The 461,373-nt window shown below is 61.7% G+C and carries 380 protein-coding genes, 1 tRNA gene, 1 other RNA gene, 40 pseudogenes, 1 riboswitch and 1 other annotated feature (1 of these 424 running past the window's edge); of the genes and pseudogenes, 182 read left to right on the forward strand and 240 right to left on the reverse strand.

What is annotated here, in order from left to right; genetic code table 11:
- Positions 1-157: 157 nt before the first annotated feature.
- Positions 158-955, reverse strand: a complete 798-nt coding sequence (locus IVB07_RS32550; protein ID WP_247767207.1) for an ATP-binding cassette domain-containing protein — start codon at positions 953-955, stop codon at positions 158-160.
- Between IVB07_RS32550 and IVB07_RS32555 the strand changes: the two genes are divergently transcribed.
- Entirely contained in the window at positions 893-1,204 is a 312-nt protein-coding gene (locus IVB07_RS32555; protein ID WP_247767844.1) for a hypothetical protein, read from the forward strand. The two genes, IVB07_RS32550 and IVB07_RS32555, sit on opposite strands and share 63 nt — an antisense overlap.
- 240 nt (positions 1,205-1,444) lie before the next feature.
- Here the strand turns inward: IVB07_RS32555 and IVB07_RS32560 are convergent, their stop codons facing one another.
- The gene (locus IVB07_RS32560) at positions 1,445-1,618 is read right to left on the reverse strand and encodes a hypothetical protein (protein WP_247455560.1); all 174 of its coding nucleotides are present in this window, start codon (positions 1,616-1,618) and stop codon (positions 1,445-1,447) included.
- Between the two features lie 230 nt (positions 1,619-1,848).
- Between IVB07_RS32560 and IVB07_RS32565 the strand changes: the two genes are divergently transcribed.
- The 7 genes and pseudogenes from IVB07_RS32565 to nodU all read left to right on the forward strand — a co-directional run bounded on the left by IVB07_RS32565 (position 1,849) and on the right by nodU (position 8,985).
- Positions 1,849-2,130 (forward strand): helix-turn-helix transcriptional regulator, encoded by a 282-nt coding sequence (locus IVB07_RS32565; protein ID WP_247767210.1) that lies wholly within the window; start codon positions 1,849-1,851, stop codon positions 2,128-2,130.
- A 623-nt stretch (positions 2,131-2,753) separates the two neighbouring features.
- Positions 2,754-3,224 carry a hypothetical protein gene (locus IVB07_RS32570; RefSeq protein WP_247452812.1) on the forward strand — a complete coding sequence of 157 codons (471 nt, stop codon included), beginning with the start codon at positions 2,754-2,756 and terminating at the stop codon, positions 3,222-3,224.
- Positions 3,225-3,440: 216 nt separating this feature from the next.
- Positions 3,441-3,800, forward strand: coding sequence for a hypothetical protein (locus IVB07_RS32575; RefSeq protein ID WP_247767211.1), 360 nt, complete (start codon positions 3,441-3,443; stop codon positions 3,798-3,800).
- Positions 3,801-4,397: 597 nt separating this feature from the next.
- Positions 4,398-4,631, forward strand: coding sequence for an RES domain-containing protein (locus IVB07_RS32580; protein ID WP_247371775.1), 234 nt, complete (start codon positions 4,398-4,400; stop codon positions 4,629-4,631).
- A gap of 19 nt (positions 4,632-4,650) precedes the next feature.
- Positions 4,651-5,451: pseudogene (locus IVB07_RS32585) on the forward strand (IS630 family transposase); the annotation flags it as partial.
- Positions 5,452-5,676: 225 nt separating this feature from the next.
- Positions 5,677-6,372, forward strand: a complete 696-nt coding sequence (locus IVB07_RS32590; RefSeq protein WP_247282118.1) for a hypothetical protein — start codon at positions 5,677-5,679, stop codon at positions 6,370-6,372.
- Between the two features lie 900 nt (positions 6,373-7,272).
- Entirely contained in the window at positions 7,273-8,985 is a 1,713-nt protein-coding gene (gene nodU, locus IVB07_RS32595) for a nodulation protein NodU (protein WP_247767213.1), read from the forward strand.
- Between the two features lie 651 nt (positions 8,986-9,636).
- Here nodU and IVB07_RS32600 read toward each other — a convergent pair.
- Positions 9,637-9,938 (reverse strand): annotated as a pseudogene (locus IVB07_RS32600) (ATP-binding cassette domain-containing protein); the annotation flags it as partial.
- 853 nt (positions 9,939-10,791) lie between these two features.
- Here IVB07_RS32600 and IVB07_RS32605 point away from each other — a divergent pair.
- From IVB07_RS32605 to IVB07_RS32615, 3 genes are read left to right on the forward strand one after another with little or no spacing between them, the layout of a single operon-like run.
- Positions 10,792-12,252: a hypothetical protein gene (locus tag IVB07_RS32605; protein WP_247767829.1), complete on the forward strand. Its 1,461-nt coding sequence runs from the start codon at positions 10,792-10,794 to the stop codon at positions 12,250-12,252.
- 9 nt (positions 12,253-12,261) lie between these two features.
- Complete coding sequence (locus IVB07_RS32610) at positions 12,262-12,948, forward strand: HAD hydrolase-like protein (protein ID WP_247547469.1); 687 nt, start codon at positions 12,262-12,264, stop codon at positions 12,946-12,948.
- Positions 12,945-13,847: an NAD(P)-dependent oxidoreductase gene (locus IVB07_RS32615; RefSeq protein ID WP_247384637.1), complete on the forward strand. Its 903-nt coding sequence runs from the start codon at positions 12,945-12,947 to the stop codon at positions 13,845-13,847. The genes IVB07_RS32610 and IVB07_RS32615 overlap by 4 nt, the downstream gene beginning before the upstream one ends.
- 207 nt (positions 13,848-14,054) lie before the next feature.
- On the opposite strand, the pseudogene IVB07_RS32620 reads toward IVB07_RS32615, so the two are convergent.
- Positions 14,055-15,373, reverse strand: a pseudogene (locus IVB07_RS32620) (transposase).
- Positions 15,374-15,543: 170 nt separating this feature from the next.
- Here IVB07_RS32620 and IVB07_RS32625 point away from each other — a divergent pair.
- The 3 genes and pseudogenes from IVB07_RS32625 to IVB07_RS32635 form a co-directional block, all read left to right on the forward strand.
- Positions 15,544-15,791: pseudogene (locus tag IVB07_RS32625) on the forward strand (integrase core domain-containing protein); the annotation flags it as partial.
- 49 nt (positions 15,792-15,840) lie between these two features.
- Positions 15,841-16,452 (forward strand): hypothetical protein, encoded by a 612-nt coding sequence (locus IVB07_RS32630; RefSeq protein ID WP_247767215.1) that lies wholly within the window; start codon positions 15,841-15,843, stop codon positions 16,450-16,452.
- A gap of 392 nt (positions 16,453-16,844) precedes the next feature.
- Positions 16,845-17,906, forward strand: coding sequence for a pyridoxal-phosphate dependent enzyme (locus IVB07_RS32635; RefSeq protein WP_247767222.1), 1,062 nt, complete (start codon positions 16,845-16,847; stop codon positions 17,904-17,906).
- Between the two features lie 73 nt (positions 17,907-17,979).
- On the opposite strand, the gene IVB07_RS32640 is transcribed toward IVB07_RS32635, so the two are convergent.
- Together IVB07_RS32640 and IVB07_RS32645 are read right to left on the reverse strand one after the other, a co-directional pair.
- Complete coding sequence (locus IVB07_RS32640) at positions 17,980-18,504, reverse strand: hypothetical protein (protein WP_247767230.1); 525 nt, start codon at positions 18,502-18,504, stop codon at positions 17,980-17,982.
- Positions 18,505-20,435: 1,931 nt separating this feature from the next.
- Positions 20,436-20,617: pseudogene (locus IVB07_RS32645) on the reverse strand (transposase); the annotation flags it as partial.
- Between the two features lie 1,217 nt (positions 20,618-21,834).
- Between IVB07_RS32645 and IVB07_RS32650 the strand changes: the two are divergent.
- Both IVB07_RS32650 and groL read left to right on the forward strand, forming a co-directional pair.
- Positions 21,835-22,149 (forward strand): co-chaperone GroES, encoded by a 315-nt coding sequence (locus IVB07_RS32650; protein WP_247767259.1) that lies wholly within the window; start codon positions 21,835-21,837, stop codon positions 22,147-22,149.
- Between the two features lie 84 nt (positions 22,150-22,233).
- Positions 22,234-23,883 (forward strand): chaperonin GroEL, encoded by a 1,650-nt coding sequence (groL, locus tag IVB07_RS32655; RefSeq protein ID WP_247767272.1) that lies wholly within the window; start codon positions 22,234-22,236, stop codon positions 23,881-23,883.
- Between the two features lie 250 nt (positions 23,884-24,133).
- On the opposite strand, the gene IVB07_RS32660 is transcribed toward groL, so the two are convergent.
- Together IVB07_RS32660 and IVB07_RS40835 are read right to left on the reverse strand one after the other, a co-directional pair.
- A complete protein-coding gene (locus tag IVB07_RS32660) occupies positions 24,134-24,478 on the reverse strand; it encodes a prolyl oligopeptidase family serine peptidase (RefSeq protein WP_247767830.1) in 345 nt (114 codons plus the stop codon).
- 5 nt (positions 24,479-24,483) lie between these two features.
- A pseudogene (locus IVB07_RS40835) lies at positions 24,484-24,900 on the reverse strand (prolyl oligopeptidase family serine peptidase); the annotation flags it as partial.
- 2,027 nt (positions 24,901-26,927) lie between these two features.
- Between IVB07_RS40835 and IVB07_RS32670 the strand changes: the two are divergent.
- The 3 genes from IVB07_RS32670 to trpD all read left to right on the forward strand — a co-directional run bounded on the left by IVB07_RS32670 (position 26,928) and on the right by trpD (position 30,008).
- Entirely contained in the window at positions 26,928-27,665 is a 738-nt protein-coding gene (locus IVB07_RS32670; protein ID WP_247767274.1) for a carbonic anhydrase, read from the forward strand.
- A 573-nt stretch (positions 27,666-28,238) separates the two neighbouring features.
- Positions 28,239-28,424 carry a hypothetical protein gene (locus IVB07_RS32675; RefSeq protein ID WP_247338323.1) on the forward strand — a complete coding sequence of 62 codons (186 nt, stop codon included), beginning with the start codon at positions 28,239-28,241 and terminating at the stop codon, positions 28,422-28,424.
- A 570-nt stretch (positions 28,425-28,994) separates the two neighbouring features.
- Positions 28,995-30,008, forward strand: a complete 1,014-nt coding sequence (gene trpD / locus IVB07_RS32680) for an anthranilate phosphoribosyltransferase (RefSeq protein WP_247296883.1) — start codon at positions 28,995-28,997, stop codon at positions 30,006-30,008.
- Between the two features lie 680 nt (positions 30,009-30,688).
- On the opposite strand, the gene IVB07_RS32685 is transcribed toward trpD, so the two are convergent.
- The 12 genes and pseudogenes from IVB07_RS32685 to IVB07_RS32740 form a co-directional block, all read right to left on the reverse strand.
- On the reverse strand, positions 30,689-31,165 hold the full coding sequence (locus IVB07_RS32685; RefSeq protein ID WP_247338325.1) for an Lrp/AsnC family transcriptional regulator: 477 nt from the start codon (positions 31,163-31,165) through the stop codon (positions 30,689-30,691).
- 424 nt (positions 31,166-31,589) lie between these two features.
- Positions 31,590-32,063: a hypothetical protein gene (locus IVB07_RS32690; protein WP_247767276.1), complete on the reverse strand. Its 474-nt coding sequence runs from the start codon at positions 32,061-32,063 to the stop codon at positions 31,590-31,592.
- 1,794 nt (positions 32,064-33,857) lie between these two features.
- Positions 33,858-34,064 carry a hypothetical protein gene (locus IVB07_RS32695; RefSeq protein ID WP_018459463.1) on the reverse strand — a complete coding sequence of 69 codons (207 nt, stop codon included), beginning with the start codon at positions 34,062-34,064 and terminating at the stop codon, positions 33,858-33,860.
- A 562-nt stretch (positions 34,065-34,626) separates the two neighbouring features.
- Positions 34,627-34,896: a hypothetical protein gene (locus IVB07_RS32700; RefSeq protein WP_247282153.1), complete on the reverse strand. Its 270-nt coding sequence runs from the start codon at positions 34,894-34,896 to the stop codon at positions 34,627-34,629.
- A gap of 31 nt (positions 34,897-34,927) precedes the next feature.
- Complete coding sequence (locus IVB07_RS32705; protein ID WP_247282154.1) at positions 34,928-35,269, reverse strand: DUF3024 domain-containing protein; 342 nt, start codon at positions 35,267-35,269, stop codon at positions 34,928-34,930.
- Between the two features lie 15 nt (positions 35,270-35,284).
- A complete protein-coding gene (locus IVB07_RS32710) occupies positions 35,285-35,524 on the reverse strand; it encodes a nitrogen fixation protein NifZ (protein ID WP_247282155.1) in 240 nt (79 codons plus the stop codon).
- The gene (locus tag IVB07_RS32715) at positions 35,521-35,835 is read right to left on the reverse strand and encodes a nitrogen fixation protein NifZ (protein ID WP_247282156.1); all 315 of its coding nucleotides are present in this window, start codon (positions 35,833-35,835) and stop codon (positions 35,521-35,523) included. The genes IVB07_RS32710 and IVB07_RS32715 overlap by 4 nt, the downstream gene beginning before the upstream one ends.
- 928 nt (positions 35,836-36,763) lie before the next feature.
- Positions 36,764-37,006, reverse strand: a complete 243-nt coding sequence (locus IVB07_RS32720; RefSeq protein WP_247282157.1) for a ferredoxin — start codon at positions 37,004-37,006, stop codon at positions 36,764-36,766.
- A 92-nt stretch (positions 37,007-37,098) separates the two neighbouring features.
- Positions 37,099-37,548, reverse strand: a pseudogene (locus IVB07_RS32725) (nitrogenase cofactor biosynthesis protein NifB); the annotation flags it as partial.
- A 658-nt stretch (positions 37,549-38,206) separates the two neighbouring features.
- Positions 38,207-39,225: pseudogene (locus tag IVB07_RS32730) on the reverse strand (IS3 family transposase); the annotation flags it as partial.
- Positions 39,038-39,154: a sequence feature (AL1L pseudoknot), on the reverse strand. (Overlaps the previous pseudogene by 117 nt.)
- Positions 39,226-39,777: 552 nt before the next feature.
- Positions 39,778-39,971, reverse strand: a pseudogene (gene nifT, locus IVB07_RS32735) (putative nitrogen fixation protein NifT); the annotation flags it as partial.
- Positions 39,968-40,209: pseudogene (locus IVB07_RS32740) on the reverse strand (cysteine desulfurase NifS); the annotation flags it as partial. The pseudogenes nifT (IVB07_RS32735) and IVB07_RS32740, both read right to left, overlap by 4 nt.
- Before the next feature lie 19 nt (positions 40,210-40,228).
- Between IVB07_RS32740 and groEL the strand changes: the two are divergent.
- Positions 40,229-40,409 (forward strand): annotated as a pseudogene (gene groEL, locus IVB07_RS32745) (chaperonin GroEL); the annotation flags it as partial.
- A gap of 184 nt (positions 40,410-40,593) precedes the next feature.
- Here the strand turns inward: groEL and IVB07_RS32750 are convergent.
- The 3 genes from IVB07_RS32750 to istA form a co-directional block, all read right to left on the reverse strand.
- Positions 40,594-41,166, reverse strand: a complete 573-nt coding sequence (locus tag IVB07_RS32750) for a hypothetical protein (RefSeq protein WP_247767284.1) — start codon at positions 41,164-41,166, stop codon at positions 40,594-40,596.
- A gap of 713 nt (positions 41,167-41,879) precedes the next feature.
- Positions 41,880-42,641 (reverse strand): IS21-like element helper ATPase IstB, encoded by a 762-nt coding sequence (gene istB, locus IVB07_RS32755; protein WP_027515747.1) that lies wholly within the window; start codon positions 42,639-42,641, stop codon positions 41,880-41,882.
- Positions 42,642-42,660: 19 nt separating this feature from the next.
- Complete coding sequence (istA, locus tag IVB07_RS32760; RefSeq protein ID WP_247294116.1) at positions 42,661-44,202, reverse strand: IS21 family transposase; 1,542 nt, start codon at positions 44,200-44,202, stop codon at positions 42,661-42,663.
- Between the two features lie 130 nt (positions 44,203-44,332).
- Between istA and IVB07_RS40840 the strand changes: the two are divergent.
- Together IVB07_RS40840 and IVB07_RS32775 are read left to right on the forward strand one after the other, a co-directional pair.
- Positions 44,333-45,277: pseudogene (locus IVB07_RS40840) on the forward strand (aldehyde dehydrogenase family protein); the annotation flags it as partial.
- 31 nt (positions 45,278-45,308) lie between these two features.
- Positions 45,309-46,066: pseudogene (locus tag IVB07_RS32775) on the forward strand (MFS transporter); the annotation flags it as partial.
- Positions 46,067-46,292: 226 nt separating this feature from the next.
- On the opposite strand, the gene ald reads toward IVB07_RS32775, so the two are convergent.
- Complete coding sequence (ald, locus tag IVB07_RS32780; RefSeq protein ID WP_247289311.1) at positions 46,293-47,405, reverse strand: alanine dehydrogenase; 1,113 nt, start codon at positions 47,403-47,405, stop codon at positions 46,293-46,295.
- Between the two features lie 549 nt (positions 47,406-47,954).
- On the opposite strand from ald, the gene IVB07_RS32785 reads away from it, so the two are divergent.
- Positions 47,955-48,236 carry an autoinducer binding domain-containing protein gene (locus IVB07_RS32785; protein ID WP_247767831.1) on the forward strand — a complete coding sequence of 94 codons (282 nt, stop codon included), beginning with the start codon at positions 47,955-47,957 and terminating at the stop codon, positions 48,234-48,236.
- Positions 48,161-48,444 (forward strand): annotated as a pseudogene (locus tag IVB07_RS32790) (LysR family transcriptional regulator); the annotation flags it as partial. The gene IVB07_RS32785 and the pseudogene IVB07_RS32790, both read left to right, overlap by 76 nt.
- Here the strand turns inward: IVB07_RS32790 and IVB07_RS32795 are convergent.
- The 15 genes from IVB07_RS32795 to IVB07_RS32865 all read right to left on the reverse strand — a co-directional run bounded on the left by IVB07_RS32795 (position 48,417) and on the right by IVB07_RS32865 (position 63,758).
- On the reverse strand, positions 48,417-48,659 hold the full coding sequence (locus IVB07_RS32795; RefSeq protein ID WP_247289307.1) for a DUF2274 domain-containing protein: 243 nt from the start codon (positions 48,657-48,659) through the stop codon (positions 48,417-48,419). The pseudogene IVB07_RS32790 and the gene IVB07_RS32795 overlap by 28 nt on opposite strands.
- Positions 48,660-48,664: 5 nt before the next feature.
- Positions 48,665-49,870, reverse strand: a complete 1,206-nt coding sequence (locus IVB07_RS32800; protein ID WP_247289306.1) for a TrbI/VirB10 family protein — start codon at positions 49,868-49,870, stop codon at positions 48,665-48,667.
- A complete protein-coding gene (trbG, locus tag IVB07_RS32805) occupies positions 49,867-50,841 on the reverse strand; it encodes a P-type conjugative transfer protein TrbG (protein WP_247767313.1) in 975 nt (324 codons plus the stop codon). Before trbG ends, IVB07_RS32800 begins: the two co-directional genes overlap by 4 nt.
- Position 50,842: 1 nt before the next feature.
- Entirely contained in the window at positions 50,843-51,523 is a 681-nt protein-coding gene (gene trbF / locus IVB07_RS32810) for a conjugal transfer protein TrbF (RefSeq protein ID WP_247767315.1), read from the reverse strand.
- 47 nt (positions 51,524-51,570) lie between these two features.
- Positions 51,571-52,806, reverse strand: a complete 1,236-nt coding sequence (gene trbL / locus IVB07_RS32815) for a P-type conjugative transfer protein TrbL (RefSeq protein WP_247289299.1) — start codon at positions 52,804-52,806, stop codon at positions 51,571-51,573.
- 3 nt (positions 52,807-52,809) lie between these two features.
- On the reverse strand, positions 52,810-53,181 hold the full coding sequence (gene trbK-alt, locus IVB07_RS32820) for a putative entry exclusion protein TrbK-alt (RefSeq protein WP_247289297.1): 372 nt from the start codon (positions 53,179-53,181) through the stop codon (positions 52,810-52,812).
- A gap of 2 nt (positions 53,182-53,183) precedes the next feature.
- Positions 53,184-53,918, reverse strand: coding sequence for a P-type conjugative transfer protein TrbJ (gene trbJ, locus IVB07_RS32825; protein WP_247289295.1), 735 nt, complete (start codon positions 53,916-53,918; stop codon positions 53,184-53,186).
- Positions 53,915-56,350: a conjugal transfer protein TrbE gene (gene trbE / locus IVB07_RS32830; protein ID WP_247289293.1), complete on the reverse strand. Its 2,436-nt coding sequence runs from the start codon at positions 56,348-56,350 to the stop codon at positions 53,915-53,917. Before trbE ends, trbJ begins: the two co-directional genes overlap by 4 nt.
- A 9-nt stretch (positions 56,351-56,359) precedes the next feature.
- Complete coding sequence (locus tag IVB07_RS32835) at positions 56,360-56,623, reverse strand: VirB3 family type IV secretion system protein (RefSeq protein ID WP_247289291.1); 264 nt, start codon at positions 56,621-56,623, stop codon at positions 56,360-56,362.
- Complete coding sequence (locus tag IVB07_RS32840; RefSeq protein ID WP_247289289.1) at positions 56,623-56,949, reverse strand: TrbC/VirB2 family protein; 327 nt, start codon at positions 56,947-56,949, stop codon at positions 56,623-56,625. The genes IVB07_RS32835 and IVB07_RS32840 overlap by 1 nt, the downstream gene beginning before the upstream one ends.
- Positions 56,946-57,866, reverse strand: a complete 921-nt coding sequence (gene trbB, locus IVB07_RS32845) for a P-type conjugative transfer ATPase TrbB (protein WP_247289287.1) — start codon at positions 57,864-57,866, stop codon at positions 56,946-56,948. Before trbB ends, IVB07_RS32840 begins: the two co-directional genes overlap by 4 nt.
- A 569-nt stretch (positions 57,867-58,435) precedes the next feature.
- Entirely contained in the window at positions 58,436-59,731 is a 1,296-nt protein-coding gene (gene dctA, locus IVB07_RS32850; RefSeq protein WP_018459007.1) for a C4-dicarboxylate transporter DctA, read from the reverse strand.
- Positions 59,732-60,267: 536 nt separating this feature from the next.
- Complete coding sequence (locus tag IVB07_RS32855) at positions 60,268-61,482, reverse strand: TlpA disulfide reductase family protein (RefSeq protein ID WP_247367608.1); 1,215 nt, start codon at positions 61,480-61,482, stop codon at positions 60,268-60,270.
- A gap of 214 nt (positions 61,483-61,696) precedes the next feature.
- Positions 61,697-62,992 carry an MFS transporter gene (locus tag IVB07_RS32860; protein WP_256470644.1) on the reverse strand — a complete coding sequence of 432 codons (1,296 nt, stop codon included), beginning with the start codon at positions 62,990-62,992 and terminating at the stop codon, positions 61,697-61,699.
- 103 nt (positions 62,993-63,095) lie between these two features.
- On the reverse strand, positions 63,096-63,758 hold the full coding sequence (locus IVB07_RS32865; protein ID WP_247405676.1) for a hypothetical protein: 663 nt from the start codon (positions 63,756-63,758) through the stop codon (positions 63,096-63,098).
- Positions 63,759-64,701: 943 nt separating this feature from the next.
- Between IVB07_RS32865 and IVB07_RS32870 the strand changes: the two genes are divergently transcribed.
- The gene (locus IVB07_RS32870) at positions 64,702-64,872 is read left to right on the forward strand and encodes a hypothetical protein (RefSeq protein ID WP_247289281.1); all 171 of its coding nucleotides are present in this window, start codon (positions 64,702-64,704) and stop codon (positions 64,870-64,872) included.
- Between the two features lie 1,120 nt (positions 64,873-65,992).
- Here IVB07_RS32870 and IVB07_RS32875 read toward each other — a convergent pair.
- From IVB07_RS32875 to IVB07_RS32910, 8 genes and pseudogenes are all read right to left on the reverse strand, one after another.
- Positions 65,993-66,988, reverse strand: a complete 996-nt coding sequence (locus IVB07_RS32875; RefSeq protein WP_247289279.1) for a nitrilase-related carbon-nitrogen hydrolase — start codon at positions 66,986-66,988, stop codon at positions 65,993-65,995.
- 67 nt (positions 66,989-67,055) lie between these two features.
- Positions 67,056-67,697 (reverse strand): SDR family oxidoreductase, encoded by a 642-nt coding sequence (locus IVB07_RS32880; protein WP_247767317.1) that lies wholly within the window; start codon positions 67,695-67,697, stop codon positions 67,056-67,058.
- Entirely contained in the window at positions 67,694-68,128 is a 435-nt protein-coding gene (locus IVB07_RS32885) for a hypothetical protein (RefSeq protein ID WP_247296862.1), read from the reverse strand. Before IVB07_RS32885 ends, IVB07_RS32880 begins: the two co-directional genes overlap by 4 nt.
- 426 nt (positions 68,129-68,554) lie before the next feature.
- Positions 68,555-69,608, reverse strand: a pseudogene (locus tag IVB07_RS32890) (type IV secretory system conjugative DNA transfer family protein); the annotation flags it as partial.
- A gap of 24 nt (positions 69,609-69,632) precedes the next feature.
- Positions 69,633-70,082, reverse strand: a pseudogene (locus IVB07_RS32895) (DUF3363 domain-containing protein); the annotation flags it as partial.
- A gap of 27 nt (positions 70,083-70,109) precedes the next feature.
- Positions 70,110-70,400 (reverse strand): DUF3363 domain-containing protein, encoded by a 291-nt coding sequence (locus IVB07_RS32900; RefSeq protein ID WP_247405667.1) that lies wholly within the window; start codon positions 70,398-70,400, stop codon positions 70,110-70,112.
- A 1,237-nt stretch (positions 70,401-71,637) separates the two neighbouring features.
- On the reverse strand, positions 71,638-72,726 hold the full coding sequence (locus IVB07_RS32905; RefSeq protein WP_247767329.1) for an IS110 family transposase: 1,089 nt from the start codon (positions 72,724-72,726) through the stop codon (positions 71,638-71,640).
- A 193-nt stretch (positions 72,727-72,919) separates the two neighbouring features.
- A pseudogene (locus IVB07_RS32910) lies at positions 72,920-73,631 on the reverse strand (lytic transglycosylase domain-containing protein).
- 212 nt (positions 73,632-73,843) lie between these two features.
- Here IVB07_RS32910 and IVB07_RS32915 point away from each other — a divergent pair.
- Positions 73,844-74,854 (forward strand): annotated as a pseudogene (locus tag IVB07_RS32915) (IS110 family transposase); the annotation flags it as partial.
- A gap of 355 nt (positions 74,855-75,209) precedes the next feature.
- Here the strand turns inward: IVB07_RS32915 and IVB07_RS32920 are convergent.
- Together IVB07_RS32920 and IVB07_RS32925 are read right to left on the reverse strand one after the other, a co-directional pair.
- Positions 75,210-75,722 carry a S26 family signal peptidase gene (locus IVB07_RS32920; protein ID WP_247406276.1) on the reverse strand — a complete coding sequence of 171 codons (513 nt, stop codon included), beginning with the start codon at positions 75,720-75,722 and terminating at the stop codon, positions 75,210-75,212.
- Positions 75,719-76,183, reverse strand: a complete 465-nt coding sequence (locus IVB07_RS32925) for a DUF2840 domain-containing protein (protein ID WP_247406279.1) — start codon at positions 76,181-76,183, stop codon at positions 75,719-75,721. Before IVB07_RS32925 ends, IVB07_RS32920 begins: the two co-directional genes overlap by 4 nt.
- Positions 76,184-76,461: 278 nt before the next feature.
- On the opposite strand from IVB07_RS32925, the gene IVB07_RS32930 reads away from it, so the two are divergent.
- A complete protein-coding gene (locus IVB07_RS32930) occupies positions 76,462-77,511 on the forward strand; it encodes an IS110 family transposase (protein ID WP_247406282.1) in 1,050 nt (349 codons plus the stop codon).
- 87 nt (positions 77,512-77,598) lie between these two features.
- Here IVB07_RS32930 and IVB07_RS32935 read toward each other — a convergent pair.
- The 5 genes and pseudogenes from IVB07_RS32935 to IVB07_RS32955 all read right to left on the reverse strand — a co-directional run.
- A pseudogene (locus tag IVB07_RS32935) lies at positions 77,599-78,471 on the reverse strand (replication initiator protein A); the annotation flags it as partial.
- 21 nt (positions 78,472-78,492) lie between these two features.
- Positions 78,493-78,774: a helix-turn-helix domain-containing protein gene (locus IVB07_RS32940; protein WP_018454787.1), complete on the reverse strand. Its 282-nt coding sequence runs from the start codon at positions 78,772-78,774 to the stop codon at positions 78,493-78,495.
- Positions 78,775-78,905: 131 nt separating this feature from the next.
- A complete protein-coding gene (locus tag IVB07_RS32945; RefSeq protein WP_346283397.1) occupies positions 78,906-79,346 on the reverse strand; it encodes a DUF2285 domain-containing protein in 441 nt (146 codons plus the stop codon).
- 139 nt (positions 79,347-79,485) lie between these two features.
- Positions 79,486-79,680 (reverse strand): DUF6499 domain-containing protein, encoded by a 195-nt coding sequence (locus IVB07_RS32950; protein WP_247299373.1) that lies wholly within the window; start codon positions 79,678-79,680, stop codon positions 79,486-79,488.
- Between the two features lie 165 nt (positions 79,681-79,845).
- Entirely contained in the window at positions 79,846-80,118 is a 273-nt protein-coding gene (locus IVB07_RS32955; protein WP_247407068.1) for a DUF2285 domain-containing protein, read from the reverse strand.
- 99 nt (positions 80,119-80,217) lie between these two features.
- Between IVB07_RS32955 and IVB07_RS32960 the strand changes: the two genes are divergently transcribed.
- Positions 80,218-80,499, forward strand: coding sequence for a helix-turn-helix transcriptional regulator (locus IVB07_RS32960; RefSeq protein ID WP_247407066.1), 282 nt, complete (start codon positions 80,218-80,220; stop codon positions 80,497-80,499).
- A 785-nt stretch (positions 80,500-81,284) separates the two neighbouring features.
- Here the strand turns inward: IVB07_RS32960 and IVB07_RS32965 are convergent.
- Positions 81,285-82,481: a DUF932 domain-containing protein gene (locus tag IVB07_RS32965; RefSeq protein ID WP_247407064.1), complete on the reverse strand. Its 1,197-nt coding sequence runs from the start codon at positions 82,479-82,481 to the stop codon at positions 81,285-81,287.
- Between the two features lie 475 nt (positions 82,482-82,956).
- Between IVB07_RS32965 and IVB07_RS32970 the strand changes: the two genes are divergently transcribed.
- Positions 82,957-83,607 (forward strand): hypothetical protein, encoded by a 651-nt coding sequence (locus tag IVB07_RS32970; protein ID WP_247407061.1) that lies wholly within the window; start codon positions 82,957-82,959, stop codon positions 83,605-83,607.
- A 1-nt stretch (position 83,608) separates the two neighbouring features.
- A complete protein-coding gene (locus IVB07_RS32975) occupies positions 83,609-84,868 on the forward strand; it encodes an alpha/beta fold hydrolase (protein ID WP_247767345.1) in 1,260 nt (419 codons plus the stop codon).
- 86 nt (positions 84,869-84,954) lie between these two features.
- On the opposite strand, the gene IVB07_RS32980 is transcribed toward IVB07_RS32975, so the two are convergent.
- Positions 84,955-85,266, reverse strand: coding sequence for a DUF736 domain-containing protein (locus IVB07_RS32980; RefSeq protein WP_247407056.1), 312 nt, complete (start codon positions 85,264-85,266; stop codon positions 84,955-84,957).
- A gap of 384 nt (positions 85,267-85,650) precedes the next feature.
- Between IVB07_RS32980 and IVB07_RS40525 the strand changes: the two genes are divergently transcribed.
- Positions 85,651-85,779, forward strand: a complete 129-nt coding sequence (locus IVB07_RS40525) for a hypothetical protein (RefSeq protein WP_256467744.1) — start codon at positions 85,651-85,653, stop codon at positions 85,777-85,779.
- A gap of 199 nt (positions 85,780-85,978) precedes the next feature.
- On the opposite strand, the gene IVB07_RS32985 is transcribed toward IVB07_RS40525, so the two are convergent.
- The 4 genes from IVB07_RS32985 to IVB07_RS33000 all read right to left on the reverse strand — a co-directional run bounded on the left by IVB07_RS32985 (position 85,979) and on the right by IVB07_RS33000 (position 91,899).
- Positions 85,979-87,991: a ParB/RepB/Spo0J family partition protein gene (locus IVB07_RS32985; protein WP_247767353.1), complete on the reverse strand. Its 2,013-nt coding sequence runs from the start codon at positions 87,989-87,991 to the stop codon at positions 85,979-85,981.
- 655 nt (positions 87,992-88,646) lie between these two features.
- Complete coding sequence (locus IVB07_RS32990) at positions 88,647-88,805, reverse strand: hypothetical protein (protein ID WP_247767361.1); 159 nt, start codon at positions 88,803-88,805, stop codon at positions 88,647-88,649.
- Positions 88,806-88,918: 113 nt separating this feature from the next.
- Positions 88,919-89,221 (reverse strand): hypothetical protein, encoded by a 303-nt coding sequence (locus IVB07_RS32995; protein WP_247767364.1) that lies wholly within the window; start codon positions 89,219-89,221, stop codon positions 88,919-88,921.
- Entirely contained in the window at positions 89,218-91,899 is a 2,682-nt protein-coding gene (locus IVB07_RS33000; RefSeq protein ID WP_247767365.1) for a DUF2235 domain-containing protein, read from the reverse strand. The genes IVB07_RS32995 and IVB07_RS33000 overlap by 4 nt, the downstream gene beginning before the upstream one ends.
- A 692-nt stretch (positions 91,900-92,591) precedes the next feature.
- Here IVB07_RS33000 and IVB07_RS33005 point away from each other — a divergent pair.
- Positions 92,592-92,855: a hypothetical protein gene (locus IVB07_RS33005; protein ID WP_247767366.1), complete on the forward strand. Its 264-nt coding sequence runs from the start codon at positions 92,592-92,594 to the stop codon at positions 92,853-92,855.
- Between the two features lie 27 nt (positions 92,856-92,882).
- On the opposite strand, the gene IVB07_RS33010 is transcribed toward IVB07_RS33005, so the two are convergent.
- Both IVB07_RS33010 and IVB07_RS33015 read right to left on the reverse strand, forming a co-directional pair.
- Positions 92,883-93,494, reverse strand: coding sequence for a cell envelope biogenesis protein TolA (locus IVB07_RS33010; RefSeq protein ID WP_247767367.1), 612 nt, complete (start codon positions 93,492-93,494; stop codon positions 92,883-92,885).
- A gap of 170 nt (positions 93,495-93,664) precedes the next feature.
- Positions 93,665-94,599, reverse strand: a pseudogene (locus IVB07_RS33015) (Ku protein).
- Positions 94,600-94,771: 172 nt separating this feature from the next.
- Here IVB07_RS33015 and IVB07_RS33020 point away from each other — a divergent pair.
- From IVB07_RS33020 to IVB07_RS33045, 6 genes are all read left to right on the forward strand, one after another.
- Positions 94,772-95,140, forward strand: a complete 369-nt coding sequence (locus IVB07_RS33020; protein ID WP_247767368.1) for a hypothetical protein — start codon at positions 94,772-94,774, stop codon at positions 95,138-95,140.
- Between the two features lie 47 nt (positions 95,141-95,187).
- Positions 95,188-95,637, forward strand: a complete 450-nt coding sequence (locus IVB07_RS33025; RefSeq protein ID WP_247767832.1) for a hypothetical protein — start codon at positions 95,188-95,190, stop codon at positions 95,635-95,637.
- Positions 95,638-95,720: 83 nt separating this feature from the next.
- Complete coding sequence (locus IVB07_RS33030) at positions 95,721-96,749, forward strand: IS110 family transposase (RefSeq protein ID WP_247766646.1); 1,029 nt, start codon at positions 95,721-95,723, stop codon at positions 96,747-96,749.
- Positions 96,750-97,012: 263 nt separating this feature from the next.
- Complete coding sequence (locus IVB07_RS33035; RefSeq protein ID WP_247767833.1) at positions 97,013-97,738, forward strand: SOS response-associated peptidase family protein; 726 nt, start codon at positions 97,013-97,015, stop codon at positions 97,736-97,738.
- A gap of 65 nt (positions 97,739-97,803) precedes the next feature.
- Positions 97,804-98,016 (forward strand): hypothetical protein, encoded by a 213-nt coding sequence (locus IVB07_RS40530; RefSeq protein ID WP_256470645.1) that lies wholly within the window; start codon positions 97,804-97,806, stop codon positions 98,014-98,016.
- Positions 98,017-98,049: 33 nt separating this feature from the next.
- Complete coding sequence (locus tag IVB07_RS33045; protein ID WP_247767369.1) at positions 98,050-99,960, forward strand: DUF4209 domain-containing protein; 1,911 nt, start codon at positions 98,050-98,052, stop codon at positions 99,958-99,960.
- Positions 99,961-100,086: 126 nt separating this feature from the next.
- Here the strand turns inward: IVB07_RS33045 and IVB07_RS33050 are convergent, their stop codons facing one another.
- The 3 genes from IVB07_RS33050 to IVB07_RS33060 form a co-directional block, all read right to left on the reverse strand.
- Positions 100,087-101,250, reverse strand: a complete 1,164-nt coding sequence (locus IVB07_RS33050; RefSeq protein ID WP_247767370.1) for a YiiX/YebB-like N1pC/P60 family cysteine hydrolase — start codon at positions 101,248-101,250, stop codon at positions 100,087-100,089.
- 74 nt (positions 101,251-101,324) lie between these two features.
- Complete coding sequence (locus tag IVB07_RS33055; RefSeq protein ID WP_247767371.1) at positions 101,325-103,079, reverse strand: ATP-dependent helicase; 1,755 nt, start codon at positions 103,077-103,079, stop codon at positions 101,325-101,327.
- Positions 103,080-103,115: 36 nt separating this feature from the next.
- On the reverse strand, positions 103,116-104,576 hold the full coding sequence (locus tag IVB07_RS33060; protein WP_247767372.1) for an AAA family ATPase: 1,461 nt from the start codon (positions 104,574-104,576) through the stop codon (positions 103,116-103,118).
- A 411-nt stretch (positions 104,577-104,987) separates the two neighbouring features.
- On the opposite strand from IVB07_RS33060, the gene IVB07_RS33065 reads away from it, so the two are divergent.
- The 5 genes from IVB07_RS33065 to IVB07_RS33085 all read left to right on the forward strand — a co-directional run bounded on the left by IVB07_RS33065 (position 104,988) and on the right by IVB07_RS33085 (position 113,830).
- The gene (locus IVB07_RS33065) at positions 104,988-106,373 is read left to right on the forward strand and encodes a HEPN domain-containing protein (protein WP_247767373.1); all 1,386 of its coding nucleotides are present in this window, start codon (positions 104,988-104,990) and stop codon (positions 106,371-106,373) included.
- Positions 106,342-107,409: a DUF2971 domain-containing protein gene (locus tag IVB07_RS33070; protein WP_247767374.1), complete on the forward strand. Its 1,068-nt coding sequence runs from the start codon at positions 106,342-106,344 to the stop codon at positions 107,407-107,409. The genes IVB07_RS33065 and IVB07_RS33070 overlap by 32 nt, the downstream gene beginning before the upstream one ends.
- A 153-nt stretch (positions 107,410-107,562) precedes the next feature.
- Entirely contained in the window at positions 107,563-110,910 is a 3,348-nt protein-coding gene (locus tag IVB07_RS33075; RefSeq protein WP_247767375.1) for an NERD domain-containing protein, read from the forward strand.
- An 18-nt stretch (positions 110,911-110,928) separates the two neighbouring features.
- Entirely contained in the window at positions 110,929-112,167 is a 1,239-nt protein-coding gene (locus IVB07_RS33080) for an SIR2 family protein (RefSeq protein WP_247767376.1), read from the forward strand.
- Between the two features lie 298 nt (positions 112,168-112,465).
- Positions 112,466-113,830 carry a hypothetical protein gene (locus tag IVB07_RS33085; RefSeq protein ID WP_247767377.1) on the forward strand — a complete coding sequence of 455 codons (1,365 nt, stop codon included), beginning with the start codon at positions 112,466-112,468 and terminating at the stop codon, positions 113,828-113,830.
- Positions 113,831-114,695: 865 nt separating this feature from the next.
- On the opposite strand, the gene IVB07_RS33090 is transcribed toward IVB07_RS33085, so the two are convergent.
- The 7 genes from IVB07_RS33090 to IVB07_RS33120 form a co-directional block, all read right to left on the reverse strand.
- Complete coding sequence (locus tag IVB07_RS33090) at positions 114,696-115,532, reverse strand: DUF4435 domain-containing protein (RefSeq protein ID WP_247767378.1); 837 nt, start codon at positions 115,530-115,532, stop codon at positions 114,696-114,698.
- 1 nt (position 115,533) lies between these two features.
- Complete coding sequence (locus IVB07_RS33095) at positions 115,534-116,862, reverse strand: AAA family ATPase (RefSeq protein WP_247767379.1); 1,329 nt, start codon at positions 116,860-116,862, stop codon at positions 115,534-115,536.
- Positions 116,863-117,072: 210 nt separating this feature from the next.
- Positions 117,073-118,218: a hypothetical protein gene (locus tag IVB07_RS33100; RefSeq protein WP_247767380.1), complete on the reverse strand. Its 1,146-nt coding sequence runs from the start codon at positions 118,216-118,218 to the stop codon at positions 117,073-117,075.
- Between the two features lie 325 nt (positions 118,219-118,543).
- Positions 118,544-120,397, reverse strand: coding sequence for an NAD(P)-binding protein (locus IVB07_RS33105; protein WP_247767381.1), 1,854 nt, complete (start codon positions 120,395-120,397; stop codon positions 118,544-118,546).
- 1,385 nt (positions 120,398-121,782) lie between these two features.
- Positions 121,783-122,163 (reverse strand): hypothetical protein, encoded by a 381-nt coding sequence (locus IVB07_RS33110; RefSeq protein ID WP_247767382.1) that lies wholly within the window; start codon positions 122,161-122,163, stop codon positions 121,783-121,785.
- Between the two features lie 84 nt (positions 122,164-122,247).
- Positions 122,248-122,315, reverse strand: a tRNA-OTHER gene (locus IVB07_RS33115).
- Positions 122,316-122,462: 147 nt separating this feature from the next.
- Positions 122,463-122,726: a hypothetical protein gene (locus IVB07_RS33120; RefSeq protein WP_247767383.1), complete on the reverse strand. Its 264-nt coding sequence runs from the start codon at positions 122,724-122,726 to the stop codon at positions 122,463-122,465.
- A 1,171-nt stretch (positions 122,727-123,897) separates the two neighbouring features.
- Between IVB07_RS33120 and IVB07_RS33125 the strand changes: the two genes are divergently transcribed.
- Together IVB07_RS33125 and sugE are read left to right on the forward strand one after the other, a co-directional pair.
- The gene (locus tag IVB07_RS33125) at positions 123,898-124,755 is read left to right on the forward strand and encodes an SPASM domain-containing protein (protein WP_247767384.1); all 858 of its coding nucleotides are present in this window, start codon (positions 123,898-123,900) and stop codon (positions 124,753-124,755) included.
- A gap of 117 nt (positions 124,756-124,872) precedes the next feature.
- Positions 124,873-125,187: a quaternary ammonium compound efflux SMR transporter SugE gene (gene sugE, locus IVB07_RS33130; protein WP_247374644.1), complete on the forward strand. Its 315-nt coding sequence runs from the start codon at positions 124,873-124,875 to the stop codon at positions 125,185-125,187.
- Here the strand turns inward: sugE and IVB07_RS33135 are convergent.
- The 3 genes from IVB07_RS33135 to IVB07_RS33145 all read right to left on the reverse strand — a co-directional run bounded on the left by IVB07_RS33135 (position 125,184) and on the right by IVB07_RS33145 (position 128,497).
- Positions 125,184-125,357 carry a hypothetical protein gene (locus IVB07_RS33135; RefSeq protein ID WP_247767385.1) on the reverse strand — a complete coding sequence of 58 codons (174 nt, stop codon included), beginning with the start codon at positions 125,355-125,357 and terminating at the stop codon, positions 125,184-125,186. The genes sugE and IVB07_RS33135 overlap by 4 nt on opposite strands.
- Positions 125,358-126,782: 1,425 nt before the next feature.
- On the reverse strand, positions 126,783-127,415 hold the full coding sequence (locus tag IVB07_RS33140) for a thermonuclease family protein (RefSeq protein WP_346658611.1): 633 nt from the start codon (positions 127,413-127,415) through the stop codon (positions 126,783-126,785).
- Between the two features lie 335 nt (positions 127,416-127,750).
- Positions 127,751-128,497 carry an energy-coupling factor ABC transporter permease gene (locus IVB07_RS33145; RefSeq protein WP_247767386.1) on the reverse strand — a complete coding sequence of 249 codons (747 nt, stop codon included), beginning with the start codon at positions 128,495-128,497 and terminating at the stop codon, positions 127,751-127,753.
- Between the two features lie 720 nt (positions 128,498-129,217).
- On the opposite strand from IVB07_RS33145, the gene IVB07_RS33150 reads away from it, so the two are divergent.
- A complete protein-coding gene (locus IVB07_RS33150; protein ID WP_247367919.1) occupies positions 129,218-130,051 on the forward strand; it encodes an RMD1 family protein in 834 nt (277 codons plus the stop codon).
- Between the two features lie 463 nt (positions 130,052-130,514).
- On the opposite strand, the gene IVB07_RS33155 is transcribed toward IVB07_RS33150, so the two are convergent.
- From IVB07_RS33155 to nifH, 9 genes and pseudogenes are all read right to left on the reverse strand, one after another.
- Positions 130,515-130,805, reverse strand: coding sequence for a hypothetical protein (locus IVB07_RS33155; RefSeq protein WP_247367890.1), 291 nt, complete (start codon positions 130,803-130,805; stop codon positions 130,515-130,517).
- A gap of 143 nt (positions 130,806-130,948) precedes the next feature.
- The gene (locus tag IVB07_RS33160; protein WP_247367902.1) at positions 130,949-131,314 is read right to left on the reverse strand and encodes a hypothetical protein; all 366 of its coding nucleotides are present in this window, start codon (positions 131,312-131,314) and stop codon (positions 130,949-130,951) included.
- 630 nt (positions 131,315-131,944) lie between these two features.
- Positions 131,945-132,241 carry a ferredoxin family protein gene (locus tag IVB07_RS33165; protein WP_247367920.1) on the reverse strand — a complete coding sequence of 99 codons (297 nt, stop codon included), beginning with the start codon at positions 132,239-132,241 and terminating at the stop codon, positions 131,945-131,947.
- 41 nt (positions 132,242-132,282) lie between these two features.
- Positions 132,283-133,590, reverse strand: a complete 1,308-nt coding sequence (locus IVB07_RS33170; RefSeq protein WP_018458224.1) for an FAD-binding protein — start codon at positions 133,588-133,590, stop codon at positions 132,283-132,285.
- Positions 133,591-133,601: 11 nt separating this feature from the next.
- A complete protein-coding gene (locus IVB07_RS33175) occupies positions 133,602-134,714 on the reverse strand; it encodes an electron transfer flavoprotein subunit alpha/FixB family protein (protein ID WP_247367921.1) in 1,113 nt (370 codons plus the stop codon).
- 1,079 nt (positions 134,715-135,793) lie between these two features.
- Positions 135,794-136,126 (reverse strand): nitrogenase stabilizing/protective protein NifW, encoded by a 333-nt coding sequence (gene nifW / locus IVB07_RS33180; RefSeq protein ID WP_018458226.1) that lies wholly within the window; start codon positions 136,124-136,126, stop codon positions 135,794-135,796.
- Between the two features lie 119 nt (positions 136,127-136,245).
- Positions 136,246-136,777, reverse strand: a pseudogene (locus IVB07_RS33185) (hypothetical protein); the annotation flags it as partial.
- A 587-nt stretch (positions 136,778-137,364) separates the two neighbouring features.
- The gene (locus IVB07_RS33190) at positions 137,365-138,093 is read right to left on the reverse strand and encodes a nitrogen fixation protein NifQ (protein ID WP_247367909.1); all 729 of its coding nucleotides are present in this window, start codon (positions 138,091-138,093) and stop codon (positions 137,365-137,367) included.
- 58 nt (positions 138,094-138,151) lie between these two features.
- Positions 138,152-139,042, reverse strand: coding sequence for a nitrogenase iron protein (gene nifH / locus IVB07_RS33195; protein ID WP_026233535.1), 891 nt, complete (start codon positions 139,040-139,042; stop codon positions 138,152-138,154).
- 522 nt (positions 139,043-139,564) lie between these two features.
- Between nifH and IVB07_RS33200 the strand changes: the two genes are divergently transcribed.
- Complete coding sequence (locus IVB07_RS33200) at positions 139,565-140,119, forward strand: peroxiredoxin (protein ID WP_247367911.1); 555 nt, start codon at positions 139,565-139,567, stop codon at positions 140,117-140,119.
- 325 nt (positions 140,120-140,444) lie between these two features.
- On the opposite strand, the gene IVB07_RS33205 is transcribed toward IVB07_RS33200, so the two are convergent.
- Together IVB07_RS33205 and IVB07_RS33210 are read right to left on the reverse strand one after the other, a co-directional pair.
- On the reverse strand, positions 140,445-140,594 hold the full coding sequence (locus IVB07_RS33205; RefSeq protein ID WP_247299031.1) for a hypothetical protein: 150 nt from the start codon (positions 140,592-140,594) through the stop codon (positions 140,445-140,447).
- A 420-nt stretch (positions 140,595-141,014) separates the two neighbouring features.
- Entirely contained in the window at positions 141,015-141,350 is a 336-nt protein-coding gene (locus IVB07_RS33210) for a hypothetical protein (protein WP_247767387.1), read from the reverse strand.
- 232 nt (positions 141,351-141,582) lie between these two features.
- On the opposite strand from IVB07_RS33210, the gene IVB07_RS33215 reads away from it, so the two are divergent.
- Positions 141,583-142,800, forward strand: a complete 1,218-nt coding sequence (locus IVB07_RS33215; protein ID WP_247766832.1) for an IS701 family transposase — start codon at positions 141,583-141,585, stop codon at positions 142,798-142,800.
- Positions 142,801-143,651: 851 nt separating this feature from the next.
- Here the strand turns inward: IVB07_RS33215 and IVB07_RS33220 are convergent.
- From IVB07_RS33220 to IVB07_RS33270, 11 genes are all read right to left on the reverse strand, one after another.
- Entirely contained in the window at positions 143,652-144,011 is a 360-nt protein-coding gene (locus IVB07_RS33220) for a hypothetical protein (protein ID WP_247299034.1), read from the reverse strand.
- An 11-nt stretch (positions 144,012-144,022) separates the two neighbouring features.
- Positions 144,023-144,262: a nitrogen fixation protein NifZ gene (locus IVB07_RS33225; RefSeq protein WP_018457702.1), complete on the reverse strand. Its 240-nt coding sequence runs from the start codon at positions 144,260-144,262 to the stop codon at positions 144,023-144,025.
- Positions 144,259-144,579, reverse strand: coding sequence for a nitrogen fixation protein NifZ (locus IVB07_RS33230; RefSeq protein WP_018457701.1), 321 nt, complete (start codon positions 144,577-144,579; stop codon positions 144,259-144,261). The genes IVB07_RS33225 and IVB07_RS33230 overlap by 4 nt, the downstream gene beginning before the upstream one ends.
- A gap of 1,109 nt (positions 144,580-145,688) precedes the next feature.
- Complete coding sequence (locus IVB07_RS33235; RefSeq protein WP_247377099.1) at positions 145,689-145,910, reverse strand: 4Fe-4S binding protein; 222 nt, start codon at positions 145,908-145,910, stop codon at positions 145,689-145,691.
- A gap of 15 nt (positions 145,911-145,925) precedes the next feature.
- On the reverse strand, positions 145,926-147,482 hold the full coding sequence (gene nifB / locus IVB07_RS33240; protein ID WP_247377101.1) for a nitrogenase cofactor biosynthesis protein NifB: 1,557 nt from the start codon (positions 147,480-147,482) through the stop codon (positions 145,926-145,928).
- A complete protein-coding gene (locus IVB07_RS33245) occupies positions 147,479-147,718 on the reverse strand; it encodes a hypothetical protein (RefSeq protein WP_247767388.1) in 240 nt (79 codons plus the stop codon). Before IVB07_RS33245 ends, nifB begins: the two co-directional genes overlap by 4 nt.
- Before the next feature lie 388 nt (positions 147,719-148,106).
- Positions 148,107-150,224 (reverse strand): prolyl oligopeptidase family serine peptidase, encoded by a 2,118-nt coding sequence (locus IVB07_RS33250; protein ID WP_247453723.1) that lies wholly within the window; start codon positions 150,222-150,224, stop codon positions 148,107-148,109.
- Positions 150,225-150,698: 474 nt separating this feature from the next.
- A complete protein-coding gene (nifT, locus tag IVB07_RS33255) occupies positions 150,699-150,920 on the reverse strand; it encodes a putative nitrogen fixation protein NifT (protein ID WP_247336471.1) in 222 nt (73 codons plus the stop codon).
- Positions 150,917-152,110, reverse strand: coding sequence for a cysteine desulfurase NifS (nifS, locus tag IVB07_RS33260; RefSeq protein ID WP_247285940.1), 1,194 nt, complete (start codon positions 152,108-152,110; stop codon positions 150,917-150,919). Before nifS ends, nifT (IVB07_RS33255) begins: the two co-directional genes overlap by 4 nt.
- An 18-nt stretch (positions 152,111-152,128) precedes the next feature.
- The gene (locus IVB07_RS33265; protein WP_247412043.1) at positions 152,129-152,422 is read right to left on the reverse strand and encodes a NifU family protein; all 294 of its coding nucleotides are present in this window, start codon (positions 152,420-152,422) and stop codon (positions 152,129-152,131) included.
- A gap of 39 nt (positions 152,423-152,461) precedes the next feature.
- Entirely contained in the window at positions 152,462-152,782 is a 321-nt protein-coding gene (locus IVB07_RS33270) for an iron-sulfur cluster assembly accessory protein (protein ID WP_247285938.1), read from the reverse strand.
- Positions 152,783-153,110: 328 nt separating this feature from the next.
- Between IVB07_RS33270 and IVB07_RS33275 the strand changes: the two genes are divergently transcribed.
- Entirely contained in the window at positions 153,111-153,701 is a 591-nt protein-coding gene (locus IVB07_RS33275) for a hypothetical protein (RefSeq protein WP_247285937.1), read from the forward strand.
- A 728-nt stretch (positions 153,702-154,429) separates the two neighbouring features.
- Here IVB07_RS33275 and IVB07_RS33280 read toward each other — a convergent pair.
- The 20 genes and pseudogenes from IVB07_RS33280 to IVB07_RS33375 form a co-directional block, all read right to left on the reverse strand.
- Positions 154,430-154,639 carry a hypothetical protein gene (locus IVB07_RS33280; protein ID WP_247285936.1) on the reverse strand — a complete coding sequence of 70 codons (210 nt, stop codon included), beginning with the start codon at positions 154,637-154,639 and terminating at the stop codon, positions 154,430-154,432.
- Between the two features lie 1,127 nt (positions 154,640-155,766).
- Positions 155,767-156,816 carry a type 2 isopentenyl-diphosphate Delta-isomerase gene (gene fni, locus IVB07_RS33285; protein ID WP_247285935.1) on the reverse strand — a complete coding sequence of 350 codons (1,050 nt, stop codon included), beginning with the start codon at positions 156,814-156,816 and terminating at the stop codon, positions 155,767-155,769.
- Positions 156,817-156,901: 85 nt separating this feature from the next.
- Positions 156,902-157,803: pseudogene (locus IVB07_RS33290) on the reverse strand (hypothetical protein).
- The gene (locus IVB07_RS33295) at positions 157,800-159,350 is read right to left on the reverse strand and encodes a hypothetical protein (RefSeq protein WP_247285934.1); all 1,551 of its coding nucleotides are present in this window, start codon (positions 159,348-159,350) and stop codon (positions 157,800-157,802) included. Before IVB07_RS33295 ends, IVB07_RS33290 begins: the two are co-directional and overlap by 4 nt.
- A 281-nt stretch (positions 159,351-159,631) precedes the next feature.
- Entirely contained in the window at positions 159,632-160,630 is a 999-nt protein-coding gene (locus IVB07_RS33300; protein WP_247285969.1) for a polyprenyl synthetase family protein, read from the reverse strand.
- 148 nt (positions 160,631-160,778) lie between these two features.
- Positions 160,779-162,116 carry a cytochrome P450 gene (locus IVB07_RS33305; protein ID WP_026233421.1) on the reverse strand — a complete coding sequence of 446 codons (1,338 nt, stop codon included), beginning with the start codon at positions 162,114-162,116 and terminating at the stop codon, positions 160,779-160,781.
- Positions 162,117-162,121: 5 nt separating this feature from the next.
- Positions 162,122-162,957, reverse strand: a pseudogene (locus tag IVB07_RS33310) (SDR family oxidoreductase).
- A complete protein-coding gene (locus IVB07_RS33315; protein ID WP_083926492.1) occupies positions 162,944-163,252 on the reverse strand; it encodes a ferredoxin in 309 nt (102 codons plus the stop codon). Before IVB07_RS33315 ends, IVB07_RS33310 begins: the two are co-directional and overlap by 14 nt.
- Position 163,253: 1 nt before the next feature.
- Positions 163,254-164,543: a cytochrome P450 gene (locus IVB07_RS33320; RefSeq protein ID WP_247767834.1), complete on the reverse strand. Its 1,290-nt coding sequence runs from the start codon at positions 164,541-164,543 to the stop codon at positions 163,254-163,256.
- A 1,178-nt stretch (positions 164,544-165,721) separates the two neighbouring features.
- Positions 165,722-166,006 (reverse strand): ferredoxin III, nif-specific, encoded by a 285-nt coding sequence (gene fdxB, locus IVB07_RS33325; protein WP_018457679.1) that lies wholly within the window; start codon positions 166,004-166,006, stop codon positions 165,722-165,724.
- Between the two features lie 13 nt (positions 166,007-166,019).
- Positions 166,020-166,220, reverse strand: a complete 201-nt coding sequence (locus IVB07_RS33330) for a CCE_0567 family metalloprotein (RefSeq protein ID WP_018457678.1) — start codon at positions 166,218-166,220, stop codon at positions 166,020-166,022.
- 7 nt (positions 166,221-166,227) lie between these two features.
- The gene (locus tag IVB07_RS33335; protein WP_018457677.1) at positions 166,228-166,698 is read right to left on the reverse strand and encodes a NifX-associated nitrogen fixation protein; all 471 of its coding nucleotides are present in this window, start codon (positions 166,696-166,698) and stop codon (positions 166,228-166,230) included.
- A 10-nt stretch (positions 166,699-166,708) separates the two neighbouring features.
- The gene (nifX, locus tag IVB07_RS33340) at positions 166,709-167,104 is read right to left on the reverse strand and encodes a nitrogen fixation protein NifX (RefSeq protein WP_247285929.1); all 396 of its coding nucleotides are present in this window, start codon (positions 167,102-167,104) and stop codon (positions 166,709-166,711) included.
- A 22-nt stretch (positions 167,105-167,126) separates the two neighbouring features.
- Entirely contained in the window at positions 167,127-168,509 is a 1,383-nt protein-coding gene (nifN, locus tag IVB07_RS33345; protein ID WP_247391730.1) for a nitrogenase iron-molybdenum cofactor biosynthesis protein NifN, read from the reverse strand.
- Positions 168,510-168,518: 9 nt separating this feature from the next.
- Positions 168,519-170,153 (reverse strand): nitrogenase iron-molybdenum cofactor biosynthesis protein NifE, encoded by a 1,635-nt coding sequence (gene nifE, locus IVB07_RS33350; RefSeq protein WP_247767389.1) that lies wholly within the window; start codon positions 170,151-170,153, stop codon positions 168,519-168,521.
- Positions 170,154-170,272: 119 nt separating this feature from the next.
- Positions 170,273-171,832 (reverse strand): nitrogenase molybdenum-iron protein subunit beta, encoded by a 1,560-nt coding sequence (gene nifK / locus IVB07_RS33355; RefSeq protein ID WP_247767835.1) that lies wholly within the window; start codon positions 171,830-171,832, stop codon positions 170,273-170,275.
- Positions 171,833-171,912: 80 nt separating this feature from the next.
- On the reverse strand, positions 171,913-173,415 hold the full coding sequence (gene nifD / locus IVB07_RS33360) for a nitrogenase molybdenum-iron protein alpha chain (RefSeq protein ID WP_247767390.1): 1,503 nt from the start codon (positions 173,413-173,415) through the stop codon (positions 171,913-171,915).
- A 2,011-nt stretch (positions 173,416-175,426) separates the two neighbouring features.
- Positions 175,427-175,720 (reverse strand): hypothetical protein, encoded by a 294-nt coding sequence (locus IVB07_RS33365; RefSeq protein ID WP_247299071.1) that lies wholly within the window; start codon positions 175,718-175,720, stop codon positions 175,427-175,429.
- Between the two features lie 527 nt (positions 175,721-176,247).
- On the reverse strand, positions 176,248-176,490 hold the full coding sequence (locus tag IVB07_RS33370) for a hypothetical protein (protein ID WP_247767391.1): 243 nt from the start codon (positions 176,488-176,490) through the stop codon (positions 176,248-176,250).
- 665 nt (positions 176,491-177,155) lie between these two features.
- Positions 177,156-177,488, reverse strand: a complete 333-nt coding sequence (locus IVB07_RS33375; protein ID WP_247359569.1) for a hypothetical protein — start codon at positions 177,486-177,488, stop codon at positions 177,156-177,158.
- A gap of 247 nt (positions 177,489-177,735) precedes the next feature.
- Here IVB07_RS33375 and IVB07_RS33380 point away from each other — a divergent pair, with 247 nt between their 5' ends.
- Both IVB07_RS33380 and IVB07_RS33385 read left to right on the forward strand, forming a co-directional pair.
- On the forward strand, positions 177,736-178,803 hold the full coding sequence (locus IVB07_RS33380) for a cytochrome-c peroxidase (protein ID WP_276578206.1): 1,068 nt from the start codon (positions 177,736-177,738) through the stop codon (positions 178,801-178,803).
- A gap of 838 nt (positions 178,804-179,641) precedes the next feature.
- A complete protein-coding gene (locus IVB07_RS33385; protein WP_247408877.1) occupies positions 179,642-179,806 on the forward strand; it encodes a hypothetical protein in 165 nt (54 codons plus the stop codon).
- A gap of 439 nt (positions 179,807-180,245) precedes the next feature.
- Here the strand turns inward: IVB07_RS33385 and IVB07_RS40535 are convergent, their stop codons facing one another.
- Both IVB07_RS40535 and metE read right to left on the reverse strand, forming a co-directional pair.
- Positions 180,246-180,374 (reverse strand): hypothetical protein, encoded by a 129-nt coding sequence (locus tag IVB07_RS40535; protein WP_256464700.1) that lies wholly within the window; start codon positions 180,372-180,374, stop codon positions 180,246-180,248.
- Positions 180,375-180,757: 383 nt separating this feature from the next.
- Positions 180,758-183,073, reverse strand: coding sequence for a 5-methyltetrahydropteroyltriglutamate--homocysteine S-methyltransferase (metE, locus tag IVB07_RS33390; protein ID WP_247412004.1), 2,316 nt, complete (start codon positions 183,071-183,073; stop codon positions 180,758-180,760).
- Between the two features lie 99 nt (positions 183,074-183,172).
- Positions 183,173-183,372, reverse strand: a riboswitch (cobalamin riboswitch).
- Positions 183,373-183,743: 371 nt separating this feature from the next.
- Between metE and IVB07_RS33395 the strand changes: the two genes are divergently transcribed.
- Complete coding sequence (locus IVB07_RS33395) at positions 183,744-183,914, forward strand: hypothetical protein (RefSeq protein ID WP_247412002.1); 171 nt, start codon at positions 183,744-183,746, stop codon at positions 183,912-183,914.
- 560 nt (positions 183,915-184,474) lie between these two features.
- Here the strand turns inward: IVB07_RS33395 and IVB07_RS33400 are convergent.
- Together IVB07_RS33400 and IVB07_RS33405 are read right to left on the reverse strand one after the other, a co-directional pair.
- Positions 184,475-184,678, reverse strand: coding sequence for a 4Fe-4S binding protein (locus IVB07_RS33400; protein WP_083926370.1), 204 nt, complete (start codon positions 184,676-184,678; stop codon positions 184,475-184,477).
- 619 nt (positions 184,679-185,297) lie between these two features.
- Positions 185,298-186,512: an EAL domain-containing response regulator gene (locus IVB07_RS33405; RefSeq protein ID WP_247391032.1), complete on the reverse strand. Its 1,215-nt coding sequence runs from the start codon at positions 186,510-186,512 to the stop codon at positions 185,298-185,300.
- Positions 186,513-187,112: 600 nt separating this feature from the next.
- Between IVB07_RS33405 and IVB07_RS33410 the strand changes: the two genes are divergently transcribed.
- Positions 187,113-187,628: a GNAT family N-acetyltransferase gene (locus tag IVB07_RS33410; protein WP_247767392.1), complete on the forward strand. Its 516-nt coding sequence runs from the start codon at positions 187,113-187,115 to the stop codon at positions 187,626-187,628.
- 578 nt (positions 187,629-188,206) lie between these two features.
- Here the strand turns inward: IVB07_RS33410 and IVB07_RS33415 are convergent.
- The 6 genes and pseudogenes from IVB07_RS33415 to IVB07_RS33440 all read right to left on the reverse strand — a co-directional run.
- A pseudogene (locus IVB07_RS33415) lies at positions 188,207-189,087 on the reverse strand (SMP-30/gluconolactonase/LRE family protein); the annotation flags it as partial.
- Positions 189,084-189,911: a citryl-CoA lyase gene (locus IVB07_RS33420; RefSeq protein ID WP_247411999.1), complete on the reverse strand. Its 828-nt coding sequence runs from the start codon at positions 189,909-189,911 to the stop codon at positions 189,084-189,086. The gene IVB07_RS33420 and the pseudogene IVB07_RS33415, both read right to left, overlap by 4 nt.
- 55 nt (positions 189,912-189,966) lie before the next feature.
- The gene (locus IVB07_RS33425; RefSeq protein WP_018454575.1) at positions 189,967-191,232 is read right to left on the reverse strand and encodes a CoA transferase; all 1,266 of its coding nucleotides are present in this window, start codon (positions 191,230-191,232) and stop codon (positions 189,967-189,969) included.
- A 54-nt stretch (positions 191,233-191,286) separates the two neighbouring features.
- On the reverse strand, positions 191,287-192,309 hold the full coding sequence (locus IVB07_RS33430; protein WP_247284001.1) for an ABC transporter substrate-binding protein: 1,023 nt from the start codon (positions 192,307-192,309) through the stop codon (positions 191,287-191,289).
- 33 nt (positions 192,310-192,342) lie between these two features.
- Positions 192,343-193,116: an ABC transporter permease gene (locus tag IVB07_RS33435; protein ID WP_247767393.1), complete on the reverse strand. Its 774-nt coding sequence runs from the start codon at positions 193,114-193,116 to the stop codon at positions 192,343-192,345.
- Positions 193,100-193,888: an ABC transporter ATP-binding protein gene (locus IVB07_RS33440; protein WP_247364085.1), complete on the reverse strand. Its 789-nt coding sequence runs from the start codon at positions 193,886-193,888 to the stop codon at positions 193,100-193,102. The genes IVB07_RS33435 and IVB07_RS33440 overlap by 17 nt, the downstream gene beginning before the upstream one ends.
- Before the next feature lie 106 nt (positions 193,889-193,994).
- Between IVB07_RS33440 and IVB07_RS33445 the strand changes: the two genes are divergently transcribed.
- On the forward strand, positions 193,995-194,741 hold the full coding sequence (locus IVB07_RS33445) for an IclR family transcriptional regulator (protein ID WP_245288393.1): 747 nt from the start codon (positions 193,995-193,997) through the stop codon (positions 194,739-194,741).
- Position 194,742: 1 nt separating this feature from the next.
- Here IVB07_RS33445 and IVB07_RS33450 read toward each other — a convergent pair whose 3' ends face one another.
- Complete coding sequence (locus tag IVB07_RS33450) at positions 194,743-195,207, reverse strand: hypothetical protein (RefSeq protein ID WP_247767394.1); 465 nt, start codon at positions 195,205-195,207, stop codon at positions 194,743-194,745.
- A 1,081-nt stretch (positions 195,208-196,288) separates the two neighbouring features.
- Here IVB07_RS33450 and IVB07_RS33455 point away from each other — a divergent pair.
- Complete coding sequence (locus tag IVB07_RS33455) at positions 196,289-197,995, forward strand: outer membrane beta-barrel protein (RefSeq protein WP_247411990.1); 1,707 nt, start codon at positions 196,289-196,291, stop codon at positions 197,993-197,995.
- A gap of 856 nt (positions 197,996-198,851) precedes the next feature.
- Here the strand turns inward: IVB07_RS33455 and IVB07_RS33460 are convergent.
- Positions 198,852-199,103 carry a hypothetical protein gene (locus IVB07_RS33460; protein WP_247412068.1) on the reverse strand — a complete coding sequence of 84 codons (252 nt, stop codon included), beginning with the start codon at positions 199,101-199,103 and terminating at the stop codon, positions 198,852-198,854.
- A 625-nt stretch (positions 199,104-199,728) separates the two neighbouring features.
- Positions 199,729-201,156 carry an MATE family efflux transporter gene (locus IVB07_RS33465; RefSeq protein WP_247411989.1) on the reverse strand — a complete coding sequence of 476 codons (1,428 nt, stop codon included), beginning with the start codon at positions 201,154-201,156 and terminating at the stop codon, positions 199,729-199,731.
- Between the two features lie 785 nt (positions 201,157-201,941).
- Between IVB07_RS33465 and queD the strand changes: the two genes are divergently transcribed.
- Positions 201,942-202,304, forward strand: a complete 363-nt coding sequence (queD, locus tag IVB07_RS33470; RefSeq protein WP_247412065.1) for a 6-carboxytetrahydropterin synthase QueD — start codon at positions 201,942-201,944, stop codon at positions 202,302-202,304.
- A 1,792-nt stretch (positions 202,305-204,096) separates the two neighbouring features.
- Positions 204,097-205,800 (forward strand): recombinase family protein, encoded by a 1,704-nt coding sequence (locus IVB07_RS33475; protein WP_247767395.1) that lies wholly within the window; start codon positions 204,097-204,099, stop codon positions 205,798-205,800.
- Here the strand turns inward: IVB07_RS33475 and IVB07_RS33480 are convergent.
- The 6 genes and pseudogenes from IVB07_RS33480 to IVB07_RS33505 form a co-directional block, all read right to left on the reverse strand.
- Positions 205,782-205,862 (reverse strand): annotated as a pseudogene (locus IVB07_RS33480) (acyl-CoA thioester hydrolase); the annotation flags it as partial. The gene IVB07_RS33475 and the pseudogene IVB07_RS33480 sit on opposite strands and share 19 nt — an antisense overlap.
- A 69-nt stretch (positions 205,863-205,931) precedes the next feature.
- Complete coding sequence (locus IVB07_RS33485) at positions 205,932-206,849, reverse strand: metallophosphoesterase (RefSeq protein WP_018454588.1); 918 nt, start codon at positions 206,847-206,849, stop codon at positions 205,932-205,934.
- A 128-nt stretch (positions 206,850-206,977) separates the two neighbouring features.
- Complete coding sequence (gene ruvB / locus IVB07_RS33490) at positions 206,978-208,036, reverse strand: Holliday junction branch migration DNA helicase RuvB (RefSeq protein ID WP_026232771.1); 1,059 nt, start codon at positions 208,034-208,036, stop codon at positions 206,978-206,980.
- The gene (gene ruvA / locus IVB07_RS33495; protein ID WP_018454590.1) at positions 208,033-208,650 is read right to left on the reverse strand and encodes a Holliday junction branch migration protein RuvA; all 618 of its coding nucleotides are present in this window, start codon (positions 208,648-208,650) and stop codon (positions 208,033-208,035) included. The genes ruvB and ruvA overlap by 4 nt, the downstream gene beginning before the upstream one ends.
- Positions 208,647-209,174 carry a crossover junction endodeoxyribonuclease RuvC gene (gene ruvC / locus IVB07_RS33500; RefSeq protein WP_018454591.1) on the reverse strand — a complete coding sequence of 176 codons (528 nt, stop codon included), beginning with the start codon at positions 209,172-209,174 and terminating at the stop codon, positions 208,647-208,649. The genes ruvA and ruvC overlap by 4 nt, the downstream gene beginning before the upstream one ends.
- 71 nt (positions 209,175-209,245) lie before the next feature.
- Entirely contained in the window at positions 209,246-209,992 is a 747-nt protein-coding gene (locus IVB07_RS33505; RefSeq protein ID WP_018454592.1) for a YebC/PmpR family DNA-binding transcriptional regulator, read from the reverse strand.
- Positions 209,993-210,197: 205 nt separating this feature from the next.
- Here IVB07_RS33505 and IVB07_RS33510 point away from each other — a divergent pair, with 205 nt between their 5' ends.
- Both IVB07_RS33510 and IVB07_RS33515 read left to right on the forward strand, forming a co-directional pair.
- Positions 210,198-211,946, forward strand: coding sequence for a methyl-accepting chemotaxis protein (locus IVB07_RS33510; protein WP_247336586.1), 1,749 nt, complete (start codon positions 210,198-210,200; stop codon positions 211,944-211,946).
- A gap of 109 nt (positions 211,947-212,055) precedes the next feature.
- A complete protein-coding gene (locus IVB07_RS33515; RefSeq protein ID WP_247294131.1) occupies positions 212,056-213,480 on the forward strand; it encodes a methyl-accepting chemotaxis protein in 1,425 nt (474 codons plus the stop codon).
- A 742-nt stretch (positions 213,481-214,222) separates the two neighbouring features.
- On the opposite strand, the gene IVB07_RS33520 is transcribed toward IVB07_RS33515, so the two are convergent.
- Positions 214,223-214,612 (reverse strand): hypothetical protein, encoded by a 390-nt coding sequence (locus tag IVB07_RS33520; protein WP_231191003.1) that lies wholly within the window; start codon positions 214,610-214,612, stop codon positions 214,223-214,225.
- Positions 214,578-214,841, reverse strand: a complete 264-nt coding sequence (locus tag IVB07_RS33525) for a hypothetical protein (RefSeq protein ID WP_083926371.1) — start codon at positions 214,839-214,841, stop codon at positions 214,578-214,580. The genes IVB07_RS33520 and IVB07_RS33525 overlap by 35 nt, the downstream gene beginning before the upstream one ends.
- A 175-nt stretch (positions 214,842-215,016) precedes the next feature.
- On the opposite strand from IVB07_RS33525, the gene IVB07_RS33530 reads away from it, so the two are divergent.
- The 5 genes from IVB07_RS33530 to IVB07_RS33550 all read left to right on the forward strand — a co-directional run bounded on the left by IVB07_RS33530 (position 215,017) and on the right by IVB07_RS33550 (position 222,049).
- Positions 215,017-215,352 carry a hypothetical protein gene (locus IVB07_RS33530; protein ID WP_083926372.1) on the forward strand — a complete coding sequence of 112 codons (336 nt, stop codon included), beginning with the start codon at positions 215,017-215,019 and terminating at the stop codon, positions 215,350-215,352.
- Positions 215,353-215,718: 366 nt separating this feature from the next.
- Positions 215,719-217,623 carry an ATP-binding protein gene (locus tag IVB07_RS33535; protein ID WP_247767396.1) on the forward strand — a complete coding sequence of 635 codons (1,905 nt, stop codon included), beginning with the start codon at positions 215,719-215,721 and terminating at the stop codon, positions 217,621-217,623.
- Between the two features lie 435 nt (positions 217,624-218,058).
- A complete protein-coding gene (locus tag IVB07_RS33540; protein WP_018454596.1) occupies positions 218,059-218,523 on the forward strand; it encodes a (2Fe-2S)-binding protein in 465 nt (154 codons plus the stop codon).
- Between the two features lie 8 nt (positions 218,524-218,531).
- Complete coding sequence (locus IVB07_RS33545; RefSeq protein WP_026232772.1) at positions 218,532-220,709, forward strand: molybdopterin cofactor-binding domain-containing protein; 2,178 nt, start codon at positions 218,532-218,534, stop codon at positions 220,707-220,709.
- Complete coding sequence (locus tag IVB07_RS33550; protein WP_018454598.1) at positions 220,706-222,049, forward strand: cytochrome c; 1,344 nt, start codon at positions 220,706-220,708, stop codon at positions 222,047-222,049. Before IVB07_RS33545 ends, IVB07_RS33550 begins: the two co-directional genes overlap by 4 nt.
- 190 nt (positions 222,050-222,239) lie before the next feature.
- Here IVB07_RS33550 and IVB07_RS33555 read toward each other — a convergent pair whose 3' ends face one another.
- The 5 genes from IVB07_RS33555 to IVB07_RS33575 all read right to left on the reverse strand — a co-directional run bounded on the left by IVB07_RS33555 (position 222,240) and on the right by IVB07_RS33575 (position 224,745).
- Complete coding sequence (locus tag IVB07_RS33555) at positions 222,240-223,064, reverse strand: TIGR00282 family metallophosphoesterase (RefSeq protein ID WP_018454599.1); 825 nt, start codon at positions 223,062-223,064, stop codon at positions 222,240-222,242.
- On the reverse strand, positions 223,042-223,638 hold the full coding sequence (locus tag IVB07_RS33560; protein ID WP_018454600.1) for a 5-formyltetrahydrofolate cyclo-ligase: 597 nt from the start codon (positions 223,636-223,638) through the stop codon (positions 223,042-223,044). Before IVB07_RS33560 ends, IVB07_RS33555 begins: the two co-directional genes overlap by 23 nt.
- A gap of 228 nt (positions 223,639-223,866) precedes the next feature.
- Positions 223,867-224,026, reverse strand: a non-coding RNA gene (gene ssrS, locus IVB07_RS33565) — 6S RNA.
- Between the two features lie 48 nt (positions 224,027-224,074).
- Positions 224,075-224,458, reverse strand: coding sequence for a cell division protein ZapA (locus IVB07_RS33570; protein WP_007599950.1), 384 nt, complete (start codon positions 224,456-224,458; stop codon positions 224,075-224,077).
- Positions 224,455-224,745, reverse strand: a complete 291-nt coding sequence (locus tag IVB07_RS33575) for a DUF4164 domain-containing protein (RefSeq protein WP_007599949.1) — start codon at positions 224,743-224,745, stop codon at positions 224,455-224,457. Before IVB07_RS33575 ends, IVB07_RS33570 begins: the two co-directional genes overlap by 4 nt.
- Between IVB07_RS33575 and IVB07_RS33580 the strand changes: the two genes are divergently transcribed.
- From IVB07_RS33580 to IVB07_RS33620, 9 genes are all read left to right on the forward strand, one after another.
- On the forward strand, positions 224,744-224,902 hold the full coding sequence (locus IVB07_RS33580; protein WP_018454601.1) for a hypothetical protein: 159 nt from the start codon (positions 224,744-224,746) through the stop codon (positions 224,900-224,902). The two genes, IVB07_RS33575 and IVB07_RS33580, sit on opposite strands and share 2 nt — an antisense overlap.
- 185 nt (positions 224,903-225,087) lie before the next feature.
- The gene (gene tkt / locus IVB07_RS33585) at positions 225,088-227,073 is read left to right on the forward strand and encodes a transketolase (RefSeq protein WP_247364097.1); all 1,986 of its coding nucleotides are present in this window, start codon (positions 225,088-225,090) and stop codon (positions 227,071-227,073) included.
- 147 nt (positions 227,074-227,220) lie between these two features.
- Positions 227,221-228,228, forward strand: a complete 1,008-nt coding sequence (gene gap / locus IVB07_RS33590; protein WP_018454603.1) for a type I glyceraldehyde-3-phosphate dehydrogenase — start codon at positions 227,221-227,223, stop codon at positions 228,226-228,228.
- A gap of 152 nt (positions 228,229-228,380) precedes the next feature.
- A complete protein-coding gene (locus IVB07_RS33595; protein ID WP_247364098.1) occupies positions 228,381-229,577 on the forward strand; it encodes a phosphoglycerate kinase in 1,197 nt (398 codons plus the stop codon).
- Between the two features lie 67 nt (positions 229,578-229,644).
- Positions 229,645-230,712 (forward strand): class II fructose-bisphosphate aldolase, encoded by a 1,068-nt coding sequence (fba, locus tag IVB07_RS33600; protein ID WP_018454605.1) that lies wholly within the window; start codon positions 229,645-229,647, stop codon positions 230,710-230,712.
- A 274-nt stretch (positions 230,713-230,986) separates the two neighbouring features.
- Positions 230,987-232,012 carry a class I fructose-bisphosphate aldolase gene (locus IVB07_RS33605; protein ID WP_018454606.1) on the forward strand — a complete coding sequence of 342 codons (1,026 nt, stop codon included), beginning with the start codon at positions 230,987-230,989 and terminating at the stop codon, positions 232,010-232,012.
- A gap of 3 nt (positions 232,013-232,015) precedes the next feature.
- On the forward strand, positions 232,016-232,690 hold the full coding sequence (locus IVB07_RS33610; RefSeq protein ID WP_018454607.1) for a thiamine phosphate synthase: 675 nt from the start codon (positions 232,016-232,018) through the stop codon (positions 232,688-232,690).
- Positions 232,691-232,698: 8 nt separating this feature from the next.
- A complete protein-coding gene (locus IVB07_RS33615) occupies positions 232,699-233,793 on the forward strand; it encodes a tetratricopeptide repeat protein (protein ID WP_018454608.1) in 1,095 nt (364 codons plus the stop codon).
- Between the two features lie 85 nt (positions 233,794-233,878).
- Positions 233,879-234,664 (forward strand): inositol monophosphatase family protein, encoded by a 786-nt coding sequence (locus IVB07_RS33620; RefSeq protein ID WP_018454609.1) that lies wholly within the window; start codon positions 233,879-233,881, stop codon positions 234,662-234,664.
- Positions 234,665-234,697: 33 nt separating this feature from the next.
- On the opposite strand, the gene IVB07_RS33625 is transcribed toward IVB07_RS33620, so the two are convergent.
- The 4 genes from IVB07_RS33625 to IVB07_RS33640 form a co-directional block, all read right to left on the reverse strand.
- The gene (locus IVB07_RS33625; RefSeq protein ID WP_018454610.1) at positions 234,698-235,837 is read right to left on the reverse strand and encodes an AAA family ATPase; all 1,140 of its coding nucleotides are present in this window, start codon (positions 235,835-235,837) and stop codon (positions 234,698-234,700) included.
- A 262-nt stretch (positions 235,838-236,099) separates the two neighbouring features.
- Positions 236,100-239,252 (reverse strand): efflux RND transporter permease subunit, encoded by a 3,153-nt coding sequence (locus IVB07_RS33630; protein ID WP_018454611.1) that lies wholly within the window; start codon positions 239,250-239,252, stop codon positions 236,100-236,102.
- 6 nt (positions 239,253-239,258) lie between these two features.
- On the reverse strand, positions 239,259-240,452 hold the full coding sequence (locus tag IVB07_RS33635) for an efflux RND transporter periplasmic adaptor subunit (RefSeq protein WP_085351844.1): 1,194 nt from the start codon (positions 240,450-240,452) through the stop codon (positions 239,259-239,261).
- Between the two features lie 231 nt (positions 240,453-240,683).
- Complete coding sequence (locus tag IVB07_RS33640) at positions 240,684-241,703, reverse strand: cyclopropane-fatty-acyl-phospholipid synthase family protein (RefSeq protein ID WP_247294142.1); 1,020 nt, start codon at positions 241,701-241,703, stop codon at positions 240,684-240,686.
- 216 nt (positions 241,704-241,919) lie between these two features.
- Between IVB07_RS33640 and IVB07_RS33645 the strand changes: the two genes are divergently transcribed.
- The 4 genes from IVB07_RS33645 to IVB07_RS33660 all read left to right on the forward strand — a co-directional run bounded on the left by IVB07_RS33645 (position 241,920) and on the right by IVB07_RS33660 (position 244,747).
- Positions 241,920-242,939 (forward strand): flagellar motor protein MotA, encoded by a 1,020-nt coding sequence (locus IVB07_RS33645; protein WP_247767397.1) that lies wholly within the window; start codon positions 241,920-241,922, stop codon positions 242,937-242,939.
- A 4-nt stretch (positions 242,940-242,943) separates the two neighbouring features.
- Positions 242,944-243,972, forward strand: coding sequence for a peptidoglycan -binding protein (locus IVB07_RS33650; RefSeq protein WP_018454615.1), 1,029 nt, complete (start codon positions 242,944-242,946; stop codon positions 243,970-243,972).
- Positions 243,972-244,418, forward strand: coding sequence for a GNAT family N-acetyltransferase (locus IVB07_RS33655; RefSeq protein WP_018454616.1), 447 nt, complete (start codon positions 243,972-243,974; stop codon positions 244,416-244,418). The genes IVB07_RS33650 and IVB07_RS33655 overlap by 1 nt, the downstream gene beginning before the upstream one ends.
- A 110-nt stretch (positions 244,419-244,528) precedes the next feature.
- Positions 244,529-244,747 carry a hypothetical protein gene (locus IVB07_RS33660; RefSeq protein ID WP_018454617.1) on the forward strand — a complete coding sequence of 73 codons (219 nt, stop codon included), beginning with the start codon at positions 244,529-244,531 and terminating at the stop codon, positions 244,745-244,747.
- A 15-nt stretch (positions 244,748-244,762) separates the two neighbouring features.
- Here the strand turns inward: IVB07_RS33660 and IVB07_RS33665 are convergent, their stop codons facing one another.
- The 4 genes from IVB07_RS33665 to IVB07_RS33680 form a co-directional block, all read right to left on the reverse strand.
- Positions 244,763-244,933: a hypothetical protein gene (locus IVB07_RS33665; protein ID WP_157642917.1), complete on the reverse strand. Its 171-nt coding sequence runs from the start codon at positions 244,931-244,933 to the stop codon at positions 244,763-244,765.
- 146 nt (positions 244,934-245,079) lie between these two features.
- Positions 245,080-245,253, reverse strand: coding sequence for a hypothetical protein (locus tag IVB07_RS33670; protein ID WP_018454619.1), 174 nt, complete (start codon positions 245,251-245,253; stop codon positions 245,080-245,082).
- Between the two features lie 25 nt (positions 245,254-245,278).
- On the reverse strand, positions 245,279-245,488 hold the full coding sequence (locus IVB07_RS33675) for a hypothetical protein (protein ID WP_018454620.1): 210 nt from the start codon (positions 245,486-245,488) through the stop codon (positions 245,279-245,281).
- Between the two features lie 422 nt (positions 245,489-245,910).
- Positions 245,911-247,737: an ABC transporter ATP-binding protein/permease gene (locus tag IVB07_RS33680; RefSeq protein WP_018454621.1), complete on the reverse strand. Its 1,827-nt coding sequence runs from the start codon at positions 247,735-247,737 to the stop codon at positions 245,911-245,913.
- 220 nt (positions 247,738-247,957) lie between these two features.
- Between IVB07_RS33680 and rpmE the strand changes: the two genes are divergently transcribed.
- On the forward strand, positions 247,958-248,185 hold the full coding sequence (gene rpmE, locus IVB07_RS33685) for a 50S ribosomal protein L31 (protein WP_018454622.1): 228 nt from the start codon (positions 247,958-247,960) through the stop codon (positions 248,183-248,185).
- Between the two features lie 88 nt (positions 248,186-248,273).
- Here rpmE and IVB07_RS33690 read toward each other — a convergent pair whose 3' ends face one another.
- Both IVB07_RS33690 and IVB07_RS33695 read right to left on the reverse strand, forming a co-directional pair.
- Complete coding sequence (locus tag IVB07_RS33690) at positions 248,274-248,783, reverse strand: DUF1465 family protein (protein WP_018454623.1); 510 nt, start codon at positions 248,781-248,783, stop codon at positions 248,274-248,276.
- A 524-nt stretch (positions 248,784-249,307) separates the two neighbouring features.
- Positions 249,308-249,499 (reverse strand): DUF1192 domain-containing protein, encoded by a 192-nt coding sequence (locus IVB07_RS33695; protein WP_018454624.1) that lies wholly within the window; start codon positions 249,497-249,499, stop codon positions 249,308-249,310.
- 111 nt (positions 249,500-249,610) lie between these two features.
- Between IVB07_RS33695 and IVB07_RS33700 the strand changes: the two genes are divergently transcribed.
- The gene (locus IVB07_RS33700; protein WP_018454625.1) at positions 249,611-250,609 is read left to right on the forward strand and encodes an NAD(P)H-quinone oxidoreductase; all 999 of its coding nucleotides are present in this window, start codon (positions 249,611-249,613) and stop codon (positions 250,607-250,609) included.
- Positions 250,610-250,763: 154 nt separating this feature from the next.
- Entirely contained in the window at positions 250,764-253,640 is a 2,877-nt protein-coding gene (locus IVB07_RS33705; protein WP_026232774.1) for an EAL domain-containing protein, read from the forward strand.
- A gap of 13 nt (positions 253,641-253,653) precedes the next feature.
- On the opposite strand, the gene IVB07_RS33710 is transcribed toward IVB07_RS33705, so the two are convergent.
- Positions 253,654-253,923 (reverse strand): hypothetical protein, encoded by a 270-nt coding sequence (locus IVB07_RS33710; RefSeq protein WP_018454627.1) that lies wholly within the window; start codon positions 253,921-253,923, stop codon positions 253,654-253,656.
- A 144-nt stretch (positions 253,924-254,067) separates the two neighbouring features.
- On the opposite strand from IVB07_RS33710, the gene IVB07_RS33715 reads away from it, so the two are divergent.
- Positions 254,068-255,564: a diguanylate cyclase gene (locus IVB07_RS33715; RefSeq protein ID WP_247294148.1), complete on the forward strand. Its 1,497-nt coding sequence runs from the start codon at positions 254,068-254,070 to the stop codon at positions 255,562-255,564.
- Positions 255,565-255,670: 106 nt separating this feature from the next.
- On the opposite strand, the gene IVB07_RS33720 is transcribed toward IVB07_RS33715, so the two are convergent.
- Positions 255,671-256,546 carry a UTP--glucose-1-phosphate uridylyltransferase gene (locus tag IVB07_RS33720; protein WP_026232775.1) on the reverse strand — a complete coding sequence of 292 codons (876 nt, stop codon included), beginning with the start codon at positions 256,544-256,546 and terminating at the stop codon, positions 255,671-255,673.
- Between the two features lie 203 nt (positions 256,547-256,749).
- Between IVB07_RS33720 and IVB07_RS33725 the strand changes: the two genes are divergently transcribed.
- Both IVB07_RS33725 and IVB07_RS33730 read left to right on the forward strand, forming a co-directional pair.
- Positions 256,750-258,147, forward strand: coding sequence for a lytic murein transglycosylase (locus tag IVB07_RS33725; protein WP_198293349.1), 1,398 nt, complete (start codon positions 256,750-256,752; stop codon positions 258,145-258,147).
- A gap of 215 nt (positions 258,148-258,362) precedes the next feature.
- The gene (locus tag IVB07_RS33730; RefSeq protein WP_018454631.1) at positions 258,363-260,051 is read left to right on the forward strand and encodes an SGNH family hydrolase; all 1,689 of its coding nucleotides are present in this window, start codon (positions 258,363-258,365) and stop codon (positions 260,049-260,051) included.
- 174 nt (positions 260,052-260,225) lie between these two features.
- On the opposite strand, the gene IVB07_RS33735 is transcribed toward IVB07_RS33730, so the two are convergent.
- The gene (locus tag IVB07_RS33735; RefSeq protein ID WP_018454632.1) at positions 260,226-260,594 is read right to left on the reverse strand and encodes a CsbD family protein; all 369 of its coding nucleotides are present in this window, start codon (positions 260,592-260,594) and stop codon (positions 260,226-260,228) included.
- A 73-nt stretch (positions 260,595-260,667) separates the two neighbouring features.
- Positions 260,668-261,405 (reverse strand): SDR family oxidoreductase, encoded by a 738-nt coding sequence (locus IVB07_RS33740; protein ID WP_018454633.1) that lies wholly within the window; start codon positions 261,403-261,405, stop codon positions 260,668-260,670.
- A gap of 99 nt (positions 261,406-261,504) precedes the next feature.
- Here IVB07_RS33740 and IVB07_RS33745 point away from each other — a divergent pair.
- Positions 261,505-262,285 (forward strand): annotated as a pseudogene (locus IVB07_RS33745) (SDR family NAD(P)-dependent oxidoreductase).
- Positions 262,286-262,486: 201 nt separating this feature from the next.
- Positions 262,487-263,374 carry a TauD/TfdA family dioxygenase gene (locus tag IVB07_RS33750; protein WP_018454635.1) on the forward strand — a complete coding sequence of 296 codons (888 nt, stop codon included), beginning with the start codon at positions 262,487-262,489 and terminating at the stop codon, positions 263,372-263,374.
- 157 nt (positions 263,375-263,531) lie between these two features.
- Here the strand turns inward: IVB07_RS33750 and IVB07_RS33755 are convergent, their stop codons facing one another.
- Positions 263,532-264,176: a YqgE/AlgH family protein gene (locus IVB07_RS33755; protein WP_018454636.1), complete on the reverse strand. Its 645-nt coding sequence runs from the start codon at positions 264,174-264,176 to the stop codon at positions 263,532-263,534.
- Positions 264,177-264,318: 142 nt separating this feature from the next.
- Between IVB07_RS33755 and IVB07_RS33760 the strand changes: the two genes are divergently transcribed.
- The 3 genes from IVB07_RS33760 to IVB07_RS33770 all read left to right on the forward strand — a co-directional run bounded on the left by IVB07_RS33760 (position 264,319) and on the right by IVB07_RS33770 (position 267,675).
- Positions 264,319-265,158, forward strand: coding sequence for a protein-disulfide reductase DsbD domain-containing protein (locus IVB07_RS33760; RefSeq protein ID WP_018454637.1), 840 nt, complete (start codon positions 264,319-264,321; stop codon positions 265,156-265,158).
- Between the two features lie 138 nt (positions 265,159-265,296).
- Complete coding sequence (locus IVB07_RS33765) at positions 265,297-266,655, forward strand: oligosaccharide flippase family protein (RefSeq protein WP_247767398.1); 1,359 nt, start codon at positions 265,297-265,299, stop codon at positions 266,653-266,655.
- Between the two features lie 195 nt (positions 266,656-266,850).
- Entirely contained in the window at positions 266,851-267,675 is an 825-nt protein-coding gene (locus IVB07_RS33770) for a sulfite exporter TauE/SafE family protein (RefSeq protein WP_018454639.1), read from the forward strand.
- A 47-nt stretch (positions 267,676-267,722) separates the two neighbouring features.
- On the opposite strand, the gene IVB07_RS33775 is transcribed toward IVB07_RS33770, so the two are convergent.
- The 12 genes from IVB07_RS33775 to cysG form a co-directional block, all read right to left on the reverse strand.
- Positions 267,723-268,511 carry a 3-hydroxybutyrate dehydrogenase gene (locus tag IVB07_RS33775; protein ID WP_018454640.1) on the reverse strand — a complete coding sequence of 263 codons (789 nt, stop codon included), beginning with the start codon at positions 268,509-268,511 and terminating at the stop codon, positions 267,723-267,725.
- A 1-nt stretch (position 268,512) separates the two neighbouring features.
- The gene (locus IVB07_RS33780; protein ID WP_018454641.1) at positions 268,513-269,688 is read right to left on the reverse strand and encodes a patatin-like phospholipase family protein; all 1,176 of its coding nucleotides are present in this window, start codon (positions 269,686-269,688) and stop codon (positions 268,513-268,515) included.
- A gap of 78 nt (positions 269,689-269,766) precedes the next feature.
- On the reverse strand, positions 269,767-270,270 hold the full coding sequence (locus IVB07_RS33785; RefSeq protein WP_026232777.1) for a CAP domain-containing protein: 504 nt from the start codon (positions 270,268-270,270) through the stop codon (positions 269,767-269,769).
- Positions 270,271-270,360: 90 nt separating this feature from the next.
- A complete protein-coding gene (locus tag IVB07_RS33790) occupies positions 270,361-271,398 on the reverse strand; it encodes a sulfate ABC transporter ATP-binding protein (protein WP_026232778.1) in 1,038 nt (345 codons plus the stop codon).
- Positions 271,388-272,299: a sulfate ABC transporter permease subunit CysW gene (gene cysW / locus IVB07_RS33795; RefSeq protein ID WP_018454644.1), complete on the reverse strand. Its 912-nt coding sequence runs from the start codon at positions 272,297-272,299 to the stop codon at positions 271,388-271,390. The genes IVB07_RS33790 and cysW overlap by 11 nt, the downstream gene beginning before the upstream one ends.
- A 10-nt stretch (positions 272,300-272,309) precedes the next feature.
- Positions 272,310-273,146, reverse strand: coding sequence for a sulfate ABC transporter permease subunit CysT (gene cysT / locus IVB07_RS33800; protein WP_083926373.1), 837 nt, complete (start codon positions 273,144-273,146; stop codon positions 272,310-272,312).
- Between the two features lie 36 nt (positions 273,147-273,182).
- Positions 273,183-274,196, reverse strand: a complete 1,014-nt coding sequence (locus IVB07_RS33805) for a sulfate ABC transporter substrate-binding protein (protein ID WP_018454646.1) — start codon at positions 274,194-274,196, stop codon at positions 273,183-273,185.
- Between the two features lie 108 nt (positions 274,197-274,304).
- Complete coding sequence (locus tag IVB07_RS33810) at positions 274,305-275,036, reverse strand: phosphoadenylyl-sulfate reductase (RefSeq protein ID WP_018454647.1); 732 nt, start codon at positions 275,034-275,036, stop codon at positions 274,305-274,307.
- Positions 275,033-275,548 (reverse strand): DUF934 domain-containing protein, encoded by a 516-nt coding sequence (locus IVB07_RS33815; RefSeq protein WP_018454648.1) that lies wholly within the window; start codon positions 275,546-275,548, stop codon positions 275,033-275,035. Before IVB07_RS33815 ends, IVB07_RS33810 begins: the two co-directional genes overlap by 4 nt.
- Positions 275,535-277,190, reverse strand: a complete 1,656-nt coding sequence (locus IVB07_RS33820) for a nitrite/sulfite reductase (RefSeq protein ID WP_018454649.1) — start codon at positions 277,188-277,190, stop codon at positions 275,535-275,537. The genes IVB07_RS33815 and IVB07_RS33820 overlap by 14 nt, the downstream gene beginning before the upstream one ends.
- A gap of 11 nt (positions 277,191-277,201) precedes the next feature.
- Entirely contained in the window at positions 277,202-277,519 is a 318-nt protein-coding gene (locus IVB07_RS33825; RefSeq protein ID WP_007599842.1) for a DUF2849 domain-containing protein, read from the reverse strand.
- Complete coding sequence (gene cysG / locus IVB07_RS33830; RefSeq protein WP_018454650.1) at positions 277,516-278,940, reverse strand: siroheme synthase CysG; 1,425 nt, start codon at positions 278,938-278,940, stop codon at positions 277,516-277,518. Before cysG ends, IVB07_RS33825 begins: the two co-directional genes overlap by 4 nt.
- A gap of 245 nt (positions 278,941-279,185) precedes the next feature.
- Between cysG and cysD the strand changes: the two genes are divergently transcribed.
- From cysD to IVB07_RS33845, 3 genes are all read left to right on the forward strand, one after another.
- Positions 279,186-279,980: a sulfate adenylyltransferase subunit CysD gene (gene cysD, locus IVB07_RS33835; protein ID WP_026232781.1), complete on the forward strand. Its 795-nt coding sequence runs from the start codon at positions 279,186-279,188 to the stop codon at positions 279,978-279,980.
- 19 nt (positions 279,981-279,999) lie between these two features.
- Positions 280,000-281,916 (forward strand): adenylyl-sulfate kinase, encoded by a 1,917-nt coding sequence (cysC, locus tag IVB07_RS33840; RefSeq protein ID WP_018454652.1) that lies wholly within the window; start codon positions 280,000-280,002, stop codon positions 281,914-281,916.
- A 294-nt stretch (positions 281,917-282,210) separates the two neighbouring features.
- The gene (locus IVB07_RS33845; RefSeq protein WP_018454653.1) at positions 282,211-284,376 is read left to right on the forward strand and encodes a malate synthase G; all 2,166 of its coding nucleotides are present in this window, start codon (positions 282,211-282,213) and stop codon (positions 284,374-284,376) included.
- Between the two features lie 98 nt (positions 284,377-284,474).
- Here the strand turns inward: IVB07_RS33845 and IVB07_RS33850 are convergent, their stop codons facing one another.
- Positions 284,475-284,630 (reverse strand): Thivi_2564 family membrane protein, encoded by a 156-nt coding sequence (locus tag IVB07_RS33850; protein ID WP_007599832.1) that lies wholly within the window; start codon positions 284,628-284,630, stop codon positions 284,475-284,477.
- A 273-nt stretch (positions 284,631-284,903) separates the two neighbouring features.
- Between IVB07_RS33850 and IVB07_RS33855 the strand changes: the two are divergent.
- Positions 284,904-286,996 (forward strand): annotated as a pseudogene (locus IVB07_RS33855) (methyl-accepting chemotaxis protein).
- A 48-nt stretch (positions 286,997-287,044) separates the two neighbouring features.
- Here IVB07_RS33855 and IVB07_RS33860 read toward each other — a convergent pair.
- Together IVB07_RS33860 and IVB07_RS33865 are read right to left on the reverse strand one after the other, a co-directional pair.
- Positions 287,045-287,698, reverse strand: a complete 654-nt coding sequence (locus IVB07_RS33860; protein ID WP_018454654.1) for a DUF2865 domain-containing protein — start codon at positions 287,696-287,698, stop codon at positions 287,045-287,047.
- Positions 287,699-287,715: 17 nt separating this feature from the next.
- Positions 287,716-288,534: a L,D-transpeptidase gene (locus IVB07_RS33865; protein WP_204513289.1), complete on the reverse strand. Its 819-nt coding sequence runs from the start codon at positions 288,532-288,534 to the stop codon at positions 287,716-287,718.
- A gap of 210 nt (positions 288,535-288,744) precedes the next feature.
- Between IVB07_RS33865 and IVB07_RS33870 the strand changes: the two genes are divergently transcribed.
- The 5 genes from IVB07_RS33870 (at position 288,745) to IVB07_RS33890 (ending at position 292,855) form a co-directional block, all read left to right on the forward strand.
- Complete coding sequence (locus IVB07_RS33870; RefSeq protein WP_026232782.1) at positions 288,745-289,857, forward strand: AI-2E family transporter; 1,113 nt, start codon at positions 288,745-288,747, stop codon at positions 289,855-289,857.
- 78 nt (positions 289,858-289,935) lie between these two features.
- Positions 289,936-290,307, forward strand: coding sequence for a DUF883 family protein (locus IVB07_RS33875; protein ID WP_026232783.1), 372 nt, complete (start codon positions 289,936-289,938; stop codon positions 290,305-290,307).
- A 76-nt stretch (positions 290,308-290,383) separates the two neighbouring features.
- Positions 290,384-290,839 (forward strand): hypothetical protein, encoded by a 456-nt coding sequence (locus tag IVB07_RS33880; RefSeq protein WP_018454658.1) that lies wholly within the window; start codon positions 290,384-290,386, stop codon positions 290,837-290,839.
- Between the two features lie 176 nt (positions 290,840-291,015).
- A complete protein-coding gene (locus tag IVB07_RS33885) occupies positions 291,016-292,158 on the forward strand; it encodes an OpgC domain-containing protein (RefSeq protein WP_018454659.1) in 1,143 nt (380 codons plus the stop codon).
- A gap of 67 nt (positions 292,159-292,225) precedes the next feature.
- Positions 292,226-292,855 carry a TetR/AcrR family transcriptional regulator gene (locus tag IVB07_RS33890; protein WP_026232784.1) on the forward strand — a complete coding sequence of 210 codons (630 nt, stop codon included), beginning with the start codon at positions 292,226-292,228 and terminating at the stop codon, positions 292,853-292,855.
- Positions 292,856-292,862: 7 nt separating this feature from the next.
- On the opposite strand, the gene IVB07_RS33895 is transcribed toward IVB07_RS33890, so the two are convergent.
- The 15 genes from IVB07_RS33895 to urtA all read right to left on the reverse strand — a co-directional run bounded on the left by IVB07_RS33895 (position 292,863) and on the right by urtA (position 306,882).
- Positions 292,863-294,521 carry an HWE histidine kinase domain-containing protein gene (locus IVB07_RS33895; protein WP_018454661.1) on the reverse strand — a complete coding sequence of 553 codons (1,659 nt, stop codon included), beginning with the start codon at positions 294,519-294,521 and terminating at the stop codon, positions 292,863-292,865.
- Positions 294,522-294,817: 296 nt separating this feature from the next.
- Positions 294,818-295,441, reverse strand: a complete 624-nt coding sequence (ureG, locus tag IVB07_RS33900; RefSeq protein ID WP_026232785.1) for an urease accessory protein UreG — start codon at positions 295,439-295,441, stop codon at positions 294,818-294,820.
- A gap of 158 nt (positions 295,442-295,599) precedes the next feature.
- Entirely contained in the window at positions 295,600-296,328 is a 729-nt protein-coding gene (locus IVB07_RS33905; RefSeq protein WP_018454663.1) for an urease accessory protein UreF, read from the reverse strand.
- Complete coding sequence (locus IVB07_RS33910; protein ID WP_018454664.1) at positions 296,309-296,926, reverse strand: urease accessory protein UreE; 618 nt, start codon at positions 296,924-296,926, stop codon at positions 296,309-296,311. The genes IVB07_RS33905 and IVB07_RS33910 overlap by 20 nt, the downstream gene beginning before the upstream one ends.
- 14 nt (positions 296,927-296,940) lie before the next feature.
- The gene (locus tag IVB07_RS33915; RefSeq protein ID WP_007599815.1) at positions 296,941-297,240 is read right to left on the reverse strand and encodes a putative quinol monooxygenase; all 300 of its coding nucleotides are present in this window, start codon (positions 297,238-297,240) and stop codon (positions 296,941-296,943) included.
- Positions 297,241-297,382: 142 nt separating this feature from the next.
- Positions 297,383-299,098: an urease subunit alpha gene (gene ureC / locus IVB07_RS33920; RefSeq protein WP_018454665.1), complete on the reverse strand. Its 1,716-nt coding sequence runs from the start codon at positions 299,096-299,098 to the stop codon at positions 297,383-297,385.
- A gap of 37 nt (positions 299,099-299,135) precedes the next feature.
- Complete coding sequence (locus tag IVB07_RS33925) at positions 299,136-299,675, reverse strand: HD domain-containing protein (RefSeq protein ID WP_026232787.1); 540 nt, start codon at positions 299,673-299,675, stop codon at positions 299,136-299,138.
- A 57-nt stretch (positions 299,676-299,732) separates the two neighbouring features.
- On the reverse strand, positions 299,733-300,038 hold the full coding sequence (locus tag IVB07_RS33930; RefSeq protein WP_007599812.1) for an urease subunit beta: 306 nt from the start codon (positions 300,036-300,038) through the stop codon (positions 299,733-299,735).
- 9 nt (positions 300,039-300,047) lie between these two features.
- The gene (locus tag IVB07_RS33935; RefSeq protein ID WP_018454667.1) at positions 300,048-300,350 is read right to left on the reverse strand and encodes an urease subunit gamma; all 303 of its coding nucleotides are present in this window, start codon (positions 300,348-300,350) and stop codon (positions 300,048-300,050) included.
- Between the two features lie 24 nt (positions 300,351-300,374).
- On the reverse strand, positions 300,375-301,205 hold the full coding sequence (locus IVB07_RS33940; RefSeq protein WP_247364118.1) for an urease accessory protein UreD: 831 nt from the start codon (positions 301,203-301,205) through the stop codon (positions 300,375-300,377).
- A gap of 30 nt (positions 301,206-301,235) precedes the next feature.
- A complete protein-coding gene (gene urtE / locus IVB07_RS33945) occupies positions 301,236-301,931 on the reverse strand; it encodes an urea ABC transporter ATP-binding subunit UrtE (protein ID WP_007599806.1) in 696 nt (231 codons plus the stop codon).
- A 3-nt stretch (positions 301,932-301,934) separates the two neighbouring features.
- On the reverse strand, positions 301,935-302,696 hold the full coding sequence (gene urtD / locus IVB07_RS33950) for an urea ABC transporter ATP-binding protein UrtD (RefSeq protein WP_018454669.1): 762 nt from the start codon (positions 302,694-302,696) through the stop codon (positions 301,935-301,937).
- Entirely contained in the window at positions 302,693-303,871 is a 1,179-nt protein-coding gene (gene urtC / locus IVB07_RS33955; protein WP_026232788.1) for an urea ABC transporter permease subunit UrtC, read from the reverse strand. Before urtC ends, urtD begins: the two co-directional genes overlap by 4 nt.
- Positions 303,868-305,475: an urea ABC transporter permease subunit UrtB gene (urtB, locus tag IVB07_RS33960; RefSeq protein ID WP_018454671.1), complete on the reverse strand. Its 1,608-nt coding sequence runs from the start codon at positions 305,473-305,475 to the stop codon at positions 303,868-303,870. Before urtB ends, urtC begins: the two co-directional genes overlap by 4 nt.
- An 84-nt stretch (positions 305,476-305,559) precedes the next feature.
- Positions 305,560-306,882 (reverse strand): urea ABC transporter substrate-binding protein, encoded by a 1,323-nt coding sequence (gene urtA / locus IVB07_RS33965; RefSeq protein WP_026232789.1) that lies wholly within the window; start codon positions 306,880-306,882, stop codon positions 305,560-305,562.
- A 479-nt stretch (positions 306,883-307,361) separates the two neighbouring features.
- Between urtA and IVB07_RS33970 the strand changes: the two genes are divergently transcribed.
- The 3 genes from IVB07_RS33970 to IVB07_RS33980 all read left to right on the forward strand — a co-directional run bounded on the left by IVB07_RS33970 (position 307,362) and on the right by IVB07_RS33980 (position 309,696).
- On the forward strand, positions 307,362-308,903 hold the full coding sequence (locus IVB07_RS33970) for a DEAD/DEAH box helicase (protein WP_051112971.1): 1,542 nt from the start codon (positions 307,362-307,364) through the stop codon (positions 308,901-308,903).
- Positions 308,904-308,926: 23 nt separating this feature from the next.
- Positions 308,927-309,214 (forward strand): translation initiation factor IF-1, encoded by a 288-nt coding sequence (infA, locus tag IVB07_RS33975; RefSeq protein WP_007599789.1) that lies wholly within the window; start codon positions 308,927-308,929, stop codon positions 309,212-309,214.
- Between the two features lie 269 nt (positions 309,215-309,483).
- Positions 309,484-309,696 carry a cold-shock protein gene (locus IVB07_RS33980; RefSeq protein ID WP_007599788.1) on the forward strand — a complete coding sequence of 71 codons (213 nt, stop codon included), beginning with the start codon at positions 309,484-309,486 and terminating at the stop codon, positions 309,694-309,696.
- Positions 309,697-309,797: 101 nt separating this feature from the next.
- Here the strand turns inward: IVB07_RS33980 and IVB07_RS33985 are convergent, their stop codons facing one another.
- From IVB07_RS33985 to IVB07_RS34000, 4 genes are all read right to left on the reverse strand, one after another.
- Entirely contained in the window at positions 309,798-310,418 is a 621-nt protein-coding gene (locus tag IVB07_RS33985; RefSeq protein WP_039799130.1) for a TadE/TadG family type IV pilus assembly protein, read from the reverse strand.
- A gap of 23 nt (positions 310,419-310,441) precedes the next feature.
- Positions 310,442-311,014, reverse strand: coding sequence for a TadE/TadG family type IV pilus assembly protein (locus IVB07_RS33990; protein ID WP_026232791.1), 573 nt, complete (start codon positions 311,012-311,014; stop codon positions 310,442-310,444).
- A 270-nt stretch (positions 311,015-311,284) separates the two neighbouring features.
- Complete coding sequence (locus tag IVB07_RS33995; protein ID WP_018454676.1) at positions 311,285-311,779, reverse strand: pilus assembly protein N-terminal domain-containing protein; 495 nt, start codon at positions 311,777-311,779, stop codon at positions 311,285-311,287.
- A gap of 152 nt (positions 311,780-311,931) precedes the next feature.
- A complete protein-coding gene (locus IVB07_RS34000) occupies positions 311,932-312,759 on the reverse strand; it encodes a sterol desaturase family protein (RefSeq protein ID WP_018454677.1) in 828 nt (275 codons plus the stop codon).
- Between the two features lie 261 nt (positions 312,760-313,020).
- On the opposite strand from IVB07_RS34000, the gene IVB07_RS34005 reads away from it, so the two are divergent.
- The 10 genes from IVB07_RS34005 (at position 313,021) to IVB07_RS34050 (ending at position 321,941) form a co-directional block, all read left to right on the forward strand.
- Positions 313,021-313,185: a Flp family type IVb pilin gene (locus tag IVB07_RS34005; RefSeq protein WP_007599783.1), complete on the forward strand. Its 165-nt coding sequence runs from the start codon at positions 313,021-313,023 to the stop codon at positions 313,183-313,185.
- Positions 313,186-313,258: 73 nt separating this feature from the next.
- Positions 313,259-313,399, forward strand: a complete 141-nt coding sequence (locus IVB07_RS34010; protein WP_162496356.1) for a hypothetical protein — start codon at positions 313,259-313,261, stop codon at positions 313,397-313,399.
- A gap of 122 nt (positions 313,400-313,521) precedes the next feature.
- On the forward strand, positions 313,522-314,046 hold the full coding sequence (locus IVB07_RS34015) for a prepilin peptidase (RefSeq protein WP_018454679.1): 525 nt from the start codon (positions 313,522-313,524) through the stop codon (positions 314,044-314,046).
- A 127-nt stretch (positions 314,047-314,173) separates the two neighbouring features.
- Positions 314,174-314,971 carry a Flp pilus assembly protein CpaB gene (cpaB, locus tag IVB07_RS34020; protein WP_018454680.1) on the forward strand — a complete coding sequence of 266 codons (798 nt, stop codon included), beginning with the start codon at positions 314,174-314,176 and terminating at the stop codon, positions 314,969-314,971.
- 11 nt (positions 314,972-314,982) lie between these two features.
- The gene (locus tag IVB07_RS34025) at positions 314,983-316,458 is read left to right on the forward strand and encodes a type II and III secretion system protein family protein (RefSeq protein WP_026232792.1); all 1,476 of its coding nucleotides are present in this window, start codon (positions 314,983-314,985) and stop codon (positions 316,456-316,458) included.
- Positions 316,459-316,475: 17 nt separating this feature from the next.
- Positions 316,476-317,213, forward strand: a complete 738-nt coding sequence (locus IVB07_RS34030; protein WP_018454682.1) for a CpaD family pilus assembly protein — start codon at positions 316,476-316,478, stop codon at positions 317,211-317,213.
- Positions 317,210-318,478: an AAA family ATPase gene (locus IVB07_RS34035; protein WP_018454683.1), complete on the forward strand. Its 1,269-nt coding sequence runs from the start codon at positions 317,210-317,212 to the stop codon at positions 318,476-318,478. Before IVB07_RS34030 ends, IVB07_RS34035 begins: the two co-directional genes overlap by 4 nt.
- A gap of 21 nt (positions 318,479-318,499) precedes the next feature.
- The gene (locus tag IVB07_RS34040; protein ID WP_026232793.1) at positions 318,500-319,963 is read left to right on the forward strand and encodes a CpaF family protein; all 1,464 of its coding nucleotides are present in this window, start codon (positions 318,500-318,502) and stop codon (positions 319,961-319,963) included.
- Between the two features lie 16 nt (positions 319,964-319,979).
- Positions 319,980-320,957 carry a type II secretion system F family protein gene (locus tag IVB07_RS34045; protein ID WP_026232794.1) on the forward strand — a complete coding sequence of 326 codons (978 nt, stop codon included), beginning with the start codon at positions 319,980-319,982 and terminating at the stop codon, positions 320,955-320,957.
- Positions 320,958-320,966: 9 nt separating this feature from the next.
- Complete coding sequence (locus tag IVB07_RS34050) at positions 320,967-321,941, forward strand: type II secretion system F family protein (RefSeq protein ID WP_018454686.1); 975 nt, start codon at positions 320,967-320,969, stop codon at positions 321,939-321,941.
- Between the two features lie 74 nt (positions 321,942-322,015).
- On the opposite strand, the gene IVB07_RS34055 is transcribed toward IVB07_RS34050, so the two are convergent.
- The 3 genes from IVB07_RS34055 to IVB07_RS34065 form a co-directional block, all read right to left on the reverse strand.
- Positions 322,016-322,843, reverse strand: coding sequence for a tetratricopeptide repeat protein (locus IVB07_RS34055; RefSeq protein WP_247767399.1), 828 nt, complete (start codon positions 322,841-322,843; stop codon positions 322,016-322,018).
- 94 nt (positions 322,844-322,937) lie between these two features.
- Complete coding sequence (locus IVB07_RS34060; RefSeq protein ID WP_085361622.1) at positions 322,938-324,446, reverse strand: metallophosphoesterase; 1,509 nt, start codon at positions 324,444-324,446, stop codon at positions 322,938-322,940.
- A 281-nt stretch (positions 324,447-324,727) separates the two neighbouring features.
- A complete protein-coding gene (locus tag IVB07_RS34065; protein WP_018454690.1) occupies positions 324,728-324,931 on the reverse strand; it encodes a hypothetical protein in 204 nt (67 codons plus the stop codon).
- A gap of 202 nt (positions 324,932-325,133) precedes the next feature.
- On the opposite strand from IVB07_RS34065, the gene IVB07_RS34070 reads away from it, so the two are divergent.
- Both IVB07_RS34070 and IVB07_RS34075 read left to right on the forward strand, forming a co-directional pair.
- Entirely contained in the window at positions 325,134-326,507 is a 1,374-nt protein-coding gene (locus tag IVB07_RS34070) for a leucyl aminopeptidase family protein (RefSeq protein ID WP_085361623.1), read from the forward strand.
- Positions 326,500-327,390: an NlpC/P60 family protein gene (locus tag IVB07_RS34075; RefSeq protein ID WP_018454692.1), complete on the forward strand. Its 891-nt coding sequence runs from the start codon at positions 326,500-326,502 to the stop codon at positions 327,388-327,390. The genes IVB07_RS34070 and IVB07_RS34075 overlap by 8 nt, the downstream gene beginning before the upstream one ends.
- A gap of 6 nt (positions 327,391-327,396) precedes the next feature.
- Here the strand turns inward: IVB07_RS34075 and IVB07_RS34080 are convergent, their stop codons facing one another.
- The 6 genes from IVB07_RS34080 to IVB07_RS34105 form a co-directional block, all read right to left on the reverse strand.
- Positions 327,397-329,034 carry an ABC transporter ATP-binding protein gene (locus IVB07_RS34080; RefSeq protein WP_247767400.1) on the reverse strand — a complete coding sequence of 546 codons (1,638 nt, stop codon included), beginning with the start codon at positions 329,032-329,034 and terminating at the stop codon, positions 327,397-327,399.
- Positions 329,035-329,038: 4 nt separating this feature from the next.
- Entirely contained in the window at positions 329,039-330,220 is a 1,182-nt protein-coding gene (locus IVB07_RS34085; RefSeq protein WP_018454694.1) for an ABC transporter permease, read from the reverse strand.
- Entirely contained in the window at positions 330,220-331,329 is a 1,110-nt protein-coding gene (locus tag IVB07_RS34090; protein ID WP_018454695.1) for a microcin C ABC transporter permease YejB, read from the reverse strand. The genes IVB07_RS34085 and IVB07_RS34090 overlap by 1 nt, the downstream gene beginning before the upstream one ends.
- The gene (locus IVB07_RS34095) at positions 331,326-333,206 is read right to left on the reverse strand and encodes an extracellular solute-binding protein (RefSeq protein WP_018454696.1); all 1,881 of its coding nucleotides are present in this window, start codon (positions 333,204-333,206) and stop codon (positions 331,326-331,328) included. The genes IVB07_RS34090 and IVB07_RS34095 overlap by 4 nt, the downstream gene beginning before the upstream one ends.
- A gap of 14 nt (positions 333,207-333,220) precedes the next feature.
- Positions 333,221-335,122 carry an extracellular solute-binding protein gene (locus tag IVB07_RS34100; RefSeq protein WP_247767401.1) on the reverse strand — a complete coding sequence of 634 codons (1,902 nt, stop codon included), beginning with the start codon at positions 335,120-335,122 and terminating at the stop codon, positions 333,221-333,223.
- A 209-nt stretch (positions 335,123-335,331) separates the two neighbouring features.
- A complete protein-coding gene (locus tag IVB07_RS34105) occupies positions 335,332-335,886 on the reverse strand; it encodes a cytochrome c family protein (protein WP_018454698.1) in 555 nt (184 codons plus the stop codon).
- Between the two features lie 219 nt (positions 335,887-336,105).
- Between IVB07_RS34105 and IVB07_RS34110 the strand changes: the two genes are divergently transcribed.
- Positions 336,106-336,846 (forward strand): 3-deoxy-manno-octulosonate cytidylyltransferase, encoded by a 741-nt coding sequence (locus IVB07_RS34110; RefSeq protein WP_018454699.1) that lies wholly within the window; start codon positions 336,106-336,108, stop codon positions 336,844-336,846.
- A 21-nt stretch (positions 336,847-336,867) separates the two neighbouring features.
- Positions 336,868-337,713 carry a prephenate dehydratase gene (locus tag IVB07_RS34115; RefSeq protein WP_018454700.1) on the forward strand — a complete coding sequence of 282 codons (846 nt, stop codon included), beginning with the start codon at positions 336,868-336,870 and terminating at the stop codon, positions 337,711-337,713.
- Positions 337,714-337,758: 45 nt separating this feature from the next.
- Here IVB07_RS34115 and IVB07_RS34120 read toward each other — a convergent pair whose 3' ends face one another.
- Positions 337,759-338,772: an LLM class flavin-dependent oxidoreductase gene (locus tag IVB07_RS34120; protein ID WP_018454701.1), complete on the reverse strand. Its 1,014-nt coding sequence runs from the start codon at positions 338,770-338,772 to the stop codon at positions 337,759-337,761.
- A 399-nt stretch (positions 338,773-339,171) separates the two neighbouring features.
- Here IVB07_RS34120 and metF point away from each other — a divergent pair, with 399 nt between their 5' ends.
- The 3 genes from metF (at position 339,172) to IVB07_RS34135 (ending at position 345,418) form a co-directional block, all read left to right on the forward strand.
- Positions 339,172-340,092, forward strand: a complete 921-nt coding sequence (gene metF / locus IVB07_RS34125) for a methylenetetrahydrofolate reductase [NAD(P)H] (RefSeq protein ID WP_204513271.1) — start codon at positions 339,172-339,174, stop codon at positions 340,090-340,092.
- A 6-nt stretch (positions 340,093-340,098) separates the two neighbouring features.
- On the forward strand, positions 340,099-343,962 hold the full coding sequence (gene metH / locus IVB07_RS34130; RefSeq protein ID WP_204513270.1) for a methionine synthase: 3,864 nt from the start codon (positions 340,099-340,101) through the stop codon (positions 343,960-343,962).
- Between the two features lie 448 nt (positions 343,963-344,410).
- Positions 344,411-345,418 (forward strand): DUF3592 domain-containing protein, encoded by a 1,008-nt coding sequence (locus IVB07_RS34135; protein WP_247767402.1) that lies wholly within the window; start codon positions 344,411-344,413, stop codon positions 345,416-345,418.
- 6 nt (positions 345,419-345,424) lie between these two features.
- On the opposite strand, the gene IVB07_RS34140 is transcribed toward IVB07_RS34135, so the two are convergent.
- Positions 345,425-346,054, reverse strand: coding sequence for a glutathione S-transferase family protein (locus IVB07_RS34140; RefSeq protein ID WP_018454705.1), 630 nt, complete (start codon positions 346,052-346,054; stop codon positions 345,425-345,427).
- Positions 346,055-346,211: 157 nt separating this feature from the next.
- Here IVB07_RS34140 and IVB07_RS34145 point away from each other — a divergent pair, with 157 nt between their 5' ends.
- Positions 346,212-347,159, forward strand: a complete 948-nt coding sequence (locus tag IVB07_RS34145) for a threonine/serine dehydratase (RefSeq protein ID WP_204513269.1) — start codon at positions 346,212-346,214, stop codon at positions 347,157-347,159.
- Between the two features lie 54 nt (positions 347,160-347,213).
- Positions 347,214-347,792 (forward strand): hypothetical protein, encoded by a 579-nt coding sequence (locus IVB07_RS34150; protein ID WP_018454706.1) that lies wholly within the window; start codon positions 347,214-347,216, stop codon positions 347,790-347,792.
- A gap of 151 nt (positions 347,793-347,943) precedes the next feature.
- On the opposite strand, the gene IVB07_RS34155 is transcribed toward IVB07_RS34150, so the two are convergent.
- The 9 genes from IVB07_RS34155 to IVB07_RS34195 all read right to left on the reverse strand — a co-directional run bounded on the left by IVB07_RS34155 (position 347,944) and on the right by IVB07_RS34195 (position 361,722).
- The gene (locus IVB07_RS34155; RefSeq protein ID WP_018454707.1) at positions 347,944-348,537 is read right to left on the reverse strand and encodes a GNAT family N-acetyltransferase; all 594 of its coding nucleotides are present in this window, start codon (positions 348,535-348,537) and stop codon (positions 347,944-347,946) included.
- Positions 348,538-348,631: 94 nt separating this feature from the next.
- A complete protein-coding gene (locus IVB07_RS34160) occupies positions 348,632-351,079 on the reverse strand; it encodes a penicillin acylase family protein (RefSeq protein WP_247364129.1) in 2,448 nt (815 codons plus the stop codon).
- 46 nt (positions 351,080-351,125) lie between these two features.
- Positions 351,126-352,628 (reverse strand): glycerol kinase GlpK, encoded by a 1,503-nt coding sequence (gene glpK / locus IVB07_RS34165; protein WP_018454709.1) that lies wholly within the window; start codon positions 352,626-352,628, stop codon positions 351,126-351,128.
- A 356-nt stretch (positions 352,629-352,984) separates the two neighbouring features.
- Entirely contained in the window at positions 352,985-353,758 is a 774-nt protein-coding gene (locus IVB07_RS34170; protein ID WP_085351716.1) for a glucose 1-dehydrogenase, read from the reverse strand.
- Between the two features lie 150 nt (positions 353,759-353,908).
- Positions 353,909-355,051, reverse strand: coding sequence for a pimeloyl-CoA dehydrogenase small subunit (gene pimD / locus IVB07_RS34175; RefSeq protein WP_018454711.1), 1,143 nt, complete (start codon positions 355,049-355,051; stop codon positions 353,909-353,911).
- 132 nt (positions 355,052-355,183) lie between these two features.
- On the reverse strand, positions 355,184-356,374 hold the full coding sequence (gene pimC, locus IVB07_RS34180) for a pimeloyl-CoA dehydrogenase large subunit (RefSeq protein WP_018454712.1): 1,191 nt from the start codon (positions 356,372-356,374) through the stop codon (positions 355,184-355,186).
- Positions 356,375-356,529: 155 nt separating this feature from the next.
- The gene (locus IVB07_RS34185) at positions 356,530-357,717 is read right to left on the reverse strand and encodes an acetyl-CoA C-acyltransferase (RefSeq protein WP_247294166.1); all 1,188 of its coding nucleotides are present in this window, start codon (positions 357,715-357,717) and stop codon (positions 356,530-356,532) included.
- Positions 357,714-359,408, reverse strand: a complete 1,695-nt coding sequence (pimA, locus tag IVB07_RS34190) for a dicarboxylate--CoA ligase PimA (protein ID WP_018454714.1) — start codon at positions 359,406-359,408, stop codon at positions 357,714-357,716. The genes IVB07_RS34185 and pimA overlap by 4 nt, the downstream gene beginning before the upstream one ends.
- Before the next feature lie 217 nt (positions 359,409-359,625).
- Positions 359,626-361,722 (reverse strand): 3-hydroxyacyl-CoA dehydrogenase NAD-binding domain-containing protein, encoded by a 2,097-nt coding sequence (locus IVB07_RS34195; protein WP_247294167.1) that lies wholly within the window; start codon positions 361,720-361,722, stop codon positions 359,626-359,628.
- 127 nt (positions 361,723-361,849) lie between these two features.
- On the opposite strand from IVB07_RS34195, the gene IVB07_RS34200 reads away from it, so the two are divergent.
- The 11 genes and pseudogenes from IVB07_RS34200 to IVB07_RS34250 all read left to right on the forward strand — a co-directional run.
- Positions 361,850-362,716 carry an IclR family transcriptional regulator gene (locus tag IVB07_RS34200; RefSeq protein ID WP_018458483.1) on the forward strand — a complete coding sequence of 289 codons (867 nt, stop codon included), beginning with the start codon at positions 361,850-361,852 and terminating at the stop codon, positions 362,714-362,716.
- Positions 362,717-362,782: 66 nt separating this feature from the next.
- Positions 362,783-363,580 (forward strand): ABC transporter ATP-binding protein, encoded by a 798-nt coding sequence (locus tag IVB07_RS34205; RefSeq protein WP_007599710.1) that lies wholly within the window; start codon positions 362,783-362,785, stop codon positions 363,578-363,580.
- The gene (locus IVB07_RS34210; RefSeq protein ID WP_007599709.1) at positions 363,577-364,290 is read left to right on the forward strand and encodes an ABC transporter ATP-binding protein; all 714 of its coding nucleotides are present in this window, start codon (positions 363,577-363,579) and stop codon (positions 364,288-364,290) included. Before IVB07_RS34205 ends, IVB07_RS34210 begins: the two co-directional genes overlap by 4 nt.
- A 12-nt stretch (positions 364,291-364,302) precedes the next feature.
- A complete protein-coding gene (locus IVB07_RS34215; RefSeq protein ID WP_007599708.1) occupies positions 364,303-365,181 on the forward strand; it encodes a branched-chain amino acid ABC transporter permease in 879 nt (292 codons plus the stop codon).
- A 2-nt stretch (positions 365,182-365,183) separates the two neighbouring features.
- The gene (locus IVB07_RS34220; RefSeq protein WP_026233593.1) at positions 365,184-366,200 is read left to right on the forward strand and encodes a branched-chain amino acid ABC transporter permease; all 1,017 of its coding nucleotides are present in this window, start codon (positions 365,184-365,186) and stop codon (positions 366,198-366,200) included.
- A gap of 31 nt (positions 366,201-366,231) precedes the next feature.
- Positions 366,232-367,467, forward strand: coding sequence for an ABC transporter substrate-binding protein (locus tag IVB07_RS34225; RefSeq protein ID WP_026233592.1), 1,236 nt, complete (start codon positions 366,232-366,234; stop codon positions 367,465-367,467).
- A 121-nt stretch (positions 367,468-367,588) separates the two neighbouring features.
- On the forward strand, positions 367,589-368,815 hold the full coding sequence (locus tag IVB07_RS34230) for an ABC transporter substrate-binding protein (protein WP_018458480.1): 1,227 nt from the start codon (positions 367,589-367,591) through the stop codon (positions 368,813-368,815).
- 239 nt (positions 368,816-369,054) lie between these two features.
- A complete protein-coding gene (locus tag IVB07_RS34235) occupies positions 369,055-370,284 on the forward strand; it encodes an ABC transporter substrate-binding protein (RefSeq protein WP_018458479.1) in 1,230 nt (409 codons plus the stop codon).
- A gap of 193 nt (positions 370,285-370,477) precedes the next feature.
- Positions 370,478-371,761 (forward strand): glycerate kinase, encoded by a 1,284-nt coding sequence (locus IVB07_RS34240; RefSeq protein WP_018458478.1) that lies wholly within the window; start codon positions 370,478-370,480, stop codon positions 371,759-371,761.
- A 187-nt stretch (positions 371,762-371,948) separates the two neighbouring features.
- A complete protein-coding gene (locus IVB07_RS34245) occupies positions 371,949-372,623 on the forward strand; it encodes a PAS-domain containing protein (protein ID WP_026233591.1) in 675 nt (224 codons plus the stop codon).
- Positions 372,602-373,759: pseudogene (locus tag IVB07_RS34250) on the forward strand (EAL domain-containing protein); the annotation flags it as partial. The gene IVB07_RS34245 and the pseudogene IVB07_RS34250, both read left to right, overlap by 22 nt.
- Before the next feature lie 198 nt (positions 373,760-373,957).
- Here IVB07_RS34250 and IVB07_RS34255 read toward each other — a convergent pair.
- Positions 373,958-374,479: a MarR family transcriptional regulator gene (locus IVB07_RS34255; protein WP_007605305.1), complete on the reverse strand. Its 522-nt coding sequence runs from the start codon at positions 374,477-374,479 to the stop codon at positions 373,958-373,960.
- 176 nt (positions 374,480-374,655) lie between these two features.
- On the opposite strand from IVB07_RS34255, the gene IVB07_RS34260 reads away from it, so the two are divergent.
- Genes IVB07_RS34260 through IVB07_RS34270 form a run of 3 tightly spaced genes read left to right on the forward strand, consistent with a single transcriptional unit; the run spans position 374,656 to position 378,201 of the window.
- Positions 374,656-375,696, forward strand: a complete 1,041-nt coding sequence (locus IVB07_RS34260; protein ID WP_026233590.1) for a branched-chain amino acid ABC transporter permease — start codon at positions 374,656-374,658, stop codon at positions 375,694-375,696.
- Between the two features lie 7 nt (positions 375,697-375,703).
- Positions 375,704-377,473 (forward strand): branched-chain amino acid ABC transporter ATP-binding protein/permease, encoded by a 1,770-nt coding sequence (locus IVB07_RS34265; RefSeq protein ID WP_018458476.1) that lies wholly within the window; start codon positions 375,704-375,706, stop codon positions 377,471-377,473.
- On the forward strand, positions 377,470-378,201 hold the full coding sequence (locus tag IVB07_RS34270) for an ABC transporter ATP-binding protein (protein WP_018458475.1): 732 nt from the start codon (positions 377,470-377,472) through the stop codon (positions 378,199-378,201). The genes IVB07_RS34265 and IVB07_RS34270 overlap by 4 nt, the downstream gene beginning before the upstream one ends.
- Positions 378,202-378,382: 181 nt before the next feature.
- Here the strand turns inward: IVB07_RS34270 and IVB07_RS34275 are convergent, their stop codons facing one another.
- The gene (locus IVB07_RS34275) at positions 378,383-379,006 is read right to left on the reverse strand and encodes a pyridoxamine 5'-phosphate oxidase family protein (RefSeq protein WP_018458474.1); all 624 of its coding nucleotides are present in this window, start codon (positions 379,004-379,006) and stop codon (positions 378,383-378,385) included.
- 120 nt (positions 379,007-379,126) lie between these two features.
- Here IVB07_RS34275 and IVB07_RS34280 point away from each other — a divergent pair, with 120 nt between their 5' ends.
- On the forward strand, positions 379,127-380,011 hold the full coding sequence (locus tag IVB07_RS34280) for a LysR family transcriptional regulator (protein WP_018458473.1): 885 nt from the start codon (positions 379,127-379,129) through the stop codon (positions 380,009-380,011).
- Positions 380,012-380,016: 5 nt separating this feature from the next.
- Here the strand turns inward: IVB07_RS34280 and IVB07_RS34285 are convergent, their stop codons facing one another.
- Both IVB07_RS34285 and pobA read right to left on the reverse strand, forming a co-directional pair.
- Complete coding sequence (locus IVB07_RS34285; RefSeq protein ID WP_018458472.1) at positions 380,017-380,436, reverse strand: PaaI family thioesterase; 420 nt, start codon at positions 380,434-380,436, stop codon at positions 380,017-380,019.
- 234 nt (positions 380,437-380,670) lie between these two features.
- Positions 380,671-381,839 (reverse strand): annotated as a pseudogene (pobA, locus tag IVB07_RS34290) (4-hydroxybenzoate 3-monooxygenase).
- Positions 381,840-382,053: 214 nt separating this feature from the next.
- On the opposite strand from pobA, the gene IVB07_RS34295 reads away from it, so the two are divergent.
- The 9 genes from IVB07_RS34295 (at position 382,054) to IVB07_RS34335 (ending at position 391,112) form a co-directional block, all read left to right on the forward strand.
- On the forward strand, positions 382,054-383,070 hold the full coding sequence (locus IVB07_RS34295) for a TRAP transporter substrate-binding protein (protein WP_018458470.1): 1,017 nt from the start codon (positions 382,054-382,056) through the stop codon (positions 383,068-383,070).
- Positions 383,071-383,203: 133 nt separating this feature from the next.
- Positions 383,204-383,713, forward strand: a complete 510-nt coding sequence (locus IVB07_RS34300) for a TRAP transporter small permease (protein WP_018458469.1) — start codon at positions 383,204-383,206, stop codon at positions 383,711-383,713.
- 2 nt (positions 383,714-383,715) lie between these two features.
- Positions 383,716-385,035, forward strand: coding sequence for a TRAP transporter permease (locus IVB07_RS34305; RefSeq protein ID WP_018458468.1), 1,320 nt, complete (start codon positions 383,716-383,718; stop codon positions 385,033-385,035).
- Positions 385,036-385,245: 210 nt separating this feature from the next.
- The gene (locus tag IVB07_RS34310; RefSeq protein WP_018458467.1) at positions 385,246-385,707 is read left to right on the forward strand and encodes a DUF3237 domain-containing protein; all 462 of its coding nucleotides are present in this window, start codon (positions 385,246-385,248) and stop codon (positions 385,705-385,707) included.
- Positions 385,708-385,961: 254 nt separating this feature from the next.
- Positions 385,962-386,771 carry a crotonase/enoyl-CoA hydratase family protein gene (locus IVB07_RS34315; RefSeq protein WP_018458466.1) on the forward strand — a complete coding sequence of 270 codons (810 nt, stop codon included), beginning with the start codon at positions 385,962-385,964 and terminating at the stop codon, positions 386,769-386,771.
- A complete protein-coding gene (locus IVB07_RS34320) occupies positions 386,768-388,651 on the forward strand; it encodes a feruloyl-CoA synthase (RefSeq protein ID WP_026233587.1) in 1,884 nt (627 codons plus the stop codon). Before IVB07_RS34315 ends, IVB07_RS34320 begins: the two co-directional genes overlap by 4 nt.
- Positions 388,652-388,678: 27 nt before the next feature.
- The gene (locus IVB07_RS34325) at positions 388,679-389,440 is read left to right on the forward strand and encodes an SDR family NAD(P)-dependent oxidoreductase (RefSeq protein ID WP_018458464.1); all 762 of its coding nucleotides are present in this window, start codon (positions 388,679-388,681) and stop codon (positions 389,438-389,440) included.
- Between the two features lie 10 nt (positions 389,441-389,450).
- Positions 389,451-389,882 (forward strand): thioesterase family protein, encoded by a 432-nt coding sequence (locus IVB07_RS34330; RefSeq protein WP_018458463.1) that lies wholly within the window; start codon positions 389,451-389,453, stop codon positions 389,880-389,882.
- A gap of 78 nt (positions 389,883-389,960) precedes the next feature.
- Positions 389,961-391,112 (forward strand): ABC transporter substrate-binding protein, encoded by a 1,152-nt coding sequence (locus tag IVB07_RS34335; RefSeq protein WP_018458462.1) that lies wholly within the window; start codon positions 389,961-389,963, stop codon positions 391,110-391,112.
- Positions 391,113-391,289: 177 nt separating this feature from the next.
- On the opposite strand, the gene IVB07_RS34340 is transcribed toward IVB07_RS34335, so the two are convergent.
- Both IVB07_RS34340 and IVB07_RS34345 read right to left on the reverse strand, forming a co-directional pair.
- A complete protein-coding gene (locus IVB07_RS34340; protein WP_018458461.1) occupies positions 391,290-392,018 on the reverse strand; it encodes a glutathione S-transferase family protein in 729 nt (242 codons plus the stop codon).
- Positions 392,019-392,056: 38 nt separating this feature from the next.
- Positions 392,057-392,362: a hypothetical protein gene (locus tag IVB07_RS34345; RefSeq protein WP_247294194.1), complete on the reverse strand. Its 306-nt coding sequence runs from the start codon at positions 392,360-392,362 to the stop codon at positions 392,057-392,059.
- 112 nt (positions 392,363-392,474) lie between these two features.
- Between IVB07_RS34345 and IVB07_RS34350 the strand changes: the two genes are divergently transcribed.
- Together IVB07_RS34350 and IVB07_RS34355 are read left to right on the forward strand one after the other, a co-directional pair.
- Entirely contained in the window at positions 392,475-393,173 is a 699-nt protein-coding gene (locus tag IVB07_RS34350; protein WP_007599649.1) for a YafY family protein, read from the forward strand.
- A gap of 2 nt (positions 393,174-393,175) precedes the next feature.
- The gene (locus IVB07_RS34355; protein ID WP_018458459.1) at positions 393,176-393,505 is read left to right on the forward strand and encodes a YkgJ family cysteine cluster protein; all 330 of its coding nucleotides are present in this window, start codon (positions 393,176-393,178) and stop codon (positions 393,503-393,505) included.
- Between the two features lie 73 nt (positions 393,506-393,578).
- On the opposite strand, the gene IVB07_RS34360 is transcribed toward IVB07_RS34355, so the two are convergent.
- Positions 393,579-393,977, reverse strand: coding sequence for a hypothetical protein (locus IVB07_RS34360; protein ID WP_018458458.1), 399 nt, complete (start codon positions 393,975-393,977; stop codon positions 393,579-393,581).
- A 307-nt stretch (positions 393,978-394,284) separates the two neighbouring features.
- Positions 394,285-394,632, reverse strand: coding sequence for a DUF3307 domain-containing protein (locus tag IVB07_RS34365; RefSeq protein WP_018458457.1), 348 nt, complete (start codon positions 394,630-394,632; stop codon positions 394,285-394,287).
- A gap of 401 nt (positions 394,633-395,033) precedes the next feature.
- Here IVB07_RS34365 and IVB07_RS34370 point away from each other — a divergent pair, with 401 nt between their 5' ends.
- The 4 genes from IVB07_RS34370 to IVB07_RS34385 all read left to right on the forward strand — a co-directional run bounded on the left by IVB07_RS34370 (position 395,034) and on the right by IVB07_RS34385 (position 398,855).
- The gene (locus IVB07_RS34370) at positions 395,034-396,479 is read left to right on the forward strand and encodes a TAXI family TRAP transporter solute-binding subunit (protein WP_247364145.1); all 1,446 of its coding nucleotides are present in this window, start codon (positions 395,034-395,036) and stop codon (positions 396,477-396,479) included.
- A 122-nt stretch (positions 396,480-396,601) separates the two neighbouring features.
- Entirely contained in the window at positions 396,602-396,820 is a 219-nt protein-coding gene (locus IVB07_RS34375) for a hypothetical protein (RefSeq protein ID WP_018459453.1), read from the forward strand.
- A 108-nt stretch (positions 396,821-396,928) separates the two neighbouring features.
- Positions 396,929-398,038, forward strand: coding sequence for a cyclic nucleotide-gated ion channel (locus IVB07_RS34380; protein WP_026233815.1), 1,110 nt, complete (start codon positions 396,929-396,931; stop codon positions 398,036-398,038).
- A 31-nt stretch (positions 398,039-398,069) separates the two neighbouring features.
- Entirely contained in the window at positions 398,070-398,855 is a 786-nt protein-coding gene (locus IVB07_RS34385; protein WP_018459451.1) for an enoyl-CoA hydratase/isomerase family protein, read from the forward strand.
- Here the strand turns inward: IVB07_RS34385 and IVB07_RS34390 are convergent, their stop codons facing one another.
- Both IVB07_RS34390 and IVB07_RS34395 read right to left on the reverse strand, forming a co-directional pair.
- The gene (locus tag IVB07_RS34390; RefSeq protein ID WP_018459450.1) at positions 398,856-399,290 is read right to left on the reverse strand and encodes a DUF6157 family protein; all 435 of its coding nucleotides are present in this window, start codon (positions 399,288-399,290) and stop codon (positions 398,856-398,858) included.
- Between the two features lie 17 nt (positions 399,291-399,307).
- Positions 399,308-399,952, reverse strand: a complete 645-nt coding sequence (locus tag IVB07_RS34395) for a glutathione S-transferase family protein (protein ID WP_026233814.1) — start codon at positions 399,950-399,952, stop codon at positions 399,308-399,310.
- Between the two features lie 81 nt (positions 399,953-400,033).
- Between IVB07_RS34395 and IVB07_RS34400 the strand changes: the two genes are divergently transcribed.
- Both IVB07_RS34400 and IVB07_RS34405 read left to right on the forward strand, forming a co-directional pair.
- The gene (locus tag IVB07_RS34400) at positions 400,034-401,053 is read left to right on the forward strand and encodes a YafY family protein (RefSeq protein WP_085361649.1); all 1,020 of its coding nucleotides are present in this window, start codon (positions 400,034-400,036) and stop codon (positions 401,051-401,053) included.
- A gap of 99 nt (positions 401,054-401,152) precedes the next feature.
- Complete coding sequence (locus IVB07_RS34405) at positions 401,153-401,386, forward strand: hypothetical protein (RefSeq protein ID WP_018459448.1); 234 nt, start codon at positions 401,153-401,155, stop codon at positions 401,384-401,386.
- Positions 401,387-401,454: 68 nt separating this feature from the next.
- Here the strand turns inward: IVB07_RS34405 and IVB07_RS34410 are convergent, their stop codons facing one another.
- The 3 genes from IVB07_RS34410 to IVB07_RS34420 all read right to left on the reverse strand — a co-directional run bounded on the left by IVB07_RS34410 (position 401,455) and on the right by IVB07_RS34420 (position 404,392).
- On the reverse strand, positions 401,455-402,402 hold the full coding sequence (locus IVB07_RS34410) for a fatty acid desaturase (RefSeq protein ID WP_018459447.1): 948 nt from the start codon (positions 402,400-402,402) through the stop codon (positions 401,455-401,457).
- 15 nt (positions 402,403-402,417) lie between these two features.
- Positions 402,418-403,434: an alpha/beta fold hydrolase gene (locus tag IVB07_RS34415; protein ID WP_247767403.1), complete on the reverse strand. Its 1,017-nt coding sequence runs from the start codon at positions 403,432-403,434 to the stop codon at positions 402,418-402,420.
- Positions 403,435-403,588: 154 nt separating this feature from the next.
- Entirely contained in the window at positions 403,589-404,392 is an 804-nt protein-coding gene (locus IVB07_RS34420) for a hypothetical protein (RefSeq protein ID WP_018459445.1), read from the reverse strand.
- 190 nt (positions 404,393-404,582) lie between these two features.
- Between IVB07_RS34420 and IVB07_RS34425 the strand changes: the two genes are divergently transcribed.
- Positions 404,583-405,785: an MFS transporter gene (locus IVB07_RS34425; RefSeq protein ID WP_026233813.1), complete on the forward strand. Its 1,203-nt coding sequence runs from the start codon at positions 404,583-404,585 to the stop codon at positions 405,783-405,785.
- A gap of 10 nt (positions 405,786-405,795) precedes the next feature.
- On the opposite strand, the gene IVB07_RS34430 is transcribed toward IVB07_RS34425, so the two are convergent.
- A complete protein-coding gene (locus tag IVB07_RS34430; RefSeq protein WP_018459443.1) occupies positions 405,796-407,409 on the reverse strand; it encodes an acyl-CoA synthetase in 1,614 nt (537 codons plus the stop codon).
- Between the two features lie 212 nt (positions 407,410-407,621).
- On the opposite strand from IVB07_RS34430, the gene IVB07_RS34435 reads away from it, so the two are divergent.
- Complete coding sequence (locus IVB07_RS34435) at positions 407,622-408,824, forward strand: ABC transporter substrate-binding protein (RefSeq protein ID WP_026233812.1); 1,203 nt, start codon at positions 407,622-407,624, stop codon at positions 408,822-408,824.
- Positions 408,825-408,873: 49 nt separating this feature from the next.
- On the opposite strand, the gene IVB07_RS34440 is transcribed toward IVB07_RS34435, so the two are convergent.
- The 3 genes from IVB07_RS34440 to IVB07_RS34450 all read right to left on the reverse strand — a co-directional run bounded on the left by IVB07_RS34440 (position 408,874) and on the right by IVB07_RS34450 (position 413,995).
- On the reverse strand, positions 408,874-409,362 hold the full coding sequence (locus tag IVB07_RS34440; RefSeq protein ID WP_026233811.1) for a DUF2059 domain-containing protein: 489 nt from the start codon (positions 409,360-409,362) through the stop codon (positions 408,874-408,876).
- Positions 409,363-409,408: 46 nt separating this feature from the next.
- On the reverse strand, positions 409,409-410,626 hold the full coding sequence (locus tag IVB07_RS34445) for an OpgC domain-containing protein (protein WP_026233810.1): 1,218 nt from the start codon (positions 410,624-410,626) through the stop codon (positions 409,409-409,411).
- Positions 410,627-410,938: 312 nt separating this feature from the next.
- A complete protein-coding gene (locus IVB07_RS34450; protein WP_026233809.1) occupies positions 410,939-413,995 on the reverse strand; it encodes an adenylate/guanylate cyclase domain-containing protein in 3,057 nt (1,018 codons plus the stop codon).
- A gap of 263 nt (positions 413,996-414,258) precedes the next feature.
- Here IVB07_RS34450 and IVB07_RS34455 point away from each other — a divergent pair, with 263 nt between their 5' ends.
- Positions 414,259-414,750 (forward strand): hypothetical protein, encoded by a 492-nt coding sequence (locus IVB07_RS34455; protein WP_018459438.1) that lies wholly within the window; start codon positions 414,259-414,261, stop codon positions 414,748-414,750.
- Between the two features lie 149 nt (positions 414,751-414,899).
- On the opposite strand, the gene IVB07_RS34460 is transcribed toward IVB07_RS34455, so the two are convergent.
- Positions 414,900-415,799, reverse strand: a complete 900-nt coding sequence (locus tag IVB07_RS34460) for an alpha/beta hydrolase (protein WP_018459437.1) — start codon at positions 415,797-415,799, stop codon at positions 414,900-414,902.
- A 281-nt stretch (positions 415,800-416,080) separates the two neighbouring features.
- Complete coding sequence (locus tag IVB07_RS34465) at positions 416,081-416,833, reverse strand: glucose 1-dehydrogenase (protein WP_026233808.1); 753 nt, start codon at positions 416,831-416,833, stop codon at positions 416,081-416,083.
- A gap of 93 nt (positions 416,834-416,926) precedes the next feature.
- Between IVB07_RS34465 and IVB07_RS34470 the strand changes: the two genes are divergently transcribed.
- The 5 genes from IVB07_RS34470 (at position 416,927) to IVB07_RS34490 (ending at position 420,322) form a co-directional block, all read left to right on the forward strand.
- Positions 416,927-417,238 (forward strand): helix-turn-helix domain-containing protein, encoded by a 312-nt coding sequence (locus IVB07_RS34470; protein WP_026233807.1) that lies wholly within the window; start codon positions 416,927-416,929, stop codon positions 417,236-417,238.
- 454 nt (positions 417,239-417,692) lie between these two features.
- The gene (locus IVB07_RS34475) at positions 417,693-417,851 is read left to right on the forward strand and encodes a hypothetical protein (protein WP_157643104.1); all 159 of its coding nucleotides are present in this window, start codon (positions 417,693-417,695) and stop codon (positions 417,849-417,851) included.
- Positions 417,852-417,944: 93 nt separating this feature from the next.
- A complete protein-coding gene (locus IVB07_RS34480; protein ID WP_247294210.1) occupies positions 417,945-418,313 on the forward strand; it encodes a transposase in 369 nt (122 codons plus the stop codon).
- A complete protein-coding gene (gene tnpB / locus IVB07_RS34485) occupies positions 418,310-418,663 on the forward strand; it encodes an IS66 family insertion sequence element accessory protein TnpB (protein WP_007601228.1) in 354 nt (117 codons plus the stop codon). The genes IVB07_RS34480 and tnpB overlap by 4 nt, the downstream gene beginning before the upstream one ends.
- A 69-nt stretch (positions 418,664-418,732) precedes the next feature.
- On the forward strand, positions 418,733-420,322 hold the full coding sequence (locus IVB07_RS34490; RefSeq protein ID WP_247369577.1) for an IS66 family transposase: 1,590 nt from the start codon (positions 418,733-418,735) through the stop codon (positions 420,320-420,322).
- A 377-nt stretch (positions 420,323-420,699) separates the two neighbouring features.
- Here the strand turns inward: IVB07_RS34490 and IVB07_RS34495 are convergent, their stop codons facing one another.
- From IVB07_RS34495 to IVB07_RS34510, 4 genes are all read right to left on the reverse strand, one after another.
- Positions 420,700-434,643 (reverse strand): non-ribosomal peptide synthetase, encoded by a 13,944-nt coding sequence (locus tag IVB07_RS34495; protein WP_247767404.1) that lies wholly within the window; start codon positions 434,641-434,643, stop codon positions 420,700-420,702.
- Positions 434,644-435,014: 371 nt separating this feature from the next.
- Entirely contained in the window at positions 435,015-436,109 is a 1,095-nt protein-coding gene (locus IVB07_RS34500; RefSeq protein ID WP_157643152.1) for a PLP-dependent aminotransferase family protein, read from the reverse strand.
- 282 nt (positions 436,110-436,391) lie between these two features.
- Positions 436,392-436,940, reverse strand: a complete 549-nt coding sequence (locus tag IVB07_RS34505) for a VOC family protein (protein WP_018460239.1) — start codon at positions 436,938-436,940, stop codon at positions 436,392-436,394.
- A gap of 946 nt (positions 436,941-437,886) precedes the next feature.
- Positions 437,887-438,096 carry a DDE-type integrase/transposase/recombinase gene (locus tag IVB07_RS34510; RefSeq protein ID WP_247401223.1) on the reverse strand — a complete coding sequence of 70 codons (210 nt, stop codon included), beginning with the start codon at positions 438,094-438,096 and terminating at the stop codon, positions 437,887-437,889.
- Between the two features lie 395 nt (positions 438,097-438,491).
- On the opposite strand from IVB07_RS34510, the pseudogene IVB07_RS34515 reads away from it, so the two are divergent.
- Positions 438,492-438,635 (forward strand): annotated as a pseudogene (locus tag IVB07_RS34515) (IS3 family transposase); the annotation flags it as partial.
- A 647-nt stretch (positions 438,636-439,282) separates the two neighbouring features.
- Positions 439,283-439,557 (forward strand): annotated as a pseudogene (locus IVB07_RS34520) (SOS response-associated peptidase family protein); the annotation flags it as partial.
- An 11-nt stretch (positions 439,558-439,568) separates the two neighbouring features.
- Here IVB07_RS34520 and IVB07_RS34525 read toward each other — a convergent pair.
- Positions 439,569-439,979: a hypothetical protein gene (locus IVB07_RS34525; RefSeq protein WP_039800528.1), complete on the reverse strand. Its 411-nt coding sequence runs from the start codon at positions 439,977-439,979 to the stop codon at positions 439,569-439,571.
- A 153-nt stretch (positions 439,980-440,132) separates the two neighbouring features.
- Between IVB07_RS34525 and IVB07_RS34530 the strand changes: the two genes are divergently transcribed.
- The 14 genes and pseudogenes from IVB07_RS34530 to IVB07_RS34595 all read left to right on the forward strand — a co-directional run bounded on the left by IVB07_RS34530 (position 440,133) and on the right by IVB07_RS34595 (position 453,098).
- Positions 440,133-440,528, forward strand: a complete 396-nt coding sequence (locus tag IVB07_RS34530; RefSeq protein ID WP_157643085.1) for a hypothetical protein — start codon at positions 440,133-440,135, stop codon at positions 440,526-440,528.
- A 159-nt stretch (positions 440,529-440,687) separates the two neighbouring features.
- A complete protein-coding gene (locus IVB07_RS34535; RefSeq protein WP_245288520.1) occupies positions 440,688-441,083 on the forward strand; it encodes a hypothetical protein in 396 nt (131 codons plus the stop codon).
- A gap of 648 nt (positions 441,084-441,731) precedes the next feature.
- Positions 441,732-442,343, forward strand: a complete 612-nt coding sequence (locus IVB07_RS34540; protein ID WP_247294233.1) for an aminodeoxychorismate/anthranilate synthase component II — start codon at positions 441,732-441,734, stop codon at positions 442,341-442,343.
- 2 nt (positions 442,344-442,345) lie between these two features.
- On the forward strand, positions 442,346-444,370 hold the full coding sequence (gene pabB, locus IVB07_RS34545; RefSeq protein WP_051113055.1) for an aminodeoxychorismate synthase component I: 2,025 nt from the start codon (positions 442,346-442,348) through the stop codon (positions 444,368-444,370).
- Between the two features lie 89 nt (positions 444,371-444,459).
- Positions 444,460-445,368, forward strand: a complete 909-nt coding sequence (locus IVB07_RS34550; protein WP_245288521.1) for a hypothetical protein — start codon at positions 444,460-444,462, stop codon at positions 445,366-445,368.
- Positions 445,365-445,676 carry a chorismate mutase gene (locus IVB07_RS34555; protein WP_018458979.1) on the forward strand — a complete coding sequence of 104 codons (312 nt, stop codon included), beginning with the start codon at positions 445,365-445,367 and terminating at the stop codon, positions 445,674-445,676. The genes IVB07_RS34550 and IVB07_RS34555 overlap by 4 nt, the downstream gene beginning before the upstream one ends.
- Complete coding sequence (locus IVB07_RS34560; RefSeq protein ID WP_018458978.1) at positions 445,676-446,254, forward strand: hypothetical protein; 579 nt, start codon at positions 445,676-445,678, stop codon at positions 446,252-446,254. The genes IVB07_RS34555 and IVB07_RS34560 overlap by 1 nt, the downstream gene beginning before the upstream one ends.
- A gap of 26 nt (positions 446,255-446,280) precedes the next feature.
- On the forward strand, positions 446,281-447,468 hold the full coding sequence (locus IVB07_RS34565) for an MFS transporter (protein ID WP_018458977.1): 1,188 nt from the start codon (positions 446,281-446,283) through the stop codon (positions 447,466-447,468).
- 307 nt (positions 447,469-447,775) lie between these two features.
- Positions 447,776-448,089: pseudogene (locus tag IVB07_RS34570) on the forward strand (transposase); the annotation flags it as partial.
- A gap of 114 nt (positions 448,090-448,203) precedes the next feature.
- Positions 448,204-448,383: a hypothetical protein gene (locus tag IVB07_RS34575; RefSeq protein ID WP_018458975.1), complete on the forward strand. Its 180-nt coding sequence runs from the start codon at positions 448,204-448,206 to the stop codon at positions 448,381-448,383.
- A gap of 320 nt (positions 448,384-448,703) precedes the next feature.
- The gene (locus IVB07_RS34580) at positions 448,704-449,945 is read left to right on the forward strand and encodes a site-specific integrase (RefSeq protein ID WP_247294121.1); all 1,242 of its coding nucleotides are present in this window, start codon (positions 448,704-448,706) and stop codon (positions 449,943-449,945) included.
- On the forward strand, positions 449,888-451,288 hold the full coding sequence (locus tag IVB07_RS34585; RefSeq protein ID WP_247294119.1) for a PDDEXK nuclease domain-containing protein: 1,401 nt from the start codon (positions 449,888-449,890) through the stop codon (positions 451,286-451,288). The genes IVB07_RS34580 and IVB07_RS34585 overlap by 58 nt, the downstream gene beginning before the upstream one ends.
- 397 nt (positions 451,289-451,685) lie before the next feature.
- Complete coding sequence (locus IVB07_RS34590; protein ID WP_018458971.1) at positions 451,686-452,462, forward strand: hypothetical protein; 777 nt, start codon at positions 451,686-451,688, stop codon at positions 452,460-452,462.
- Positions 452,463-453,098, forward strand: coding sequence for a hypothetical protein (locus IVB07_RS34595; RefSeq protein ID WP_157643083.1), 636 nt, complete (start codon positions 452,463-452,465; stop codon positions 453,096-453,098).
- On the opposite strand, the pseudogene IVB07_RS34600 reads toward IVB07_RS34595, so the two are convergent.
- Positions 453,027-453,598 (reverse strand): annotated as a pseudogene (locus IVB07_RS34600) (SAVED domain-containing protein). The gene IVB07_RS34595 and the pseudogene IVB07_RS34600 overlap by 72 nt on opposite strands.
- On the opposite strand from IVB07_RS34600, the gene IVB07_RS34610 reads away from it, so the two are divergent.
- The 6 genes and pseudogenes from IVB07_RS34610 to IVB07_RS34635 form a co-directional block, all read left to right on the forward strand.
- The gene (locus IVB07_RS34610) at positions 453,516-453,857 is read left to right on the forward strand and encodes a hypothetical protein (protein ID WP_018458968.1); all 342 of its coding nucleotides are present in this window, start codon (positions 453,516-453,518) and stop codon (positions 453,855-453,857) included. The pseudogene IVB07_RS34600 and the gene IVB07_RS34610 overlap by 83 nt on opposite strands.
- Positions 453,854-454,336 carry a hypothetical protein gene (locus IVB07_RS34615; protein WP_083926538.1) on the forward strand — a complete coding sequence of 161 codons (483 nt, stop codon included), beginning with the start codon at positions 453,854-453,856 and terminating at the stop codon, positions 454,334-454,336. Before IVB07_RS34610 ends, IVB07_RS34615 begins: the two co-directional genes overlap by 4 nt.
- A 597-nt stretch (positions 454,337-454,933) precedes the next feature.
- Positions 454,934-455,416: pseudogene (locus IVB07_RS34620) on the forward strand (IS21 family transposase); the annotation flags it as partial.
- Positions 455,413-456,218: pseudogene (gene istB / locus IVB07_RS34625) on the forward strand (IS21-like element helper ATPase IstB). The pseudogenes IVB07_RS34620 and istB (IVB07_RS34625), both read left to right, overlap by 4 nt.
- A 223-nt stretch (positions 456,219-456,441) precedes the next feature.
- A pseudogene (locus tag IVB07_RS34630) lies at positions 456,442-457,457 on the forward strand (IS3 family transposase); the annotation flags it as partial.
- Between the two features lie 102 nt (positions 457,458-457,559).
- Positions 457,560-457,742: pseudogene (locus tag IVB07_RS34635) on the forward strand (IS5/IS1182 family transposase); the annotation flags it as partial.
- Positions 457,743-457,929: 187 nt separating this feature from the next.
- On the opposite strand, the pseudogene IVB07_RS34640 reads toward IVB07_RS34635, so the two are convergent.
- A pseudogene (locus IVB07_RS34640) lies at positions 457,930-458,097 on the reverse strand (transposase); the annotation flags it as partial.
- A pseudogene (locus IVB07_RS34645) lies at positions 458,036-459,283 on the reverse strand (IS1182 family transposase); the annotation flags it as partial. The pseudogenes IVB07_RS34645 and IVB07_RS34640, both read right to left, overlap by 62 nt.
- 806 nt (positions 459,284-460,089) lie before the next feature.
- On the opposite strand from IVB07_RS34645, the gene IVB07_RS34650 reads away from it, so the two are divergent.
- Complete coding sequence (locus IVB07_RS34650; RefSeq protein ID WP_157643082.1) at positions 460,090-460,350, forward strand: hypothetical protein; 261 nt, start codon at positions 460,090-460,092, stop codon at positions 460,348-460,350.
- Positions 460,351-460,520: 170 nt separating this feature from the next.
- Here the strand turns inward: IVB07_RS34650 and IVB07_RS34655 are convergent.
- Positions 460,521-461,373 (reverse strand): annotated as a pseudogene (locus tag IVB07_RS34655) (aspartate ammonia-lyase) (its annotated part continues 330 nt past the right edge of the window); the annotation flags it as partial.

Here is a 461,373-nt window from a genome sequence, read left to right on the forward strand (position 1 = left end):
GGACTGCGGCGATCAAGCCTCTGGTGTAGTCGGTACTCGGATTGAGGAATATCTCGTCCCTGGTGCCGGTCTCGACGACGCGCCCTTGCGCATGACGATGACGCGATCGCTGAGATGGCGGACAAAGCCGAGATCATGCGAAATGAAGATGTTCATGTTAAGATGCGCCTTCAGATCGGCAAGCAGGTTCAGCACTTGTGCCTGGATTAGGGCGTCGAGCGCTGAGACCCGGTTCATCACAGACGATCACGGCGGGCCTTGGAGCAATCGCGCGGGCGATCGCAACGCGCTGGCGCTGACCGCCCGAGAGTTCAAGCGGTTGGCGATCCAGGAACGCTGAAGATAGTCCCACCAGGTCAAGGAGCGGGACGACGCGTGCATCACGCTCGCCCCTGGTCAACACGTCATTGGCGAGTCTATCGGATATGATGCGTCCCACAGTCCAGCGAGGATCAAAGGAGCTGAGGGGATCTTGGTAAATAACCGTGACAGCCCGGCGCCACGTCCTGCGCTCGCGATCAGTGACCGTGGTCCAGGCCTGACCTTGAAACAGAACGGCCCCGCCGTCGGGTAGCTCGAGCGCCAGCGCCATTCGTGCCATCGTCGACTTCCCAGACCCGGACTCGCCGACGACGCCCAGAGTCTCGCCAGATCGCAGCTCAAAGGAGACATCGTCGACGATTGTCCGCGGCACGCCATCTGGCCCTTTGAACCGCTTCACAAGGTTTGTCGCGCTGAGCACGACCGGAGGCAATGTCGATGGCAATTGCGCGGGTAATTGCTCCAGAGAGCGTGACTGCGGCCGCGGCGGCCGTGCAGCGGGCAATAACGATAGACGAGAGCCTCGCGGGCGAGCAGATGGCACTGCATCCAGAAGCTGGGGGGTATAGGCGTGCTGCAGCTCCTGGAAGACTTGGTCTGCCGATCCGTGCTCAAGGACCTCGCCTTCATGCATGACCAAGACCTCGTCAGCTATCCGGGAGACCACCGCCAGATCATGGCTGATGAAGATGAGCGCGTTGCCCCGAACCTTGCTCTCTTCCTCTCTTCCAGCAATCCCAGCACCTGTGCCTGCACAGTGACGTCGAGAGCCGTGGTCGGCCCGTCGGCGATCAGGATGCGTGGATTGACAGTGTGGAGCAGAACTTTGGCACCAGCTAGTTGCAAGCGTGGGCACTATGGATGCGACGGCAACATCAAATAATGCGATCGAATGCGCTTATTTTTGTGATGTATTTCGTGAGAACTGGCAGCACTATCCGACCCTCGTGGCTCGCAATGCCTTTAGGGCCTTTATCCGGTCCTGCACACCGCGGTGTCTGAGTTCGCCACGTTTTCGCCACCAAGAGGTGCCGACATACTCCGTGCAGGGCAGAGAGTGCGTGGTGCCCACAGCCTCATACGAGTGCGCTGACTACACATGAAAGCCGGCGTGGCCGCGCCGCTAGCCCAGGCCAAGCTCAAAATAGCGCGACACGACCTCACTGCTCTGGTCGACGCGGATCGTCGCCGGGACTCCTACCTCCTTGCAGGCGCTTTCCAGGATCGCCACGCCGTTGCTGCCGCCGAAGGTGAACCGGGGCTGCAGGGCCGGCGAGAAGCCATTCGATCCAAGCAACCCCTTCCCGGTTGGCGCCATCGTCGCCAGTAAGTCAACAGATGCTGTTCCTCATGGGAAGTCAGCACCCATTCATTCGGCGCCGCGTGCCCGACATCTAGGTCCAACGCCGGCTCATTCGCTCATTCATGTAAGCTCACGCTGCAAGTTCGCTATCTTTTGTCGAACTCGAGACAATAGACGGGTTATAGCCAGTGGTTTGATTGCCTGCCAAATGGCTGCTTTGGCGCATGAAAGCTCGTGCGATTGTGGCTTGGAATGTGCGGCGGATCCGCGTGGATCGCGGTATTTCGCAGGAGCAATTGGCTTACGATTCGAATACTGACCGCTCATATATGGGCGCTGTTGAGAGGCAAGACGCGAATCCATCAATCGATCTGCTCGATCGGGTCGCTGAAACACTCGGTGTCCATTTGTCGGAGTTCTTTGTCCAACCGCCCAAAGGAGCAACGTTCTATGAGACTTTGCCCAAAGGTCGCAAGCCGGCTCGTTCACATCACAGGAAGAAATAGCGCGCTGCTCGCATTGGTTCGCGGAAAACATTCGCAATTTGGTGTATCGGAATTTTGAAAGGCTGCGGAAGCGGAAGGCTTCACGCAGGAGAGATTCGCCGAAGCTACCGGGCAATACATCAGCGGGCGGAAGTTTCGACCCAATCCCGCTGTGGTGACCCTGCTCGAACCGCCCGGCCCACATAGACGCAAGTGGCTGCGAGCGCTTTCGTTTGAGCGGCTGGCCTCAGCGACGATGCGGTCGCCCGGCCCCCAGGCTCGCGTGATGATCTAGCCCTGGAAGTCGGAGCCCGTCTCCTGAAAGTACCAATGGTAGCCGTGTCACTTCGAGCCCCGCGACTACCGCGCCTCGATAGCGATCTGAAGGCCGAAGACGATCGGCGATGCACCCGCTTCTCCGCGGGCCGGAGCATTCGCAACTTGGCCAATTGATCATTGACGCTGCGCGCGCCATCTCCGCTGAAATGGGCTCTCTGCACGCAATTGAAGCACTCGTATCAAGTTAAGATAGTTCTGTGCGCAAGCCAGAGAATCCAGCTAGAGGACCGCGCGGGCTCGTGAAGCCTTCTCACTTGCGTGATGCACATCGTACGAGTGGCAATCTCGCGTAGAGTTGAGGCCGCTTGGCCGCGCTCTCACAAATGCCGTTCGGCAGCATCCAGGATTTGCTCGCGGCGCCCTACGCGTTCAGTCGGCCCCCGGGACTGATTTGCAGTTCTTCCGCAGGCTGCTTCGAAGAAGCCATCCCGTCTTATGCTTTTGGCGGCCGCCTCACACGGCCCCAGGGTAGCGTTCGTGTCGATCTCGATGGCACAGTCGCTGCCGACGACGCGGGCCAGTTCGCGCAAAGTTCCGAACGACGGCTGCCCGCCGAGCGGCTTCAACCGGTGTGCCTCATCACGGTCTCGCCCGAGGAAGTGCCGGGCCCGCATTGGCCGGAAGCCAAAAAGAGGCCGCTGCTGGACTTATCCAGGAGCGGCCTGATTCGTGGGAGGAAGCAGACCAGCCCGGTCTGCCAGCGGATCGGCACTCCAGAGAAGTCGGCAATAGAGCGTTGGCCGGAGTTGACCCATCGGGGGTCAGTTTCTAAGTGAAAACATTCGGCAGCCAGGACAGGTCGGCGCGTGCTCACATCTAGACGGGGTTGAAACCAGGTATCAGATCGGTGAATTCCATAGATGAGTAAAATCGGGTACAATGGGCGAAAGTGACAGGCTGTCGGAAAACTTACCACGCTTCTACCGGCCACCCGTAAAGGCGCATCATCGGAAATCTACGCACGATCTTTGCGCGATTTTCCGAAAGGCTCCATGCTCGTTGTGGCCTCCTTGCCTATCATCGACTGGAATGACTGTCTGCTGCGAGATTTTCAAAACGTCTCCAAAGGTGCGCGCCGCCACATGTACGCGGCGATCACTTTTCAACGGCCGATATTTCCGACTACGTGGAGTATCTGTCCCACTCGGGTGCTTCAGAACACCGGGCGCAACTGGCGAACCTGTTTCGCCAGGCAGGATTTCGTGGCGAATCCGGACAAACTCCATTATCTATGGAGCGCGGCATGGGATAGCGCTGGCACTCAGTTCGATCTGGCAGCCGGAGACAAAGTCTTCGTCGAAGCGGCCACCTGCCATGGCATGAAGTCGTACGCACATTTGGCTAAGCTCTAGCTGGTCGGCGGCCGATGGCGGGGGAAGGACTGCTTGCGGGCCGTTCGACAAGGCGGCCGCGGCCGGACGGCGCGCGCGTTTTCGCGCCTCCGACCATACTAGAGTCCGAGGGCGAGGATTACGAGCGCGGGCGCCGTCGCGAGATCGCACGGAAGCGGGACATCCTGGCCACCGAGGATGACGCCTATTGGTCCTGACGAAGCCAGCGAGCCGCTTGCGTCGATGGCGCTGAAGCGGGCCTTCTACACAACACGCTGTCGAAGTGCTTGGCCCCAAGCCTGCGCATCGGATTGCGTGTCGTACGCACTTCCATTCTGATTGCCGCGCCGCAGTCACGCATGAATCTTCCGTATCGTGCCGTCAGCAAACACCTTGGGCCGCCAAGCCCGCCGGCCATTGAGGTGCGCGCACTGAACACGCCGCGCCCCTTCCAGCAATTGGCGATCCGCTTCCTCCAATACCGCGAGCAGCGGTCTCGCAGGCGCACACGGCACCAGCACCACGGCCTTGCCGAATGGCGTCCGCAACAGCACCAATTCCGGTAGCGCTCGGAACGACGACAAGTCCAGCGCGCGTTCGCGCTGACGGCATGCCTAAATGGGCGCGCCGCCGAGGCGATTGGCGGCACACGGCCGAGCCAATCCGCCCGGCATTCCCTACTTCTATCTTGGCTCATTGCCCGAAACTGCACTAGCCGAGGGTTCGCCCTCATACCGGCGAGGTCGCATGCGCTGCCGATTCTGCCCTTCGCAAAATAAGGCGATCGAATTGCGAAACCCGCGCAAGCTGGTCTCGCCATTCTTGCTAGTACCCACTTTTCTTGGCTCGTGAGTCGCGATTCAAGATATGGATGATCGAAGCAAGAGAAGTCCACCTTTCGCGGAAAGATCGCAAGGTGCTTGAGGCGTGTTGTCGCTCGCCGGTGACGTTGCAGCGCGATTTGAAGCGGGCGCGGACAGTTCTATTGGCGGCGGATGGCGTAGCACCCGCTCGAAAGAAGTCGGAGTCCAGCCGCGGATTGTCAGCGTTTGGCGGCACCACCATGCCGATCATCGCCTTGAAGAGCTGCAAGACAATCCGCGTCCGGGCAAGCAGCCGATCTATACGAAGGCCACCCACTAGCGGATTCCGAAGCTGCTGGACAAGCTGCCTCCGCAAGGGTTTGCGCGCTGGAGCGGCCGTGTACTGGCCGAGGCGCTGGGCGATGTTGACGTCCAATATGTCTGGCGCTTCCTGCGCAGCCACAAGATGGACCTCGCGGCTCGCAAGGCCTGGTGCGAGAGCAACGACGCGAATTTTACCGCCAAAGCCGCCGATGTTGTTGGCCTCTACGTCGCCCCGCCCGCGAAGGCCATGTGCTATGCGTCGACGAGAAGCCCTCGATCCAGGCCTTGGAGCGAGCGCAGGGTATCTGAAGTTGCCCAATGGCCGCGCCTTGACCGGCCAGAGCCACGATTATAGGCGCGATGGCACCACAACATTGTTTGCGGCGCTTGAAGTCGCCACCGGAAGATCATCGCGGCTCATTCAACGCAGTCTCCGCGTCGAGTTTCTCGGCTTCATGAAAAGCGTCCCCGCGGCCTTTCCGGGCCGAAAGCTGAAGAACGAGCACTGGCTCAAGGCCCACCCCAATGTGCAATTTCATTTCACGCAAGTAGCGCAGCGCGCTGTTTAGCCTTCATCAAAACGGCGACGCGCAAAAGAAGCGAGATGGAGCATCGCGACGAATTGTCGGAGTCGCGACACCCCGTCCTACCCGCGACACGCGCCAAATGGGAATTAGCAATGGATATCAGTGCGCCCGTTTGGCACGCTCTTTGAACTTATGAAGGGACATCCCGTCGTGTGATGCCCCTGTCAGAAAGAGGTGGTGTTAATGAGCGTCCCAAATTTGACGAAACGAGCAAATGCCCTCGGAAGCGACAAGGGTGATGAGGTCGGCGACACCCATGGCTACACCGGCTTCTACTCTTTTCTGTTCGAGGAGTTCCGCCACGAACCCTTCACAATGGTCGAGATTGGATTACAGCACGGGAACGGCTCTCTCGATCCAGATTTACTCGTTGGTCGAAAGGTTGACGATATTCCGTCTATCAAAATGTGGTTAGAGTTCTTTCCCAAAGCTGAGATCGTCGGCTGCGACATTGCTGACTTCAGCGCCTTTAAGATGGATCGGTTCCGTTTCGAGCGCCTTGACATGGGCGATGCGGTAGCCTTGGAACGCCTTGCGAGTTCGCTCCCGCCTGTAAGGATCATTATCGAGGATGCTTCACACGCAGCTTACCACCAGCAGCTTGCTCTAGCGAAGCTGTTTCCCATCGTCGAGCCTGGCGGTTTTTACTTTATCGAGGATCTTCATACCACGCACGCGATTGCCGCACGATTGCCGCCCTGCAATTCAACTGAGACGGTAGTGGAGAAGTTCACCCAGACGCGTCAGCTTGACATTCCGTTTCTGACCGCGATTGAACGCAGAAACCTCGAGACCACAATTAGGAAGATGTTCATCCACCGCAACGACAAGGGGGGCGTCAACCGCTGGACCATGAAGATGGTGGGATTTGGAAAGTAATAAGGAGTCAACTGAACCTTCGGGCCATCAAGTTGCCTATCTGGGCGGCTGTTTTCGCTAGCGCAGGTGAGAACTCCAAAACTCCAAACCTGCATCTCAGGAATGTGAATGCGTTGAAAATGGCGATAGGTGTGATTGTTTCGCTAACCTGAGTACCTCGGGGGCTTCTCATTGATGTTGCTGTCGCGCGACGCTGCCGCTCGAACTCGTTTTGGACGACCAAGTCTTTGGAGTTGAATGCCGCGGGGGAGGGCTACGACTTAATCGACCATCGCCGCATCTGTTCGACAAGAATTTCCGAAGGTACAACCTGATTCTTTGCCGGCTTCAACGCCCGAGCAATACGATGAACTCGCCGGCGCAGCGACACGGACTCGACAGGTGCGCCGCTGATGACGGACAATTGGAGACTTAAAGCGCACCTCCAGCCCGTCCAGGGATCGCGTGCGGCACTCTCTCCACTTCGACCTGTGTATACCGAACGCCGACCAGGCATTCCGATTGATCGAGACCACCCATTCCGGCCGATCGCGACCGGCCTGTAGACGGGTGTACGGGCCCCGTCGCATGATCCGGGAATCCGCTGCAAACGCCACGAGCGAGATTACCTATGAGGAAAATCGGCGACATGCTTCGACTGTCTGCTGCTGGCTTGCTCCGATTGCGGTTGGCGCAAATCATGCACTGCGCTACGCGCGGCATCTAAGAATCAGATCTCCGCGCTATCTCATGCTGCCGATGCCGAACGAGTCGTCGACATACGGAATGACACGTTGATCAAGATCGAACACGAGCAGTCCCAGGACATGAGTCGGCCACGACGACCGCTTGCTCGCATGCTCTCGGACTCCGACTTGATCTTCAAATCACTCGAATTTCCGGGTTAAATATGGAGGCACTATGCGCATCTGCGGTATCAAGCTGACGCACGACGGAGCGATCGCTCTTGTCGAGGACAACCGGCTTGTTTTTTGCGGCGAGCAGGAGAAGCGGAGCAATAATCCGCGTTATCAGTCGATCGGCAACCTTGATGCAATCGTCCTCGCCTTGGCGGAACACGGTCTAGATCCGCAGCAAGTTGATCAGTTCGTCATCGACGGCTGGGCAGGGAAAGTGGAATCGCAATTCCAGGTCCTCAGCGGAACGACACCTATCACTCTCAAAGGGGCGCCGTATGTTGAACGCCATGCAGAGGGCCTTCTCACCTCGCGCGACGGTCTTGGCCTCAGGCTCGACGGCAGAGATTTTCCTTATAGGAGCTATCCGCACGTCACAGCCCATCTGGCTTCCGCATACTGCACCAGCCCCTTTGCCAAGGCGGGACAGCCCGCTTTTTGCCTCGTGTGGGACGGCGGCACCTTTCCGCGTCTCTATCATATAGAACGCGGGGGCGCACGATTCCTCGAATCGCTATTCCCGCTTATTGGACACGTCTACGCGGCCGCGGGCCTTCACTATGGACCCTACAAGCAAGCGAACCGCGCAAGCTGGGATCTAGCCGATCCCGGCAAGCTGGACCCAGGCGGTGCCGGCAAGCTCAACCTGGGCATTGCCGGCAAGCTGATGGCCTATATCGCCCTCGGGCGTGTTAGTGAAACCATCGTCGCGGTCTTTGAGGAACTCTACCAAGAGCGCTTTCCGGCGGACACGAAGCTTTCCGCTTTCCGTACGGACATCGAGAGCATGGGATCGGCGCTTGCGAATGTACGTGACTTCTTCGATGCCAGTACGCTTCGGTTGAAGGCCACGGCACCTCAAGATGTGCTCGCATCGTTTCATTGCTTCCTCGAGCGCCTGCTAATCGGCGAAATGACGAATGCTTTGCAGCGGCATGCGTGTTTTGCGTCGCGCAATTTGTGCATAGCCGGCGGCTGCGGTCTTAACATCAAATGGAACAGTGCACTACGTGCGTCAGGCCTGTTCGATGCTGTCTGGGTACCCCCTTTTCCGAATGACAGTGGCTCGGCGATCGGTGCGGCTTGCTGCGCAATGGTAGCGGACAAAGGCTTCGTGCCGCTGGAATGGTCGGTATATAGTGGTCCAGCCCTGCAGCCTAGCGATGTGCCGCCCGATTGGGAGGCTGCGCCGTGCAGTATGCATGAACTTGCAACCATTCTGGCCAGCAACCAGCCCGTGATCTTCCTTGCAGGCCCCGCCGAGCTTGGACCGCGGGCATTGGGCAGCAGAAGCATTCTTGCAGCCGCGACTTCAGCGCAAATGAAGGATCATCTCAACGACATCAAACTTCGTGAACACTTCCGACCAGTGGCGCCGATATGCCTAGAGGATCGTGCGCCAGATATTTTTAATCCCGGAACGCCGGACCCTTACATGCTTTTCGATCACCAGACACGAACAGAGTGGCGGGACAAAATCCCGGCCGTTGTACATCTCGACGGATCTGCGCGGTTGCAGACGATTTGCAGGACCTCTCAGCACAAAGTCGCCGAGCTTCTCGTCGAATACGAAAGGCTCACGGGCATCCCGCTGCTTTGCAATACGAGTGCCAATCAGCATGGACATGGGTTCTTCCCGGATGTCGCAGCGGCTTGCGAGTGGGGACGCGTTGAGCACGTATGGGGCGACGGCATACTGTGGACGAAAGCTCCATAAACGAGCGATTGGCGTCCGAAGGCGCGTCTCGCCCGAAGATGAACGCATCTCCAGAGTAGCGACATCATGTCGAGCAAGTCGATATGGTTGCGGAAGAGTGCTCCGGCCAAAGATCGGTGCGGGCGGACGCACAATTGCGTGGTCGTCGGCATGGCACCGCCTGAGGATGTTGCATTGAAGGGACCGATGCGGCCGAAGATGCACAAGCCGACAGGATCGAATGGCCTGTTACGGCTGCGATCGGGTTCAGATCGTGTCCGTGAAGCACGCCCGGTTCTGCTTGTCGGCAACTTCGACTGGATTGGATCGGCATCGAGATCGCTTCGGTTTACGGCGAGAACTGCGCCGCGTCTTCGACGTCATCAGGCGCAACCTGCACGGTCGGCACCGCCATCCCACCCATGATCGAATCGGACACATAAAGGCCCACGGTCACCTCAGTCGCCGCTAGGCCGTCCCGGCGGTGCCGCCAACGTCGTCCTCTCAGCCGTAGGCGGCAGCTTCGGCCGCGCTCTCGCCTGGCTCAGACAACTCTTCCTCCTTCCTTGCGATTGGTATGCCAGACGCTCGTCTGCTCCCTAAAATCCGGCTTCTTGAGCAACCACTCAAACAGGACTATCCAGAGCTGGTGCCAGAAACTTAAGATGCGAGCTAGCGCAGAAGTTTCGGATTACCGCGGACATCGCCTGCCGCACCCCGCAGCGCGATGTGGCCGAGATTGAGCTCATATACGTGGTTCGCCACGTGCATGCGGGACCAAGGGCGCTGCTCGATGATGATTACCGCAATCTCCTTGGCGAGCTCAATTAGGCGGTTGGTGATCTCCTCGATCACGCCGATCCCAACTCCCTCGGTCGGTTCGTCCAGCAGCAGCAGTTTTGGATTTCCCAATAGTGCGCACCGATCGCCAGGACCTTACGCTCGCCGCCCGAAAGCCTCCCACCCGGCTGATCGAAGCGGTGTTCGTCCGGTCGAAGAGGCTTGCAAATTGTTGGGACCGTCCGCCCGGTTACGCGTGACCGGCTTCCGATCCTACCGTTTACCTGCGGCGGGAGCGCTAGGAACCGCTTACATATCGAGACGGTGCCGGCTCTTGCTCCTGTCCGGATCGCTTCAGGGCCAGCTACCACATTATCGACGTGCCGCGACGGCCGTGTTCACCTCCTGCGCAGCACGCAAGGGCCGAATAATCGAGAACGAGCAGCGGCTGTCGTGCTCGCGATAAGCGTGACAGTGAGGCTATCGATGCCGCCAGGGTCACGCCCTCATTCGTACCTACAGCCCTCGCCAGCCGACTATAGCTGGCACAACCCTCGACCTGCAGGATGAGTCCTCGGCGGGCTTGGCGCGGCTCGAGTTCGCCATGCTCGTTCATGTGAGATGACTACCTCGAAGCAATCGCGAGCACGAGAGCCTCCGACTAGTCGTCGGGGCTTGGCGGCTTTGGGACGAAGTCGTCGCACTTCGGTCAGCATGTCGGGACACGGACACGCAAACTCATCCCGGGCAGCCCAATTGTTTAAGCTTCTCGAATTGCGTCGTTCCGTCAGCGCGAGCCGGGTCGCCTGAGGACTGGTATGGCGTTTGCTTAAAGGGAGCGGAGCCACGTCTTCCGGCTAAGTACATTCGCCTGTGATGCCAGCCGGAACATCGGCGTTTAACACGAGGGGTAAAGGTATGTCCGGCGTTGCTGCAGCCTTTCTATGCCCCTCAAGCCATTCGCCATCGACTGCTTATGATCGACTCAAGCACATGATTCCGAAACTTGCACTTCGTGGGCAGGCGGGGGTCGGGGTTGCCGCTTTCATGCACAAGCAAGGTTTTCGATATGGGAGAGCGCTTCAATCATCAAGCGGTTCAGTGCGCATTGAACCCAGCGAACAAGATCGAAGCTTTCGGCCTCATGTTGCGATCGCTCATGTCCGTAGCCGGTGCAGCGAACTCAGTGAGGGCGGTGACATTCGGCCGATTCACAATAATGGGAGCACCCAGCGCCATTTGGCAGTTTCTCTGGACGGCGCTTTGGTCAATGCTCGTGAACTCAGACGAGAATTCCTTTCCAAGCAACAACGATCAACCGTCAACACAGATGCTGAGCTCTTGCTCAAGTGTATTGAACGCTGTTGTGAACGAGATTATTGGCGCCACGGTCTAGCCGCTAATTACGAAAATGTCTTTCGAGAGATTGATGATCGTATCGATGGCGCTATCAGCGCGCTTTTTTTGGACGGAGACGGAAACCTCGTTGCATATCGCAATCGGACCGGTTTGCGACCATTGGAGGCTATGCAAACAGATGACGGGTTTTTGCTCTTTGCTTCTGAAAATTGTGCCTTTGCCGCTCTAGAGGGTGATACGCAGCAAATCTTGCCAGGCCACATAAAGTATGTGGACGGGAAAACGGGGTGCAGCGTTGATCACTCGGTGAGCAACGGGCGACATAAAGCCACGCTCTGCACCTACGAAGCTCTCTACTTGGGCAGTCCGAACACGTCGATCGAAGGCCAGTCACATCTCGAAACCCGCTACAACATCGGGGTCGTCTTGGGGGCACTCGTTGCGCGGCGACTGCAAGCGGAAGCGCGCCCTGCGCCCACAATTGTTTCCTCCATGCCGCATACTGGTGGCCCGTACGCCGATGGCCTGTTTGCATCTCTCGCTGAATACGGGCTGCTGGCCGAGCGTCGTGAAGTGGTCGCGACGACACTTCTTCAGCGGACTCTCATCGGCACACCTGGCGGACGAAAATCTCGCATAGCTCGAAAATACCGCGTGTCGGACACCGACCTTGCTAAGGCCAGCATAATAGTTGTCGACGAAGCCCTCATTCGCGGCGATACCAGTCAAGCAGTAACGAGTATGCTCCTTACCGCTGGAGCCAAAGCCGTGCATTGGGCGATCGGTTCGCCGCCTATAGTAGCTCCGAACTACTACGGCATGGGCATCGACACACTAGATGAGCTCGCATTCTGGCAGGTTTGGAAGCGATTGCCGTCCAAGCAGCGTGCTCAAAGCATGCTCTTCCATAAGATGGAACCCCACGTTCTCAGACTAATCGAAAGTAATATCGCGGCATCGATCGACGCAGCCACGACAACGTATCTGCCCTTCCCGCTGCTAGGATCGTTGCTGCCCGGCAGACTGGAGAACTTCGATTTGTCACCTTTTACATTCGAGATGCCAACCCCGGCGGGACAGCAGCGCGCGGACAGGAACTTACGCAAACTAACCGCCGATCTTCCTTGTATGCAATCCATCCGCGCTTGAGGTCAGTTCATGAATCCCGTCCTCCTCTTTGATTGGAATAGAACGCTGCTCGACGGTGCGCCCGCGCTCCTCCAAACGACCAATGCCATTCTCAACCGCCATGGTCGTGCGACGATCCACATGGACACGTTTCGGAAACATTGCGATGTTCTGCTATCACTTCTTTATCGCAGTCTCGGAATGTCGCGGGACGAGGTTGCGGAGGTGGATCGCGATGGGAGCGCCGCCTCTCACGAGCCCTATGAACCTCTTGCGGATAAGGCCGATCTGCGCGAGGGCCCACATAGACTCTTGGAGCTGGCGCGGCGCGAAGCAGCTTTGTCCATCATCGTGAGCAATCATATCGTCGCCCCGCTCCGGTCTCAATTGAGACGACTTGGAATCGACAACTACATTAACGAGGTTCTCGCCTTTGAAAGCCGCACCACTCAATACCAGTCGATGGGCAACGGAGAGCGGCTTCGTCTGTACATGCAGAAGAACAATCTAGAGCCGGCGTCAATCTTCATCATCGGCGATATGCCGTCGAAATGGACATTGCACGCCATTCTCGGACTCAATGCGTATGGATCACCCGCGGTTTTGTTTCGGATTCGCGCTTGCACGCGGCGAATCTTGACTACACGATTGACAACCATCATGAGTTATTGCCGACCTTACAAAGGCACGGCTTCTTTCAGAATGCATCAATCATGACCGCCGAGCTATTACCCAACGCACGTCCAAAAGCTGCGAACCAGAAAATAGGCCTTATCGGGGTCGGGCGCATGGGAACCGGAATGGGTCTCTGCCTGTTGCGGCACCAAGTTGAGCTGCATATCAAAGCGAACAAAAGTCGTTTCGGTGCGGATCGATTGGCTGCGGCAGGCGCCCGTGAGCATCCTTCCATCGCTGAGTTGACGCCGCATGTAAGTGCGGTGGTGTTGTCCCTGCCATCAAGCCGGGAGGTTGAGGCAGTGTGCCTTGGGCAGGACGGGCTTTTTGTCCATATGTCCCGTGGAGGTTTAATAATTGACTGCACCACGTCTTATCCTGGCTCGACAGTTGCACTGGCGGAGCAGGCTCAAAAACGCGGCCTCGCTTTTATAGATGCCCCAGTAACACGGAGCCCTGAACAAGCAGAGCTCGGCCTTCTCAACGCGATTGTTGGATCGAACGAAACGCTTTTTCCTGTGGCTGAAGGCATTCTTGCTACTTTTTGTGAGACCGTTCTTCATGTGGGAGATGTCGGACAAGGTCATGAGCTCAAGCTTGTTTACAACAGCATGACTATGGGCATAGCGGCGGTAGCCTCAGAGGTCTGCCAATTCGCGAACGCTCTTGACATCGATCTTGTAACACTCCGCTCTTTGGTTAGTCGCGGTTCCACTAATAGTGGAATATTCCAAGCCTTTGTGGCCTTTTTGTTGGGCGAGAAACCCGATGTTCTGGCAGTCTCAATTGCCAATTCTGCAAAGGATATTGGGTGCGCAGTGCGTCTGGCGGGCGAGAGCGCTGTTTCGGTACCGATCCTGGCTGCCACCGCCCACAAGTTAAACAACGCAGTTGCCGGGGGTAAAGGCGAACTGACACTACCTCATTTGTCTCACCCATAAGTTCTCGGCTATCGAACCGCAACGAGGATCGGTGGCGACCAGATCGATCCTTGCCTCGTCCGACGTTCTCCGATGTTGTTTAATCCCAAGCTTTGATGGTGCATTCTTGTCGCACGATTCGAAGCATGCGCTATGGGACTGTTTAACACGGCTGCGCCACCACGACCGAGGCAGTCCGTCGAGGGAGATGTCCCGATCGCTGTTGAACTACGTCGGGCCGACGTTGTCGGAATGGATGTTACGCGGCGCTCGGACGTGGGCAACGGACTTGATTGTCATGCGATCGTGGTGAAGCTTGAAGGGTCGCACCCAGACCGACAATTACTTATGCGCCTTCAATCGTCGGAAGCCCTTGTTGGCCTCGATCATGCCGGCCGCGGCCGATCGCAAGGCCACGCCGGCATCCTGCCAGCTTTTGACGTTGCGCGTGACGCGGCGAATGGTGCCCATCATGTTCTCGGCGATCTTGGTAGAGGCGAGCGATCGTCGCAGCTCCGTTGGCACCTTCAACCGGAGGACAGTCAGGATTTCCTCGGGGCCTTGGAGGATGGTGGCCGATACGCCGGGCCATTGCTGGTCGAGTCGACGCGCCAGATTGCGGATCAATTTTTCAGCCTTGTCGGCATCGAGCTCCCAGGCCTCGCGGAGCACGCGACATGTGGCCGCATGATGCTCTTTGGGCAGGCGTTCCGTGATGTTGCGCGCCTTGTGGATCTGGCAGCGCTGGATCGCGGCGGCCGAACCGAAGGTGCGGCGGATCCCTTCGACAACGCTTTCGCGCCGTCGACGATGAACAGTCTTGGCACTGTCGGGCGAGCCCGCGCGAGACCACGTTGTCCAGCATGGCCTGAACCGTTGCGGCGTTCTCGGTCGCTCCTTCCACCAGCGCGAGCGGATGCTTGTTGCCTTCCGTCAACCCCGATCGCGTCGACCAGCACGAGATCGTAGCCGAGATGCAGCGCGTCGATTTCGACAGAAGGTGGAGCGCGGACAGATCGGCAGCCATGGAGTCGGCCAGCCGCGCCGCCGGCGACGCCACAAACCTCCGCGAGGCCGCCGACTTCGAAAGCCCGCGATCCGGGCGGTGCCGGCACGTCTCGGGCAGCCGGACAGCGCGACCGAACCGGCGCGTCGACACATTGATCAGCGTCAGGCTCATCGCCCAGCGACCGAGCCGGTCTTCCTGCGCTGCCGGTTCCAGCTCGGGATCGTCACCTCGCGGCCGTCCACATCCCGGACCCGCGGGCGCTCGCCTCGTTCTTGCCGCCGTGGAAGCCGATCTGTCCCCGCGTTCGGCCCCAACGGTTCACCCGCCGCGCCGCGTCGCGACCGTGGCGCGGCGCGCAGGCCGCCGTGACATCCGCCTCCATCATCGTGCCGAGCGCCTCGTCCCTGCCGCAAGGCAGGACTGGTCGAAGCTCGCCCGCACTTCTGCGAACGCTTCGTCCACAAGCCTCGGTCGCCGGCGAACGAGCCGGTGTAATATCTCCCGTCTTGCTTGGCGTTGCTCTCGTTTGTGGACTCAGCACCCCCGAGCCTACCGGCTCAAGGTGGGCAACGCCAACCTCTTCAGAAAATCAACAGAACACGGGACAACCTCCCGTCGAGCAATACAGAATAGTCAAGAGAGCCCGAGAGCACTCTGTGCGATGCCAAGAAAATGGGGGCGAACATCGCTGGCGAAGATCAGCATCTCTGGACCAACGGCCTGGTCGAGCGCATGAACCGCACGATCAAGGACGCGACCGTCCAACGCTACCATCACGATCGAGACGATCAGCTCGGAACTCACCTTGCCAACTTTCTCACCGCCTAAAACTAAGCTCGGCGGCTGGAGACCCTGAAGGGCCTCACACCCTGCGAATACGTCTTCAATGCTGGATTTCCCAGCCAGCACGATTCAAACTCAATCCGCTGCAGCAAACGCCAGGACGAAACACCTAACTGCTCTAAAGCAGTGTATAAGATCGGCCATACGGCCGGAGGCGTAAGAATGGGTAAAGTCATCTGCAAGCTTGCTACACAGTTAACGGCTGCGCCTAGTGGCGCGCCCTTCGAAATCTACGCGCCGTCCCTGCGAAGCCTTCCAGCAGGCTCCATGCTGGTGATGGCGACCTTGCCTGTCATTGACTGGAATGACTGCCTTTTGCGCGATTTGCGCAGCCTCGGCAAGCAAACGTTCATTCATGCCTACGCAGCAATGGTAATGATCGATTCCTTCGCCTGTTGGGAGGATTTTGCCGATTTATTAAAAGAGGCGAGAATTTGCGGTGTCGTAAATTTTCCACCTGCATCTATCATCGAGCAGCCTTCGGCTACCATGCGGGTTAACACCGGACTGGAGCTTGAACTTCGGCGTATGGAATGGTTTGCTAGCTTGGGATTCAATAACTTGTTTGCTGCTGTCAGTGATTCTGAGGTCACAGTGGCAGAGAGAAGACTTGGTTCGCATCTCAAAGGTATTGTGCATTTGCCCGAAGGGGCTCTTGAGTTGAGGATTCGCGACGAGATGGAATTAGTCCGGCTTGACCAACAGGGGTCGTCCACACCAAAATTCTCGCTTTTGCATGCGACGGCTTCAAAACAACCTATTCGCAAGACATGATCGTAGGCTATTCCAGTATCCGCAGTTTCTTTATTTTGTTGTAAAGCGTCTTCCTTGAGTGTGATGGATCCAAGGCTGGATTGTGAAGTCCGAGGCAAGGTCCCGATAGGATAGTACAGCAAGATCGCGATACTTACGCAACGAGGGCACGTGCTGCTCGCAAACTTCTTACGGCTCCAAGAGACTTCCTGCCGATAAACCTCTCAGATCATTGCGCAAATGCGCAATTTAAGGCGTAGGCGGACTCGAGCGCGAAAGGGGCCTCCGCGAAAAGCGCGCGATCGAAGTCGTCGAGGGTGGTGCTCGCAAATACAGCTGATTATGATCGACGCAAACAGTTGCTGTGCAACGGTCCAGCAGCAGCCGTCACCTGTAGCGGGCAAGATCAACGCATGAACAGCACCTCCTCTTCACCAGTCAATGCGATCGCAGCCGAGCTTGGCCGCCTCGATCCCGCATACGCGCCGACGCCACTCCTGAACCTTCCGGCGCTTGCGGAGGGGCTCGGAGTGGCGCAGGTGCTAGCGAAAGACGAGGGCCGCCGCATGCTCGGCAGTTTCAAGTCGCTTGGTGGCACCTATGCCGGGCTGCGCGCGCTCGCCCGGGCCTCGCGCATGCAGTTGGCCGACCTTCTCGCGGCCCGACCTAAGGGGCAGCCGACCCTGGTCTGCGCCAGTGACGGCAATCATGGGCTCGCGGTAGCTGCCGCCGCGCGCTTTGCCGGGGCGCCTGCCCGCGTGTTCCTGCACGAGGGCGTGCCGAAAGCGCGCGCGCGCCGCATCGAGAATCAGGGTGCCGAGATCGTATGGGTGCCGGGCACCTACGACAATGCAGTTGATGCGGCCGCAGCCGCGGCCTGCCAAGGCGCCGGCATTCTTGTCGCCGACACGACCGACGATCCGAACGACCCCATCGTTTGCGACGTCATGGCGGGGTACGGCGTCACGGCGGCGGAAATCCGTGATCAGGTGGATTTCGCCGGCCTTGGGCGTCCGACACACGTCTTTATACAAGCTGGGGTCGGCGGACTCGCCGCTGCCATCGCCGAGGGCCTCTCGGGCTGGCTGGCATCTCCGGGCTGCATCGTGACGGTCGAGCCGGAAACCGCAGCGTGTCTCGGGCCCGCGCTCGCGGCCGGTCGCCCGATTCGGGTGATGGGCGATCTCCGAACATCCGCGGAGATGCTCTCCTGCGGCCAGGCGAGTGCGGCCGCCGTTGCGGTGCTCAGGCGTCACGGCGCTCGCGCCATCACCGTGCCCGAGGCGGAATTGGTGGATGCTGTCCGCGTACTCTCCGCCCATGATGGACTTGCCACCACGCCGTCCGGTGCAGCGGGCCTGGCGGGTGCCATGGCTGCCCTCGCAGACCCGAGCCATACAAGGGATCTCGGACTCGACCGGTTGAGCCGCATTCTCGTCCTCCTCACCGAACGCGCCTGGGAGGACCGAACGTGAGCACCGCAATCTTCGCTCCTAGTTCGACTTGCATCCTCTCAGTCACGCCATGTCTGGCAGGCTCGACGCTTCATCACTGGATCATCGGCGGTCCGTCTCCGGCTCGAGAACCCAGCGGCGCGCCCCCGACGGAAACGGGCCCTTCTGCTTTAGGCGGGCGAGTGGCTCTTGTAGCCGGCTTTGAAGCGGCCTGGGCTACTGGCGGACGAATATCTGCAGGAAGATGCGCAGCAATGTTCTGCAGAGACTCAATTCTTGAGGTCAGGGCTGCGATTTGATCTAACATGCGTTTCAAATCGGCTTGCTGCGCATCGATGTTGCGGTTGAGCGCTGAAATCTCTTCGCTCACCTGCTGTTGCCCCGACCGAATCTCCGAAAGGGTCGCCTTGTCTTCAGGTGACAACGCCGGCATTGGGACGACTTCATGTGCCACTAGCGCCTCGATCATTCGGTCGATATGGGGCCGGTAAAATGGACCCCCAACGCATAGCCCGGTGAAGATGGCGACAAATCCAACAACCCATGGAAGGCGTTTTGATGACGTCTGCAAGACGGGCGGCAACTCCGAACCGTTCGCTTGATCAATCACATCCATCATTCTTTCTCTCGCTCTATATTGGCTCTCGTTGCCGCGGTAGTAGATGACGGTCAAGAGCGTCCATGCGAAACTAATTGGTCATGCGCACAAAGATATCGGGAAAGATCATGCCGCTTCAGCGTCCAGCACGACTCTGCTCGTGCAACGAATCGATGTTTTCCAGCGCCAGCAGGCACTCGGCGCATTAACGCTGCACGGGCAACGAAAACACGCACGATACGATCGCGTCCATAGCTCTAAGTACACTCGCGATGGCGCGGGCTCCTCCGCACCGGCGGCAATCTGCCGGGAGCGCTGTCGAAAGATAAACAAGCACGCTCGCAGAAGGCGGGCTCAGCTAGCTTCTCAGATCAACTCTGCGCCCGAACCGATGGCTACAGGCAAAGTTAAAGCTAGCCGACTGAGAGATGACGAATCGCGATCTATAAGAACGGGCATTATCTACGCGAGTCTAACAGCGAGCCACTTAACCAGGATCATGAGCCAGGAGCCACGGCTCCCCTATGCCGGAATTTACCGGTGTATGGGCTGGCATCGCGAGATCGGCATCGTAGCGGGGCCACGTCTTACCGCCACAAAGACATCATACGCACGCGGTGCATTTTTCAAGCGTGACCACCCGGTTCGCAGACTTACTCGGAAATACAAGGAATATTGATTTTGCCGACTGAGTGGGCCCATCTTTTCGACTTGCAAGCCTAACAGCCTGCATTGAACGCGGCGGCATTTTCGCGGCGAGCTTAGAGCAAGCCCATCAGGTGTCAGCCGTTTCAAATTGCGATGGAATTGGTGGGGAATTCTTCGGAATGCGTGGGTTTCTGGTTTTTGTGGCGCAACAGTGTGGGCAGCACGCGGCGGGCACCAAGATGGCTTTGTGCCGCGGCTGACCGCGTCCATGCCGCCAGTCACGTACCCTAGTCTGACGATCGCGGTCGAGTAGCTCGGCCATTTGGCTTTGCCCTCACAGACCCGGGAGCCGGCTTTCCCGCACCCGGCTCTTCCCGGGAGTAACCCGCGTCATTCATTGGATAGATAAAAATGACCTGGGCAGGAAATACCGCGCTCGGCCAACGGGTTCTGTTTTGTGATCAGCCGCTTTTTCACCGTTGTGGATCCGTGGCGCGACGCGCGCCTCTTTCAAAGCACTCGACCCGGGCATCCGGCCAAAGTGGGTCATGCGCCGTCATAGTGATAGCGACGCTCGAATGCTACGAACCCTCGCTAGCTCGCGATAGTATTCAACCAGAATGCCAGCCTCACTCGCGTCTCACATGATAGCCCCAACATGAACCGCGGTTCGGACCGACGCCCGGCATACCTGCTAAATCGCTTCGAAGTACCGCTGGCGTTCACAGTCGGAGAGTTGATGTTGAACGGCTTCCCACTCCCATTGCCGGGAACGGGAGAACGCTTCAACTTCCGGTACCGCACCACGTAGCCGTTCGCACTTGCCACGAAGCATCAGCTTCCTTCTAGCATTGAGATGCAGGTTTGAGGGCCACCATCTCGCCTCGCTCACAGGCAAATCAGCCGCTCTACTTACGTGTGAGCGGCGTCTTACGATCCGACGGTGAGCCAAACGCATCTGCCGGACGCGCGTTGCTGTGACCCAGACACAGGCAGCTTCACGGCACTCGTCGATGACCGGGCTCGCCTTGCGTGAGCCTCGGATTTGGGACATTCGCACTGTATGTTACTCGTTGGGACGGGCTTCGGGTGCCGAAGTCTGTCACCGCCCATTTCGACACCTTACATCTTGACGTAGGGTGCGATTCAAGCCCCTCAGATAGCTTATCGTGTGAAACTTTTCGGACAATGCGGCTGTGTCGCATGTAATCCGAGGCGCCACCGTATGTGTACGATGTCCAAGATGAATCCTATCAAGCTCCAAAGCCTGTACAATCATCGTAGCGGGTGCGCGTGGCGGCGAAGTGGCCGCTAAGAATGTCGGCTTCCTCCACGCGCTCGTTAGCGAAGAAGCGGTAGGCTGCCTTCGTGTTCGCCCAGTCTTGGCACGCGAACGGTATGCTCCCGCCCATGCATCACCAATTTGCCTTAACAGCTCGCCAAATCGTTGACCAAGACGGGCATCCTTGAAGGCAGTCTTGTCGATCTCGCGCTCAGTCCAGTGTGCGACGGCGCTTTCATCACGATCATCCTGGTGACCATCCGGGCCCGCCGACCGACGAGATATCGCACCGCTCGAACACATGAAGGCACCTCGCCGTCGCGATTCAGGTGCTCAACAATGAATCACAACCGATTCATCTGATTCAAGATTCTTCGATCGAGCCTCTCGCAAATGAATCAAGCACTTGTGGGTAATTGAAAGCCGGCGGAGGCCGTCTTGTGTAGTTTGAAGTCTAGCTTTGAGGTCACGTAGCGATAGGGCGCCGAACGTCGGTGGCGACGGAGCTGCGACGAGCAGGTTCGCCATTTGCAGGCTGGCGAGACGGTCTGCGGCCTCGCGCGCCGGTACGGGGTGGCTTACAGCCTGCTGTTCACCAGGCGCCGACAAGCGCACCAGGGGCGACCGGGCGGAGATTTCGTGCCAGCTCTTGTTCCTGTCGAGATCCACACCCACTCTGGCTCCGGTATTGATCAGCACGCCGCCACCGGCGTCTTCACAGCTCGCCCATCGCTTCAGCATTTATTTGAACGGTTGGCCAGGTCATGGTCGCGGGACAGCTCGGCGAGCTGTTCGCGCATATAGACCTGTCGCGATGCGGGCAGAGGCCCTTTCGCGCAAACCGGGGACATCGGCGCGCTCGCTGTCTGGAGCACGGGCGAGCCGTCCAGCAGCGACTTCGGCGCGCAAAGGTGATCTGAAACTGGACGAGGTGCCGAACGATCTGAGCACATTCCTGCGCTAGCTCGCGCAGCCAGTGTTGCCTCGCCTCGAGGTGCTGAGTATCGGACATCGATCAAGCGGAGCGATACCCCAATTCGCGACCTCTGCGTCAGGTTCTAAACGCATCCCAATCTTAGAACGAAGTCAGCCGACGATTCGCATTTGAACCGGCACCAGATCGGCGGGCCTTTACCAGCTCGAATTTAGGGCAGAGGAATTGAACGGTTAGGCGGGATTGGGTTGAGACGCAGAGCCGTACGACTCACTCAGAAGAAGGTCGGGTGCTCGGCGGGAAGCCGAGAAAGTGATCTGGGCACAGCCCCAGCAGAGATCCGCCCGCCCAGCGGATTTTTCCTGCTACAAACACTTGTTCCCCAAAAAATCGGTCTTATTTCAGCGGCGCCTGCATTGGCACTCGCGGGCCACGATTGCTAGCAATCGGGAAATCTTCAACTGAAGTAAATGCTTAGGAGATCTGCATGGAATTCCGTCCGCTTCACGACCGCCTCGTGGTCAAGCGCATTGACGCAGAAGAAAAGACCGCTGGCGGCATCATCATTCCGGACACTGCCAAGGAAAAGCCTTCGCAAGGTGAAGTCATCGCCGTCGGCCCCGGCGGCCGCGACGAGAGCGGCAAGCTGATCCCGATCGACGTCCTGGTCGGCGACCGCGTCCTGTTCGGCAAGTGGTCCGGCACCGAGGTCAAGATCGACAACGTCGACCTGCTGATCATGAAAGAGAGCGACATCCTGGGCGTTCTCACGGACGCGTCCGCCAAGAAGAAGGCCGCCTAAACCATCGCTCGCACCGCTCATCCTGAGGAGCCCTGCTGGGCGTCGCAAAGGGTGAGACCAAGTAAAACATTCAGGAAGACCCACATGTCAGCCAAAGAAGTCAAGTTCGGCGTAGACGCCCGCGACCGCATGTTGCGCGGCGTCGAAATTCTCAACAACGCGGTAAAGGTCACCCTCGGCCCCAAGGGCCGCAACGTCGTCCTCGACAAGTCGTTCGGCGCTCCGCGCATCACCAAGGACGGCGTCACCGTCGCCAAGGAGATCGAGCTCGAGGACAAGTTCGAGAACATGGGCGCGCAGATGGTGCGCGAAGTCGCCTCCAAGTCCGCCGATGCGGCCGGCGACGGCACCACCACCGCAACCGTGCTCGCGGCTGCGATCGTGCGCGAAGGCGCCAAGTCGGTTGCCGCCGGCATGAACCCGATGGACCTCAAGCGCGGTATCGACCTCGCGGTCGAAGCCGTCGTTGCGGACCTCGTCAAGAACTCCAAGAAAGTCACCTCGAACGACGAGATCGCCCAGGTCGGCACCATCTCGGCCAACGGTGACGCGGAGATCGGCAAGTTCCTCGCCGACGCCATGAAGAAGGTCGGCAACGAGGGTGTCATCACCGTCGAGGAAGCCAAGTCGCTCGAGACCGAGCTCGACGTCGTCGAGGGCATGCAGTTCGACCGCGGCTACATCTCGCCCTACTTCGTCACCAACGCCGACAAGATGCGCGTTGAGATGGACGACGCCTACATCCTCATCAACGAGAAGAAGCTCTCCTCGCTGAACGAGTTGCTGCCGCTGCTCGAGGCCGTGGTGCAGACCGGCAAGCCGCTGGTCATCGTCGCCGAGGACGTCGAAGGCGAAGCGCTTGCCACCCTGGTCGTGAACCGTCTGCGTGGCGGCCTGAAGGTCGCGGCCGTCAAGGCTCCGGGCTTCGGCGATCGCCGCAAGGCCATGCTGCAGGACATCGCAATCCTGACCGGTGGCCAGGCGATCTCGGAAGATCTCGGCATCAAGCTCGAGAACGTCACGCTCAACATGCTCGGTCGCGCCAAGAAGGTGATGATCGACAAGGAGAACACCACGATCGTCAACGGCGCCGGCAAGAAGGCCGACATCGAAGCGCGCGTGGCTCAGATCAAGGCGCAGATCGAGGAAACCACCTCGGACTACGACCGTGAGAAGCTCCAGGAGCGTCTTGCCAAGCTCGCTGGCGGCGTCGCGGTGATCCGCGTCGGCGGCGCGACCGAGGTCGAGGTGAAGGAGCGCAAGGATCGCGTTGATGACGCGATGCATGCGACCCGCGCGGCCGTGGAAGAAGGCATTGTCCCGGGCGGCGGCGTCGCCCTGCTCCGTGCCTCCGAGCAGCTCAAGGGCCTGCGCACCAAGAACGACGACCAGAAGACCGGCGTCGAGATCGTGCGCAAGGCGCTCTCCGCGCCCGCCCGCCAGATCGCGATCAACGCCGGTGAAGACGGCTCGGTGATCGTCGGCAAGGTCCTGGAGAAGGAGCAATACGCCTACGGCTTCGACTCGCAGACGGGCGAGTATGGCAACCTGGTCAGCAAGGGCATCATCGACCCGACGAAGGTGGTCCGCACCGCGATTCAGAACGCAGCCTCGGTTGCGGCTCTGCTGATCACCACGGAAGCCATGGTCGCCGAGCTGCCCAAGAAGGGCGGCGCCGGTCCGGCGATGCCTCCGGGCGGCGGCATGGGCGGCATGGGCGGCATGGACTTCTGATCCAACTCTCTCAAAATGCGATCCCCGGCAGAAAAATGCCGGGGGTCATTTTTTTTGCTCGCGGCTTTTTCAGTTCGTTGTTCTGATCTCGCGCTATGCGCTCCCGCTATTTGCACTGGCGACCTTAACGAACTCACTCGTGAACCGCACTCAATCCACAAGCCGCCTGGATGCATAGGTCTATTCGGGTGCCAGCCGGCGCGCGTATCCCATGAGATTGGCGGCCGCGCTATGCCCGCCGTCGATATTTTCATAGCAGTAATGGGCCTGGCCGAGCGCCGCAAGCCTGGCGGCTGCCTTGCGGCCGTGGGCCAGATGCACGCGATCGTCCTTGTTGGAAGTGAGAATGAACGGGACCGGGTAGGTCTTGCCCAGGACACGCTTCTGACAGGGTGAGTTGGTCTCGATCCAGCCGCGCTGCTCGGGATGGCGGGATCGCCGTATTCGCCGATGTAGGAGGAGCCTGCGCCAACTTGGTGAACCGAAACATGTCGAACAGCGCCACCTGCACGATCGCTGCGTTGAAGCGGTCCCGGCGCTGAGTAATCGCGGTGCCCACCAGCAGACCTCCGTCGCTGCCGCCGACCACGCCCATCGGCGCGGAGAGGTGACTTTCCGGCGGATTAGGTCCTCCGCAAAGGCGATGAAATCATCCCAGGTCCGCTGCTTCGTTGCCGTTTGGGCCGCCTCGTGCCATCGCGGCCCAAACTGGCCGCCGCCCCGCAGTTTCGCGACGACATATGCACTGCCCTGCTCGGGCCAGAGCCGGCCCATCGCTCCGGCAAAGGATGGCAGGAGCGAGGCGAGGACTCCGCCATAACCATTGAGAAGAGTTCGGATCTCCGCTCCGAACCTCGCGTTCTTCGGACGCACCAGAAAGTAGGTGCGGGTCCTGGCGGCGCTAGCTGTCAAGCCTGGTACGCGCCCAGATGCCGCGCACGTGATTCTTGTCCTGAAATTGCTGCGATCCCCTCGTTCCAACGAAACATACGAAATCCGGTCTTTGGCCTGAAGCATGCTGAGCGCATCCTCAAAGAAGCGGCGATTGCAGGGATCTGATTGGAGCACGCCGAGCGTCTTGTCATTCTCGGCGCGGGCCCAAGCCAGTGCGCGCGGCTCTTCGATTTCCTGGAGCCAAAGGAAGGGCCGCAGGGGCCGACTTCTGGAGAACCGCCGTGGAGGACAGACACGTCAGCGAGAGCAACACGGCGGCAAGGAGCGAGTGTTTCATGGGAGTGATCCTGGACTGGGTGGGCCGCCCGGCTCACGCGAGTGAGCTGGGCCGGAAGCAGACAGAAGAGGTACATTCGGTCTCGACAGCGGCATGCGTGGACCGTGCCCGCCGGTCCAAACGAAGCAAGCAGGGTGCCGCCTGAAAAATGGAGCTCCTCCAGTCGCCGGTCGCGCCCGTTGGCTCAAACCTGACAATGTGGTGTTAGCTTCGAAAGTATTGTGATGCGCTTTACGCTTCTCACCGATGGAACAGAGGTGCCCTGCGCTGGCGTTTCACAGATCGGTCCGTAATCGCGCTAGAAGCATTTATGGCGCGCCTAGCTTGCAACGGCACGTGCTCACGGAAGGCTCTCGCGCGGAGAATTTGCCGCGGCTTGGTGCAGCGAGCGCGAGCACATGTCAGCACGGCGCGTCATCATGCGGAGGGCAAGTGACGAGCCCGCCGAAACGGCAGGTCGTTCTCGCAATTCGCAGGCATTGCACGAAGTGACTCGCACTCCGCGGGATCGACCATAATTATTTGCAAGCGCAACGCACCCTTAGGCGCACATACCCAATCACCTGCGCAGGTTCCTCGGGTGAGAACAAGAACTGGCTTCACGGAATCAAGCACAGGCTCTCGGCTTTCGTCAAAACCGTCAGGGCAACGTCTCTTGATTGTTCATTAAGAGCCGCCACCAATGGTAGTTCGCTACTCACCGACCTGCGAAATCGAGGCGGCGACCCAGGGAGAGGTTGGTCTTACCGGCTGGCAACGACGGCCGTGATTTCCCGAGTCTCTGGTGGTCCGATGCTGACAGGGTGCCAAGGTCAACAAGCGTGCATAATCAAAGGTCTCGAGCATGGCGCGATTCGCCTTTCGACACGCGCTTGATCTTGGCACCGCTGCGTTGGCGCACGAAACGACTTCGTTTGCGCCGGCTACCGCCGAAGGCAGGTGTTCGGCACCTGAATTAATCCGGCGGACCGCCAACCGTGCACAGTCTTACATACGAGTTTGTGACGTTAGATTCCCTTCGAAGCACTTGAGAACGGTTAGGGCACATGCTTGCATGCCATCGAGCAACTTGACTTCTTCGCGCCTGCTCCGTGGAGGAAGAAGAGAATATGCTGTGCAATGGCAGACGCCCGCCACTCCTAGTGTCCTTACTGTTGGCCGTTAGCGTCAGCACGATGGTCAAGGCCGAAGAGCCCTCACCGAAGTACGCTGAGGTGCTCAGTGCCTTGCAGACCCGCAATACTCCGAACGTCATACTGGACCTAAACCGCTGCACCACGCGCACCGCGGGACGGCGCGCAGTTCGTCTAGAAATTGGAATGAGGCTTGAGCCGTTCTTAGCTGCGTCGCAATGTGATAGGCATCCCATTGGGCACGCGCCGATGACAACTTCGGTCGGGCTACATTACCTGAGGAGCACTAGCGACCAGGATGCCCAGTTCGTTCGTGCTCACCGTGCGTGCGCACATGGGGATCCCGGCGCTAAGGCCGTTCGCGCGGCTCCGCGTTCACTACACTCCTCCCAATCTAGTGAGGCGCATGCCGCCTGAAGAACGGCTGTTTGGGAGGCGGTGACGTTGTCTCGAAATCCTGATCAGGCTGCCGTAATGACACTTTAGAACTCCTTCTCGGAGCCATTTTGGACAACGCCCATCGCGCGGTCATCAAGCGAAGCGAGAGGCGCTAGGGCGAACACATCTGTGCAACTGAGTTGGTGCACCTCCATAGGCAAGGCGCTGGGTAGCGCTGGTTCCGCAGCGAGGCCAAGCCCGAAGCCACGGGACGGCGTAGAGCAGCACTCGAAGAGGGGAACATGTGTGAAGACTGCCTACCGATCCTGCCTTATCCGATGACGCCGTCTCGCCGTTCGCTAATGCTGTTCACGGCTTCGGCGGCGGGCATCCTGCTGGGCAGTCGGATTGCCGGCGCCATGGAGGCAACAGCGCCGCCAAAACCGGACAACCTTCTCACGCCGGACGCTTCGCTGAAGCGACTAATGGAAAGCAATGCGCGCTACGTGCATGGCCTATCACGACTCGACGATTTCAGGCAGGAGCGCGAAGCTTTAATCAGCGGGCAAAATCCATATGCAGCGGTCCTAACCTGCGCCGATTCACGTATTGCACCCGAACATGTTTTCAATAGCGGACTTGGCGATCTGTTCGTCTGCCGTGTCGCTGGTAATTTCGCCAACGATGAAATGCTAGCCAGCATTGAATATGCGGTGGCCGTGCTAAAAACCCCGGTGGTCATGGTACTTGGCCACGATCGCTGCGGCGCCGTCGGTGCTACGATCGAGTCTTTAAGAGAGGGCAAGTCTTTGCCTGGGCACATTCCATCTCTCGCCGCCGCACTTGCGCCCGCGGTAAAAGCGTCTTCCCAGGAAAGCGGGGATGCACTCGCAAATGCGATCCGACAAAATGTAATCGACAATGTCAATAAGCTCAAATCGGCAGCTCCGATTCTAAATATAGCAATTGAGCAGAATAGGCTGAAAGTCGTCGGGGGTCTTTATCGGCTCGACACCGGCCGAGTCGAATTGGTGAGCTGACCGTCATCAGAGCCCTATTCTGAGCAGTGCCGTTTGAAGCGACAACGTTGAAAGGTTGTTGTCTCTGCCGCCTAGTCGACCAGATCCTGGTGATCGGAGGGACGGATCTTACGCAGCGGGCCGGCGCAGCGCCTTCACGTGCAGGCCCCACCGGTGGGACAGAATGGATAGTACGTTACGCACGGACCTGGCTACTTCCGGGGAGCCAAAAGCTTGGAGATCTTTCTGCGATCATTTCGTTGAAAGGACTTGAATCGCACGTAACGTCACATTGTACAATCTTGAAATGAAATCGCGAACTCTAACAAACAAATGTAACCTACTCCTAGCGTGTGGGGTGATGGCATAACGATCCTATCCTATTTCGAATTTGCGGCGAACGCTCGCCGCAAATGAGCCGGCGGCAACTCTCTCTTGCCGACGGTCGGTGCGATGTGTAGCAGCGTCGCTCCTCCCAGACTGACTTCGCCCGGCTTCCAAAATGAGGCCGGGCCTTTTTTTTGCATGCAAGCCATCATACGATCGCGGTCAACGATTCCACGATGGGCTGGTTGCAGAAGAAGTCGTCCCGCCATGCTCGGCTATGGAAACCACCCACCGTCTTCCCATCCAATCGCCGGCTCTGATCTCGAGCAAAGAACGCTTGCTCCTTTGCAGGTGAACGCCATGGATAGCTTGATTCTTACGCAGCGTCAGGTTGTAGGATCGCAGAGCGGACTGACGTTCAAGCTGACCGCGCATGCCTTCGACGACGCATAACGGTCCTAGCCGGACCGGCTGCCGAGCTGCATGCCCCACGAATGCCCCCCTCAAATGACGCCTCGCTGTTGAACGCAGAAAACGAAAACGGGTGAGAATGATGTCATGGGGCGCGCAAGTATCGATAACGAGTGACTTAGGATCAGTGCAAACATCCACTAAGCCCACAAACGCTGCCGGTAACGAGCCCCGATGATGCCGGCCGAGACGCGCAAGTTGCGCAACGCGCTCGAAGGTCAGTTACCTCAAAGAGGAGGAGCACCATTTTTGATCGAGACGGCGCGACATAATGCCATATCAAGAGCAACATGCAGTGTATTTGGTCAGGATCTCGAGCTATGCGCCAGCGCGAGCTGGGAGCATCAACGACGAGTAGTCGTGTGTGGCATGGACGTCATCCTGCAACCGTCGATTGCGGCTCGATCCCACAGAACCGCAACGTTTTGTCCGATCATATATCAGCAAAGAACAGCGTGGGTAGCGGCAACATGGAGATGGGATCATCGAGCGGATTAAGGTCGCGCTCGCACGCGCGACTGGCCAGTTGGCACGCTAAGCACGTGTAGAGCAATGAACGCCCTCAAATCAATCATTAGCAAAGTCGCTACAGGTGCCACGCTGACCCGCGAGGAGACCGCAGCAGCCTTTGAAATCATGATGTCGGGCCAGGCGACATCCTCCCAGATTGGGGGATTACTAATGGGCATGCGGGTCCGTGGCGAAACCGTAGAAGAAGTCACCGGCGCAGCCTCGGCCATGAGGAGCAAAATGCTCCGGGTCAGCGCGCCCCCCGATCCTGTCGACATCGTTGGTACGGGCGGTGACGCTTTGGGCTCAGTCAACGTGTCGACGTGCGCCTCATTCATCGTCGCCGGCGCCGGCGTTCCTGTGGCCAAGCATGGCAACCGCGCCGTGTCCTCACTATCGGGTGCTGCTGACGTCTTGGCCCGGCTCGGCGTGAAGGTCGACCTCCCGCCTGTAAGCGTTGCTCGTTGTGTGCACGAAGCTGGCATCGGCTTCATGCTTGCGCCCATCCGTCATCGGGCTATGCACCACGTTGCCCGGATCCGAGCGGCACTTGGGACCCGCACGATCTTCAATCTAGTCGGCCCGCTCGCAAATCCAGCCGGAGTCAAGCGGCAGATCGTCGGAGTGTTTTCGCGTCGATGGGTGCAGCCCTTGGCCCAGGTGTTAAAGAACCTTGGTGCTGAGTCGGTGTGGGTGGTGCATGGCTCAGATGGACTCGATGAGATCACCCTCACCGGACCATCATTTGTTGCCGCGCTAGAGAGAGATGCGATCCGTACTTTCGAAGTCACCCCGGAAGACGCGGGCCTCGCCCGCTGCCACAACGAGGCGCTGAGGGGCGGCAACGCCGATGCAAATGCAATCGCGCTGCAAAGCGTGCTCGACGGCACGCCAAGTCCGTACCGCGATGTTGCTCTTCTCAACGCCGCCGCAGCAATGATCGTGGCAGGCCACGCAACCAGCTTGAGGGACGGCGTCGCCCTTGGGCAAGAATCGCTTAACAGCGGAGCGGCAGCTGCGCGATTGAAACACCTGATCACGATCTCCAATGCTTGACACGGCCGACGCGGGACATTTTGAACACCAACATGGAAGCCTACGAGCGCGAAGAGCTTGCAGGCGCAAAGCGCGATGTGCCTCTGCCACACGTCGAGAGGCTTACCGCGGTCGCGGGGTCACAGACGCAGCAGCCCCGCTTTTCCAACCGACGGAGCGGGATCCGCGAAAGGCCTCAGATCGCCAAGACCAGTGCGAAGCAGCCTGCCGAGACAATCAGCAAAGGCCGCGGCCGAAGCTTAGGTTCTCAATTTTGTGTGCACGCAAGACGTCAATGGATAAGCAATGACGTCCCCGCGAACGGTAGAAGCGCTCGCATTTATGGCAAAGATAGAAGACATTATTCCGAACTTTCGGGCGGTCATCGATACAGGCAGCTCCATCCTCCAAATCTGCGGGGTACGCTGCACACAACACTCGATAAGCATCTTCTCGCTGCAAAAAAAGCAGGTTGTCGACGATTCCAGAATCCACTAGGTGCTCTCATGCCGCTAGTGTTAACCTCGGACATTGCTGTTGAGGAGTATGCGCCGAGCCAGATGGAATTGCGGGAACGCGGCCTCATCTTAATCGGACCGCATCGACGCAGGCCCAGAGTGCGAGATGGTCGTTACCGCTCTCACGCGCGGAAAGCCATTATGCTGCATCCAAGATCAGGGCGTTAAGGGTCATGGCGAGGGTCACCAGCATGCCAACGATCCCATTGGTAAAATGAAACCGGCTTTGACTCGGTCCAGAACAACTACAGTCTCGAGGCGCTTTATATCTGGATTCTCATTTATCAAGCGTCGGGTGAAATGCTCGTACTCTTCCATATTATTTGCAGTCACCAACAAGATGAAATCAGCTTGGCCCGTGATGTAAAATCCGCTCATCACCTCCGTCATAGTGCGGATCCCCCGCTTAAAACGATCAATGATGTCGGCGCGATCGCGCTCAAAGAAAATGAGGACCAGCATAGTCACGTTTCGGCCGATCGCCCTTGGCGAAATGATTGAGACGTCTGATTCTATCACGCCCTCTTTTCGTAGGCGCTTTAGTCGGCGCTGAACTCCAGAGGCAGATAGGGCAACTTTTGCGCCGAGTTCTTCACTGCTTAGGCGATTGTTGCGTTGAACGAGATCAAGAATACGAGCATCGATTTTGTCGATTTCCATGGCTGCATTGCGGACTCTCGAGCGCGATCGCCTCCTCCAAGCATGCGAAGTAGTCCCATTGAGCGTCCCGGTCATCTCTAAATCTCCTCCCTAGCACCTCTACGAATGTACGTCTTCAGACGACAATGCGCGCACTGACGAGTTGAAGGCTCAAACCTTATTGGGGACAGCCAACCACCGGTTCCGGTCTTGTGCGCGCCCGGTCGGCTTGCGTCGCCTCCCCTCATTCCAATAAGCCGCTAAAGCTCTTTACCTCTCGCGCTGTTTGTGGAGGTGAATTTGTCGGTACCGCACCTCTCTTGACGCCTGGCAGCTGATTGAACCTAGTTCTTTCGGGAGCGGACATGTGGGCGGGTTAGCGTCACCAATGGAGCCCATCGGATTGACCTCGCGGGCGAGCTACTGGCGAGTGAATTTCCTTCAGCTATGTCACGTCGCGCCCGTGGCGGCGCGCAGGCCACACTGGCAGTTCTCGAAATCGATTAACGACAGGCAGGGCGGCTTCCCGCCTGCGTCCCCTAGTGTGATGATCGATCACTGGACGCAATAGATCAGGAAGCAGCGCGCCCGGCATCGTCGCGCTCGCACCAGCATCGAGATCTGGCATCATTGTAATGGCTTCCTCTCCGTCGAAGGGGCCGAGGATTGCCTCTCCTCCGGCGTCAGTCAACGTCCGCGGCTTCGCCGCGGCAAACGGCACCTCGACATTGAAATAGCTAAAGCGCGGCATCTCCCGGGCAAGGCGCACCAGAAACGACATTGTTAACGTCACGCCACTGAGCAGCGCATTCAGGACCAGGATCGAAATCTTGGCCGCATCTGCGATACGGCCGAGACGATCGAGCATCGAGGGCGCGTCCGCGTTGAGGCTCACGCCGTGGTAGGGCGGCATCAGCATCCACGCGCGGCCGCATAGCGGGCGCGCTCGATTGCAAATTGCGTCCTGAACTGTTTGCATGTGATCATGACCGCCTTGCGACTACCCACATGAGCCAGGCACAAATCAACCAACAATCGCACTCCTGCTCGGTTAACAGGAACTGCTCGGAACGATGAGCCAGAATGTAGATCCATCGACGCGCTCGTCGATCATGCATCGCGGCGCTGCCCCTCAATGGCAAGAACTCCGGTTTCCGTGAAAGCCGATGCGACTGGGAAGAGGCGGCTACAGGCGTATTTCCTTGCATTTAGCATGAGCAGGCTTCCAACAAGCAGATGTTCTTGACGGGCAGATGTCTTTGGGCTCGCTCAGGTCATCAAGAACATTGGATGCCTCGAACTGACAATAGGAACCGAGAATGGTCCTCCCTGTGTTCGCCGTCTGCAGCCCAAAGGCCGAAGGGATCATCGGACGTCCAGCCATCTGCTGCGAAGACTTCGTAGTTATTCTTCCAGAGGGTCCACCAAAAACTAAAGGCTGCGTCGGTGTAGCTCATGCCATAACCCGCTTCACTTTTCTCTTCCGATGAAGGGCGTGAGCAATCCCACGAGATCATTCCGGCTCTGCGGCAGCCTTTGCCGATGAGATCGGAGCGATAGAACTTTGTCCTAGCGGTCATCCGTGGATACCCGGCGTTTTTCGCTCAGCATGGAGATGACTGGAACTGTCCTGCTTCGACCTTTATGAGGCGGGGCCCTGACCCGATGGTGATTATTCCACATGAGGTCGCATTGGTCGCTGGCCCCGAAATCAGGATCTGGGTAATATTGGGAAAATATCTCTGTAAGAGACAACCCCGTCTAATTCAGCTGCCAACTCAGACTTGTCGTTTCTCGCGTATCGCGACGTGAACGGAATGATTCACCTAACATATGCTGGGCGGTGTCTTCCGCTTATACAGCTTTCGAGAAGCAGACGGCGCTAAAGGCTCCGCAGGAAGGAAAACGCTAGCGAGCTTTTGTCTCAATCCCATAGGCTCCTCCCGCGGCCAAAGCCTGCTTGTGAGTGAAGCTTTTTCTTGTGCAACTGAGAGAAGGACACGACGCCCTGTTATAGAGATCTTCAAATTGCCGGTCGTCTCAAGAATTCGAGTGCGCTGGCGCCCCCCCGGTGTCAGTCCCGTATACATCCTTGTCCACTGGACTCCGGCTGGACACTTTCAGAATGAAGCTGAGGCATCGCCGATGGTCAGGCGCATCAGGGACAAGCGCTCAAAAGCCGCAGTGCGTGGCTGGACAAGCCGGTGCGCGAAACGCCCCTCTTGGTTTCAATCGGACGAGGCCTGTCGATCGGTTATCGGAGGAACGAGACCGCCGGCACGTGGGTGTTTCGCAAAGCCGACGCCATCGCGACTGTACGCCCCCGACACTCGGACCCAACTGTCGACTACAGCGTGGAGTGCAACCGATCTAAGCGCGTGTCCATTACGGGACCCCGATGCAAAACCCACTGTCGACCTCCAAGGTCGCACCGTTCCGTTGTATCTGAATCATGACCGATCCGGGGAGAACAACCCGCAGTAACCGATGCTAAGCCGAACACCGTCGTGCCAGCAACGATTGGTATTATCGAAATAGTCATTGCCGAAAGAATCACACGAATTGTAACCGGCAGGCCCTCGCCGATGTCTTCGATCTGCGACAGACTGCACGCCCTGGCGCCACCCGCTTGATCGCATCGGCTGGACAGCCTGCGAACACCCCAATATCGTGGCTAGCCACGATATCGATGATCTCTTCGCTCATGCCGGCGTCACAGTTTCTGCTTGAAGGTATCAACTGCGGCCCGGGTCACCCGAAAAACGCCACGACCACGGGACAGTGGGCGATAGGCAGAGCCGGCTCGGGTCTTGAGAACATCAAACCATTGGTCGGGCGTGAGCCTCGCCGGGCGCTCGCTGATCTGGATCACCCTGCCATTCGGGGCGAAGCGGACGTGAATGATGATCTGCGGATTCATATCGTTCCCGTTTTTTTTCCAGGTTTAGAGACCGGTGGGCTGCTCGATTGTGGCGTGTTCAGTTTCGGCCCGCTTTGGGGTGGACCTCGCGCAGCGACTTAAACTTCGCACCTGCATTGGTGCCGGGTGGCCCGTTCGGGTTGGCGGCGATAATCGCCCGTGTGTTAGGCCTCATGCGTTCTTCGGCATTGTCTTGAGGCACGTTTCGGACCAACATTCGGTGTCGGCAAACTTCCCCGTGTGTCCGCCAGATCGACGGCATGCACGGTCTGAGAAACGAATAGGAAGAGGCGATTACCTCTTCCTCTCGCTCGATACCGAGCGCCTTCAGGCCAGGCAGGAGCCCAATCGTGCGTTTGGAACCGCAACGCTATGCTTGCGGCCAACATAGATCGCGAAAGCTCGTTTGAGCATCTCAGTCGTCGACCGACTGGAAATTCGCTGCGAACACAATAGCGCTTCGACGGCCGCGGGTCGGCAACAATGATATCAGGATGCGAGAGCGGAATTGCATTCACCGCCTCCGCGTCATCGGGGCGATTCTCTGCGGGTCCAGTGCCGATCACCGCCCAACATGCCTTCTAGCCAGCACCAATCCAGTCGCTCGCGCCTGGTCGGCCGTAATCTGCATGCAGTGGTCTGATCCATCGATTAGATGCAGGTCAAACTGCGGAAGACGCCGGAATGGCTGCTGCGCCACATCCGACGCATCACATCGAACCAAGGTGAGCTGCGGAAAGCAGCGCCTTAGGTCAGCAACGGCGCTAGTGTCTGTGTTAGCTGTCTCAAGCAGGCGTTCGATTTCGATCAATTGTTCTGTGGCGAGCGCCATTGTGACTCCTTATGATTGTTGCCAATGAGCATCACTGCCAGAACAGCCGCTCGGGATCCGTGTTCAATTCGTCGATCGCCGACGCAAGCCGGTGGAAAATGCTGTAGAATTTCCAGCTTCCTCGCGCATGATTCTTGAAGAACAGTTTCCAGATCCCGCTCACGGCATCGTAATGAAACAGCGCGACATCGATCTGACCGCCATCGTTGTCAATATTGCGCGAGCAGCAGGGACTCTCAATGAGATAGCCAGCCTTTACCGGCGTCACACTCGGCGAGTGCTTGCGGGAGATCAAAGCACGTTCGATCCGCTTGCGATCTAGCTCGTTCGGATGCGGGATCAGCCCGACCGGTACCTCTCTCGACACTCTCATTGCGAGAACATCCCCTCAAAGGAGTGTGACCTCTTCTTCAAGACAACCAACGACCAGCCGCTCACCAAAATCTACAAGATAAATCGGCACGCTTGCTTCGGTATGCATCGCGACCCGGACGATCTCGCCGATGGCACCGGCGCCGACCAGGATCCCATCAGGCGGCGCGGTGGCAACTGACTCGTCATTGATGAGATTGGCTGCCGTTTTCACGCGCTGGCCCGATCGATATTTTGGAATGCGCGGCTCTGTCATGACACAGCCACTTCCGGCAATGGCAGATCATCTACCCCCTCGTCGACCGGTCCGACCTCTTTGCGCCTCACGCCGACGCGGTAGCCACTTTCAAGAAGTTCGACACCGCAGATATAGAATTTCTGCAGGAACGTACCGATGGAAACGACGTAACCCAGGTCGCCCTTCTTGGCCAGAATGTCGCCGATCTCCTTGCCGCAAAGGGTGCCGTCATTGCGGATGGTACTGCTGGCCCTCACCTTTTCGCCAAAGCTGAACGCGGGCCGCCCGCTTAGCTGGACCACATCACTGTCGGAAACGATCATGTTCATGCACCGCCCCCTGGCGAACCTGCAGGGCGCACGGAGACGCGAGCAGAGGTGCTCTTCCGCAGCATATTGTCCTTGTCTGCGATGGGACATGCCGACTCGTCATCCGCGATGCGACTCGCCACTTCGTAGCGGGCACGCCGTTCAGCTTCGCGGTTCAGAGCGGTTACCAAATGAGGTGAAGGTCGCTGCGCGTACTCGAGGTGCACGGAGGTATCGGGATCGTTCACCGTGGCAAGCAGCCCCATACGTCGGGCCACCATGCGGCGAAACTGAATGGCCTCATCATTCATCAGCCAGCCAAGCCGACGCGGCCCGATGCGCTGCGTCCCGACCCGACAGACGCGATAAAATGCAGAGCTTTGCCACCTCCGGCGTCTTAGCCCAGCGAGTCTGTAGACGTCTAAGCGGTAGAGCTCGATCGGAACAGAGGCCAACGTCTCTGCTTCGAGCAGATGTTTTCGGCCACTCCCTCCAGATGATAGAAGAGCCCGGTCTGCCGTTGCTGATCCTCGGCCTCGGGTAGCAGACCTTCGTCGAGCCGCGTCTGTGCGACCAATGCTCCCTTGCTGCCTGATAGTGGAATGACTGGGTCCAGGTTCATGGGCAGCTTTGCTCCTCTGACAGGTGGCCCCTTCGACATTGCAACGCGATGCACCTGGCTCGGCGAAGAATAGGCCCGTCTGCACAGCGGCGTGGCTCAAATCGATGACAGCGCTGCTTAGTGGGCACTCGACATCGATGCGCAACTTTGGACTGTTGCGCTTCGTTAGTTTCTTGCGGGGTCCGGGGCGCCGCGTACGCGCCGATGTCGGCGATCGATCCCGAGTAATCCGTGGGCATGACAGGAAATTGCAAGTCGACGCCTGCGGCGCCGTCAATGCACACGGCGATACTCGCGACTTTGGAGTGACGGAGCTCGGCATGAAGTTCACGAGCACCCCCCTTTGAGGCAGGCGCGTGGTAAACGCGACACTGATGTATCCATGACGTTGGTGTTTTCAACTGGACAGACAGCGACACACTGCGGCTCGTCAAAGTAGACGATGCGTTCGGTGCATTTCTGGGATTCAATTGCGAAGCTTCCAGCCTTCTCCGACGTTGCAACATTCGGGTATAAGGGTTCACAATCCGAGGAACGCGTCCACTGCGAGGCGACGATCTTGAAGGGCATAGATACGACCTCTTACGCGACCGAGATCAGCGGTTCTTGCGGGATCGCGGCGTCGCCGCGCTTGGCCTTTGAGCCCGAATGCTGTGCCGTACTCGGGCACGGAGATCTATGGCATGATAAGTCGTTTTCGGATTGGCCAAGGCATCGCCGGGGCCGACGATACCGAGCACAGTCAGCTGCGGAATTCTGGTGGCTACCGCGAGCAGCTTTCCCGCCGCCTGCTCAGGAGTGAGCTTGTCACGACCAACACCGGGACGCGATTCTTTGGCGCAGTCGTACTTACGATTGCAGTAGTTGCATTGAAAATTGCACGCCGGCGCGACCGCGACATGGATGCGAGCGTCATGATGATGAGCTTCTTCGCTATAGCAGGGATGCGTCCTCACTTTGTCCCAGATTTCGGCCGGCAGATCGCCTGGGACAGCCTGTGACCCATAGCTCCCTTTGCCATTCTTCGAAGAGCTCCGGGAACCCTTATAATCGGCGCATCCCGCCGCTATCCTCAGCATCTTTGACATGTTTTCCGCGTCCGGCAACAGCATCCATATTCAATTCTCTACCAAGTGTGCCCATGGCGATCAGCCTGAGCGGCCACAGAACGAGAGTTAGCAACTCGCGTGCCATCTCGGATGGCGATGGCATTCCCGCCGTATGAACGAGTTAGCTAGACTTGGTCCGCACAGTTGTGCACGCGTCAGCGACAGTTCACACGTCGGAAATGCGACAGGCGTCGCAATTGTGACGGAGATGGCCGTTGGGTTCTCATTGAGCTCGCGTGAGATCTCCCAACACGCACCGGTCGCTTGCGATGCGATCTCTTCCTACTAGCGGACCGCGGCGAGAAGACCACTTTGCGCCGCTACTTGGCGCTCAACATCTCTATCGCGTGCGGGCCATATCGCGACCAGTGTCAGGTGTTGCTCGACCAGAAAGCAGAGTTCGTTGCGTGAGAGTGCTTGCGGATCGACGATCGCGTGATGGACGTCAGCCGAGCGTTTGGTGATCTGCCGGGCATAAATAGCAAAAGCAGATCAGTGAAGAGACAGCCGAAGAAGAGGGAGGAACCTGCATCCGTTCCGCCTTTCCTTGATGAGGTCGGGAACTGGTGTCTGGATGCCGATTTCAGTCAGAACCTCAACATAATCCAGCGTCAGTAATTAGTGAACCGTCCCGGGTTTGCCGGAGGCCACTTGGTTTAAGTTATGCCGCCATGGCGGGGTGTTCCATCATGGCGTAGTAGCGTTGCTCGGCTTCGGCCGGCGGGATGTTGCCGATGGGCTCGAGGAGCCTTCGGTTGTTGAACCAGTCCACCCATTCCAGCGTCGCGAACTCGACGGCCTCGAAGCTGCGCCATGGTCCGCGCCGATGGATCACCTCCGCCTTGTAAAGTCCATTGATCGTTTCGGCGAGAGCATTGTCATAGGAGTCTCCGACGCTGCCGACGGAGGGCTCCACGCCGGCTTCGGCCAGGCGCTCGGTGTACTTAATGGATACGTATTGGCTGCCCCTATCGCTATGATGCACGAGCCCGCCACGATGGACCGGCCGTCGATCATGCAATGCCTGCTCCAGCGCATCGAGCACGAAGCCTGCATGCGCCGTGCGCGAGGCTCGCCAGCCCACGATCCTGCGGGCATAGGCGTCGATGACGAAGGCGACGTAGACGAAGCCGGTCCAGGTCGCGACATAGGTGAAGTCGGAGAGCCAGAGGACGTTCGGCCTCGGCGCCTTGAACTGGCGGTTGACGTGATCCAGCGGGCATGGCGCGGCCTTGTCGCTGATCGTGGTCTTGACGGGCTTGCCGCGGATGACCCCTTGTAGGCCCATGTCCCGCATCAGTCGCGTCACTGTACAACGGGCAACATCGAACCCTTCACGCTTGAGCTGCCGCCAGACCTTGCGCACGCCGTACACGCCGAAGTTCTGATAGAAGACGCGCCGGACCTCGATCTTCAGCGCAGCATCCTGCCGGGCGCGCGCCGACAGCCTGGCGGGATCTCGCCGCTTGGCCACATGGGAGTGATAGGTCGAGGGGGCGATCGGCAGCACCTTGCAGATCGGCTCGACCCCATGCGCCCCACGATGATCCTCGATAAAGGCGATCATGGCTTGGACCGGCGGTCGAGCTCCGCCATCGCAAAATAGGCGCTTGCCTTGCGCAGAATCTCATTGGCCTGCCGAAGCTCGCGGTTCTCTCGTTCGAGCGCCTTCAAGCTCTTGACCGGCAGCACGCTGCCGTGCGTGTTGCGCAGCACAGTAGGCCAATGGGGCCGCCGAGGCATGATCAACCTCTTGGCCTGCCGGATCGTAAATTGGATACCAGCAATCGACGTGGATGCCGGAGCGCGCGATACCTTCACCTCACGCCATCCGTCGCGTGTACCGGAGAGCCGTCCGCATCGCGCCGTCGTACCAAGAGTCGACTATCACAGGCCGTGGTAAGGATGCTAGATGATGATGCAGTGGTGTCGGCTCCACCCGCGCACGAACGCCTGGACCGTCAATGCCGTCACGGTGGAGCGATGTGTGTCGCTCTCGACATCCGAGACGTTGCCTTTGGCCTCGCGCGATAGTGCAACTTTGCTGGAGAAGGCAGAAGGCCTCCTGTGTCATTGGCATATCTGGTCCGATCAACTCGGCGAGGTCAGGTCCGAGATACGGAACAATGCTGAGCTCTCATCCTCACCCCAAGATCAGTAGGAATCGCCTTCGCGTCGACTGCGTTGACAAATTTCAATTCGCGGGAGCGCGTTCATCGGTCCCCCTGTCTTCCCGCGCGTTTTGGCATTCATTGTGATCGGGAGCGGCGTGTCGCTCGCCATCTCAGGCAGATCGAGCATCCAGCTAATGGCCATTCTGATTCCAATCGCCCCGGAGCGTTTCATACTCGGATTCCGCGATCGGCTCTTCGAGATCTTTCTTGCGAAAGGCCCGCATCAAGAGAGCGGCGACTCAAGAGTTTCATGAGGCCAATTTTCTCGACCGCGATGCATACTTGTGTGGTTTAGCATGCTCCCGCGAGTTGGCGCGCAGGTGAGCCACAATGTTTGCCAATACGGAGACGACCTGGTCGACCTCTGGAGGGTTGTCTCACGCGGCAGGGACAAGCGCAGCGCGCCGTGCAGGACATGCGATGGCGCGATTGAGCAGGATCCGCAGGCTGATCCGAGCGAAGCGGCAATGCCCGCACGATTTAGATGGTGGAAATTGCGTTTCTTTCGCCAAGCGATCTCGGAAGATCTCGGCGTTAAACTGAAGAACGTCACGCTCAACATGCTCGGTCGCACCAAGAAGGGTGATGATCGGCAAGGAGAACACCACCATCGTCAATGGCGCCGGCAAGAAGGCTGACATTGGGACGCGTGGCCCAGATCAGGCTCAGACCGAGGAGACCACCTCGGACGAACAGCACGCAAAAGCGCAGTGGTCGTTGCGTCCAACACTTGGCGACTCCGCAAGGAGCAAAGAAGTAGCACGAGGAAGCACGCTGACACTTTAAAATGAACTACTAGCTGATTCCAAGACTATGAACTTCACCACAGTTGCCGTTGTTCTTTGATGCCCGAGACGTCGCGGCCGTGTCCTCCTCACAACGATAGTTGTGATGCTCTCGCTCCGCCACGCTGGTGCCGAGGAACCACCTCCGTGATGGAATCCAGCCCCGGAGGCGCTCTTTTTACGATTTTCATCGCGATGAGTTTGTCCTCGCCGCGCAACATCAATTCATGGTCGTGGCAACGCATCTTCAGCATCAATATTGGGCGCTGAGGCTGATTGAGCTCGCTCACCCGATGCTCAACTGCGCGGACGGCTATTCGTAACTTGCCCAACTCCTCAATCTCGCTGAAGCCAAGGCTTCGTCGGGCCGAGACCACGTTCTGGAAGCCCGCTGCGTAGAGATTGATGACAGACCGCAGGGAGGGTTGCAATTTGCCCAGATTCCAAGAAGGTCTGTGACAACGGTATAACATGATCTTTGAATTCGTTGCTGGCATTCGACTCACGTTGCGCCACGCTCCCGTAGAGCATGGCGACAGCGCAGATTGCGCCTGTGACAATGGCGCTTGAAATCCCCGGCGGTGCCAGCTGTTCGCGTAGCCCAACGCGCAATCCGCGACGCGGTGATGATCTCCACGAATTCCGATCGCAACTTTGCGCATGTTGCCCCTCAAATGACTTGTCCGGAGGCGCCCGATGCTGGTTCGCACTGTCGCGACGCGCAGCTATCCTGCTGGATCGCCGCGCTCAACATTTCTCTGCCGCTCGTCACGAGCGCTGACTAATTTAGATTGATTTCCGTAAATCCTGAAACCATCAACGGGACCGGACGCGTACACGAGCGAGTGTTCGATGCTCTCAATGAACAGTACGCAAGTTCGAATGTTCTCGCGAGAAGCGCTTGCAAGATAGCAAGTGCTGCGAAGTTGGCGAAATCTGCGCACAAAAACTGCAAGATATCGCTACGAACGCCTCCAATCCTCTCAGGTAAATGAGTATCCGATATCCGCTTGCACGATCTAACGATCGCTTCGTGCAAGATTGGAGTTCGCGGTGAGTTCATTTACTTGCCGAGCTCCTATTCAGTGCCCTTCGGGGCGTTTCCTCCCTGACTCGGCCGCGCGGTATCTCGCGCGGCCTTTTTTCGCGGTCGACGAAGACCTGATTGCTCGGATTTGAAGACCTGCAGGAGCAAGGCGACCCCGACCACCGCCGCACAATCCACGCAAGGCTCGTCCTTCTTCGCTAGCGTCTTGCGGATTCCGGGGATTGCGGCCAGAGATTCCGATTGAACGCGACCATGCATTCCGATCGAAGGCGGCCACCTGTTCCGACGAAGGCGGCCGGGGTGTCGTTGCCGGCATGAGGAGTTGGGTCAGGTTTTCTTCGCGGCGTCAAGATTGGCGCGTTGGGCAGTTATTTTCCGCATGCTGTCTCCTTTGAGGATGAGGCGGTGAGCGTTGTGGACGAGGCGGTCGAGGACGGCGTCGGCGATGGTCGGGTCGGCGATGATCTCATGCCAATTTTCGATCGGTACCTGGCTGGTGATGATGGTCGATCCGCGCTGGTGACGATCGTCGACGACTTCGAGGAGATCGCGACGCTGCTCGCCGGTAATCGGAGCGAGGCCCCAGTCGTCGAGGATGAGCAAATCGACCCTCGATAACGTCTTGAGGAGCCGCGCATAGCGTCCGTCGCCGCGGGCGAGCGCAAGAGCTTCGAACAGCCTTGGCAGGCGATGGTACAAGACCGATCGATTATCGCGGCATGCCTTGTGACCGAGCGCGCAGGCGATCCAGCTCTTGCCGACGCCGGTCGGCCCGGTGATGAGCAAATTTTGCTTGCGGCCGATCCAATCGCCATCGACGAGCTTGGCAAAGAAGGCGCGGTCGATGCCGCGCGGAGCGCGCAGATCGACATCTTCGACGATTGCGGCCTGCCGTAGCGAGGCAAACTTCAGGCGTACGATGAGCCTTTTGTTCTCTCGCTCAGTTGCTTCGCGATCGATCATCAGGCCGAGGCGCTGCTCGAAGGTCAGCGCGGTGACGTCCGGTTGGCGTTGCTGATCATCGAAGGCCTTGGCCATTCCGGCGAGCCCGAGAGCGGCGAGACGTTCGTGGGTATGATTGCTGAGCATAATGCCTCCTTGTTGCTGGTCAGTGGTAGTAGCCGCGGCCACGGATGTTACCGTGCTGGATGGGATCGGCGTCGGGGGTGGTGTCGGGAAGGAAGGACTTGTCCAGGCCGGTCTTGAGGATCGAGGCAATCGACCGATAGCTCGCTGAGCCGATGCTGATCCCGCGGCGGCAAGCGGCTTCGAGACGTTGCGTCCCATAGGTCTTTTCCAACCGCAGGATGCCGAGACAGGATCGGAAGCCCTGCTCGGGATGCGGCTTTGTCCGCATGATCGCCTCGCACAGCGCGATTGTGGACGGACCGACTTTCTCAGCGGCGGCCAGCAGACGCGCCGGCGTCCAGAAGGCGTATCGGCGATGCGCGCTCGGCATGTGCTCGGGGATCGTGGTGTGGCGGCGCTTCACCCCCGAGCGTGCATGGCTGGCGATGCGGGTGCCGCGATGGAACACCTCGATGGTGGCTTCGGTGGCCCGAACCTCGACAACCTGGCGGATCATGCGGGATGGCACCGAGTAGAAGTGTCCCTGAACTTCGACATGGTAATCCGGCGCCACACGGGCACGACGCCATTCGGCGTACTGATAGGCCTCGGCCGGCAGCGGCATCAGGGCCGGACGATCGATGGTGTCGAAGAACTCGCGGCGGCTGGCACCGAGCTTGCGCATCAGGCGGGCGTTGAGTTGGTCGACCAGGATGCGGATCGCAACATTCAACTCGGCGAGCGAGAAGAAGCGCCGGTTGCGCAGCCGCGCCAAAATCCATCGCTGGACGATAAGAACCGCCGCCTCCACCTTGGCCTTGTCGCGCGGCTTGCGGGGCCGCGCCGGCATAATGGTGGTGCCGTAATGGGCGGCAAGATCTTGGTAGGTCCGGTTGACGCCTGGCTCGTAGCGGCTCACCACCGTCACCCCGGCCTTCAGATTGTCGCAGACGAGCGCCTTCGGCACCCCGCCCAGGAAGGTGAGCGCATCCACATGGGCGCCGATCCAGTCGGGCAGCGCCTCGCTGAACCGGGCTTGGGCAAAGGTGTAATTCGACGCTCCCATGACCGCGACGAAGATCTTGGCGGCGCGCACCTCCCCGGTGAGCCCGTCGAACACCGGCATGGTATCGCCGGCGAAGTCCACGAACAGCTTTTCGCCGGCCGCGTGGGTCTGCCGCATGGTCGCCGTGATGCCGTGGCGCCATTCGACGTAGAGGTCGCAGAACCGGCTGTAGCCGTAGCCGTCGGGATGATGGCCGCGGTATTCCTCCCACAGCAGTGCCAGCGTTACGCTGCGGCGGCGCAACTCGGCATGGACATGCCCCCAATCCGGAAGCGGCTTCGATCGTGGCGGGTTGTAGCCGGCTGGCGCAAACAGCTTGCGCTCCAGGGCTGTGTCGTCGAGCTCCTCCGGGATCGGCCAGGTGATGCCGATCACCGCGGCCCGGCGGACATACTCCGCGATCGCCGTGCGACCGATCCCGACCGATCGGGAGATCACCCGATCGCTCACCCCACAAGCATACTTCAGGCGTAGAACTTCTCGAATCTTCCGCATCGGCAATCTCTCGGCGGGCATCGGACCTCCCATTGCGTCAACCGCAAAAGGAGGGACCTTGCCCCGTTCAGATTGCCGACAACGCCCCCCGTCTCACCCTATCAACAGGGTGGCCGCATTCGTTCGGATCGGGTGGCCGCTTTCGATCGGAATCGGTGGCCGCCTTCCGTCGGAATCGGTGGCCGCTTTGCCCCGGATTCCGCAGCGTCTGAAGGACCTGTCACTTCGGCGGGAGACCTGCTACATTGATGGCGCCTGAGTTGGCTCACCTGGCCCTGCGGTAAAAACAATCTGGCGATCGGCATTTGGCTCGCCAAACTGCCGCAGCTCTCAGCCGACGGCTCGAGAGCCGTGGAGGCTGCTGAACGAGCGCTCCCTGCATGGCCTAAGCTCACAGCCAAGCAACGTTCCAACACCCTGCGCGTGGTACGAATTGATGGTCGCAAATCGCGAGAATCTCGCGCTAATCCTGACCTCCAAGCAGGGCAAACCGCTCTCTGAGGCGCTAGGCGAACTCGATACCGGGGCGCCTATGCCGAGTTGTACGCCGCAGAGGCGCGCCGCATCTATGGCGAAACGATTCTATCGCCGCGCCCGGATGCAAGGCTGCTTGCGATCACGCCACCGATTGGCGTCTGCGGCGCCACAGGCCCTGGAACTTCCCCAACTCGATGATCACCCGCGAGGTAGGGCGGCGCTCGCCGCAGGTGCACCGTGGTGCTGAAGCCAGGCAGTCAGACGCAGCTCTCGGCGGTTGCGCTCGCAGCCCTCGCTGAGAAGGCAGGCGTGCCCAAGAGTGTCTTCAACGTCATCGCCGGAGATTCGGGACGATCGGCGAGGTTTTGTGCGTGCACGCGGCCGCGCGCTTTGTCGGCCTCACCGGCTCGACGGAGGTCGGCAAGATCCTCTACGGTCGGGCCTGCATCGGCCTGAAGAAGCTCGGCCTCGAGCTGGCGCCTTTCGTGGAGTTCGAGGCCCCCATATCGATGCCGCCATCGAGGGCGCCATCGTCTCCAAATACCGCAACATGGACCAGACCTGCGTCTGCGCCAATCGCCTCTACGCACAGGCAAGCATCTATGAGGAATTCGTCAGAAGCTCTCGACCAAGGTCGCGGCATAGAGATCGGCGAAGATGCGGTTCGTGCCTGCACACTGTCCATGAGCGGCGCGATCGCGGCGATGGTGCTCAGTCATAATTCGGGCTTGACAGCCGCAGCTCTGTTTTTGCGGGCGTATGGACGTGACGCTGTTCAACATTGACGTGCAGCTTTCGGCCCCGCGCTGGGTTGCGGGCCGATCCGTTGCAGCTTGGCAGGCTGCGTTCTCTGGAGGCCTCGCACTTGGCAGTTGGGGCTGGGGTCGCCTCACCGATGCCATCGGTGTGGACATCACGCTGCTCGCCTCTGCCGGATTGATGCTGCTCTTGCCGCTGCTAGGACGCTGGCTGCGCATGCCGGCCATCACCGAGCGCGGGGAGGACGCCGAAATGCTTGCGATCCTAAGGTGCGGCTTCCGCTGACATACCGGAGCGGCCCGCTGGTGATTGAGCTCGAATATCGCGTGGCTTCGGAAAATGCGCGCGCCTTCCACAACGTTATGCAGAATGTGCAGCTCTATCGGCAACGCAACGGCGCCTATGGCTGGTCGATTGGGCGTGATATCGCCGACCCCGAGCTGTGGACCGAGCGCTATCACTGCCCGACATGGCTCGATTATTTGCGCCAACGCAACCGCTGGACACGCTCGGAGCGCGCATTAGATGCAAGGCCACGGCTTTCCATATCGGGCCTGAGCCCGTGCGTCTCCGTCCGTATGCTGGAGCGCCGTTTGGATCGGTACGCTGGAAGGATGATGTGCCCGACCGCGCCGCGAGTGAGCTCTAGCTGCGGGTTGGAAGTGCGCACAGGCACTAGCAGTCGTCCCTTCCGTGCCCCCCATTCAAAAAGCCCCGGGCGTGTTGACGCGCTTGCGCTTCGCGAGCCCCTCGCCGTCGCAAGTTGCCTAGAGGACTTCCACCTCCAAGCTGTGGCTGATACTCGGCACAAAAAAGGGGCCACTCTGATGAGTGGCCCAAGTCTGCGAGAGAATGTCCCAGCAGAGCCTCTGGGATCAGGCCGCAGCCTGTTCGATCGGCGAGAAGGGAAGCCCGAGACTCTCGGCGACAGCCTTATAGGTTAGCCGGCCCCGATAGACATTTAGGCCAGCGCGCAGATGCGGATCTTCGAGCACAGCTGCAAATCCTTTACTTGCGAGAGCCACACCAAAAGGTAGCGTAGCGTTGTTGAGTGCCTGGCTTGAGGTGAGCGGCACAGCTCCGGGCATGTTTGCAACGCAATAATGGATCACGCCATCCACCTCATAGGTTGGATCGGCATGTGTCGTCGCCCGCGATGTCTCGAAACATCCGCCCTGATCGATCGCCACGTCCACGATCACGGAGCCTTTGCGCATCGAGCTCAACATACCTCGGCTGACCAGTTTCGGCGCGCTCGCGCCAGGAACGAGAACGGCGCCAATGACAACATCTGCCGCAAATACCTCTTCTTCAACGGCCTCGATCGTCGAGAATCTGGTCCGTACTCGCCCTTGGAACTGCTCATCCAGTTCGCGAAGCCTGGGAATCGAACGGTCGAGGATTGTGACCTCAGCGCCTAAGCCTGCCGCCATCCTTGCAGCGTGAGTGCCGACAACGCCCCCGCCGATCACCACGATGCGAGCGGGTGGCACGCCCGGTACCCCGGCAATCAGCAGTCCCCGTCCGCCGGCGTACCTCTTCAGCGCGGCGCCCGCGGCCTCGATCGCAAGTCGTCCCGCAACCTCGCTCATAGGGGCAAGCAGTGGAAGGCCGCCGTTCGCGTCAGTCACAGTTTCATAGGCAATTGCGGTGCAGCCAGACTTGATAAGGCCCTTCGCCTGCTCCGGATCCGGAGCCAAATGCAGATAAGTGAAGAGGATCTGGTTTTCTCGCAGCTGCGTCCATTCGGAGGGCTGTGGCTCCTTGACTTTCACGATCATTTCGCTCGACGCGAACACCTCGCGAGCAGAGGCCGCAATCGTCGCTCCAGCTTTTCGGTAAATCTCATCTGTCGCGCCAATCCCGGCGCCGGCGTTCGTCTCGAGCAATACGCTGTGGCCAGCGGCCACGTATTCGCGGACGGCCCCAGGCGTCAGGCCGACGCGGTACTCGTGCGTCTTGATTTCCTTGGGAACACCGACCTTCATTTGCAATCTCCATGGTGAGCAGCTCGTTGTAATCGGAAGAGCGTTACAAACCTGCGGGGCGAGAGGCCAAATAGCGCAGTAATCCGGCGATCTTCTCCGCCTGCTTGCAGGATTTCGAACAGGCGACCGAAGACCGCCGAGATGGCAGGGATGCTACCACAGGGTGGCGAGACCTGATGCGGCCCCGGCAGCCAAACCAAACACTCCTGATCAGGATTGATCTACGCCGGATTGGATCGACTTCTTCGTTGTTTTGCCTCATTCGCAACGATGCTCGATTCGCTAACACGAGTAGCGCTTGCGATGGAGGCCCGTTGGTTCATCAAAGGATGGATCGGGTTTTTCAAAGGTCTGCTGAACGATTGATCGAAAGTACGCATCGAGACGCAGCTCAGCAGAGCATGGCTTGGGTCGCCGCTGCGCTCAAACTATCGTGCTTCGCATATCTCGCTCCTCCCGCGAGCCGGGCAGTGCTTGCAACCTGATCTCGACATATCCCCCTCCTGGACCGTCATCCATCTGCAGCGCGGCTACGACTCCGTCGATCCGGTGGTACGTCGGGCAATGCGCCAGCCTAAGCTCTTCCGATCGGGGCCCGGATTTGAAGTGCGAAATCGGCCGAAGCCTGAACGCGCTCTGTTCGAAGAAGCCGACAAATTTGGAATCCGCTGCGGGTTTACATTCGCTATCCTCGATGACAGGTGCGTAATCGCCGCGCTGAGCTTTGCAACTGAACGAGCTCGAAGATCTTCTGCGTTTCCAAGCTCCAAGCTGAGGTCCGCCCAAAAATCTGGCGCCACGACGTCAATCGCGGCATCATCAAAAGCCTGATCAGCATGAACACAGGAATCAGCCTCGTGTTCGAGGCCGACATAGGCGCAAATTTTGCCGGCCTTGTTTACCGGGAGCTGCGCGATGGCGCGGGTGCGAGCCGATTCGAGCTTTCTGCCTATTGGCGCGCCGACAATGAAACCCGGCGCTGCACGAATTCCTGAAGTTGGTCTCTGAGCGCTACCCATCGCCTTCGAGTGGTCGCTGACGCGCGTGGCGCGCTTTCCGGAAGCTCCTGTCGGCTGCCATGAACCGGGCCAGCATGGGCGCGATAAGCTTAGCTGGATCGCCGATCGGCTGAGCGGTCTCCTGCGCAAGGATCTCGGCATATGCCACGAGATCCCTGTGCACGCTCGCGGGCAGTTCATGCGTAATCTTGATCGGCTTGTCGTCGTGGATTGCGCCGAGCTTTAACTTGGGCATCGTTCTCACCCCCTATACGGTTCGAGCACCAGGTCACGGTTGACGATCACCCGCACCGGAAATCCCGGACGGATCGTCAAAGTTGGCTGAATGTTGAGATTGCGGCGGACTATCTGCTGGCCCGCTTGATTGATCGATTCCCCAGCTCCACGGCGGAGCGCGGCAATGAGATCGCTGTTGGTATTGCCGCTATCCGCCCCGGAATTCACCTCCGTGCCGACGGAAAGCAGCGTCGAAAGAGCGGCGGCCCCCAACAATTCCTTCCAATGATTGTCGACTTCGTCCTCAAGACCAGAGTAACCTGCCGCATCTGCGCCGGGCTGCCGTTCCAAAACAATCGACCTCCCATTCGGCATGATAAGGCGCGTCCACACCAGGAGCACGCGCGACTGTCCAAATGCGACCTGGCTATCGTAGCTCCCGATCAGCCTTGCTCCCTGGGGGATAAGGCGAGCTCGCCCGGTAGGAGAATCGTACACCGCTTCTGTGACTTGGGCTGTGATCTGGCCAGGCAGGTCGGAGCGGATTCCTGTGATCAGCGCGGCCGGAATGACCGTTCCGGCCTGAACGACAAAAGGCGAAGCGGGCCTCACAAGGCGATCGGAGCTTGTCGTCCGACGATCGACCGTTGCACTGACGAACGCAAGCTTTCGGTCTTGGCCATTTTGAGCAAATGCTTCGTCGGATGATGGCGCGGCGGATGAACGAGCTTCGCTCGATGAGGTGGCAGGGACCTGTGGCCGGACATTGGTGCTGGCAAATACCTTGCTGATCCGTGCCGCCTCGCTCTCCTGGCTGAGACGCTGCTGTTCGGCATCGATGCCGAGGGAGCTGGATGTCGAAGACCCCTGTGCTGCGACGATCGGCCGGCCGAGATCGCCCGGCAAGGGCGGCCCTAGACGCGGCACGTCCTTCGGGATCTCGGTGTAATCCTTTGGTAAGGTCGCGAGCTGATCGGCGATATTGTGGTGGTCGGTGGCGTAAAGCTCCTCAGGCGCTGAAGTATGAGACCGTTTCTCCTGCAGCGCCCAGAGCACCGCGCCGGTGACCAGCACGAGCACAGAAGCGCTGACGCCTATCAGGACCTTTCGCGAGAGGCGCGCAACTTGCGGAGGATCCGGCCGAAGCCGGAGCGCTTCGGCGATCTCTTCCGGTGGCCTGGCCCGAGGTGGTTCGTTTGGTTCATCGATCGCCTGGTCACTATCGTTCAAAGCGACCTCCCGTCGGTTCGCACGATCCTGACCTTCTGCTGGTGCTCCTCGCCGAGCCTCAGCTCGGCGGCCGCGAACAGCCGGTCAACAATCAGCACATTTCCGTAAGCGCGGTAGTTGACGATCTCGGCTTTACCGTCGGGCCCGATCACGAAAAGCGGCGGCATCTCGCCCTGACTGACGCCGGAGGAGAATTCGACATAGGTTTTGCGGCCGTCATCATAAGCGTTGACGGGACGCCACGGCGGGCTGTCGCCCTCGATCGCGTAACGGTACCGGCGCGCCGGCAGGTCCGGAATAAAGGGTGCCGGCGGTAGAGCTCGCGTTCGCCCGCCACGATCCGCCGGATAGAACCAGGCGACCGAGGGCATATAGGGCTTTTCTTTGGCGCGAAGCTCGATCAGGTAAGTACGGCGATCAGTATTGACGACGAGGTTGGTCTCGATCGAGGGACGGGTGGGCTTGACCATGATGTGAACGCGGCGGGTGTCGCCGCTGCCACTCTCGGTGTCGCCGACCACCCAGCGGACGGTATCGCCTGCGGCGACCGGTCCTGAGCCGATCAGCTGCTCACCGGGCTCGAGGGCAATGTCCGTAATTTGCCCCGGCGCGGCATAGATCTGGTAGAGCGCGCCCGGACTATAGGAAAACACTTGCACCGCATTGTAGTAGCCGGCTTTGCGAGGCTGCACGCGTGCAGCGTCATTTGCGGTTTCGATGCGCTTGACAGGCTCCTTGGGCTCCGCGCTGTTGCCGCCTCGTGCAGCCTTCCAGGCCGGCGGCACATGCAGCGGTCGCGGGCGATCATCGGCAAGCGCCGGCAAGTCCGTTGCCGGCGGGAGCTCGTTGTCGTAGCTGATTTGCGGCGGCCTGAAGGTCGTGCAGCCGCCGAGCATCGAGACACAGACCAGAAGAGCCAGAGGCAAGCACGGCCGCGCTTTTCGTGACACAATAACGAGACCTGATGGCATGTTAGCCGAGCTCCTTTGACCAGTTGATCGCGTTGACGTAGATGCCGAGGGGATTTTTGCGTAGGCGATCCAGATCGCGAGGCATTTCCACGACGATGGTGAGGATCGCGCTCCACCGCTCCGTTGCGGCAAGCTGACCGTTCTCATAGCGCCGCTCGATCCAGGCCAGGCGAAAGCTCTCAGGGGAGGCCCGGATGACGCTAGACACTTCGATCGCGACTTGCGTTTTGCCGAGCTTGGCGAATGGTTCGTTGTTGCGGGCATAATCGTTGAGCACCGCGGCACCGCGATCCGTCGTGAAATCGTAGGCGCGCAGCCAGTTTTCGCGGAGCACGATGGCGTCCATCGGCAGACCACGCACATGCTCGACGAATCGCGCCAGGTGAAAAGCGACTTGGGGGTCGGTCGGTTGGTAGCTGGCATTTGCCGGAGCGACAGTCTTGGCTTCCCCCAATTGGTCGACCTCAACCACCCACGGCGTGATCGTCCCGTGTGCGGATTGCCAGACCAGAGCGGCGGCAAAACAGCCGGACAAGAAGAGGGAGCCAAACGCCATCAGGCGCCAGTTTTTGGCCTGGACGCGCGCAGACCCAATGCGATCATCCCAGACCTGGGCGGCGCGTTGATACGGAGTGACAGGCTCCGGCATGCGGCCATAGTGAACGGCCGATCGTTTGAACATTGTTTGACCTCAAGATGCTCAGGAATGGAAATGGTCGATGTGAAGCGTCAGCGGTCTTGTTGCGAGAGGTCGACAGATCCGCCGCCCACGCCGTGATCGCCGGAACGGATCGCCTGGGTAGCCGCTGATGCGCCATGGCTGATCGTCTGCGCTCGCTTCATCCGACGAACCCAAGGGGGCGCGTCGGACCCAGCGGCGGAAGAGTCCCCCTCTTCACGACCGGCATGGTTCGGCGCTCCGCCAAGACCAGTGGCGACCGAACGTAAAGGACTAGCCGCACCTGACGCACTTGCCTCTGCGCCGGACATGCTCCCCGCCCGCGACACGCTCATCGTACCATTTGCAATCGCGCTGCCTCCACGTGCCGCGCCAGCAATCGCGCCGCCGGCGAGACCGGCCGCGCCGGCGGCGAGACCTGCGCCAGCCGCAACAACGCCACCGGCGGCGAGGCCTGTCCCGACAGCGCTTCCGGCGCCAAGCTGCGGACCTCCGGAGACGATGCCGTTGGCAATACCGGGCCCGAAAATCCCGAGCCCCAGAAGTGTGAGCGCACCGAGCACCAGCGCCATCGCATTCTCGATGGTCGGCTGGTTGCCGCCGAAGCCTGCCGTGAACTGCGAGAAGAAGGTCGATCCGATGCCGACAATGACGGCCAGGACCAGGACCTTGACGCCGGAAGAGATTACGTTGCCCAGCACTCGCTCGGCCGCAAAGGCCGTCTTGCCGAAGAGGCCAAAGGGGATCAGCACGAAGCCGGCAAGTGTCGTCAGTTTGAACTCGACAAGCGTGACGAAAAGCTGGATCGCGAGAATAAAGAAGGCCAACAGCACCACGATCCAGGCGAACAGCAGGACCACGATCTGCACGAAATTCTCGAAGAAGCTGACGTAACCCATGAGCCCCGAGATCGAGTCGAGGATGGGTCGGCCGGCATCAAGGCCAACTTGGGCGATCCGGCCCGGCCGCAGAAAATCTGTCGACGACAGGCTTGTGCCTGACGCTTTTAGCCCAAGGCCTGCAAAGCTCTCGAAGACGATGCGCGCAAGGCTGTTCCAATTGCTGATCAGATAGGCAAAGACGCCGACAAACAATGTCTTCTTGACGAGCCGGGCAAGAATCTCCTCATCAGTGCCAAAGGACCAGAACAGGCCCGCGAGCGTGAGGTCGATCGCCGCCAGCGTCGTGGCGAGATACCCCACTTCGCCTCCGACGAGGCCAAACCCGGAATCGATGTAGCGGGTGAAGGTTTCCAGGAATTGATCGATGACGGAGGTACCACCCATGGGTCACTCGCTTTGGCTTGGAATGGAGGGAAAACCGGACGGGAGGCGACTTTCGTCCTTGCGCAGGACAGGAGAGAGGAATGGCGCGGCGCCTGTCCGGCTGTCCGGATCACCTGTCGATCTACTTCCTGCCAAGAACTGCCTGCGCTGCTCGGCCCAGATCTTCTGGCATTCGAGAAGAGCCTCTTTCTGCTCGTAGGTGACGGTGCGGCATTGCTCGAGCTTTGCTGCGGTCGCATCGGATTTTGAGGCGAGATAGACGGAAGATTGGGTCGCGCTCCTGTCCTCAGGCAACCGAATGGCGCAGACGCCAACCACCAGGACAGCAAGACCAAGGGCTGCCGCGGCGGGCAGTCGTTCAAGTCGTTTCTTCATGATCAGTGAAACATCTGCACGGTTGTTGGTTGGTAGCCCTGCCCCTGGCTAAGAAAGCGCCGCAGTTGCTCCCTGCCCTGATCCTGCGCAGCTGCGCGCTGGGCAGACTCGAGCGTTTCCGCACGACCTTGCGACGCGACAGTAGCCGTAAGGTCCGCAAGCTGCTGAGCTTGCAACGCAAGGAGCTGGTTGCCGGCCTGACTTGCCTGAAGCGCACCCGATGCGCCCTGGCTCGCCGTCACCAGGGCGGACATTTGGGTGCGGTTGGTGTCGAGATTGCGGACAACACTCGCTTGGAGCCGCATGGCGTCCTGCAGCCCGGCAACGGAGTTCTGCCAACGCGTCTGCGCATTCCCGACAAGGAGCCCATTGGACATGCTGACCGATGCCGGCGCATAGGTGGTGGAAAACGCGCGATCGACCTGCTCGACATCATAGGCAATTCGCTGTGCCTGCGAGAGTAGCTGCTGGGTGCGCTGAATCGATTGCTCGAGCTGTTGTAACGACGAATAAGGCAGGCTGGCCAGGTTCTTCGCCTGATTGATCAGCATCTGCGCTTCGTTCTGCAGCGAGGTGATCTGGTTGTTGATCTGCTGCAGCTCACGCGCGGCGGTCAGCACATTCTGAACGTAGTTGTTGGGATCGAAAACGATCCACTGCGCCTTTGCTCTGCCGGGCGCTTGGACCATGATCATGGCGATGATGCTTGCCGCCAGAATCGGCCGGATCCAGTTCATGAGAGCGCTCCTTGTTGGGCGAGCTGCGGAATGAGATTGCAGGCCCAGCCGAGGTCGCGCGCCATGAGCCAACCGGTCACGAACTCGTCCCTTCCGTGCTCGGCAAGCACCCGGTCGACGAGAGCCTGGTCGGCTTTGGACGAGGCGGCCACGAAGGCGAGGGCGATTTCGCCAAGTCCGAGCTCGAACAGGCGGTTGCCGCGTCGAGATTGGCAGTAGTAGTGTCGCTTGGGGGTGGCGCGGGCGAGGATCTCGGTCTGGCGGTCGTTCAGCCCAAAGCGCCGGTAAATCGCCATGATCTGCGGCTCGACGGCGCGATCGTTTGGCAACAGGATCCGGGTCGGGCAGCTCTCAATGATGGCAGGCGCGATTTTGGAGCCGTCGACATCGGCGAGCGACTGGGTCGCAAAAACGACGGAGGCGTTCTTCTTGCGAAGCGTTTTGAGCCATTCGCGGAGCTTGCCGGCAAAATCGGCATCATCGAGCGCGAGCCAGCCTTCGTCGATGATGAGCAGTGTCGGACGGCCGTCTAAGCGGTCCTCGATCCGGTGAAACAGATACGCCAGAACTGCGGGCGCGACAGAGGTCCCAATCAATCCCTCGGTCTCGAACACCTGGACGGAGGCTTCACCGAGCGTTTCGTGCTCGCCGTCCAGCAACCGCGCGTATGGCCCCCCGAGGCAGTAGGGCTGCAGCGCGCGCTTGAGAGCGTTGGATTGTAGGAGAACGGAGAGCCCAGTCAGCGTCCGCTCGGCAACCGGCGCCGAGGCGAGCGAGGTCAACGCCGACCAGACATGATCCTTAGTCTCAGGCGTGACCTCGATCCGCTCGCGCGACAGGATCGATGCGATCCAGTCGGATGCCCAGCCTCGCTCGCCGAGATCGTCGATGCGCGCGAGCGGCTGGAGGGCGACGAGTTCTGACGGATCGAGCGCGCCGCCGAGATCATGCCAGTCGCCGCCCATGGCGATGGCCGATGCGCGGATCGAGCCGCCGAAGTCAAACGCAATGATCTGCGCCGCGCTGTAGCGGCGGAACTGCAGCGCCATGAGCGCCAGCAGGACCGACTTGCCGGCGCCCGTCGGTCCGATGACCAGCGTGTGGCCGACATCTCCGACATGCAGAGAAAACCGGAATGGCGTGGAACCTTCAGTCTTGCCGAAGAACAATGGGGGCGCCTTGAAGTGGTGATCCCTCACCTCTCCGGCCCATACCGCAGATAGCGGGATCATATGGGCGAGGTTCAGGGTCGAGACCGGCGGCTGGCGGACGTTCGCATAAGTTTGTCCCGGCAGGCTGCCGAGCCAGGCTTCGACGGCATTGACCGTCTCGGCCATGCAGGTGAAGTCTCGGCCCTGGATAACCTTTTCGGCGAGGCGGAGCTTTTCGTCGGCTGCGCGCGGATCCCTGTCCCAGACCGTGACCGTTGCCGTGACGAAGACCTGGCCGATCTGATCCGAACCCAATTCCTGGAGCGCACTGTCCGCATCCATCGCCTTGTTGTGGGCATCGGTATCCAAAAGCGCGGAGGCCTCGTTCGTCATCACCTCCTTCAGGATCGAGGCGATCGACTTGCGCTTGGCAAACCATTGACGCCTGATCCTGGTGAGCAGCTTTGTGGCATCTGTCTTGTCGAGCATGATCGCGCGCGTCGACCAGCGGTACGGGAATGCCAGCCGGTTCAGCTCGTCGAGAATCCCGGGCGTGGTCGCAGTCGGAAACCCCACGAGCGTCAGAACGCGCAGATGCGCGTCGCCCAGCATGGGTTCAAGGCCGCCTACCAGCGATTGATCGGCTAGCAACGCATCGAGATACATCGGGATTTCTGGCACGCGCACCCGGTGCCGTTTGGTCGAGACCGTCGAATGCAGGTAGGTCAGCGTTTGCTCGTTATCAAGCCAACGGCATTCCGGCATGAAACCCTCGACCAGCTGCAGCACGCGGCTGGTCCGGTCACTAAAGCCGGCGAGCAGCTCGCGTGCATCGGCTCCCGCAGCGCGCTGGCTGCCCTCGTACAGCAGGCGCTCTGCTGCGGCCGCACTCTCTGCCGGAGGCAAATAAAGGAAAGTCAGGTAGTAGCTCGACTCGTAATGACTGCCGGCTTCCTCGAATTGCGCCTTCCGCTCCGCATCCACCAGCGCCGAGGCGACGTCCGGGAATGTATCCGGCGGATAGCGTCCGGCCGAATGCCGCTGCGCCTCGACGAACACGGCCCACCCGGATCCGAGACGACGGAGTGCATTGTTGAGGCGGCCAGCGACCGCAACGAGCTCGGCCGGCACGGAGCTGTCGAGATCCGGCCCTCTGAACCGGGCCGTTCGCTGAAACGATCCATCCTTATTGAGAATGATCCCTTCATCGACCAGGGCAGCCCAGGGCAGGAAGTCGGCAAGACGTGTGCTTGAACGGCGGTATTCGGCAAGATTCATCATGGGACGACTTCAGGTTCTGAGGTGAGCGGGAACGCGAACATGCCGGCGCACGACTTCCACGAATTCCGGATCGCGCTTTGCGGCCCAGACCGCAGCCATGTGGCCCACGAAAGCGAGGAGAAGGCCGGCCAGCCACATGCGCAGGCCGAGACCGAGTGCGGCGGCCAGTGTGCCGTTGAGGATGGCAACCGCGCGCGGCGCGCCGCCCATCAGGATCGGTTCGGTGAGCGCGCGGTGGACGGGAGCCACAAATTCCGGGACTGGCTCGTCCATCAGATCACCACTCCGCCGCCGAATGAGAAGAACGAAAGGAAGAAGCTCGATGCGGCGAATGCGATCGACAGGCCGAACACGATCTGGACTAGCCGCCGGAAACCACCCGAGGTGTCGCCAAAGGCGAGCGACAGCCCGGTCACGATGATGATGATGACCGCAATGATCTTTGCGACCGGACCTTCGACCGATTGCAGGATCTGGTTCAGCGGCTGCTCCCAAGGCATGTTCGAGCCGGCGGCCCAGGCCGGCGCGCTGGCTAGGGCAAGGCTGGAGAACGCCACAATTGAGATGAAGCCGCGCCCGAGAGACGATCGTGTGGTCATGACTGATCTCCGATGTTCGAAAGGCTGTAGTCGCCCAATGATCCAAGGCCGTCGACGCTGGCGAGTTCGCTCAACCGCCGTTCGCCGCCACGGCCAGAGAGAACGGCGATGACGTTGATGGTTTCTCCGATCAGGGCGCGCGGGACGGTGATGACGGCTTCCTGGATCAGCTGCTCGAGCCGGCGCAGCGCGCCAAGCGAGGTCCCGGCGTGTATCGTTCCGATGCCGCCGGGATGGCCTGTGCCCCAGGCTTTCAAAAGATCGAGCGCTTCGGCCCCACGGACCTCGCCGATCGGAATGCGATCGGGGCGCAGGCGAAGAGAGGAGCGCACAAGATCAGAGAGCGAGATCACGCCGTCCTTGGTCCGCAGCGCCACCAGGTTCGGTGCCATGCACTGAAGCTCCCGGGTATCTTCGATGAGAACGACACGGTCCGATCCTTTGGCAACCTCGGCAAGCAGCGCATTTGTCAGCGTCGTCTTGCCGGTCGAGGTGCCGCCGGCGACCAGGATGTTCTTCCGTGCGGCGACCGCATTGCGAAGCGCGCTCGCTTGGCTCACGTTCATGATGCCTGCGGCGACATAGTCGTCCAGGCCGAACACGGCGACCGCCGGTTTGCGGATCGCAAACGTCGGCGCCGCAACAACGGGCGGCAGCAATCCTTCGAAACGTTCCCCCGTTTCCGGCAGCTCAGCCGAAATCCTGGGCGAGCCGGGATGAACTTCTGCTCCTACATAGTGCGCGACCAGTCGGACGATTCGTTCGCCATCCGCTGCCGAAAGGCTCTCTCCGGTGTCTGTAAGGCCGCTGGACAGTCCGTCGATCCACAGCCGGCCGTCGGGATTGAGCATCACCTCGACGATTGCCGGATCTTCCAAAAATCCTGCGATGGCGGGCCCCAACGCGGTACGCAGCATACGCGCTCCGCGCAAGTTCGCTTCTGAATCAAAAGAATGGATCGCCACGATTTGCCCCAAGCTGCTGAGGCCGCTTCCGCGCCCTCATCTGAAGGCAAATAAAAGACAGATCACGTGTTACCGCAACGAAGGGAGTATGCCGTTCGTAGTCTAGCGCAGAGAAAGGAGCATTTGAAAAGAGCGGCGGCTTGACGCGCCGCCCCTCGACCGCGAGGCGAGAAATCAGCAATGAGCAATGGTCCGGAGCTTACTATTTTTACGCCTCGTCGCGGTGTTTGCTCAGGCTCCATTGCTTCTCCTGAACCACTGTCGCTCCCTCGCGTGGGCACGATTGAGCTCCCAGTTTTTTAGGAAGCTCAAACCCGGAATGATGAACCACATCAGCCGGCGGGCTGCCGCAGGTACCAATGCCGACGCTGGGTCCCGTGCACCACCCTGAGCGTAACATGCCCCTGCACCATTCCCCCTGGACTCAGGGTGGCCCAGTACTGCACGAGGATTGCCGACGCAGAATGCAGGCGTTCAAAGAGTGATTTCTAGTCCGCAATGGCCGAGCTGAAATCGCAGATCTACTTGAGCTGCGCGTGTAGCGAGACATGGTCGAGTTCACCTTCCCACCACGACACAAACACCGCGGCAATACCGTTCCCGATGATGTTGGTAAGCGCGCGCACCTCGCTCATGAACTTGTCGATCGAGAATACGATCGCAATGCCCGGGACGAGGTCAGGACTGACCACGGTCAACGTTGCGGCCAGGGTGACGAACCCGGCACCGGTAACACCACTCGCGCCCTTCGAGGTGAGCATCGCCACTACGAGTATCGTGAGCTGCTGGCCGAAGTCGAGATCGACCCCGAGCGCCTGCGCGATGAACAAGGTCGCCAACGTCATGTAAATGTTGGTCCCATCCAAATTGAAAGAGTATCCTGTCGGCACCACCAGGCCCACGACCGGCTTGGAACAGCCCAGCCGTTCGAGTTTTTCCATCAACTGCGGCAGCGCGCTTTCGGACGACGACGTTCCGAGCACGATCAACAGCTCATCCTTGATGTAGAAGATGAACTTTAGAATAGAAAAACCGACCAAGCGCGCGACCAGGCCAAGCACAATGATCACGAAGAGCCCGGCTGTCACATAGAACAGAGCAACCAAGCTGATGAGTTTACCGAGCGCGGACGGTCCGAATTCGCCGATAGTGTAGGCCATGGCGCCGAACGCCCCGATTGGCGCTGCCTTCATTACGATCCTAATGACACCAAACACCGCGTGTGCAGCATCGTCGACCAGACTGCGCATCCGCTCACCCCGCTGGCCAAGCGCCATCAGCGAGAACCCGAATAGGATGGCAAACAGCAGCACCTGTAGCACGTCGCCTCGCGCCAGAGCGCCAACTACGCTATCCGGAATAATATTGAGGAGGAAATCGACCGCCTTCTGCCCTTCCGCTCTTTTAACGTAGTTGGCTACCGCCGCGGCATCAGCCCTGGGAGCGAGCCCATGACCGGCCTGAACGAGATTGCCCATCACGAGACCCAGGATCAGCGCAAAGGTTGACACGATCTCGAAGTAAAGCAGCGCCTTGACGCCGACTCGGCCGACCTTTCGTGCATCCTGAACATGCGCAATTCCGGACACAACAGTGCAGAAGATGATCGGGGCGATCACCATTTTGATCAGCTTGATGAATCCGTCACCAAGCGCTTTGACCCAGCTGTTCGTCCCCACAGAAGGCCACAACCAGCCAACGAGAACGCCAATCAGGATCGCGATGAGTACCTGGATATAAAGAACATTGTACCAGGGGCCAGATGGCTGGAACAGGGCGGCGGCTTTAACAGAGCGGCGCTGGCGGTGATTGTACATCACGCTCGACCCGGCGCCGTGGTACCAAAGCGGAGTGACAATGAAGGCACGGCTTCGCTCAGTGTTCCCTTAGCGGGGCACGCACAGCGCACTGACCGCTTTAAAAAACCCCGTCCGTTGCCACCGGTTGCCGGCTCTCCCGAATGGGCTTGCGGCCAACGCGAAACAAAGTCCTGAATCCCTTCTGAAACCAGCGGTAAAAACTTGAGAAAGCTTCCTTGAGAGTTCGAATGCATCAGCGTCACCACCCATTTCAATCTTTTTTGGTTGTTCGAAGATGCGACCAGCATGTTAAATGCCGCCACCCTTAGCAGCCGGCGACCACTCTTCACCTGAGGCATTCTCGCCGTATCGCGCCGGACCGCGACCGTACGTTGAAGAGACATTCACCGTAAAGAACTTGTGGTGGTGCGGCGCGCCTGCGTTCACCCCTCACTCGTCCTATCCTGGCTTCAGGTGAATGCCCGGACATTCCCAAAGGCATCAACTTCGATCGAAAACCACAAGGGCCGAGAAGACATAGCCAGTAGCATTGCTCACGCTGCCTCCATTGGCGATCCCGGTTCCGCCTTTTCGGGAGCTGTGTTTTGCGGTGCCGAACAACACTCCTCGTAACAGAGCTTCTCACTCCTGTAGCTCGCCAAGGCCTGGAGGGAGCACTGCACGAGATCCCGTTTCGCTACATCGGAGGCAGGCGCTGCATCCAGCCATTTCAGCGCCACCTCGACCAATTCGATCGCGCGATCCCTGTTACCGGTCTCGTAATAGTACCGAGCGACCGCCCCGTACGAGAGGAACTTCGCGCCCTCGCTGCCTTGGGGCGGATTCGCCGCGAGGATGTGTTCGGAGAGGTCCCTGCCCATGGCAAAGCGCTCGGCATGTGGGAAACCGGAGTAGTCTTTCGCGGGGTCGAAGAGTTGGCGGATGGCCACGCTCATCCAAACCACAGATTTCTTGTCGATCGCATCGCGAACCAATTGGCGCAATACCGCCAAGCCGGCCCGCATGTCGCGTATCTTGTGAAGCAACAATTCCGCATGAAGCCCACGGATGGTGACATCGTCCGGCATCGCAGCGAGTGCCTCCTCAACCCCTGAAAGGGCTGCCGCCCAATCCTTACTATTCATGGCGGCTTCAAGTCTGGCAAAGATCGGTTCCACCAGCGCTCGCTTCTGCGATAGTTCGCGCTTTCTGCGTCTGCCCGTGGTTATCCTCTCCGCATCCAGGGCTTTGGCTTCGTCGCTCACTGCCCAGGAGCCGTTCAGAACTTTTGGCAACAAGTTATCGAGTTGCGTCGGATGGCCGATAAAGGCGAAGCGGCCGTCACGATCGACCACGAATGACGAGGGAATCCCGACAGAAAAGCTGGGATCCATCCAAAGCTTGTTCATTTCGCCGGAGTAGTCGAATGCGATCGCGAAGTTCAGATCTGGCAAGCTCTTCGTCAACCAAGCGTCCAAGCTGGCTCGCGCTTCATCTGCCGTCGAAGCTTGTTCGTGAGCCGCGATGCCCACCACCTCAACTCCGTTGCTCCTGTATTTGCTCTGCAGGGTCACCAAATTCGGCATCGAGGCGATACATGGTCCGCACCACGTCGCCCAAAACTCGATGATGTATACTTTCCCAGGCTCGAACTTTGTAAGGGGTTGGCCACGGAGCCAGTCCTCAACTTTGATGGAGGGAGCCGGCGAACCGACTCTCAGCACATTCTCCGCACCGACTTGACTTGCGCTCTCAGTCACACTGGTCATTGCTCAAATTCGCTTTACCTGGCTCTGTGGAAAACAACAGCAAGTCGCATGCCAGCCAGCGCTCATTCATATTACGCATTTTTCGTATCATTCCTGTCGACCTTGCGACGCATGTCGCATATCCGACCAGCTGTTTGGAGCTTCTTAAGCAATCAGTCGGCCGGACCTCCTTAACGCAGACCGAAGAGGCGGGAAGTCAGGCAGAAGGCCGAGTTCACCACTCCACATCATGATCGGTTTCCAGGATAACCATTTCGGCGCTCGGGATCATGACGTGAACTGACCTGCTTTGGCCCGTCGACTTGCGCTTGACGGCGATCTCAGATTTCCAATTCAACCATTTGAACCAAGGGGCGATGAACCAGACTAGTGCGACCAGCTGCAGCACAACATTCATACTGAACGCCGTCTGATACGCGATTGAGGGGTAGTGTCCGTCCTTTACCGGCCATTGCTCGAGAATTAACCCCGTCCCGTACTGGACGAGGAAAGCCCACCCGAAATGCAGAACGTTGAGCACGCCGTTTGCGCGCGCGATCAGTTGGGCCGGAAAGTAATCTCCGATGATCGCGTAGCTGAGGACGATTGCTGATCCGACCACCGCCACAACGATCCACGACGGTAGCGACGGGAATGGCGGATGCAATATCAGCGCGAGTTCGGCTGCAATGAACACAGCAGCTACGATTGAGAGCAACGTTTCAATGTTCTTGCCATGCCGGCGCAGTGAATCGGCGACCACGCTGAGCAGCAATGCGCCAATGCTTAGGGCTATCGCCATTGCGAGCAATCGAGTGACAAGGCTTGTTCGATCCAACCCTTCCACATCGCTCAGCCAGGACGCTGCCCACAAGGACTGCAGGGCCCACGCGGACCCGATACATGTTGAAGAAATCGGCGCAATTCTCCAGAACCGCCCATCCGTATAGACGGTCTTCAGGCTGACTGTCCCTGGAGGGCTCTTCGCAGTTGCCTCATGCTCTGGAACCAAAAAATAGATCGAAGCGGCCGCGGAGGCGCTGGATGCGGCAAGCACCTCAAATAGACCGCGCCAGCCTATCCAGTTAAGCAATGCCTCGGCTGGTGCGGTTGCCGTTACCGCGCCCAGTGCACCCAGCATGATCATACAGCCGTTGATGAGCGCCACGCGCTCTCTCGGAAACCAGAGCACGACTGTTTTCAGGCCAGACATGAGGGAAGCTGCGGTACCTAATGCTATCATCGCGCGAGCAATCAGAAGCGACAGAAATCCATTCGATAGTCCGAAAAGCGCAGCGCCTGCGGCAGCCAGCAGCAAGAGCGCACCCTGGACTCGGCGCGGACCGAAGCGATCCAAGAGCATGCCCATCGGAATCTGGCTGCCGGTAAGGACTAGAAAGTAGATCGAGCCCAACAGCCCCAAATCGGCCGTACCAAGCCCCAATTCAGAGGCGAGGCGGTCACAAATGAGCGTGTTGATCATCCGAAACAGGTAGGAAAGATAACATCCCGCTGCAAAGGGAAGGAACACGCAAGAGATGATCCGCCAGCTCCAACCCCGGTTGACCGGCTTCTCGCCTGATCTCAGCCCAGCGGCATCGCTGCGCGTGTCGCTCAAAACGCGGCCACTGGCTTTAACACAAGGCGTTTGGCAGCTGTCGAAAGTGGATATTGCTGCCGCCCTCCTCGGCGACAGCACCCGCGTTTGAGTTTTCACCTACGACGGCCACGCAGTGGGTTTCTTCTTCAACTGGCGCTCGTGGAACGGCGCGTGACGCTCCGCCGCCCAATTCAGGCCCGGATCGGCTGGAACTTCCCGAGCTATCAATTGCCTCCTGCAGCAAGGGCCGGCCAAACCGTACGCGACGATCGACCTGCTCGGCAAAAGCCTTGAAGCGCTCGAGGCCCAGTACGCAGGCCTCGTCCTGCTTGGATGGCGGCATCGGCGGGGTCAGCGTGAGGTGGTATCGCACATGGAGAGCCACTGTTTCCGCGATCACCGCAATGTCCGTCCGCAGACTGAGCACCTGCTTATTCGTTCGCTCGATCGCCTCGTAAACCAGGCCCTCTATACGCGGCGCCGGATCCAGGAAGCGCTCAAGTGCCGCCTCGACGACGACGCTCTTGCCCATACCAGGGCGGTCAGTCGCGGCTTCGAGTCGCTGGAAAATGCACTCAGAAAGTTGAATTGTTATCTTTCTGGTCTGCTGAGCTTCGCTTGGACTCGGCTGCGCGTCCACCTCAGCTTCATTCCGACTTGAGCTCGGTTCTTCCCGGCGCCCGCCGCTAATCTGCATACTCCAGCTTCCTTCTTTCTGCGACCGCACACCGCCTGCGCTTGCTCGCGCGTGGTCTGGATGTTTGGTCGAAACAGATGAATCGCCCTGCGATGACGCACGACAAAAGGGCCGAGACCGCATGCCGCTTCAACCGCGGGGACATTCTGGTCGCAGCCTGGCGTACCGAAAGAAAGAAAGGGCGGATTCCTAAAGACCAGCGCCAGACGTCGTAGCCTCTTGTGCCTCTAGACAGCAGGTCGCCGATAGACGCGCGATTTCGGGGACGGTGCGTGCACCCTTACGTCAAATCGACAAAGTTGCCGATCCAAAACGAGGCGCAGGCGCAATCTAGATGCGCCCTCGCGCCCTCGAGGTCGCGAACGACCCGCGCGGACGCACCGGCCTTATTCCCTGTGCGGTGATGCGCCTCGTAAGAAGCGCACCAGCTCATGCGGCGACCAAATACACCCGCGCCTCGCCCGATTTCCGGCATGCATCACCAGCGTGCGATAGGACTTACACCCGTTCGCGTGCCGCACGTCGAGCCCGTCCTACGGCTGTTCAAACGTATCAGCAGGCCCGGTGCGACCACTCACCTGTCAGGAGGCCTCAGGGGAACTGTCGGTCCCGCTGGCAGGCGGGTGGATCGCGCAGCGGGTCCCCCTCGTTATGGCTACAGACGTAGCGCTCGTTGTGCCGGTCCTCGCCAGCCACGCGATTCATGGGTCCGCCGCACCCCGGGCGTCGCTTCCGGATCGATGGAGGACTGAAATGTGAATTGCCCCTGCCGACGGCGAGCTTACTTGCGCCAAATCGGCTGCTACAGCCTCGTTGCAGAACATTCTGCGAAAGGCCCCCCTGTTCGCCCGCCCGATGTACTTAAGTGCAAATCCTGGTGGCGTTGAGTGAGGGCACATCATGGATGTCGAGTTCTACAGGAGCTTTGCAGAGCGGGCCCACGATGGCTGATCAGGCCGATCCGTTCACGCGAAAGCGGCTTCTGGTGCTGGCCGAGAAATACGATGCTAAGCTGGGGAAACCTTCGCCGGCCAGCCGCAATCTTCAACGCACGCTGCCGCTGCACCGCACCGTGCCAGCCGTAAGCACCATTTCTGATGGTGCCGAAGCTTGAGGAAGAGCGCCGGCCGCGAGGGCGACTGCGACGCCTGCAGCGGCAGCAAGCATCACCCCTCTAAGGCGCTGGATTTTCCAGGGATGGTACGCGAACTACGCCGGAAAGGATGCGCACCCAAACCGGAGTGAGCATGCCGGATGGCACCCGTCGACTGCCCTCACCGCACTTCAGAAGCACTGTGGTCACAGCTTGCCGGTGGAGGCATTCACCAAATGGACCGAGGAGCATGCCGGCCAAACGACCGGTAGATGAGTATCGGGACCGATCTGCTCCAGTCCCGTCAGCAGTTGCTGCACGTTCATGCCCGTCTGCGCGGGCACCTGAAAAGTACTGATTGCTCCATCCCGCCAGCATAGGCCTGGATACTGCGCCCTGAAAGTGCGGTTGTTTACTGAGAGCGTGCCAGCGCCGCAGAGCACCGTGCGGCGGCAGTTATGAATTTTCATCGCATCTGGAGGCCGGGTCCAGGACACAGCTTTTCGTACTCTTTGGCCCATTTCTCGAGCCGCGGGCTGGATCCGGATCGTTGAGCGCAACCGTGGGCACCTTCTCGGCGAGTAATCTGGTTTTTGTCGTCCTCCATAAAATTCCTAACCCGAATGGGCGCTCGTGTTGCGCAGGATTGCCGTTGCATGGAGATCACATAGCTTGAGTGCGCGTTCACCTTCAGACGCCAGCTTCCCCGGCGGGGATCGCCTGGACCTGATCTGTCCGCCGTTTGGCCACTCGGAAAGACCTGCCGTGACGAGCCGTCTCGAGCTGACGATGTAGGCTCCCAACATGAGCGGGTCCTCATTGAGGCAACATCCAGATCTCAAGGCGGGGCGCGGCAAGGATGGGCGCGGCGGTCAGCGTAACTTTTCGAACACCTGAAGCGAACTTGCCGCTGCAGTGACCGGGTGCGCTGTAGGCTGAAGGTCATTGGCGAGGCTCCGCAGCTAGTCATTTCTCCAATAGAGAACCGGTCTGGATCATGCCAAGCGGCCCGCATGGCCCTGCTGCAAACAAGCTCTTTCTCTTTGCGCACGTGACTCTCGGGCGATTACCTGATCTCCGGCCGTTCGGGTCGAAGCGGGGATGCGCCATCTCCGGCTCGGGCGGGGAGGACCAAAAAATGTCAAGAGGCGTCCGCAGCACGGTCCTCGCGATGAAGGCCGGCAGTCGCCACGCTCCTCGGAGGAATAGTCCGTTCATGGACATGCGAAGAAGGTGTTCGGTCGATCAGGAGGCTGATCAGTTCAGGGCGACTGTAGTGACCGCTTGCATCCATCACTCTCTTGCGCCCGTCGATTTCGATGAAGTCGAGATCGGCAATCACCTCTCCTTCACCTTCCTTCAGGGGCTCGCCTATCAATTGACCATCGGGGGCAACGATAGCCGTGAAGCAACCGCCGGAAATCGGGGCGATAGCAGCGCCCGTGTCATTGGCAATTTGGGCTTGTTGGTCGGCGTTGAGCCATGCGGTTGCGCTGACGACGAAGCAGGCCGATTCAAGGGCATGCTGTCGGGTGCTCACTTCCGTTTGCTGGGAGAAAAGAGGGCCGAAGATTGAGCCGGGGTACATCGCGGAGTGGATCTGCTCGCCATCGGCAATCAAGGCGTATCTTGCCAGCGGGAGATAATGTTCCCAGCACGCAAGCTGGCCGATCCGGCCAACGGCGCTGTCTACGGCGCGAAGGCCGGCACCGTCGCCTTGGCCCCAGACCATCCGCTCATGATAGGTGGGGGTGATCTTGCGGCGACGCTGGATCAGCGTGCCGTCCGCATCGAACAGGAGCTGAGTGTTATAGATCGATCCTCCGTCCCGCTCATTGGCGCCGACCGAAACGACCATTTGGGCGTCCTTGGCCGCATCACCGATCGCATGCGTCTCCGCAGAGGGTACCGTAAGGGACTGCTCAAGCAGCCTCTGATGCTCCTTGGCAAGCGTGAAGGGCGGCTGTACGAACGAGAAATACGGGTAGTAGGGAATGATGGTCTCGGGAAACGTGGCGAAACGCACCCCCTTTTTGCCCAATTCGCGAATCTTTCTGGTGATCTTCTCGACTGTCCCCTCTCGGCTGTACAACACGGGGCTGATCTGTACGGCGGCTGCCTTAATGATTTTTCTCATTCTGTTCTCTGCACATTGTGAGTATCCGCGTTGCACTGCAACTGGTGTAGAGGATGACGGATAACTCTCACGGGGGCTCTTCGAGCCCATGGGGGCTTGTTGGGCTCAAGGCTGTGTGCGTCTGCCATCGACAGCCACGTCGATGCCGGTGATGTAGGATGCGTCGCCCAAAGCGAGGAAGCTCACGCGCCGCGATCTTCCGTGGCTTACCGAAGTGTTTCGCGGCTATCTGCTCCAGCGGGACCGTTCCGCGGTCTTGCACGCTGGTCTCGAAAATGCCGATGTTTCTAAACAGCGGACTTTCGGTGACGCCCGAGCTCTCGGCGTTTATCCGAGCGCTTCGGCGGATCAGTTGGGTGCCAAGGGCTCGCGTCAAGTGGCACAGTTCGGCCTTGGATGCCGACACAACCGATGTTCCCGCGATTCCGACCTGATTGGACGAAGAAGCCGTGAAGACGATCTCGCTCGGGTTGCGCGCGAGAGGCAGCGCCTTGTGAGTATTGAAATAGAATCCGGGGAAATTGACGAAGACGTCAACGCTCTGCTGAGCTGTTTGCGCGAGCGAGCCGAGTTTCGCGATTTCGGCATTGGCATCGAAATGGGCTATAACAGTTTCGCGCTTTCCTCCGAGGCGGGATAGCCGGCGCGAAAAATAGCCGAGCCTCGCTGTCGGGATAGCTTCGCGATTCCCTGCAGGACTTTGGCTCATGACGCGTTTTCCGCATCACTTGGCTTATGCATTGACGGATAGGGCTTTCTGCCCACTGTGTCGGTAGTCGCGTCGGCAACTGCCGTAGTCAAATGATGCGCCATCATGTAGTACGTGGTGAAGTGGCCGCTCTTGCTCGCGATCTTACCGTTCTTGCGAGTGACGCTGCCCTTCTCACGTTTGGTAATCAGCTTCATCTTGCACCGCTTCGCGATCAGGGGCATCGGGACAAGCTTCCATCCTGTGGCCTTGCGCAACTCTGCTTGCGTAACGCCGTCTTGTCGCGAGGCCAGCGAGCTGATCAGATTGATCTTGGTGTGAGGATGCTTGGCCATCATCGCCATCCGGCGGGATTGGGTCTCATTCAACGGCTCCAAGCCAATGTGCTTCTCCAGTTGTCCTTCCATCGAAAGTGGACGATGTAGTTCCATTCCTCTAGAATTGTGGAAACATATTGCAGGCGGTCTCAGGGGTTTGCCTCATTGCAATCTGACGTAAACGGATAACGTTACACCAGTTTGCTGAAGTTTGGGGCAGTGCAAGTTCTCGCATTTTCGACAGGATTTCGCAGACTAAGACCGTGCAAGGTGGATTGCTAACACAGAGGCCCTGCGATGCAATCCGCAAAAACTGGTAGGCCAACTTTTGAGAAGAGCTTCCGGAACTCTGGAGAGGCTTCCGCTTGCTCAAGCAAGCAGCGTTACCCCATCGAGCGGCAGCTCGAATGCAGGCCGTACCTCGTCTCAACTCGCTTCAGATTTCAGCATTCATTCATGCGGCCTCCCAGCCCTCAGATATCTGCCGTCGGTCCCGATCTAAGGCGCTCGGTCCGTTCGATTTGGCCCTGTCGTTATCGGGTCCTCGTGATAACGAACCTTGGTGGCACGCAGCGGGTGGAGGCCCGACACCATCACAATCGCCTCTTTCGATGAGAGCTGCATGACTTCGCCAGGCGTCAGGAGAGGACAGGACGTTTCTTGGCGGCTCACCATCAAGTGTCCAAGCCAGGGGGCTTATGCGATGCCCGGCATAGTTTTTCATGGCGCGCAGTTCGGTCGCGGTCCCCAGCGCATCCGAGACGCGCTTAGCGGTGCGCTCGTCATTGTGGAGACGGCTATCCGGATGTGACCATTGTCGAGGCCGCGTGGTTCGGTCCATAGGCGCGTTCTACCTGGTTCAAGCTCTGAGTGATCAGGAAACTGCGAATGCCATAGCCGGCCATGAAGGCAAGCTGGCTCTCGAACAAATCGAGGCGGCCCAGAGCTGCATGACTCGTGGAGCATCAGGAGGAGCTTTTGACGGCGCCGGTCGGGATCCAGGCTCTCGGTCAGGCGCCGTCCGATCTGATTGAGGATGAGCCACATCAGGAATTTTGTGTGGACGATGTCGGATGGCGGCACGACGAGATAGAGTGAAACGGGCTGCGGTTTGTCGACGAGATCGAGAATGCGCCAATCGCTCCGCGCGGTGACCTTAGCAACGACCGGATCGCGATAAAGGCCCAAGAAGCTCATTGTGGTCGACAGCACGCCCGACCGCTCGTTCTCGCTCTTGTTGAGCAGCTCTCGCGCTGCTGAAGCGACGACGGGATGAACGCGATCACCAAGTTGAGCCCCGGCAAGTGTCTTGTCAGCTTCAGCGTAGAGGACATGCAGGATAGCGCCGACGAGCAGAGAATGGCTGGTTTTTCCCAATGGTTGCGGCGCTCGAGCGCCCCTTCGGGATCAACCAGGATATGCAGACATTTTGCGCTTCTCGTACTTCCCAAGTTGTAGGCGGCGCTTGCCGTGTTTGTCGGTCGAATAAGATTACATCTCCAAGGCGCGCGCGCCATCCCGAGGTCAACTGGAAATTCTCGCGCTTGATTTCGTGGACGATCACCGAACGCGGCCACTCCCGCTCGAGCGAAGGCGACCAGGGCACAAGCTGAAAGCCGAGGCCGTTCTCGATCATCGCGAAGCGTGCGGACGCCACTGACAGACGTCCACGATAATCCCCTCAGATCTGCTCACCTACATCAGATGATAAGTGCGGAAGCCCCGCTTGCTCCATGAGCCGTCGTGTAACGACGTCGAGTTCGCGGTCGCGGAGGCTTTCGATCACGTTGCGGCTTAGCCGGACCTTGTTGCCATCGCGCCGGGCGGGTCCTTGGTCGGCCAAAACATCGATGCGCCGTTCAAGTGCGCACGGACCTCGGCGCCAAACGCAATGGCGCGAGAGCTCGGCAGGATCTCGCGCGACGAGCTGCCGGTCTAGCCACGTTGCTCGATCCGCCGCGACCTGCTGGTCCAGAAAGAGCTCCGAGCGAACCTGCGAGCGCAATCCGTGTTCGACCACGGGTGTCCGCAAACCGGCGCAGTTCCACGATCCCACCGATCGGCCCATCGCCGGCCGCCTCGACAGCAGGAAGCTTCACGTGATGCACACGCCCGTCAATCCCGTCGACAAACGGCAAAGGCTGTGCCCTTCATCAAGCCCGCGCCCGATGAGACGGCCAACGATTGGTTCGCCATGAGTTTCGCCCTCCGGTGCCCAGGATACGGGGGTGCGGCTGGCGCCGTCCCGCGTGAGGGCTTTGTGCAGCCGCTTGATGATGTCACCGCGCTCGCCCAGCGCGCGCAACCTCGTCTCCGCATCGGGGGCCAGAACCCGGACGGCGGGGCCCGCAGGTTCCGCCAAACCGCGCCGCGCGAGCGTCCGCATGCGCCCGATCCGCTTTCCCGCAATGGATCGCGCCCGGCATCCCGCTCGGACCTCAAATTGATAACGCCGTCCGCCGTCCCCGCTTCCCGGGCAAGCGTCCGATCGAGTGTGGTCCAGCGTTCGGCTGTCGTGTCCGCCTCAAGGCTCTGGCGAGTCTCGAGCTCCGAACGAGGGCCAAGTTCGCGCATGACAAGGTCGCTGGCGCCGGCGCGCAAGCCCATAGCGATATAACCGGGACTGATGACGAGGTCGCATCATCAGGCGAGACAATGAACCTAAAATGATGGCGGTCACCCTCGCAACGCGTGACGAAGGCGCAACCGTCCGCATCATCCGCCTCGGCGTCGAATAGTTTGCCCTGAGCGCCGTCTCGTGTGACTCCGTCGCGCTGCAGGTAACCGATATGGGCGCGCAACGCGCCCGGCGAACGCATCCGCCGCACCACCCGCGCCTTGACCATAGCACCGCGGCCGCTGGCGTTGAGAAGCCGTGCCGCAGCGATGCTCGCGGCGCGGACGCGTCCAAACTTTCCGCCATGGCCATCCTTGCCTCGCGAGAGGCCGCCGGCCTTCTGAGCGGCTGTGAGTACCTGCGCCACAAACGGCTTTGTCCGGGGCGCGCGCGTGGAGCGGATACGGCCGGGACGGATCCGAAGATCATCCTCGCGCGTCATTCCGGCCGCCGCAAGGCATCGAAAGCCGTGTAAGAACAGCGCCTTGGGGAAAGCTGAACTTTGCTCCGAGTCGCCGCAATGTTTAGTCGATCATTGAAATCCATACACTTTCTCTCACAACCGACCGGCCGCACCTTGCGGCTTTTATCCTGCCGTCTTAATCGGTCGTGTCGTCTGTCTGACCTCAGCCATTCTCGCTTCCTTTCTCGCTTGCGACAAGCCTCTCTGATCCACGCCATGACACAATCCACGCCATGACACGATGCGCCGCGAGGCTTGCGAGTCCTGATGCGCCGTGCAGTCTTCCGCGCTCAGCGACGGCACAGTGTCGCTGCAGCAAGGCAGCGCGGACGCCGTCGCGGCGCATCTTTCCATCGGTGTGACGGAGCCACATCACAGGCAATCCGGCGCGATCGGTCGGCATCCGAAGATGCATCGTCGCAGGCAAGATAACGTGCGTTCCGTCGTGTTGGTGCTGCACCAGTCCTCATCCGCCGGCGGCGGAGCTCCGTGTTCAGGTCGCGGCCATCACCGCGTCGTTGCCAGGTTGCAGGATCACGCGCCTCATGCGTAGGGCCCGAGCAATTTGCGCTGCTTAGCTGTTGTTTCGGCATGCATCTCCGCCGCCGAGGCGTCCGGATCGCCGCAGTAGAACGTGCCGCTGGTCCACATCGCATGCATGATCACAGCGAGCTTGCGCGCTACCGCCACCGTCGCCTTGCGGTGCGAGGAGCGCTTGGCCAGCGCCAGCCCCCACGCCTTGACCTTGTCTTTTTTCTTGTAGCGAGTCAGCAAAGCGCTGGCCGCCTCGTACAGCGCCCGCCGCACGTCACCGTCGCCCGCCTTGCTGATCCGGCCCTTGACGTCGATAGACGAGCCGGACTGCCAGCGCCGCGAGGTCAGGCCAAAATAGGCCGCCACGTCGCGCGAGCGCCTGAAGCGCGAGGGATCGTCGACCGCGGTCATAAAGCTCAGCGCCGCGATCGGGCCGACGCCAGGAATCTGCATGAAGCGCCGGCACAGCTCATGGCCGGCGACCAGGCGAACCACCAGGTCGTGCAGCCGGCAGTACTCCTTCCACAGCGCCGCGCGCGCATTCAGCATGGCGTCGATCAGCTCGCTGACAAGCGCATCGTGGGCCACCGCCTCGCGCACGACTTGCGCAAAGCCGCCGCGCCCGACCCGGTTCAGCCGGATGCCAAACACTTTCAGCGAGTGCCGGATCGCATTCTCGAGGTCCCCAAACTTGCGCTTCAGATTGCGCCGGTGCGTCAACAACAGCCGCAGCCGGTAGCAGGCCTCGCTCTTGATATGGGCGCGCCGGAACCAGCCGGTGCGCATGATGTGGGCAATCCCGAGCGCATCTGCCCGGTCGGTCTTGTTGCGCTGCGCCTTCAGCGCCGCGCGAACATGCAAAGTCTCCAGGCAGACCGCCGGCAGGCCCAGCCTGAGCAGCTCCAGATGCAGCCAGGGCGACAGCGATCCCGCCTCATGACCAAGGCGTCGCAAGCGGCCAAGATAGGGCGTCAGCGCCACCTTGATCGCGTCCGGATCGGTCACCACCGCCGTCTCCAGCATCACCTTGCCGGTCGCGTCCACCACGCAGATCGCCGTCTCGTCCATGCCGATGTCCAAACCACAGAAGAATTCCATCACACGCCTCCCGCGTTGCTGAGCCGGTGCAGTGTGCGCAATATTCATCGCGCAGACCATCTGCTCCGCCGCCGCAAGTTCTGCAGGAGACCGATTACGGGCGGCCATCCTGCTGTCGTCCCTGCCCACTGCGTTCGCCTTTCCGCCCATTCATCTCCGACGTACGGCACTGAATGCCAGCTTGCGCATTCGATCATCGCGAGCCTCCTGCATCAGATCTCGCGACGAACAACCCTGTTGCCTGTGGCACGATGGCCGAAATGTCGTGAACGGAGGCCGCCGTCGGAGCCCGATTTGACGAGCGCCCGAGCAGCAGCGGGTCAGCGGTGTTCGAACTTTCAGATCGCACAACAAAGAGCGCCGCTGCTGGTGGCCGCAGACTCTGCACCAGAAGCTGCGGTGTCGCTACCGATGACAGGCACAAGCTTCTGCAAATAGGCCAGGGTCTCAGCCGGCAATGGACGACCGGCGAGATGTTCTTCGTAGCGACCAGGTCCGGCGTTGTAGGCCGCAAGGAAGCCCGGTGAGCCGTACCGATCGTGCAGTTCCCGAAGGTACGCGGTCCCCGCAAGAATGTTATCGCGAGGATCATAGGGATCATTGCCGAGGTCGTACCGCAGACGTAGCTCTGCCCACGTGTCGGGCATGATCTGCATCAGCCCCATGGCGCATTTCGATGACTTGGCACGGACGCCTCCGGCGCTTTCGACGTCCATGACTGTGCGTATCCAACGCTCCGGCACGCCGAAGCGTCGTGAGGCCTGCTTGACGAAATCCAAAAGTGGATCGCCAATTGCATACCCTGCTGTGGGGTCCGCGGGTCGCGTCTCGGCGACAGCAGGAACGTTGCTCACGGTCAGCGCAGCGAACAACCATGCGACAGCGAGCAGGCTCCTCTCGAACAAACGCAAGCCTGCCGCCGTGCTCGCGCCCGTCCAGGGTAAAGCCGCTTCGCGCCGGCCTTTCGGCCGCCCTGGACCGCCGCTGCGCGCGTCGGCCTTGCAAGCTTTGGTCGGGACATGGGGTAATCGCGGAGAACACTCATTGCTAGGCTCTCCGCACTGATTCCCCGTCGAAGGAGCAATGCAATGCACCCAATGGCTCTTATGTTGGTCTTGATGTGTCGCTTGAAGAAACCAAAGCTTGCGTTGTCGACGAAACCGGTCAAACGCTCTGGCGAGGATGTTGTGCATCGACGCCAGACGAAATCGAGAAACTTGTCTGCAAGCACGCGCCAAATGCTATGCGGGTCGGCCTCGAGACCGGAATGCTTTCCGTGTGGCTCTTCCACGAACTTAAGAAGCGCCGAGTGCCAATTATCTGCATCGATGCCCGTCATGCCAAGGCAGCGTTGTCGCTCCAGATTAACAAAACTGATGCCAACGACGCGCAAGGGATCGCACAGGTCGTTCGCGTTGGCTGGTACCGGCAAGTGCTGGTCAAGAGTATGGATACCTACGCAATCCGCGCGATGATCAGCGCACGCGCCCAGCTCGTCAGCACGGCCTTGAAGATCAAGAATACGGTCCGCGGACTGCTGAAGACATTCGGTTTGATCCTCAAGATCGGAAGTCAGCGGCGATACATCCAAATTGCCCGGTCGGCGATCCAGGACAATCCGGTGCTGTTGACCATTGTCGAACCAATGTTGATTGCTCTTGGTACCCTGCAGGAGCAAATCGCAGTCTTCGACCGCGCGCTTTGCCGGCGGGCATCGGCCGATCCGATCGCCAAGCGTCTCATGACTGCCCCTGGCGTCGGCGTAATTGTTGCGCTTTCGTACATAGGCGCGGTCGAAGATCCACACCGGTTCAAGCGCTCGCGAACCGTCGCTGCATATCTCGGGCTTACTCCTCGGAGATTCCAGTCGGGTGAAACCGACAGGGCTGGAGCTATCTCGCGTGCTGGCGACCCAGCTATGCGAACCTTGCTTTACGAGGCTGCTTGCGTCGTGCTGCGCCGCTGCTCTCGACCCTCTCCACTCCAGGAATGGGGACGCGCATTGATCGAACGATTGGGTAGCAAACGGGCAATGGTCGCAGTTGCGAGGAAACTGGCGGTCATCCTGCATCACATGTGGCGTGACGGGACGCCATTCCAGTGGGGTGCCCGCGCCGCGATCGCCTAGCAGGTACAAACAACATGGAGATCCGCTGTCAGCGATGGCGGTGAGAGGTCCCTGCCGGGACGAGCGCCGGCGACCGCGCCATTCCTCCTGCGGCTGCAGAAATGCAGACCGCGCTCGGGACATAGCGGCGCCGACCTTCTGACGCATAAATGCAGCCGTTGAGCCAATCGGACTGCGAAGAGAACCGTGGACTCGGCAGCGACTGACACTATGGACAGCAGCTTGGCATAGGATCGAAACTGGCGGAACAGTTTGTTTGTTTGGCCCAGCGAGCTCAAGCCTTAGAGAACGGAGGAATGGTCCTGCACTTGATCGAACAGAGGAATGGCAGGACGGAAACGCAGAACTCGCACGATCACTCCTCCGATGTCCACACCGGGACGGCACGGCCGATCACGGCCGATGCCGGAAGAACTCCAAAATACCGGCCGTCCAGAGAATCGTCCGACTGCCAGTTCATGAGGAACAGCTCGCCGTCGCCGACCACGCGACAGCCCTGCCATTTCGGCAGCGGCCGGCCGCGTCCGTCGCGATCCCGCGCCTCGCCGACTGTAATCTCATCGACCGAAATCGTGAGCCCGCTTCTGCAAACCGTCTGTCCGGGCAGCGCCAAGACCCGCTTGAGCATGGGGACGCCGACCGGCAGATAGCCGTTCAGGTCGAGAAAGGTCGCAAGCGGCTCCGGCGGTTGAACGGCGACCAGCTCGGTGACATGGAAGCGCATCGCAGGCCGCAAACGATAGAGACCGACTGGCACGCTTGCCGATGCATTCCAAATGTAGAGCGGAAGCGGCTCCAGGACGGTTGTCGCGACAAGCGCGGCAGTGACGCCAAACGTTGCGGTCAGCGTCTTCAAGCGGCCTGTCATCGCATCACCCTCTGACGATGGAGCCAGGGCGGGTGGCGTGCTTTGGTGTAAGGGCGCGGGTTTTCGTTGACCGACAGACGGTTATGAACGTGATGCCAATGATCAGGAGCGACATCGGAGGGATCGATGCCAAGCGCCTCGATGACATCGACCATCTGCAGCACCCGTTCGACCTTCGGCCAGCCTGACAAGCGCAGCAGAATCTCCCCGCCGGGTGTCACATAAGGGACGGTCGAGCAGCGCTGTCCCGGAGCGACTGCGCGCAAGATGTCGATCCGCGAAATGATCGTGCCAAAGTCGTTGGAGGTCCATCGGACGAAGGCAAAGATGCTGCCGGGTGCAAATGACAGAACACGCCGGTGACGATCAAGCTTCCGTTCCTTGACGATGCGACCGAACCTAATGCGGTTTTCGATACGCTTCTCGAGCCACAGCACTTCCACTTCAGTGAGATCGCTCATGCCACCGTTCCCTGAAACTGGAACGGAGAGCCGTGAGCTTTGGGGGCGGTGAAGGACTGGCACGGCTTCTGCCGGCGAGCAGGACTGACGGCCCCCCGCTGCCAATCGCCTCCAATGCGGCTGGTGGTCTGGTCCGTTAGAAGAAATCCGAAGGATTTCTGGTTAGCCGGGGTACTGACCGGTGCCCACTCGCCGGCCATGCTGCTGCAAAAATGCTGCACAACGATTCGCGAACGGGACGCGCAGTGCGTTCCGGCGATCAGCGGTGGAGGCGGACGATGGACTTCTATGCAGGGCTCGATGTGTCGCTGGAGGCGACGAACGTTTGCGTGGTGGATGGCGGTGGCAACATCGTCCGGGAGGTGAAACTCGACACCGATCCGGACGCGATCGAGCTGTTCCTGGCGGAATGGGGCATCCACCTCAAGCGCGTCGGGCTGGAAGCGTTCTCGTACAGCGCCTGGCTGTTCACGGCGCTCAGTGAAAAGGGCCTCCCTGTGACCTGCGTCGAGACCCGGCATGCCAAGGCGGCGCTGAACGCGATGCTGAACAAGACCGACAGGAATGACGCCAAGGGCATCGCGCAGATGATGCGGACCGGCTGGTTCCGTGCGGTCCATGTCAAATCGGAGGGCGCGCAAACGCTGCGGGCGCTGCTCGTCGGGCGCAAGGCACTGCTTGGCAAGGTGCTCGACATGGAGAACATGATCCGCGGCCTGTTGCGCCCGTTCGGCCTCAAGGTCGGCGAGATCTCGGTCGGCCGCTTTGAGGCGCGGGTGCGCGAGATCGTGGCCGGGAAGAAGGATTTGGAGGCCATCGTCACGCCGCTCCTGGACGCCCGCGGTGCAATGCGGCTGCAGCTGGCCAAGCTGCAGCGCCTGGCGCTGGCGGCGGCGCGGAGCGACAACGCTGTGCGGCGGATGATGACCGTGCCCGGTGTGGGCGCGCTCGTGGCGCTGACATTCCGCGCAACTGTCGACGATCCGGCGCGATTCAGGAAGTCGACCAATGTCGGCGCCCATTTTGGCTTGACGCCGCGGCGCTACCAATCCGGACAGACCGATCGCATCGGCAGCATCTCGAAATGCGGCGATGAGCTGACGCGGGCGATGTTGTACGAGGCCGCGATCGCGATCCTGACGCGCATTCCGAAGAACTTTAAGCTGCGGCTGTGGGGCCTGCTGCTGGCCAGGAAGAAGGGTCTGAAGCGCGCGGCAACGGCCGTGGCGCGCGCCCTCGCCGTGCTGCTGCACAAGATCTGGATTGATGGCACGACCTTCCGCTTTGGCGCCGGCGGCAAGCGCGGCCGGGTCGCTGCGGCGGTGTAAGGGCCTCCGCGACCCGGCCGCTTCCACGCGCGCCTTTTCCTTCCGGCACGGCGGAGCGGCGTCTCCCGAGGAGACGGGGTTTTGGGTGTCCTCCGAATTTGGAATGAGACCGCGGCGGCGTAGGCGTGCCGTTAGGGGATCGACGGGTGTTGGCGCGAAATTCAGCCGCTCGGTGCCGTTCGGGTCGCGTGTGAGCACGAGCTCATAGCCGGGCAGTGTCTGGCGCTGAACGATCTGCCGTACGTCGTAAGCAAAATGCTTGAGCGGCGAGAGGATGCCGGACTTGGCATGGAGGTGCACAAGATCAAAGCTCCAGCCGCCGTCCTGGTGGCCACCATGCTTGCGGACGAGCCGGTAGAGCCACCGCTCAAGTCCGCCCGTCAGCTCGAAATAGACGCGGTCGATCGTAAGCACGAGCGCGTCATCGATGACGCCGCCGTAGAACCAATCTGGCAAGATTAGCTCGAGCCCAAATGGGCGGCCATTTGCATCGGCCGTCTCCTTCCACTCGTTGATCCAGGAGAAGCGATGCCGTCTCCGCTCTGCCGGCTGACGGATCGAAGTCAGCACGGTCGTTGATTGCAACCGGTCAAGGCCGGCCTTCAGCCGGTCATAGTCCCTCGCGCTCGTGCCGCGGCCGACAAACGTCAGAATCTCGTAAGGCGTTGCAGCCATCAGGCGCGACGTCTTCAAGCCGGCGTCCCGTGCTTCAACGATCTGGGACGCCGCCCAGATCAGAACGTCTGCATCCCAGATGGTTGCCATGCCGTGTTCCGGCACGGCTTCGACACGAATCGCGATTGCGCCCGCGCGGAAATCGATTGGCAAAATCCGCTTTGTCTTCGCAAGCGAGAAGAACGGATAGGCCATCAGATCCTGCGCGTCACGGGGCGCAAGATCGCCGGGGAGCGCCCGAAAGAGCTCAAGCTGGTCACGCTCGGAATGGTGTTTGCGCCGCATGGTCACTGCTCTCGCCCGCGATCAGCGACGTTCCTGGCCCGCATATGGGCGCAGTACCGGATGCTTCTTTGCCGGCAGCACGGTCCCCTTCCCGGGGTCAGACGTCGACGTTTTGGCGCCGAGGTCAGCCCAGGCTTTCAGGTCGTCTACGGCGTAGACGACACGTCCGCCGATCTTCCGATACGTCGGCCCGGTGCCGTACGTGCGGTGCTTCTCCAGCGTGCGACCGGAGAGGCCAAGGTAACGCGCAGCCTCCGGTGTTCGCAGGAATCGCGGAGGTAGACCGGCCGTCGAATCGGGCATTCGAGAACTCCAGGATGACAGCGCACCGCGGATGGCGGCGCCGGCGTGTGTGGGGTCATCATGGAGAAGCGCGATCTCGGAGGGGGATGCCGAATATTGGGGGGGCCATTTTCGGCCACCCATGAAGGGCGCTACTCGACCCTGCGCCTGGGCCGAAGCAGCTTGCGATAGCCTCCGCGCACAAATGCGAGGCCGCTTTGTACAAGGCGACGGGTTCGGCTGCGCAGATCGTGTGTTTTCCAGCCACGATCCGATATGCGCGGCTTGCCAAACAGAGCTTCTGCGATGCTGCGATAAGTCGCGCCAGCGAGATACGCGGCGGCCGCGCGAAGGGCTGCGCACAGTCGTTCGCGCCGCTGTTTGGGCACGCGATGAAACGGAGGCCCTGGCGCGCGTCCATTCATCGCGCGCCACAGCCGCGTGGCGGCATGCGCGCGCGCCTCGAAATCGCCGTCAAATGGCAACTCGGCCGCATAGCGAGCGCCTGCGGTCAGCGGCTGTTTCGACCAGATGCGATGCTTCACCGAACCGATTTGCAGCACGGCATGCCAGCCGTCACCGGCACGGCGCACCTGACCAGATGCAAGATCAAGCGGCGGCTGAGGCGTTGGGCTTTGACCAGGCGTTGAATCGGTTACAACGACCGGGACGACGGTCGGGAGAACCTCGGGCGCCCAAAAGATTGTCTGCTCGTGGAACGACCTCTGCGGGTCATGCGCGAAAGCAGAGGCCCCACCTCCTCCTGAATTCCTCGCTCACCTCGCCGTCTGAGCTGCTAGCGACGATCGCATCGTAGTCACGTTGGTAGTCCACGTTCATACGAAGGCCTACCCAGGCGATTTCAGTGATCTCAGCGTTCTCTAGACTCTTAAACGAATCCGGCGATCGCCAGTCGAATTCAGGCATTGCTTCCGCCCCATTGCACTTAACGAACAAGGATTGCGGCGCAATAATTATGAACGAGGCGGTTGTAGGAAGCCCCTAGTTTGGCACCACGTGGTGCATGAGAATGACCACCGGTGAGCGGAAGAAAAACGTTCCGGCTGCGAGGCTCTAGTCGGCGATTTTCTTCTATTTTGAGCGGGTGCCACGTAAGAGGCGCCCCTGCTCGGTCACCCATTTGGCGCGTGCAAGATGACTCTGATATGCGGTCCGCGCACGGTCCAGCTCTCGCTCCGGATCGATGTGCAAGACCACTCGAGCCACTTCGCGCCAGTCCGCCTCCTCACCCTCTGCCTGCAGAAGGCGAATGTACGTGACGACATGTTGTTCGTCATAGGCCGTCAGCACCGGCTCATTTGGAGCAATATCTGCGACGTCCGGATCTAATGATGGCCCACTCATGTATATCTACGGCATTCGATTGAAACCCAAGACCAAACTATCGGAATAGATCGGTTATAGCCAGTGGTTTGATGGCCTACAGAATGGCTGCTTTTGCGCATGAAAGCTCGTGCGCTCGTGGCCTGGAATGTTCGCCGAATACGCGTCGATCGCGGTATTCCGCAAGAGCAATTGGTGTATGATGCCGGGATCGATCGCTCATATATGAGCGGCCTCGAGCGACAAACCGAGAATCCAACCATTGATCTGCTCGAACGATTAGCCGAAACGCTAGATGTTCAGTTATCAGAATTCTTTCTTCAGCCTCCTAAAGGAGCCGCGACTCCTAAGCCATTAGCCAAGGGCCGAAAACGGATTCGTCCCAGTCGCAAGAGCAAGTAGACGCTGCTTACGCCGAAGCGGCTCTGATTCGAGTCAGAGCACGATCAAGAAGGCGAACGGCGCCGACGCCGGGATATGCGGCTAGAGATCAAACGTAAGCCTCGGTAGCAGCCTACTTGGTATGGAGCCCGACGGAGCCCCTCCAGCGGTACGTGCTCCCAATCTACTATAGAACGGCGCCGCATCGGGATCGGCCTCGATAACCATTCGGCTTGCGCCCTTTCTCCTTGAGACCTCGGCTGCCCAGGCAAAGAGCACCCTCCCTGTGCCCTTTCGGAGTGCGTGCGGCTCGATGAAGAGCTTCAACAATTCAGCTTCTCCCGAACTGACTTTGACCTGCACGACCCCGAGAATTCCTCCGTTCTGTTCGGCAACAGCGACATGGGTCTCTTCAAGGTCGTGCTGACCGAAAGATAGCTCTCCCCGGCATGCCTCCAGGAACGTTTGATCATAGCCCCACACAGCCTTAGACCTGAAGCAAAGATCGGAGAGGCCTGACAGCTCATCGATACGTGGTCTTCGGACGATCAACGCAAAGAAGCTCCTTCTTCGTGCTGGGAAGCGCCAGCATATCAGAATTCGGGGGCGTTAGGTCAAAGCGAGCCGTTCGATCTTGGCTCGATGGAAGCGTTGCCTAAGTGGCGCCTCCGCGAGCCGGGCCGAAGGCCTGGCGAGCGCCGGACGCGGATAGGCGTCGCCGCCGCCGATCCGGCTTGCCGGATCGGCGGCGGCGCACGGGCATCAAGCGAAGCCGCGCAATGTTCCCGATTGCGCGGCTCACAGTGTCAGATTGCACGCTCCATCAAGCGCTTGGCTTTGCCTTCTAGTTCAAGGCGCGTGTCCTGATGAGCCTTGCCGCGAGCAAATGCGGTGATGCCCTGCACGAAATCAAAGATGCTTTCCGGCTTGCGATTTTCCTCACCTAGAACCGTCTCGATGATCTTCGCCGTCTCCGACTTAGAAAACCCTCCCTTGCGGAGAAAGCTATCCCGGTCCTCGTCTGTACGGGCAACAATTCGTTCCCGTGCCGCCTTGATCACGGCAACGAACGGCGCGGGCGAGGAATTTGCGAAACTCGTCAATGCAGGGGCCGCTTCATGCGCAAAACGTTGCGCTGCAAATTTGGAATGCCGGATCGTGATCTCCTCGAAATTCTCGACACCCCACAGATTCCGATTCATGCAGACAGCGCGGAGGTAGAAGCTCGCAATGCCAAGCGTCTTGCTGCCGACTTCGCTGTTCCAGCAGTAAAATCCACGGAAATACAGATCCGGCGATCCATCCGGCAAGCGGCCCGCCTCGATCGGGTTGGTATCGTCGACTAGAAACAGAAACACGTCGCGGTCGCTGGCGTAAAGCGTCGTCGTGTCCTTGGTCACGTCCACAAAGGGATTGTGGGTCATCGTTGACCAATCCAGGACGCCCGGCACTTTCCAGCGAGTGTCGCCGGTGCCGTTGCCTGCGATCTTCATCACGGCGGCGACAAGTTCATGGTCCCAGATGCGACCATAGTCCGGGCCGGTGACCGCCCGAAGCTCGACCCGCCCGTTATCGCCCTCAAGGGTTTTCACGAGCTCAGCGCGGTGCGAGAGCAGGCCATGTTGCAGGTTGATGCCTGACAGAGCCGCAGGAAGTTGCCGCAGATAGGAGGTCGGCGCGCCGACCAGCGTGCACAACTGACCAAAGCTCCAATGGGTGGGCGCCGCTGGCTCGTCACGTCCGGGTACCGCTAAGGCCAGTCGCTCGGAATTGTTACTGTTGGCCTCCACTCGGATCGCCCGGCTTTCCACCGTCCGCGCCTGCGCGCGCTCGGCGCGGCCGCGTACGGCGTCATAAAGGTTCGGCAGGTTCAAATAACGTTCGTCATCCGGTCGCGAAAACCATTCCGACGATACGCGGCCAACACGCTGGCCGCGCGATACGTCCACGCGAAAGCCGCCGGAAACAGGCTGCTCGTTCTGGGTCAGGGCTATCATCGTCATCGCTCGTTCTCCCTTTGGGGCTGGGTTAAAGCGCAGCGCTGCGCTGCAACCCTGCCCGTCGGCGAGACCGGGGTAGCAAGGGCAAGGGCGGCCGGAGCGGAGGGGGATCACCCGCCTGATAAGGGCGCGCGGAAGCGCGCGTCTGCACGCGCCTGACGACGACGTCGTCGTGAAGATCCTTGCGCGGAAGATCGGGGATACCGCTCCCGCCGGCACGGCGAGCCGTGCTTCACCCTTGCCCGCGCGAGGGCGGAGCCCTTAGGGCCCTCTTGCAAAATGCAGCGTTCCGTCGTCTACTCCCCAAGGTTGAGCCGCTGTGGCGCTATTAGCAACCGTGACCGTAATTTGGCAGCTAAAGGCAATTTACCAACACTCCAGCTCCGTTTTGTCAAAATGCGGTCCCGCAAATAATTGAAATGATATTGCGGGCGCCGATGACGCATTGTCGATGCCGCGTCATGCCTAAGGGGATTCAATGAACAAGCAAGCAGTTGCGGTTGGCTTGATGCTCATCGTAGTGGCGCTTTCCAGCGTCTGTGCGAGTCGGGCCGAGGAAGTCGAGCACGACCGGTGTTCCTGCAAGTTCACAATGAAGGGAGCTGAGTCGACGCTCAAAGGCGGCACCTGCGTGCGAACCGAGACGTCAACATGCCTGATGGAATGGGGTGGGGCCTCGAGTTCACCAGTCCCACACGGAAATGGGCTGAGCCAGACCGAGGCGGCGACCAAAGCGCAAGCAGAGCTCACGCGCGCCAATGACATCAAACTTGACATCCCGCACCTTGTCCCGGTGCCGGATGATAATGCGCCACCACTACAGTTTGCTTTTGCGATCTTGTCGCAAGTGCCGCCGGACGCATACCGTCAGCCTGGCGTGGCCGAGAGTTTCCTGCTGGCCGCCGGCGCAGCCCTGATTCGATTTGAAAAAGGTCCGCTGAATTTTCTGGCGAGCAGCTTGCTTCGATCCCGTCGCGACGAATTCATTACCGCTTTGCAGAAGGACGGCGAACTCAAGGTCGAGCAATTCGTGGTTCGGGCCCGTACGGGATGCCTCCAGATCGAAGATCCAGCTCAAGGCGCTCGCGTCTTCGTGAAGACGCCGTTCGCTATCTCAGAACGGTGCTGACATGCGTCGATCCGTCCTTGTAAGCCTGTTTATATTGGGATTCAGCACTGGGTTCGCACGCGCCAACGAGCCGCTTCTTCTCAGTGATCCGAAAACTTCGGACTCATCAGACCGGGCGTTGGTGCTGATGCACGGATTGCTTGGCAGTCCAGCGCAATCGTTTGGAAAGTGGCCGCAGATTATTGCGGCCGACCACACACTGCTGCCCGGGCACGGGGTATTGTCGGATTTCGCGGTCTACGCTGTCGATTATGAGGCCGACTTCACCTCGCGCGGAACGCTCGAAGATACCGCGAAAGGTGTCGCGGATGATCTTGCTGCGTCACCGATTTTTAGACGGCATCGGCACGTCTGGTTCGTCGCGCACAGCATGGGCGGCTTGGTACTCAAGCGGACCTTGGCGCTATGGAAGCTTCAGGGCAGAACGGTCCTGCTTGACCGCATTCTCGGTGTAGGCATGCTCGGCGTCCCTTCGGCTGGCGCCCCCCTCGCCGATTTGGCCGCCGGTGGCCGGGCTGGTGAAGTTGCGCAGCTTTTCGGATGGAACGGTGCGTTACTCAACGACCTGACCACCGATTCCGGACAACGCTACCTGGACGCATTGGAGAATGATTGGATCGCCGTGAGGGGAACGCGCGACAATGGCGCGGTACGACGATTCACGCCGATTGTGGCCTGCGGCTACGAAACGAAGCCGGAGTCACGGATTCTGGAAATTGCTTTCGGTGCTCAGTACGGAATCGTTGTTCCGAAGCTGTTTGCCACATCAGCATGCGACGACAAGCGAGGCTTTTCCGTAAGTCACACTCAACTTCCCAAGCCGGACGATTCTCGCGCTTCTGTTCATGGATGGCTGCGAGCTTTAATCACGACCTCGGCGACAGCAGCCCTCCAGGAACAGAGGGACGGGATCACAACTGCTCCTGACGTGCCGTCGTATCTCAGCGGACGCGTTGCATTCAGCAATCAAGACCTGGATCCTGCCAATCTTGACCGCGCGACGGGATTGCCGCGTGAGCCCGAACGCATCGAGTTTGCAGACGATCGCTCCAGAGAACTTGCAGAAAAGCTCATCCTGCGAAGCGGACCATTTACCGGCAGCACTAAAAGCGACCTGTATGAGGCGATCGCAAAGAAAAACACTTGTCTAAATCTGGCGATAAGTTCCAATCGCCTCGTGATCACGCTTGGAATCCGCGGTGAACCTGTCGCATGCCGCGGCGGCCGCGATCTCGTCTGTTCGAACCAAAGCTGCGATTAGCAGACATCGCCCGTTCTCCTACTCCGCTGGTAAGCGCAGAAGAGCGCCCCGCCTCCGGAGGAGGCGGGGCGGATGATCCGGATGGATCAGTCGCCGTTGCGGCGGGACCAGATCAGGGTGAAGCCCTCGTCGCCCTCGACTTTCACCAGCGAGGCGTAGATCGGCGCTGGGAAGCTCGGATCATCGAGCTTGACCGAGAGGTATTCGCGTTCGGTCTCGCGGGCGGTCTTTTTCCAGGCGGCACCGAATTCGGTGGTACCGGCGAAGATGCGAAAGTCGGGCGCCTTGTCGTTGTCCTTCTCGGACGGGGCGAACCTTGCCTTGATGTTGAGCGTCAGTGTCTTGATCGAGCCGACGTAGCCGTTGTCCGAAGCGGTGAAGGTGCCGATGGTAGCCATGGTAATCTCCGTTGGTTGCTCGGGCCGCGCCCATCGCGGCCTCGATGGCGATCCTTGGCCCGGGGAGCGATCGGCCCGCAGCCGTCAGGCCCGCAGCGCAGCGGAGGACGGCGTAAGCCTGCTTTTTTGTTTCCGCGAGGAATGCCGCCCCTTTGCGGCAGGGGAAAAAAGCTGGCGTAGCCGTTGCGGGAAGGCGATCGAGGCTCTTGCCGTCCCTCGGGCTTGATCAGCCCATTCGAGGTTGCGTTGGACGCCGCCCGTAAACGAACTGACGGAGACCACCATGGCTGCCGAACTTCAAGCAGCACAAGGACGTGGCTAGATCGGTCGAACACACGCTGACATCAGCGCATCAAGGGCGATAGAAACGCGCAAGAGAGAACGGTGAGCGACCAATTTCGCATGCTGTCGTGGCGTATCGGAGCGCCGCTGGAAGAACTCCCGCCGAAAGACGATCCGAACACTGCAGTCATTCGTTTGATTGAGGACCCGGCAAGGGCACATCGCCGCTGATGAAGCGGGCCAGACGACGATCCTGTGTTCGCGGTTCGCTACGATCGGCACAGATCGGAGGGTCCCGCATTCCGTCATCCAGGTGCGGGCTTGCGTCGGAGAGTCGTCGCTTTGCATCAATTAAATCGGCCGCGCGCCGAGGCGCGCGGCCGAAATTTTGGTGGTTGGCCGGGGCCGCATGCGCGGCCCCGGCCAAAACTCACTCGGCAGCCTCCGAATAGGCATCATCACGCCCTGCAGTGGGCGCATCGGATTGCTCTTGCGGCTTGGCCGTCCTCAGCACGGCGGGCAGCCAGTCCGTCGCAGCGAGCAACTGCTCGGCTGCTTCCGCCATATCGACCTTCTTCATATCTGCCATCCGCTCGGCAGCCTCGCCGCTCACGCCCTCGCAGACGGCCTCCAGAATGCGCGCCTTGGTGACGCGACCGAGATAGCTGCGCACGGTCGGCCGCCAGTAGCCGGTCATGTCGAGGGAAACCGCTTCCGCCAACCGGTCGGCTGTTGCCAAGGCTCGGGGCCTCCGCTCCCACGGCAGTTTGACCGCGTTGACGGTCAGCGCGACGCAATGGGCGAACAAGGCCATGCGGCTGTCGTGATTAAGCTCGGCCACGAACGCCCACAGGCTCGTGACGTCGCGCGGAATCTGCCTTGCCCAATTGCCGTGGCGGTCCGCCCAAGCCTTGCCGGTGGGCGTGTCCTCGATACCGTCCGCATGCCCTGCCAAATCCGTCTTGATCGGTTGGATACCGACGACATGGGCGTCCCCGACAAAATAGAAGATTTGCGCGGCGAGGGCATGGGTGACCGCAACGATGGCGACTTCCGGCTGTTCGCTCAGGTTGAGCCGCATGCCCAAGGTACGATGCGCGGTGAGGTCACGAACGAGAACGTCAGACAACGGGCGGTCGTCCTCCTCCTCATCGGCGGCACCCTCTCCTTCCTCGCTCTCATCTTGCACTGCCTGATCATCTGTTCCCTCCGGATCGCCTGCCACTGAGGCTTCCCCGGTTTGCTCCGCTTCGGGTTCCGGCTTTTCGTCGGCGGGCCGGATGAAACCGCGTTCGATCCGGACCGCACCATCGTGATTGAGGATCACGAACGCACCGCCGCGCGCGACGTCGTCGGGATCGTAGGCCTGCCGCTTCGCTTCCAGCCGCTCGATCTCGGCCTCAAGTTCGCCGAACCGGGCGTCCACTTCATCGGGCAGTTCATCGGCCGTCTGGTGCTTTGCGGTGAGGCGGTCGAATTCGGTCTGTGCCGCCTCAAGGGCCACCTTGTCTTCCGCCGAAAGCTCGACCGGATGCGGGTAGGTCCGCCGCATACCGTGGGCGTGCGGGAAGCCGAGATGGGCCTCCGTCCATTTCCAGCCCTCGGCGGCCCGAACCGCATCGGCTTCGCGGCCAAGCTTTGCGGTCACCAGCAAATCAAGCAACGCCACGTCTTCCAGATAGCCGCCGCGATCCTCGGTGAAGAGGTCCCGAAGGATCGAGCCGCCTGCTTCGGTGTACGCTTCGATACCGACAAAGCGCGCGCGGCGGTCGGTGGCGGCCACATGGGTTTCGGTGAGCATGCGACGGATGGTGCTGGCATCCCGGTTATAGGATAGCCGCTCATAAACAGCTTCCTGCCGGGCGTGATCATCGGTGATGGCAAAGGCCATCAACTGCTCAAGAGCCAGATCGCCGTCGCGATAGACCTGCATGAGCTTCGGCGAGATTGCACCCAACCGCAGGCGCTGCCGCACTACATGCGGCGTCACGCCGAAGCGGGCGGCGATTTCCTCGGCACCGAAGCCGCGCTCTTCCGCCAGCTTCTTGAACGCCTCGAACTGATCGGCGGGATGCATGTTTTCCCGGGTGACGTTCTCGTCCAAGCTGATTTCGTGCGGATCGTTCGCGGTGTCCACGATGCACCGGATCGGCTCGGTTTTCTTGATCTCCTTCCGCTTCACCCGCAGAAGCTGGGCAAGCCGCCTGCCCTCGCCGATGGTCACGAAATAGAACCCGGTAGCCGCATTCTCATCATCGACCTCTGGCTCAACGACCAGATTTTGCAGAATGCCCTTGGCGGCGATGCTCGCCGCATAACCCTCGATCGCCGCATCGCTGTGCGGCGTCTTGCGCGCATTCTTAGGGGACTTCTTGAGCTTGTTGAGCGGAATGAGAACTTGCGTTCCGTTCTCGGGGAGTTGTTCAACGTGCTTTGCCGACATGATCGATCTCCTTTTGCTTTCATGGGTGCAGGGCGCACTCCGCGCCTGCGCCCCTGCCCGTCGGCGAGACCAGGGGTAGCAAGTGCCAGGGCGACCCGAGCGGAGGGGATCGCCCGCCCGAAGGGGCCGCTCGAAGAGCGGGTCTGCACAAGCGCGTGCCGGGATTTCCGGTGTCGAGGAGCTGAGTAAGCGCGGAAGACCGGGGAGACCGCTCGGGTCGGCGCCGGCATGACCGGCGCTTTACCCTGGCGCGCGCGAGGGGCGGAGCCCCTTAGCGCCAGAGGACGGTTGGCTGGTGCAAGCCATACCCGGCAGTGAAAAAGGCACCCGCAGGAGGGTCAGCATAGCGCCGACGCGTAGCGGCGGGACCCGGGACCGAGTGCAGTCGCGAGACCGGTTAAGAAGGCACCCAAACGAAGGGCAGTGATAGCGACGCCGGAATGAAATGACGGCGGGTCCGAGGGCGAGTGCCTCCGGCGAGCGACACACTATTCTGCGCGAAGGATCGTCACCCGAAGGGCCGAGACGCAGACTCGGTGCGCGGCGCGCATAGAGCCCGCCCCCGGAGGGACGCGCCAATCTGGCAGCTTAATGAATAGACAGGACGGCCGTGGCATGCCGTGTGAGACAAATAGCCCGTGAAACTACACGCGCGTTACGGCTTTGCCGTGGCCGGCCAGATGTACGACGCAACACAAAGTAGCAGCACTTGAATGAACGCGAGGCCGCCCGACGCAATCTTGACGTTGCGCACGAGCGAAAGTGCCTGGAACGCGACGCCTTCGATTGTCGCCGGCCAGGTCAAGAGGAGCACGATCAGAAGATCCTCGCTAAGATCACAAGCAATATAGACGCATGGCAATAGCCAGCACACCCAGATCGGTATGTGCGACAAGAACGATGGTCCTTCCGTGAGGTCGCGCAGAGTTACGCTCGCCATTGCCAGAAACAGGCCGAGACATACGAGATAGACAATATCGAGGGGAATGACGTGTCGCGCATAGCCCCCGCCAGATCCGCGTTCGCATGTACCCACATAGCTAGCGTACTTGTTCCGAGCTTGTCTCCGGTTTTTGCCTCCGGCGGAATTGTGAAGCGCGGGTCTCCATCATTCGTTTCCCGCTCGAGAAACCTCTGCGACACCGCAGTGCCAAATGGCAATGCCCCCTTCGCAATTACGAATGGCAGAGCAATCGCGAGTGTCGCAAACAGGATGATGAGCCGGATCATTGCCGTTGGATCCAGTCGGTCTGCCTCACTTCAATTACGGCCTTGCCGTCATGCGTATCGTAGAAGGTCGAGCCGCGCTTGCCATCGAACGCCCAGATGGCATCGTTCACGTAAAGCATGAGTTCCCCGTCCCTTCGCGGCGTGATGACCGCATCGAGATCGTTTGAGGTTTTGTCTTCGTCGGGCTCGAGCACGGTTTCGTCGTTGCCTGTGGATCCGACGCGGGCAATGACCTTGAATGGCTGGACGAGCAGATGCCGCTTCAAAGGCCAGTACAGGACCGCACGCAGACGATCGGCAAGGCCCATCGACGACGGTTCGGCGCCACGCGTGCTGACAACGAGGTCACCATTCTTCCATGCTGACTTGTCACCCGGCGCCGGCGCCCTGATGGTGATCCTGTATTTACGGCCCTGCTCGACCATGATGCCGGTCGGCTTGCAGACCGATTTGATATCGAGGACATTGTCCGGATGTCTCTGGGCCCGGTCGGTCTCATTTGGCCGCACCTCACACGTGGATGGACAGATCGCGAAGCCAGTCCCTCCTGGCAGCCGTGCGGCCGCACCCGCCGATGCGGGATGGCACACCGGAACCCAAAATGCGCAATTTCCGTGCGCGGGATCGCATCCAGGCGTCGCACGCCGCTCGCATGTCGCAGCCGCCCCACTGTCCCCGCAGGAGACTGCCCGGCCGTAAGTGCACATGGGCGTCGCGTTGGCGGGCCCGCCGCACGTCGCCACCGAGGAGGCAAGGCACGCCGAAAGTCCCTCGGCAACTCCACTCTCCTGGCAGACGGCGCCGTAGGAATCCCTCACGCTAAAAACGAGATGATTGGCCAAAAAGAATGCGAGCGTCAGAAAGCTCATGGCGAAAAAGGCCGGCAAAACATAAAGCTTGATGCCCCGGATGGTGCGACGATAGAGCCACGCCGAGCGAAGATGAAAGACGAGCCAAGGCGGCGTGAAGAGAGCGATGAGCATGAAAATCAGAATACCTCTGACCCAGCCATTGATGAGGCTGTCCATGAGCGGTTCGTCCGGCCAGTCGTGCGGCAGCTTGTTGTGAAAGATGGCGTAAAGGGCCACCGCCGCGCAGACAAGCCGAAGGCAAATCTCGCCCTTCGACATGTTACTGCTACCGAAGCGGCGCCATATGCGCTCCATCCGTTCCTCAATCCGGGTACCTAGTTTCACGCCAAGCCAGATCAGGAGCACGACGAGAAAGCCAAGCAATAGAAAATGGCTCGGATCGCGCGCATAGGCTTCAACCCAAAGCGATAATGCGCTCGGCAGAACGGCGTTCAGCGCTCGGATACCGGCAGAGACAAGCGTAAGTCGGGTGGCGAATTCCCCGGAGCTGTCGGTGGTCACAACCAGCGGATAAAGAGCGACATAGACCGACGCAAACACCGTAATGAAGTAGATCAGCCGCCGTCGCCAGACCTGGTTCCAGATAAACTTTTGAGCATCGCAGCGCTGATCAACGTCGTTCGCGCTCTCGTAGTTTGACTGGGGTGCAATCCCGGCTTCAGTCATGACCTGATACGTGCGCGGAATCCCAATCGGCGCATAGCGATGCGCGCCTATAATCGCGCGCTGAATGGCCGTTTCGTGGATGATTGGCGGATTGTTATTGACGAAATCGTCTCTGCTTAGCGAAAACCTCATCTTGCTGAGATCTTCAATCTTGCGCGGGCCATAGCGATAATATCCGCCCATGCCGTTTCGCGAGTCGTACAGGCGCCCGTCCTTGTCGCGTTTCCATTGGGCATAGACGAGCATGTCGGGATCAGGGTTATCCGGCTGGTTCGGTGTCGTCTTGAAGCTAAGACCGCGCGACTGCGCCTCGGTCATGATCCAGTAGAGGGGAATATGCGCCAGGGAATCGTCAGGATAACCGCCGCCCACGTTGGAATGGACGCCCGCGAACCAAACCTGCGTCAGGACTTCGGGAGGAACAGTCTTCTCATTCCAGAGTACGGGATGAAAGGTCGTGCGCTCGTCATCGAGCGAAAGCGCGTGGCAAGCCTGATCGATGCGGCGGTCGAACGTACGGTCGGGCAGCTCGAGGGGTAATATCCATTGGCTGACGCCCCGCACCATTTCGTCGACCGGCAGTCCGTAAGCGGCGACAGTGTCCCACAGACCGAGAAAGGCGATGCTTCCGACACGCTGGTTCGCCCTTTTGTCGTAGCGCACTCCCATGATGAACAGGAAGAGATTACGCAACAAACGGAAGATGGTCTCAATGCGGTGGACAGTATGAAACTTTTCGGCGCGATACGCACGGTAGGCCATGATGGCGTTGCGATAAACTTCAGCGTCGGTTGCACCCGTTACCAGTCCCTGGCTAAGCACCAGACCGATCACGACACGGATGGTGAAGGCGCCGCGGCTGAAGCCAAAGCCGTAAATCTGGTCGCCCGGCTTGTAGTTCAGGCAAAGAAATTTGTAGATGTCGAGGACGTTGCGCTTGAGACCCCAGCCGAAGGCACCTCCCAGAATCGCGAGCGGCTTAAACGATGATGTACCTACACCATCATCGTAGAACGCAATCTGATCGCTGCCTCTGAGATCAAGACTTTCGAACACGCGCCAGACATTCGATTTCCATACCTGGCTAGCAGAATTGCCCGTTCCATCCGATAGCAGGATGATGCGCTTCCCATCGGGCATGCCGGCTCCTTGGAAAAAATCTCCCTCCCAGGGAGCGAAATTGGCTCATAACAATGGAAAGCAATTTTTAGTTGTACTGTGTGCAACGACTTTCAGAAGGTCAATCGCGGCTGCCAGGTTATCAACATGTTCAAGGGATGGATCTCGGACGACCACATACCAGTAGCCGAAGCGCGGACTGTCTAACCTTGCATTGCGTTGAGAGCGTCGCTTCGTGTCTTTCGCTAGCTATGGCGAAAACCGGCATGTGAAAATGGCTGGCCACGAGACCACGCCGGGCGGCCTCATGCGCACTGTTAACAAGTTGCTGCGCGCTATTCACGAGCGCAAGACGCGTCACCTCGAGTTCTGACAGCCGCTCTTTTTCCGTGAGAGTCCCCTCGGAGGGGATGTTGCCGCTCGAATTGGCTCTTTCGTCTGTGACCGGCCAGGCATTCGAAGCGCGCTGCCAAAACTAGTGTCACTCGCGCAGCATCCTTGAATCATTGAAAATATAAGCCCGGTCCGGCACTTGCCGGACGCGCACTAACGGGAATGAAGCGCTAAATTTAGCTGAGGCTTTGGATTTCCTCGCGGGTTCGCGGGCGGTCGTACTCCAAACCTTGAGTTCCCGCCATTGCGAATCCCAGCCATGTGCTAGCAGCCGGAACGAATGACGGACAAAGCGATTCGCCGTATCAGGAGCTATTTCAATGCTGATGACAAGCGAACGAAGGCCGGCGATACGGACGATGCGCGGATGGGCGATTGCCGTGCTTCAGGATGCTGGCGCCATCCGCGAGTGCGAGGAGCACGGTTGGATGCAGGACCGCGCCGATCCACACGCGCGGGAGCGGGCCTTCGATATCGCCCGTGGAGTCCCGCCAGCAGGCGTCTCCCTCGATGCAGCGGCGGCCGAAGTTCACGACGTGCTGAACTCGATTGGTGATACCTGCCCAGAATGCCCTCCTGATTAGAAGGACCGGCGTCGAGCATGACGGAATCTAACCCGGCGCGCGCCGCAGCGTAGCTTCCAATCGCGCCTTCTCCTTATCCCAGCGGGCTTGTTCGGCTTGCGATCTCTTCTCGAGAGCCTCGACCTCGGCCTGGATGGCGGCGGCCCGCCTCGCGTGCTCTTGCTTAGCCCTGTCCAGCGCAGCCTGCGCCTTGCCGACCGCCTGCTGACGGCGTTCACGGTCCTTCTGCCTGGCAGTCTCTTCCTTCGCCTGTTCAAGCTGGCGCCGCTTCTGCTCCTTTTGGAAGGCGAGAGCGGCCTTTCGTTCCGCAGCCTTGTCGACAGGGCGAGAGGAAGGTTTCTTCGCCTTTGGGCCTTTCGACTTGCGGGCGGCTTTCGAAGGTCCGCCGCCAAGATCGGTGGGCAGCTCGGCATGTTCGCTGAATGGTCGATCGGTGCCGACCGGGCGCCTGAGAACGACGCCGGGCTTTGCCATCGCCGCCGCGATAACGTCCGGATCGTCGCTTTCCTTCGCCGCGCCCTGATGGAAGAGATTGCTGTCGGCGCCCCACGCTTCCAGAGCCGCTTTCATCGACGGAGCAGCAATCGCCAGATCGAAGAAGCCCAGCGAGGTCAGGTAGGTCTTCAGTTTTCTCGCCATGAGACGCTTCCCCGCACCGCCCACCGACCGCTGCTATGCGATCAGCCGTGCTGTCTACCGCGCGAGCAGAGAACTTCCAAAGCGGGCGCACATAGCGGCCGGCCCGGGAAATCTCTCGATGCATCCGGCGTGTTGGAGCGAGCTTTCCGTGAACCCACCGCAAAGACACCTTAAGCCGACTTCCGCTGCGGTTTGGCCGCCGGCTTCCTTGCCACGGCCTCCTTGGCCGGTTTCTTGCCGGCAATCGGCATCAGCATTTCCTTCTGCCCGACCGTCGCCTTGCGCGCCTTCTTGGCTGGCTTCTTCGGCGCCTCTGTCGCTGCCGCCTTTTCGCCGCCAATGCTTTTGCGCAGCGCGTCCATCAAATCAACGACATTCTCGCCACGCGGTCGCGCTTTCGTGGTGATGGGTTTGCCGGCGCGCTTCTGGTTGATGAGATCGATGAGGGCAGTTTCGTACTGGTCTTCGAACTTGTCCGGCTCGAAGTGGCCCGCCTTCTGGTTGACGATGTGCTTAGCGAGATCAAGCATGTCCTTGGTGACTTTGACATCCTGAATATCGTCGAAATACTCGTCTGCAGAACGCACCTCGTAAGGATAGCGCAGCAGCGTTCCCATCAGGCCTTTGTCCATGGGCTCGAGGCAATGATGTGCTCGCGGTTGGTCAGCACCACCCGTCCGATGGCGACCTTATTCATCTCACGGATCGTTCCGCGGACGACGGCGAAGGCGTCGTGGCCAACTTTCCCGTCGGGCACCAGGTAGTAGGGACGGATCAGGTACCTCGGGTCGATCTCGCTGCGGTCGACGAACTCGTCGATCTCGATGGTTCGCGTCGATTCCAACGAGACGTTTTCGAGCTCCTCCTTCGTCACCTCGATGAAGGTGTCGGTGTCGACCTTGTAGCCCTTGACTATGTCCTCGCTCGCAACCTCCTCGCCGGTGTCGGCGTCCACTTTGGCGTATTTGATGCGGTGGTGGCCGGTCTTCCGGTTGAGCTGGTTGAAGGAGACCTTTTCGGATTCGGAGGTGGCCGGATACAGCGCGACCGGACAGGTGACGAGCGAAAGGCGCAGGAAGCCTTTCCAGTTAGCGCGCGGGGCCATGGTGGGGAACTCCGATACTGATTGCCGGATTCAAGACGATCCGCCCGCCTTGGTTCCGACATCGCGGCCTTCCCAACAGGACGATTTTTTCACGGAGCGGGCTCGATCGGACTCGACATTTGTTCTCTTTGTGTTCTTATTCAGAATGACCAATCGACCCGCGAGCTGGCGCATGCCGACCCCGAAGCAGGTGGAAAAACTGGCCGCTGAAGCCGCCCGGAGGCCGGCTTCCCCCGCTGCGGCTCCAGATGCGCCGCTCCCGGCCGAATACTGGGAATCGGTCCTCAAAGACGCTCGCGCCGGCGCGACCGGGGCCCAGATGCGGCAGCGACGTCTATCGGACATTCAGCGCCACGTCCTGCGCATCTCCTGCCGCCGCTGCGAGCGGACCGTGGAAATCCAGACCGCCGATGCAGTCCGATTGTATCGCGGCAATGCAATCTGGAAGGACGTCGCGCAGCGGCTCCTCGACAACACCTGCCAGCAGCGCACCGGAAGACACGAAGAAGACGGGTGCTGGCCGGCGTTCGAGACGCCATAACCTGCTCTGGATTTGCCGATCCGATCTCTTTGCGTCTGGATGTCCGGATGGCCCCGAAGTATCACCCTACGCCCCTGTCGGGCGGAGACCGAAAGGCTCTGGCGAAAGAGCTCGGCAAGGCGCGGGCAATGGTCAACATCCTGGCTACCCGATCGGCGGAGACGCGAGCGAAGGGGGAAGCGCTCATCCAGCAGGCCGACAAGCTGCTATGCGAGAGTTGGAACGAACGCATGTGGTCAGACGGAGAACCGATTGATCCGTCCCCGACGATCGACCAAGCGGTGAATGGAGGCTTCCCTTGGCTGGAGATTCAGTGTGCGCGCTGCAAGACGCCGAGCGACGTCGACCTCGCGGCGATGAAGCAACCGCCGACCACCTTCGTGCACGACCTCGCCAGCCGGCTGCGCTGCCGCAAATGCGCCAAGGCGGGCCGGCGTCCTTCCGCGACTCTGCTACAATTGGCGTTGCAGCCGCGCCACCCTCGGACCGAAGCCTGACCGATGTGCTGGTGTGGACGGCCTCTCATCCCCACGGTTTGATGGCGCTCTCGGCGTCACAGAAAAGATGAGAGGAAAGTCTAATGAATATTCCCGTTCGTATCGGCATGGATACCTCGAAGTCGGTGTTCCAGCTTCACGGTGTTGATGAAAATGAGGTAGTGGTTGTCCGGCGCCAATTTCGGCGAGCCGAGATGATCCGCTACTTCGAGCGGCTTCCGCCGGTTCTCGTCGCCATAGAGTCTTGCGGCAGCTCGCACCATTGGGGGCGCCTGCTCCAATCTTTCGGGCACGAGGTAAAGCTGATCCCTCCTCAATACGTGAAGGCTTACGTGAAGCGCGGCAAGAACGACGCGGCCGACGCCGAGGCACTGTGCGAGGCGGTTACCCGGCCCAGCATGCGGTTCGTACCGGTGAAGTCGAAGGAACGGCAAGCGGCTTGCATGTTGATGACTGTGCGGGAACGCCTGGTCAGCGTGAAGTCGCAGCTCTCCAATGCTTTCAGGAGCTATGCCGCTGAGTTTGGTATCGTCGGGCCCGCCGGCCAGCAGAACGTCGCGGCACTCATCAAACGTGTGCTCGAAGACGAAAGCCTGCCGGAAATGGCGCGGGATCTCTTCCGCCTTCAGGCTGACGAGTATGCCGCGGTCCAAGCTCGCCTGGCGAAGATCGAGGCCAAGCTGATGAAGTGGCATCGCGAGGATGACATCAGCAGGCGTATTGCGACAATTCCAGGCGTCGGTCCGATTGGGTCGTCGATGCTCAGCATGAAAGCGCCGCCGCCCGAGACGTTCAGATCGGGTCGCGACTTTGCGGCGTGGCTCGGGCTGACACCCAAGGATCATTCAACTGGCGGCCGGCAAAGGCTCGGCGGCATTACAAAGGCCGGAGATTCTATACTGCGATCGACGTTGATCGTCGGTGCAACCGCACTGCTGAGGCATATCCGAAAGGGCCGTCATAAGCCGACACAATGGCTCGCTTCGCTGCTGGGGCGAAAGCCGCCAAAGTTGGTCGCGGTGGCCTTGGCAAACAAGTTTGCCCGCATCGCTTGGCGCCTGATGATATCGGGTGGCGTGTACAAGCAGCCGGTAGCCGCCATGCCGACTTGATCTGAAATCGGCCCGCGAGCGAGGTTGCTCGGCGGATTGCCCACGAACTTGCAGGACGCAGTAGATGGAAGGACCGATCGGTCGATACGCGCGAGCTTCCGAAGATTACACTGGCACTAAGAATGTCGCCCATGTGCTTGGAGCGTGCGTAGCGAACACCATCTCGGCCAGCGGGCTTTGTCCGCGCAAACAGGCCGGACATCTGATAGCAAGCGATCTGGCCAAAAGTCTGCTACAATCCTGACAAGTGGGGGGCCGTCCACATCTGCAATCTCTATTCGATCACGACCAACCAAGCCGCAATCAGCGCGTTGTTCCGCGTCGTGAACCGATACGTGGGCAATCTGGCGCCGATGCCCGGGGTATTTCCCGATTACAAGGCACCGATCGTGCGCAACGGGGCCGAGGGACGCGAACTCGCCACGGCGCGCTGGGGAATGCCGTCGTCGTCAAAAGCGCTGATGGACGCCACCAAGAAACGCGCCGAGAAGCTGCAGGCCAAGGGCAAGAGCGTCGATTTCAAGGAGCTGCTACGGATGGAGCCGGACGGCGGCACGACGAACATCCGCAACGTGAAGAGCAAGCATTGGACGCGATGGTTGGGAGCCGAAAACCGCTGCGTGGTGCCGTTCAACTCGTTCAGCGAGTTCAACAAAGCAGATGGCGGTGATATCTGGTTCGCACGCGACGAGACCCGTCCCCTCGCTTGCTTCGCCGGCATCTGGACCAACTGGACGTCCGTTCGGAAGGTCAAGGAAGGTGAGACGACTAACGACCTCTACGCGTTTCTCACGACCGAGCCCAACGCCGAGGTCGGCGCTATCCACCCCAAGGCGATGCCGGTGATCCTGACGAGGCCGGACGAAGTCGAGACCTGGATGACGGCCCCTCTGGACGAGGCCCTGAAACTACAGCGGCCCCTTGCCGACGGAATGCTCCGGATCGGCGCCCGCGGCGTCAAGGAAGACACGGCCGGGCTAGCGACGTGACCATCGAGGACGATGACGACCAGGCAGCTTCCCCGAGCCGCCAGCGTAAGATCATCCACATCGACATGGACGCCTTCTATGCCTTCGTCGAGCAGCGGGACAATCCGGATCTTCGCGGCAAGCCGGTCGCCGTCGGCGGATCCCGGGAGCGCGGCGTCGTGGCGGCAGCCAGCTATGAAGCCAGGAAGTTCGGACTGCGCTCGGAAGCGTCTTGGGCCGCTGAAGCGCGTCTGACGGCCTCTCTGATGTGGCCGGTAAATCGTCCGCCTCGTCTCTGATAGGTTACGCGCTGAAACGATGACGAGCATAGCATGGACAACGAAAAGAACGGCGACGCAGAACCACAACGCAGCGACCCGGCGGAAACCTTTCCGCCGGTTTGGTTGCGCGCCACGCTCGCCGATCTTGCGGACCTCGAATTCGAGAGCCCGATCGCAGAGTCAAAGAGCGCGGACAGCCAAGAGCTTGGCGATCTGTTTCGCAAAGCCGCTGGTGAAACGGAAGATACCCCCGCCGCACGCGTATTTCGCATGCTGTCGGCGGTTGCCGGCATGCTGTTTCGGCCCAAGGATCGGAGCGAACCCTTCGGCGCTATGATGGTGTGGGCCGATGGTCGGCGGTCGCCCGTTGCTGGCGATTTTCGGGGGCCGCCTGTCGAAGTGCTATCCGCCATGGCTCAGCGCGCAACGCATCCGGCTTTGCGGGCGCGCCTTTCCGATCTCTGCTGGTTTCTCGAACGAAGGCGAGCTGACTCGGGTACCGCGGCGGTAGCCGCTTACGTTGAAATCCTGAGGAAGGTTGACAGCGGAGCGCTCGCATTCCGTTTCGACGATGGCAAAGGAGCGCTCAAGCACGACGCCCGGGACCTCCTGCGGCGGGCCTTGCAACTTGGCCGTGCCGTGGGATGGAACAAACCCGAAGCGATCGCGGCTCGCGCGATAGCGAACGAATTGCGTGTGAGGGCTATCCAAAACTCCCTCGCCGTCCCCGCGTTCTGGTTTTGCGAGCTTGACCTGGACTTCGGCATCTCTGACCCCGCCGTCATCGGAAAAGATATCGAGGATTTGATTGGCGCCCTGCCCGCAGAAACCGATGCGCACAGCATCGTTGAACTCTGGCGGCTTGGCGCACGTGCGTACCATCTCGCTAAGCAGCCTGACGACCAGCACCGCTGTCAGTCAGCCGCAGCCGACCAGTTTGTCTTGATGGCCGACCGCCAACCGGTGGCGATGATGACATCGTCGATGCTGGCCAATGCCATTGCTGAGCTTCACGGCGTTCCCGGAAAAAAGGACCGGCGAAAAGAACTGCGGCACCGGCTTATCGATGCTCAGGCGGGCATCGGCGAGGAAATGTCAGGATTTTCCATTCCGTTCAATCTTGAAGATATGGCTCGGCAGATTGAGCAAGGCGTCAAGCGCCAGCCGACCCTGCGCGACAAGCTCTTTGTCTTTGCCGCTCTCGAAAATTCACCTGAACCTAGAGAGCTGGCCGAAGCTGCTTCCGATTCCATTCGCGAACATCCGTTGGCCTCGCTTTTTGGTACTTCCCATCATGACAGCGAAGGCAAAGTCGTCCATCGGACTGCGGGGGCCGGCTTTGGCGATGAGGGGGATGCAAGTGCCATTCAACATCAAATTGCGCAGGACGAACGCATTCGCCGGCAGGTCGCCGCGGCTGGAAAGATTGAGACCGCCCGCCAAGCAATCGGTGCCGATCATTTCTTATCGGATGATATCTTCGCGCGAATTCTCGTTCACAGCGCATTTGTTCCAAACGATCTGGTCAGGACGTTCAGCCGCGGCTTCCTGCGTTTCTTTCAGGGCGACTTCGTCAGCGCGCTATACATCTTGACGCCCCTGCTGGAGAATTCGTTGCGCCATGTCCTGAAGGCGCATGGGCATGACGTGACGATCTTCGACGATGCGAACCAAACGCAGCAGGATCGCACGATCTCCTCCCTATTTGAGCAGATGAGGAACGAACTCGACACGATTTTCGGTACAGCCATCACGGCCGACATCGAACGCCTCTTCCTCAAGAAGCCCGGCCCGTCTCTTCGGCATGCGCTATCGCATGGCTTGCTGCATGACGGGGACCCTTACGGCCCTGATGCCGTCTACGCCTGCTGGCTGATTTTCCGGCTCTGCCTCATTCCCCTCTTTCCTTACCGGGAACAGCTACAGCTTCCCTTCGATAAACAAGCGCCAAGCCACCCTTAGAACCGCAGGCGGCAAATACTGCATCCGAGACCGGGGATAGCGAAAAGACCGGCTCTTAATCGGTTGGCTTGCTTCGATCGCTTTCGGCAGCAAGCTACCAACTGTGGAATGGGCCGTTACCTATTGTCAGTCGCGCGTTGCAGACGGGAAAACCCTCTCCAGCACTTCGTTCAAAACGTTGAGCCTGGTATTGAGTTCGGAGACCGCCTCGTGGGTCATCCTGACCCATTCATCCCAAACGCGGGACTGGCCGACCGGATCAATCAGGATCGACGACCGGGAGACGATTTGGTCCTGTGTCGCCTTAATCATCCCTAGCGTGTCGGCCAAGTTCACGTCGGGGTCTGCCTTAAACGATTCTTCCAGCGAGTATCGCATGCTCTCATCGTCGATTGCCTGGGCGGCCTTCATCATCGCCTGCCATTTGCCCTCCAATAGCAATTCGAATGCAAGGTCATCGATAAATCTGACCTGTTCCCGTGCCTTGTTGGCCTCAGGATGATCGGGAAGCCGATTGGCCGCGATACAGGCAGAATTGATGAACGGCAGGCATTCAAAAAAACTGGTCGGCTTTTTAAGGGTGAGCGTCGGATACTGGGCGAAGAACTCATCGATGGGGACGGATAGCTTGGCATAGTAAGAATTCAACAACTTAGATTGACCTGCCATTGGCGATACCGCCCGGTCTCCATCCAGAGCACTCATTTCTTCGATGTTGCTGGGCGAAAGTATGCTTACGAAGACATCGGACGTGACATCGGCAAAGTGGGCCGATTTCTCCAGGGTAGCCGGCGTCGTCTTCATCGGATGGATCGATGCAAACTCTGGGGCGCCAGCGACCCGGTAAACGGCCGCCACCAGTGCCGAGCAAAACGTCTTATCATCGCCCGAATCCGATATCGGCACCCCGGGCAACACCGATCGCAGGGCCGCCTGCACGGAATATTCCTTCCCAAAGAACTTGAACGCTTCGCTTGCGGCCGCGCGTGCGATGGCCTGATTGGGGTACCGAAGGACGCGCACATGCTTGAGGTCATGCACGAAACAATTCTGGGCGCTTATATTTGAGACACCATCCGCTAGCGCCTCAATAAGTGTAGGAAGCGCCGTGCAGATGAGAGCATGACTGAACTTGCCGCGGGTTACCTTCGCAATTATGTCCGACCTGCGTTTGCCCTTGAACGAGCTTGCTTCCGCATTACGCGTGAGAATGACATCACCAGGGCGCAGCTTTGTTAGGTCGAGTTTGAACACCCACAGGCCGTTGTATCTCGGGTTCTTCTCTTTCATCGTCTGCCTAACAAGACATTGCGAACACGGAACGGATCAGTGGCGTTGCCGTTGGGCAGCGTGTAGCCGAGTTCTCAGACAAGCCCAACACCGTCTTGCCCGAGAAACCGAGAGGGTGCATTTCCCCAACGGTCTGGCTCGGCGATGTACATCAAGACGCGTTCCGCGCGCGTCACCGCAACATAAAAGAGCCGCTTCTCAGCGTCCATATCCTCGGCGCGGAAATGAGGAAACCGGCCCTCGCGTAGGTTGATGAGAGCGACCGCGCCATATTCGCGCCCTTTTGAATTGTGGATGGTCGTGAGGCGTACTGCCCTGTCCGGCGACGCAAACAATCCCAGGTCTTCTATGGTCAAGTTGGCAAGGTCGACGTTCTGGCCTCGCATATCAGCTTTCATTTCCTGAACAGAGGCGTAAAACAACCCGGCATGCGCTTGGTCGATTAGTCCATCGCTTTGCAGGATAAATCCCGTCGCCTGCGACATCGCGTCAAGCCATTGGATCGCCCCACCCGCTTGCGCAAGGCGCAAAGCTTCGCGCAGCAACCGAACGAGCGTTACACGTCCGGCGTACGAGAAGATTTCGAAGCAGGCCCTTGCGGTCGCATCCTGCACGGCATGAAACAGGGCGCGCTCAAGCTGGCGAATATTGTGTGCTCCGTGATCAACGATATAGCCGCAAAGCTGTTCCGCCAGCGAGGCGAAGAGACGGGATCGGCGATACGGCCTCGCTCCTGGGCCGACGACTGGCACGCCAAATTCTCGGAGACGTCGGGAGAGTGGAAACAAGGGTGCCCATTCTCTGGCGAGAATAGCAGCGTTGCCAAACGCAATCCCCTCATCCGCCAGTAATGGAAGAAAATGCTCGGTAATCGCTTCGAACGTTCCGCTGGTCTGAACAAGAGATGGCTCGATGCGGGCAGCCCGGTTCCGCCCCACGCTCTGCATCGCTGGCACACGAGGAATAAGGCGCTCCGCATGCGTCACGATTGGCGGACTGGATCGGAAGTTACCCGTAAGCGATAAGGCCGTTCTTGCGCCAATATGTACAGCAAATGGCTGAATGAGCTCCGGACGCGCGCCCGTGAACCCGAAGATCGACTGAGCCGGATCGCCCACGGCGAATATCCGCGACAGTCCCTGCGCGTGAATGAGCTTCAAAATCTCGATCTGAAGTTCGGTCGTGTCCTGAAATTCGTCGATCAGAAAACTCGAAAAGCGACACGAAAGGGAATGCGCGATCATTGGATGATCGCGCAAGAGGCAATAGGCCTTATAAATGATGTTGGCGAAGTCAACGAAGCCCAGCTCAGCGCACTTCTGCCAGAAGTATGGGGCAGCGCGTCTAACGGGTTCGTTGCCCAGGGCAACCCCGATCAAGTTTCCATGGATGTCCAAGCTGAGGGATGCGAAGGCCTCGAAGTCAGCCGCCCTCATTTGCAGCAGGTTTACCTGTTCAGCCGCCCAACGCGCGATTTCTTCAAATTCTGGGCGATCACGGGTGAGCACCCGGATAGAACCGGCGAAGCCCGGCACCAGCCACGCAAATGGGCGTAGCACTTCGCTCAGACAGAACGAATGGATCGTTGAAACGACGAAGTGTTGCTCGTCGCCGTCGAGCAGGTGGGCGGCCAGCCGCTGCTCAATTTCCTGAACGGCGGCGTTGGTGTAAGTGATGCAAGCGACCGCTTGCGGGCTTCCCCGCAGCTTCTCGATCTCCTGCGCGAGACGTGCTGTGATCGTCCGTGTCTTTCCACTGCCGGGACATGCCGTAAGCAGGATGTTGTCTTCGCACTCGACAGCGTCGCGTTGTTCCGCCGTTAGGCTCATTGGGCACGCAACCATTCAACTGCATCTGCGATATAACTAGGAAGCTCGGTTGCTCGCGCGACGTGCCGAGCCGCGACTTGTGCGAACCGGCCTTTTCCGAACCGCTTCGCTGTCCGCAGGACAGCGTCCTTCAACTCGTCGTCGACTCCCAAAAAGTCTGCGTCGGATATTTTTTGAGCGATACGGGGTGCACCGAGCCACGCCTAAAATTGCCTTCACGAGCGGCGGTATCAACAGGACTTCGGCCGCACCTTCGACGAGCATAACTTTGCGCGCGAAAAGTAGGCTTGATTTCGTGGCATCGAGATAGCGTTCGAGATCTGCAACATCTTCTTCCGCAAGATCGGCATTAGCAGCGATCGTGCCGGCAAACGGGGCCGTCGCGCCCGTGTTAGTCAAAAGGATAAACGAGTCCAGCGCCGCCTTCGACGCGATATTTGGACTGTGGGTCGTCAAAAGGGATTGGAATGGTAAAGCGCGCAGCGCTTCAAGAAGCGTGAGCTGAAGCTGAGGGTGTAAATGCGCCTCTGGCTCTTCGATCAAGATTAGCTCACCGGCAGAGCGGCCAATTGCGGCCCGCTTACGGAAATACTCTATCAGAATTGATATATATAGAACATTGTTGAGACCGAGACCGTTGCGGCGGGGCTCGAATCGCTGCATCGCAGCACTGCTCAAGAGCACATTCAGATTTCGTACAATGGATTGAAATGACGGCGCGGATAGGCCTAATTCCACATCGAGGCTGAAAGCTGGCCCGGTGACTTCCTTAAGAGCGGTATCGATCGCTCCCGAAATCGCTTGGACAGCGGGCGAACCTTCGATGGTATCGTTCGCGTCCTGGATTGCTTCGATGAGTGCTGCCTGCTCGTTCTCGCTGATCGCGCTAGCGTCGATCAATCTGGCCAACGGGGACTGCCGTGGCTGGCGTAAATCGTTTTCGACGTCGCGTAAGGCATGGAGGTAGACGACCAGAAACGACTGTAGGTATTGAAGGCTCACGGTCGTGGCGCCAAGCGCGTCGTTCTCCGTGTCCCATTCGATATGTCTCAGCTCGACTGCGGGATTGCCGCCACCCACCAACTCCCATGCGTAGTCCGCCAAAGTGAGCGTGTTGGGCTGCCGGGTCCTCAGGCTGATAGCTTCCCGCACGGCCCGCTTCGGCCTGAAGCGATAGAAAAGGCGCGCTCGATCCTGTCCAATCTGCGTTCCATGCAACATGGCCTCTTCATTGTCGCGGCCCTGAAAACCTGTGAACTCCACGCCGATCAACACCTGAAACGGTAGGCGTTGGTCAACATCGCAGTGTACGTCGTCTTTCACGAGGGCTCGGTACGCGGACGACAGGTTCACGTCGAGGCACAGGCGCAAAGCCTGAATGAGGTTCGACTTGCCGGTATTATTTTCCCCGACAACACAGGTAGTACGCTCCGCGACCTGCGCGTCGATGAATTTGAGTGATCGATAATTCTTGATGACAATACGGCTTAGCTGCATTCGATCCCCCGCGCGCGCTCGCTCTGTCGGCGAACGTCCCACTTTCGCATGCGGACGAGCTAAATTCACGCTATAATCGTTGCAATTTAACATCTTTAGGTAGTCCGCTACACTGGCTATTTGCGATTGCGAAGCGGGACATCGCTTTCCTCGGGGCGCGCCACGCTGTTGATGCCACCTGCCAAAACCTTGCGCTCGGTTTCGCCCGTGTCGGACTTGGCCCCAATCATGGCTTTCGTCCTGCCGGGTCTGCGCGGCTAGGTGGTCGCCTACAATGGAGGTGAGCGGGTCGCTGTCGTCCTGCGCCATTTTGCCAAAGCCGGACGCCCCAAAACTCCCCCGCAAAAATTGCCTTGAGAAGGCTTTTTCGTATCTAATTGTCCAATGCCCGCGAATCGAAATGCCGGATGGGTGACCGATATCGAGTTTGTATTCGCCGAATGCGTGCGGATTCAGAAAGCGATCTCGGACGCGGTCAAAAATGATCCCGCTAGTTTACAGCACTTGCCTAAAGAGGACATGTGGGGCGATCTGCCTCATCCGGATGGCAAGGGACCCCTGATGTGCGGGCGCGCAGCCAACCAGCGGATTTGGCGACTAGCCGAACAGGCGATGAAATACAGCGATGCCCTGGGCACCATTGAAATCGAGCCGGTGCAGAAGGCGCTCGGCAAGATCCTTGTCCAACGCTTTTTGACCGAGCGCCGCCCGATCGATGAACAACAAGCGGAACGGGCTCTTTCGTCGGCAGTCAAGGAAGCCAAAAGAGCTCGTATAGACCGCACGCACTATGTTCCGTGCCGCCTGATGTACAGCAAAGGGCCGTCCAGCTTTGCCATCGGGCCAGTTACGTTCCACGCTCGTGAACGCTTCAATGAACGGATGGCTTCGCATTACGAAAACTACGCGCGGCGCGACGGCAAGGATTGGGAAAAGGAGTTGGATGAACGGCTGCTTGCCAACGCGCGGCATTATTATGACGGGTTCACCTGGATCGGCGAGGTCAACGTACTGAATTGCGACGGCGGCACCTCACTGGAGCGCGCCCGAATGGCGGTGACCGGGGCGGTCAACCTCGTGCACATTCTCTTCGGATCACATCACACGCGCCGAATGGATATTGGCGGGCCGCGCCTTGAGACGGACCGCCGGGCCCATATGTCGTTCGATCCGAAACACGGCCTCTTTATTTCATGCTCAAGCGCCTCCACCTCGGCGGTTGGCTTCGAGGACGATTGGGGGAAGTTTCTCGAAGGTGAGGATATGGCGGTGCTGCTTCGCGCCGCCAACAAGGCGCTGGAAACAGTTGTCAACCCGGCCATCAAGCGGACCCTCGGTTCACGCCTCCTGGATTCCGCTGCATGGTTCGGCGATGCGGTTCGCGAGGCATCCCCGGCCGCACAAATTATCAAGGCGGTAACGGCGCTCGAAAGACTGGTGCTGACATCGGAGCATGAAGACATCAAGAAGACTGTCAGCCAGCGGGGCGCGGCGATCCGGTATGAGCCAGCTGACACCAAGCCGTTTGAAGAGTTAGAAAGCGAACTTGCGGAGGCTTACGTGATGCGGTCTCGGCTGGCCCATGGATCGCTTTCGCTGTTCGATCCGGACGTAGCGGCCTTCGCGCCGGCCTGCCTGCACCGCGTCGAACAGGTGATCTGCTGGGGATTGGATCTGTTTGAATCGCACGGGCTGTTCGACCGCGAATTGACCAACAGGCAACTGGCCGAAGGGTTTGACGGTCTGATTTCGTTTGCACAGAAGCGTGACGCCGCGCCCGGCGATGCTTCACCCTAAAGGCTATCGGCCATTGGACTCCTGGCCTCTCCTTGAAACCCGTCATCGCGTGACTAGTATCAAGGGGATGAGCAGCCGCCGCCCCTCGATTGACGATCTATCTCTGCCGCCAGCGTTGCTGGAGGCGCTGCGGCTGTTTACCGCCTGGTCGCGGGAGAGGATGCTGGTCGAGCAGAACGAGAGTACGCCCGTCAGCCCGTTGTACCACTTCACGCGCGAGGAAGGCCTGCGCGGCATCCTCACCGGCCAGCGGCCATGGTTCTTCAGCCATTTGCAGCAGAGCGACAAGCGGGAATTCGAGTATGCGCTTGGCGTCGCCAGCCAGGTGCTACGGGAAGTCGGCCAGACCGGCGATTTCTTGATGGATAATTTCTGTGCCTGCGTCGACGACATGATCGAGACCAGCGGCCTCGCCAGCCCCTTTGAATTCTACCTTCTCAGCCTCAGCAGCCATCGCGACCACCCGCCTCAATGGCAGCAATATGGCGACGGGGGGCGCGGTTATGCGATCGGGTTCGCCCCGTCTCTGTTCCAGCCAGACCGCGACGAGCTGTATGACGAGGCCAACAAGAACCTTCATATGGGACGCGTGATCTATGGCGACGCGGCCACGGCCGCCCGGCATCGTCTTGCCATTGCCAGCGCAGCCGAAATCACCAGCCGCATCGGCAATGCACAGCCTGAATTGGTGCGGCAAGCGCCATGCAGCCATTACCTCGCGACGATGGCGCGCGAATTGCTGGCATCACAGCTGATCTGGAATTGCCTCACGGCCAAGGAGCAGAGCTTCGCCGACGAACGCGAGACGCGCGGCGTCATCCTGAATGTGCGCGCGAAATTCGATCCCTATCGCCAGACGTTCAACGGGCGCAATTACGTCGAGCACGAGATGCCGCTCAAGGGTTCGGGCGGCATCGCCGAAATTCTCATCGGACCGCACGCGCCGACGGGAGCTGAAGACCGGGTTAGATCCCTGCTTAACGCTGAGGGCTATTCGAGCACCATTCCAGTCGTGCGATCGGCCGCCGTGCTCTGACCCGGTTTGACCCGCTGCCGGTCGCATAGCGCGAAACCCATTGATCTGCTGCCGAACCTCCCTAAATCTTTGGCGGGTGTTGCCCCAGTTTTTCGTTCATAATCCCGCCGTCAAACCATCCGACGTTTTCTTTTGCCGATTTAAAGAGCCGAAATGGCCTCCATTGAGATCTTTATTGGCGCTCTCGTTGAGCACGCTTCTGAGCGGGTGGCCCTCGCGCGCGCCGTAGAATTCCTGACGGCGCGCGGAATTTCCGCCGTCATTATTGCCAACGTGAATCTCAAAATGCGTCAAGTTGACCTTATCATTGCGGTTGACCAAGGCGTCCTTGTTGTCGAAGCCAAGGCTTTCACATCCATGGTACGCGGCGGCGAGAACGGCTCGTGGGAACTTCGCCTCGCCTCGGGCCGATGGAAGCAAATTCCCAACGCCTATCAGCAAACCATCGATGAGAAGCACGCGGTACGGGATGCGATGGCGGATTTCGTTGGCCGTGTTGTGCCCTACCCCGACGCCGCGCTGGTGTTCACGCCGGATATTCCGGCCAGTCCATCGATCCCACCTAGCGATTTCAAGGTTACAGTTGCTGGCATCGATGAACTGCCAGCTTTGATCCAAGCGGTTAAACGGCAGGGCTGGTCACTGGCTCAGTGGCGGGCCTTCGCCGCGCATCATCGTTTGATCCCGGTGTCGTCCGTTGAGGCAGCGCTAAGCCAAAGCCTGCTCGACGCCGAAATGCTGCTGAACGCCTATGGAGAAGCATTCACGGATACTTACGGTGGCCCAGCTACCGAACTGGTCCCGGTCTCCTGCCGATGCGAAAGTGAGTTGGTGTCTTCCGACATCGTCCTGGAACGCTCGGCGGCTGAAAACAGCGTTTTGCTGATCGGGCCATCGGGCTGCGGCAAGAGCGTGCTTTCTTACAAGATAGCTATAGCGGCGTTGGCGCGAGGATCTGTGCCGATCATTCTCCCCGCCAAGGATTTCGAGGGCAAGCTGAGCGACGTGGCGAACCGTGAAGCAACCCTGCTGGGAGCCCATTCGGCGAAAGCTATAGTTTCCGCCGCGCGCCGCCTTGAGCGCCAGCTCGTGTTCGTCGTGGATGGGTATAACGAGTGTACACCAGCTGAACGCCAACGCCTGACGCGTAGCATGGCGGCCGCTGTGAAGCGGTATGATGCGCAAGCCGTTTTGTCGAGCCAAACCCCACTTGAACGCGACGACCTTCTGCCCGCGCGCATCTATGCCGTGCAGCAGCCTGACAAGAAAGCCAAGCTGGCCATCGCACGGCAGCAAGCGGCGGGCATTGGTGATGACGTCTTGGAACCGTTGCTCGATACCGTGGCAAGTGGCCTCGAAGCGAAAATGGTCGGGCAGCTTGGGCGGCAATTACCAACTGGCGCCAGCCGGTACGGCCTGTTCGACGCCTATGTGCGGGAACGGCTGGGTCAAGCCGCCTCAGATGGCATTCGGGCATTATCCCGCATCGCCGGGATGATGACAGATCACATCAGCTTCGGTCTTTCTGTGCGGGAACTTGACCGGCTGTCTGATCGCGAAGGTGTTTCGGGTGCGCTGCTCCAAACACTACGCGCTGCGAACGTCCTGCAAACGCGCGGCGACCGCGTGAGCTTTAGCCACGAAATGTTCCTGAACGTTTTTGCGGCGGAAGCCATCGTCAGGCGCGCCAACGGTGATCCTGAAGCCGTGCTCGCGGCCCTGCGCTTGCCGCAACATATCGACATCGCCCCGCTGGTCTTGGGCGCGATCGACGACGGATCAATGCGGCAGCATGTCCTAGCCACGTTATCGGATGGGTGGGCCATCCGGGCATGCATGAGGGGACAATGTGGGGTTGATGCCCAGCGCTGGGCGAACCTACGATGTGACGAAGTCTTGGCGCGCGTGAGCCAAGAAATCGATGGGCTGCATTTTGAAATCAATAAAGAAGCCTTCTTGGGTATTCGGCCCAAGCCGGAGTTGTTGCTGGAATGGTCCCCTCAAGACCGTGCCATTTTGGCGGCGCTGCCACGTGAACTCGCCGCTGGCTGTCGGCTCGATGAAATACTCGAGCTGGTGGCGAAAATGGATCGTCGCCTAGTGGAGGAACATCACCGTCTCCGGGACGAGGCCAAGGAAAAGAGCGTTGCATTACGAAGCGGGCTGTATGCGGCCTGCTACGTCCGGGCGGGCTGGCATCCATCGGCCCTACAGCAAATTTGCGGGCCGGTGCACAACGGCAGTCTCTATGATTCCCCGCGACTGCCGGCCGAGGCAAAACTTCTCGAACGGCTGTCTTCAGAGACTCTGACGCCCGGTCAGGTTGGCTTGCTGATCGGGCTGAACAAGTATGCCGATGGGGCCAGTCCGTCCATTGCCACGGTGTTGCCAAGTGTCCTCAACCGATACTGGCCCATTGCAGCTTACCATTTGCGCCTTGACCTGATGCATGCAGCCGCCTTCAGCGGCCATTCGATCACCGAGGATGAGCGGCTAGCTTTGATCGCGGCGGTCGAGGCACTCTTGCCAGTGCCGAATGTACTAATTTCAACGTCAGTCATCGACGCCCTAAAATATCTCGGTGCGCTCGACGAAGACCAGGCCGAACATCTTTCGACCGTTAAGGCGAATATGGCCGAGGCATTGGCGGATCAAAACAACCCCTTGATGTGGGACATGGCAGTTGGCCTTTGGAACTGTCAGTTTGATCATCCTTATGACAGCGCTTTTTGCGAAGCATGGAATGATCTTTCGCCTGCCGACCGCAAAGACTTGCTGATGATGGTGGCGCAAAGTACGGAAAATGAACCAATGTTCGTGCCTTCGATGATTGCTGAACTGGCCTCACATTCCGATTCAACGGTCGCTCCGCTGCTTGCGCGCTGGACGGTGTTGCCCGCGACCAAACAGGTTATGGTCGGCGACGCCATTCGCGATTTCGAGATGGCGCATGCCGCCCTCGCCCGGCTCCGGTGCCCCCTGCCCGAGCGACCAACGGAAATTCCTTCAGCGGCGGCCGCGGCGTTGCTGGCATGCGGCGACATCCTCTATTGGCTCAATCGTGATGATCTGCCGCTAACCGAGCGAAAACTAAAATGCGGTTCCCCGCTCCTGATCTTGTCACGCCACGAATCAGGCGTGGCGGCAGCAGTCATGGCAGAATTCTCGCGCTCGGATATGATGTTTTTGGAGAGCGCGAACCGGCTTCCAGGGTCGGAGCCGGTCATCACTTCGTTCGGGCACGTTTTTCCTGATGAGGTCGCCGCCATCTGCCGTGCGGCATTGGAAAAGCCGACAATACAAGCAGGCTATTTTAGCTACTTCCAAATCAACGACGTCATCGAGTATGCATTGTCTAATCTGGGTCGCTTCGGCGACGCCCGCGACATCCGGGTGCTTCGTCTCTGGTCGATGCACCCCGACTTTGGCCGATCCGCGATGCAGGCAATCAAAGAAATCGAAGAAGCTCCCCATAACCAAGGGCTGCGCGCGAGTGGCTAGGACTTTTATGGAAGACGCATGAAGAAGCTCCTGGTTATCCTCGGCGCGGGAAGTTCCATCCCCGTTGGCATGCCATCGGTGGCAGCAATTGATTCCCTTATGGCCGGCTGGAGCGACGAGTGGGCGCGGGAGCAAAGGCTGGACAACTACTACAGCAAGACGTGGGATGCGGTTGCCTCTTACTATGGCGCTTCGACAGCCAGCATCCGACCGACACCGAATTTCGAGAAAGTCCTTGGCGAAATGATTGGCCTCGCGCACTGGATGGAGCCCTCTCCCTTCGGTCATGCCCTTCGCCAGCTCATTTCGCCGGATGGGCAGCCCCTCGGAATGTCGTTTGAGTCCGGGCCGTACGCGGCTACGGTGAGTGTGACGGATCAAGTCACTTATCTCTTAAAGAAGCTGGCCGAGCACATGCGGGCCCAATGTGATTCTGCACGCATAACAGCAGAAGGCGGCTTCCCTCAGTACAAGGCGCTATTCGACCGGCTCAGGGCAACATTCGATGTCGGCGCCTTCAACCTAAATTATGATACCGTCCTCCTCACGGCCTGGCCCGAGGCATTTGCCGGTTTCAGCCGCGATGGTGTGTTTGCTCCGAATGCGATTCATCAACGCTTGGAGTGGGGTTTCGCCTATCACCTGCATGGAAGTGTTCACCACTCGCTCGTACACCCGTTTGGAGACGACGTTTGCTGCCAAGAGGATCTGTCCGGAACTTTCTTCGATGGCCATCAAGGCAATGCCACCGATCGCCGATCTGACAACCGATCTTTTCCCAAAACCAGCCTCATCGCGGGCGGGTTCAAGCTTGACCAGCTACTGGTCGAACCGTTTCAGTCCTTTTATGGCGCGCTGATCCGGCGTGTCTATGAGGCCGATGCGATCCTGATTGGTGGCTACGGATTTGGCGATGTTCATGTAAATCGTGCGCTGTTGAACCGGATGCGGCAAACTGGCGAAAGGCCGCCAGCATTAATCCTGACCTATTCGCGCAACGCCGATCCAATGGAGTTTCGCAACGACGAATGGGGAAGAAACGTCAATATTTCACTTCACGCGCCCACGGGCTTCCATGAACCGGGTCATGCATCGCCGCCCCATATCGATGAACTCGTAGCGCGCGGCGGCTTTGAGGTGTCGAGCGTTCACAAAGTCGCCATTTGGCACGGAGGGTTTGTCGAGGCGGTTCGCAGAATAGACGCATGGATCCCATGGCTCGAAGGAATAGTCGACGACAACGCCCTAAAAAGCTGACCTGCCTGAAAGAGGCACCCGGGCAGTGTGAGTGATAGCGACGCCGAAGGCGCACGCGGTACGAGTGCAGTCCCGAGACCGGTTAAATGGGCACCCGCCGAGGGGCAGTCATAGCGACGCCGGCATGCCAATGATGGCGGGCCCCGAAGGCGAGTGCCCCCGGCTAGGGACACATTAGCTTTCTAAAGTCAGGTGTCAGCCAGACAACCTGAAAAATCGCCCAGAACCCCGTCATGGAAACGCCCCACCCATCAATCAAACCTTGACCGGCAGCCCTGTTCAGCAATTACATCGTTAAATGCCAGCGCCGTCCCCCAAGAAAAAAATCACTCTTGCAGAGCCGAAGTTGTTTTCCGGCCCATTCTCGTTGGGAGTGGATGCGGTTGAAGCTTCGGCCGTCATACATATCCATTCTTCCGGCGAGTTGGTGTTCGAGTTCTCGCCCATCCCCTGTACGGCGCAGTCAGATTTTATCTCAGCCGCATGGCACCGCGAAAGCAGCGACGTCGTGCATTTTTCGTTCAAAGCGACGGCGGAAAACGGCGCTCGGTTCGAAACCGAACATCTCATCTTCTCCAGCCTGGGCATGGCCTCGGATGCAGCAGGCACACGTTTTACCCCAGAGGCAAGGTGCGCAAAAGGCGTTCTCCGCTACGCGCTGAAGGAGCCGTTCCCGTTACCTGCGCTACGCATACGGCTGAAGGGTTTCAGGAACTTCGGTTCACTTCACGCCGAATGTGCCTTGGGGCGCCTGGAAATGAACGGTCCCCATGAGGCAGGTGACGAAGATGACGCCGCCGACGGCTGGCTGGTCGTTCAAGCAGGCGACCCGCCACCCGATGCCGCGCTCTGGCGCGCGGATAGTGAGAAGCTATTGGAGCATATCCGGCGGATCATGTCTTTTGCCACCGCATCGCTCCTGCGCGCGCCGATCACGGAATATATCGCAGGCACCGAAAGCGAAGTCACGGTCTTTTCCCAAACGCGGCAGAGAAGCGGGGTCATGCCTGTCTTCCACTTCCTCGCGCATGATGGCATTTTCGCAGCCGCTGTACGCTCGTACTTCTCTCCACCCATCGTAGTGAAGCATCTATTTTTCGCCATCGAATGGTTTGCGATGGAAGGCACCTATAACGAGATCAGGCTCGTGAATGCGATGACCGCGCTCGAAAACCTTATCGATTCAAACGTTGAGCCTGGCGAAGCCCTGATCCTGCCGCCCGCACAATTCAAAAGAACCCGCAGTGTGCTTCTCTCGGTGATAAAAGCGTGCCTCAGTAAATGGTCGCCCGAGATGGCAGACGATGCTTCGCGCGAACTCAACGAAAAACTTGCCGATCTGAACCGCCGCTCGTTGTTGCGTAAACTTGAGCTTCTCGCCGCCCGGTGGAAAGTCCCGCTCGGCGGCATCGAGCCGGCCAGCCTCAGGGCCGCGAAGCAGGCGCGCGACAAGGTCGTCCACAGAGGACAATATTACGAGGATGCCAGGGAAACCGATGCCGATCTCTGGACGCATGTCACGATCATCAGGGAAGTGGCCGTGCGTTTCCTGTTCACGGCGATTGGCTATGAGGGTCGTTACATCTCGCATGTCGGCGGCTACCGTGAGGCGGTTTTTCCGCCTGCTGCCGCCGCTCCCTCGCCCGCACAATCACCAACCTAAGGCGGTTGGCGCCTGATCCGGCCTTTCGATGGCTGGACAAAATCACGAACAACGAAGAACTCGTCAATCATCCTGTTCAATGCTTTGCTGATAATGAACAGGCGTGAGGGGGAATCCGGTTCTTTGCGTTCTCGTATTTCTGAATCTGCTCGAATGTCACGCCCGAGAGCGTGCCGAGTTCATCCTGCGACATGTGTATAGCGCAACTAAAGTACTTAATGTTCTGACCGACAAGGTGATCGATTAGGTCAGGCTGTCTTGCCGGCATGATAGAAAGCCTGCTGTTCATCATCGCCGCGCCGCACAAGTGATTCCTGCGAATTCCAGAACCGCTCCGGGAAAGCGATTTCCTCTTGTCCGCATGCTGCCGTGTAGATTGCCGTCGTGCTGAGCGGACCCGATAGACGGCGAGCAAAAGCACCGTTTGAAAAACCGTCTTGTTCGACCCGTCTCAAACGGTGAAGTTGGCTAAGTTCTTGAAAGGATTGGTGGGCGCACCAGGGCTCGAACCTGGGACGGTTCGTTCATCGGCAAGATTATGCTCACACGCCTTCAAGGGTATCGCACATCCCTTAGTTCGACTTGTTGATGTCAAGGAGCGTCAGAAGTGAGCGCACCACTACTAGTCGCCGAGTCCAATCGTTGTCGTGACGATCCTTGCGTGCGATCTCGCGCTCGCACAGCAGGATCAGCGTCTCACGCGCCGATAGGGGAGACGAAGGGGCAACTAAGAAGACGTTGAAAAACCTACACAAACCGGCCGAACTGCGAGATGACTGCTACCACGCGCTGCTACCACCCAGCAAGCACCTCTCGTCATAGCCACGGGAGCGAGAAACGGGCAGATGGAGCCGGTAGGTGCAACTCAATGCAAAACACGGAACGGAGGGTTGCGTTGCTCCCAAGCCACGATATCCGCGTAGGTTCTCGTCTTCGCGAAATCTTCGCGTGCGAAACCCAAGCGCAATTTTGACTCCAACTCCGGCACCGCACAGTGGGCGGCATTTCTTGACCCGATCAAGGACTGAAGCGCTACGCCCAACGCAGCAATTAGGTCATGGCCGCAAACAAGCTGGTTTGGGTCCACCGTCGAAAACGAGAAGTTCTTGATGAACGCTTTCGCCTCATCGTGCCCGGTGTGCTTAAGAGAGTGATCGAACACCTCTTTCACAATTTCGTCCGGATCAACTTTGAGCTTGCGGCCGAAGAACCGATATCGCAGCCCCTTGAATTTGAGATCGGATCCCGACGTCTGCGAATACAGTCTCAGACAACCAAGATGCAAACACGAATTAATGAGAAGCTCGCGGACGGACTTCGTTTTCTGCACCGCTCTAATCTTCTCTCTTGAGCCATCTTCGGTCAGAAGTCGATCCAAGGCACCGGAATTGAACAGGACGACTTCGAAATCGTGGAAATCGCTCTGCACAATATTTTGCGAAGTGTAACCGGTTTTGAGTATAGCAGCAAAATCTGCGTCTACGATTGCAAGGACGCCTCCTTGGTCGATCAAATCGATAGTCCGAAGGACGTTTTCTTTTCCGAAGCAATTCACAAGGTTGCCTATGTCCACGTCAAGCAGGCTTTGAAATAGTCGGACGTCAGAGTCACCCTCCAGCAAAACGATTGACGACTCGGGAGCCTGCGCCCGAAGGAATAACACCTCAGCAGCCAAGGCTTCAGGGGTAATGTCTTCAAACATGCTATTTCAACGCCGGCGCTTTGAGAGTTTCAATCAAGCCCAGGCTGCCGCTCGCTAATTGTGGCGAATGCGTCGCCAAAATTACGTCCATGGGCGCGAGCGAGATGATTTGCTTTAGGTCAGGAAGCACATGCTTCTGCCAAGCTATGTGAAGCGATATCTCCGGCTCGTCGATCAACAGCAGAGAGTTTGGCTTAGTCTTGAAAAGCAGCTCGTAGATTAGCACCAGTTCGTGTTGCTCTCCGGAAGACAGATCGTTCGGCTCTAACTGCTGTCCCCGGAAATCGGTCAACACGAACCCTTGGTCCTTGTCGAGCGCGAGCTTCTTGAATTGGAATCGCTTATTGATAATGCCCAAAAACGTTTCGATCTTCGCCAACAACTCGTTGAAGACCTCTAATTTTTGCACAGAGTCAAACAGGTAAAGCGTCAATATCCTGCGGGTATTTTGATCGAAGGCCACAGGGGACAGCACTGTGTCCTCTTCACCCTTGTCCAACAGACCCGCTTTTCGCAGACGAGCACGCAGCTTGAGCAAATCGGCTAGTCTTGCGCGGAGCGGACCTTCCGGCAGTGGTTTGAAAGTCCCCTTGCCGCGAGCCAACAGACGATTGGGAAACGTCTGATCCAGAGATGAGGTTATGGCCGCCGATTGCTGAATTGCGTTCTTAATCGCTTGCGATACATCCTGAGAGAATGTGAGAACGGCTGGTATGAAGTCGATCTTTGCATCCCGGCTCGCGCTTGCCTTATCGGAGGAGCGGACCATCAAACGCTGCGTGTCGATTAGGCGGCAATCAAATAGCTGACGAGTTTCTTCGAGCCTCGCCGGGAGAGACCCTCGGTGCGCACGCGGGTAATAGTGAGCAAAGCGCTCCCATGCCTCTGCTGGATCCATCAGTTGGCCCGTTCTGGGGTCACGAAGTATGCGTCCATCAGAAGCTACGAATTCGTACCTCAGCCGTTCGGGAAGCTCCTTAATATTCTTCTCATCCCACGGCGACCATCGCTCCAGTTCCTCGCCTTGCAAGTCGAAAAAGAGGTCATAACGCCGTTCCTTCGCTCGACGCTTGTCGTTCGGCTCAACTGTGCTTTGTTCAATCCGTACTGCTCTCCCGTCGCTGAAGATGAAGCGGACCGAGGAAAACTCGTACTGCCGGAAGACCAAGAGCGAGCCGCCAAAGAAGCCCGCAATCATCTTCAAAACTGCGGTCTTCCCGAACCCATTCGGCGCATGGATTATCGTTATGCGTTCGTTGGTCCTGAAGGTAATTCGGTGATTGAAAACGCCGAAAAGGCCATCGACCTCGAAATAAGAAAGCTGGATCAACTTAAAGCACCTCAACCGGTCCTAGAGTCTTTTTTCAACACTCGCAAAAGAATAGCAAGCTGCAACGCAACCAAACTAAGACTTGGCTTGTATAAAGGAGGTTTACACGGTCGTTACAGCACGGCCGAGGTACAGTTGGTGGGAGCCGCGAACTGCAGCCTTCACGTTGATAAACCTAGCGAATTCTCGCTTACCAACAGGGGCTTTGTATCACGCTTTTGTATTTTTCAAAGGCCTCGGCTCGATAGCAACGACCAAGCTCCGTCCCACAGTCTCCGCTCGCGCGGACATTCGCAGATAGTCACAGTCCTCCCGACAAAAGACCAAGCGAGCCTTCCGCGCTGCGCTAAGCGCCATGCGGGCCGTGCTCCAGAGTTCGTTCAATCCGGCTTCCTGCGCTGGCTTAGGAGCGACGGTGACATGGCCAAGTCGCTTGCTGCGGAAGTGATAAAGGCGCTTCCAAACGTCCGCCTGTGAATTTAGTGGCGACCATCGGCGCCTGAACGTTCCAATGCTCTGCTGCACAGTTGCGCACCGAGAGGCCCTTGGCCCAACGGCGGCCCTCCATCGCATATCCGCAGCGACAAGCTCCCTGCAAAGTTCAGTGTTCCGTAGCGCGTCTATAAGGCGGTCGATTGAGGCATCATCGTCCCGTTCCTTTTGATTGGTGAAACAGAGAGCGCAGACGCGGATCACGAGCAGATGCAGCAAATCGGATTGAATGATGTTGATGGCCCTTATTTCCGAGCCAGCCAACGCTCCGCGCTCTATTGCATTGTTGATGCCGTGAAACACTCCCAACGTGTTGCCCAGGTTCAACGCTGCTTTCATTCGGTTGACGATGCGACTTTGTTCTCCGACGAGGCTCTCGTGTTCGCGGTTGGGCCGCTTGGCATCTTCGTCCTGGATTGTCGGGATCGCCACCATCTTGCAGTGATCACGCTCGCCGCGCAGCCAGCCGAGAAAAGAGCGTTTGAGCAGCTCGGTGTCGAGCCGATCGGTCTTGGCGCGCCGGTGCTCGCGCGACACCGCCACACTCGATGCGTGAATGACGTGAGCCTCAATGTCGCGTGCCCTGAGCCAGCGCGCCAGCCAGAAGCCGTCACGGCCGGCCTCGAAAACGACGGCGATGCGTTTGATCCGATGCCCGGCCTTCGTTGCTTCCTCTCGCCATCGATGCAGCAACTTCAGCAATGCGCTCTCGTCGACCGCGAGCTTCTTCAATGGCTGGCGCTCGACGCCAGGCACGATGCCGGCGACGAGCCAGCTCAACAGGCTCAGTTCGATAACTGCGATCAGCGTGCCATTCGGGTCGAGGGGGCTCGAGGATCGGCTCAGATCGTTCAACTTCTGCATGGGGCGCTCCATCGGTTCATCAGCAACAATGGATGCAATATCCTCGTCGCCGCCCCATAGCATCTCCCTTGGAGGCTTTCGGACGCCGGCCCCCGGTGCGCGCCGCCCCACCGTCATGGGGCCGGCATCCGAAACCCTTCACAAGGACAGACTTCATGGGGAGCTGACGCACACCGCTAAGCGGATGGCGCCAACTGATTTGCGTTGCAGTGAACAGAATGCGTATTCTGTTCATCAGCTGCCTAAGGGTGACGCGAACTATAGGTTGCGAATTCCAGGCCCTTATTCCGGAGCTTCACGACAACCGAATATTGTGTCTCGCTTGTCACCAATCCCATGAATTGTTCGATAAAGTCTTCATTCTGGCGACCAGCTTTGCCTGATAGTCTTTCCTGCTCCACAAGCGCTTGATTTGTCGATAATCTCTCAAAGCCGGCCCGAGATTACCTTCGGTCCAAGCCCGCAGAAAGAGCCGATCAACTAGACCTAAATCGAGACTGTCGGACGCCTCCTTGCCTGAATGATCTTCGATAGGCTCTACTTTTCGCAACAAAAGGCTCCACCGCGGGGTCCGAAAAAAATCATTCAGCCCATCCTCGAAGTTCTTCGAGGCTTTCTGCGTCCATCGCCACCAAATCTCGGGGTCGTCGATTAGCACATTTGCGGGTCGGTATGCTTTCGGCTTCGCAAGCTCCTTGTAGGTCGCGAAGCTCGGTCCGCGACGGATGACCACCCGATCAAATTTCGACAAGTCAGTTTTCTCTGTTCTAGCGGCAACTTGGCGGTAGGAAAAGTGATCTTCACCAAAGATGTGGAGGAGCCGAAGCAAAAACCAGTTCTGCGGTGCCTGCCCAGGAGAATAGATCGTTGGCGTTAGTCCCTCCACTACAATTTCAAAGTTGTTTCTGATTCTACTCTTTATGTCCCGCTTCAATTCTCGTCGCCAAATATAAGACTGCGTAATCGCGGAATAAGAAAGTTTTTTCATATGGGAGTGAATGTCGTAGCTCGCCATGTTCCGCACGAGTGGAGTTACCGCTAAATCAATTTGCTCTAGGAGTTCAGCGGGCAGAGCATCCCCCGGTTCATAAAGCTTCAAATGTTTGTCGATTTCTTCATAAATCAACCGGCCACATGCACGCATCTTGTTGGATCCAAGGTTAAACCTCGGGTGCAATGATCTTTGCCGCTTTCCGAATCGATATTGAAAATACCAGATTATGGGCCCAGGCACGTCGATAGCCGCGGGGTGAAACTCATCTAGGATCTTGCGAAAGTCCAACCCGTACGACGAAATGGGAGCCGTGAAGGGCGCTCCGTCCGAGGTCCGTCCCGGCACGAACAGTGGCAATTCCGAATGATTAAATTCGCTAATCAAATAGTGAGCAAGTTCTATTACCCCACTGTCGCCGTTTCCTGATATCAGTACGCGCTCCCCTTGGCCACGTTTCTTTATAACAGGTCTATAAAATTCCGGATTCCCGGAATGCCAATACGATACGTCATTGGTACGACTACTGCGCTTTTCGGCACCAAATCCAGTTGCCACAATTGCAACATCAACGAGCAGATTTCTTCTTACCCTGTTCAGTCCCACCCCCGTTAAGGTATGAATCTCCGGTTTCTTTCGAAGCGACCCGCGGATGCTGGAAACCTCTTCGCCGAGGTGAAGCGATATATTCGAATATCGCCTATAGTGTTCGAATTTTCGAATTACCTCTTGCGAAACAATTGGAGCAAAGTTTGCTGACCAGTTCAAAAACGGCAACATCGTCCTTTCTGACTTTCCTTCATAGTCATGGGGGTCAATCTCAGCTCTCGAATTGAGGAGTGGTGAAATATATCGAAATGACGCTTCGCGAAACTTCTTCAATAGCTCGCCGTCACGTTCGAAAATGCTGACTGTGCAATTATGACGCATTGCGAGTGCCACTGCGCAAGTGAGACCCGCGAACCCGGCGCCAACAATGCCAATATGACTACGGTTGGTTATCTTCCCTTCGGGAAGGTGTGATAAAGCATAGCATAACTTCAGTGCACGTTGTTGCTGATCAACTATCGAGATATTCTGCCTAGCAAAAAAACTGGCCGAATAGACGTTCTCATATTCAGTGGTTGCAGCTTCGAGGACTCGGCGCCACCAAGCATTATCGACTTCATTATCGTTTAGCTTACTCATGGAGAATCGTACTCCTGGCATCAAACGGGGGAAGCCTAAACCAGGTGTTGGAGAATTTTGACTTAAACAAAAGTTGTCGGTCCGGATTGTGCGACCGTTACAATACACCAGTAGCGAGAGAAGTGGGAATGCAGCAAATTGTGCGCACTCCCAGTCGAAGTGCCGAATAGGATTTTAAGGACGGTCAGGACCGACAGTCTGCTGTGGGTCATCAACTGACCCTCGGTCTCCTCTGAGCCATATCCGTTCTGCCCACAATAGCGGACATTCGCCACCTTGGTCATTGGTCACTACTTACTTAGTGGTGCTCCACGACATTCGGACGGTTACAAAGGATCAGCTTTCCGAGCGCGAGAAACGAAGGGTCCCCTTCCGGGCACCGGGGTCCCAAATGGACGAGATGGCGGGCCCAACTTCAAGCTTCTTTGCCCCTGCCGAGGTAACAGCAGCAGTGCGAGTGTGCCGAACCTGGCTGAAGGGCCACCGCGCGCCCAATCGTGTCACGCCAATTCGGAACGATGTTCACCGAATCTGCCGCGCCGCATTCCGTACAAACAAGACGCCAGTCCACACGCGACCAAGGGCGATCCAATGGAAACCTGTCGAGCCTGAAGTCCACGGTGCGTTTGCAGTCGCCGTTGAGGCACTGAACGTTGCAAGTGACGTGACCACCTGCGATCCACTCGGTGGGCTCCCCCGGTGGAAAACGACCGGCCCATTTCGTGTATCGGCGTCGGGACATCCTGCGATGGAAACAGCGCCAGACACGAGCGGCAAAGGATCAATCCTTTGGGGCCGTTGGCCTACCTGAATACGGCCTCTCGTGGGCGGGCTACAGGGTCTCGTGGATTTGGAAAGATACCGGCAAGTGGTAACGCCGCAGGGTGCCCAACGCTAAGCCGGAGCCTATGGCGAGCAGAAAAGACCCCTCAGCAAAATCAAGGGAGCCCGACCGCGAAGGCTCTCACAGGGCCCCTACGGCCCGCTCAGGATACTTTAAGTCCGAAACCCCGCTGCCGCCGAAGGTTCCCCGCCGCTTTGTTACGGGGCCGACGAACACATTCTTCTGAGGGGCCTCGCAGAAAGCGTTCCCTGTGTACCTATGAGTATCTAGAATCTATGTGTGTGTAGAACCAATTCCATATCAATTCCCTTCGCTCGGGTTCCTCCAGTCCCTCTTTGTCTCTGTTGATGGTGGGTTAATCTTTAGCGATGGATTTACCCGGTGCTTCGCATGGAAGGTCATTTTTATGGCTTCACCAGCGATTGCCGCTTTCGAAACCGGGACGATCAGGCTGTCGTGAACACACAAGCTGGGTGTGTGGTCGACAAGCATCAATTTTCGCATTGCTCCGGACATCACTTCACTTTCCGCGAACATCAGGTCAGCCCAGCTCAGAATGTGCCCGTTGATCGGTAGACCCCAAGCAGCCATTGCCGGGTATTGCCTCATGACTGCTTGAGTGATGGTAGATGGGCGATAGTTGCTCAAGGTTGGCTCGTCCTTGACGCATTTTCGTTGGCCACATACGGATAGGTCTTTTGCTGCCGAAAGTCCCTGTGAACCAGTTCTTAACAGCTACTCGATGCTCTGATCCAAAGCCCTCAAGCTCGTAAGGGTCCTTGGTGTCATCAAGTTGAATACCGTGCATTGATAGAAAAATGGTGAGATAGCTCGCACGAATATCGATTTCAGCGACCGGTTCACCGTTGATGGTCGTCAGACTGCGTTGGGCGCCGGTCATGAGCTGGTAGCTGCTCTTCATATGCTGGCTGTATAACCGCCCCCCTTGTTCCAATCAAAATCAGAATCATCACCGTTGCTAAAAATGCGGATGTATCCGCACCACTGGTACAGTTGGGTGGGCTCGAACCACCGACCTCCTGTTCCACAGACTGAACGTCGAAATTCAACCGCACCAATATCGCACCAGAAACGGCGTGAACGAACCGCAAAGAAAGCTATCGAGCTCGAACGAAACTGCAGCAAAATCAAGCAATCCGATCGATAGCCTGCCGCTCATAATGGTCTGGTTGAGGTTCGAGTTACTCGCTCCACCAGGAATCAGAAACCTATACAGCGCAAGCCAAAGAGCGCCGCCACAGTGATCGCGTCGAGGCGATAGCTGCTGTCGAGCGGATCATCCGAGCAGCATTTGCTGTAGAGAGCCCCTCCTCCCATGCGATTTACGTTCGGGCCGCTATCGCTGAACAATGCCGCGGAGATGCGCCGTGGCAACAGCCTGGAAAGAACAAGGGACTCTGCTTTTCTCGGAACTTGTGAATAGGTTGTGGTCAGGCTCCATGGGGAGATTGTCATCGCGATCATGATATTACCGCGGCCTGAGGGCAAACATATACCAGGCAGGTGTCGATGATGAATCGAAGAGTTGTTCCCGGCTCGTGTAAACTCTCGTCGCAAGCTGGACGGGTGGCTCGCGACATGCGGAGCTCACATCTGTGAGCTTTCTGAAGAGAGGACTTCCCGGTCATATCGGCGCTCATCGGCAGATAGGCCCAATCCGTTGTGGTACTCTCTGTCTGCGACTTTGTACCGTGCCGCCACCCCAATGTTTTGCCGTGCGCGTCTTGATATAGATTTCAAGGCGATGTTTATCAGCAAGAAGTCAGCACCTGCCGTCGCTGCGATCGATCGACCAGCCTCACGCGACGTCCTCTCGAGTCTTGGCTTGCGCGTCATAGATTCTCACTCGCAGCATGGGAAACCGCTTCTTCAGCTCGCGTGCGCCTGTTTTGGCCCCGTCTCTCGTCGCAAATTCAGTGTTGTGTCGCCCATCGATTTCGAGTGCGTAACCTGAACCGGCATTCACAGGCGAGAGCGACCATTTTTTTCCTTTGACAGTAAGAAGACGCGGTCGACCACTTAGCCCGAGCCGCGCAAAAATCGCGCCAGCTCACTCCTATGTTGAGTAACGTCTTTAACTGCTGAAGTTCGCGCTTTGCTGCACGAAGGTGAAGCCTTTGCAATCTCGACCGGAGCCAAGGGCACTCGCAATCGGAACTTCGCGGGTCGATGCCGACCATCATGATGACGTGGTGCTCGGGGCAGGCTACACCGTCAAAATTCATAAGAAAGCTGTCATTCAGCTCATTTTCGCGAGAGCTTGAATCGTACGTAGCGTCATATTGTACTCTATCGATTGCGTAGAGTTTCACTTCGGTCGCGCATTTTGGAGGACATTTATCGCCGACTTGTCGAGTTAAGGACAGTACCGCCAATGGCATGAGTGATGCTTATTGGAATAAGCGAGACGTTAGACGAACCCCATCGAGGGATGTGCATTCGGCAGCCGTCCAATCCTGCTGGACTGGGGTGTTATGGGAGAGAGCCGTGGCGCATTCTTCATCTGCCGCGCTTGCGACCATGCCGAGTCGCGCTGGTGGACGACGAATCGAGAACTGAAGCATGAGCGAACCGGCATGAGATGCAAATCGACGGTCCCCTCAATATCTCTTTGTTCCAAACGCGGAGCGCGGAAGTGGACAATATAGAATCGATGACTCCACAGGAGCTGCGCTCTGCAATCAGTGGCGGCAGGGTCTTGGAGATTACTACGACAACTGGCTGTGTCGTCGGATGTTCTTATTGTCCGCAAGACAACTTTGCCGAACGGCAAAGTGCGATATCCGACGTGAAGCATCTTTCTCTCCAAGATTTCAAGCGATGTCTGGCGCGCGTACCAGCAGCCGTCGACATTAGCTTTTCCGGATATTCGGAGCCTTGGCTCAATCCGGCTTGCACCGAAATGGTTGAGCATGCCTATGCGTGTGGCCATGGAATCCGAATTTTCACAACCCTGGTAGGAATGAACGGGCGGGATCTAAGACGTTTGCGTGCGATGCAGTTCCGGGTTTTCCTGGTGCATGTGTTTGATGACGGCAGGCAAATGGATAGTGGTCTCGTCAGGCGCAACTATGTCGATTTGATGCGCCAACTTGTCGATGCGGACATTTCATCGTTGCTCTTCATAGTCATGGGCGAGGTGCATCCCGAACTTCTCGGCATAATTCCTGACGAAGCGCTGGTTCGCTCGCGTCCGCGCAGCAGGGCTGGCAACGGCGAGAAGATGATTGAAGCGCGGCAGCCAATCGTTGGAGCACTGACATGTCCTGACGAACGGCAATATCGTAATGTTCTTCTCCCAAACGGCGACGTTACTTTCTGCTGCATGGATTTTGAGCGACGACACGTTTTGGGCAACCTCCTCCGCGACAGGTACAAGGATCTCTTCGAGGGGGCAGCTTTTTACAACATTGCCGATCGCATGAACGGAACGGACGGCTTTCTGCTTTGTCGATCGTGTGAATTCGCCGAACCAACAACGTCGGAATGCTGATCTTTGAGAGAAGTTGACCCCTGCTCGAAGCGAATCGCGAGCCCTGGCAAGGATGCCGGTTCCAGCTCATCACCACATCAGCCGCGGGGACGACCCTGCCATGAACGGAGGACCGCCATGGCCTGGAGCATTTTATTCGTCGCCGGCCTGCTGGAGGTCGCCTGGGCAATCGGCCTCAAATACACCGAGGGCTTTACCAAGCCCGTTCCGTCCGTGCTCACGCTCGCGGCCATGGCCGGCAGCGTGATCCTGCTCGGCCTTGCTCTAAAGACGCTGCCCATTGGAACTGCTTATGCGGTCTGGACCGGCATCGGTGCGGTCGGCACCGCAGCGCTCGGGATCATCCTGTTCGGAGAACCGGCCGCCGCGTTTCGCCTTGCCAGCATCGGACTGATCGTCGCCGGTATTGTCGGGCTGAAGCTCGTGTCCTAACGAAAACATCGAAAGCATTGACCCCACCAGGTCAGCGCCGCAACGATCGCCGAGGCCGGCACGTAATTCTCCAGGCATGGACGATCGAGCTGGCCACGTTCCAGCGCACCGTCGAGCGGCCCGGCGCCGACAGTGGCGCGGAAGTCGCCAAGAACAACGAGCGGATGCAAGGCCTCTGGACTGAGACCATCTGGCCGCGACCTTGTCGTGACGCGACTCGCATCATCAGGGACTGCCGACCCAGTTCAATTCCTAGATCGCAGAGGTGAGCTTGCGGTCTTTGACTGAGCTCAGCACTGCGCCTCGAATTAAGGTGCGACTTCATTGTGGGGTTGCAAAGAACCTCGATCACCTAATCTCTTTCGCAGGAGTGTTCACTGAAATCATCGAACTGGCGGTGCCGGCGCGCGGCATTCGATTCGTGTTCGACCTCAAACCCGGGGCTTGTTTGAGCAATGACGGCTATTGTCGGGTTGGCGACATCGCGATCGAAAAAGGCCAGGAGCTTGCATCGTGCCCGTCGGCACAGAGTCTGCACACCACTAGGTTATGGGAGCGACGCTGCGAGTTCAGTGGCTCACGCTTCGTTCTGGAAGGCGCGCACTTCGTGTTCGGTAGGTGATATGCGATCTGACGTTCTTGTTGGGGCTGCCGCAGCAATTGCGCTCGTCGCATGCGGTTTTGCTCATTCAGCGGATCTCCGGCCAGTCGTCAGCGAGCCGTGCTGCTTCCAACCGAACGAGCAGCTGCATTGTCTTCTGAGGCTTTGTTGTGATCGGCGCGTGCAAGGCAGGTCCACACGTCTTTGTCGCCGAAACCGCACGTGTGGTGTTCAGCTTGTTACGCGCCCGGCCAAATTCTGGCGTAAATCGGAGCAGCCGTGGCTTGAAAAGGCAATCGCCGCCGATATCGCCAACAGCAGCGAAGTCCGGGAAGGGACCTATGCGGCGTTCCCGCGGCAAAGGGCCCAATTCGATTGCCGTCCTTTAGATAGGCCCCGCGGAGCCGGCGTTGAGCAAGCGCTCACACCGGCTTGCTGCATCAGATTTGAGTGCGAGTGTATGAGTTTTGGTGGGACGGCATCTGGCGACCTCTGGGAATCAAGCTGCGAGCCCTGGGCATGTCAAAACCTGAAAGTTTGCGTCGAATGGAGTGGAGATCGGCTGCATCCCAAGCCTCATTCGTGTTGCCTACCGCGCCCAATGGTGCCTTGAACGCCCCTGGCCTTCTTTCTTCCGCTCAACCTGTACCCGGCGGAACTGATTGTTTTCCGTGCCACGCCTTTGCTTTGTCCGGAGAGCCCGCCATTCATCCGAGTAAATGCGGCTCTCTCAAGCTCAAAAGGCGCCGCCTTGGCATGACTGCGAGTCCATGATTCCGAAGAATTAGGGCGAGAACCATGGCGTTCCTGTGGAGCTCGCGATTTTCTGTCTTGCGACTTTCGCGCTTACGAGAGTTTGAGACCATCTTACCCCTTTTGAGCATGGTGGCGCGGCAGTGGTAAGCTTGCTCACTCGCGGCCGACGCCAGCTCGCCCGTGACGGTCACTTTGTGCGGAACGACTCTGGCGTATATTCTGGTGTGAGGAATACCGGTCAAGGGTGAGCATTCGCGTCGTCAGAACAGCTGGCTGGTCCACCACCTAACCGAATGCACGCTCGATATAGCCAAGGTACGGCAAAGCTGCCCGCCCACAAGCCCAGTCCGGCACGATCGGCCGCTCGTTGCGAAGCGTGGTATCGGCCCCTGGAGTATCGCTCCCAATCGAGCACGAGACCGTTGCGCACCAACCATTCTCCGAGATCGATGCCATCAGCTGAACAGATCGCCAATGTCCGTCCACACTCATCCTCCAGGACTGACAGACAACTGACTTCGCGCTCTGCAATGAAGGCTTCAAGATCGCTCGCGGCCATGAGGCCACATCGATAAGGATTGAGGTTGATATCTCGGCACATTTGGGACTTGTCCGGCGCGTCGATGCCCCAGAGCCTAACGCGTGTCCCGTGAATTTCAAGGGTGTCGGTGCTGATGACCTTTGCCGGCCCGGTCAATTCGCCGGCAAACACGATGCTGTACAGTGCGAGCGTGGTCAACACCACGATCAATCCATACATGGCGATCTTCTTTGTCGAACTGCGAACATTCCGGCCGAGTGCAGCAGAGCATGGGAAGCCGCCGAACGGCGGTCCATCGCGGCTGTGCTGAGGAGGCTGCCAATGTTGCATGGATAAGCTCGTTCGACGGATGACTCCCAGTGTATCAGCAGCGCAAGACGCCCTCGTGTCCAACCTCGCCCCCGATACTCTGCGACCAGGCTGCTGCCCTGAGCGCGTCCCGCCATTCCTCCGCGTCGTGGCGGCAGTTCGCCTTCGCCCCATCACGCACCAGCAGGTCGAATCGGTAGTGCGCGTCCGATCACCAGCGACCGGGCCGGCGCAGACGGCCGGCCGCAATTCGGCGAGAAATGATTGCCTGGTCGCCTTGTGCGGAATGAGCATAAAGTCGGCCCCCTCGCGGATAACAGCGAGCGCGCGTCGCCCGGGATCGCTGCAGCCGGCTGCTATCGGGGAAACCGTACGTATCGCTTGAGCAAAGCGGCCGAGATGGCGGCCATCGTTGCTTTCGACCGCAACATGCCTTCTGGGAGCGGTAGGCGACAGATCCCCTCACACTCACGCCGCCCAATTTGTTTCCCGAGCGCCAGCGCAGCCAGATCAGCCGGCGGCTCGACCAAGGCCACAACTGCATAGTAAACCGCGAGCGATGCGACTTTACCGAGGTTGGCGGCGCCGAAGCCCGCGCGATAGAGCGCCAAAGACGCGATCCAGACAGCGATACCGGATTGATACGCAGTCGAGAGCGAAAGCGCCTTGCTGTACTGCAGATCGCGATAGGCAGCCTTGGATGGAATGAGGCGCTTGGCGAGCGCCTTGATCGCAAACAGCGGTATTAGAGGCGTCGTGACATTCATCCGATATTGCGGCAGGTCGGTCGGAACAAAGAGGACGCTTTGCAGCAAGAGGCCGAGCGCAAGACCTAAGGCCGCCGCCGCCGCGCCAAACAAGAGGAACACCGTGGAGCCCAGGACGAGGTGCACTTCCGAGGCCCAAACCGCAAAGTGCGGCAGGAATTCGAATAACGTGAACACAAGGCCCGTCGCGGCGATGGCTTGCACAGCAAATGACAGAGCGCGCCGCTCGTGTATGGCCTCGACCACAAGCTTGGCCACGACGCAGCCCATCGCAATGCCTGTCGCGCAGCTCAATACGAACTTGGCGCCTGTTACTATTCCCGGTTCGATATGCACGGTCTCTAGTCCTTTCTGCCGTTGTACTCGGGCCTTGGCTCAAGAATTTGCCGCGACGTTCGTGTGGCTGACGGTTGGAAACGGCACTTCACCTTCCCCATCCTCGGTCCACGGGCAACGTGCTGTTTTCGCCCGATCGGACCAGGTCTGCACTCAGCCTTCGCTCGGTCTTTGCGACATTTCATAGCAACAGCTATGCCAGCGCCGCTGCCGCGGTTAAGGCTCTGATTGCGCTTTGAAAGCTTGTGCGGCGCCCAAGATCCGCCGTGTTCTGTAGCCGACATGCTCTGGAGGAAATTGAACACACATCGCGACCAGCTTTTTGATCAACCTGCGCCGTTCCAATCGATCATTTTCGCTCGCCCATTGAAGCGGAACTCCTGACGCCGCTGGCGCGAAGACACCGGTTCGGCATCAATCTTGCTCGACGTTGTTCGAGGAAGGCGCCTACGGCGCAGCCAAATGTTTGGCGGCCGGGGATCGTCGAATTCCTCGAAGAGCTTTGCTGGGCGTTCGATTGAGCTTGCGGGCAAGCATGCACGAACATGAAATAGAGACCACCCATCCAAACTCTGGAGCCGGCATTTGCTGGATCTCAGCCTCATCTCTCAGCAACGCGCCCGGCAAATTCCGCTGCACCATCTGCGACGAAGTTCTGGACGTGTTTCTGGGGGAACGCTATCGCGTCGCAGTGGCGCCAAACCGGATGCTAAAGTGAACATGGATCAACTTACGCCCGGTAAGGCTGTGGTCTCCGGACAGACGGCGGCCGCCTCGGTGCTGCGCATTCGGGCAGTCATGCTGGGGGATCGTATCAACCCGTCGGCTCTGGAAATCGGAACGCTGGTGTCCTCGACGCCGGTCGCTTTCCGCATTCATGCGGGCCTTGTCGTGGTCTTTCGCTATGGCGTTGTAGTGCTCATCGGGTTGTCGCCCTCGGAGGAAACCGCTCTGATCGAAACCCTGATACCGCGCGTCATCGGTGAACTCACCTCTTATGAGGAGGATAGCGCGCAGGCGCAGCTCTGCAACGAGCAGAGCGCTGAGGTCATCCTGCCGGGCGGGCGGATTTGTCTTAGAAATTTTAGTGACGATCGGCTGCTGCTGATCGCCGATACGCTAGCCAAGAGCACGGCGCTGGAGCGAGATGAGCGCCGTGTCGCCGCGGTGTTCGACGTGATCGAACCCTTTGCACGCGAACTGGCCGAGCGCGGCCGGACGCCGCGGGGCCGCAAGGGCATTCTCCAACTGATCGGCAATGCGCTCCTGGTCGAGCAGCGCGTCGCGGGCCGCATCGCGATTGCCGAAAAGCCCGACGCACTCTGGGAGAAGCCGGAACTCGAGCGGCTCTATGCGCGTCTGAAAGACGAATACGAACTGAAGGAGCGTCTTGAGATGCTTGAGCGCAAGCTGTCGGCCATCTCCGGAACGGCTAACGCACTGACGGACATTATCGACACACGGCGCTCGCTGCGTCTTGAGTGGGTTATAGTCGTGCTGATCGTGATGGAAGTTGCGATCGGATGCTTTCAGATTATTGCAGCAGGTCGCTGACGTGCCGCTGGCCGCAGCGCGTGAGGCGCCTTCGTGGGGTTGAGCAGGCCTACTGACCGACCTGGCCGGCATTGACGGGCTGCGGATTTCGGCTGTGTCTTCGGCGTGCTCGTGGACACGACGTTCGGCGAAAGCCGGTGCGGCTCGCGAAGACAGCGAATAGCCGACGCGAGTTCGGCGTATTTCCCGGCCTCGAGCAAGGATAGGGGGTTTATGGCAGACGCTCGGCGGAGCGTTCATGGCGACGATCCAGCGCCACCCAAGAAGGCCCTTTCGTCCAATTTGCAGTGGGCCGCCACTCAGCTTTTCTGCTATTCTCGACTTGCTCGCGGAATACTTGCCAGCCTTGCCTCGCCGCCCCAGGGCGCAGCCAGCGACTACCGAAACAAGGGCTGTCGATTTCACCAGGACGCCTCACCGAGTTGAGCGACCGCCTTTCGCCGCTTTGGCACATCGCCGCGGCTCAGTCGACGTGTCCTGCCGTGATTTCCCTTGCATGGCTGTTAGCGAACGGTTCCATGATCCGCCAGCGGGCAAACGCGCGCTGCAACTGAACATGAAAGCTCAGAATGCGGATCTCGTCCTCGCTAACGCGAAGGTCGCCGAGCTTGACGCGGCCGGGGACTGCGACCGGACGTGCATAGCGGCTCCGCGCCAGCGATAAACGGGAAACGGATGACAAAGGAGCTACGCCGCGAATTTCGAGGCGGTTTTGACCTCGCAAGCAGGCGCCGAGATTTTCTGACGTCCCCATCCGCTCTGGACATTCAATCTTGCAGGACTGTCCCTCAAAGCGCCCTGGACACTCACGCACGCTCGGCAGCTCCTCTCAAATCCGCTTCCGAACCGATCCCGGCATGGCGATCCTTCGCTGGCTGGTTCAGGAGCCCGGCGAGCCTAGAGGCCTTCAAGGACTCCTTCGAGCCGGTGTTCGCGAATGATTGCGGCCAGTAGCGAAACGGCCTCCTCCCGATCGACGGTGAAGCAGACGTCAGGCGCTCGCTCAACCAACAGGTCCAGCAAGGTCGGAAGGTCAGCAACGTGGTGGCGTAAGGTCGAGACCACATCATTTGCGAGATAGGTCGCGAAATCAGCATTCGGCGGCGGATCAAAGTCCAAGTCGACCTCGGCGCGCTTCTCGATCGCATGTCGTATCAACTCGCCCTGCCGTCTTGCATTCATCGAGAGCATGAACACCGCATCCGCGAGCTTCTCGCGCGGCAAGCTTCTCAGTTCGGCTATGCGGGCCTGGATGTCGCCCACCGAACTCTCACGGCGTGCCTCTGCTCGCCGCGCGTTAGCGGCTGCCCTGCTCTTTTGTAATCCAACCATCGTCATGCTCTCCGGCCGACCATATGTCCCGGCGATACAGGCGAATGAAAGGGCAAAATTGTGTGCTGCATGCGCGCAGCCCGCCTGACGATGCGCAACCCGGCGGTCGCGCGGAGGAGTCGCAAATCGCTAATTTTGTGATCCGCCGTGCTTGTCTAGTCTACAAGGCGCTCGATGGCACGTTGTCGGGTCGGCGGCTATGGCGAAGCGAAATCCTGCTTCCAGCGTTCCGTTTGAGGTGATAGGCAGCGTTGCGAGGCAGTGGCGGCAGGCGGATCGCCTCGAACTCCAAGAAGGACGAAACCGGCGAGATTTTGGGGAGAGAACCAGGATCGGTCGATCCGAGATGGACGACCTATTCCCGCCAATGAGTTGCGCCCTGTCTCGGATCCGGCGCGCTTTGGGTATCTCCGGGCATATTGTAGCGGAACCTGGGAAGGGCCCGCCCGGTAGATGGAAAGATCGGGACTCGATTGAATCAGGTGAAATCTCAAACTCGCGCGTGATCTCGTTGTACCGCCACAACGCCGCAGCCTGCCAATCAGCCCCTACCCCGAAGCTTTAACCAAATTTGAATAGCACACCGTAACCGCCACGTGGGTAGCTCCACTCGATATCACCACTTTCTTCGCAGATCACCCGGCAGGTGCCGCACTCGACACACCCGTCGACTGTCACCTCAACATGACCTTTATCGCTGAGCTCGTAGCACCGTGCAGGGCAGGCCTTCAGCATCGATAAGAGCCGCGACGAAGGTGTGGTGTGCGGCCGCACCTTGATATGGGCGCGGCCGGAATCAACGAGATAGCGGTTGTAGAATAGTTTGTCTTCGACACGTTGGGATGGCTCGCTCGGCATTGTTTCTGGCTCCGTCATTCGTCGTTGTCTTTGGTTTATGATCACCGCCAGGCCCGGGCAATGCGCAGGGCATCGCTGAACAATCCACTCCACGACCGCGCCTTGATGAACGAGCTCAGCATCAGCTTCTCTTTCTCAAGCTTTGGTGTGCCGTCGACGCGCACGTAATCCTGCATCGCCTTGGAGAAGAGCTGCGGATATGTGAGAAAGAAGTTCTGCGAGTGGGTGTGCATCAGTGCCGGCATATCCTTGTACTTCTTCAGATCCTTGATCACGAAGGATTCATTCAGGAGTTTTTTGTAAAGCGAAAGATTTTTGGCCGTCATCGGATCATTTCGCGATTTGATAAGACAGATCGCTTCCGCGGCGATACGGCCCGACGTCATCGCCAGATTGGACCCCTCGCGATGGATGGCGTTGTTGAGCTGGGCGGCGTCTCCGACAACGACCCAGCCGTCACCACAAAGCTGCGGGATCGCTCTGTATCCACCTTCGGGGATCAAATGCGCGGAATATTCCTTTACTTCCGAACCCTCGATCAACGGCGCGACGGACGGGTGACGCTTGAAGCCCTCGAGGAGGCCGTAAGGCGTCTCGCCAGTACGCTGGAAATCGGCAACAAGACAGCCGATACCGAGCGATATGCATTCCTTGTTGGAATAGATGAAGCCCATACCGGTCATGCCGCGGGAGATGGTTCCGGCGGCTTCGATGACGAGCCCCTCGTCGCCTTTGAGATTGAAGCGAGCATCGATTGTCTCGCGCGACAGGAAATGCATCTCCTTGACTGCGAGTGCGACCTTGTCCGGTTTCGGCCGCCCTCTCAAGCCCGCACCCGTCCCGAGCACTCCGTTTACCCCCTCGGCCAGCACGACGACGTCTGCATGGATTTCACCCCCATCTCGGTCTGTGCGCACCCCGACGACCCTCCCATGGGAATCCTGGAGGAGCTCGGTCACCGTGGTCTCGCACAGCACCGTGGCGCCGGCCTCGCGGACCTTCTGCGAGAACCATTTGTCGAACTGCGCGCGGATGATGGTGTAGCGGTTCGGCTTCTCCTCGTTGAAATCATCGGAGCGATAGTGAATCCCCGTGTGCGAACGCTCGTCCACGATCCAGAAGCGTTGCTCGACGAGATGCCGCTCAAGCGGTGCATCTTCTCGGAAATTCGGGATCAGCTTCTCCAGCATGTCGGCATAGAGGATGGCGCCTTGCACGTTCTTCGACCCCGAATACTCGCCGCGCTCCAGCTGCAGCACTTTTAGGCCCCGCTCGGCCATGGTAAGCGCCGCCGCATTCCCGCCCATCCCAGCACCGACGACGATCGCGTCGAATCTTTCCTCGATCATAACAAGCTCCCCTAGCCAGCGATGCGGTCGTGCGAGTGCGGCGACAGCTGCGCGCGGAATGCAGAGGTCAACGCGGGCAAAAGTCGAATGGCGTCGGTGACGATGCCGATATGGGCGAAGTCGAAGATCGGAGCGTGCTTGTCGGTGTTGATGGCAACGATGAGGTCGCCCCCCTCCACGCCAACGCGATGCTGGATCGCGCCGGAAATACCGGCCGCGATATAAAGCTTTGGCCGAATGGTTTTCCCGGTCTGGCCGATTTGTCGGTCCGAGGTGACCCAGCCCTTCTGGACCAGCGGCCGCGAGCAGCCATATTCGGCGCCAAGCACGTCCGCGAGCTGCTGTACCAGTTGGAAGTTCTCAGGCGATCCCAGACCGAGCCCTCCAGCGACGACCACGTCGGCATAGGCAAGATTGGACTTTGTAGAATCGCGGTCCGGGAGGAAGGACAGCACTTTCGTGACGATGTCTTTTTCTACAAGCCCGAGCGGATGCGAGATGACGCGCCAGACGGCGCCGGTCACGCGCTCGGGCATCGGCATCACGCGCGGACGGACGGTTGCCATCTGTGGACGATAGTTCAGTGTGTAGATCGTGCACAATAGTGAGCCGCCAAACGTCGGCCGGGTCGCTGCAAGCGAGCCGTCGGCATCGACATCGAGCTCGGTGCAGTCGGCAGTTAGACCGGTGAGCAGTGTGGTGGCCACTGAGCCGGCGAGGTCGCGGCCCAGTGTGGTTGCCCCTAGGAGTAGGATTTCCGGCTTGTACGTATTGACCAGCTCTGAGAGGGCCTTGGTGTAGGATTCATTGCGATAATCGGCCAAGAGATCATCCGCGACGATATAGGCGAGGTCGGCGCCGTAGCAGAAGGATTCGGCGATCGCCTGCTGCGTTGTCTCTCCGACCGGGCCGATGACAACCGCGGCGAGGTCAACGTTGAGCTTGTCGGCGAGCCGCCGGCCGGCACCCATCAGCTCCCAGGAGACGGGATGCACTATCCCGCGTTCCTGCTCGATGAAGACCCAGACGTGCCTATAAGCCTTGAATCGTTCGGGCAGCTCCCTCTTGGTCGCCGCGCGACCACCACCCGCGGCCGGAGCTGCGCTTTTGGGTGCGGTGCTCATCATCTGTACTCCCATCCGTGTTCGGTAGCGGCTCGCCAGCGAAGCGTGCTCCGCCTCCAGCTTTGAATTCGCGGGTGAAGATTGCTTCAGTTAAAGTTCGGCCGCGTGCCCGCCGCCATTTTTTCAACACTGCCTGGCAGCAGCGCGGGGCCCAGACACCCGTTGCTGGACTCTTGATCGACGAGCCAGGAAGCACGCGCTTGGGCGTTCTTTCCCGGTTCGGCATTCTGGGTCACCGTTTGGCAATGGAACTAGTGAGGCACGCAGCCGCGCGGTCACTCGATCCGATCGATTGTTCCCCCTCATCTTCGAGATGCAACCGAGCTGGAACAGACCGAGGACCTGCCAGAGGCTCGGCTGGTCCCATTGCCGGCCGCGAGCTTGCCGGTGAAAACGCGATCCATTACTCCGAATGCCCTCGCAATATTTCCGATTGCAGCGACACGCCCGCAGCTCTTGGCGAGGGCACGAGGGCCGGCGGTGAAGCCGCCCGTCAACGGCGCCGCGCGACCAGCGCCGGAGAGCAAGGGCGCCGCCCGGAAAACCTCGGCCATAGATCGGCCAGCGGGAGTGATTTCGTCGACGAATCTTTGGCGCGGATCAAGCGCAGCTTTCAGCTCAGCCGGGCCGGAATATGCAACCATCGCTTTGGCGTCGCGACGTATCATTGTGTCGACAGGCAGCGCGCGCGAAACTGCGCGGCGTCAAAAACAAACTCGATGCGGACCAAGATGTGCATTCGTTTCTCCAGACTAGCTGAGTAAATGTCAGCAATTGTCGTACCAATTGCGCAGACGATGAAAATTGACCGCCAATACAGAATCTTACTGAAGGAAATCGGATTGGCAGCCTCTCACGAGGATCGGAACATTCGACACGGTGCTGGACCTATGTCCAGAATGCGACAGAAGACAGTCATCCGCATCTTGGTGCTCTTACCTCGCCAAATATGTGCTCCCCGCTGCCGGCGTACAATTGCAGGAGATAGGTGCACCATGGGCACCAGCTTGAAACGACGGAAATATCAGCGCTGAGCCGTGATTGGCTCTTAGGGAGCCGAGTGTGGATATAAACTGAATTCACTCCAAAGAACCGAGCTGCACCAATTCTGGATGCTTGTTCGATTGTGGTGCGGCCGCATCCTTCAAGACCTTGAACACGCGCTGTTCGATCGGGGAGGACGTGACGAAATCGGCATAGGCGCGCTCGAGCGTGGCCTTGCAACGCAAGGCGATGTCGGGATCGGATGCACCGGTAAACTCCTCGCCCGCGAGATATTCACCCATGCGACGCAGAATATGAAGCCGCGCCACGTCGATGATTTTCGCATCGTACTCGACGCCGAGCAGTGCAAAAAACTCCTCTGCCGCGGAGGCCTTGTTCAATTGCGAAAGGATCCCGTCCGTCGTCATTCTCAACCTCCATCTAGATCCGCGACCAGAAGCCGTCCTGGCCCGAATGTTCCAACCTGATCGCGCGAAGCGCATGGCTGACCACCTGATCGCCCTCCGTTGAGGAGCGATCTCTCATGAATGTCGCGCCACATCGCCACCACCGTTTCCTCGGAAACCGGGCCTTTGTGCTCGACGGCATGCTTGCGAACGCGCGCGAGAATGGTTTGGGTTTCGTCGGCGGTGACCGAAAGCTGCAAGTCGGACAACAGCGAAGTGATAGCGGCAAGCTCTGAATGCTCGCCGATCACAATGCGGTGGGTCGATCAGGAAGTTGACATCGGCACGCGAGGAGTCTTCGCCACCTAGCGCGACACCCAGTCCCTTGTCGCGAGCGTGGGCCACGACGCGCTTCACCCGCTCCAGCACGGCCAAACGGCGCCACCGAGTTTCGCCGCAATCTGCGCGTCCGACGATGGAATCGATAGGATTACCACCGAAACACCGGCCTCGATCTCCGCATCGACATCCGCGGGTCGCCATCGAGACATTTTCCGGTGTCGCGAAGGCCACGCCCGGTGTCTGTTCGCCGTCGCGCAAGGTGGTGTCATTAAGGACTATGGACCTCGACTGATCTTTGTCGGGCGCGGTGATTGCGGCAGCTAACGCCATCAGCGGCTCCGTAGGTTTATTCCGGAAGCTGAACAGCAACTGCTGTGCCAAACCGCTCGAATTCCCGAGAACTTGTGAATGACGTCGAATTTCAGATTAGTCCGGTGTGTCGCAAATCCGCCAGGGTGGAAACGGCGGAGCGCCAGGTCCGCTGCGCTTGCGACCGAGCTGAAGGCAGGCGCCGAGCTTGGAAGCTTGGCAGCCGGGCAACGGTTCGGGCCTGACCTCAAGCTGCAACACTTCAGGGAAAGGCGCGTGCATCCCGGCGCTGATCGAAGAGGATTCTTGAGCCATCCGGTCGTCCAACCACAAGTCGTCGTTCGTAAAAAGTCAGCGGGCGCGATCGAGAGGCCGGATGTTGGCCTCGATCGCGCGTCAACATAGAACATTGGGGCGGTAAATGTGACGGTCGCATCCACCAGTTATCAAGCCCGATGATCAGGCGCCGCCGCGTCCTGCTTAGGCTGCCTGCGCGAAGTTGTTTACCCGGTGTCTTTTCAAACCCTCAGTCCGGTCATGTGACCGTTGGCCGAAAGCTGGTCCGATACACCGGGACTCGCGCCGAGGAGCGGGCATCCAATATGAGCTCAGCCCTGCGAACTTCGGATGGCTTGGACGGAGTCATCGAGACGACGCAGATGATCCCGCCGGCGTCCGGCCATCCGGCTCTCCCCGCTCTCCTCGCCGAAGCAAAGATCAAAATCATTGCATTCCGTGCAGACCGGCGTGGTACACATCACCAGACCGTCATCTTCGCATAGCGTGCGATAGAAGAAGCGCTTCCACCGCATGTTCTTGGTGTTGCGAGCCGCCAGCGGCCCGAAATGGCGCATCAGGAGGCGGGACAATTCGTCCCGCTCCCGCAGACCGAGATCTTCCCACAGGTGATTAGGCTCCATCGCGCGCCGCGCGATCATCGTCGCGAGCCAGCCGCCGACCTCTCCATGAGTGGAACGTTGCGCAAGCAGGAGGTCTCGCACCATAATCGTCTCGTCAGGAGCCGGTAACGCGGACTGTTCGCGCCAGGTACAACTCCTGATCGGCGTCGATGGAAAGTATTGCACCAACAGCGCATCGAGCTCCTGGTTAGTCAAGCCGGCCCGTTCGGGAAGTTGGCCGCCATCCATAGCGGATGCGGCGAGAACGCAAGCGAGCACATGGCGATCGAAATCGTTATCGTCGCTGATGTCGACTTCTGTTGGATGGCGCCCGGTCAGAAGCCCGTAGAGCTCACTCGCATTGCGCTGCTCGGCGACGTGAGCTGCTGATACAGGAGATGACACTGTATTGGCAAATTCGCTTTGTGTGCCAATCATAAAGGTCCCGCAGTGGACGATGTCGGCCTTCCCCGGTCGAGAAGGCCGACAAGATGAACTATGCCGAAACAGCGGCGAGCTCGGCGGCGGTCTTGCCGACCAGGCTCTCGTCGACAGGCTTGATGATGCCGTGCTCCATGAGCATATCCTCGAGCTCGTCCATGCTGATTGGCGTCGGGATGGCGCCTTGTCCCGCATTATTGTGGATCTTGGTCGCGAGATTGCGATAGTGATCCGCCTGCTTGGACTCTGGCGCGTATTCCAGCACAGTCATGCGGCGCAGCTCCGCGTGCTGCACGACATTGTCGCGTGGCACGAAGTAGATCAGCCGGCTGCCGAGCTTCTTGGCAAGAGCATCTGCCAGCTCCAGCTCCTTGTCGGTCTGGCGCTCGTTGCAGATCAGGCCGCCGAGGCGCACGCCGCCGGAATTCGCATACTTCAGAATACCCTTGGAGATGTTGTTGGCGGCATACATGGCCATCATCTCGCCGGACATCACGATGTAGATTTCCTGTGCCTTATTCTCGCGGATAGGCATCGCGAAGCCGCCGCAGACGACGTCGCCCAGCACGTCGTAAGAGACGTAGTCGATGTCCTCATAGGCGCCATTCTCCTCCAGAAAGTTGATCGAAGTGATCACGCCTCTTCCGGCGCACCCGACCCCCGGCTCTGGACCGCCGGACTCGACACATCGAATGTCCTTGTAGCCGAGCTTGATGACGTCCTCAATTTCGAGGTCCTCAACGCTGCCGGCATTCGCCGCCAGACTCAGAATGGTGTCCTGCGCTTTGGCGTGCAGGATGAGGCGAGTCGAGTCCGCTTTGGGATCACAGCCGACGATGAGAATCCTTTGGCCCAGCTCAGCAAGAGCCGCCAGCGTATTTTGCGACGTTGTCGATTTGCCGATGCCACCCTTGCCATAAAACGCGATTTGTCTCAGCGAAGACATGTTGCTCTCCATCAACCGATTGCCAATTTTGCGCGCCGAACGCGCGAGGCTGTTTCTCTCTCAGAAACGTGGGCACACGGGTTTCGGGAAGGAGGCCATCGCTCGCCATCGGCGTCGGCGTGCCCTCAGCCCTCACTCCTTGTTGCTGCATTCAGTTAGCAACTGGCGTGCCATTCGTTCGCACGCGCGTTAAGCATCTGATTAGGCTTGACTAATAGCGCAGCGCCCGAGACCGGAAGCTGTGGTGGACCCGACAGCGGCAAGGGCTCTGACAGAAAACCGACAAAGCGGGGCGCGTGGATTCCCCTGCGAGAGGCGGGCGAAGGAGCGCGCAACGGGAATGCCGGGCCCAGTCAATTGAGGAGACCACACGGTGCAGATAGGGTCCGAGGACACCGCCATCATCAAAGGCGAATGTTCCACGACCGGCATGATGGGACTTGCCATCAGCGGGATGGCATATCGCTTGCTTTGCCAGTCGCGGAACGCTGTTTCCGTGTGACGCGATGCTGTGAGGACAATATGCCTGGAATTGGAAGTAAGTTGCCGCCGTTCGACATCACAGGCGTGAAGCCCGGGTTTCACCTGCCAGAGGAGAACGGGCAGAGCGCCTTCGAGACGCTGACTGAGAGGAGTTTCCCCGGAAAATGGAAAGTCATCTTCTTTTACCCGAAGGATTTCACATTCGTCTGCCCAACCGAAATCGCTGAGTTTGCTCGCCTGTCCAAGCATTTCGCCGATCGCGATGCAATCGTGCTTGGTGGCTCGACCGATAACGAGTTTTGCAAGCTCGCTTGGCGGCGTGAGCACAAGGATCTGCACCGTCTATCGATCTGGCAGTTTGCGGACACCAAGGGCGCACTGGTCGATGGCCTTGGAGTGCGATCGCGTGATGGCATCGCGCATCGCTACACGTTCATCGTCGATCCTGAGAACACGGTCCAGCATGTCTATGCGACAAGCCTCAATGTCGGCCGCAGCCCGACGGACACGTTACGCGTTCTGGATGCGATACAGACGAATGAGCTCTGCCCTTGCAACCGCGAAATCGGCGGCGACACGCTTAAAATTGCCTGAGGCAACATATCGAAAGTGCAGCAAGGAGCAGCTCCCGAATTAAGGACGTCAGATTCAATCGTTTCTGGATACGGACGATCTTACCGCAAATGCGGCCTGCTGCTAGCGAGTGCGGCACGCAATTCAAATCTCATTGCCACCATCGAGTCTACCGCGGCCGCCGCGCTGTCCGCGCGCGGCAGTCGTGGCGGCCAATCGACGGTCTCGATGATGACGATGAACAAGGTTCACCACCGCTCTTGCCCACCTCATAACAAATCCCGCATACAAGAGGATGCCGAGGCGGCTACGCATGAACATACAAAATACTTGTACGCTTCTGCGCCTACTCGACGCACATCTCCTGCCGGAGTTCCTTTATGTTGTCGCCATAGGCCGGACCGCGGCTATTCCCTTCTTTCTGCGCCTTGCCGGCCCGCAGCATCATCGGAGCGATCTGCGTCAGCCGCAGGCCGCTAATGCTGTAGGCCGACATGCCGGCACCCACGGACTCGGGCCAAGCTCCCTCTTCGGGGCAACTAGGGTTCCAGTAGTCGCGCCTCGATAAGGATGGAGGGAGAGGGAGATAGCTCAGCGCCGAATGACGTCTACCGGCCGGGATGATGATCCGCCGGCACGCTCGCGGACCGTATTTCCGGGCTCGATAAATCTATATTGACCGATGTAAGCCGCACTATGAGACGAACGAGTCGGGCTTATCAGTCCCTGATTAAAACCATGACTCGACGAGTTTTAGGCCAAGTGAGCCGGTCTATCAGGAAATCGGTCAGCTCGTTCATGGCGCGAGCTGACTCTTGGGCGCAGGCACCTGAAGCGATCGGGTGGCCTGGCGGTCGTAAGCCGCCTTGCCGTCTCGATCATTACGCCGGTCAATTTCCGAACATTAAGGCGGATATCAGCGCTGGTGACCCAAGCCAATCCCCAAGGTACGTGCTTTCTGTCTTAGAGAGCCCTCGGATCGCTTCATAAGCTTTGAAACCCTAGCTACAGGGGTGCGGGCCTTTGAGTGCGCCTTGAGCAGCTTGACGTCATCCTTACTATACTCTTTGCGCTTGGTGCTTTTTGCCACGTGTTCTCCGATTTCGCTTTGCACATCTACCTGGAGCGTCTTGTTTTTGGCGAAGACGCAACTGCTTCCCATTACCATATCAATGGTCATCGACAACCATTCAAGCGGATTTTTCTCTTTGAGATAAGAACCGGAACTACACGCGAATTTGTCCTCTGTCATCTGGATCTTTATTCGCGTGACAAACCTGATTTTCCACGTGCACGTCAGCACCTTCAACATGGAAGCAAGCGATAGAGATGAGACACTCGATGCGTCTTCGAAACAACAACTCGAAAAGCGCTTCTGCTTGAACGCGCCGACTTCACTCAGTAGTTTGTAGTATGATATTTCCAAGCCCGAATACTAGCATTACAGTTGCCCTTTCTGAGGATTTCTGAATCCATGGGCAACCATGATTCGAAGATCATGGACGCAGGCAGCGTCGATTGAAGAGACGCTTGCGCTGTGGGCGGCGTCGCTTCGTGAGATCAAGAAACGGATACGTCCGTTGTTCAATCAAGATCGTGTTGCGAGGAATGCAGGCTTGTTTCTGGAAGGTCTGCTCGGAGATGAGCAACGCAAGACTGGTTGGATGCGCGCGGAGGCAGCTGGCGATCCCGGTCCTTGGCGGCAACAGGCGATCCTGGGTCGCAGGGATTGGGATGCTGATGGTCTGCGCGATATCGTGCGCGATTATGTCATCGAGCATTTGGCGGATGACGATGCGGTGCTCGTGATCGACGAGACCGGCTTTCTCAAGCAAGGCAAGGCGTCTTGCGGGGTGGCGCGGCAATACACTGGTTCCGCCGGCAAGATCACGAACTGCCAGATCGGCGTCTTCGCCGCCTACGTGTCGCGCCACGGTCATGCGTTCATCGATCGCGCGCTGTATCTTCCGAAGGAATGGACCGACGATCCGGATCGTCTGGAAACCGCATATGTGCGTGCCGATGTCGGCTTTGCGACCAAACCAAAGCTTGCGACGAGCATGATCGCACGCGCGATAGCCACGTCTGTCCCATTCAAGTGGGTTGCGGGTGATACAGTCTACGGCGTTGGCGATATCGAACAGCAACTACGTCGCGCAGGCAAAGGCTATGTACTCGGGGTCAGCAGCGCTCATGTATTTCATTCCTGGGGCAAGCGGCGATCAGTCTCTGGCGCCGCCGCGGACATCGCCTCGACGCGGCGTTCGTCCGACTGGAAACGCCTGTCGGCAGGGGACGGAACCAAAGGACCACGGCTGCATGATTGGTGTTATCTCGAACTGGCCGATCTGGTCGGAGAATCAAACGACGAAAATCCTGGCGTTTGGACACGCGGTCTGCTGATCCGTCGTCGTATCGCCGATGGCGATCTCGCCTTCTTCACCACCTGGTGTCCAGCGGGAACATCCATCGAAACGCTGGTCGCGGTCGAAGGCCATCGGTGGGCGATCGAGGACAGCTTTGAAACCGCGAAAAACGAATTCGGGCTCGATCACAACGAGAGCAGATCCTGGCATGGCTGGCATCGCCACGTGTCTATGGTGATGCTCGCCTTCGCCATGATGGCGGTGATCCGACATCATGCCAATCCGCCGCCGCCAAAAAAAACCAAACGTCGAACCACAGCAAAAACCAAAGCATAGCCACGCCGTCGTTGATCCGATGGTCAATCCAGGAAGTCCGGCGCATCGCCGTCAGGCTCGCTCGAAAGCGGATCCAACCCGCGCACATCATCGCATGGTCACTCTGGCGCAGAGCTCACCAAGCGATCGCTCAGCGCGCGCATTTCAAAGCAAAAAGCCAACTGTAATGCTAATGATGGAGTAGAGCGGATAGGCCGGGACAGTCGCACTGCCTCACTTGCGCGCGCATCACCAACCGGCGTTCACGGCGAGTGCACGGCGGTGGACCTAAGGGCGAGTACTCACAAAGGCACATCTTACAAAGCCTGAGCGTTATTCCTCGTCAGCAGATCGAGCACGGCTCGCTGATCCAAACTTCATCTACCGCAGTATCCTTGGTTTAATAAGCCACGTTGACGTTCCCAGGCGATTCCGTCCTCAGCGAACAGTTCTGGGAGACCATCGCCTGTCCCCGTCTTATGGACCCGATGGACGAGCGAGCGACCTGATCCTGATATTCCCGGGCCGGGCACTACGGCATGGCAAGCAACCCGCGGGCCTAGCCGTCCTGTGTGAGCTTGGCACCGGCAGGCGATTGCTTGATCGATTTGCCAGAGCGCTTGGCCAGCACAATGCCGGCGCGCTGCGGATCATTCGTGATCTGTAACAGTGACCTTCACTGTCGAGTAGATGCAGGTCGAACCTCCAACCCGGCGGAACGGATTCTGCGTCATCTCGGACGCCTCGCAACAAATCCAGGCAAGATGTGGAGCTTTCTGCCGGAGCGTCAGGCAGGGCTCAGAGGCTGTATGAATAGCGGCGAGCGTCTACTCGATCTCCGTCAAGGCGCCTTCGAGCACCATCTCCACGATCTATTGCCAGAACAAACGTTCAGGGTCGGCGTTCAGAACCGCTGTCGCCAGGCCAAGCCGTTGATGGGTTGAATGCCACTCCCAAAGGCCCCTGCGGTGATCTTTGCGGAGCAGCTGCCATGCCGCCGCAGTCCTATCGTGGTGCAGCAGCGCGACGTCGACGAGGCCGCCCTCCGCATTGATATTGCCTGAGCAGCACGGGCTCTCGACCAGATAGCCACCAGCAACCGCTGTCACCTTTGGCGAGACATATCGGTAGTGCTCGCGCTTCTTCAGCGCGCGCACGATCCGCCACCGGTCGAGCTCGTTGGGATGCGCAGGCAATCCGGAATGATGTCGTCTGATGATTGCTGCGTTCATTGCGCGATATCCTAGACTGCAGAGATTTCTGCCTCGAGGCAGCCAACCACCAACTGCTTGCCGAAGTCGACCATATAAATGGGTAGGTTCGCTCCCGTATGGCGACCGACCTGGACGATCTGACCAATATACCCGACGCTGACCAGACACTCTTCGGCCGACGCGCCGGGAAAGGAACCGTCGTTGAGCAGATCGATTGCCGCCTTGACACGTTGGCCTGACCGGTATTTTGGCGATCTTGGTTCGATCATCGGGGTGCCGCTCCTGGCAAGAACGGCTCCTCGCCTTCGTGGCTTGGCGAGACTAGATCGAGCTCCTTGCATTTCATGCCGACGCGATTGCCGGAGCCGAGGAATTCGACTCCATAAATATAAAATTGTTGCAGGAACGTGCCGATCGAGACGACATAGCCAAGCTCCCCTTTCTTGACCAGAACCTCACCGATCTCCTTGCCCACATAGGTGCCGTCGTTGCGGATGGTGCGGTTGGCCCGCACGTTGTCACCATAATCAAAGAAGGGGGCGTCCGTCAGCTCGACGATGTCACTATCACGGGCGATGTTGCTCATGCTGCCGTCCCCGCTCCATGGTTCAACTGTACCGCGCCTCGCGAGCGCCCGGGCTTACGAACCGCCCTATCATGATGCTCGATGGACCCCCTCCATTCCCGCACGGCGGCGCTTGGGGTCGCGGATTGCATGAGCCTGTCGGGATCCCGGTGCAGCAACATCAATGCCCGCAGCCTAAAATCGAGACGATCGAGACAACTATCCGTGAGCCCATCGTTGATGTTGAAGAAGCCGTCGACGCGGCACGCGCGTCTGTCATCGAGCCGGGCGTGCTTGAGCCGGCCGCGAGCCGCGTGCTTCAGCGCGGGATGCGCACAGCTGACAGAGTCGACCTGATTACCCCGCCAACCGAGGGCATTGTGGACGTGATCACTCACGGTCCCGCCCATACGCTCGCCCAACAACACCTTGGCGCTAGCATCGTCCGCCGGACAAAGCCCCAGCAGCCTCCGACAGTTGCCGTCCTTCGCCGGGTTGCCCGAGACGCACCTGCAAGTCGGCAATAGGCGTTGAGCGAGAACAGGAAGACCCGCACGAGGTGCTCTCATAGCAGCCGAATTCCAACTTGGTGGCGCCGACCGCACCGGTGGCAGGAAATTCGTTTCCGCATCACGTGATCGGGTCCGAACGCCCTGCCGTGGCGCAGGTGTATTTCTGCACCTTCATCGAGGTGATAGGATAGCCCTGTCGCCCTGTGATGATGCTTAGCCGGCTCGATACCGTGCGACCAAGACACGGCTCGGTGAGGACGCCCTCTCTCGGATGACCAACTGAAGAAGGCCTCGGGCATGAATGTCGCCTGTTCAATGATGGCCGCACATGACTGGATTGATATCGTGGAAGACGGGTCAGCCCTTTGTGGGTCCATCGGCGAAATTGATCCTTGACGCCCAAGACAGCGGCCTTCGGGTCGACAGGAATAGCTCGAGCGCTCCCGCCCACGTGCGCGTTGCCAGAATATGGGTCGACAACTGGCGAAAAGGTTAGCGACCAGGGAGAGCCGTCCACCCGGTCTGAGAAGGGGAAAGTCGTGGCCGGCGCCTCGTGAAGGCGGAGCATCATCCGCCCGAGTTTCTGAACGAGTGTCGTAGTGACATCCATCGTGGCCCTCAAGCAGCCTGGTGACGCGGCAGCGCCGTATCAAGCACGCATGTATTGTCAACCGGGCAAACCGCCACGCATTGGGGCTCATCAAAGTAGGCGGCGCACTCGGTGCATTTCTCAGGATCGATCTGGAAAACGCCGGCTCGCTCGGAAATAGCGAAGTTCGGGCACTGCGTTTCGCAGGCCGAACAGCCCGTGCATTGCGAGGCGATGATCTTGAACGGCATTGTCTGAACCCATCCTCAGGCGGCGGAAATCAGCGCATTGCGGCGGGCAGCCGGATCGACCCGCTCAACGTGCTTGATCTTCCCCTCATTGACTTTATGGAGATAGAGTTTGAACCAGGCGATCGCCGAGCCATCAATGAACTCCCAGGCGTACTGATCGACCGGCTCGATTCCGGCCTTGATCAATTCGGCCTTCGGGCAGCCGCCGATCTTTGACACGAGCACGGCATGGCAGTCGTTGATGGCATCGATGGCGATTTCGAGCTTGCTGTCCTCGCCATCGCCGCCCTGGCAATAGGAATGAATAGGACGATGGCCAACGAATTTGGCGCCCGAAGTTGAGAGCTCGTAGATCTGGAACTCCTTGGCATGACCGAAGTGCTGGTTGATCAATCCCGAGCCCTTGGTTGCAACCGCCACCAGCACCTTGATTTCGCTGGACGCGCTGGCAAGCCCAGCAAGCTGCTCCTGCTTGGCCGCAAGCTTTGCAATGCGCGCCTTCTCGACTTTGGCCTGATACTCCTTTCGGGCCTGTTCATCATATTTGATGTCCATGGCCATGATCTTTTCCATGGTGAACTCGGCGCCGCGGTCCTCCCCGAGCAGTCCGACGGCGTCGGCGCGGCACTGGCGACAGTGACGCATCATGTTCATCTCGCTTTCGCAGCTATCCTGCAATGCTGTCACTTCCTGTGCGGTCGGGCCGCGTTGCCCGCTGAGACCGAACACGGTGCCGTGCTCGGGTGACGAAATCAGCGGCATCACGTTATGCAGGAAGGCGCCGCGCGACTTCACGGCCTTGTTAACCTCAACCAGATGCTGATCGTTAATCCCGGGAATCATCACCGAGTTGACTTTGCACAGGATGCCGCGCGCGGTGAGCATCTCCAGGCCCTGGAGCTGCCGATTGCTGAGGATGCTTGCAGCTTCAATGCCGGTGTAGCGCTTGTGGCGGTAAAAGATCCAGGGATAGATTTTTGCGCCAATATCGGGATCGATCATGTTGATCGTGATCGTCACGTGATCGACCTTAAGTCTTGCAATCGTGTCGACATGATCAGCTAGCGCCAGACCGTTCGTCGAGAGGCACAGCTTGATATCTGGCGCGAGTTTATTGACGAGCTCGAAGGTCTTGAATGTCTTGTCCGGATTCGCCAGGGGGTCGCCAGGGCCAGCAACGCCGACCACGCTCATCTGAGGGATGGCGGAAGCGACCGCCAGCACCTTCTTGGCGGCCTGCTCCGGCGTCAACTTCTCGCTGACAATGCCGGGGCGCGATTCGTTTGCGCAATCGTATTTACGATTGCAGTAATTGCACTGGATATTGCAGGCGGGTGCGACGGCGACATGCATCCGGGCATAATGATGGTGCGCCTCCTCGCTGTAGCAGGGATGGTTCTTCACCTTTTCCCAGACCTCATTTGGCACATTGCCGATGCCGGCCTGAGATCGGCACCTGGCCTTGCCGCTCCCACCGACCGTACCGCAGCTGTTGTGCTTAGCCATGACTTGCATGGTCTCGCTGATCTCGCCGCCGCCGCAGGCTACCTGGTGTTGCGCTGAAGTACTCATTTTTCCAATTCTCTTCGCAAGCCGAATCCTTCCAGCAAGCATCCCCAGAGTCGTTTCTGAAAAGCCAAGAGCAACTGGCGTGCCATACCTGCCACAAACGTATTTGTGTTTCGCGTCAAGCAGTTAGGCACCGTCCGTTCGAATGTCCGTTTTATCAACTCATGTTCGAAAGCTGACAGAATTGCGATCACAACAGCGCCCGGCAGCGCTATTACGAGGGCGGTACGCTGGTTCATCTATGCCCTTGAGCAAAGAGCATGGCGGCTGGTGTCGTTGAAAGTTGATCTTGTCGCCGAAATGTGACGCGTATGCAAAGCACAATCCGCAAAAGACGTTCCGGACGCTTTGAAGGACAACTTGAACCGGCGATGCTTCCTAGATGCAGACAAGAAACCCGTTACCGACCTATGTCGTGAAGATCACGCGGGCCCTTTCCTGACACTCCGGACGCATTGTCGGGCAGGTGAAGAGAAACGCCTGGTGCCCAGAGTCCCGACGGCCACGAATTGGACCGTGCGTCCAAACGTTGGTAGGCATCTCGAATAGGTGGTGCGGGTGTGGACGCCTCAGATTCGTAAAGCTGCAGCCGCCTCGGTCGACATCGCACGAACTGCCGTCCAACAACTACACTACGTCGCTCCCGTCCTCGGTATCCAGCCAGCCGATCCTGCTCTTCAGGAAACGCAGGCCCAGCACCAACAAGCCGGCGTGCTCCCTGTTGTCCTTGCCACAGCCGTGGCCGCCGGCGGCATGCTCGTATAAATAAGCCTCATAGCCCATCGCCTGCAGCTTCGCTGCCATTTTGCGCGCATGTCCGGGATGGACGCGATCGTCCCGCCGCCTGGTGGCCATCAGGATCGGTGGATAGGACTGCCCGGGTCTTGCAGCATGATAGGCAGAATAGGTCTTCAGCCACTCCCACTCCTCAGCGTTGTCGGGATCGCCATATTCGGCGAGCCAGTTCGCCCCGGCGAGCAGTTTGGTGTAGCGGCGCATGTCGATCAGCGGGACGGTGCAGAACAGTGCGCCAAAGAGCCCAGGATATCGCGTTAGCATGTTGGTAATGAGGATGCCGCCGTTCGATCCACTCTCGGCCCCGATCCGCTTGGCCTGTGTCACGCCGCGCTTAACGAGATCGGCGGCGACGGCTGCGAAATCGTCATGCGACAATCTCTTGCCGGCCAGCCGGCCGGCGTCGTGCCAGCGCGTGCCGAACTCACCGCCGCCGCGCAAATTTGCCTGAACCGTGGTGCCGCCGCAGTCAAGCCAAAGCTTACCGAGCGCGGAATTGTAATACGGTTTCACGGACATTCCAAACCCGCCATATCCGCTCAGATGGACCGGCGCGTTGCCGGTCTGTCTGACCGGCCCGGTCTGTAGGTAGGGAATTCGCTCACCGTCGATCGAGACGGCCTCGTGCCGCGTGACCACGCAGTGCTCCGCGGCAAACGTCTTCGGCGCCTGCTTCAGCACGGCGGGACTGCCCACGCCCCGCTCCAGCAGGATGAGAGACGGCGGGGTGAGCGGATCCTCGACGTGAGCCAGCAAGTCACCATTGCTCTCGGACGGATCGCGATCGAGAGACCAGATGTCGACGACGCCAAGATCAGGAAGCCCGCCCAATTGCTCGCGGTTCCAGCGATGATCGGATGGAGTGCAGATCTCGAACACTGGGCGGAGTTTGTCGAGAATACAAAGCACAAGCTTGCCCGCACTCCAAAAGAAGCTCTGCAGCGCACGGCGCGGGCCCGGCTCGAAGAGAATGTCGAACTGGCGGCTGCCCGCCAGGAATGCCGGCAGCGCGATGACGAGCACCGTATCCGCGGCATAGGTGTGCCCTGCCACAGACCAGGATTCGCGCGGCTTCAGGGCAAGCCAGTTGCGATGCGACCGCATCCAGATGTTACTTGGCAAATCGAGCCTCGTCTTGGCTCCCGTTTCATCGCCCAGCCAGACCACGCAATTGGAGACGTCTGTCGCATCGAGGAACCAGATCCTGGGCGGCACGACAGTGTCGTCAACACTGCAACCGACTGACACATGAGCGGCCTTGGTCTCAAAGATCACTGCCGCTTTGTCAACATGCGTACCACGCCGCCACAGCCTCACGGTGCGCGCATAGCCGGTGGTCGCGGCCATGCCGTCACCATGGGAGCTTAACAACACCAGCGTATCAAAATCGAGCCATACGCCGCTGCCTTTGGCTTCCGGCAAGACAAAGCCGTCGTGGATGAAGAGCTTCGTGTCTGAGTCGAATTCACGCAAGGTGACGGCATCGCTTCCGCCGCGCGATAGACTTAAGATCCATCGCGAGTGATCTCCAGGCGGTGCGGCCGTGGCGTTCAGAAGCCAGTCTTTGCCTTCGCTGACCGCAAGTTGATCGAGGTCGAGCAGGATGTCCCATGATGGCTTCAGCCTGCGATACTCTTCCAGAGTGGTTCGCCGCCAGAGGCCGCGTGGATTATTGGCGTCCCTCCAGAGATTGTAGAGATACTCGCCGCGCCGGCTGACATAGGGAATATTGTCAGGTCGGTCGTAAATCGCTGTCAGCGCATCTCTGTCTCGTTCGGCTGCGGGTCCGCCAAACACCTCCAGGGTTCTGCTATTCTGCCGCTCGACGAAGTTCAGCGCCCGCGCGCCTTCTATTTGTTCCAACCACAGATAGGGATCATCGTCAGGAGCGGAGGGCGTTGGCCTTCCAGTTCGCGAGTCGTCGACGCTCCTTGTATGACGATGCGTCATTTACAACCTTAGTCTTCGCGCAATTCGACTGATTCAAGGATTTGCATCGCGACCGTTGCATCACGATTTGCGAGCTACGACTTGGCCCGGTGCGAGATCCAATCCTCTCGAAACTGTATTTTGCGGAGTTGCAGCGATTGGCCTAACGCTATGAAGATGTGCGGAATGTAACGACCGGGCTGGCGATGTCAGCACAATGGGCCGTCGCGAGGCCTCCCCGGCAACGCCATCTCGTTGCCCAACAGTGCAGGCTAGGCCGAGTATTGCGTTTGACACCATGCGTCGGCGCCATCTTGGGTCCCAAGGACGGTTCGAGCGCTTCCGGAGTCATCGGCAGGTTCGGCTGGAACCTTCGACCACGCCAAGCCAAAGCCAGGGATTGATGTGGCCTTCCTCGCAAAGGCCGGACCGCTGCGCCAAGAACAGCTTCCGCATCCGCTGGTTTGGCGAGGTTCTGTGGAGTCGCAGCATTCATCATTCGGTTGCTTCGCCGTCGCGCTTCCTGGCATTGATCGTAATTGGAAGGATGGTGTCACTCGCCATCGCGGGTAGGTCGAGCACCCACCCGTTCGCGATTCTAATCCAACCACCCCACAGCGTCTCGTGCTCACATTCGACAATCGACTCCTCAAGATCCTTCTTGGGCACATAAATCGAAAGCCCCGTCTCGGGCGAACGGCGAATCATGACCTTCATAGGAGCTCCGCAACTTGTGAGCTCTCGCCCGCGCGCTCCTGACACGCACGCCACAAGGCTCTCTGTTTGGCATTGATGTCCGCCAGGACTTGCAGGACACGATCGATCTCATCCGGCGCCGTCTCGCGCGACAGCGAGAAGCGAACCGCACCGCGCAAAAAGGCCGGTGGTACTCTCATCGCGCGCAGGACATGGGACGGCTCCATCGAGCCGGACGCGCAGGCTGAACCGAGCGAGGCAGCAATTCCGTTGCGGTTCAGGTGGTCGACGATGGCCTCTGCTTCGAGATGCTCGAATGCGATGTTGGACGTGTTTGGCAAGCGGTTCTTGATATCACCAAGCACGATGCAACAGCCGAGAGCGAGTATGCCTTGCTCCAGCCGGTCGCGAAGCATGCCAATCTGCGTCTGCTCTTGTATGAGGTGTGCCGCAGCGAGTTCCGCCGCCTTGCCCAGCCCAATAATGCCCGGAACGTTTTGGGTGCCAGCGCGGCGATGCCGCTCCTGTGCGCCGCCGAAGATCAGCGGTCGGAACCTGGTGTCCTTGCGCACATACAGCGCGCCGATCCCCTTCGGACCATGGAGCTTATGGCCGGAGAGCGACAGCATGTCGACGTCCGTAGTCTTCAGGTCAATCGGAATCCGCCCGACCGCCTGGACCGCATCGGTGTGAAAGAGCGCGCCGACTGAGCGCGCCATCTTGGCCAGGGATTTCACCGGAAAGATCGTACCGGTCTCATTATTGGCCCACATGACCGAGGCGATTGACGTCCGCCTCGACAATGCGTTGCGATAAGCCTCGATGTTCAATCGGCCGCTTGCATCGACCGGAATGACATGGGTCTTGATTCCGCGTCGGCCCAGCTCCTCGGCAAGCGACAACACGGCTGGATGCTCAACGGCCGTAGTGACGATCTCGTCGCGTCCCTCCTGCACGGCGAGCGCGGACAGGATCGCGGTGTTGTCGGATTCAGTCGCGCCCGAGGTGAAGACGATCTCGTGATCGAATGCCGCGCCAACGAGGGCCTGCAGCTTCCGGCGCGCTTGTTTCAATGCGAGCGCAACCTCAGTGCCGAATGCATGCCCGGACGACGCATTGCCGAATTGCCCAGAGAAGAACGGCAGCATTGACGCGACTACCGATGGATGTGCACGGGTCGTCGCGTTGTTATCCAGGTAGATCAGCTGCACGGACTGTCCGCTCTGCACTTAAGGCCCCTCTTTGGCAGCCGCGGCGAGCGGGATCAGGCGGACGAACTCGCCGAGCCGCTCGATCAGGCGCGCCTGATTGGCCGCGAGCGTCGTTCTCGCGAGCTTGCATAACATGCAGGCGCCGGTGAGCCTGACCATGATCTTGTTGCCTTCGATTTCGACGAGCTCACAATCCCCACGATCACGCCTGAGGCTTGGCCGAATCTCATCGAGCACGGCACGGACAATCCGCTCGCGATCGGAAGCCTCTGCACTCGAAGACTGCTTCGTTCGTTCAGCCTTCAGGCCCATGTTCGATGCTCCTTCCATTGCGAATGGTCCGAAGGCGGCTCAGCTGAACGATTTGCCGCAGGAGCAGCTCGATTTGGCATTTGGGTTATCGAAGCGGAACCCTGATCCTTCGAGCGACACCACGAAATCGATCGTGGTACCGTTGAGATGCGCCCGGCTCGCCTTGTCGACGAAGACTTTGATCCCGTCATGCTCAAACACGGGCTCATCGGAGACCGGCTCATGAGCAAGACCCATTTTGTACGTGAACCCTTGGCAACCGCCGCCTTCGACCATGACCCGCAAACCGCTTGCCGGCTGGGCCGTCGAGGAGATTGCGGCCTTCAGTGCGTTGATGGCGCTATCCGTTAGGCTGATCATTTCTGGCTCGCTCTCAGTTTCTGTCGGAGGCACAATTCGCAAATCCCATGCCAATCGAGATGCAGCTGAAGTCCATTGGTTTTGAACGCGGCGACCATTCGATTTGCGACCTGTCTGATTTGCGACAGGCGGTTTTCGGGCGTCCCGCCCTTATCCGGCCGAGACCTCGTGATGGTGCCAGCACGTATTATCCCTGCACATTGCGCCAATCCGCCGCTTACCGTGTGCGTCGCTGCAGACATGGGCGCACGGCAAACAACTTGCATAAGGTCAGCGGACACGCCGCATTGGCGATGCATGTACACGACAGATTGATGAGGAGCCTTCCATGACGTCGATCGACAACACCGCTCTTGGCCAGTTGGACAAGGAGGGGCGGTTGCTGAATGCGGTGCTTAAGACCGAGACAACGAAGCCGGGGCGATTTGGATTTCGGGGCGACATCGCGCTGAAGTTCCAAGCCCAGCTCGCCGACGAAAAACGACCGCCGGACTATTCCATTGAACAAGTTCTTGCAATCGCGCAGGAAGGCGAACCGACTATCCCAGTCCTTGCCGGATATCTGCATTCGTTCGGGTATCTACCTGAGGCTGCAAAGGTTCTGGATGGCAGGCTGAGCCCCAAAGGCAGCTATTTCATTTTCTGCAACAACATTGATCTGCTGGCGAAGTACCGCACCAAGATAGGCGACATCACCTTCCGCATTCTGCCTTGCGACGAATCAACTGTCTGGAAGGAGATGATGGACCTCGCCGGCGTCGACAAGAATGACATCAAGAAGCTCGGTACGGCCGGTAGGCTCGACTACCTGCTCGACGCGGCCAAGGACATCGGTGGATCATACAGGGAAGTTTCATACGAGGACGGCCTGGCCAAAATGGAGCCGGTGAAAAACAGAAGCGAAAACCGCCCCGTCTGAGGCAGACCTCTCTCTCGCCAGCTCGACGACTATGCCGCGGAGAGAGTCACTGCGCCCGCTTCACCGGGACTGGCTCTGACAAACCCTGGTGATGGACTACCGGCCTCCCTTTCGGGAGATCACACCGCCACTCTGCTAGTCGTGTGTCGGCCAAGAGCACTGTCGTCAACTGCGCTGAGGGGCGGCTGGCCACGACCGTGCGCCTGACTGCATCCATGGGGATCAGGACAATCCAATGCTGATCGGCTGATGGTCGCGGTCACATTTCAGAGGGCGGATCGCCGATGTATGGTTCGGCTTTGGCGCTGTGCTCCAGGCCTTTGCCAGCCTGCGTGGCGCAGAGATGTCGCGCGTTCGATGCTCGCCAACCGATCAACGAGCTGCGCCCATGAATGATGGAGACCGAACCGAGGACTGAGTAACGCACACGTTTGCATCGTTCGAGAGAACCCAGGGAGCCAGTGTCAAGCGGTTTGCCTCGTACATGCAATTCCGCAGAGCCGTAAAACGCGACGGCGGGGTGCCGGTTGGTCGAGCCAGGCCAAGCGATAGCTGAGCAGACTTTGCCGCACGTCTTCAATGTTGTGAGAACGAAGCGAAGCTATGCAGCATGTCGCAACTGAGTCTGTCCTGGGAAGTTGCTCGAGGTCGCGAATCGCGCGGCCGACCCGCCCATCCCACAGACGCCACTTCACAGTTCTGACGTCCCTGCCGATGGCTGGAAGCACTCAAAAAGGGCCTGATCGGAATCGTACGATGCGATCGGCGATCTGCTGTATGGGCTGGATCTCCATGGCAATATGAAACCAGTCGATGATGTGGGTCGTTGGTTTCGGCATGGCGCGGGGCAGCCGCTTTAAGATTTCGGCCCCGTCCGAGATCACCGTCACATCCCCAAAGCCGCGATATTCCGACTTCCTAGAGAGGGCGAAGAGCACGATCGCGGATTGCCTGATGGTCGGTGCTGCCGGTTAAGAAATAGCAACCGCCCCTTTCTCCCCGTCCCCCGCGGGCGCATCTGGCCACGACGAGCTCGAAAATTCGCGCCGAATGTTGATCAGGCGCTACGAACGTACGCCGTATCGATGCTGATGACGAACTCTTTGCGCCGAGCTCCGGGAAGCTGCATCTCAAGGTGCCATCGGTCATCCGTTTGGGACCTCGCACGCCAGTTTCCTGCATGACCTGGTCGTCGAGCCGCTTGCCGATCCTGATCGTACCTTGCGCACGATCGCATGCGTCTCGGTCGGTTCAGTCGGCAGGAATCGGCCAGCACCTTTGGCGCCTGCCGCTAGGGCAGCATGCTTCCTAGCCGCGCCATCAGTTCCATCAGCTCCGGTGTCGTTCGATCGGCCCTGGATGGCAATCGGGGATTGCGAACCTCAATGGTGCCGCAGACGGTTCGGATCCGGCGTGTCGTCTAGTCGCTGACCGGTCGGAGTGTATGGCAGTCCGGGCAAAACCGGCGAGAAGGGCATATGTCTCCGCCTCATGATTCACGACCGCGCTCTGCAGCGCTGCCATGATCTTCTTGGTATGGCGCATCGACAAGCAAGATGTCGCCGTCGAACAGGCTCTCCCAGCTCTTTGTCTATGCGGACCTCCTCCGGCATGTGTCGTCAAATTCGTTCCGCCCTCGATCGTAACCTTCATTCCACCGCCACCGCTTTGTCTCAAAACGATGCTGACAAACTGCTTGAGCCTAACAACCTTGTTTGACACCACAGAAAGTCTCCTCACGACGGATCGCCCATGACTCGGGGTCGATCGCTACTCCTTCATTGCAATGGACTTGCACCATCTACTCCTTGCCGGTCTCCCGGCGCACCTTGTTCCGGCCCCGTCAGGGGCTCAGCTCGTTCGGCGTGGCCGATCACCCCGATCAAAGCATCGACATAGGCGCCGAATGCGGCTTCACTCTCGGCTGTCCAGTCGGGCATGGCGGGGCGCTTCCCTGGCACGAAGCAGCACCCGAGCAAATCCGCCACCACCGCGAATCCCCGCATCCGCGACTTTCTGGCTGAGTAAGACTAGGCGCCCGCCGCAAGTGCGGACGACGCCGCCATCAACCGGCGGGCAGATGCGCCGATGGCAACAAGCGCGCGTGACGCAACGCCGCCAGATCAGCCGAGCCGGTGCAGAAGCAGGCGACGGCCAACTGGCGGATGACGATCTCGAAATGCGCGACAACCGCCTCGGTGGATACCGTAGCCGCGCGCAGCACGCCGGCCGCCTGCCCGGCCATGTCCGCGCCCAGGCGAATGGCCTTGGCCACGTCGACGCCGTCGCGGATTCCGCCCGACGCGATCAGCTTCACCGTTGGCAGCGCCTCACGTACCGCCTGCAGGCTGGCTGGGGTCGGAATCCCCCAATCGGCGAACGCCATTGCCACTGTACGGTCGGCGGCATCGCGGGCGCGCTCGCCCTCCACCGCGGCCCAACTGGTGCCGCCGGCGCCGGCGACATCGATCACCGCCACGCCCGCCGCAACGAGCGCACAGGCCACCGAGGCGGACAGGCCCGACCCCACTTCCTTGGCCACGATCGGCACGCCCACGCTGCGCGCGGCGCGAGCGATCTGCGCCAGGACGGCGCGCCAGTCGCGGTCGCCCTCCGGCTGTAGCGCTTCCTGCAGCGGATTGAGATGGACGATGAGTCCATCGGCCTCCAGCGCATCTACCGCCCGGCGCGCCAGGTCCAGGCCGTCGGCCTCGCGCAGTTGCGCGGCGCCGATATTGGCCAGCAAGGGAATGTCTGGGGCTAGGCGGCGCAGCGCGCGCGTCAGCCCCTGGGAGTTGCGGGATTGCAGGCTCACGCGCTGCGAACCGACGCACATGGCAATCCCCAAGGCTTGCGCTGCCTCGCTCAGATGCCGGTTGATGGCCTCGGCGCGTGACATGCCGCCGGTCATGGAGCTGATCAGCAGCGGGGCGCGCATGGTCTTGCCCAGCAGCGAGGCGCGCAGGTCGATCTGCGTCAGGTCCAACTCGGGCAATGCGCAGTGTTCGAAACGGACGTACTCCCAACCGGGGGCGATCGTGGCCGGCGCCGTTCGTCGGTCCAGCACGATGTCCAGATGGTCGTCCTTGCGCCGGCTCAGGGCGGTGTCGCTCATGCTCGCTCCGTCCGTCGCATCGGGCGACGGCGTTGCGTCGGATCGGACCGACGGCAGCGCGCGCACGCCGCCGCCTCCCGCGCCTTCAGGCCGGCGCACGCTGGCCTCCCCCGCAGCGTCGCTGCGGTAGCGGCTGCTCGAGGTCTGGTAGTACTGCGCGCGGATGGCCGCCATGGCCTCGATCAACGGTCCCCACGGCGCGGGAAAGCGTTCTTCCGCCATCACCCGGTGCAGCATGCGCGTATGGCCGGCCAGCTCGTCGTTGAGGAACTCCACCGCAGGCATAGCCGGATAGCGCTGCAGCAGCAGGATCGCCGCGTTGTCGGCCTCGCCGGCCGACCTGTCCTTGTCGCGTCCATGCAGATCGTTGTGCAGGCGCCCTATCGCGCAGATGAGCCGCAGGACCTCGCGAAACGCCGGACGCGCGCGCAAGGTCGCCATGTCCAGCCCCCACAGCAACGACAGGCAACAGAACACGTTCGTGTAGGCGATCGAATCGATGCCGTTGTGCAGGTACTCGGCGTAGGACCAGCGTTCCGCCCCTACCGCCTGCGCGTGTCCGCCGCGCAGCGCCGCGCAGTAGCACCGGGTATCGTCAAGAAGCTGAACATAGTCGCGACGATCGTAGGCGAGCGCGGCCAGCGAAGCGCGCAGCACAGCGCATCCCTCGAATCCGGGCAGCGCGCACGGCACGCCCTGCCCCAGCGCCTGCTCCACGGCAGCGAGCTGCTCCGGCGCGATCAGGCCAAGGTCGTTGCAATCGTCGAGCCAGAACAGCAGCGCCAGTTCGCGATAGAACGCCACGATCAGCGTTTCGTCGTGCGGATCGCGGCCGGTGCGGGCGCTGGTGTCGCGCAGGCTCGCCTGGATGCGCTGCAGGATGTACTGGCCGCCCCTGACCGCTTCCACGGCATGCTCGTCGGCGAACCCGGTCAGGGAACGCCCCCACTCCAGCACCTGCTGCAGCGCGCGTTCGGTCTGGATCATGGCGCCGCTCCTGCTCCCTCGGCCGGGACGCGCCGCCCCCAACCAAGCGCCAGCCACAACCCGGCGAGCTCGGCCACGCGCACGACCCGGGTGGGGCAATACAGTTCCTTACCGATCCACAGCGGCGTCTGCGGCAATGCATGCGCCGCATGGCGGGCGAGCATCCACTCGAGCGCACGCGCCACCGCCTGCGCGATGCGCCGGCGCCCTGTCGGCTCTTCGCTCCGGTCCATTGCGTACAACGCGAACAGCGCATAGGCGGTTTCCTCGAATGTGGACGCGCGACCGGCGCCCCAGCCGCCGTCGTCGCGCTGCGCCTGCAGCAGCGCCGCCAGCGCGCGCTCGTCGCGCCACTGGGGCTTGCCTTGCGCCAGCGCAGCGACCGCATGCGCGGTGGGATACAGCCACGAAACGTGCCATTTTTCGTTGTCCCATACACCATGCGGGTTGCGATTGGCCTCGACGTAGGCACTGGTCCCGGCGGCGGGCTTTCCCAACAGTCGCAACGCATGCAGAGCATGGATGTTGGTCGACACCGAGGCATTGCGCTCGCCGGGGAAGGTGACGAACAGCTCGCCGAGTTCGAAATGGCGTAACGCATCGACCGCCGGGTCGCGGCCTGCAAGGCGCAGGACGCACAGCGCAACGGCGGTGTCGTCCGCATCGGCCGCGAAGTGCAAGGCCGGGCCCAGACCGCGCACGCCCAGGCGCGCGTCGAGCTGCGCGACGATCACGCGCACCGCCTCGGCGAGCGCGGGATGCGCGAACAGCCCGGCCAGATGCAGGGTGTACAGCGACCAGCATGGCTCGAACACATTGATCGGCCAGACATTGGGAACGACACCTTCGATGCCGCTGCGCGTCGCCCGCGATGCCGCTAGCAGATACGCGTCGGCGCGCCCGACCTGCGGCGTGCTCCCCTGTGTCACGGCGTGCGCACGACACGCGGCGGTGGCCGCCGGACTGATGCCGATACTGCCGTCGTCATCCGGGCATGCGGTGCTCAGCGAGGTTCCCCAGGCTTCCCAGGAGTGCAGCAACGGATGGCCGCTCGGCAACGTCGCTACCGCCCCCAGCTTGACCAGGCACGCTTGCCGCAACGGCAACAGCGCCGGGTGGCGCGGAAACGCCACGCCGCCCAGTAAGGATGCGGCCTCGCCGCGCAACTGCGGCAGGATCAGCTCCGCGGCGATCGGCGCGTCTTCCGGCACCGTATGCGCGTAGGGATCGGGCTCGCGCTCGAGGAACCGTGTTGCAGCCTGGACTGCGTCGGCAGCGCCGGGAAGAGGATCGGCACGCTGCAATGCCAGCAACGCCGCCCAAGTGGGCGCATGGCGGAACAGCGGGAAGTCCGCGCTTCCCCATCCGCCATCGGCCTGCTGCTGCGCGATAAGCCATGCGTATGCGTCCTGCCGACCGGTGACGTTGCCGCGGAACTGTAGAGCTCGCGCCGTGTCATAGACCGACGGGCCGACGCTGCCGCCGTCGCTCATCTCGCTCAGCAGGTGGCGCAATTCGGAAAGGATCTGTTCGGAAAGCGCGTTCACTCGGGATTTTCCTTCTGCAGACGGTCCGGGCAGACGCCGCGCACGTCGCCGCGGGCCGGTCGCGGCCCCGCGCATGGGCAGCGCCGGACGGTCGCCCTGCTCCGGTGCGGCGACGCGCCGATGCTGGCGCCGGTCCGCCGCATAGGCTTGCGCGCAGCGCGCCGCGGCCGTTCTGGGCAACCGCTGCGATTGGCGCCGCGGACTCGGACACAGTGCAGCATGCATCGCTCCCGCCCGCCGATCGCAGCGGCACAGGGGCGACTCCACGCAGACGGGCGCGCTCATGCGCATGGCGCGTGCTTGAACAGATACGCGTTGGCCCGCAGCAGCATCTGCGCCAACCGTTCCGCACGCGGCCCCAGTGGGGCGATGGCCTCCCCGGCGTCGCGCAACAAATCCAGCGCGAACTGGCGCGCTGCCTGCAGCCCCATGATCGACGCGCAGGTCGGCTTCTGCGCCGCCGCGTCCTTGCCGGGGGTCTTGCCCAGCGTCGCGGTATCAGCTGTCGCGTCGAGAATGTCGTCGACCACCTGCAACGCCAGGCCGAAACAGGCGGTGTAGCGATCGAGCGCACAGTACAGCGCAGCGTGCGCGGCATCCTCGGCGATGGTGCATAGCGCGCCCATGCGAACGGACGCGCGCACTAGCGCTCCGCTCTTCATCCGGTGCATCGCCACGATCCTGTCCAGCTCGACGTGCTTTCCGACCAGCGACAGATCCATGGCCTGCCCGCCTGCGGCACCCTCGGCGGACACCGCCTGCGCCAGTTCGCGCACGAGCGCGATACGGTTGTCGGCCGGCACATCCAGGCTCGCCAGGGTCAGGAAGGCGTGCGCCTGCAGCGCATCGCCGACCAGGATCGCAGTGGCTTCGCCGAACTTGACGTGCACGGTCGGAAGGCCGCGGCGAAGCACGTCGTCGTCCATCGCGGGCAGGTCGTCGTGGACCAGGGTACAGGCATGGATCATCTCGATGGCGGCGCCGATGTCGTCGAGCATGTGCGCCGGCGTGTCGGCCAGTGCGCCGGCAGCCAGACAGAGCAAGGCGCGGGTGCGCTTCCCACCATTCAAGGTGGCGTAGCGCATCGCCGCCATCAGCTCGGCCTCACCATCGTCTTCGGCGCAGAGAAGACGCGCCAACGCCTGTTCGACCCGCTTTGCGCCGTCCTGCATCCAGATCTCCGGCAGCAGCCTGCCGGATGCGCCGCGCACCTGCGCGCCCAATCCGCCGAGCGCGGAAACGCCAGTTCGGTCGTCGTGTAGCGTAGAACCGGTCTGCATGTTGTTCATGTCCTTGTACCTGACACGGCCACGGCGAGCGCCGAGCCGCCGCGGTGTTGCCGGCGTCGCACCGAGCGCACGCGCCCAGTGCAGCAATGCCGCCCGTCGCCGGCGCCGCTGCCTCGCCACACGGGGATGCGATGCCAGTTCATGAGAAGCCGATGCGGATTGTCATGGACGGATGTGCGGTTGGGTAATAGCGCCGGCCTTTTTCGACGCCGCTCAGCAACCGTGGCCGCACCCCGGCCTTGTGCATGGTGAGCGCCAAGGCGATGCAGAACTGCACTAGTTCCAGCCATACCAAGTGGTAGCCGATGCAGACGTGTGGGCCGGTACCGAACTGCAGCATGTCCACCGGCTGGATCGGCTCCGTGCGTTGCAGCCACCGCGACGGGCGGAACTGATCAGGCGCCTCGTGCAGCAGCGCCGAGGTCGAGAAATGGAGCAGCGGGATGCACAGATGGGTGCCCGCGGGAATGCGCCGTTGGCCGAGTTGCAATTCCTGCAGCGCGCGACGCGGCAGGAGCGTGGCCGTCGGATGCACGCGCAGCGTCTCGCGGAACAGCGCCTCGGCGACCGGACACTGCGCCAGGTCCGCGTGCCGGGTCGGCACCGCGCCCACGCGTTGCGCCTCCTCGACCAGGGCGTCCCACAGCACAGGCTGCCGCGCCAGCTCGATCACCATCCAGGCCATCGTCGAGGCAGTGGTGTCGTGACCGGCAAGCAGCAGCAAGCGGATATTGGCGACCAGGACGTCGTCGGACATCCCATCATCGCTGCGATCGAAGGCGCTCACCAGGTCGTTGATCAACCCCGTGCGCGCGGCATGCGCGCGCACGTCGCGGACGAATTGGCGCAACTGTGCGTCGATCCAGTCGCGGGCGGCGCGGCCGCGCCGCAGGGGCAGTCCGGGCAGGTCGACCGGGGGCGCGACGATCAACTGCACCAGTTGCCGGTACTTGCGATGCCATTCCGGCAGGTCCTGCGCGGGGATTCCCAAGAGGCTGAAGATCAGCTTGAGCATCAGGTCGCCGGTTTCGCGCAGGATAGTTACGTCGCCGCGGTCGCGCCACGCCTGCACCCGCGCTCGGATGACGGGCACGAACAGGTCGCCGATGCCGGCCTGGGTCAGCCCCTTGGGCAGGAACGCCGCCTTGATCGCATCGCGCGCCTGCCGGTGCGCGCCGCCGTCCTGGGTAACCAACGTTCCGCCAAGCAATTCGGGCGCGATCTCTTCGATCAGCGCCGAGGACACGTCCTTGTGCCGGAGCAGTGCGAACGCATCCGGATCCACGCATGTCATCATGTGTCCGGCAGGGCCGAAATCCAGCCAGAAGTGGCTGCCCAGCATCCCTTCCGCGCGCCGCAGCAGGCGCGGCAGGTCGCAGACGATGGCGGGAAGATGCCCCACCAGGGGGAAAGCGCCGGGCACGACCGGGATGTCGTGCCGCAGCCGGTGCCGACGGTCCAGCGGGTTGAGCAGCATGTCCGTCAGCAGCGCGGCGCCGCGGCCGCTTCGGCGGTGTGCCGGCAGGCCGCGCGGCGCGGCTGTTGCCACGCTCGGCGTACGTCGGCACATGGGCCAGCATGCCGAAGTCGATGCACACGACCTGGCCGGTGATGAACGCAGCATCGTCGTAGAGCAGGAATGCCACCAGCGCGGCCACGTCCCTCGGCGCAGCCGACGCGCGGCAGGAGCTGGTGCCGCCGCAGATGCCGTTGCATGCACTCGTCCAGCTTGGCGAGGAGACGCTCGGTCATGACGAGACCCGGCGCAATCGCGTTACAGCGGATCTGCGCATGACCGTACTGAGTGGCGAGCGAGGCCCACAGCATTTTCATCGCCGCCTTCGACGCGGCGTAGGACGTCTGCGCGGGGTCAGCGCTGAGCCCCTGCCACGACCCCATGTTGACGATCGCGCCACCGCCGCGAGCGATATGGCCTGCGGGCAGCAGAGCAGCGTGCCGCGCAGATTGGTCGCCATGGTCTCATCCGAGACGGTCAGGTCCGGGTCGAGGATCGCGCAGTGGCGCGGGGTCAGATGCATGTCGCTCGCGTTGTTCACCAGCAGGTCAACCCCGCCAAAGTGCCGCTCCGCCGTTTCGAGCAGCGCTGCCACCGACTGTGCGTCCGCGATGTCCATGGCCACGGCCAGCCGCGTGGCCCGCTTCGGCCGCGATCTGCGCGGTGCAGGCGATGCCCGCCGAGCCACCAATGTGGGCCACCACCACTCTGCCGCCCTCGCGCGCGATGGCGAGGGCGCTGCCTTGCCGATGCCGGCGCCAGCGCCGGTCACCACGGCCACCTTGCCTTCAAACCGCGCCATCGTGTCCTCCTGGATTGCGTTGTTCTTTCGCGGCATGCAGCTCGGCCTCTCCCGGAGAAGGCGCAGGGTCGGCGCTGGCGCGCTCGTCATCGCCAACGTCGCTTTCGATGACCCGAATGGCGGCGACTGGGCATTGGCTGGCCGCAAGCCGCACGGCGGCGTGTAGCGCCTGCGGGACCGTCGCCACGCACACTTCGGCCACGCCGTCCGGTTCGCGCGGGCGAAAGGCGCCCGGCAGCGTCAGCACGCACTGCCCGGTCGTTGCGCACAGATCCTGGTCCACCACGACGCGCATCTCAGCCCCCTTGCCCACGCAGCCGCACCGGCAGCGCGCGGAACGTCCTAAGGAACTCGGAGGGCTCCCGGGTCGGCGGCTCGGCCAATGCCAGCGTGGGGAAGCGCGCCTGGATCCGCGGCAGGCTCTCGGCCAACTGCACCCTGGCCAGTTGCGCACCGACGCAGAAGCGGATGCCGTGGCCGAAGCTCAGCATGATCTTTCCGTCCGTCGACATGCCGGGACTGGTGCCGTAGAACCGGGCGGGATCAAAGCGGTCGGGATCGGCGAAGGCGTCCGGGTCGCGATTGCCGGCCGCGATCAGCACGCGCACGTCCGCGTTCTTCGGGATCACCACGCCGCCCAATTCGATGTCGAGCTGGGCGATCCGCATAGTGGTGCTGAACATGACGGGCGAATCGCGGCGCAGGACTTCTTCGACGAATGCCTGCACCCCCACGGCGTCTCCCTCAAGCCAGTGCCGCTGTTCGGGATACGCTAGCATCGCCAACACCGCATGGTCGATGGTCGCAGCAGTGGTTGAGAAGCCGCCCAGCAGCATGCCCCAAAGCATGCTGATCAACTCCGCATCCGACAGCGTGTCGGCATCGTCGTCGTGTGCGCCGACCAGCATCGACACGACGTCGTGGCGGGGATCGGTGCGCTTACGCTGTATGAGGTCCCCGAAGTAGGCCTGCACCCTGGCGCTGGCCGCGTCGGCCGCGGCGAGCTGGGGGTCGCTAGCGTGCGGGCCCAGGCCTTTCAGAATGGGGTCGATGACGGCGGCGAGCCCGAACATGTCGTCCTGGGGCATGCCGAACAGTTCGGCCAAGACCAGCATGGGCAAGGCCAGCGCGAATTCCCGATGCAGGTCCACCGGCTCCCCGCGCTCCAGCGCGGGCGCCATGCCGTCCAGGCGCGCTGCGACGATGCGCGCGATGCTCGGCCGCAGGTTTTCGATCTGGCGCATGGTGAAATCGCGCGAGATCAGCCGGCGCAGACGCGTATGCGCCGGTGGGTCCTTCATCGCTATTGTAGACGCCAGCAGATTGAGTGACCGGCTGGTCGCCGCACGCGGAAAATAGCGCGCCAGTTCGCCCGGCGCCGGTGCCCGAAACGCATCGCCCGTGGCCTTGAGCGCCCAGTAAATATCGGCGTGGCGGCTCAATAGAAAGAGGCCCGACGCCGCGCGATGCACCGGATCGTGCTCGCGCAACCACCGCATAAACGGATACGGGTCGTGGGTGCGCGCTGGCGACGCCAGTTCGGCGAAGGCGTCCCGGCATGCTGCCGTGGTTTCTTGCACGTCCATCTTCCTTACCTGTTGGCTGGCTGATCCGACCGGCGCGCGCCAGGCGCTCGGGCAAACTGCTGAGAACATCGGGGCGATTTCGCCGAGGCCCCCTGCCCATAGAATGCTGTCTGATGCGGATTTGACATTTTGCTTTTCTTTCTTCGTTCCATCGATCGCGGTGTCATCCACGAAATGAAGGTCGGTCGGCGGCTCCCGGCTCGCAACGAAGGAGCTTCAAAACTCGTGCCAATTTGGCCGACCCAGCAGAAGGAAAAGATTGTGATTGCTTTCAGCGGATTAGCCTGAGGCCAGACAAGAGCTCGCGAACTAGGCCAGTGTCGCGGACCAACAAAGGCGACAGAACAGTGTCGGATAGTCGTCAGACGCCAGACTGGCGACACCTTCTTTATCAGTTCTCCTGAATGACGATTCCAGTTGCTGGAATATATGCGGCCTCTCGCAAGTGGACTGCTGTTGCAGGCAGGCCATAATGAGATCCGCGCACACGCGTTCCCAATGAAGGTTTGGGGCACGAAGCCCGCTTTTTTGCACAGGGCTTACGGTATGCTGATCCACTGTTTCGTCATCACTATCGCGAACCTTGCAATCGAGCCAGAAGCGTCAGGCAAACGCGGGATCTCTGCCTTCGTCGCCACGCATCTGCTCGAAGCGCTAACAAAGACAGTGCTCCAGATCGACTTCACGTCCGTCGCGATGTCCGGGACTGTTAGCATTCTTGCTCTTCGGGGGAGCGCTCCACGTCGATCTCGCAACGTTGGTAAGCCGCGCCGTACCCCGAATCGAGCTTGCCACCTTCGCCACGATCACGTCGACGTTTATCCTTGGCTTTCTATTCTGGCAGCCCGCTGGTCTCCTTGGTTAGTCGCTGCCGCTGTCTTTGGCGCTCGTGTCTGGCGGCCTCATCAGCCTGACCGATCCGGTAGCGGTCATGGGTACGCTCAAAATGTAAAGGCACCTGAAAGTCTCGAGGTCGAGATGCAGGGCGAGTCACTCTTCAACGAGGTGTCGGCATTGTCGTTTTCACGATCCTGCTGGCCTTCGCCGCCGGCGGTCCATGCGAGGTCGCGGCCCGATTCGGCAACTGCCGGCTTCACGCCAGAACAGGTCGGATCTGGGAGTTCCCTACCAGCTTGTATCTGACAACTCACTCGTCGATCTCGTCGGAGAAAGCTGAATCAACCAGGTGGTGTGTGGGTCTGACAGTTTGTTGGGCACACCCGGGCGCAGGCGCTGCAGCCGATGCAAGCGCCTTCGTCCTTCAGCACCATGACCTTCTTTTCGAGCTCATCGTCGTCCTCATCGAGATCGATGATCTCGCCACCCTCGCTTAGCCCCTTCAGCGTCATGACCTCACGGCCGCAGATCTTGTAGCAGCGGCCGCAGCCGATACACTTGTTGGGATCGATAGAAACCAGGTAGTCCGGCCTCCAATTGCGACCGTCGCGGGTCCTGAATGACATGGCTAACCGTCCGCTATGTTTTGTCCAGCGCCTCGAGATATTGGCGCTTGCTTTCGAGCTCGCTGAAGGCAGCGTGGGCCTTCTGGGCCACGCTCAGGATCGACGACCAGTTGACCGGCAGCTCCTCGGAGAGGTCGTGGAGGTCCATCTTGGCCTGGGTCGCCTTGGCCGACAGCTTCTTTATTTCCGCTTTCAGAGTTTCGATATCGCTCACACTTGCCTCAACAACTCGCCACTTCCGGGAACTTACGGATCATCTCAACGCCGCTGTTGACGAATTTGTCGCCTTGATTGGCGAGATCAGAGAGATGGTCGAAACCAAAGCGATGCACGTCGCGCAGCTGCTTGCTCACGACAACGAGCCGGCCGCCGATCAGCACGATCCGACCGAACCCTTCGTGATGCATCTTCAGCATTGGCGAGATCATCACACCGGTTGCCTTCTCGATAGAGAGCGCAACGGCGTCGAAGAACAGCTCCAGCCGCCATGTCGTGTCCGGGTCGGGATTGCCGACGATCGGCAGCGCACGGCGCTTGCGCTTATCGAGAACGTAGGGTTCGAGCAGCTCAAGATCCTTTTTGCCCTCCCAGGCGCCGTGGGTGTCCTGGGCGCGCCAGATCTTGATGAGCTCTTTCAGAAATGGCCATTCCGCGGCGGCGGCGGCTGGAGTGACTTCAGACGGATCGGCCATCTTTATTCCTTCAGGCTTCGAAATCCACCGTACGATCCCGGCTTTTGGTGAGCAGCTTCCGCAGCCAGGGCGGCGGCGACCCCTTCAGCACGGTTTCGAGTTTGACGCAAAGGTCGTGGATGGGCTCTGGCTGCAGCACCTTCATCGGATGGATGTTCCTGGCGACGACTCGCGCAGCACCCGAGCCGCCAATCGCCGCAACATAGAGGATTGCGCACTCCCTGATCGCCTCGATCTTCGGCGCGAGCTTATCCTCATTGCCGTCTTCGGTGAGGTCACCGTCGAATTGGATCGCCTCGATGAACCGATGCCCGTCCGGGCCGACCTCGTAGATCACGATGTTCTTGGCCCAGCCGAAGTGGGCATCGACGTGCTTCAAGTCCTGAGTGGCGAATGCAACTTTCATCCGGGTTGTTTTCTCTCCCTGCTCAATGCAACTGGGGTGGATGGACCTGTGGGCCGCCGCAGCTTGATCGCCAGGTGTCGGGCGTCGGCCCATGGTTCGCTTCGCGGTCCGTGATGATCAGATTGGCGATGTCAAAGATCAGATCGCGCGTGCCGCGATAGCCAACCATCGTGAGGTGCGCAGCGCCAAGGCGATCGAACATCGGAAAGCCTACCCGGAAGAACGGGACATTGAGTCGCGAAGCGGCCTGGCGACCATGTGAATGCGACATCAAGAGGTCGCAGTCACGCGACCTGGCAAGCTCTTCAAGGTCCTCCAGATCGCCGATCAGGACGTCCTCGGTCCTGACCCGCTGGAGCACCGGTGAGTTCGTCGTCGTCACCGCAGCACTTACCTGTGCGCCCATCTCGTGGAGCAAGCTGGAGAGATCGAATAATAAGTCCGGCTCGGCGCCGATCGCGAGCTTGCGGCCGCCGATATGGAAATGTGCATCCAGCATGGCGTCTGCCAGCTGTCCACGCTGCCGGCGATATTTCCAGGGCACCGACCGCCCGCTGATCTGGCTCAGGAAGGCGATGAATTCGTCATTTGGGATAAGGCCACAGAGCCGCTCGAACAGGCGGAACGGCGCGCCTGTCCGCACCTGCATGGCCTCGGCCGCACGGCGCATCTGCGCGCCGATCGCGATCGTCCAGGCCACCTGCCCCATGGTCGCAATCTCGTCCACTCCAATGCCCCCGATCGTGGTGGGCGTGAATTCGTCGGGGATGTGACCGTCCAGCGAACCGGCGACGTCCGGCAGGAACGAGGGCTTGAGCCCAAAATCCTCAAAAATCGTGCGCAGCTCGTCGAGATCGCCGGGCGTCAGGTGGCATCCAGGTAGCACGTTGACGCGGGAGATATCGCGCGGTCTCGCCGTGTCGACGGGAGCCACAAGCATCTCGATCATCCGCGCCACTGTCTTGCCCCAGCCATCCTGAAAGGCATCCTTGAAATCCGGGGTGGAGACGTAGACAAGGGGCAGCTTTTCGAGCTTCGGATGCTTCTGTCGGATCAACCGGATGAAGGCTTCGACGTCATCGCCGTTGGTCTCGGTGACGCCAGTCGAATTGATACCAATGATCTCAGGCTCGAGCCGATTGTAGATGTTGAGGATCGCCTGTTCGAGATTCTCGTGGCCACCGAGCACGGTGGCAACCTCGCTCATGGCCGTCGTCTGCATCGGCACGGCTTCATTGAAATGGCGCACGAACAGCGTTAGCCCGAAGGAGGTGCAACCTTGCGGACCGTGCAAAAGCGGCATCGCGCCGCGCAGTCCCAGGAAGGCAAATGAGCCGCCGATCGGCTGGCTCATTTTGAGCGGATTGACCGAACAGGCTTTCTTCGAGGTAGTGACGATCGCCATGCCGTTCCCCTACTCCGCCGCCTGCAGCGCAGGGGGCTGCAAATCGGAACGAATGTCCTTACAAGCAACGCACCGTGAGGTGGAATTGGTGCATGGCTTGGCGAGGTTCAGCCCATGGGCCGCAATCGCGCTCTCGCCACCGCTGGCCTCATTTTCATTCGCGAGACTTATCGTATTGACGCCGTTCTTGCTCGCGTCTCGAACCGGATCAGCGGCTTGCGCATACATCTGCGCAACCGTCCTTCCCTGACGCTTTCGGTCGAACTCATCCCATGGCGCGGCTTGGCGGAGCTGATCCCATATCGGATTGTAGAGCGCTTTCTCGATCTCCTCCATGAGCTTGACAATCCCGATATAGCCCATATAGGCGTGGCAGCGCTCCTGGTTGATATCGAGCCACGGCATCGCCGCCTTTAGTGCGACGAATTGCGACTTGCCGCCGGAGAGCATGATGTCGGCTTTTGCGTCCTTTAGCATCTTGTAGATCTCGCGAGGCGACATGTCCTCGATCATGTGGGCGTGCTGGCCCATTAACTCCTTGATACGTTCCTTGTCCTTCTTGGTCGATTTCTTCACGGACGTGCCGACGATCTCGAGCCCGGCCTCTTGCAAAGCGGACACCATCGACCAGGATTTCACGCCACCGGTGATGAGAACAACCCTCTTTACGGCAAAGCGTGGCTTGAAACGTTCAATCGCAGCCCAGGCTTTGGTCTCTTCGCGTGCGATCAGGGCTTGCGTGCGTTCCATCAGCTCGGCCGGCGCGCCGCGTTCGATCAGCATGCGCGCGATCTGGCGTAGTGAATCGCTGGAATCCTCAATACCGTAGAAAGAGCCTTCAAAAAACGGGATGCCGTAGCGCTGCCTCATCTTGCGTGCGACGTTGATCATTGCCTTTGAGCAGACCATCATCGCGGCTTTGGCTCGGTGCGAATAAGCCACCTCGCGATACTTGCCGTCCCCCGAGATGCACGACAGGATCCGGATTCCGAGCTCATCGAGCAGCGGCTTGACCTGCCAGAGCTCGCCGGACAGGTTGTATTCGCCGATGATGTTGATGTCATACGCAGTGGTGTAATCGGGCTCTCCGGTACCGATGACGTGCTCCAGCAGTGCTTCGCCTGCGAGCTTGTTGCCGAGGTTCTTCGACCCCACAAATCCCGGTGCATTGATGGGAATGACCGGTTTGCCAAGTTTGGCGGAGGCTGCCTTGCAGACCGCATCGATGTCGTCACCGATCATTGCGGGCACGCATGTCTGGTAGACGAAGATGGCCTGCGGGTCGTATTTCTCTGTGATCTCCTTGACTGCCCTGTACAGCCGCTTCTCGCCGCCGAACACGATGTCGGTCTCGCTCATGTCCGTGGTGAAGCTTCTGCGCCACAGATCGGAGCCGGAGGAGGCGGAACCGCGATTGTCCCAAGAATTGCCCTCACAGGCGATTGGACCATGCACAAGATGGGCGACGTCGGTGAAGGGCTGCAGTGCGACTTTGGCGCCATCGAAGGCACACCCACCGGCGACGCCGCCCGGCTTCAGCTGCTTGGTGCATCCATTCTTGCGCTCGACGTTCGACTTGCTCGCATTCCTGGCGCAGCCCGGTTCGTTAAAGACGTCCTGTATGGTCGTGGGAAGCGAAGTCATGGTGTCTCTTTCGGGGATGTCAAGACATTCGCACAGACCAAGAGGATGGCCCGGCGGAAAACCCGGGATCCCCGCCACAGCGCCGCTGTTCCTGCGGACGATGAGGCGGGGCGCTCGCCTCAACGTATGATGTCGAAGCTGTAGTCTGTCTTGCCAACCGAGCTGGTTTTTCTATCGATCTCATCAAAGATCTTGTCGAGAATCTTGACCAGCACATTCATGCTACCCTGATAGCCCCACACTGGATAACGATGGTGATGATGGCGATCGAAGATGGGAAACCCGATGCGGATTAGCGGCGTTCCAGTGTCACGCTCGAGATACTTGCCGTAGGTGTTACCGATCAGGAAATCGACTGGTTCTGTGAACAGGAGCGAACGCATGTGCCAGAGATCCTTGCCCGGGAAGGCGCGGCAGTTTCTACCGAACGGCGAGCTCGCGAACAGCGCCTGCATCTTCTGCTCCCAGCCCTTACTTCCGTTGGTCGAGAGCACGTGCGTCGGCTCAGCGCCAAGCTCCAGCAAGAATGCGGCAAGGCCATAGCAGAGGTCGGGATCGCCGTAGATCGCGAACTTCTTGCCGTGAACATGCGCGCTAGAGTCAGCCATTGCGTCTACCAGACGCCCGCGCTCCCGCTCCAGGGCATTGGGAATAGCCTTGTCGGTGATACGCGACAGCGTCATCAGGAAATCGTCCGTGGCGCTGACACCCAGAGGGTGATTGAAGGAGACGACCTCCTGGTCGTGCCCCTTGATGAAGGGCAACGTCTTCTCCGTACAATATTGCTGCATGGAAATGGTTGCCTTCGCATGGACTGCGTTCGCGGCATCCTTTAGTGTCGTGCCGCCATCATACATGCGGAACTCGCCGTCGGTGGGGGTATCGAACACATCACTGTTATCCGCGAGGATCGTGTAGCCGATCCCCATCAGCTCGAAGATGCGCTTTATCTCACGGATGTTTCCGACAGTGTAGCCGTCGAAGCCACCGATGAAGTTGATCCAGTTGTTCGCCTTGCGCTGGAGTTTAGGCGCCGTGCCGGCTTTGCCATCCCAGAAATGCTCGAGGATGCCCTTGAGCGCGTTGTCGTAGCCCGTAATGTGACTACCGACGAATGCAGGAGTGTGAGCGAATGGTACGTCGTAGTCCGCGGGGACTGAACCTTTTTCCTTTGATGTTTTGATGAAGGCGTTGAGGTCGTCGCCAATGACTTCCGCCATGCAGGTCGTGGCGACCGCGATCATCTTCGGCTTGTACATGTTGTAGCTGTTGGCAAGCCCGTCGGTCAGGTTGTTGAGCCCCCCGAACACAGCCGCGTCTTCCGTCATGGACGAGGAGACGCACGAAGTCGGCTCCTTGAAGTGCCGCGACAAATGGCTGCGATAATACGCGACGCAACCCTGGGAGCCGTGGACGAACGGCAGTGTGCGCTCGAACCCGAGCGCGGCGAAGACCGCACCTAGCGGCTGGCAAGCCTTCGCCGGATTGACGGTTAGCGCCTCGCGGGCGAAGTTCTTCTCGCGGTATTCGGGCGTCTTGGACCATTCTCCGATACGGTCGACTTCGGCGGGATCGTGCGGATTCTCAAATAGCGCCTTCTTATTGGCCAGCATCTGCTGGTATTCGTCTCCCCGGAAAAGCTCAGAGTGGTCGAGGATGTGTTCGGCGTTCTGTGTCATCATGGCACTCTTCAGGTTCTTGTGTTCGTTCTCCTGCCCTTCCCTCCTCTGCGGAAGAAAGGGCCCGAGCGTCGGCTTTCCTATTCCGCCGCCATGATGCTCGGCCGCGGAGCGTCCTTCCAAGGTGCGGTGGTCTTCCCCCAGATCGGGGAGTTGATTGCCATGTCCATGTCTCGGGCGAAGATCGCGAAGCCGTCATAACCGTGGTAAGGACCCGAGTAGTCCCAGGAATGCATTTGGCGGAACGGCACGCCCATCTTTTGGAAGACGTATTTTTCCTTGATACCGGAGCCGACGAGGTCGGGCCGGATCTTTTCGACGAAGCGCTCGAATTCGTAACCGGTGACATCATCGTAGATCAGCGTGCCGTCCTTGACGTAGTGCTGGGCGGTGCGCTGATAGTCGTCGTTGTGACCGAACTCATAGCCTGTGCCGACAACATCCATGCCGAGGTCCTCATACGCGCCGATGACGTGGCGAGGACGTAGGCCGCCCACGAACAGCATTACAGTCTTGCCATCGAGCCGCGGCCGGTACTTCGCGGTCACCGCATCGACCAGCGGCTGATATTTCGCGATGACGCGCTCGGCGCCCTCCTTGATCTTATCATCGAAGAAGCTTGCAATTTTGCGCAGCGACTCCGCGATTTTGGAAGGCCCGAAGAAGTTGTACTCGCACCAGGGAATCCCAAATTTTTCCTCCATGTGCCGTGAGATGTAATTCATCGAGCGATAGCAATGCAATATGTTGAGCTTCGCTTTCGGCGTCGCCTCCAATTCAGCGAGAGATCCATCCCCGGACCACTGGGCGATGACGCGCAGGCCCATTTCTTCGAGCAGGATCCGTGACGACCAGGCGTCGCCGCCGATGTTGTAGTCACCGATGATGGCGACGTCATAGGCGGTCGGCTGAAATTTAGAGCTGGCTTCTGGGGCGCTCTTGTCGAAGATCCAATCTCGAATGGCGTCGTTCGCGATGTGATGGCCGAGCGATTGTGACACGCCACGAAAACCCTCGCACCGCACAGGCACGATGGTTTTGCCGCCATATTCCTTTGACTTTTCTCTGGAGACTGCCTCGATATCGTCACCGATCAAACCAATCGGACATTCGGACTGAATGGTAATGCCCCTGTTGAGAGGAAACAGCTCCTGCAGCTCGTCGATGAGTTTGGTGACCTTTTTATCTCCGCCGAACACGATATCCTTTTCTTGGAAATCGGAAGTGAACTGCAGTGTCACGAACGTGTCGATGCCGGTCGTGCCGACGTAGTAGTTGCGCCGCGAGCCCCATGAGTACTGACCACAGCCGACCGGACCGTGGCTAATGTGGATCATGTCCTTGATCGGCCCCCAGACCACGCCCTTGGAGCCCGCGTAGGCACAGCCGCGGATGGTCATTACGCCCGGAATGGACTTGATATTGGATTTGACGCCACAATCGGACTTCCCCGCCTCGTGAACACTCAGATGCTTGGCGCGCCTTTTGGCAGTCTTCTCTGGGTAGACCTTCAACACCTCATCAATTAGCTGCTTGTTGCGCGCCTTGATCTCTGCGACGCTTTCGGTAGTTGCTCGGCTCATACAAATTTCCTTTCGATTGTCGTCTCAAATGAAGAAGCGGCGCTTTTCCGGTAGACCGACGGATTTCCGATCCGGCGTTGAGGTGTAAAGCGTGCAATCTCCCTGGCCGGTCCTACCGGACGCAACTCCGCGGGGTTCTGGATCATGCCGCAGCGGCCGGTCAGAATGTTGCAGCTCATCGGCTAAGCGCTTGCGAGCGCCATGTGTGACGCTGTTGATTTGTCGACGGAATGGCTGACCAACACGCGTCTCGGTGATGTCATGCCTGCCCTCCAGCCTTGGTCATATCGGCATCTTTACTCGCTCGCGTGCCATCAGGGGGCGGCCTGCCCCTCTGCATGTCGATGCAAAGGCTAACAGCCGCCTGTTGCGCAGGGGTTTGCAACGAGTGTGCCAGCGCTGATTGAACACAAAAACCCACGTCTGTAGAACTAGATAGCTGGCAGGATGCGGATGTTATAAACCCGACCCTGCGTGGCACCGACAGGCGTACCCGCTAACGCTCTGTCTGAAACAAAACAATCACTTGCGCTCTCCGCCAGCGAGATAGGTAGAGTCTTCGCGCGCCGGCGTCACTCCGGTGCGCAGCTTTGCTTGGCGCCCCATCGAGCGATCGCAAACACGATCGGCTCGAGAGAGTTCAGCGCACGTAGATGCGCCCATGGTGTTTGCGATCGATACGGAGCAAGTGATGATTGAGCGCTGCAGCACCTCTTCTGGATGACTAAGAGAACTCAGTTGTCAGCAGACGGCGTTGTTTCACTTACAGGCGATCTTTCGGTTCGCTCGTCATTCCAGTTGATCTCGTGGAGACGCGCTCTAAGTGGCGACACCCGATCTCGTGGAGAGCATTGGGGCTGATCGATTCTCAGCCCGCGATAGCCTTAAAGGCGCAAGCTCGTGGCCCTTGGTCATTCGGGGTAAAGAGGTCGGCGTTCTACAATGGCCCGTCCTTGTCATTCGGCAGTCCAGTTGCAGCTCGCTTCAGCATCTCGGTAAGACAGGCCGCGACGCAATTCGGCGCTTCGATCGGGCGCGCGTCGACTTTCTTTTATCACCGCTTGCGGAAGCGTGACGCGGTGAGCCGACGCCGGCACGCGGCACCGAGTGCAGCGACAACGAGGCCTGTCTGATGATGAGCGCGAGGCGCTGCTCCCACTACAGACGGACACCACTAGAGCGGCTCCATCAGCGCGGGCTGCCCTCAAATTCGCGTTGAGCGTTCATCCTCCGTCAATGAAGCTTCGCATATTCTCCGTTCGGCAAATAGGGCCCCGTGGATAGCCTACTTTTATCTACTTCCCGGCGCGAAATTGATGCTTTCCAGCCTTAGGGCCAACGGCATGGGGCAAAACAAACCCGCCGGCTGGACGGCGGGGGCTTGAAGCGAGCATGACGGGTCCGAGATCTACGGAGCGGCTCGGCTGCTCATCGTCCGGCCGATGTTGCGGAGGTTGAGATTACACCGAGGGCGAGCCAGCGCTGCATTCCGGGTGCGCCATTCTTGGCATCGCGGAACCAGCGCTTCTTCTGTTCGCGCTTGCGCTCAGGGCTTTTGCTCGGTCGATTGGGGATGCATACCCCCCAATGCTCACGCAGCGGCCTCGTTCTGGCAGAGTAGAATCCGGCGTCAGTCGCAACCAGCCGCGGCACGCCCCCTGGTAGGTGCGATGGCCGTGATCAACAGATCGCCATTGCGCCGCCGGACATAGAGTTAGTCGACAATCTTGCAGCTTGATCATTTTGCCGAACTCATTGGGCTTGCCGGCTTGTCCTTACGGATGATCTCGGGCCGGCGGCTCGAACACGCTGAGAACCTTATCTTCCACATGAGTGTCGCCGTGGAAGATGCGCGCCCAGGCTCTTGACGGATCACCCGCAGCACCAGCGGCAACATCCGATCGAGCTCCGCGCGGAGTCCCCTCCAGTGCGATCTGCTGCAGAATGTCCGTCGCCCTCTTCACTCCTTTGGATATTTCTGCGCTTGCGGAAATAAAGCGTAAGACACGAGTCACTTCCAAAAAAGAGATTCTGGCCAATCTATGAACTCCAATTCGAAGCTACGTAGGCCAGTAAGTTTGGTGGTGAATTTAAGGGTCTTCCCTGAAAGGGCTGCCAATGAGCCAGATGCGAACTTGAATACTGTCGTGCCGGAAGTTGCGACCGCAATGCCTTGCTCCCCTTCCATGCTAGAGAAGCCGGTCGCCTCGGAGAGTTGCCCAATTGCAACTCCCTCCAGCGCGCGGTGAAATTCCAGGGACGCTAGGTACGTTCCTTTATCAGCAGCCCACTCGCTGACCGACACTGCTGTAATCCCCGCGTCACGCGAGAGACCATCCGCGATCCGGCAGCCATATTGAACCGTGAGAATGACCCGCTCGTTCCGAACTCCGACCGGCTCTCGATCGGCGGCAGTGATCGTGCACGCGTACCGCCTTGTGTCCGCAACCGCGCTCGCGCTTAGCCCGAGCAGCTCGAGAGCGGAACATAATGCAAAAGCGATAGCGGCTCTTCTCATTCGGCTACACCTAGTCTGGAGTATCGTTCGCCTGCTCTGTACAACCTGACGCTACGGCCGATTCAAGCTTCTTCGATCGCTCTGTCGGATGAAAGCTACTCATGGTGACCGCGGTTTCGCAGAAACGGCGCAATCGGTGTCCCCCAGCCGTGGTCCTGGATGGCGGGCCCGAACGGTTTCATTATCGGCGCTCACCGCGGGCCAGCACATCGGTGAAAAGGCTGAGGACCGACGCATTTCAGCTCGGCGGCGGCCATGATGGCGCGGCGGTGCGCGGCGACGGAGCCTACGTTTCTGACGCAGGCGCATGCGTTCTATGAGCCGACGCCATTTTGCGCGCCAATGACCTGCGGCTCCCGAATTTTGCTTGACAGTGTCAATGTAAAAGGAAACGTGGTCGCTAGGAGCCGTTCAAAGGCAGATTGCCGCTCAAGCAGGCGATCTTCGAGAACCTTACGCTCGAGATCACTCAGCTCGCTTTTAAGCCTTCTTCGACAGCGCCAAATGTCATTCCGCACGTGGCGGATCTCATTCAATCGATCGTCAATCGCAGCCATCACCGACGCCATATCTAACTTGAACCAGCCATGGACAACTGGTCAATCACGTCCTTCCCTCAGTAAGACGCGGATGAGATCTCACGACCTGGCCATCTGCGGACATGATGTAAAGATCTCCTACCAACATGTCCTCTTGTACGGAAGTCTTTCAACGCAAGAGCACGAAGTGACCATTGCTTCTGCAGAAGTTCAGCGATTCTTGCGACCAGCGCGCAGGATTTCAAAAGCTGCCACTCGGCCGTGAGTGGGTCGAAATGGTTATCTTATCCCAACCCACACGCGGCCCGATCAGGTGTCAGGCCGGCACTTCAGCTGGTGTCGAATGGGAATATCCGAGTAAATCGGACGGTCGTACCGTCAAACTCTAGTCTTGGTAACAGATTTGAGATGGGCAATTGCTCTGCCAGCGAACCCCAGGTGGGATTCAAGGCAAGCCATGTTCAGGCTTCGGGGCTCGTCTGTTACAAACGAGCGCGATTTCGGAGGCGGCGCGCAAAGAGCCGACCCGAACTGAGTCGGCGAGCCTTCAGTCGGCAGGGCGAGGCGAAATCGTGAGCGATGCGCACCGCCGGGCGCCTCGGCTCAGTGTCTCGCCGTAGGCCAGCGTAGATCTTTGTACCGCCGTGCCACGTGTGGCCGGCAAGCCTGGCAATCGGATCTCATCACAAAACTTCCTGAGCGATGATGTCTAGCCGGGACTGGCGCTTGTCGCATCTGTGACACTGTATGTATTCATCAAAGCAAGACATCCGACGTTGTTCGGCAGCCCGGACTCGTTTTGTACCTAAATCAGCAGCTTGCATGTCAGATGCAAGACTGGCATGGGGGTTGCTATTGTCCAGCGACACCGTGAGCGCTGAGCGCGACCAGCGGTGCAACACGGATAGACTTCGCTGGAGCGTATTGGCCACCCAATCGCTCAATGGAGAACCGATGCGGCCACCGGACAGATTATCCTTTTTCGGCACGCTTATTGTTGTCAGATCGGCCATCATTCCGAAGGTTGCGGCGCTAGTCTGATCTACCAAGGTCGTGATCTAAGCTCAAAGCGAATTCGCGAATCAAATAACGGCTTAAAGCCTCTTGGGCGAACGCCGGCAGCGAGCACCTCGAAATCGAACATTTGATGCAGCCTCGCTTCACAGGATCCGGTGCATGCTGCGCCGGCCCGTTGAGGGAACAGAGTGTGGCATCGCTTTCGACTGTTTCCTTCGTATCAATCAGAACTGATGAGGCGGGTGTATGAACAAATCGATCCGGGAGCTTCGGCTTGTGGCTGAAGCATCTGTTTTGGCGATTGGCCTGTTGATGTCGTCAGGAGTTAGCGCGGACGATGATCTGATGAGAACCGCCAGGCAGATCTTCCATCCGATCCCCTCAATCATTCCTGCGGTAAAGGACAATCCAGTCACGCATGAAAAGGTCGAGCTTGGCAAAATTCTGTTCTTCGATCCGCGGCTATCGGCAAGCGAGATCATTAGCTGCAATACGTGCCACAATCTCGGCAGCGGCGGAGTCGATGCCGGTCCGACCTCAGTCGGTCACGGCTGGAAGGTCGGCCTACGTCGGGCCCCAACCGTCTACAACGCGGTGTTCAATTCGGCGCAATTCTGGGACGGACGCGCCGCGGACCTCAAGGCGCAAGCAACTGGCCCTGTGCAGGCGAGTGCCGAAATGAATGCGACTCCGGATCATGTGCTCGACACCTTGAACTCAATGGCCAGTTATGTCGTCTTGTTCAAAAATGCTTTCCCGAACGAGGCGAGACCGGTCAGCTTTGAAAACTTTGCGAAGGCAATCGAGGCTTTTGAAGCCACTCTCATCACACCTGCGGCCCCGTTCGATCAGTATTTGGAGGGCAATACACATGCTCTCGATGATCAGCAGAAGTCAGGGTTGGCGCTGTTTATGGAGAAGGGATGCTCCTCTTGCCACAATGGAATCAATGTCGGTGGACAGGCCTACTTCCAGTTCGGCGTGATGAAGAAGCCGGACGCAACCCTGCTTCCGCAAGCCGATAAGGGCCGATTCGCGGTCACCAAGGCGGTCGGCGACGAATATGTCTTCCGCGCTGCGCCGTTGCGGAACGTTGCTTTGCGAGCCCCTTACTTCCATTCGGGCCAGGTTTGGAGCCTGAAGCAAGCTGTTGCCTTGATGAGTGAAATCCAGCTCGGCGCCAAGCTTAGCGATGGGGAAGAAAACGACATTGTCGCGTTCCTGAATTCGCTTACCGGGCGGCTACCTAAGATCGAGTATCCGATACTACCCACCCGGACGAACACGACGCCAAAGCCTTCAATAGACAGATAGGATTAACAGCACCGGCCTCATATCTTGCCGAATGATAACAGATGCGACGCAAGAACCCGGCGTCCCGCAATGACGTTAAAATGAATGATCCCGTGCTGTCACTCATAACCAAGCGATCGGGTAGGAGGAAGCCTCGCGGCTTCCCCCTCCCACACCACCCTACGTACGGACCCGTAAACCGCGGTTAGTCAAGCCCGATTGAGATGGCGGTGCAGTCCAATGAGGAACGGCAGACCGAGGTGCACGAAAAAGGCGGCGCGATAAGCGTCGTTCATGTGGCTGGCCCCGGCATTCCACCAGGCCACGGCCGTTGAAGGCCGACTGCCATGCCCGCTCCGGATCGAGCCCACGTTGCATCAAGCGCTTGGCAGGTGTCCATGGTCGCTTCCACGGGCGCCAGAGGCCCGCCTTGGGGTCGGACGAATAGCCGTGGCCAGCGTTGCGGTGCCGGCTTGCGAACGCGTCCCTCAGCGCCATCCAAAGCCGGTCATCAAGAGAGCGCGCGATTCGCTGTCCACGCCGCGGATGCCCTTGGTCAGTAAGACGCGGTCCACGATGGGCCCGAGCAGCTTCTCTATTTTTTTGGCCGACCCTCTCCCACATCTCCGTTACGGCCGCCCAGTGAGCTTCCTGCTCCTCGTGACTCTCAGTGTCCGGCGTCCAGCCAGCCGACACCCGGCGCATGAACTATGGCGACACTCCGGGCGCGGCTCTCGCTGTCCGTCCAGACGCGATGGAGTTCGCCTGCCAAGGCCGTTGCCTGGCGGTGGGTCGGATGCACGGGAGCGTCATTGCGGACGGCCTGCCAAACACCCTCTAGATAGGCCGCGGCGACTCCATGCGCGACTTCGCTTCGCTGGGCTCTGTGGGTGCGGAGGGAAAATCGAACGGCCTGAGCGCTCTCGCTAGGCGTCACAAAAACGAAATCATCACCGAGCGGAATAGCCAGCTCGATGCCCGCAGCCTTGGCGCGGACGTCCGCTGGAATGCGCCGCACGAATGAAGGAAAGCAAGACCCGTCCCGGCGCATCGGCCGAACAACCCTGAACAGCAATGTTACACCCCATTGTTACACAGTCGGGGCCAGCGCAACACTCTGAAAGAGCATAACTTCTCGAATTGCTGCACATCAAGAAGTTGATGGTGCCCAGGAAAGGACTCTGACCTCCAAGTCATCGACCGGACACCACTCCGGTCGAATCGCGCCAGTCACGGCGGTCCGCGCCATGCCTGGCGCACCAAAAAAAGCCCGGCCTCCTCCGGAGGCCAGGCGAAAGTCACGCAGGAACGACGCTGCTTTACGCATCGCACCAGCTTTCGTCGGCAGGGAGGACTTACCGCCGATCGATCTTCGGCGAGGGCATTCGCCGTCAAACAAGGAGAAACGGATATCACTCCGCGCGAAATCTGGAGCCGTTTGCCTTCCGCTCCTGTCGGAAACTTCACGACTTTTCCACCACTCGCCCGCTGTCCGGTTGGGACGGCAGTGCCTTGACCGAGATGGGATCCTGCGCCGGTTTGGCTGCCGTGCCCTGAAACACAAGCGGCAGTTTGCCGTCGCACAGCAGCATTTGGTACGTCCCCAAAAACCAACAACGCTCGATTACCTCTCCCGAAGAGCGTGCCAGGGCCTGAATTTCGTATGACGTTCCGTAAGGACCGTAAAATAGATTGTTGTGATGAGACGCATCCACGCGATGGATAAATGAAAAAGTCGGGCTGTGCTTCGCGTCGAGCGTTAATGACGTCGCAATAGGACCTGATCGGACCTCGCCGGCATGCTGTCGGCCGTCGGGTCGAGAATCGAGCTTGTCGCCGGCTGTATGCGACCGCCTCCGCCGACGCCCGCCCGCATTCCGCGGCGCTGGGAACTTTGAAAGCTCCCAAGGACATCGTAAGCCCCCAAAGCGCGTGCATCTTGTTCACAAACGCGTTGGCGAAACGCTCCGGCCCATCATGGCTCGGCCCGCAACTCGCGTGCGGCGGCCACCATATTGACGAGCGCGGGACGCACCTCCTCCCACCTTCGCGTTTTCAGTCCGCAGTCGGGATTGATCCAGAGCTGCCGATCGGAAACTCGCTGCCGCGCCAACACAATAAGCTGCTTGATTTCCGCCGCTGCGGGAATGCGCGGTGAATGAATGTCATAGACGCCGGGCCCGATCTCATTGGGATATTTGTAGCTCTTGAAGGCCTCGAGCAATTCCATCTTAGAACGCGACGTCTCGATTGAAATGACGTCGGCATCCATTGCTGCGATCGCATCGATGATTTCGTTGAACTCGGAATAACACATGTGAGTATGGATCTGAGTTCCGTCGGCGACCGGGGAGGAGCAAAGGCGGAAGCTGTCCACCGCCCAATCGAGATAGTTCTTCCACTGCGATTTGCGTAGCGGCAATCCCTCCCGCAACGCAGCCTCGTCGATCTGGATCATGGTCGCTCCAGCCGCCTCAAGGTCGATGACCTCATCTCGGATCGCGAGAGCGATCTGTCGGCATGTCTCGCGCCGCGAGATGTCGTCACGGACAAACGACCAGTTCAGGATCGTCACCGGTCCGGTCAGCATAGCCTTGACGGGTTTTTTGGTCAGAGACTGCGCATAGCGCCACCATTCGACGGTCATGGGCTTCGGCCGGGAGACATCTCCGAACAGGATAGGCGGACGAACGTACCGCGAGCCATAAGACTGAACCCAGCCATGCTTGGTGAAAGCGAAGCCCAACAGCTGCTCGGCAAAGTATTGAACCATGTCATTGCGCTCGAACTCACCGTGTACGAGCACGTCCAGGCCGATATCTTCCTGCCACTTCACGGTACGGGCTGTCTCCGCTTTCAGAAGCTGCTCGTACTGCGTGTCATTCAACGTTCCCCGCGCATGAGCCGCGCGCGCATTCCGGACATCGGCCGTTTGCGGGAAGGATCCGATGGTTGTCGTTGGAAACATCGGCAATGCGAACGCGACGCGCTGGACGTCGGCACGCTGGGTGAACGCACTGCGACGGCGAAGCATGCTATCGTCGATCGCGGCGATTCGTCCGGCGACATTCGCATTGTGGATCTCGGGCGATGTTTCGCGGGTGACGGCTGCCCCCTCCGAAAGCGCAAGTTCATCGGCCACCTCGGCAGCATGGCCGGCCAGCGCTTTGCCCAATATCGAAAGTTCCTTGATCTTCTGAACTGAGAACGCCAGCCATGTCTTCAGATTGGGATCGAGATCGGTCTCTAGCTCAATGTCGATCGGAACATGAAGCAGCGAGCAGGAAGGAGCAATCTGAACACGGTGCCTGCCCAATTTTTGGACCATAGGAGCAAGTTGGTCGAGCAGCGCCGGAAGATTGGAGCGCCACACGTTCCGACCATCAACGACGCCTAGTGAGACCACGAGATCTCTACGGGTTGTGGCGACAATTGCGTCCAACTGGTCAGGTGCCCGAACCAGATCCACATGAAGCCCGGCAACGGGCAAGGCCAAGGTTGTTTCAAGATTGTCGCCGATAGCCCCGAAATATGTGGCCAGCATTATTTTAAGGGCCGGCACAACCTTTGCGAAATGAGCATAGGCCCGGCGGACAGCCGCCCGCGATGCTTCGTCGACGTCCATCACCAGGCATGGCTCGTCCAGCTGAACCCATTCAGCACCGCGCGAGGATAGTTCGCGGAGAACATCGACATAGACTGGGAGGAGCCGATCGAGCAGCGACAGCGGATTGAATGCGGGATTTGCGCTTTTGCCGAGCTTCAGGAAAGTGACTGGGCCAACTAGGACGGGGCGCGTTTGGTAGCCGAGGCTTTTTGCCTCCTCATATTCCTCGATCGGCTTTCGAGAGGAATACTTAAAGATCTGATCCCGGTGAAATTCCGGCACCATGTAGTGGTAGTTGGTATCGAACCACTTCGTCATTTCCTGTGCGGCTACGCCAGGCCCGTGCTGAGCGTGACCACTGTCCTGAGCGCCACGCGCCATGGTGAAGTAGGTCTTGAGCGACACAGGACCTTCGGTCCAGCCATAGACGTCGGGAATGGCGCCGACCATTAGGCTGGTATCGAGCACATGGTCGTAAAACGAGAAGTCATTCGAAGGAATGACGGTCGCACCGCGGGATTTCTGCCGTGCCCAATTAGCGGCACGAAGTCCACTCCCCGCCTCGAGGAGCTCGGCTTCGCTGGAGTTTCCCGCCCAGTAGCTCTCGAGCGCGACTTTGAGTTCGCGTCGTGGGCCGATGCGTGACGTCCCCAGTGTGGCAACGGGAAGCGAAAGAAAAGACATAGCTCAGACCCCATGATTGGGGCAAAGGCCATGGCGGACGCATGCAGCGAATATCGCGTGAGCGACAGCTGCTTGGCGCACACCGGGACACCCCGCCCGTGGACGATATATTGTCGAGGCAGGTCTCCTGGCTCGCGGGTCGTCGCTGCTGTCCGGCCTTCCCGAAGCCGCATGGCTTCAGTGACTTCGTTGGACAGCGGCTCGCCGCTTACAGTTGCGGGGGCAGCGCCGGCATTGCACCGGCTTCCCTCTTAGCTCCGGATCAAACGAATCCGAAGACCACGACGACTGGCATTAGGCGCACGAGGATCGATCCGTCAACCTACTAAGTGTCGCCGCGATATTGCCCAAGCGATTGCGAGCTGTACCAGCTAGGGCACAACGGTCTTACTCCCGGCCTGGTAAAAACGCCTAGATCTGTGGAGCCTCCGCTTGTGAATGCGTCCGTCAACACCCGCTTGGCGTACTCGGATGAGCCAACGCGAGCAGAACGAACGCGGTGGGCGCTTCGACATCTGCGTGATCGCGACAATCCGGTCTTTTCCGTCAGCAGCTTCTCGAACTCGCCCGCGAGGACGTTTGCGATCATCCTCGGCCGGCATCCGCTTGATCACAGCGCCATGAGGCTTCTTAGGAATTGTCAAGGCCGGGTTGCTCCAGGATCAAACGGATGATCAGGCCGGACTGCCCGGACTGCCTGTGTTCGGCGGACCCCGCGACGAGCCGTGAGCTCGATCGCTCCGTGGCGTTGGTCAAGATGATCTCCTTCGGTGTGCCAAGCATTTACGTGCTGAGCGACTTTGGCCGCGCATTCGTTGTTTCCGTCGCCGCTGGCGAGTAGTGCAGCCTGGACGTTGGCCTGCGCGGCATCGCAGGAACAGTTCCGGACGTCAGGATGCGCGCTAACTTGCGAAACTGGAGTAAGCAGCGAGAGCGCGGGCGGCGGGGATCCTGTTACGACCCTAGCTCCATGCACTCGTGCATGGTGACCGTGGGCAAGCGGATGCCGAGCTTCTCGTACGTCTTCAGGATCTCCGGACCGATCTCGTCGCGCGTGGAGACCGTCTCTTCGGCTTCGAAGTGACCTAGCTTTAGATATCCTGCAAGCTGATCTTGGGATATTCGACGCCCGTCCACCTCGCCTCGGCTCGTCAGCCAACGACGATAAGCCTCAACGCGACGACCTGGAGCATCGAGGCGGCCTTGTCATTATTCGAAACAAATTTGACGGTCTCCTCTGACCGAGCCCTTCGAGCGTTTCTCGGAGTCGATCAGCGCCTTAAGCTCATAACGATGTTGATCGACCTCGATACGCCGCACGCGGACGGCGGCCTCCACAAGCTCGACATCTAGTCCTTCGTTCGCGAAATCGAGCGGTGAAGCCTTCTGGACGCGGGCTGGTTATGTTGTCTTAGACGGGACACAGGTGTCAGGCACCGGACAGACCACAGCGCATTGCGGCGTGTCGGAATGGCCCTCGCACTCCGTACACTTTTTTGCATCGATAACGTAAATGTCGCGCTTGAGGCTGATCGCCGCGTTGGGACACTCGAACTCACATGCCCCACAAACGGTACATTGCGAAGCGACGATCTTGTAAGCCATGCCTTCCGACTCCTTAGGCGAGCGATGCCATTGGCGATCCCTTTCAAATGCCGTGCCAAGGACAGGCGCGCTCAATGATGGGCAATTTGCCCAATGGTGCTGTGCGGGGTCTGAGACCATGTTGCATCTGCGACAGCATGGGCCGCTTCAATATCAAGCCGTGCGAGCCCTCGGGCCCCTACTCCGATAGCCAGTCGCGACTCGACTGCAGCGAGTTTCCGTCGGTTTGTCTGGCATGGCAGCGCGGGGCCAAGCGACGCTCGACGATTCCCGAAACCGGCAGCGCGAGTAAAAGCCGCGAGCCGACGCACGTCTACGCCGGATGTCGGCAAACCTCCGGTCACACGCCCTGACCGGAGATTTTGTCCAAGCCGCGCTCACGCCTGCAACGTTAACTCCGCGGATTGACTCGCTGGAGCCTTGCCAAAAGGGCTTTGTGCTACAATAACCTTCGGCATCGCTTCGGAGGGAAATGAAGTTCGGCCGGGAGGAGCGATACTGGGTTTGCAAAGTGACCGATTAAATTGCAGTCAGCCGCATGCCTGGTGCCGAGTAGGCATGCCGCGCGGGCCAGCGCTGGTACGCTTTGCCTGGCTGTGCTCAGTCACTCCTCATACAACTATTTTGGACGAAGTGGAACAGGGCTGAAAGATGAGTGTGCAAATTGCTTCAGCGGCATGGCCTTTCCGAACAGATGGCCCTGCGCAAGGTCGAAGCCGAGTTCGGTCACAGCGATCAGGTCGGCGTGGCTCTCCACGCCTGCGGCGACGGTGCGCACACTGTACTCTTTGGCTAGATCGACGATATGGCGGCACACCGTTCGCTTCAGGGGCCCATTTCCGCAACCGGCGACGTACTGCCGGTCCACTTTTAATTTCATGAACGGGAATTTTTCGAGCCCCATCAGCTGCGGCCAATTGGCGCCGATATTGTCGATTGCAAGGCCAATGTTGTGAAAGCGAACCTCACGCGCGACCTCGATCAGGAGATCTAGGTTCTGGATCGCTTCCTCGCTCTCGATTTCGATCGTCAAGCCGCCGAAAGCGGGGTGCGACGGCATGCGCTGACAGAGATCGCGTACCGCCTGCGGGTCAATCAGGAATGCTGCCGGGAGATTGATGGAGAGATCGGTCGAAGTTTGCTGCTCCAGAAGATACTTCCAATCCTTGATCGCGCGGTCGATCACGAACTGCGACAAGTCCCTAAAATGCGGATCGTGAGCCTCCGGGATGAAATACGCTGGTGGAACAACGCCCCAGGTCGGATGCCGCATTCGCACAAGCGCCTCGGCGCCGCGGCGGCTGAGGGTACACGGGTCAAAGTTCGGCTCATACCAGAGCTCAAGCCAGCCAGCGTGTAAGGCTTCTCCGACATGGACTGCGGGACGGGGCGCCGGCTCTCTGGGCAAGAGCATGGCGACCCGATCGCGCAGCGTCTCGGCTGCAAACGGCGTCCTCAGCGGCGGCAGCATATCAAGTCCATATTCGCCCCCGACCTGCTGCACTGCCGTCATGACGATCGACTCGCGGGCGCCGAACGCCAGCACTCTGCCTGCAAATTCTTCGCGTACGAGTATCTCGAGCAATCGTCCAGGCTCGATGCGATCCGAGCCAATGCCGAGCAGGATCAGATCAGGGAAGTCCGTGCAGAGTACGCGCGGCAGCTCGTCAGCAGTCCCGCATTCGCTGATCACAAACCCCATATCCTCTAGCACATCGCGTAGAAAGGCGCGCAGATGCCGCTTGCCCACGGCCACGCACGCTCGCGGCCGCACCTTACGCTGGCCGAAGATTACAGGTTTCCCTCCGACCAGTTCGGCCTGCCCATGCTCCATCGCAACCACTCCCCTTCCGTGAAGGTCCCTTAAACGAGGAGCGAAGGTCCAAACAAGCAGTGCTTGCCATTATCTTTCGATTCTTCGAGGTAAGCTTAAGATAGTGCATTAGCGTGCAAAATCTTTTCGCGATGTTGTTCAGACGATTTTGTCGGGCGCACGCGTATGATACCTGTCCCGGCTCGCGCAACTTTGTACGAGTGACGCACACGAGTGTGGGGAATCTCACCTTCGGACGCGCCGAGCTGATGCGCCCTATGCCACGGCAATGATCATGCTGCAAGATGTACTGAATCGACTCTCGTGAGTGATGATCAGCAATCTCTCCTACGAAATGTTTGATCGCCATGGCCGGCCTGCCCACGCGCGAATGTGCCGTCTCGTGGATTCCCTATCTAGTCGAAGGAGATCCAACTGAGTTCGCAGCGGGTCAAGCCGCGGTCGATTCTGAGAACGGCAACAGCTTGCACTTACCTCACCTCTGTTGGTTATAGCGAGTGCGGACGTCCTATTCCCTATCGAGCTTGATAGTTTCTCTCAGTTGCGTTCTCTGTATCCTTCTGAACATGGATATCCTCAAGAGGGACTGGAGGGACTAACGTGACGGGTGTTCGTGTTGGCGCTGAAGCGCAAGGCTTGCCCCACGGGGGCACGGCTTTGCGCAAAGGCGTGCCAAGAGATGAGAACGCGATCGTAGAAGCCGTCGGAAAGCTACTTTCTGAATTAGGTGGTCCCGGACCAGAGTTCAGCCTTGAAGGCGCAAAGCAGACTGCTTTGCGCCTGATTCAGGATCCCGAAGAGGGCTTTATTTTTGTCATCGAGGAACAAGCCACCGGGCAGATTGTAGGGATCGCTGCCATCTCCGCCGTACTGGCCGTGAGAGCAGCTGGAGCGTACGGCGTGCTTCAGGAGCTATGGATTTCTCGGGACTTCCGAAGCTCTGACCGCGGTGGGCATCTGCTCGAGGCGGTACGTTCGGAGGCGAAGCGCCGAGGCTGGCAGATGATTGAGGTTGCGTTGCCCCCTGATGGCTATCCGGCCTTAGAACGGGTACGCCGTTTCTACGAGGAGAGGGGATATCGGGTTGGAGGATTGCGCGCGCGCAAGAGGCTATGACAGTACTGCGACCTCTGCTCCACACTTAAAAGCGCTCCTGGTCCTGTCACTAAAGACTTTCAAGGCAGAAAATCCTGCTGCTTGTTGCTTCTCAAAACGAACGCTCCAACGCGTGCGTCGCGGCCGAGGACAATCGAGAACCTCGGCGCTGATGCGGTGCTTACTCCCACTGCGAGCGGGTTACCTCTTCGACTTTTTTGGCGGGTATCAACCATCAAATCGTTCTTCATGGTGCGGAGCGATACGATGGTCTTCTCAAGGCTCGTGGACCGCGAGCGGAAACCTGCCCGGCTAGAAGGCGCGGAGCCAGGTCGGCGGCGGCCCGTTGCGGGCGAAGCCCGACCCAGCCTTACAAACGATAGCCGAGTCGTTCTTTCGTGCTTCCCACACAATGCCGCCAGTTTGGGATCACCGCACACAAATGCGATCCATTCGTCGCCAAGTCCAATGCCTCGGCAACTGGCAAGCCAATCATCTATGGGGCTTCTTCCTGCAACTTGATTCGGTGGACCGTCGCGTAAAGGGATTCGGTACCACGCTGTCGCTCCTGCTGGCGAATGTTCAAGGAAGGTGACGAAATCAGCCATCAACACTGATTCGGTAGAGGATTCCGTAATGAGCAATGTGCCGTTTGCCGCCTCCAATACGAGGTTCGTGCAGGTCGCCCCAGCGCAGGACTTGATGCGGGCGATCGTTTCGCCGTTCGGCGCCATGACGAAGACGTGGCCGAGGGAGGCGAGCGCGACAAAGAGCCGCCCGTTTTGATCCATCGTCAGCCCGTCAGGACCGCTGGTCCCGAAGGACAAGCTGAACCGTCCCACCTTCGCAGCCCCGCCGTCACGCATCAGCGGCACGCGCCAGCTGCTGTTGTCGCGCGTCATTGCAACGAACAACAAGGCCTCGTCGGCGCTGAGCACCAGCCCGCTCGGGCTTGGCCAGTTCGAAATCAGGCAATCGAGCAGGCCGGCAGGACACAGTCGGACACCCAGCCGGTCGGATCGTGCACTCCAGTTCGCCCCTGATCGGTGAAATAGATGTCGCCGTTAGTCGCGGTATGCAGGTCGTTGCAGCCTCTGAAGGACTCGCAATTGCGGTTGCCCCAGAAGCGGGCTGATAGTATCCCGCTGCGGATCGAGCTCCATGAGGCCGTTCATGTAGTCGGCCACCAGCCCCCGGCCATCAGGTGCGATCTTCAGACCAATCGGCCAGCCGTCATATTCGATTATCAGAGACCAGATCCCGTCGCGCGAAATCTGGAAAATGCGGCCGAAGGGGATATCGACGACGTAGAGATCCCCGGACTTGTCGAACGACGGCCCCTCGATGAAACAATCCACCGATGGCCTCCGCGGTTGGCATCCGGCCCATTTCGAGGAAACACCACGGCGACGAAATTCCGCGGCATCGACGAGAACACGCGGGTCTCAGCCAGCTGAGGCGGCTTGTCGAGATACATCATGACGGGCCTCCCAGCGTGCGGCGCGGCTGTCCCTCATATTTGTAGCCAAACTGCTTGGGCATCGGTCCCTTGTTACGATCCTTGCGCCTGGTCTGTTCCCAGGCGTGGGCCAGGATTCCGACCGCTCGCGACAGGCAGAAGACGCCGCGCGCCAGCGGTGGCGCGAATCCGAGCTCGCCGTAAATGACCGCGGTCGCGCCATCAATGTTCATTGGGATGAGTTTGCCCTTGCGCTGCTGCATCACCCGCTCGATCGCGCGGGCGGCCTTGGCATAGTCGCCGCTGACACTGCCCTCAGCACTTGCGTCATCCACCAGCGCCAATAGCGGTGCGGCGCGGGGGTCGACCGAATGAAACCGGTGGCCGAAGCCGGGCAGATATTTGCCGCACCTTGCAGTGAAATGGTCAATTGCGGCGGCCGCGGCCTCGCCGATCTCTAGGCCATCGCGCCTCCGCAGCACATCTTCGTAGAGTTCGACCGCCTGCTCCCCTGCTCCGCCGTGCACCTCATCGAGTGTATTGATGGCGGACGCCATCGCACCATTCAGGGGCAGCCCACAGCTCACCGCCATCTGCGCAATTGCGATGGAGGGCGCGTGCGGACCGTGGTCAACGGACGCGACCAGCGCAGCTTGCAGCAGCCGCTCCTGCGCTGGCGTCGGCAGATCGCCGCTCAACATCAGCCAGATCATGGCGGGAAAGGAAATCCGGCCGATCAAATCTTCGATTGGATAACCCCGATAGGCGATGCGACCGGGCGCGATGTCGCAGATGGAGGTTCGCCACCAACGGGCCGCTTGCTGCCGCAATTCTTCTTCGCTCATTTGTGGTTCCGCCCCTTCAACCCTGCCATTGCCGATCGGCGCAAGCCGTCGAATATCATGATATTGGTCCGTCCGCGGCTACGCGGACGGGCAGGAAATCAGCCGCCCGTTGCTTTGGCGTCCCGACGGCCCGGGTTGAGACCAGCTGCTCGACCTCCGCATACGAATAGCCGAGCCGCTGCAGCCATCGCTCGGTGTCTGCGCCGAGCGTCGCAGGTGGCGAAGGCACCGAAAACTCCTCATCCAGCCGGAAGCCCGGCCGCATGATTCGTAACGGCTGCGCACCATCTTGTTCTGGGGCCAAAGTCTCGACGAATCCGCGCTCGAGGAGCTGTGGCTGCTGCAAGATTTGGGAGACCGTCAGCACGCAGCCTGCGGGGACTCCAGCCAGATTCATTTGGGCCTCCCATTCTTCAGCGGGCTTGCAACTCAACGCCTGGTTCAACTCCGTGTTCAGCGCTGCGCGATGGACCTTGCGCATCTCGCGCTCAGCAAAGCGTGGATCCGTCTTCAGGTTCGGTCGGCCAATCAGGTCGCATAGGGCTTGGTACTGCTTCTGCTCGTTGGCGGAAATGTTCAGCGGGCCTGTTGCGGTGCGGAACGTGCCGGAGGGAGCCGCGGTGAAGTTCTCGTTGCCGATGGGCTGCGGTTCCACACCAGCGTTCAGGTGGTTGGAGACGACCCATCCCATCGCTGCAACGGTGGCTTCGAGCAGGGACACGTCAATGAACCGACCGCGGCCGCTATGCCGCTGTTCGACCAGAGCCGCGGCGATGGCAAAGGCAGCAGTGAGTCCCGCAATCGTGTCCGAGATTGGAAAGCCGGTGCGCAGGGGAGCCGAGGCCGTATCGCCAGTGACGCTCATGGCACCAGACAGACCCTGAACGATCTGGTCATAGGCCGGACGGGCGGACCATGGCCCGCTCTGCCCAAAGCCGGAGATCGCGCAGTAGACGAGACGCGGGTTGTGCCTGCTGAGCACATTAAAGCCTAGGCTAAGCCGTTCCATCACCTTCGGCCGGAAGCTTTCGAGCACCACATCGGCTTCCTTGACGAGTCGCAAGAATACCTCGCGGCCCGATTCCGACTTCAAGTCCAGCGCCACGGATTGCTTGCCGGCGTTCACCGCGACAAAAGAGAGGCCCTGCAAGCGCTCTGCCCTTTGCGGATCGGCGCCGAGGCGCCGCGCGAGGTCGCCGCCGTTCGGATTTTCGACTTTGATGACCTCCGCGCCAAGACGCGCGAGATGATAACCGCAGAACGGACCGGCCAACACGTTCGACAGGTCCAGGACGCGGATGCCGGTGAGCGGCAGAGACATCTGAAGACGCCTTCCTTTAGGTGATCCGATGGTGAGAGCTTGGCCGGCTGGCAGCTATTTCAGTTGTTGTGCGGCGCGTTCCGCAAAACGATTGGTGAAGGTTTTGTTCAAGTCGATCTTTGCGGCAGCAATTTTTGGATCAAAGTCGCTCAGGACGGCCAGCGGGACCTTGGCCGCCTCGATGTCCATCTGTCCGGTTGGCGAGAAGAGCGCTTTCGATGCGTTCATGATTTCGATATTCACCTCGCGATTGTCAGTCTTGTAACCAGGAGGAATCGTATCGACGAGCTGCTCCGTCGGCGTTGCGTTGATCCAGCGGTGAGTTTTGAGCAAGGCGTTGACCAGGCGCTGGACCGTTTCGGGATTTTTGTCGATGAAAGTCTGCTGAAGGTAGAGACACGCGGTCGGATAGGACCCGCCGAAGGCCTGCTTTGAGCCTTCGATCGTGCGCGCATCGAACAGCGCTGTCGCGTTCTTTTTGCGCGCGAGAAGCGTCGCGATGGGATCGAAATAGACCAGGGCATCGACGTTCATGGCCTCAAGCGCCACCATGCCCGGTGCGCCGCTGCCGACGGCAATGATGTTGACATCGCGTGAACCCAATCCTGACTTCTTGATGTAGTAGCGCGCCATACTCTCCGTCGATGACCCCGGCGCCGTGATCCCGAGCCTGAGCCCCTTCAGGTCGGCGCCGGATCTGACCTTGTCGGCGAGGTCGCTGCGGACACCGAGCAGGACGCCCGGAATGTCATTCAGCAGGAACACGCAGGAAATTTGCTTACCCAGCACCTGCATCTGAATGGTATGATCGTAAAAGCCGATAGTCCCGTCGACAGAGCCGCCGATCAGGGCCTGCAGAGCCTTTGAGCCACCGGCCTGGAAGTTCTCGACGGTAACGTCAAGGCCTTCTTCCTTAAAGGAGCCAAGCTTCACTCCAAGTTCGACAGGCATATAGTTGAGGATTTGTGACCCCACCGCGATCTTCAATTTTGTTTTCTCGGGCTCGGTGGCATGCGCCAAAATGACCGAGAATGCGGCCAGCGCCACCACCGGCATCAATCTTATGGAAACGTGCATGCGAACCTCCATAATTGAGGGGAGAGCGTACGATCAGCTTTCGTGCGCTGGCGCCGGCCGCCAGACCAGGAGCCGCTTTTCCGCGCAGTCGACAATGGCATCGAGGACAACGACGAAGGCGGAGAGAACGATAATTCCTGCGAACACTCCGGTCGCATCGAGGACGCCTTCGGCCTGCGCAATTAAGTGCCCCAATCCTGCGGACGAGCCGAGATATTCCGCGACCACGGCTCCCATCACAGCCATGCCGACGGACACCCGCAGGCTCGACAAAATCCAGGTCGTGGCGGACGGCAGGTAGACATGCCGTAGCAGGGACGACTTCGATGCACGCAGCAGGCGGGCATTCGCCAGCACGACCGGATTGACCTCGCGGACGCCCTGGAACGTATTGAAGAATGCGACGAATAGAACCAGCGTGACGCCGAGCGCAACCTTGGACGTGAGGCCCAATCCGAACCAGATGACGAAAATGGGTCCAAGCAAGATCCGCGGGATTGCATTGAACATCTTGATAAAGGGCTGAACGACTTCGGCAGCAAATGGGCTTAAGCCCAGCCAGATGCCAAGTGCTGTGCCGATCCCGATGCCAGCCAGGAACGACAGGACCGTCTCCAGCAATGTTATGCCAATATCGCCCCAAAAGTCCGCCGTCGACATCCACTCCCCGATCCTTACGACAAGTGTCGACGGTGCCGGAAAGAAGAAGGGATCGATCAGTCCGGCCCAGACGCCCAATTCCCAGATCAGGATCATGCCAAGCGGGATGGCGAACTGCGTGAGAGCGACCCTACCCCTGCGTGACATAGCTTTTCTCCACTTCGGCGCCGAGCAGCGACCAAATTTCACGATAGAGCGCGACGAATTCGTCGGTGGTCTGCAGCGCAGAAACATCGCGCGGACGAGGGAGCGTGATCCTGACGTCGGCAACCATGCGGCTGGCGGGACCGGCAGACATCACAACGACGCGGTCCGCCAGCGTGATCGCCTCATCGAGATCATGGGTGATGAAGATGAGCGAGCGCCGGTCCGCCTGCCAGAGGTCGAGCAGGATGCGGTGCATGAGTCGGCGTGTGTGAACGTCCAGCGCGGAGAACGGCTCATCCATGAGAACGATTTTGGGCTCCATGATCAGGGTTTGTGCCATCGCAACGCGCTTGCGTTGGCCGCCGGACAATTGATGCAGATAGCGCTCCTCGAATCCCTTCAATCCAACCTTGGCGAGCCAGGGCCGTGCCTGCTCGCGCGCTTTCGCGACCGACCTGCCCTGAAAGACGAGCCCGAGGCCGACATTGTCCTGGGCGGTCTTCCAGGGCAGCAGCCCTTCCTGTTGAAGCATGTAGCCGGACTGACCGTTCAGGCCCGTAAGAGACTTGCCGAAAATGCGAACGTCGCCGGCGGCGGGCTTCAGCAGTCCGGTGACAGTGTTGAGAATGGTCGATTTTCCGCAGCCGGTCGGACCCACCACTGCAACGAATTCCGTCTCGTCCACCTGGAGGTTCATGCTTTTGACTGCCGTGAAGTCGCCGAAGCGAATCATGACGTCGTGCAAGTCCACGGCAAGTCCCGGCCGCCCCATTGTTTCGCTCCATAGAACTTGTTCTGAAACCTGGAACCGAGTAGCTCGCGTTCTCACGAGGAGTCAATCGTATTCTGACGTGCGGGATTGTGCTCGCGCTAGCTTGGTGGACTCCTGGCGTCAGTTTGACTATTGGTTCTGCACAGCAGAACCAGAGGTATTGATGGTAAGAACAGGCGTTGATGCGGTCACGCGGGCACTGGCAATCCTTAAGGCGTTCGACCCGGAGCGCGCCGCGATGACGCTGACGCAGATTGCGGATGCGACTGACCTCTACAAGAGCACAGTCCTTCGCCTTGCCGCATCTCTGGAGGCGGGTGGGTTCCTGGTGCGGGGTACGAACCGGCTATTTCGACCCGGACCGGAGCTATGGCGCCTTGGGGCGCTCTATCAGCGCGGGCTCGACCTTGGTGACCTGATCAGACCCTCGCTCCATCGTCTGGTCGAGGCTACCGGAGAGACCGCATCCTTCTACATCGCGGAGGGCGACGAGCGCATCTGCCTTTATCGCGTCAATTCTCCGCGTTCGGTCCGGCATCACCTCGAAGAGGGTCACCGATTGCCGATTGACCGCGGCGCTGCCGGCCGTGTTCTTACCGCCTACCGCGATTCTGCATCAACCGATGGAAAGAAGGTCAGAGATCGTGGCTTCTACGTCTCGATCGGCGAGCGGGATCCTGAGGTCGCGGCTGCAGCTGTGCCTGTGATCGACGTTCATGGCCAATTGCGCGGCGCTCTCTCGGTGTCCGCCATTCGGAGGCGCTTTGATGCAGATGCTCGGAAGGCTGCGATTCTAGTTCTGAAGTCCGAGGCTAAAGCGCTGATCGGTCTGCTGCCCGCAAGCGAGCGCTGAGCTACAATGGCAGCGTTCCGTTTATGACGCACAGCTCAGCGGGTGCCGCAAGGGCCTCTCCTGAGCGCAGCGTGCATTTTTCACATTGTTGAGGAGCATCGGGGCGCGAATCGGCGAGGCGTTCTTTTGCAACAAGAATTTGGTGGTGGAAGGAATGCCCCGACAAACGACAGAACGTCGTGCAGTGGTGACGCCCCTGAAGCCGTTCCTGGACTCGTTCCAAGTGATCCCGCCGCAGATCATCCTCGAGCTCGTACACGGGCATAAGGAGGGAGGCTTCTTCAAAGGCTACGCTGCTGGATATATGTGCTGGTGTTCTGGAGCCGGCATCTGCTGAGGGCCAAGCTGCGGCGCGCTGACATCGATGCAAGCGCGGCCAGAACGTTGCGCAGTTGTGCGGCCGTTCGACCCATTTGGCCACCATCTTCGGCGTGGTGGTGTTGAACTGGCGCGCGGCGGCGTGCATTGCTCAGTGCCGTTTCCACACACCGCACCATGGCCTCTCGACCTTTCGGCGCTCCTTGAGAGCTTCTGGCAGGCTCGACATCCGCCTGATACGCCGCCTATCTCAGTCCGTCACCACCCAGCTTATTCAGAGATCGAAGTGATCGATGATGATCTCGGTCATTCAGCCGCCGGCGGCTTACACACGCCGGCTTCGAGCGAATGGTAGCGGAGGTTTGCCTTGGTAGGGTTGGTGCGGTTTGCGCCCGCGAGGTCTCGCGCTTCGCTCGCAACAGTCGGGATTGGCAGCAACTCATCGAGATGTGCCGCGTGGCCGATACCGGTTCTGGTCGATCAGGAGACCATCTAAGCGCTGAGGCATGGCAACGACCGCCTGCTGCTCGGGGTAAGGGGCAGCCTCAACGAGTACGAACCGGATCTGTTGCGCCAGCGCTCGCTCTCGGCACGCTGTGAGAAGGCGCTCCGGGGCGAGTTGGTTATGGCAGCGCCCGTCGGGTTCATGAAGCCCGGCGACCGTTATGAGAAAGACCCGGATCGGCGTGTCCAGGATCAAGATGGTGTTCGACCAGGTCGAGGAACTGGGCGGATCGCGACAGGCGCGTTGCTGGCGCCACGGTGTCGGCGGAGAGCATCACGCAACTGATGCCGCCGTTCTTTAGTTCTCTTGCCGGCGGCGGTTGCAGCGGCGATCGCCCCGGGGACCGACGACACCAAGCGGCGCTTCCTCGATCACCGCGCTGAACGATGCGGAGTTGCATGCCCTACACCGGCGTATTGACGGGCGATGGGACAACTGTTCGAAGCGCGACGCCCTGTCGGACGATAGCAGCGCAGACTGTCAGTCTTGAGACAAATGTCAGCAACTTGACGCTACACACCTCACGGAGTGCCTGCAGAGCTTCGAACTCTCTTCGGCACGAGGTTTGCTTTACTCAGTCATCATCATCATCACGCAGTGCGATGGTCTTCGGGACGGGCTCGGCGCATCGCCGTTAGCGTCTGGTCCGCCCCGACGTTTTGCTGCGGCGATAACTTAAGGGCGCTCGGTTGTCGACCGAGAAAATGCAGGGAAGGAAGTATTGGTGCGATCTGGAGTTTTTCTTTCGGGAGCCACAACAATTGCGCTCATCGCAACCGGTGCAGCCAATGCGGCGGACCTTGAGCCAGAAGTGAAACTGCCAGCAGCGGTGTGGAGCTGGTCCGGAGGCTATATTGGCGGGCACGTCGGCGGTGGGTACGGCCGAACCTCCTTCGGTAATCCCTACGGTCCGTCAATCTATGGCGGGGTCGTCGATACCCCAGTGTTCCTCGCAGGAGGCCAGATCGGCTACAATTGGCAGAAGAACGGCTGGGTCTTTGGCGTCGAACTAGATGCCAGCGGCGCTGTCTCCGATGGCACAAATACTTGTCTGGCCGCCTCCGGCTTTGTTGTGAGCGCAAACTGCACGGCTGGTCCAAACCTCTTTATCACCGGGACCGGTCGCGTCGGTTACGTGTTGGACGCTCTCGGCCATACGCTGGCCTATCTCAAGGGAGGCGTGGCTTGGCAATACAATCAGGGCAACGTCCTCAATAACTACGAATTCAATGACCTCGGGCTACAGAAGAAAACTCATTTCGACTATGGTCAGGTCGGTGGCGTCATCGGGCTGGGCGTCGAACAAGCGCTTACGCCTGCATGGTCGGTCAACGTAGAGTATGACTATCTGCATTTCGGTGGGCCAAGCGTCGCAACGCTTCCGACGGTGCAGCTTCCGCCGTTCGCAATTCTTCCGGCGAACACAACGAGCCTGTCCAGCAGCTATCACATCGGAAAGATCGGGTTGAACTACCATTTTGGCGCCGCCCCATGGGCGGCGCAATGGGCCGATGCGCCGCTGTATGCGAAAGCACCTGCCGGCGCGCCGCCGATTGCTTACACGGCCGGTTGGTCGTTCGAAGGCGGATCGCGGCTCTGGCTCAGCCGGGGACGATTCCAATGGGACGCCAGCGCTGTTCCCCATGGGATCGCTACTGGAGATCCTAACATTCTTGTATCAAGGCTCACCTACCATGGCCTCGACGGACTTTCCGGGGAATTATTTGGCCGTCTTGACAGCCCGTGGGGAGTGTTCCTGAAGAGCAACGTCGGCATCGGGCGCTTCGATAAAGGAAAGATGAACGATGAAGATTGGAGCCTCCCGAGCGGGGTCTCTTATAGCAACACGATTTCGGGCCAGGCAAACGGAAGGTTCACCTATTATACGGTCGACGCGGGTTACGATTTTTTGCGCGGCGCCAACTACAAGCTAGGCGGATTTATCGGCTGGGCCTATTACGCCCAGAACTCCGACACGATGGGATGCATGCAGATTGCCAACCCCATGACACTATGCCCGGCGTCGGCTGATCAAATCATTGGCAGCCAGGATACGCAGTGGAATGCACCTCGCGTCGGCCTGAGCGCCGAAACCATGCTTACCGAGCGTTGGCGTTTAAGCACGGATGTCGCTTACCTGCCTTGGACCGATTTCGCTGGTCGCGACCACCATCTCTTGCGCCCGGGGACGACCTTCGTTGATCAACGCGGCAACGGAGGCGGGGGTGTACAGGTTGAAGGCGTGTTGTCCTACTTCATTACCAATAATCTCAGCATCGGCGTCGGCGGGCGCTATTGGGCAATGTGGAGCGAAAAGGACAGCGAAACGACGTGCACAGGCTGTTATCGGGGAACCACTGCGACTCAGTTTTCAAAGTTCAGCATGGAGCGCTGGGGTACGTTCTTTCAGGCCTCTTACAAGGTCAATTGAAAAGGCCCCACCTTAGTCAAGCTCCAGACACCAGCCCTGCTGGACGAGCATCCTGAAGCCGTACGCGTTTCCCTGGCAGAAGTACCTTGAACCGTCCCAGGCGTTTTCGAAGCTGGAAGTCATTACCGGCGTGGCCCGCCCGGATTTACGTTGGATTCCGCCGCCAAATAATAGTGAGATACTGTCGAGCAGCTGATGGAAACGTGGAAGCGGCGCCAGGCTGAAATCGGTAACTTCAACAAGCTCCGCATTTGCCTTTGTAGGACGATTCGCGAAGTGTGACGGGTGAAAACAAGGTTCAATTCTGATCGACGGGCGGTTCGTAAGACGCACGCACTCATTCACTAGTAAAGAAGGGGCCGCCGCCGTGAACTTCGGCGGTGACCCACCTAGGCCTACGGTGCAGAAACTCCGGTCCGTCATCGGCCCGGCATATCGAACTGGATAACAAAGACATTCAGCGAGATCACACTAATGGGGAAACCGTCCGCGTGTTTCTTTTGCTCCACGAACGCGCTCGACATCTATCGCGATGGCTGCCGTGCGATTGTTTTCACGTTTGCTTCGCGCCAAGACGCGCTCGAAAGCACGATCCAAAGTTGATACTCCCTACTCGTGACTTCCTCCTCCTCCCAGAATAGTCGTTGGAAGCCCTGCACCCCATTCAAAGTAGCTGACCACGACACCGCCCGAGTTGCGGAGAATATGGGGATGAGAAAGATCTGCTCCTGATGGCCTTGCTACTGGCTATTTCGGGGTCGATGCCCCGTTCCGGGCAGCCGGAACAAGCACGTCACACGGGATCGTCAGCAGCTCGCCTGGGTCTAGAGCAAGCTCGCTGGAGTGGCCATCCAGGCTACCTAGGAGGCAGCATGTCCGACCAGCTGTGGTATATCGAGCGCCGAGGTCGATAAAGCGCGCCCGTGTGATCTCCGACTCCGATCACTTTCGCTCGCATATTGTGTAGCTCGAGTGCGGTGATCGAACCGACATCTCCAAAGCCTTGAACAATACCGTGACAGATTCCTTCGGCATCAGCAGGCGGGTTCTTAGGTCGTCTGGTATCCTCGGGATAATTCGCGATCAGTTCGAATTGCTTTACGGCCATCTCAAACACTTGCCCAGTGCAGACAGTCACGATAGCTCCTGAGCCTGGATATGAAACGTCGGAATGCTTGTGCTTCAGAGCACCGAGCTCCCTGGTGCGTGTTGCGCGTTTCAGACGCGGGTGAGACAACTAGTCCAATCAGCAAGATTGCGTCTCGCGGTCACGCCAGAAATATCACCAATGCGATGAAAGCGAGATTGACCGAGGCGGCCACGACGGCCCAACAGCAAATCGTGGCAGGCGAAAATTCAAGAGCGTCCTGCGAAGTGTCGACCCAAAGCGGCGGCATTCAAGTCAGCTCCAAAGACGCGGGTTAAGAGACAAACCTGCATAAGCGCAGAAACCACCCACTCTGCTAAAGCCAGCCTTTCGACCTTGCGTAGAGCCCTTGCCACCCCGCCTGGCGAGCGGGAGCACATCGGCTATCGCTCGCCGAACTGCCCGATCCGTCCGCTAGGCGAGCCGGTGCGATCCGCGAGTGCGAGGAGCACGGCTGGAGGAAGGACCGCGCGGATCGCACGCCCGCGAGCCCGCAAAATCCGTGCCCACTGGCAGCCCGTCTTGCCGCGAGCTTCTCGGGAGGCTTGCGCCCAATGCTCTGGGTTCGATGACATCCATTCTAAGGTCAACCCGCTATCCCGATCGCTCTTGAGCCACGGTGCCGGAGCGCTCGTCTGAGCTCACCGAACTGATGGAACATGACGAACAGAGCGATCATTCCGGCGCCCAGCTCAGCGATTGCTTGACTGGCTAACAGCCCATCGAAACCCGCAACCACCGGGAATAACAGTACGGCCGGTATGAAGAGATAGCCCTGCCTCGCCAGGGCCACAATTGCACTGAGGCGTGCTCTCCCAAACGCTTGAAGCATTGCCGTCACGAAACTCTGAACCCCAAACAGTCCAAAGAAGAGATGGAACACGATGCAGGACGAGACGGCTATTTCCGTGACATTCTCGTTATCGCTAAATAGACTCACCAAAGGCCTTGCAAAAACAACAACGGCCGCAGAATACGCGATGGAGAATGCGACCGTCACGAAGAGCATGAACTTCGCAGCCTTCAGAATACGAACATAGTCGCGTGCGCCCCAACCGAAACCCAGGATAGCTTGAGCGCCTATGCAGAACCCGGTGATAGGCAGTGCGCCGACCATCAAGATTCGCACAGCTATTCCAACTGCAGCGATGGAATCATCGCCGAACGGTGCGGCAGCTCCGTACAAGAGCATAACCGCAAGAGCCGATAAGATACTCGTCATTGTCGCTGGCGCGCCCACCAACGCGAGCTGTCTGATGCGATCTGCTCGCAATGATATGTGAGATATCCTGACGAGAACTGTCCCGCCAAGCTTCGCAAAATACGCAATATAAAGTCCAATAGCGGCGATCTGCGATACCAGCGTTGCGAGGGCTGCGCCACGCACGCCAAGGTCAAACAAGAATATGAAGACAGGGTCAAGCACAGCGTTCAGTAGAAACGCGGTAAGCATCGCCCACATGCTGAATCGCGTATCGCCTTCGGCTCTGACAATGAACCCGCTAACGATGTTTAGAAGCATCAGGGTGTTCCCGAACAAAAGCGTTCCCGCGTAGTCGAGCGCCACGGGCATGATGGTTGGAGTCGCTCCGAGGATTGCGAATATCACTGGCAGACTTGGAAGCAGAGCGACGGTAACTATGATGCCAATCGGAGCGGTGAGCGCGAGAGCTGTACTTGCGCCTCGACTCGCCTCTAGGTACTCACGAGCGCCCAGATGACGAGATATGAAGGACGCCGTTCCAACACCGATTCCCTGTGCGGCTGCCGCGAGCAGGACCATGATCGGCAAGGTCATGCTCACAGCTGCGGTCGCCTGCGCGCCAAGTGCGCCAACAAAGATCGCATTGACGACCTGCTGTAAAGCATGGATCGATAACCCAACAACAGATGGAATGGCGAGCCGCAGGATAAGGCTCGAGAGATTCGGGTCCGATAGATCGATGTGCTGTTTCTTCTGTGGCATCAAACTTCGCTCGCTCTCGAGCGCGAATTCCGTATCCGGCTCATTCATGCATGAACGTGTCGCTACTTTCCAAATTCGCTGATCGCGCACTCAGCGCAAGCTTTTCCGATCCGCTCTTGCACAGGGGTACATAAGTTTATCTGCGCCGATCGATCGTCGTGATCGCGTGGACCCGTTTGACGTTTCACAAGCTGATTTTTGCCTTGGTCGATTTTCCCTAGGCATACGCCTCCCGCCAATCGCAGGCTTCTGCGGCTCTTAAGTAGAACAACGAGGATCCTGATTGAGGCGTCCGTGCGTAGCCACCTAGGTTCTGCCAGTCATATTGTGCCGTTCTGCCCTTTGTTGACTTCTCATCCGTTGCGTTTTTCCTCGATGATGATCGGCGGGGGAACGCGGCCGGACCCTAGAGCCTCAACTTGGCTTTGGCATCTACCGGATCTTGTAGTAGACGCTCCATCGTCTGCATGGCACACGCAATGAACGTGCCCAGAACCAGTGTTAGGTTCGGCGACGATGTCGTGCAAACGCTCCATGATCTCGGGTTCCTTGTCGCGATCGAGACGAACGGCAGGCTGCTGGTCCCGGCCGGCGTGGTAACTGGGTTTGCGGCAGCAAATCGCGCCGCACTGGCCATCGCTCGCGGACACGAACTCAAAATTCGTGTAGCCGCAGCCGTGTGCCGGCGGTTCGATGAGAGGGCTCGGACGATTTCTGCTTCGGCCCACAGACGGCCCTGGCGCCGTCGACCACATGCGGCAGGCCGTCGCGCAACGCCTGACTCATCGGAAATGGCGAATCAGCGTGCAATGTCACAAACATCCCGGCATCAGATGAAGATATCCCAGGTATTTAAGTTCGAGGCAGCGCACCGACTTCCAACCGTCCCGCAGACACATCGCTGTCATCGGACGCACGGTCATTCCTATCGCGTCGAGGTCGTGCTGAACGGGCCCGTCGATCCGCACACGGGGTTCGTAATGGATTTCTTCAGCATGGAAGAAGCGTTCGGTCTTCTTCTAAAGAAGCTCGATCACCATTGCCTGAACGAAGTCCCGGGACTCGAAAATCCGACGGCGGAAAATATCGCCATCTGGATCTGGCAGCACGCGAAACCGCGCCTTGCGCAACTCTCGAGCTTGAGGGTGTACGAGACGACAGATTGTTGGGCCGAATATGAGGGGCCCGATCGCTGAATTCCGCGCTCATTTTGGGCTGTATTGATGCGGCGCGCCTGTCCTTCTTCGGCTCCGAAACCGACGATCTGCGCTTCGGCTCCTCATCGGCCCGATCCGCGGGCAGATTCCCTCGCTCACGGGAGCCCCTTTGGATCTCGCGGGAGGTCAGACGACGGCGCCCTGCAAGGCTAGGATTTCAAGGAGCGCGAGGCAGCCATCGACAGCGCCATGAGCCGCCGCCTTCATCAGCAAAGGCGGCAGCTGTAGGCCTCCGAAGCCCGCCGGACCAATTGCCCCGGTTGAGCCGATTTATGCCTCCCGCGACGACCTGGTGTATGTGCCTGCATGGATGATGATCAGGACCTTTACGCGAGAGGCGGCCTTGAGGGACGACCGGGTTTGACGGGAATCTGAGTCGAGAAGGCCCTCATCATAGGGCACTTTCGCCTTCGGTAGGTTCCCCTTCCACGCCACGCTCGTCGAGCGCTTGACGCGCCGCGCCGGTGAAGCCATCCGGCGTCAGCCTCGAGGGACTGGCACGGCCATGGGGCGTGGCCGAGCCGTACAAGACGGCCCTTGCCCAGAGGGGTGCGAAGCGCGCGCAAGGCCTGATCTTCACCGCCGAGCTTGGTAAACTCACACACTAGGAAGACAGCGTCATCCTTCTTGCGCTCGATCTTTTCAAGCGAGGTCTGATGCTTTGGCATCGTGGTCTCCGTTCCCACAAAACATGGACGCATAAACGCGAAGACGTTCAATAAAATAGGACAAAACATAATTACACCACTCCGACGCACCGAGGCGGCCATCCTAATGCCTCGACGGAGCCGCGATTCCCGTTGCGGGCTGGCTGATTCCTCGTGGAAAACGGCGAAGGTATCCTGTCCAACCCGATCTTGGCCGAGACGGCAGACTCGGCGTGCTCTTCCCACCACAGGCCAGCGGGTCGCGTATATCGCCAGCGCTGGTGAGGCGCCACGGGGCATCATCGACGGTGTCTCGCCAGCCGACAGGGAGGAAATCCGCGGGGATCCAGACGCCGGACGGGAGCTGAAGCGAGTTCAGTTTTGAACTGCTTGGATGCCGGAACGGGAGGACTCTGTCAGAAGTAAGCGTTTTTCTGACAGTGCTTTTTCGACGCGCGCTTGCGGAGCTCACCCACACGCGAGTGCTTGCTCTTGGAGGCTCGACGCAAGGGTCATCGAACCAACGGAATAAGAAAGCCCCAACCAGCGACGGTTCCTTGGGTCGAACCACGGCGTCTGGGCTGTGCGCGACAATCCGTCCGCCAGCGGTTGATGGACGAGCCGGCGCTCCGCGCCGGCCACTACACATCTGTACGAGAGCCTCATGAACCGAGAACGGGTCCGCTAGGCACAGCTCACGCAGCACGGACTTCGTCGCCGTCACCTGCAAGTATTTTTACTCCGCTTTGCTTAGCGTATCTGCTCTCGACTACGCGCCTCATCGCTAGGAATGCCCTCACGCGCGCCGCGGCACTTCAACAATTTCATTTTCATTCGACGCTGCCGAAGTCAGCATGCGAGAAGCGTTGCGAGTAATCGCTGCGGCTTGGCTGTAGCGCAGCGCAGAAATTTAGGCTAGCTTCTGCTCGCGAGTTTGCAAATGCGTACCCGCACCCGATCTCTCCGAAGACAACGAGCGATCATTCGACCGCTCGCCCCCTCACATCCTCAGAGCTGGGATAATCCGGACAATGAGGAAATCTGGTTTGAGTTGGCGCGCGCTATCGGACGTCAGGTCGCACGGGATGAAAATCACGGCTCGGGGCAGCCGATAAAGGACCGACATGACGACAGCGTCATCGAAGAAAACGGCCGTACTATACGCCCGCTATTCCAGCGACATGCAAAAGGCGACCTCGATTGATGGTCAGCTATTGCTCTGCCGGAAGGTCGCATTGCGCAACGACCTCGATGTCATCGGCGAGTTTGTCGATGCCGCAAAATCTGGTCTTACCGAAGGTGCGCGGGACGGCTATCAGCGTTTACTCAACGGTGTGAGAAACCGGGACTTTGACGTAGTCGTGGTTGAGCATTTCGACCGCTTGTCGCGCGATCCCGCAACCATCCAGCGTCTCAAGCAGGTTTTCGAGTTCAACGGCGTTGAGCTGATGGATCAGAAGGGGGTCTATGCGACCGCCACTGATATCAGCATCGCAAGTCTCTACAACACGATTTACAAGCCGCAGCTCGCCGAAAAGGTTCGGCGCGGCCATGACAACGCTGTTGCCAACGGAAGAATTCCTGGCTCATGCGCCTATGGTTATCGACCGAGGCCGGGCGCGCCGGGCGAACGCGTGATCGATGACAACGAAGCAAAGATTGTGCTCCGCATCTTCAGCGAATATGCAGCGGGCCGCTCGACCCGAACTATCGCCGCTGATCTCACCCGCGAAGGCGTGCCCTCACCAGGGGCAACTCGTCACAAGAACAAGGCTGATCGTACCACCTGGAATCACCAGTGCATTACAGGCGGCCGGCATGGTCGCGGTATTATCGGCAACGATCTATATATAGGCGAGATACATTGGAACGTTCGCTCGACAATTCTCAACCCGGAGACCCAGAAGAAACAGAAGCGCCGCAATCCAGAAGAGCGCCACATCATAGTTAAGAAGCCGGAGCTACGGATCGTGCCGCAAGCGCTCTGGAATCGAGTGCATGAGGTTCGTAGCGCGCGCGCCGTATCTATGTTCGGACCGACTGGCAAGCCGCGGCGTCGCGCCGTGATCCCGCGCAACAACGAGCACCCGCTTGCCGGTGTGCTCCGGTGCGGCGTCTGCAATGGCCACATGCGAATCGCTCAATCCTCGCGTAACGGTGCACCGCGCGCGGCATGCGCGAGCGCGCATCAGCGGGGCACGTGCGAGCACACCCGTAGCTTCGACATGGACGTTCTGCTCGAGGATGCCTCCGACAAAATCCAACTGAAATTGCTTTCGCCGAAAGCCATTGAAGAGGCGATGTGTGCCTGGAAGGAGGAGCGCAAAAATGATCGGAACAAGGGCAGCGAACACTCTAAGCTAGAGCGTCGACGCCGCGTGTTGACTACCGAGATGGAACGCCTGTCATATGCCATCGCAAATAGCCGCCGGAAGCCGGACGAGTTGCTCAAGCGCATCGATGAGTGCGACCTGGAGCGGGAAAGCGTTGAAGAGCGCTTGCGGCTGCTGGGCGCTGGCGGCGAAAATGTCATTGGCTTCGATCACCCGAAATTCGGTGACCGATACCGTTCGGAGGTTAGAAGACTGGTCACCGCGCTCAAGGCCAATCCGAAGGCGATCGAAACTCGCGTAGCCTTCCGCAACTTGATCGAATGCATAGTAGTGCATCCGGTTCGCAAGCGGATGCCCTACGAATATACGCCCTACCTGAACAGCTCCGCGCTTTACGGCAAGAACCTTTTCCCAGAAAACCGCAGCAAGGCGCGAGAAATCAGCACGTTTGCCTACTACGACAATGGCAAGTCAGGGAAATCCGTGTCCTCGTAATAGACGCGGACCTGCATATGGTGGCGGCCGTCGCGGATCTCGCCGTCGAGATGAGCTGTCACGTCGCGAGCCTCTTCGCTTTTCGGTAACCAGCCCGTTTTGCGCAAAAACGGCCGGCTGCGCAAGCGTGGCTAGACCACCGCCGGCCCACGCCCCAGCGTCACCTCGACGATCTCCGGCGGCACGCCGACGCGGAGCGGCATGATGCTGCAACCGAGGCCGCCGGAGATGATGACGTCGCATTTCAGCCGGACATGACCATAGGCGAGCCGGATGCCGTGCTGCGGCGGAACCGCCGGCGACCAGCCGAGCAGGCGGACCTGGCCACCATGGGTGTGGCCGGACAGTTGCAGCGCGACGCGGGCGGGCATGCGCGGCGCGATATTGGGCTCATGCGCGAGCAGGATGATCGGCGCGTCGTCGGTGACCTTGGCAAGCGTCGCGTCGAGATCGTCGGCGCCGAAGCGTCCCGTGCTCCGGAAGCGTCGCGCCGGCAGAAAGGCGAGTTGATCGCCAAGGCCGGCGAGCCAGAATGCGCGGCCATCCTTGGCGAGCCGCACGACGTCGTTCTCGTAGACGGGAATGCCGGCCGCCTCCAGCGCGCGATGCGCGACCGTCGGCCCGTGGCCGGCCTGCTGCACGGTCCTATCGGCCCAATAGTCATGGTTGCCCATGACGGCATGGACGCCGAGCGGCGCTTTCAGGCCGGCCAGCACCTTGGCCCATTCGCTCGCCGGAATGATGCGCGTGACCTGGTGCAGACCGGCAACATAGTCGCCGAGCAGCACGATGATATCCGCGCTGAGCGCATTGGTGCGGTCGACGATGGCTTCGATCCGCTCCAGCGGCATCCAGGGATCGCAGGCATGGATGTCGGCGATCACGGCAATCTTCAGCGGGAAGTCCGCCGGCCATTGCCGCGGGGTTGGATGATAGCGGGTGACGCGAAGCCGCAGCACCGGCTCGACGCCGACGCCGTAGGCCGCGGTCGAGACGGCGAGAGCGGAGAGGCCGCCGAAGGAACGGATGAGGTGACGGCGCGTGATCATGGCAGCCCGATCGTGATGCAGCTTGTTGATGCGACCCGATTGAAGCGGAAATGGGGTGCGCTTGTGCAGACCCTCTGCACGAGATCACCGGAAATTCATGACGGCCCGACCGTCCGTACTTGCGCAGATCAGTCGTCGCTCTCGTCGGTGCCGAACAGGCCGAACTGTGCCGCCGCATCGCGCGATGGCTCGCTGATGCCGAGATGGCGAAAGGCGTGCGAGGTGAGCAGGCGGCCGCGCGGAGTGCGCTGCAGATAGCCGCACTGGATCAGATAGGGCTCGATGATGTCTTCGATCGCATCGCGCGGCTCCGACAGAGCGGCGGCCATCGTCTCGACGCCGACCGGGCCGCCGCCATAGTTCTGCGCGATGGTCGTGAGGTAACGGCGGTCCATCGCGTCGAGGCCGGCGGCATCGACCTCGAGCGCGCTCAGCGCGTGGTCGGCAATCTTGCGATCGATCCTGTCGGCATCGGCCGCCGAAGCAAAATCGCGCACGCGGCGCAGCAGCCGGCCGGCGATACGCGGCGTGCCACGCGCGCGTCGCGCGATCTCGTTGGCGCCATCCGCGCTCATGCCGACGTTGAGCACGCGGGCACCACGGGTGACGATGCTTTCCAGCTCCTCGATGGTGTAGAAATTCAACCGGACCGGAATGCCGAAGCGGTCGCGCAAGGGATTGGTGAGCAGACCGGCGCGGGTGGTGGCGCCGACGAGGGTGAATTTCGATAGCTCGATCTTGACCGAGCGCGCCGCCGGACCCTCGCCGATGATGAGGTCGAGCTGGAAATCCTCCATCGCGGGATAGAGTACTTCTTCCACCGCCGGGCTCAGGCGATGGATCTCGTCGATGAACAGCACGTCGCGCTCTTCGAGATTGGTGAGCAGCGCGGCGAGATCGCCGGCCTTGGCGATCACCGGGCCCGACGTGGCACGAAAGCCGACGCCGAGCTCCTTGGCCACGATCTGCGCCAGCGTGGTCTTGCCGAGGCCGGGAGGACCGACGAACAACACGTGATCCAGCGCCTCGCCGCGCTTGCGCGCCGCCTCGATGAAGATGGACAGATTCTTGCGCGCCTGCTGCTGGCCGACGAAGTCGGACAGCGATTGCGGACGCAGCGCAGTGTCGCCGACATCGTCGCTGCGGCGCTCGGGCGTGACCATGCGGTTGGCCTTAGGATCGCTCACTTCGCGAGCTCCTTCAGGCCAAGGCGAATGAGCTGCGCGGTCTCCGCATTCTCACCCGCGCTGCGCGATGCAGATGCAATGGCCGCGGCAGCTTGCGGCTGGCCGTAGCCGAGATTGACCAGCGCGGAGATCGCGTCCGCCACGGGCCGCGGCGCGCGCTGGTCGTCGACGGCGCCGGCGAGGTGCACGACCGCCGGATCGACATTGGCAAAGGCCGGCGCCTTGTCCTTCAACTCGGTGACGATGCGCTCTGCGACTTTGGGGCCGACACCCGGCGTGCGCGCCACCGCAGCCTTGTCGCGCAACGCGATCGCGTTGGCGAGGTCGGACGGCCCAAGCGTGCCGAGCACGGCGAGCGCGACCTTGGCGCCGACGCCCTGCACGGTCTGAAGCAGGCGAAACCATTCGCGCTCCTGATCGCTGCGGAAGCCGAACAGCTTGATCTGATCCTCGCGAACATAGGTCTCGATCGACAGCACGGCGGCCTCGCCCGGCGAGGGCAGATGCTGCAGCGTGCGCGTCGAGCAATGCACCTGATAACCGACCCCGCCGACGTCGAGGATGACGAAATCCTCGCCGTAGGAATCGATCAGGCCCTTGAGCTTGCCGATCATAAGCCTGCCACCTTCAGCCGCAGCGCGGTGCTCTGGCGATGATGGGCATGGGTGATGGCGATGGCGAGCGCGTCGGCGGCGTCCGCGGACGGCGGATCGGCCTTCGGCAGCAAAATCTTGAGCATCATCGCGATCTGCTGCTTGTCGGCGTGGCCGGCGCCGACCACCGTCTTCTTCACCTGGTTCGGCGCGTATTCGGCAACACTGATGCCGAACATCGCAGGCGCGAGCATGGCGACGCCGCGGGCCTGGCCGAGCTTCAGCGTCGCGACGCCGTCCTTATTGACGAAAGTCTGCTCGACCGCGGCTTCCATCGGCTTGTGACTGGACAGGACGGCGGCCAGCCCCTCATGGATCGCGAGCAGCCGGCTCGCCAGCGGCAAATCGTCCGGCGGCTCCACCGAGCCGCAGGCGACGTAGATCAGGCGGTTGCCCTCGGCCTCGATCACGCCCCAGCCGGTGCGGCGCAGGCCAGGGTCGATGCCGATGATGCGAACGGGGCCACGAATCGGGAGCGTCGTCATGAGCCAGTGATAGCGGCTGGCCGCCGTGGGGGAAACAGAAACAGAACGGAAGTAACAGGGGAAGTGCCCCCCTACCCGCCCATCTTCGCCAGCAGCGCGTCCGACACCTCGAAATTGGCGTAGACGTGCTGGACGTCGTCGTGCTCGTTGAGCAGGTCCATCAGCTTGAGCAGCTTCTCGCCGGTCTCGTCGTCGACTGCGACCGTGTTCTGCGGCTTCCAGATCAGCGCGGCCTTGCGCGGCTCGCCGAACTTGGCCTCCAGCGCCTTGGCGACGTCGCGATAGCCTTCGGTCGAGGCGTAGATCTCGTGGCCGCCTTCGCTCGAGATCACGTCGTCGGCGCCGGCCTCGATCGCGGCATCCAGCACCGCATCGTCGGAGGCGATGCTGCGGTCGTATTCGATGATGCCGGTTCGGTCGAACATGAAGGAGACCGAGCCGGTTTCACCGAGATTGCCGCCGGACTTGGCGAAGAAGGAGCGGATGTCGGAAGCCGCGCGGTTGCGATTGTCGGTCAGCGCCTCGACGATGACGGCAACGCCGCCCGGGCCGTAACCCTCGTAGCGGATCTCGTCATAATTCTCGCTGTCGCTGCCGAGCGCCTTCTTGACGGCGCGCTCGATATTGTCCTTCGGCATGTTCTCCTGGCGCGCCGCGGTGATGGCGGCACGCAGGCGCGGGTTCATGTTGGGGTCGGGCGTCCCCAGCTTGGCCGCGACGGTGATTTCCCGCGCCAGCTTGCCGAACAGTTTCGACTTCTGGGCATCCTGCCGCCCCTTGCGGTGCATGATGTTCTTGAATTGGGAATGTCCGGCCATGCGTGATCTTCTCTAGGGACTCGTGCGCCAAGGTGAGCGTGGGAAGCGCGGCCTTATAGGCCGCGCCCCCCCTGGAAAGAAAGAGGCTCTACGACTTTAAGGTAACACCGTACGGGCCCGTGCCTAGATGTCAGGCATCGTTAACCCTGATTTCATTCCAGCGTGCGAAAATAGCCTCCGACCGTCCCGTGACAAGAGAGAGCTGATGGCATTCGAACTATTTCGGAAGCGTCTGCCGGACATGGCTGCAACTGCGGCTGCCCCGCAGGCCGCGCAGCCGGCGGCCCATCCCGAGCCTGCCGCGGCCGTCGAAAGCGATTCGGCCAAGGAAATCCTGGAACTGCTGGAACTCGAGCTGGGCGCCATGATTCGCCAGCTCGAGCGCGCCGCCAATTCGGTGGCCGGCGGCGCCGAGGCGACCGCCACGACGCTTGCCGCCATTCGCGACCGCACCGACGCCCTGACCGGCCGGACCAACGCCGCGCAATCGAATGCCTCCACCTTCGCCCATGCCGCCGACAAATTCACCCAGTCGGCGCTGGGCATCGGGGCGCAGGTTCGCGAGGCCGGCAAGCTCGCCGACGAGGCCAGTGCCGCGGCACAGGAAGCCCGCGCCAATGTCGATCGCTTGCGCGAATCCTCGGCCGCCATCGGCAACGTCGTCAATCTGATCGCACAGATCGCGCGGCAGACGACGCTGCTCGCGCTCAACTCGACCATCGAGGCCGCGCGCGCGGGCGCTGCGGGAAGAGGCTTCGCGGTCGTCGCCACCGAGGTCAAGGCACTCGCGGTGCAGACCCAGGGCGCGACGGAGGAGATCACCAAAAAGATCGACGCTCTGCAGCGCGACGCCGCCGGCTCAGCAGATGCGGTGCACCGCATCTCGCAGGCGATCGAGGCGATCCGTCCGGTGTTCGAGACCGTCAACGGCGCGGTCGCCGAACAGAATGCCACCACCAGCGAAGTCTCCGGCAACGCGACCAGCGCGTCGCAGTTCATCATCTCGGTCGGCGAAAGCGCAGCCGAGATCGATGCTGCGACCAAGGCGGCCGAGAGCCACGGCGAGCACGTCGCCAGCGCAGGCAAGGCCGTGACCGCCTTCGCACAGAAACTGAAATCGCGCTGCGCCGTGCTGCTGCGCCAGAGCGAGCACGACGACCGCCGCAAGACCGAGCGGCTGCCCTGCCATCTCAAGCTCGAAACCGCCCGCGGCGTGCTGCCGGTCTACGAGATAGCGATGGACGGCGTGCTGATCGGCGGCGCGGACGCGGGCCGCCTTGCATCGCAAGCCATGGTCGAAGGCACCCTCGAAGGCGTCGGTGCCTGCCGCCTGCGCGTGGTCGAGCAGTCCAAGGCCGGGGCCCGCGCGCAATTCGTTAGTCCCAATGCCGAGCTACGCGAGAAGATCGAGGACAGGCTGTGGTCGATCCACGAGGAGAACACGGAGTTTGTCACCCGCGCCATGGAGGCGGGTAACGCGCTGACCGCGATCTTCGAGCAGGCGGTTGCCCGCGGCGAGGTGAAGATCGACCACCTCTTCGACACCGATTATGCCGAAATCGCCGGAACCAATCCGCAGCAGTACCGCACCAGATATCTGGATTGGGCCGATCGCGCGCTGCCGGCGTTCCAGGAAGCCTTTCTGGCGAAGGACCCGCGCATGGCATTCTGCGCCATGGTCGATCGCAACGGCTTCCTGCCGGTGCACAATAGGATCTATTCGCATCCGCAGCGGCCTGGTGATGCCGCCTGGAACACGGCCAACAGCCGCAACCGGCGGATGTTCAACGATCCGGCGGGGTTGGCTGCCGCGCGCAACCTGCGCTCGTATCTGGTGCAGAGCTATGCACGCGACATGGGCAACGGAAATACGGTGATGATGCGCGAGATCGACGTTCCGATCCGCGTGCAAGGCCGGCACTGGGGCGGATTCAGGACGGCCTACAAGCTCTAGTGCGCGCTCAGGCAAGACGCCAAAGCGCGAATCACCTCCTAAGATCGATATTGGAATGGGAATGCCGCGGAGAGCCGGCGAATGGCTCTGACTGGAGGACTCTCAAGACATGTCCGTCGTACAACTTGCAGTACTGGACACCGGCTCCAACCGAACACTTTCCGAACGGCTGATCGATCAGCTCGCCGACCGCATCGGCGGCCTCGGCGTGGAACTGGCTGACATCGCCGGCAACGTCCAGGAAGTCGCAAGCCGCGTCGCGAACCAGTCGGAACGTTTCCACCACCTCCAGGAAACCGCCGAGACGATGGTGTCGGCCAACCACGACATCGCCAATGCGTCACAGGCGGTGCAAACGACCACGTCAGCGGCGGTCGGCGAGATCGCGCAGTCGCGCGGCGCAGTCGACGCCGCGGTTAGCCACATCTCCGAACTCGTTGCAGCCGTCGAACGCATCGAGGCGCGGCTCAGCGCAGTCGGCTCCGCGCTGGCACAAGTCGCAAAGGTCTCCGGCTCGATCGAGGCGATCGCGAAGCAGACCAATCTGCTCGCGCTCAATGCCACCATCGAGGCGGCACGCGCCGGCAATGCCGGCCGCGGCTTCGCGGTGGTGGCAAGCGAGGTCAAGAACCTCGCGGAAGCCACCCGCCAGGCCACGCACCAGATCTCCGACACCGTGCGCGATCTCGACGGCCAGATCGAAGGTCTGATCGGCGAGAGCAGCGATGCCTCGCAGCGCGCGAAGACGGCCGGCGAAGGCGCCCAGCGGATCTCCGGCATCATCTCGCGGGTTCAGCAGGGCTTCGCCTCGGTGGAAGCGGAGATCGGCAGCGTCACGCGCGCGGCAACCTCCAACCTCGGACACTGCGACACCGTCATCAGCGAGCTCAACGAACTCGCCAAGGGCGTCGATCTCTCCTCACGCGATCTCAAGAACGCCGATCAGCGCGTGACCAAACTGCTCGACACGTCGGAAGGGCTGATCGCGCTGATCGCCGACAGCGGCGTCGAGACATCGGATGCGCCGCTGATCCGAATTGTCGTCGAGATCGCAAAGCGGATCTCGGACGAGTTCGAAGCCGCCATCGGCCGCGGCGAGATCACGCTCGACCAGTTCATGGACGAGAACTATCGGGAAATCCCCGGCACCGATCCCAAGCAGTACAACACCAACTATGTCGACTTCACAGACCGCGTGCTGCCCGCGATCCAGGACCCGATCCAGAAATCCGATCCCCGCATCGTGTTCTGCGTCGCCTGGGCCAAGGGCGGCTATCTGCCGACGCACAACCCGAACTACCGCCTGCCGCAGGGCAAGGACCCGGTCTGGAATAACGCCAATTGCCGCAACCGCCGCCTGTTCACCGATCGCGCGGTGCAGAAGGTCGCGGCCAACACCAAGCCGTTCCTGCTGCAGACCTATCGCCGCGACATGGGCGGCGGGCAGTTCGTGCTGATGAAGGACCTGTCCTCGCCGATCATGATCCGCGGCAAGCACTGGGGCGCCTTCCGGATGGGCTTTCGGCAGAGCTGAGGGTCGTCGCGACGCGCTTGCGGCGGGGGCGCATGGTCTCCCTGAATCAGAAACCTCGAAAACAACCCCATGCACAGTAGCCGGGGCGGGCAGAATCAATGGCTTAAGCGCCTGATGAATCCCTCGATCCAGACGCCTCTGAAGCGCTTGCGCCGTCGGGCAAAACAGGCGTATACTGCTATTATTCCGAAATTTCCATCCCCTCCTCTTCTCCCCTCGCGAGAGAAGCCGATTTCGATAGCCCCGCCCCGCTTTCCGTAGACGGCGCTGGCCGCGCGCTGTACGGCCTTCCGGGCCTACGCTTGGGCGGCCCGGTAGCTGTGCTTGGCAATGAACGGACTACTTCTTTTGCTCGGTGGTCGTCGTGGCGGCCGGGGTGCCGTCGCGAGCGTCCCGTCGCTCGTCGCGTCCCGTACGCCTCTCTTGGCGCCGCTCTGTGCGTCCCGTGCGGCGTTCCTGGCGGCGCTCTGTTCGCCCGCTGCGCCGCTCCTGGCGGCGTTCTGTGCCTGACTTCGGCGCGTCCGCTGGCGGCGTGGTAGGCGCGGCGGCTGGCGCAGTGGTTTGAGCAACAGCCTCTGAGGCCGCCAAAATTGAGGACGAAACCACAAGCCCAAACACCCCTGCGTATCCAAGGAAGGTTAGTGCGTTGCGACGACAGACCTGTTTCGGCTCCGAACGTTCATTCATGGTCAGGCTCCCGGTTGCTGCCCCTTAGAGCATGTCACCAGCGTCGGTGGCCTAGTTATTGATCTGGATCAACTTGGTTCGGTGCTTCGAGCCACGTTGGGATTTCGGCCGATGGGATCGACACTCTCGGAAAGTGAGGGATGACAGTCCCTGCACTGACGATCAGTCCGTCGTTGAATTTGGTTCGCGCAAAATCCTTGGCTGCTGCTTCGCTTTCAAACGTGTTGGTTAGCCGCGGATGTCGCCGTCTTGACAGTGTGCCATCCAGCGGCACTTCAAAAGTGACGTACCAAGTGTGTTTCATGCCTAAAGCCGCCCCGTCGGTACCGTGGCCTATCCCCGCCAGACAAAGCAAAGCCGCCACCGGGACGAAGCGATGGCGGCTTCTTCCTGGCTTGCGAAACCGGCCTTTACCGCCTGGCTCCGACACGATTGACGCCACCATTCGCATTGCCGCCGGCGTTATGACGGACTGCGGCGCGCGCCACCGGGCGGGGCCTGAGCACGACGCCTGCCCGAGCAACGCAACCCGCTGGGTAGGCAGTGTATTGGCAATACACGACCGCATTGGCTGGGCCTGGATTGAGCGTGAGACCTGCAAGGCCCAACAGGGCGCTGGCAGCAATCCCGGCAACAGTCGCTGACCTGATCGAAAGATGCTTGCTCGGATGCATGGCGGACCTCTCTCTTGGAACTTGCGCAACTGAGGCTCATCGCCTTCTCAGGTGCGGCAGAACACAGCGTAGTCGCCGCAGTGCGCGGGTTCGATTGATCTACATCAAGCTCCTGCGCGGAGAGAGCCGCAATCTCGCGAGCGGGGCTTAAGGAATTCATGGAAGGGTTTCTGTCATGCTCCGCTTCATTCTTGCTTCTCTTGCAGCTTTCGTTTTGCTCACCGCCTGCTTGATCCCCGATGATGCCGAGGCTCGGCGCGGCGGAGGTGCCTATCGGGGTGGCGGCGGTTATCGCGGCGGTGCGGTCGCAGTTCGAGGACCGCGAGGCGGCGGCGCTGTTGCGGTGCGCGGCGCAGGCTACCGTGGCTACGGCTATCGGGGCGGCTATCGCGGCTACGGCTATCGGGGCTACGGTGTAGGAGCGGCAGCGGTAGGCGCGGCTGCCGTTGGCACTGCTGCGTACCGCCGCAGTTGCTACGATGCTTACGGAAACTATATTTGCGCCTATTAACCCGTCGACCGCGACTTCCATCGTCTTCCGCTCAAGTCCGCGCCTGATCGAGCGAATAGGCGTGGACGGTGAAGAGCGGCTTCGGGCTTTGGCCGGGACCGGCTGATAGACGGTGAACGGCTTCGGGCTTCGCATGGCTTGCTCCTGTTGAAGCTCGGGCGAACCCCGAGCTTCAACTTTCAGCCACCGTTAGCGCGTGCAGTTAAACCAAGATTTCGGCTGGAATTCATTGTCCCCGGAATCGTTGCGGTCCGCTGCCGCTGGGTCCAGTCCTGATCGCTCTCCCCGGCCAAGCCGCCGACAGCCGTTTTTCGGCCTATTAAACATTCGGCCGTGCCATTAGGCTCCGGGACCGAGGGGACTAGGATGGCAATGCGGTTTTGCCTGTTCTCACTATCCTGGCGATCCTTTTGCAGGCGGACCTTCGCCGCCCCGCTGGTCGTCGCATTGTTGCTGGCAACACTGGGGCCGGGTCGGGCGGCTGATCCTGAGCCCAAGCGCGTTTTGATGCTGCAATCATTCGGCCTCCGCTTCAAACCGTGGACCGATTTCGCTGAGTTTCTTCGCCCTCAAATGATCAAGCAATCGAAAGTCCCAATCGACTTTCAGGACCACTCGCTGCTAAGCGCCCTTGTGGACGACGACAAGGCGCTCGCACCCTTTATCGGTTACCTCCAAGCATTGTACGGGGCCAAACCTCCCGACCTCATTGTCGCCCTCGGTGCGCCAGCTGCCGAGTTTGTGCAGCGGTATCGCGCTCAGCTTTTCCCCAAGACACCAATGATGTTTACTTCCGTCGAGGCGCGACGGGTCCAATACGACAAGCTGACCGAGTATGACACCGTGGCCGCTGCGGCTCATAATTTTCCTGCCGCCATCGAAACTATTCTGAAGGTGTTGCCCGACACGAAAGTGATCGCCGTCGTGAATGGGGCTTCGCCCAATGAAACATTTTGGCAAGGGGTATTGGAGCGAGAACTCGCACCGTTCAGCGGGCGGGTTGAACTACGATGGTATAACAAGCTGTCATTTGAAGATATCCTGAAAGACGCGGCACATCTTCCACCTCACAGCGCCATCTTCTGGCATCTGATGAGCGTTGATGCGGCGGGTGTTACACATGAGGGCACTGCCGCCTTGCACAGGCTCTCGGCTGCCGCCGATGCTCCCATCTTTTCCTATCTTGACGGATTTTTTGATGGCTCGATTGTCGGCGGCTCTATGCATTCGATCGAGAAGGGCATGACTATCGCAGCCGCGGCGGCAATCCGTATTCTAAACGGTGAAAAAGCTGGCGACGTAAAGGTCGCACCCAGCCAATTCGAGCTGCCAAGGTTCGATTGGCGGCAAATGCAGCGGTTCGGGATCAGCGACAGCCACCTGCCGCCCGGCAGCACGGTCTACTTCCGCGAGCCATCGGTGTGGGAACGGTATTTATGGCTGATCGCATCCGTCGTCGCGGTTTTTCTCATACAAGCCGGGCTTATTGCTATCCTGCTACGTGAGCATCGCCGTCGTCAATTCGCCGAAGTACAGTCGCGACAGCGCATGACTGAACTGGCCCACGTTAATCGCTTCGCGACCGCTGGCGAACTGACCGCCTCGATTGCTCACGAGATCAACCAGCCGCTTGGGTCTATTCTGACGAACGCCGAAACCGCAGCCGCGATCCTGCAATCGCAGCGTCCCGATATCGCTGCACTTTCCGATGTCGTTGAACTCAGGGAAATTGTGAACGATATTTTACAGGATGACCGGCGTGCCACCGAGGTCATTCGCAGGATGCGCAGCCTCCTAAAGAAGGCGCCGTTCGAATTGAAGCAACTGGACCTCAATGAGGTTGTGCAAGAGACGGTCAGATTTCTTTCGGCGCTAACCGTCAGCCGAAAATTCGAAATGGTCAACGTGATCACGCCAGATGCGCTACCGATCCTCGGCGATCGCATTCAGCTTCAACAAGTCATTTTGAACCTTGTGCTGAACGGGGTCGAGGCTATGAAGGACACGTCTCACGAAAGCCGCACTATCAGCATCCGGACCGCGCGCGTCGAGCAATTCGCCGAGCTATCCGTGTCAGATCGCGGACCCGGCATTCCAGAAGACAAATTGAAACAGGTTTTCGAGCCGTTTTACAGCAGTAAAGCGGAAGGCATGGGCATGGGCTTGGCCATTGCGCGCACCATTATCGAAGCACACAACGGGTTCATATCAGCGAGCAATCGGGAGCATGGCGGTGCCTCGTTCGCGATCAGGCTTCCCTTTGTCGCTTGATCCAAAACGGCGCCCGTACGCGGAGACGGACCCCTCACCCGAATGAGCCTGCGTCTACCGGCCTCGCTGCCCTCTCCCACAAGGGGAGAGGGCACAACAATGAGTCGCGGCAATTGATCGCGCCGTCGATCGACTTCCACAATCGCACGAGTTTCGTCATCGCATGATTTTGCGCATTCGCACGATCTTCTGTGGCCATCAATGACGCTTGTGAGCAAAATGCGTCAGAAAATGACGATTATCATATCAATTAGCCCAAAATTACTGCAGTGATCGCCGCACAAATTCGTGAACGTCATGGCCTAACGCGCTCACTGCGCAAAAATGCATTGCCGGACATGTCGACGCTTCATCGTTTCGCATCGATATGATTATTGTGCGCGCAAATTCGCTGACTAGATCGCCGCAAGCGATCGAGCGAGCAAGGGGATGCATATGGCAACTGTTCTCACCATCAACGGCGAAACGAAATCGTTCGACGCGCCACCTGACATGCCGCTGCTGTGGGTGCTGCGCGACGTCCTTGGGATGACCGGCACCAAGTTCGGCTGCGGGATTGCGCAGTGTGGCGCCTGCACCGTGCACGTCGACGGCAAGGCAGTCCGCTCCTGCGTCTTGCCGGTCAGCGCGGTCGCGAACCGCGCCATCACCACGATCGAGCATGTCGGCAGCACGCCAGCGGGCGCAAAGGTGCAGAAGGCCTGGCTCGATGCCGAAGTGATCCAGTGCGGCTACTGCCAGTCCGGCCAGATCATGTCGGCCGCGGCACTGCTGGCGGCAACGCCCAGCCCTGACGATTCCGACATCGACGCCGCGATGGCCGGCAACATCTGCCGCTGCGGCACCTATGTGCGCATCCGCGAGGCCATCAAGCAAGCCGCCTCCGGCCGTCAGTCGTGAGGTCCGCCATGATCACCGACAAGACTCTTCCTGACGTCTCCCGCCGTGCGGTTCTGACCGGCGGTCTCGCCACCGGCTTCCTGCTCGCCTTCCATCTGCCGCTCCGCGCCGCCGTCAACGAGCCGGAGCAGCCGAAGGACACGACCGACGGCAAATTCGCGCCGAACGCCTTCATCCGGGTCGAAGACACCGGCCGCACCGTGCTCCTGATGCCGCAAGTCGAGATGGGCCAGGGGGTCTATACCTCGATTGCGATGATCCTGGCCGAAGAGCTCGACGCGGATTGGGCAAAGGTTGCGGTGCTGCACGCGCCGCCCAACGACAAGCTCTACGCCAATCCGGCGTTCGGCCTGCAGGCCACGGGTGGTTCGACCTCGATCCGCGCCTGGTGGAATCCGTTGCGCGCCGCCGGCGCCAGCGCGAAGGCGATGCTGGTGCAGGCCGCAGCGGCGCAATGGCAGGTCGAGCCGGCAAGCTGCACGACATCGAAAGGCGAGGTCGTGCATGCCGCAAGCGGCCGCAAGCTCGGCTATGGCGAACTGGCACTGGCCGCACAGGGCCAAACGCCGCCGAAGGACGTCCGGGTGAAGGACCCCAAGGACTTCGTCATCATCGGCCAGCCGCTGAAGCGGCTCGACACGCCGGACAAGGTCAATGGCAAGGTCGTCTACGGCATCGACGCGATCCTGCCCGGCATGAAGATCGCCGCGATCGCCAATTGCCCGGTCTTTGGCGGCAAGGTCGGCAAGGTCGACGACAGCGCGGCGGTCAAAATTGCGGGCGTACGCAAGGTCGTGGTGCTCGAGGATGCGGTCGCGGTGATCGGCGATCACATGTGGGCCGCAAAGAAGGGCCTCGATGCGCTCAAGATCGAGTGGAACGAGGGACCGAACGCGAAGCTCAGCACGAAGGACGTCTGGCAGCATCTGCGCGCCGCCAGCGAGAAGGACGGCGTGGTCGCGAAATCGGTCGGCGACATCGCCAAGGGGCTCGCCAGCGGCGACAGGTTCGAGGCAAGCTTCGAACTGCCGTTCCTTGCGCATGCCTCGATGGAGCCGATCAACGCCACCGTTCACGTCAGGCCGGATGCCTGCGAGATCTGGACCGGCACGCAGATCATGACGCGCGTGCAGTCGGAGGCGGCGAAGGCTGCGGGCCTCCCGGTCGACAAGGTGATTGTCAACCAGCATCTGCTCGGTGGCGGCTTCGGCCGCAAGCTCGAGCCGGATATGGTGGTGGCCGCCGTGAAGATCGCAAAGCAGGTCGACTATCCCGTCAAGGTGATATGGACCCGTGAGGAGGACATCCAGCACGACGTCTACCGTCCGGTCTATCGCGACCAGGTCACGGCGTCGCTGGTCGACGGCAAGGTCGCGGCCTGGAAGTACAAGGTCGCCGGTTCCGCCGTGCTGGCGCGCTGGCTGCCGCCGGCGTTCCAGAAGGGTATCGACATCGACGCGGTCGATGCCGCCGTGGATGCACCCTACGACTTCACCAACTTCCATGTCGAATATGTCCGCGCCGAACCGCCGGCGGTGCCCACCGGCTTCTGGCGCGGCGTCGGTCCGAACAACAACGTGTTTGCGGTCGAATGCGCGATGGACGAGCTCGCGCGCAAGGCCGGCAAGGATCCGGTCGAATTCCGCCGCTCGATGCTGACGAAGAATCCGCGCATGCTCGCGGTGCTCAATCTTGCCGCCGAGAAATCTGGCTGGGGCCAACCGCTGCCACCGCGCGTCGGCCGCGGCGTCTGCGTCCAGCCGTCGTTTGCAAGCTTCCTCGCCACCGTGGTGGAAGCGGAGATCGACGATATCGGCGAGATCGTGCTCCGCCGTATCGTCTCGGTGGTCGACACCGGCATCGCGGTCAACCCCGACACGGTGAAGGCGCAGATCGAAGGCGGCCTGGTGTTCGGCCTCACCGCCGCACTCTATGGCGAGATCACCATCGAGAAGGGCCGCGTGCAGCAGTCGAACTTCCACGACTACCGCATGATGCGCATCAATGAGACACCGAAGATCGAGGTCGTCGTCGTCAAGAGCGGCGAAGCGCCCGGCGGCATCGGCGAGGCCGGCGTCAACGCCGGCCCGCCGGCGCTGCGCAACGCCATTTACGCAGCAACCGGCGTGGCGCTGCGGCGCCTGCCGATCGATCGGAAACTGCTGGCTGCGGGGAAAAAGGCATGAGCGGCAAGATGCGTATCCTCACTGGCATCGTCGTGATCGCCATTGTCGTCGTGGCGCTCGGCGTCTGGATCATCCGCGGGCCCGGCCCGCTCGACTTCGCCGGCGGCACCAAGGTGGCGCTGGCGGATTACCGTGCCGGCAAACCGGCCGGCGTGCCGGCAAAGTTGGAGAAGGCGAGCCTGGTCGAACGCGGCGAATACCTGGCGAAGGCGGCCGACTGCATGGTTTGCCACACCAAGCCCGGCGAGACGGACTATTCCGGCGGGCTCGGCTTCAAGCTGCCGTTCGGCACGCTCTATTCCACCAACATTACGCCGGACACGGACACCGGCATCGGCAATTACAGCGACCAGGATTTTCTCAACGCCGTCCAGCGCGGCAAGCGCCATGACGGCGCCCGGCTCTATCCGGCGATGCCCTACACGTCCTACACCTACATGACCGACGACGACGTGCTGGCGGTGAAGGCCTATCTGTTCAGCCTGCCTGCGGTGCGCGCGAAGCCGCCGGAGAACACGCTGTCCTTCCCTTTCAACCAGCGCTGGGCGATGATTGTCTGGTCGGCCGTGTTCAATCCGGACACGCGCTTTGCGCCCGATACGTCGAAGAGCCCGCAGTGGAATCGCGGCGCCTATCTCGTGGAGGCGCTGGCGCATTGCGGCGAATGCCACACGCCGCGCAATCTCGGCTTTGCGCTGGACAACCGCAAGAAATTTGCAGGCGCGATCACGGCCGGGTGGCGCGCCTTCAACATCTCCTCCGACAAGGCCACCGGCCTCGGCAGCTGGCGTGACGAGGACCTGGTCTCCTATCTGTCGCTCGGCCATGCGCCGGGCCACGGCTCGGCGTCGGGTCCGATGGGCGAAGCGGTCGACCACAGCTTTAGCCAGTTCGCGCCTGAGGACATAAGCAGCATCGTCGCTTATCTGCGCAGCGTGCCGCCGCAGCCCTCGCCCGACCTGCCCGCAATCACCGCGCCCGTCGCACCCGCCTCGCACAAGGACGGCGTCACGGCGGATGCGCGCGGCAAAATGGTGTTCGCCAGCGCCTGCGCCAGTTGCCATGGCTGGAGCGGCGAAAGCCCGGTCTCGCCGATGGCGACGCTGACCGGCACCTGGGCCGTCAACGACCCCGCCGCCACCAACGTCGCGCAAATCGTGCTGTCAGGCACCAAGCGCGACACGCCGGACGGCGCGCTGTCGATGCCGGCGTTCGGCAAGGCCTATAGCGACGACGAGATCGCGGCGGTGGCGAACTACGTGACAGCGCGGTTCGGCGCGAAGGGCTCGAAGCTGACGGCGAAGGATGTTGCGGAGTTGCGGGAGCAGACGGCGGAGTAATTCTCGCGCCGACTGACGCTGCACCCTCTCCCCTTGCAGGAGAGGGTGGCTTCGCGAAGCGAAGCCGGGTAAGGGGTTGTCTCCACGCGTCCAACTCGCATTTGAATTCGCGGAAGCGACCCCTCATCCGGCGCTTCGCGCCACCTTCTCCCACAAGGGGAGAAGGTGCAGCGGGATCTGCCGCTGCAATTCAGCTCAGCCAGAATTTCGGCGTCGTCGGCTCCAGCCTGCCGCCGGCGCGCACCGGCCCAATACGGAGCGCAAGCCCCGTCGCGTCATCCGTCTCGACCGCAACGCCGCTGAGCGTCGCAGCGCCCGCTGCCGGCTCGAAGCGGCCTGAGGGGATCCCGGAGGTGAACCTGCGCAACGGCTCCTCCTTCTGCATGCCGATGATGGAATCGTAGTCGCCGGTCATGCCGGCATCGGTCATGTAGGCGGTGCCGCCCGACAGGATCTGGTGGTCGGCGGTCGGCACATGGGTGTGGGTGCCGACGACGAGGCTGGCGCGGCCGTCGCAGAAGAAGCCGATGCCCTGCTTCTCGCTGGTCGCCTCGCAATGGAAGTCGACGACGATGGCGTCCGCGGCAATGCCGAGCGGGCAGGCGCCGAGCTCGCGCTCGAGGGCCGCGAAGGGATCGTCGAACGGGGTCATGAAGACGCGGCCCAAAGCGTTGACGACGAGCGCGTGCTTGCCGTTCTTGGTCTCGACCAACGCGGCGCCACGGCCGGGCGTCCCGCGCGGATAGTTCGCCGGCCGCACCAGGCGCTCCGCGCGCTCGATGAACACCAGTGCTTCGCGCTGATCCCAGGAGTGATTGCCGAGCGTCACCGCGTCGGCGCCGGCGTCGAGAAACTCCTGATAGATCGCTTCCGTGATGCCGAAGCCGCCGGCGGAATTCTCGCCGTTGACGACGACGAAATCGAGCGACCAGTCCTTGACCATGCCAGGCAGATATTCGGCGATGGCATTGCGCCCGGCACGGCCGACGACATCACCCACGAAGAGAATGCGCAACTTCAGAACTCCGGAAATCGAATACGTCCGATTCCGTTAGCACATAATCCAGCGCCACGTCGTGGGCTAGTGCCGGAACCGCCTTGATCTCCTGCGCTGCAAAAGCGAGCCCGATGCCGACGATGGTCTTGGTTTTTCGCAGATGCGCGAAGGTGTGGTCGTAGTGCCCCGCGCCATAGCCGATGCGATGGCCGAGACGATCGAAGGCAGCGAGCGGCGTCAGCATGATGTCGGGAATGACTTCAGCGGCCCCAGGCGACGGCTCGGGAATGCCGAGCGGGCCGAGCATCAGGCGATCGTTCGGATGGAAGATGCGGAAGATCAGCGCCTGGCCCCGCGCAGTGACGCAAGGCAGCGCAAGCCTGGCACCCTGCTCGGCGAGCTTCTTCAGCAGCGGCATCGGATCGATCTCGCTGCGGATCGGCGAATAGCCCGATACGATGCTGCCAGGCAGAAGCTGGAATGGCAGCCCGCGCTTGGCGAGCTTGGCGGCGGCGGCGATGCGTTTCTTTTCGCTCAGCGCATCGCGCGCCGCGAGGGCTTTGGCACGGAGTTCGGCTTTGGTGTTGGTCATGCGCGCTTGCTCCGAAGGCTGAGCCTTGCTCCGCCGTCATCACCCGCCTTGTGCGCCCTTGCGCACTGGGGCGGGTGATCCAGTATTCCAGAGACGCCAATGCAAAAACCTCGACAGCGCGGCGTACTGGATGCCCCGCCTGCGCGGGGCATGACACCGAAATCAAACCGCGAGCGTGTCGGGGACGCAATTTCGACAGGCACGAACCAGAAGGAAGAAAAACAAAAGTGCGAAGCCGCGAACGCCGTTGAAGCACTCGATCCCGGAGTTCCCTACGAAAGTAGGTGGGCACCATATGTCCGAGCCCACGGGCCCGGCCAGGGACAGTTCCCTAAAGGATCGATAAGGCCCCGGGGATAATGGCTCCTGACGCGCGTCGCAGCCCCGCTTGGGCAATGTAACAACGATGCTGACGAATCGCCAGCCCGGTGAAGGGTCAGCCGATGGCGATCCCGTTGCCGACGGTGCGGTTCAGGACCTGGGTCGACTTCTCGATGCGCTCGGCGGCAGAGTTCAGTGCGTTCACGACCGCGGTCTGGGTCAACCGGGCGCGCTCGACGGCGGCGTTGCGGAAATCCCGCAGTTCGGTCAGCTCCTGCTCCATGGTCCGGATGCGGTTGCCGGCATCGACCAGTTCGTCGCAGACGGTCAGCGCCGCCATCACGGTGAGCCTGGCATCACCGATCTCGCCGAACTTTCCGCGCAGCGACTGAATCCGCGTCTCCAGGCTTTCAGCCAGCTTGAGCAGCCGCACCTCCTGGCCTTCCTCGCAGGCCATGCGGTATTGCCGGCCGTTGATGGTGACGTTGATGTGGCTCATCCGTCCTCTCCGGTATCGAGCACCGAACGTATCGTGACGATCGCGGAATCCAGCCGATCGGAGATCTCGCGGCTGGAGCGCTCGAGCTTGCGTGCCTTCACCAGCGCGCCGTCGAGCTCGTCGGCAAGCCGCGAGCGGTCCGCGCCGAGCGCCTGAATCCGCGCCGCGAGCTCGTTCTCGTCGCGATCGGCATCGCGCCGCCGCTCCACCGCGCTTTCGAGCGAGTCGAGCGCCGCCATGAGCCTGCGGGTCGCGATCTCGATCTCGACGGCCGAGGACTCGGTCATGGCAGAGCTGTTGGATACGCGATCGTTCATGCAGTCAGCGGCGGAACCTGTGGCCTTGCCCTTGGAGTTTTCCTTTGGGCTTTTCCTGGGGCTTGCCGTCCGGCAAAAGACTCGGTTCGGCAAGCGGTTAGAAGCAGAAATTTACGTGGCAAGCTAGGGAATCGCAACGCCGCCGCGAAACCTATGCACTGCTAAGCAACTTTTGCGGCCAAACCGGCGTTTGATTGCCTTGGCCTGTCGGAACCGAGATGCTATCCCAGCCGCGACCCCAGCGGCCGAAAGGCTCCTTCCGGCGCGGCCAAATCCAGCCACAAGCGCCTCATTTCAGACGGATTTTCAGACATGACGCAGGTCGATCACAACCGTATGGCCAATGCGATCCGCGGCCTTGCCATGGACGGCGTCGAGAAGGCGAAATCGGGTCATCCGGGCCTGCCGATGGGCGCCGCCGACATGGCGACCGTGCTGTTCACGCAATTCCTGAAATTCGACGTCGCCGCGCTGGACTGGCCGGACCGCGACCGCTTCGTGCTCTCGGCCGGGCACGGCTCGATGCTGATCTATTCGCTGCTGTATCTGATCGGCAGCCCAGAGATGACGATCGACCAGCTCAAGGACTTTCGCCAGTTGGGATCGCTGACACCCGGACATCCCGAGCACGGCCACACCAAGGGCATCGAGACCACCACCGGTCCGCTCGGCCAGGGCATTTCCACCGCCGTCGGCATGGCGCTCGCCGAGAAGATGCTCGCCGCCGAGTTCGGCAAGAAGATTGTCGATCACCATACCTATGTGATCGCTTCCGACGGCGATTTGATGGAAGGCGTGTCGCAGGAAGCGATCGCGTTGGCCGGGCACTGGAAGCTCAACAAGCTGATCGTGCTCTATGACGACAACGGCATTTCGATCGACGGTCCGACCTCGCTTTCCGACTCCGTCGACCAGGTGAAGCGGTTCAAGTCGGCGGGCTGGGCCGCCGAAAAGATCGACGGCCACGACCAGGCCGCAATCGCCGCCGCGATCACGCGCGCGCAGAAATCAAACAAGCCGACGCTGATCGCCTGCCGCACCACCATCGGCTTCGGCGCCCCGCATAAGGCCGGCACCAACAAGGTGCACGGCGAAGCGCTCGGCGCCGACGAGCTCAAGGCCGCCAAGGAAAATCTCGGCATTTCGCTGGAGCCGTTCTCGGTGCCCGACGACGTGCTCAAGGCCTGGCGCGCGGCCGGCAGCCGCGGCGCGGCGGCACGACAGGAATGGGAAGCAAGGCTCGGTGAACTCGGCAGCCGCAAGCGCGCCGAGTTCGAGCGTCGCCTGCGCCACGAGCGCCCGGCCGCGCTCGCGAAGGCGGTGCGCGCCTACAAGAAGGAGCTGCTGGAAAAGCCGATGAATGCGGCGACCCGCAAATCCTCCGAAGCCGTGATCGAAGTGATTGCCGGCGCGATGCCGATGGAATTTCTGTCGGGCTCGGCCGACCTCACCGGCTCCAACAACAACAAGGCGAAGTCCGCCACCGCGTTCTCGGCCAAGACGCCGAAGGGCCGCTTCATCCATTACGGCATCCGCGAGCACGGCATGTGCGCGGCGATGAACGGCATCTTCCTGCACGGTGGTTTTGCGCCGAACGGCGCGACCTTCCTGGTGTTCACCGATTATGCGCGGCCCGCGATGCGGCTCGCCGCATTGATGGGGACCGGGGTCGTTTATGTCATGACCCACGATTCCATCGGCCTCGGCGAAGACGGCCCGACCCACCAGCCGGTCGAGCATCTCTCAGCACTTCGCGCCATTCCCAACATGCGCGTGTTCCGTCCGTGCGATTCCATCGAGGTTGCCGAGTGCTGGGAGCTCGCGCTCAACCGCATCGACGGCCCGACAGTCTTGGCGCTGACCCGTCAGAACCTGCCGCAACTGCGCACCACCGCACCGAACGAGAGCCCCTGCCGGTTCGGTGCCTACGAGCTGGTGGCCGCCCAGGGCGAAGCCAAGGCGACGCTGTTCGCCTCGGGCTCCGAAGTGGAGATGGCCGTGGCCGCCCAGAAGCAGCTCGCCGAGCGCGGCATTCCGACCCGGGTGGTTTCGGTTCCCTCGCTCGAGCTCCTGCTAGCGCAACCAAAGGAGCGCCGCGACGAGATCATCGGCAATGCCCCCATCAAGGTCGCAATCGAGGCCGCCGTGCGCTGGGGCTGGGACGCCGTGATCGGCCAGGATGGCGAGTTTATCGGCATGCACTCCTTCGGCGCCAGCGCCCCTCTCAACAAGGTATTCCAGCACTTTGGCATTACCGCCGAGGCCGCGGTTAACGCCGTTCTGAAACGCGTTTCCTGAGAGTTGAGATTACCGAAAAAAAGGACTACCTAACGTCCCATATGATCAAGCCCCGCCCGGCCGAACCGGGCGTCCGCCCTAAAAAAACCCTCGCAGGCGCGCTAGCGCGTTGTGCGGGATGACAACGGTCATTGAAGGAGACGAAACATGGCAGTCCGCGTCGGAATCAACGGTTTTGGCCGCATCGGCCGCAACATTCTGCGGGCCATCGCTGAGTCCGGCCGCAAGGACATCGAGGTCGTCGGCATCAACGACCTCGGCCCGGTCGAGACCAACGCCCATCTGCTTCGCTTCGACAGCGTCCATGGCCGTTTCCCCGGCACCGTGACCGTCGATGGCGACACGATCAGCCTCGGTGGCAACAAGATCAAGGTGACCGCCGAGCGCGATCCCTCGAAGCTGCCCTGGAAAGATCTCGGCATCGACATCGCGATGGAATGCACCGGCATCTTCACCTCGAAGGACAAGGCCTCCGCGCATCTGACTGCCGGCGCCAAGCGCGTTCTCGTTTCTGCGCCCGCCGACGGCGCCGACGCCACCATCGTCTACGGCGTCAACCACGACACGCTGACCCGGGAACATCTGGTCGTCTCCAACGGCTCCTGCACCACCAACTGTCTTGCGCCGATCGCCAAGGTGCTGAACGACCTCGTCGGCATCGAGACCGGCTTCATGACCACGATCCACGCCTATACCGGCGACCAGCCGACTCTCGACACCATGCACAAGGATCTCTATCGCGGCCGCGCGGCTGCGATGTCGATGATCCCGACCTCGACCGGCGCCGCCAAGGCGATCGGCCTCGTGCTGCCGGAACTGAAGGGCAAGCTCGACGGCGTCGCGATCCGCGTGCCGACCCCGAACGTCTCGGTCGTCGATCTCAAGATCGTGGCCAAGCGCGCCACCGATCCGAAGGAAATCAACGAGGCGATGAAGCGTGCCTCCGAGCAGCAGCTCAAGGGCATTCTCGGCTACACCACCGCGCCGAACGTCTCGATCGACTTCAACCACGACCCGCACTCCTCGACATTCCACATGGACCAGACCAAGGTGCAGAACGGCACGCTGGTGCGCGTGATGTCCTGGTACGACAACGAGTGGGGCTTCTCGAATCGTATGGCGGATACCGCCGTCGCGATGTCGAAGGTGATCTAACTCCGCTCTCGTGTCCCGGACGCGACGTAGCGTGAAGCGCTGCGTCGCAGAGCCGGGGCCCGTTTAACTAACCGCGGGACTCGCCGCAATTTGGGTCCCGGTTCTGCACGGCGGCACTACGCGCCGCGGTGCGCCCGGGACAAGGGCCTCCGATGACGAAATCATTCCGCACCCTCGACGACGTCGATGTGAAGGGCAAGCGCGTGCTGCTGCGCGTTGACCTCAACGTGCCCATGGAGAACGGCCGCGTCAGCGACGCAACCCGGCTCGAGCGCGTCGCGCCGACCATCACCGAAATCTCGGACAAGGGTGGCAAGGTCATCCTGCTCGCGCATTTCGGCCGGCCGAAAGGGCGCGATGCCAAGGACTCGCTCAAGCCCGTGGCCGAGGCGCTGTCGAAGGTGGTGAAGAAGCCCGTCGCCTTCGCCGACGACTGCATCGGCGAGCCCGCGGTCAAGGCCGTTGCCGGCTTGAAGGACGGTGACATCCTCTGTCTCGAAAACACCCGCTTCCACAAAGAGGAAGAGAAGAACGATCCGGCCTTTGTCGCGGAGCTCGCAAAACTCGGCGACATCTGGGTCAATGACGCGTTCTCGGCCGCGCACCGCGCCCACGCCTCGACCGAAGGCCTCGGCCACAAGCTGCCCGCCTATGCCGGCCGCACCATGCAGGCCGAATTGGTCGCGCTGGAGAAGGCGCTGGGCTCACCGACCAAGCCTGTCATCGCTATCATCGGCGGCGCCAAGGTCTCGACCAAGATCGACCTGCTCGAAAACCTCGTGACTAAGGTCGACGCGCTCGTGATCGGCGGCGGCATGGCCAACACCTTCCTGCACGCCCAGGGCGTCGGCATCGGCAAGTCGCTGGCCGAGAAGGATCTCGCCGCGACCGCGTTGCGCATCATGGAAAAGGCCGAAGCCGCCAACTGCGCCATCATCCTGCCGGTCGACGCTACCGTCGCCTATCATTTCGCGGCCAACGCGCCGTCGCACGCCTATGGCCTCGACGCGATCCCGGCCGACGGCATGATCCTCGACGTCGGTCCGCAGTCGATCGCACGTGTCCATGCCGCGATCGACGATGCGGCGACGCTGGTCTGGAACGGACCGCTCGGTGCCTTCGAGATGCAGCCGTTCGACCGCGGCACGATGTCCGCCGCCAAGCATGCCGCCGAGCGCACCAAGGCCAAGAAGCTGATCTCGATCGCGGGCGGCGGCGACACCGTCGCGGCTCTCAACCAGGCCCATGTGGCCGGTCAGTTCACCTATGTCTCGACCGCCGGTGGCGCATTTCTTGAATGGATGGAAGGCAAGCCCCTGCCCGGCGTCGAAGTTCTGCGCACCAAGTAATCGGTCGGCAAGTCGTCAGCCGCCTTCAAGCAGTGGCCTTGCAGGCCCAAACGGGAGAAAAACACAGATGGCTCGGATCACGTTGCGTCAATTGCTCGACCATGCGGCGGAGAACGATTACGGCGTCCCGGCCTTCAACATCAACAACATGGAGCAGGCGCTGGCGATCATGGACGCGGCCAACCAGGTCGACGCGCCCGTCATCATCCAGGCCTCGCGCGGTGCGCGCTCCTACGCCAACGACGTCATGCTCAAGCACATGATGGACGCGGTGACCGAGATCTACCCGCACATCCCGGTCTGCGTGCATCTCGACCACGGCAACGAGCCGGCCACCTGCATGACCGCGATCCAGGCCGGCTTCACCTCGGTGATGATGGACGGCTCGCTCAAGGCCGACGGCAAGACCCCCGGTGACTGGGGCTACAATGTCGGCGTCACCAAGACCGTAACCGACATGGCCCATCTCGGCGGCATCTCGGTCGAGGGCGAGCTTGGCGTGCTCGGCTCGCTCGAGACCGGCATGGGCGACAAGGAAGACGGCCACGGCGCCGAGGGCAAGCTCAGCCACGACCAACTCCTGACCAATCCGGATGAAGCCGTGAAGTTCGTCCAGGAGACCCAGGTCGACGCGCTCGCGATCGCGATGGGGACGTCTCACGGTGCCTACAAATTCACCCGCAAACCCGACGGCGACATCCTCGCCATGAACGTGATCGAGGAGATCCACCGCAAGCTGCCGAACATGCATCTCGTCATGCACGGCTCCTCCTCGGTGCCGCAGGACCTCCAGGACATCATCAACGCCTATGGCGGCAAGATGAAGCCGACCTGGGGCGTGCCTGTTGCCGAGATCCAGCGCGGCATCAAGAACGGCGTGCGCAAGATCAACATCGACACCGACAACCGCATGGCGATGACCGGCCAGATCCGGAAAGTGCTCAAGGACAATCCCGAAGAGTTCGATCCGCGCAAGTACCTGAAGCCCGCGATGGAAGCGATGACCAGGCTGTGCAAGCAGCGGCTCCAGGAATTCAATACCGCGGGCCAAGCCTCCAAGATCAAGAAGGTGCTGACCACGGCCGAGATGGCCAAGCGCTACGCCAAGGGCGAGCTCGCCCCGAAGGTGGCGTAAGCTGCTCTATCCTTCCCCTCTCCCCGCCCTTCGCGGGGAGAGGGTTGGGGTGAGGGGCTCTCTCGGCAGATGAGATGACTGCGGGACCTGTACCCCCCTCACCCGGATCGCAAGGGCGATCCGACCTCTCCCCGAAGCGGGGCGAGGTGAAGAGTCGCCCGGCCGGCCCAACGCTGCCCCAGCCCTTACCCTGCGACGAACGTTAACTCGGCATTTGCCCGAGAACGGTCTATTTTCACCGGCAAGGGCAGAATCGTTTTGGGAGGACATCTCGATGAATCTGACTGAGCTGAACAGGATCGCGACCGCCCTGGTCGCGCCCGGCAAGGGCATCCTTGCCGCCGACGAATCCTCCGGCACCATCAAGAAGCGTTTCGACGCGATCGGCGTGGAATCGACCGAAGAGAACCGCCGCGACTATCGCGAGATGCTGTTCCGCTCGAACGAAGCCATGAGCCGCTACATCTCCGGCGTCATCCTCTATGACGAGACGATCTGGCAGAACGCGAAGGACGGCACGCCCCTGGTCAAGCTGATCGAGAGCAGCGGCGCCATCCCCGGGATCAAGGTCGACGAAGGCACCCAAGCCCTGCCGATGTGTCCGGGCGAGCTCGTCACCGTCGGGCTCGACAAGCTCGCCGAACGGCTGAAGAAATATCACGAGCGCGGCGCACGCTTCGCCAAATGGCGCGCGGTGATCGACATCGGCAGTGGCATCCCTTCCATGACTGCGATCAGCGTCAACGCCCACGCGCTGGCGCGCTACGCAGCGCTGTGCCAGGCCGCGCAGATCGTGCCGATCGTCGAACCCGAAGTGTTGATGGACGGCGATCACGACATCGATCGCTGCTATGAGGTGACGAGCCGTGTGCTCAACAAGACGTTTCAGGAATTGCGCGTGCAGCGCGTCGCGCTCGAGGGCATGGTGCTGAAGCCGAACATGGCCATCTCCGGCAAGAAGTGCGCGAAGCAGGCTTGCGTCGAGGAGGTCGCGGAGAAGACGATACGGCTGCTCAAGGCGTGCGTGCCCGCGGCGGTGCCCGGCATCGCCTTCCTCTCCGGCGGCCAATCGGATGAAGAGGCAACGGCGCATCTCAACGCCATGCACAAGCTCGGCCCGCTGCCCTGGGGCCTGACCTTCTCCTATGGTCGCGCACTCCAGGCCGCGCCGCAGAAGGCCTGGTCAGGCAAGGCCGAGAACGTCGCGGCCGGACAAAGCGCATTCAGTCACCGCGCGCGCATGAATGGCCTCGCCTGCAAAGGCGAATGGCAAAGCAGCCTGGAACAGAAAGCGGCCTAGATCTTGTCGAACAAATCTCCTCCGCCGCGCCCGGCGCCGCGCCTTTATCTCGCGACGCCTGTCGTCGACGATCCCGCTTCGCTCCTGGCCGAGCTGCCCGGCCTGCTCGCCGCCGCCGATGTCGCGGCCGTGCTGCTGCGGCTGAAGCAGACCGATCAGCGCACCATGATCTCGCGGATCAAGGCCTTGGCGCCGCCGGCTCAGAAAGCGGGCGCGGCGCTGCTTGTCGATGGCCATCCTGAGCTCGTCGCACGCGGCGGCGCCGACGGCGCGCATCTGCCCGGCATCGCCGCGCTGAAAGAGGCGCTGCCATCGCTGAAGCCCGATCGCATCGCGGGCGTTGGCGGGCTGACGACGCGGCACCATTCGATGGATGCGGGCGAGATTGGCGCGGATTACGTGCTGTTCGGCGAACCCGACGCAAAGGGCCAGCGGCCGTCGTCGCAAGCGATCGCTGAGCGGCTGGACTGGTGGGCCGAGCTGTTCGAACCGCCCTGCGTCGGCTTTGCCATCTCGCTGGAGGAGGCCCACGAATTCGCCGCCAGCGGCGCCGATTTCGTGCTGGTGGGCGACTTCATCTGGGCCGATCCGCGCGGACCCAAGGCTGCGCTGATCGAGGCCGACGCTGCGATCAAGAAGGCTCATGCGACTGCGCTTGCAGACCAGGAGCACGGCTAGCGCCCGACATGAAGCTCCCGCGCATCATCATGCTGGCCACGCTGCTGCTGACGGCGCCCGCGGCCGCGCAGCTCCAGATCACGCCGCCGGTGGCAACGCCGGGCGCTTCGGCCGAGAAAACCAAAGACAAGCCGAAGGCCACGCCGCACACCATCACCAAGAAGAAGGAAGCGCCGCCGGCACCCAAACCTTCAGCCTCCCCGAAACCTTCCGCTTCCCCAAAGCCTGCTCCGGCCGCGACCGTGATTCCGGCGCCGCCGACCGACAACCCCAACGTCGATCTGGTGTACGGCGCCTATCAGCGCGGCCAGTACAAGACCGCCTTCGAACTCGCCACGGCCCGTGCCGAAACCGGCGATGCCAAAGCGATGACCATGCTGGGTGAGCTCTATTCCAACGCCATGGGCATCCGACGCGACTACACCAAGGCGCTGCAATGGTACAAGCGCGCCTCCGACGCCGGAGACCGCGAGGCGATGTTCGCGCTCGCCATGCTGAGGATGACCGGCCGCGGCGGCCCGGTCGACAAAAATGAGGCGGTCAAGCTGATGGCGTCCGCCGCCAAGCTCGGCGAACCCAAGGCGGCCTATAATCTCGCGCTGCTCTATCTCGACGGCCAGACCCTGCCGCAGGACGTCAAGCGCTCCGCCGAGCTGCTGCGCCAGGCGGCTGATGCCGGCCTGCCCGAGGCGCAATACGCGCTCGCGACCTTCTACAAGGAAGGCACTGGCGTGCCGAAGGATTTGGAACGGGCGGTGCGTCTGCTCCAAGTCGCCACGCTGACCGACAATGTCGATGCCGAGGTCGAATACGCCATCGCGCTGTTCAACGGCACCGGCACGCCGAAGAACCAGCCGGCGGCCGTCGCCCTGCTCCGCAAGGCGTCCCGCCAGGGCAGCGCGATCGCGCAGAACCGGCTGGCCTGGGTGCTGATCAACGGCATGGGCACGGCCGTGGACAAGGTCGAAGGCTTCAAGTGGCATCTGGTGGCCAAGACCTCCGGCAAGGGCGATCCGGAGCTGGACAAGCAATTGTCCGATTTGCCGGCCGAGGACCGGGCCAAGGCCGAGGCCGCCGCCAGGAAATGGCTCGGGGCCAAATGACTTGACGTTGAGGCCCCCGCAGGGCACCCCATCCCTCAAACAGGCGCGATTTCGCGCCATTTCCCCCGATCAAGACCGGAAGCTCATGCTATATTCCGCAACTATCAACGTCATGGTCAAGGCCGCGCGCCGCGCCGGCCGCAGCCTCAAGCGCGATCTCGGCGAGATCGAGCATCTCCAGGTCTCGCTGAAGGGACCGGCGAATTTCGTCTCGCTGGCCGACAAGCGCGCCGAGGAGATCCTCTACCAGGACCTCGCCAAGGCGCGGCCCGGCTACGGCTTCATCGGCGAGGAAGGCGGAACGCGCGAGGGCTCCGACAAGAGCCACACCTGGATCGTCGATCCGCTCGACGGCACCACCAACTTCCTGCACGGCATCCCGCAATTCGCGATCTCGATCGGGCTTTCGCGCGAGGGCACGATCATCGCCGGCGTGATCTACAATCCCGCCAATGACGAGCTCTACATCGCCGAGCGCGGCAAGGGCGCCTTCCTCAACGACCAGCGGCTGCGCGTGGCCGGCCGCCGTCAGCTCAACGAATGCGTGGTGGCCTGCGGCCTGCCTCATATCGGCCGCGGCGACCACGAGGAATTCCGTCGCGAGATGACCGCGATGCAGGAGCGCGTCGCCGGCCTGCGCCGCTTCGGCGCCGCCTCGCTCGACTTGGCCTTCGTCGCCGCCGGCCGCCTCGACGGCTACTGGGAGCGCAATTTGCAATCCTGGGACATCGCGGCGGGTCTGATCATGCTGCGCGAGGCGGGCGGAACGATCACCGACATCGATACGCCGGGCGACGCGCTGGTGACAGGCAATGTCGTGTGCGGGAATGAATACGTGCACGGGGAATTGGTGAAGATCTTGCGGAAGTAGGCCGCAGCAGCACGACGGCTCGATCGACGACGGTTAGGAATCGTCGTCCTCATCGTCCTCGTCGGCTTCGTCGTCGCGATATTCACCGCCGATGGTCAGGCCCTCGATCGCCGTGGCGCCTTTCGACTTGATCACCCGGCGGAGCGGGACCGAACTCTCGCTTCGCAGTGCGTCCATCAACTGTTCCGAATGGGTGACAATCCAGATGTCGGCGCGGCGCGATGCCTTGGCGATGAGCCGGGCCAGCGGCGCAAGCAGCGACGGATGCAGGCTGGTCTCGGGTTCGTTCAGCGCAATGAACGGCGGCAGCCGATAGCCCATGAATACCGCGAGCAGGCAGATGTATTTCAGCGTCCCGTCGGATAGTTCATGAGCCCTGAACGGCCGCGGCATATCCGGCAATTGCAGATCGAATTCACACCTGCCATTTTCTTCCCATGCGCGGAGTTCGGCACCCGGGAATGCATCCTGGATCGCGTCCTGCAGGTCGTCGGCGTCTTCCCGAATGACATAGAGGGTCGCCAGGGTGGCAGCCAGATCGATGCCATCGGCGCTGAGCGAGGGCGTTGCGATCGCCAGACAAGGCTTTCGTATCGGTGACGCCGGATCAGTGCGAAAGTCATGATAGAATCGCCAGCCCAGCATTGCATTTCTGATCAGGTCGATTTCCGGGCATTGCTTGCCATCGGAAAAAGCCGCAAGCGCGGTCTCTGACGGCAGCACCGCATCCTTGTGAGCGTTCCAGGCGCCACTCTCGCCGCGGACGCTGATGAGCGAATTGATCCGCTCCATCAGCTTGACCGTGCGTTTGCCGCGCGTCGTTTCGATCGTTTCGGCCTTGATCATCGGCTCGCCGGAAAATGCCGCCTGAAGCGGGCTGGGAAATCCGAGCTCGATGGAATATCTCATGCCGTCGAATGTCGCCGACAGCCGCAGCCGCCCGTCTTCGCCTCGCTTGCGTATGCCGGACCAGCAGACCGAATTCAAACCGCCTTCATCGGCGATCGTGCGGGTGATCTGACCGGTCGCCGCGTCGCGCAACAGCGACAAGGACTTGTAGAGATTGGACTTGCCGACTCCATTTTCGCCGACGAACACCGACAGGGGATGGATGGGTATGGAGAGCCGCCGAATGGAGCGATAGTTCGAGATCGCAATGTCGGTCGGACGCATCACATGCTCTCAATCGGCGGGCTATCTCCGCATTCGCAGTAAGGTGCGAATACGATGTTTCAATCCAGGGGTGCAGTCTGGATTGAGGCCTCCGAGAAATCAAGCCGACCGATCCGGCGTTCAATGGCCGACTCTCACCAGCGCAAACCCGACGGTCATCATCCGCGAAGGCGGATGATCCAGTATTCCAGAGACGCCGCTCGGATACGGAAAGGCCGCGGGGTACGGCATGCCCCGCCTGCGCGGGGCATGACACCTCACCTTACAGCTCGGCCGGCGCCGGCGGCCCGTACATCTCGCCCTGCTTCGCCGCCTTCTCCCGATCCCCGCCCAGCACGCGCTGCACCGAGACGAAGAACACCGGCACCATCAGCAGCGCCAGGATCACTACCGCGATCATGCCGCCCATCACGACACTGCCGAGCGCCTGCTGGCTGGCGCCGCCGGCGCCATGGGCGATGGCCATCGGCAGCACGCCGCAGATGAAGGCAAGGCCGGTCATCAGGATCGGGCGGAAGCGCAGGCGGCAGGCCTCGATGGTGGCGTCCACCAGCGGCTTGCCTTCTTTCCGCAGATCCTTGGCGAACTCGATGATCAGGATCGCGTCCTTGGCCGCAAGGCCAATGATGGTGATCAGGCCGACGGTGAAATAGACGTCGTTGGGCAGGCCGCGCAGCATCGCCGCGACCACCGCGCCGACGATGCCGAGCGGCACGGTGAGCAGCACCGCGAGCGGAATGGTCCAGCTCTCGTAAAGCGCGGCCAGACACAGGAACACCACGAATACCGAGAGCCCGAGCAGGAACGGCGCCTGCGAGCCCGACAGCTTCTCCTGGAGCGACTGCCCGGTCCATTCATAGCCGAAGCCGCGCGGCAGCTTGCCGGCAAGCCGTTCCATCTCCGCGATGGCATCGCCCGAGGTGAAGCCGGGTTTCGCCTCGCCCGAGATGCGCACCGCCGGATAATAATTGAAGCCGGCGATCTGCGTCGGTCCGCGCGCCCATTCCACGGTGGTAAAGGACGAGAACGGCACGAGCTGGCCGCGGCTGTTCTTGACGTTGTAGTTGAGGATGTCCTCGGTCCGCATGCGGTCGCGGGCATCGGCCTGCACCACGACACGCTGCATGCGGCCGCGGTTCGGGAAGTCGTTGATGTAGTTCGAGCCGAGATTGGTCGAGATCGTATTGTTGATGTCCTCGAAGGTGACGCCGAAGGCGCCCGCCTTTTCGCGGTCGATCACGAGATTGACCACGCCGGCCTCGGGCAGGCCCTCGACATAGACCTTCTGCAGCACAGCGCTCGCATTGGCCTCCGCGATCAACTGATCGGCGGCGCGCATCAAGGCCGGATAACCCTTCTGGCCGCGGTCCTGGAGACGGAACGAGAAGCCCGAGGAGTTGCCGAGATTGTCGATTGGCGGCGGCTGCAGCGCGGAGATTTTTGCGTCGCGGATCGACGACGACAAATCGCGGTTGATGTCGGCGACGATCGCGGCCGCAGAATCCTTCGGCCCGCGTTCCGACCAGTCCTTCAGGGTGATGAAGGCCTGCGCGGTGTTCATGCCCTGGCCGGAGAAGCTGAAGCCGGTGAGGAAGGTGACGTTGTCGACGCCCGGACGCTGCGCCAGGTATTTTTCCACTTTCTCGATCACCGCCTCGGTTCGGCCGTAGGACGAGTCCGACGGCGTCTGCACGTCGGTGGTGACGAAGCCCTGGTCGTCGACGGGCAGGAAGCCGCCGGGCAGATTGACGAAGGCCCAGGACAGGCCGGCGAGCAGCGCGACATAGACCAGCATCAAGCGGCCGGTGCGCTTCAGCGAGAAGCCGACGGTGCGGGAATATCCCTCCTTGCTGCCGTCGAGCATGCGGTTGAACCAGCCGAACACGCCCTTCTTGGCATGGCCATGACCGGCCGCGACGGGCTTGAGCAGCGTCGCACACAGTGCCGGCGTCAGCGACAGCGCGAGGAAGGCCGAGAAGCCGATCGCGGCGACCATGGTCACGGAGAACTGGCGGTAGATGATGCCGACCGAGCCCGGGAAGAACGCCATCGGCACGAACACGGCCATCAAGACCAGCGTGATGCCGATGATGGCGCCGGTGATCTGCGACATCGCTTTCCGCGTCGCTTCCTTGGGCGGCAGCCCCTCCTCGGCCATGATGCGCTCGACGTTCTCGACTACGACGATGGCATCGTCGACGAGGATGCCGACGGCGAGCACCATGCCGAACATCGAGAGCATGTTGATGGAATAGCCGGCGAGCAGCAGCGTGGTACAGGCGCCCAGCAGCGCCACCGGCACCACGATGGTCGGAATGATGGTGTAGCGGATGTTCTGCAGGAACAGGAACATCACCACGAACACCAGCACGATGGCTTCGACCAGCGTCGACAACACCTTCTTGATCGAGGCCTCGACCACGGGCGTGATGTTGTATGGAATCTCGTAGCCGATATTGGCCGGGAAGAAGCGAGACAGCTCCTTCATCTTCTCTTCGACGGCGCTCGCGGTCGCCAGCGCATTGCCGGTCGGCGACATCAGCACGGAAAGACCGGCGGTCGGCTTGCCATCGAGACGGGTGTTGAACTGGTAGCTGAGGCCGCCGACCTCGATCCGCGCGACATCGCGCAGCCGCACGGTCGACCCGTCGGCATTGGCGCGCAGGATGATGGTACCGAATTCATCCGGGGACGAGAGCTGGCCCTTGACCAGCACCAGCGCGGAGGTGCGCTGGGTCGAGGTCGACGGCTCGGCGCCGATGCTGCCCGAAGCGACCTGCGCGTTCTGCGCGGCAATGGCCTTGTTGACGTCGTCGGCGGTCAGGCCATAGCCGACCAGCTTTGCCGGGTCGACCCAGACGCGCAGGCTACGTTCCGTCGAATACAGCGTGGCGCGGCCGACGCCGGGGATGCGGCGGATCTCGCCCAGCACGTTACGGATCATGAAGTCGCCCAGGCCGACCTCATCCAGGCTGCCGTCGGTCGAGTTCAGCGTGATGATCTGGAGCACCGCGCTGGAGGCTTCCTCGATCAGAATGCCCTGCTGGATCACCGCGCGCGGCAGCCGCGCCTCGACGCGCTTGATGCGGTTCTGCACCTCGACCGAGGCGGCGCTGGTATCGGTGCCCGGCACGAAATTGGCGATGATCTCGACCTGGCCGAGCGAGTCGCTGGTCGATTCGAAATTGAGGATGCCGGAGGCGCCGTTGAGCTCCTCCTCGATCAGCCGCGTGACGCTGTTGTAGAGGTTCTCGGGCGAGGCACCGGGATAGCTGGTCGAGATCGAGATCGAGGGCGGCGCGATGATCGGGTACTGCGCGATCGGCAACAGCGGAATCGAAATTGCGCCGACCAGACAGATGAACAGCGCGACGACCCAGGCGAAGATCGGCCTGTCGATGAAGAAGCTCGCCATGGTCTATTACCGCATCAGCTTCTGGGCGTGCCGGTTGTCGGCGGTCGCATCCGCTTCCGACCAGGATTGCGGCTTGACCTTGTCGCCGGCGGCGAACTTCTGGAAGCCTTCGACCACGACCTTGTCGCCAGCCTTCAGGCCGTCGGTGACGAACCAGATGCCGTCCTGCACCGAACCGGTGCGCACCGGCTGCACCGAGATGCGATTGTCGTCCTTGACGACGAACACCTCGCTGCCGCCGCCGCCATTGCGCTGAATCGCCTGCTGCGGCACGGCGATCGCATCGCTATCGAGACCCTGGTCGATGCGGACGCGGACATACATGCCCGGCAGCAGCTCGCGCTTCGGATTGCGGAACTCACCACGCAAGGTCACCTGACCGGTATTGGCGTCGACCTTGGCATCCGAAAACAGCAACTTGCCATCGAGCGAGTAGAGGGTGTTGTCGTCGAGCACGAGATGCACCTTGGCGGCGTCGGGCGCGATGCGCTCGAGGTCACCGCTCTCGAAGGCGCGGCGGAGCTGGTTGAGCTCGTTCACCGACTGGGTGAAATCCGCATAGATCGGATCGAGCTGCTGAATGGTGGCCAGATTGGTCTCGTTCTGGACCGCGAGCGCGCCCTCGCTGACCAGGGCGGCACCGACGACGCCGTCGATCGGCGCGCGTACGGTGGCATAGTCGAGATTGAGCTTTGCGCGCGCGAGATCGGCCTTGCGGCCCTCGACCTCGGCATGGGCCTGGCGCTCGGCCGCGATCGCCTTCTCGTTCTCGGCTTCGGGCGCGGCGCGCTGGCTGGTGAGCGTGGCGATGCGGCGCGCCTGCTGCTGGGACTGCATCAACGCGGCCTCGGCCTTGGCGACCGCAGCCTCGTTGGCCATCACCTCGACCTCGAACGGACGCGGATCGATCCGATACAGTGGATCGCCGGCCTTCACCTCGCTGCCCTGCCGGAACAGGCGCTCGACCACGATGCCGGACACGCGCGGCCGCACGTCGGAGACGCGCGTCGGCGCAATGCGGCCCGGCAGCTCGCGCACCACGGCACGCGGCTGCGGCTTGACGATGACGATGCTGACGTCGGGGTCGTTGGGCTGGGCGGCTGAAATGGCGGAGCTGGATTCGTCGCAGCCCGCCAACAGCGGCGTAAAGGCCGCGAGCATCATTGCAACGCATGCCGATCGCGCGCGAAGTCCTGACATGAAATGGGGTGCCCCGATATTGTTGAAACCGATCCCGCTCGGCGCGAGGCCCGTTCTGGGCCATGGCACGCGGCTGATGCGGTCAAAATAGAGCGGACGTGCTGCGACGCAACGCACCTTGCGGGCGGCCCAATGTCACACGGCCTAGGGTGCTGAGTTCACGGCGTTTTTCGCGTCTCACCCGATTGTGAGTCCGGTTCCATCACCGCGTGCTGCGTCAGAAGACCGCAATTACCCCGCCGCCTTCATGCGGTAGTGGCTGACGCCCCACTCGGTTCCGTCGGCATAGCCGAACAGGCCCGAGGTCGCGAGAAAGAACCAGCGCCAGCGTCGCATTCGCTGGGCGGTCTCCTCGCCATGGATGTTGCGCAAGGCCGCTTCGATGAAACAGCGATGCGCGTCGAAATTGGCGAGCCAGTCGTTGGCGGTGCGCTGATAGTGCGTGCCGCTCCAGCACCATTCCTTCTCGACTGTGAAAATATCGTCGAATTGCCTGACGAGGTGATGGCTCGGCATCAGCCCGCCCGTGGAGACGCGCTGCGCGATCCAGTCGTCGCGATCGGCCCGGTCGAACAGGTGAGAGCCGGAGCGATGGGCGACGATGTGCATGAAGAACCGCCCCTCCGGCGCGAGCCATGATCGCAAGCGCGTCATCAGCTTGCGCCAGTTCATCACATGCTCGAACATTTCGACCGACACGATGCGGTCGAATTGCCCGTCGGGCGCGAACACGTTGATGTCCGCGCAGACCACCCGCAGATTAAGAAGACCGCGCAGCCGCGCCTCTTCCTCGATATGGGCGCGCTGCGCCTGCGAGCTCGACACCGCCGTCACCTTGGCGTGCGGAAACTGCCGCGCCATCCACAGCGACAGCGAGCCCCAGCCGCAGCCGAGTTCGAGGATGGTCTGACCATCGGCGAGAGCGGCATGCTCGGCGGTCTGACGCAGCGCCTCCTCCTCGGCCTCCCGCAAGGTGGTCGCGTCGGTCTTGTAGAAGCAGCAGGAGTATTTGCGGTTGGGGCCGAGCACCTTCGCAAAGAACGAAGCGGGCACCTCGTCGTGCTCGGCATCCGCGTCCTCGGCGATCGGCCGCAGCATCATCCGCCCGGCGAAGGCGGCATCGTCCGCCCCGCCCAGCGCGGACAGGCGCGTCACCGTGCGCGAGCACAGGCGCTGGATCGCCGCGCGGATCACGACATCAGGCAACGGCACCCGTTCGGCAGTCCCGATGATCGCGGACACGACGCTCATGCGACGACTCCGTCTTGGGCGGCGGGTTTTGGCGCCAGGGGAAAAGTGCGACTTGAACCTGTGGAATGCCGACGATTTGCAAAGTACGTCCTTACCAAAGCCGGTTTCAGCCTTGGGTTCCCCAGCTCTCCCCGAAATCGGCGCATCCGGCGCTTTTTTTGGGCTGGCGCTGTGCCATAGTGCGCGCCGCAAGCAAGTTAACGGATGATACCGGCCATGCCGCCAGGCGCCTCGCCCCGCTCCTCCCTCGACATCGAATACACCAAGCTATCCTCGCCCAGCGTCTTCCTGGTGCGGATGCTGGTCTTCCTGGTGCTCTGCACCCTGGTGGGCGTGGTGCTCTATAAGCAGATCATCCAGGCCTTCTTCGCCAATCCCGGCCTCAATGCCCTGATCGGCGGCGTGCTGTTCATCGGCATCATCCTGGCCTTCCGCCAGGTGATCCGGCTGTATCCCGAAGTCTCCTGGGTCAACAATTTCCGCATCGCCGATCCCGGCCTTGCGCCCGCCCGCCACCCCAAGCTGCTGGCGCCGATGGCGATGATCCTCGGCGGCGAGCGCACCGGGCGGATGTCGATCACCCAGACCACCATGCGGCACCTGCTCGATTCGATCGCGACCCGCCTCGACGAGGCCCGCGACATCTCCCGCTACATGACCGGGCTTCTGGTCTTCCTCGGCCTGCTCGGTACCTTCTGGGGCCTGATCGAAACGGTCGGCTCGGTCGGCAAGGTGATCGACGGGCTCAAGGTCGGCGGCGATTCCGGCGCCCTGTTCGACACGCTGAAGGAGGGGCTGGCCGCCCCGCTCGGCGGCATGGGCATCTCGTTCTCGAGCTCGCTGTTCGGCCTCGCCGGCTCGCTGATCCTGGGCTTCCTCGACCTGCAATCGAGCCAGGCGCAGAACCGTTTCTACACCGACCTCGAAGACTGGCTTGCCACCACCGTGCGCGAATATGGCAGCGGCGAGGTGGCTGTTGCCGGCACTGGCGGTGGCATTGCCAGCGGCGAGCTTCAGGCCGTCGTCGAGCGCTTACGCTCCGTGCTCGAGGAAGGCAGCGGCAGCCGCAGCACCACCGCGGCGATGGCGAGCCTCGCCGAAGCCATCCAGGCGCTGGTCTCGCATATGCGGACCGAGCAGCAGATGATCCGCGAATGGGCCGACGGCCAGGGCGAGCAGAACCGCGAGATCCGGCGCCTGCTGGAGCGCATCGCGCGTCAGCCCGAGAAGGGTTAGCGACATGGCACTGGCGCGCGGTCGCCGCGGCGATACCTCCTTCAACTACTGGCCCGGCTTCGTCGACGCGCTGTCGACGCTGGTGCTGTCGATCGTGTTCCTGCTGTCGGTGTTCCTGGTCGTGCAGTTCTTCCTGTCGCAGGAGGTCACCGGCAAGGACAAGGCGCTGGAGCAGCTCAACGCCAAGATCGCGCAGCTCAACGAATTACTGTCGCTGGAGAAGCTCGGCAAGCTCACGCTCGACGACCAGGTCTCGTCACTGAAAGCCGGCCTCGCTTCGGCCGAGAGCGAGCGCGACCGCATCAAGGGCCTCTATGAGGGGCTCGCCGCGGCCGGCAACGATGCGCAAGGCAAGTCCTCCGAGCTCGGCAAGGCGCTGGATTCCGAGAAGGCGGTTTCGGCCCGGGCGCTGGCGCAGATCGAGGTGCTGAACCAGCAGATCAGCGCGCTGCGGCGGCAATTGGCCGCGCTGGAAGAGGCGCTCGACGTTAGCGAGAAGCGCGACAAGGAATCGCAAAATCGCATCGCCGACCTGGGCTCTCGCCTGAATGTCGCCCTGGCGCAGCGCGTGCAGGAATTGTCGCGCTATCGCTCGGAATTCTTCGGCCGCCTGCGCGCCATCCTCGGCAACCGCCCCGACATCCGCATCGTCGGCGATCGCTTCGTATTCCAGTCCGAAGTGTTCTTCGACACCGGACAGGCGGTGCTGCTGCCCGAAGGCCGCGCCGAGCTCGACACGCTCGCAACCGCGCTGATCGATCTCGACAAGAAAATCCCGAACGAGATCCCCTGGGTGCTGCGTGTCGACGGCCATACCGACGTGCGCCCGGTCAACGGTCCGAACTTCAAGTCGAACTGGGACCTCTCGGCCGCGCGCTCGATCTCCGTGGTGCAGTACCTGATCTCGCTCGGCGTGCCGGCCCAGCGCCTGGTCGCCGCCGGCTTCGGCGAATTCCAGCCGCTCGACACGGCCAACACGGAGGAAGCCTACAAGCGCAACCGCCGCATCGAGCTGAAGCTGACGGAGCGGTAGTGAGCGCCCTCCACCTCCGCCGTTACCGTCCCGAGGACGAGGCCGCCTCGATTGACCTGTGGCATCGCACCTGGCAGCAGGCCTATCCGCAGATCGACTTCGCGGCCCGCCTGGACTGGTGGCGCGAGCGCTGGCGCAAGGAGCTGGTGCCGAAGGCTTCGATCGTGGTCGCGGAGCAGGACGGCGCGCTGACCGGCTTCGTCACCATCGACGGCGACGGTTATCTCGACCAGCTCGTGGTCGATCCCGCGCACTGGGGCTCGGACGCGGCGCGGCTGCTGGTGGATGAGGCCAAGCGCCTGTCACCGGCGGGCGTGACGCTGCTTGTCAACAAGGACAACAGCCGCGCCATCCGCTTCTACGAGCGCAAAGGCTTCGCGCATGCCGGCGACGAGGTGAACCCGACCTCGGGACGTCCGGTGCTGAAGATGATTTGGCAACCTTAGATTCTGGCGATCTTGATTCGGGACGCGTGACGGCCGTCACGTCGGGATCCCAGGACGTCAGCTAGTCGTTGTGCCCGCAAGTTGCGCCGGCAAGCGGATGGAGATGACCGATGAAATTGAGCGATCTGGCCAAGGGGTCTTCGGTCCTGCTCGGCGTCATCGTCGCCGGATATGTTTCGACGAGCTATGTCGACCAGCACCTCGCCACGCCGGTCAAGACGACGAGTGCTCCGACGAATGGCCTTGGGCCATCGGCCTGCGTTGATGAGGACGGGAGCTGGAAGAACTGGCCATGGCCGAACGTGCCGGCGCTGTCGCCGAAGTGCTGATAAGCAGTGCTGCCGTCAACTCGCCGCGGTGCGCTCTCGGCTCAAGCGGAGTTCAAGCTCGAACTGCCAGCTTTCGGCTTGGCGGATCGCGCGTTGGCTGTCTTCGCGAAGCCGGATCGACTCATCGATCGCTCGCTGCGCCCGCTCCAAAAGTTCGTGGGTTTCCTTGCTGAATGGCGGGGCCATGAGGCGCACTCCCATTGAGGCGGGAGCACAAATCATCTCTCAGGCACCGACGCCTACGGACGAGCCTTTGGCCGGCGATACCTGATTAGGCGCCACATCCGGGGGAACTGCAAGGTTCATCCACTCGGCTCAGGGCGCGGGCTGCCCTATCCGAAATTCCGGAAGCCCACGATGGGCAATCCGAAACTCAGCACAACGATGACGCCGCTACCAGCGACAACAAGCAGCGCCGCTTTCCACCCCGCAAGGCCGCGCATCTGCTGTCGAATAGCGAACAGGATGAGGAGGATGAACAGTACCGGACCGATCAGAACAATCATTCACAACACCGTCCACTCCGTCAGCTCAACGAACAACGCCTGCCGCATCGTTCTTGCTAGGAACCACCCAATCGATTGCGAGCAGGCAACTTTCGACGACAATGAAGGCGGCCAGACCGCCGAGCCAACCGAAGAAGACCACGGAAAAGGTAGCAAGCAAGAGCGCGCAGAAGACGTCGGCGACAAGCTTGCCGTTGCGCTCGCCTCGGGTCTGGTCGGCTGTCGAATAAGGCATTTGGCGTCTCCTGGGTCGGCCCGAACCCTAGCTTCAGCAGCCGCGGCCGTCCACTCCCTCCGGGCGCGCCAACGCTGTCCGAAATTCCGGAAGCCAACGACGAGCATTCCGAAACTCATCAAAACGACGACGCCCATGTTCTGCGACAGCCAGCAGCGCCGCTTCCATCGATCACCTTACGATGTGGCCGATTCGAATCGCGCAGCCGATCAGATCGACAAATGTCCGCTATCGACCCGGCTACGAAGGGAGACCACGTGGTGCGACGCTCTCGCCAAAAGCTCCGCTGTCATTCCCCGCGGAGGCGGGGAATCCAGTACGCCGCGGCTTATCGCTTGATCACTTCCGTCTCGGAGTACTGGATCGCCCGCCTGCGCGGGGGATGACAGCCTGAATGAAGCGGCAGTCCAGACTACCTCGCCTCACGCCCCCTCGAACTGCAACCTCGCCAGCCTGGCATAGAGCCCGTTCGCAGCGACGAGCTCCGCATGCGTGCCCTGCTCGACGATCCGGCCCTGGTCCATCACCAAGATGCGGTCGCACGACAAGACGGTTGCGAGGCGGTGCGCGATGACGAGCGTGGTGCGGTGGCGCATCAGCTCTTCCAGCGCGGTCTGCACCAACGTCTCGCTTTCGGCATCGAGCGCGGAGGTGGCTTCGTCCAGAAGCAGCAGCGGCGCATCGCGCAGGATCGCGCGCGCAATCGCGATGCGCTGGCGCTGGCCGCCGGACAGCGTCACGCCGCGCTCGCCGAGCGGGGTGTCGAAACCTTCGGGCAGGCGGCGGATGAACTCGGCGGCGTGCGCCAGCTCGGCCGCGCGCTCGACCTCGGCATCGGTGGCATCGGGCCGGCCGAAGCGGATGTTGTCGCGGGCACTGGCCGCGAACACGTTGGATTCCTGCGGCACCAGCGCAATGCGCGAACGGAATTCACGGGGATCGGCGGATTTGACCGGCACGCCGTCGAGCGAGATCGCGCCGCTGCGCGGATCGTAGAAGCGCAACAAGAGATGAAAGATCGTGCTCTTGCCGGCGCCGGACGGACCGACGATCGCGACCTTCTCGCCGGGACGCACGGCGAACGACACGGCATCGAGCACATTGACGTCGCGCCGCGCCGGATAGGCGAAGCTGACCTGGTCGAAGCCGACTTCGCCGCGCGCCGGCACCGGCAGCGCGCGCGGCGACGCGGGCGCGGTGATGTCGGGCTGCACATGCAGGATCTCGAACAGGCGCTCGGCAGCGCCTGATGCCGCCGAGATCTCGCCCCAGACTTCGCTGAGCTGGCCGAGGCCGGCCGCGGCGAAGGCCGCATAGAGCACGAACTGGCCGAGCCGGCCCGGCGTGATGGTGCCGGTCAGCACGTCGTGCGAACCGATCCAGAGGATCGCGACCACGCTTGCGAACACGATGAAGATGATGATGGCGGTGAGCACGGCACGCGCCTGCGTGGAGGTGCGCGCGGCTTCATAGGCCTGCTCGACCTCGCCGCCGAAGCGCCTCTCGGCGAGGCTCTCGCTGGTATAGGCCTGCACGGTACGGATCGCACCGACCAGCTCGCTCGCATAGGCGGAGGCCTCGGCCAGCGTGTCCTGCGCGTTGCGCGACAGCCGCCGCACCCAGCGCCCGAAGGCGACCAGCGGCAGCACGATCAGGGGAATCGCCAGCAGCACGAATCCCGACAGACGCGGGCTGGTGATCACCATCATCGCCGCGGCACCGAAGAACATCATCAGATTGCGCAGCGCGATCGAGACCGAGGCGCCAACGGAGGATTTGATCTGCGTGGTGTCGGCGGTGAGGCGCGACACCAGCTCGCCGCTGCGCGCGGAATCGAAGAAGGCCGGCGACAGCGAGAGCAGATGGGCGAAGACGTCGCGCCTGAGATCGGCGACGATGCGCTCGCCGATCGTCATTACGAGGTAGTAGCGCGCGGCACTCGCCAGCGCGAGCACGGCGACGACGGCGATCATCACCGAGAAGTAACTGTTGATCAGCTCGATGCCCTCAGGCGTCAGGCCGAAATCGATCATCCTGCGCACCGCGACCGGCACCAGCAGGGTGGTCAGCGCCGCGATCGTCAGCGCGACAAAGGCCAGCGCCGCCCGGCCGCGATAGCGGGCGACATAGGGCGCGAGCGCCAACAGCGGCCGCAGCTTCGCGCGGCTCTTCGCCGGCGCCTCGATCAGGTCGGCCTCGATCGACGGGGCTTCCGCGGGCCCGGTTTCAAGCCGTTCTACTGCGCTCATGAGATCCGACCAAAAGACAAAGAGAAGGTGGTCCGTCCCAAATAGGCCGGGCGAGCGGGAGTGGCAAATCCGGGAAGTCCCTTAGGGGGCAGCCCGGCCCGCTAAGGCCCTCAAAAGGCTTGCAATGGCTTGTTTTACAGGGGCCCGTGGGGTATAGACCCCGCCAAATCCGTCATTCGATAGCCACTCAAGTGAGGCGCCGGGGCGCCGAGGAATTGCCATGAAAGCCGAAATTCACCCGAACTATCATACGATTAAGGTCGTGATGACCGACGGAACCGAGTACCTGACCCGCTCCACCTGGGGCAAGGAAGGCGACACGCTGAACCTCGACATCGACCCCAAGTCGCACCCGGCCTGGACCGGCGGCAACGCGCAGCTGCTGGATCGCGGCGGCCGCGTCTCGCGCTTCCAGAAGAAGTTTTCGGGCTTTCTCAAAAAGGATTGATCCGGCCCCTCGAGGCTGGAGACGAAAACGCCCCCGGAGAGCCGGAGGCGTTTTTTGTTTTGGGGGCGCTCGTCGCGATGACGGGAGCTTACCGCTCGAACGCCGCCTTCAACGCGTTGAGATGCGGCACCAGCGGGTTGCCGATCGAGGAATGATCGACCGGCGGGGTGTGGATGGTGTTGTCCAGGCGGCGCACGCGGGTCTGAAGGCTCATCGAGCGATGGATCAGGTCCTGGAGCTGCGACGGCAGCTTCTCGATGGTGTCGGTTGAGCCGGGATCGGCGGCGGAGAGCTTGACCTTGGTCTTTTCGCGATTGGCCTGGCCCAGCGTCATCTCGCCTTCCTTCACGGCGCGGTGCAGCAGCAGCCACGAGGCGAGCTGCATCAGGCGGGTGGTCAGACGCATGCTCTCGGTCGCATAGGTGAGGCTGACGGCACGATCGAGCGCCTTGGCCTCGGTGCGGCCGGCGCCATCGAGATAGGCGGCGGTCTCCTCGACCAAGTCCATGCCCTCGCGGAAGAGGACGCCGAACGCCGCAGAATTGGTGAACCGCTCGCTGAGTTGAACGAGAGCGCCTTCGGCTTGCAAACGTTCCATGGTTAACGCCCCTTACGCAACTGTCTGACGCCCGGCTTTGGCACCGGCTTATGATGAACAAATCATTGCGCGGGCGAGACGCCGAGTCCAGTGACAAGCGCGGATATGGTTTCCGCGGGTCTTTGCCCGGAATTCAACCGCGGCGAGACGCAAAAAGGCGGAGCTGGGCGCAAAAAAAGAGCCGCCGGAAAACCGGCGGCTTTGAAAGTTGATAACAGGGAGGCGTCAAACAGAGTGGACAGGAGCCACTCGGTGTCCAAACGAGGACAGATCCCAGTCATAAACTCGAAAGCTTAATGTGGAGTAAACGAGCGATTATCTTGAGGGTTCGTTAGCCATGTCGGTCAGTGGCCGAGTGGGCCCGCGGAACAAACTGCCCGTCATGCCCGGGCTTCCACGTCCTCTCCTTCGGCGAAAGATCAAGAACGTGATGGCCGGGACATAGGCGAGCGGAAGCGACGCCGTCCTTCGGACGTGCCCGGCCATGACGCCGTGGAAGTGGCTGGCGCTCCTCTTCCAATCCGCTACTTCTTGAAAACGCTGTTGGCCGCATCACGCGAGGCGCGCTTCTTTGTTGCGGCTTCTTCCAATCTTGCGATCTCGCCCTTGAGAAGCGCGATGCGGTCGGTCAGTTCCTCCACCGACAAGAGTGAGAGATCCTGTCCGATGTCATGGCTGATCTTCTTGCGCGGGCGGTCGTCGTCTTCCATCGCCATCCTGGTTCCTCCTGCGTTCGCCTCACAAGCGGCTGAGGCGGTTGCCAGCCTGCACCGCGCTGGCTAAGCAATGGCCTCGTTCCATCCCGCACCTTTGCTCAAGGACACATCATGGACAAGCTGCCCGCGCAAATGACCGTGGTCGCCATCTCGAAACCCGGCGGACCGGAGGTGCTGGTGCCGGAACAACGGGCGCTGCCGCAGCCCGGCCCCGACGAGATCCTGGTCAAGGTGCAGGCCGCCGGCGTCAACCGGCCCGATGTCGCGCAGCGCTCCGGCGCCTATCCGCCGCCGCCCGGCGCCAGCGACCTGCCCGGCCTCGAAATCGCCGGCGAAGTGGTGGCCGTCGGCAGCAACGCCAAGCGGCACAAGATCGGTGACAAGGTGATGTCGCTGGTCGCCGGTGGCGGTTATGCGCAGTACTGCATCGCGCAGGACGGTCAGGCGATGAGCGTGCCGCCGTCGCTGTCGATCAAGGAAGCCGGCGCACTGCCGGAAACACTGATGACGGTCTGGCACAATGTGTTCGAGCGCGGCGCCCTGAAGGCCGGCGAGACGCTGCTGATCCACGGCGGCTCTTCCGGCATCGGCACCATGGCGATCCAGCTCGCAAAAGCTTTCGGCGCCAAGGTGATCGTCACCGTGGGATCGCAGGACAAGATCGATGCCTGCCTCAAGCTCGGCGCGGATCGTGCCATCAACTACAAGACCGAAGACTTCGTCGCCGTGGTCAAGGCGGAGACCAACAATGCCGGCGCCAATCTGATCCTCGACATGGTCGCCGGCGACTATGTCGATCGCAACTATGACGCCGCAGCGCTCGACGGCCGCATCGTGCAGATCGCGACCCTCAACGGGCCCAAGGTCACCGTCAACATCGCCAAGGTGATGGTGAAGCGCCTGACCCATACCGGCTCGACGCTGCGCCCCCGTAGTAATGCGGACAAGGCGGCGATGGTGGCCGCGATCGAGGCGAAAGTGATGCCGCTTTTGCGCGAAGGCCGCGTCAAGCCGCTGATGGACAGCACTTTCCCGCTGGAAAAGGCATCCGACGCGCACCGGCGGATGGAAACCTCGGCACATATTGGCAAAATTGTGTTGGAGGTCTAGGCCAACGGCCCACAGGGCAAGCCGGAAACCCTTTGATTTTCCTTGCTTTCGTGGCATCTATCGCGACGCACCGAACCACCTTGTTCCGTTCGGAAAACGCCGTGCACCGAAGAGCCTGCACCGAAGAGTTTGCGTCGAACGCGGAGAACTGACCTTGCGTCTGATCAGGTGCCTCGCGCCCATAGCGCTGGGCCTCATGATTCTCGTCTGCGCGTTCCCGGCGCGCGCGCTGGACGCTGTCAGCGTCCGCGGTGACGCGCCCGCGATCGACCTCACCGGCGTGCTCGAGCATCAGCGCAGCGACGCCGACCGCATCCAGGTCTCGACCGCGCCCGGCACCGACGGCATCGTCCGCCGCATCGAGGTGCGCGCCCGCGAAGGCGGCCAGAACTGGGTGGTGTTCGCGCTCGCCAACAACACCGACGACCAGCTCGACCGCCTGATCGTCGCTCCGCATTACCGTATCGTCTCCTCGGGGCTGCTGTGGCCCGACCTCGGGCTGTCGCGCATCGCGACCATCACGCCCTCGACCGGCGACCGGCCGGAGCGGCAGGAGAGCCCGACCGCCGACGTCTTCCGCGTCACCCTCGATCCCGGCGCGGTCGTCACCTTCGTCGCGGAGCTGCGCACCGACAAGCTGCCGCAGCTCTATCTGTGGGAGCCGGAATCCTACAAGGACAAGGTCAACTCGTTCACGCTGTACCAGGGCATCGTGATCGGCATCTCCGGCTTGCTGGCGCTGGTGCTGACAATCCTGTTCGTGGTCAAGGGCAGCATCATGTTCCCGGCCGCCGCGGCGCTGGCTTGGGCGGTGTTGGTCTATATCGGCGTCGATTTCGGCTTCTGGGGCAAGGTGCTCGACATGTCGAACAACGCCGAGCGCATCTGGCGCGCGGCGGGTGAGGCGATCCTGGCGGCGACGCTGCTGGTGTTCCTGTTCGCCTATCTCAATCTCAGTCGATGGCACGTGCGCTATTCCCACATCACCGTGGGCTGGCTCGCGTTCCTGGGATCACTGGTGGCGCTGGCCCTGTTCGACCCTGCGGTGGCCTCCGGCATCGCGCGCATATCGCTGGTGCTGATTGCCTTCGCCGGCTTCGCGCTGATCGTCTATCTCTCCACCCACGGCTTCGACCGCGCTGTGCTGCTGATCCCGACCTGGTTCCTGCTGGTGGTCTGGGTGGTCGCGGCCGGCATGACGGTCGCAGGCTCCGTCACCAACGACATCGTCGGCCCTGCGCTGCTCGGCGGCCTCGTGCTGATCGTGATGCTGATCGGCTTCACGGTGATGCAGCATGCGTTCGCCGGCGGCGGCGCCACCACCGGCGTCGTCTCCGACATCGAGCGCCGCGCGCTGGCGCTGGCCGGTTCCGGCGATTTGATCTGGGACTGGGACGTGTCCGCCGACAAGGTCTTTACCAGCCCTGAGACCGAGGCCCTGCTCGGCCTCAAGCGCGGCACGCTGGAAGGCCCGGCCGCCTCCTGGCTCGAAGTGCTGCACCCGCTCGACCAGGACCGTTTCCGCGCCGCGCTCGACAGCGTGCTCGACCAGCGCCGCGGCCGCTTGGTGCAGGATTTCCGCCTGCGCACGCCGGACGGTCACTTCATGTGGTTCGCGCTGAAGGCGCGCCCGGTGGTCGGCTCCGACGGCGAGGTCTCGCGCGTGGTCGGCACCCTCACCGACGTCACCGAGCTGCGCAACGCCGAGGAGCGCCTGCTGCACGATTCGGTGCATGACAATCTCACCGGCCTGCCCAACCGCAAGCTGTTCATGGACCGGCTCGGCGCCGTCGCGCATTTCGCCAAGACCATGCCGACGCTGCGGCCGACGCTGATGGTGATCGACCTCGACCGCTTCAAGCAGGTCAACGATTCCGTCGGCATCGCGGTCGGCGATTCCATCCTGCTGACGCTGGCCCGCCGCCTCACCCGCATCCTGAAGCCGCAGGATACGCTGGCGCGGCTCGCGGGCGACCAGTTCGGCTTGATCCTGCTCTCGGAGCAGGACCCCGCCCGCATCACCGCCTTCGCCGAGACCATCCGCAAGACCATCCGCGCGCCGATCGCCTTCAACGAACGCGAAATCTTTCTCACGGCCTCGATCGGCCTCGCCTTGTCCGATCCGCAAGTTCAGCTCACGGACGAGATCATCAAGGACGCCGAGCTCGCGATGTATCACTCCAAGCGCATCGGCGGCGACCGCATCGACGTCTACAAGTCCGCGATGCGCGCGCGAAAAACCGACCGGCTGACGCTGGAGAGCGAACTGCGCCGCGCCATCGAGCGGCAGGAGCTCACGATCCTGTACCAGCCGATCGTGCGGCTTGAAGACCGTTCGGTCGCCGGCTTCGAGGCGCTGGTGCGCTGGGATCATCCCAAGCTCGGACGCATGGCGCCCTCGGAATTCATCACCATCGCGGAAGAGACCGGCCTGATCATCGACCTCGGCATGTTCGTGCTCGACCAGACCGCCAAGCAGCTCTCGATCTGGCAGCGCGCGATGCGCTCGCGCGAGCCGATCTTCGCATCGGTCAACGTCTCCTCGCGCCAATTGCTGCGCCACGATCTGATCCACGACATCCGCACCGTGCTGTCGCGCTCCTCGGTCGCGCGCGGCACGCTGAAGCTGGAGCTGACGGAATCGCTGGTGATGGAGAATCCGGAGCACGCGGCGCAGATGCTGACGCGCATCCGCGAACTCGGCACCGGGCTGTCGCTCGACGATTTCGGCACCGGCCATTCGTCGCTGGCCTATCTGCAGCGCTTCCCGTTCGACACCATCAAGATCGACCAGTCCTTCGTGCGCACCACCAACCGCGGCACCCGCCCGGTGATCCTGAAGTCCATCATCGCGCTCGCGCACGACCTCGGCATGGACGTGGTCGCCGAAGGTGCCGAGACCGATTCCGACGCGGTCGAGCTCTACCAGATGGGCTGCGAATACGCGCAAGGGTTTGCCTTTGGCGAACCCATGGATGCCGACGCCGCGATGCGCCTGCTCACGGAAGTGCGCCTGGAAGCGGCGAGCTGACTTTCCCTTCGCCTCAGCCAGGCCTGCGCCGGTCACTCTTCAGCTTGGTGAACCGCACGCTCGCACCGTCCGGCATCCGCATCGCCTTGAAACCCGCGGCGAGGCAGGCTTCGCGTTGCGGCATCTGGATATCCGGGCTGCGCAGGCTGTCCCACCATGAGGCACGATTCGCCGCGCGCGGCAGGGCCGCGCCGATAATCTCTTCGATCTGTTCATAGGTCAGCACGAATTCCGCCTGCTTCTGCCGCATCAGATAATCGCGCAACGCGTCGTAGTCGTTCACCGCTGTCCTCTTCGCTGGTCGAAGCTCCGCTTTGCCCAAAAACGTGAGCCGCGGAAACCAATTTTTAACTCATTCCGGCAGCGCCGTCCCGGCTTAAACACTACTCAAGCTTTCGGGCGCATTCACTGGTGTCGGGAGCAAACGATGTTGTCTCGATGGCGCGACGTCACGGCCCGCCGGCCATGGCGGCTTTCGGCGAAGCTGCTGATCATCTCGTCCGTGGTGACGGTGATCGGCTTTTCCGCCATTTGCGTCAACGTCATGCTGGACATGCGCCGCGGCGAGGAGGCGCTCGCCCGCCAGACGCTGGAAAACCTGGCGACGACCATCGAGTCCGACGTCAGCCGCAACATCGAGATCTACGATCTGGCCCTTAAGGCGGTCGCCAGCAACATGCTGCTGCCGGAAATCGCCACGGTCTCGAAGCCGATCCGTCACCTCATCCTGTTCGACCATTCGACCACGGCGAGGCATTTCGGCGCGATCCAGGTGTTCGACGCCGACGGCCGGTTGACCATTGACGCCTCGACGCTCGATCCCGTTGTCGTGAACCGGGGCGACGAGGATTACTTCAAGGCCCATCGGGACAATCCGCAAGCCGGGCTCTTCATCAGCCGTCCCATGCTGTTCCGCGGCGCTTATTCGATCGTGCTGAGCCGGCGCATCAGCGATACCGACGGCGGCTTTCTCGGCGTCGTCGCCGGATCGATCCGCTTCAGCTATTTCCACGAATTGTTCGAGCGGCTGAGCCTCGATCCCGACGATACCATCACCGTGCTCAGGCGCGACCGTACCGTCATGATGCGGCGGCCGTTTGATCTCGACGTGATCGGCACGAATCTGGCCGACCGGCCGGTCTGGAAGGCCGAAAATCTGAAGGTCGGCAGCGCATTCGCCGGACAGGGGCCGATCGACGGCACGCCGCGGCTCTATGTCCGCAGCGGTGGGACCAGCCCGCTATTCGTGGTGGCAGGTAAGCCACTGAACACCGTGTTCGAGCTCTGGCAGAGGGAAGCCTACCGCATCGGCGCCGTGGTCGTGGCGCTCAGCCTGTTCATGCTGGCATCGACGCTGGTGCTCGCGCGCGAGATCGGCCGGCGCGCCGAGGCCGAGCGCAAGCTCGAGGAGATGGCGACGACCGACGCGCTCACCGGCCTGAAGAACCGCCGCAAGTTCGACCAGGTGATCGACGTCGAATGGCGCCGCGCGATGCGGCAGCAGACGCCGATCGCGCTCTTGATGATCGATGCCGATCACTTCAAGGCCTACAACGACACGTTCGGCCACCAGGCCGGCGACCAGGTGCTGGTCGGCATCGCCATCTGCATTTCCGATTCGGTGAGCCGCGCCGGCGACTGCGCCGCGCGCTATGGCGGTGAGGAATTCGCCGTGCTGCTGCCGGGCACCTCGGTCACGGACGCCCTCCTGGTGGCCGAGACGATCCGCGCCAAGGTGCAGGGATGGTCCGACGACCACACGAGCTCGACGGTGTCCTGCGGCATCGCGAGCCTCGTTCCCACCACCGGCATGGACTGGCCGATCCTGGTCGCCGCCGCCGACAAGGCGCTCTACGCCGCAAAAGCCGGCGGCCGCAACCAGTCGGTGGTCGCAAGCTTGCCGAAGCTGTCGCTGGTGGCGTGAGGGTTTCGTTCCGTCATTGCGAGCGAAGCGAAGCAATCCAGACTGTCTCCGCGAAGACAGCCTGGATTGCTTCGTCGCTTCGCTCCTCGCAATGACGAGCGGAGCGCTACTGCCCCAAATACTTCTTCATTTCCGCAATGAGCCCGTCACGCAGCTCCGGCCGCTTCAGGCCGTAGGCGATGTTGGCGCGGAGGAAGCCGGGCTTGGAGCCGCAATCATGGCGCTCGCCCTCGAACTCGACGCCGTAGAAGCTTTGCGATCTGGCGAGGCCGATCATGGCATCGGTGAGCTGGATCTCTCCGCCGGCGCCGCGCTCCTGGGTCTCCAGGATCTTGAAGATCTCCGGCTGCAGGATGTAGCGGCCGGTGATCGAGAGGTTGGAGGGCGCGGTGCCCTTGGCCGGCTTCTCGACCATGCCGTCGACCTCGAACATCTTGCCGGTGCGTTTGCCGACGCCGCAGATGCCGTATTGATGGGTCAGATGGTCGGGCACCGCCTCGACCGCGATGACATTGGATTTTTCGCCGAGCTTGCTGGCGGTGTCGATCATCTGCTTCAGGCAGCCGGGCGAATTGAGCACGAGCTCGTCCGGCAGCACGACCGCGAACGGCTCGTTGCCGACGATGTCGCGTGCGCACCAGACCGCGTGACCGAGGCCGAGCGGCGCCTGCTGGCGGGTGAAGCTGACGGCGCCGGCCTCCGGCTGGTTCTGCGCCAGAACGTCCTGCTCGGTCTTCTTGCCGCGCGCGGCCAGCGTCGCATCGAGCTCGAACATCCGGTCGAAATGATCTTCGATGACACTTTTGTTGCGGCCGGTGACAAAGATGAAGTGCTCGATGCCGGCTTCCCGGGCCTCGTCATAGACGTACTGGATCAGCGGCTTGTCGACGATCGTCAGCATTTCCTTCGGCATCGCCTTGGTGGCGGGCAGGACGCGGGTGCCGAGGCCGGCAACGGGAAATACGGCTTTGCGGATTTTCATGGGATTGATCGAATACCTGAGGAACACGTGAAGGGAGCAATGGCATCTTGCTAGCTTGTTTGCAGCCGCCAACAAAGGCGGATGTGGGGCCTCATCCTCACAGAGTTAAGAAAAAGGCCACCATCAAAATTTCACCTTTGTTAAGCTGTTGGCAACCGTAACCAGGCCTCCTGATGGCGGATTTTGGCCGGACAGGTGTGGACATGATGCAATCAATGGCAGGGCTGGCAAAACGGGGCGGGTCCGTGACCGGTGCGACGATGATTGCGACCGCCCTGCTGTTCCCACTTCCCGCCAGCGCGCAGGCTCAGAACGGTTTGTCCAATCTGTTCGGCGGTATTTTCTCCGGCCCGAACCAGGCGCCTTCGCCAGCAGCGCCCGGGCCCAGCGGCGCTCAAACGGGAGTTCAACCTTGGACCGGCGAGGATGGCGCCTCCGGGCATCCGCTGATGACAGCCGCCGCGATCCGAGAGGCCGCGGGTAACTTCAACAATTGCGTCGCAGGCATGTGGCCCGATGCCGCACGGCGCAACATCACGCAGGAAAATTTCCAGCGCTTCACTGAAGGCCTCGCGCCCGATCTGCGCATCATGGACCTGATGGATTCGCAGCCCGAGTTCACCAAGTCGATTTGGGATTATCTCGACATCCTCGTGAACGACAACCGCCTCGCCAAGGGCCGCGAGGTCCTGGCCAAATACAAGGCGCAGTTCGAGGCCACCGAAAAAGCCACCGGCGTCGATCGTTATGTCATCGCCTCGATCTGGGGCATCGAGTCCAACTACTCGACGCAGATGGGCGACCGCAGCGTGCTGCAATCGACCGCGACGCTCGCCTGCATCGGCCGCCGCCAGGCTTACTTCAAGGACGAATTCCTCTCCGCGCTGGAGATCCTCAACCGCGGCGATCTCAGGCCCGAACAATTGCGCGGCTCCTGGGCCGGCGCCTTCGGCCCGACCCAGTTCATGCCGACCGCGTTCAAGCGCTTTGCCGTGGACGGCGACGGCGACGGCCGGCGTGACGTCGTCGACAATCCCTCCGACCTGATTGCGTCGACCGCCAACAATCTGAAGAAGGACGGCTGGCAGGCCGGCCAGACCTGGGGCTACGAGGTCGTGGTGCCCCAAGGCTTCAACTACATGCTGGCCGACCGCGCCAAGGCGATGACGGTAGCGCAGTGGGAGAAGCTCGGCCTCAAGCGCCCGACCAACCAGCCCTTCCCGCATCCAGCCGAGAAGGCCTATCTGCTGGCGCCGGCCGGTGCCCAAGGGCCCGGCTTCCTGATGCTGCAGAACTTCCGGGTCATCATGAAGTACAACCCGGCCGAGGCCTATGCGCTGGCGATTGGCCATTTCGCCGATCGCCTCCGCGGCGGCCAGCCGTTCGTTCAGCCCTGGCCGCGGCAGGAACGGGAGCTGTCCCGGACCGAGCGGCTGGAACTCCAGCAGCTGCTGGCCCAGCGCGGCTTCTACAGGGGCACCCCCGACGGCCAGTTCGGCGGCCAGACCCGGGAAGCCCTGCGCAACTTCCAGGCCTCGATCGGGGTCCCCGCGGATGGATTTGCCTCCTCCGACGCGCTGAATCGGCTGCGGGGGCAGTAAAATCGCGCCGAAAGTAACCCTGAACAGGGATTTTGGCCGGCAGTCTTGACCGGGGCGGCGGTTCGCCGTGTATGGGCCAATAATTCTGGGCCGAGAATCTGGGCCCAGAATCTCAAGGATCTGAAGAGAATCTGAAAGAGAATCTGCCCGTTTGGCGCCCGATTCCGTTATTATATCGAGCCTGTCCTGATCCCTATTGCACGTGCCGAGATCGCATGTCGAAGAAGTCCCTGTTCAAGGTGCTGACCGAGACCGGCCCGCTGATCGCGCTGGGGACGGCGCTTGCGATTCTGGTGTCGGTCGCGGGACCCGCCTCGGCGCAGTTCTTCAACTTCCCCGGCTTCGGCGGCCCGCCGCAGCGCTCGGCTCCGCCGCCGCCGCGCAACGGCGGAGGCGGAGGCGGCGGATGGTTCGGCGGCGACTTCTTCGCGCCGTTCCAGCAGCAACAGCCGCAAGCGCCGCGCCAGGATTTTTCGCGCGCACCGGCGCCGGCCAAGCGCGACACCATTCCCGACAGGAACGTGCTGGTGATCGGCGACGCCATGGCTGACTGGCTCGCCTACGGCCTGGAGGACGCCTACACCGAGCAGCCCGACATGGGCGTGATCCGCAAGCACAAGACCACGTCGGGCCTAATCAAGTACCAGCCCAAGGGCGAGCCCTCGGACTGGACCGCTGCTGCGAAAGGCATTCTCGAGACCGAGAAGCCCGACGTGATCGTGGTGATGCTCGGCCTCAACGACCGCATCGCGATCCGCGAGGCGGCAGCACCCGATAAATCGGACAAGGCGACGGACAAGGACAAGAAGAACGACAAGGGCGCGCGCGGCAAACCACCGGCCAAGCCTGGCGATGCCAAGCCCGGCGACACCGCCGCGAAGCCGGATGACAAGCCGGCCGATGCCGACCTGCCGCAGGATGATGCCGACAACGCTGACGCACCGGCGGTCGCCGCGCCCGAGAAGACCGCGCGCAACCCGAACGGCCTCTACGAATTCCGCGACGAGCGCTGGGTCGAGCTCTACGGCAAGAAGATCGAGGAGCTCGCCAACGTCCTCAAGTCCAAGGGCGTGCCGGTGCTCTGGGTCGGCCTGCCCGCCATCCGTGGCCCCAAGGGCACCGCGGACATGCTGTTCCTGGATTCGCTCTATCGCGAAGGCGCGGCCAAGGCCGGCATCACCTATGTCGACGTCTGGGACGGCTTTGTCGACGAAGCCGGCCGCTTCTTGCAGAAGGGCCCGGACTTCGAAGGCCAGATCCGTCAGCTCCGCAGCGGTGACGGCGTCTATTTCACGAAACCCGGCGCGCGCAAGCTCGCCCACTATGTCGAGCGCGAGATCACCCGCCTGCTCGCCGGGCGCTCCGGCCCGATCGCGCTGCCGAGCGAACCGGCGACCCCCGACACCAGTGCCGAACCCGGCAAGCCCGCGCCGCGGCCGCTGGCCGGTCCGATCGTGCCGCTGGTTGCGGCCTCGATCTCGACCGATCAATTGCTGGGTGGGCCGGGCTCACGTCCTGCCGCCGTCGATGCGCTCGCTGCGAAGACGATGGTGAAGGGCGAGCCACTGGCTGCGCCCGCCGGCCGCGCCGACGATTATGCCTGGCCGCGCCGCGAAGTCGGCCGCGAGCAGGCCAAGGGCGATACGCCGGTCGCCACGACGACACCCGATGGCGGTACGCCGGGTGCGGCCGCGGCGATCGCCCCGCCAAAGCTTGCGCCGAAGAAGCCACCGGCGCCGCAGCAACCGGCACAGGCAGCGCCATCGATGCGCGATTTCTTCGGCTTTGGCTCGCCGCCGCCCCCGCCGCGTCAATTGGCGCCGGCGCCGCGCAATCCGAATCCCAACCCTGCGATCCCGCGTCCGCCTGGCAACGTCGGGCGATCGGCGGAAGTGTTCCGATAATTTTCTAAGCTGAGCTCTCGTGTCCCGGACGCGCTGCAGCGGGAAACGCTGCTGCGCAGAGCCGGGACCCAGCTCGTCCGACAGTCACAAAAAGAATGGGCCCCGGCTCGGCAACGCGGCGTACGCGCCGCGCTGCGTCCGGGGCCCTGATGCTTATCGCGCGTTGGCTTTAGCCTAGTAGCGCCAGCGCGGCGGCGGGCGGCGCGAAGGCCGCGCCATCAGCAGTGCCAGTGCAAAGCCGATGCCGCCGGCGACCAGCAGCGCGCCCATCGGGTTGTCCTGCACCTTCTGGGCAATCGCCTGCGAGCCGTCACGCAAGGTTTCGGCCGGCTTGTCGTAGGCGTCCTTGGCATAGCTTGCCGCGGTGTCCGTGGCGTCACGTACGGCATCCTTGGCCTGGCCGTAAAGATTCTGCACACTGCCGGCGGCTTCGCGTGCCTTGCCGGACGCCTGTGTCTGCGTATCGCTAGCCAAATCTCCGATAGCGCCTTCCGCGCGTCCGGCGAATTCCTTGGCCGATCCGACAATCCGATCCTTATCCATGATGCTCCTCCTCGGGGGTCAGCCCAAGTAACCGATCAGGAGCGGCGCAGTTCCATCTGACTTGAAATTGGACTCAGAGAATCAGCCCGCCGTCGACGACCAATGTCTGGCCGATGATGTAGGACGACAGCGGCGATGCCAGGAACAGCGCCGCGCCCGCCATGTCAGCCGGGGTGCCCAATCGCCGCAGCGGAATGCGTGAAAGTGCACCTTCGAGCCGCTTGGGATTGTCGGTCGTCACCTTCGTCATCTTGGTGTCGACCAGACCGGGCGCGATGCCGTTGACGCGGATGTCATCTTCGGCCCAGGCCTCGCCCAGCGTCCGCGTTAGTCCGACCGCGCCGGTCTTCGACGCGTTGTAAGCGGGATTGCCCATGGTGGAATGATAGGCCGCGGTCGAGGACACCATAATCAGCGATCCCCGCGCGTCCCGCAACATGGGATGGAAGCGCGTGGCGCAGGCCATCAGGCTCATCAAATTGACCTCGACGACCTTGCGAAAGCCCGCCATCTCGAACTCGCCGCGGCGATAGAGCACCGCGCCCTGTGCGAGCACCAGGATATCGAGCCGATCGAACGACGGCTTGAACGCTTCGACCGCTCCGGCATTGCCGACGTCGAGCTGCGCATAGGAAAGACCGGTGAGATCCGAGCCTTCAGCTTGCGAATATTCCTTCGCGTGAGCACGCGTGCCGCAGACCGCAACCTGCGCGCCCCTGACGCGAAAGGCTTGCGCAATGCCGTTGCCGATGCCGCTGGATCCGCCGACAACCAGCACCTGCTTGCCTGAGAAATCGAGCTCGTTCGTCATCGCTGGCCTCCCTCATTGTCTTGCTTGTTTGACCTGTCTGCGGATCGATGACAGCCTTGTCAATCACAACAAGAACAAGCAGGGCTCAGAGGAAACAGCATGGCCGATTTCAAACAACTCAGCCGGTCCGTGAAGGGCCTGACCGTTCTCGTTACCGGCGCGGCCAGCGGCATGGGACGCGCGACGGCGCGCGTGTTTGCCACTGAGGGCGCGAACGTTGCCGTCACCGATTATGACGAGCAGGGCGCGCTGGCCGTCGCGAAGGAGATCGTGGCAAGCGGCGGCGCCGCGAAAGCCTGGAAGCTCGACGTTGCCGACGGCGATAAGATCAAGCGCGTGGTCGGCGACGTCGCTGCACATTTCGGTGGACTCGACATCATCGTCAACAATGCCGGCATCTCCGTGCGCGTCGCGATCGACGACGACGCCTATGAGGAAGCCTGGGGCCAAGGGCCTCGCGGTGATGCTGACGGCGCATCCGCGCATCATCCGCGCCGCGCTGCCTCACTTGCGCAAGTCGAAAAGCCCGCGCATCGTCAACATCGCCTCGACCGAGGCGCTCGGCGCCACCGCATTGCACGGCCCCTATTCGGCGGCGAAGGGCGGCGTCGCCAGCCTCACCCGCTCGCTCGCGGTGGAGCTTGGCCGCGAGGGCATCACCGTCAACTGCATTTGCCCGGGGCCGATCCGCACCGCCATCACCGACCGGATCTCGGAAGAGCACAAGACCATCTACGCCAAGCGCCGCACGGCACTCGGCCGCTACGGTGATCCGGAAGAGGTCGCGCACATGACGCTGAGCCTGTGCCTGCCGGCAGCGTCCTTCCTCACCGGCGCGGTCATCCCTGTCGACGGCGGCCTGATGGCGCGCAACGCGTAAGCGGCACCAAAGGTGCGTAGCCTGGATGGAGCGCAGCGCAATCCGGGGTTCTCACATCGCAGGAAGACTCCCCGGATTACGCTTCGCTCCATCCGGGCTACGGGCAGCTATGCGCGCCCAGCGTTGACATCGCTTGTTACGGGAGTAACTTTTTCCTCGACAGAGCGGGACCAACCGCTCGCGGTTCGCGGGAGAAACGTCATGACGATCGCCATCCGGCAGCTTCACAAACATTTTGTCGGCGAGGTCTCGGGCCTCGACCTGCGGCAACCTCTCACCGAGGCCGAGGCGCGCGAGATCGAAGCCGCCATGGACAAATATGCAGTGCTGGTGTTCCACGACCAGGACATCACCGACGAACAGCAGATGGCCTTTGCGCTAAACTTCGGCCAGCGCGAGGACGCGCGCGGCGGCACGGTCACGAAGGAGAAGGACTACCGGCTCCAATCGGGCCTGAACGACGTTTCCAATCTCGGCAAGGACGGCAAGCCGCTGGCAAAGGACAGCCGCGCGCACCTGTTCAACCTCGGCAATTGCTTGTGGCATTCCGACAGCTCGTTCCGCCCTATCCCGGCAAAATTCTCGCTGCTGTCGGCCCGCGTGCTCAACCCGAAGGGCGGCAATACCGAATTCGCCGACATGCGGGCGGCCTATGACGCGCTCGACGACGAGACCAAGGCGGAGATCGAGGATCTCGTCTGCGAGCACTCGCTGATGTATTCGCGGGGATCGCTGGGCTTCACAGAATACACCGACGAGGAGAAGGAGATGTTCAAGCCGGTGATGCAACGTCTCGTGCGCACCCACCCGGTCCATCGCCGCAAGTCGCTCTATCTCTCATCGCATGCCGGCAAGATTGTCGGCATGAGCGTCCCCGAGGGAAGGCTGCTGCTGCGCGATCTCAACGAGCACGCCACACAAAGCGAGTTCGTCTACGTCCACAAATGGAAGCTGCATGACCTCGTGATGTGGGACAACCGCCAGACCATGCACCGCGTCCGCCGCTACGACCAGTCGCAGCCCCGTGACATGCGCCGCGCGACGGTGGCGGGCACGGAGCCAACGGTGCAGCAGCAGGCGGCGGAGTAGTTCTCCAGTCGTCCTGGACCAGCGAGCGAAGCAGCGCCGATCCAGGACCCATTACCACCGATGTCCAGTTCGGCGAAGGCTGGTGGTTGCCAGCCTGCTTCAACAATTGCAGCCTGGGGTAATGGGTCCTGACCTTCGCCAGGACGACACTGAGGCGCTACGCGTGCCCCGCCTCGTTCGAGAGCATGCCAGGATCGATGCCGATCTTACGCAGCGCGCGTCCGTATTTTTCGTCGACGTCGTCGCCGAAGATCAAATCCGAATCCGCGTCGCAATGCAGCCAGCCATTGCTCTGGATCTCGGTCTCGAGCTGGCCCGGCGCCCAGCCGGCATAGCCGAGCGCCAGGATGGCGTGCTTGGGGCCGGAGCCGTTGGCGATCGCGCGCAGGATGTCGACGGTCGCGGTGAGGCAGACGCCGTCGTCGATCCGGAGCGTCGCATTCTCGATGTAGAAATCGCTGGAATGCAGCACGAAGCCGCGGCCGGTATCGACCGGACCGCCGCGCAGCACCTTCATGCTTTCGGCATTCTCCGGCAGCTTGATGTGCTCGCCCTTGTTGATGATGCCGAGCTGCTGCAACAGCTCGGGGAAGTCGATGCTGCCGGCCGGATGGTTGACGATGATGCCCATCGCGCCTTCGGCGGAGTGGGCGCAGAGATAGATCACCGAGCGCTCGAAGCGCTCGTCGCCCATCACGGGCATGGCGATCAACAGCTGGCCGTCGAGGTAGCCCGCCGAACTCGGGAGCGCGGGGGCTGGCTTGCGGGTGCTTTCGCCCGTCCTCTTGCCTGTGGGAGCCATCGGTGAAGCACTCCGGTTTCAATTCCTATCCTGATGTCGGGCCGGGCCGCTGTCAAATCAAGGCTTTCAGGGACTTGATTCAAGTGCATCCATCACAAGCAATTCAATGGTTTGCCGCCGGGCGACCCTGTAAAGACGTACCATGCTGACAAGAGTTCCCCGGCGTGCGGCGATTGGCGTCGCGACAACCCTGCTCGCGTCCTCGCTGGCGCTTGCGGCCCATGCCGACGACGCATCGCCGTGGCAGCGCGACGGACATTCCGCGGTGCGGTTGCTGGCAGGATCGCGCAGCGGCGCCGTCCTGCTCGGCGGTATCGCCTTCCAGATCCAGCCCGGCTGGAAAACCTATTGGCGCATGCCGGGCGATTCCGGCGTTCCGCCGCGCTTCGATTTCTCGAAGTCCGACAATGTTGAAGCGGTGACGGTGATGTGGCCGGCCCCGCAGAAATTCGACGACGGCGCGGGCGGCCATTCGATCGGCTATCACGACCAGATCGTGCTGCCCCTGCGCATCATCGCCAAGGCGGCCGACAAGCCGGTGACGTTGCGCGCCGAGATCAATTATGCGGTGTGCGAAAAGCTTTGCATTCCCGTCGAGGCCCGCGCCGAGCTTGGCTTCAACAGCGTCGCCTCGACCGAGGACGCCAATTTGCGTGCAGCGCTCGACACCGTGCCCAAACCTGCCGCCATCGGCGATCCCAATCCGCTCACCATCCGCGACGTGAAGCGTGATGGGCCCAAGAATGTGGTGGTCGACGTGGTCGTTCCGGATGCGCGCACCGTCAGTCTGTTCGTGGAAGGTCCGACGCCCGATTGGGCGCTGCCCATCCCGGCGCCGGTCGAGCCCAGCCCACCGGGCGTGAAGCGATTTTCTTTCGAACTCGACGGCCTGCCGCCGGGCGCCCAGCCCGGCGGCGCAGCGCTGAAGTTCACGCTGGTCGGACCGGAGAAGTCGTACGAGTTCAATACCAATCTGGAGTGAGTGGTCGTCCTGGCGTTCGCCCGGACGACATCTTTGATCCAACCGAATCTTAACGAATGGTTGCTAATCCCCAGGGCTACTGCGGCAAGTCTGCCGCAGCATTCGTGTGCGCCTCGGGGATCCTTCGAATTGGCCGTGATGGATGCAGAACCCGCAACGACCGGACCTGCCGGCCTCATCGCGCGGCTGCGCGACAAATTGACGGGCGGGTCGAGCGAAGCGTCGCTGACGCGGCGGCTGGCAGGCACCATCTTCCTCATCCGCGTGATCAGCGCCGGCCTTGCATATTTCTCGCAGGTCCTGCTCGCGCGCTGGATGGGGACGTCGGACTACGGCGTCTATGTCTATGTCTGGACCTGGGTGCTGCTGCTCGGCAGCATGATGGACTTTGGCATCTCGGCCTCCGCGCAAAAGATCATTCCGGAATACCGCAGCCGTGGCGAGCATGCGGTGCTGCGCGGCTTTCTCTCGGGCAGCCGCTGGCTGACCTTTTGCGCCTCCACGCTGGTCTCGCTCGGCCTCGCGGGCATCGTCAAATTGCTCTCGCCCTGGATCGATCCCGCCGAAGTGCTGCCGCTCTACATCGGCTGCATGACGCTGCCCGCTTTCGTCGTCGCCAACACCCAGGACGGCATCGCCCGTTCGCATGACTGGATGCAACTCGGCCTGATGCCGCAATTCATCATCCGCCAGACACTAATCATCGGCATCACGGCTTGCGCCTTCCTGCTCGGCTATCATCTCGGCGCGGTTGCCGCGATGATCGCGAGCGCAGGCGCGGTGTGGATCGCGATGACCGGGCAGATGGTGGTGCTGAACCGCAAGCTCGCCGATCACATCGAGGCGGGCCCCAAGGCCTACGACGTCGGCGGCTGGCTCGCCGTGTCGCTGCCGATCCTGCTGGTCGAAAGCTTCTATTTGCTGCTGTCCTATACCGACGTGCTGGTGCTTCAGCAATTCCGCCCCTCCGACGAGGTCGGCGTCTATTTCGCCGTGGTGAAGACGCTGGCGCTGGTCTCCTTCATCCACTACGCGATGTCGGCGACGACCGCGCATCGCTTCGCCGAATACAACGCGGCTGGCGACAAGGCGCGGCTGTCGGCTTACGTGGCGCATGCCATCAACTGGACGTTCTGGCCGTCGCTGGCGGCGACCATCGTGCTGCTCGCGCTCGGCAAGCCCCTGCTCTGGCTGTTCGGGCCGCAATTCGTGATCGGCTACGACATCATGTTCGTCGCCGCGATTGGCCTCGTGGTCCGTGCCGCGATCGGCCCGGTCGAACGGCTGCTCAACATGCTCGGCCAGCAGAAGATCTGCGCGCTGGCCTATGCGCTGGCCTTTGCGATGAACCTGGTGCTCTGCATCGCGTTGGTGCCGCGCTTCGGCGGCCATGGCGCGGCGGCCGCGACCTCGATCTCGCTCAGTTTCGAGACGGTGCTGCTGTTCTGGATCGTGCGACAGCGGCTCGGCCTGCACGTGCTGGCGTTTGGGAAATAGACTTCCGACTGCCTTCGCGTGCTGCTCTCGGGGAACGGCTGCTTCGAAGCATGCCCGGGAACAACGCGAAACACCTATTTATTGCCAAGGGCACAGCACGATTTTTCTTATTTGGCCCAAGCGGTTGCACCGCAGGGAAAGTTTATTCTACGTCGTATTGCCCAACTGACGAGATAAACCTAAGATTCCCTGGACATGATCGATCCACTCTACGTCGCCTCTGGTTTCGGCGTCGGCCTGCTGGTCGGGATGACCGGCGTCGGCGGCGGTTCGCTGATGACGCCGCTGCTGATCCTCCTGTTCGGGATTCATCCATCGACCGCGGTCGGCACCGACCTGCTCTATGCTGCCGCCACCAAGACCGGCGGCAGCGTGGTGCATGGCTGGTCGCGCAGCGTGCACTGGCCGGCGGTGCTGCGGCTCGCCTGCGGCAGCCTTCCGGCGAGCGCGCTGACGCTGCTGGTGCTCTGGAAGCTCGACCTCAAGAGCGATTCCGAGCGCAATCTCGTCAACCTCGTGCTCTGCTTCGCGCTGCTGCTGACAGCGACCTCGCTGATCTTCCGCAGATCGATCATGGAGCGCTATCGCCGGCGCCTGGAGCAGGTCGATGACCGCGCCACGGCGATCGCGACGGTCGTCACCGGGATCGTGCTCGGTGTGCTGGTCTCGATTTCATCGGTCGGCGCCGGCGCGGTCGGCGTCACCGTTCTGCTGCTGCTCTATCCGCGCCTGCCGGTGGCGACCATCGTCGGGTCCGACATCGCCCATGCGGTCCCGCTGACGCTGATCGCCGGAATGGGGCACTGGGCGCTTGGCGACGTGGATTGGGCGCTGATGGGCGTGCTGCTGTTGGGCTCGCTGCCCGGCATCGTCGTCGGCAGCTTTAGCGCGACGCGCGTGCCCGAGACGGTGCTGCGCCTCACACTCGCCAGCGTGCTGTTCGTGGTCGCCGGCAAGATCATGTTCGCGGAGCTGCACCTGTCCTCGGCATTCGAGACGGCGCTGGCCTGGACGCACTGAACGAAAATGGCGGAGCTCGGCTTCCGCCATTCGCCAGCGATCGCGGTCTACTCCGCGGTCCAGCCGCCGTCGATCGACAGATTCGTGCCGGTGATCTGCGCGGCATCGTCGCCGCACAGGAACAGCGCGAGGGCTGCGACCTGCTCGGAGGTGACGAACTCCTTGGTCGGCTGCGCGTCGAGCAGCACGTCGTTGATGACCTGGTCGCGCGTGAGGTTACGGGCCTTCATGGTGTCGGGGATCTGCTTCTCCACCAGCGGCGTCCAGACATAGCCGGGGCTGATGCAGTTGCAGGTGATCTTGCTGGTCGCGACCTCGAGCGCCACGGTCTTGGTCAGGCCGGCGATGCCGTGCTTGGCCGAGACATAGGCCGACTTGAAGGGCGAGGCGACCAGCGAATGCGCGGAAGCGGTATTGATGATGCGGCCCCAGCCCTTCTTCTTCATGCCCGGGACGGCGGCGCGAATGGCATGGAACGCCGAGGACAGGTTGATCGCGATGATCTGATCCCATTTCTCCGGCGGGAATTCCTCGATCGGCGAGACGAACTGGATGCCCGCATTGTTGACGAGAATATCGACCGAACCAAAGCTCTTCTCGCCGAGCGCGACCATCCCGGCGATCTCGGCCGGCTTGGTCATGTCGGCCGGCGAATAGACCGCCTTCACGCCGAAATCGGACTCGATCTTGGCGCGCTCCTTCTCGATGTCCTCCGGCGAGCCGAACCCGTTGATGACGACATTGGCGCCGGCGGCGGCGAAGGCGCGCGCATAGGCAAGTCCGATGCCGCTGGTCGACCCGGTCACGACGGCGTTCTTGCCTGACAGACTACCCATATTATTCGCTCCTTCTTGGCGGGGGCGCAGTGACGTCCCCCGTGAGATCGTAGGTCACCATGGTCTCGCCGGATTGCGGCCGCTCGAGCCAATCCTTGTGGCGCATCGACAGATGCACGTCACGCACGCCGGCTTCCCAATGCTCGACCATGGCGACATGCGAGAAATCGTAATCCTTGGACGAGGATTCGTAGTTCTTGCTGCGGTAGATCAGGTGCACCACAGTCACGGTGCTTTCGCGCGATACCTTGGCAAGGAATTCCACGGAAGGGTCGTTCTTGAGATAATCGGGCAATTTGGAAATCAGGTCGCGCACGGCCCTGCGGGCGTTGTGCACCTGCTTGTTCTTGTCGGTGTTCATCCGCGTGCGGCTCGAGAAGCGGATGTCCTTCTCGCGCTCGGTCGCCTCGAGTAGCGAGGTCGGCAGATCGCCGCGGGCGCTGAACAGGTCGATCTGGAAGATCAGGAGATCGCGGTCGGTCTCGGCGTCCAGCACGTAGTCGAGCGGCGTGTTGGAGGCAATGCCGCCGTCCCAATAATGCTCGCCGTCGATCACGATGGACGGAAAGCCGGGCGGCAGCGCGCCGGAGGCCATGATGTGCTCGGGTCCGATTTTCTTGCCGAGCTTCCTGAACTCGAAATTGTCGAAATATTTGAAGTTGCCGGAGGTAACGCCGACTGCACCGACCGACAGCCGCGTCTTCAGATCGTTGATGCGGTCGAAATCGACCAGACGCTCCAACGTCTTCTTCAGGGGTGCAGTATCGTAATAGCTCTCGGCCTGGGGGCTGCCGGGCGGCCAGAGCGGCGCGGGCGGCATGCGCGGAACGAAGAAGCCGGGCACGCCGAAGGTCGCGATCAATGCGGCGCTGGTCGAATTGAACAGTTCGCGGCTGTGCTCGCTTTTGCCGATCGGCTTCCACGGCACCGGCGCGGAGACCATCTCCCAGAATTCCTTGAGCCGCTTGACGCGCGTCTGCCCTTCGTTACCGGCGATGATCGCGGCGTTGACCGCGCCGATCGAGATGCCGGCGACCCAGTCCGGCTCGAAGCCGGCATGGCAGAGCGACTGATAGGCGCCGGCCTGATAGGAGCCGAGCGCGCCGCCGCCCTGGAGGACCAGGACACGTTGCGCGTTCGCGGGGATAGTTGCGACTTCCGGGCTATGATCGGTCATGCGGGAACAGTAGCAGATGGCGAGCGACCGTGGCGACAGTCTGCCGCGGCGTCAATGCATCCCGTGATCAAGTCTGGCTTATCGGGAGTCCGTCGAGGCCAGGATCATGGTCCAGAACACCTTGTATTTGGTGCCGGGAGCATAGCCCGCCGCAATGCCCAATTTTGTGACACCGCTCTTGAGCATGTTCGCGCGGTGCGGGGGCGAGTCGCGCCAGCCGGAAAACGCTTCCGCCAGCGTATGATAGCCGGCCGAGACGTTCTCGACCGCAACGGTCGCCGGATAGCCGCCGGCGCTGAGGCGCTTGGCCAGCGGCGCGCGGACGTCATGGTCCATCTTGTTGGCGGCAGCCATGGCCTGGGACTGAGATTCGGCGAGCCGCATCAGTTCGGGGTCGATCACGAGGGTGCCGAGCCCGTTGTTCTGGCGGTATTGCGAGATCATGATCGCTGCGGCCTGCGCGTCGAGCTTTGCGCCCGGGACAGCCATATCGGCATACATCGAGGGCTGCTGGACCGATGCTTCGTTGCCGGCGCAGCCGGCGAGCAGCAAAAGGATTGATATCGCGGCCGCGACGCGCATGAACAGGAGCCCCCAAATCAGGCGCCGTTGTTGCATACCAACCGTGGCTGAAAGGTGAATATTGAGGAAAAATTGACCGGTTGACCCCGCTCAGGCGCCCCCAAATATCCGGTAGCGGCGGGGCTCCAGGCCGATCGTGTCGCCGGCGCGCAGTTCCCTGTCCCGCGGAGCGTCGATCTCGATGGTCTCTCCGCCTGATAATGCCACCTCGGCCCGCTGCACGGGACCGAAATTCCGGACGTGCTGCACGGCGCCCTCGAAGGCACCGCTGCCGGGCGGGCCAACGAGCATGTCGTGCCGCCGCACGAACAGTCTTGACGCGCCAGGCGCAAGCCCATCTGCCGCGAGCTGAAGCGGCCGGTCGCCAAGCCTGATGACGCCGTCGGCGATCAGGACCGGAAGCTCGATGGATTCGCCGATGAAGCTGTGGACGAAGGCGGTCGCCGGGCTCTCATAGACGTCATCGGGCGAGCCGATCTGCTCGATCTTGCCCTTGTCCATCACCACGACGCGGTTGGCGACTTCGAGCGCCTCCTCCTGGTCATGGGTGACGAAGATCGAGGTGACGTTGATCTCGTGGTGCAGCGAGCGCAGCCATTTACGCAGCTCCTTGCGCACCTTGGCATCAAGCGCACCGAAGGGTTCGTCGAGCAGCAGGATACGTGGCTCGATCGCGAGCGCGCGGGCCAGCGCGATGCGCTGGCGCTGGCCGCCGGAGAGCTGGCTCGGGTAGCGGTCGGCGAGCCAATCGAGCTGCACGAGATCGAGTAGCTCCTTGACGCGCGCACGGATGGTCGCTTCGTCCTTGCGGATCGCGCGCGGCTGCACGCGGAGGCCAAAGGCGACGTTCTCGAACACCGTCATGTGGCGGAACAGCGCGTAGTGCTGGAATACGAATCCGACGTGCCGCTCGCGCGCGCCCTGCGCCAGCGCGTCCTCGCCGTTGAAAGATACCTCCCCGGAATCGGGCCAGTCCAGCCCCGCGATGATCCGCAGCAGCGTGGTCTTGCCGGAGCCAGACGGACCGAGCAGCGCGAGCAGCTCGCCGTCATTGACCTTGAGGTCGACGCCGTCGAGAGCTTTGAAGCTGCCGAACTTCTTGACGAGATTCCTGACTTCAATGCTCACTTGCGTCATGTCCTTCGTCGAGATGATTTTCGAGAACGGTTTTCGCGACCAGCGTGATCAGCGCCAGCATCGCGAGCAGCGAGGCGATCGCGAACGCCGCGACGAACTGATATTCATTGTAGAGAATCTCGACCAGGAGCGGCATCGTGTTGGTCTCGCCGCGGATATGGCCGGAAACGACGGAGACCGCGCCAAACTCGCCCATCGCGCGCGCGTTGCAGAGCAGGACGCCGTACAGCACGCCCCATTTGATATTGGGCAGCGTGACGCGGAAGAAGGTCTGCAGGCCCGAGGCGCCGAGCGAGATCGCGGCCTCCTCCTCCTGCGTGCCCTGCTCCTGCATCAGCGGGATCAACGCCCGCGCCACGAAGGGGAAGGTCACGAAGGTGGTCGCAAGCGCGATGCCCGACACCGCGAACAGGATCTGGATGTCGTGATCGCGCAGCCAGCCGCCGAAATAGCCCTGCGCGCCGAACAGCAGCACGAAGACGAGGCCCGAAATCACCGGGCTGACCGAGAACGGCAAATCGATCAGCGTGATCAGGAAGGTCTTGCCCGAGAATTCGAATTTTGCAATCGCCCAAGCCGCGACCAGGCCGAAGACGAGATTGAGGCCGACGGAAATTGCAGCAACCAACAGCGTCAACTTGATCGCGGACAGCGCCTCCGGGTCGGTCAGCGCGGCGAAATAAGCGCCAATTCCCTTCGAGAAGGCCTGCGCGAACACCACGACCAGCGGCAACACGACGAAGACTGATAGAAAGGTCATCGCCAGCGCGATGATGACGATGCGGACCGCGCGCGGTTCGGTGCGAAGGTTGTTCCGCGCGGCGGCTGCGTACGCGCGTGCCTTGGCGTCGGAGGCCGGGAGTGGGACGGAATCTGCGATCTGCATCGTCATGGCCCCGTCCTCACCGCACCGGAATCCGGCTCTGCGCCCAGCGCTGGAGCCGGTTGACCGCGAAGATAATGACGAAGGACACGACCAGCATGACAACCGCGATGGCGGTCGCATCGGCATAGCGGAATTCGGAGAGCCGGATCACGATCAGCAGCGGCGCGATCTCGGAGACGTTGGGCAGATTGCCGGCGATGAAGATCACCGAGCCGTATTCGCCGACCGCACGCGCGAAGGCGAGCGCGAGTCCGGTGAGCAGCGCCGGACCGAGCGAGGGCAGGATCACGCGAATGATGGTCTGCCAGCGGCTCGCGCCAAGGCTGCCCGCGGCCTCCTCGATCTCTGGGTCGAGATCCTGGAGCACCGGCTGCACCGTGCGCACCACGAACGGGATACCGATGAAGATCATGGCGACGAAGATGCCGACCGGCGTGAACGCCACCTTGATGCCGGCCGCCGCAAGCGGCGCGCCGAGCCAGCCCTTCTCGGCGAACAACGCGGTCAGCGCGACGCCGGCAACCGCCGTAGGTAGCGCGAACGGCACGTCGACGATGGCATCGAACAGCCGCCGACCGGGGAAGCGGTAGCGCACCAGCGCCCAGACGATGATGCTGCCCATCACCAGATTGACGCAGGCGGCTGCGAAGGCGAGTCCGAAGGACACGCGCAACGCATTCAGGGTGCGGCGGCTGGAGAGGATGTTCCAAAACTGCTCGGGACTCAGCTCGACCGATTTCAGGAACAGGCCGGCGAGCGGAATCAGGATGATGATCGACAGCCAGGATAGCGTCAGCCCCATGGTGAGACCGAAGCCCGGCAATGTCCGGCGTCGTGCTGCGATTGCGCTCACCAGGCCCCCTGTTTAAGCCCCGCCGACAGCGCCCGATCAGTTCTTGTAGATCTGATCGAAGACGCCGCCGTCGGCAAAATGTTCCCTCTGCGCCTTGGTCCAGCCGCCGAAAAGTTCGTCGATCGTGAACAGCTCGACCTTCGCGAAGGAGTTTTCATGTTTTTTGGCGATCTCGGGATCGCGCGGACGATAGAAGTTGCGCGCCGCGATTTCCTGACCTTCCTTGGTGTACCAATATTGCAGGTAGGCATCGGCGACACTACGGGTGCCTTTTTTATCGGCAACCTTATCGACGATCGTCACCGGCGGTTCCGCCAAGATCGAGAGCGGCGGCGCCACGATCTCGAATTTCTCCGGACCGAATTCCTTGAGCGCCAGGTACGCCTCGTTTTCCCAGGCGAGCAGCACGTCGCCGACGCCGCGCTCGACGAAGGTCACGGTCGCGCCGCGCGCACCGGTGTCGAGCACCGGCACCTGCTGATAGAGCTTTCCGATGAAATCCTTGGCCTTGTCCGCCGAGCCGTATTTCTTCTGCGCAAAGCCCCAGGCGGCCAGATAATTCCAGCGCGCGCCGCCTGACGTCTTCGGGTTCGGCGTGATCACGGCGACGCCGAGCTTGAGCAGATCGTCCCAGTCCTTGATGGCCTTGGGATTGCCCTTGCGGACCAGGAACACAATGGTCGAGGTATAGGGCGACGAGTTTTGCGGCAACCGTTTCTGCCAGTCGGCCGTCGTGAGGCCTTTGCCCGCGATGGCGTCGATGTCGTAGGCGAGCGCAAGCGTCACCACGTCGGCCTGCAATCCGTCGATCACGGCGCGCGCCTGCGAACCGCTGCCCCCATGCGACTGCTTGATCTCGACGCTCTTGCCGGTTTCCTTCTGATAGGCACTCGCGAACGCCTTGTTGAACTCGACATAGAGCTCGCGCGTCGGATCGTACGAGACGTTCAGCAGAGTGATGTCAGCGGCAAGAGCCGCGCTTGCCAACAAGCCTGTCACGAGCAGTCCTGCCGCGAGCGGAACGATACGACGCATCATGTCCATCTCCATTCACATCAATGACGTCGGCGTCATCGATGGCAGGCATAACTCGGGGCGAAACGCGCTTAAGTCAACGGAACCGGATTTTCTTGTTCGTAGCCGGGCAGCGTAACTTTGCTACGAAGTCTTCATCGTGTGGATGCCGCATTCCGTCTTGGCCCGGCCACGCCAGCGACCGGCACGCTCATCCTCGCCTTCGGCCGTTCTGCTCGTGCAAGGCATACACCCAACCGATAGAAATCCCGACGCGACCAGGGGATGACGCGGCAATTTGGCGCGGGCGAAAATCGCCTCGAGTTCCTCCCGCGAGACATTGGCGAAGGGATTGAACTTCAACCGCGTACCGTCGTCCTCGACCACCGGGATGTCGGCGCGCGAGTTGCCCTGGAAGCGCTTGCGGCCGTTGAGCCATGCATCGAACGGTTTCAGCGCCCGCGCCAGCGGCTCGACCTTGCGGATACGGCAGCAAGCGTCGGGATCGGAAAACCAGAGGTCGCGGTCGGGATCTCCGCGCGACAGCGTCTCCTCGGCAGGCTTGATCGAGCGGACGTCCTTCAGGCCCAGCGTCGCGATCAGCGTATCACGATAGGCCAGCGTCTCCTCGAACAGCCAGCCGGTGTCGAGGAAGATCACCGGGATCGCCGGATCGACATCCGCCATCACCTTGAGCAGCGTCGCCGATTCCGTACCGAAGGACGACACCAGCGCAAGCTTGTCGCGCCCGACCGTCTTCAGCGCAGCGGCGATGATTTCGGCGGGCGAGGCATCGCGCAAGGCGCGATCGAGGTCCTCCGCCGAGGGCAGCGCCGAGGCGGAGATTGCCGAAATTGGAGACGCGATTGCGTTCACGTGCCGACACCCTCGGAATGACGCAGCTGCATGCGCCGGTGCAGCGCCGTGATGCGGCCATCGCCGGTGGGCTGGTAGAAGACCGAATAGCGCTTCGCGGTCTGCATGAACGCTTCCGCGTCGGCCTGCTTCTTGACGTCGAAGGAATCGAAGCCAGCGCGCAGCATGAACACGAACTGGTCCCGCAGGATCTGGCCCGTCGCACGCAACTCGCCGCGGTAATTGTAACGCTCGCGCAGCAGCCGCGCCTGGCTGTAGGCGCGTCCGTCGCGGAAGGTTGGGAACACCAGCGCGACGACGGCAATCTTGCCGAGATAGGGCACCAGCTCGGCGATGTCGCGATTGTTCGGCCAGATCACACCGACCTTGCCGGTCCGCTTGAGCAACGCATCCGCCTCGCCAACGAAACGCTCGGCCGGCACCAGAATGTCGCCGCCCTCGGGCAGCGGCGTGTCGACGGCGAGCTTGACGAAGCTGTCGTCGGCGATCTTTCCGCCGTTAACGAGTGGCATAAACGCGCTCCTTGAAGGGTTCGACGCCGAGGCGTTTTACCGTGTCCATGAACAGCTCTTCGGGCCGCTCGCGCAGCGCCAGATAGGCTTCCACGATGTCCTCGACGACGTCGGCGACCTCGTCGAACTTGACGCCGGGGCCGATCAGATTGCCGAGTGCGGCACTCTCGTCGGCGCGCCCGCCGATGGTGATCTGGTAGACCTCCTCGCCGTTCTTCTCGACGCCGAGAATGCCGATATGACCGACATGGTGATGGCCGCAGGCGTTGATGCAGCCGGAGATGTTGATGTGCAACCGGCCGATCAGATTGGCCAGCTCATGATTGGCGAAGCGCCGCGTCAGTTCCTGCGCGATCGGGATCGAGCGCGCATTGGCCAGCGAGCAATAGTCGAGACCCGGGCAGGCGATGATGTCAGTGATCAGATTGACGTTCGGCGTCGCCAGCCCGAGCTTGTCGAGCGCCTTCCACAGCGCCGGCAAGTCACGCTTGGCGACATGCGGCAGAGCGAGGTTCTGCTCGTGGCCGACGCGGATCTCACCGAAGGAGTATTCGTCGGCGAGATCGGCGAGCGCATCCATCTGCTCGGCGGTGGCATCGCCCGGAGGCGCGCCGATCGGCTTCAGCGAGATCGTGACGATGGAATAGCCCTGGGCCTTGTGCGGGGCCACCGAGTTCTTGCGCCATGCCTCGAAATCGGGATCGGCCGCGGCCTGGCGCAGCTCGTCCGGCATGTGCGGCAGCTTCTCGTAGGCAGGATAGGTGAAGCGCGAGCGGATGTCCTCGACCACCTCGTCGTCGATCTGGAGCGAGGAGTTGCGGATGTGCTGCCACTCCTCCTCGACCTCGCGCGAGAACTTCTCGATGCCGAGCTCGTGCACCAGGATCTTGATGCGCGCCTTGTAGATGTTGTCGCGGCGGCCGTACTGGTTGTAGACGCGCAGAATCGCCTCGATGTAGCTGAGAATGTCGCGGCCGTGGACGAAATGCTTGATGGTCTTGCCGATGAACGGCGTGCGTCCGAGCCCGCCACCGACCAGCACCTCAAAGCCGGTCTCGCCCTTCTCGTTCTTGATCAGCTTCAGCCCGATGTCGTGGATCTTGATCGCGGCCCGGTCGTGGTCCGACGCGGTGATCGCGATCTTGAACTTGCGCGGCAGGAACGAGAATTCCGGATGCAACGTGGTGTGCTGGCGGATCAGCTCCGACCAGATGCGGGGATCCTCGATCTCGCCGGGCGCGACGCCGGCCCACTGATCCGAGGTGACGTTGCGCATGTTGTTGCCGGAGGTCTGCATCGCATGGATGCCGACCTCGGCGAGATCGGCCAGCGCATCCGGCAATTCGGCGAGCTTGATCCAGTTGAACTGGATGTTCTGCCGCGTCGTGAAATGGCCGTAGCCACGGTCGTATTTGCGCGCGACGTGGGCGAGCGCCCGCAGCTGGTTCGACGCCAGCGTCCCGTAGGGGATCGCGACGCGGAACATATAGGCGTGCAGTTGCAGATAGACGCCGTTCTGCAGCCGCAGGATCTTGAACTCGTCCTCGGTGAGCTCGCCGGAGAGGCGGCGCTTCACCTGGTCGCGGAATTCCGAGACGCGCTCGTTGACGAGCGTGCGGTCGATTTCATCGTAAGCATACATAAGAAAGCGCCTTAAACCTGAACCGGCTGTCCGATGGTCACGCCGGTGCGGCGGATCTGTTCGCGCAGATTTCCGGGTTCGACCTTGCCGTCTGCACCGACCTGTACCGGCGCGATATAGGGGCCGATCGCGCCGACGTCATCGGCAACGGATTCCGCAAGCAACGCCTTCGCCTCGTCGGAGTTGCGCACGATCGCGGCTTCCGACAGGTCCGCGGACCAGCTCTTGGCGGCGGTGCGGTAAACCACGATGCCGTCCCAGGTGCGGTTGGCGGTCACGACCGAGGGGCCGGCGATCTTGATCTTCTTCTGTTCAAGCGGGGAGGTCATTCGGCTGCATCCAATAGGTCAGAGATGATTTGCTTTGGGGTTTGGCGGCGAAGCGAGCCGGCATGCCGGACCACATCGCCGATGATGAGAATGGCGGGACCGCCGTTGGTCCGGCGGACCAGTTCGGGCAGATCGCGCAGCGTGCCGATCTCGCCTTGCGCATCGGGACGCGTGACGCGGGCGAATACGCCGACCGGCGTCTCCGGCGAACGGCCGGCGGCCAAGAGGCCGGCGCGTATGGCCGGCGCAGCCGTCATGCCCATGTAGACCACGACGGTCATCCTGGCGTCGGTCAGCGTCGACCAGTCCACGACTTCTGCGTCGCGCGCCTTGTGCGCGGTGAGGAAGGTGATGCGCGTTGCTTCGTGACGATAGGTGAGCGGCACCTCGAAATCGGCGGCGCCGCCGAGACCTGCGGTGATGCCGGGAACGATCGAATAGGCAAGGCCGGCGGCACGAAGTGCTTCGACTTCTTCGCCGCCGCGGCCGAACACGAAGGGATCGCCGCCCTTCAGCCGCACCACACGCTGGCCGGATTGCGCGGCCTCGATCATGCGCTTGTTGATGGCGTCCTGCCCGATGCCGGGCTTGCCGACGCGGCGGCCGACCGGCACGCGCGTGGTGTCACGGCGGATGCGGTCGAGAATTTCAGGCGAGACCAGCTCGTCATGGAAGACGATGTCGGCATCCTGGAGCGCGCGCAACGCCTTGATGGTGAGCAAATCCGGATCGCCAGGCCCGGCGCCGACCAGCGCGACGGATCCTTCCGGCTTGTCGGCCCGCGCGAACGCGGATGGATCTGAAATCGCCTTGAGCGCTGCGTCCGCCTCGCCTTTGCGGCCGGCCAATACGGCGGCACCGATCGGGCCGTCGATGACGCGCTCCCAGAAGCGGCGGCGCAGCGGAAACTCGGCAATACGTTCGTTGATGGATTTGCGGAAGCCGCCGATGAACTCGGCGAGCTCGCCGATGCGCGCCGGCAGCAGCGCCTCGATCTTCTCGCGCACGCGCCGCGCCACCACCGGCGACGTGCCGCCAGTGCCGACGGCGACCACGACATCGCCGCGATCGACGATCGCCGGAAAGATGAAGCTCGAATGCTCGAGATCGTCCATGACATTGACCGGCAGGCCGAGCGCCTTGGCGCGGACCGACATCGCCACGCCGACATCGCCGGCGCCGGCGCAAACCACCGCGATGATTCCCGAGAGATCGGCGGTCAGCGGATCGGTGGCCGAGATGTCGATACGCGCCGCGTCCTCGGAGCTCAGACCCAGGTCGTGATTGCCATCGATCGCATGCACGCGAATGCGCGCACCGGCAGCGGTCAGCACGCGCAGCTTGGCGCGCAAAAGCTCACCCGCACCGATGAGGACCACCGGACCGGCCTTGAGATCGAGGAACACGGGCAAGAACCGCATACGATACTCGCTTACCCCACATGCGGGGTTGACTGGAATTATTTTCTATATATGTGTCGTTTCAGGCGCGCAAAGAGAAAATTTTTTCTTCTCTCTTGCACCGCAACTATAGAATTTTCGCCTCCAAACGCAAAGTGGCAGAGATGCATCTTCTCAAGGACAATTCCACTGCTGGCGGGCTGAGCAGCCCCGCTCTCGCCGAGCGCGTGCCCGCGCAAGAATTTTCTTCTGACCTTGCCCCGAGCATGGACCATCTCGACCAGCTCGAGGCCCAGAGCATCTACATCTTCCGCGAAGCCTTCGGCCGCCTCAAGAAGATCGCCCTGCTGTGGTCGCTCGGCAAGGACTCCAATGTCATGATCTGGCTGGCGCGCAAGGCATTCTTCGGCCGTCTGCCGTTCCCGGCCCTCCATGTCGACACCGGCAAGAAGTTTCCGGAGATGTATCGCTTCCGCGATCACTACGGCAAGGAATGGGATCTCGATCTGCGCGTCGAGCCCTGCCCGCCGATTGATGCCGTCGACCCAACGCTGCCGCCCGCCGCCCGTTCCGCCGCGCGCAAGACCGAGGGCCTCAAGATGGCGCTCGCCAAATACGGTTTCGACGGTCTGATCGCCGGCATTCGCCGCGATGAGGAGGCGACGCGCGCCAAGGAGCGCGTGTTCTCGCCGCGCGGCTTGGAGGGTAATTGGGACGTGCGCGACCAGCCGCCGGAGTTCTGGGATCATTTCAATGCGTCGCCGCCGCAGGGCGCGCATTTGCGCATCCATCCGATCCTGCATTGGACCGAGTCCGATATCTGGGCCTACACCAAGCGCGAGAACATCCCGATCATCCCGCTGTATCTGTCGCAAAACGGCAAACGCTATCGCTCGCTGGGCGATCAGGACATCACCAATCCGGTCGCCTCAAACGCGTCGACTATCGACGAGATCCTGATCGAACTCGAGCAGACCAAGGTGCCGGAACGTTCCGGCCGCGCGCTCGACCACGAGACCGAGGACGCTTTCGAGCGCCTGCGCGTCGCCGGCTATCTCTGATCAAGGACGCGAGCGTCGTATGAACATGATCGTCACCCCCGCATCGCCCGCCACCCCGAACGGCACCACGCGTCCGCAGGTCCGCATCGTCATCGTCGGCCATGTCGACCACGGCAAGTCGACGCTGGTCGGCCGCCTGCTGCACGAGACCGGCAGCCTGCCCGACGGCAAGCTCGACATGCTCAAGGCCGTCAGCGCGCGGCGCGGCATGCCGTTCGAATGGTCGTTTCTGCTCGACGCGCTCCAGACCGAGCGCGACCAGGGCATCACCATCGACACCACGCAGATCCGCTTCCGCACCAATTCGCGCGACATCGTACTGATCGACGCGCCCGGCCACGCCGAATTCCTGCGCAACATGATCACCGGCGCCTCGCAGGCGGACGGCGCGGTGCTGATCATCGACGCGCTCGAAGGCGTGCGCGACCAGACGAGGCGGCACGGCTATCTCCTGCATCTGCTCGGCGTGAAGCAGGTCGCGGTCGTCGTCAACAAGATGGACCGCGTCGACTTCTCCGCAGCGCGCTTCAAGGAGATCAGCGACGAGATCTCGGCGCATCTGCAAGGCCTCGGTGTGAAGCCCACGGCCGTGATCCCGATTTCCGCCCGCGAGGGCGACGGCGTCGCTGAGCGCACCGACCGCATCGGCTGGTACAAGGGTCCGACCGTGGTCGAAGCGCTTGACCGGCTCGAGCCGGCCCGGCCGCTGGAAGCGCTGGCGCTGCGGCTGCCGGTGCAGGCGATCTACAAATTCGACGATCGCCGCATCGTGGCGGGCCGGATCGAATCCGGCAGCCTGGTTGCCGGCGACGAAATCGTGATCATGCCCGCCGGCAAGATCGCCAGAATCAAGACGGTCGAGAGCTGGCCGGTGACGCCGGTCGCAGGCCGCCAGGGTGCGGGCCGCTCGGTCGGCATCACGCTCGACCGCGAGCTGTTCCTCGAGCGCGGCGACATCATCGCGCATGCCAACAGCGCGCCGCGCGAGACACGACGGCTGCGCGCGCGGATCTTCTGGCTGCACGACAAGCCGCTGGCCAAGGGCGACCAGCTCCTGGTTCGCTGCGGACCGAAGGAAAGCCGTGCCACCGTCGTCGCCATCGAGAAGGCGGTCGATCCCGGTGAGCTGTCGAGCGTCGAGAACAAGGCAATCGGCCGCAACCATGTCGGCGAGATCGACATATCCCTTTCGAATCCGATTGCCACCGATCCCTACACGGAAAATCCGCGCACCGGCCGTCTCGTGATCGAGGTGTCCGGGCGCATCGCCGGCGGCGGTCTCGTGCTGTCGGTCGATGCCGGCCAGCGCGCCTTGCCCGTCGACATCGTGCCGGTGGAATCCGCGCTGCGGCCCGACGAACGCTCCGCGCGCTATCGTCACAACGGCGCCGTGGTCTGGCTCACCGGCCTCCCCGCCTCCGGCAAGTCGACTCTAGCCAAGGCGCTGGAGCGGCGGTTGTTCAGCAATGGCGGCTCACCGATCCTGCTCGACGGCGACACGCTGCGTGCCGGGCTCAACAGCGATCTCGGCTTCTCGGCCGCCGATCGCAGCGAGAACATCCGCCGCCTCGCCGAAGTCGCGACGCATCTCGCCCGTAACGGCCACATCGCCATTGTCGCCGCCGTCTCGCCCGCCCGCGAGGACCGCGCCACCGCGCGCCGCATCGCCGACACGTCGTTCCGCGAGATCTACGTCGCGACGCCGGCGGAAATTTGCGAGGAGCGCGACCCCAAGGGCCACTACAAGAAGGCCCGCGCCGGCACGCTCGCGTCGTTCACCGGTATCGGCACCGACTACGAGCGGCCCGAGGCCGCCGAGCTCGTGATCGACACCTCGACGCGGACGGTCGCCGAGGCGGCGGACGAGATCGAACAGATGCTCAAGACGACCGGCGTGCTGTTCGACGAACTCGTGGACCTCGCCGCGAATATTTGAAGCCGGGCTGCTGCTCCGCTGTCGTCGCCCGGCTTGACCGGGCGACCCAGCATTCCACCGACAGCAGTGATTCAGGCGAGAGGCCGCGGCGTACTGGATTTCCCCGCCTTCGCGGGGAATGACACCGTGCGTGGGCCGCCCACCTCGCCTTGACATTTTGACAACTTTTGGGGGCCTTCTCACGGCCCCGATTTTGGGGCTAATAAGACCCCGAAAGCCGCTCCTTGGAGCGCATTTTGCTGCTGTCGGGTCAAAAGCAGCCAAAAACAGCCATTTCCAACAAGAAAGCCCATCATGAAACGCGTCGACGCCCACGGACTGAAGATCGCTCCCGTCCTGTTCGATTTCATCGCCAAGGAAGCGGCCCCGAAGACGGGGATCGCGCCGGATGCGTTCTGGGCCGGGCTCGCCGCCATCATCAAGGAGCTGGGGCCGAAGAACCGCGCGCTGCTGGCGGTGCGCGACACGTTGCAGGCCAAGATCGACGACTGGCACCGGGCCAACAAGGGCAAGGCGTTCGACCTCAACGCCTATACCGCCTTCCTGAAGGAGATCGGCTATCTCCTCCCGGAGCCGGCGACGCAGAAGGTCGAGACCGCCAATGTGGACGAGGAGATCGGCAAGATCTGCGGCCCGCAGCTCGTCGTGCCGCTGACCAACGCACGCTATGCGCTGAACGCGGCGAATGCGCGCTGGGGCTCGCTCTATGACGCCTTCTACGGCACCGACGCGATCCCGCACGATCCATCCGAGAGCGGCAAGGGCTACAACAAGGCGCGCGGCGACAAGGTGATCGCCAAGGCAAAAGCGTTCCTCGATGCCGCCGTGCCGCTGGCGACCGGCAGTCACACCGACGTCACCGCCTATAGCGTGGTCGCGGGCCAGCTCGCGGTGAAGCTGAAGAGCGGCAACGCCACCGCCCTGAAGAACGCCGCGCAATTCGCAGGCTTCCAGGGCGACGCAGCCGCACCGAGCGCGGTACTGCTCGTCAACAACGGCCTGCACGTCGAGGTAAAAATCGACCGCACCAGCGCGATCGGCAAGGACGATCCGGGCGGCGTCGCGGACATGGTCATGGAGTCCGCCGTCTCCACGATTCTCGACATGGAAGACTCGGTCGCTGCCGTCGATGCCGAGGACAAGGTGCTGGTCTATCGCAACACGCTCGGCCTGATGAACGGCACGCTGTCGGCCGATTTCGAGAAGGGCGGCAAGACGCTGACGCGCTCGCTCAATGCCGACCGCAGCTACAAGATGCCTGACGGCAAAGGCGAAGTGAAATTGCACGGCCGCAGCCTGCTGCTGATGCGCAATTGCGGTCACCACATGTTCACCGACGCGGTGCTGGACGACAAGGGCGAGGAGATTCCGGAAGGCTTGCTCGACGCCGCCGTCTCCGGGCTTCTTGCTGTCCATGATCTGAAAGGCAACTCCAAGGTCAAGAACAGCCGCACCGGCTCGGCCTATATCGTCAAGCCGAAGATGCACGGCCCCGACGAGGTGTCGCTGACCTGCGAGATCTTCGACCGCGTCGAGAAGATGCTGTCGCTGCCCGAGAACACGCTCAAGGTCGGCATCATGGACGAGGAGCGGCGCACCACCGTCAACCTCAAGGCCTGCATCCAGCGCGCCTCCAAGCGCATCATGTTCATCAACACCGGCTTCCTCGACCGCACCGGCGACGAGATCCACACCTCGATGGAGGCGGGTCCGATGATCCGCAAGAACGAGATGAAGGCGCAGCCCTGGATCAAGTCCTATGAGGACTGGAACGTCGATATGGGCCTGACCTGTGGCCTGCCCGGCCATGCCCAGATCGGCAAGGGCATGTGGGCCGCGCCGGACAAGATGGCGGACATGCTGGCGCAGAAGCTCGCCCATCCGCAGGCCGGTGCTATCACCGCCTGGGTGCCCTCGCCGACCGCCGCGACGCTGCACGCGCTGCACTACCACCAGGTCAACGTCACCGCGCGCCAGCAGGAGCTCGCCAAGGGCGGCCCACGGGCAAAGCTCGAAGACATCCTCACCATCCCCGTGTCGAAGTCGAACTGGGCGCCCGACGACGTCAAGCAGGAGATCGACAACAACTGCCAGGGCATTCTGGGCTATGTCGTGCGCTGGATCGACCAGGGCGTCGGCTGCTCGAAGGTGCCTGACATCCACGACGTCGGCCTGATGGAAGACCGTGCCACCTTGCGCATCTCCAGCCAGCACCTCGCCAACTGGCTGCACCAGGGCGTGATCACCGAGGCGCAGGTGATGGAATCGCTCAAGCGCATGGCGGTGGTCGTCGACAAGCAGAATGCGGGCGATCCCATCTACAAGCCGATGGCGCCCGCCTTCGACGGCACAGCCTTCAAGGCGGCCAGCGACCTCATCTTCAAGGGACGCGAGCAGCCGAACGGCTACACCGAATACATCCTCACCGCCCGCCGCCGCGAGGCCAAAGCCCTTGGCTGACAACGCCCTGGCTGACAAGGCGGCCTGCCGACCCGACTAGAACACCAAAAGCCCCGGCTCGCGCCGGGGCTTTTTCGTTGCGCTAGCTAAGCGCCCGGCTAAAACACTGCCAGATATTTCAGCAGCGAGACGATGCCGATGATGATGACGACGACGCGCGCGATCTGCTTGGCGCGGCCGTCCATCGGCAGCATGTTGATGAGGTAAAGTACGAGAATGACGACGAGAAAGGTGACGAGTACGCCGACCAGCATCGCTAGGACCCCCCTTTAGGCAAAATTGCTGACAGTCTCCTAACGCGCAGCTCGTGGCTTGGTTCCATCGACGCAACCCTTTGCAACTTCTAGTAAATACGTACTTCTACGATCAGCCGGCCTGCTGAAAACTTTACCCTTTTCCTTTCAGATGCGGAAACCGTTTGGGCCCTGAGCCGCAAACGGCATGCGATTGCCTTGTCTGACGGGCCCCTTTTTCTGCTGTTGCCGGGGCGCCTTTACGAACTTTGTATTGGGAATTGGGGGACTTCGATGCTGAATCGTCTGACCGTATCCGCGCTGCTGAAGGCGGTGATCGCGATCACGTCGATCTGCGTGGTGATCGCGCTCTCGCTCACCGCCTACGAGTCCTGGGATCGCCTGAAGACCGCCAACCGCATCTCGCAGATCGCCGACACGTCCGCCGATCTGTTCAAGGCGATGCACAATCTGCGCACCGACCGCTCGACCACGGTCCGCCTCCTGAATGCGACCGAGCCGATGGACGGCGAGATCGAGAAATATCTGCGCGCGCTGCGCGATGCCCAAATGCCCGCCATGGCGCGCGCGATCGAGCTGCTGCCGGCCATGGACTTTCCGCAATCAGGCACGCTGGTACCGGAGCTTGCGCGCCTCTACAAGCTGCTGATCGAGGAGCAGAAGCAGTTCTGGGAGGATGTAGCCAAGCCGAAGGACCAACGCCGCGCCGGTCTGCCCAAGGAATATATGGAGACAACGCAGGGCCTGCTCGACACGCTCGACAAGCTCTCGAACACGTTGGCCGCCACGGTCAATCACCTGGACGCCGCGATCGACCAGCTGCTGTCGATCAAGCAGAACGCCTGGCTGCTCCGCAACACCGCAGGCGAAGCATCGCTGATCGTCTCGACCGGGCTGGCCGCCGGCAAGATCACGACGGAGGGCCGCTACGCCTATACCCAACATGTCGGCGGCACGAGCGCGATGTGGAAGGCGCTGGAGCTGTCGACGTCCGGCATGCAGTTGCCGTCGGGGCTCGCCTCCGCGATGGCCTCCGCCAAGACCTCGTATTTCGAGCCGCAATATCTGGCCTTGCGCGACCGTCTCACGGACGCGCTGGTCAAGGGTGAGAAGCCCGAGATGACGGCGAACCAATGGAGCCCGCTCACGGTCGCCCGTATGGCGAGCGCCGTCACAGTGGCAGAAGGTGCGCTCGATGCTGCCAAGATCCACACGCAGGAGCAGCGCGGCGCCGCACAGCGCGCACTGATCGTGCAGCTTACGCTGCTGGCGCTCGCCGTGGGGCTTGCCGTCGGCGCGATCATGCTGGTCAGCCGCCGCGTCATCACTCCGCTCAACACCATCCGGGACGCCATGCTGAAGGTCGCCGGCGGCGACCTTGCCGTCGATAGCGGCTATCTCGACCGCAACGACGAGATCGGCGCGCTTGCCGGCGCGCTGGAGACCTTCAAGCAGCAGGCCAACGACAAGCTCACGATCGAGGCGCAGGAGCGCGAACGCAATGCGGGCGCCTCCGCGCGCCAGCGCGCGGTCGAGACCTATGTCGGCGAGTTCGAGGGCGCGGTGCGCAAAACGCTCGGCGAATTGAGCGAAGCCTCTGGCGAGATGCGCAAGACCTCGGGCGATCTCTCCGCGGTGTCGCGGCAGACCAACGACCGCGTGCAGATCGCCGGCAAGGCCTCCAATGACGCCTCCATGAGCGTCGACAGCGTCGCCGCCGCCGCCGAAGAGCTGAGCGCCTCGATCAACGACATCAGTCAGCAGGCCGCGCATGCCGCGGGCATCGCCAGCCGCGCCGTGACCCAGGCGCGCGAGACCGACGGCACGTGCAGGGACTTCAAAAGTCGGCCGGCCGCATCGGCGAGGTCGTCGGCCTGATCAACACCATTGCGCAGCAGACCAATTTGCTCGCGCTTAACGCCACGATCGAGGCGGCCCGCGCCGGCGAGGCCGGTCGCGGCTTTGCCGTGGTCGCCTCCGAGGTGAAGTCGCTGGCGAGCCAGACGGCGAAGGCGACCGAGGAGATCTCCGAGCAGATCGCCGACATCCAGAAGGTCGCGGCCGACGCCATCAGCGCCATCCAGACCATCGGCGGCATCATCGGCGAAGTGAACGAGGTCGCGACCGCAATCGCCGCCGCCGTGCAGGAGCAGGGAGCGGCCACCCAAGAGATCACCCGCAGCACCCAGTTTGCGGCGCAGGGCACCAAGAACGTCTCGGACAACATCACCGGCGTCAAATCCGATGCAGACGCTGCTGCCGCTGCCGCCGACAACGTGAAACACGCCTCCGAGATGCTGGAGAGCCAGAGCCGCCAGCTCGGCCATGACGTCAGCGACTTCCTCGGCAAGATCCGGGCGGCATAGCCCACACTCTTGGTGTCGTCCTGGCGAATGCCAGGACGACGTTGAGGCCTATTCCTTCGCCACCACCGGCACCTGGCGGAATCTTGCGCGAACCGAGTCGGGCAGCGGCGAGAAATTCATCGCGACGCCGCGGCGGTCGTTGGCATTGCGGCTGGCGACCACCAGGCCGTCCGCGCCCGCGACGATGTCGCCCTTGCGCAAGGTGGGATCGTCGTCGACCTTGACCTGAGCGAGCCCGACCGGATCCTTGCCGTTGCAGGTACAGCCTGCGACAATCTCATTGCGATAGCGGAACGCGTTAGGCAGGTCGGAATAGGATTTCCCCTTATCCGTCGTCGCGTCGTCGATGTTGCCGCCATAGACCAGCGAGGTCTCCGAGGCCGGGCAGAAGCTCTTGCAGGATTGCGCCTTGCTCTCGGAATCGTTTCCCTGCGCCGGGAAATAACGTCCGTCGCAGCCGCGCACGCAATAGGCCGTGCCGCCACCGTAGGAGGCCCGCTGGCGCGGCGGGTCGTAGCGCGGCGTGTCATCGGTCTGGAAAGGCATGCGAATCTCGGGCGCCGGCCGTCCGCGGAAGCCGCCGAACAGCGCCGAGAAAAAGTCCTCCGCATGGGCGGATGGCGTCAGCGCGAGGCCGAAGGAGGCAATGGCGACGAACGCCGCCGCGCCCCCGGCGAGTTTGCCGATCGAACGTCTCTTCATGTGACCTCACTCGACCCTTAGTTCACGGCCGAATTCGAAATGTTCAGCGCCTGCCGGCCTGAGGGCAGCGCGGTCACGGCTGGGCGCTTGCGCACGGAATCACTGCCTTTCGCCATCAGCGGCGCGTTCTTCGGTAGCACGACCACCTTGGCGCCGACATTGACACGGCCGAACAGGTCGGTGACATCCTCATTGGTCATGCGGATGCAACCGGACGAAACGAACTTCCCGATCGTGGTGGGATCGTTGGTGCCATGGATGCGGTATTCGCTCGACCCGAGATACATCGCACGCGCGCCGAGCGGATTGCCGGGGCCACCAGCGACGAAGCGGGGCAGATAGGGTTGGCGCGCGATCATCTCAGCCGGCGGATGCCAGTCCGGCCACTCCGCCTTGCGGCTGACGCTCTGCACGCCCGACCAGGTGAAGCCCTCGCGGCCGACGCCGACGCCATAACGGATCGCGCGGCCCTGGCCGAGCACATAGTAAAGGTAAGTATTGTTGGTATCGATGACGATGGTGCCGGCCGGCTCGCTGCGGTCGAAGCTGACAATCTGCCTGCGCAGGCGATCTGGCAGCGCGGCATCCTCGTCGGGCGCTTGCGCGTTCTGACTTGCATAGCCTTGGTTCGCATAGCCCTGGTTCGCATAGCTTGGGCTCGCATAACCCTGCGAATAGCCCTGGTCCTGCGGGTAAGCCTGATCTTGCGGATAGGTGTAGCCCAGCGTCTGTGCGCTTGCGGCGCCGAACGGCACTGCCAGCAAAGCGGTTGCAAAGGCAAAAGCGGTGATGCGGCGCTGCGATAAGCGGCGTCGGACTGCAGAGAACTTCGTCATGTGCTGCCCCGTGTGGATGCCTGCATCAGGGTGATGCGCTGGTTTGTTCAACGCGGTCCAACCGCTACAAGTTCCGCGGCGGGATGCAGCAGCGACGTCAGAGTCAAGCGAGCGCTTCTTCGCGAAGCCGCGATGGAACCCGCAGGGCGCGAGGACGTTCTCCCCTGGTCATGGGCGCGAGGACTGAAGTCTCCGTGCCGGAGAGGTATTGTGCGCGTCCTTCCCAGTGAACGTATGACTCCCGGCAATGGCGAAGGCACTCCGCTTCCCGAGAGCCACGGCGAACTCCCGCCGGTGATCCGCCGCACCGAACTCGTCGCCTTCTCGCTCGCCGGACTGCTCCTCATCGCAATCGTCGCGGTGCTCTATGTCGGAAAGGCGTTCTTTTTGCCTGTCGTGATGGCGTTCGTCACCGGCACGATGCTCTCGCCGGCAGCGACCTTTCTGGAGTACCGGAAAGTGCCGCGCGGGCTTGCCGCCGTCTTGATCGTGTTCGCGGTGACCGCCGTGGTCGGCTTCATCGTCGCGCTGATCGCCTCGCCGGCGATGGAATGGAGCTCGCGCCTGCCCGAACTCGGCGCGCAGTTGAAAGACAAGGTCCACGTGTTCGACCGGCCGCTGGCGCTGTGGCGAGAGCTGCAGACGATGCTCGGCGGCTCGGAGGGATTGCCAAGCTTCCAGATGCCGAAATTCGAGTGGGTGCAGCCAACGATTGAATTCCTGTCACCGACCTTTACCGAATTCCTGCTGTTCTTCGTCACCCTGATCCTGTTCATCGCCAGCTGGCGCGACCTGCGACGGGCAATGATCATGACCTTCAGCGATCACGACGCACGGCTGCGCACGCTTCGCATCCTCAACGAGATCGAGGTCCATCTCGGCAACTACCTTTTGACTGTGACCCTGATCAACGTCGGCGTCGGCGTCGCCGCCGGAATCGTCTGCGCCCTCACCGGAATGCCCAATCCGGCTGGCCTCGGCGCGCTGGCGGCCACCCTCAATTTCATTCCGATCATCGGACCGGTGGCCATGTTCGCCATTCTGGTCGTGGTGGGGCTGGTCACCTTCCCGACCGTCAGCGGCGGCCTGATGGCGGCGCTCGCCTTTGGCGGCATCACCTTCCTGGAGGGACATTTCGTCACGCCGACCATCATCGGCCGGCGGCTGGCGCTCAATGCGCTCGCGGTGCTGCTGGCGCTGGCGTTCTGGACCTGGCTGTGGGGCCCGATGGGCGCGTTCCTGTCGTCGCCGCTGCTGATCGTCGCCCTGATCCTGAAGGAGCATCTGTTGCCTGAGGATTCGCCGCAGCTCCCGCAGGACTGACCGGTTTCCGTGAACGGAACTTACACCACGACGAAACGTTTCCCGGCTGTCTCAACCGTCAACAGCCCGGAGCCCCTGATGTCCACCACCAATGCCGAAGCCGGGATGAGAGACTGGACCGACAAAGCCACCAGAGAACGCCTCGAGAAGGATGTAGCAGCCGTGAAAAGCGATATCGCCGCCCTCACTGATCAGATCACCGACGCGCTCAATACTTTTGCCAACTCCTCCAGCAAGCAAGCCCGCCGCGGCTATAGCCAAGCGCGCGAAAACGTGGATTCCGCGATCGACGACATGTCGGAACGCGGCAGCGCGATGATGGGCGCGGCACAGGAGGCCTACGGCTCGATCGAGGAGACGCTGGAGGACGCGATCACGCAGCGGCCGCTCGCGACCGTCGGGCTTGCGCTCGGCATCGGCTTCCTGATCGGCGCGGTCTGGCGTCGCTGAGATCGCGAACGGGTATCGAGACGGTGGCGCAGCGGCGCCGCCGGTGCCGGCTTGTGGGGATCTGAGGAGCAAGACCATGTTTCAGCGCATCATCGACGGGATCAGCGCATCCACCGGCACCACTGTGCGGCTGACCTCGCTGGCAGCAGGCGCGGCGTTCGCACTCTTCATCACCACGTGCTTCCTGTGCGCGGCGGCATTCATTTCGGTGCTCAACAAATATGGTCCGGTGCAGGCCTGCCTCGCCGGTGCGGGCATTTTCTTTCTGCTGACCCTCACCGCGGCGGTGAGCTATTGGGTCTACAAACGGCAGCTGCGCAAGCAAGCTCATATCGCGGCCGAGCGCGCCACGAAATCGGCGGCCTCGAGCATGCTCGCGGACCCCATGCTGCTCGCCACCGGTCTCCAGATCGTTCGCGCCATCGGGATCAAGCGGCTGTTGCCGATCCTGGCGATCGGCGGCGTCGCCCTCGGACTCATGGCGAGCCGCGCCGGCGTACCCGACGAGGCCTCGGCTGAGCCTGCCGAGTAGCAGCTACCGGGTTAGAAAATTTCGTCACGGGTCCCGCGAACGCGCCTATCCAATCGGCACCGGCGGCCCCGCGCCAATTTCGCGCCGTTTGCCTGCGCCATCACGCAAACGCTACTCGGATAGGCAGGCGGTTGCCGCTAAAAGCAGCGCCCCTGATTCCAAAAGCCATTTTTTCGATGAAACCGTCCGTCCAGGCGAACCTCGCCGCATTTCAACACGACCCCCGGCTCTATTTGACGCTCGGTATCGCCAACTGGTCGGTTTTCGTCGACCACATCCCGAACAACGTCGTCAATTTGCTGACGCTGCGCAATTTCGGCTTCAGCGGCGCCGCAGACTTGTTCGTGTTCGTGGCCGGCTATGGCATGGCCATCATTCACGGCAAGATCGCCCTGGAGCGCGGCTACGTCGTCGCGGCGACGCGCATCTTCCAGCGCATGTGGCGGCTCTACGCCGCCTATGTCGTCCTGTTCGTGATCTACATCGACGCCATCGCCTATGTCGCCTCGCAATCGATGGCGCCCGAGATCATCAACGAATACAACATCTCGGGCATCATCGAGCATCCGCTGCGGATCCTGATACGCGGACTGGTGCTTCAGGAAGAGCCGCTGAACCTCGATCTTCTTCAGCTGATGATCCCGCTGATGGCCCTCCTTCCACTCGCGCTGTGGGGGCTGTTGCGGCGTCCGAACCTGACGCTGGCGGCGTCGGTCGCGCTGTACGTTGCGGCGCGCTGGTTCGGCTGGAATTTCCGGGTTTATCCGGACCAGGAGTGGACCTTCAACCCGTTCTGCTGGCAGATGCTGATGGTGCTGGGCGGCTGGTTTGCCGTGACCGGCACGTCGGGCCGCGCGCTGCATGGCCTGTCCTGGCTGCGCGTGCTCGCAGGCGCCTATCTCGTATTCGCGATGGCAATCACGCTGATGCGACACTCGCCGACGCTAGCGGCCTATTTGCCGGATATCGCGCTCAACACCATCACGCCGACCGACAAGGAAGACCTCGCCCCCTATCGCGTGGTCCACTTCCTCGCGCTCGCTTTCCTCGCGACATATTTCGTCCCGGCCGATCATCCCGGCCTGCGACTGAAGCCGCTTCAGGCGGTGATCAGATGCGGCGAGGAATGGCTCGCGGTGTTCTGCGTCGGCGTGTTCCTGTCGTTTGCCGGCCATCTCATCCTGATCACCGGCGCCAATTTGGTGGTGATGCAGATTGCCGTGAGCCTGGCCGGCTTCGCGGCGATGGCCGCGGTCGCATATTACATCGCCTGGTCGAAGCGGCAGGACCTGCCCGCGGCCTTGCGGCAACAGGCCTAACCCGGCACCTTCCGATTCCCCTAGGCCGGCCATTACGGCTGGGCTATGCGGAGCGGCAGCGGATTGCATGGGGAGGCCGGGCGTGGTGATGGCGAATGGCGGGGATGAGGGAGCCGACGGCGCGCCCCGGCGCGGCCGGCCAAGGTCGATCGAGACCACCAACGCCATTCTCCAAAGCGCCTATGCGCTGATGGCCACTACCGGCCTTGCCGCCACCACCATTGACGCGATCGCGCGCCACTCCAGCGTCTCCAAGATGACGATCTACAAATGGTGGCCGTCGCGCGAAGCCTTGCTGATCGACGCCTTTCTTCACCATGCCGCGCAGATGCTGCCGCTGCCGCATGCAAGCTCGGGCAGCCCCGCCGCGCGCGCACGCCGCCATGCCGCCGCCTATGCCGAAGCCCTCCAGGGCGAGTTCGGCAAGGTCCAGCTCGCCGTCATCTCCGAATGCATCTCCAAGACCGGCTCGGCGGAGCTGTTCTACGCCCGCTACCTGCAATTCCGCCGCGACGCGCTGATCGAGATGATCGCCGCGGGCCAGAACGACGGCAGCATTCTGGCGGAAGCACCGCCCCAGGATCTCTACGACGCGATCTATGGCAGCCTGTTCTACCGCTACGTCTTCGGCATCGCGCCGATCACGCCGGCCTACGCGCGGACCCTGGTTGACCTCGTGCTGCGGCCGAAGAGCTAGCCTCGAATTACCGCGCAGGCCGGATCGGTGCTGACAGCTTGTCGGTGCGGTCGCGCTCGGTCATGTCCTCGACCGTCTCCATCGGCGCGGTCAGCTCGTAGACATAGGAGACATCGGTGAAATAGCGCTTGGCGGTGCCGCCGAGCGCCTCGGGCGCGACGCGGTCGAGCAGGATCAGGCCGAAGTCGGAATCGGGGCGGCGCGTCGCTTCGCTGGTGTTGAACTCCTCCCAGCGGAAATAGAAGACCTCGCCGGACCCCTCGTTCGTCACCGTCCAATTGGCAGTGATGTGCGGATGCTTGCCGACAAGCGACAGGCCCTCGTCGGAGTGCGAGGCGAGCTCGAAGAACAGCAGCGACAGACTCTGCGCCGCGCGCGCGCTGACTGCGATATCAGGACCGGTGACGGCAATGCGGTCGGCATGCGGGATGGCGCGCGCCTCGAACAGGCCCTTCAGCTTGACACCCTGCCACTGGCTCTCGCTGAGCAGCGAGACGACGTTGGACATGGCGTGGATGCGGCCGATCAGGAGCTCGCGCGCGACATCGATGTCGGAGCCATGGCGCAGCGTGCGGGTCACGATCGACTGGATCACCGCCAGGATGTTTTTGACCCGATGGTTGAGCTCGTCGATGACAGCCGTCAGCCGGCGCTCGAAGCCGATTCTGACCTGGATTTCCCGGCTGAGCCGCAAATTGTTGTAGGCGACATAGCCGAACAGGCCGCACACCATCGCGGTGATCGCAAGGCCGATCGCCGCCACGATGATCGCAGTCTGCTCGGCGCGGCGCGCCGAATTGGTCTTGGCGTAATAGCCGAGCTGCCAGTCGCGACCACCGAAGCTCACCGTGCGCGTCGCCGACGGCGCCGGCCCATCGGCCGCTGTCGGGCGGGCCGAGACCACGCCTTGATCGTTGGCGACCAACTCGCCACCCTCCCGGCGCGGATCCTTCAGCGCAACCGCGAACAACGACATGTCGTCGTTGGTCAGCATCAGGGAAGAGAGCTCATAGGAAAATGTGATGAAGCCCGCCGGCTCCGTCGCGCCCTCCGGGATGACGGGAGCCGCCACAATGATGCCGATCGACCCGTCGCCACGCAGGAGGGCAACCGGTTCTGAGGCAACCGACCTCTTCTCCACTCTGGCGCGCGCCAGCATGGCGCCGCGCACCTGATCCTGGTCGTAACTGCGGCCGGGCAGCCCCTTGGTCTCGTTGCTGCGCGGCTCGAGATCCATCAGCACATCGATCGGCTGGGTGACACCTGCCGGATCGATCGGCTTGTCCTCATAGCTGCGGATTCGCGGATTGGGGAAGCCGGCGCTCGCGATCGCGGCTTGTGCTGCGGCAAGCTCGTTCGGCTTCAGGCGGGCGACCCAGCCCGCCACCACGAAATCGGTCTTGAAGGCGTAGATGGCCGAGCGCAGCGGCTCGAGCATGTTGGGCTTGAGCACCGACGGCGCCCGGAACAGGCCGGAGGCAACCCGCGCGAGCAGTTCGCGCTCGGTGAGCCGGTCCTGGACCAGGCTCGCATGGACATCGATCGCGCGCGCCAGCGCGATCCGGTCCAGCGCCAGCTCCTGGTCGTGGACGCGATAAGCCGCAAGCCCGGAGAGCAAGGCCCCGAGAAGAGCAATGAAGCCGATGATGAAACCCAGCCGGACCACGCGACTACTCAGGCGAAAGCAGGAGGTCGGCAATAAATACGGAGCATATGGACGCCGCTCGAACGGGCACGTGCCGAAACAGGGTGAACCCCAATCGCCGAGATAATGAAGGAGGAGGCATCGGTACGCAACTTGGTCGCCTGAGAAGCTTAAATCGGCCCGCCGATGGTCCGGCCGAGTTGGATTTGCTCCGGGCACCGGAGGTAATCAATTGCCGTGACCGAAATTTGTTCCGCGGACACGGCTCTGCCCACGGTGTTAACGGGGGAAACGCCTGCGTTAGGTCGTCGCGCCGGTCAGCCGGCCCGTTTCAAGCCGCCTTTGGCCTCAATGAAGCCGATGATGCGGTCCAGCCCCTGGCTCTTTTTCAGGTTGGTCATGACGAACGGCCGCTCGCCGCGCATCCGCCTGGCGTCCGTCTCCATCTTTTCCAGGGAGGCGCCGACATGGGGCGCCAAGTCGATCTTGTTGATGACAAGGAGGTCGGACCGGGTGATGCCGGGGCCGCCCTTGGACGGGATCTTGTCGCCGGCCGCCACGTCGATGACGTAAATGGTGAGATCGGCGAGCTCCGGGGAAAAAGTGGCAGCGAGGTTATCACCGCCGGATTCGATCAGCACGAGATCGAGTCCGGGAAACTTGGCGCGCATATCCGCCACCGCGGCGAGATTCATCGAGGCGTCCTCGCGGATCGCGGTGTGCGGGCAGCCGCCGGTCTCGACCCCGGCAATGCGATCCGGCGTCAGCGAGCCCGAGCGTACCAGGAATTCCGCATCCCATTTGGTGTAGATGTCGTTGGTGATCGCGGCGATGTCGTAGCGCTCGCGCATGGTCTTGCAGAGCAGGTCCATCAGCGCAGTCTTGCCCGATCCGACCGGACCGCCGATGCCGACACGCAAGGGGCCGTGAGATGTAGCCATTGCTTTTTTTCCTATCGTCGTCCTGGCGAAAGCCAGGACCCGTTACCACTGAATCCGATTGTCACGGCACGCTGCAGCCACATCTGTGCATAACCACGCGCACCCGTGGTTATGGGTCCTGGCTTTCGCCAGGACGACAGTGAAAGCGACGAACCCGCTCAAGATCTGAACAGCCGCGTATATTGCGTCTCGTGCCGCACGCTGGCGAGGTCGGCGCGGAACGTCGCGCCGCCGACATCGTCCAATGTCGCATTCAGCGCACGATTCGCCGTCGCGGCAACCGCGGCTTCCAGCCTCACCAGCACGCGCTGGCTGTCGGTCTGGCCGAGCGGAATGAGCCGGCTGGCCGCGGAAATCCAGTTCGAGACCAGCGCATGCAGGAAGGCGTGCAGCGTCGGCGCCAGCGGCACGCCGTGCATCGCAGCGACCACGCCAACGGCAACGGGATAGACCAGTGGCGTACGGCATGCCGCAACCATCGCATCCAGCCCGTCTGCATCCCACGCGGCGCGGGCGATGTCGATGAAGGCACGGCCCTGCGATGTCGTCTCCAGCTGCCGCTCGCGCGACGGCACGAAGGCCGCGGCGAGCTCGGCGATATCGCCCAAGGTGTCGCCCTCGCCCGCTTCAGTGGCGCGATAGGCGTGGACCAGAAACGTCGCATCGCAGAAGCCAGAGCCATCGCGAAGCATCGCATCGAGCCAGTCCGCCAGCGACGCGGTGTCGTTGATGTCACCGGCTTCGACCGCCCATTCGATGCCGCTGGAGTAGGAAAAGCCCCCGACGGGAAACGCCGGCGACAGCCAGGTCATCAACCGGTACAGCGCCGCCGCCTCGCACTCCGCGAGGTCGCGGGCCGCGACCGGCTCATTTGTGGTCATGAGCATGCTTGTGGCCGTGGTGATGGTCCGGGTGATCGCAATGCTCGTCGTGGTGGTGATGGTGATCGTGACCGTCGCCATGTGCGGCATGATCATGATGGTGATCATGACCGTGATGATCATCGTGGCCGTGATCGTGATGCGCGTGGTCGTCGTGTCCATGCGCATGTCCGGCATCCGCATAGGCGCCGCCTTCGGGATCGAACGGCGCCTCGATCTCGATCACGCGCGCGCCGAGGCCCTTCACCATGGCTTCGATGACGTGGTCGCGGCGGATGCGCAGGCTCTTGGCCATGATCTGCGTCGGCAGATGGCGATTGCCGAGATGCCAGCCGACACGAATAAGGTGGTGCGGATCGTGGCCGCGGATCTCGAGCAGCGGCTCGGGCGCAGCGACCACCTCGACCAGCCGGCCGTCCTCCAACACCAGCGCATCGCCGCCGCGCAGCGCGACGGCATTCTCCAGGTCGAGCAGGAACTCGAGTCCCCGCGTCCCCGTCATTGCCATGCGGCGGCGGTGCCGATCGTCGAAATCGAGCACGACCGTATCCGCCGGCGCTTCCGCGAAGCGGTGTTGTCCCCTGACCTGCGTCGCCCGGATCATCCGCGTTTACCCCGTTACCGTGTCTCGACCTTCTCGGGCGTGATCACTTCGATCTTCGGCGGCGCCGTAAAACACTTCACCGCGACGCGGCCGAACGTCTTCATGTGCTCCATGGCGCGATGCGGCACCAGCGCCTCGGCATTCTCCCACTGCTCGACGAACACCATCTTGGCGGGATCGGTGACGCTCTCATGCAGATCATAGGCGATATTGCCGGGCTCTTTCCGCGTCTCCTTGATGCAGGCGGTGGCGGCTGCAATGAATTCGGCGCGCGTTTCAGGCTTGATGGTCAAGGTGGCGACGACGTAGATCACGAGAAATCCTCCCGGCTTTTCTTCTGGGCTTCAGATACCGGGCGGGACCTTAGACCAGGCGGGATCGAACGCAAAACCCGGAAAAGCCGCTCCCGGATATGCGACCAGGACATGGTCCTGGGACATGCGTTGAGGCGCTATTTCAGTACATGAAATATCGCTGCGCCATCGGCAGCACCTCGGCGGGGGCGCAGGTCAAAAGCTCGCCGTCGGCGCGGACCTCATAGGTCTCAGGATCGACCTCGATATTGGGCGTGGCGTCGTTGTGGATCATGCTTTTCTTCGAGATTTTTCCGCGGGTGTTCTGGACCGCATAGAGCTTCTTGTCGATGCCGAGCTTACGCGCGAGGCCGCCGGTGATGGCGGCCTTCGAGGTGAACACCACCGAGGACGCGGTGCGCGCCTTGCCGAAGGCGCCGAACATCGGCTGATAATGCACCGGCTGCGGGGTCGGGATCGAGGCGTTGGGATCGCCCATGGGAGCGGCGACGATCATGCCGCCCTTGACGACGCAATCCGGCTTGACGCCGAAGAAGGCCGGCGACCACAGCACGAGATCGGCGAGCTTGCCCTTCTCCACCGAGCCGATCAGCTTCGAAACGCCATGGGCGATCGCGGGATTGATCGTGTATTTGGCGATGTAGCGCTTGACGCGGAAATTGTCGTTGTCCTTGCCCTTGTCCTGCGGCAGCGAACCGCGCTGCTTCTTCATCTTGTCGGCGGTCTGCCAGGTCCGGATGATGACCTCGCCGAGGCGGCCCATGGCCTGGGAGTCCGAGGAGATCATCGAGAGCGCGCCGAGATCATGCAGGATGTCCTCGGCCGCGATGGTCTCCTTGCGAATGCGGCTTTCGGCGAACGCCAGGTCTTCCGCGATCGAGGGATCGAGGTGGTGGCACACCATCAGCATGTCCAGATGCTCGTCGATGGTGTTGCGCGTGAAGGGCCGCGTCGGGTTGGTCGAGGACGGCAGCACGTTCTTCAGCCCTGCGACCTTGATGATATCGGGGGCGTGACCGCCGCCGGCGCCCTCGGTGTGGAAGGCGTGGATGGTGCGGCCTTTGAACGCCTTGATCGTATCCTCGACGAAGCCGGATTCGTTGAGCGTGTCGGTGTGGATCATCACCTGGATGTCGTAGTCGTCGGCGACCGACAGGCAATTGTCGATCGCGGCAGGCGTGGTGCCCCAGTCTTCGTGCAGCTTCAGCGCACAGGCGCCGGCCTTGATCATCTCGACCAGCGCGGCGGGCCGCGAGGCGTTGCCCTTGCCGGAGACGCCGAGATTGACCGGGAATGCGTCGAACGATTGGATCATCCGCCCCATGTGCCACGGCCCCGGCGTGCAGGTGGTGGCGAACGTGCCGTGCGAGGGGCCGGTGCCGCCCCCTAGCATCGAGGTGACGCCCGACATCAGCGCGTGCTCGATCTGCTGCGGACAGATGAAATGGATGTGGCTGTCGAAGCCGCCCGCGGTGAGGATCTTGCCTTCACCCGCGATCACGTCCGTGCCGGGGCCGATGATGATGGTGACACCGGGCTGGATGTCGGGATTGCCGGCCTTGCCGATGCCGGCGATCATGCCGTCCTTGATCGCGACGTCGGCCTTCACGATGCCCCAGTGATCGACGATCAGCGCATTGGTGATGACTGTGTCGGCCGCGCCCTGCCTGTTGGTGACCTGCGACTGGCCCATGCCGTCGCGGATCACCTTGCCGCCGCCGAACTTCACTTCCTCGCCGTAGCTGGTGAAGTCCTTCTCGACCTCGATGATGAGATCCGTGTCGGCCAGCCGCACCTTGTCGCCGGTGGTCGGGCCGAACATGTCGGCATAGACGGAACGCTTTATTTTGACGGACATCACAAGCCCCGTTTGCGTTTGAATTCTGGATCGGTGCTCACAGAGAGGTTCTCGCTGTGAGCACCATGTCGTCGAAGGTCGTATCGAGCCAAGAGTTACCGCCGCGGCAACCAGCGACAACCTGTTCGGCCCAGTCGGTATAATCGACGAGATCGTCACGTTCCTCGGCCGTCGGATCCGAATGTACGCGCGCGCCGATATTGCTGATCTTGTCGGCGATCTTGATCAGCCTGGCGCCAGCCGATTTTTTCGGTGCGTCGAGCACCTGACGCCGCCGCCGCTCCGGCTTCGACAGGCTCATATCGTCGGTGCACTCGTCGACAAGCGACGCGACACGGTCGGAGAATTTTTGCGCGAGCTCCTCGCGCGTGGTGTCGGTGTCCTCGATCGCATCATGCAGCCAGCCGGCTGCAACCAGTTCGGCGTCGGCGCCGTCGGTCGCGGTCGCAAGCAGGTTCGCGACCTCGGCGAGGTGGTTGATGTAAGGCTCATGACCGCGGCCCTTGCGCGCCATGCCGTTGTGACGGCGCGCGGCGAGTTCGGCGGCTTCGGAGACGAGGCGGACAGGTGACAGCATGGCAAAGTCCTCCGTTTTCGCCTCAACCATGCCGCGCCACGCTCGTTCCTGTGGAATTCACAGCTTCCCCATCACGTCGCCGCGGAAGCCGTAGATGGTCTTCTTGCCGGCCACCGCGACGAGTTGGACGTCGCGGGTCTGGCCGGGCTCGAAGCGGACCGCGGTGCCGGCGGCGATGTCGAGGCGCATGCCGCGGGCCTTCTTGCGGTCGAACTTCAGGGCCGGGTTGGTCTCGAAGAAATGGTAGTGCGAGCCGACCTGGATCGGGCGGTCGCCGGTGTTGGCGACCGTCAGCGTCACCGTCTTGCGGCCGGCGTTGAGCTCGATCTCGCCGTCCTGGATGAAGAGTTCGCCGGGGATCATGCTTCGCTCCTACCTGATCGGCTCGTGCACAGTGACGAGCTTGGTCCCGTCCGGAAACGTCGCCTCGACCTGGATGTCGTGGATCATCTCGGGAATGCCCGGCATCACCTGGTCGCGGGTGAGAACCTGCGCACCCGATTGCATCAACTCGGCGACGGTGCGGCCATCCCGCGCGCCTTCGAGGATGAAATCGGAGATGAGCGCGATCGCCTCCGGATGGTTGAGCTTGACGCCGCGATCCAGCCGGCGGCGGGCCACGATCGCCGCCATCGAGATCAGAAGCTTGTCCTTTTCGCGAGGAGACAGGTTCATACGAAATCTCTTCCGTTCACTTCGTCAATTCAACCAGAGCCGCGGCAGCGCCGCGCCGGTGCGCGCCAGCACGGTCATCATGTCTGCGCGCAGACGCGCCGCATCTTGGGCACAGAACCGCGCCATTGCAAAGCCATTCCAGGCGGATATCCCGACCTCGCTGGCGAAGGATTCCGAGGCCTCGCGGATGCGCTCGATCAGGGCCTCGTCGCCGGGCACGATCAGCGCCGTGCCAATCGCAGCGCCGCCCCTGGCCACCGCCGATCGCGCAAGCTTTGCGCCAATATTGCCGTCGAGCCTGACGGTCTCGGCGAACACTAGCTTGCCGCCGCGACGCAGCCGCCAGCGATCGACGAACTCACCCTGCTCCATCCGTTCGCCCATCGCGGTACGGCCGAACACCACGATCTCGCACAGCAGGAGCGAGGCAGTCGCATCGAGGTCTATGTCGAAGCGACGACGCACGCGCGCGCGGTCGAACAGGATCGTCTCCTGCGGCAGCCAGCCGAGATGTGCGCCTGCGGCAACGTTCAGTGCGATATTGAGCTCCGCCGCCTGACCGGGCGCGCGATAGACCTTTTCCGCGGCCGCCGTCGTCAGCGTCAGCTTCGAACCATCTGCGGCAGCGATCTCGATGTCGAAGCGATCGCCGCCGGCGACACCACCGGCCGTGTTGACGAACACGCCGGAGAGCCCCTCGTCCTCCGGCGAAGGGAAGCGCACGCGCAGGGAGCCGGACTCATGCAATATCCCGCGACGTGTCACACCGTCGCGCGCGTGGACGTCGAAGCGCACCGCGCCGCGGGCACGGTTGGCGTCGAACACCGAAGATGCCGCTAGAACGTCGCTGCGCATCCGCCCCCCAGCCGGTCGCGGCAGAATGGCCTACAGCGCCATCTGGCGGCTGATTTCGCTCGCGTCGAGATTGGAGCGGTCGCAGGTGAACTTCACCGCGCCGCGATCCATCACCGCAAAACTGTCGCCGAGTTCGCAGGCAAAGTCGAGATATTGTTCGACCAGCACGATGGCGATGTTGCCGAGATTGCGCAGGTACGAGATGGCACGGCCGATGTCCTTGATGATCGAGGGCTGGATGCCCTCGGTCGGCTCGTCGAGCAGCAGCAGCTTCGGCCGCATCACCAGCGCGCGCCCGATCGCGAGCTGTTGCTGCTGGCCGCCGGAGAGATCGCCGCCACGCCGTCCGAGCATGGATTGCAGCACCGGAAACAGGGAGTACACGTCGTCCGGAATGTGCTTGTCCTCGCGCCTGAGCGGCCCGAAGCCGGTCTTGAGATTCTCCTCGACCGTCAGAAGCGGAAATATCTCGCGCCCCTGCGGCACGAAGCCGATACCCTTGCGCGCGCGCTCATAGGGTTTCAGGCCCGTGATATCGTTGCCGTCGAGCACGATGGCGCCCGAGGAGATCGGGTACTGCCCGACCATGGCACGCAGGAGCGAGGTCTTGCCGACGCCGTTGCGCCCGAGCACGCAGGTGACCTTGCCGGGCTCGGCCGCAATCGACACGCCGCGTAGTGCCTGCGCCGCGCCGTAGAACAGGTTGATGTCCTTGACCTCAAGCATCGCTCAGCGCCCCAGATAAACTTCGATGACCCGCTCGTTGGACGAGACCTGGTCGATGGTGCCTTCCGCGAGCACGGTACCCTCGTGCAAGCAAGTGACCTTGACGCCGAGCTCGCGCACGAATGTCATGTCGTGCTCGACCACCATCACGGTGTGGGTCTTGTTGATTTCCTTGAGCAGCTCGGCGGTGAGATGCGTCTCGACGTCGGTCATGCCGGCGACGGGCTCGTCGACGAGCAGTAGTTTCGGATCCTGGGCGAGCAGCATGCCGATCTCGAGCCACTGCTTCTGGCCGTGGCTGAGGCTGCCGGCGAGACGGTTGCGGGCATCGGTGAGGCGGATCGTCTCCAGCACCTTGTCGATCTGCTCGGCCTCCGCCCGGCTGCCGCGCCAGAACAGCGTACCCTTGACGCTGTGGTCGACATTGAGCGCGAGCAGCAAATTGTCCTGCACGGTCTGGCTCTCGAACACGGTCGGCTTCTGGAATTTACGGCCGATGCCGAGCTCGGCGATGCGGGTCTCGTCCAGTCGCGTCAGATCGGTGACTCCGTCGAACAGCACGGTGCCTTCGTCGGGCTTGGTCTTTCCGGTGATGATGTCCATCATCGTGGTCTTGCCGGCGCCGTTCGGGCCGATGATGGCGCGCATCTCGCCGGGCTCGAGCGTCAACGAGAGGTTGTTGATGGCGTGGAAGCCGTCGAACGAGACGTGCACACCGTCGAGATACAGCATTGCGGAGGTCGCGCGGGTGTCCATGACGTTCATTGCGCCTCCTCCGCCATTTTGGGTTGGGTGACGCCGTCTTCGGCCGCGGCGCTCGCAATGGTCGCGGCGTCGCGCCTTTCCTTCGACGAGTCCCACCAGGCGTTGAAAGTGCCGACGATGCCCTTAGGCAGCAGCAACGTTACCAGGATGAACATGGCACCCAGCATGAACAGCCAGTAGGGCGCGAGCATGCCGGAGGTGAAGAACGTCTTTGCGTAGTTGACGACGACGGCGCCGAGCGCGGCGCCGACCAGCGTACCGCGGCCGCCGACCGCGACCCAGATCACGGCCTCGATCGAATTGCCCGGCGCGAATTCGCTCGGGTTGATGATGCCGACCTGCGGCACATAGAGCGCGCCGGCGACGCCGGCCATGCAGGCCGACACTGTGAACACGAACAGCTTGTAGGATTCGACCCGGTAGCCGAGGAAGCGCGTGCGCGATTCCGCATCGCGCACGGCGATCAGCACCTTGCCGAGCTTGGACGAGACGATGGCGCGGCAGATCAGAAAGCCGGCGATCAGCGCCAGGCAGCTCAGCGCGAACAGCGCAGCACGCGTGCCCTCGGCCTGCACGTTGAAGCCCAAGATGTCCTTGAAGTCGGTCATGCCGTTGTTGCCGCCGAAGCCGAAATCGTTGCGGAAAAAGGCGAGCAGCAGTGCATAGGTCATCGCCTGGGTGATGATTGACAGATACACGCCAGTGACGCGCGAGCGGAAGGCGAGCCAGCCGAAGGAAAAGGCGAGCAGGCCCGGCACGATCAGCACCATCAGCGCGGCAAACCAGAACATGTCAAAGCCGTACCAGTACCAGGGCAGCTTCGAATAGTTCAGGAACACCATGAAGTCCGGCAGAATCGGATTGCCGTAGACGCCGCGGCTGCCGATCTGCCGCATCAGGTACATGCCCATCGCGTAGCCGCCGAGCGCGAAGAAGGCACCGTGACCGAGCGAGAGGATGCCGCAATAGCCCCAGATCAGGTCGATCGAGAGCGCCAGGATCGCGTAGCAGACATATTTGCCCCAGAGCGCGACGAGATAGGTCGGCACTTGCAGGAACGAACCTGCGGGCAGCAGCAGGTTGGAGAGCGGGATGAGGATGCCGCAGGCCACGACGATGGCAAGGAAGATGGTCGCGCCGCGGTCCAGCGATCGCGTCAGCATGTGAGGGGTCATGCTTCCACCGCGCGGCCCTTGAGCGCGAACAGGCCGCGCGGCCGTTTTTGAATGAACAGGATGATGAGAACGAGGATGGCGATCTTGCCGAGCACGGCGCCGGCGACCGGCTCCAGGAATTTGTTGGCGATGCCGAGCGTGAAGGCGCCGACCAGCGTGCCCCAGAGATTGCCGACGCCACCGAACACCACGACCATGAAGCTGTCGATGATGTAGCTCTGGCCGAGATTGGGGCTGACATTGTCGATCTGCGACAGCGCCACGCCGGCGATGCCCGCAATGCCCGAGCCGAGACCAAAAGTCAGCGCGTCGACCCGCGAAGTGGCGATGCCCATCGAAGCCGCCATGCGCCGGTTCTGTGTCACCGCGCGCATCTCGAGCCCGAGTGCCGTGTAGCGCAGCATCGCGAGCAGAATGACGAACACCGCGAGCGTGAAGACAAGGATCCAGAGCCGGTTATAGGTGACCGTGATCTGGCCGATCTCAAACGCGCCGCTCATCCAGGAGGGGTTGCCGACCTCGCGGTTGGTCGGGCCGAACATGGTGCGCACGGCCTGCTGCAGCACCAGCGACAGGCCCCAGGTCGCCAGCAGCGTCTCCAGCGGACGGCCATAGAGAAAGCGGATGATGCTGCGCTCGATCACGACGCCGAGCGCGCCGGCCACCAGGAAGGCGAGCGGCACGGCGATCAGCAGCGAATAGTCGAACAGGACGGGATAGCGGGTACGGATCACCTCCTGCACCACGAAGGTGGTGTAGGCCCCGATCATCACCATCTCGCCATGGGCCATGTTGATGACGCCCATCACGCCGAACGTGATGGCAAGCCCGATCGCAGCAAGCAGCAGCACCGAACCGAGCGAGAGGCCGTACCAGGCATTCTGCACCATCGACCAGACCGCGAGCGAACTCTGGATCGAGCCGATTGCGCTCGCGGCAGCCTTGGTCACCGAGGCCGGCTGGTCGCCCATGCCGGTCAGCAGCGCCATCGCCTCCTGGTCGCCGCGCGCCTTGATGGTGGCAACGGCTTCGAGCTTCTCGAGCTCGGTGGCATCCGGCTTGAACAACAGGATCGCCGCGCGGGCGTCGCCCAGCGCAGCCTTGACGGATCGGTTGGTTTCCTTGGCGAGCGCGCCATCGACCGCTTCGAGCGACGTCTCCTCATGCGACTTGAAGACGGATTGCGCGGCCTGGAGCCGCGCTCCGATGTCGGGTGACTGCAGCGTCAGGCTGCCGATCGCCGCATCGACGCTGCGGCGAAGGCGGTTGTTGAGGCGGACCGCGCTCGCACTGTCGGGCACGCTGGCCACGGCCTGACCGGTCGTGGCATCGATCGACTTGCCGTCGGTGCCGCTGACGTAAACCTTCTTGCTATCAGGGTCGGCCATGAGCCGGCCGTCCTGGAGCGCGCTGATGATCGGAAAGGCCAGCGTATTGCCGCTGCTTGCGACCACGCCGATCGCCTCCTCCGTGTCGGAATAATCGTCGTTGGCGAATTTGGCGACCGCATCCTCGAACGGGCCGGCCAAGGCCGGCAGTGCGAACGCGATCAGGAAGAACGAGAGCAGGAGCGAACAGAGGCGGGCGGACAAATTGGCTGGCACTGTGAAAGACCCCGGCAGAAAAGGGTGGAGAAGGCGGCGGGATCGCCGCCTTCTCCGATCGTGCAATGGAGCGTCAGATCCGGATCAGGAGCCCGAACCGAGGCACTTGTTGGTTTTGGTGTTGAAGTTACCGCACTTCTTGCCGACCCAGTCGCCGACCAGGTCCTTGGAGCCGTCGAGCTCCTTCGACCAGGCGTCGCCCGCGACAAGACCCGGGGTCTTCCACACCACGTCGAACTGGCCGTTGGCTTTGATTTCGCCAATGAACACCGGCTTGGTGATGTGATGGTTCGGAAGCATCTTGGAGGTGCCGCCGGTCAGGTTCTTGGCTTCGATGCCGGGGAGCGCATCGATCACCTTGTCCGGATCGGTCGACTTCACCTTCTCGACCGCCTTGATCCACATGTCGAAGCCGATCACGTGCGCTTCCATCGGATCGTTGGTCACGCGCTTCGGATTCTTGGTGTAGGTCTGCCACGCCTTGATGAACTTCTCGTTCTCCGGCGACTTGATCGACTGGAAATAGTTCCAGGCGGCGAGATGGCCGAGCAGCGGCTTGGTGTCGATGCCGGCGAGTTCTTCCTCACCCACCGAGAACGCGACGACCGGGATGTCCTTCGCCTTGATGCCCTGGTTGCCGAGCTCCTTGTAGAAAGGAACGTTGGCGTCGCCGTTGATGGTCGAGACCACAGCGGTCTTCTTGCCGGCCGAGCCGAACTTCTTGATGTCGGCCACGATCGTCTGCCAGTCGGAATGACCGAACGGCGTGTAGTTGATCATGATGTCTTCCTGGGCGACACCCTTGGACTTCAGATAGGCTTCCAGGATCTTGTTGGTGGTGCGCGGATAGACGTAGTCGGTGCCCGCGAGCACCCAGCGCTTCACCTTCTCGTCCTTCATCAGATAGTCGACGGCGGGGATTGCCTGCTGGTTCGGCGCGGCGCCGGTGTAGAACACGTTGCGCTCGCTCTCCTCGCCCTCGTACTGCACGGGGTAGAACAGGATGCTGTTCAGCTCCTTGAACACCGGGAGCACCGACTTGCGCGACACCGAGGTCCAGCAGCCGAACACGACCGAGACCTTGTCCTTGGTGATCAGCTCGCGCGCCTTCTCGGCGAACAGCGGCCAGTTCGAAGCGGGATCGACGACCACGGCTTCGAGCTTCTTGCCGTTGACGCCGCCCTTCTTGTTCTGCTCGTCGATCAGGAAGAGGATGGTGTCCTTCAGCGTGGTTTCGCTGATGGCCATGGTGCCGGAGAGGGAGTGAAGCACGCCGACCTTGATGGTGTCGTCCGCGGCTTTCGCACCAGAAATGGAAGCCAGACCAAGCATCAGTCCGGCGGTCGCGGCGAGAACGCCACGGCGGCTAAATGGCGCCGCTATATCGTGAGTGGATTTGCTATGCATGAGTGTCTCATCTCCCTGACGCAGACGTGAAAAACGCTGCGAAACGGCCCCAACGGCCGCCTGCGATTAACGGATTCGCAAGAACTGTGCCATGGATTAGACACCCTTCAAGCGATTGTTTTTGCTGGTGAAATTGACAGAAAACGAAGTATCGCACAGGCCGCGCCGCCTAAACATTGAGCAACTCTAATGTATGCGAATGCGGCAGGCAGGTTATTTTCTGAGCAAATTTGTCACTCTGGCTAAATTTCCGGCATAACTATTTCTGCACCGCGATCGCCGTTTCTGTGGGGCGTGCCTTGAAAGCGCCGCCTCAATGTTCCATATGAGGTCGAGGTCTCTTGCGAATCAGGAGACCGTTGCGAGCCGCGTGTTCTTAAGCCCTTACGGGCGTCTGGCTTGCCCCATCCCATCAAGCCATCCGACACCCCAAACACGCAGGTGTCCCACTCGACACCCTTTTGCGCGCGCCGCGCCGAATGCGCCGGGCGCCCGCTTTTGACATGGAAAGAACCCATCTTTTGACTTCGTTTCAGGATTTCGGCCTCGCCGAGCCCATCGCCCGTGCTCTCACCGAAGAGAACTACGTCACCCCCACCCCCATCCAAGCCCAGACAATTCCGACCGCGCTGACCGGCCGCGACGTCGTCGGCATCGCCCAAACCGGAACCGGCAAGACCGCGTCCTTCGCGCTGCCGATCCTGCACCGCCTGCTCGAGAATCGCATCAAGCCGCAGCCGAAGACGACCCGCGTCCTGGTGCTGTCGCCGACCCGCGAACTGTCCGGCCAGATCCTCGACAGTTTCAACGCCTATGGCCGTCACATCCGCCTGTCCTCGACGCTCGCCATCGGCGGCGTGCCGATGGGCCGTCAGGTCCGCTCGCTGATGCAGGGCGTCGAGGTGCTGGTCGCCACCCCCGGTCGTTTGCTCGACCTCGTGCAGAGCAACGGACTGAAGCTTGGCAGCGTCGAATTCCTCGTGCTCGACGAGGCGGACCGCATGCTCGACATGGGCTTCATCAACGACATCCGCAAAATCGTCGCCAAGCTGCCGATCAAGCGGCAGACGCTGTTCTTCTCGGCCACCATGCCGAAGGACATCGCCGAGCTGGCCGACGCCATGCTGCGCGACCCCGCCCGCGTCGCGGTGACCCCGGTCTCCTCGACCGTGGAGCGCATCCAGCAGCGCATCATCCAGGTCGACTTCTCCGCCAAGCCGGCGTTCCTCGCCCAGCTGTTGAAGCAGGAGCAGGTCAACCGCGCGCTGGTTTTCACCCGCACCAAACACGGCGCGGACAAGGTGGTGAAGACGCTCGAGAAGGCCGGCATCCCCGCCAGCGCCATCCACGGCAACAAGTCGCAGAACCACCGCGAACGGACACTCGCTCTGTTCCGCACCGGCGAGATCCGTACCCTGGTCGCCACCGATATCGCCGCCCGCGGCATCGATGTCGACGGCATCACCCACGTCATCAATTTCGATCTGCCCAACGTGCCGGAGACCTATGTGCACCGCATCGGGCGCACCGCGCGCGCGGGTGCCGAGGGCACCGCGATCTCGCTGGTCGCAGGCGGCGAGGAACTCGCCTATCTCCGCGACATCGAGCGGCTGATCAAAGTGGCGCTGCCGCGTGAGGATCGCCGCACCGACGCCGGCCGCCGCGATGCGGGCCCTCCCCCGCAGCAGCAACGACAGGGTCGGCCGGGCCGCCCGGGCCAGCGTCCGCAAGGCGCAAGGCATGGTGAGGGACGCCACGCTGACGGTCGCCGTGCCGACGAAAGGCATGCGGACGGGCGCCACCACAGTGCCGCCAAGCAGGGCGACGGAAGGCCCGGCAGTGGCCCGAAGGCAGCTCCTCGCAGCCGCTCCGGAGGCAAGGCGCATTCTTCGCCAAACGCCCGTCCGGAACAGCGTTCCGCGCATAGCGCCGGGGCGTCTGATGGGATACAAGGCGTTGCCTTTTTGCGCCGCGAGAGTCGGCCGAACGGCCAACCGAACCGCAAACCCCATTCGCACTAGCCGTCCACGACCTGGAGAAATTCATGGCTAAGGAAGAGCTGATCCAGTTCGAAGGACTGGTCACCGAAATCCTCCCCGACGCGCGCTACCGCGTGCAGCTCGACGCCGGACACGAGATCGTCGCCTACACCGCCGGCAAGATGAAGAAGAACCGCATCAAGACTCTGGCGGGCGACCGCGTGACGGTAGAGATGTCGCCCTATGACCTCGAAAAGGGCCGGCTGATTTTCCGCCACAAGGACGAACGTCCGAGCGGGATGGGCGGACCTCCGCGTCCCGGACAGCGCGGCGGCCAGTTCCGCCGCCGCTAGCGGGGGCCCAGCGCGCGAGCGCGGACCTGTAATTCCGACGTGTATGCTGATCCGCCGTGACCATCACGGCGGATCAAAAAATCGTGCACGTCAGCATTGTTTTGGGTGTCTGTTTCCAATAAAATGACTTAATCGATTTTCGGCCGGACGACATTAGCATCCACCGGTACAGCCGGTTCAGACACGCTGACGACCCTTCCAAAAATTCGATCTAACCTGTCCGCGCAAGCGGGCTCTGACATTGTGTTATCTGAGAAGGGACTACCCCCATGAGCATGGGAACCGTGAAGTGGTTTAACGCGACCAAAGGCTTCGGCTTCATCCAGCCCGACGATGGCGGCCAGGACGTGTTCGTTCACATCAGCGCTGTGGAGCGTGCAGGCCTCGGCACGCTGCGCGAAGGTCAGAAGATCTCCTACGAGATCGTCGCCGACCGCCGTTCCGGCAAGTCGGCAGCCGACAACCTCCGCTCCGCCGGCTGAGCCTACCGCTTACGGGCCCCGATCGGCTCGAGCGAACCAATCAATGAAAAGGCCGGGCGCGATGCCCGGCCTTTTTTTATTCCAGGATCTGCTCTCGTATTTCAGCACGGCGACTTTACACCCGTGTAAGGAACGCAGGTGACCTGGCGCGGCCGCGTGTAGGAGACATCGCTCAGCGTGATGCCCGTCTTCAGGACGAATTTGACAGAAGGCGTGTAGACGTAACTCGCCTGACTGAAGATAAGGTAGGTCGACGCGATCAAGAGCGATGGCGGAATCATCGAGGTGACCGTGGTGCCAGCTACCAGAGTCGGGGGCGGAGCCGTCAGCGTGGCCTGCGTCGCACCGTTGGCAATGGTGGCGGACTTGCTCCATTGAATCTTGGCGACCTTGCTTGAGTCGATATAGATCTGAAGGACCGTGCCGTTCACGAGCGTAGCGTCGTACGGCATGATCATCGATATGCTTGCCGTGAACGTGTCCTGCATGTCGCCATCGTCGACCGATGTCGACTGCGACGTCAAATCGGACAGAGTCCGTGCAATCATTGTGACTTTGCGATTGATCGCCACGGCCGATGAAAATTCGACGGTCCCGAAGAACATCACCAGCATCAGCGGCACGATGACCGCGAACTCGGTCGCCGCGATCGCACGCGTGTCGGCGACGAAGTCGCGCACGGAGTTACGGGCATTCCTCCAGATATTCGCAATCGCCTGCATCTGTCCGCTCGGATCCATCTGTCTCAGAAGGGTTCATTCTTGAAGGCCGCGGTCGCAATCAGCAGCCGCTTGTTGTTGCAGCCCATGTTGAAGCCAAGGCCAGTGACGAAGAGCGGCCACTGATAGAACAGCCGCACCACGACGACCTGGTTGGCGGCCCCGGCACTGTACTGCACGCCGGTTGGATTGAAGCTGCAGGAATCACCATAATTGGTGAGGCTCAGCGCTCCGAACGAGTTTGTACTCACGACGTCGACGTAGAGCTTGGTGCAATCAAACAGCGCCGGGATCTGGCTGCAGACGTAAGCCTTGAACGTCGTTTGCGAGCAGGGTGTGCTGACGCCGGAGACCGCGCAGGCCGTGAGCGTGCCGGATTGCGCCTGCCCGGTCAGCAACACGCGCGCAGAATTTTGCGAGGCACTCTCGAGCACCTGGCTCGCCAGGAACATCAGCGCCGACTCGATGATGGCGAACAGCAACGCAAAGAACATCGGCGCAACGAGCGCGAACTCGACGGCTGCGGAGCCGCGGCGGCTGCCACGAAACCGGCGCAACGTGGCGAGGAGCCTGAATCTCGTAGGTGCAGGCGAAGGCATCAACTTCCCCAGCAGCAGCAATCATCTGCCATGTTCAATAGCGGAAACTGATTGTTTAAGTGTTTCAGGCGATCCGCACCCGGCGGCCCGGGCCGTTAAGAGCGCGTTAACCGCGAACGACCCGGACCAGGGAGACGAGGACACGGAAAGAGAAACTCGCGCGCGTGCGGCGGGCGGGGACGATCCTTGCCCCCAAATCCGCCAATCAAACTTGCTGGTTGGTCTTACTTGGTTCGTCTTACTTGGTTCGTCTTGCTCAGTTCGCCTTAGTCAGTTCGTCTTGGCGCCCGCACCGGCACTGCCGCTCGCCGAGCTGCTCAACGAACCGGCCTGGCTCATCGTGCTGTTGAAGTAGGTGTCGCTGTCGCCGAGCGTCACGCGGCGCTGGCAAAGCGGCGCGCAGCTGTAGGACTCGCGTTCGATCCCGCGATAGACGGTAACGAGCCGGTCGCTCGGACCTTCGACCTGGACCTGGCGGTCGACCAGGATCTCGCCGCCGCGGTCGAGCGCGATGAAATTGGTGGCGCCATAGCCCTTTCCGGTGACGACGATCATGCCGCCGGGCTGGAGCGTGACGTCGGCGATCAGGGGATTGCCGACCACGATGGTTGCCACCTTGCCAGGCAGCCGCACCAGCTTGGCCTGGTCGACATTGACGGCGATGGTATCGGCGGACTCGGCAATGACGGCAGCCGGCGATGCCAGCACCGCTGTCGCAACCAGAAGACAGACGCGCGCATGACGGCGCAGCAGTTGTTTACGCATACTCTTACCCCCGGGACGTCACAAACCGGCAGAAGCGATCAGATAACAGCCGAGCCGGTGCCCGACCCGGCTAACCTGCCCTCAATTCGTGAACGTTCCGCAAACTCTCGGACTATTGTTTGAACGGACTGGCGTTCGCGGCTCTCGAGAACCTAGCGGCGGAACGGATAGGCAAGCTGCCCTCCGATTTCCTTCGGCATGGTGGCTTCATCCTTGCCGTAATCCTGCGGCAGTTGCCCCTCGGGCATGCGGAAAGTGCCGAACAGCAAGTCCCAGATCGGGAACGTGCCGGCAAAATTGGTGTCGCCGCCCTCTGCTAGCGCGGTGTGGTGCCAACGGTGGAACACCGGCGTCGCCAACACATATTTGAACGGCCCGAAGGTCCAGTTCAGGTTGGCGTGCACGAAGGCCGAATGGAAGGTCGTGAACGGGGCGAGCCAGACCATGGCGTTCGGCGAAATGCCGGCCATCAGCAGCACGACGTCGACCGCGATGGTACCGAGCACGAGATTGACGGGATGGAAGCGTGCCGCAGAAATCCAGCTGATCTCCTCCGAGGAGTGGTGGATCGCGTGGTACTTCCAGAACCCACCGCCGTGGAACAACCGGTGCAGCCAGTACAGCATGAAATCGGACAGCACCAGGAACAGCATGGCCTGGACCCAGAGCGGCAATAGCGCCAGCGAGCCGTGGCCATTGTCGTAGAAGGCGATGAGCCCGTCGGCATCATGGATGTTGAAGACGAAGCTCGCACCGACGATCAGAAGGCCGATCCGCATGACACGTGCGAACACCGGAACGATAAACCAGTAGCAGATGTCCGTGACGATCTCCCGCTTGCGCCACCACGGCACGCCGGGATTGCAGGCCCAGACATGCTCGAGCACGGTGAAGACCACCGCGAGCGCGAAGGTCGCGGGGATCACCTTCGCGATGGTCTCGCCAAGCATCAGGGCGATTTCCATGGGCAGGCTCGACATTGTCGCCTCTCTTGCGAATTGCTGGTCCCGCCTACGCGTACTCCCCCAAATTTAAGGGAGGGTGAAGCCGGTGCTGCGCTTGCTGCACATCCGGAACCGGAACGAATTGCAGCTGGCTGCCTTAAGGCGAAATTCACTCTGGCCAGCGGCAAGCGCGTTTGCCCGATCGAATTAACTCTCCCGAAAGAGCTCGGATCTCATGGTCGTTGCGTCAAGCACACCGCCGAACGAGGCGATCCCACCCCAGATGGAGTTTTGTTCATGAAGAACCTGATTGCGCGTTTCGCGAAAGATGAATCCGGCGCCACCGCCATCGAATACGGTCTGATTGCCGCCGGCATCGCGCTGGCCATCATCACCGTCGTCAACAATCTCGGCACCACGCTGAACGCCAAGTTCACCTCGATCAGCAGCTCGCTGAAGTAGGCGATCGATCAACGACTGCAAAAGCCCCGGATTTCCGGGGCCTTTGTTTTTAAGACGGCGAGTTCCAGTGGCGTTGAGCAAGTACAGAACCGATGCCGTGGTCGCGGCGAACGCGGCCGAGGCGGCGCAGACCGGCTCGCCGGCTTACTGGGTCTGCCTGGCCCTGCTGCTTGCGACCGTCGCGCTCGCCGCACGCATCGCCTCCCTCTGGTGAGCACGCCTTCGGCTGGTTCTACCCCTCAAGACCGCCGCCGCCGTTTTCGGTTTGTTTAGCACTGCCGGCTAGAATCCGGCGACGCCAGCTCCGCGGCACACCCAGGCCTCAAGACGCAGCCCATGATCCTCGACCTTGCGCGCCTTCTGCTCTTCCCGGCCCTGATGGCGTTTGCCGCCGCAAGCGATCTCTTCACGATGACGATCTCCAACCGCGTATCGCTGGCGCTGGTCGCCGGCTTTTTCGCGCTCGCTCTCGCCGGTGGCATGGCACCTTACGAGATGCTGGGCCATGTCGGCGCCGGCGCGCTCGTCCTAGTCGTGGCCTTCACCTGTTTTGCGATGGGCTGGGTCGGTGGCGGCGATGCCAAGGTGGCGGCCTCCGTCGCGCTTTGGTTCGGGTTCGCACAGCTGATGAACTTCCTGCTCTACGCCTCGCTGTTCGGCGGGGCGCTGACGCTGCTCCTGCTCCAGTTCCGGCAGTGGCCGCTGCCTTACGGGCTCGCTGGCCAGACCTGGCTCGCGCGGCTGCACGCCAAGGACAGCGGCATTCCCTACGGCATCGCGCTCGCACTGAGCGCGCTGATGGTCTACCCGGAGACCGAATGGGTGAAGGCGATCGACCTCGCTCACCTCGCATTGCGCTGAACGCATCGGGTAAACCCGGCGTTAAGGCGATTTAGATACGCCTCATTAACCATGCTTTGACGAATAGCTGGTCAACTGCCGATTACGGCGGCGTCAGCGTCGCGGCGTTTGTTGGAAAGTGAAGCGTATGAATAGGGCACGCATTGTCGTCCTGACGGTCGCCATCTGCGCCGGCGGTGTCGCCGCGTATCTGGCGAGCGGCTCGGACAATTCTGCACCGCCTCCTGCTCCGGTCGCGCAGCTTCCCACCGTCGACGTCCTGGTCGCGAAAAACGACATCGGCCTCGGCCAGACCGTCAAGCCGGAAGACGTGCAATGGCAGACCTGGCCGTCCGCGACCGCCAGCGCCACCTTCATCCGCCGCAACGAGCGCCCCGAGGGGGTAACCCAGGTCACCGGCTCGATCGCACGATCTCCCTTCATCCAGGGCGAGCCGATCCGGGACCAGAAGCTGGTCAAGGCCGAAGGCTCCGGCTTCATGGCGGCAATCCTGCCCACCGGCATGCGGGCGATCTCGACCGAGATCTCGCCGGAAACCGGCGCAGGCGGCTTCATCCTGCCCAACGACCGCGTCGACGTGCTTTTGACGCGCCGTCTCAAGAACCCGGACCAGAGCAGCGGCGCTCCCGATGTCGTCACGTCCGAGATCATCCTGGCCAATATCCGCGTCCTGGCCATCGACCAGGCTCCCAAGGAGAAGGACGGCCAGAACGCGGTGGTCGGCAAGACCGTCACTCTCGAACTCAATCCTGCGCAGACTGCGACGCTCTCCTCCGCACGCCAGAGCGGCACGCTGTCGCTGGCGCTGCGCAGCATCGTCGATGTCAAGCTGAGCGAGATCACGCTCGATGACTCCGCACAGAAGCGCGAGGGCATTTCGATCATTCGGTACGGTATCCCAAGCTCGACGGCGAAGGCACGATGAGGACTGTCGACATGAAATGCAGGGCGAATTTGGCGACGATGCGAACCCCGGTGGTCCGCGCCCTGTCGTTTTCGGCCGCCGTCGCGCTCGCGCTCAACCCGGTGCTCACCCCTGTGGTCGCCGCCGACTATCGCCCTGTGGCGCAGGCTGCGGCCGACGGTCAGATGAACGCGCGATTCCTCTCGCTCGGCATCGGCAAGTCGATCGTGATCGACCTTCCGCGCGACATCAAGGACGTGCTTGTCGCCGATCCGAAGATCGCCAACGCGGTCGTCCGCTCGGCGCAGCGTGCCTACATCATTGGCGCCTCGATCGGGCAGACCAACATCGTGTTCTTCGATTCCGCCGGCCAGCAGATCGCGGCCTATGACATCGCGGTCAAGCGCGACCTCAACGGCGTGCGGGCCGCGCTGAAGCAGGTCCTGCCGAACTCAGACATCCAGATCGACGGGCTAGGCGACGGCATCATCTTGACCGGCTCGGCCGCGAATCCGGCCGAAGCCCAGCAGGCCAACGACCTCGCCGTGCGCCTCGCCGGCGGCCCCGAGAAGGTCGTGAACTCGATCGTGGTCCGCGGCCGCGATCAGGTCATGCTCAAGGTGACGGTCGCGGAAGTGCAGCGCAGCATCGTCAAGCAGCTCGGAATCGACCTCACCGCCAACCTCAGCTACGGCACCTCGGTCGTCAGCTTCAGCAACTCCAATCCGTTCACGGCTCTTGGCCACAACCTCGTCGACGGCAATAACCTGACCACGAAGTTCGGCGCGGCCCCGTCGGTGCAGGCCACGCTGCGTGCGATGGAGACCGCGGGCGTGATCCGGACGCTGGCCGAACCGAACCTGACCGCGATCTCCGGTGAATCGGCAACGTTCATTGCCGGCGGTGAATTTCCGGTGCCTGCGGGCTATGCGTGCGACCCCACCACGCACGTCTGTACCACCCAGATCAGCTTCAAGAAGTTCGGCATCTCGCTCAACTTCACCCCCGTCGTTCTCACGGAGGGCAAGATCAGCCTGCGGGTAATGACCGAGGTGTCCGAGCTCTCGAACGAAAACGCGATCACGCTGTCCCAGGCCGTGACCTCGACCTCGGTCAACTCGCTCACGGTGCCCTCGATCAAGACCCGCCGCGCAGAAACCTCGCTGGAAATTCCCTCAGGCGGCGCGATGGCGATGGCTGGCCTGATCCAGCAGCAGACCAAGCAAGCGGTCAGCGGACTGCCAGGTCTGATGCAGCTCCCGGTCCTCGGCACGCTGTTCCGTAGCCGCGACTTCGTCAACAACGCGACCGAGCTGGTCGTGATCGTGACGCCCTACATCGTTCGCGCAGTTGCGCAAAAGGACCTGTCGCGGCCGGATGATGGCTTCTCCGCACCGGCTGATCCGCAGGCCGAACTGCTCGGCAACATCAACCGCATCTACGGCGTGCCCGGCCGGACCGAACCGGCCAAGAACTACCGCGGCACCTACGGCTTCATCACCGACTGAGGCGGAACGGGGACTTCATGAAGATCACTAGACCACCCCAGATTCGCAGGCGCGCCATCCACCTCGGCGGCGCGCTCGTCGGCATGGCGCTCGCCCTAGGCGGCTGCCAGCATGACGAAGCGGTCACGGCCTCCATTCCCGACGACTACAAGCAGCGCCATCCGATCGCGATCGAGGAGCAGAATCGTTCCATCGTCGTCTTCGTCGGCCATGCCCGCGGCGGCTTGACCGCCGCCCAGCGCGCCGACGTGATGGGCGTCGCGTCGGCCTGGATGCACGAAGGCACCGGCGCGATCCGGATCGACGTACCGTCCGGCACGCCCAACGCGCGTCCGGTCGCGGACACCATGCGCGAAATCCAGGCAATGCTGTCGGCGGCGGGCGTTCCGCCGCGCGGCATCAACGCCCGCTCTTACACGCCGGACGACAAGCGATTCCTGCCGCCGATCCGCCTCACCTATTCCAAGATCGCCGCAGTCGCGGGTCCCTGCGGCCTGTGGCCGGAAGATATCGGCCCTTCGATGAAGAACAAGAGCTGGTTCGAGAACAAGGACTACTACAATTACGGCTGCGCCTATCAGCGCAACCTCGCAGCGATGGTCGACAATCCGTCGGATCTCGAGCAGCCGCGGCCCGAAACGCCGTCCTACACGCCGCGGCGGACCGCCGCGTTCGAGAAGTATCGCAAGGGAATGCCGACGGCGGTCGCCTATCCTGAGGCCGACAAGGCCAAACTCAGCGACACCGGCAGATGATCAGCTACGCTCGCCAGCCCCAAGAAGATCAGTCCGAGGCATCGCTCCCACCGGTCGAGGAGCATATTGCGCCGGCGCCCCGCGTTTCCGTCCAGGCTTTCTGCGAGACCGTGGAAACGGCGGCCGCCGTGCAGTCAGCCGGCGAAGATCGCCGTCTCGGCAAGGCCCATCTGAAGATCCAGATGGGCGGAATGGCGGCTGCGGTGGAAGCCTACCGCTCGGCCCCCACGCCGAACGTGATCGTGCTCGAAAGCGACGGCCGCAACGACCTCCTGGGCGGGCTCGACCATCTCGCGACCGTCTGCGATGCCGGCACCCGCGTGGTCGTGATCGGCCGCATCAACGACGTCACGCTCTACCGCGAGCTGGTCCGCCGCGGCGTCAGCGACTACGTGCTCGCGCCGGTCGGCGCGATCGACGTCGTGCGCTCGATCTGCAACCTGTTCTCGGCGCCGGAAGCCAAGGCCGTCGGCCGCATTATCGCCGTGGTCGGGGCCAAGGGCGGCGTCGGCGCATCAACCATCTCCCACAATGTCGCCTGGGCGATCGCCCGCGATCTCGCGATGGACGCGGTCGTCGCCGACCTCGACCTCGCCTTCGGCACGGCCGGACTCGACTACAACCAGGATCCACCGCAGGGCATTGCCGACGCCGTATTCTCACCCGATCGCGTCGACACCGCCTTCGTCGACCGCCTTCTGTCGAAATGCACCGACCACCTCAGTCTGCTGGCGGCGCCGGCGACGCTCGACCGGGTCTACGATTTCGGCGCCGACGCCTTCGATTCCGTGTTCGACACGTTGCGCTCCACGATGCCCTGCATCGTCCTCGACGTTCCGCACCAATGGTCGGGCTGGACGAAACGCGCCCTGATCGGAGCGGACGACATCCTGATCGTGGCGGCGCCCGACCTCGCCAATTTGCGCAACACCAAGAACCTGTTCGATCTCCTGAAGGCCGCGCGCCCCAACGACCGGCCGCCGCTCTACTGCCTGAACCAGGTCGGCGTGCCGAAACGGCCCGAAATCGCCGCGGCGGAGTTCGCCAAGGCGATCGAGAGCCAGCCGGTCGTCTCGATTCCGTTCGAGCCGCAGATCTTCGGCTCGGCGGCCAATAACGGCCAGATGATCGCGGAGATCTCGGCCAACCATAAGTCGATCGAGATGTTCCTTCAGATCGCCCAGCGCCTGACCGGCCGCAGCGAAACGAAGAAGCAAAAGTCGTCCCTACTTTCACCCCTGATTGACAAGTTGCGGGGAAAATAGGTCGCCGCATGGAGTTTTTAAGTGTTCGGTAAGCGTAGCGGAACAGACGCCGACGCCCGGGCCCCGAAGCCCGGTGCCGTGTCGCCAGAGCCTGCCCAGGCTTCGGCGCCCGCCATGTCGCGCGTGCCGCCGCCGCCGGCAATCTCCTCGCCGCCGCTCGCCCCGGCGAAGCCTGCGCCGACCATGGAAGCCCGCCGCTCGGACAATTATTACGAGGTCAAGGCGACCATCTTCGGCGCGCTGATCGAGGCCATCGACCTCGCCCAGCTTGCCAAGCTCGATTCGGAGTCCGCGCGCGAGGAAATCCGGGACATCGTCAACGAGATCATCGCGATCAAGAACATCGTGATGTCGATCGCCGAGCAGGAAGAGCTGCTCGACGACATCTGCAACGACGTCCTCGGCTACGGTCCGCTGGAGCCGCTGTTGTCGCGCGACGACATCGCCGACATTATGGTCAACGGCGCCGACACCGTCTACATCGAGGTCGCCGGCAAGATCCAACGCACCGGTATCCGCTTCCGCGACAATCAGCAGCTCCTCAACATCTGCCAGCGTATCGTCAGCCAGGTCGGCCGGCGCGTCGACGAATCCTCGCCGATCTGCGACGCCCGCCTGGCCGACGGCTCCCGCGTCAACGCCATCGTGCCCCCGCTGTCAATCGACGGCCCCACGCTCACGATCCGCAAGTTCAAGAAGGACAAGCTGACGCTCGATCAGCTCGTCAAGTTCGGCGCAATCTCGCCGGAAGGCGCGGAAATCCTCCAGATCATCGGCCGCGTCCGCTGCAACGTGCTGATCTCCGGCGGTACCGGCTCGGGCAAGACCACGTTGCTCAACTGCCTGACCAACTACATCGAGCACGACGAGCGCGTCATCACCTGCGAGGACGCCGCCGAACTCCAGCTCCAGCAGCCGCACGTGGTGCGACTGGAAACCCGCCCGCCCAACATCGAGGGCGAGGGCCAGGTCACCATGCGCGAGCTGGTGCGCAACTGCCTGCGTATGCGTCCCGAGCGCATCATCGTCGGCGAAGTCCGCGGACCCGAGGCGTTCGACCTGCTCCAGGCCATGAACACCGGCCATGACGGCTCGATGGGCACGCTGCACGCCAACAATCCGCGCGAGGCGCTATCGCGCTGCGAATCCATGATCACGATGGGCGGCTTCTCCCTGCCTTCACGCACCATCCGCGAGATGATCTGCGCCTCGATCGACGTCATCGTCCAGGCCGCGCGCCTGCGCGACGGTTCACGCCGCATCACCCACATCACCGAAGTGATGGGCATGGAAGGCGACACCATCATCACCCAGGACGTGTTCCTCTACGACATGGTCGGCGAGGACGCCAACGGCAAGATCATCGGCCGGCACCGGTCGACCGGAATCGGCCGCCCGAAATTCTGGGAACGCGCCCGCTATTACGGCGAAGAGAAGCGCCTTGCCGCGGCGCTCGACGCGGCGGAAGTGGCGCCCACGACGTGAGCAGGTCAACGCAGCCATGAACATGCAAGTCCTTGCCCTCGCCTTCCTTGCCACCGCCACCGTCGGCGGCCTCGCCTGGGTCTTCCTTTATCCAATGCTGTCCGGGGAACGGAAGGCCGAGAGCCGCCGCGCCTCGATCTCGCGGGCCGAGGCGCCCACGGCCCGCGCCGCCGAGAAGACGCAGCGCTCGCGCCGCGAGCAGGTCGAAACCTCGCTCAAGGATCTCGAGGCGCGGCGCCAGCAGGAGAAGAGCGTACCGCTCAGTGTCCGCCTGTCGCAGGCCGGCCTCGATTGGGCGCCGCAGAAATTCTGGATCGTGTCCGCCGTCGTGGCGGGCGTGCTGTTCGCAGTCGCCTTGTTCATCGGCGGCGGCCTGCTCGGTGCCGCCGGCTTCGCGTTTGCCGGCGGCCTCGGTCTGCCCCGCTGGGCGCTCGGCTTCCTGAAGAAGCGCCGTGAAAACAAGTTCCTGGCCGCCTTGCCCGATGCCGTCGACGTCATCGTCCGCGGCATCAAGGCGGGCCTGCCGCTGTTCGAATCGATCAAGGTGGTCGCCGCCGACGCGCCAGAGCCGCTGCGCTCCGAGTTTCTGTCCATCATCGAGACGCAGGCGATCGGCATGCCGCTCGGCGAGGCCTGCACGCGGCTCTACGATCGCATGCCGCTGCCCGAGGCCAATTTCTTCGGCATCGTCATCTCCATCCAGCAGAAATCGGGCGGCAACCTCTCCGAAGCGCTCGGCAACCTTTCCAAGGTGCTGCGCGACCGCAAGAAGATGAAAGAGAAGATCCAGGCGATGTCGATGGAAGCCAAGGCCTCGGCCGGCATCATCGGCTCGCTGCCGCCGATCGTGATGTTCCTCGTCTACCTCACAACGCCAGGATACATCTCGATGCTTTGGACTCATCCCACCGGCCAGCTCATGCTGGTCGGCTGTGTTGTCTGGATGTCGATCGGCATCATGGTGATGAAGAAGATGATCAATTTCGACTTCTGATGGTGTCTTATGGTAGAGTTCCTCGTTGCGAAACTTCACGACGTCCACTTCATGACGATGCTGCTGGCGGCCATTGCCGCCAGCGCCACCGTCTATACGCTGGTGATGCCGCTGTTCGCCGGCGAGGGCCTTTCCAAGCGCATGAAGGCGGTGGCGAACGAACGTGAGCGCATCCGGCAGCGCGAGCGCGAGCGCCTCCACAAGAGTGAAAAAGTCTCGCTGCGCCAGACGCCGAAGCAGCTCGTCTCGAAGGTCGTCGATGACTTCAACCTGACCAAATGGCTCGCGCAGGAAGCTGCGCGGGACAAGCTCATCATGGCCGGCTATCGAGGCCAGGCGCCCTACATCACCTTCCTGTTTGCCCGCCTGGTTGCCCCGATCGTGCTGTTCGTCGGTTCGGTCGTCTACGTGTTCCTGATCGCGCATATGCAGCAGTCCATGCCGATCAAGATCGGCATCTGCGTCGGTGCGGCCTATCTCGGACTCCAGGCGCCGATGCTGTTCCTCAGGAACGCGATCTCCAAGCGCCAACTCTCGATCAAGCGCGCCTTTCCCGATGCGCTCGACCTGCTCCTGATCTGCATCGAATCCGGCATGTCGGTCGAGATGGCGTTCCGGAAGGTCGCGGTCGAAATCGTGGGCCAGTCGATCGCGCTATCGGAGGAGTTCACCCTGACCACGGCCGAGCTGTCGTATTTGCAGGATCGCAAGGTCGCCTACGAGAACCTCGCGCGGCGCACCGGGCTCGAGGGCGTCAAGTCGGTATGTCTCGCGCTCCAGCAGGCGGAGCGTTACGGCACCCCGCTCGGCCAATCCTTGCGGGTGATGGCGCAGGAAAACCGCGACATGCGCATGAACGAAGCCGAGAAAAAGGCCGCGGCACTGCCGCCGAAGCTGACGGTACCGATGATCCTGTTCTTCCTGCCGGTGCTGTTCGTCGTCATCCTTGGACCGACTGGCATCAAGGTCACCGAGATGCAATGACCTTAGACGTGGACCGCGTACGGTCCGAGGATGCCTTCAAGATTGGAAGATCAAGATCGGAAGATCACGTCTGATCAGTCGGGCAGGCCGAGCGAGGCGACCGGCGTCCGCTTCGGCGCACCACGCCGGACGTCGCTGCGGGTCAACATTTCCTTGAGATAGGCGACATTGGCCGTAGCCTGGTCCGGCGGCAGGTCCGCCTTCACAATAGTCTCGGCTTCGGCGAAGCGGCCCTGGAGACCGACGACAAGACCGAGATTCTGCCGCACCCGCGCGCTTGCGTGCGGCGAGGCATAGGCTTGGCGCAGCGCGTCTTCGGCCTTCGGCAGATCTCTCGACAACATGTAGGACAGGCCGAGATTGGAGAGCACGCCGGGATCGCCAGGCGCGATCTTGAGCGCACTCGCATAGTAGGAGCGCGCTTCCTCGTGACGCCCCATCTGATCGAGCGCGGTACCCTGCACCGAGAGCAGGCGCCAATCCGGGTTATCGGGCGAATGCGCCTTCGACAGCACGTCGAAGGCTTGCTGGAAATTGCCGTTGTCGGAGAGCGCGCGGCCGTATTGGGCCATCAGCGCCTTGTTGCCGGGATTGGCGATGGTCGCCTGCTCGAGCACGGCGGCAGCCTGGGCGCGCTGGCCGTTGGCGCGCAGGGCCTGGCCGTAGGCGAGCGCCGCGTCGGCGTCCTTGGGATTGGCACGATAGCGCTCGCCATAGACTTCAGCAGCGCGCGCGGGATCGGTGGGAGCGGCTTCCGCCCGCGGCCCGACCGAGCCCGTGACGTCGGAGAGTTCCGACATCGCCGTGCAGCCGCCGAGACCCATGGCCACCGCTGCGACCAGCGAGGTGGACGCAAGAAGCCGGGCAAGACTTAACCGTTCACGACTGAACCGTTGACGCATGACGCTTTGACTCTCGAGCCGATTGATCGAGCCGAACGCGCCAGCAATAGACTGTTAACCCTAACGGCCGGTTAATGCTCCCGGCCCGGGCCCGTCACTGCGGCGCCTGCGGCGGCACCTCGCCGCCGAGACCCGCATCGAGGCCGAGCGCCTTCGCCTGCTCGTTCAGGTCCCGCAGCAATTGCAGTCGTTGCCGCGTCTCGATCGCGACATCGATGCCCGGACGCACGACCCTCGGCAATTCGCGTCGAAGATCGTCACGATTGACCAGACGCCTCGCGCGGAGCTCGTCGAGCTGAACGTCGTCGATGCCGAGCACATTTGCAGATTGCTCGATCAGTCGGCGCAGTAGTGACGTCACCGCGGCCTCGACATCATGCTTGCGTGCGGATCTCGAGAACTTGCTTTCCAGATCGGCCCAGACATGAGAGGTCACGAGATAGACGTGGAGCAAATTGGCCCAATCCACCTCGTCGTCGGCATAGAAGGCGCGGCGCAGCAGGAGCCGGCGCGCGAATGCTGCGACCTGATTCCGTTTCAGCGTGGTGCATGCGTCGATCTCGATGCCCGATTGGACGGCCGGATCTCGGGAAAAATCCCGTCCGGCCGGCAGTCTGACGACGCCGTGCGGCAGGTTGGAATCGAGCGGCCTGAAGACACCATCCTTGCGCGGACGTGAGTAGCGGGCGATCGCGAAGCGATACTCTGTGCGGCCGCCATGGGACATCGGGTCGGACATCGGGCCGAAATGGATGACGTTGAAGCCGGCATCGTCACCGGCCTGCCCGGTCGATGACGGACAGGACAGGACGTAGATCGTGCGCCAGAATGCTTCAGCGCTCTCGCTCGACGTGGCGCGCGGATCGGGAATCGAATAACGCGTCAGCCCTTCGACATGCCGGTGTCCGTGCAGGACCAGATCGACATTGAGCGATGTCGCCGCTTCGAGGAAGGTCGCGGGCGCGGCGAGATACATCAGCGGCTCGTCGGGCACGCCGAGAAACCGCTTTCCTTCTCCGGTCGCCTGCGGCAGTGGATGATGGTGCAGCGCCAGCACGCGCACGAGGTTTTCCACCGGCTCGGCATAATCGGCGCGGCCGCCCGACCCGAGGCTGCCCGCGAGCTTGACGCTCAGCCGCGCGGAATCCGAAACCATGGCGCTATAGGCGCTCTGGTCGACGTTGCCGCTCACGAGCGTCGTGAGGCTCGCGCGGTTGGAATCCAGCAGCACCAGATCGAGGCCGGCCTGACGGTAGTAGACGCTCTTCGAGGTCCGCGGCAAATGCAGGTAATCATAAACATCGTGGCGACCTGCACGCTGGCTCGGTCGCTTGACGTCGTGATTGCCGGCAATTGCCTGGATGTCGGTGAACAGCCCGGTCTGCCGGAAGGACGCAATGACGGCGATCGCTTCGTCGAGCGCAGGCGGCGCCGGGTCGTCCACGATATCGCCGGTGATCAGCAGGATGCGATCGGGAACATCCGCGAAGTCCGCCATCCTCTCGCGAATTGCGGCATTGAGCGTCTCGATGGTCGCAAGCAGTCGACCAGACCCGTCCAGATGCAGGTCGGAAATCTGTACGATGACGAACGATCTATCCATTTTGCGTCGCTTATTTGCGAATGCCGCGCCGCGCAAACGATGAGAGAAATGCCTTCGACGATCAGGTTCAGTCCGGTATCAATCAGCCCGGGCCATGATGAGCCGGGTAAGAATTGACCCCATCCCCTGTTGTTGCACTCCGTGCAGAACCGTACGACACAATCTAAAATATTGGGCAATAATGCCACAACCGCAGCGCTAGTAAAGCCCTGCGGCCGCTCGCGTGGATCGTGTCCTCGGCATGAGACGGGGCTCGCCCGATGATGGTTTCGCTCACCCGATCAATATTCGATAGCGAGCCTCTTGCGAATTTCATCAATGCGCTTGTCCAATGCATCGAACCGCGCGTGAACGGAGCGGTCGTGGAGATAGAAGACGTAACCGCCGGCAAGGAACGCGAATATCCAATGATGATGCTCGACATAGCCAAAAATCGCCTCGACCGCCTGCCCGATGAAGGTGACCACGCTCCACACAAATTCCATTGCATTTCCTCCCGGCCGGCTTTGTCGTCGGCCGCCGGAGATCTGCACACCTGACGGCCGTTGCCGGAACCTAGCATGGCCCCTTTGCTGCGAGTAGCGGACCGCCGAACGGTGGCAGCAAAGCTGATTGCGGCGGCGGCAAAACTCTGCGAAATCTCGTCCGTTCGTATGACCCGCTCGATCTGACGATCCGGACCCGCCAATGCCTTCTGTCTTCGAGACGTCGCCTACCGCCATCCCGATCACCTTCGTCACCAAGTCGAGCTGGGATCAGGTCGCCGAGGGGCTACCGGCGGCGCAACGCCAGTTCGCCACCGCGAGCGCCTTCACCGCAAAGCCGGGCGGCTATCTCGCGCTGCCCGCGCCCGATGGCGCGATCGCGCAAGTGCTGTTCGGGCTCGAGGACGAGGGTGCAAAATCGCGCGACCTGTTCCGACCGGGCGCCCTGCCCGGCCTCCTGCCGCCGGGCATCTATCGCTTCGCCAATGCACCGCAGGATGCACGGCTCGCCGCACTCGCCTTCGCGCTCGGCAGCTACCGCTTCGCCCGGTACCGCAAGGCCGATCGCCCCGAGGTCAGCCTCGTTCCCCCCGACGGCGTCGACGCGACCGACATCAATCGCATGGCGGACGCCGCAATGCTGGCGCGCGACCTCATCAACACGCCGGCCAACGACATGGGGCCGGAGGAGCTGGCCGCAGCCGCGCAGGATCTCGCCGCCGAATTCGGCGCAAGCTTTGCCTGCACCATCGGTGACGACTTAAAGACGAATTTTCCACTGATCCACGCCGTCGGCATGGCATCTAGCCGCGCGCCGCGGCTGATCGACATTGGCTGGGGCGACCCGGCTCATCCCAAGGTGACGCTGGTCGGCAAGGGCGTCTGCTTTGACACCGGCGGGCTCGACTTGAAGCCTCCGAGCGGCATGCTGATCATGAAGAAGGACATGGGCGGCGCCGCCAACGTGCTGGCGCTGGCGCGCATGGTGATGGATGCGAAGCTGAAGGTGCGACTGCGCGTGCTGATTCCGGCCGTGGAGAACGCGGTCGCGGGCAATGCCTTCCGCCCGCTCGACATCTTCACCTCGCGCAAGGGCATCACGGTCGAGATCGGCAATACGGACGCAGAGGGGCGGCTGGTGCTCGCCGACGCGCTGGCGCTTGCGGACGAGGAAAAGCCGGACCTGCTGATCGATCTCGGCACGTTGACGGGAGCGGCACGCGTCGCGCTGGGGCCGGATTTACCGCCCTTTTACACCAATGATGAGACGCTTGCCGCTGACGTCGCACGATGCGCGGCGAGGGAGAACGATCCGTTGTGGCGCATGCCACTGTGGCCGCCTTACGATGCGTGGCTGGATTCCAAGACCGCCACTATCACCAACGCACCATCAGGCGGCTTTGCCGGCTCGATCATTTGCGCGCTGTTCCTGCAACGCTTCGTCGAGCATGCCAGGAGCTGGCTGCATGTCGACATCTACGGCTGGACGCCGTCGGCGAAGCCCGCACGCCCCGAGGGCGGCGAGTGCCAGGCCGCGCGCGCGATCTACACATTGCTGAGCGAGCGCTATGCGTGATCCAGAACACGATCTAAGCCACGATCCAAGTCACGATCCAAGATACGATCCAAGGCTGACACCGTCGCGCGGCGACATCGCCGCGAAATACCTCGAAAGCAAGGTGCAGGCGGATCGTTTCGTCACGGGCGAGGAATTCGAGATCATCGCGGCGATCGCGCCCGTGCGCGAGCAGCCGTCGTCGAACGCGATGCTAATGACACAAGCGTTGCGCGGCGAGGGCGTCACGGTTTACGACCGCAACGGCGAAGGCTGGGCATGGGGTCAACTTTCAGGTGACGGCTATGTCGGCTGGCTGCCGGACGCAGCGCTCATGAAGCCCGCGGCCGCGCCGACCCATATGGTCAGTGCTTTACGAACCTTTGCCTTCCCCGGTCCCTCGATCAAGCTGCGGCCAGCAGACACGCTGGTGATGGGATCGAAGATCGCGGTTGCACGCGAGGACGGCAGCTTCGCCGTGACACGCGACGGACACTATCTGCCGAAGGCCCATCTCGCCCCGCTTGGTCATTGCGAGCCGGATTTCGTCGCAGTCGCCGAGCGTTTCGTCGGCACGCCCTATCTCTGGGGTGGCAAGAGCAGCCTTGGCGTCGATTGCTCCGGCCTGGTCCAGATGTCGCTGACATCGGCGGGCATCGGCTGCCCGCGCGACAGCGACATGCAGCAGGCCGGCCTCGGCCGCGCGCTGGAGCCCCATGAGCAAAGCAGCTTGCTGCGCGGCGATCTCATTTTCTGGAAAGGTCATGTCGCCATCGTCCGCGATGGCAGCACCATGGTTCACGCCAATGCGCATCACATGGCAACGGTGATCGAGCCGATCGAGCCGGCAATCGCAAGGATCAAGCAAGCCGGCAGCGAGGTCGCCGCGATCAAGCGGCTCTGACGGAGGCTACGTCGCCGCGGACCCGTTCTCCGCCGTCTCCAGCCGGAACGCCGCCGCAAACAGCGCGCGCGTGTAATCCGTCTTCGGGTTCTTGAAGAGCTCGGCGGCCTGACCTTCCTCGACCACCTTGCCGCCACGCATCACGATCAGATGGCTGGCGAGCGAGGCGACGACGCGCAGATCGTGCGAGATGAACATGTAAGTGAGATCGCGCCGGCGCTGCAATTCACGCAGCAGATCGACCATCTGCGCCTGAATCAGCATGTCGAGCGCACTGGTCGGCTCGTCCAGGACGACGAAATCCGGCTCCAGCACCACCGCCCGCGCGATGCTGATGCGCTGGCGCTGGCCGCCGGAGAATTCATGCGGATAACGGTGGCGAGTATCCGGTTTCAGTCCGACGTCCTCGAGCGCCTTGACGACGCGCTCCTCCCGCTCGCCTCGCGAGAGCTGCGGCTGATGCACGGTGAGGCCTTCGGCGACGATGTCGGCGACCGACATGCGCGGGCTGAGCGAGCCGAACGGATCCTGGAACACGATCTGCATGTCGCGCCGGAACGGCCGCATCTCCTTGAAGCGCAGGCCCTGGATATCTTTTCCCAGGAACACAATGCGTCCGTTCGAGGAGATCAGCCGCAGCAATGCGAGCCCCAGCGTGGTCTTGCCCGAGCCGGACTCGCCGACAACGCCGAGCGTCTCGCCCTTGCGCACGGCGATGCTGACGCCGTCGACCGCCTTGATGTGGCCGACCGTCTTACGCATCAGCCCCCGCTTGATCGGGAACCAGACCTTTAGGTCGTCGGCGGACATCACCACCGGGGCATCCGGCTGCGGCGGCGCCGGATCTGGCTTCGGCTCCGCGGCGAGCAGGTCGCGCGTATAGGGATGCTTCGGGGTCTTGAAGACGTGCTCGACCGGCCCCTGCTCGACGATCTCGCCCCCCTTCATGACGCAGACCTGGTCGGCGATGCGGCGCACGATGCCGAGATCGTGGGTGATGAAGAGCAGGCTCATGCCGAGCCGGCCGCGGATCTCTGCGAGCAGCGTCAGGATCTGCGCCTGCACGGTAACGTCGAGCGCCGTGGTCGGCTCGTCCGCGATCAGGAGGTCCGGCTCGTTGGCGAGCGCCATCGCGATCATCACGCGCTGGCGCTGGCCGCCGGAGAGCTGGTGCGGATAGCTCTTCAGCCGCGTTTCAGGCTCGGGAATGCCGACCTGCGTGAGCAATTCCAGCGTCCGCCTGCGCGCCTCGGCATTGCTGGTCGGATTGTGCAGCTGAATGATCTCGCCGATCTGCGCCTCGATCGTATGCAGCGGGTTGAGCGAGGTCATCGGCTCCTGGAAGATGATCGAGATGTCGCTGCCGCGCATCTCCCGCATCTCCTGCTCCGACCGGTCGATCAGTTCCTGGCCCTTGAAGTGGATGCTGCCCGAGGGATGCGAGGCATTTGGATAGGGCAAGAGCTTGAGAATCGAGAGCGCGCTGACCGACTTGCCGGAGCCGGACTCGCCGACCAGCGCCAGGCACTCGCCGCGCTTGATCTGGAACGAGACCTTGTCGACCGCGAGCGTGGTGGCGCCCCCCTGGTGGAAGACCACCGAGAGGTCGCGCACGCTGAGCAAAGGCTGGTTGATCGCGTCCATTGGCTTACCTGAACGTCTTGCGCGGATCGAATGCGTCGCGCACGGCCTCGCCGATGAAGATCAAAAGCGACAGCATGATCGCGACCGAGAAGAAGCCGGAAAAACCGAGCCACGGCGCCTGCACGTTGGACTTGCCCTGCGACAGCAACTCGCCGAGCGACGGCGAGCCGGGCGGCAGTCCGAACCCCAGGAAATCGAGCGCCGTCAGCGTCATCACCGAACTCGACACGATGAACGGCAGGAACGTCATGGTCGCGACCATCGCGTTCGGCAACAGATGCCGGAACATGATGACCTTGTTCGACACGCCGAGCGCCCGCGCCGCCTGGATATACTCGAAATTGCGCCCGCGCAGGAATTCCGCGCGCACGAGTCCGACCAGCGACACCCAGGAAAATAACAACAGGATGCCGAGAAGCACGAAGAAGCCGGGCACCAGCACCGACGACAAGATCAGCAGCAGATAGAGCGAAGGGATCGCAGTCCATATCTCGATGAAACGCTGGAACAACAGGTCGATCCAGCCGCCGAAATAGCCCTGCACCGCGCCGGCCGCGATGCCGACGATGGAGGAGACGATGGTCAGGCAGAGGCCGAACAGCACTGAGATGCGGAAGCCGTAGATCAGCCGCGCCACCACGTCGCGGCCCTGATCGTCGGTGCCGAGCCAGTTGTATTCGAGATCGCGGCAGCTCTTGAGGCCTTTCTTCTCGACGACGGGCTTGCACTGCGCTTCCGTCAACATCCAGGTCGGCCGCGACGGCGCCGGCGTCGGCAGATCGAGATTGTGGGTGTCGTAGGAATAGCGGATCAGCGGCCAGACGATGCTGCCGCCCTTGTCCCTGATCAGCTTCTGCAAATAGGGATCGCGATAGTCGGCCGCGGTTTCGAAGTCGCCGCCGAAAGTGGTTTCCGAATAGGTGACGACGGACGGCCAATAAAGGTGGCCGTCATATTTGATCAGGAACGGCCGATCATTGGCGATCAGCTCGGCGAACAGCGACACCACAAATAGGATCAGGAAGATCCAGAACGACCAATAGCCGCGCCGGTTCGCCTTGAAATTCTGCCAGCGGCGCCTGTTGAGCGGCGACGGCACGAACGGTTTGCGAGTGATCGGCACGGCACTGCCGAGCGGCGACTTCGCAGTGGTTTCGATCGGCGTGGTGGGGGCGGCCAGCGTCATCAGACCTCCCGCGCCTCGAAATCGATTCGTGGATCGATCCACATATAGGTCAGGTCAGAGATCAGGTTGATCACGAGGCCGACGAGCGAAAAGATGAAGAGCGTGCCGAACACCACGGGGTAGTCGCGATTGAGAACGCTCTCGAAACTGAGCAGTCCCAGTCCGTCCAGCGAGAAGATGGTCTCGATCAGAAGCGAGCCCGAGAAGAAGGCGTGAATGAAGGTCGAGGGAAAGCCGGCGATGACGATCAGCATCGCGTTGCGGAAAACGTGACCGTAAAGCACCCGATTCTCGCTGCAGCCCTTCGCGCGCGCGGTCATCACGTATTGCTTGCGGATCTCGTCCAGAAACGAGTTCTTGGTCAGGAACGTCATGGTGGTGAACGCACCGAGCCCCATGGCGATCAGCGGCAGCGTCAAATGCCAGAAGTAATCGATGATCTTCCAATACCACGGAAACTGCGACCAGCCGTCTGACGTCAGTCCGCGCAGCGGGAACCAGTTGAAGAACGAACCGCCGGCAAACAGGATGATCAGGAGGATCGCGAATAGAAAGCCGGGAATCGCGTAGCCAAGTACGAGCACGCTCGACGTCCAGGTGTCGAAGCGCGTCCCGTCCCTGACCGCCTTGCGGATGCCGAGCGGAATCGAGATCAGGTAGGTCAGCAGCGTCAGCCAGATGCCGAGCGAGATCGAGACCGGCAACTTCTCCTTGACGAGCTGCAGGACGCTGACGTCGCGAAAATAGCTCTTGCCGAAATCGAAGCGGGCGAAATTCCAGACCATCAGCGCGAAGCGCTCCGGCGCCGGCTTGTCGAAGCCGAACTGCACTTCCAGCTTCTTGATGAAATCGGGATCGAGGCCTTGCGCGCCGCGATACTTCGAGTTGATGGCGTCGCCGCCGGCTCCCAACTGCCCCGGGGCGCGCTGCGCAAAGTCGCCGCCGCCCGAAATGCGCGAGGTCCCGCCGGTGTCCGCGCCCGAGAGCTGCGCGATCACGCGCTCGACCGGGCCGCCCGGCGCGAACTGCACGACGATGAAGGAGACGAAGAGGATCCCGAGCAAGGTCGGGATCATCAGCAGGATGCGGCGGGCGATGTAGGCGCTCATGGCTGCTTCGCCTGCTCGAGCCTGGCGGCCTTGCCGCCATCGTACCACCAGATGTCGGGAGCGCCGACGCCGTTGGCATAACGCGGCGGCTTCTGCGGATGACCGAATTGGTCCCAATAAGCAAGCCGGTGCGTCTTGTTGAACCAGTGCGGCACCCAATAACGGCCGGCGCGGAACAGGCGATCGAAGGCGCGGCAGGCGACGGTCAATTCCTCGCGGCTGTCGGCCGCCATGATCTTCTCGATCATGGCATCGATGGCCGGATTGGCGACGCCCGCAAGATTGTACGAGCCCTTCGTTGCCGCGACCTGCGACGAGAAGAACGAGCGCATGGCGTCGCCCGGCGTTGCCGACATGCTGAAGCGCTGGGTCGTCATATCGAAGTCGAAATCTTCCTGGCGTACCTTGTATTGCACGGCGTCGACGAGGCGCACGCTCGCTTCGATGCCAAGCGTCGCGAGATTCTTGATGTAGGGCCCATGGTGCGGCTGGAACGAAGGCTCGTCCAACAGAAATTCGATCCTGAAGATCTCGCCGTTCGGCAGCATCCTCTTGCCGTCCTTGATCGGCAGGCCGGCCTCGCTCAGCAATCGCTGCGCCCTGCGCAACAGGCTGCGATCCTGCCCGGAGCCGTCGGAGACGGGCGGCGTGAACGGTGCGGCGAACACCTCGTCCGGAACCTGGCCGCGAAACGGCTCCAGCAGCTTCAGCTCTTCCGGCGGCGGAGGCCCATCGCTCGCCATGAGGTCCGAGTTCTGAAATGGCGATACCGTGCGGGCATAAGCACCGTACATGATGGTCTTGTTGGTCCACTCGAAGTCGAAGGCGTCGATCAGTGCCTCACGCACGCGAGGATCCCTGAATTTTTCGCGCCGCGTGTTGATGAACCATCCTTGCGCGCCGGACGGCGTGTCGTCGGGCACGACCTCCATCTTGACGCGACCCTCCTTGACCGCGGGGAAGTCATAGCGGGTCGCCCAGATACGAGCGGTGAACTCTTCGCGGTAGAGATAGTTCTTGCCGGTGAAACCTTCAAAAGCGACATCGCGGTCGCGGTAGAATTCGTAGCGCACGACGTCGAAATTGTAGCTGCCACGACAGGGGGGCAGGTCGGCAGCCCACCAATCCTTGACGCGTTCGTATTCGATGTAGCGGTTGACCTCGAACTTGCCGACCTTGTACGGGCCCGAGCCCAACGGGATATCGAGCGATGTTTCGTCGAAAGCGCGAGAGGCATAATATGCTTTCGAGAAGATCGGCAGACTCGCCACATAGAGCGGCACGTCACGCGCGCGTCCCTTGGCAAAGGTGACGACCAGCGTCGCATCGTCAACGGCTTCCGCGCTGACCATGTCGCGCATCTGCACGATGATCAGCGGATGCCCCTTGGCCTTCAGCGACGTCAGCGAAAACGCCGCGTCGTGAGCGGTAAGCTTGGTGCCGTCATGGAATTTCGCCTCTGGCCGCATGGTGAAGCGATAGACCAGCCTGTCTGCCGATATATTTACAGACTTGGCGGCAAGCCCGTACATCCCGTCCGGTTCGTCATTGGCTCGCACCATCAGCGGCGCAAAAGTCATGTCCATGCCCTGCGCGCCATCGCCTTTGAGGATGAAGGCATTGAGCGAGTTGAAGGTCTGGTAGGACTGGTTGTACGCGCGCACCGACGGGATAAGCGAGAAGGTGCCGCCCTTCGGCGCGTCGACATTGACGTAGTCGAAGTGATGGAAGTCGGCGGGATATTTGAGGTCGCCGAAGGCCGACATGCCGTGGGCCTCTGCAGGCATCTCGGACGCTGTCGCGCCCCGGAGCCAGGCGGCGCTGAACGCGCCACCGGCACCCAAGGCCAGCACATGCCGGCGTGAAAGCTGCGCCATGCGAGAAATGCCCTTCACGGCTTCTTTGCGATCCGCGCCGCCTTGTCCGCGTCGTACCACCAAATGAACGGGAAGCCGGACTGACCGTATTTGGGTAATTCCGCCGGCCGGCCGAACCGATCCCAGCGCGCGGTGCGCACCTTCGTATAAGTCCACTGCGGTACGACGTAGTGATTCCACAGCAGCACGCGGTCGAGTGCCTTGGTTGCCGCGACGAGATCGTCGCGACCCTTGGCGTAGATCACCCGCTCGATCAGCTTGTCGACCGCCGGATTCTTGATGCCGGTGATGTTGCGTGAACCGGCGATGTCAGCCGTCTTCGAGGACCAGAATTCGCGCTGCTCGTTACCCGGCGACTGCGACTCGCCCCAGGAGTTAGTGACGATGTCGAAATCCCACTCGCGCGTCCTGTTCTCGTACTGAGTGGGATCCACCGTCCGCACGCTGACAGCAATGCCGAGCCGTTCCAGCGACGGCTTGTAGAACAGCGTGATCCGCTCGAAGCTTGGATCCGAGTTCAGCAATTCAAGGGAGAACTGGGCGCCCGTCTTGACGTCGATCAGCTTGCGCTCGCGCACCTCGTAGCCAGCTTCCTTGAACAGGCGCAGCGCCTCGCGCAGATTGTCGCGAACGGCTTCCGGACTGCCGCCGAGCGGGTTGGTGTAGGCCGTGGTGAAGACTTCGGGCGGGACCTCGGCGCGGACTGTCTCGAGGATCTCGAGCTCCTTGCCCTGCGGCAACCCGGTCGCCATCAGCTCATCGATGCCGTCGAAATAACTGCTGATGCGCTTGTACTGGCCGTAGAAGATCTGCTTGTTCATCTCCTCAAAGTCGAACGCGTAATTGAGCGCGCGTCGCACGCGCGGATCCTTAAACTTGGCGCGGCGCAGGTTCGGCACGAAGGCCTGCATGACGCCCGAGCTGCGATTGGCGAACTCCTCGAGGATCACGCGTTTTTCGGTGACGGCCGGGAAATCGTAGGCTGTCGCCCAGTTCTTCGCGCTGTTCTCGGTGCGCCAATCGACCTGATCGGCCTTGAATGCCTCAATCGCCACGGTGGCGTCGCGGAAATACTCATAGCGCAGCTCGTCGAAATTATTGCGGCCCACATTGGCGGCGAGGTCGCGCCCCCAATAATCCTTGACGCGCTCCAGCGCGATCGACCGCCCGGCAACGAATTCCTTGACCCGATAGGGGCCGGAACCTAGAGGCACTTCAAGCGTGGTGGCGGAGACATCGCGCTTGCGGCCCTGCGCATCCGTGCCCTCCCACCAATGCTTCGGCAGGACCGTGAGCTGCCCGACGATCTGCGGCAGTTCGCGGTTGCCCGGCGCGTCGAACACGAATTTTACCTCGCGCTCGCCGACCTTCTCGGCTTTCGTCACATGGCTGTAATAGGCCGAGTACTGCGGGTGGTGCTTCTTGAAGGAATCGAGCGAGAAGATCACGTCATCCGCGGTTACCGGCTTGCCGTCGTGCCATTTGGCTTGCGGCCGCAAGCGGTAAGTCACGAAGGAGAAATCATCCGGATGGCTGACGGCCTCGGCCAGCGCGCCGTACTCGGTCGAGACTTCGTCAAGCGAGGCCGTCGTGAGGGATTCGTAGATGAACGCCACGGCACCGGCGACTTGCCCCTTCACACCGGAGACGACGATGTTGAAATTGTCGAATGTGCCGACGGCGATCTGGCGCGCGACGCCGCCCTTGGGCGCTTCCGGATTGACGTAGTCGAAGCGCTTGAAATCCGCCGGGTATTTGATCTGTCCGAACAGCGACAGCGCGTGCCGCCAGGTGGGCTCGTTGGCGGATTGCGCGTGTGCCACGCCGACGCCGGAAAGGCCCCCTACGGAACCAAGGGCGGGGAGCGTTGCGGCAGCAGTGCCGGTGAGCAGGAGATCGCGTCGGGTAAGGGCCAAATCAACATTCCTGTCTTGAAGGAGGCTACTCCTTTAAGTTCCCAATATAGGCGAGGTTTCGACGGAATATGTTGCTTTTTCCTCATCTTGGAGGGCCAGCTGGCCGATCGCTGCGGCCAAACGCCCCGATAACAACGCCGCGAGGCCCGGATAAGCAAACGGCCAGGCTTTTCAGCCTGGCCGCGTACTAAGATCGAAGTCGATAGGCCTTACTTCGCCGCGGTCGGCAGCGGCTTCGGGCTGTCGGAGAGACTGTTCAGGTAAGCGATCACGTCGGCACGCTCGCTATCCTTCGGGATGCCAGCAAAGCCCATCGCGGTGCCCGGGACAGCTGCCTTGGGATTGGCGATGAACTTGTTGAGCGCATCGAAGTCCCAGGTGCCGCCCTTGGCCTTCATCGCGGCCGAGAAGTTGAAGCCGCCGCGGCCCTCGCCAACATGGTCGCCGACGACGCCATAGAGGTTCGGACCGACACGGTTCGGGCCGCCCTTCTCGAAGGTGTGGCAAGCGCCGCACTTCTTGGCAGCGGCGGCGCCCTTCTCGACCGAGGCGGTCTGGAGCAGCTTTTCGATCGGCTCGGCAGCCGCGGCGGCAGCGCCGCCTTCCTTGCCGTGGCCGGCGTCTTCCTTCACGGCGATCTCGAAGCCCGGCTTCTCCGGCATCTTGGGCGAGAACAGCGCACTGGCGGTGAAGCTCGTCACCAGCAGAAGGAGACAGGTGCCGAGCACGGCACCGAGAATCTTGTTCAGTTCGAAAGAGTCCATTTCCGGCCAGGCCCCACACCGCAAGAAGGATCGAGCGGCCCAGTGCGGCCGCCAGGACGAGCCTCGGAGAATCAACGTTCCTTACTGTTTCCCCGAGTTTTGCCATTGAGATATCGGTTTGCCCGGGGTCTGGCAACCCGTATAAGCGAGCGGGCTTCACCCCCGTCCCCACCCCATTTCCCGGCGCGGAAAACGCCCCGTTTCCAGGCCCTTGAACCGATGATCGATCCCCGCATCCTGGTGCTGATTCCGGCCCGCATGGCCGCCACCCGCCTGCCCGGCAAGCCGCTAGCCGATATCGCGGGGCAGCCGATGATCGTGCACGTGATGCGCCGTGCCGAAGCGGCCGGGATAGGCCGGGTCGCGGTCGCAACCGACACCGCGGAGATCGCATCCGTCGTGACCGCCCATGGTGGCGAGGCCGTGATGACCCGCCCGGAGCATCCGTCCGGCTCCGACCGCATCCACGAGGCCATGCAGAAGCTCGATCCGGACGGCAAAGCCGAGATCGTGGTCAATCTGCAGGGCGATTTCCCGACCATCACGATCGACAACATCCGCGAGGTGTTGCCGCCGCTGCAAGACCCCGCCGTGGATATCGCAACGCTGGCGTCGCAGATCCACACCGAGGAGGAGGACCTCGCGCCGAGCGTCGTGAAGGCGATCGGAACCTCGCTCGGCGGCAGACGCATGCGCGCACTTTATTTCACCCGCGCAACCGCGCCGACCGGCGACGGACCGCGCTACCACCATATCGGTCTCTATGCCTATCGCCGTGCCGCGCTGGAGCGCTACGTCCGGCTTCCGCCGTCGCCGCTGGAATTGCAGGAGAAGCTCGAGCAGCTCCGGGCGCTCGAGGCCGGAATGCGCATCGACTTCACCATTGTCGATACCGTGCCCCGCGGGGTCGACACGCCGGCGGACCTGGAAACCGCCCGCAGCATCCTTTCCAAATCCTGAGCCGCTGTTACAAGGCCGAGCATGAGCAAGCTGAAAATCGCATTCCAGGGCGAGCCTGGGGCCAATTCGCACATCGCCATCGTCGAGGCCTATCCCGACGCCGAGCCGATGCCCTGCGCCACCTTCGAGGACGCCTTGTCGGCGATCTCGTCGGGCGAAGCCGATCTCGGCATGATTCCGATCGAGAATTCGGTCGCAGGCCGCGTCGCCGACATCCATCATTTGCTGCCGGCCTCCGGCCTCTTCATCATCGGCGAATGGTTTCTGCCGGTCCGGCATCAGCTGATGGCGGTGAAGGGGACCAGGCTCGAGGACATCAAGAGCGTCGAGAGCCACGTGCACGCGCTCGGCCAATGCCGGCGCATCATTCGCAAGCTTGGCATCAAGCCAATCGTGCACGCCGACACCGCCGGCAGCGCCCGCGACATTTCCGAGCGTAACGACAAGTCCGTCGCCGCGATCGCCTCGCGCCTCGCCGCGCAGATCTACGGCCTCGACATCCTCGCGGAGGACATCGAGGACGAGGCCCACAACACCACGCGCTTCGTGGTGCTCGCGCGCGAACCGAAATGGGCCGCACAGGGCTCCGGTCCGTTGGTCACGACTTTTGTGTTCCGGGTGCGCAATTTGCCCGCCGCGCTCTACAAGGCGCTCGGTGGCTTTGCCACCAACGGCGTCAACATGACCAAGCTCGAGAGCTATATGGTCGACGGCAATTTCTTCGCCACGCAGTTTTATGCCGACGTCGACGGCCACCCCGCGGACAAGGGCCTCGCTTTCGCGATCGAGGAGCTGAAATTCTTCTCACGCGAATTCCGCATCGTTGGCGTGTATCCGGGGCACCCGTTCCGCGCGACGATGGAATAGATTCGTGTCCCGGACGCGCGAAGCGCGAGCCGGAGCACCAGAGCCTTATCCGACCGCCTTAAGCCCGAACGCCTCCGCCAGCAGCGAATATGATTTCTTTCGTGCCTCGTGATCGTACACGGCGGTAATCACCATCAACTCGTCCGGCTTGCTCGCATCGATCAACGGCTGCAGCGTCTTCTGCACGGTTGCCCGGCTGCCGACGAACAGACGGGAACGGTTGCGCCGCATCGAGGCGCGCTCCGAGTCGGTATAGGGATAGGCCAGCGCCTCTTCGACGCTCGGCAACGGAAGATACTGGCCGCGGTCCCGGCGCAGGCGGTTGAGGTCGAAAGACGCGGCGAGCTTTTCGGCTTCGTCATCCGTGTCGGCCGCAATGACGGCGACCGCGAGGATCGCGCGCGGGCTCGCACTCCAGGCCGAGGGCTGAAAACGATTGCGATAATGCACCATCGCATCGATCGCATCGTGGGACGCAAAATGATGGGCGAATGCGAACCCCATGCCGATTTGCGCGGCGAGCTCCGACGAATAATCGCTGGAGCCGAGCAGCCAGATCGGCGGCAACGGCGTATCGTCGGGCATCGCAACGACGTTGTGATAGGGATGGCCCGAGGGGAATTCCCGGGTCTGCCACAGGATCAATTCGTGCAGCCGCTCGAGGAAATCGTCGCCTTCGCGACGGTCGAGCCGGCTGCGCAGCGCATAGGCCGTGGCGCCGTCGGTGCCAGGGGCGCGGCCGAGGCCGAGATCGATGCGGCCCGGAAACAGCGCCTCCAGCATCTTGAAGCGCTCGGCCACGACCAGCGGCGCGTGATTGGGCAGCATCACGCCACCGGAGCCGACGCGGATGTGCTTGGTCACCGCCGCGATCTGCCCGATCATCACGTCGGGCGCCGGGCTCGCGACGGAGGCGAGGTTGTGATGCTCGGCGAGCCAATAGCGGACATAGCCGAGCCCATCGACATGGCGCGCCAGGTCGATGCTGTTGCGCAGCGCCGCGGCGGGCTTTGTGCCGGTGGTGACGACGGAGAGGTCGAGGACTGAGAGCGGGATCATGGCGCGCTAACGTAGTGGAGGGCAGCGCGGCGGCAATGGGAGGGCGCGCAGATCTGACGTGCAGGCCAGGGCCCGCGCGCTCCGGACCCGCGCCGCGGCGTTGGGACAATGATCAATCTGGCAACATGACTTTCATATTGCCCACTCAATATATTGCGCCAGTTAATCCGCAAGTTCTCCCTACTTGGCTGGTATATTTATCTTTTTATACCAAACCGAGCTTCCCACTTCGATTCTAGATCACCGAATATTTTATGCCAACACCGCCAAAGTGGGCCACTTCCCATTACCGATGGGCTGTCGGATGCGGCCGCTTTGGCTTATCTTGGCCTTTCGCAATCTAGACCTGACCGCCGGCCGCCAACGACCCGGCGCGCCCTTGGAGAGTGAGTGGTGCCCATGACTGACGCGACAATGCCTGCCCACACCGGCGGGCAAGACGGGTACCTGAAGCGGCCTGCGATTTCCTTCGAGTTCTTTCCGCCCAAGACCGAAGATATGGAGCGCAATCTCTGGGACACCATCAACCGGCTGGCCCCGCTCGACCCGAAATTCGTCTCGGTGACCTATGGCGCCGGCGGCTCGACCCGTGAGCGGACCCACGCGACCATCTCGCGCATCCTGAAAGAAACCGCGCTGCTGCCGGCCGCGCATCTGACCTGCGTCGGCGCCTCCCGCGGGGAGATCGACGAGATCGTCGACCGCTATCACGAGGTCGGCGTCCGCCACATCGTCGGCCTGCGCGGCGATCCCCCGGGCGGCATTGGCACGGCCTATTCTAGCCATCCCGATGGCTACCAGAGCTCCGCCGACCTCGTCGCCGGCATCAAGAAGCGGCACGGCGATATCGAGGTGTCGGTCTCGGCGTACCCTGAGAAGCATCCCGAGGCGCGCGACTTCGACGATGACATCGACACGCTGCAGGCCAAGGTCGATGCAGGTGCGACCCGCGCGATCACGCAGGTGTTCTTCGATAACGACCTCTATTTCCGCTATCTCGACCGCGTGCGCGCGCGCGGGATCAACATCCCGATCGTGCCGGGCATCATGCCCATGCATAATTTCAAGCAGGCTCGCAATTTCGTCACCCGCGCCGGCACCTCCGTGCCGGACTGGTTCGCCGCGAAATTCGAGGGGCTCGACGAAGACGCCGAGACCCGCAAGCTGGTGGCGGCGACCGTCGCGGCCGGCCAGGTGCAGAAGCTGGCCAAGCACGGCGTCGACACCTTCCATTTCTACACCATGAACCGCGCCGATCTCGTGTTCGCGATCAGCCATTTGCTCGGCATCCGCGCCAAGAGCGCGCAGAAGGCGGCTTAAAACACCATGACCGTATCCACCTCTCCCAAGCGAACCGCCCTGCTCAACGCCGCGCGCGAGCGCATTCTCGTGCTCGACGGCGCCATGGGCACGATGATCCAGAATCTCCAGTTCGACGAGGCCGCCTTCCGCGGCGAGCGATTCAAGAACTTCCATCGCGATTTGCGCGGCAACAACGACCTCTTGATCCTGACCCAACCGCAGGCGATCGAGGACATCCACGCCGCTTACTTGCGCGCCGGCGCCGACATCGTCGCGACCAACACCTTCTCCACGACCTCGATTGCCCAAGCCGATTACGATCTCGCCGACATCGTCTACGAGATGGCGCGAGAAGGCGCCCGCCTCGCCGGCAACGCCGCACGCCGCGTCGAGGCCGAGGACGGCAAGCCGCGCTTCGTCGCCGGCGCCATCGGACCGACCAACCGCACCGCCTCGATCTCGCCCGACGTGTCCAATCCCGGCTACCGCGCCGTCACGTTCGACGACCTGCGCAAATCCTATGGCGAGCAGATCAACGGCATGCTCGACGGCGGCGTCGATCTGCTGCTGGTCGAGACCATCTTCGACACGCTGAACGCCAAGGCGGCGCTGTACGCGATCGCCGAGATCACGGAAGAACGTGGCATCGACATGCCCGTGATGGTGTCGGGCACCATCACCGACAAGTCCGGCCGCCTGCTGTCCGGCCAGTTGCCGGAAGCGTTCTGGCATTCGGTCCAGCACGCCAAGCCCGTCACCATCGGCTTCAACTGCGCGCTCGGCGCGGAAGATCTGCGCGCGCATATCGCCGATATCGGCCGCGTCGCCGACACGCTTGTTTGCGCCTATCCCAATGCCGGCCTGCCCAACGAGTTCGGCCAGTATGACGAGACCCCGGAATACATGGCCCGCCTGGTCGGCGAGTTCGCGCGCGATGGCCTCGTCAACATCGTCGGCGGTTGCTGCGGCACCACGCCGGACCATATCGCGGCGATTGCGGCTGCGGTCGCGCCGCACAAGCCGCGCATCGTGCCGGAGATCGAACCTCGCTTGCGGCTCTCCGGCCTCGAGCCGTTCATCCTGACCGACGCCATTCCCTTCGTGAACGTCGGCGAGCGCACCAACGTCACCGGCTCCGCCCGCTTCCGCAAGCTGGTCACCGCCGGCGACTACACCGCCGCGCTGCAGGTCGCGCGCGACCAGGTCGAGAACGGCGCGCAGATCATCGACGTCAACATGGACGAGGGTCTTCTGGACTCGGAAGCCGCGATGGTGACCTTCCTCAACCTTGTCGCCGCCGAGCCCGACATTGCCCGCGTCCCCGTAATGGTCGACAGCTCGAAATTCTCCGTGATCGAGGCCGGCCTGAAATGCGTGCAGGGCAAGCCGGTCGTCAACTCGATCTCGATGAAGGAAGGCGAGGACAAATTCATTCACGAGGCCAAGATCGCCCGCCGTCACGGCGCGGCCGTCGTGGTGATGGCGTTCGACGAGGTCGGCCAGGCCGACACGTTCGCCCGCAAGACCGAGATCTGCAAGCGCGCCTACGACATCCTGGTGAACCGCGTCGGCTTCCCGCCGGAAGACATCATCTTCGATCCCAATATTTTCGCGATCGCAACCGGCATCGAGGAGCACAACAATTACGGCGTCGACTTCATCGAGGCGACGCGCTGGATCCGCAAGAATCTGCCGGGCGCGCACATTTCTGGTGGTGTGTCCAATTTGTCGTTCTCGTTCCGCGGCAACGAGCCGGTGCGCGAGGCCATGCACTCGGTGTTCCTGTATCACGCCATCAAGGCCGGCATGGACATGGGCATCGTCAATGCCGGGCAGATGATCGTCTATGACGATATCGATCCCGAATTGCGCCAGGTGTGCGAGGACGTCATCCTCAACCGCGACCCCGGTGCGTCCGAGCGTCTGCTGGCGCTTGCGGAAAGATTCCGCGGCAACAAGACTCAGACCAAGGAAGCCGATCTCGCCTGGCGCGAATGGCCGGTGGCGAAGCGGCTGTCACATTCGCTGGTGCACGGCATCACCGAATTCATCGAGCAGGATACCGAAGAGGCCCGCAAGGCCTCGACGCGGCCACTCGACGTGATCGAGGGACCGCTGATGGCCGGCATGAACGTGGTCGGCGATCTCTTCGGCGACGGCAAGATGTTCCTGCCGCAGGTGGTGAAGTCGGCCCGCGTGATGAAGCAGGCTGTCGCCTGGCTGATGCCGTTCATGGAGGAGGAGAAGGCGCGCAATCTCGCCAACGGCATCGGCACGGAAGGCTCCTCGTCCGCCGGCAAGATCGTGCTCGCGACCGTCAAGGGCGACGTCCACGACATCGGCAAGAACATCGTTGGCATCGTGCTCCAGTGCAACAATTACGAGGTCATCGACCTCGGCGTGATGGTGCCCGCGGCCAAGATCGTCGATACGGTGAAGGCGGAGAAGGCCGACATCGTCGGGCTGTCCGGCCTGATCACACCCTCGCTCGACGAGATGGCGTTCTTCGCCGCAGAATTGCAGCGCGAAGGCCTCAAGCTGCCGCTCTTGATCGGCGGCGCCACCACGAGCCGCGTGCATACGGCGGTGAAGATCGACCCGAGCTATCGCGCAGGCCCCGTGGTGCATGTCAACGACGCCAGCCGCGCCGTCGGTGTTGCGTCGGCGCTGCTGTCGCCCGAGAGGCGCGAGGCCTATGCCGCGGAGGTGCGCGCCGAATACGCAAAGATCTCGGACGCCCATATGCGCGCCCAGGCCGACAAGAAGCGGCTGAAGCTGGCGACCGCCCGCGCCAACCGCGTGCCGGTCGACTTCACCGCGAACAAGCCGGTGAAGCCGACCTTCCTCGGCACCCGAAGCTTTGACGACTACGATCTCGCCGAGCTGGTGCCCTATATCGACTGGACCCCGTTCTTCCAGACCTGGGAGCTCGCCGGACGCTTCCCCGCCATCCTCGACGACGCCAAGGTCGGCGAAGTTGCGCGCTCGCTCTACGGCGACGCGCGCAAGATGCTCGACCTGATCGTCAAGGAGAAATGGTTCCGCGCGCGCGCCACCGTCGGCTTCTGGCCGGCCAATGCGCAGGGCGACGACATCGTGCTCTATGCCGACGAGAGCCGGACCAGGACGATCGCGACGCTGCACACGCTGCGCCAGCAGCTCGAGAAGCGCGAGGGCCGTTTCAACGCCGCGCTGTCCGACTTCGTCGCGCCCGCCACAACCGGCGTGCCCGACTATGTCGGGGGCTTCGTCGTCACCGCCGGCATCGGCGAGGATGTGGTCGCTGACCGTTTCAAGATGGCCAATGACGACTATTCCTCGATCCTGTGCAAGGCGCTGGCCGACCGCCTGGCCGAAGCGTTCGCCGAGCGCATGCATGCCCGCGTCCGCCGCGAATTCTGGGCCTATGCGCCGGACGAGACGCTCTCCCCCGACGAGTTGATCCTCGAAAAGTATCAGGGCATCCGTCCCGCCCCCGGCTATCCCGCGCAACCCGATCACACCGAGAAGGCCACGCTGTTCGAGCTGCTCGATGCCGAGAACACCGCCGGCGTGAAGCTGACCGAGAGCTATGCGATGTGGCCGGGCTCCTCCGTGTCGGGGCTCTATCTCGCCAATCCAGAGAGCTATTATTTCGGAGTCGGCAAGATCGAGCGCGATCAGGTCGAGGATTATGCTGCGCGCAAGGGCATGAGCGTCGCCGAGACCGAGCGCTGGCTCGCGCCGATTCTGAACTACATCCCGACGCGAGAGGGTGGGAGCGACAAGGCGGCGTTCACGGCAACGCCGGCGAACGACGAGACGTCGAAGGAGCTTGCGTCGCATCCGCCGGGCTGCACCTGCGCGGTGCACCTGGTCTGGCAGAAGAAGCGCGCGGGCGCGGGTTAGGCGCCCTCCAAACAGAAAACGAGAAATCAACCCCATGCACAGTAGGCATGGGGTTGAAAAAGCTCGATAATTTTTGCGGTGTCACCGAATAATTTTTCGATATTACCGAAATTGCTTGCGGCGTCGGGCAAAACACCTGTAACATTCCATCATCGCCGACCGTGCCCGTTTGATACTCCCTCGCCAGTCGCCATCACGGCGCGTGCCACACGTTCGCTGTCGTCCTGGCGAAAGCCATCCATACCGGGTGATCCATTGGTGGCCATCGCAGGCAATACCGAACGACCAATCTTCGCCAAATGACCCGCTGGGGCAATGGGTCGTGGCTTTCGCCAGGACGACATTGGTGAAGCAATGCCTGGCATGTGCTGGGGCAACGCACAGCATCGAACGCAAAGCGCGTTTGCCGCGACCAATGGCGGTCGTCACCGAAGCGCAGGGGAATCGGATGCTGAACGCCCAACAATTGATGTGGACACAGATTGCCGCCGGCATCGCCGTGCTGCTGTTTGGATTGACGCTGTTCAATCTGATCCGCATGCGGGGCCGGATGGTGGCGGCGCGGAGCTGGGACAAGGTGGAGGGCATCATCACGGTCTCCCGGGTCGACCAGCCGACGGCGCATTCCTCGGACGATCGGAACGACGCCAAGCCCATCATCCGCTATCGATATCAGGCCGGCGGCCAGGAGCTGGAAGGCGACAAGATCTTTGTCGGCGGCACCGTCATCACGACGAGGGTCCTGGCCGCAAAACTGACCGGACGCTATCCGGTCGACGCCCATGTCGAGGTCCATGTCGATCCGAAGCAACCGACAGAGGCGCTGCTGGAGCCTGCCGCCGCGCAGAACGTCGCGGCCCTGGTGGCGTTCACAATGGTGTTCGGCGTCATCGCCGCCACCCTGACCGCGCATTCGTTCGCGGGCCACGTGCTCTACGCCGACAAGGGCGTCCCGCTGTTCGCGTTCGCGGTGCCGATCATCGTGCTCGTGGGCGGGGTGTTCCTCGCCGCCGATTATGTCCGGACGCGCCGGCTGGCGAGCGCCAGCCTGCGCTGGCCGACCGCGTCGGGCAGGGTCACCCATTGCGACGTGATCGAGGAAATCATCGAAGAGAAGACCGAGCACGACAATCGACCGACGACTTCAAAGCTCGTCCACCGCTATCAGATCGACCTGCGCTACGCCTACAGGGTCGGCAAGCGCGACTTCATCGGCACCGAAGGCGATTGGAACGGCACCATGATCTCCGGCCTGCGCGAGGTCGCCGAAGAGGCCGCGGCGAAATATCGGCCTGGGAAGAGCGTCCAGGTCTATTACGATCCGGACCAGCCCGGACAAGCCGTGCTGGAGCCTGCAAGCCGGGGAGGCGCGCTGGGGCCGCTGATCGGTGCCGCGGTCTGCGCGGTTGTCGGCGGCCTCTTCCTGACGATCCTGATCAAGGTCGGGTTCGCATAGCGGCGATCACCCCTTCGGCGGTGCCAGGGGCTGCACAATCTCCTTGAACGGCGCCAGCGCCTCGCACGCGTCGGCATGCGCCGACAGCGCCGGATAGCGCGATGGCTCGAACAACTGCGGATGGGCCTCGCGGGTGAAGCGGACGACGCAGGCGACCACAATATCGGCGTGGCCGATGCGCTCGCCCAGCCAGTACGGCGTGGTCACCTTGGCGCGCTCGGCCTCCAGCGCTTTCAGCACGTCCGCGATCTGCGCCTGGCAGCGCTCGACCCATAGCGTAAGCTGCTCCTTCCGCAGCACGCGTTCGTAGAGCAGGCTCACGGCCTTGTCGCCGAGGCCGGACGCGAGCGCGCAGATGCGCAAGTGATGCCGGCGCTCGGCGCCGGAGCGCGGCAGCATCGCCTTCTCCGGCCCGGCGAGCTCGTCGAGATAATCGAGGATGAACGTGCTCTCGATCAGCGCCTCGCCGTTGTCGAGCACCAGCGTCGGCACGCGGCGCAGCGGATTATAGGGCGCGATCTTGTCGGCGTCGCCGAAGGTCGACCACGGCCTGTGCTCGAAGGCGAGGCCGTAAAGCCGCAGCGCAATCGCGACGCGGCGGACGAAGGGGGAATCATATTGGCCGATCAGGAACATGGTTTTGCGCTCTTCTCTGGCTTTTGGACGAGGCAGGGCCGATCAGTTTCCACGGCAAGGCCGCAGTGGCGCAAGCAAAATCATGGAAGTGGAGCATTGCGCTGCATGCAACGGCGCCGCGACAGCGGCTGCCGGATGCGTTATCAAGGACGGCATCATGACAGCAACAATGGACATCAATCGGGAGCGGATCGCGGCGACCGAGGCCGTCATCCGTCCGCACATACGGCGCACGCCGCTCGTTGAGGCCGATCTCGCCGATTTTGGCCTGCCGGCTTCTCCCGTCACGTTCAAGCTCGAGATGCTGCAGCATTCCGGATCGTTCAAGGCGCGGGGTGCCTTCGCCAATCTGCTGTTGCGCCGGCTGCCGGAAGCCGGTGTCGTCGCCGCATCGGGCGGCAATCACGGCGCGGCGGTGGCGTATGCGGCGCAGCGGCTCGGCATCCCGGCCACGATTTTCGTGCCCGACATCACCTCGCCGGCCAAAGCCGAGCGTATCAGAGGCTATGGCGCGAAACTCGTGATTGCGGGCAGCCGCTATGCCGACGCGCTCGCCGCAAGCGAAACCCATGTCGCGCAGACCGGCGCCATGGCGGTGCATGCCTACGACCAGGTCGAGACCTTGCTCGGTCAGGGCAGTGTCGGAATGGAGCTGGAGCAGGATGCACCGGGCATTGACACGGTGCTGGTTGCAGTCGGCGGCGGCGGCCTGATCGGTGGCATGGCAGCCTGGAGCGCCGGCAGGACGCGCATCGTGGCGGTCGAGCCCGAGCAATCGCCGACGCTTCACGCCGCCTTCGCGGCAGGCGCGCCGATCGATGCGCCGGCGGGCGGCATCGCTGCCGATAGTCTCGCCCCGCGACGTGTCGGACAATTGATGTTTCCGATTGCGCGGGCCCATGTCGAGCGGGTCGTCCTGGTCGCCGACGACGCGATCAAGCAGGCGCAGTCGGCCTTGTGGTCGAGCCTGCGCCTGGTGGCCGAGCCCGGCGGCGCCGCCGCATTTGCCGCCTTGCTCTCCGGTCGCTATCGCCCCTCACCCGGCGAGCGGGTCGCGGTGCTGCTTTGCGGTGCAAACACCACGGCGGTGAATTTCAACAGCTAGCGAGCTTCGCATGATCGGGTATCGCGGACTCATCGCCGCACGGAGCAGAGCGATTTGACTGCTGACCAGCCTCCCTCACTCACTCTCCTAGGCGCCTACTCCTTCAGCGCTGATAATGCTGCCTATGCCCGTTTCATCCGGGAATTGATCGACTCACACGATCCCCCCAATTTCAGCGAAGAGGTGAACGCTCTGCTGCGGAAAGCCGGCAGGGGCGATGAAATAGTGCCTCTGACTGGTGAGGACCGGCGGAAATTGGAAGACAATCTACGAGGTTACATGGATGACGCTGTAATTCTCGAGGTGCTCGTGGCGAATCCGGACGCGCGGTTCAATCCTCATGATTTTACCCAAATCGATCCGTCCAACCCGGAAGGCCACGCAGAGATGGCGTGGAACGAAACGTTCCTGACCGCGGATGGCGAGACGGTGATCGAGACCGACTACAAGCAAAGACTGCCCGCGGCGAAACAGTATCGCGTGGTGTTCGTCATCCATCGTTGGGAGCCTAGCCTCCCACTGCTCTCCAGCTACGGAGAGCTGTATGCTCCGCCCGTGCAGCCATTGACCGAGCGATTACGGCGTCTCGCTCCCTATGATCTTCCGGAACCGAGTGTTGGCGTGATCCGGTGATCCCGCCACGCGTAGCCCCAATGAAACGCGACGACAGCGCCACACTCCGTCATTGCGAGCGCAGCGAAGCAACCAGTATCTCCCACGGAACCAGACTGGATTGCTTCGTCGCAAGGGCTCCTCGCAATGACGGCGGAGAGGCAGCTGCTACCTATTCGATGATCGGCACATGCTTTGCCGCGGACCGCGGCGCCGTGCCATCGAGCCGCGGGTCGTCGGCGATCTCGATCTGGCGGCGGAACGGACGGAAGCCCGAGCGCTGGTAGAATGCGACGGCGGACGGATGGTCGAACGTGCAGGTGTGCACCCAGACGCGGGACAGGTCGCGTGACCATGCGAGCTCAAGCGCGCGGTTCATCATAAAGCGGGCGGCACCGCTGCCGATCAGTTTTGCGGTGACACCGAAATACACCAGCTCGCATTGGCCGGCCTCGCGAAAGTCCAGCTCCAGCAGGCCCTCATCGTGGCCGTCCACGACAAGCGCATATACCTCGACGCCCGGTGCATGGATGATTGCGGCGAGCTCGCCGTCGTTCATGCGCGCCCGCGAAAACCACAGCCACTCCTCGCCGACGCGGCGATGGAGGTCGCGATACCAATGAAGCGCGGGAGTATCGACCTTGCGCAGGGTCCATGCGCCAAGAGGATTGTCACGCAGCGGCGGACGCGCTGTCATCTCGAGATGCGTGACGACGGCAGCGATCTTGCTGGCGGGAATGTCGGAATAGCCGTCGGGGAGGATCATGGGATGCGTCCCTTAGAAGCTGAACGCCGGCAACACATTCCGGGTCGTCCTGGCGAAAGCCTGGACGACGGCGGGATTTCTGGATACGCCTCATTCACCGCGGCGTCAGCGTGATCGCCTCCGCCGTTGCAGCCTCGACCGCGGCGCGGCTGTAGAGCAGCGGCACATACTGGCCGGTCGCCCAGAGCGGCGCGAGGTCGCGATAATGGCCGCTGAAGGGATCGCCCGACTGGCCCGGTGTGTTGATGGTGCGGCTCGCATCCCAATTGCCGACGTCGAGCACCATGCGGAACGATGCGCCAGCGAACAGCTGATAATCGGTGCGGCGATAGGTGGCCGCGCGCGGCACGTTGGCGGCGCCGCCGTAGGCCAGCGGACCGACCGAGAGCTGAGCGGCCGTCGCCTTGTCGGCCAGCGGCATCAGAGCATGGTCGAATTTTGCGACGTGCAGGCGGCCCCAGCGCCAGGTTGAGGAATCGGCCCCGAGCTTGGCTGTGACATCGGCCACCGCGGCGCCGAGGCTGTCGCGCAGGATCTGGTCGCGCGCGGTGGCGGGATCGGAGCCAAACGACGCGTCCGGAGATTCCAGAAAGGCGACAAGCGCCGAAATGCTGGACGCCTCCGGCGCGATCAGGTCGGCAGCCTTGGGCGCCGTGGTCTTCAGCAGTACCGGTCCAAGATGATTGGAGATCCAGACCTCGAACACCGCAGCAGCGGCATTGTCGGCGGCATCACGGGCGTCCCAAGGCTTGAGCAGTTCGAGGCCCTTCTTCACGTTGGCATCGTCCGAAGTGAGCGGCTGCAACAGCTTGACCAGCCGCCGGCCCAGCATCGTGGTGTCGTCGTTCTGCAGATCCATGGCATCGGCCATCGTCACCTTGCTGTTGGCCTTCAGGACCTCGGTGATGCGCTGCCAGCGCGCACTGTCCGCCCATTCGAAGCCGACCTTGCGCTCGCTGACGGGATAATCCGCCGGCAGGTTCATCTGGTTGGCGGTGGCGAGAAAGCCCTGCTTGGGCTGATAGGTCTTGGGCAGTTCGTCGAGCGAGAGAAAACCCTGCCATTCGTAGCGGCCGTCGCCGGGCACCGGCATCAGGCCATCATAGTTGGCGCGCCGCGGCGTCTTGCCGGCGGCGACCCAGCCGATATTGCCCTTGGTGTCCGCATAGACCTGATTCTCCGACGGCGCGCCCCAGCGCCGCATGGCGCCGAGGAATCCGTTCCAGTCCTTCGCGGTCATGTAGTCGGAGGAGCCGAAATAGGCCGAGGTGCCGGGCTCGAACCAGATCGAGCGGACGGCGAAGGCCCGCTTGTTGGCGTCGTCGACGTAGATCACCGGACCATGCCGGGTGAATTTCAGCTCGAGATCGCGATCGCTCTCGCCTTTCACCTGCTCTTTCTCGTGGACGATGCGCATGTCCTCCCAGCCAGCGCCATAGCGGTACTGGTTGGGATTCTGCGGATTGAGCTCGTAGATGTAGAGGTCTTCCTGGTCGACGTTGAAGATGGTGAGACCGAAGGCGATGGTGCCGTTGTGGCCGATGGAGATGCCGGGCAGCGCGGGCTCGCCCGCGCCGATCACGGAGAGGCCGGGCGCATTGAGGCCGACGATGTAGCGCAGCGAGGGCACGCTGTGCTCGCGATGCGGATCGTTGGCGAGGATCGGACGCCCAGTCGCGGTCCGTGACGCCGCGATCACCCAATTGTTGGAGCCGATGGTGTCGCGTTGCAGGTCGGCCTCGGTGAGGTACTTGTCGGGATCGTGCGCGAGTGCGGCCTGGCGATCTTTCGGCGCGGCAAAGGCGACCGGGCGCGTCGCCAGATCGTAGGGCGCCAGCACCGCCTTCGGCACGCTGCAGGGATCGAGACCATCTGGAATTTTCGTCGTCCACGCCGGCTCGAGCTTGACGCGAAACCGATCGGCATCGAGGCCTGCCGCGCAGGCGACCAAGGAGCGCTTGACCTCGGAGGCGACATTGCGCGTCAGGCCGTGGCTGCGGATGCGGACGATGTCATCCGCCGTCCACGCATCCGGCATCGTGCCGGCGATCCTGAACTCGATCGGCAGCGGGCGCTTGCCCGCGCGCACATCGGCGACGTAGGCGTTGACCCCGGCGACGAATGCCTCCGCATAGGTCTTCCCCTTGGGGCCGTAAGCCGCCCATTCCGCATTCATATCGCCGCGATAAAGAAAGAGACGCAGCGCCTTGTCCTGTTCGGCATAGGCCGGGCCGAAATCCTTGGCCAGCAGACCAAGCCCTCGCTTGCGCCAAAGATCGATCTGCCAGAGCCGGTCGCGCGCGGCGTTAAAGCCTTGCAGGAAGAACAGGTCGTGCTCATTGCCGGCATAGATGTGGGGGATACCCCAGACATCGACCAGAATCTGCGCGGGAGCATCGAGACCGGCGACGTCGGTCTTGACCTGCCGCGCGCTGCCGAGCGGGTCCGGCTTCTCACGCGCGAGGGAGGTCGAGGTGAGCAGCGCGGCGCAGATCGCGGCGCCGCAGAGCTTTTGGACGACCCGGTTGAAATCCGTGTTCATTGTCGTTTCTCCCGTTTGTTGTTGTTGGGCGCGTCGTGCGCGCCCGTTATTCGCCCTCGTCGCTCGCGAGCACGCCCTTCACCGCCCTCGTCCATCCCGCAAGCTTCCGCTCGCGCGTCGCCTGGCTCATGTTGGGCTTGAAGCGGTGCTCCAGCCGCCAGTTATCGGCGAATTTGGTCGGCTCGGGATAGACGCCGGCCTCGAGGCCGGCAAGATAGGCGGCGCCAAGTGCCGTCGTCTCCTGGATCACGGGGCGATCGACCGGCGCATCGAGCAGGTCAGCGAGGCGCTGCATGGTCCAGTCGGATGCGGTCATGCCGCCATCGACGCGGAGCACGACGCTTGCCACCTCCGAGCTCGGCCAGTCGGCGCGCATTGCGGCCCAGAGATCAAAGGTCTGGTAGCAGACGCTTTCCAGGGCGGCGTGGGCAAGCTCGGCCGGGCCGGTGTTGCGGGTGAGGCCGAACAGGGCGCCGCGCACGCGCGGATTCCAGTACGGCGCGCCCATGCCGACGAAGGCCGGGACGAGATAGACGCTCTGCATGGAGTCCGACTGATCGGCGAGAGGTCCGGTCTCGGCGGCATGCTTGATGATGCCGAGGCCGTCGCGCAGCCACTGCACTGCCGAACCTGCGACGAAGATCGAGCCTTCGAGCGCATAGGTGCGCTTGCCCCCGAGCTGGTAGGCGATGGTGGTGAGCAGCTTGTTCTTCGAGGCCACGGGCGTGGTGCCGGTGTTGAGCAGGGCGAAGCAGCCGGTGCCGTAAGTCGATTTCATCATCCCCGGACGGAAGCAGGCCTGGCCGATGGTCGCGGCCTGCTGGTCGCCGGCGATGCCGCAGATCGCAATGGCGCCGCCGAACAAATCCGGCGTGCTCTCGCCGAAACGGGCGGAGGAATCCTTCACCTCGGGCAGCATCGAGCGCGGCACGCCGATGATCTCCAAGAGCTCGTCGTCCCACTGGCCGGTGTGGATGTTGAACAGCAGCGTGCGCGAGGCGTTGGTGGCGTCGGTGGCGTGGACCTTGCCGCCGGTGAGACGCCAAAGCAGATAGCAATCGACGGTGCCGAACATCAATTCGCCGCGCGCGGCGCGCGCCCGTGCGCCGGGGACGTGGTCGAGAATCCAGGCGACCTTGGTGCCGGAGAAATAGGGGTCGATGATCAGGCCGGTCTTCTGCGAGATCACGGGCTCGCGGCCGTCGGCTTTCAGCTTGGCGCAGATGTCGGCGGTGCGGCGGTCCTGCCAGACGATGGCGCGGTGCACGGCCTGCCCGGTGGCGCGGTCCCACACCACGGTGGTCTCGCGCTGGTTGGTGATGCCGATCGCGGCGATGTCCTTTGCGCCGATGCCGGCCTGCGCGATCGCGTCGCGGCAGACCGTCACGGTCGAGGTCCAGATGTCCTCGGGCTCGTGCTCGACCCAACCCGAGGCAGGGAAATGCTGCGGAAACTCGGCCTGCGCCTTCGCCGCAATGGAAATGTCGCCGCGAAACACGATCGCGCGCGAGGAGGTGGTGCCCTGGTCGATGGCGAGGACGAAAGACATGGAAGCAAACCTTGGGGTTTCTTTGGCGTTTTCCCGGCGTTGTCCGGTGAGGGGCTATTGTGTTTCGCCAAAGGGAGCGGATTAGGGCGGGAAGGTCAAGACGGCTGTCCTCCCACCCTCCCCTGGAGGGCAGGGTGGGCTCGCATGCAGCGAAGCGGAACGCGAACCGGGGCGGGGTGACAGACTATCCGCGAACTTGATGAGCAGCAGCCGTCTCGTCGACGCAAGCGATACCGCCTTTGCGGCTTCACCCCACCCCGCCTCGCGTTGCGCTCTGGGCAACACGAAGCGACCCTCCCCCTCTAGCGGAGGAAAAGTGAAGCGCGCCCGGCGTACAATTGCAAGTAGAGCAGAAGTTACGGCGCCGCCGTGGTCACGCCGCCGTCGATGACGATCGTTTGTCCCGTCATGAAGCTCGACGCGTCGGAGGCGAGGTAGGCCACTGCGCCTGCGATTTCGTCGGGTTCGCCGATACGGCGGAGCGGCGTGGTGGCCGTGCGGCGTTTCAGATTCGCTTCGTCTTCCCACAGCGCGCGGGCGAAGTCGGTCTTGACGAGGCCGGGCGCGATGCAGTTGACGCGGACGCCTTTCGGGCCCCATTCGCCGGCGAGCGAACGACACAGCGCGAAGTCGGCGGCTTTCGAGATGCCGTAGGCGCCGATCACGGTCGAACCGCGCAAGCCCCCGATCGAGGAGATGATGACGACTGAGCCGTTGCCGCGGTCGGCCATCTGCGGGATCGCAAGCGCGGAGAGCCAGATGTTGCTCTTGACGTTGCTGCCCATGATCTTGTCGAAGGCCTCGTCGGTGATGTCGAGCAGCGGGCCGTAATACGGGTTGACCGCGGCGTTGCAGACGAGGATGTCGATCTTGCCGTAATGCTTGATCGTGCCCGCGATCAGCGCCTCGACCTCCTGCTTGCGCGCGATGTTGCAGGGGATGACGGTGGCCTCGCCGCCGGCCGCCTTGATGCCGTCGGCGACTGCCTTGCAGGCATCGGCCTTGCGCGAGGAGACCACCACTTTGGCGCCGAGCTTTGCGAGCAGCTCGGCGGAGGAGCGGCCGATGCCGCGGCTGGAGCCGGTGACCACGGCGACCTTGCCGGTGAGATCGAACGGGGTGTTCTTCATTGTTGTTGGGCTCCGTTGAGGCCACTTGTTCAGACGTCATCGCCCGGCTTACCCGGGCGATCCAGTATTCCAGAGACGGCGCGGCTAGAACCGAGAAGCCGCAGCGTACTGGATCCCCCGCCTGCGCGGGGGATGACAGCGACCTTGTAGCTAGATCAACCCGCCACCGTCCGCCACGCGGCGCTGGTGGTAGTCGGTGTCGCCGAACGAGTTCTCGATCATGGTCAGGCGCTTGAAGTAATGGCCGATCTTCGCCTCCATGGTCATGCCGATGCCGCCGTGGAGCTGGATCGCCTGCTGTCCCACGAACTTCAGCGACTTGCCGATCTGCACCTTGGCCGCGGCAATAGCGTTGCTGCGCTCCTTGGCGTCCTGGAAATCGCCCGCCATGGTCGCGAACATCGACATCGATCGCGCCTGCTCGGTGGCGACGAACATGTCAGAGGCGCGGTGCTGCAGCGACTGGAACGAGCCGATCGGCACCCCGAACTGCTTGCGCGTCTTGATGTACTCGACCGTGGTCTTGAGCGATTCGTCCATCAGGCCGACCGCTTCGGCGCAGAGCGCGATGCGAGCTTCGTCGACCACACGCTCGATCAGCGTGAGCGAATCGTCGGGATTGCCGAGCACGGCATCGGCACCGATTTCGACGCCGGTGAAGGTGATGTCGGCGGCGTGCAGGCCGTCCTGGGTCGGGTACGACTTCTTGGCGACGCCCTTGGCGTCGGCCGGCACCAGGAACACGCCGATGCCGCTCTTGTCGCGGCGCTCGCCCCTAGTGCGCGCGGTCACGATGAGGGTATCTGCATTCTCGCCGTTGAGCACGACGAACTTCTCGCCGTCGATGACCCAACCGTCGCCCTTCTTCTTCGCCGTCGTGGTGACGTCGAAGAGATCGTAGCGCGAGTTCTTCTCGAGCTGGGCAAAGGCGAGCGTCTTGCTGCCGTCTACGATGCCGGGTACATGCGCGGCCTTCTGCGCATCGCTGCCCGCATGGCGCAGGAAGCCGCCGCCGATCACGACGGTTGCGAGGTAAGGCTCGAGCACCAGTGCCTTGCCGAGCGCCTCCATCACGATCATGGTCTCGACGCCGCCGCCGCCGAAGCCGCCATCGGCCTCCGCGAAGGGCAGACCGAGCAGGCCCTGCTCGGCGAGCTTGCCCCAGACCGCTTTGCTCCAGCCGCCCTTCTCCTTCATGTACTTCTTGCGGCTCTCGAAATCGTAGGAATCGGTCAAGAGGCCGTCGATGCTTTCCTTGAGAAGCCGCTGCTCCTCGTTCAGATCAAAATCCATGTTCTTTGCTCTCCGGTATCGATTTCGTCATGCCCGGCCTTATGCCGGGCATCCACGTTCTTTCGTGGCGCTAGGCGTGGATGGCCGGGTCAGGCCCGGCCGTGACGGTGAGTGCGTGTTGATGGTGTACGATCAAAGCCCCAGCACCGCCTTGGCGATGATGTTGCGCTGGATCTCGTTGGAGCCGCCGTAGATCGAGACCTTGCGGTTGTTGAAATAGCTCGGCGCGATCTGGGCGGTCCAGTCCATGGCTTCGTTCGAGCCGTCGTCGCCGTGCACGTCATAGGGTGCCGCGAACGGGCCGATCACCTCCATCAGCAGCTCGGTGGTGGTCTGCTGGATCTCGGAGCCCTTGATCTTCAGCACCGAGGAAGCCGGATTGGGCTTGCCTTTGCCGTGCTTGCCTTCGTCGGCGACGACGCGGAGCTGGGTGAGTTCGAGCGCCTTGAGCTCGATCTCGCAGGCCGCGAGCTTGTCGCGGAAGGCCGCGTCCTGAATGATCGGCTTGCCGCCGGATTCGACCTTGGAGGCGAGATCGCGGATGCGGCGGAGCCGCTCCTTGGAGACGCCGACCCGCGCGATGCCGGTGCGCTCATTGCCGAGCAGGAATTTCGCGTAATCCCAGCCCTTGTTCTCCTCGCCGATCAGGTTCTCGATGGGCACTTCGACGTCGTCGAAGAACACCTCGTTGACCTCGGCGCCGCCGTCGATGGTCTGGATCGGGCGCACCGTGACGCCCTTCGACTTCATCGAGAACACGATGAAGGAGATGCCCATCTGCTTCTTGGCGGACGGGTCGGTGCGGCAGAGGCAGAAGATCATGTCGGCGTGCTGGGCGAGCGTGGTCCAGGTCTTCTGGCCGTTGATGATCCACTTGTCGCCCTTGCGCTCGGCCTTCGTCTTCAGCGAGGCGAGGTCGGAGCCGGAGCCGGGCTCGGAGAAGCCCTGGCACCACCAGTCGTCGACATTGGCGATGCGCGGCAGATACTGCTTCTTCTGCTCTTCATTGCCGAAGGTGTAGATGACGGGACCCACCATGCTGACGCCGAAGGCGAGCGGCTGCGGCGCCGGATAGGACTGCAGCTCCTCGTTGAAGATATAGTGCTGCACGGAGGTCCAGCCGGTGCCGCCATATTGCTTGGGCCAGTGGCTGACGCCCCAGCCCTTCTTGTTGAGGATGCGCCACCACGTCACCATCTCGTCCTTCGAGAGGTGGCGGCCCTCGACCAGCTTGCGCCGCGTATCCGGCGGCACGTTGTCGCGGAAGAATGACCGCACTTCCTCGCGAAACGCCTGCTCTTCTTTCGTGAATGCGAGATCCATCGGATCCTCCTGTGAATGTGTCGTCCCGGCGAAGGCCGGGACCCATAACCACCGGCCTTCGTTGGTTTGCGAAGGCCATTGTTGTTCGCGTGCCACACTCCTGCTGCGGAGTATGGGTCCCGGCTTTCGCCGGGACGACGGTTACTGGACGACGGCTACTGCAACACCTCGAAAAGCCCCGCCGCGCCCATGCCGCCGCCGACGCACATGGTGACGACCGCGTACTTCGCCTTGCGGCGGCGGCCTTCAATCAGAGCGTGGCCGGTGAGGCGCGCGCCCGACATGCCGTAGGGATGGCCCACCGCGATCGCGCCGCCGTCGACATTGATCTTGTCGGGGTCGATGCCGAGCTTGTCGCGGCAATACAGCACCTGCACCGCGAAAGCTTCGTTCAGCTCCCACAGGCCGATGTCGTCGACGGTCAGGCCATGACGCTTGAGCAGGCGCGGCACGGCGAATACCGGGCCGATGCCCATCTCGTCCGGCTCGCAGCCGGCGGAGACGAAGCCGCGGAAGATGCCGAGCGGGTTCAGCCCGCGCTTTGCCGCTTCCTTGTCGCTCATGATCACGCTCGCGCTGGCGCCGTCCGAAAGCTGGCTGGCATTGCCGGCGGTGACCGAAAATCCCTCGCCACGGACGGCCTTGAGGCCGGCGAGGCCTTCTGCGGTGGTCTCGGGGCGCGGGCCCTCGTCCTGCGACAGCGTGACGTCCTTGAACGAGACTGCACCGGTGGCCTTGTCGGTCACCGCCATCCTGGTGGTGATCGGCGCGAGCTCATCCTTGAACTTTCCGCCCTGCTGCGCCGCGGCGGTGCGGCGCTGGCTCTCCAGCGAATATTCGTCCTGCTTTTCGCGCGAGATGCCGTAGCGCTTGGCGACGATCTCGGCGGTGTCGATCATGGGCATGTAGACCTCGCCCTTGATCTCGAGCAGCGCCGGGTCCTGCGCGTGGAAGCCGTTCATCTTGTCGTTCTGCACCAGCGAGATGGACTCGCCGCCACCGCCGACCGCGATCTCGACACCGTCGAAGATCACCGAACGCGCGGCGAGCGCGATCGCCTGCAGGCCCGAGGCGCATTGCCGGTCGATAGTGGTGCCGGCGACGGTGACGGGGAGACCGGCACGGAGCAGCGCCTTGCGCGCGATGTTGCCGCCGGTCGCGCCCTGCTGGAGTGCTGCGCCCATCACGACGTCCTCGACCTCCTTGGGGTCGATCTTGGCGCGCGCGACGGCCTCGCCGATGGCGTGGCCGAGCAGCGTTGCGCCCTCGGTGGCGTTGAGCGCGCCGCGATAGGCCTTCCCGATCGGGGTGCGGGCGGTGGAAACGATGACGGCGTCGGTCAAGCGCGATCTCCTGATGCAAGTCGGGTGGCAAGTTGGGCGGATTGTGACGGTTTCTGCCGCTGGCGCAATTCGTGGCGCGACAGCTTTCCGACCGGCGTGCGCGGCAGATCGTGGACGAATTCGACCTCCGCCGGCAATTCGTGCTTGCCGAGCTTGCCGGCGAGCTGAGCGCGCAGCTCGTCGAGCGAGAACGGCTTTGCATCCGTCTTCAGCTTGATGAAGGCTTTGGCGGCCTCGCCGCGGTACTGGTCGGGAATACCGAGCACGATCACCTCGTGCACGCCTGGTATGGTATAGATCGCCTGCTCGATCATCTGCGGATAGACGTTGAAGCCGCCAGAGATGATCATGTCCTTCTTGCGGTCGACCAGGAAGAAATAGCCGTCGGTATCGACATAGCCGATGTCGCCGGTGAGGAAGCGGCCGTCGACGAAGGCCTCCGCGGATCCTTCGGGCTTATTCCAGTAGCCTTTGGTGACGTTCGGGCCCTTGATGCGAATCTCGCCGACTTCGCCCGGCGGCAGCACCTTCGAGGGATCGTCCAGGGAAACGACGTCGAGCTCGATGCCGGGCAGCATCAGGCCGATCGAGCCGGGCTTATCGGGACCTGTAGGCGGATGGCCGGTGCCGGGCGAGCAGGTCTCGGTCATGCCCCAGCCGCTGCGGAGCTTCTTGCCGACTTTGCGCTCGAAGAAACTCGCGATCTCCACCGGCAGCGGCGCGCCCCCGGAGCCGATCGTCGCCAGCGAGGAGAAATCGCGCTTGTCGAGATCGGGAAGGGCTGCGATCGCGATCCACATCGTCGGCACGCCGGGAAAGTAGGTTGCGCGCTTGATTTCGATGTCGCGCATCACCGCTTCGACGTCAAAACGCTGATGCAGCGAGATCAGATTGCCGCGCCTGAGCGAGGACAGCAGCACGACGGTGAGCGCATAGATGTGGAACAGCGGCAGCACGCAGATCACGCGCTCGACGACGTCGCCACGCGTCGCGCGCGACGGCTTGCCCCAGACGTCGTAGATCGACACGGCCGAGGTGAGATTGCCGTGGGTCAGCATCGCGCCTTTGGGCAAGCCGGTGGTGCCACCGGTATATTGCAGCAGCGCGACATCGTCGGCGCTCACTTGCGGCCACTCTGCCGGCGCGGTGGCGCCCTCGACAAAGGCCTTGAAGGTGACGATGCGGGGATCGCTGGGGATCGCAGCCTGCGGCGTGCCGACCTTACCCCAATTATCGTCCTCGCAGACCACCAGGCGGTCGATCAGGCCCTTCTCCAGGAATTTCAGCGCGGTCGGCAGCAACGCCGCCAGGTTAGAGGTGACGAGCAGGCGCGAACCGGAATCGGAGACCTTGTGCGTCAGCGCGATCTCGCCGTCGAGCGGTGAGAGATGCGCGACGCGGGCGCCGGCCTTCAGCGCGCCGAAGAAATTGACGGGATGGTCCGGCGTATTGCCGAGGAACAGCGCGACCGAACTGTTCTTGCCGTAGCCGGCGCGCAGGAAGGCGGCGGCTGCGCGCTCAGCCATCGCGGCGAGTTCGCTGTAGGTAATCGGATGGTCGCGGAATTCCAGCGCGGTGCGCGGGCCGTACTCGGCGGCGGCTTTTGCCAGCAGATCAGGCAGCGTGCCCTGGACGATGGTGTCGTCCCAGCGCACGCCCTCGGGATAAAACTGTTCGCCGGGATGGGTCATTAGGGGTCGTTACTCTGCAAGGCGGCCGCGACGATACCGTGTGAGGTGGGCACAAGCGGACCGGCTCCCTTCCCCCTTGTGGGGAAAGGTTGGGGAAGGAGGTGGCCACAAACGCCGGCGCCCGGGCCTGCCCCCGTCCCTGACCCTCCCCCACAACGGGGGAGGGAACGGAGAGAGCGTTGCCCGGGACGAGACATCACAGCCACCGCCAATCCAATCACGCCGCTTTCGAGCCCGCCGCGAGCGAGGCGAAGGTCTTGCCTTCGGCCGCGAGCTTCTTCAGCAGCGGCGCGGGCTCGAGGCTCGGATCGTTGGTCTCCTTGGCGTAGAAGGAGAGCCGATCGGCGATGTGCTTGAGGCCGACGGTGTCGGCCCAGAACATCGGGCCGCCGCGGTAGATCGGCCAGCCATAGCCATAGAGCCAGACCACGTCGATATCGGACGGGCGCGCGGCAATGCCCTCTTCCAGGATCTTCGCGCCCTCGTTGATCATCGGGTACATCATGCGCTCGAGGATCTCATCGTCGCTGACGACGCGCTTCTTGCGGCCCAAACGAAGCAGCGTCTCGTCGATCAGCTTCTCGACTTCGGGATCGGGCAGCGCCGAACGGGAGCCGGCTTCGTATTTGTAATAGCCCTTGCCGGTCTTCTGGCCGAAGCGTCCGGCTTCGCAGAGCGCATCCGCGATCTCCGACTTGATGCCGCGGTCCTTGCGCGAGCGCCAGCCGATGTCGAGGCCGGCGAGGTCACCCATCGCGAACGGCCCCATCGGCATGCCGAACTTCGTCACGACGGCGTCGACCTGCTGCGGAAGCGCGCCTTCGAACAGCAGTTTCTCGGACTGCTTGCCGCGCTGGGCCAGCATGCGGTTGCCGACAAAGCCGTCGCAGACGCCGACCACGGCCGGCACTTTTGCGATTTTGCGCGCGATCGAGACCGCCGTCACAAGGGCATCCGGCGCGGTCTTGTCGGCGCGCACGATCTCGCACAATTTCATGACGTTGGCGGGAGAGAAGAAGTGCATGCCGAGCACGTCCTGCGGACGCTTGGTCGACTTCGCGATCTCGTCGATGTTCAGGTAGGAGGTGTTGGAGGCGAGCACGGCGCCCGGCTTGACGTACTGGTCGAGCTTGCCGAACACTTCCTTTTTCACTGCCATGGTCTCGAACACGGCTTCGATGACGAGGTCGGCGTCGCCGACGTTCTCGATGCCCACGACGCCGTTGATCAGCGCCATGCGCTTCGCGGGCGCATCCGCCGGGATGCCGCCCCGTGCCGCGGTCGCTTCCCAGTTCTTCTGCATGATGCCCATGCCGCGCTTGAGCTGCTCCTCGCCTGTCTCGATCAGGGTGACGGGAATGCCGGCATTGGCAAAGGACATCGCGATGCCACCGCCCATCGTGCCGGCGCCGAGGATGGCGACGCGGTTCACGGGCCGCGGCTTGGTCCCTTCAGGAACGCCGGCGATCTTGCTGGCCTCGCGCTCCGCGAAGAAGGCATAACGCTGCGCCTTGGACTGATCGCTGGCGACGAGCTTCAGGAAGCCCTCGCGCTCCTTCTTCAGACCTTCGTCGAACGGCAGGTCGATGGCGTAGCCGACGGCGTCGGCCGCCGCGAACGGCGCTTCCAGGCCGCGCGACTTCTTGGTCATGGCGGCGACCGCATTGGTGAAGATCGAGCGGTCGGCCTTGGCCGCCGCGATCTTGGAGTCGTCGTCACGCAGGCGGCGCAGCGGACGCTTTTCAGCCAGCAGCTTTCGTACGAAGGCTTCGCCACCGGCGGCCGGACCCTCGACGATCTCCTCGATCAGACCGTTCTTCAGCGCTTCCGCCGCTCCGATCGGATCACCGCCGACGATCATCTTGACCGCGAGCTCCGGTCCAACCGCGCGCGGCAGGCGCTGGGTGCCGCCGGCGCCCGGCAGCAGGCCGAGCTTCACCTCGGGGAGGCCGAGCTTGGCTTCCTTCACCGCGACGCGGAAATGACAGGCGAGCGCGACCTCGAGGCCACCGCCGAGCGCGGTGCCGTGGATCGCGGCCACGACCGGCTTCGGTGAATTCTCGATCTCGGAAAGCACGTCGTTAAGGGCGGGCGGCTTCGGCGGCTTGCCGAATTCGGTGATGTCGGCGCCCGCGATGAAGGTGCGGCCGGCACAGGTCAGCACGATGCCCTTGATGGCGGGATCGGCGACCGCGGCCTTGATGCACTCCAGAATTCCGCCACGAACCGCGGCGCTCAGCGCGTTGACCGGAGGGCTGTCGACCGTGACGATCCCGACTTCGTCATGACGCTCAAGCTTGACCACTTCGCTCACGGTGTCCCTCCTTGGTGGGGTAACTTTGTTCAATTTCGCACTGCAGAATTTAATTCCGCATCTTGACGGCAGGGTTATTTTGAAGCACGTGGCTTGTCAACGACTCCGCGCAAGAAGCAGATCAGGGATGAAGCGTACAGGAAAGAAGACAGCGACCGATCGGAATTTCGTCGTCGCGCTTTCCCGCGGACTTGACGTATTGCGCGCATTCCAGCCCAGCGACGGACTTCTTGGCAATCAGGAAATCGCGGCCCGCACCAATTTGCCCAAGCCGACCGTTTCGCGGCTGACCTATACCTTGACCAAGCTCGGCTATCTGACGCCGGTTCCCCGCTTCGAGAAATATCAGCTTGCGCCGGCCGCGATGGCGCTCGGCTACGCCGCGTTGTCCAATCTCGGCGTTCGGCATTTGTCCGAGCCGTTTCGCGAGGAAATGATGCGTGCGACCGGCGGCGCCGTCGCCATCGGCGGCCGCGACCGGCACAGCATGATCTATTTCGGACAGAGCCGTGGCAGCGAGACGGTTGGCGTTCAACTGGACGTCGGCTCCCGCGTGCCGATTGCAACCAGCGCGATGGGCCGCGCCTATTTCTGGGCACTCGACGAAGACAATCGCGCTGAACTGTCTCGTGTCTTGCGCGAACATTACGGCAGCCGCTGGCCCAAGATGCGCGACGGGTTGGAACGCTCCGGCGAGACGGTCGCGAAATATGGATTTGCGATTTCGGTCGGCGACTGGCACGACGACATCGGCGCCGCCGGCGTCGCGCTCAGACTCAACGACGGAACCGGTCCTTACGCATTCAATTGCGGCGCGCCCGCATTCCGCTTCACGGAAGAGCGTTTGATCAACGACATTGGACCGCGTCTGCTTGCGATGGTAAGGAACATCGAAGCGGCACTCGGGGGTCTGATGCCGCATTCCAAAAAAGACGTCAGCAAAAAGCTGAAATCAGGAGGGAAAGTTGCGCGTGTGGCCGAGGGGATCAGATAGCCTTTGTCATCATCGGGAGCGGTTCACATCGCCCCTTCGCTCACTGAACACAGTGGGCGAGACGAGATGACGCAGGCACAGCTCGCGCAGGGGACATCGCCCCTGCTCGCGGTTCGCGACGTCAGCGTCGTGTTCGGCGGCATCGTCGCGCTCAATGGTGTGTCCTTTGACATGCACAAGGGCCAGATCCTCGGCTTGATCGGCCCTAACGGCGCCGGCAAGACCACGCTCTTCAACTGCCTCTCGCGGCTCTACCAGCCGTCGTCCGGCGACATCCTGATGGAGGGCGCGAGCATCCTGACGCGCCCGCCGCACCGGATCGCGGAGATCGGCATCGGCCGCACCTTCCAGAACGTGGCGCTGTTTCCGAATTTGTCGGTGATGGACAATGTCCGCGTCGGCACCCATGCCCGCACCTCCAGCGACATCATCAGCGACTCGCTGCGGCTGGCCTGGGTTCGCCGCAGCGAGAGCGACGTCAACAAGAAGGTGCACGAGATCCTCGCCTATCTCGACCTCGAGGACGTCGCCCACACCGTCGTGTCGGGCCTGCCGTTCGGCACGCAGAAGCGCGTCGAGCTGGCGCGCGCGCTCGCTGCCGATCCGAAGATCCTGCTGCTCGACGAGCCCGCCGGCGGCCTCAACCACGAGGAAGTCTACGTGCTCGGCGACCTCATCCGCCGCATCCGCGACGAACGCCACATGACCGTGCTGCTGGTCGAGCATCACATGGGCCTCGTGATGTCGATCGCCGACCACGTCGTCGCGCTGAATTTCGGCAAGAAGCTCGCGGAAGGCACGCCCGCCCAGGTGCAGGCGGATCCCGACGTCATCAAGGCCTATCTCGGGAGCAAGGACCAATGACGACGCTGCTCAACGTCAAGGACCTGCGCGCTTATTACGGCCAGGTCCAGGCCCTCCACGGTCTGTCCTTCTCGCTCAGCGAGGGATCGCTGACCACGTTGCTGGGGGCCAACGGCGCCGGCAAGACCACCACGCTGCGCGCGATCTGCAACATGGTGCGCTCAACCGGCGGCATCGAGTTCGACGGCAAGCCGCTGAACAACCGCTCCACCGAGAGCATCGTGCGGTTCGGCATCGCCCATGTGCCGCAGGGCCGCGGCACCTTCACCACCATGACGGTGGAGGAAAACCTCCAGCTCGGCGCGATCACCCGCAAGGACAGCGCCGGCATCGTCTCCGACATCGAGCGCATGTATGCGCATTTCCCGGTGCTGAAGCAGCGGCATACCCAACAGGCCGGCACGCTCTCGGGCGGCGAGCAGCAGATGCTGGCGGTCGCCCGCGCCCTGATGCTGCGGCCGCGGCTGATGCTGCTGGACGAGCCTTCGTTCGGCCTGGCGCCGCTGGTGGTGCGCGACCTGTTCGGCATCCTCGGCAAGATCAACCGCGAGGACAAGGTGTCGATCCTGGTGGTCGAGCAGAACGCCCAGCTCGCGCTGGAGCTCGCCGACCAGGCCTATGTGATCGAGACCGGGCGCATCGTGATGTCGGGCAACGCCAAGGACATCGCGAACAACGAAGAAATCCGCAAATCCTACCTGGGTTACTGAGGAGCCGGCACGATGGAGCTGTTCACCAACCAAGTGCTGGCCGGCATCGCCACGGGCGCGATCTACGCCTGCATGGCGCTCGCCGTGGTCATGATCTATCAGGCGATCGACCATCTCAACTTCGCCCAGGGTGAGATGGCGATGTTCTCGACCTTCATCTCCTGGCAGCTGATGCAATGGGGCATCCCATATTGGGCTGCCTTCGTGATCACGCTGGCATTGTCCTTTGTCGGCGGCATCGCGATCGAGCGCATCCTGTTCAAGCCGCTCGCCAAGGCGCCGGTGCTGACCAACGTCGCCGGCTTTATCGCGCTGTTCGCGATCATCAACTCCTCGGCCGGCCTGATCTGGGACTTCACCATTAAGCAGTATCCGACCCCGTTCGGCTCCTCGCCCTTCCTCGGCAGCCAGCTGATCTCGACCCACCAGGCCGGCATGATCGGCGTCACCGTGCTGCTGCTGCTCGGCCTCTACTTCTTCTTCCAGTACACCAAGATCGGCCTCGCCATGCGCGCGGCCGCCTCCGTGCCTGAATCGGCCCGACTGGTCGGCATCAACACGAGCTGGATGATCGCGCTCGGCTGGGGCATGGCGTCCGCGATCGGTGCGATCGCCGGCATGCTGATCGCACCGGTCGTGTTCCTCGAGCCCAATATGATGGGCGGCGTGCTGATCTACGGCTTCGCCGCGGCGGTGCTCGGCGGACTGACCAGCCCGTTCGGCGCCGTGGTCGGCGGCTTCCTGGTCGGCGTCTTCGAGAACCTCGCCGGCACCTACATTCCCGGCGTCGGCAACGAGCTGAAGCTTCCGATCGCGCTCGCGCTGATCATTTCCGTCCTGGTCGTCAAACCCGCTGGCCTGTTCGGCCGGCAAATCGTCAAGCGAGTTTGATCATGAGCGCTGCAGAAGACGTCGTCACGGAAGCCCCGGCCGTCGAGGCGGTTCCGAAGCGGGCGATGACGCTGGGCACGGGCACCTCTCTGTTGGTGCTGGCGGTGCTGTTGATCGTGCCGGTGTTCGTCAAGAACTTCATCATCTTCCAGATGACGATGCTCCTGATCTACGGGCTCGCGGTGCTGGCCTTGAACATCCTGACGGGCGGCTCCGGCCAGTTCTCGCTCGGCCAGAGCGCCTTCTACGCCGTGGGCGCTTATACGTCGGCGGTGCTGATGGAGTACTTCAACGTCAACTATGCGCTGACAATTCCGATTTCCGCCGCGGTCTGCTTCGCATTCGGCTACCTGTTCGGCAAGCCGGCGCTGCGGCTGTCGGGCGTCTATCTCGCGCTCGCGACCTTTGCGCTTGCCACCGCGATGCCGCAGCTGCTGAAGCTGAACTTCCTCGAGCACTGGACCGGCGGCGTGCAGGGCCTCGTCGTCACCAAGCCCGACGCGCCGTTCGGGCTGCCTATGTCGCAGGACACCTGGCTCTACTACTTCTCGCTCGCCGTCGTGCTCGCGATCTACATCTTCTCGGTCAACCTGCTGCGCTCCCGGTCGGGCCGCGCCTTCATGGCGATCCGCGACAACGAGATCGCGGCCTCCTCGATGGGCGTCAACGTCGCACTGTACAAGACGCTGGCCTTCGGCGTGTCCGCCGGCATCACCGGCGTTGCCGGCTCGCTTGGCGCCATCGCCGTGCAGTTCGTCGCGCCCGACAGCTACACGATCACGCTGGCGATCTCGCTGTTCCTCGGCATGGTCGTCGGTGGCGTCGGCTGGCTGCCCGGCTCGTTCGTCGGCGCCGCCTTCATCATTTTCGTGCCGAACATGGCGGAGGGCATCTCCAAGGGCCTCTCCGGCGCGGTGTTCGGCGTACTCCTGTTCGCCGTCATCTACCTCGTGCCGCACGGCGCGAGGCAGATTGCGATCATGGGCCAGCAACTCGTCGGCCGGCTCAGAAAGAACTGACAACCCGTTGATTAAGCTAAGGAGACCCGAATTGTTTTTTGAAAGAACACTGCGAACCGCTGCGCTGGTGACGGCAACGGCGGTCATCACTCTCACCTCCGGCGCCGCATTCGCCCAGAAAAAATATGACACCGGCGCGTCCGATACCGAGATCAAGATCGGCAACATCATGCCGTATAGCGGTCCGGCCTCGGCCTATGGCATCATCGGCAAGACCGAAGAAGCCTACTTCAAGATGATCAACGACAAGGGCGGCATCAACGGCCGCAAGATCAACTTCGTCACCTATGACGACGGCTATTCGCCGCCGAAGGCCGTCGAGCAGGTCCGCAAGCTGGTCGAGAGCGACGAGGTGATCGTCGTGTTCAACCCGCTCGGCACGCCCTCGAACAGCGCGATCCAGAAATACCTCAACGCCAAGAAGATCCCGCAGCTGTTCGTCGCCACCGGCGCCACCAAGTGGAATGACCCGAAGAACTTCCCCTGGACCATGGGCTGGCAGCCGTCCTACCAGAGCGAAGCGCAGATCTACGCGAAATGGCTGTTGAAGGAAAAGCCGGACGCCAAGATCGCGATCCTCTATCAGAACGACGATTTCGGCAAAGACTACCTCAAGGGCACCAAGGACGGCCTGGGCGCCAAGGGCGCGTCCATGATCATCATGGAAGAAAGCTACGAGGTGTCCGAACCCTCGATCGACGGTCACATCGTCAAGATCAAGGCGGCCAATCCCGACGTCCTGCTGATCTACGCGACGCCGAAGTTCGCGGCCCAGACCATCAAGAAGACCGCCGAGCTGAGCTGGAAGCCGCTGCAGATCCTCACCAACGTGTCGATCTCGGTCGGCAGCGTGATGAAGCCGGCCGGCTTCGAGGCCTCGCAGGGCGTGCTGTCGGCGGCCTATGCCAAGGACTCCACGGACCCGCAGTGGGCCAACGACCCCGGCATGAAGAAGTGGAACGAGTTCGTCGACAAGTACATGCCGGGTGCCGACAAGTCCGACACCAGCATGGTCTACGGCTACGGCGCGGCGTCGACGCTGGCCAAGGTCCTGGAGATGTGCGGCGACGATCTGACCCGGGCCAACATCATGAAGCAGGCGGCCTCGTTGAAGGATTTCGCACCGGATACCCTGCTGCCCGGCGTCAAGATCAACACCAGCCCAACCGACTTCGCCCCGATCGCCCAGCTCCAGATGCAGCGTTTCAAGGGCGAGAAGTGGGAACTCTTCGGCGAGATCATCAGCGGCGACATCGCCACGGAGTGACGCTCTGACGCTATAGTCCGACACATCGAGAAGCCCCCGCGAACGAATCGCGGGGGCTTTTTGTTGACGTCCCGCATCAATCTTGTTCAATGCGGCGGCGATCCGTTCCGGGTGGAGAAAGATGACTGCCGTTCGATTTCAGGTTGCGGGCGTTCTGGCCGCATTCGCGTTGTGCACTGCGATGAGCGGCCCGGTCCTGGCGCAGAAGAAATACGACAGCGGCGCTTCCGATACCGAGATCAAAATCGGCAACATCATGCCCTATAGCGGCCCGGCCTCCGCCTATGCGGCGATCGGCAAGGCCGAGGAAGCCTATTTCAACAAGATCAATGCCGAGGGCGGCATCGGCGGCCGCAAGATCAAGTTCATCTCCTACGACGACGGCTATTCGCCGCCGAAGACGGTGGAGCAGGCCCGCAAGCTGGTCGAGAGCGACGGGGTGCTGCTGATCTTCGGCTCGCTCGGCACCTCCACCAACGGCGCCATCCGCAAATACATGAACGAGAAGAAGGTGCCGCAATTGTTCGTGGCGAGCGGCGCTTCGAAGTGGAACGATCCGAAGCAATATCCCTGGACCATGGGCTGGCAGCCGAGCTACGCCAGCGAGGCGCGCATCTACGCCAAATACATCATGAAGGAGAAGCCGGACGGCAAGATCGGCGTGCTCTATCAGAACGACGATTTCGGCAAGGACTACCTGAAAGGGCTGAAGGATGGCCTTGGACCCAAGGCCTCGATGATCGTGCTGGAAGACGGTTACGACACGTCGGAGCCGGCAATCGACGAGCACGTTGTGAAATTGAAGGCCTCCGGCGCCGACATTTTCGTCAGCATCACCACCCCGAAATTTGCAGCGCAGGCGATCAAGAAGGCGGCCGAGATCGGCTGGCATCCGGTCCACATCATCTCCAACGTCTCGGCCTCGGTCGGCGGCGTACTCGAGCCGGCGGGGCTCGAGATCTCGCAAGGGATCCTGTCGGCGAGCTACACCAAGGACGCCTCCGACCCGCAATGGAATGCCGATGACGGCATGAAGAAATTCTACAACTTCCTCGCCAAATACGATCCCAAGGCCAACAAGCTCGATGCCGGCGTGGTGTTCGGCTATGCCGCCGCGCAGACCATGGTGAAGGTGCTGCAAATGTGCGGTGACGACCTCACCCGCGACAACGTCATGAAGCAGGCCGCCTCCTTGAAGGATTTCCAGCCCGACACGCTGTTGCCAGGCATCAAGATCAACACCGCAGCCGACGATTTCGCCCCGATCGAGCAGCTCCAGATGATGCGCTTCAAGGGCAAGAAGTGGGAGCTGTTCGGGGACGTGATCTCGAGCGAGCTCGACCACTGAAGCCGCGCAACTCAAACTCGCTCCTGATCGGTTCATCAACTCAAGCGGATGCCTCTTCTCGCAGTCGCACACGAGCGCGCGGCCGCCCCTGACTACTAAAGAAGCAGCCCCCGCGACCCCGCCGCAGGGGCTTTCTGTTGTAGGCATCAGGTAAATCGTATTGAATTGCGGCTGCGTCACCAAAAACAGGCAACACAAGAAAAGGGACGCACACACACCAAGAAAATAGGGAGATAGGAATGCCCGCTGTCACCGGCAAACTTGCGGCCGCGTCACTGGCGCTCGCGCTCATTGCGGCCTCGGCCTCCACTGCATCGGCCCAGAAGAAATACGACACCGGCGCGACCGATACCGAGATCAAGGTCGGCAACATCATGCCTTACAGCGGACCGGCCTCCGCCTACGGCATCATCGGACGGACCGAAGCCGCCTATTTCAAGAAGATCAACGACGAAGGCGGCATCAACGGTCGCAAGATCAACTTCATCAGCTACGACGACGCCTACTCGCCGCCGAAAACGGTGGAGCAGGCGCGCAAGCTGGTCGAGAGCGACGAGGTGCTGTTCATCTTCAACTCGCTCGGCACGCCGCCGAACTCGGCGATCCACAAATACATGAACTCGAAGAAGGTGCCGCAGCTCTTCGTCGCCACCGGCGCCACCAAGTGGAACGATCCGCAGAACTTCCCCTGGACCATGGGGTGGCAGCCCAACTACCAGAGCGAGACGCAGATCTACGCGAAGTGGCTGCTGAAGAACAAGCCCGACGCCAAGATCGCCGTGCTGTTCCAGAACGATGATTACGGCAAGGATTATCTCAAGGGCCTGAAGGACGGCCTCGGCGCCAAAGCCGCGTCGATGATCGTCGTGGAGGAGAGCTACGAGACCTCCGAACCGACCATCGACAACCACATCGTCAAGCTGAAGTCGACCGGCGCCGACGTCTTCATGAACATCACGACGCCGAAATTCGCAGCCCAGGCGATCAAGAAGAACGCCGAGATCGGCTGGAAGCCGCTGCACTTCCTCAACAACGTCTCTGCCTCCGTCGGCAGCGTGATGAAGCCTGCCGGCTTCGAGAACGGCCAGGACATCATCTCGGCCGATTATCTGAAGGACGTATCGGATCCGCAGTGGGCCAATGATGCCGGCATGAAGGACTTTCTCGCCTTCATGACCAAATACTTCCCCGAGGGCGACAAGCTCGATAAGGGCACGATCGTCGGCTATGCCGTGGCCCAGACCCTGGTTCAGGTCTTGAAGCAGTGCGGTGACGATCTCACGCGCGAGAACGTCATGAAGCAAGCGGCGAATCTGAAGGACTTCCGCACCGAGGCCCTGCTGCCGGGCGTGAAGATCAACACCTCGCCGACCGATTTCGCGCCGATCAGCCAGCTTCAACTCGAGAAGTTCAAAGGCGAGAAGTTTGAGCTGTTCGGAGACGTGATCAGCGCCGACGTCGGCGGTTAGCCCCATCAAGGACGCGACGACGGAAACCCCCTGCGAACCATCGCAGGGGGTTTTTGCTTGCGCGGCGATTATGATCACGCGATTGCACAATCGAATGATGGCAAAGCCGGCTTACGCTTTGGCGCATGATGCGGTAGGCAGGTGAGCGGCGCGTTCGCCGCCAGTCTTTCCTGTCCGCTCAAGGCCCTTCGTCATGACCGACCGACGCCCCCTGCTCCGCGCGCTCTACGACGCCGCCGTTGCCGCCGCTCATCCGAGCACAATTCTGGCGCCGCACCTGCGGCCCGCGCCAAAGGGACGCGTGATCTGTCTCGCCGCCGGCAAGGGCGCGGCCGCGATGGCCGCCGCCGCCGAGCGGCATTATCTCGACACGCTCGGGCTCGCACCGGAACGCCTCGTCGGCATCGCCACCACGCGTCACGGCTACGGCGTGCCGACGCGCCGCATCCGCGTGGTCGAGGCCGGTCATCCCGTGCCCGACGAAGCCGGCCTGAAGGGCGCGGCCGACACGCTGGCGCTCGCGGCCGAGGCCGGGCCGGACGATCTGCTCTTGGTGCTGCTCACCGGCGGCGGCTCGGCGAACTGGATCGCGCCCGTCAACGGCATCAGCTTCGGGCAGAAGCAGGCGGTCAACAAGGCGCTGCTCCGCTCCGGCGCGCCGATCGGCGAGATGAATGTCGTGCGCAAGCATCTGTCGCGGATCAAGGGCGGGCGGCTGGCGCGCGCCGGCAAAAATGCCGCCGAGATCGTGACGCTTGCGATTTCCGACGTGCCGCATGACGATCCCTCCGCAATCGCCTCCGGTCCGACCGTGCCCGATCCGACCACGCTCAATGATGCGCGCGCCATCGTCGCCAGGTACAAGCTCGACATCGACGATGCCGTCCGCCGCGCGCTGGACGACCCCGCCAACGAGAGCTGCAAGCCCGGTGATGCCGCCTTCGCGCGCGCGCATTTCGAATTGATCGCACGTCCGAAGCAATCGCTCGACGCTGCGGTCAAACTCGCGCATGAGGCCGGTTACGAGACGATCGATCTCGGCGCCGACCTCGAAGGGGAGGCCCGCGACGTTGCCGCCGATCACGCCAGGCTGGCGCTTCAGGCCCGCGCGCAGGGCAAGCGTGTCGCGATCCTCTCCGGCGGCGAGCTCACGGTCACCGTGCGCGGCAATGGCCGCGGCGGCCCGAACCAGGAATACGCGCTGGCGCTCGCCGGCCTCTTGAAGGACACGCCTGACATCTCCGCGCTCGCCGGCGACACCGACGGCGCCGATGGCGGTGCCGGCAATCCCACTGATCCCGCCGGCGCGCTGATCGACGCGGCGACGTTCGCGAAGATGGCGGCGCAGCGGCTGCAGCCGCAGGCCTATCTCGACAACAACGACGCGACCACGTTCTTCGAGGCGACGGGCGACCTGTTGCTGCCGGGGCCCACGCTGACCAATGTGAACGACATCAGGGTAATCCTGGTCGACTGACACGGTGGCATCGCCATCCCGCCGGCGCCCCGCGCGGTTCGGCGGACGACATGGTTAACGATCTCTGAATTCTCGTCGGTGTCCTCTTTTCCAGGGGGCGGGCATCGCCGCCCTTAACCTCGCGTTCGCCGCAGTTTCAGGAACATGTCGCGAAATTGGGCGAATTGTCGGGCTGATCTACCGCGAGATGTACGCGCTCTCGCCCGACCAGGTGCACCCGGGCACGCCGATCAAGGACCTGATCGAGCATCGGCTCAAACTGGGCCTGAGCATCGGCGGAGAAGCCGGCGCCTATGTCCGTGCCCGCACCGAGGGTTCGGTCGTCAGTGAGCAGACGGTCCAGCAATTCGCCGACGGACGAATCATCGCCTACACCATTCATCCCCTGCCCGACGGCGGCGGCATGGCGACGCACGAGGACATTACAGAGCGCGAAGAGCTCAGTCGGCGGTTGCAGGAGCGCAATTTTCAGTTCGACATCGCGATCAACAACATGTCGCACGGACTCTGCTTCTTCAGCGCCGACCATCGGCTGGTGGTCTGCAACACGCACTTTATCGAGATGTACGGCCTGCCGCCCGACCGCGTTCGTCCGGGCACGCCGCTCCAGGAGATCCTCGACCTACGCTACGAGGTCGGCAGCGTGCCGGCGATGACGCGGGAGGAATACGCCAAATGGCGGACCGATGTCGCCATGTCAGCCGAGGCCATGGACAGCATCGTCGAGATGCAGAACGGGCGAACCTTCAGATCAGGCACCGACCGATGCCCGATCTCAGGTGGGTCGCGACCCACGAAGACATCACCGAGCAGCGCAAGGCGGAATTGCAGATCGCGCATATGGCGCACTACGACGCGCTGACGGACCTCGCCAATCGCGCCCTGCTCGGTCAGCGCCTCAAGCAGGCGCTCGAACAGGGCGGGATGTTCGCGATCCACCACGTCGATCTCGACAAGTTCAAGGCCGTCAACGACACCCTGGGCCACCAGGCCGGCGACATCCTGCTGCAGGATGTCAGCCGCCGCCTCAAGCAGCTCGCGCGCGACAGCGATACGGTCGCGCGCATGGGTGGCGATGAATTCGTGATCCTCCAGACGCCGATTTCCGATTCGAGCGAGGCGGACCTGCTGGCGCGCGACGTTGTCAGGACGCTGAGTGCTCCGTTCGGGCTCGACGGACACCAGACCATTGCGGGCGCGAGCATCGGGATCGCGATTGCGCCTGGCGACGGCTCGACGCCCGAGCAACTCCTGCACAATGCCGATCTGGCCCTGTATCGCGCGAAAAGCGACGGCCGCGGCATGCACTGCTTCTTCGAACCGGCCATGGGCGAAGAAGCGCAAAGCCGTCGCGGGCTGGAGCAGGACCTGCGCAACGGCCTTGCCGCCGGCCAGTTCGAACTGCACTACCAGCCGGTCGTGAAGACCGACGGCGGCGAGATCAGCGGCTTCGAAGCCTTGATCCGCTGGCGACATCCCCGGCGCGGACTGGTCGCGCCCAACAGCTTTATCCCGCTTGCGGAAGAGATCGGCCTGATCGTGCCGATCGGCGAATGGGTGATCCGGCAGGCCTGTGGCACTGCAAGCCGATGGCCGGACCATCTGCACGTCGCCGTCAACATCTCGGCGGTGCAATTCCGCCAGCCGGGCCTGACGGAGGTGATCGTCGGCGCGCTGGCGGCCTCCGGCCTCGATCCGCGGCGGCTGGAGATCGAGATCACGGAAAGCGTGTTTCTGCAGGACAGGAACGGAACGCTGACGACGCTGCACCAGCTCCGGGCGCTGGGCATCAAGGTCGCCATGGACGATTTCGGCACCGGCTATTCGTCACTGACCTATCTGCAATGCTTCCCCTTCGACAAGATCAAGATCGACCGGTCTTTCGTCAGCGGCGTGGAAAACAATGCGGCATCCCTCAGCATCGTGCGGGCGGTGGCGGCACTGGCGCGCGGGATGGGCATGACGACGACGGCGGAGGGGGTGGAGAGCGAGGAGCAACGGGACCGGATCGCAGCGGAGGGCTGCACGGAAATGCAGGGCTATTTGTTCAGCCCTCCGTTGCCCGCCGAGGAAATCGAGCGCCATTTCCTGTCCGCGAAAACACCTGCCATGCCCGACCGGTTCGCTCTGCGGCATAACCGCCGCCAGCCCGCCCGCGCTTCCGGGTTTGATGCCCGGTCGCCGGGCAATCAACCGTCAAAACTCGTTGGCGATCTTCGAGAGCATCCCGAGCAGGGCTTCGCGGTTGGACGGCCCGAGCAGCTCGTTCAGCCGGGCCTCGTGCTTGGTGGCGACGAGCTTCTTGGCGCGGGCCAGCACGGCCTTGCCCTTGTCGGTCAGCACCAAGATGTGCGAGCGGCGGTCGTTGGTGGAGCGGATCCGCGCGCAAAGGTCGCGGCTCTCGAGATTGTCGAGCATCGCCACGAAATTCGGGCGCAGGATGCCGAGGGTGGAGGCGATCTCGGTCTGGTTACGGCCGGGGTTTTTCTCGACCAGCAGCAGCACGGAGAACTGCGCCGGCGTGAGCTGGAGCGAGGCCATGCAGCGCAGGAAGTTCTCGAACACCTTGAGCTGTGCCCGCTTCAGGACATAGCCGAGCTGCTCCGAGAGCTCGCCGAGCTGGAGGGCTTCACCAGGCCCGTCGGCCGCGTCCTTGCGGCCCTTGGCGGTCTCGGCGGGTTTTTCAGAGGACTTTTCAGCGGTTTTGGAAACGGTCATCGCCTCATGCTCGCAATCCCGTTAAGTTCGGGAGGATCGTTCGCCACCCTTGATGTTATATTTGATAATTGTTATGGACCATATCAAATATCGTCAGCGCTGTTCAATGGCTGTGAGCGGACCGTCCACCACAATCAGGGGACCGGTCCTGAATCTTTGAGGGGGAGCGTCCGGTCTTGAATACCACCATCATGCTGTTCCTGCTGCAGGACGGCATCACCAATGGCGCGATCTATGCGCTGCTCGGCCTGGCGCTGGTGCTGGTGTTCGCCGTCACCCGCGTCATCCTCATTCCCCAAGGCGAATTCGTCACCTATGGCGCGCTGACCTATGCCTCGCTGGCCGCGGGCCAGATGCCGGGTACGGCGAAACTCGCGCTCGCCCTGGGCATTGGCGCCTTCGCGTTCGACCTGTTCGCCGCGCGCAAGGCGCTGCACGGACGCCTGATCCTGCGCAGCGTCATCACCAATATCGTGCTGCCGGCCATCGTGCTGGCGCTGACCGTCTACTACGCCGCTCAGAAGCCGCCGGTTGCGGTCTGCATCGCACTGTCGCTGGTGATCGTGGCGATGATCGGCCTGTTTCTCTACCGCATCGCATTCCAGCCGCTGGCGCACACCTCCGTGCTGGTGCTGTTGATCGCCTCGGTGGGCGTTCACCTCGCGCTTCAGGGTTTGGGCCTTTTGTTCTTCGGCGCCGAAGGCCAGCGCGGACCTGCCGTGCTGTCCGGCTCCTTCACCAGCGGTGCGCTGCGCTTCACCGGCCAGAGCATCACGGTCTATGGCATTACCATCGCCTTCATCGTCGGGCTGTGGCTGTTCTTTGGGTTGACACTTTACGGCAAGGCGCTGCGCGCGACCGCTGTGAACCGGCTCGGTGCCCGGCTCGTCGGCATCCGCACCACGCTATCCGGTCAGATCGCCTTCCTGCTGGCGTCCGTCATCGGCGCACTGTCGGGCATCATGATCGTGCCTATCACGACGCTGTATTACGACTCGGGCTTCCTGATCGGCCTGAAGGGCTTTGTCGCCGCGATCATCGGCGGGCTTGTCAGCTACCCCCTCACCGCCGTCGCGGCGCTAGTCGTCGGCATCGTCGAGGCGTTCTCGTCCTTCTATGCCTCCAACTACAAGGAGGTGATCGTTTTCATGCTCTTGATTCCCGTGCTGCTGCTGCGCTCGCTCGCGGCGCCTGCGGTCGAGGAAGAGAAGGACTGACGCCAAGATGCAGAGCCGGCTCCCCATCCTCATCTTCGCGCTGATCATGGCGGCGATCCCGTTTGTTCCGGGCATGCCCCCATTCTGGATCGTGCTGCTCGACAATATCGGCCTCGCGGCCCTGGTCGCGATGGGCCTCGTGCTGCTGACCGGCGTCGGCGGCCTGACCTCGTTTGGACAAGCGGCCTTCGTCGGCTTCGGCGCCTACACCACCGCGGTGCTGTCGACAACCTACGGCATGTCGCCCTGGCTGACGCTACCACTGTCGCTGCTGGTCAGCGGATTGCTGGCGGTGCTGCTCGGCCTCGTCACCGTCCGTCTCTCCGGCCATTATCTGCCGCTCGGCACGCTCGCCTGGGGACTCGGCTTGTTCTATCTCTTCAGCAAGCTGGAATTTTTGGGAAGAAACGACGGCATCTCGGCGATCCCGCCGCTGTCGATCGGCTCGTTCAAAATGCTCTCGCCCGGCTCGATCTACTACGCGATCTGGGTTGCCGTGATCCTCTCGGCGTTGCTCACGATGAACCTGCTGGACTCCCGCACCGGCCGCGCCATCCGCGCGCTCCGGCGCGGCCATGTCGCGGCCGAGGCGTTCGGCGTGCACACCCCGCGGGCGAAAATGCTGGTGTTCATCCATGCCGCCGTGCTCGCCGGCCTCTCCGGCTGGCTCTACGCCCATCTTCAGCGCGCGGTGAACCCGACGCCGTTCGGCGCGCAGGCGGGCATCGAGTATCTCTTCATCGCCGTGGTCGGCGGCGCCGGCTATGTCTGGGGCGGCGTCCTGGGCGCGGCGCTGGTCGTGGTCCTGAAGGAAGTGCTGCAGAGCTACCTGCCGTTGATCCTGCCCGGCTCGGGCCAGGTCGAGACCATCGTGTTCGGCATCATGCTGGTGGCGTTGCTCCAGCTCGCACCCGGCGGCGTCTGGCCCTGGCTGATGTCGTTCCTGCCCCAGCGTACCAGTGGCAAGAAGCCAGACACTTCGCTGAAACTGGAGCAGCGCACCCGCTCGCCCGGCCAATCCAGCGTCCTGCTCCAGGTCGAGAAGGCGCGGAAACAATTTGGCGGCGTGGTCGCGGTGAACAACGTCTCCTTCGACGTCCAGGCTCGCGAGATCGTCGCGCTGATCGGCCCCAACGGCGCCGGCAAGAGCACCACCTTCAACCTGATCACCGGCGTGCTGTCGGCCAGCTCGGGCTCGATCTCCGTGCTCGGCAACAAGGTCGACAGGGCGCCGCCGCAGGAGATCGTCAAGCTCGGCATCTCCCGCACCTTCCAGCACGTCAAGCTGGTGCCTGATATGACCGTGCTGGAAAACGTCGCGATCGGTGCCCATCTGCGCGGCCATTCGGGGCCGATCTCCTCGATGCTGCGGCTCGACCGCACTGATGAGGCAAAGCTGCTCGCCGAAGCCACCCGCCAGATCGAGCGGGTCGGACTTGGCGAGCAGATGCATCAGCTCGCAGGCTCGCTCTCACTGGGACAGCAACGGATCGTCGAGATCGCCCGTGCGTTGTGCGTCGATCCGATGCTGCTGCTGCTCGACGAGCCGGCCGCCGGCCTGCGCCACATGGAGAAGGAGCGGCTCGCGACGCTGCTGCGCGAGCTGCGCGACGGCGGCATGAGCGTCCTGCTGGTCGAGCACGACATGGGCTTCGTCATGAACCTCGCCGACCGCATCGTGGTGCTCGATTTCGGCACCAAGATCGCGGAAGGAACGCCGGCCACGATCAAGACCAATCCCGAAGTGATCAAGGCCTATCTCGGAGTGGCGGCATGAGCGCGCTGTTGTCCGTCGCCAACGCCCATGTCGCCTATGGCAAGGTCGAGGCCGTGCGCTCGGTCTCGCTCGAAGTCGGCCAGAACCAGATCGTCACCATCGTCGGCGCCAACGGTGCCGGCAAGACCACGCTGCTCTCCGCCATCATCGGCATTTTGCCGCTGAAAGGGCGCGTTTCATTCGCAGGTCAGGACCTGTCGCGGCTCGACATCGAGGACCGCGTCGCCATGGGGCTTGGCCTCGTTCCCGAGCACCGCGAATTGTTCGTGACCATGAATGTCGAGGACAATCTCGAGTTAGGGGCCTTCCGCATCGAGAGAAGCAAGGCGAAAGCCTCGATGGAGCGGGTCTACACGCTGTTTCCGCGGCTCAAGGAGCGGCGCAAGCAGCTCGCCGGCACGCTCTCCGGCGGCGAGCAGCAGATGCTCGCAATGGGCCGCGCACTGATGGGCGAGCCCAAGCTCCTGATGCTGGACGAGCCGAGCCTCGGCCTCGCCCCGATCATCGTCGCCGACATTTTCCGCATCGTCACCGAACTGCGCGCCGCCGGCGTCTCCGTGCTGCTGGTCGAGCAGAACGCGCAGGCGGCATTGAAGATCGCGGATCAGGCCTATGTCATGGAGCTCGGCGAGTTCGTGCTCAGCGGCAAGGCCAGCGACATCGCGGCGAATGAGCGCGTGGCGGCGAGCTATCTCGGCTTCCAGCACGAAGGGGCGAGTGTGTTGTAACTTCGAGACGCGCTTCCTCAAACTCATCTGTCATCGTCCGCCTAGTGCGCAATTGCGCACAGGGGCGGACGATCCAGTATTCCAGAGACCTGTGCTTGAACCGAGGCGCCGCGGCGTACTGGATGCCCCGCCTTCGCGGGGCATGACATCGGAGGATTCAGGGAGAGACGAAGATCGTGGCCTAGCTTGCCCCCTTGTCACCCTTCAGCGCCGCGAGCTCTGCTTCCAGCTCCGCGATCTTCGCATCCCTTGCCGCCAGCGCCGCCGCCACATCTCCAGCGTCGAACTTCTGCGGGATGTGCTGCGGGCAGTTCGTGTCCCACGCTTCGATCTTGAACAGGATCACCTGCTCGGGCCGGGCGCGATAGCCTTTCGGCATCAGCGATGTCGTCAGCGCCTCGTCGTCCTCGACCACCCGCGCTTCGCCCCAGATCTTCACCCGGCGGCGATGGGCGTAGTCCATCACGAAGATGTAGGCCTTGGGATTTTCAGACAGGTTTCCCTGCGTGATGTATTGCCGATTGCCGGCGTAGTCCGTGAAAGCCAGCGTCTGCTTGTCCAGCACCTTCAAGAAGCCCTTCGGGCCGCCACGATGCTGGATGTAGGGCTGGCCGTCGGCCGATGCCGTGGCGAGATAAAAGCTGTTGGCGTCGGCCAGGAACGCCGCGAGGTTCTCATCGACCTCGGTGCGCCAGCCGCGCTGCTCGGCATGGGCATAGCCTTCGCGTGATCCCTTTCGGGTCTGGATCGACTTCACCGCCGGCGTGAACGCCACGTCGCTGGCGTAGGTGTGAGTTGCCGTCATCGGAACATCTCCTGAAATCCCGGCGCATCCCTGCGTCTTCGCCATCCAAAATGGACCTCCCGCCGGCTAAAACAATCATCCCGCTTGACACTTCATCGTTGCGTTATATGCAATAATGCCATGGATCGCCTCGAAGCCATGCATGTTTTCGTCACCGTCGCCGACCTGCGCGGCTTCGCGCCGGCGGCACGAAAACTGCGGCTGTCCCCCTCCGCGGTGACGCGGCTGATCGCCGCGCTGGAGGAGCATCTTGGCGCGCGGCTGTTGCAGCGGACCACCCGTCAAGTGACCCTGACCGACGTCGGCACGCGCTATCTCGAGCGCGCGCGTCGCATCCTCGCCGATGTCGAGGAGGCCGACGGCTCGGCACGGGAGGAGCGCAACCGACCGAGCGGGCGGCTGGTGGTGTCGGCGCCGGTCGGCTTTGGCCGGCTCCATGTCGGGCCTGTCATGATCGCCTACCTCAAGCGCTATCCCGAGGTCGCCTGCGAATTGCGGCTGTCGGACAACCTGGTCAATCTCGTGGAAGATGCCGTCGACGTCGCGGTGCGGATCGGCCATCTCGCCGACTCCTCCCTCGTCGCGCGCCAGGTCGGCGAGATGCGGCGGATCGTGGTGGCGACACCTGGCTATCTCAAGCGCCATGGCGAGCCGAAGACGCCGGAGGCATTGCTCGGGCACCAGACCATCGCCTTCGGTCCATCCGCGAACTGGCGCTTCGTGCAGGACGGCCGCGACATCGAGGTGGCGCCGAATCCACGCTTCGCCAGCAACAGCGCCGACGCCGCCCTGCAATATGCCGAGGCGGGCGGCGGCGTGACCCGGGTGCTGGCCTATCAGGCTGCCGAGGGCCTGCGGCGCGGGCGGCTCAGAATCGTGTTGGCGAAATACGAGCAGCCGGCGTTGCCGATCCACATCGTCTACCCGACCTCGCGCCTGCTCTCCGCCAAGGTGCGTGCCTTCGTCGATCTCGTGGTGGAGACCGCGGAGTGGAAATTCGGGTGACGCCCTCACCCCTTCTTCGGCACTACGCGAAAGGTGCCGCTGGCGCGGGCGATCACGGCGCCGTCGGCCTTCGCGAGGCACTGCGCGAAACAGATCGTGCTGCCGGTCTTGATCGCCTCACCCTCGACCGCGAGCCATTGGCCGATCTCGCCGGCGCCGACATAGTCGACCGACAGCGAGATCGTGACCAACGAGGTCGTCCAGCCCGTCGCCTGCGCGCAGCTGTAGCCCATGGCGGCATCGGCCAGCGCCGCGATCAGGCCGCCATGGATCAGCCCGCGCGCGTTGGTGTGCGGTTTCGCCAGCCGCAATCCCACGGTGACGCCGTTGTCGGTCTTCCTGGAGTAAAGCGGCTCCCAAGGATCGGTGAGCGGGGCTTTGCGAAAGTGCGGCTCGAAGCCGGCGGGAATGTCGGTGCTGGTCATGTCCGTCTCGCGTTGGTGGCTCCCGCCATTGAACGCGGCAGACGGGACAGATGCACCACCTACAAAGTTTTAAACGGAATTTGCGCGGGTGTTTGAAAGGAGTGGCGCCGTCGCCCCGCTATCCCTGTCATCACCCGCGAAAGCGGGTGATCCAGTATTCCAGAGACGGTGACGTGATACGGAGAGGCCGCGGCGTACTGGATGCCCCGCTTTCGCGAGGCATGACGGCGCGCCCTAAAACGGCAGCCCCACGTAATTCTCCGACAGCGAGGTCATCGCGGCCTGCGACTGCGTGACATAGTCGAGCTCGGCGAGCTGGATGCGCGCGCCGATGGTGCCGGTGTCGGGGAATTTGTGCAGCATCGAGGTCATCCACCAGGAGAAGCGCACGGCCTTCCAGACCCGCGCCAGCGCCTTCGCCGAATAGGCATCAATGCCGGCGCTGGATTTTTCGTCGTAGAACTCGCGAAACGCACTCGACAGATAATGCGCGTCGCTCGCGGCCAGGTTCAGCCCCTTGGCGCCGGTCGGCGGCACGATATGGGCGGCGTCACCGCACAGGAACATCCTGCCGAAGCGCATCGGCTCGGCGACGAAGCTGCGCAGCGGCGCAATGCTCTTCTCAATCGAGGGGCCCGTGACCAAGCTGTCGGCGGCGTCCTGGTCGAGCCGGCGCTTGAGCTCGTCCCAGAAACGGTCGTCCGGCCATTGGTCGACGTGGTCGTCGAGCGCGCACTGCACATAGTAACGGCTGCGCCTGGTCGAACGCATGGTGCAGAGCGCAAAGCCACGGGCGTGGTTGGAATAGATCAGCTCGTGGCTGACCGGCGGCGTCTCGGAGAGGATGCCCAGCCAGCCGAACGGATAGATGCGCTCGAACTCCTCGATGGCCGAAGCCGGAACGCTGGCGCGGCTGACGCCGTGAAACCCGTCGCACCGGCGATGAAATCGCAATCGATGGTGTGGGTGACGCCATCTTTCACGTAGGTTACGCGCGGGTGACCGCCGTCGAAATCCTGCGGCTGCACGTCCTTGGCCTCGTAGACCGAGGTGAGGCCGGCGGCCGTGCGCGCATTCATCAGATCGAGCGTGACCTCGGTCTGGCCGTAGATCATGACCGTCTTGCCGGTCGCAGCCTTCATGTCGATGCGGTGGCGGCGCCCCGAGAAGGTGAGTTCGATCCCTTCATGCACCAGCCCTTCGGCATGCGCCCGTGCGCCGGCGCCGATCTGGTCGAGCAGCGCAACTGTTCCCTCCTCCAGCAGTCCGGCACGGATGCGGCCGAGCACATAGTCCGGGCTCTGCCGCTCCAGAATGACATTGTCGATGCCATAATGATGCAGCAGTTGCCCAAGCAACAATCCTGCCGGCCCCGCCCCGATGATTGCGACTTTTGTCCGCAATACTTGCTCCTCCCGATCCTGTAGGCTTTCGGCGTGGCTCGCTTGTCGCTGCCGTCCGCGCACGATAATTATATCATATAACGGTTGGGCAAAAGGGAGTGCGCGGCGGCACGTCGCGCCAGTTCCGGCTTGAACGCGCCGGCCAACTAGATAACATGTTAATTAACGAGACCGGGCCATCGAAGCCCGCCGTCAAAAGAGGGAGAGACGCGTGATGAGGAAAGCCTGTCTGGCGTTGCTGCTGGCAGCAAGCGTGAGCCCTGCGTTCGCGCAGGACAAGACCTTCGATTTGAAGATCTCGCACTGGGTGCCGGCCTCGCATCCACTACAGAAATCGCTGGAGGACTGGGCTGCTGCGGTCGAGAAGGATTCCGGCGGCACCATCAAGGGCAAGGTGTTTCCGGCCCAGCAGATGGGCAAGGCGTTCGACCATTACGACATGGCGCGCGACGGCATCGCCGACGTCACCTATGTCAATCCCGGCTACCAGCCCGGCCGTTTCCCGATCATCGGCGCTGGCGAATTGCCATTCCTGATCTCGGATGCCAAGGGCGGCTCGATGGGGCTCGACGCCTGGTACCGCAAATACGCCGAGAAGGAGATGAAGGACGTCAAATACTGCCTCGCCTTCGTCCACTCGCCCTCCTCCTTCCATTCCCGCACCAAGAAGATCGTGATGCCGGAGGACGTGAAGGGCCTGAAGATCCGCCCCGCCCACGCCACCATGGCGAACTTCGTCACCTCGCTCGGCGGCACCAATGTGCAATCCTCCGCGCCCGAAGTGCGCGACATCATCGAGCGCGGCGTCGCCGATGGCGTCACCTTCCCCTGGGGCTCGCTGGTGCTGTTCGGCATCGACAAGGTGACCAAATACGACATGGAGGCGCCGCTCTACACCACGACCTTCGTGTTCGTCATGAACAAGGACAAGTACAATGCGATGTCCGACAAGCAGAAGGCCGCGATCGACAAGAATTGCACGGTCGAAATGGCAGGCGTGGTCGGCGAGCACTGGGGCAAGTTCGAGGATGCCGGCATCGACAAGGTCAAGGCGGAGTCCGGTCACGAGGTCTACAAGCTGACGCCCGAGCAGACCGCGGCCTGGAAGAAGGCCGCCGAGCCGCTGGTGAAGACCTGGAGTGACGGCGCGAAGAAGACCGGCGTGGATCCGGACGCGGCGCTTAGCGAGCTGAAGGCCTCGCTGAAGAAGTACAACGCGCTGGCGGAGTAGTTCTTCGTCGAAACACATGCGGCGGCGGGATGCATCTCGCCGCCGTTGTTCTGCACGCGGGTCGAGACGCGAGGAGCGCATCGCGCGTCCTCTCCCTCTCCCGCCCGAGGATGGCATCTCTTAGGAAGCTCCCATGAAGCGCAGCTGGATGGATCGTATTATCGATTCGATCGAATGGATTGCAGCGGCTTTCGTCGGCATCGTCGCGCTCGACATCTTCCTGTCGGTGTTGCTTCGCAACACGCTGAACTATTCGATCCCCGATAGTTTCGACATCGGCCGCATGCTGCTCGGCATCCTGATCTTCTGGGGCATCGCCGCGACCTCCTATCGCGGCACCCACATCACCGTCGACCTCGTCTGGGGCAATGTCGGGCCGCGCTACCAGCGCTGGATCGACGTGTTCGCGACCCTGGTGCTGCTGTTCGTCGTGACGGTGCAGACCTGGACGCTGTTCGACAAGGTGCGCGGCACCTACAACGACAACGTCCAGACCTTCGACATGCACATGCCGACCTGGCCGTTCTTCGCGATCGCCTGGATCGGCGACGTCTCGGCCGTGCTGCTGATCGCGATCCGCACCTACCGGTTGATCTTCCATCCCGAAGAGATGCACGACCCCAAGCTGAAGGCGACGGAGTAATCATGAGCACCGATGCCGTCGCCGTAATCGGCTTCGTTTCCCTGTTCGCCCTGATGCTGCTGCGCGTGCCGGTCGGCATGGCCATGGGCCTCGTCGGCGTCTCCGGCTTTTCCTATCTCGTCGGCGCCACGCCGGCGCTGAAGCTGGTCGGCCAGACCTCGATGCGCACGGTGACCGACTACACCTTCGGCGTCATTCCGATGTTTCTGCTGATGGGCTCGTTCGTCAGCAATTCCGGCATGAGTCGCGAGCTGTTCCGCGCCGCCAACGGCTTTGTCGGCCATTTGCGCGGCGGACTCGGCATCGCCACCGTCGGCGCCTGCGGCGGCTTTGCCGCGATCTGCGGCTCCTCGGTCGCGACCGCCGCGACCTTCTCCGCGGTCGCTTACCCCGAGATGCGCCGCTTCGGCTATCCGCAGTCGTTTGCCACCGGCGTGATCGCGGCCGGCGGCACGCTGGGTGCGATGCTGCCGCCCTCCACCGTGCTCGCCGTCTACGGCATCATCACCGAGCAGGACATCGGCAAGCTGTTCATCGCCGGCATCATCCCGGGCATCCTCGCGATGACCATGTACATGATCACGATCTTCCTGATCGGTTATTTCCGGCCCGACTTCCTGCCCAAGGGCAAGGAGCTGCCGTGGCGCGAGCGCTTCGCCGGCCTGAAGGACATCTGGGCGCCGGTGCTGCTGTTCGTGTTCGTCATCGGCGGCCTTTACGGCCTGCCCTATTTGCCGCGCTTCACGCCGACCGAAGCGGGCGGCGTCGGCGCCGCCGGCGCCTTCATCATCGGCGTGGCGACCGGCCGGCTCGACCGCGAGAAGATTCTGGCGTCGCTGCTCCAGGCGACGCGCACGGCCGCCGCCGTGTTCACCGTGCTGATCGGCGCCTTGATCTTCGGCTATTTCCTCACGGTGACGCAGACCCCGCAAAAGGTGACGGAATTCCTCACCGGCCTCGGTCTCGGCCCCTACGGCGTGCTGGCGTTGATCATGGTGATGTATCTCGTGCTCGGCTGCCTGATGGACGCCATGGCGATGATCATCCTCACCGTGCCGATCATCTTCCCCGTGATCATGCATCTCGGTTTCGACCCGATCTGGTTCGGCGTCATCATCGTCATGACGGTCGAGCTCGGCCTGATCCATCCGCCGGTGGGCATGAACGTCTTTGTCATCAAGAGCGTGGTGAAGGACGTTTCCTTCTCCACCATCTTCAAGGGCGTGATTCCGTTCGTGGCGACAGACCTGGTGCGCCTGGTGATCCTGATCGCCTTCCCGCTGCTGGCGACATGGCTGCCGACGCGGATGATGGCGCATTGAGGAGGTGGTAAAGCGGCGAGCTGTCTTTTCCCTCTCCCCTTGTGGGAGAGGGTGGCTCGCCGCAAAGCGGCGAGACGGGTGAGGGGTATATTTCCTCAAGCGCTGATCTGAGTTTGGAGAGGCATACCCCTCATCCGGCGCTTCGCGCCACCTTCTCCCACAAGGGAGAAGGAAGGACAGCGGCGCTAGTTCAATACAGAAAGGTGACCGATGACGGCCCCTACCCTCGAGACCAAATACGTCTTTACCGTCACCGCACGCATCGGCGACGTCGTCACCGCCGGCGAGACCGGTATCGGCATTCGCCGCATCATCCCGATCGTCGGCGGCGAGGTGACGGGTGCGATCACCGGCAAGGTGCTGCCGTTCGGCGCGGACTTCCAGACCATCCGCCCGAATGAGCTGATTGATCTCGAAGCGAAGTACGCGTTCGAAACCGACGACGGTGCCACCGTCTATGTCGAGAACAAGGGCATGCGCTTCGGCCCGGTCGAGCTGTTGCAAAAGCTCAAGCGCGGCGAACCGGTGGATCCCAAACTGATCTATTTCCGCACCGTGCCGAGGTTCGAGACCGGGCACGAGAAGTACCGCTGGCTGATGGAGCACATTTTTGTCGGGTCAGCAGCGCGTCATGCGGATCGAGTCGTGATCGACGTGCATCAGGTGATGTGAAGGCTTCAGTGCCCTTCGCCGTCGTCCCGGCGAAGGCTGGGACCCATACCGCGTGATCTGTCGATCGCGAATAGTCGGAGTACCGAACGACTTGGCCAAACTTCTCCCTGTGGTTATGGCTCCCGGCCTCCGCCGGGACGACACCGCATTTGGAGGGCGCCTTTTGCCCGCCTGACTGACCCAAGAGGCACCTAGCCCCTTGTTGACTCCTCCTGAATTCGTTATACAACATAACTATTCTGACAAGGACGCAAATGACACAGGGAAACGCCGAGACCGCTGACGCGGGCGCCGCCGGGCTTTTGAAGATCGAGCGGGCGGACCGGGTTTTGACCGTCGGCCTCAATCGGCCGGCCAAGCGCAATGCGCTCAACGACGGCATCATCCTGGAGATCGGCGAGTGTTTTGCGGCCCTGCCCGAGGATATCGGCGCCGTCGTCATCCACGGCATCGGCGACCATTTTTCCAGCGGTCTCGACCTCTCCGAACTGACCGACCATGATGCCAGTGGCGGCCTTCTCCATTCCCAGATGTGGCACCGGGTGTTCGACCGCATCCAGTACAGCCGCGTGCCTGTGATCGCCGCGCTCAGGGGCGCCGTGATCGGAGGCGGGCTGGAGCTCGCCTGCGCGGCGCATATCCGTGTCGCCGAACCCTCGACCTATTTCGCGCTGCCGGAGGGGCAGCGCGGCATCTTCGTCGGTGGCGGCGGTTCGGTGCGCCTGCCGCGCCTGATCGGCGTCGCCAGGATGATGGACATGATGCTGACCGGCCGCGTCTATTCCGCGACCGAAGGCACCTCCTACGGCTTTGCGCAATATGTCACGGAAGCCGGCAACGGGCTCGGCAAGGCGATGGAGCTTGCGACCAAGGTCGCCTCCAACGCGCCGCTGACCAACTTCGCCGTGCTCCAGGCGCTGCCGATGATCGCGGAGGCCAATCCGCAGACCGGCCTGTTGATGGAATCGCTGATGGCGACGGTGGCGCAGAGCGACAAAGAGGCAAAACGCAGGATCCGCGAGTTCCTCGAACACAAGACCGCAAAGGTGAAGCCGAAATCATGAGCGCGCAGCCGTCCTCTTCCAGCATGGAGCGCGGCGCGAGCACTTCCCCGCTGCGGCCCATTTCGTTCGGCGATCCCGTCGTCAATATCGAGCGGCGCGACGACGGCACGATTTATCTGCGGCCCAAACAGCCGCTCGGCGATTATCCGGCCCGCATCACCGACCGCCTGCATCACTGGGCGAGCGCGACGCCCGATCGCGTCTTCATGGCCGAGCGCGAAGGTGGCCGCGGCTGGCGCAAGATCAGCTACGCCGAGCTGCTCGCCGCGAGCCGGCACATCGCCTCAGGGCTCATTGCGCGCGGGCTGTCGGCGGAGCGGCCGGTCGTCATCCTCTCCGGCAATTCGATCGACCACGCATTGCTCGCGTTCGGCGCGTTCTATGCCGGCATTCCGTTCTGCCCGGTGTCGCCGGCCTATTCGCTGGTATCGAAGGATTACGGCAAGCTCTCCTACCTGATGAAGCTGCTGACGCCCGGCCTTGTCTTCGCCGAGGACGCCGACAAGTTCGCCGACGCGCTCGCGGCCAACGTCTCGCTCGGCACCGAGATCGCCGCGTCCTACGGCCACGTGCCGGGCCGCGACGTCACCTTGCTCGCCGACCTCATGGCAACCCCGATCCGCGGCGATCTGGACGAGGTCCACGGCAAGATCGGCCCCGACACCATCGCGAAATTCCTGCTGACCTCGGGCTCGACCGGCAACCCCAAGGCGGTCATCAACACCCAGCGCATGATCTGCGCCAACCAGGTGATGCTGCGCGAGACACTCGCCTTCCTCAGGGACGAGCCGCCCGTCATCATCGACTGGCTGCCCTGGAATCACACTTTTGGCGGCAACCACAATATCGGGCTGACGCTCTACAATGGCGGCTCGATGTATCTCGATGCCGGCAAGCCGGTGCCTGGAGGCATCGAGGAAACCGTGCGCAATCTCCAGGAGATTTCGCCGACGGTCTATTTCAACGTCCCCAAGGGCTACGAGTCGCTGCTGCCTTATCTGCGCGACGACCAGCGCCTCCGCGCAAAATTCTTCGACCGGCTGCACGCGATGTTCTTCTCGGGCGCGGCGCTGTCGCCGTTCGTCTGGAACAGCCTCGACGAGCTGGCGGTGAAGGAAAAAGGCTACCGCGTACCGATGCTGACCGGCCTCGGTGCAACCGAGACCGCGCCGTTCTTCATGTCGGTCAACCCGCGCACCAGCCGCTCCGGCCATGTCGGGCTTCCCGTATCCGGCAATGACGCCAAGCTGGTGCCGAACAACGGCAAGATGGAAGTTCGTTGCAAGGGGCCGAACGTGATGCCCGGCTACTGGCGCCAGCCCGACATCACCGCAAATTCGTTCGACGAAGAAGGCTTCTACAAGCTCGGCGATGCCCTCAAGCCCGTCGATCCCGATGATCTCAATGCCGGCTTCGATTTCGACGGCCGCATCGGTGAGGATTTCAAGCTCGGCAGCGGCACCTGGGTCAGCGTCGGCCCATTGCGCGCGCGCTTCGTCGCGGCTTGCGCGCCGCTGGTGCGCGACGTCGTCATCGCCGGCATCAACCGAGACGAGATCTCCGCGCTCGTCGTGCTCGATCTCGACGGCTGCCGGCTGATCAACCCGACGCTGCCGACCGACGATCTCGTCGTCGCGACCCGCGACCGGCTGGTGCGCGAGGCATTTCGCGAACGGCTGACCCGCTTTCTCAGCGCGGCCACGGGATCCTCGACGCGGATCACGCGCGCGATCCTCATGGACACGCCACTCTCGATCGACAAGGGCGAAGTCACCGACAAGGGCTCGATCAACCAGCGCGCGGTGCTCGAGCATCGCAGCCTGCTGATCGAGGAGCTCTACGCTGCCAATCCATCGGACCGTGTGATATCGGTCGGGTAAGAGGACGTCGCACCTAGGGAGAACGCCATGTTGTTGAAGGATCAGGCTGTCATCGTCACGGGCGGCGCGTCGGGACTGGGCGCGGCGACCGCGCGTAAGCTGGCGGCGCAGGGCGCCAGGGTCGCGGTGTGCGACCTCAATGCCAAGCTCGCCGAAACTGTCGCCGCCGAGATCAAGGGCGTGGCTGTGGCTTGCGACGTCTCCGATGCGGCTTCCGCTGAGGCTGCGATCGCCCAAGCGACCAAGTCCCATGGACCCGCGCGCGTGCTGGTCAATTGCGCCGGCATCGGCGTTGCCAAGCGCGTCGTCGGCCGCGACGGCCCGATGGCGCTCGCCGATTTCGACAAGGTGATCAAGGTCAATTTGATCGGCACCTTCAACATGCTCCGCCTTGCCGCGAACGAGATGTCCAAGCTCGAGCCGCAGGCAACCGGCGAGCGCGGCGTCATCATCAACACGGCATCCGTTGCCGCTTATGACGGCCAGATCGGGCAATCGGCCTATTCGGCCTCCAAGGGCGGCATCGTCGGCATGACGCTGCCGATCGCGCGCGAGCTGGCGCAGTTCGGCGTCCGCGTGCTGACGATCGCGCCCGGCCTGTTCCTCACGCCGCTGCTCGCCAACCTGCCGCAGGAAGCCCAGGACTCGCTCGCCGCCGCGATCCCGTTCCCGCGCCGGCTCGGCCACGCCGACGAGTTCGCGGCGCTCGCCCTGCACATGGTCGAGAATTCCTACCTCAACGGCGAAGTGGTGCGCCTCGACGGCTCGCTGCGCATGGCGCCGAAATAGGGCGCGGCATATGTTCGTGAACCGGCGCGACGTCCAGATCCAGTGGGGTGACTGCGACCCCGCCAACATCGTCTATTACCCGCGTTATTTCGCGATGTTCGACGATTCGACGTCGACCCTGTTCGAAGTCGCCGGCTTCTCCAAGCAGGACCTGGTCAAGAAATACGGCCTGGTGGGCATTCCCATGGTCGATACACGCGCCAAGTTCTACATCCCCTCGACTTATGGCGACTGGATCACCATCGAAACCAAGATCGAGAGCATCAAGCGCTCGAGTTTCGAGGTGAAGCACAGCGTCTTCAAGGGCGAGGCGCTGGCTATCGAGGGTTTCGAGACCCGTGTCCTGGTCGGGCGCGACCCCGTTAACCCCGACAAACTGAAATCGGCACCGTTTCCTGCGGAAATGGTAGCCAAATTCACGGGGAGCGAGGCCCGGAGCTAAATCGCCACATCACCAAAAGAGGGGGCTGAATTACCCCCCGATTTCTGCTTTCAAAGAAACACATAAAGGGAGGAATAGATGAAACGCTTTTACCTGACCGCCGCCGTCACCGCGGCTGCGCTTGCGCTGCCGGCCGTGCCCGCGCGGGCTCAGACCGCCGAGGTCACCATCGGCATCACCACCACCACGACCGGCCCGGGCGCAGCGCTGGGCATTCCCGAGCGCAATGCGCTGGAGTTCGTGCCGAAGGAGATCGGCGGCGTGCCGCTGAAGGTGATCGTACTCGACGACGGCGGCGATCCGACCACCGCGACCACCAACGCCCGCCGCTTCGTGACCGAATCCAAGGCCGACATCATCATGGGCTCGGCGCTGACGCCGCCGACCATCGCGGTGTCCAACGTCGCCAACGAAGCCGGCATTCCGCATTTCGGCCTGGCGCCGTTCCCGATTACGCCGGAGCGCATGAAGTGGTCGGTGGCGATGCCGCAGCCGATCCCGATCGTGGGCAAGGTGCTGTACGACCACATGAAGTCGAAGGGTGTGAAGACCGTCGGTTATATCGGCTATTCCGACTCCTATGGCGACCTCTGGTTCAACGATTTGAAGGCGCAGGCCGTGCCGATGGGCATAACCATCGCCGACGAGGAGCGCTTCGCTCGCCCCGACACGTCGGTGACCGGACAGGTGCTGAAGCTCGTGGCGGCGAATCCCGATGCCATTCTGGTCGGCGCTTCCGGCACCGCGGCCGCGCTGCCGCAGACCGAGCTACGCGAGCGTGGCTATCAGGGCCTGATCTACCAGACCCATGGCGCCGCCAGTATGGACTTCATCCGTATCGCCGGCAAAGCTGCGGAAGGCGTGCTGATGGCCTCTGGTCCCGTCATGGATCCCGAGGACCAGCCGGACGAAGCCGCCACCAAGAAGCCGGGCCTCGCGCTCAACTCGGCCTATGAAGCCAAGTACGGCCCGAACAGCCGCAGCCAGTTCGCCGGTCACTCTTACGACGCCTTCGAGATTCTCAAGCGCATCATCCCGGCGGCACTCAAGACGGCGAAGCCAGGCACGCCGGAATTCCGCGAGGCGATTCGCCAGGCGCTGCTGTCGGAGAAGGAGCTTGCGGCGAGCCAAGGCGTCTACAATTTCACCGAAAAGGATCGCTACGGCCTCGACGAGCGCTCGCGCATCCTGCTCACGGTGAAGAACGGCAAGTACACGCTGGTGAAATAGACGCAGCGGCAGGATTGAGACGACGAGAGCCGGCCCGATGGGCCGGCTCTTTTTGTTTGCAGCGAGCGTAATGCCGGATCGCGTTTGAACAACAGCACCGCTCTCTGAGTTCCCTCCTCCCTTGTGGGGGAGGGGACACACCTTTCTCGGGGCGCTAGATGAGTCTCATTCCAGGCCTCAAGCCGCCTGCCGCAGCGGGGTCCAGGCGAACTCCGGATAGTAACTGTCCATCATCCGGTCGACATAAGCGGTGAGGTTCGGAAATCCTTCGGCGCGACGGCGCAGTGCGGATTCGAAGAACGGCGTCAGGATCCCGGCGAGTGCACCGAAGGCGGTGGCATCGACGCCGCAGGGCTTGTTGCCCATCAGATAGGACTTGTCGCCGAGCTGCACCGAGAGCGCAAACAGCGAGCGCACGGCGAGATCGACGTCGTCATCGGGCGCGTGGCGGCCGAGTCCGGAGAGCAGGTAGTTCTCGGCGACACGGAATTGCGCGTCCTCGCGCAACTTCTCGCGATTGTGCTCCGGCGCGCCGTCGAAGAAATGCGCAGGCCCCTTGGCGAAGTTGACCGGATCGACCCAGCGCGCCCCGACCAGCGCAAAATAAACGTGATGCTCGATCATGCGTTCGAATGCCCAGGCCTGCGCGCGCTCGACGAGCGACAGACCGGCGTCGAAATCGAAGCCGTAGCGGCGCTCGATATGGGCGCGGATGAAAGTGGAATCGGCCACCGCCTCGCCGCCATCGTCGATGAAGGGCAGCTGCCCCTTGGGTGATGCGGGTGGCATCGCCCGCTCCTTCCGGTAGGGCAATCCCGCCATCTTGAGCTGCACCTCCGTCTTGGTGACGAAGGGGCTGATTTCCGGCAGGCCGAAGCCGGCGCCAAAGCCGTAAAGCGTGATCATGAAGGCTCTCCTGAAACGACCGAAAGAGTTGAGGGAACTTAACCGCGGGCTGCTGCCACCATGGTGGCAGCAGCCGTGATATCTTCTGCGAAACGGGCCCCCCGCCAGGCGCGGGCCATGACATGACGGACCAGCGCGTCCGCGGCCTGCACCAGGAAGCGAGCCACCATGGTCGCGAGCGCAAGGCGGAGGTCGAGGACCATGAGATCAAGGGATACGAGGCGGCCGAACGCCCATGCGTACCAAGCTCGGGCTTGCAAACGCGGGACTTGCAAAGGCTGGACCTGTAAAGGCGGGGTCCGCCATAGCGCAGCGGCCGGGCCGAAATGAGTTGGAATGATCATGGACAAATCCTCTTCAGTCGACGTGTTGTCCCGGTATAGAACTCCCCTGCTGCCAACATCCTGTCAGCAGCCGCGCGCCGCCTTCTGAAAAACCACCGACAAGAGATCCGTCATGAGACGCGCCGACCGGCTGTTTCAAATCATCCAGGTGCTGAGGCGCACGCGTAAGCCGCTGACGGCGGACGCCATCGCGGCCGAGCTCGAGACCTCGAAGCGCACGATCTATCGCGACATCGCCACGCTGATCGGCCAGCGCGTGCCGATCCGTGGTGAAGCCGGCATGGGCTACATCCTGGAAAAGGGTTTTGACCTGCCGCCTTTGATGCTGACACCCGACGAAATCGAGGCGGCGGTGCTGGGCGCGCAATGGGTCGCCGGCCATGCCGATCCCGCGCTGGCGCGTGCGGCTGAAGATCTGATGGCCAAGATCGCCGACACTGTCCCTGAGCGCCTGCGTCCGTTCGTGCTGGAGCCGGCAAGCCGGGCCCGACCGAGCTGGAACAGGGAGCCGGACCGCTTGGACATGGCTCGCACGCGCACCCAGATCCACGAAGGCAAGAAGATCATGCTGCGCTATCGCGACGAGCAGGGCCGCGCCAGCGAGCGCATGATCTGGCCGATTTCGATCGGCTATCTCGAAGCCGTGCGCCTGCTCGCGGCCTGGTGCGAGCTGCGCGGCGACTTCCGCAGCTTCCGCACCGACCGCGTGGTCGACGCGAGCTATCCCGACGAGAGATATCCTGAAAGGCGCGACGTGCTGCGCGCGAAATGGCGCCAGAGCCTGGTCTGGGGCCCGCCAAAGGACACGTGACGATGGATGAGAACGCCCCGATCGACCTGTCGAGCTGTTGCCAGAGTTGCGGCGCCTGCTGCGGCTATTCGGCGAACTGGCCGCGCTTCTCGATCGAGAGCGACGAGGAGCTTGCCGCGATTCCCGAAGCGCTCGTCAACGACCGTCAATCCGGCATGCGCTGCGAAGGCGATCGCTGTTCGGCGTTGCAGGGGAACATTGGAAAAGCGACCGCGTGCGGCATCTATGCAGTGCGGCCGGACGTGTGCCGCACCTGCATGCCGGGCGATGCCGAATGCGCGATGGCGCGACGGAAATTCGGGCTGCCGGTGATAGAGGCCGCCGGCGCATGATCCGGAAAAGTGTGCAGCGGTTTTCCGCCGAGATCATACGCCAATAGAGAGCTAGAGCGCGATCGATCGTGCTTTAGGCCGGGACGGCTTCGCCGATCTCGTCGTCGATCTCGTCGTCCAGCGGCGCGAGCACCGAGAGCGGCTTGGTCGACAGCGTGATCGGCTTGCGGCCACCCGACAGCGACGGCGAGGATTTCGCCGCGCCTTCGCGCGCAAGCGCGTAGAGCGTCGAACCGACACGGCCGCCGTTCTCGATCAGGTCGCGCTCGTTACAGCTGCCAGCGATCGCGACCGCCAGCGAGTGCAGATGGCTGCGCCGATAGCAGAACAGCGCCAGCCTGGCGCGCGCGTCAGGGGAAACACTTTCAACCAGCCTCGGCAGGCCACTCTCGCTGGCGCGGTACATCTCGCCAAGGAGTTCGTCGCGGACCGGGCAGGAATCGCCTTCAAAGGTATCGCGGCTTGAAAACATTGCAGTTCTCCCTCGTCTGGGAAGATGCAGTGCAATTCTCTAATGAAAGGTTAACCACGCTGCCCGGTAGTCACCCGGGGGTCCTTGCGCGTGGGCCGCGAATCAATGGGCTGGGCGGGGATCCAGCCGCGCTATCTGAGCCGATGAGTCAGGCGCGAACGCCTCCACGCGTCATGGCCGGGCTTGTCCCGGCCATCCACGGAAAGCCGAGAGGCGCGAAGAACGTGGATGCCCGGGACAAGCCCGGGCATGACGACCTCTTGTGGATGCCGATGGACGACCACCTACGCGCCGAGGCCGCCAGCGGTCAGTTCGCCGCCATGAAGATGGAGAGGCCGAAGCCAGTCAGATGGTGCAGGGCCTGGTCGACACCGATCAGGGTCCAGAACCAGGGATGCGCAAGATCGACACCGAAATTGGCTGAGACGAGGCCCTTGGCGCGGTCGATCGTGATGTGGATGACGAAGTCGATCAGCGCCACAAACCAGAATTTCGGCGCCACGATCAGGATCAGCGGCAGCGCAACCGCAAGGTGAACCAGGCAGTGCACCAGGAGCGGCAGGGCCCAGCCGTGCTTCTGGTCCTTGCCGTGCGCCATCCAGGCGGTCTGGAGGACGAAATCGGCGATGATGTGCTTGAACGTCAGCAGCAACATCCAACCAATGAGGGCTTCGACCGGAACCGCCGATGACAGAGGTGGAAACGACAAGGCGCCCTCGTTGACGTGACAAGAAGAATTGGAGCGTTCAGCGCAATCTCTTCCTGGACCGGTCAAATCGCCGGGACTTGCGATTTATGACACCTCCCGCGGCGGAATGCAGCCGGGGGGAACCGGAAAATCGCCAACTGTGGCTAACTGGTGATAGGATGACCAATCGCCGGAGCCGAGTTGAGTAAGGTTACCTTCGGCTCGGAATTTGCATTCCGCGGCCTGCGCGCTACCATCGTCAGTAGAGAATATCGTTCTTTTTTCAGACGTTTACGAATTACAGGGCGACCGCAGCGATCACATCCGCAAGCCGCCCGCCACCGGAAGCATAAGGCCAGAGTGCTGCCATGAGTACTGAGGGCCCGACCTCATCGCCGATCGAGCCACCGCCCCGGCGACCCAAGGTGATCAAGACCAATCAGCAGCAGGTCTTCCTCTACGTCGTGCTGACCCTGCTGTTGTCGCTTGCCACCGTCTGGGGCGGCCGCATGCTGGTGCACAATTCGGAGACGCTGACCTTTGCGGTCGGCGCCCCCAACAGCGACGAGGCGCTGTTCGCAGCCAAGCTCGCCGCCGTCCTGAAGAACAACGCCTCGCGCTTCCGGATCAAGATCGTCAACAACGCCGACAACGCCAAGGCGATCGCCCAGTTCGATCGCAAGCAGGCCGACCTCGCGGTGCTGCGCACCGACGCCAAGGTGCCGCTGCGGGCACGCACGCTCGCGATCCTCGAGCACGATATCGTGCTGCTGCTCGGGCCCGGAAACAAGAAGATCAAGTCGCTCGCCGAGCTGAAGAAGAAGAAGGTCGCCGTCGTCGCCGACAACGACTCCGCGCTCGTCTTCGTCCGCGGTATCCTCGACGTTCCGGAGGGTGCGGACGCGGGGAGGATCCGGATGGCGCCACAGGGCGCTACACTCGACAAGCTGTTCGCGCCGGCGAGCGGCTTTGGCGCAGTCGTCGCCATCGTCCACGCCTCGCGGGCGGTGCGGGACAAGGCGTATGAGCAGGTCGCCAGGCGCGGCGGCTTCACGCTGAACGCGATCGACGAGGCGAAAGCGCAGGCGCGCAAGATCCCCGGCATTTCCAGCGAGACGCTGACGGCGGGCACGCTGTCTGCATCGCCGGAAATTCCCGGCGACGATCTCGACACGATCGGGCTCGAATGGTTGCTGGTCGCCCAATCCAGGATGTCGCCGACGGCGGCCGGGGAGCTCGCGCGCACCGTCTACGAGAACAAGTCCGCGCTCGGGCTCGACAGCGGCTTTGCCACTAGGATCGAGCCCGCCTCCGTCGAGAAGGACGCCTTCGTGATGGCGCATCAAGGGGCGGCCGACTACATCAACGACGACACCAAGTCGTTCATGGATAAGTACAGCGACCTGATGTATCTCGGCGCTGCCGCGCTCAGCGTCATCGGCTCGATCTTCGCCGCGATCTACGCCAAGATCACCCGGATCGCGCCGGAGAAGGCCAGCGAGCTGGCCACCGCCATCCTCGACATCGGCGAGCGGATCGAACATGCGCATTCGCTCGACCAGCTCGAATGTCTCCAGGACGAGCTGGAAGGCATTTTACGCGGCGCCGTCATCGGCCTCAGAGACGGCACGATCAGTACCGACGGGCTCGACACCTTCAAGCTCGGCTACGAATTCGTCCGCGACGAGATCGGCATGCGCCGCGACTATCTCAAGCGCCATGCGGGCGCGGGCGAGAAGGCCGCTCAGGATGTGGCCCCTTCCCAGCACGACGAGAGCAATGTCGTGGTGGTGAAGACAGCTCAGAGTGCCTGACCCATCAATTTGAGGACCTACGGCGACGCCTTGCCGGCACGTCTTCGAGCGACCGGGGGCCCTAGGCCGGGAACCGTCCCTGTCCACAACCGTTTGTTCTCGGATCAACCGGAGACCGCGCCATGCGTGCACTCCTCATCATCTTCCTGCTGGGAATGTTGGCCGCGGTTGGCTATTTCGTTTATTCCGCGATGGCGGTCGAGGGCGAGCCGATCCCGACGGAAGGCTACGTGGCGCTGGCGTTGGGGGCCGGTTTTTCCGTTCTTGTCGGCATCGGCTTGATGGTGCTGCTGTTCTTCAGCAGCCGTCGCGGCTACGACGAACCGCCGCATTTCAAGTAGCGGCGCGTGGTCCGGCGGACCGTCGTTGACGGCCTCGAGCCGGGCAGGCACTTTGGCAGCGAGGTTCCAGCCGGGGACCGCAAAGACGAAACTGAGCCGCCTGCTCGCATGTCCAAGCCGCTGATCTCCGCTCTGGCCCAGTTCGCGGCCGCCACGGCCGGCCGCAACATGACCAGGGCGGCCTATGTGGCCGTCGCCGTCGGCGTGCTTGCCATGGTGCTCCTGACGGTCAACCCGGCCTATGAGACGGCACATCGCTGGGTCGACGCCCTGCTTTGGACCTGTCTCGTGTACTTCGTATACGAATGGGTGGTCCGGCTGCGCCATATGACGCGACAGGGGCGCCTTGCACTCTACATGTCCTCCTCCGCCGGGCTGGTCGACGCGGTCGGTGCGTTGGCCGTGCCGGCCGCGCTGATTCTCGGGATCGAGCCCAGGACGGCGTGGCTGCTCAGCGTGCTCTGGGTGCTGAAGGTGGTGCCGGGCATTCCCGGCCTGCGGCAGCTCCGCCGCGTGCTGGTGCTGGAATCGGGGCCGCTGGTCAGCGTGCTCGTGATCTTCCTGATGGTGGTCTTCCTGGCCTCGGTTGCCGAATATTTCCTGGAGCGGGACGTGCAGCCGCAGACGTTCGGCAGCGTGCCGGCCGCGCTGTGGTGGGCCGTCGCAACCCTGACGACGACGGGCTATGGCGACGTGGTGCCGGTGACGCCGCTGGGCCGCATGGTGGCGGCGCTGGTGATGATCTCCGGCCTCGGTGTGTTCGGCCTCTGGACCGGCATTTTGGCGACCGGCTTTGCCGCGGAGACCCGGCGCGACAATTTCCTCAAGACCTGGGAATCCGTCAGCAAGGTGCCGTTCTTTGCAGCGCTTGGACCGGCCGCCATCGCCGACGTCACCCACATGCTGCGCACCATGGAGCTGCCGGCGCGCACCATGATCATCCGCAAGGGTGCGCAGGGCGACTGCATGTATTTCATCGCCGCCGGCGAGGTCGAGGTCGACCTGCCCGGCAAGAAGGTGCGGCTCGGCGATGGCGCCTTCTTCGGCGAGATGGCCTTGCTCGGCAACAATTTGCGCGGCGCCAACGTCTCGACCACCAAGGTGTCGCGGCTTCTTGTGCTCGACCTCGTCGACTTCCGCGTGCTGATGGCGCGGCATCCCGATCTCGCCGAGACCATCGATGCCGAGGCGAAGCGGCGCACGCTCGAAAACAAATAAATGGCGACAAGCAAAATAAATGGAGACAAGAATGTCGGACACAGCCGACGCAGCCACTGGCCCGGTGCTCGAACTCGTTGGCGCACGCGCCACCATCCGCCTCAACCGGCCCAAACATCTCAACCGGCTCCAGGCCGAGGATCTCGGCGAACTGGTCAAACTGTTCGACCGGGTCGAGGCCGATCCTGCTATCCGCGTGCTGGTGCTGACCGGCACGGGGCGCGCCTTCTCCGCCGGCTATGACCTCAATTCCGTTGCCGAGCGCGCGGTCAGTGCGAACGAGCAGCAGAGCGCGGGATCGGCGTTCGAGGTGGTCGTCAACCGGCTGGAGGATCTCGGCGTCCCCACGATCTGCCGGCTCAACGGCGGCGTCTATGGCGGCGCGACCGACCTCGCGCTTGCCTGCGACTTCCGCATCGGCGTCGATACCGCCGAGATGTTCATGCCCGCGGCACGGCTCGGGCTGCATTACTACAGCAGCGGCATCAAGCGTTACGTGACGCGGCTCGGCGTCGACAATGCAAAAAAACTGTTCCTGACCGCGCAAAAGATCAGCGCGCCGGAGATGCTGCGGATCGGCTATCTCACCGACATGGTGGCGTTGGAGTTTCTGGACGAGGAGGTCGACAGGCTCGCTGCGATCCTCGCCGGCAACGCGCCGCAGGCGATGCGCGGCATGAAGCGCGCCATCAACGAATTCGCCCGCGGCGAATTGGACGCGCAAGCCGCCGATCAGCGTCACCGCGACAGCATGCGCGGCGACGAGATCAAGGAAGGCATCAAGGCGTTCGCGGAGAAGCGACCGCCGAAATTCTGATCAAGCCCGCTTCGACCGCATCGCGCGCACCTGCGTGAGCCTGGGATCGCGGGCAAGCGCCTTGTAGTGTTTGCTCTCGATGGGATAGATCGCGATCCGGCCCTTGCTATCGGCATGAACGCCCCAGCCGAAGCGCTTGCCCAGGCTCGACGCCCTCATGCACGCCTGCCCTCGGGAGAAGAACGCTTCGCGGGCCGCCTGCTTCTCCGTTTTCGTCGCCTTCACGGCGAGTTCGCGTCCCGACGCAGAGGTCGCGAAGATCACGTCGTCGGACGTGTATTTGTAAGGCGCCTTGGCGATCATCCCGTATTGCAGGCACGCCACCGTCGGCTTTCCCGCGCGCAGCGGCGGCTCTTCGCCGGTACGCGCAGGACAATCTTCAGCAACCTGGATGAAGGTGTTGAAGCAGTTGGTCGTGTGCACCGGCTTCGTCATCTGCAACCCCGGTTCATTCAACCGCCAGCCGCCGCAGCATGCTGCGCCGCCATCTCAGCGTCCGCTGCGTTGATGCGCTGGAACGCGGGCCGCGAGGTCATGCGTTCGGCATAGCGGACGAACACGTCCTTTTTCGGCACAATGCCGAACATCATGGTCCAGCTGAACGCGACGCCCCACAGCACGTCGGCGCCCGTCATGCGCTCGCCGAGCAGATACGGGCCCTTCGACAGCTGCGCCTCGAGCGCGCCGAGCATGATGTCATAGTCGGCATACGGCGATTGCGTGATCGGTGCCGGCTCGCGCTGCATGAACTTGTCGATCAGGGCCGGCTCGAACGAGGCGCCGTAATAGGCGATCCAGCGCAGATACGGGCCGCGCAGCGGATCGTTCAGCGCGGGTGTCAGCCCCGCCTGCGGAAACAAATCGGCTAGATAGATGGTGATCGCGACCTGCTCGGTCACCAGCGCGTTGCGGTGGTGGATCGCCGGCACCTTGCCGAGCGGGTTGATGGCGAGATAGGCCGGCTGGCGCTGCTCGCCGGCCTTCATGTTGAGGACACGAAGATCATAAGGCGCTCCCAGTTCCTCCAGCAGCACCCGCGTGCCGGTGGCCCGGGTTTGCGGCGAATAATACAGCGTGATGCGGTTCGGATCAGTCATGGCGGTCTCCATCTGCCGGCTGGCGATGGCGTTGTAGCGGACCATACCTGACATCCTGTGTCAGGTATGGTTTAAGGAATCATGCGCGCGAGCCGGATGCTGTCGATCCTCACCACCCTCCAGGCCAAGGGGCAGGTCACCGCGCCCGAGCTCGCGCAGGCCTGCGAAGTCTCGGTGCGCACGATCTACCGCGACATCGACGCGCTCGCGGCGTCCGGCGTCCCCGTCTATGCCGACCGCGGGGCGGAGGGCGGCTATCGCCTGCTCGACGGCTATCGCGTGCGGCTGAACGGTCTGTCGCAGAGCGAGGCGGAAGCGCTGTTTCTGGGGGGATTGCCGGGCCCAGCGGCGGCGTTCGGGCTGGATGCGGCGATGATCGCCGCACAGAACAAGCTGATGGCCGCGCTGCCCGCCAATTTGCGCGAAGACGCCGGACGGATGCAGGAGCGCTTTCACCTCGACGCGCCGGGCTGGTTCGGCGAGGCGGAAGAACCGAAGCATCTGCGCACGATCGCCGCCGCGACCCTGCGCGGGACACTGATCAAGATCCGCTACCAGAGCTGGCGCGCCGAGAAGCAGCGTCGCGTCGCGCCGCTCGGTCTCGTGCTGAAAGGGGGCAGCTGGTATCTCGCAGGTCTGGTCGACGGCAGCGTGCGGACCTATCGCGTCGCGCGCGTGCTCGACTGCACCGCGCTCGACGATCGGTGTGAGCGGCCCGCCGGTTTCGATCTCGCCGGCTATTGGCGGGATGCAACGCTGCGTCTTGAGGCCGAGATGCATCCCAATGTCGCGATCGTTCGGCTGTCGCCCTTCGGCGTGAAACTGCTCGATGCCCTGAGCCAGCCTTACGTCAGGGCGCGTACGCAGCTCGAAGAGACCGCGGATGCGGACGGCTGGCGCATTGCCAGAGTGCCGACCGGCAAGACGTCATGGCATGCCGCCGCCGAATTGTTGCGGCTCGGGCCCGAGGCCGAAGTGCTGGAGCCGGCCGACCTGCGCGAGAAGATGGCCGAGCTGACAGAGGCGATGGCTGTGCGCTATCGCGCGGCGCGGAAAACAGGACGGCGGCGCGACGCGCCGCGACCGACGAAACACTCCTGAAACACGATTCTCCCCGCGCTGCATGAACGCATTCGCGTTTCGGCTCGACCGAGATGCAGGGACACAACAACGGCCCTTACGCCAAACTGGAGAATGAAAATGTTTCGTAAGCTTGCACTTGGTCTGATCGCCGCCGGCTCGCTCGGCGTTGCCGCTCTCGCCCCCACCGCCGCGTCGGCCCACGGCTTCCACCATCACTGGGGTCACGGCTGGGGCTTTGGCGGGGTCTACGTCAACAGCGGCGTCAACAATTGCTATCAGGAGCGCGTCGTCCAGACCCGCCACGGCCTGCGCGTCCGCGTCGTGAACGTCTGCGCATACGGGATCTACTGATATCCCGCATTCACGACAAAGCCCCGATCGCACCGCGATCGGGGCTTTGCGCGTCGATTTTTCTTCCGCTAGCCGGCCTGTCTATGTCGCCGAAACCAGGCCCAGGTCTCGCGCGTCGTCCGGATGTAGCCGCGGCCACGATGGACGATTTCGCCGTCGACGATCCCGTTCAGCTTCGGCAGTGCGTGGAACGGGATCGAGGGATAGGCGTGATGCTCGACATGGTAGGGCATGTTCCACGCGATCCATTTGACGATCGCGCCGGTGTAGGTGGTGCGGGTGTTCTGGAATGCGCTGCGGGTACGCTCGCAGCCGGTGTGCTCGGCGTAGAGATAGGGACGCAGGAAGAACTGCCCAATGATCAACGGCACGATCCAGACCCAGAGCAGCAGCGCCGACGAGAACCACAACGACAGCACGAGCAGCAGCGCATAGAGCGCGACATAGGCGCGCGCCTCGGTGACGATGATGGCGCGCCTGTTCTCGGGGATCCATGGCACGACGACCTTGCCGGTGACGGCATGGCCGAGCATCAGCCACAGGCGGCCGGCGACCTGAAGCACGCCGCTATAGGCGAGCGCGAGCTGCGTGTCGGATTTCGGCTTCACGCCGACGACGAGCTCCGGGTCCCTCTCGGGGTCTTGGGTGTAGCGGTGATGGTCCCAGTGAAACAGGCAATAATATTCGTAGGGCAAGCCGATGATGAAGCCCGAGAGATAGCCGACCACGAGGTTGAGACCGCGACTTTTGAACGCGGTCTTGTGCGCGGTCTCGTGCACGGCCATGAACAGGAAGGCGACGAGATAGCCCTGCACCGCCATCAGCGGCAACGCCCAAAGGATACCCCAGGTCGTCGAGACCCGCCAGATCAGCGCGCCGACCAGTACGACCATGCCGTAATGGCCGAGGCTCTGCACGGCGCCCCTGAGGTTGGACCGCACCGACAGTTCACGCAGCATCGCCGGCGCCAACGGCTTCAGCCGATGGCCGGAGTCTGAAACGGTTGCGTCGCTCATGATCGGATGCCTGCCCTACTTGCCGAGAAGCTCCGCGATCTCGGCCTTGATGAAGGCCCGATCGCGCGGATTGTTGATGGGGTTGCCGGCGCGATGGCCGTGCAGCGACGGGATCGGATGCAGCACCGCAGAGCGCGCATTGACCAGCCGGCCGAGTTCGTCCTCGTTGTCGCGGACGTCGAAATAGCGGTCGGTCGCACCGGGCATCAGCAGCATGTGGGCCGTGATCGCACCGAGCGCGCGATCGAAATCGCCGTTGAATGTGGCGCAGCGAGTGATATCTCCGTTCTGCCAGATCCCGATCTGAGCCAGGAGATCGTTGGCATCGCGCCGGGCAAACGCCGCGTCCCATGTGCGGACGAGATAGTCGTCCAACGAGGTGAAGCCTGCTTCGCGCCAGATCTCGTCGCGATAGAAACCGTGCGACATCGCCCAACCCGCGTAGACTCGCCCCATGGCGCGATAGCCTGCGACGGGCTTCTCGGCGAAGCGGCCGTCACGGAAGGCGGGATCGGCGGTCAGCGCGGCCTTCACACTTTCCAGGAAGACGTAATTATAGGGCGCACAACGGGCACTGCCGCAGACGACGGCCGCCCGTTCGACCATATCGGGATGCAGCGCCGCCCAGTGATAGGCCTGCATGCCGCCCATCGACCAGCCATAGACCAAGGCTAGCTTCGAGATGCCGAACCGCTCGGTGAGCAGCCGATGCTGGACCGCGATGGCATCGTGATAGCTCACGATCGGGAACGGCGCGGCGGTATTCGACGGCGAGGACGACAGGCCGTTGCCGAACAGGTTCGGAATCACGATGAAGTAGCGCGTGGGGTCGAGCACGCCGTCGGGGCCGATCAGCCACTCGGTGTCGGTGTGCTGCGCGCTGAACGAGGTCGGATAGAGAATGACATTGTCCTTGTCCGGACCGAGCGTGCCGTAGGTCTTGTAGGCGAGCTTGAGCGAAGGGACGACGGCCCCGGACCGGAGCGTGACGTCGCCGGCCTCGAAGATCTCGTAGTCGCGCCCTGCCGTCATGGACCGAACTCCCGCTCACGCGGCGAGCGCGCCGCGGAAACAGCGATGCATCGATCATGCCGGTCCCGCAGACGCATCGTCGCGTAACGCTTAATAACTGTACTTATAGTCCATTTATTGTGGATCAGCAAGATAAATCCCGTCGCGAGCCGGCTCAGGCGATGGCGGCCAGGTAGCGCGCGACAGAGGCCGCGAAGGCGGCCTTGGCGCCTGCGGCGATGTTGCGGTCCCACCAGGCGCCGTAGATGCGATCGAAGGCCAGCGGCTCGACGGCAGCCGCAATCCGTCGCACTGCGGCGGCATTGAGTGGCATGTAGTTCGGATATGAGTACATGAAGCTGACGAAGCGGCGATCCATCGTGACCTGCGCGATATCGCCGGTGAGCAGCGCGCCCCTGCCGTCCGCACCCCTCGCATGGTGCAGCATGGTGGCGCCGGCGAAGTGACCACCGGTGCGCAGGAGCAGCACATCGTCGGAGATGCGATGGTTTTCGCCGGTCCAGTGCACGATCGACGCATGCGGACGCGTCACCCATTGGCGATCATCGGCGTGCAAATAGACCGGCACCCCGCCGAACGCCTCGCTCCAGTCGGCGAGCGCGCCATAGTAATGCGGATGCGAGATCGCGATCGCCTTCAACCCGCCGAGCGACCGCATATGCGCGATCGCCTCCGGCGTCGCCAGCGGTACGCAGTCCCACATCAGCCAGCCGTCCGCGAGCGGCACCAGCAGCGCCCGCTGGCCGATCGCAAAACTTGGCTCGAGCGCGATGCCGGTCAAGCCGAGATCGTCGCGCCAGGCCAGGCAGTGACGTTCCGAGAGCGCCTCGCGCGTGAGGAAAGTCTGGCCCTTCCAACCGACGTATTGCCGCTCGTCCTCGCAAATCTGACAGGCCGCGGGCGGATTTTCGCCATCCGGGAATTGCGCGCCGCAGGTTTCGCAGGTCCAGAGAGGCATGCCGTACTCCCAACAGAGACAATCCAACGTCAATAAGGAATTGCTGGCCGTAACTGCAAGGCCCGCCTCCGGGCAAGGGCTGGAACCAACCCGATCAGCACTCGTTAATGCCTCGTCCGCGCCAGAACGATTGGCTGAAAGGATTATGTCCCACCCGCCGTATTCCGGCTGAGACGACGTTTTGGTATCGATGACATCGCGGTCCCCCTCCTCGTCTCGTATCTGGCCCCTGTTCGCTCTCAACTTCTTCATGGCCGACATGCAGTCGGGCATCGGCCCTTTCGTCGGCGTCTTCCTCCAGGAGCGCGGCTGGGCGAGCGGGTTGATCGGTACCGCGATGACGATCGGCAATGTCGCGGGCATGCTGATCACCACGCCGATCGGCGGCTTCATCGACGCCAGCCGCAACAAGCGCATGTGGGTCGTGATTCCCGGCATCTGCGTGGTGCTCGCCTCCGCGATCATCCTGATCTCGCAAAATTTCTGGGCGGTGACGTTCTCGCAGATCGCACAATCGCTGGCGAGCGCCGCGATCGTGCCCGCGGTCACCGGCATCACGCTCGGCATCGCCAAGCAGAAGGGCTTCAACGCGCTCAACGGCCGCAACCAGGCCTTCAACCACGCCGGCAACATGGTCGGCGCCGCGCTGTCGGGCTATCTCGGTTACAAGTTCGGCTATGTCTCGGTGTTCGTGCTGGCGGCGGTGTTCGGCGCCATCGCGATCGCCTGTGTGATGATGATTCCGGCCAAGGCGATCGATGATCGCGCCGCGCGCGGCAGCAAGGAGGACGATCCCGACAGCGCGCCGGACGCGTTCACGATGCTGCTCAAGCACCGCGCGCTGCTGGTGCTGGCACTGGCGCTCGCGCTGTTTCATCTCGGCAATGCCGCCATCGTTCCGCTCTATGGCCTGGCGGCGGTCGCCGAGGGCCAGGCCAACGGCCCGAGCTTCGTCGCGACCATCGTGGTGATCGCACAAGGCGTCATGGTCATCACGTCGCTGATCGCAATGAAGGCGGCGAGCAAGCGCAACTACTGGCCCATCATTCTTGTCTCCTTCATGTTCCTGCCCATCCGCGGCGTGCTCGCCTTCTTCGTCACGGGATGGTGGGGCGTCGTACCGATGCAGGTGCTCGACGGCCTGGGCACCGGACTCCAGACGGTTGCCGTCCCCGGCATGGTCGCGCGCTCGCTCAACGGCACCGGCCGCATCAATCTCGGCCAGGGTGCCGTGATCACCGTGCAGGGTGTCGGCGCGAGCCTCAGCCCCGCGCTTGGCGGCTGGATCGCGCAATGGATCGGCTACGGCCCGACATTCCTGCTGCTCGGCGGTTTCGGCCTCGCGTCCATGGCGCTGTGGTTCGCGTTCGGCGCCCACGTGAAGAAGTATTGAGGCGCGAGCTTCACGTGCCAAAATTCTTCTGGATCGCCTTGTCGAGCGTCTCGCCGCCGACGAAGCGCTGGCGTAGCTCGCGCTTGAGCAGCTTGCCGCTCGGGTTCTTGGGCAGGGCATCGACGAAGATGACGCGCTTGGGCACCTTGAAATGCGCCATCTGGCCGGCGCAATGCTTGATGACGGACTCCTCGTCGAGCTTCTCCCCGCTCTTGACCACGACGATCGCAGTCACTGCCTCGATCCAGCGCGGATCGGGCAGGCCTACCACAGCAACCTCCGACACGGCAGGGATGCGGTAGACCATCTCCTCGACCTCGCGGCTCGCGACGTTCTCGCCACCGGTCTTGATCATGTCCTTGACGCGATCGACCACGGTGATGTGGCCCTCGTCATCGACGGTGGCGAGATCGCCGGAGTGAAACCAGCCGCCGGAGAACGCCGCCGCCGTCTTGACCGGATCGTTGTAATAGCCGGAGAGCAGATGCGGCGAGCGGTGCACGATCTCGCCGACTTCGCCGACCTTCACATCCTCCATCGAAGTGTTGACCACGCGGGTCTCGACATTGAGCACGGGCTTGCCCGCCGAGCCGGCCTTGCGCAGTTGGTCCGCAGGACCCAGCACGGTCGCGAGCGGCGCGATCTCGGTCTGGCCGTAGAAATTCCAGAACTTCACGCTGGGCAGGCGGCGCTGGAGCTCGAGCAGCACCTCCACCGGCATGATCGAGGCGCCGTAATAGCCCTTCTGCAAGGTCGACAAATCCGTCTTGTCGAAATTGGGCGAGCGCAGCATCGCGATCCAGATCGTCGGCGGCGCAAAGAACGATGTGATCCTGTGCGCCTGGATCAATGTCAGAATATTGTCGGCCGCAGGCTTGCCCGTGATCACACCGGAGGCGCCGAGATAGATTTGCGGCCCCAGGAACACGTCGAGCTGCGCGCAGTGATAGAGCGGAAGCGCGTGCAGGAATTTGTCGTCCACGCTCATGCCGCCGTCGATGATGCAGCTGACATACTGCCACATCACCGCGTCATGGGTCAGCATCGCGCCTTTGGGCAGCGACTCCGTGCCGCTGGTATAGACGATCTGCGCGAGATCGCGGCTGTCGACGGACGCATCGAGATACGAGCCGTCGGAGCTGAGGAGATCGTCGAAGGTGGTGAGGCTAGCGGGCGCGGTGGCGGGATCCTCACCCGGCAGCCAGATCATCTTCTCGACCGCGCAATCCCTGGCGCTGGCCGCGCGCGCGGGCTCGACGAAATCAGGGCCGGCCGCGAGCAGCTTTGCGCCGGAGCTCTTCAGGATGAAATTGATCTCGTCCGGATTGAGCATGAAGTTGATCGGCACCAGCACCGCACCGATCCGGGCCACCGCGAACCGGAGCGCCGCAAAGGCATGCGAATTGCGCGAGAGCACGGCGAGGCGGTCCCCCTTTTTCACGCCGAGGCCAACCAGGCCACGGCCGAGCCGATTGCAGATCGCGTCCATCTCGGCAAAAGTCCAGCTCACATTGCCGCAGCTCACCCCGAGCTTGCCCGGATCGCGACCCGCCGCACGGCGCAGGAGGTCGCCGATGGAATGCTCGCGGGCCTTCGAGATGGTCGCTGCGGTGTCGCCGGTCATTTCCGTTCCCCTGAATTTTCTCATTGCGTGAGTGCCGCCCTGAGCACAGGTCAGGCCATTGCATTCACGCGCGTCTTGTTCTTTGCAAAAGCTAGTCGGGGCAACCGGCCGCGTCAAATCAGCCAGCGAGCGCGGCGCCGTTACGCAAGAGTTGACGCTTGAGGGAGGCAAATCTAGCCTCGTGCGCCAACGATAGAGTTTGGGGAAATGCCATGTGCCGGATTATGCGTGCCGCCCTAGCGGCCGGATTGACTGCGTTTGTGATCAGCCCGTCTCTCGCCCAGCAGGCGCCGCTCAAGATCGGCGTGCTCTCCGACTTCTCCTCGGTCTATTCCGACATCGGAGGCCAGGGGAATGTCGAGGCCACCAAAATGGCGATCGAGGATTTCGGCGGGCAGATGTTCGGCAAGCCGATCGACATGGTCAGCGCCGACGTGCTGAACAAGCCCGATGTCGCCTCCACCATCGCGCGAAAGTGGTGGGAGACCGAGGGCGTCGACATGATCATCGACCTGCCGACCTCGGCCACTGCGCTTGCAGTGATGGAGCTGTCGAAGCAGTATGAGAAGATCATGATCGTGACGGATGCGGCAAGCTCCGACATTACCGGAAAGTCCTGCTCGCCCTACACCGCGCACTGGACCTACGACACCTACGCCAACGCGCACACGGTCGGCAGCGCCATCGTCAAGAACGGCGGCGATAGCTGGTTCTTCCTCACGGCGGACTACGTGTTCGGTCATTCAGTCGAGCGCGACACCTCCGACGTGGTGAAGGCGGCCGGCGGAAAGGTGCTCGGCAGCGTCAAGCATCCGCTCAACACCGCGGACTTCTCCTCATTCCTGCTGCAGGCCCAGGCCTCGAAGTCCAAGATCATCGGGCTGGCGAACGGCGGTGGCGACACCATCAATGCGATCAAGCAGGCCGGTGAGTTCGGCATCGTCGCCGGCGGCCAGAACCTGGCTGCGATCGTGATGTTCATCTCCGACGTGCACAGCTTAGGGCTGAAGCTCGCGCAGGGACTGATCATCACCGAGGCCTATTACTGGGACCTCAACGAGAAGACCCGCGCTTTCGGCAAGCGTTTCATGGAGCGCGTCAAGCGCATGCCGACGATGAACCAGGCGGCGACCTACAGCGCGACGCTGCACTACCTGAAGGCGGTGCAGGCCGCTGGCACAAAGGACACCAAGACCGTGATGGCCAAGATGCGCGAGCTGCCGGTGAAGGATGCCTTCACCGACAACGGCAGCTTACGCGAAGACGGCCGCATGGTGCACAGCATGTATCTGTTCCAGGTGAAGAAGCCCGAGGAGTCCAAAGGCCCGTGGGACTATTACAAGCTGCTCGCCGAAGTCCCTGCCGACCAGGCCTTCCGGCCCCTGAAGGACGGCGGCTGCCCTCTTGTGAAGTGAGCCAACAGGACGGACAAGGCGCAGGTTCGCTAGCGCTGTCGGTACAGGCTCAGAGCTTGTGCCCCTTCTGTCGCAGCGCCTCGATGAGGCGCTGCTTCAACTCGTCGGCCGTCTTCTGACCGACGTCCTGACCGATCTGCGCGCTGGCCTGCGCCAGCGCATCCGACTTCTCCAGAAGCTTCTTCCCGGCTGGCTGGACATAGAAAGCCTCGATCTGGCGCAGCTCGTCAATGCTGAAGCTCTGCGCATAGAGAGCGGCGACCTGGTCGATCATTGAGGTGAGGGCCGGGGTGTAGATCTCGGAGCCGGGTGCCGTCACCGCGTCATAATCGCGCTCGATCTCCGGCCTGTCCTGCGCGACCCAGGGCCTCAGCTTGAGCAGGAGCTGCGGCAACAGCGCGCGATACTGATCCGCGATCTTCAAGGTGACCACGAGCTTGCGCGCCGCGCTCATCGCCTCCGGCGAGGGCGCTTGCGCCGATGCACCCGAGATCAGGAGCAGGAGTGTGCCGGCGATCGTCAACACAAGTCTGGACATAAACCCCTCCGTTGGATCTCTCCGCGAAAATGCAGGCCGGCGATACTCAACGACCCGCGGGCGCCACGGCAGACCTGTCCGCAGGCGCGCTTTCCAGGACGGTGTCGGCCTCCTCGATCTCCGTCACCTTCACGAACAGGTTCGGCACCCGTTCGGTCCGGTCGAGCAGCCAGGCGGCTGCGATCATGATGACGATGCCGACGACGGAGACCGCGAGCTGCTCCCAGACGCCCTTGGTGTATTGCGTCAGGATCCAGTGCGCCGAGAACGACAGGAAGACGCCAAGGCAGAAGATCGGCAGCGAATGCTGGCCGCAGAGGATCACAGGGCGCAGCCAGGCCCCGTGCAGGGTCCGCCATTTGCGCGAGATGAGGTGAGTCACCCAGATCGCCAGCGCCAGGAAATGCGTGAAGCGCAGCATGTCGAGGTCGGTCTTGTCGATCGGGTAGATCGCCTTGATCATCCATTTCGGGGTCAGGGCATCGAGCGCGGGGACGTGCCAGGTCATCACGATCAGCAGCGCGAAGGCGAGCCAGGCCGCGGCCAGCGCCATCGCCGCCCTGGACCACACCCATCTCGCGATCTTGTCGATCTGGCCGATGCCGCACCAGGCTGCGAACACGAACATCAGCTGCCAGCAGAACGGGTTGAAGTACCAGTGCGTGCCGGGCGGATAGGAGGCGACGTTCCAGTCGAACCAGCGCGCCAGCACGTAGAGCACCACGGATGCGGCGAGCGTCAGGTTCGGCCGGCGCACCAGGCACCACACGATGAAAGGCGAGGCGAAAACGAGCGTGATGTAGAGCGGCAGCACGTCGAGATTGACCGGCTTGTACTTCAGGAGGATCGCCTGCCCGATCAGCTCGTCCGGATGCGACAGGAAATTGAACACGTTGAACTCGTGCTCGTACATCGGATTGTCGAAGCGGCGCGCGGTGCGGGCGATCTGCGCCGTGAACAGCAGGAACAGCATGATGTGGGCGACGTACATCTCGACCGCGCGCCGCCACAGCCGCTTCAGCGCGGCGAGAAACCAGCCGCCAGCGACGATCGGCCCGTAGATCCAGCCGACTAGATAACCGGAGATGAAGACGAAGAATTCGGCGGCGTCGCTGAAGCCGTAATTGCGCAAGGTCAGCCAAGCCACGACGTCGTGCGGAATGTGGTCGAGGAAGATCATCCACAGACCGATGCCGCGGAAGAGATCGAGTCGCAAATCCCGCTCGACCGGCGCGAGCAGCGCTGACTGGTCCCGTGTGATCATGGCCCCGCCTCGTTCGGTGGGCGTCGCGCCGTCGCGGCGCCGCAAAATCGGATGCTAAAAAATTGAAATCAAAAGTCGCCTGGCCGTGTGGCCAGGGCCGACGGTAGCCGACCTTGCTGCGCGCGCAAGGGCATAGTCATCGGAGCGGGCGGCACAAGCGTGCCGTCCTCCGCGCTGCACCATGAAGGGCCCTTCAAGATAAAGGGCGAAAACAACCCCATGCACAGTAGCTAACTCCTTGCGGCGCCTGCTTAATTTATTTGACGCGTCGGGCAGATTTCGGCCCCGATAGCGGCCCGGCCGCCGCTGCCGTCAGCTGAGCTCGTCACCCGTCGCCTGCATCTCGTTGAGCATCGCCTCGGCCTTGTGGCGCAGCGGCAGCGCGCCGCTCTCGGCGGCGATCGCGATGGTCGCGCGCAGGGCGCTCAGGATCGCCGCCCTGGCCTCCGGATCCGACGGCGGCGTCACCACGGCCTCGCCGAACAGCGCCTCCGCCTCCAGGCCGGAGAACCCCTGTTGCCGCGCGGTGTTGCGCGCTTCGCGCAGCATGTTCTGCGCGGCCTGGACGTCGCCGAGACGGTGGGTGGCGAGCGCCAGGTAGATCGAGCTGCGAAGCACCGCCGAGGTATAGCCGACCGCCTTCGCTTCCTCACGCGCTTCCGTCAGCATGCCGCGCGCCCGGTCAAACAGCCCCTGCTCCAGATAGGCCATGCCGAGATGGCAGGCGAGCACCGGCACGAACAGCCGGATGCCGTGCTTCTGCGCCAGGACAAAACCATTCTCGAGAATGGCCGCGGCCGCCGCCGGCTCGCCGCGGCCGAGCATCAGCCAGCCGCCGCTATAGGCCGCGGCGACGCGGTCGTAGGGGCGGCCGGTCTCCTCCGCGATCGCTGCGGCTTGCTGCTGGAGCTGCTCGGCGGCATCGATCTGGCCCATCACCGTGTGAGTGACGCTGTTCATCATGCAGCAAAGCAGGAGCAAAGATCGTGGGGTCGTGCCGATCGGAGCACTCGCGGTCAGACCCGCAAGGTGGACGCGGGCGGTGGCCAGCATCTTCTCGGCGCGATCGTAGCGGCCGGAAAGAAAATAGGCCTGCCCGAGACTGTATTGCGCGAGATTACGCCAAGCGGGATTTCCCGAGCTTTCCGCCAGATGCACCACATCTTCCCCGATCGTGACAGCTTCAACCGGCGTTCCATAGAAATTCTGGGCACCCGCTCTCATGGTCATGGCCGCGACCTTGCGTTCAATATCGCCAATCGCATCGGCTCGCCGTTCGGCCTCGCTCCCCAAATCCAGGGCTTCGGCGACACGCCCCGACCCGGCAAAGGCCAATCGCGCCTCCATCCGCAGGTCGATGGCGTCCGTTTCGCGCGCGTGCGTCACCGGGATCTTGTCGAGAGAACCCATCGCGATCTCGAAATAATCGACCGCTTCGGCAAAGGCCGAGCGCACCAGACATTTTCGAGCCGCGCTCCTGCCATGCTGAAAAGCCTTCCGCCAATCCTTCGCTCGGGTCGCGTGATAGCAGAGCGTATCCGGACCGTCGGTCCACGCCTCGTCGGTCTCGAGAGCCGCCAGAATGCTGGCATGGATGCTTTCCCGCACCTTCTCGACCATCGAATCGTAGGTCACCTGCCTGACCATCTCGTGCCGGAACTCGAGCGAATCCTCCAACTCACTGTCGATCCTGACGAGCAACTCGGCCCGGTCGAGCGCGGTGAGGCAATCCTGCAGGACGTCTTCCGGCACGGCCGCTACTCTTCGCAGTGTGGCCTGGTCGGCCCGGGGTCCAAGCGCCGCGGCGATCTGGAGAAGCGATCGTTCCTGTCGTGACACACGATCCAGCCGCGCCGCGATCACACCCTGAATGCTGCTGGGGATGCCGAGTTCGTCCACAGGACGCGCAAGGGAAAGGTCGCCCCACTGGCCAAGAAGCATGCCGCTGTCCTTCAAACTGCGGCAGACCTCCTCAATGAACAGCGGAACGTTGGCCGTATGAGAGATGATCCGATTCTTCAGGTCTTCGTTGGTCGTGGCGGGACCAAGCATGTCCGCGAGCATGGCCAGCCCCGAATTGTCATCGAGAGGCCGCATCGCCACGATTTCCGCGCGGCAGCTCGCGATCCACACCGGCATTCCATTGGGCCGCGTCGTCAGCAGCACAAGCAAATCAGGGCATTGCAGCCCCGAAAGGGTCGCGACGACCGCATCGCTGGCCCGATCCATCCAGTGCAGGTCCTCAATCAAAAGGATCGTACGCTGACGACGGGCGACGCTCTCGATGATCGCACAGCTTGCGTCTGAAATCGCACGACCGCGCGCGTGAGGCTCCAATTCATCCCATTGCGGATCGGAAACCGGCAAATCCAGGATCGCGTCGAGAGCCCGCTGTTGCACCACCGGCAATTCGTCTCTGGGATCATCCGTCTTGGTCTGATCTCTTGCTGACGTATCGAGGATCGAGAGCAACAGGCGCTTGAGCGCGCTGTACGGCGCACCCTGGAGATTTGGGCTGCACTCGACATCGATCAGCCGCCAGCCGCCAGCCCGGAGGTCCTGCGCGAATTCATGCGCAAGCCGAGACTTGCCAATGCCGGCGTCACCCATCAGCAGAACCGTCTGCCGGCCGGCAGCAACCCTATCCGCAGCGCGCCACAACAACGCCCGCTCCGTCGTGCGGTCGACGAATCTGGAAACGCTCCGCGCACGTCGGACCCGCCAGCTCGACAGATCACTCGCACCCATCACCCGGTAGACAGGCAGGGGCTCGCCGAAACCACGGAGCGCCTTGCGGCCAAGGAATTCAAAGCGGACGTGTCCGTCCGCCAGCTCCTGGCAGGCTTCGGAGACATAGATCTGGTTCGCCTCGGCTGCCGTCTCCAGCCGAGCCGCGAGGTGCTGGGCTGCGCCGCCGATCTCGTAGACCTTGGAAAATTCGCTCGCGACCATGTAGGCCACCACATGACCCGAGTGCAGGCCGACCCGGACTTGAAGTCCTGGATCGCCCAGACTGCCAACACGCCGGACCAGCTCGATGGCCGCGTGGCAGGCTAAGGGCGCGTGGTTGTCGTCGGCGATCGGGGCGCCGAAGACGGCGGCCAACCCGTCACCCAACTCCTTGCTGACGATGCCGCCGAACTGGCGCACCGCGCCTCTCATCGCCGCAAGAGCAGGCTCGAGGCGCGACACCGCCGCCTCCGGCTCCAGTTCGGCAACAAGACCTGTGGAATCGACGACGTCGGCACGCAGAATCGTCACAAAGCGTCGTTCGCTGTCGGGGTCGACGGGCTGGCGCACCGCCGCTCCGCATTTGGAGCACCAGCGGTCGCCCGGACCAATCGCCGACTGACAAGCGAAGCAATGCATTCCAGCGCCTTCAACCACTGCCTCGGCAGCCTCACCCCAATCCCCGCGAGGCGTTCGACCCAACAATACCTATAGGAAAGTGCATGGCAATTGGGCTTGCGACATAGGCGACGTTACGGGATGGAGGCTCTCTGGACGAAATACATTCCTGAGTGGTAGCGTTGAGGGCGCACAACAAACAGCGTGATCGGCCGTAGCGTGACGCGTATTTTCGGCCACCGCACCAGAGATTTTGACAAACAGACATATGAAGGAAAGAGGCGATGGCCGGACTGGTATATAGCGGCAAGGCATTTCGAGACTTGATGAATAGCAATTACTATCCTTTGGCGAACATGAAGAAGAGCGTCGCGAAGCTCAAGGAGTCCGAGGACATCGACCTGCCGACCTTGGAATACGGCCAGTACCATTTGATTCTGAACCCGGCATCGAACTGGCCGCAGGGCAGCGCCAAGTACTGGCACAAGGAAAAGGGCCGGGCCCGCGTCGACCTCAGCACCCAGCCGAACACAGTCCCCCTGTCCAGGGATGAGCCGGGCGTCATTCCGCTGACGCGATGCGATCTGCTCGATGCCTGCGTCCGGAAATGCTTCAACTCCGAGCCGCCAATCCCGATGAAGACGAAGATCATCACCCACGAAGCCAGCGACGCTTTCGCGCACCGGCACGAGATCCGGCTGGAGTGGGACTACAAGAAGGGCTCGGACAAGCCGACGCTGCTCAATCTGACGATGGTCTGTCCGCACAGATCCTGACGCATTCTGTAGTACGCAAGACGCATCACGCCCGCGCGACTGGCGCGGGCGTAATGTTTGCTTCCGATCGCCGTTCGCCCCAAGGGGGCAGCCCTCGCGCTTGCCAAGACCGTGCTGTCGAAGGAAGCAGCACTGCCAAGACGCTGGTCCTATCCACCGCCTCCAAAAAACCGGTTCAGCTCGTACGCAGTCTGCTGCGGAAGCTCCTCCGGGAAGAAGTGCCCGCCATCAAGCGGCTTTCCGTCGATGTCATCTGCCCACGCCCGCCAGAGCCCCAAGGGGCCGCCCTCGCTCGCATACCACGCGTTGAGGGGGCCGCGACCGCTCCAGAGCACGAGCACAGGGCAGTCAATTCGGCGGCCGGAACGACGGTCCGCCACATCGTGCGCGTGATCGAGTGTCGCGGCCGCACGATATTCCTCGCAGATCGCGTGAACATGCGCCTCATCGCTCAACGCGTCGATATAGGCTGCTCGCACCGCCGGACTGAAGCTGCCGGCCGAAGACCCCCAGCCATGCAGCGCATTGTCGATGATGGCGTCGGGGGCTGCCGACAATAACCGCTCGGGAAGAGGTTCAGGCTGCGCAAGCAACGACCACGGCCAATAGCCGACCGTCAGGTTCTTGTCGGCGCGCTCCCAGGCGTCGGCAATAGGAACGACATCCAGGACGGCAAGCCGCTGCACGCGTTCGCGGTGATCAAGCGCGAGCCGAAAGGCGACACGGCCGCCACGATCATGGCCCGCGACCGAGAAACGGTCGAAGCCGAGTTTCGTCATGACGGACACCATGTCGTTTGCCATTGCTCGTTTTGCATATGGCGCATGGTCCGGACTGGAGGGAGGACAATCGCTCCGGCCATATCCGCGAAGATCGGCGCAGACCACGGTGAAGTTTTGCGCGAGCAACGGCGCAACGTCTCGCCACATCAGATGCGTCTGCGGAAATCCGTGCAACAGGAGAACGGCCGGCCCCGAACCGGCCCGACGGATGAAGATCCGGGCCTCGTCCGCCTGAACATCGGCGGCGTCGAAATCCTCGAACTGCATTGGCCCTCTCCTTCCGAACGACGGCAAGCCAACAAGCGAGCACCGGACGGGCCCGGTGTCCTCGTGTTGACGCCCGGCGCCATCCTGGGTTCCTTCCCGGATGGCATGCTCTGGGCTGATCGCGCTTACGCTTGGCAGCTCCACCGACGGCGACGGGACGCGCTTCGGCATGGTCCGAACGAACCCAAGCTCAGCCAAGCAGGACATGCATGATCGAGGACGCCCCAAAACAAAAAATGGCGCGCGCAAGGCGTGCCATTTCCTTCTGTAAACCAACAAATTCAGCGAAGGCCGCCGGCGACGTGAAGCGTCTCGCCCGTGACGTAGGATGCGTCGTCCGAAGCGAAGAAGGCCACCGCGGCAGCGATCTCCTCGACCTTGCCGACTCGGCCAAGCGGAGTGGTGGATTCGATCCAGTTTCGCATGTCGCCCTCGTGCAGGCCGGCGGACACGACCCCCTCGGTGACGATCATGCCGGGATTGACGGCGTTGACGCGGATCTTGCGCGGCGCCAGTTCCTTGGCCAGCACGGCGGAGATCGCATCCACCGATGCTTTGGTGGCGGAGTAGACGGCGCCGTTCGGCGGCGCGAGAGTCGACGCCGCGGAGCTGATGTTGATGATGCTTCCGCCATTGGCGTTGAAGTGCCGCGCCGCCTCTCCTGAGACCAGGAGGAGGCCCAGCACATTGAGATCGAACTGCTTGTGGAAATGCTCCGGCGTGATGGCCTCGAGCGGCGCGAACTCGTAAACGCCCGCGTTGTTGACGAGGATGTCGATCGCACCGAGCGCCTTCACGGTTTCCGCGACTACACTTTTCACGTCCTTGGCATCGGCCAGATTGCCGTGGACCGCGACGGCTTTGCCACCCTTGGCGACAATGGCGGCGACGACGCGGTCGGCGGCCTGCTTGCTGGAGCTGTAGTTGACGGCGACCGCCGCGCCCTCGGCCGCGAGCCGCGCGGCGATTTCGGCACCGATGCCTTTGGATGCGCCGGTCACGAGCGCAACTTTTCCTTCGAGTCTCTTGGTCATCACATTCTCCATCATCCGGCGCGACGCCGATATTCAATAGTTCAATATTAGTGAACTATTGAATGAGTTCAAGGGAGGTGCTATATTTTGTGCATGGTGCAGTTCGTTCACCCATCGCGGAGCGAGATTTCACTGGCTGGGGTGCTGGGAGCGCTCGCGGACCCTATGCGGCTGCGGATCGTCAAAAGCCTGGCCGCACAGAGTGATTGCATGTCGTGCACCGAGGCGGCGCCCTGCCCTGACATGGCGAAGTCGACTCTGTCGAACCATTTTCGCATCCTGCGCGAGGCCGGCCTGATCCGGACCTCAAAGCAAGGCGTCCAGCACCGCAATGTCCTACGCGAGGAGGACATCAATGCGCGGTTTCCGAAGCTGCTGAAAATGATCCTTAGCTATCCGGAGTGAGCCGTTCCCCACTCTTGCGCAAGGTGCGACCGACGTTTCCACCGGAGCGCGGCCAAAACAAAAATGGCCCGCGTGAAGCGGGCCATTTTCGGATCGGGACCGGTAAGGTCCGAACTTGGTTGCGGGGAGGCGCAACACCCGATCGCTGCGAAATGGGGCCCAAAATGCGAACGGCGCCCCTTCGGGAGCGCCGTCGCTGGTAGCTCAAGAATCGATGGTTGTAGGGGCTCGCCGTACTCATTTCTTGCGATTGATCGAGCACGAAATCCCGAAGCTTGTCGCATGAATTCCGAGGACCCGCTGATTAAGAGACAGCGCCGGGTTGAGAAAAAATCAATGACTTAGCGGTCGCACCCCTGGACTTATCCGACCGAAAATGGGCATTCGTCGCACGATTATAGCGCTTCGTTCGCGCCGCGTATTAGTCTCGCTATCCAAACGGGAGTGCGGCTTCATGGACCGTGACCAAGGCGCCTCGCGTCGCGAGGACAGCCGTGTTGAAAGTCGGGGTTCGAGTCAGGGGGCCGTTTTGATGATCCCCCCGGAAAAGGCGGTGCGATTCGAGATCATTCGTAAGCGCGAAGCCGATACCCTTGCTTCAGAATTCGAATGAACGTGCGAAAGAAGCCTCCGGCTTGGACGGAGGTTTGGGATGGGATTGGACAGCAAAAAGGACGTCCATTTGGACGGCTCAACGAGGGGGTCGGTGAGCCGGCTGGAGGTTCTTGAAGGACCATCGGGGCGCCGCGTACGTTCGGAAGCCGAGAGAGCTCGGATCGTCGCCGAGAGTCTGTTACCCGGTGCCCAGGTGTCCGAGGTGGCGCGCAAGCACGGAGCGACGCGCTGGCAGATCTACGATTGGCGGCGGCGGTTTCGACAGCGAGGCATGTTGCCGCCGCGCGAGGCATCGCAGCCGACATTCGCGCCGCTGGTCGTGGAAGGTGCGTTGGAGGAGCGTCAGGTTCCGGCGATCAAGCTCGAGATCGCGATCGGCGATGTCGTGCTGCGGACGGACACAGCCATAGATGGCGAGCAGCTGTCCCGTGTGATCCGCGCGATGCGAGCGTCACGATGATCGCGGCCGGTGCCGATCTGAAGATTTACATCGCGACGCGGCCGATCGACTTCCGCTGTGGCCACGATGGGCTTGCGGCGAAGGTGCAGGAGATGCTTCGTCTCGACCCGTTCAGCGGCGCAGCCTTCGTGTTCCGATCGAAACGAGCGGACCGGATCAAGATTTTGGTCTGGGATCGAACGGGTCTGGTGTTGGTGCACAAGCGTCTTGAAGGTTGCAAGTTCGTTTGGCCAACGATCGCAGACGGCGTGATACGGATATCGCCGGCGATGTTCGCAGCCCTGTTCGAGGGGCTGGATTGGAGGTTGGTCCGCCCGGAAGAAGCGCGGCGTCCCCAGGCGGCTGGATAACTGCGGCAGAATGACTCGGAAGCTATTTTGAATGTGGCACGCGCGGCGGCGATGTGCTCGAAATAGCGCATGAGCATCGCGGCGCTGCGCGACGAAAATGAACAATTGAAAGCGCTTTTGGCGCAAACGCAGGCGGCCTTGAGCGAACATCAGGCGGCGCTGGCGACGTCGGAAGAGGCGCGGCGTCGGTTGGAGGTCATTCTCGGCGAATTGCGACGCGAGAAGTTCGGCGCGACGTCCGAGAAGCTGCGGCCAGATCAGTATCACTTGCCGCTGGAAGACGTGGAGATCGCGCAAGGCATCCTGGACGCGGCGCAGGAGAGAGCCGAGGCTGTGATCAAGGGCCGATCGCGGAGCGCGCCGGATCAAGGTTCTCATCGCAATCGCGGCTGCCTGCCTGCCCATTTGCCGCGGGTGGAACGGATCATCGAGCCTGCGAGTACGCTTTGCCCGTGCGGTTGCGGCGCCATGACGAAGATCGGCGAGGACGTCAGCCAGCGCCTCGACGTGATCCCGGCGCAATGGCGCGTGCTGATCACACGCCGCCCAAAATACATCTGTCGCCGCTGCTCCGGCCCCGTCGTGCAGGCGCACGCACCGGAGCACGTCGTGCCCGGCGGGCTGCCGACCGAAGCGGCCATCGCGCATGTGATCGTCTCCAAATTTGGCGACCATACGCCATTTTACCGTCAGGCCGAGATCTATGCGCGCCAGGGCATCCGGCTTGATCGGGCGACACTGGGCAACTGGTCCGGCCGCGCCTGCTTCCATCTTCAGCCCATCGCGGAACACATGCGCCACCACCTGGCCATGGCGGATCGGCTGTTCATGGACGAGACCAAGGCGCCGGTACTCGATCCGGGGCGCGGCCAAACGAAGAAAGGCTACTTCTGGGCGATTGCCTCAGACGACCGCGGCCACAGCGGCCCAAGTCCGCCGATCGTGCTGTTCCGATATGCCCCCAGTCGCAGCGGTGCCTTCGCTGAGCAGTTCCTGGATGGCTTTGGCGGACGCTTCCTGCAATGCGATGCCTATGACGGTTATGATCGACTGACCGAAGTCGCTCGACTGCAAGGGCCTTGGACGCTCGTGCATTGCTGGAGCCACTTGCGCCGACGCTTCGTCAAATTGGCCCGCAATAGCAAATCGCCGATCGCCGAGGCCGCCATTCGGCACATCGCACAGCTTTACGCCATTGAAGCCATGGTGCGCGGTGCATCGCCGGACATCCGGCTCGCCGCACGAAAGGAGCATTCGTTGGCTCTCGTCGCCGCTTTGAAAATGTGGTTCGAGAAGCAGCTGTCGATGATCTCCAGCGGTTCGACGCTCGCCGAGGACATCCGCTACGCGCTCAATCACTGGCAAGGTCTGACCCGCTTCCTCGAAGACGGGCGCCTCGAGCTCGACACGAACCCTGTCGAGAACGCCATCCGGCCAGTCTGCCTGACCAGAAAAAATGCGCTCTTCGCCGGTCATGAGGTCGGAGCCGAAAACTGGGCCTTGCTCGCCTCGATCGTCGCCACCTGCAAGCTCAACGACGTCAACCCGGCCGCCTACATCGCCGAAACACTCGAGACGATCATCGACGGCCATCCCCATAGCCGCATCGAAGACCTCATGCCGTGGCGATTCCGCAAAACGTCAAGCCAGCCTCAATAGGGTTGCGGCTAAGCGCTTACGATCGTTCGGATGGCCGCCTAAGTCCACTTAAATCCCGTCGCGCGTCATCTTTGGCCGTCCGCCGCTAGCTTGCGCAGGCTTCCTCCATCGGACGCTCAGACCTGTCCCGGCCGGCCCTACCCGGCCGCTCCCCCCGTCAAAGTACGGGCGCGGATCGAGTTAGACGTGGAAAACGGCGCCGGGAGCATGCCCGGTCGGCGGCGGCGCGTGCAACATCGAGCGGAATCAGCAGCTCAGGTCGGTTACAGGCGAAATTCGTGCGAAGAGTGATCTTGCCCGCGACCTCGAAAGCCTGATCTCCTCCGGCACAGGGGCCCAGGACCCGATCCGGCTCGTGACTGAGTCCGCCACGGCTTTTATTCAATGGCGGACGAATGGAGAACAGCGTCGGCGAACAGGCGATTTGAGAGGTCGTCCGCGAGGACAACTACGTTTGGATGCTTCAGAAGCGAGCGATGGTCGCCAGGAAGAGGCGGCGCTTCAATGACGCTATCGAAGACAGCGCGCCATGAAGTTGCTGTGTTGGCGGAGTTCTGATTGTAAGAGACGCCGAGCGCCGAAACCTTCTTGGGTACGTAGAGTCTGCCCGCGCGAATATGGCGAACGAACACTTGGAAGATTTCCTCAAGCGCGGGTGCACCAATTTTCCATGCACCCGAGAGGGCGAGAGCAAGCGCTGCGAAGTCAGCTGGCCGAATTTCGGTCGTTGCACCGTGTTGAGGCGACAATCCACCCTCCTCCGCAAGGAATATAAGGAATTCAGACCATTCCTGGTCCATGGAGAGACTGAGAGGCGCTTCTAGGACCGACGGATAGGCACTATCGATCATAGCCACAAAATCGACCCTCACGTGTGCGGAAATAAGTACCCCAGCGACGGCGTGGGCGAGCACACCACCAAAAGACCATCCGGCGAGCGTACAAGCCATGTCCGGTAGCACTGGAAGAATGGCCCGAGCATAGACTTCAGCTATCTCGTCAATCGAACGCACCCTCGCGAGTTCGTGACCGAAGTTTAGGGCATGAATACCATAGATGTTTTGCGTAGGTGGCAACGCCCGCACGAGGTCATCATAGATGCTCAGGCCTCCGCCACGCGCGTGACAGAGGATAAGCGGCCGACTCTTGGCGACTCGAAGAGAAATGAGTTGGCCCGCAGATTTTCGACCGTCCTTTGATCGCGAGCGCACTTTCTCGGCGCACTGGTCGAGGCGGGGACTCGCGATATGCGCGGAAAGTTCGAGGGTAAGACCCCGCCGCCGGAGTTGCTCAAGCACTTGCAGTGCCAGCAGTGAGTGCCCGCCCAGCTCGAAGAAGTTGTCGTGCCGGCCGACACGTTCCAGGCCCAGAAGCTCGGCCCAGATCTGCGCCAGCGCGATCTCGATCTCGCCCCGCGGCGCCTCATAGGCTGCCCGCGCATACGCATCATCCTCTGGCGGGGGCAGCGCCTTGCGGTCCAGCTTGCCGTTCGGCGTCAACGGCAGCGCCGCAAGCCGCACAAACGCGCTCGGCACCATGTACTCGGGCAGCCGCGCACCAAGATGGGTGCGCAACGTGCCGGCAAGTTCAGTCCCCTCGGCTTCGCCGGCATGCTCCGCAGCCGTAACCACATAGGCGACCAGACGCTTCTCGCCGCTGCGATCCTCGCACGCAACCACCGCCGCGTCGCGCACCGACGCGTGCTCAACCAGCCGCGCCGCGATCTCGCCAGGCTCGATCCGGAAGCCGCGGATCTTCATCTGGTCGTCGATGCGGCCCAGAAACTCCAGATTGCCGTCCGGCAGGTACCGCGCGAGATCCCCGGTCCGGTACATCCGTGCGCCGACCTCACCACTGAACGGATCGGCCAAGAACCTCTCCGCCGTCAGTTCGGGCCGGTTCAGATAGCCACGCGCGACCCCCGCCCCGCCAATGTAGAGCTCTCCCACCGCTCCCAACGGAACGGGCGCGCCATGACCATCGAGCAGATACACACGCGTGTTCGCAATCGGACGGCCGATGGGGAGCCGCTGCAATGTCTCATCAATCGCGGTAATCTCGCAGACTGTCGCAAAAGTCGTCGTCTCGGTCGGACCGTAGCAATGCAGGAGATGTTGCGGTCGGCTCTGGCTCAAAATCCGTGCGACTGCCGCCACATCAACCGCATCACCGCCAACCAATAGCAACCGCAAACTCGCCGGCACCGGGCCCAAATCAGCAGCGCTCTGGTTGAACAACCCGGCCGTCAAATGCAGGACGCTACTGCGGTGCTGCTGAACCAGGCCGCGCAGCACCCCTGGTTGCAGCGCATCAGTGTATGGAATCACGATCAGGCTAGAGCCGTGTAGCAGCGGTGCCCAGACTTCCAGTGTACTGATATCAAACGCGGGGTTGCCCACCCACGCCACACGATCACTCGCATTGAACTGCGCATATCCGTTGTTGATGACCAGTCGGTTTACGGCACGATGAGGAACAACAACCCCCTTCGGAAGGCCGGTCGAGCCGGAGGTGTACATGACGTAGGCGGCAGCCTCGGCGGTCAATGCCAAGCCAGGATCGGTGCTAAGGCCTGCTCCAGTCATGAGCGGCTCAATAGGCAGAACAGGAATCGTCACCTCGACCAGATCATCATCACTGTTGGTGAGCACCAGGCGCGCAGCACAGTCGGCCATCATCCAGCTCTGTCGCGCTGGTGGAAGACTGCGATCGATCGGCACATAAACTCCGCCCGCCTTCAGGATCGCCAGCTGTGCCACCACCAGGACGACGGAGCGATCCAGCATTGTCGCAAGGCGATCCCCGGGCGTGACCCCGAGTGCGATCAGATGATGCGCCAGGCGGTTGGCCCGCGCATTGAGCTCGCCATAGCTCAAGCGTTCGTCCGCACAGACCACCGCCACCGCATCCGGCGTCTTGGCGACCTGCGCCTCGAACAGCTCATGGATGCACCGCTCTGACGGATACGCCGCCGCCGTGCGGTTCAGTTCCTCCAGCAGGTACGCCCGCTCGTCAGCCGGGAGGATGTCCAGCTCTCGCACCGGCTTGTTGGGGGCATGCTCCAGCGCCTCAGCCAGTTGCTCAAGCGCCCGCTGCATGTAGCCGCAGACCCGGTCCGCAGATATGGGCGCCGCCACCTGCGCCGTCAGGCCGAGCGCCTCGCCAAAATCCTCCACCGACAAGGTCAGCGGATAGTTGGTGCGTTCTTCCGCACCCAACCATTCCACGCCGGATAGCACATCGTCCGGTCCGGAGCTTGGCGCTGGCGTGTTATGACGGTAGTTCAACAGTGCGCTGAACAGCGGCGCCGGCGCCGCAACGCTGCTGCAGCGTTGCGCCAAGGCCAGCGAGGCATGCTCGTGCGCCAGCAGCTCGGCCAGCCGGCGATGCGTGATCCGGACACTCGCCTCGACCCCGGTGCCATCCAGATCAAGCCGCAGCGGCAGGGTATTGATGAACAGGCCCATGGCGCGGTCGGCGCCGGCGCCTCCATGCATGCGGCCGAACAGCACCGTGCCGAACACCACCTGCTCACGCCCGCTGCTGCGCGCCACCACCTGCCCCCAGGCCAGATGGCACAGGCTCGCCAGGCTCACCCCGAGCCGCCGCGCCTGCACTCGCAGCCGCTCGTTGAGCTCGCGCGGCAGCATCCGCCGCGCCTCGCCGGCTCCACTGCCGTCGCCGCGCACCTCGCTCAGCCCAAACGGCAGCGTCGGCTCATCGATGTCTGCCAGCAGTCTCCGGAAGAACTGCTCATGCTCTTGCGCTCCAACTCCCAGTCGTGCCTGCGCCACCAGATTGCGGAACGGCTGTGGTGCTGCCAGCGCGTGATCGCGACCGCCGAGCACGGCCCGAACCTCGGCATGCATCACTTCCAGCGTGGAATGATCCCCGATCAGATGGTGCAGCAGCTCCAGGAGCAGCCAGCGCGCACTGCCGGGCTCGCGCGCAATCACAAACCGCAACAAGGGCGCCCGGCCAAGATCGATCCGGTGCTGACGCGGATCAAACTGTTGCCTGAGCTGCTCAGCACCATCAGATCCATCCAGCGCGACCTCGGTGACCTCGAGTGGTGTTCGCCGCCAAACCACCTGGGCCGGGCTCGACAGGCCCTCCCAGACAAACGACGTTCTTAAGATATCGTGCCGGTCCACCACCCGCTGGACCGCGGCAAGGTAGCGCTCCAACAGAGCCCGGTCGGCAAATGCCATCTGCGAGACCAGCAGGTATGGATCGCCTCGCCTCGCCAACAGATGATGGAACAGGATGCCGTCCTGCAGCGGCGACAGGGCATAAATGTCCTGGATGTTGCCGAGACCGCCAGGCACCGTGGCGACAATCCGGTCGATCTCCGGCTGCGCCAGCTCGATGAGCGGCAGCAGCTCTGGTGTAATCGCTGCACTCTGCTCCGTGATCAGGTTGGCGGGGATCGCCACCTCATGATGGCTGCCCAGGCTTGCGGCAAGATCGGCCAGCACCGGCTTGGCGAACAGGGTGCGCACCTCGACCCCAAGCGACAGCCGCCGCAAACGCTCCATCAGTTGAACCGCCAGCAGTGAGTGGCCGCCCAGTTCGAAGAAGTTGTCGTGCCGGCCGACACGTTCCAGGCCCAGAAGCTCGGCCCAGATCTGCGCCAGCGCGATCTCGATCTCGCCCCGCGGCGCCTCATAGGCTGCCCGCGCATACGCATCATCCTCTGGCGGGGGCAGCGCCTTGCGGTCCAGCTTGCCGTTCGGCGTCAACGGCAGCGCCGCAAGCCGCACAAACGCGCTCGGCACCATGTACTCGGGCAGCCGCGCACCAAGATGGGTGCGCAACGTGCCGGCAAGTTCAGTCCCCTCGGCTTCGCCGGCATGCTCCGCAGCCGTAACCACATAGGCGACCAGACGCTTCTCGCCGCTGCGATCCTCGCACGCAACCACCGCCGCGTCGCGCACCGACGCGTGCTCAACCAGCCGCGCCGCGATCTCGCCAGGCTCGATCCGGAAGCCGCGGATCTTCATCTGGTCGTCGATGCGGCCCAGAAACTCCAGATTGCCGTCCGGCAGGTACCGCGCGAGATCCCCGGTCCGGTACATCCGTGCGCCGACCTCACCACTGAACGGATCGGCCAAGAACCGCTCCGCCGTCAGTTCGGGCCGGTTCAGATAGCCACGCGCGACCCCCGCCCCGCCAATGTAGAGCTCTCCCACCGCTCCCAACGGAACGGGCGCGCCATGGCCATCGAGCAGATACACACGCGTGTTCGCAATCGGACGGCCAATCGGGACAACTGACCCATCAAAATCAGAGGGGTAACTCCAGGTCGTCGCACAGACCGTTGTTTCGGTAGGTCCATAGGCGTTGACAATAGATGTTGCAGGCAACCTTCGAATGAGTTCAGACTTTGGCAGCTCTCCAGCAAGAATGAGAGATTGCGACGCCAAATATTCCAGATTGCGGTCTCCTTGGAACAAGGCTGGAGGCAACGTCGCGTGTGTTATGGCTTCGCTTCGCAGATAATCTGATAGCTTGTTACTCGCTTGACGGAGCTCATCCGCAGGCAAATGCAATGCGGCTCCAGCACCAAACGCCATAAGAATTTCCCAAGCGCTCGCATCAAAACCAAAGGAGGCGAACTGCACTACTCGGCTGTTTGAACAAACGCCAAAAAGCCCGATCTGAGCCAGCCCCAGGTTGACGAGGCCCCGATGCTCGATCATGACTCCCTTTGGGGTGCCGGTAGATCCCGAGGTGTAGATCACATAGGCGAGATGGCGCGAGGTCAGGCCAAGCGCGCGCGGGTCGGGATCCGAGGCCGGCAGCTTCGCCCAGGCCGATGTCGCCGTCTCGAGATCGACCACCGTCAGATCGGCCAGCGCATCGGCGCCCAGCGCGGATCGTCCCGCAGCATCGGCCAGCAACAGTTGCGGCTGCGCATCCTCAAGAACCTGCTTGAGCCGTGCGCACGGATAGGCCGGATCCAACGGCAGATAGGCGCCACCCGCCTTGAGGATTGCAAGCAGCCCCACCACCATCGCCACGCCGCGCTCAAGGCAGATCGCCACAGGCTGGTCCGGCTTCACCCCGAGCCCGATCAGATGATGCGCCAGCCGGTTCGCCCGTGCATTGAGCTCGCCATAGCTCAAGCGCTCGTCCTCATGGACCACCGCCACCGCGTCCGGCGCCTTGGCGACCTGTGCCTCGAACAGCTCATGGATGCACTGCTGCTCGGGATACGGCACCGCCGTCCGGTTCAGCTCCTCCAATAGATATGCGCGCTCGTCGGCCGCCAGCAGCTCAATCCGCCCGACCGCTTGCCGCGCATCGGCCACCATCGCCCGCAGCAGCGCCAACAGATAGCCACGCTGCCGTTCGATCGTCGTGTGATCGAACAGCGCCGCCGCATACCCCAGCGTGCCGGCGATGACCTCGCCATGCTCGCCCAAGCTCAGCTCCAGATCGAACTTGACCTGATCGTACCCATCCCCCACAGCCTCCACACTCAACCCGGGAAGATCGAAGGATTGAGCGGCGTTGTTCTGCCAGGCCAACATCACCTGGAACAACGGCGTGTGATCAAGACGCCGCGGCGGTTGCACGATCTCCACCACCTGCTCAAACGGCAGGTCCTGATGCTCCTGCGCTGCCAAGGCCGTGCGCCGCGTTCGCTCCAACAGCTCTGCCACGCTCGGCTCGCCCGACAGGTCGAGGCGAAGCGCCAAGCTATTCACGAAGAAGCCGATCAACTCTTCGATCTCGCGCCGGCCTCGATTGGCGCTCGGCACACCGATCACAATGTCGTCCTGCCCCGACAGACGCGACAGCACCGCAGCCCACCCAGCCAGCACCGTCATGAACAACGTCGTGCCATGCTGTTGGCTCAGCCGCCTTAAGCCCCGCGTCAGATCCGCATCGATGACGACAGGCACCGTGGCTCCGGCAAACGACTGCTCGGCCGGCCTCAGCCGATCCGTCGGCAGCGCCAGACGGGCCGGTGCGCCCGACAGGTTGCTGCGCCAATACTCCGCCTGGATCGAGAGCCGCTCGCCCGACAGCCAGTGCCGTTGCCAGGCGGCATAGTCCGGATACTGGATCGCAAGCGGCGGCAGCGGGTCCTCTTGTCCAGCCACAAACGCGCGGTACAGGTGACTGAGCTCACGCGCCAATACGCCGATCGACCAACCGTCGGAGACAATGTGATGCTGGGTCAGCAGGAAGACGTGCTCATCATCCGACATCCGGATCAGACACGCCCGGATCAGCGGGCCGCGCGCAAGATCGAAGGGCGTGCGTGCTTCTTCATAGCACAGATCCAACCGCGCCGCCTCGGCTTCCGGCCTGTCGCGAAGATCGCGCTCCACCACTGGCAGCCCCGCACCCGGCGGCAGAACTTCAACCCAGGGCTTGCCCTCCGGCGCGACAAAGACACTCCGCAGCGCCTCATGACGCGCCAACAACCGGTCGAGGCTGCGCTGCCATGCGGTGCGGTCGAGCTCACCCCGCAACCGCCATGCCAGCAGCATGTGATAGCTCCTGCCGCCCTCATCCAGCTGCGCCAAAAACCACAACCGCTCCTGCGCAAAGGACAGCGCAAGCGGCTCTTCGCGCGACACAGCGACAATGGCCGGCAGCTCTTGTGGACCGGAGCGGCTCAACTCATCCACGATGCTCTCGGCCAGATCGGACAGCACCGGTTTGGCAAACAGTGCCGTTAGCGGCAGGGCGAGGCCAACAGCTTGCGAGACCCGGCTCAACAACCGCACGGCCAAGAGCGAGTGCCCGCCCAGCTCGAAGAAGTTGTCGTGCCGGCCGACACGTTCCAGGCCCAGAAGCTCGGCCCAGATCTGCGCCAGCGCGATCTCGATCTCGCCCCGCGGCGCCTCATAGGCTGCCCGCGCATACGCATCATCCTCTGGCGGGGGCAGCGCCTTGCGGTCCAGCTTGCCGTTCGGCGTCAACGGCAGCGCCGCAAGCCGCACAAACGCGCTCGGCACCATGTACTCGGGCAGCCGCGCACCAAGATGGGTGCGCAACGTGCCGGCAAGTTCAGTCCCCTCGGCTTCGCCGGCATGCTCCGCAGCCGTAACCACATAGGCGACCAGACGCTTCTCGCCGCTGCGATCCTCGCACGCAACCACCGCCGCGTCGCGCACCGACGCGTGCTCAACCAGCCGCGCCGCGATCTCGCCAGGCTCGATCCGGAAGCCGCGGATCTTCATCTGGTCGTCGATGCGGCCCAGAAACTCCAGATTGCCGTCCGGCAGGTACCGCGCGAGATCCCCGGTCCGGTACATCCGTGCGCCGACCTCACCACTGAACGGATCGGCCAAGAACCTCTCCGCCGTCAGTTCGGGCCGGTTCAGATAGCCACGCGCGACCCCCGCCCCGCCAATGTAGAGCTCTCCCACCGCTCCCAACGGAACGGGCGCGCCATGACCATCGAGCAGATACACACGCGTGTTCGCAATCGGACGGCCGATATGCGGCACTGCGTTTTCGATGGAGAGCCGTCCCGAGGTCGCCACGACCGTAGCTTCAGTAGGGCCATAGTTGTTTATCAGCTTTAAAGGCGGTGTTAGAGACGCGGGCATACGGTGGAGACGATCACCGCCAACAAGCAAGTACTCCAATGTGGGATTTACCAGCTTGTCTTCCAACGCGATTGTGGCCAGCGGCGTGATCAGAAAGGCGACTTCGAGCGATTGATCACGCCACCATTCTAGCAGGCGGAGCGAATCTCCCGCTGCCGCTCTGGGAGGTAGAAGCAATGTGCTGCCGTTGTATAACGCAGTCCATAGCTCCCAAGTGCTGGCATCGAATGCTAGTCCGGCAGTGAGTGCGCAACAGGTTTCTGGTTGAAGACAAAACGTTTGCACATGCCAAGCTATCAGATTGACTAATCCGCGATGCTCGACCATGACGCCTTTTGGGGTGCCGGTAGATCCCGAGGTGTAGATCACATAGGCGAGATGGCGCGAGGTCAGGCCAAGCGCACGCGGGTCGGGATCCGAGGCCGGCAGCTTCGCCCAGGCCGATGTCGCCGTCTCGAGATCGACCACCGTCAGATCGGCCAGCGCATCGGCGCCCAGCGCGGATCGTCCCGCAGCATCGGCCAGCAACAGTTGCGGCTGCGCATCCTCAAGAACCTGCTTGAGCCGTGCGCACGGATAGGCCGGATCCAACGGCAGATAGGCGCCACCCGCCTTGAGGATTGCAAGCAGCCCCACCACCATCGCCACGCCGCGCTCAAGGCAGATCGCCACAGGCTGGTCCGGCTTCACCCCGAGTGCGATCAGATGATGCGCCAGGCGGTTGGCCCGCGCATTGAGCTCGCCATAGCTCAAGCGCTCGTCCGCATGGACCACCGCCACCGCATCCGGCATCTTGGCGACCTGCGCCTCGAACAGCTCATGGATGCACCGCTCTGACGGATACGCCGCCGCCGTGCGGTTCAGTTCCTCCAGCAGGTACGCCCGCTCGTCAGCCGGGAGGATGTCCAGCTCTCGCACCGGCTTGTTGGGGGCATGCTCCAGCGCCTTAGCCAGTTGCTCAAGCGCCCGCTGCATGTAGCCGCAGACCCGGTCCGCAGATATGGGCGTCGCCACCTGCGCCGTCAGGCCGAGCGCCTCGCCAAAATCCTCCACCGACAATGCAAGGGGATAATTGGTGCGCTCCTCCGCGCCCAGCCATTCCACTCCGGACCAAATATTATCCATTCCAGAAGTAACCACCGACATGGTGTGATGATAGTTCAACAGCGCGCTGAACAGTGGCGCCGGGGCCGCAACGCCGCTGCAGCGTTGCGCCAAGGCCAGCGAGGCATGCTCGTGCGCCAGCAGCTCGGCCAGCCGGCGATGCGTGATCCGGACACTCGCCTCGACCCCGGTGCCATCCAGATCAAGCCGCAGCGGCAGGGTGTTCATGAACAGGCCCATGCCGCGGTCGGCGCCGGCGCCTCCATGCATGCGGCCGAACAGCACCGTGCCGAACACCACCTGCTCACGCCCGCTGCTGCGCGCCACCACCTGCCCCCAGGCCAGATGGCACAGGCTCGCCAGGCTCACCCCGAGCCGCCGCGCCTGCACTCGCAGCCGCTCGTTGAGCTCGCGCGGCAGCATCCGCCGCGCCTCGCCGGCTCCACTGCCGTCGCCGCGCACCTCGCTCAGCCCAAACGGCAGCGTCGGCTCATCGATGTCTGCCAGCAGTCTCCGGAAGAACTGCTCATGCTCTTGCGCTCCAACTCCCAGTCGTGCCTGCGCCACCAGATTGCGGAACGGCTGCGGCGCTGTTAGCTCGTGTGCCCGCCCCTCCAGCTCGGCCCGGACCTCGGCATGCATCACTTCCGACGTCGTGTGATCTCCGATCAAATGATGCTGCAGCTCCAGGAGCAGCCAGCGCGCACTGCCGGGCTCGCGCGCAATCACAAACCGCAACAAGGGCGCCCGGCCAAGATCGATCCGGTGCTGACGCGGATCAAACTGTTGCCTGAGCTGCTCAGCACCATCAGATCCATCCAGCGCGACCTCGGTGACCTCGAGTGGTGTTCGCCGCCAAACCACCTGGGCCGGGCTCGACAGGCCCTCCCAGACAAACGACGTTCTTAAGATATCGTGCCGGTCCACCACCCGCTGGACCGCGGCAAGGTAGCGCTCCAACAGAGCCCGGTCGGCAAATGCCATCTGCGAGACCAGCAGGTATGGATCGCCTCGCCTCGCCAACAGATGATGGAACAGGATGCCGTCCTGCAGCGGCGACAGGGCATAAATGTCCTGGATGTTGCCGAGACCGCCAGGCACCGTGGCGACAATCCGGTCGATCTCCGGCTGCGCCAGCTCGATGAGCGGCAGCAGCTCTGGTGTAATCGCTGCACTCTGCTCCGTGATCAGGTTGGCGGGGATCGCCACCTCATGATGGCTGCCCAGGCTTGCGGCAAGATCGGCCAGCACCGGCTTGGCGAACAGGGTGCGCACCTCGACCCCAAGCGACAGCCGCCGCAAACGCTCCATCAGTTGAACCGCCAGCAGTGAGTGGCCGCCCAGTTCGAAGAAGTTGTCGTGCCGGCCGACACGTTCCAGGCCCAGAAGCTCGGCCCAGATCTGCGCCAGCGCGATCTCGATCTCGCCCCGCGGCGCCTCATAGGCTGCCCGCGCATACGCATCATCCTCTGGCGGGGGCAGCGCCTTGCGGTCCAGCTTGCCGTTCGGCGTCAACGGCAGCGCCGCAAGCCGCACAAACGCGCTCGGCACCATGTACTCGGGCAGCCGCGCACCAAGATGGGTGCGCAACGTGCCGGCAAGTTCAGTCCCCTCGGCTTCGCCGGCATGCTCCGCAGCCGTAACCACATAGGCGACCAGACGCTTCTCGCCGCTGCGATCCTCGCACGCAACCACCGCCGCGTCGCGCACCGACGCGTGCTCAACCAGCCGCGCCGCGATCTCGCCAGGCTCGATCCGGAAGCCGCGGATCTTCATCTGGTCGTCGATGCGGCCCAGAAACTCCAGATTGCCGTCCGGCAGGTACCGCGCGAGATCCCCGGTCCGGTACATCCGTGCGCCGACCTCACCACTGAACGGATCGGCCAAGAACCTCTCCGCCGTCAGTTCGGGCCGGTTCAGATAGCCACGCGCGACCCCCGCCCCGCCAATGTAGAGCTCTCCCACCGCTCCCAACGGAACGGGCGCGCCATGACCATCGAGCAGATACACACGCGTGTTCGCAATCGGACGGCCGATATGCGGCACTGCGTTTTCGATGGAGAGCCGTCCCGAGGTCGCCACGACCGTAGCTTCAGTAGGGCCATAGTTGTTTATCAGCTTTAAAGGCGGTGTTAGAGACGCGGGCATACGGTGGAGACGATCACCGCCAACAAGCAAGTACTCCAATGTGGGATTTACCAGCTTGTCTTCCAACGCGATTGTGGCCAGCGGCGTGATCAGAAAGGCGACTTCGAGCGATTGATCACGCCACCATTCTAGCAGGCGGAGCGAATCTCCCGCTGCCGCTCTGGGAGGTAGAAGCAATGTGCTGCCGTTGTATAACGCAGTCCATAGCTCCCAAGTGCTGGCATCGAATGCTAGTCCGGCAGTGAGTGCGCAACAGGTTTCTGGTTGAAGACAAAACGTTTGCACATGCCAAGCTATCAGATTGACTAATCCGCGATGCTCGACCATGACGCCTTTTGGGGTGCCGGTAGATCCCGAGGTGTAGATCACATAGGCGAGATGGCGCGAGGTCAGGCCAAGCGCACGCGGGTCGGGATCCGAGGCCGGCAGCTTCGCCCAGGCCGATGTCGCCGTCTCGAGATCGACCACCGTCAGATCGGCCAGCGCATCGGCGCCCAGCGCGGATCGTCCCGCAGCATCGGCCAGCAACAGTTGCGGCTGCGCATCCTCAAGAACCTGCTTGAGCCGTGCGCACGGATAGGCCGGATCCAACGGCAGATAGGCGCCACCCGCCTTGAGGATTGCAAGCAGCCCCACCACCATCGCCACGCCGCGCTCAAGGCAGATCGCCACAGGCTGGTCCGGCTTCACCCCGAGCCCGATCAGATGATGCGCCAGCCGGTTCGCCCGCGCATTGAGCTCGCCATAGCTCAAGCGCTCGTCCTCATGGACCACCGCCACCGCGTCCGCCGCCTTGGCTACCTGTGCCTCGAACAGCTCGTGGATGCACCGATCCGACGGATAGGCCGTCGCCGTCCGGTTCAGCTCCTCTAGCAAGTACACCCGTTCGTCGAACGGCAACAGTCCAATCCGTTGCACCGGCCGATGCGCATCGGCAGCCACCTCAAACAAAAGGCTTTGCAGATGCTGCGTGATGCGGTCGATCTGGTCGGCCACCAAGCGACTTGCATCAAAGTGCAATCGAAAGCGCCCGTCTAGAGCACAAACCTCAAACGTCAATAAATCACCGGATAGGATTGCCTCTGAACTCAGGCTAACACCGGTAGCAGAACAGCTATTTGCCACAACCGTGATGCCAATCGGCCATGGTCTGCGCGATCGTAGCAGCTCAATACCCCCCAACGACGGACAACGTGCGATAAGATCCCGCGCAAAGCTATCGTACTCCCTCAGCTGAGCGCACTCGGCCGCCACCACTTTGCGCACCGCAGCAAAACCATGACCGAGGTCAATGGTAATTTCCATTGGCACGACAGAAGCGACAAGCGCGTCTATGATCTTCAACCCGGCTCGCGAACTTTTCGGTGCGGGAGTCCATCCCAACTGAAGCTCTGATTGGCCGGTGACGCGGGCGAGATAGATGAGCCACGCGCTTATCAGGTATTCCGCACGATCGGTCGGCGACAGCTCGGCCAAACCACTTGGAACGAACCACGAGCTCGACTGCCATTTGTAGCGAGCTCCAGCTTCTCGAGACGACAAAAAAGGAAACTGCAATGTCTTGAACCGCTCAAACCGCTGTCGCCAAAAACGCTCTTGAGGCGCCAACATTTCGTGGGCGACAGTTATGCTCCGCGCCTGATCATCGCCTAAAACTGGCAGACAATCCCCCACATCCAGATCGAAATCCCTCGCAAGCACACGCGCGTCCAACGCGTTACCATCCGCGCTGCCAAACGAGACATCAACATCCTCCGTATCTGTTGCCACACGCCAGTGGCTGGGGTGGATTTCGACTAACGTACCTGCCGGACAACCCGTGCGTCGAGCCGACACCTCCAAGCTCCTAACTACGACAACGTCGTCGCCTACCAGAGCCTTGGACAGACATAGCGGATTTGAATGATACGGCCCAAAGTCTAAGGCTCGCATCATCGCTGACAAATTTTCCGCAGCACGATTCCACCGCATGCAGCCTGCGGCATCTGGTGGTCGAGACCTCGGAAAATCGCTTCTCTCCACTACCGCCTGAGGACGAACACTGAGCTCTCCGTTCGCCAAGCCAGTTAAGAGCTCGCGGAAGCCCACGATGGCGGCTTGATCACATTTACGGTTGAGAGTTAGCGCAGTATCGTTGGGCGCGATCGATACCTGACGTTCAATCACCAGGTCATCGGTATTCACACCATGATCGATCCGATGCCAGCTAATTGCGTATTCGACCTCTTGCGCCAGCAGCGCCCAGGACGTGGCATGAGTTCCTGCATATCGTGGCAGCGGGCCGTCGTGGTAGTTGAAGGCGCCTTTGTGGACACGACGAAACACATCCGCTGGCAATTTGAATGGATTGCCGACAAGAAAAATCAACTCGACCGATTCGGCATTCAGTAAGGCGGAGAGCTCTTCAACACTCGCTGCGCGCAAGATATTGGCGCGTGCAGCCCAATCGCCGAATATGACATCGGCACACAGCACCCCTCGGATGACATGGCCCATCTCCATTGCTAGCTGAGCGCACCTGATAGCTAGCGTCCCACTGCCAACAAAGACGCTAGACGAGGTTGATGGGGCTGCAGATTGCTGTCTATCACAATCGCCTATTTCGCAACTCGATGAGACTGGCACAGATCCCTCCTAACGTGCCCCGTGCCCATAACAAGCAATCCGCGAGCCGCGAACGAGGCAAACTTGTCTTCAACGGTCACGCGGTCGATCACTTCAGAACAATCCCCCCGGGACTCAGGATCTCGCGCCAATTGACTATTTACGTACTGTGGCGCGTAACCCAATCGAGCGTCTGGTGCTGCGTCTGAATACCGCCATAGGTGCGCGGCTGGCGTCCACCAAAGGAAAGCGATCGACTATCTTCACCCCCGGGCCCCTCCGTCGCGCAGCCTCAGCAATTTCTGCTCCAGGCGCCGCGCTACATAGTGACCCAAACCTGTCACACTGGTTCGGATTTGCTCGGGAGTAACCGCGCTAAAAGCTAATCGTATCCTGCAGTCTTGAGAGTTATCCAACGCGAAGAAGCTCAACGGCGTAACGATGACATGGTCACGCCTTGCACACTCGTCTGCGCAGTCCGCGCCAAATCTGAAAGGAAGATCAAGAGTTAGAAAGAAGCCACCGGAGGGACGGCTCCATCGAATTTGATCAGAGAAAGGCGAAAATACACTGTCCAGCTCACACAACATAATGTCGCGATTTTCACGGTACCAATCCAGAGCCGGTCGTATCCAATCGCCTAAACGTCCTCCGTTTTGAATCAAGAGCCCCGCGACGATCGCTTGGGCAATTTGGCTCGTATTGACGGTAACGAAGCTCTTGCGCTGGACCAGATCTTCCCAAAGCGACCGACGAGCAGCAACGTCTCCAAACATCGTGTCGGGCAGGCTTGCAGCTCCGACGCGAAGAGCTGGGCTTATTGTCTTCGAGAATGTGGAAAGGTAAATAACACTTCCGACCTCATCCAAAGCGGCCATCGGGGGTACCGGATCGCCGTCATACCGAAACAGCCCATATGCGTTGTCCTCTAAAACGACGAGCCGGTGTCTGGCGCACACTTGGAGGATGTTGCGTCGCTCGTCTGCATCGAGAACACGTCCGGTCGGATTGTCAAAATCGGGGATAAGATATATTGCCCGGGCCTGTTGACTTTTCTGGCGCAATTGCAGCACGGCGAGCTCGATCGCGTCAGCAAGGCAAGGTTCTGAATTGGACAACGCCGCGACAGCGACTCCTGTAGCCTTGGCTGCACCGATCGCACCGATATAGGTGGGATTGCAGACCAGCAGCACATCCGACGGCTCCGGACAGAGCGCCGGCAGGCAGAGGGCGACTGCTTCCTGGCATCCTGAGGTGATCAGTACGCGGTCCGCGCTCGCCGGAACCCCCTCATCGCATTGCACCTGTTGCGCAACGAGCTCGTTGATGATGCCGGCCGTTCGTCCATACTGCAGCAAGTGAGCCCATCCGTGGGCGCCCCCGTGACCACCAACTGAATCGTTTTGATACACGTTCACCGCGTTCAACAAAACCTGGGGATTGAGCCTATCGAAGAACCGGTCACTCGGTCTGCCTGACGCTAGCGAGACAGCTGACGGAAACAGACTGGAGACTTCGTTCAGGAAGTTCATTACTGATTTTTGCGACCTGACATTCATCCTGGAGTCTTGGAAAAGCGTGGAAGGATAAAATCACACCGGTGTCCGACATGACTCATCGAGGTGTACACGTCCTATTGCTCAATATTTTCCAGACTGCTCAAGTTGGTCGAAAAGCTGCTGGACATTCGATTCGAGAAAGCCAGTCTCTCCGCCTCGATGAATGATTTCGAAGCTAAGCCCCGTTTCAATGGACCGACTTGAGAAGGCCTGCGTCAATCCAGGACCTCGAATCACCCTCGTATCGAATCCCAAGCCACGAGATTTTAGAGCCTCTACAGCAGCATCGACGTCATCGACCTCAAGAGCGATATGAGCAACTCCAACGCCGTGATGGCGCACGAGCTCTGAGACCTGAGACGTCGGTTCAGTGCCCTGGCACAGAACAAACCTGATTCCTCGGGTCTCAAGCTCGGCAGATAGCATGCCGGTCGCTCGACCCTTGATGTGAAACCGGCATTTCAATTCAAAGCCCAGCACGTCCCGAAAGAACTCAATAGAGGCTTCAAGGTCGAGCACAGCAATCGCAATATGATCGATCCCGCGAAATTGTGACAGCGAACTCGCGCTTGTTCGGTTGCCATCTATAACGGCACCCTGTTTGGCCTTACCACCGGTGGTCTTGGGCATAACATCCTCGCTCTCACTCGCAGAATTTGAACAGCGAAGCGACCCATCGCGAACGACGCTGCTACCAACAGATCAGTTCCGTTCTAAGATCAAGATCCCTCACCATCCTTTGCTCGAGTTCCGACAGCTCAGCCTTATACCTGGCCACATCCAATTGAGCGCGAAGGAGCTTCGCTTTGAGCTCTTCTCGTAGCCTTAGGGCTTCTCGGAATTCCGGCGACTCCAGCATAAGTAAAGAGCACATGTACTAACCAGTGAAATGAAGGCAGCCGACCAGCGCGGTCTTTCGAGACCGCGCGGGGCAGAAGGTCGACTGTCGGACCGCCTCATCCGGCTCATCGCAAAACCTACATTATATCCGGACTTGGCGGGCGTCGCTGCCGCCCTCCAAAATCCGCAGCAACCAACGGCTCTGCCCCGCGTCCCTAGCAATCAGTGTGCCGCAAAAGGGGTGGTGCGAGTGTTGCTTAAAGAATGGCAAAAACCTCGTGCTTCGCACTGAGGCGGCGGGCTACGCGCCAGCCTTACTGTCGGACGTCCTACATGCACGTCTTCAACCGGACACGGCTCATCACAACGACACGGACCGTCAGTGAAGAGATCACCTCTGGTGCCGTTGGAACGTGTTCCCGCAACCATGATTGAAATGGACCCCGATTTTAGGACCAGAGGCTTAGTTGGAAAAGGGCCGCTCCGTTTGATAGACGGAGGGCATGATGACGAAAAGACACGACGGAAGATCGACGCGGCGTTGAAGGCAAAGATCGCGCTGGAAGCCGTGCGGGAGCAGGCGACGGTGGCCGATCTGGCCAGCGCCATGAGGTTCACGCGAACCAGATCTATGCCTGGAAGAAGCAACTGCTGGACCAGGCGGCCCGAGCTTTTGACGCGGGTGTCCGGCGGGAGAGCGAGGACGTGCGCGAACGCGAGGCCACAAGATCTATCCCTATCTGCTGCGCAACATGACGATGGTGTTGAAAATCTCCGGCGTGCCGTACGTCGCCAGCGCCTCTTCCAGAGCCGCCACGCAGAACGAGACGTCCATCGTGTTCGACAACCGCCACGCCAGAACCGCACGGCTCGCCCAGTCGATGACGGCGACGAGATAGAGAAAGCCACGGCCGATGGGCAAATACGTGATGTCGGCCGCCCACACCTGGTTTGGCCGGTCCCGGCGCCGGCTTCGTCGTGTTCGGCTTCGGTCCCAGCGCCGCGATGCCCATCTTGCGCATCAGGCGCTGCACGCGTTTGCGATTGACCTGAAGCCCCTCAGCCTTCAGCATAGTGGTCATTCGCCGCGAGCCCAGGAACGGCCAGGCGGTGAACAGCTCGTCGATCCGCTGCATCAGGGCAAGGCCGTTGTCGTTGGCCGGCCGTGGCGGCCGGTAGACCCCAGAGCGCGCGATGCCAAGCAACATGCATTGCCGGCGGATCGACAGCGCCTGGGTCGGCGCGATCGAGCATTCCTCGACGGTCCGGCGTGCTCATCTTCCGGACCTCCGTGCTAAAAAATCGCGCTCGACTGTCAGTTGTCCGATCTTGGCGTGCAGCTTCTCGATCTCCGACCAGGGCAGTCAGTTCACCAGTGCGCCTTCACCCGGCGCGTTGGCGGGCGCAGGGATCAAGATCTCCATGGATGGCCGCGGTCGTTGGATGGACAACGTCTTCATCGAGCGGCTGTGGCGGTCGCTCAAGCAATGAGGACATCGTGTGCTGTGGAAGTCAGGCTTCGGCATGAAGCCTGACGAAGCTTTGTCAGAGATGGAGGAGGGCCCTCCGAGGTCGGCCTGCAGGGGAAGACTTCAAACCAGTCCGAGCTGCGAGGGTAAAGAGCCCTGGTGGTGAGCGTTGGAAGAAAAGGCGGAGGAAACTCCGTCAGGTGAGGTCCGAGGAGACGAACGTAAGTAAACCGCTGATGACGTGTCGTAACATGTTCTATCGACGTCGAAACCGGCATCAGGATGTCTATCCCGCGAGCAAGGGTTGGGGGGAGCCTGCTGACTGCCCCACCGGCGTCCGGCATGAAGGCGGCGTGACCTCGGATCAGGCTTTGACAAGGAACACAGGAACCTGTCGCTCCGATGTGAAGGGAGGACTCCAAGCGGCCCGTCGCCGCAAGGAGCAGAGTACCGATGCGGAGCACAGGGGCGGCATCGAACCCTCGCCTATCCAGCTGAAACTACATCAATTTTTGATCGAAGGCGTTCCAGTGTACCTGCCAGTGGACCCAGCGCTCTTGGCGTCGCTGCCGCGGTGCGACACTGTGCCGCCGTACCCAAGTCGCGTGCGTATCACGCTCTGCGAAAGAGATCATCAGCACCGTGCTGTGCGCTATCCCACGCGAAGAGGGTCGCCCGCTTCTGGCCTTCGCCGGCCTCTGGACAAATTGGACGGGCGTCCGAAAGGCAAGGGCAGGCAAAGTTACCATCGATGTGTTCGGCTTCTTCACGTGCGATCCGAACGCCGAGGTCAAGCGCGTTCATCCCGAGGCAATGCCCGTCATTCTGATGACGGAAGAGGAACGCGACATCTGGATGCGGGAACCGTGGGACGAGGCGTAGCGTCCCATAAGATCGTCGCGACCGGCAAGAAGGAAGATCCCGGTCCGGAGACTTGAAGCGGAACGATCTACGACGTCGCTTCCTGGATCTGGACCGACGGCTGGCGAGAAGCGGAGTTTCCAAAGATTAGCCGCAAATAGGACACGGCATAGATCAAAGCTCCAATGCCGAAAAGCAACCACAATATGGGCTGCCAAACCGGCACGTAGGTGAGATTTCCGTCGTAACGATAGGCCGTCTTGGAAACGTCGGGGAGGCCATTCGCCGGCCAGAAATGTGCCAATACACCGACCTCCTCCTTGCAGTTTTGAGGACAGCTAAAGTTGCCGTCGATCGCAAAGTACAAACTTCTGCGCAAAAATGTTCCCTCGAGGATAGCCAAACCGAGAAGGGGCAGCGCGACGAACAGGATCAACGACCAGATCGCGACAGTGCGGGCCTTATCCGATATCAGTCGAAGATCGGATTTGGTGGCCACCTATCGAACCAGGCCCCGTCCGTATGTCGCCTCGCAAAAGCCTTCGCCCACCACAGCGACCAGACACAAAGCGTGGCGACAACGGGAACACCGAGAAGGGCAACAGCATGAGCGTTGAGCGAAGACCAGTCTAGTCCGAGGATTTCGAGAATCTTGCCCGCTCCGGACTTCGCGCCGCGCGTCAGAAGAAATAGCGCAACGGTGCCTGAAAGCGTAAGCCGCGACGCCTTGCCCCACTGTTCGCGGAGCATGTCGTCTGGGCTTTTTATCGGCCATGTATTCGCGCCCTTCTTGCTACAAACCCAGACGTCTGCCGAGCTTCCTTATTTCATTGTTCGGGCCTGGCCCGTGCTCAAGATCGTGTTTTGCGTTATCAAGGTTTCTTACAATGTCATTGTTCGGCCCGAGCCCATGCTCGAGATCGTGGAGCGCATTCGTAAAGGCCTTCACGATCTCGTTGTTCTTCCCGAACTCCGCGCCTCCGAACAGAACTTTCAATATCCGAGTCGACCGATGGGCACGCCGCAGCGGCGCGTGATGCCGCCTTGACGCTGTCGGTCAGCGCGTGACGCTGAGCGATGATTTCTGGCGGCAGCTCTGCGGCGTCGGCTGAATTCATCTCGAGCTTGGCACTCACGATGTAACCGTTTTGCGTCGCCTTTAGGAGCGCGCCTTCGACAATCGTTGTCGTCTGACGGTGAAAACAACGTGTTCGCGACCTATTTCAAGAAGTACAGGCCCAGCCTCGGAGATCATCTGTCGGCGTTGCTGCTGCAGGTCTATCTTCACTACGACCCCGCCATCGTCAAATTGCTACGCCACCGCCTACCTCTACCACGACAACGCATGGACTTTCTGTTGCTGCTCCCGGACCGCCAGCGGATCGTCATCGAGGTCGACAGCAAGCATCATTTCTCAGAGGACGGCAAACCCTCGCTGAAGGTCTACGCCGACATGGTGTCGGCCGACCGGGAATTGCGGCTTGCCGGATATGAGGTATACCGCCTCGGTGCGAACGAAGTTGTCGGCGACGGCTCCGAGGCGAGAATTGCGGATTTCTTCGACAAGCTCTTCCGACTCCATCGAGTCGGCAGTGAGAACTGATAGTGCGAGGTTGAATTGAAGCGCCACACGCTCGCACGGGCGCTTCGTTCGTAATTCTGCGGGATCTGCGATCATGAGCGAAGGGCGGGAATTTCAGGAGATCGCTCATTGCGGTGGGCAGGTGATCTTCACCGTCGACAGAGGCGACGAGGCGGCGCGTCAGTGACGAGAAACCCCTCCCTTAGATGCACCAGAAACGCATCCTGGCAGGTCTCATCATCCGGGCCCGCTGCGTTGCAGTTAATGATGCTCAGCGAGCTCGCCTACCTGGCCCAGCAATCAAACCGCACAATGCATGCGACAGCCACGCAGCCAACCCGATCAGCGTCCAAGAGCCCCAACCCTGCACTCGTTCTATAGCGACATGCCAAGCTTTGCGCGCCGGTCAACTACCAACGCTGGTGATTGATCGAGATGAACGATACATGGCAATTCTTGGTTAATGAACGTTAGGCTGGTTAATGAACGTTAGGCTGAGCGTCGCGTGCCAAAAGTTGGCGCTAACGGACCTGATCGATTCCACTCGCTCATCGCCGGTAGGAATTCTGCGCACTAAGGCCGCTCCAGCCATGATGACTGTGCAAGGGATTAGGCCACTCGCGGCGGGAAAGAAATATGGCAGCAAACGGGGCAGGCTCCGAGAGATCGGTGATCCTAATCGACAACTTCGACTCATTTACATTCAACATTGCCCAGATGATCGGTGAGGTGAATGGTAGAGACCCCATCGTCCTCGATAACACCGTGCCATGGAGAGAAATCCGCAAGATCCCCCATGATCGCATTATCCTCTCGCCGGGGCCGGGAAATCCTCATACTCCAAAAGATGTCGGCGCTACGATGGATGTTTTGGCCGGCAGCGCCGTTCCGGTCTTGGGAGTATGCCTGGGGCATCAATCCATCGCCCATTTTCATGGCGCATCCGTCTCCCGCGCGCCGGAGCCCCTCCACGGCCGGATCCGCACCATCACAACCTCCGGGACGGACCTGTTCCTGGGGCTGCCCCGCTCCTTCGATGTGACAAGATACCATTCGCTGGCAGTGACCGGTGAGCTTCCGGAATGTCTTAAATGCACTGCCATGAGCGAGGATGGCGTCATTATGGGACTCCGGCATCGGCACCTGCCGCACTACGGCATACAGTTTCACCCGGAATCCATCTGCTCACAATACGGACGAGAGATGTTTGCTAACTTCCTCTCCGATGTATGCGCCCCATCGGTAGCGCGGTCCCCACTTGTGCGCCTGGAGGTGGCCTGATCATGCTGGGCATGCCCCGCCTTAGCGACTTTCCCTTCGAAACGACCAAGTATGACGCGAGAAGTTCGACGATCTCATGCAGAGCCAGCGCTGAGGATGTATTCGTGCACCTCTTCCGGGGTACACAGCCTGCTTTCTGGCTGGACAGCAGTATGCTGGTGCCCGGGCTGTCGCGTTGGTCGTTCATAGGAGGGCTTGGCGGACCGGGCAGCTATCTTGCATCCTACGATGCGTCTCGACAGGAAATCGAGATTACTCGCGACGGCCAGGCGCCCCAACTGACCATCTCCGGATCGATTTTCAAGTTCCTCGCCGATAACCATGCCACCTGCAAGCTGCAGGATGAGGGCGACGTGCCAGATATTCCCTTTAAAGGGGGCCACGTGGGCTATTTCGGTTACGAACTGAAATCTCTCACCTGCGGCGTCAGCTCCCCACCCTCTAAATGTCCAGATGCAACCTTCATCTTCTGCACAAGATTCCTCGCCTTCGATCATGAGAATGGCAGCATCCATATCGTCGCACTCTACCCCAAAGCCGAGGCCGCATTGGCTTACGAGGTCGCCCTTTGGATCAGCAAGAACGAACGTGACATTCGGCGCATCGAAGCAGCCCCCAGCACTACCCCATCGTCACCAAACGCAAAAAGCGCTCCGCTTCAGTTCAAGCTTCGTCAGGGGCGAGCCCGGTACCTAGAACAAATCGAAAGATGCCTTTCCGAGATCCGCGCCGGCGAGACTTACGAGGTCTGCCTGACAAACGAGATTACTGTTGCGGCAGAGATCGACCCGCTTGATCTGTATCGGGTCCTAAGGCGGAGAAACCCGGCCCCTTACTCGGCTTTCCTCAGACTTGGAGATCTCTGTGTTGCCTGCTCGTCCCCGGAGCGATTCCTCAAGATCGATCGCAACCTCATTGTCGAGACCAAGCCCATTAAGGGCACTGCGGCTCGACATGAGGTCCCAGCCGAAGATGAGCGGATCGCAGAAGAATTGCGTCTGGACGAAAAGAGCCGGGCCGAGAATCTCATGATCGTGGACCTGATGCGGAATGATCTCGGCCGCATCTGCCGCACCGGAAGCGTTCATGTGCCAAGCCTCATGCACATCGAAAGCTACAAGACCGTACACCAGCTGGTCAGCACCATTCGTGGCGAACTGGTGTCGCCTGACGATATCATCCCCTGCATTTCTGCGTGTTTTCCAGGCGGGTCGATGACGGGCGCACCTAAGATTCGAACCCTAAAACTCCTCGATGAACTGGAACAAGCGCCGAGAGGTATCTATTCGGGGGCGATCGGTTATCTGTCTCTGTGCGGCCAGCTTGATCTGAATATCGTCATCCGAACGATCGTCTGCCGGGGACGCCAACTGAGTATCGGTTGCGGCGGGGCCATCGTCGCGTTGTCTGACCCCAAGGCGGAGTTCGAAGAGATTCTCCTCAAGGCGCGCCAGCCGATCCGTGCGATTGCCGAGGCCATGACAGGCAACCCAGATCATGACGTGGCGATCGATGGCGCAGACGATGATGCAGGCGCGGAAACAGTACCCGATTCTGCACATCGTGTCCGTCTGGCGACATTCCAGGACAGGGACACGATTGCACAATGCGTGGGAAGGCTTCTCACGGAGCTCGGAGGACCGGGGCCGCAATTCGACCGGCAGACGGCGGTCAGCGCTGCTGGGCAAATCGCGATGGATTCGCGGCTCGGCTTCGCCCTGATAATGGAGGATGTGCCGGCAGCCGAAGTGATCGGCATTGCTGTCGTCTCCCAGGTCACCGCAGTAAGGGCTTCAGGCCACTATGGCATCCTGCAGGAGCTCTGGGTCGATCCCCGCTATCGCTCGGCTCAAAATGGGAGACGGCTTCTGGCCGCCCTGGATGGCGAGGCGCGGGTGCGGGGCTGGCCCATGGTCGAAGTGTCTCTTCCCTCGACCGACCGTTCCGGCGCCGAGAGGCTCGTCGCATTCTATGAAAGCATGGGCTTCGTATCGGCGGGAGAACGGCGACGAAGGAGGCTTCTGTGAACTGGCTAACCGTACACACGACGCCGGTCTCACCTAGCCCTGGGGGCCTTATCGCCGATGCGACGGGGACGAGTAAGCCTTCAAGGGAAGTGGGGGATCGAATCAACGAGATCCGAAGCGGATTGGAAAGCTCGCCTGGTGTCCAATTTATCTCGACCCCTGAGACCGTCACGGACGAGGTCGTATCGATCCTGGGCAGCCTTCATGATCCGGGCTACCTTGAGGCACTCCGCTTCGGGCCACATCCACAAGAGCCAGAGATCACCGAGCTTGCTAGAAGATATACCGCGCCCGGTGTGCCGCAAAACACATCCGTCGACGCGGGGATATATCAGCGCGCCCTTTTGTCCGCCGCTACCGGCTTCGCAGCCGCGACCACAATCGCCTCGAAGCGAAGTCTAGTAAGTTACGCACTATGTCGGCCGCCAGGGCACCATGCTGGGCGCAGCTTCATGGGTGGGTATTGTTTGCTGAACAACGTCGGAGTCGCGGCGCTGAGCCTGCGCGCATCGGGCTTCCGCAAGCTGGCGATCCTCGACCTCGATTTCCACCCTGGCAATGGAACAAGCGATGTGCTGAGCACACACCCCGATATCGGTTTCGCCAGCCTGCACGCCCGGACTGACGTCAATTTCCCCTGGATCCCGCAACTTCAACCAGCACTCGGCAGCCACAGGTATCTTGAATTTCCGACCGATCCGAGCCCGGCAGCATACACATCGGCGCTTCGCGGGCTCTTGGAATCCGACTGGGCCGCCACGCTGGACGTTCTGGTTGTCAGCTTGGGTTTCGATATCGTCGTCGGAGATCCGCATGGTGGTTGGACACTTCCGCCAGAAATCTACCGAGAGATCGGCCTGGCATTGGCCTCGATCGGCAAGCCGATCTGCTTCGTACAGGAGGGCGGCTACCGGCTGGACACGTTGTCGGCCTGCGCCAAGCATCTAGCCGCCGGCCTGCGACTTGGAATGCAGGAAATGGGCAGGAGCCATGCATGACTGATACCTTCACCCCCGACGCGGGCCTTCTTCCATTTCGGGAGATCATCAACAAGCTGGACAAACAACTGGTGGACATCCTCAGCCGGAGGCTTTCCGTCTGCGCTGAGGTTGCACGCTACAAGAAGGAACGCGGGATCGCGATGATGCAACCCGATCGCGTTACAGAGGTAAAGGCGCGTTGCGCCGAGACTGGGGCGGAACGCGGCCTGCGCAGGGAATTCACTGAAGATCTTTATTCGCTGATCATAGGAGAAGCCTGCGAGCTCGAAGCCATGATCATAGACGAGCAGATGGACGTCTCCTGATGGTCCGCATCTACACGCTCGGCCCAGCGAGAAGCTGTCACCATCATGCGACCTTGAAATATCTCGAGTTCCAAGGGATCGAGCCGCAAGACATCATACTCGTCGACGATCTCGTGGCTGCCGCGGCCGAGGCCGCAGATCGCGGCGACAGCTATGTCCTCCAATGCAGCGCGCACCTGAATGTCCATCTCGTGACCGAGAAATTCCGCGACCGTCTGCAGGTCGTCGACACCTTCATATTGCCCACCCAGAGCATCGCGGTCGTCAAACGCAAGGACGTAAAGGAGCCTCGGTCGCTGGGTCTCCCCGAGCCAACGATGGGGTATATCGACAAGAATGCTTGGAATGAGCTGATTTTCGAAACGACAAAGCCGGTTGTAGAGAAAAAACTCCTCGAAGGCGTGTATGATGCGGGCGTTGCTTACAGCAGATCGGCGCTCGAACATCCCGAAAAGCTCGAGATCATGCAGGAGATTGGCGAGGTGGTGACGACCTGGCTATTGTACGGTCCCCGCCCTCGCTACTCCGACACGATCATCGCCAGCCCCTATCCTGAGTTGCATGACGTGCTGCCTTGAACACACGAACCTGAACGAGCACCGTCATGACCTCCTCCCCTCCTGACGCGCGAACGAAACTCGTCATTGCCGCTCTGACCATCGCCGCCTTCGCTATCGGCCTGGACACATTTGTCATCATTGGGGCGCTCGATGTGATCTCTCGTGACCTCGGGATTTCAACCGGCGCGGCGGGCTGGATCATTTCGATCTACGCACTCTGCTACGCTGTCTTCGCGCCGCTGAATGCCTGGATGTTCAAGGCCATGAGCCGTCGCAATGTCCAAATCCTGTCCGTTTCGATCTTCATCATCGGTAACCTGATCTGCGCGGTCGCGCCGAACTTCCTAATTCTTGCTGCTGGTCGCGTCATTTCGGCCTACGGCGCGGCGATGTTCACCCCGGCGGCTACCGCACTAACCGCCGAGCTCCTGCCGCCTACCCGCAAAGGTTTCGCGTTGTCCCTCATCTTCGGCGGCATGACCGTTTCACAGGTTGCTGGCGTCCCGGCCACCAGCTGGATCGCAGGTGCTATCGGCTGGCGCTTCGCATTCGGTTTCGTCGTCATTGCCGGGCTTCTCGCATTGATGATCTTCGCCCCGATGATGTCTGGAATCCCTGCCAAGATGCCGGAGCGCGGAAAACCGACCTCCAAAGAATTCTCCAAAATCATCTACGGTATCCTTTCCGTGACACTATTCGTCGTTGTTTCCGAGTTCATCGTTTATTCCTATGTGAGCGTCTTCATCACCGGTTTTCTGCTTGCCGGGGTTCCGCTGCTCTCGGCCGCGCTCTTTGCCTACGGTTTCGGAGCCGTGACGGGAAACGCAGCGTGTGGCGTTCTGACTGACCGTTTCGGCCCCTATAAAGTCCTCATCGCAGCCATAGGCGCACAGCTAATCCTGCTCGTAGGTTTGGTTGCATTTGGACACCATGGTGCCCTCACCGTGCTCATCGCCTTCCTTTGGGGCAACGTCAGCTACATGTATCTGGTGCCGATCCAGCACCGGCTCCTCGGCCTAGCCGGGGATAGGTCGAAGCTGGTCCTGGCAATGAACAGCTCGACTACCTTCGCAGGGATCGCCATCGGCGCTTTTCTCGGCGGCATCCTCGTCGAGATCAGCGGAGTCACATCGCTGGCCGTGGCGTCCATCCTGATTGGTCTCATCGGCGTCGGGCTGGCTGTTGCCTTCATGCGTGATGAAGCGCCTGCGGAAGCTGCGAATGCGGCATGAACGGGATGAAATCGAGCACGATCGACCACCAGGATGCTTGTCGGGTCTGCTTGGTCAAGCGCGGAGCAAGCCGCATACGCCCTTCGTCAGTCTAGACTATGGACATCACCATGCAGCACGTGGTCGATAGCGCTTGTCAGCCATCCATCTGGCTCCTGCCAGATGACTCTCGTGCGCCCGCTTCGCTCGCCATGATTCGCTCTTGCTCACGCGGCATTGCGCTCAGCTTTACCTCACCTGCTAAGTGCAGTTGACCTGCTCCCGCCAAATGAGGCCAGTCTGAACTGGAATTTCCAATTATGATCCCGTGTCGGGACGAGGAGAGCTCCATGAAGCATCGAAGTTCAGCGAGGCCCAAATCGCATTTGTTTTGAAGCAGGCGGAAGACGGTGCGCCGGTGGCCGAAGTCTGCCGCAAGGCCGGGATCAGCGACGCCACCTTCTATGATTGGCGCAAGAAATATGCGGGACTCATGCCGTCCGAGATGAGGCGGCTGCGTCAGCTCGAGGAAGAGAACGCCAAGCTGAAGCGGATCGTCGCCGACCTGTCTTTGGACAAGGCCATGCTGCAGGACGTGCTCTCAAAAAAGCTCTGAGGCCTGGCCGCAAGCGCGAACTTGTCGACAAGTTGCGCAGCGACTGGAAGGTATCGATCGTGCACTGTACGTCTACAAGTCGAAACGCGGCGACCAGGCCGACCTCAAGCATAGGATCAAAAAGCATCTGCGAGATCCGCGTGCGCTACGGATATCGTCGCATCCATATCCTGTTGCGCCGGCGGCGGGGCGAGATCACGGTCGCGATGATAAGCGGCCTCGCCTCGAATCTCGTTCCCAGCAACGTGAAGGAGTTTGGCGCCGCCAATCCTAGGGTCAAGCTCAACCTGGCGCTGTTCAATACCGGAGCGGAGATCTAGCTCGCCGTTGCCAGTGGCGAAGCCGATCTGGGTATCGGCTTCGATTTCGAAGGACAGCAACCTCAAAGTTCTGGCGCGCGGCGTCGGCCGGCTCGGCGCGGTTATGGTGCACAACCACCCCACTATCTCTTATTCGATCATGCTGGATCACGCTCGATCCCTCTGAAACACCTATAAAAATAGTGCATTCCCGACATTGCGCACTGGGGGCCGCTATGGCAAATTGGGAGCGTTAGAGGGATAGCGAACGGCCTTCCGCTCCCAGCAAACGATCCCCGTTTCTCCCCGACCGATCCCAGTTGCGGAACAGAAGAAACGCCATGCCAAGCCTGACTGATACCGCCATCCGACACGCGCTGAAGCGCGTCGAACTCAGCCGGAAACAAGAAAACCTCGCAGATGGTGAAGGCCGCGGCACCGGCCGACTTCTCCTCGTCCTCAAGCCGATGCCGAAGCGCGTGACCGCAGACTGGATGGCGCAGCAATGGCGCGATGGCAAACGCGCTAAAAAGAAGCTTGGCGCTTATCCGTCGACGTCCTTGGCTCAGGCGCGCGATATCTTCAAGCGCGACTACGCCGATGTGATCCAGAAAGGCCGCAGCATCAAGATTGCAACGGATACTCGTCCCGGTACCATCGCTGATCTGTTTGAGGGCTATGTTGCGTCGCTCAAGGGCGCCGGCAAACCATCCTGGAAGGAGACAGAGAAGGGCCTCAACAAAATCGCTGGCACGCTCGGGCGCAACCGACTGGCTCGTGAGATCGAGTCTGAAGAGATCGTCGAACTTATCCGGCCGATCTACGAGCGTGGCGCCCGCTCGATGGCCGATCACGTGCGATGTTACATCCACGCGGCCTATAGTTGGGGGATGAAATCCGACAACGATTATCGGAACACATCCCCGCGCCGGTTCCGTATCCCATTCAATCCGGCCTCGGAAATTCCGACCGAACCCAAGGTTCAGGGCACGCGCTGGCTCGACGAGGAAGAGTTCGTGCAACTCTATCGCTGGCTGGAATGCCCCGATACGCCGGTTCATCCTTCCTATCCCCGCGCTGTGCAGCTCATCATGCTGACCGGTCAACGCGTCGAGGAAATCGCGCGCCTGCATGTCGATCAATGGGATGCGCCGGAGAAAATCATCGATTGGTCCAAGACCAAGAACCTTCAGCCGCACGCCGTTCCAGTGCCGTCGATCGCCGCCGAACTGATTGGGTCGATCAAGCCGAATAAGTACGGGTGGTTCTTTCCCTCAGCGAAGGACCCATCCAAGCCCGTGAGCCACGGTACTCTCTATAGCTTCGTTTGGCGTCAACGGGACCGCGGCGTGATCCCCTATGCAACGAATCGGGACCTCCGGCGAACCTTCAAGACGTTGGCCGGCAAGGCCGGCGTGTCCAAAGAGATTCGAGACCGCCTGCAAAATCATGCGCTCCAGGACGTCAGCTCCAAGAACTATGATCGCTGGCATTACATGCCCGAGAAGCGCGCGGGAATGGCAAAGTGGAACAAGTTCGTGCGCGCCATGCTGGCAAAGAAGCGCTTGAAGGTGGCCGCATGATCAAGCGCCCTCCCAAATCCCTTAAAGTCCGAAAAGGCGCCAAACCGACGAGTGAAATTGACACGCGAAGCTATTCGGCGTTCGTTAGTGACCTTAAAAGGAAGATCGCGGAGGCGCGGCACCGTGCCGGTCTTTCGGTGAACCGTGAGCTGATCCTGCTCTACTGGAACATTGGACGTGATATTCTCGCGCGCCAGGAAAGGGAGGGATGGGGCGCCAAGATCATCGATCGCCTTGCTGACGATCTTGGCCGCGCATTTCCTGAGATGACCGGGCTTTCGGCCCGGAACCTGAAATATATGCGCGCTTTGGCGGAGGCGTGGCCGGATGGCGGATTTGTGCAACAGGTTGTTGCACTTTTGCCTTGGGGCCATAACGTCCGCCTTCTAGATGCCGTCAAGGCGCCGAAGCAACGTGCTTGGTACGCGCGACAGGCCATCGAACACGGATGGAGCCGCAACGTCCTCATCAATCAGATCGATCGTGACCTGTTCGCCCGTCAAGGCAGCGCACTTACCAACTTCTCGCGGACTCTACCGGCGGAGCGGTCCGAGCTCGCTAAAGAGATCCTCAAGGATCCCTACAGCTTCGACTTTCTTTCACTTGGCCCCGAAATGCTGGAGCGAGACCTCGAACGCGGGCTGATAGAACACCTGCGTTCGCTGATTCTCGAACTCGGCAAGGGGTTCGCCTTTGTCGGCAGCCAGTATCATCTCGAGGTGGGCGACCAGGACTACTACCTCGACCTACTCTTCTATCATCTGCGGCTGCGCTGCTTTGTGGTGATCGAATTAAAGATCGAGGACTTCAAGCCCGAATTCGCAGGCAAGATGAATTTCTATCTCTCTGCTGTCGACGACCAATTGCGACACAAGGATGACCAGCCGACGATCGGCATCATCCTCTGTAAGGCGCGTAACAAGGTGATTGTAGAATACGCGCTGCGCGACACCAGCAAGCCGATGGGTGTAGCCCAACACAAACTCTCGCCCGCACTTCCACCGCAGCTTGCGCGGGATTTGCCGACGGTAGAGGAGTTCGCGCGCGAGTTTCCACTCATGTCAATCGTTAAGCTTCGGATCGAGATCGAGCGCATCATGCGCGAGAACGGCATTGCCGTCAGACCACCCGCTGGGCTCGGCAACATGTTGGGCGAGCTGCATCGCCGCGGCCTCGCGCCTAAAAGCACTACCCCGCTCCTTGACGCTGTACGCGTCATGAATCAAGCGGCTCATGGTCTAGATGTCGACGCGGAAAGCGCCCAGCGAGCCGTCGATATCGGCACCGTGTTTCTGACCGAACTTCGAAACCAGCGAGGACGCGACGCCGGCAAGACATCATGATTCAGACCTGTTCACTCACCGTTAACTTCAGCAAATTTAGCGGCGGCGCCTGATCAGACCGGCGGCGCAAGAACCCGATCCACGAATAAGACCACAAGGCGCTGTTTTTGTTTGGATATTTCGAGCCCGAAACCTATTTCCTGAACTCCAAAGGGCCATGGTGATCCAGTCGGCGATAACGCTCGTTGCCGGCGTGGAGTTGGATCGGCATTAGGCCGCGTGGCGTCAGCTGACACCCGGATGTAGAGGAGCGAGAATCCTGGGGTCATCCAGCGCACCAGCCGTTTTCCGGTTGCGAATAAAACAGGAAATAGGAATCGTGTTAGATCTACGGTCGGCCGATTCTAATAGCGCGCAAGCTCCACATCGACGTTTGCGTTCAAACGGCGGTAGATTGATGGATCCGGCACGCGGCAAACGACAGTTGGATACCCTCGAGCAGCGGTTCCAGCTCGATGAGAGCTTTTTGTCATCGCCTAATACGGCTGCCCTGAAATCAGGAGTGATACGTGCTGCCGATCGTCGGACTGGCGACCCGGTGGTTCTCAAATACTGGGTGAAGACAGGGACCGCCGTCGACGCGGACTTCAGAGAGCTTTGGCGTCACGAAATGCGCCAAAGCGAGCGGGTGCGCGCTTTCCCCCGCGCGGACGAGGTTGTCGTCGAGGTGACGGCTTCGGGCGAAAGCGACGACGCGTTTTATATCGCCATGCCGGGCGATGTAGCTCCGCTCGAACATGCTGCGAGGTTCGTCCGTCCTGATCATTGGCTCCGAAACCTGCAAGGGGCGCGCCAACGCGCACTGCTCTGGAAGAACGTTCGCCGATTAGGGGAAGCCCTGGGCGCGGTCCACGGCCAGGGGCTGGTCCATGGAAGGATCGATAGCCGAGCGGTCTACTCCGCCGGAGCCGCGACCAAGCCGGACTTCCGCCTCGGCGGATTTGAATTCTGTTTGCGCGTGGCCGAGATCAATAAGACGCCCTTGCGGATTATCGCAAAGAGCCGCCCAGTGGGGTCAGTCATATTCTCCTTCTTGGATGACTGGCGAGCCCTTGGCCAGGTTGTGACCGACTTGGTCGGACTTGATGCAAGTACGCTGGAGCAAGAGGAGATCCAGTTCGTCGAGGGACGGACCAGGCTCGATCTTCGGTCATCAGAAATAGATCTGATTTGATTGCTGTTCCAACCGGAACGCAATCGCATTCTTGACGCCGCAACGGTTACGAGTCGAATAGACGCCATTCTCAATGAATTGGACGTGGAAGCATTTGCCGATAACGGCCGCTACGTGCTTGCTCTTCGACTGGGACAAACAAGTCGGTTATCTGCGACGTTGAATGCTGCGTCAGGCGACGCATTCGACACAGACGACGCGGATCGCCAAATGGATTTCATTCGCGCCGATCTGGAGACAGGTGCGAGCCCTGCGCGCACCGCGCGCGGCGATCTCCTGCTGATGACCGAAAATCTGGTCTATGATCTTCAACCTCTTCGAGCCGCAGGAGTGGACGAGAGTTGGAATGTCGCATCCTGCGACAACGCTCGTCACAGGGATCGGGTAACCCTTGGTCGGCGAGAAAACATTGAATTGCCATCGCATCGCATCGAGATCATCAGATTCGGACACGATCGCTTCAGCTTCTCAGCTTCGGTTTCAGCGCTCAAAGCAAAGCGCAGCATTCTTTCCGGCGCTGGCAGGCGGAGGAGTACAGCCAACCATGCGGCGGTCCGCCTGCCGCTACTCGCCAATTTTCAAGGTCGGGATGAAGCCGCCGACGGACCGGTTTTGGTCATAAATATGCAGCGGTAGATCGGCTTTCGGCATCAGCACTCTTCCGACCTCAACTGCCGCTGACGTTGGGAGTGCCGGAAAAACGTTGATGGTGGCCTGTTCGCCGTGAACCGCCTTGATCCGATCGAACAGACGCCGAAGATGACGCTTGAACTCCACGAGATCCTCGGGCCGCCGTATAATGTCGTTATGCGGGTTTTCCGCCGTCAAGGACCAGATAGCAGTATCATCACCAAGCACGGCGCGAATTCGATCATCCGTCACTGTCGCGCTTAGCGCCAGCTTGAGCGCAACGCTTGCGGCTGCTGGCCCCGAATACTCCTCAACGCGGAAGGTTTCGCGGCTTGGTTGGGCTGCCAGCGCCAGGTCGCGGGCTCGCGATACCGCTGATGGACCGTGACCGGGACGATATCTCCCAAGAGATGCCCGAACTGGATGAGCAGCGGCTGCGGCGCTAACCCGACCGACCCCTTGGAAAATTTTGTCGACAAATGGGCAGAGCATCCGGAGCGGGCCAAGCCGTTTTTCGAGTGGCTGCAGAAGGCCAGGACGGAATTTGCTCAAGCCGCGCGTTCGAACGATAGGAAACTCATCACCGAAACCGTGGGCCGCGGCGTCGGCGGCTCGCTGGCCGACCGCGCAGCCCGCCGCCGCCAGCCACCGGCTCGCCCTGCGCTGCTGAAAACCGCATCGGTGGCGCCGGCCAGTGCAGGTCTGTCCTTTCCCGACAAGAGCCGCGTTCCAACGAAGCCGCAGGGGTTCGGCGGCGCGGGATGATCTGGTGGCTCGAAAACCCGGGACGGGCCAGATCCGAGCGCCAGAGCGTCGCCGAGCTGGCCGAGCGCGTGAGCTGGCTCAAGAATTTGCGCTGGTATTTATCGGACGGCGCCGCACTTGCCGTCGATTTCGAGATCGACCACGACGGCCGGAGCGTTCCGCTCACGATGACCTACGCGGAATTTCACCCCAACGCGCCACCCATCGTCGTCCCGCGCGATGGAAGTCGGTTGTCGAGCCATCAATATGGCGCCGGCGGAAATCTCTGCCTGGAATATCGCGCCGACAACTGGGAAGGAAGCCTGACAGCAATGTCTTCATTGCCGCCATCAAGTCGACGGGCCTCTCTTCGCGGAGCCTTTCCGCCTGTTCGACGAAGCCCGAGAGCAGGCCCTTCATTTCATCCGGCGCCTTCTCGAGCCGCCTCGCTCCTTGCATCATTGAGTTCGATGCGACGCCTAGACGGTTTTCTCCGCTAGCGGTGCTTGAGATCTTCTGCTCGGTGGTCCATTAGGCGACGTTCATGGGTTCTTCCGCACATTTGGTGCAGGTGCAGGAGTTGACGGACAGTGCGCATCAGAGCATAAGGTCGGATTCAGCGTCCCCCAAATCGCTTAGCTCCGTGTCTTCCACTCGTTGCTTTTCTCGAGCTTCCGATTGTCCAGACTTCCCCAAACCGGAGTGTGGTACTCGTTGCTCGGGCGAAGTCGCGGTCTCACTCGGTCGCGTCCCTGCGCCAGAGACCGCGGCAGCAACAGCGACGCAGGATCTGATGGCGGCCCAGCGACTTGCGCCCCTGATATTGAGCGATGATGAGCGTGCCAGACTTTAGTCGGTGGCGATGCGCCGGAAGACGGCACAGGCGCTAGCTCTGAGAGCCCGGATCGTGCTGACCTGCGCGGAAGGCGGTCAAAACAAGGAAGTGGCGGACAAGCTAGGCCAGGAGCGGGGACAGTAGGCAAATGGCGGCGGGCCTACTACCTCACCGGTTCGTCGGATCTACTCACCATCGCGGCTGAACGCGCTTTCCTCGACGGAGGCGCCACATGAGCGAACACCTCCTTCTGGCGCCGCTCGTGCGGGCGCGGCTCTACGACGATCACCTCGACGTGTTCGTCGGCGGCACGCACCTCCTTACCTTGCCGCGCGGACGACCGCATCCCAATGGCAAGTACGATCAGGTCGTCGATTATCGGCACGTGATCCATTCCCTGCGGCGCAAGCCAATGGCGCTTCTCAATCTGGTCTATCGGGACAGGTTGTTCCCGCGCGAAGGCTATCGGAGAGCCTTCGACCGATTGCGCGAGCGCTTGCCGGACAAGAAGGCCTGCCGGATCATGGTTGATCTCCTCGCGCTCGCTCATGACCGCGGCTGCGAAGCCGAACTTGCCGATCAACTCACCGCCGACCTCGACGCCGGCCGACTGCCCGACCTCAACCGGCTGCGTGCTCACTTCGCCCCAGACCCCGGCAACCTGCCCAACGTCGTGGTGCAGCTCGTACCGCTTGCGACCTACGAATGCCTCATCGGTACCGCCGAGACCGGAGGTGCCGCATGAGCGTGACGAACACCGTTGATGCCGCGCGCCTCAATCTGTTGCTCAACGAGCTCCAGCTGCCTGCCATCAAGGTGCTGTGGGCGCAATTTGCCGAACAGTCCGACAAGGAAGGCTGGCCGGCCGGCCGCTTCCTCCCGACCATCGCCGAGCACGAGATCGCCGAACGCGGTCGCCGGCGCACCGAGCGCCATCTCGTCGAGGCGAGGCTGCCAACCGGGAAGATCTTCGACAGCTTCGACTTCGAGGCCGTGCCGATGATCTCAAAGGCGCAGGTGGATGCGCCGGTGACAGCTGACTGGGCAAAGGCGCCAATTTGCTCCTGTTCGGTCCGCCCGGCGGCGGCAAGAGCCACTTGGCGGCAGCTATCGGCCTGGCCCTCATCGAGAACGGATGGCGCGTCCTCTTCACCCGCACCACCGATCTCGTGCAAAAGCTCCAGCTGGCTCGCCGCGAGCTCAATCTCGAGGCCGCCATCAACCGCCTTGATCGCTTCGATCTCCTGATCCTCGACGATCTTGCCTACGTCACCAAAGACCAGGCCGAGACTAGCGTGCTGTTCGAACTCATCAGCGCACGCTACGAGCGCCGCTCCATGCTGATTACCGCCAATCAGCCCTTCGGTGAATGGAACAAGGTCTTCCCGGACCCCGCCATGACGCTGGCCGCCATCGATCGTCTCGTTCACCACGCCACCATCGTTGAGATGAATGTCGAGAGCTATCGCAGGCGCACCGCGCTCGAGCGAAAACGCGGTCCAGGACGGCCGCCCTCGCACGCGACAATCAAAACCGTCGCTGATTGACGCTCCGCGACAATCAGACTTCAACAAAACTCTTGCGCACGACAATCTGCGCGGCGATCATCAACTCGCCGCGACACTGACTCGTCATCCAGATTGCCGCGCCTTCCGACCCAGATCGACGCGCTACACGCGTCTTCTCACGATTGTATCGTCGGCTATTCCTAGAGCGCCTTCAGGCGGCGTTCGATAGCACCAGGCTCCGGTTCTTCGGCCACCTCGCGCAAAGGCCGGGATCAGCCAGGCGACCTATTTCAACTGGAAGAAAAAGTACGACGGACTGCTGCCGACCGAGATGCGCCGGTTGAAGCAGCTCGAGGACGAGAACGCCAAGCTGAAGAAGCTGGTGGCCGATCTGTCGCTCGACAAGGAGATGCTGCAGGACGTGATCCGCCGAAAGCTATGAAGCCTGGTCGGAAGCGCAAGCTCGTCGATGAGGTTTGTGGTGATTGGCAGGTCTCGATCCGCAAGGCTTGTGAGGCCCTCGAGTTCGACCGATCAACCTACCACTACAAATCTCGCCGCTCCGGCCAGGCCGCCCTCGAAGCACGGATCAAGGAGATCTGCCATGTTCGCGTTCGCTACGGCAATCGCCGCGTCCACGTCCTGCTCCGCCGCGAGGGATGGCGTCACGGCCAGAACAAGACCCGCCGCATCTATCGCGAATTGGGCCTGCAATTGCGCAATAAATCGCCGAAGCGAAGGGTCAAGGCCAAGCTGCGCGATGACCGCAGGCCAGCGACGCGCGCCAACGAGACCTGGGCGATGGACTTCGTCCACGATCAGTTGGCGAGCGGACACAAGCTGCGCGTGCTCACGATCGTCGATATCTTCTCCCGCTTCTCACCGGTGCTGCAGCCACAGTTCAGCTTCCGCGGCAGCGACGTCGTGGCGATACTGGAAAGGGCCTGCAAGGAAGTGGGATTCCCGGCGACGATCCGGGTCGATCAAGGCAGCGAGTTCGTGTCGCGCGATCTTGACCTATGGGCCTACCAACGCGGTGTCACGCTGGACTTCTCCAGGCCCGACAAGCCAACCGACAACGCATTCATCGAAGCCTTCAACGGCCGCTTCCGCGCCGAGTGCCTCAACACGCACTGGTTCCTCAGCCTTGCGGACGCCCAAGAAAAAGTGGAGACTTGGCGCAGATACTATAACGAAGAACGGCCCCACGGCGCGATCGGCAATCGACCGCCGATTTTGCTGCACAACCACGTCGGCGCAACCAGCCCGCCAACGTGACAGAGGCGCAAAACTCTAGTTCTGGGTGGTCCAAAGTTCGGTCTCGCTACAAACCCAACAGGACTCTAAATGCTACTGGATTAAATTTCGGTGGCAGGTCACGAGGGACAGCTTGGCCGGTGCTATCTCAAAGGCCGCGCCGGCGACGCCGCCAACGTCGTCCTCTCAGCCGTCGGCCACAACTCTCGCCGCATCCTCGCCTGGTTCAGAGAACTTTTGCGCCTGTTGCTGGTCTTGCTTTGGCGCGCTCTCAACTGTCCAGCTCAGCTCAATCCGGCTTCTTAACGGTCGACTAAAAGCGACCGACTTCGGCACCGCCTCGGACCCCCGAAGTCGTTCAATTTCATGAATAACTATTTTTACTATAATTACTCTAGCGAATTATTTTTCCCGGATGATTTCGTTGAAAAAGGCGGCAGTGGTCCGATGTATTGGCGCCAGCTATGAAGCGGCCTAGCGCCTGGGTTCTCCGCTATGCGGACCTGGGGATTTGCATCGGGATCAGCTTGGCCATCTTACGAAGGTTCTGAGCGGTGGCTGCGAGGGTGAACTCGTTCCGCGCGCCGTTCGGGCCCCTCAGTCGGAGGCGGTCGAGCTTGAGAATGCGCTTGAGGTGCGCGAACAGCATCTCGATCTTCTTGCGGAAGCCGACGCGAAGTGCGGCCCTCCAAAGATCTTGCGATCTGGCGCGCCATGTCGCGAGCGCCCTCATAGATCGAGCGCGGCCCCCTCCGTGAAGGCTGCTTAGGGCAACACCGGGACTTGAATGCGCAGCGATCACAATCATGCTTGCTGGCGAGGTAAAGCATGGTGGCGCCATCATTCACCAGCGTTCCGGTCGTGGTAAGAACTTTACCGCTGGGACAACGGTAGACGTCCCCGGCATGGTCATAGGTGAAGTCATCGCGCGAGAAGATACCGTCTGTGCGGGCGGACTTGTCGAAGACTGTAACGTGCGGCTCGATGCCGTGCTCATAGACCAGCCAGGCAAGCATCTCGGCCGAGCCGTAGCCGCTGTCACCGAGGAGCCGGTTCGGATAGAGATCGAACCGTTTGAGCGAGCGCTCAATCATGCGTTTGGCGGCCAACACCTCCGCCTGCCGGATTGCCGTCGTCGCCTCGACATCGACGATGATCGCGTTCTCGACGTCGATCAGGTAGTTCGTCGAGTAGGCGAAGAAGGCTTGGCCACCATGCGCCCCCGTCCAGCGTGCCGCCGGGTCGGAGGGCGACACGAACTTCGGCGTGACCTCGGTCGCAGCTCCGAAAGCGGCATCATCGAGGAGAGCCAGATACTCATCGATCGCTCGGCCGGCAGCCTCCGGGGGAAGTCCCTTGCCGCCTTCGATCCCCTTCTGCCGATTGGCATCGGCCTTGATTAGGCTCGCGTCAACGGCAAATCCTTCGCCGCCGACCAGTCGCTCCTCGATGCAGCGGCCCAACACGCTCTCGAATACGCGACGGAAAAGGTCGCTCTGCCGGAAGCGGCCATGCCTGTTCTTGGAGAATGTCGAGTGATCCGGCACCGCCCCATCCAGACCGAGCCGGCAGAACCACCGATAGGCCAAATTGAGATGAACCTCATCGCATAAGCGCCGTTCCGATCGGATGCCGAAGCAGTAACCGATCAGCAGCATCCGGATCATCAGCTCGGGATCGATCGAAGGTCGACCGATACTGCTGTAGAAAGGTGCCAGCTCCTGCCTGATCTTTTCAAGGTCGACAAATCTATCGATCGACCGGAGCAAGTGGTCGGTGGGAATATGCCTTTCGAGCGAGAACTCATAGAACAACGCAGACTGTTCGACTTGCCGATGCCCCATCATGATCTTCAGTCCTGCCAACTAGACAGACTGAATCACTGATCCCTCTGCGTCGCAACAGCCGCCTTTTTCAACAGAAACCGGATACAATCTTACTTTATCCAATTTATATTTTTTCTCTAATGCGCTAATAGCTATTTCAACATAGTCGTTTTTCAATTCTCATACCTTGTGCGTGTTTTGAGACGATCCCTGGCACAAAAACTCGCATTAAAAGCACCACGGCAATAATCAAACACAAACGATCATTTTATTAAGTGGCCTCGACTTATTTTCAAAGAGACTATTACAGAGAACCCGTCGCTATGACGGGCCGCCAAATACAGCTTTAAGACCCTAAAGGGGCAAACAAAAACATACAAAACAATACCCACAACACCACAATAAGCGCCCAGGCCAATATACGGCGACTTCGATCATTCCTTTTTCCCACGCCCCCATGCTACCACCTCGATCTCACCGGTCAGGTCCGGGGCGCTCTTGACAGCGATGAACCACTCGCGCCCCCCCTCCTCCGTAGCAAATGGGCGACCGCCTTTGACCCAAGTTCCGAAAAAACGTCGACCGGACACGGTCGTTTGAGCGTCAGCCTCATTCCCATAATAGAATTCAAGCGTAACATTGGCTTCATTCTCTAGGCCTTCATAATTTATCCTGGCGTTCTCAAGAGCGCGTCTAAGGTTGCTGGTCACATTATGGCTGGTGAACTTCCATGTGTAACGTTCCGGCATCCTGAAACGAGATATTTGATTCTGTTTGCGATGAAAGAAGTGGTTGTGGGATGGCAAGAATTATGAGGTTTTAAATAGATGACCGCTGAGGCCTTTCAAGCCTCGCAAAAAGTTGCGTGCCGTTTTGGGCAAGCGAAAGAGAGTAATGGCTTTTTTTATAAGCGAAATGCTAAAAGAAAAATAAGTTCGGCTCTCAGCGGGACCAAGAATATTTGGGATAACGACAGAAAATGGCGTGCTCGTCACCACCATCTTCAAAGGACGTCTTTTCGAGTGACCCGAATGCTTTATCCGTTGAGGGCAAATTTTGGTGAGGCCAAAGCGGCTGTTGGAAAATGACAGAAAATGAATATTCAGCCAGCCAGCCAAGTGGACCCCGGGAGCAGGACCACTGGCGCCGCCTTCTTAGTTGGAAGTCTCGCCGCTCCGATTTTCTGATATCAGGCCGCGAGGGCCTGTTTCTGCGTCTGTTGTTGAGGTTGAAGTCGGTGAACTTATAGAACGCTGCCCATCCCGCTGACGCACTTCGTGCGCAGCACCTCGATCGCATTCGTCAGTAGCTCGAGAGAGTGAAGAATATTGTACGCAATCACGGGCTCCATGACGTTCAATTGGAGCTGCCCTGCTTCGGCAGCAAGCGTGATTGTTAGGTCGTAGCCGATGATCTGGAATGCAACCTGATTGACGACTTCCGGCACCACCGGATCGACCTTGCAAGGCATGATTGATGAGCCCGGCTGAAGCGGCGGTAGATCGATTTAATTTAGTCCTCGCCGCGGTCCACTAGAAAGTATTCTTAGGTCGTTTCAGATCTTTGACAACTTAGTGGCGGTTCGCTTGAGCATCCCCGAGAGCAAAACGAAGGCTCCGGTATCTCAACATGCTTCGATCAGGTTGCCGGCGGCCACGAGCGGGAGACCCGAGATCTTGCAAAGCACCGATACCGCCAGCGCCTGATAGTCGGAGTTGGTATTGATGCCGGTACCGATCGCTGTGCCTCCAAGATTGATCTCCTGGAAGAATGCGGCGATCTCTCCGAGCCGAGCGACATCCTCGCGAAGTGTCGTCGCGAAGGCTTGGAATTCCTGTCCCAGCGTCATGGGGACAGCATCCTGCAATTGCGTTCGGCCGAGCTTTATCACTTCGCTGAAAGACGCCGCCTTTTCCTCGAAGGCAATCGCGAGGCGTTCGAGCGCCGCCTGTAGCTGCCCATGGGATAACAGGATCGAGAGCCGGATTGCCGTCGGACAGACGTCATTTGTGGGCTGAGACAGATTAACGTCGTTGTTGGGGTGCACGACGTCGTATCGCCCGCGCGGCAAGCCCATCATCTCAAGGGCACGGTTCGCAATCACCTCGTTG

The sequence above is a fragment of the Bradyrhizobium sp. 172 genome (assembly GCF_023101065.1).
Taxonomy (GTDB): Bacteria; Pseudomonadota; Alphaproteobacteria; order Rhizobiales; family Xanthobacteraceae; genus Bradyrhizobium; species Bradyrhizobium canariense_D.

What these genes read in the sequence shown, in the direction of transcription:
- IVB07_RS33020 (WP_247767368.1), top strand. Translation starts at nt 94,772, where the DNA reads ATGCCGACCCCGAAGCAGGTGGAAAAACTGGCCGCTGAAGCCGCCCGG.
- gap (WP_018454603.1), top strand. Translation starts at nt 227,221, where the DNA reads ATGGCAGTCCGCGTCGGAATCAACGGTTTTGGCCGCATCGGCCGCAAC.
- metE (WP_247412004.1), bottom strand. Translation starts at nt 183,073, where the DNA reads ATGTCTTTTCTTTCGCTTCCCGTTGCCACACTGGGGACGTCACGCATC.
- IVB07_RS32710 (WP_247282155.1), bottom strand. Translation starts at nt 35,524, where the DNA reads ATGACAGAGCCGCGCATTCCAAAATATCGATCGGGCCAGCGCGTGAAA.
- IVB07_RS34025 (WP_026232792.1), top strand. Translation starts at nt 314,983, where the DNA reads ATGAAATGCAGGGCGAATTTGGCGACGATGCGAACCCCGGTGGTCCGC.
- IVB07_RS34340 (WP_018458461.1), bottom strand. Translation starts at nt 392,018, where the DNA reads ATGATCACGCTTTACGGCTTTGGCGCCGGCTTCGGCCTGCCGGAAATC.
- IVB07_RS33615 (WP_018454608.1), top strand. Translation starts at nt 232,699, where the DNA reads ATGAAGCTCCCGCGCATCATCATGCTGGCCACGCTGCTGCTGACGGCG.
- IVB07_RS33635 (WP_085351844.1), bottom strand. Translation starts at nt 240,452, where the DNA reads ATGTCAGGACTTCGCGCGCGATCGGCATGCGTTGCAATGATGCTCGCG.
- IVB07_RS32590 (WP_247282118.1), top strand. Translation starts at nt 5,677, where the DNA reads ATGAGCGTCCCAAATTTGACGAAACGAGCAAATGCCCTCGGAAGCGAC.
- IVB07_RS33375 (WP_247359569.1), bottom strand. Translation starts at nt 177,488, where the DNA reads ATGATGGCCGATCTGACAACAATAAGCGTGCCGAAAAAGGATAATCTG.
- IVB07_RS33430 (WP_247284001.1), bottom strand. Translation starts at nt 192,309, where the DNA reads ATGCACGTTTCCATAAGATTGATGCCGGTGGTGGCGCTGGCCGCATTC.
- IVB07_RS33060 (WP_247767372.1), bottom strand. Translation starts at nt 104,576, where the DNA reads ATGCAGCTAAGCCGTATTGTCATCAAGAATTATCGATCACTCAAATTC.
- IVB07_RS33010 (WP_247767367.1), bottom strand. Translation starts at nt 93,494, where the DNA reads ATGGCGAGAAAACTGAAGACCTACCTGACCTCGCTGGGCTTCTTCGAT.
- IVB07_RS32880 (WP_247767317.1), bottom strand. Translation starts at nt 67,697, where the DNA reads ATGAGCCAAAGTCCTGCAGGGAATCGCGAAGCTATCCCGACAGCGAGG.
- IVB07_RS33395 (WP_247412002.1), top strand. Translation starts at nt 183,744, where the DNA reads ATGATCAGGCCGGACTGCCCGGACTGCCTGTGTTCGGCGGACCCCGCG.
- IVB07_RS34445 (WP_026233810.1), bottom strand. Translation starts at nt 410,626, where the DNA reads ATGATCACACGGGACCAGTCAGCGCTGCTCGCGCCGGTCGAGCGGGAT.
- pimA (WP_018454714.1), bottom strand. Translation starts at nt 359,408, where the DNA reads ATGACCCATCCCGGCGAACAGTTTTATCCCGAGGGCGTGCGCTGGGAC.
- trbF (WP_247767315.1), bottom strand. Translation starts at nt 51,523, where the DNA reads ATGTTCAAACGATCGGCCGTTCACTATGGCCGCATGCCGGAGCCTGTC.
- IVB07_RS33090 (WP_247767378.1), bottom strand. Translation starts at nt 115,532, where the DNA reads ATGTTTGAAGACATTACCCCTGAAGCCTTGGCTGCTGAGGTGTTATTC.
- IVB07_RS32720 (WP_247282157.1), bottom strand. Translation starts at nt 37,006, where the DNA reads ATGCCCTTCAAGATCGTCGCCTCGCAGTGGACGCGTTCCTCGGATTGT.
- IVB07_RS34160 (WP_247364129.1), bottom strand. Translation starts at nt 351,079, where the DNA reads ATGAACACGGATTTCAACCGGGTCGTCCAAAAGCTCTGCGGCGCCGCG.
- IVB07_RS33220 (WP_247299034.1), bottom strand. Translation starts at nt 144,011, where the DNA reads ATGAACGCAGCAATCATCAGACGACATCATTCCGGATTGCCTGCGCAT.
- IVB07_RS33225 (WP_018457702.1), bottom strand. Translation starts at nt 144,262, where the DNA reads ATGATCGAACCAAGATCGCCAAAATACCGGTCAGGCCAACGTGTCAAG.
- IVB07_RS33595 (WP_247364098.1), top strand. Translation starts at nt 228,381, where the DNA reads ATGACGAAATCATTCCGCACCCTCGACGACGTCGATGTGAAGGGCAAG.
- IVB07_RS32995 (WP_247767364.1), bottom strand. Translation starts at nt 89,221, where the DNA reads ATGATCCGGCTCATCATCCTGTTTGCGACACTCGCGATTGCTCTGCCA.
- IVB07_RS33815 (WP_018454648.1), bottom strand. Translation starts at nt 275,548, where the DNA reads ATGCCACTCGTTAACGGCGGAAAGATCGCCGACGACAGCTTCGTCAAG.
- IVB07_RS33930 (WP_007599812.1), bottom strand. Translation starts at nt 300,038, where the DNA reads ATGATCCCCGGCGAACTCTTCATCCAGGACGGCGAGATCGAGCTCAAC.
- IVB07_RS34375 (WP_018459453.1), top strand. Translation starts at nt 396,602, where the DNA reads ATGCGTGCACTCCTCATCATCTTCCTGCTGGGAATGTTGGCCGCGGTT.
- IVB07_RS34460 (WP_018459437.1), bottom strand. Translation starts at nt 415,799, where the DNA reads ATGCAGTTCGAGGATTTCGACGCCGCCGATGTTCAGGCGGACGAGGCC.
- IVB07_RS34070 (WP_085361623.1), top strand. Translation starts at nt 325,134, where the DNA reads ATGCCTTCTGTCTTCGAGACGTCGCCTACCGCCATCCCGATCACCTTC.
- IVB07_RS34305 (WP_018458468.1), top strand. Translation starts at nt 383,716, where the DNA reads ATGAGCACCGATGCCGTCGCCGTAATCGGCTTCGTTTCCCTGTTCGCC.
- IVB07_RS32870 (WP_247289281.1), top strand. Translation starts at nt 64,702, where the DNA reads ATGGCTGATCAGGCCGATCCGTTCACGCGAAAGCGGCTTCTGGTGCTG.
- IVB07_RS34090 (WP_018454695.1), bottom strand. Translation starts at nt 331,329, where the DNA reads ATGAGCGCCTACATCGCCCGCCGCATCCTGCTGATGATCCCGACCTTG.
- IVB07_RS34345 (WP_247294194.1), bottom strand. Translation starts at nt 392,362, where the DNA reads ATGATCATTCCAACTCATTTCGGCCCGGCCGCTGCGCTATGGCGGACC.
- IVB07_RS34425 (WP_026233813.1), top strand. Translation starts at nt 404,583, where the DNA reads ATGACATCGCGGTCCCCCTCCTCGTCTCGTATCTGGCCCCTGTTCGCT.
- IVB07_RS34035 (WP_018454683.1), top strand. Translation starts at nt 317,210, where the DNA reads ATGATCAGCTACGCTCGCCAGCCCCAAGAAGATCAGTCCGAGGCATCG.
- IVB07_RS33760 (WP_018454637.1), top strand. Translation starts at nt 264,319, where the DNA reads ATGCTGACAAGAGTTCCCCGGCGTGCGGCGATTGGCGTCGCGACAACC.
- urtC (WP_026232788.1), bottom strand. Translation starts at nt 303,871, where the DNA reads ATGACCCCTCACATGCTGACGCGATCGCTGGACCGCGGCGCGACCATC.
- IVB07_RS32905 (WP_247767329.1), bottom strand. Translation starts at nt 72,726, where the DNA reads ATGGAATTCTTCTGTGGTTTGGACATCGGCATGGACGAGACGGCGATC.
- IVB07_RS32610 (WP_247547469.1), top strand. Translation starts at nt 12,262, where the DNA reads ATGAATCCCGTCCTCCTCTTTGATTGGAATAGAACGCTGCTCGACGGT.
- dctA (WP_018459007.1), bottom strand. Translation starts at nt 59,731, where the DNA reads ATGTACAATCACCGCCAGCGCCGCTCTGTTAAAGCCGCCGCCCTGTTC.
- IVB07_RS33440 (WP_247364085.1), bottom strand. Translation starts at nt 193,888, where the DNA reads ATGGGGCGGCCGGGACTTGCCGTGGACTTGCACGACGTCATGATTCGC.
- IVB07_RS33910 (WP_018454664.1), bottom strand. Translation starts at nt 296,926, where the DNA reads ATGATCCGGGCGACGCAGGTCAGGGGACAACACCGCTTCGCGGAAGCG.
- IVB07_RS33100 (WP_247767380.1), bottom strand. Translation starts at nt 118,218, where the DNA reads ATGCAGAAGTTGAACGATCTGAGCCGATCCTCGAGCCCCCTCGACCCG.
- fni (WP_247285935.1), bottom strand. Translation starts at nt 156,816, where the DNA reads ATGAGCGACACCGCCCTGAGCCGGCGCAAGGACGACCATCTGGACATC.
- IVB07_RS33025 (WP_247767832.1), top strand. Translation starts at nt 95,188, where the DNA reads ATGGCCCCGAAGTATCACCCTACGCCCCTGTCGGGCGGAGACCGAAAG.
- IVB07_RS34650 (WP_157643082.1), top strand. Translation starts at nt 460,090, where the DNA reads ATGACCGCTGAGGCCTTTCAAGCCTCGCAAAAAGTTGCGTGCCGTTTT.
- IVB07_RS34350 (WP_007599649.1), top strand. Translation starts at nt 392,475, where the DNA reads ATGAGACGCGCCGACCGGCTGTTTCAAATCATCCAGGTGCTGAGGCGC.
- ruvC (WP_018454591.1), bottom strand. Translation starts at nt 209,174, where the DNA reads ATGACGACGCTCCCGATTCGTGGCCCCGTTCGCATCATCGGCATCGAC.
- IVB07_RS33215 (WP_247766832.1), top strand. Translation starts at nt 141,583, where the DNA reads ATGATTCGAAGATCATGGACGCAGGCAGCGTCGATTGAAGAGACGCTT.
- urtA (WP_026232789.1), bottom strand. Translation starts at nt 306,882, where the DNA reads ATGCATAGCAAATCCACTCACGATATAGCGGCGCCATTTAGCCGCCGT.
- infA (WP_007599789.1), top strand. Translation starts at nt 308,927, where the DNA reads ATGGCTAAGGAAGAGCTGATCCAGTTCGAAGGACTGGTCACCGAAATC.
- IVB07_RS32930 (WP_247406282.1), top strand. Translation starts at nt 76,462, where the DNA reads ATGGACTTCTATGCAGGGCTCGATGTGTCGCTGGAGGCGACGAACGTT.
- IVB07_RS33055 (WP_247767371.1), bottom strand. Translation starts at nt 103,079, where the DNA reads ATGAGCCTAACGGCGGAACAACGCGACGCTGTCGAGTGCGAAGACAAC.
- IVB07_RS33605 (WP_018454606.1), top strand. Translation starts at nt 230,987, where the DNA reads ATGAATCTGACTGAGCTGAACAGGATCGCGACCGCCCTGGTCGCGCCC.
- ruvA (WP_018454590.1), bottom strand. Translation starts at nt 208,650, where the DNA reads ATGATCGGCAAGCTCAAGGGCCTGATCGATTCCTACGGCGAGGATTTC.
- IVB07_RS32640 (WP_247767230.1), bottom strand. Translation starts at nt 18,504, where the DNA reads ATGATGGATGTGATTGATCAAGCGAACGGTTCGGAGTTGCCGCCCGTC.
- IVB07_RS34000 (WP_018454677.1), bottom strand. Translation starts at nt 312,759, where the DNA reads ATGTCGAGCCTGCCCATGGAAATCGCCCTGATGCTTGGCGAGACCATC.
- IVB07_RS34315 (WP_018458466.1), top strand. Translation starts at nt 385,962, where the DNA reads ATGACACAGGGAAACGCCGAGACCGCTGACGCGGGCGCCGCCGGGCTT.
- IVB07_RS34310 (WP_018458467.1), top strand. Translation starts at nt 385,246, where the DNA reads ATGACGGCCCCTACCCTCGAGACCAAATACGTCTTTACCGTCACCGCA.
- IVB07_RS32605 (WP_247767829.1), top strand. Translation starts at nt 10,792, where the DNA reads ATGCACAAGCAAGGTTTTCGATATGGGAGAGCGCTTCAATCATCAAGC.
- IVB07_RS33270 (WP_247285938.1), bottom strand. Translation starts at nt 152,782, where the DNA reads ATGATCAGCCTAACGGATAGCGCCATCAACGCACTGAAGGCCGCAATC.
- IVB07_RS34245 (WP_026233591.1), top strand. Translation starts at nt 371,949, where the DNA reads ATGTACGCGCTCTCGCCCGACCAGGTGCACCCGGGCACGCCGATCAAG.
- IVB07_RS33105 (WP_247767381.1), bottom strand. Translation starts at nt 120,397, where the DNA reads ATGAGTAAGCTAAACGATAATGAAGTCGATAATGCTTGGTGGCGCCGA.
- IVB07_RS34490 (WP_247369577.1), top strand. Translation starts at nt 418,733, where the DNA reads ATGAGCATCGCGGCGCTGCGCGACGAAAATGAACAATTGAAAGCGCTT.
- ald (WP_247289311.1), bottom strand. Translation starts at nt 47,405, where the DNA reads ATGAAGGTCGGTGTTCCCAAGGAAATCAAGACGCACGAGTACCGCGTC.
- IVB07_RS33150 (WP_247367919.1), top strand. Translation starts at nt 129,218, where the DNA reads ATGGATCAACTTACGCCCGGTAAGGCTGTGGTCTCCGGACAGACGGCG.
- IVB07_RS33175 (WP_247367921.1), bottom strand. Translation starts at nt 134,714, where the DNA reads ATGAGCACCGCACCCAAAAGCGCAGCTCCGGCCGCGGGTGGTGGTCGC.
- IVB07_RS33720 (WP_026232775.1), bottom strand. Translation starts at nt 256,546, where the DNA reads ATGAAAATCCGCAAAGCCGTATTTCCCGTTGCCGGCCTCGGCACCCGC.
- IVB07_RS34065 (WP_018454690.1), bottom strand. Translation starts at nt 324,931, where the DNA reads ATGGAATTTGTGTGGAGCGTGGTCACCTTCATCGGGCAGGCGGTCGAG.
- IVB07_RS33030 (WP_247766646.1), top strand. Translation starts at nt 95,721, where the DNA reads ATGAATATTCCCGTTCGTATCGGCATGGATACCTCGAAGTCGGTGTTC.
- IVB07_RS34465 (WP_026233808.1), bottom strand. Translation starts at nt 416,833, where the DNA reads ATGACCAAGAGACTCGAAGGAAAAGTTGCGCTCGTGACCGGCGCATCC.
- IVB07_RS33335 (WP_018457677.1), bottom strand. Translation starts at nt 166,698, where the DNA reads ATGGCCGATCCGTCTGAAGTCACTCCAGCCGCCGCCGCCGCGGAATGG.
- IVB07_RS32750 (WP_247767284.1), bottom strand. Translation starts at nt 41,166, where the DNA reads ATGCGCAAAGTTGCGATCGGAATTCGTGGAGATCATCACCGCGTCGCG.
- IVB07_RS33575 (WP_007599949.1), bottom strand. Translation starts at nt 224,745, where the DNA reads ATGACCGAGTCCTCGGCCGTCGAGATCGAGATCGCGACCCGCAGGCTC.
- IVB07_RS34255 (WP_007605305.1), bottom strand. Translation starts at nt 374,479, where the DNA reads ATGACCGTTTCCAAAACCGCTGAAAAGTCCTCTGAAAAACCCGCCGAG.
- IVB07_RS34410 (WP_018459447.1), bottom strand. Translation starts at nt 402,402, where the DNA reads ATGAGCGACGCAACCGTTTCAGACTCCGGCCATCGGCTGAAGCCGTTG.
- IVB07_RS34420 (WP_018459445.1), bottom strand. Translation starts at nt 404,392, where the DNA reads ATGCCTCTCTGGACCTGCGAAACCTGCGGCGCGCAATTCCCGGATGGC.
- cysG (WP_018454650.1), bottom strand. Translation starts at nt 278,940, where the DNA reads ATGCGGTTCTTGCCCGTGTTCCTCGATCTCAAGGCCGGTCCGGTGGTC.
- IVB07_RS34385 (WP_018459451.1), top strand. Translation starts at nt 398,070, where the DNA reads ATGTCGGACACAGCCGACGCAGCCACTGGCCCGGTGCTCGAACTCGTT.
- IVB07_RS32705 (WP_247282154.1), bottom strand. Translation starts at nt 35,269, where the DNA reads ATGAGAGTGTCGAGAGAGGTACCGGTCGGGCTGATCCCGCATCCGAAC.
- IVB07_RS34050 (WP_018454686.1), top strand. Translation starts at nt 320,967, where the DNA reads ATGGTAGAGTTCCTCGTTGCGAAACTTCACGACGTCCACTTCATGACG.
- IVB07_RS33485 (WP_018454588.1), bottom strand. Translation starts at nt 206,849, where the DNA reads ATGATCACGCGCCGTCACCTCATCCGTTCCTTCGGCGGCCTCTCCGCT.
- IVB07_RS34565 (WP_018458977.1), top strand. Translation starts at nt 446,281, where the DNA reads ATGACCTCCTCCCCTCCTGACGCGCGAACGAAACTCGTCATTGCCGCT.
- IVB07_RS32940 (WP_018454787.1), bottom strand. Translation starts at nt 78,774, where the DNA reads ATGCCCGATTCGACGGCCGGTCTACCTCCGCGATTCCTGCGAACACCG.
- IVB07_RS33320 (WP_247767834.1), bottom strand. Translation starts at nt 164,543, where the DNA reads ATGGACGTGCAAGAAACCACGGCAGCATGCCGGGACGCCTTCGCCGAA.
- IVB07_RS34475 (WP_157643104.1), top strand. Translation starts at nt 417,693, where the DNA reads ATGGACCGTGACCAAGGCGCCTCGCGTCGCGAGGACAGCCGTGTTGAA.
- tnpB (WP_007601228.1), top strand. Translation starts at nt 418,310, where the DNA reads ATGATCGCGGCCGGTGCCGATCTGAAGATTTACATCGCGACGCGGCCG.
- IVB07_RS34325 (WP_018458464.1), top strand. Translation starts at nt 388,679, where the DNA reads ATGTTGTTGAAGGATCAGGCTGTCATCGTCACGGGCGGCGCGTCGGGA.
- glpK (WP_018454709.1), bottom strand. Translation starts at nt 352,628, where the DNA reads ATGTCTTTCGTCCTCGCCATCGACCAGGGCACCACCTCCTCGCGCGCG.
- IVB07_RS34380 (WP_026233815.1), top strand. Translation starts at nt 396,929, where the DNA reads ATGTCCAAGCCGCTGATCTCCGCTCTGGCCCAGTTCGCGGCCGCCACG.
- IVB07_RS33820 (WP_018454649.1), bottom strand. Translation starts at nt 277,190, where the DNA reads ATGTATGCTTACGATGAAATCGACCGCACGCTCGTCAACGAGCGCGTC.
- metF (WP_204513271.1), top strand. Translation starts at nt 339,172, where the DNA reads ATGACTGACGCGACAATGCCTGCCCACACCGGCGGGCAAGACGGGTAC.
- IVB07_RS33075 (WP_247767375.1), top strand. Translation starts at nt 107,563, where the DNA reads ATGGCCTCCATTGAGATCTTTATTGGCGCTCTCGTTGAGCACGCTTCT.
- IVB07_RS34105 (WP_018454698.1), bottom strand. Translation starts at nt 335,886, where the DNA reads ATGGACTCTTTCGAACTGAACAAGATTCTCGGTGCCGTGCTCGGCACC.
- IVB07_RS32865 (WP_247405676.1), bottom strand. Translation starts at nt 63,758, where the DNA reads ATGCAGATTAGCGGCGGGCGCCGGGAAGAACCGAGCTCAAGTCGGAAT.
- IVB07_RS34060 (WP_085361622.1), bottom strand. Translation starts at nt 324,446, where the DNA reads ATGGATAGATCGTTCGTCATCGTACAGATTTCCGACCTGCATCTGGAC.
- IVB07_RS32885 (WP_247296862.1), bottom strand. Translation starts at nt 68,128, where the DNA reads ATGGAACTACATCGTCCACTTTCGATGGAAGGACAACTGGAGAAGCAC.
- IVB07_RS32965 (WP_247407064.1), bottom strand. Translation starts at nt 82,481, where the DNA reads ATGACGATGATAGCCCTGACCCAGAACGAGCAGCCTGTTTCCGGCGGC.
- IVB07_RS32565 (WP_247767210.1), top strand. Translation starts at nt 1,849, where the DNA reads ATGAAAGCTCGTGCGATTGTGGCTTGGAATGTGCGGCGGATCCGCGTG.
- IVB07_RS33755 (WP_018454636.1), bottom strand. Translation starts at nt 264,176, where the DNA reads ATGGCTCCCACAGGCAAGAGGACGGGCGAAAGCACCCGCAAGCCAGCC.
- IVB07_RS33570 (WP_007599950.1), bottom strand. Translation starts at nt 224,458, where the DNA reads ATGAGCCACATCAACGTCACCATCAACGGCCGGCAATACCGCATGGCC.
- IVB07_RS33775 (WP_018454640.1), bottom strand. Translation starts at nt 268,511, where the DNA reads ATGGGTAGTCTGTCAGGCAAGAACGCCGTCGTGACCGGGTCGACCAGC.
- IVB07_RS32575 (WP_247767211.1), top strand. Translation starts at nt 3,441, where the DNA reads ATGCTCGTTGTGGCCTCCTTGCCTATCATCGACTGGAATGACTGTCTG.
- IVB07_RS33675 (WP_018454620.1), bottom strand. Translation starts at nt 245,488, where the DNA reads ATGCCTTATTCGACAGCCGACCAGACCCGAGGCGAGCGCAACGGCAAG.
- IVB07_RS33475 (WP_247767395.1), top strand. Translation starts at nt 204,097, where the DNA reads ATGACGACAGCGTCATCGAAGAAAACGGCCGTACTATACGCCCGCTAT.
- IVB07_RS33875 (WP_026232783.1), top strand. Translation starts at nt 289,936, where the DNA reads ATGTCCACCACCAATGCCGAAGCCGGGATGAGAGACTGGACCGACAAA.
- IVB07_RS33370 (WP_247767391.1), bottom strand. Translation starts at nt 176,490, where the DNA reads ATGGCTGCGATTGACGATCGATTGAATGAGATCCGCCACGTGCGGAAT.
- IVB07_RS33080 (WP_247767376.1), top strand. Translation starts at nt 110,929, where the DNA reads ATGAAGAAGCTCCTGGTTATCCTCGGCGCGGGAAGTTCCATCCCCGTT.
- IVB07_RS33425 (WP_018454575.1), bottom strand. Translation starts at nt 191,232, where the DNA reads ATGTCTCTGCCGCTCACCGGCATCCGCGTCCTGGACCTGTCGAACGTG.
- IVB07_RS34365 (WP_018458457.1), bottom strand. Translation starts at nt 394,632, where the DNA reads ATGTTGCTGCTGACGTTCAAGCACATCATCGCCGATTTCGTCCTCCAG.
- IVB07_RS32835 (WP_247289291.1), bottom strand. Translation starts at nt 56,623, where the DNA reads ATGGACGAGCCAGTCCCGGAATTTGTGGCTCCCGTCCACCGCGCGCTC.
- IVB07_RS34400 (WP_085361649.1), top strand. Translation starts at nt 400,034, where the DNA reads ATGCGCGCGAGCCGGATGCTGTCGATCCTCACCACCCTCCAGGCCAAG.
- nifT (WP_247336471.1), bottom strand. Translation starts at nt 150,920, where the DNA reads ATGAAGGTCATGATTCGCCGTTCGCCCGAGACGGGGCTTTCGATTTAT.
- IVB07_RS33460 (WP_247412068.1), bottom strand. Translation starts at nt 199,103, where the DNA reads ATGGCCGTAAAGCAATTCGAACTGATCGCGAATTATCCCGAGGATACC.
- IVB07_RS33770 (WP_018454639.1), top strand. Translation starts at nt 266,851, where the DNA reads ATGATCGATCCACTCTACGTCGCCTCTGGTTTCGGCGTCGGCCTGCTG.
- IVB07_RS33680 (WP_018454621.1), bottom strand. Translation starts at nt 247,737, where the DNA reads ATGAGCGCAGTAGAACGGCTTGAAACCGGGCCCGCGGAAGCCCCGTCG.
- IVB07_RS33580 (WP_018454601.1), top strand. Translation starts at nt 224,744, where the DNA reads ATGGCAGAGCTGTTGGATACGCGATCGTTCATGCAGTCAGCGGCGGAA.
- IVB07_RS34555 (WP_018458979.1), top strand. Translation starts at nt 445,365, where the DNA reads ATGACTGATACCTTCACCCCCGACGCGGGCCTTCTTCCATTTCGGGAG.
- IVB07_RS33110 (WP_247767382.1), bottom strand. Translation starts at nt 122,163, where the DNA reads ATGAAGAGCAGCTACCAGCTCATGACCGGCGCCCAACGCAGTCTGACG.
- IVB07_RS34265 (WP_018458476.1), top strand. Translation starts at nt 375,704, where the DNA reads ATGCAGAGCCGGCTCCCCATCCTCATCTTCGCGCTGATCATGGCGGCG.
- IVB07_RS32925 (WP_247406279.1), bottom strand. Translation starts at nt 76,183, where the DNA reads ATGAGCGATCTCACTGAAGTGGAAGTGCTGTGGCTCGAGAAGCGTATC.
- IVB07_RS33420 (WP_247411999.1), bottom strand. Translation starts at nt 189,911, where the DNA reads ATGAGCGAAGAAGAATTGCGGCAGCAAGCGGCCCGTTGGTGGCGAACC.
- queD (WP_247412065.1), top strand. Translation starts at nt 201,942, where the DNA reads ATGAAGATATCCCAGGTATTTAAGTTCGAGGCAGCGCACCGACTTCCA.
- IVB07_RS32690 (WP_247767276.1), bottom strand. Translation starts at nt 32,063, where the DNA reads ATGCTGATGCCGCCCTACCACGGCGTGAGCCTCAACGCGGACGCGCCC.
- pimD (WP_018454711.1), bottom strand. Translation starts at nt 355,051, where the DNA reads ATGGATTTTGATCTGAACGAGGAGCAGCGGCTTCTCAAGGAAAGCATC.
- fba (WP_018454605.1), top strand. Translation starts at nt 229,645, where the DNA reads ATGGCTCGGATCACGTTGCGTCAATTGCTCGACCATGCGGCGGAGAAC.
- nodU (WP_247767213.1), top strand. Translation starts at nt 7,273, where the DNA reads ATGCGCATCTGCGGTATCAAGCTGACGCACGACGGAGCGATCGCTCTT.
- IVB07_RS33120 (WP_247767383.1), bottom strand. Translation starts at nt 122,726, where the DNA reads ATGATCGCGATGACAATCTCCCCATGGAGCCTGACCACAACCTATTCA.
- IVB07_RS34415 (WP_247767403.1), bottom strand. Translation starts at nt 403,434, where the DNA reads ATGACGGCAGGGCGCGACTACGAGATCTTCGAGGCCGGCGACGTCACG.
- IVB07_RS32950 (WP_247299373.1), bottom strand. Translation starts at nt 79,680, where the DNA reads ATGCCTGAATTCGACTGGCGATCGCCGGATTCGTTTAAGAGTCTAGAG.
- IVB07_RS34470 (WP_026233807.1), top strand. Translation starts at nt 416,927, where the DNA reads ATGGTGCAGTTCGTTCACCCATCGCGGAGCGAGATTTCACTGGCTGGG.
- IVB07_RS34155 (WP_018454707.1), bottom strand. Translation starts at nt 348,537, where the DNA reads ATGATCCTCCCCGACGGCTATTCCGACATTCCCGCCAGCAAGATCGCT.
- IVB07_RS34235 (WP_018458479.1), top strand. Translation starts at nt 369,055, where the DNA reads ATGCCCGCTGTCACCGGCAAACTTGCGGCCGCGTCACTGGCGCTCGCG.
- IVB07_RS34095 (WP_018454696.1), bottom strand. Translation starts at nt 333,206, where the DNA reads ATGGCGCAGCTTTCACGCCGGCATGTGCTGGCCTTGGGTGCCGGTGGC.
- IVB07_RS34295 (WP_018458470.1), top strand. Translation starts at nt 382,054, where the DNA reads ATGAGGAAAGCCTGTCTGGCGTTGCTGCTGGCAGCAAGCGTGAGCCCT.
- IVB07_RS33165 (WP_247367920.1), bottom strand. Translation starts at nt 132,241, where the DNA reads ATGCCGAGCGAGCCATCCCAACGTGTCGAAGACAAACTATTCTACAAC.
- IVB07_RS33540 (WP_018454596.1), top strand. Translation starts at nt 218,059, where the DNA reads ATGGCAACTGTTCTCACCATCAACGGCGAAACGAAATCGTTCGACGCG.
- IVB07_RS33880 (WP_018454658.1), top strand. Translation starts at nt 290,384, where the DNA reads ATGTTTCAGCGCATCATCGACGGGATCAGCGCATCCACCGGCACCACT.
- IVB07_RS34030 (WP_018454682.1), top strand. Translation starts at nt 316,476, where the DNA reads ATGAAGATCACTAGACCACCCCAGATTCGCAGGCGCGCCATCCACCTC.
- IVB07_RS33520 (WP_231191003.1), bottom strand. Translation starts at nt 214,612, where the DNA reads ATGGTGGCGTCAATCGTGTCGGAGCCAGGCGGTAAAGGCCGGTTTCGC.
- IVB07_RS33535 (WP_247767396.1), top strand. Translation starts at nt 215,719, where the DNA reads ATGGCAATGCGGTTTTGCCTGTTCTCACTATCCTGGCGATCCTTTTGC.
- fdxB (WP_018457679.1), bottom strand. Translation starts at nt 166,006, where the DNA reads ATGTCATTCAGGACCCGCGACGGTCGCAATTGGAGGCCGGACTACCTG.
- IVB07_RS33690 (WP_018454623.1), bottom strand. Translation starts at nt 248,783, where the DNA reads ATGGAACGTTTGCAAGCCGAAGGCGCTCTCGTTCAACTCAGCGAGCGG.
- IVB07_RS33230 (WP_018457701.1), bottom strand. Translation starts at nt 144,579, where the DNA reads ATGAGCAACATCGCCCGTGATAGTGACATCGTCGAGCTGACGGACGCC.
- IVB07_RS33210 (WP_247767387.1), bottom strand. Translation starts at nt 141,350, where the DNA reads ATGACAGAGGACAAATTCGCGTGTAGTTCCGGTTCTTATCTCAAAGAG.
- IVB07_RS32970 (WP_247407061.1), top strand. Translation starts at nt 82,957, where the DNA reads ATGAACAAGCAAGCAGTTGCGGTTGGCTTGATGCTCATCGTAGTGGCG.
- IVB07_RS33250 (WP_247453723.1), bottom strand. Translation starts at nt 150,224, where the DNA reads ATGACGCATCGTCATACAAGGAGCGTCGACGACTCGCGAACTGGAAGG.
- IVB07_RS32900 (WP_247405667.1), bottom strand. Translation starts at nt 70,400, where the DNA reads ATGCGGACGCTCGCGCGGCGCGGTTTGGCGGAACCTGCGGGCCCCGCC.
- trpD (WP_247296883.1), top strand. Translation starts at nt 28,995, where the DNA reads ATGAACGCCCTCAAATCAATCATTAGCAAAGTCGCTACAGGTGCCACG.
- trbK-alt (WP_247289297.1), bottom strand. Translation starts at nt 53,181, where the DNA reads ATGAAGAAACGACTTGAACGACTGCCCGCCGCGGCAGCCCTTGGTCTT.
- nifX (WP_247285929.1), bottom strand. Translation starts at nt 167,104, where the DNA reads ATGAAAGTTGCATTCGCCACTCAGGACTTGAAGCACGTCGATGCCCAC.
- IVB07_RS33465 (WP_247411989.1), bottom strand. Translation starts at nt 201,156, where the DNA reads ATGAATGAGCCGGATACGGAATTCGCGCTCGAGAGCGAGCGAAGTTTG.
- IVB07_RS33730 (WP_018454631.1), top strand. Translation starts at nt 258,363, where the DNA reads ATGTCGAAGAAGTCCCTGTTCAAGGTGCTGACCGAGACCGGCCCGCTG.
- IVB07_RS34560 (WP_018458978.1), top strand. Translation starts at nt 445,676, where the DNA reads ATGGTCCGCATCTACACGCTCGGCCCAGCGAGAAGCTGTCACCATCAT.
- ureG (WP_026232785.1), bottom strand. Translation starts at nt 295,441, where the DNA reads ATGGCTACATCTCACGGCCCCTTGCGTGTCGGCATCGGCGGTCCGGTC.
- IVB07_RS34405 (WP_018459448.1), top strand. Translation starts at nt 401,153, where the DNA reads ATGTTTCGTAAGCTTGCACTTGGTCTGATCGCCGCCGGCTCGCTCGGC.
- IVB07_RS34300 (WP_018458469.1), top strand. Translation starts at nt 383,204, where the DNA reads ATGAAGCGCAGCTGGATGGATCGTATTATCGATTCGATCGAATGGATT.
- IVB07_RS40535 (WP_256464700.1), bottom strand. Translation starts at nt 180,374, where the DNA reads ATGCTGCTGTGCGACGGCAAACTGCCGCTTGTGTTTCAGGGCACGGCA.
- IVB07_RS32660 (WP_247767830.1), bottom strand. Translation starts at nt 24,478, where the DNA reads ATGGGCGTGGTCGGCGGCAGCGACGGAGGTCTGCTGGTGGGCACCGCG.
- IVB07_RS33435 (WP_247767393.1), bottom strand. Translation starts at nt 193,116, where the DNA reads ATGTCACGCAGGGGTAGGGTCGCTCTCACGCAGTTCGCCATCCCGCTT.
- IVB07_RS33245 (WP_247767388.1), bottom strand. Translation starts at nt 147,718, where the DNA reads ATGAACCAGCGTACCGCCCTCGTAATAGCGCTGCCGGGCGCTGTTGTG.
- IVB07_RS34240 (WP_018458478.1), top strand. Translation starts at nt 370,478, where the DNA reads ATGACCGACCGACGCCCCCTGCTCCGCGCGCTCTACGACGCCGCCGTT.
- groL (WP_247767272.1), top strand. Translation starts at nt 22,234, where the DNA reads ATGTCAGCCAAAGAAGTCAAGTTCGGCGTAGACGCCCGCGACCGCATG.
- IVB07_RS34135 (WP_247767402.1), top strand. Translation starts at nt 344,411, where the DNA reads ATGCTGAACGCCCAACAATTGATGTGGACACAGATTGCCGCCGGCATC.
- IVB07_RS33970 (WP_051112971.1), top strand. Translation starts at nt 307,362, where the DNA reads ATGCGCCGGGCGCCCGCTTTTGACATGGAAAGAACCCATCTTTTGACT.
- IVB07_RS34275 (WP_018458474.1), bottom strand. Translation starts at nt 379,006, where the DNA reads ATGACGGCAACTCACACCTACGCCAGCGACGTGGCGTTCACGCCGGCG.
- IVB07_RS32840 (WP_247289289.1), bottom strand. Translation starts at nt 56,949, where the DNA reads ATGACCACACGATCGTCTCTCGGGCGCGGCTTCATCTCAATTGTGGCG.
- IVB07_RS33560 (WP_018454600.1), bottom strand. Translation starts at nt 223,638, where the DNA reads ATGACCAACACCAAAGCCGAACTCCGTGCCAAAGCCCTCGCGGCGCGC.
- IVB07_RS32855 (WP_247367608.1), bottom strand. Translation starts at nt 61,482, where the DNA reads ATGACCAGTGTGACTGAGAGCGCAAGTCAAGTCGGTGCGGAGAATGTG.
- nifH (WP_026233535.1), bottom strand. Translation starts at nt 139,042, where the DNA reads ATGTCTTCGCTGAGACAAATCGCGTTTTATGGCAAGGGTGGCATCGGC.
- IVB07_RS32630 (WP_247767215.1), top strand. Translation starts at nt 15,841, where the DNA reads ATGGGTAAAGTCATCTGCAAGCTTGCTACACAGTTAACGGCTGCGCCT.
- IVB07_RS34440 (WP_026233811.1), bottom strand. Translation starts at nt 409,362, where the DNA reads ATGTCCAGACTTGTGTTGACGATCGCCGGCACACTCCTGCTCCTGATC.
- IVB07_RS33825 (WP_007599842.1), bottom strand. Translation starts at nt 277,519, where the DNA reads ATGACCTCCCCGCTTGAACAGAAGAAGATCAAGATCGCCGGCCCCTCG.
- sugE (WP_247374644.1), top strand. Translation starts at nt 124,873, where the DNA reads ATGGCCTGGAGCATTTTATTCGTCGCCGGCCTGCTGGAGGTCGCCTGG.
- IVB07_RS32550 (WP_247767207.1), bottom strand. Translation starts at nt 955, where the DNA reads ATGCATGAAGGCGAGGTCCTTGAGCACGGATCGGCAGACCAAGTCTTC.
- IVB07_RS34220 (WP_026233593.1), top strand. Translation starts at nt 365,184, where the DNA reads ATGAGCGCTGCAGAAGACGTCGTCACGGAAGCCCCGGCCGTCGAGGCG.
- IVB07_RS33200 (WP_247367911.1), top strand. Translation starts at nt 139,565, where the DNA reads ATGCCTGGAATTGGAAGTAAGTTGCCGCCGTTCGACATCACAGGCGTG.
- trbB (WP_247289287.1), bottom strand. Translation starts at nt 57,866, where the DNA reads ATGCTGCGTACCGCGTTGGGGCCCGCCATCGCAGGATTTTTGGAAGAT.
- IVB07_RS32975 (WP_247767345.1), top strand. Translation starts at nt 83,609, where the DNA reads ATGCGTCGATCCGTCCTTGTAAGCCTGTTTATATTGGGATTCAGCACT.
- IVB07_RS32700 (WP_247282153.1), bottom strand. Translation starts at nt 34,896, where the DNA reads ATGGCGCTCGCCACAGAACAATTGATCGAAATCGAACGCCTGCTTGAG.
- IVB07_RS34230 (WP_018458480.1), top strand. Translation starts at nt 367,589, where the DNA reads ATGACTGCCGTTCGATTTCAGGTTGCGGGCGTTCTGGCCGCATTCGCG.
- cpaB (WP_018454680.1), top strand. Translation starts at nt 314,174, where the DNA reads ATGAATAGGGCACGCATTGTCGTCCTGACGGTCGCCATCTGCGCCGGC.
- IVB07_RS34205 (WP_007599710.1), top strand. Translation starts at nt 362,783, where the DNA reads ATGACGCAGGCACAGCTCGCGCAGGGGACATCGCCCCTGCTCGCGGTT.
- IVB07_RS33450 (WP_247767394.1), bottom strand. Translation starts at nt 195,207, where the DNA reads ATGCACGCCGCCGCGCGCCAGTTCAACACCACCACGCCGAAGATGGTG.
- IVB07_RS34210 (WP_007599709.1), top strand. Translation starts at nt 363,577, where the DNA reads ATGACGACGCTGCTCAACGTCAAGGACCTGCGCGCTTATTACGGCCAG.
- IVB07_RS34045 (WP_026232794.1), top strand. Translation starts at nt 319,980, where the DNA reads ATGAACATGCAAGTCCTTGCCCTCGCCTTCCTTGCCACCGCCACCGTC.
- IVB07_RS34075 (WP_018454692.1), top strand. Translation starts at nt 326,500, where the DNA reads ATGCGTGATCCAGAACACGATCTAAGCCACGATCCAAGTCACGATCCA.
- IVB07_RS33085 (WP_247767377.1), top strand. Translation starts at nt 112,466, where the DNA reads ATGCCAGCGCCGTCCCCCAAGAAAAAAATCACTCTTGCAGAGCCGAAG.
- IVB07_RS32670 (WP_247767274.1), top strand. Translation starts at nt 26,928, where the DNA reads ATGTGTGAAGACTGCCTACCGATCCTGCCTTATCCGATGACGCCGTCT.
- IVB07_RS33275 (WP_247285937.1), top strand. Translation starts at nt 153,111, where the DNA reads ATGACGTCGATCGACAACACCGCTCTTGGCCAGTTGGACAAGGAGGGG.
- IVB07_RS34355 (WP_018458459.1), top strand. Translation starts at nt 393,176, where the DNA reads ATGGATGAGAACGCCCCGATCGACCTGTCGAGCTGTTGCCAGAGTTGC.
- IVB07_RS34115 (WP_018454700.1), top strand. Translation starts at nt 336,868, where the DNA reads ATGAGCAAGCTGAAAATCGCATTCCAGGGCGAGCCTGGGGCCAATTCG.
- IVB07_RS32715 (WP_247282156.1), bottom strand. Translation starts at nt 35,835, where the DNA reads ATGAACATGATCGTTTCCGACAGTGATGTGGTCCAGCTAAGCGGGCGG.
- IVB07_RS33050 (WP_247767370.1), bottom strand. Translation starts at nt 101,250, where the DNA reads ATGAAAGAGAAGAACCCGAGATACAACGGCCTGTGGGTGTTCAAACTC.
- IVB07_RS34505 (WP_018460239.1), bottom strand. Translation starts at nt 436,940, where the DNA reads ATGCCCAAGACCACCGGTGGTAAGGCCAAACAGGGTGCCGTTATAGAT.
- IVB07_RS33265 (WP_247412043.1), bottom strand. Translation starts at nt 152,422, where the DNA reads ATGGGCCTGAAGGCTGAACGAACGAAGCAGTCTTCGAGTGCAGAGGCT.
- IVB07_RS33550 (WP_018454598.1), top strand. Translation starts at nt 220,706, where the DNA reads ATGAGCGGCAAGATGCGTATCCTCACTGGCATCGTCGTGATCGCCATT.
- IVB07_RS33860 (WP_018454654.1), bottom strand. Translation starts at nt 287,698, where the DNA reads ATGAAGAGACGTTCGATCGGCAAACTCGCCGGGGGCGCGGCGGCGTTC.
- rpmE (WP_018454622.1), top strand. Translation starts at nt 247,958, where the DNA reads ATGAAAGCCGAAATTCACCCGAACTATCATACGATTAAGGTCGTGATG.
- IVB07_RS32875 (WP_247289279.1), bottom strand. Translation starts at nt 66,988, where the DNA reads ATGAGAAAAATCATTAAGGCAGCCGCCGTACAGATCAGCCCCGTGTTG.
- IVB07_RS33925 (WP_026232787.1), bottom strand. Translation starts at nt 299,675, where the DNA reads ATGCTGTCACCTGTCCGCCTCGTCTCCGAAGCCGCCGAACTCGCCGCG.
- IVB07_RS32695 (WP_018459463.1), bottom strand. Translation starts at nt 34,064, where the DNA reads ATGAATCCGCAGATCATCATTCACGTCCGCTTCGCCCCGAATGGCAGG.
- IVB07_RS32920 (WP_247406276.1), bottom strand. Translation starts at nt 75,722, where the DNA reads ATGACAGGCCGCTTGAAGACGCTGACCGCAACGTTTGGCGTCACTGCC.
- IVB07_RS33890 (WP_026232784.1), top strand. Translation starts at nt 292,226, where the DNA reads ATGGGGAGGCCGGGCGTGGTGATGGCGAATGGCGGGGATGAGGGAGCC.
- IVB07_RS33995 (WP_018454676.1), bottom strand. Translation starts at nt 311,779, where the DNA reads ATGCGTAAACAACTGCTGCGCCGTCATGCGCGCGTCTGTCTTCTGGTT.
- IVB07_RS34005 (WP_007599783.1), top strand. Translation starts at nt 313,021, where the DNA reads ATGAAGAACCTGATTGCGCGTTTCGCGAAAGATGAATCCGGCGCCACC.
- IVB07_RS34080 (WP_247767400.1), bottom strand. Translation starts at nt 329,034, where the DNA reads ATGGACGCGATCAACCAGCCTTTGCTCAGCGTGCGCGACCTCTCGGTG.
- IVB07_RS33785 (WP_026232777.1), bottom strand. Translation starts at nt 270,270, where the DNA reads ATGCGCGTCGCGGCCGCGATATCAATCCTTTTGCTGCTCGCCGGCTGC.
- IVB07_RS33170 (WP_018458224.1), bottom strand. Translation starts at nt 133,590, where the DNA reads ATGATCGAGGAAAGATTCGACGCGATCGTCGTCGGTGCTGGGATGGGC.
- IVB07_RS32635 (WP_247767222.1), top strand. Translation starts at nt 16,845, where the DNA reads ATGAACAGCACCTCCTCTTCACCAGTCAATGCGATCGCAGCCGAGCTT.
- IVB07_RS33750 (WP_018454635.1), top strand. Translation starts at nt 262,487, where the DNA reads ATGACGATCGCCATCCGGCAGCTTCACAAACATTTTGTCGGCGAGGTC.
- IVB07_RS32980 (WP_247407056.1), bottom strand. Translation starts at nt 85,266, where the DNA reads ATGGCTACCATCGGCACCTTCACCGCTTCGGACAACGGCTACGTCGGC.
- IVB07_RS33530 (WP_083926372.1), top strand. Translation starts at nt 215,017, where the DNA reads ATGCTCCGCTTCATTCTTGCTTCTCTTGCAGCTTTCGTTTTGCTCACC.
- IVB07_RS33000 (WP_247767365.1), bottom strand. Translation starts at nt 91,899, where the DNA reads ATGCCCGATGGGAAGCGCATCATCCTGCTATCGGATGGAACGGGCAAT.
- IVB07_RS33305 (WP_026233421.1), bottom strand. Translation starts at nt 162,116, where the DNA reads ATGCTGCTCAACCCGCTGGACCGTCGGCACCGGCTGCGGCACGACATC.
- IVB07_RS34120 (WP_018454701.1), bottom strand. Translation starts at nt 338,772, where the DNA reads ATGATCCCGCTCTCAGTCCTCGACCTCTCCGTCGTCACCACCGGCACA.
- IVB07_RS34370 (WP_247364145.1), top strand. Translation starts at nt 395,034, where the DNA reads ATGAGTACTGAGGGCCCGACCTCATCGCCGATCGAGCCACCGCCCCGG.
- IVB07_RS34320 (WP_026233587.1), top strand. Translation starts at nt 386,768, where the DNA reads ATGAGCGCGCAGCCGTCCTCTTCCAGCATGGAGCGCGGCGCGAGCACT.
- IVB07_RS33905 (WP_018454663.1), bottom strand. Translation starts at nt 296,328, where the DNA reads ATGCTCATGACCACAAATGAGCCGGTCGCGGCCCGCGACCTCGCGGAG.
- IVB07_RS33990 (WP_026232791.1), bottom strand. Translation starts at nt 311,014, where the DNA reads ATGCCTTCGCCTGCACCTACGAGATTCAGGCTCCTCGCCACGTTGCGC.
- IVB07_RS33525 (WP_083926371.1), bottom strand. Translation starts at nt 214,841, where the DNA reads ATGCATCCGAGCAAGCATCTTTCGATCAGGTCAGCGACTGTTGCCGGG.
- IVB07_RS34390 (WP_018459450.1), bottom strand. Translation starts at nt 399,290, where the DNA reads ATGACGAAGCCGGTGCACACGACCAACTGCTTCAACACCTTCATCCAG.
- IVB07_RS34495 (WP_247767404.1), bottom strand. Translation starts at nt 434,643, where the DNA reads ATGGGCCATGTCATCCGAGGGGTGCTGTGTGCCGATGTCATATTCGGC.
- ureC (WP_018454665.1), bottom strand. Translation starts at nt 299,098, where the DNA reads ATGTCCGTCAAAATAAAGCGTTCCGTCTATGCCGACATGTTCGGCCCG.
- IVB07_RS34430 (WP_018459443.1), bottom strand. Translation starts at nt 407,409, where the DNA reads ATGACCGGCGACACCGCAGCGACCATCTCGAAGGCCCGCGAGCATTCC.
- IVB07_RS32580 (WP_247371775.1), top strand. Translation starts at nt 4,398, where the DNA reads ATGGGCGCGCCGCCGAGGCGATTGGCGGCACACGGCCGAGCCAATCCG.
- trbL (WP_247289299.1), bottom strand. Translation starts at nt 52,806, where the DNA reads ATGGGTGGTACCTCCGTCATCGATCAATTCCTGGAAACCTTCACCCGC.
- IVB07_RS34085 (WP_018454694.1), bottom strand. Translation starts at nt 330,220, where the DNA reads ATGACGCTGGCCGCCCCCACCACGCCGATCGAAACCACTGCGAAGTCG.
- IVB07_RS33845 (WP_018454653.1), top strand. Translation starts at nt 282,211, where the DNA reads ATGAAACGCGTCGACGCCCACGGACTGAAGATCGCTCCCGTCCTGTTC.
- IVB07_RS34395 (WP_026233814.1), bottom strand. Translation starts at nt 399,952, where the DNA reads ATGACTGATCCGAACCGCATCACGCTGTATTATTCGCCGCAAACCCGG.
- IVB07_RS33630 (WP_018454611.1), bottom strand. Translation starts at nt 239,252, where the DNA reads ATGGCGAGCTTCTTCATCGACAGGCCGATCTTCGCCTGGGTCGTCGCG.
- IVB07_RS33620 (WP_018454609.1), top strand. Translation starts at nt 233,879, where the DNA reads ATGCTATATTCCGCAACTATCAACGTCATGGTCAAGGCCGCGCGCCGC.
- urtE (WP_007599806.1), bottom strand. Translation starts at nt 301,931, where the DNA reads ATGCTTGAGGTCAAGGACATCAACCTGTTCTACGGCGCGGCGCAGGCA.
- IVB07_RS34330 (WP_018458463.1), top strand. Translation starts at nt 389,451, where the DNA reads ATGTTCGTGAACCGGCGCGACGTCCAGATCCAGTGGGGTGACTGCGAC.
- IVB07_RS33405 (WP_247391032.1), bottom strand. Translation starts at nt 186,512, where the DNA reads ATGGAGCATGGGCAGGCCGAACTGGTCGGAGGGAAACCTGTAATCTTC.
- IVB07_RS33985 (WP_039799130.1), bottom strand. Translation starts at nt 310,418, where the DNA reads ATGCAGGCGATTGCGAATATCTGGAGGAATGCCCGTAACTCCGTGCGC.
- IVB07_RS34145 (WP_204513269.1), top strand. Translation starts at nt 346,212, where the DNA reads ATGACAGCAACAATGGACATCAATCGGGAGCGGATCGCGGCGACCGAG.
- IVB07_RS33045 (WP_247767369.1), top strand. Translation starts at nt 98,050, where the DNA reads ATGGACAACGAAAAGAACGGCGACGCAGAACCACAACGCAGCGACCCG.
- IVB07_RS33645 (WP_247767397.1), top strand. Translation starts at nt 241,920, where the DNA reads ATGCCGCCAGGCGCCTCGCCCCGCTCCTCCCTCGACATCGAATACACC.
- IVB07_RS33765 (WP_247767398.1), top strand. Translation starts at nt 265,297, where the DNA reads ATGGATGCAGAACCCGCAACGACCGGACCTGCCGGCCTCATCGCGCGG.
- IVB07_RS33300 (WP_247285969.1), bottom strand. Translation starts at nt 160,630, where the DNA reads ATGCAGACCGGTTCTACGCTACACGACGACCGAACTGGCGTTTCCGCG.
- IVB07_RS33205 (WP_247299031.1), bottom strand. Translation starts at nt 140,594, where the DNA reads ATGTCGGCCTACAGCATTAGCGGCCTGCGGCTGACGCAGATCGCTCCG.
- IVB07_RS33850 (WP_007599832.1), bottom strand. Translation starts at nt 284,630, where the DNA reads ATGCTGGTCGGCGTACTCGTCACCTTTCTCGTCGTCATTCTCGTACTT.
- IVB07_RS33715 (WP_247294148.1), top strand. Translation starts at nt 254,068, where the DNA reads ATGTTGTCTCGATGGCGCGACGTCACGGCCCGCCGGCCATGGCGGCTT.
- IVB07_RS33515 (WP_247294131.1), top strand. Translation starts at nt 212,056, where the DNA reads ATGTCCGTCGTACAACTTGCAGTACTGGACACCGGCTCCAACCGAACA.
- IVB07_RS33315 (WP_083926492.1), bottom strand. Translation starts at nt 163,252, where the DNA reads ATGCGCGTCGTGGTGGACCAGGATCTGTGCGCAACGACCGGGCAGTGC.
- IVB07_RS34335 (WP_018458462.1), top strand. Translation starts at nt 389,961, where the DNA reads ATGAAACGCTTTTACCTGACCGCCGCCGTCACCGCGGCTGCGCTTGCG.
- IVB07_RS34270 (WP_018458475.1), top strand. Translation starts at nt 377,470, where the DNA reads ATGAGCGCGCTGTTGTCCGTCGCCAACGCCCATGTCGCCTATGGCAAG.
- trbE (WP_247289293.1), bottom strand. Translation starts at nt 56,350, where the DNA reads ATGATGAATCTTGCCGAATACCGCCGTTCAAGCACACGTCTTGCCGAC.
- IVB07_RS33235 (WP_247377099.1), bottom strand. Translation starts at nt 145,910, where the DNA reads ATGCCGTTCAAGATCATCGCCTCGCAATGCACGGGCTGTTCGGCCTGC.
- IVB07_RS33400 (WP_083926370.1), bottom strand. Translation starts at nt 184,678, where the DNA reads ATGGCTTACAAGATCGTCGCTTCGCAATGTACCGTTTGTGGGGCATGT.
- IVB07_RS33545 (WP_026232772.1), top strand. Translation starts at nt 218,532, where the DNA reads ATGATCACCGACAAGACTCTTCCTGACGTCTCCCGCCGTGCGGTTCTG.
- IVB07_RS34215 (WP_007599708.1), top strand. Translation starts at nt 364,303, where the DNA reads ATGGAGCTGTTCACCAACCAAGTGCTGGCCGGCATCGCCACGGGCGCG.
- IVB07_RS33650 (WP_018454615.1), top strand. Translation starts at nt 242,944, where the DNA reads ATGGCACTGGCGCGCGGTCGCCGCGGCGATACCTCCTTCAACTACTGG.
- pimC (WP_018454712.1), bottom strand. Translation starts at nt 356,374, where the DNA reads ATGGATCTCGCATTCACGAAAGAAGAGCAGGCGTTTCGCGAGGAAGTG.
- IVB07_RS34140 (WP_018454705.1), bottom strand. Translation starts at nt 346,054, where the DNA reads ATGTTCCTGATCGGCCAATATGATTCCCCCTTCGTCCGCCGCGTCGCG.
- IVB07_RS34285 (WP_018458472.1), bottom strand. Translation starts at nt 380,436, where the DNA reads ATGACCAGCACCGACATTCCCGCCGGCTTCGAGCCGCACTTTCGCAAA.
- IVB07_RS33735 (WP_018454632.1), bottom strand. Translation starts at nt 260,594, where the DNA reads ATGGATAAGGATCGGATTGTCGGATCGGCCAAGGAATTCGCCGGACGC.
- IVB07_RS34280 (WP_018458473.1), top strand. Translation starts at nt 379,127, where the DNA reads ATGGATCGCCTCGAAGCCATGCATGTTTTCGTCACCGTCGCCGACCTG.
- pabB (WP_051113055.1), top strand. Translation starts at nt 442,346, where the DNA reads ATGCTGGGCATGCCCCGCCTTAGCGACTTTCCCTTCGAAACGACCAAG.
- IVB07_RS33380 (WP_276578206.1), top strand. Translation starts at nt 177,736, where the DNA reads ATGAACAAATCGATCCGGGAGCTTCGGCTTGTGGCTGAAGCATCTGTT.
- IVB07_RS32795 (WP_247289307.1), bottom strand. Translation starts at nt 48,659, where the DNA reads ATGCCCAAGTTAAAGCTCGGCGCAATCCACGACGACAAGCCGATCAAG.
- IVB07_RS33625 (WP_018454610.1), bottom strand. Translation starts at nt 235,837, where the DNA reads ATGCGTCCGACCGACATTGCGATCTCGAACTATCGCTCCATTCGGCGG.
- IVB07_RS34435 (WP_026233812.1), top strand. Translation starts at nt 407,622, where the DNA reads ATGTGCCGGATTATGCGTGCCGCCCTAGCGGCCGGATTGACTGCGTTT.
- IVB07_RS32675 (WP_247338323.1), top strand. Translation starts at nt 28,239, where the DNA reads ATGCTCGGCTATGGAAACCACCCACCGTCTTCCCATCCAATCGCCGGC.
- nifN (WP_247391730.1), bottom strand. Translation starts at nt 168,509, where the DNA reads ATGGCGATCGTCACTACCTCGAAGAAAGCCTGTTCGGTCAATCCGCTC.
- IVB07_RS34200 (WP_018458483.1), top strand. Translation starts at nt 361,850, where the DNA reads ATGAAGCGTACAGGAAAGAAGACAGCGACCGATCGGAATTTCGTCGTC.
- IVB07_RS34170 (WP_085351716.1), bottom strand. Translation starts at nt 353,758, where the DNA reads ATGAAGAACACCCCGTTCGATCTCACCGGCAAGGTCGCCGTGGTCACC.
- IVB07_RS34360 (WP_018458458.1), bottom strand. Translation starts at nt 393,977, where the DNA reads ATGTTTTCAAGCCGCGATACCTTTGAAGGCGATTCCTGCCCGGTCCGC.
- cysD (WP_026232781.1), top strand. Translation starts at nt 279,186, where the DNA reads ATGGACCATCTCGACCAGCTCGAGGCCCAGAGCATCTACATCTTCCGC.
- IVB07_RS33865 (WP_204513289.1), bottom strand. Translation starts at nt 288,534, where the DNA reads ATGACGAAGTTCTCTGCAGTCCGACGCCGCTTATCGCAGCGCCGCATC.
- IVB07_RS33505 (WP_018454592.1), bottom strand. Translation starts at nt 209,992, where the DNA reads ATGGCCGGACATTCCCAATTCAAGAACATCATGCACCGCAAGGGGCGG.
- IVB07_RS33885 (WP_018454659.1), top strand. Translation starts at nt 291,016, where the DNA reads ATGAAACCGTCCGTCCAGGCGAACCTCGCCGCATTTCAACACGACCCC.
- IVB07_RS33940 (WP_247364118.1), bottom strand. Translation starts at nt 301,205, where the DNA reads ATGCGCAGCGACGTTCTAGCGGCATCTTCGGTGTTCGACGCCAACCGT.
- trbJ (WP_247289295.1), bottom strand. Translation starts at nt 53,918, where the DNA reads ATGAACTGGATCCGGCCGATTCTGGCGGCAAGCATCATCGCCATGATC.
- IVB07_RS34615 (WP_083926538.1), top strand. Translation starts at nt 453,854, where the DNA reads ATGATCTGGTGGCTCGAAAACCCGGGACGGGCCAGATCCGAGCGCCAG.
- IVB07_RS33980 (WP_007599788.1), top strand. Translation starts at nt 309,484, where the DNA reads ATGAGCATGGGAACCGTGAAGTGGTTTAACGCGACCAAAGGCTTCGGC.
- metH (WP_204513270.1), top strand. Translation starts at nt 340,099, where the DNA reads ATGACCGTATCCACCTCTCCCAAGCGAACCGCCCTGCTCAACGCCGCG.
- IVB07_RS32985 (WP_247767353.1), bottom strand. Translation starts at nt 87,991, where the DNA reads ATGTCGGCAAAGCACGTTGAACAACTCCCCGAGAACGGAACGCAAGTT.
- tkt (WP_247364097.1), top strand. Translation starts at nt 225,088, where the DNA reads ATGACGCAGGTCGATCACAACCGTATGGCCAATGCGATCCGCGGCCTT.
- IVB07_RS33740 (WP_018454633.1), bottom strand. Translation starts at nt 261,405, where the DNA reads ATGACGAACGAGCTCGATTTCTCAGGCAAGCAGGTGCTGGTTGTCGGC.
- IVB07_RS34590 (WP_018458971.1), top strand. Translation starts at nt 451,686, where the DNA reads ATGGATCCGGCACGCGGCAAACGACAGTTGGATACCCTCGAGCAGCGG.
- IVB07_RS33640 (WP_247294142.1), bottom strand. Translation starts at nt 241,703, where the DNA reads ATGAGCGTCGTGTCCGCGATCATCGGGACTGCCGAACGGGTGCCGTTG.
- IVB07_RS40530 (WP_256470645.1), top strand. Translation starts at nt 97,804, where the DNA reads ATGGACGCCTTCTATGCCTTCGTCGAGCAGCGGGACAATCCGGATCTT.
- IVB07_RS32955 (WP_247407068.1), bottom strand. Translation starts at nt 80,118, where the DNA reads ATGAGTGGGCCATCATTAGATCCGGACGTCGCAGATATTGCTCCAAAT.
- IVB07_RS33510 (WP_247336586.1), top strand. Translation starts at nt 210,198, where the DNA reads ATGGCATTCGAACTATTTCGGAAGCGTCTGCCGGACATGGCTGCAACT.
- IVB07_RS32650 (WP_247767259.1), top strand. Translation starts at nt 21,835, where the DNA reads ATGGAATTCCGTCCGCTTCACGACCGCCTCGTGGTCAAGCGCATTGAC.
- IVB07_RS34610 (WP_018458968.1), top strand. Translation starts at nt 453,516, where the DNA reads ATGAGCAGCGGCTGCGGCGCTAACCCGACCGACCCCTTGGAAAATTTT.
- IVB07_RS33935 (WP_018454667.1), bottom strand. Translation starts at nt 300,350, where the DNA reads ATGAACCTGTCTCCTCGCGAAAAGGACAAGCTTCTGATCTCGATGGCG.
- cysW (WP_018454644.1), bottom strand. Translation starts at nt 272,299, where the DNA reads ATGACGATGCAGATCGCAGATTCCGTCCCACTCCCGGCCTCCGACGCC.
- nifB (WP_247377101.1), bottom strand. Translation starts at nt 147,482, where the DNA reads ATGAGTACTTCAGCGCAACACCAGGTAGCCTGCGGCGGCGGCGAGATC.
- trbG (WP_247767313.1), bottom strand. Translation starts at nt 50,841, where the DNA reads ATGCCATCAGGTCTCGTTATTGTGTCACGAAAAGCGCGGCCGTGCTTG.
- IVB07_RS32615 (WP_247384637.1), top strand. Translation starts at nt 12,945, where the DNA reads ATGACCGCCGAGCTATTACCCAACGCACGTCCAAAAGCTGCGAACCAG.
- IVB07_RS32685 (WP_247338325.1), bottom strand. Translation starts at nt 31,165, where the DNA reads ATGGAAATCGACAAAATCGATGCTCGTATTCTTGATCTCGTTCAACGC.
- cysC (WP_018454652.1), top strand. Translation starts at nt 280,000, where the DNA reads ATGAACATGATCGTCACCCCCGCATCGCCCGCCACCCCGAACGGCACC.
- IVB07_RS33005 (WP_247767366.1), top strand. Translation starts at nt 92,592, where the DNA reads ATGCTGATGACAAGCGAACGAAGGCCGGCGATACGGACGATGCGCGGA.
- IVB07_RS33155 (WP_247367890.1), bottom strand. Translation starts at nt 130,805, where the DNA reads ATGGGGACGTCAGAAAATCTCGGCGCCTGCTTGCGAGGTCAAAACCGC.
- urtD (WP_018454669.1), bottom strand. Translation starts at nt 302,696, where the DNA reads ATGAACGTCATGGACACCCGCGCGACCTCCGCAATGCTGTATCTCGAC.
- IVB07_RS34455 (WP_018459438.1), top strand. Translation starts at nt 414,259, where the DNA reads ATGGCCGGACTGGTATATAGCGGCAAGGCATTTCGAGACTTGATGAAT.
- IVB07_RS34015 (WP_018454679.1), top strand. Translation starts at nt 313,522, where the DNA reads ATGATCCTCGACCTTGCGCGCCTTCTGCTCTTCCCGGCCCTGATGGCG.
- IVB07_RS32960 (WP_247407066.1), top strand. Translation starts at nt 80,218, where the DNA reads ATGAAAGCTCGTGCGCTCGTGGCCTGGAATGTTCGCCGAATACGCGTC.
- IVB07_RS33695 (WP_018454624.1), bottom strand. Translation starts at nt 249,499, where the DNA reads ATGGCGATGGAAGACGACGACCGCCCGCGCAAGAAGATCAGCCATGAC.
- IVB07_RS33670 (WP_018454619.1), bottom strand. Translation starts at nt 245,253, where the DNA reads ATGATTGTTCTGATCGGTCCGGTACTGTTCATCCTCCTCATCCTGTTC.
- nifW (WP_018458226.1), bottom strand. Translation starts at nt 136,126, where the DNA reads ATGACGACGGACGGGATCCTTTCGCAATTGAACAAGGCCTCCGCGGCA.
- nifK (WP_247767835.1), bottom strand. Translation starts at nt 171,832, where the DNA reads ATGACACAGAACGCCGAACACATCCTCGACCACTCTGAGCTTTTCCGG.
- IVB07_RS33140 (WP_346658611.1), bottom strand. Translation starts at nt 127,415, where the DNA reads ATGCAACATTGGCAGCCTCCTCAGCACAGCCGCGATGGACCGCCGTTC.
- IVB07_RS33660 (WP_018454617.1), top strand. Translation starts at nt 244,529, where the DNA reads ATGAAATTGAGCGATCTGGCCAAGGGGTCTTCGGTCCTGCTCGGCGTC.
- IVB07_RS34110 (WP_018454699.1), top strand. Translation starts at nt 336,106, where the DNA reads ATGATCGATCCCCGCATCCTGGTGCTGATTCCGGCCCGCATGGCCGCC.
- IVB07_RS33385 (WP_247408877.1), top strand. Translation starts at nt 179,642, where the DNA reads ATGCGCGACTTCGCTTCGCTGGGCTCTGTGGGTGCGGAGGGAAAATCG.
- IVB07_RS33665 (WP_157642917.1), bottom strand. Translation starts at nt 244,933, where the DNA reads ATGGCCCCGCCATTCAGCAAGGAAACCCACGAACTTTTGGAGCGGGCG.
- nifD (WP_247767390.1), bottom strand. Translation starts at nt 173,415, where the DNA reads ATGAGCCGAGCAACTACCGAAAGCGTCGCAGAGATCAAGGCGCGCAAC.
- IVB07_RS34055 (WP_247767399.1), bottom strand. Translation starts at nt 322,843, where the DNA reads ATGCGTCAACGGTTCAGTCGTGAACGGTTAAGTCTTGCCCGGCTTCTT.
- IVB07_RS33805 (WP_018454646.1), bottom strand. Translation starts at nt 274,196, where the DNA reads ATGGAGATGGACATGATGCGTCGTATCGTTCCGCTCGCGGCAGGACTG.
- IVB07_RS34450 (WP_026233809.1), bottom strand. Translation starts at nt 413,995, where the DNA reads ATGCATTGCTTCGCTTGTCAGTCGGCGATTGGTCCGGGCGACCGCTGG.
- IVB07_RS33725 (WP_198293349.1), top strand. Translation starts at nt 256,750, where the DNA reads ATGATGCAATCAATGGCAGGGCTGGCAAAACGGGGCGGGTCCGTGACC.
- istA (WP_247294116.1), bottom strand. Translation starts at nt 44,202, where the DNA reads ATGCCCGCCGAGAGATTGCCGATGCGGAAGATTCGAGAAGTTCTACGC.
- IVB07_RS33190 (WP_247367909.1), bottom strand. Translation starts at nt 138,093, where the DNA reads ATGATTGGCACACAAAGCGAATTTGCCAATACAGTGTCATCTCCTGTA.
- IVB07_RS34580 (WP_247294121.1), top strand. Translation starts at nt 448,704, where the DNA reads ATGCCAAGCCTGACTGATACCGCCATCCGACACGCGCTGAAGCGCGTC.
- istB (WP_027515747.1), bottom strand. Translation starts at nt 42,641, where the DNA reads ATGCTCAGCAATCATACCCACGAACGTCTCGCCGCTCTCGGGCTCGCC.
- nifE (WP_247767389.1), bottom strand. Translation starts at nt 170,153, where the DNA reads ATGACTTCGCTTCCCACGACCATACAGGACGTCTTTAACGAACCGGGC.
- IVB07_RS33700 (WP_018454625.1), top strand. Translation starts at nt 249,611, where the DNA reads ATGGACAAGCTGCCCGCGCAAATGACCGTGGTCGCCATCTCGAAACCC.
- IVB07_RS33780 (WP_018454641.1), bottom strand. Translation starts at nt 269,688, where the DNA reads ATGACCGATCATAGCCCGGAAGTCGCAACTATCCCCGCGAACGCGCAA.